Origin of the sequence: Paenibacillus sp. FSL P4-0113 (genome assembly GCF_038009305.1) — a bacterium.
GTDB lineage: Bacteria > Bacillota > Bacilli > Paenibacillales > Paenibacillaceae > Paenibacillus > Paenibacillus polymyxa_D.
Genome location: NZ_JBBPAZ010000001.1, coordinates 5005042 through 5466414, shown reverse-complemented (window position 1 = coordinate 5466414; position 461373 = coordinate 5005042). Strand labels below are relative to the sequence as shown.

At 45.4% G+C, this 461373-nt stretch carries 433 protein-coding genes, 10 tRNA genes, 7 pseudogenes and 4 riboswitches (2 of these 454 cut by a window edge); of the genes and pseudogenes, 124 read left to right on the top strand and 326 right to left on the bottom strand.

Annotated elements, in window-relative coordinates; genetic code table 11:
• The 4 genes from MKX46_RS24025 to MKX46_RS24010 all read right to left on the bottom strand — a co-directional run.
• On the bottom strand, nt 1-1712 hold the 5' portion of the coding sequence (locus tag MKX46_RS24025) for a PTS fructose transporter subunit IIABC (RefSeq protein ID WP_029516646.1). It extends 217 nt beyond the left edge of the window; the window shows 1712 of its 1929 coding nt (coding positions 1-1712); its start codon is at nt 1710-1712; its stop codon lies off the left edge, out of view.
• 67 nt (nt 1713-1779) lie between these two features.
• Entirely contained in the window at nt 1780-2691 is a 912-nt protein-coding gene (pfkB, locus tag MKX46_RS24020) for a 1-phosphofructokinase (RefSeq protein WP_029516645.1), read from the bottom strand.
• Between the two features lie 2 nt (nt 2692-2693).
• On the bottom strand, nt 2694-3440 hold the full coding sequence (locus MKX46_RS24015) for a DeoR/GlpR family DNA-binding transcription regulator (RefSeq protein WP_029516644.1): 747 nt from the start codon (nt 3438-3440) through the stop codon (nt 2694-2696).
• A 407-nt stretch (nt 3441-3847) separates the two neighbouring features.
• Nucleotides 3848-4930 (bottom strand): ankyrin repeat domain-containing protein, encoded by a 1083-nt coding sequence (locus MKX46_RS24010; protein WP_069012184.1) that lies wholly within the window; start codon nt 4928-4930, stop codon nt 3848-3850.
• Between the two features lie 206 nt (nt 4931-5136).
• On the opposite strand from MKX46_RS24010, the gene MKX46_RS24005 reads away from it, so the two are divergent.
• The 4 genes from MKX46_RS24005 to MKX46_RS23990 all read left to right on the top strand — a co-directional run bounded on the left by MKX46_RS24005 (nt 5137) and on the right by MKX46_RS23990 (nt 8426).
• Nucleotides 5137-5811 carry a Crp/Fnr family transcriptional regulator gene (locus MKX46_RS24005; RefSeq protein ID WP_209949828.1) on the top strand — a complete coding sequence of 225 codons (675 nt, stop codon included), beginning with the start codon at nt 5137-5139 and terminating at the stop codon, nt 5809-5811.
• A 76-nt stretch (nt 5812-5887) separates the two neighbouring features.
• Nucleotides 5888-6700: a DNA alkylation repair protein gene (locus tag MKX46_RS24000; RefSeq protein WP_069012186.1), complete on the top strand. Its 813-nt coding sequence runs from the start codon at nt 5888-5890 to the stop codon at nt 6698-6700.
• 88 nt (nt 6701-6788) lie between these two features.
• Nucleotides 6789-7178, top strand: a complete 390-nt coding sequence (locus MKX46_RS23995) for a DUF4183 domain-containing protein (protein ID WP_245249091.1) — start codon at nt 6789-6791, stop codon at nt 7176-7178.
• Nucleotides 7179-7289: 111 nt separating this feature from the next.
• The gene (locus MKX46_RS23990) at nt 7290-8426 is read left to right on the top strand and encodes a hypothetical protein (RefSeq protein WP_069012187.1); all 1137 of its coding nucleotides are present in this window, start codon (nt 7290-7292) and stop codon (nt 8424-8426) included.
• A gap of 127 nt (nt 8427-8553) precedes the next feature.
• Here MKX46_RS23990 and MKX46_RS23985 read toward each other — a convergent pair whose 3' ends face one another.
• The 4 genes from MKX46_RS23985 to MKX46_RS23970 all read right to left on the bottom strand — a co-directional run bounded on the left by MKX46_RS23985 (nt 8554) and on the right by MKX46_RS23970 (nt 10788).
• Complete coding sequence (locus tag MKX46_RS23985; protein WP_029516638.1) at nt 8554-9114, bottom strand: ABC transporter substrate-binding protein; 561 nt, start codon at nt 9112-9114, stop codon at nt 8554-8556.
• Between the two features lie 10 nt (nt 9115-9124).
• Nucleotides 9125-9463 carry a hypothetical protein gene (locus MKX46_RS23980; RefSeq protein ID WP_340884945.1) on the bottom strand — a complete coding sequence of 113 codons (339 nt, stop codon included), beginning with the start codon at nt 9461-9463 and terminating at the stop codon, nt 9125-9127.
• A 32-nt stretch (nt 9464-9495) separates the two neighbouring features.
• Nucleotides 9496-9675 (bottom strand): hypothetical protein, encoded by a 180-nt coding sequence (locus MKX46_RS23975; RefSeq protein WP_029516636.1) that lies wholly within the window; start codon nt 9673-9675, stop codon nt 9496-9498.
• A 234-nt stretch (nt 9676-9909) separates the two neighbouring features.
• A complete protein-coding gene (locus MKX46_RS23970) occupies nt 9910-10788 on the bottom strand; it encodes a radical SAM/SPASM domain-containing protein (RefSeq protein WP_049816948.1) in 879 nt (292 codons plus the stop codon).
• 228 nt (nt 10789-11016) lie between these two features.
• Between MKX46_RS23970 and MKX46_RS23965 the strand changes: the two genes are divergently transcribed.
• From MKX46_RS23965 to MKX46_RS23955, 3 genes are read left to right on the top strand one after another with little or no spacing between them, the layout of a single operon-like run.
• On the top strand, nt 11017-11772 hold the full coding sequence (locus MKX46_RS23965) for a helix-turn-helix domain-containing protein (RefSeq protein WP_069011193.1): 756 nt from the start codon (nt 11017-11019) through the stop codon (nt 11770-11772).
• Between the two features lie 16 nt (nt 11773-11788).
• Entirely contained in the window at nt 11789-12439 is a 651-nt protein-coding gene (locus tag MKX46_RS23960) for a GNAT family N-acetyltransferase (RefSeq protein WP_141695481.1), read from the top strand.
• Nucleotides 12436-13440 carry an alpha/beta hydrolase family protein gene (locus MKX46_RS23955; RefSeq protein ID WP_341071869.1) on the top strand — a complete coding sequence of 335 codons (1005 nt, stop codon included), beginning with the start codon at nt 12436-12438 and terminating at the stop codon, nt 13438-13440. The genes MKX46_RS23960 and MKX46_RS23955 overlap by 4 nt, the downstream gene beginning before the upstream one ends.
• Before the next feature lie 321 nt (nt 13441-13761).
• Here the strand turns inward: MKX46_RS23955 and MKX46_RS23950 are convergent.
• From MKX46_RS23950 to nrdR, 3 genes are all read right to left on the bottom strand, one after another.
• Nucleotides 13762-13834 (bottom strand) — tRNA-Lys (locus MKX46_RS23950).
• 12 nt (nt 13835-13846) lie between these two features.
• A tRNA-Ala gene (locus tag MKX46_RS23945) sits at nt 13847-13922 on the bottom strand.
• Between the two features lie 129 nt (nt 13923-14051).
• Nucleotides 14052-14519 carry a transcriptional regulator NrdR gene (gene nrdR / locus MKX46_RS23940; RefSeq protein ID WP_013309614.1) on the bottom strand — a complete coding sequence of 156 codons (468 nt, stop codon included), beginning with the start codon at nt 14517-14519 and terminating at the stop codon, nt 14052-14054.
• Nucleotides 14520-14624: 105 nt separating this feature from the next.
• Here nrdR and MKX46_RS23935 point away from each other — a divergent pair, with 105 nt between their 5' ends.
• Complete coding sequence (locus MKX46_RS23935; protein ID WP_025685069.1) at nt 14625-14849, top strand: alpha/beta-type small acid-soluble spore protein; 225 nt, start codon at nt 14625-14627, stop codon at nt 14847-14849.
• Between the two features lie 116 nt (nt 14850-14965).
• Here MKX46_RS23935 and MKX46_RS23930 read toward each other — a convergent pair whose 3' ends face one another.
• From MKX46_RS23930 to citZ, 15 genes are all read right to left on the bottom strand, one after another.
• Entirely contained in the window at nt 14966-15529 is a 564-nt protein-coding gene (locus MKX46_RS23930) for a lytic transglycosylase domain-containing protein (RefSeq protein WP_069011195.1), read from the bottom strand.
• On the bottom strand, nt 15526-16122 hold the full coding sequence (gene coaE, locus MKX46_RS23925) for a dephospho-CoA kinase (RefSeq protein WP_039269909.1): 597 nt from the start codon (nt 16120-16122) through the stop codon (nt 15526-15528). The genes MKX46_RS23930 and coaE overlap by 4 nt, the downstream gene beginning before the upstream one ends.
• Nucleotides 16123-16133: 11 nt before the next feature.
• Nucleotides 16134-16925: an MntP/YtaF family protein gene (locus MKX46_RS23920; protein ID WP_029516631.1), complete on the bottom strand. Its 792-nt coding sequence runs from the start codon at nt 16923-16925 to the stop codon at nt 16134-16136.
• A gap of 111 nt (nt 16926-17036) precedes the next feature.
• The gene (gene mutM / locus MKX46_RS23915) at nt 17037-17867 is read right to left on the bottom strand and encodes a DNA-formamidopyrimidine glycosylase (protein WP_069011196.1); all 831 of its coding nucleotides are present in this window, start codon (nt 17865-17867) and stop codon (nt 17037-17039) included.
• Between the two features lie 71 nt (nt 17868-17938).
• Nucleotides 17939-20593: a DNA polymerase I gene (polA, locus tag MKX46_RS23910; protein WP_069011197.1), complete on the bottom strand. Its 2655-nt coding sequence runs from the start codon at nt 20591-20593 to the stop codon at nt 17939-17941.
• A 177-nt stretch (nt 20594-20770) separates the two neighbouring features.
• The gene (gene phoU, locus MKX46_RS23905) at nt 20771-21430 is read right to left on the bottom strand and encodes a phosphate signaling complex protein PhoU (RefSeq protein WP_025721993.1); all 660 of its coding nucleotides are present in this window, start codon (nt 21428-21430) and stop codon (nt 20771-20773) included.
• A 39-nt stretch (nt 21431-21469) separates the two neighbouring features.
• Nucleotides 21470-22228, bottom strand: coding sequence for a phosphate ABC transporter ATP-binding protein PstB (gene pstB, locus MKX46_RS23900; protein WP_023987922.1), 759 nt, complete (start codon nt 22226-22228; stop codon nt 21470-21472).
• 127 nt (nt 22229-22355) lie between these two features.
• Complete coding sequence (locus MKX46_RS23895) at nt 22356-23480, bottom strand: methyl-accepting chemotaxis protein (RefSeq protein ID WP_029516627.1); 1125 nt, start codon at nt 23478-23480, stop codon at nt 22356-22358.
• A 159-nt stretch (nt 23481-23639) separates the two neighbouring features.
• Nucleotides 23640-24371, bottom strand: a complete 732-nt coding sequence (locus MKX46_RS23890) for a response regulator transcription factor (protein WP_013309604.1) — start codon at nt 24369-24371, stop codon at nt 23640-23642.
• 128 nt (nt 24372-24499) lie between these two features.
• Nucleotides 24500-26302 (bottom strand): two-component system histidine kinase PnpS, encoded by a 1803-nt coding sequence (gene pnpS / locus MKX46_RS23885; RefSeq protein WP_029516626.1) that lies wholly within the window; start codon nt 26300-26302, stop codon nt 24500-24502.
• Nucleotides 26303-26421: 119 nt separating this feature from the next.
• Nucleotides 26422-27291: an SDR family oxidoreductase gene (locus MKX46_RS23880; protein ID WP_029516625.1), complete on the bottom strand. Its 870-nt coding sequence runs from the start codon at nt 27289-27291 to the stop codon at nt 26422-26424.
• A gap of 214 nt (nt 27292-27505) precedes the next feature.
• Entirely contained in the window at nt 27506-27922 is a 417-nt protein-coding gene (locus MKX46_RS23875; RefSeq protein WP_069011198.1) for a hypothetical protein, read from the bottom strand.
• Between the two features lie 315 nt (nt 27923-28237).
• Nucleotides 28238-29179 (bottom strand): malate dehydrogenase, encoded by a 942-nt coding sequence (gene mdh / locus MKX46_RS23870; RefSeq protein ID WP_028542892.1) that lies wholly within the window; start codon nt 29177-29179, stop codon nt 28238-28240.
• Between the two features lie 16 nt (nt 29180-29195).
• Complete coding sequence (icd, locus tag MKX46_RS23865; RefSeq protein ID WP_029516624.1) at nt 29196-30491, bottom strand: NADP-dependent isocitrate dehydrogenase; 1296 nt, start codon at nt 30489-30491, stop codon at nt 29196-29198.
• Nucleotides 30492-30642: 151 nt separating this feature from the next.
• Nucleotides 30643-31755, bottom strand: a complete 1113-nt coding sequence (gene citZ, locus MKX46_RS23860; RefSeq protein ID WP_069011199.1) for a citrate synthase — start codon at nt 31753-31755, stop codon at nt 30643-30645.
• A 345-nt stretch (nt 31756-32100) separates the two neighbouring features.
• On the opposite strand from citZ, the gene ytvI reads away from it, so the two are divergent.
• Complete coding sequence (gene ytvI, locus MKX46_RS23855) at nt 32101-33219, top strand: sporulation integral membrane protein YtvI (RefSeq protein WP_341071868.1); 1119 nt, start codon at nt 32101-32103, stop codon at nt 33217-33219.
• A 29-nt stretch (nt 33220-33248) separates the two neighbouring features.
• Here the strand turns inward: ytvI and MKX46_RS23850 are convergent, their stop codons facing one another.
• The 7 genes from MKX46_RS23850 to MKX46_RS23820 form a co-directional block, all read right to left on the bottom strand.
• Complete coding sequence (locus MKX46_RS23850) at nt 33249-33647, bottom strand: FxsA family protein (protein ID WP_013309596.1); 399 nt, start codon at nt 33645-33647, stop codon at nt 33249-33251.
• Nucleotides 33644-34162 (bottom strand): acyl-CoA thioesterase, encoded by a 519-nt coding sequence (locus MKX46_RS23845; RefSeq protein WP_029516620.1) that lies wholly within the window; start codon nt 34160-34162, stop codon nt 33644-33646. Before MKX46_RS23845 ends, MKX46_RS23850 begins: the two co-directional genes overlap by 4 nt.
• 134 nt (nt 34163-34296) lie before the next feature.
• On the bottom strand, nt 34297-35586 hold the full coding sequence (gene pelA / locus MKX46_RS23840) for a pectate lyase (RefSeq protein ID WP_029516619.1): 1290 nt from the start codon (nt 35584-35586) through the stop codon (nt 34297-34299).
• 287 nt (nt 35587-35873) lie between these two features.
• On the bottom strand, nt 35874-36716 hold the full coding sequence (pstB, locus tag MKX46_RS23835; RefSeq protein ID WP_039269891.1) for a phosphate ABC transporter ATP-binding protein PstB: 843 nt from the start codon (nt 36714-36716) through the stop codon (nt 35874-35876).
• A gap of 17 nt (nt 36717-36733) precedes the next feature.
• The gene (gene pstA, locus MKX46_RS23830; protein WP_023987910.1) at nt 36734-37630 is read right to left on the bottom strand and encodes a phosphate ABC transporter permease PstA; all 897 of its coding nucleotides are present in this window, start codon (nt 37628-37630) and stop codon (nt 36734-36736) included.
• On the bottom strand, nt 37630-38562 hold the full coding sequence (gene pstC / locus MKX46_RS23825) for a phosphate ABC transporter permease subunit PstC (protein WP_029516617.1): 933 nt from the start codon (nt 38560-38562) through the stop codon (nt 37630-37632). The genes pstA and pstC overlap by 1 nt, the downstream gene beginning before the upstream one ends.
• Nucleotides 38563-38668: 106 nt before the next feature.
• Nucleotides 38669-39592 carry a phosphate ABC transporter substrate-binding protein gene (locus tag MKX46_RS23820; RefSeq protein ID WP_029516616.1) on the bottom strand — a complete coding sequence of 308 codons (924 nt, stop codon included), beginning with the start codon at nt 39590-39592 and terminating at the stop codon, nt 38669-38671.
• A 207-nt stretch (nt 39593-39799) separates the two neighbouring features.
• On the opposite strand from MKX46_RS23820, the gene MKX46_RS23815 reads away from it, so the two are divergent.
• A complete protein-coding gene (locus MKX46_RS23815) occupies nt 39800-40690 on the top strand; it encodes a LysR family transcriptional regulator (RefSeq protein ID WP_069011201.1) in 891 nt (296 codons plus the stop codon).
• Between the two features lie 99 nt (nt 40691-40789).
• Here MKX46_RS23815 and pyk read toward each other — a convergent pair whose 3' ends face one another.
• The 6 genes from pyk to MKX46_RS23785 all read right to left on the bottom strand — a co-directional run bounded on the left by pyk (nt 40790) and on the right by MKX46_RS23785 (nt 49087).
• The gene (gene pyk, locus MKX46_RS23810; RefSeq protein WP_029516614.1) at nt 40790-42220 is read right to left on the bottom strand and encodes a pyruvate kinase; all 1431 of its coding nucleotides are present in this window, start codon (nt 42218-42220) and stop codon (nt 40790-40792) included.
• A 125-nt stretch (nt 42221-42345) separates the two neighbouring features.
• Entirely contained in the window at nt 42346-43329 is a 984-nt protein-coding gene (locus MKX46_RS23805) for an acetyl-CoA carboxylase carboxyltransferase subunit alpha (protein ID WP_069011202.1), read from the bottom strand.
• On the bottom strand, nt 43330-44223 hold the full coding sequence (gene accD, locus MKX46_RS23800) for an acetyl-CoA carboxylase, carboxyltransferase subunit beta (protein WP_341071867.1): 894 nt from the start codon (nt 44221-44223) through the stop codon (nt 43330-43332).
• A gap of 180 nt (nt 44224-44403) precedes the next feature.
• Nucleotides 44404-44592 carry a hypothetical protein gene (locus MKX46_RS23795; RefSeq protein WP_013309585.1) on the bottom strand — a complete coding sequence of 63 codons (189 nt, stop codon included), beginning with the start codon at nt 44590-44592 and terminating at the stop codon, nt 44404-44406.
• Between the two features lie 153 nt (nt 44593-44745).
• A complete protein-coding gene (locus MKX46_RS23790) occupies nt 44746-45243 on the bottom strand; it encodes a phosphatidylglycerophosphatase A family protein (RefSeq protein ID WP_023987905.1) in 498 nt (165 codons plus the stop codon).
• A 166-nt stretch (nt 45244-45409) separates the two neighbouring features.
• A complete protein-coding gene (locus MKX46_RS23785; protein ID WP_069011203.1) occupies nt 45410-49087 on the bottom strand; it encodes a DNA polymerase III subunit alpha in 3678 nt (1225 codons plus the stop codon).
• Between the two features lie 137 nt (nt 49088-49224).
• Between MKX46_RS23785 and MKX46_RS23780 the strand changes: the two genes are divergently transcribed.
• Complete coding sequence (locus MKX46_RS23780) at nt 49225-49554, top strand: YtrH family sporulation protein (protein ID WP_013309582.1); 330 nt, start codon at nt 49225-49227, stop codon at nt 49552-49554.
• 12 nt (nt 49555-49566) lie between these two features.
• Complete coding sequence (locus MKX46_RS23775; protein WP_039269883.1) at nt 49567-50064, top strand: hypothetical protein; 498 nt, start codon at nt 49567-49569, stop codon at nt 50062-50064.
• 42 nt (nt 50065-50106) lie between these two features.
• Here the strand turns inward: MKX46_RS23775 and MKX46_RS23770 are convergent, their stop codons facing one another.
• The 3 genes from MKX46_RS23770 to MKX46_RS23760 form a co-directional block, all read right to left on the bottom strand.
• Nucleotides 50107-51441 (bottom strand): DRTGG domain-containing protein, encoded by a 1335-nt coding sequence (locus tag MKX46_RS23770; protein WP_029516609.1) that lies wholly within the window; start codon nt 51439-51441, stop codon nt 50107-50109.
• A 199-nt stretch (nt 51442-51640) separates the two neighbouring features.
• The gene (locus tag MKX46_RS23765; protein ID WP_069011204.1) at nt 51641-51925 is read right to left on the bottom strand and encodes a hypothetical protein; all 285 of its coding nucleotides are present in this window, start codon (nt 51923-51925) and stop codon (nt 51641-51643) included.
• A 72-nt stretch (nt 51926-51997) separates the two neighbouring features.
• Nucleotides 51998-52342 (bottom strand): YlbF family regulator, encoded by a 345-nt coding sequence (locus MKX46_RS23760; RefSeq protein WP_341071866.1) that lies wholly within the window; start codon nt 52340-52342, stop codon nt 51998-52000.
• Nucleotides 52343-52504: 162 nt separating this feature from the next.
• Between MKX46_RS23760 and MKX46_RS23755 the strand changes: the two genes are divergently transcribed.
• From MKX46_RS23755 to MKX46_RS23730, 6 genes are read left to right on the top strand one after another with little or no spacing between them, the layout of a single operon-like run.
• Nucleotides 52505-53875 (top strand): YheC/YheD family endospore coat-associated protein, encoded by a 1371-nt coding sequence (locus MKX46_RS23755; RefSeq protein ID WP_029516607.1) that lies wholly within the window; start codon nt 52505-52507, stop codon nt 53873-53875.
• Between the two features lie 43 nt (nt 53876-53918).
• On the top strand, nt 53919-55073 hold the full coding sequence (locus MKX46_RS23750) for a YheC/YheD family endospore coat-associated protein (RefSeq protein WP_069011205.1): 1155 nt from the start codon (nt 53919-53921) through the stop codon (nt 55071-55073).
• A 12-nt stretch (nt 55074-55085) separates the two neighbouring features.
• Complete coding sequence (locus MKX46_RS23745) at nt 55086-56456, top strand: YheC/YheD family endospore coat-associated protein (protein WP_029516605.1); 1371 nt, start codon at nt 55086-55088, stop codon at nt 56454-56456.
• On the top strand, nt 56453-57562 hold the full coding sequence (locus MKX46_RS23740) for a YheC/YheD family endospore coat-associated protein (RefSeq protein ID WP_069011206.1): 1110 nt from the start codon (nt 56453-56455) through the stop codon (nt 57560-57562). Before MKX46_RS23745 ends, MKX46_RS23740 begins: the two co-directional genes overlap by 4 nt.
• 16 nt (nt 57563-57578) lie before the next feature.
• Entirely contained in the window at nt 57579-58094 is a 516-nt protein-coding gene (locus MKX46_RS23735) for a GNAT family N-acetyltransferase (protein ID WP_069011207.1), read from the top strand.
• Nucleotides 58076-59278 carry a YheC/YheD family endospore coat-associated protein gene (locus MKX46_RS23730; protein ID WP_165145276.1) on the top strand — a complete coding sequence of 401 codons (1203 nt, stop codon included), beginning with the start codon at nt 58076-58078 and terminating at the stop codon, nt 59276-59278. The genes MKX46_RS23735 and MKX46_RS23730 overlap by 19 nt, the downstream gene beginning before the upstream one ends.
• Before the next feature lie 103 nt (nt 59279-59381).
• Here the strand turns inward: MKX46_RS23730 and MKX46_RS23725 are convergent, their stop codons facing one another.
• The 3 genes from MKX46_RS23725 to MKX46_RS23715 form a co-directional block, all read right to left on the bottom strand.
• Nucleotides 59382-60083 carry an HAD family hydrolase gene (locus MKX46_RS23725; protein WP_081317560.1) on the bottom strand — a complete coding sequence of 234 codons (702 nt, stop codon included), beginning with the start codon at nt 60081-60083 and terminating at the stop codon, nt 59382-59384.
• Nucleotides 60084-60167: 84 nt separating this feature from the next.
• Nucleotides 60168-60830 (bottom strand): class I SAM-dependent methyltransferase, encoded by a 663-nt coding sequence (locus MKX46_RS23720; protein ID WP_069011210.1) that lies wholly within the window; start codon nt 60828-60830, stop codon nt 60168-60170.
• 25 nt (nt 60831-60855) lie between these two features.
• The gene (locus MKX46_RS23715) at nt 60856-63672 is read right to left on the bottom strand and encodes a bifunctional glycosyltransferase/class I SAM-dependent methyltransferase (RefSeq protein WP_341071865.1); all 2817 of its coding nucleotides are present in this window, start codon (nt 63670-63672) and stop codon (nt 60856-60858) included.
• A gap of 430 nt (nt 63673-64102) precedes the next feature.
• On the opposite strand from MKX46_RS23715, the gene MKX46_RS23710 reads away from it, so the two are divergent.
• Nucleotides 64103-65173: a glycosyltransferase family 2 protein gene (locus MKX46_RS23710; protein WP_069011212.1), complete on the top strand. Its 1071-nt coding sequence runs from the start codon at nt 64103-64105 to the stop codon at nt 65171-65173.
• A 249-nt stretch (nt 65174-65422) separates the two neighbouring features.
• On the opposite strand, the gene MKX46_RS23705 is transcribed toward MKX46_RS23710, so the two are convergent.
• The 7 genes from MKX46_RS23705 to MKX46_RS23675 all read right to left on the bottom strand — a co-directional run bounded on the left by MKX46_RS23705 (nt 65423) and on the right by MKX46_RS23675 (nt 72116).
• Nucleotides 65423-65992 carry a manganese catalase family protein gene (locus MKX46_RS23705; RefSeq protein ID WP_029516597.1) on the bottom strand — a complete coding sequence of 190 codons (570 nt, stop codon included), beginning with the start codon at nt 65990-65992 and terminating at the stop codon, nt 65423-65425.
• Between the two features lie 45 nt (nt 65993-66037).
• Nucleotides 66038-66487 (bottom strand): spore coat protein CotJB, encoded by a 450-nt coding sequence (locus MKX46_RS23700; RefSeq protein ID WP_081317561.1) that lies wholly within the window; start codon nt 66485-66487, stop codon nt 66038-66040.
• 1 nt (nt 66488) lies between these two features.
• Nucleotides 66489-66713: a spore coat associated protein CotJA gene (locus MKX46_RS23695; protein ID WP_029516595.1), complete on the bottom strand. Its 225-nt coding sequence runs from the start codon at nt 66711-66713 to the stop codon at nt 66489-66491.
• Nucleotides 66714-66953: 240 nt separating this feature from the next.
• Entirely contained in the window at nt 66954-68303 is a 1350-nt protein-coding gene (locus tag MKX46_RS23690) for a hemolysin family protein (protein WP_029516594.1), read from the bottom strand.
• A 16-nt stretch (nt 68304-68319) separates the two neighbouring features.
• Complete coding sequence (yfkAB, locus tag MKX46_RS23685) at nt 68320-69450, bottom strand: radical SAM/CxCxxxxC motif protein YfkAB (protein WP_069011213.1); 1131 nt, start codon at nt 69448-69450, stop codon at nt 68320-68322.
• 97 nt (nt 69451-69547) lie between these two features.
• Complete coding sequence (locus MKX46_RS23680) at nt 69548-70708, bottom strand: HD-GYP domain-containing protein (protein ID WP_069011214.1); 1161 nt, start codon at nt 70706-70708, stop codon at nt 69548-69550.
• Nucleotides 70662-72116 carry a bifunctional metallophosphatase/5'-nucleotidase gene (locus MKX46_RS23675; RefSeq protein ID WP_069011215.1) on the bottom strand — a complete coding sequence of 485 codons (1455 nt, stop codon included), beginning with the start codon at nt 72114-72116 and terminating at the stop codon, nt 70662-70664. Before MKX46_RS23675 ends, MKX46_RS23680 begins: the two co-directional genes overlap by 47 nt.
• Before the next feature lie 317 nt (nt 72117-72433).
• Between MKX46_RS23675 and MKX46_RS23670 the strand changes: the two genes are divergently transcribed.
• On the top strand, nt 72434-73498 hold the full coding sequence (locus tag MKX46_RS23670) for an HD-GYP domain-containing protein (RefSeq protein ID WP_029516590.1): 1065 nt from the start codon (nt 72434-72436) through the stop codon (nt 73496-73498).
• A 169-nt stretch (nt 73499-73667) separates the two neighbouring features.
• On the opposite strand, the gene MKX46_RS23665 is transcribed toward MKX46_RS23670, so the two are convergent.
• The gene (locus MKX46_RS23665; RefSeq protein ID WP_029516589.1) at nt 73668-74522 is read right to left on the bottom strand and encodes a manganese catalase family protein; all 855 of its coding nucleotides are present in this window, start codon (nt 74520-74522) and stop codon (nt 73668-73670) included.
• A gap of 206 nt (nt 74523-74728) precedes the next feature.
• Between MKX46_RS23665 and MKX46_RS23660 the strand changes: the two genes are divergently transcribed.
• On the top strand, nt 74729-75568 hold the full coding sequence (locus MKX46_RS23660) for a manganese catalase family protein (RefSeq protein WP_029516588.1): 840 nt from the start codon (nt 74729-74731) through the stop codon (nt 75566-75568).
• Nucleotides 75569-75862: 294 nt separating this feature from the next.
• On the opposite strand, the gene MKX46_RS23655 is transcribed toward MKX46_RS23660, so the two are convergent.
• The 7 genes from MKX46_RS23655 to MKX46_RS23625 form a co-directional block, all read right to left on the bottom strand.
• A complete protein-coding gene (locus MKX46_RS23655; RefSeq protein WP_029516587.1) occupies nt 75863-76225 on the bottom strand; it encodes a YmaF family protein in 363 nt (120 codons plus the stop codon).
• Nucleotides 76226-76505: 280 nt separating this feature from the next.
• The gene (gene sufB, locus MKX46_RS23650; protein WP_013309556.1) at nt 76506-77903 is read right to left on the bottom strand and encodes a Fe-S cluster assembly protein SufB; all 1398 of its coding nucleotides are present in this window, start codon (nt 77901-77903) and stop codon (nt 76506-76508) included.
• Between the two features lie 30 nt (nt 77904-77933).
• Complete coding sequence (gene sufU, locus MKX46_RS23645; protein WP_013309555.1) at nt 77934-78356, bottom strand: Fe-S cluster assembly sulfur transfer protein SufU; 423 nt, start codon at nt 78354-78356, stop codon at nt 77934-77936.
• Nucleotides 78346-79569: a cysteine desulfurase gene (locus MKX46_RS23640; protein ID WP_165145264.1), complete on the bottom strand. Its 1224-nt coding sequence runs from the start codon at nt 79567-79569 to the stop codon at nt 78346-78348. The genes sufU and MKX46_RS23640 overlap by 11 nt, the downstream gene beginning before the upstream one ends.
• Nucleotides 79566-80870 (bottom strand): Fe-S cluster assembly protein SufD, encoded by a 1305-nt coding sequence (sufD, locus tag MKX46_RS23635; RefSeq protein ID WP_025719242.1) that lies wholly within the window; start codon nt 80868-80870, stop codon nt 79566-79568. Before sufD ends, MKX46_RS23640 begins: the two co-directional genes overlap by 4 nt.
• 23 nt (nt 80871-80893) lie before the next feature.
• Nucleotides 80894-81676 (bottom strand): Fe-S cluster assembly ATPase SufC, encoded by a 783-nt coding sequence (gene sufC, locus MKX46_RS23630; protein WP_029516585.1) that lies wholly within the window; start codon nt 81674-81676, stop codon nt 80894-80896.
• Nucleotides 81677-82066: 390 nt separating this feature from the next.
• Nucleotides 82067-82537 carry a Dps family protein gene (locus MKX46_RS23625; protein ID WP_013309551.1) on the bottom strand — a complete coding sequence of 157 codons (471 nt, stop codon included), beginning with the start codon at nt 82535-82537 and terminating at the stop codon, nt 82067-82069.
• A gap of 312 nt (nt 82538-82849) precedes the next feature.
• Here MKX46_RS23625 and mtnK point away from each other — a divergent pair, with 312 nt between their 5' ends.
• Both mtnK and mtnA read left to right on the top strand, forming a co-directional pair.
• Nucleotides 82850-84073: an S-methyl-5-thioribose kinase gene (gene mtnK, locus MKX46_RS23620; RefSeq protein ID WP_341071863.1), complete on the top strand. Its 1224-nt coding sequence runs from the start codon at nt 82850-82852 to the stop codon at nt 84071-84073.
• 5 nt (nt 84074-84078) lie between these two features.
• Nucleotides 84079-85188, top strand: a complete 1110-nt coding sequence (gene mtnA, locus MKX46_RS23615; RefSeq protein ID WP_165145261.1) for an S-methyl-5-thioribose-1-phosphate isomerase — start codon at nt 84079-84081, stop codon at nt 85186-85188.
• Nucleotides 85189-85336: 148 nt separating this feature from the next.
• Here mtnA and MKX46_RS23610 read toward each other — a convergent pair whose 3' ends face one another.
• The 15 genes and pseudogenes from MKX46_RS23610 to MKX46_RS23540 all read right to left on the bottom strand — a co-directional run bounded on the left by MKX46_RS23610 (nt 85337) and on the right by MKX46_RS23540 (nt 97278).
• Nucleotides 85337-85639: a YunC family protein gene (locus MKX46_RS23610; RefSeq protein ID WP_318626791.1), complete on the bottom strand. Its 303-nt coding sequence runs from the start codon at nt 85637-85639 to the stop codon at nt 85337-85339.
• A gap of 196 nt (nt 85640-85835) precedes the next feature.
• Entirely contained in the window at nt 85836-86384 is a 549-nt protein-coding gene (locus MKX46_RS23605; RefSeq protein WP_029516581.1) for an RNA 2'-phosphotransferase, read from the bottom strand.
• Between the two features lie 140 nt (nt 86385-86524).
• The gene (locus MKX46_RS23600; RefSeq protein ID WP_029516580.1) at nt 86525-86776 is read right to left on the bottom strand and encodes a hypothetical protein; all 252 of its coding nucleotides are present in this window, start codon (nt 86774-86776) and stop codon (nt 86525-86527) included.
• Nucleotides 86777-86789: 13 nt separating this feature from the next.
• A pseudogene (locus tag MKX46_RS23595) lies at nt 86790-87939 on the bottom strand (WXG100 family type VII secretion target).
• Between the two features lie 122 nt (nt 87940-88061).
• A complete protein-coding gene (locus MKX46_RS23590; protein WP_165145182.1) occupies nt 88062-88265 on the bottom strand; it encodes a hypothetical protein in 204 nt (67 codons plus the stop codon).
• Nucleotides 88266-88432: 167 nt separating this feature from the next.
• Complete coding sequence (locus MKX46_RS23585; protein WP_341071862.1) at nt 88433-88813, bottom strand: LPXTG cell wall anchor domain-containing protein; 381 nt, start codon at nt 88811-88813, stop codon at nt 88433-88435.
• A 211-nt stretch (nt 88814-89024) separates the two neighbouring features.
• Nucleotides 89025-89219, bottom strand: coding sequence for a hypothetical protein (locus tag MKX46_RS23580; protein WP_341071861.1), 195 nt, complete (start codon nt 89217-89219; stop codon nt 89025-89027).
• A gap of 25 nt (nt 89220-89244) precedes the next feature.
• A complete protein-coding gene (locus tag MKX46_RS23575) occupies nt 89245-89844 on the bottom strand; it encodes a C39 family peptidase (protein WP_029516577.1) in 600 nt (199 codons plus the stop codon).
• Between the two features lie 550 nt (nt 89845-90394).
• The gene (locus tag MKX46_RS23570; RefSeq protein WP_039269864.1) at nt 90395-91810 is read right to left on the bottom strand and encodes a tetratricopeptide repeat protein; all 1416 of its coding nucleotides are present in this window, start codon (nt 91808-91810) and stop codon (nt 90395-90397) included.
• A gap of 539 nt (nt 91811-92349) precedes the next feature.
• Nucleotides 92350-92966, bottom strand: a pseudogene (locus MKX46_RS23565) (recombinase family protein).
• 178 nt (nt 92967-93144) lie between these two features.
• Nucleotides 93145-93477 carry a hypothetical protein gene (locus MKX46_RS23560; protein ID WP_029516575.1) on the bottom strand — a complete coding sequence of 111 codons (333 nt, stop codon included), beginning with the start codon at nt 93475-93477 and terminating at the stop codon, nt 93145-93147.
• Between the two features lie 200 nt (nt 93478-93677).
• Nucleotides 93678-93956 (bottom strand): hypothetical protein, encoded by a 279-nt coding sequence (locus MKX46_RS23555; protein WP_029516574.1) that lies wholly within the window; start codon nt 93954-93956, stop codon nt 93678-93680.
• Nucleotides 93957-93974: 18 nt separating this feature from the next.
• Nucleotides 93975-95147, bottom strand: a complete 1173-nt coding sequence (locus MKX46_RS23550; protein ID WP_341071860.1) for a YncE family protein — start codon at nt 95145-95147, stop codon at nt 93975-93977.
• Nucleotides 95148-95212: 65 nt separating this feature from the next.
• Nucleotides 95213-95944 carry a YiiX/YebB-like N1pC/P60 family cysteine hydrolase gene (locus MKX46_RS23545; RefSeq protein WP_340931806.1) on the bottom strand — a complete coding sequence of 244 codons (732 nt, stop codon included), beginning with the start codon at nt 95942-95944 and terminating at the stop codon, nt 95213-95215.
• Nucleotides 95945-96960: 1016 nt separating this feature from the next.
• Nucleotides 96961-97278, bottom strand: coding sequence for a DUF3102 domain-containing protein (locus MKX46_RS23540; protein WP_230584987.1), 318 nt, complete (start codon nt 97276-97278; stop codon nt 96961-96963).
• Nucleotides 97279-97714: 436 nt separating this feature from the next.
• Here MKX46_RS23540 and MKX46_RS23535 point away from each other — a divergent pair, with 436 nt between their 5' ends.
• From MKX46_RS23535 to MKX46_RS23525, 3 genes are all read left to right on the top strand, one after another.
• Nucleotides 97715-99991, top strand: coding sequence for a preprotein translocase subunit SecA (locus tag MKX46_RS23535; protein WP_029516571.1), 2277 nt, complete (start codon nt 97715-97717; stop codon nt 99989-99991).
• Nucleotides 99992-100605: 614 nt separating this feature from the next.
• On the top strand, nt 100606-101850 hold the full coding sequence (locus tag MKX46_RS23530; RefSeq protein WP_341071859.1) for a hypothetical protein: 1245 nt from the start codon (nt 100606-100608) through the stop codon (nt 101848-101850).
• Nucleotides 101851-102440: 590 nt separating this feature from the next.
• A complete protein-coding gene (locus tag MKX46_RS23525) occupies nt 102441-102680 on the top strand; it encodes a DUF3139 domain-containing protein (protein ID WP_230584966.1) in 240 nt (79 codons plus the stop codon).
• A gap of 265 nt (nt 102681-102945) precedes the next feature.
• Here the strand turns inward: MKX46_RS23525 and MKX46_RS23520 are convergent.
• From MKX46_RS23520 to MKX46_RS23450, 15 genes and pseudogenes are all read right to left on the bottom strand, one after another.
• Nucleotides 102946-103065, bottom strand: a pseudogene (locus MKX46_RS23520) (DUF1805 domain-containing protein); the annotation flags it as partial.
• Between the two features lie 368 nt (nt 103066-103433).
• Nucleotides 103434-103574 carry a hypothetical protein gene (locus MKX46_RS23515; RefSeq protein ID WP_341071858.1) on the bottom strand — a complete coding sequence of 47 codons (141 nt, stop codon included), beginning with the start codon at nt 103572-103574 and terminating at the stop codon, nt 103434-103436.
• A 149-nt stretch (nt 103575-103723) separates the two neighbouring features.
• Entirely contained in the window at nt 103724-104503 is a 780-nt protein-coding gene (locus tag MKX46_RS23510) for a hypothetical protein (protein ID WP_341071856.1), read from the bottom strand.
• Between the two features lie 724 nt (nt 104504-105227).
• Complete coding sequence (locus MKX46_RS23505; protein ID WP_029516567.1) at nt 105228-105716, bottom strand: hypothetical protein; 489 nt, start codon at nt 105714-105716, stop codon at nt 105228-105230.
• Nucleotides 105716-107059: a WXG100 family type VII secretion target gene (locus MKX46_RS23500; protein ID WP_029516566.1), complete on the bottom strand. Its 1344-nt coding sequence runs from the start codon at nt 107057-107059 to the stop codon at nt 105716-105718. Before MKX46_RS23500 ends, MKX46_RS23505 begins: the two co-directional genes overlap by 1 nt.
• Nucleotides 107060-107825: 766 nt before the next feature.
• A complete protein-coding gene (locus tag MKX46_RS23495; protein WP_341071855.1) occupies nt 107826-108230 on the bottom strand; it encodes a hypothetical protein in 405 nt (134 codons plus the stop codon).
• 160 nt (nt 108231-108390) lie between these two features.
• Entirely contained in the window at nt 108391-109761 is a 1371-nt protein-coding gene (locus MKX46_RS23490; protein WP_341071854.1) for a helix-turn-helix domain-containing protein, read from the bottom strand.
• A 427-nt stretch (nt 109762-110188) separates the two neighbouring features.
• The gene (locus MKX46_RS23485) at nt 110189-111520 is read right to left on the bottom strand and encodes a helix-turn-helix transcriptional regulator (protein ID WP_341071853.1); all 1332 of its coding nucleotides are present in this window, start codon (nt 111518-111520) and stop codon (nt 110189-110191) included.
• Nucleotides 111521-111742: 222 nt separating this feature from the next.
• Nucleotides 111743-112198 (bottom strand): GNAT family N-acetyltransferase, encoded by a 456-nt coding sequence (locus MKX46_RS23480; protein ID WP_341071852.1) that lies wholly within the window; start codon nt 112196-112198, stop codon nt 111743-111745.
• A gap of 95 nt (nt 112199-112293) precedes the next feature.
• Nucleotides 112294-112968: a VOC family protein gene (locus MKX46_RS23475; protein WP_341071851.1), complete on the bottom strand. Its 675-nt coding sequence runs from the start codon at nt 112966-112968 to the stop codon at nt 112294-112296.
• Between the two features lie 98 nt (nt 112969-113066).
• Nucleotides 113067-113588 (bottom strand): hypothetical protein, encoded by a 522-nt coding sequence (locus MKX46_RS23470; RefSeq protein ID WP_250244272.1) that lies wholly within the window; start codon nt 113586-113588, stop codon nt 113067-113069.
• 235 nt (nt 113589-113823) lie between these two features.
• The gene (locus tag MKX46_RS23465) at nt 113824-114999 is read right to left on the bottom strand and encodes an MFS transporter (RefSeq protein ID WP_250244270.1); all 1176 of its coding nucleotides are present in this window, start codon (nt 114997-114999) and stop codon (nt 113824-113826) included.
• A gap of 76 nt (nt 115000-115075) precedes the next feature.
• On the bottom strand, nt 115076-115387 hold the full coding sequence (locus MKX46_RS23460; RefSeq protein ID WP_023987858.1) for an ArsR/SmtB family transcription factor: 312 nt from the start codon (nt 115385-115387) through the stop codon (nt 115076-115078).
• A gap of 130 nt (nt 115388-115517) precedes the next feature.
• Nucleotides 115518-117566 (bottom strand): iron ABC transporter permease, encoded by a 2049-nt coding sequence (locus MKX46_RS23455; RefSeq protein WP_341071850.1) that lies wholly within the window; start codon nt 117564-117566, stop codon nt 115518-115520.
• Nucleotides 117563-118558 (bottom strand): ABC transporter substrate-binding protein, encoded by a 996-nt coding sequence (locus MKX46_RS23450; RefSeq protein WP_165145161.1) that lies wholly within the window; start codon nt 118556-118558, stop codon nt 117563-117565. Before MKX46_RS23450 ends, MKX46_RS23455 begins: the two co-directional genes overlap by 4 nt.
• 168 nt (nt 118559-118726) lie before the next feature.
• On the opposite strand from MKX46_RS23450, the gene infC (MKX46_RS23445) reads away from it, so the two are divergent.
• On the top strand, nt 118727-119239 hold the full coding sequence (gene infC, locus MKX46_RS23445) for a translation initiation factor IF-3 (RefSeq protein WP_341071849.1): 513 nt from the start codon (nt 118727-118729) through the stop codon (nt 119237-119239).
• A gap of 185 nt (nt 119240-119424) precedes the next feature.
• Here infC (MKX46_RS23445) and MKX46_RS23440 read toward each other — a convergent pair whose 3' ends face one another.
• The gene (locus MKX46_RS23440; RefSeq protein ID WP_029516554.1) at nt 119425-121122 is read right to left on the bottom strand and encodes a DUF4179 domain-containing protein; all 1698 of its coding nucleotides are present in this window, start codon (nt 121120-121122) and stop codon (nt 119425-119427) included.
• Entirely contained in the window at nt 121079-121660 is a 582-nt protein-coding gene (locus tag MKX46_RS23435; RefSeq protein WP_238794812.1) for an RNA polymerase sigma factor, read from the bottom strand. The genes MKX46_RS23440 and MKX46_RS23435 overlap by 44 nt, the downstream gene beginning before the upstream one ends.
• Nucleotides 121661-122268: 608 nt before the next feature.
• Between MKX46_RS23435 and MKX46_RS23430 the strand changes: the two genes are divergently transcribed.
• Both MKX46_RS23430 and MKX46_RS23425 read left to right on the top strand, forming a co-directional pair.
• Nucleotides 122269-123039: an ANT(4')-I family aminoglycoside nucleotidyltransferase gene (locus MKX46_RS23430; protein WP_029516553.1), complete on the top strand. Its 771-nt coding sequence runs from the start codon at nt 122269-122271 to the stop codon at nt 123037-123039.
• Between the two features lie 436 nt (nt 123040-123475).
• Nucleotides 123476-124024: a hypothetical protein gene (locus MKX46_RS23425; protein ID WP_029516552.1), complete on the top strand. Its 549-nt coding sequence runs from the start codon at nt 123476-123478 to the stop codon at nt 124022-124024.
• A gap of 106 nt (nt 124025-124130) precedes the next feature.
• Here MKX46_RS23425 and MKX46_RS23420 read toward each other — a convergent pair whose 3' ends face one another.
• Nucleotides 124131-124514, bottom strand: coding sequence for a DUF423 domain-containing protein (locus MKX46_RS23420; protein WP_029516551.1), 384 nt, complete (start codon nt 124512-124514; stop codon nt 124131-124133).
• A 219-nt stretch (nt 124515-124733) separates the two neighbouring features.
• Here MKX46_RS23420 and MKX46_RS23415 point away from each other — a divergent pair, with 219 nt between their 5' ends.
• From MKX46_RS23415 to MKX46_RS23405, 3 genes are all read left to right on the top strand, one after another.
• Nucleotides 124734-125207, top strand: a complete 474-nt coding sequence (locus tag MKX46_RS23415; RefSeq protein WP_029516550.1) for a hypothetical protein — start codon at nt 124734-124736, stop codon at nt 125205-125207.
• A 32-nt stretch (nt 125208-125239) separates the two neighbouring features.
• The gene (locus tag MKX46_RS23410; protein ID WP_029516549.1) at nt 125240-126091 is read left to right on the top strand and encodes a DegV family protein; all 852 of its coding nucleotides are present in this window, start codon (nt 125240-125242) and stop codon (nt 126089-126091) included.
• A gap of 157 nt (nt 126092-126248) precedes the next feature.
• On the top strand, nt 126249-127874 hold the full coding sequence (locus MKX46_RS23405; RefSeq protein WP_341071848.1) for an S-layer homology domain-containing protein: 1626 nt from the start codon (nt 126249-126251) through the stop codon (nt 127872-127874).
• 69 nt (nt 127875-127943) lie between these two features.
• Here the strand turns inward: MKX46_RS23405 and MKX46_RS23400 are convergent, their stop codons facing one another.
• Nucleotides 127944-129533, bottom strand: coding sequence for an amidohydrolase (locus MKX46_RS23400; RefSeq protein WP_340954946.1), 1590 nt, complete (start codon nt 129531-129533; stop codon nt 127944-127946).
• 45 nt (nt 129534-129578) lie between these two features.
• Nucleotides 129579-130277: a 4'-phosphopantetheinyl transferase family protein gene (locus tag MKX46_RS23395; RefSeq protein ID WP_029516546.1), complete on the bottom strand. Its 699-nt coding sequence runs from the start codon at nt 130275-130277 to the stop codon at nt 129579-129581.
• A gap of 227 nt (nt 130278-130504) precedes the next feature.
• Here MKX46_RS23395 and MKX46_RS23390 point away from each other — a divergent pair, with 227 nt between their 5' ends.
• Nucleotides 130505-131971 (top strand): RICIN domain-containing protein, encoded by a 1467-nt coding sequence (locus MKX46_RS23390; protein ID WP_029516545.1) that lies wholly within the window; start codon nt 130505-130507, stop codon nt 131969-131971.
• Nucleotides 131972-132080: 109 nt separating this feature from the next.
• Here MKX46_RS23390 and MKX46_RS23385 read toward each other — a convergent pair whose 3' ends face one another.
• Both MKX46_RS23385 and MKX46_RS23380 read right to left on the bottom strand, forming a co-directional pair.
• Nucleotides 132081-132596 (bottom strand): acyl-CoA thioesterase, encoded by a 516-nt coding sequence (locus MKX46_RS23385; RefSeq protein ID WP_013309488.1) that lies wholly within the window; start codon nt 132594-132596, stop codon nt 132081-132083.
• A gap of 99 nt (nt 132597-132695) precedes the next feature.
• Entirely contained in the window at nt 132696-133244 is a 549-nt protein-coding gene (locus tag MKX46_RS23380) for a helix-turn-helix domain-containing protein (RefSeq protein ID WP_029516544.1), read from the bottom strand.
• 335 nt (nt 133245-133579) lie between these two features.
• Between MKX46_RS23380 and MKX46_RS23375 the strand changes: the two genes are divergently transcribed.
• The 3 genes from MKX46_RS23375 (at nt 133580) to MKX46_RS23365 (ending at nt 136290) form a co-directional block, all read left to right on the top strand.
• On the top strand, nt 133580-134818 hold the full coding sequence (locus MKX46_RS23375) for an MFS transporter (RefSeq protein ID WP_029516543.1): 1239 nt from the start codon (nt 133580-133582) through the stop codon (nt 134816-134818).
• A gap of 420 nt (nt 134819-135238) precedes the next feature.
• On the top strand, nt 135239-135964 hold the full coding sequence (locus MKX46_RS23370) for an AzlC family ABC transporter permease (protein WP_165145137.1): 726 nt from the start codon (nt 135239-135241) through the stop codon (nt 135962-135964).
• Nucleotides 135961-136290 (top strand): AzlD domain-containing protein, encoded by a 330-nt coding sequence (locus MKX46_RS23365; RefSeq protein ID WP_029516541.1) that lies wholly within the window; start codon nt 135961-135963, stop codon nt 136288-136290. The genes MKX46_RS23370 and MKX46_RS23365 overlap by 4 nt, the downstream gene beginning before the upstream one ends.
• A gap of 42 nt (nt 136291-136332) precedes the next feature.
• Here the strand turns inward: MKX46_RS23365 and MKX46_RS23360 are convergent, their stop codons facing one another.
• From MKX46_RS23360 to MKX46_RS23310, 11 genes are all read right to left on the bottom strand, one after another.
• Entirely contained in the window at nt 136333-138054 is a 1722-nt protein-coding gene (locus MKX46_RS23360; RefSeq protein ID WP_341071847.1) for an ABC transporter ATP-binding protein, read from the bottom strand.
• 24 nt (nt 138055-138078) lie between these two features.
• The gene (locus MKX46_RS23355; protein WP_049816938.1) at nt 138079-138507 is read right to left on the bottom strand and encodes a response regulator transcription factor; all 429 of its coding nucleotides are present in this window, start codon (nt 138505-138507) and stop codon (nt 138079-138081) included.
• Between the two features lie 33 nt (nt 138508-138540).
• Nucleotides 138541-138690, bottom strand: coding sequence for a hypothetical protein (locus tag MKX46_RS23350; protein ID WP_161626989.1), 150 nt, complete (start codon nt 138688-138690; stop codon nt 138541-138543).
• 49 nt (nt 138691-138739) lie between these two features.
• The gene (locus tag MKX46_RS23345; protein ID WP_341071846.1) at nt 138740-139519 is read right to left on the bottom strand and encodes a hypothetical protein; all 780 of its coding nucleotides are present in this window, start codon (nt 139517-139519) and stop codon (nt 138740-138742) included.
• Nucleotides 139520-139758: 239 nt separating this feature from the next.
• On the bottom strand, nt 139759-140889 hold the full coding sequence (locus MKX46_RS23340) for a radical SAM protein (protein ID WP_341071845.1): 1131 nt from the start codon (nt 140887-140889) through the stop codon (nt 139759-139761).
• A 17-nt stretch (nt 140890-140906) separates the two neighbouring features.
• A complete protein-coding gene (locus MKX46_RS23335) occupies nt 140907-141599 on the bottom strand; it encodes an ABC transporter ATP-binding protein (RefSeq protein WP_029516538.1) in 693 nt (230 codons plus the stop codon).
• 225 nt (nt 141600-141824) lie between these two features.
• Complete coding sequence (locus MKX46_RS23330; RefSeq protein ID WP_029516537.1) at nt 141825-142559, bottom strand: ABC transporter permease; 735 nt, start codon at nt 142557-142559, stop codon at nt 141825-141827.
• 14 nt (nt 142560-142573) lie between these two features.
• Nucleotides 142574-143281 carry an ABC transporter permease gene (locus MKX46_RS23325; RefSeq protein ID WP_025723953.1) on the bottom strand — a complete coding sequence of 236 codons (708 nt, stop codon included), beginning with the start codon at nt 143279-143281 and terminating at the stop codon, nt 142574-142576.
• Complete coding sequence (locus MKX46_RS23320; RefSeq protein ID WP_190298922.1) at nt 143278-144201, bottom strand: ABC transporter ATP-binding protein; 924 nt, start codon at nt 144199-144201, stop codon at nt 143278-143280. Before MKX46_RS23320 ends, MKX46_RS23325 begins: the two co-directional genes overlap by 4 nt.
• A 144-nt stretch (nt 144202-144345) precedes the next feature.
• Entirely contained in the window at nt 144346-145416 is a 1071-nt protein-coding gene (locus MKX46_RS23315) for a sensor histidine kinase (protein WP_322251397.1), read from the bottom strand.
• A gap of 2 nt (nt 145417-145418) precedes the next feature.
• Nucleotides 145419-146132, bottom strand: coding sequence for a response regulator transcription factor (locus tag MKX46_RS23310; RefSeq protein ID WP_341071844.1), 714 nt, complete (start codon nt 146130-146132; stop codon nt 145419-145421).
• 164 nt (nt 146133-146296) lie between these two features.
• On the opposite strand from MKX46_RS23310, the gene yhbH reads away from it, so the two are divergent.
• Together yhbH and MKX46_RS23300 are read left to right on the top strand one after the other, a co-directional pair.
• Complete coding sequence (yhbH, locus tag MKX46_RS23305) at nt 146297-147463, top strand: sporulation protein YhbH (RefSeq protein ID WP_029516533.1); 1167 nt, start codon at nt 146297-146299, stop codon at nt 147461-147463.
• Complete coding sequence (locus MKX46_RS23300) at nt 147460-148902, top strand: SpoVR family protein (RefSeq protein ID WP_069012807.1); 1443 nt, start codon at nt 147460-147462, stop codon at nt 148900-148902. The genes yhbH and MKX46_RS23300 overlap by 4 nt, the downstream gene beginning before the upstream one ends.
• A gap of 191 nt (nt 148903-149093) precedes the next feature.
• Here the strand turns inward: MKX46_RS23300 and MKX46_RS23295 are convergent, their stop codons facing one another.
• The 3 genes from MKX46_RS23295 to MKX46_RS23285 form a co-directional block, all read right to left on the bottom strand.
• Entirely contained in the window at nt 149094-150275 is a 1182-nt protein-coding gene (locus tag MKX46_RS23295; RefSeq protein WP_341071843.1) for a WD40 repeat domain-containing protein, read from the bottom strand.
• Between the two features lie 122 nt (nt 150276-150397).
• Nucleotides 150398-151981 carry a sensor histidine kinase gene (locus MKX46_RS23290; RefSeq protein WP_341071842.1) on the bottom strand — a complete coding sequence of 528 codons (1584 nt, stop codon included), beginning with the start codon at nt 151979-151981 and terminating at the stop codon, nt 150398-150400.
• Nucleotides 151978-152664 (bottom strand): response regulator transcription factor, encoded by a 687-nt coding sequence (locus MKX46_RS23285; protein ID WP_341071841.1) that lies wholly within the window; start codon nt 152662-152664, stop codon nt 151978-151980. Before MKX46_RS23285 ends, MKX46_RS23290 begins: the two co-directional genes overlap by 4 nt.
• Nucleotides 152665-152916: 252 nt before the next feature.
• Here MKX46_RS23285 and MKX46_RS23280 point away from each other — a divergent pair, with 252 nt between their 5' ends.
• The 7 genes from MKX46_RS23280 (at nt 152917) to MKX46_RS23250 (ending at nt 159518) form a co-directional block, all read left to right on the top strand.
• Nucleotides 152917-153618: a response regulator transcription factor gene (locus tag MKX46_RS23280; RefSeq protein ID WP_069012810.1), complete on the top strand. Its 702-nt coding sequence runs from the start codon at nt 152917-152919 to the stop codon at nt 153616-153618.
• Nucleotides 153615-154976, top strand: coding sequence for a sensor histidine kinase (locus MKX46_RS23275; protein ID WP_341071840.1), 1362 nt, complete (start codon nt 153615-153617; stop codon nt 154974-154976). The genes MKX46_RS23280 and MKX46_RS23275 overlap by 4 nt, the downstream gene beginning before the upstream one ends.
• A 22-nt stretch (nt 154977-154998) precedes the next feature.
• A complete protein-coding gene (locus MKX46_RS23270; RefSeq protein ID WP_341071839.1) occupies nt 154999-155592 on the top strand; it encodes a PepSY domain-containing protein in 594 nt (197 codons plus the stop codon).
• Nucleotides 155593-155710: 118 nt separating this feature from the next.
• A complete protein-coding gene (locus tag MKX46_RS23265; RefSeq protein ID WP_341071838.1) occupies nt 155711-156259 on the top strand; it encodes a PepSY domain-containing protein in 549 nt (182 codons plus the stop codon).
• A gap of 208 nt (nt 156260-156467) precedes the next feature.
• A complete protein-coding gene (locus tag MKX46_RS23260; protein WP_318626819.1) occupies nt 156468-157478 on the top strand; it encodes an aminoglycoside phosphotransferase family protein in 1011 nt (336 codons plus the stop codon).
• Nucleotides 157479-157496: 18 nt separating this feature from the next.
• Nucleotides 157497-158393, top strand: coding sequence for an aminoglycoside phosphotransferase family protein (locus MKX46_RS23255; RefSeq protein WP_340884856.1), 897 nt, complete (start codon nt 157497-157499; stop codon nt 158391-158393).
• A 246-nt stretch (nt 158394-158639) separates the two neighbouring features.
• Nucleotides 158640-159518: an arylamine N-acetyltransferase family protein gene (locus tag MKX46_RS23250; protein ID WP_341071837.1), complete on the top strand. Its 879-nt coding sequence runs from the start codon at nt 158640-158642 to the stop codon at nt 159516-159518.
• A 324-nt stretch (nt 159519-159842) separates the two neighbouring features.
• Here the strand turns inward: MKX46_RS23250 and MKX46_RS23245 are convergent, their stop codons facing one another.
• Nucleotides 159843-161738, bottom strand: coding sequence for a PrkA family serine protein kinase (locus MKX46_RS23245; protein WP_341071836.1), 1896 nt, complete (start codon nt 161736-161738; stop codon nt 159843-159845).
• Between the two features lie 283 nt (nt 161739-162021).
• Here MKX46_RS23245 and MKX46_RS23240 point away from each other — a divergent pair, with 283 nt between their 5' ends.
• Nucleotides 162022-162855 (top strand): DUF2161 domain-containing phosphodiesterase, encoded by an 834-nt coding sequence (locus tag MKX46_RS23240; protein WP_209949853.1) that lies wholly within the window; start codon nt 162022-162024, stop codon nt 162853-162855.
• Between the two features lie 19 nt (nt 162856-162874).
• Here the strand turns inward: MKX46_RS23240 and MKX46_RS23235 are convergent, their stop codons facing one another.
• Nucleotides 162875-164128 (bottom strand): aminotransferase-like domain-containing protein, encoded by a 1254-nt coding sequence (locus MKX46_RS23235; protein WP_165145068.1) that lies wholly within the window; start codon nt 164126-164128, stop codon nt 162875-162877.
• Between the two features lie 50 nt (nt 164129-164178).
• Complete coding sequence (locus MKX46_RS23230) at nt 164179-164835, bottom strand: response regulator transcription factor (RefSeq protein WP_029516517.1); 657 nt, start codon at nt 164833-164835, stop codon at nt 164179-164181.
• 275 nt (nt 164836-165110) lie between these two features.
• Between MKX46_RS23230 and MKX46_RS23225 the strand changes: the two genes are divergently transcribed.
• Both MKX46_RS23225 and MKX46_RS23220 read left to right on the top strand, forming a co-directional pair.
• The gene (locus MKX46_RS23225) at nt 165111-165518 is read left to right on the top strand and encodes a hypothetical protein (protein WP_029516516.1); all 408 of its coding nucleotides are present in this window, start codon (nt 165111-165113) and stop codon (nt 165516-165518) included.
• On the top strand, nt 165515-166582 hold the full coding sequence (locus MKX46_RS23220; protein ID WP_029516515.1) for a phosphodiester glycosidase family protein: 1068 nt from the start codon (nt 165515-165517) through the stop codon (nt 166580-166582). Before MKX46_RS23225 ends, MKX46_RS23220 begins: the two co-directional genes overlap by 4 nt.
• 98 nt (nt 166583-166680) lie before the next feature.
• Here the strand turns inward: MKX46_RS23220 and MKX46_RS23215 are convergent, their stop codons facing one another.
• From MKX46_RS23215 to MKX46_RS23160, 12 genes are all read right to left on the bottom strand, one after another.
• Nucleotides 166681-166929 carry an AbrB/MazE/SpoVT family DNA-binding domain-containing protein gene (locus MKX46_RS23215; protein ID WP_013309439.1) on the bottom strand — a complete coding sequence of 83 codons (249 nt, stop codon included), beginning with the start codon at nt 166927-166929 and terminating at the stop codon, nt 166681-166683.
• A gap of 375 nt (nt 166930-167304) precedes the next feature.
• Nucleotides 167305-167769 (bottom strand): tRNA (uridine(34)/cytosine(34)/5-carboxymethylaminomethyluridine(34)-2'-O)-methyltransferase TrmL, encoded by a 465-nt coding sequence (gene trmL / locus MKX46_RS23210; RefSeq protein ID WP_029516514.1) that lies wholly within the window; start codon nt 167767-167769, stop codon nt 167305-167307.
• 239 nt (nt 167770-168008) lie between these two features.
• Nucleotides 168009-169100, bottom strand: coding sequence for a 3-phosphoserine/phosphohydroxythreonine transaminase (gene serC / locus MKX46_RS23205; protein ID WP_341071835.1), 1092 nt, complete (start codon nt 169098-169100; stop codon nt 168009-168011).
• 265 nt (nt 169101-169365) lie between these two features.
• Nucleotides 169366-170790, bottom strand: a complete 1425-nt coding sequence (gene glnA, locus MKX46_RS23200; protein WP_029516512.1) for a type I glutamate--ammonia ligase — start codon at nt 170788-170790, stop codon at nt 169366-169368.
• A gap of 258 nt (nt 170791-171048) precedes the next feature.
• Nucleotides 171049-172098 (bottom strand): 3-deoxy-7-phosphoheptulonate synthase, encoded by a 1050-nt coding sequence (gene aroF / locus MKX46_RS23195; protein WP_341071834.1) that lies wholly within the window; start codon nt 172096-172098, stop codon nt 171049-171051.
• Between the two features lie 261 nt (nt 172099-172359).
• Entirely contained in the window at nt 172360-173316 is a 957-nt protein-coding gene (locus MKX46_RS23190) for a 4-hydroxy-3-methylbut-2-enyl diphosphate reductase (protein WP_029516511.1), read from the bottom strand.
• Nucleotides 173317-173427: 111 nt separating this feature from the next.
• Nucleotides 173428-174906 (bottom strand): sensor histidine kinase, encoded by a 1479-nt coding sequence (locus MKX46_RS23185; protein ID WP_029516510.1) that lies wholly within the window; start codon nt 174904-174906, stop codon nt 173428-173430.
• A 1-nt stretch (nt 174907) separates the two neighbouring features.
• Nucleotides 174908-175597: a response regulator transcription factor gene (locus tag MKX46_RS23180; protein ID WP_029516509.1), complete on the bottom strand. Its 690-nt coding sequence runs from the start codon at nt 175595-175597 to the stop codon at nt 174908-174910.
• 149 nt (nt 175598-175746) lie between these two features.
• A complete protein-coding gene (locus tag MKX46_RS23175) occupies nt 175747-177333 on the bottom strand; it encodes a S1C family serine protease (RefSeq protein ID WP_029516508.1) in 1587 nt (528 codons plus the stop codon).
• A 195-nt stretch (nt 177334-177528) separates the two neighbouring features.
• The gene (locus MKX46_RS23170; protein WP_340931750.1) at nt 177529-177837 is read right to left on the bottom strand and encodes a hypothetical protein; all 309 of its coding nucleotides are present in this window, start codon (nt 177835-177837) and stop codon (nt 177529-177531) included.
• 84 nt (nt 177838-177921) lie between these two features.
• Nucleotides 177922-178497, bottom strand: coding sequence for a 3D domain-containing protein (locus tag MKX46_RS23165; protein ID WP_013309429.1), 576 nt, complete (start codon nt 178495-178497; stop codon nt 177922-177924).
• A gap of 61 nt (nt 178498-178558) precedes the next feature.
• Complete coding sequence (locus MKX46_RS23160; RefSeq protein WP_029516506.1) at nt 178559-179440, bottom strand: putative sporulation protein YtxC; 882 nt, start codon at nt 179438-179440, stop codon at nt 178559-178561.
• Nucleotides 179441-179680: 240 nt separating this feature from the next.
• On the opposite strand from MKX46_RS23160, the gene MKX46_RS23155 reads away from it, so the two are divergent.
• The 4 genes from MKX46_RS23155 (at nt 179681) to MKX46_RS23140 (ending at nt 182957) form a co-directional block, all read left to right on the top strand.
• Complete coding sequence (locus MKX46_RS23155) at nt 179681-180076, top strand: hypothetical protein (protein ID WP_029516505.1); 396 nt, start codon at nt 179681-179683, stop codon at nt 180074-180076.
• Between the two features lie 208 nt (nt 180077-180284).
• Nucleotides 180285-180779: a cation:proton antiporter regulatory subunit gene (locus tag MKX46_RS23150; RefSeq protein WP_341071833.1), complete on the top strand. Its 495-nt coding sequence runs from the start codon at nt 180285-180287 to the stop codon at nt 180777-180779.
• A gap of 4 nt (nt 180780-180783) precedes the next feature.
• On the top strand, nt 180784-182010 hold the full coding sequence (locus tag MKX46_RS23145; protein ID WP_023987794.1) for a cation:proton antiporter: 1227 nt from the start codon (nt 180784-180786) through the stop codon (nt 182008-182010).
• Between the two features lie 83 nt (nt 182011-182093).
• Nucleotides 182094-182957, top strand: a complete 864-nt coding sequence (locus tag MKX46_RS23140) for a YitT family protein (protein WP_029516503.1) — start codon at nt 182094-182096, stop codon at nt 182955-182957.
• A 96-nt stretch (nt 182958-183053) separates the two neighbouring features.
• Here the strand turns inward: MKX46_RS23140 and mqnC are convergent, their stop codons facing one another.
• From mqnC to metA, 4 genes are all read right to left on the bottom strand, one after another.
• Nucleotides 183054-184187, bottom strand: a complete 1134-nt coding sequence (gene mqnC, locus MKX46_RS23135; RefSeq protein WP_029516502.1) for a cyclic dehypoxanthinyl futalosine synthase — start codon at nt 184185-184187, stop codon at nt 183054-183056.
• A 432-nt stretch (nt 184188-184619) separates the two neighbouring features.
• A complete protein-coding gene (locus MKX46_RS23130; protein WP_029516501.1) occupies nt 184620-185798 on the bottom strand; it encodes an aminotransferase class I/II-fold pyridoxal phosphate-dependent enzyme in 1179 nt (392 codons plus the stop codon).
• Nucleotides 185795-186979 carry a PLP-dependent transferase gene (locus MKX46_RS23125; RefSeq protein WP_341071832.1) on the bottom strand — a complete coding sequence of 395 codons (1185 nt, stop codon included), beginning with the start codon at nt 186977-186979 and terminating at the stop codon, nt 185795-185797. Before MKX46_RS23125 ends, MKX46_RS23130 begins: the two co-directional genes overlap by 4 nt.
• Before the next feature lie 125 nt (nt 186980-187104).
• A complete protein-coding gene (gene metA / locus MKX46_RS23120; RefSeq protein ID WP_039269776.1) occupies nt 187105-188022 on the bottom strand; it encodes a homoserine O-acetyltransferase MetA in 918 nt (305 codons plus the stop codon).
• Nucleotides 188023-188140: 118 nt separating this feature from the next.
• Nucleotides 188141-188266: riboswitch (SAM riboswitch) on the bottom strand.
• Between the two features lie 552 nt (nt 188267-188818).
• Here metA and corA point away from each other — a divergent pair.
• Nucleotides 188819-189754, top strand: coding sequence for a magnesium/cobalt transporter CorA (gene corA, locus MKX46_RS23115; protein ID WP_023987788.1), 936 nt, complete (start codon nt 188819-188821; stop codon nt 189752-189754).
• A 160-nt stretch (nt 189755-189914) separates the two neighbouring features.
• Here corA and MKX46_RS23110 read toward each other — a convergent pair whose 3' ends face one another.
• The 12 genes and pseudogenes from MKX46_RS23110 to MKX46_RS23055 all read right to left on the bottom strand — a co-directional run bounded on the left by MKX46_RS23110 (nt 189915) and on the right by MKX46_RS23055 (nt 198608).
• Nucleotides 189915-190922 carry an HRDC domain-containing protein gene (locus MKX46_RS23110; RefSeq protein WP_069012831.1) on the bottom strand — a complete coding sequence of 336 codons (1008 nt, stop codon included), beginning with the start codon at nt 190920-190922 and terminating at the stop codon, nt 189915-189917.
• A 166-nt stretch (nt 190923-191088) separates the two neighbouring features.
• Nucleotides 191089-191967 (bottom strand): ROK family protein, encoded by an 879-nt coding sequence (locus tag MKX46_RS23105; RefSeq protein ID WP_069012832.1) that lies wholly within the window; start codon nt 191965-191967, stop codon nt 191089-191091.
• A 222-nt stretch (nt 191968-192189) separates the two neighbouring features.
• Nucleotides 192190-193086 carry a 5'-3' exonuclease gene (locus MKX46_RS23100; RefSeq protein WP_080710677.1) on the bottom strand — a complete coding sequence of 299 codons (897 nt, stop codon included), beginning with the start codon at nt 193084-193086 and terminating at the stop codon, nt 192190-192192.
• A gap of 72 nt (nt 193087-193158) precedes the next feature.
• Nucleotides 193159-193524, bottom strand: coding sequence for an arsenate reductase family protein (locus MKX46_RS23095; RefSeq protein WP_141695545.1), 366 nt, complete (start codon nt 193522-193524; stop codon nt 193159-193161).
• Between the two features lie 12 nt (nt 193525-193536).
• Nucleotides 193537-194490, bottom strand: a pseudogene (locus MKX46_RS23090) (RluA family pseudouridine synthase); the annotation flags it as partial.
• Between the two features lie 21 nt (nt 194491-194511).
• Complete coding sequence (locus MKX46_RS23085) at nt 194512-195075, bottom strand: cob(I)yrinic acid a,c-diamide adenosyltransferase (RefSeq protein ID WP_029516494.1); 564 nt, start codon at nt 195073-195075, stop codon at nt 194512-194514.
• An 18-nt stretch (nt 195076-195093) separates the two neighbouring features.
• Entirely contained in the window at nt 195094-195663 is a 570-nt protein-coding gene (locus MKX46_RS23080; protein ID WP_069012834.1) for a hypothetical protein, read from the bottom strand.
• A 101-nt stretch (nt 195664-195764) separates the two neighbouring features.
• Entirely contained in the window at nt 195765-195971 is a 207-nt protein-coding gene (locus MKX46_RS23075) for an aspartyl-phosphate phosphatase Spo0E family protein (protein WP_069012835.1), read from the bottom strand.
• A gap of 113 nt (nt 195972-196084) precedes the next feature.
• Nucleotides 196085-197296: an aminotransferase class I/II-fold pyridoxal phosphate-dependent enzyme gene (locus MKX46_RS23070; protein ID WP_029516491.1), complete on the bottom strand. Its 1212-nt coding sequence runs from the start codon at nt 197294-197296 to the stop codon at nt 196085-196087.
• A gap of 12 nt (nt 197297-197308) precedes the next feature.
• Nucleotides 197309-197809 carry an Lrp/AsnC family transcriptional regulator gene (locus MKX46_RS23065; RefSeq protein ID WP_069012836.1) on the bottom strand — a complete coding sequence of 167 codons (501 nt, stop codon included), beginning with the start codon at nt 197807-197809 and terminating at the stop codon, nt 197309-197311.
• A 143-nt stretch (nt 197810-197952) separates the two neighbouring features.
• Nucleotides 197953-198339, bottom strand: coding sequence for a spore coat protein (locus MKX46_RS23060; protein ID WP_069012837.1), 387 nt, complete (start codon nt 198337-198339; stop codon nt 197953-197955).
• Between the two features lie 32 nt (nt 198340-198371).
• Complete coding sequence (locus tag MKX46_RS23055; RefSeq protein WP_013370103.1) at nt 198372-198608, bottom strand: hypothetical protein; 237 nt, start codon at nt 198606-198608, stop codon at nt 198372-198374.
• Between the two features lie 114 nt (nt 198609-198722).
• Here MKX46_RS23055 and MKX46_RS23050 point away from each other — a divergent pair, with 114 nt between their 5' ends.
• The gene (locus tag MKX46_RS23050) at nt 198723-199961 is read left to right on the top strand and encodes an NAD(P)/FAD-dependent oxidoreductase (protein ID WP_165145053.1); all 1239 of its coding nucleotides are present in this window, start codon (nt 198723-198725) and stop codon (nt 199959-199961) included.
• Between the two features lie 75 nt (nt 199962-200036).
• Here MKX46_RS23050 and MKX46_RS23045 read toward each other — a convergent pair whose 3' ends face one another.
• The 4 genes from MKX46_RS23045 to MKX46_RS23030 all read right to left on the bottom strand — a co-directional run bounded on the left by MKX46_RS23045 (nt 200037) and on the right by MKX46_RS23030 (nt 205009).
• Nucleotides 200037-201290, bottom strand: a complete 1254-nt coding sequence (locus tag MKX46_RS23045) for an MFS transporter (RefSeq protein ID WP_069012839.1) — start codon at nt 201288-201290, stop codon at nt 200037-200039.
• Between the two features lie 115 nt (nt 201291-201405).
• Complete coding sequence (locus MKX46_RS23040; protein WP_029516486.1) at nt 201406-202113, bottom strand: hypothetical protein; 708 nt, start codon at nt 202111-202113, stop codon at nt 201406-201408.
• Between the two features lie 54 nt (nt 202114-202167).
• Entirely contained in the window at nt 202168-202581 is a 414-nt protein-coding gene (locus tag MKX46_RS23035) for a DUF350 domain-containing protein (protein ID WP_013309402.1), read from the bottom strand.
• A 58-nt stretch (nt 202582-202639) separates the two neighbouring features.
• Nucleotides 202640-205009 (bottom strand): endonuclease MutS2, encoded by a 2370-nt coding sequence (locus tag MKX46_RS23030; RefSeq protein WP_029516485.1) that lies wholly within the window; start codon nt 205007-205009, stop codon nt 202640-202642.
• Between the two features lie 149 nt (nt 205010-205158).
• Here MKX46_RS23030 and MKX46_RS23025 point away from each other — a divergent pair, with 149 nt between their 5' ends.
• On the top strand, nt 205159-205518 hold the full coding sequence (locus tag MKX46_RS23025) for a phage holin family protein (RefSeq protein WP_029516484.1): 360 nt from the start codon (nt 205159-205161) through the stop codon (nt 205516-205518).
• Between the two features lie 151 nt (nt 205519-205669).
• Here the strand turns inward: MKX46_RS23025 and MKX46_RS23020 are convergent, their stop codons facing one another.
• The 15 genes from MKX46_RS23020 to ilvB all read right to left on the bottom strand — a co-directional run bounded on the left by MKX46_RS23020 (nt 205670) and on the right by ilvB (nt 227368).
• Nucleotides 205670-207694, bottom strand: a complete 2025-nt coding sequence (locus MKX46_RS23020) for a cell division protein ZapA (RefSeq protein ID WP_029516483.1) — start codon at nt 207692-207694, stop codon at nt 205670-205672.
• A gap of 209 nt (nt 207695-207903) precedes the next feature.
• Nucleotides 207904-210351 (bottom strand): phenylalanine--tRNA ligase subunit beta, encoded by a 2448-nt coding sequence (gene pheT / locus MKX46_RS23015; RefSeq protein ID WP_341071831.1) that lies wholly within the window; start codon nt 210349-210351, stop codon nt 207904-207906.
• Nucleotides 210352-210379: 28 nt separating this feature from the next.
• A complete protein-coding gene (pheS, locus tag MKX46_RS23010) occupies nt 210380-211411 on the bottom strand; it encodes a phenylalanine--tRNA ligase subunit alpha (RefSeq protein WP_273041806.1) in 1032 nt (343 codons plus the stop codon).
• A 451-nt stretch (nt 211412-211862) separates the two neighbouring features.
• Nucleotides 211863-213713 carry a ribosomal protection-like ABC-F family protein gene (gene abc-f, locus MKX46_RS23005; protein WP_341071926.1) on the bottom strand — a complete coding sequence of 617 codons (1851 nt, stop codon included), beginning with the start codon at nt 213711-213713 and terminating at the stop codon, nt 211863-211865.
• A 365-nt stretch (nt 213714-214078) separates the two neighbouring features.
• Nucleotides 214079-215119 carry a polysaccharide lyase family 1 protein gene (locus tag MKX46_RS23000; protein ID WP_341071830.1) on the bottom strand — a complete coding sequence of 347 codons (1041 nt, stop codon included), beginning with the start codon at nt 215117-215119 and terminating at the stop codon, nt 214079-214081.
• 269 nt (nt 215120-215388) lie between these two features.
• Nucleotides 215389-215459 (bottom strand) — tRNA-Gly (locus tag MKX46_RS22995).
• A 107-nt stretch (nt 215460-215566) separates the two neighbouring features.
• Complete coding sequence (locus MKX46_RS22990) at nt 215567-217708, bottom strand: bifunctional diguanylate cyclase/phosphodiesterase (protein ID WP_029516479.1); 2142 nt, start codon at nt 217706-217708, stop codon at nt 215567-215569.
• 341 nt (nt 217709-218049) lie between these two features.
• Nucleotides 218050-219153 carry an ATP-binding protein gene (locus MKX46_RS22985; RefSeq protein WP_039269745.1) on the bottom strand — a complete coding sequence of 368 codons (1104 nt, stop codon included), beginning with the start codon at nt 219151-219153 and terminating at the stop codon, nt 218050-218052.
• Nucleotides 219154-219490: 337 nt separating this feature from the next.
• On the bottom strand, nt 219491-219907 hold the full coding sequence (locus MKX46_RS22980) for a hypothetical protein (protein WP_029516478.1): 417 nt from the start codon (nt 219905-219907) through the stop codon (nt 219491-219493).
• Between the two features lie 263 nt (nt 219908-220170).
• On the bottom strand, nt 220171-220710 hold the full coding sequence (locus MKX46_RS22975) for a peroxiredoxin (RefSeq protein WP_023987763.1): 540 nt from the start codon (nt 220708-220710) through the stop codon (nt 220171-220173).
• 323 nt (nt 220711-221033) lie between these two features.
• Nucleotides 221034-222110: a 3-isopropylmalate dehydrogenase gene (gene leuB / locus MKX46_RS22970; RefSeq protein WP_029516477.1), complete on the bottom strand. Its 1077-nt coding sequence runs from the start codon at nt 222108-222110 to the stop codon at nt 221034-221036.
• A gap of 203 nt (nt 222111-222313) precedes the next feature.
• Nucleotides 222314-223855, bottom strand: coding sequence for a 2-isopropylmalate synthase (locus MKX46_RS22965; protein WP_069012849.1), 1542 nt, complete (start codon nt 223853-223855; stop codon nt 222314-222316).
• 124 nt (nt 223856-223979) lie between these two features.
• Nucleotides 223980-224972 carry a ketol-acid reductoisomerase gene (gene ilvC / locus MKX46_RS22960; protein ID WP_013309387.1) on the bottom strand — a complete coding sequence of 331 codons (993 nt, stop codon included), beginning with the start codon at nt 224970-224972 and terminating at the stop codon, nt 223980-223982.
• 163 nt (nt 224973-225135) lie between these two features.
• A complete protein-coding gene (gene ilvN / locus MKX46_RS22955; RefSeq protein ID WP_023987760.1) occupies nt 225136-225621 on the bottom strand; it encodes an acetolactate synthase small subunit in 486 nt (161 codons plus the stop codon).
• A 1-nt stretch (nt 225622) separates the two neighbouring features.
• Nucleotides 225623-227368, bottom strand: coding sequence for a biosynthetic-type acetolactate synthase large subunit (gene ilvB / locus MKX46_RS22950; protein WP_029516475.1), 1746 nt, complete (start codon nt 227366-227368; stop codon nt 225623-225625).
• Nucleotides 227369-227981: 613 nt separating this feature from the next.
• Between ilvB and MKX46_RS22945 the strand changes: the two genes are divergently transcribed.
• Complete coding sequence (locus MKX46_RS22945; RefSeq protein ID WP_029516474.1) at nt 227982-228422, top strand: GNAT family N-acetyltransferase; 441 nt, start codon at nt 227982-227984, stop codon at nt 228420-228422.
• 34 nt (nt 228423-228456) lie between these two features.
• Here MKX46_RS22945 and MKX46_RS22940 read toward each other — a convergent pair whose 3' ends face one another.
• The 9 genes from MKX46_RS22940 to MKX46_RS22900 all read right to left on the bottom strand — a co-directional run bounded on the left by MKX46_RS22940 (nt 228457) and on the right by MKX46_RS22900 (nt 236872).
• Nucleotides 228457-228804, bottom strand: a complete 348-nt coding sequence (locus MKX46_RS22940) for a hypothetical protein (protein ID WP_023987757.1) — start codon at nt 228802-228804, stop codon at nt 228457-228459.
• 261 nt (nt 228805-229065) lie between these two features.
• Nucleotides 229066-230025 carry an ABC transporter permease gene (locus MKX46_RS22935; RefSeq protein ID WP_010349245.1) on the bottom strand — a complete coding sequence of 320 codons (960 nt, stop codon included), beginning with the start codon at nt 230023-230025 and terminating at the stop codon, nt 229066-229068.
• 1 nt (nt 230026) lies between these two features.
• Nucleotides 230027-231106, bottom strand: a complete 1080-nt coding sequence (locus MKX46_RS22930; protein ID WP_341071829.1) for an ABC transporter permease — start codon at nt 231104-231106, stop codon at nt 230027-230029.
• Nucleotides 231099-232637 carry an ABC transporter ATP-binding protein gene (locus tag MKX46_RS22925; RefSeq protein ID WP_029516472.1) on the bottom strand — a complete coding sequence of 513 codons (1539 nt, stop codon included), beginning with the start codon at nt 232635-232637 and terminating at the stop codon, nt 231099-231101. Before MKX46_RS22925 ends, MKX46_RS22930 begins: the two co-directional genes overlap by 8 nt.
• 141 nt (nt 232638-232778) lie before the next feature.
• A complete protein-coding gene (locus MKX46_RS22920; RefSeq protein ID WP_165145041.1) occupies nt 232779-233816 on the bottom strand; it encodes a BMP family lipoprotein in 1038 nt (345 codons plus the stop codon).
• Nucleotides 233817-234194: 378 nt separating this feature from the next.
• The gene (gene rplT / locus MKX46_RS22915) at nt 234195-234554 is read right to left on the bottom strand and encodes a 50S ribosomal protein L20 (protein WP_007429517.1); all 360 of its coding nucleotides are present in this window, start codon (nt 234552-234554) and stop codon (nt 234195-234197) included.
• A 51-nt stretch (nt 234555-234605) separates the two neighbouring features.
• Nucleotides 234606-234806, bottom strand: coding sequence for a 50S ribosomal protein L35 (gene rpmI / locus MKX46_RS22910; protein ID WP_013309379.1), 201 nt, complete (start codon nt 234804-234806; stop codon nt 234606-234608).
• A 20-nt stretch (nt 234807-234826) separates the two neighbouring features.
• Nucleotides 234827-235324 (bottom strand): translation initiation factor IF-3, encoded by a 498-nt coding sequence (gene infC / locus MKX46_RS22905; protein ID WP_010349250.1) that lies wholly within the window; start codon nt 235322-235324, stop codon nt 234827-234829.
• Between the two features lie 309 nt (nt 235325-235633).
• Nucleotides 235634-236872 carry a glycosyltransferase family 2 protein gene (locus tag MKX46_RS22900; protein WP_029516470.1) on the bottom strand — a complete coding sequence of 413 codons (1239 nt, stop codon included), beginning with the start codon at nt 236870-236872 and terminating at the stop codon, nt 235634-235636.
• A gap of 610 nt (nt 236873-237482) precedes the next feature.
• Here MKX46_RS22900 and MKX46_RS22895 point away from each other — a divergent pair.
• Both MKX46_RS22895 and MKX46_RS22890 read left to right on the top strand, forming a co-directional pair.
• The gene (locus tag MKX46_RS22895) at nt 237483-238010 is read left to right on the top strand and encodes a phosphatase PAP2 family protein (protein WP_029516469.1); all 528 of its coding nucleotides are present in this window, start codon (nt 237483-237485) and stop codon (nt 238008-238010) included.
• A gap of 51 nt (nt 238011-238061) precedes the next feature.
• Complete coding sequence (locus tag MKX46_RS22890; RefSeq protein ID WP_029516468.1) at nt 238062-239195, top strand: MGDG synthase family glycosyltransferase; 1134 nt, start codon at nt 238062-238064, stop codon at nt 239193-239195.
• Between the two features lie 41 nt (nt 239196-239236).
• Here MKX46_RS22890 and trmB read toward each other — a convergent pair whose 3' ends face one another.
• Nucleotides 239237-239950: a tRNA (guanosine(46)-N7)-methyltransferase TrmB gene (trmB, locus tag MKX46_RS22885; RefSeq protein WP_029516467.1), complete on the bottom strand. Its 714-nt coding sequence runs from the start codon at nt 239948-239950 to the stop codon at nt 239237-239239.
• Nucleotides 239951-240054: 104 nt separating this feature from the next.
• Nucleotides 240055-240252 carry a hypothetical protein gene (locus MKX46_RS22880; protein WP_013309373.1) on the bottom strand — a complete coding sequence of 66 codons (198 nt, stop codon included), beginning with the start codon at nt 240250-240252 and terminating at the stop codon, nt 240055-240057.
• Between the two features lie 306 nt (nt 240253-240558).
• On the opposite strand from MKX46_RS22880, the gene MKX46_RS22875 reads away from it, so the two are divergent.
• The 4 genes from MKX46_RS22875 (at nt 240559) to MKX46_RS22860 (ending at nt 244270) form a co-directional block, all read left to right on the top strand.
• Entirely contained in the window at nt 240559-241512 is a 954-nt protein-coding gene (locus MKX46_RS22875; RefSeq protein WP_029516466.1) for a TIGR01212 family radical SAM protein, read from the top strand.
• The gene (locus tag MKX46_RS22870) at nt 241513-242094 is read left to right on the top strand and encodes a class I SAM-dependent methyltransferase (RefSeq protein WP_209949863.1); all 582 of its coding nucleotides are present in this window, start codon (nt 241513-241515) and stop codon (nt 242092-242094) included.
• Nucleotides 242095-242262: 168 nt separating this feature from the next.
• Nucleotides 242263-243237, top strand: a complete 975-nt coding sequence (locus MKX46_RS22865; RefSeq protein ID WP_029516464.1) for a type I phosphomannose isomerase catalytic subunit — start codon at nt 242263-242265, stop codon at nt 243235-243237.
• A 25-nt stretch (nt 243238-243262) separates the two neighbouring features.
• Nucleotides 243263-244270, top strand: coding sequence for an alpha/beta fold hydrolase (locus tag MKX46_RS22860; RefSeq protein ID WP_029516463.1), 1008 nt, complete (start codon nt 243263-243265; stop codon nt 244268-244270).
• A 97-nt stretch (nt 244271-244367) separates the two neighbouring features.
• Here MKX46_RS22860 and MKX46_RS22855 read toward each other — a convergent pair whose 3' ends face one another.
• The 3 genes from MKX46_RS22855 to MKX46_RS22845 all read right to left on the bottom strand — a co-directional run bounded on the left by MKX46_RS22855 (nt 244368) and on the right by MKX46_RS22845 (nt 249233).
• The gene (locus MKX46_RS22855) at nt 244368-244898 is read right to left on the bottom strand and encodes a YfiT family bacillithiol transferase (RefSeq protein WP_029516462.1); all 531 of its coding nucleotides are present in this window, start codon (nt 244896-244898) and stop codon (nt 244368-244370) included.
• Between the two features lie 139 nt (nt 244899-245037).
• Entirely contained in the window at nt 245038-246336 is a 1299-nt protein-coding gene (odhB, locus tag MKX46_RS22850; RefSeq protein WP_029516461.1) for a 2-oxoglutarate dehydrogenase complex dihydrolipoyllysine-residue succinyltransferase, read from the bottom strand.
• A gap of 5 nt (nt 246337-246341) precedes the next feature.
• On the bottom strand, nt 246342-249233 hold the full coding sequence (locus MKX46_RS22845) for a 2-oxoglutarate dehydrogenase E1 component (protein WP_029516460.1): 2892 nt from the start codon (nt 249231-249233) through the stop codon (nt 246342-246344).
• Nucleotides 249234-249752: 519 nt separating this feature from the next.
• Between MKX46_RS22845 and MKX46_RS22840 the strand changes: the two genes are divergently transcribed.
• Nucleotides 249753-251024, top strand: a complete 1272-nt coding sequence (locus MKX46_RS22840) for an MFS transporter (protein WP_341071828.1) — start codon at nt 249753-249755, stop codon at nt 251022-251024.
• Between the two features lie 217 nt (nt 251025-251241).
• On the opposite strand, the gene MKX46_RS22835 is transcribed toward MKX46_RS22840, so the two are convergent.
• A tRNA-Pro gene (locus MKX46_RS22835) sits at nt 251242-251315 on the bottom strand.
• A 165-nt stretch (nt 251316-251480) separates the two neighbouring features.
• Between MKX46_RS22835 and MKX46_RS22830 the strand changes: the two genes are divergently transcribed.
• Nucleotides 251481-251786 carry a hypothetical protein gene (locus MKX46_RS22830; protein WP_341071827.1) on the top strand — a complete coding sequence of 102 codons (306 nt, stop codon included), beginning with the start codon at nt 251481-251483 and terminating at the stop codon, nt 251784-251786.
• A 48-nt stretch (nt 251787-251834) separates the two neighbouring features.
• Here the strand turns inward: MKX46_RS22830 and MKX46_RS22825 are convergent, their stop codons facing one another.
• Entirely contained in the window at nt 251835-252239 is a 405-nt protein-coding gene (locus MKX46_RS22825; RefSeq protein WP_341071826.1) for a hypothetical protein, read from the bottom strand.
• A gap of 342 nt (nt 252240-252581) precedes the next feature.
• Here MKX46_RS22825 and MKX46_RS22820 point away from each other — a divergent pair, with 342 nt between their 5' ends.
• Nucleotides 252582-252803 (top strand): helix-turn-helix domain-containing protein, encoded by a 222-nt coding sequence (locus MKX46_RS22820; protein ID WP_010349271.1) that lies wholly within the window; start codon nt 252582-252584, stop codon nt 252801-252803.
• A gap of 299 nt (nt 252804-253102) precedes the next feature.
• Here the strand turns inward: MKX46_RS22820 and MKX46_RS25655 are convergent, their stop codons facing one another.
• Both MKX46_RS25655 and MKX46_RS22815 read right to left on the bottom strand, forming a co-directional pair.
• On the bottom strand, nt 253103-253219 hold the full coding sequence (locus MKX46_RS25655; RefSeq protein WP_245231549.1) for a hypothetical protein: 117 nt from the start codon (nt 253217-253219) through the stop codon (nt 253103-253105).
• Nucleotides 253220-253341: 122 nt separating this feature from the next.
• A complete protein-coding gene (locus MKX46_RS22815) occupies nt 253342-253830 on the bottom strand; it encodes a HEAT repeat domain-containing protein (RefSeq protein WP_341071825.1) in 489 nt (162 codons plus the stop codon).
• 208 nt (nt 253831-254038) lie between these two features.
• On the opposite strand from MKX46_RS22815, the gene MKX46_RS22810 reads away from it, so the two are divergent.
• Both MKX46_RS22810 and MKX46_RS22805 read left to right on the top strand, forming a co-directional pair.
• Entirely contained in the window at nt 254039-254797 is a 759-nt protein-coding gene (locus MKX46_RS22810) for a DUF2087 domain-containing protein (RefSeq protein ID WP_341071824.1), read from the top strand.
• A 156-nt stretch (nt 254798-254953) separates the two neighbouring features.
• Nucleotides 254954-255295 carry a GIY-YIG nuclease family protein gene (locus tag MKX46_RS22805; RefSeq protein WP_341071823.1) on the top strand — a complete coding sequence of 114 codons (342 nt, stop codon included), beginning with the start codon at nt 254954-254956 and terminating at the stop codon, nt 255293-255295.
• Between the two features lies 1 nt (nt 255296).
• Here MKX46_RS22805 and MKX46_RS22800 read toward each other — a convergent pair whose 3' ends face one another.
• From MKX46_RS22800 to MKX46_RS22745, 12 genes and pseudogenes are all read right to left on the bottom strand, one after another.
• Complete coding sequence (locus tag MKX46_RS22800) at nt 255297-255857, bottom strand: GNAT family N-acetyltransferase (protein ID WP_341071822.1); 561 nt, start codon at nt 255855-255857, stop codon at nt 255297-255299.
• Between the two features lie 30 nt (nt 255858-255887).
• Nucleotides 255888-256445 (bottom strand): hypothetical protein, encoded by a 558-nt coding sequence (locus MKX46_RS22795; RefSeq protein WP_029516448.1) that lies wholly within the window; start codon nt 256443-256445, stop codon nt 255888-255890.
• Between the two features lie 306 nt (nt 256446-256751).
• On the bottom strand, nt 256752-257696 hold the full coding sequence (locus MKX46_RS22790) for a class I SAM-dependent methyltransferase (protein WP_341071821.1): 945 nt from the start codon (nt 257694-257696) through the stop codon (nt 256752-256754).
• Nucleotides 257697-257811: 115 nt separating this feature from the next.
• Nucleotides 257812-259023, bottom strand: coding sequence for a rhamnogalacturonan acetylesterase (locus tag MKX46_RS22785; RefSeq protein WP_341071925.1), 1212 nt, complete (start codon nt 259021-259023; stop codon nt 257812-257814).
• Nucleotides 259024-259083: 60 nt separating this feature from the next.
• Nucleotides 259084-259566 (bottom strand): ribosomal maturation YjgA family protein, encoded by a 483-nt coding sequence (locus tag MKX46_RS22780; RefSeq protein ID WP_341071820.1) that lies wholly within the window; start codon nt 259564-259566, stop codon nt 259084-259086.
• A 1-nt stretch (nt 259567) separates the two neighbouring features.
• Nucleotides 259568-259726, bottom strand: coding sequence for a hypothetical protein (locus MKX46_RS22775; protein WP_341071819.1), 159 nt, complete (start codon nt 259724-259726; stop codon nt 259568-259570).
• A 62-nt stretch (nt 259727-259788) separates the two neighbouring features.
• Nucleotides 259789-260376, bottom strand: a complete 588-nt coding sequence (locus MKX46_RS22770) for a GNAT family N-acetyltransferase (protein ID WP_069012050.1) — start codon at nt 260374-260376, stop codon at nt 259789-259791.
• Nucleotides 260373-261086 (bottom strand): HAD family hydrolase, encoded by a 714-nt coding sequence (locus tag MKX46_RS22765; RefSeq protein WP_341071818.1) that lies wholly within the window; start codon nt 261084-261086, stop codon nt 260373-260375. Before MKX46_RS22765 ends, MKX46_RS22770 begins: the two co-directional genes overlap by 4 nt.
• A gap of 33 nt (nt 261087-261119) precedes the next feature.
• Complete coding sequence (locus MKX46_RS22760) at nt 261120-261290, bottom strand: hypothetical protein (RefSeq protein WP_176715740.1); 171 nt, start codon at nt 261288-261290, stop codon at nt 261120-261122.
• A gap of 46 nt (nt 261291-261336) precedes the next feature.
• Complete coding sequence (locus MKX46_RS22755) at nt 261337-261894, bottom strand: SMI1/KNR4 family protein (RefSeq protein WP_341071817.1); 558 nt, start codon at nt 261892-261894, stop codon at nt 261337-261339.
• A gap of 162 nt (nt 261895-262056) precedes the next feature.
• On the bottom strand, nt 262057-263142 hold the full coding sequence (locus tag MKX46_RS22750; RefSeq protein ID WP_340954851.1) for a saccharopine dehydrogenase family protein: 1086 nt from the start codon (nt 263140-263142) through the stop codon (nt 262057-262059).
• Nucleotides 263129-263935: pseudogene (locus MKX46_RS22745) on the bottom strand (class I SAM-dependent methyltransferase). The gene MKX46_RS22750 and the pseudogene MKX46_RS22745 overlap by 14 nt, the downstream one beginning before the upstream one ends.
• Nucleotides 263936-264107: 172 nt before the next feature.
• On the opposite strand from MKX46_RS22745, the gene MKX46_RS22740 reads away from it, so the two are divergent.
• Nucleotides 264108-265121: a LuxR C-terminal-related transcriptional regulator gene (locus MKX46_RS22740; RefSeq protein WP_318626841.1), complete on the top strand. Its 1014-nt coding sequence runs from the start codon at nt 264108-264110 to the stop codon at nt 265119-265121.
• Nucleotides 265122-265197: 76 nt separating this feature from the next.
• On the opposite strand, the gene MKX46_RS22735 is transcribed toward MKX46_RS22740, so the two are convergent.
• The 25 genes from MKX46_RS22735 to MKX46_RS22615 all read right to left on the bottom strand — a co-directional run bounded on the left by MKX46_RS22735 (nt 265198) and on the right by MKX46_RS22615 (nt 292729).
• Nucleotides 265198-265377, bottom strand: a complete 180-nt coding sequence (locus MKX46_RS22735) for a hypothetical protein (RefSeq protein WP_013309345.1) — start codon at nt 265375-265377, stop codon at nt 265198-265200.
• Nucleotides 265378-265454: 77 nt separating this feature from the next.
• Nucleotides 265455-266456: a sugar kinase gene (locus MKX46_RS22730; RefSeq protein WP_029516439.1), complete on the bottom strand. Its 1002-nt coding sequence runs from the start codon at nt 266454-266456 to the stop codon at nt 265455-265457.
• Nucleotides 266453-267514 carry an SPFH domain-containing protein gene (locus MKX46_RS22725; RefSeq protein ID WP_029516438.1) on the bottom strand — a complete coding sequence of 354 codons (1062 nt, stop codon included), beginning with the start codon at nt 267512-267514 and terminating at the stop codon, nt 266453-266455. The genes MKX46_RS22730 and MKX46_RS22725 overlap by 4 nt, the downstream gene beginning before the upstream one ends.
• Before the next feature lie 301 nt (nt 267515-267815).
• Complete coding sequence (locus tag MKX46_RS22720; protein WP_029516437.1) at nt 267816-268034, bottom strand: MbtH family protein; 219 nt, start codon at nt 268032-268034, stop codon at nt 267816-267818.
• Nucleotides 268031-275503 (bottom strand): amino acid adenylation domain-containing protein, encoded by a 7473-nt coding sequence (locus MKX46_RS22715; RefSeq protein ID WP_341071816.1) that lies wholly within the window; start codon nt 275501-275503, stop codon nt 268031-268033. Before MKX46_RS22715 ends, MKX46_RS22720 begins: the two co-directional genes overlap by 4 nt.
• Nucleotides 275504-275517: 14 nt before the next feature.
• A complete protein-coding gene (locus tag MKX46_RS22710; protein WP_341071815.1) occupies nt 275518-276567 on the bottom strand; it encodes an isochorismatase family protein in 1050 nt (349 codons plus the stop codon).
• A 44-nt stretch (nt 276568-276611) separates the two neighbouring features.
• Nucleotides 276612-278264, bottom strand: coding sequence for a (2,3-dihydroxybenzoyl)adenylate synthase (locus MKX46_RS22705; RefSeq protein ID WP_341071924.1), 1653 nt, complete (start codon nt 278262-278264; stop codon nt 276612-276614).
• Nucleotides 278265-278297: 33 nt separating this feature from the next.
• Nucleotides 278298-279584 carry an isochorismate synthase DhbC gene (gene dhbC, locus MKX46_RS22700; RefSeq protein ID WP_029516434.1) on the bottom strand — a complete coding sequence of 429 codons (1287 nt, stop codon included), beginning with the start codon at nt 279582-279584 and terminating at the stop codon, nt 278298-278300.
• A gap of 77 nt (nt 279585-279661) precedes the next feature.
• Complete coding sequence (locus tag MKX46_RS22695; RefSeq protein WP_039269699.1) at nt 279662-280447, bottom strand: 2,3-dihydro-2,3-dihydroxybenzoate dehydrogenase; 786 nt, start codon at nt 280445-280447, stop codon at nt 279662-279664.
• Between the two features lie 317 nt (nt 280448-280764).
• The gene (locus MKX46_RS22690) at nt 280765-281535 is read right to left on the bottom strand and encodes an alpha/beta hydrolase (protein ID WP_029516432.1); all 771 of its coding nucleotides are present in this window, start codon (nt 281533-281535) and stop codon (nt 280765-280767) included.
• A 118-nt stretch (nt 281536-281653) separates the two neighbouring features.
• A complete protein-coding gene (locus MKX46_RS22685) occupies nt 281654-282676 on the bottom strand; it encodes a FecCD family ABC transporter permease (protein ID WP_029516431.1) in 1023 nt (340 codons plus the stop codon).
• A complete protein-coding gene (locus MKX46_RS22680; protein ID WP_039269698.1) occupies nt 282669-283676 on the bottom strand; it encodes a FecCD family ABC transporter permease in 1008 nt (335 codons plus the stop codon). The genes MKX46_RS22685 and MKX46_RS22680 overlap by 8 nt, the downstream gene beginning before the upstream one ends.
• Before the next feature lie 10 nt (nt 283677-283686).
• On the bottom strand, nt 283687-284667 hold the full coding sequence (locus MKX46_RS22675) for an ABC transporter substrate-binding protein (RefSeq protein ID WP_029516428.1): 981 nt from the start codon (nt 284665-284667) through the stop codon (nt 283687-283689).
• Nucleotides 284668-284831: 164 nt separating this feature from the next.
• Nucleotides 284832-285515, bottom strand: coding sequence for an HD domain-containing protein (locus MKX46_RS22670; RefSeq protein WP_029516427.1), 684 nt, complete (start codon nt 285513-285515; stop codon nt 284832-284834).
• A gap of 146 nt (nt 285516-285661) precedes the next feature.
• Nucleotides 285662-286696 carry an NAD(P)/FAD-dependent oxidoreductase gene (locus tag MKX46_RS22665; RefSeq protein WP_341071814.1) on the bottom strand — a complete coding sequence of 345 codons (1035 nt, stop codon included), beginning with the start codon at nt 286694-286696 and terminating at the stop codon, nt 285662-285664.
• 189 nt (nt 286697-286885) lie between these two features.
• On the bottom strand, nt 286886-287335 hold the full coding sequence (locus MKX46_RS22660; protein ID WP_341071813.1) for a hypothetical protein: 450 nt from the start codon (nt 287333-287335) through the stop codon (nt 286886-286888).
• A 28-nt stretch (nt 287336-287363) separates the two neighbouring features.
• Nucleotides 287364-287885 (bottom strand): GNAT family N-acetyltransferase, encoded by a 522-nt coding sequence (locus tag MKX46_RS22655; protein ID WP_341071812.1) that lies wholly within the window; start codon nt 287883-287885, stop codon nt 287364-287366.
• Between the two features lie 47 nt (nt 287886-287932).
• Entirely contained in the window at nt 287933-288127 is a 195-nt protein-coding gene (locus MKX46_RS22650; RefSeq protein ID WP_341071811.1) for a hypothetical protein, read from the bottom strand.
• Between the two features lie 36 nt (nt 288128-288163).
• The gene (locus tag MKX46_RS22645) at nt 288164-288655 is read right to left on the bottom strand and encodes an 8-oxo-dGTP diphosphatase (protein ID WP_069012034.1); all 492 of its coding nucleotides are present in this window, start codon (nt 288653-288655) and stop codon (nt 288164-288166) included.
• 267 nt (nt 288656-288922) lie between these two features.
• Nucleotides 288923-289879 carry an aldo/keto reductase gene (locus MKX46_RS22640; RefSeq protein ID WP_318626846.1) on the bottom strand — a complete coding sequence of 319 codons (957 nt, stop codon included), beginning with the start codon at nt 289877-289879 and terminating at the stop codon, nt 288923-288925.
• Between the two features lie 105 nt (nt 289880-289984).
• Entirely contained in the window at nt 289985-290797 is an 813-nt protein-coding gene (locus MKX46_RS22635) for a helix-turn-helix transcriptional regulator (RefSeq protein WP_069012029.1), read from the bottom strand.
• Nucleotides 290798-290833: 36 nt separating this feature from the next.
• On the bottom strand, nt 290834-291295 hold the full coding sequence (locus MKX46_RS22630) for a hypothetical protein (protein ID WP_069012027.1): 462 nt from the start codon (nt 291293-291295) through the stop codon (nt 290834-290836).
• A gap of 11 nt (nt 291296-291306) precedes the next feature.
• Nucleotides 291307-291735, bottom strand: a complete 429-nt coding sequence (locus tag MKX46_RS22625; RefSeq protein ID WP_165144965.1) for a GNAT family N-acetyltransferase — start codon at nt 291733-291735, stop codon at nt 291307-291309.
• Nucleotides 291736-292031: 296 nt separating this feature from the next.
• The gene (locus tag MKX46_RS22620; RefSeq protein ID WP_165144962.1) at nt 292032-292385 is read right to left on the bottom strand and encodes a FlxA-like family protein; all 354 of its coding nucleotides are present in this window, start codon (nt 292383-292385) and stop codon (nt 292032-292034) included.
• An 86-nt stretch (nt 292386-292471) separates the two neighbouring features.
• Complete coding sequence (locus MKX46_RS22615) at nt 292472-292729, bottom strand: hypothetical protein (protein WP_341071810.1); 258 nt, start codon at nt 292727-292729, stop codon at nt 292472-292474.
• A gap of 291 nt (nt 292730-293020) precedes the next feature.
• Between MKX46_RS22615 and MKX46_RS22610 the strand changes: the two genes are divergently transcribed.
• From MKX46_RS22610 to MKX46_RS25650, 3 genes are read left to right on the top strand one after another with little or no spacing between them, the layout of a single operon-like run.
• Complete coding sequence (locus MKX46_RS22610; RefSeq protein ID WP_322251346.1) at nt 293021-293596, top strand: class I SAM-dependent methyltransferase; 576 nt, start codon at nt 293021-293023, stop codon at nt 293594-293596.
• Nucleotides 293597-293611: 15 nt separating this feature from the next.
• Entirely contained in the window at nt 293612-294217 is a 606-nt protein-coding gene (locus MKX46_RS22605) for a DedA family protein (protein WP_165144956.1), read from the top strand.
• A 39-nt stretch (nt 294218-294256) separates the two neighbouring features.
• Nucleotides 294257-294346, top strand: coding sequence for a putative holin-like toxin (locus tag MKX46_RS25650; protein WP_367988533.1), 90 nt, complete (start codon nt 294257-294259; stop codon nt 294344-294346).
• A gap of 203 nt (nt 294347-294549) precedes the next feature.
• On the opposite strand, the gene MKX46_RS22600 is transcribed toward MKX46_RS25650, so the two are convergent.
• The 3 genes from MKX46_RS22600 to recQ all read right to left on the bottom strand — a co-directional run bounded on the left by MKX46_RS22600 (nt 294550) and on the right by recQ (nt 299861).
• Nucleotides 294550-295863 (bottom strand): alkaline phosphatase, encoded by a 1314-nt coding sequence (locus MKX46_RS22600; RefSeq protein ID WP_185156331.1) that lies wholly within the window; start codon nt 295861-295863, stop codon nt 294550-294552.
• Nucleotides 295864-296039: 176 nt separating this feature from the next.
• Complete coding sequence (locus tag MKX46_RS22595; RefSeq protein ID WP_165144953.1) at nt 296040-297908, bottom strand: B12-binding domain-containing radical SAM protein; 1869 nt, start codon at nt 297906-297908, stop codon at nt 296040-296042.
• A gap of 54 nt (nt 297909-297962) precedes the next feature.
• Nucleotides 297963-299861: a DNA helicase RecQ gene (gene recQ / locus MKX46_RS22590; protein WP_341071809.1), complete on the bottom strand. Its 1899-nt coding sequence runs from the start codon at nt 299859-299861 to the stop codon at nt 297963-297965.
• A gap of 223 nt (nt 299862-300084) precedes the next feature.
• On the opposite strand from recQ, the gene MKX46_RS22585 reads away from it, so the two are divergent.
• On the top strand, nt 300085-301098 hold the full coding sequence (locus tag MKX46_RS22585; RefSeq protein ID WP_069012016.1) for an RluA family pseudouridine synthase: 1014 nt from the start codon (nt 300085-300087) through the stop codon (nt 301096-301098).
• Nucleotides 301099-301184: 86 nt separating this feature from the next.
• On the opposite strand, the gene MKX46_RS22580 is transcribed toward MKX46_RS22585, so the two are convergent.
• On the bottom strand, nt 301185-302033 hold the full coding sequence (locus MKX46_RS22580; RefSeq protein ID WP_029516410.1) for a hypothetical protein: 849 nt from the start codon (nt 302031-302033) through the stop codon (nt 301185-301187).
• A gap of 684 nt (nt 302034-302717) precedes the next feature.
• On the opposite strand from MKX46_RS22580, the gene speD reads away from it, so the two are divergent.
• Both speD and MKX46_RS22570 read left to right on the top strand, forming a co-directional pair.
• The gene (speD, locus tag MKX46_RS22575) at nt 302718-303524 is read left to right on the top strand and encodes an adenosylmethionine decarboxylase (RefSeq protein ID WP_029516409.1); all 807 of its coding nucleotides are present in this window, start codon (nt 302718-302720) and stop codon (nt 303522-303524) included.
• Nucleotides 303525-303797: 273 nt separating this feature from the next.
• Nucleotides 303798-305216 (top strand): NAD-dependent malic enzyme, encoded by a 1419-nt coding sequence (locus MKX46_RS22570; protein WP_029516408.1) that lies wholly within the window; start codon nt 303798-303800, stop codon nt 305214-305216.
• A gap of 85 nt (nt 305217-305301) precedes the next feature.
• Here MKX46_RS22570 and MKX46_RS22565 read toward each other — a convergent pair whose 3' ends face one another.
• Together MKX46_RS22565 and MKX46_RS22560 are read right to left on the bottom strand one after the other, a co-directional pair.
• Nucleotides 305302-305982 carry a serine/threonine protein kinase gene (locus MKX46_RS22565; RefSeq protein WP_029516407.1) on the bottom strand — a complete coding sequence of 227 codons (681 nt, stop codon included), beginning with the start codon at nt 305980-305982 and terminating at the stop codon, nt 305302-305304.
• 137 nt (nt 305983-306119) lie between these two features.
• On the bottom strand, nt 306120-306851 hold the full coding sequence (locus MKX46_RS22560; protein ID WP_341071808.1) for an HAD family hydrolase: 732 nt from the start codon (nt 306849-306851) through the stop codon (nt 306120-306122).
• A 358-nt stretch (nt 306852-307209) separates the two neighbouring features.
• Between MKX46_RS22560 and MKX46_RS22555 the strand changes: the two genes are divergently transcribed.
• From MKX46_RS22555 to MKX46_RS22545, 3 genes are all read left to right on the top strand, one after another.
• Entirely contained in the window at nt 307210-308064 is an 855-nt protein-coding gene (locus tag MKX46_RS22555; protein ID WP_029516405.1) for a hypothetical protein, read from the top strand.
• A gap of 113 nt (nt 308065-308177) precedes the next feature.
• Nucleotides 308178-308933, top strand: a complete 756-nt coding sequence (locus MKX46_RS22550; protein WP_029516404.1) for a threonine/serine exporter family protein — start codon at nt 308178-308180, stop codon at nt 308931-308933.
• Between the two features lie 20 nt (nt 308934-308953).
• Nucleotides 308954-309388, top strand: a complete 435-nt coding sequence (locus tag MKX46_RS22545) for a threonine/serine exporter family protein (RefSeq protein ID WP_104494995.1) — start codon at nt 308954-308956, stop codon at nt 309386-309388.
• A 127-nt stretch (nt 309389-309515) separates the two neighbouring features.
• On the opposite strand, the gene MKX46_RS22540 is transcribed toward MKX46_RS22545, so the two are convergent.
• Nucleotides 309516-310028: a GNAT family N-acetyltransferase gene (locus MKX46_RS22540; RefSeq protein ID WP_069012554.1), complete on the bottom strand. Its 513-nt coding sequence runs from the start codon at nt 310026-310028 to the stop codon at nt 309516-309518.
• A 197-nt stretch (nt 310029-310225) separates the two neighbouring features.
• Here MKX46_RS22540 and MKX46_RS22535 point away from each other — a divergent pair, with 197 nt between their 5' ends.
• Nucleotides 310226-310954 (top strand): MBL fold metallo-hydrolase, encoded by a 729-nt coding sequence (locus MKX46_RS22535; RefSeq protein WP_069012553.1) that lies wholly within the window; start codon nt 310226-310228, stop codon nt 310952-310954.
• Between the two features lie 72 nt (nt 310955-311026).
• Entirely contained in the window at nt 311027-312115 is a 1089-nt protein-coding gene (locus MKX46_RS22530) for a M24 family metallopeptidase (RefSeq protein WP_069012552.1), read from the top strand.
• A 56-nt stretch (nt 312116-312171) separates the two neighbouring features.
• On the opposite strand, the gene MKX46_RS22525 is transcribed toward MKX46_RS22530, so the two are convergent.
• The 4 genes from MKX46_RS22525 to MKX46_RS22510 all read right to left on the bottom strand — a co-directional run bounded on the left by MKX46_RS22525 (nt 312172) and on the right by MKX46_RS22510 (nt 315889).
• Entirely contained in the window at nt 312172-312870 is a 699-nt protein-coding gene (locus MKX46_RS22525) for a queuosine precursor transporter (protein WP_165144939.1), read from the bottom strand.
• Nucleotides 312871-313120: 250 nt separating this feature from the next.
• The gene (locus MKX46_RS22520) at nt 313121-314518 is read right to left on the bottom strand and encodes an L-cystine transporter (RefSeq protein WP_341071807.1); all 1398 of its coding nucleotides are present in this window, start codon (nt 314516-314518) and stop codon (nt 313121-313123) included.
• A 218-nt stretch (nt 314519-314736) separates the two neighbouring features.
• Nucleotides 314737-314982, bottom strand: coding sequence for a hypothetical protein (locus tag MKX46_RS22515; protein ID WP_341071806.1), 246 nt, complete (start codon nt 314980-314982; stop codon nt 314737-314739).
• An 82-nt stretch (nt 314983-315064) separates the two neighbouring features.
• Entirely contained in the window at nt 315065-315889 is an 825-nt protein-coding gene (locus MKX46_RS22510; protein ID WP_341071805.1) for a PTS transporter subunit EIIC, read from the bottom strand.
• Between the two features lie 501 nt (nt 315890-316390).
• Here MKX46_RS22510 and MKX46_RS22505 point away from each other — a divergent pair.
• Nucleotides 316391-318091, top strand: coding sequence for a methyl-accepting chemotaxis protein (locus MKX46_RS22505; RefSeq protein WP_341071804.1), 1701 nt, complete (start codon nt 316391-316393; stop codon nt 318089-318091).
• A 121-nt stretch (nt 318092-318212) separates the two neighbouring features.
• On the opposite strand, the gene MKX46_RS22500 is transcribed toward MKX46_RS22505, so the two are convergent.
• The 10 genes from MKX46_RS22500 to cobD form a co-directional block, all read right to left on the bottom strand.
• Nucleotides 318213-319832: a cobyric acid synthase gene (locus MKX46_RS22500; protein ID WP_029516395.1), complete on the bottom strand. Its 1620-nt coding sequence runs from the start codon at nt 319830-319832 to the stop codon at nt 318213-318215.
• A gap of 38 nt (nt 319833-319870) precedes the next feature.
• Entirely contained in the window at nt 319871-320740 is an 870-nt protein-coding gene (cobS, locus tag MKX46_RS22495; protein ID WP_029516394.1) for an adenosylcobinamide-GDP ribazoletransferase, read from the bottom strand.
• Nucleotides 320737-321303 (bottom strand): bifunctional adenosylcobinamide kinase/adenosylcobinamide-phosphate guanylyltransferase, encoded by a 567-nt coding sequence (cobU, locus tag MKX46_RS22490; RefSeq protein WP_069012672.1) that lies wholly within the window; start codon nt 321301-321303, stop codon nt 320737-320739. Before cobU ends, cobS begins: the two co-directional genes overlap by 4 nt.
• Nucleotides 321300-322370 carry a nicotinate-nucleotide--dimethylbenzimidazole phosphoribosyltransferase gene (gene cobT / locus MKX46_RS22485; protein WP_340931691.1) on the bottom strand — a complete coding sequence of 357 codons (1071 nt, stop codon included), beginning with the start codon at nt 322368-322370 and terminating at the stop codon, nt 321300-321302. The genes cobU and cobT overlap by 4 nt, the downstream gene beginning before the upstream one ends.
• A gap of 43 nt (nt 322371-322413) precedes the next feature.
• Nucleotides 322414-323247: an ABC transporter ATP-binding protein gene (locus MKX46_RS22480; protein ID WP_341071803.1), complete on the bottom strand. Its 834-nt coding sequence runs from the start codon at nt 323245-323247 to the stop codon at nt 322414-322416.
• The gene (locus MKX46_RS22475) at nt 323244-324290 is read right to left on the bottom strand and encodes a FecCD family ABC transporter permease (RefSeq protein ID WP_029516390.1); all 1047 of its coding nucleotides are present in this window, start codon (nt 324288-324290) and stop codon (nt 323244-323246) included. The genes MKX46_RS22480 and MKX46_RS22475 overlap by 4 nt, the downstream gene beginning before the upstream one ends.
• Nucleotides 324287-325294 carry an ABC transporter substrate-binding protein gene (locus tag MKX46_RS22470; protein WP_029516389.1) on the bottom strand — a complete coding sequence of 336 codons (1008 nt, stop codon included), beginning with the start codon at nt 325292-325294 and terminating at the stop codon, nt 324287-324289. The genes MKX46_RS22475 and MKX46_RS22470 overlap by 4 nt, the downstream gene beginning before the upstream one ends.
• 207 nt (nt 325295-325501) lie before the next feature.
• Nucleotides 325502-325693, bottom strand: a riboswitch (cobalamin riboswitch).
• A gap of 122 nt (nt 325694-325815) precedes the next feature.
• Nucleotides 325816-326568 carry a histidine phosphatase family protein gene (locus MKX46_RS22465; protein ID WP_029516388.1) on the bottom strand — a complete coding sequence of 251 codons (753 nt, stop codon included), beginning with the start codon at nt 326566-326568 and terminating at the stop codon, nt 325816-325818.
• A 49-nt stretch (nt 326569-326617) separates the two neighbouring features.
• Nucleotides 326618-327589, bottom strand: a complete 972-nt coding sequence (gene cbiB, locus MKX46_RS22460; RefSeq protein ID WP_340931686.1) for an adenosylcobinamide-phosphate synthase CbiB — start codon at nt 327587-327589, stop codon at nt 326618-326620.
• Entirely contained in the window at nt 327579-328682 is a 1104-nt protein-coding gene (gene cobD / locus MKX46_RS22455; RefSeq protein WP_340931684.1) for a threonine-phosphate decarboxylase CobD, read from the bottom strand. Before cobD ends, cbiB begins: the two co-directional genes overlap by 11 nt.
• Nucleotides 328683-328842: 160 nt before the next feature.
• Between cobD and MKX46_RS22450 the strand changes: the two genes are divergently transcribed.
• Complete coding sequence (locus tag MKX46_RS22450) at nt 328843-329844, top strand: lipoate--protein ligase (protein ID WP_029516385.1); 1002 nt, start codon at nt 328843-328845, stop codon at nt 329842-329844.
• Between the two features lie 162 nt (nt 329845-330006).
• A complete protein-coding gene (locus tag MKX46_RS22445) occupies nt 330007-330807 on the top strand; it encodes a Cof-type HAD-IIB family hydrolase (RefSeq protein WP_029516384.1) in 801 nt (266 codons plus the stop codon).
• 139 nt (nt 330808-330946) lie between these two features.
• On the opposite strand, the gene MKX46_RS22440 is transcribed toward MKX46_RS22445, so the two are convergent.
• Nucleotides 330947-331858 carry a DMT family transporter gene (locus tag MKX46_RS22440; protein WP_029516383.1) on the bottom strand — a complete coding sequence of 304 codons (912 nt, stop codon included), beginning with the start codon at nt 331856-331858 and terminating at the stop codon, nt 330947-330949.
• 132 nt (nt 331859-331990) lie between these two features.
• Here MKX46_RS22440 and MKX46_RS22435 point away from each other — a divergent pair, with 132 nt between their 5' ends.
• Nucleotides 331991-333484 (top strand): aminotransferase-like domain-containing protein, encoded by a 1494-nt coding sequence (locus MKX46_RS22435; protein WP_318626867.1) that lies wholly within the window; start codon nt 331991-331993, stop codon nt 333482-333484.
• Between the two features lie 15 nt (nt 333485-333499).
• Here MKX46_RS22435 and MKX46_RS22430 read toward each other — a convergent pair whose 3' ends face one another.
• Both MKX46_RS22430 and MKX46_RS22425 read right to left on the bottom strand, forming a co-directional pair.
• Nucleotides 333500-334270 (bottom strand): MBL fold metallo-hydrolase, encoded by a 771-nt coding sequence (locus MKX46_RS22430; protein WP_341071802.1) that lies wholly within the window; start codon nt 334268-334270, stop codon nt 333500-333502.
• 189 nt (nt 334271-334459) lie between these two features.
• The gene (locus MKX46_RS22425; RefSeq protein WP_029516380.1) at nt 334460-335521 is read right to left on the bottom strand and encodes a sulfate/molybdate ABC transporter ATP-binding protein; all 1062 of its coding nucleotides are present in this window, start codon (nt 335519-335521) and stop codon (nt 334460-334462) included.
• 221 nt (nt 335522-335742) lie between these two features.
• Between MKX46_RS22425 and MKX46_RS22420 the strand changes: the two genes are divergently transcribed.
• Nucleotides 335743-336144, top strand: coding sequence for a secondary thiamine-phosphate synthase enzyme YjbQ (locus MKX46_RS22420; RefSeq protein ID WP_340931681.1), 402 nt, complete (start codon nt 335743-335745; stop codon nt 336142-336144).
• A gap of 173 nt (nt 336145-336317) precedes the next feature.
• On the opposite strand, the gene MKX46_RS22415 is transcribed toward MKX46_RS22420, so the two are convergent.
• The 3 genes from MKX46_RS22415 to MKX46_RS22405 all read right to left on the bottom strand — a co-directional run bounded on the left by MKX46_RS22415 (nt 336318) and on the right by MKX46_RS22405 (nt 339041).
• Nucleotides 336318-336899 carry a TetR/AcrR family transcriptional regulator gene (locus MKX46_RS22415; protein ID WP_029516378.1) on the bottom strand — a complete coding sequence of 194 codons (582 nt, stop codon included), beginning with the start codon at nt 336897-336899 and terminating at the stop codon, nt 336318-336320.
• Between the two features lie 5 nt (nt 336900-336904).
• On the bottom strand, nt 336905-337537 hold the full coding sequence (locus tag MKX46_RS22410; RefSeq protein WP_023987635.1) for a YigZ family protein: 633 nt from the start codon (nt 337535-337537) through the stop codon (nt 336905-336907).
• A 148-nt stretch (nt 337538-337685) separates the two neighbouring features.
• Nucleotides 337686-339041: a glucose-6-phosphate isomerase gene (locus MKX46_RS22405; protein ID WP_013369975.1), complete on the bottom strand. Its 1356-nt coding sequence runs from the start codon at nt 339039-339041 to the stop codon at nt 337686-337688.
• A 250-nt stretch (nt 339042-339291) separates the two neighbouring features.
• On the opposite strand from MKX46_RS22405, the gene MKX46_RS22400 reads away from it, so the two are divergent.
• Complete coding sequence (locus tag MKX46_RS22400) at nt 339292-340191, top strand: NAD(P)-dependent oxidoreductase (RefSeq protein WP_029516376.1); 900 nt, start codon at nt 339292-339294, stop codon at nt 340189-340191.
• 108 nt (nt 340192-340299) lie between these two features.
• Here MKX46_RS22400 and ppnP read toward each other — a convergent pair whose 3' ends face one another.
• The 4 genes from ppnP to MKX46_RS22380 all read right to left on the bottom strand — a co-directional run bounded on the left by ppnP (nt 340300) and on the right by MKX46_RS22380 (nt 345338).
• Nucleotides 340300-340614, bottom strand: coding sequence for a pyrimidine/purine nucleoside phosphorylase (gene ppnP, locus MKX46_RS22395; protein ID WP_013309288.1), 315 nt, complete (start codon nt 340612-340614; stop codon nt 340300-340302).
• Nucleotides 340615-340828: 214 nt separating this feature from the next.
• On the bottom strand, nt 340829-342874 hold the full coding sequence (gene tkt, locus MKX46_RS22390) for a transketolase (RefSeq protein WP_029516375.1): 2046 nt from the start codon (nt 342872-342874) through the stop codon (nt 340829-340831).
• Between the two features lie 414 nt (nt 342875-343288).
• Nucleotides 343289-344188, bottom strand: coding sequence for a formyltetrahydrofolate deformylase (gene purU, locus MKX46_RS22385; protein WP_029516374.1), 900 nt, complete (start codon nt 344186-344188; stop codon nt 343289-343291).
• 22 nt (nt 344189-344210) lie between these two features.
• Nucleotides 344211-345338, bottom strand: coding sequence for a deoxyribonuclease IV (locus MKX46_RS22380; RefSeq protein WP_029516373.1), 1128 nt, complete (start codon nt 345336-345338; stop codon nt 344211-344213).
• A 416-nt stretch (nt 345339-345754) separates the two neighbouring features.
• Between MKX46_RS22380 and MKX46_RS22375 the strand changes: the two genes are divergently transcribed.
• Nucleotides 345755-346669, top strand: a complete 915-nt coding sequence (locus MKX46_RS22375; protein WP_029516372.1) for a TIGR01777 family oxidoreductase — start codon at nt 345755-345757, stop codon at nt 346667-346669.
• Nucleotides 346670-346870: 201 nt separating this feature from the next.
• Here the strand turns inward: MKX46_RS22375 and MKX46_RS22370 are convergent, their stop codons facing one another.
• The 15 genes from MKX46_RS22370 to MKX46_RS22300 all read right to left on the bottom strand — a co-directional run bounded on the left by MKX46_RS22370 (nt 346871) and on the right by MKX46_RS22300 (nt 364174).
• Nucleotides 346871-348673 carry a DUF6382 domain-containing protein gene (locus MKX46_RS22370; RefSeq protein ID WP_340884749.1) on the bottom strand — a complete coding sequence of 601 codons (1803 nt, stop codon included), beginning with the start codon at nt 348671-348673 and terminating at the stop codon, nt 346871-346873.
• A 63-nt stretch (nt 348674-348736) separates the two neighbouring features.
• On the bottom strand, nt 348737-349249 hold the full coding sequence (locus MKX46_RS22365; protein ID WP_025722689.1) for an A24 family peptidase: 513 nt from the start codon (nt 349247-349249) through the stop codon (nt 348737-348739).
• Between the two features lie 86 nt (nt 349250-349335).
• Nucleotides 349336-350331 carry a TadE/TadG family type IV pilus assembly protein gene (locus MKX46_RS22360; protein ID WP_039269666.1) on the bottom strand — a complete coding sequence of 332 codons (996 nt, stop codon included), beginning with the start codon at nt 350329-350331 and terminating at the stop codon, nt 349336-349338.
• Nucleotides 350300-352516: a hypothetical protein gene (locus MKX46_RS22355; RefSeq protein ID WP_341071801.1), complete on the bottom strand. Its 2217-nt coding sequence runs from the start codon at nt 352514-352516 to the stop codon at nt 350300-350302. Before MKX46_RS22355 ends, MKX46_RS22360 begins: the two co-directional genes overlap by 32 nt.
• Nucleotides 352517-352556: 40 nt before the next feature.
• Nucleotides 352557-353225: a TadE family protein gene (locus MKX46_RS22350; RefSeq protein WP_069012192.1), complete on the bottom strand. Its 669-nt coding sequence runs from the start codon at nt 353223-353225 to the stop codon at nt 352557-352559.
• Nucleotides 353225-353416: a Flp1 family type IVb pilin gene (locus MKX46_RS22345; RefSeq protein WP_013309278.1), complete on the bottom strand. Its 192-nt coding sequence runs from the start codon at nt 353414-353416 to the stop codon at nt 353225-353227. Before MKX46_RS22345 ends, MKX46_RS22350 begins: the two co-directional genes overlap by 1 nt.
• Before the next feature lie 13 nt (nt 353417-353429).
• Complete coding sequence (locus tag MKX46_RS22340; protein WP_340884746.1) at nt 353430-354314, bottom strand: type II secretion system F family protein; 885 nt, start codon at nt 354312-354314, stop codon at nt 353430-353432.
• A 6-nt stretch (nt 354315-354320) separates the two neighbouring features.
• The gene (locus MKX46_RS22335; protein WP_318626876.1) at nt 354321-355112 is read right to left on the bottom strand and encodes a type II secretion system F family protein; all 792 of its coding nucleotides are present in this window, start codon (nt 355110-355112) and stop codon (nt 354321-354323) included.
• Complete coding sequence (locus tag MKX46_RS22330; RefSeq protein WP_029516364.1) at nt 355109-356356, bottom strand: CpaF family protein; 1248 nt, start codon at nt 356354-356356, stop codon at nt 355109-355111. Before MKX46_RS22330 ends, MKX46_RS22335 begins: the two co-directional genes overlap by 4 nt.
• Before the next feature lie 15 nt (nt 356357-356371).
• A complete protein-coding gene (locus tag MKX46_RS22325; RefSeq protein ID WP_069012195.1) occupies nt 356372-357529 on the bottom strand; it encodes a hypothetical protein in 1158 nt (385 codons plus the stop codon).
• 532 nt (nt 357530-358061) lie between these two features.
• A complete protein-coding gene (locus tag MKX46_RS22320) occupies nt 358062-360389 on the bottom strand; it encodes a histidine kinase (protein ID WP_340887071.1) in 2328 nt (775 codons plus the stop codon).
• Nucleotides 360390-360604: 215 nt separating this feature from the next.
• On the bottom strand, nt 360605-361492 hold the full coding sequence (locus tag MKX46_RS22315; RefSeq protein ID WP_029516360.1) for a metal ABC transporter permease: 888 nt from the start codon (nt 361490-361492) through the stop codon (nt 360605-360607).
• Nucleotides 361489-362418: a metal ABC transporter permease gene (locus MKX46_RS22310; RefSeq protein ID WP_029516359.1), complete on the bottom strand. Its 930-nt coding sequence runs from the start codon at nt 362416-362418 to the stop codon at nt 361489-361491. The genes MKX46_RS22315 and MKX46_RS22310 overlap by 4 nt, the downstream gene beginning before the upstream one ends.
• Nucleotides 362419-362423: 5 nt before the next feature.
• Nucleotides 362424-363188, bottom strand: coding sequence for a metal ABC transporter ATP-binding protein (locus MKX46_RS22305; protein ID WP_029516358.1), 765 nt, complete (start codon nt 363186-363188; stop codon nt 362424-362426).
• Between the two features lie 14 nt (nt 363189-363202).
• Nucleotides 363203-364174, bottom strand: coding sequence for a metal ABC transporter solute-binding protein, Zn/Mn family (locus MKX46_RS22300; protein WP_341071800.1), 972 nt, complete (start codon nt 364172-364174; stop codon nt 363203-363205).
• Between the two features lie 238 nt (nt 364175-364412).
• Here MKX46_RS22300 and MKX46_RS22295 point away from each other — a divergent pair, with 238 nt between their 5' ends.
• A complete protein-coding gene (locus MKX46_RS22295) occupies nt 364413-365189 on the top strand; it encodes a DUF3153 domain-containing protein (protein ID WP_049816931.1) in 777 nt (258 codons plus the stop codon).
• 8 nt (nt 365190-365197) lie between these two features.
• On the opposite strand, the gene MKX46_RS22290 is transcribed toward MKX46_RS22295, so the two are convergent.
• The 3 genes from MKX46_RS22290 to MKX46_RS22280 form a co-directional block, all read right to left on the bottom strand.
• Nucleotides 365198-365623: a thiol-disulfide oxidoreductase DCC family protein gene (locus tag MKX46_RS22290; protein ID WP_029516356.1), complete on the bottom strand. Its 426-nt coding sequence runs from the start codon at nt 365621-365623 to the stop codon at nt 365198-365200.
• Nucleotides 365624-365752: 129 nt separating this feature from the next.
• Nucleotides 365753-366079: a hypothetical protein gene (locus MKX46_RS22285; RefSeq protein ID WP_013309265.1), complete on the bottom strand. Its 327-nt coding sequence runs from the start codon at nt 366077-366079 to the stop codon at nt 365753-365755.
• Between the two features lie 123 nt (nt 366080-366202).
• Nucleotides 366203-366622, bottom strand: coding sequence for an organic hydroperoxide resistance protein (locus MKX46_RS22280; RefSeq protein WP_029516355.1), 420 nt, complete (start codon nt 366620-366622; stop codon nt 366203-366205).
• A gap of 585 nt (nt 366623-367207) precedes the next feature.
• Here MKX46_RS22280 and MKX46_RS22275 point away from each other — a divergent pair.
• On the top strand, nt 367208-368527 hold the full coding sequence (locus tag MKX46_RS22275) for an Nramp family divalent metal transporter (RefSeq protein WP_029516354.1): 1320 nt from the start codon (nt 367208-367210) through the stop codon (nt 368525-368527).
• Between the two features lie 107 nt (nt 368528-368634).
• On the opposite strand, the gene kdpC is transcribed toward MKX46_RS22275, so the two are convergent.
• The 5 genes from kdpC to MKX46_RS22255 form a co-directional block, all read right to left on the bottom strand.
• Nucleotides 368635-369363 (bottom strand): potassium-transporting ATPase subunit KdpC, encoded by a 729-nt coding sequence (gene kdpC, locus MKX46_RS22270; protein WP_341071799.1) that lies wholly within the window; start codon nt 369361-369363, stop codon nt 368635-368637.
• A gap of 19 nt (nt 369364-369382) precedes the next feature.
• Nucleotides 369383-371413 (bottom strand): potassium-transporting ATPase subunit KdpB, encoded by a 2031-nt coding sequence (gene kdpB / locus MKX46_RS22265; RefSeq protein WP_029516352.1) that lies wholly within the window; start codon nt 371411-371413, stop codon nt 369383-369385.
• 37 nt (nt 371414-371450) lie between these two features.
• On the bottom strand, nt 371451-373127 hold the full coding sequence (kdpA, locus tag MKX46_RS22260; protein WP_341071798.1) for a potassium-transporting ATPase subunit KdpA: 1677 nt from the start codon (nt 373125-373127) through the stop codon (nt 371451-371453).
• 149 nt (nt 373128-373276) lie between these two features.
• Nucleotides 373277-373354, bottom strand: a complete 78-nt coding sequence (locus tag MKX46_RS25645; RefSeq protein ID WP_071559652.1) for a potassium-transporting ATPase subunit F — start codon at nt 373352-373354, stop codon at nt 373277-373279.
• Nucleotides 373355-373537: 183 nt separating this feature from the next.
• Complete coding sequence (locus tag MKX46_RS22255; RefSeq protein WP_023987603.1) at nt 373538-373933, bottom strand: hypothetical protein; 396 nt, start codon at nt 373931-373933, stop codon at nt 373538-373540.
• 115 nt (nt 373934-374048) lie between these two features.
• A riboswitch (cyclic di-AMP (ydaO/yuaA leader) is annotated at nt 374049-374221 on the bottom strand.
• A 466-nt stretch (nt 374222-374687) separates the two neighbouring features.
• Here MKX46_RS22255 and MKX46_RS22250 point away from each other — a divergent pair.
• Nucleotides 374688-375173, top strand: coding sequence for a glutathione peroxidase (locus tag MKX46_RS22250; protein WP_069012206.1), 486 nt, complete (start codon nt 374688-374690; stop codon nt 375171-375173).
• A gap of 144 nt (nt 375174-375317) precedes the next feature.
• On the opposite strand, the gene MKX46_RS22245 is transcribed toward MKX46_RS22250, so the two are convergent.
• Nucleotides 375318-375400: transfer RNA gene (locus MKX46_RS22245), tRNA-Leu, on the bottom strand.
• A gap of 342 nt (nt 375401-375742) precedes the next feature.
• Here MKX46_RS22245 and MKX46_RS22240 point away from each other — a divergent pair.
• Nucleotides 375743-375964, top strand: a complete 222-nt coding sequence (locus tag MKX46_RS22240) for a hypothetical protein (protein WP_029516349.1) — start codon at nt 375743-375745, stop codon at nt 375962-375964.
• A 125-nt stretch (nt 375965-376089) separates the two neighbouring features.
• Here MKX46_RS22240 and MKX46_RS22235 read toward each other — a convergent pair whose 3' ends face one another.
• The 6 genes from MKX46_RS22235 to MKX46_RS22210 all read right to left on the bottom strand — a co-directional run bounded on the left by MKX46_RS22235 (nt 376090) and on the right by MKX46_RS22210 (nt 378077).
• On the bottom strand, nt 376090-376473 hold the full coding sequence (locus MKX46_RS22235; protein ID WP_013309253.1) for a helix-turn-helix domain-containing protein: 384 nt from the start codon (nt 376471-376473) through the stop codon (nt 376090-376092).
• 93 nt (nt 376474-376566) lie between these two features.
• Nucleotides 376567-376941, bottom strand: coding sequence for a helix-turn-helix domain-containing protein (locus MKX46_RS22230; protein ID WP_318626934.1), 375 nt, complete (start codon nt 376939-376941; stop codon nt 376567-376569).
• A 185-nt stretch (nt 376942-377126) separates the two neighbouring features.
• Complete coding sequence (locus tag MKX46_RS22225; protein ID WP_023987598.1) at nt 377127-377582, bottom strand: MarR family winged helix-turn-helix transcriptional regulator; 456 nt, start codon at nt 377580-377582, stop codon at nt 377127-377129.
• Between the two features lie 163 nt (nt 377583-377745).
• Nucleotides 377746-377828, bottom strand: a tRNA-Leu gene (locus MKX46_RS22220).
• A gap of 15 nt (nt 377829-377843) precedes the next feature.
• Nucleotides 377844-377919, bottom strand: a tRNA-Lys gene (locus tag MKX46_RS22215).
• Nucleotides 377920-378005: 86 nt separating this feature from the next.
• A tRNA-Glu gene (locus MKX46_RS22210) sits at nt 378006-378077 on the bottom strand.
• A 245-nt stretch (nt 378078-378322) separates the two neighbouring features.
• Here MKX46_RS22210 and MKX46_RS22205 point away from each other — a divergent pair.
• Together MKX46_RS22205 and MKX46_RS22200 are read left to right on the top strand one after the other, a co-directional pair.
• Nucleotides 378323-379084, top strand: a complete 762-nt coding sequence (locus MKX46_RS22205; protein WP_029516347.1) for a DeoR/GlpR family DNA-binding transcription regulator — start codon at nt 378323-378325, stop codon at nt 379082-379084.
• Between the two features lie 69 nt (nt 379085-379153).
• A complete protein-coding gene (locus MKX46_RS22200) occupies nt 379154-380029 on the top strand; it encodes a Cof-type HAD-IIB family hydrolase (RefSeq protein WP_029516346.1) in 876 nt (291 codons plus the stop codon).
• A gap of 178 nt (nt 380030-380207) precedes the next feature.
• Here MKX46_RS22200 and MKX46_RS22195 read toward each other — a convergent pair.
• From MKX46_RS22195 to MKX46_RS22185, 3 genes are all read right to left on the bottom strand, one after another.
• Nucleotides 380208-380296: transfer RNA gene (locus MKX46_RS22195), tRNA-Ser, on the bottom strand.
• A 1-nt stretch (nt 380297) separates the two neighbouring features.
• Nucleotides 380298-380373, bottom strand: a tRNA-Asn gene (locus tag MKX46_RS22190).
• A gap of 34 nt (nt 380374-380407) precedes the next feature.
• Nucleotides 380408-380941, bottom strand: coding sequence for a SprT family protein (locus MKX46_RS22185; RefSeq protein WP_318626936.1), 534 nt, complete (start codon nt 380939-380941; stop codon nt 380408-380410).
• 144 nt (nt 380942-381085) lie between these two features.
• Between MKX46_RS22185 and cmpA the strand changes: the two genes are divergently transcribed.
• Entirely contained in the window at nt 381086-381220 is a 135-nt protein-coding gene (cmpA, locus tag MKX46_RS22180; protein ID WP_007429337.1) for a cortex morphogenetic protein CmpA, read from the top strand.
• A 103-nt stretch (nt 381221-381323) separates the two neighbouring features.
• Here the strand turns inward: cmpA and MKX46_RS22175 are convergent, their stop codons facing one another.
• The 6 genes from MKX46_RS22175 to MKX46_RS22150 form a co-directional block, all read right to left on the bottom strand.
• A complete protein-coding gene (locus tag MKX46_RS22175) occupies nt 381324-383546 on the bottom strand; it encodes a Tex family protein (protein WP_039269623.1) in 2223 nt (740 codons plus the stop codon).
• Between the two features lie 179 nt (nt 383547-383725).
• Nucleotides 383726-384076 carry a type II toxin-antitoxin system PemK/MazF family toxin gene (locus MKX46_RS22170; protein ID WP_007429335.1) on the bottom strand — a complete coding sequence of 117 codons (351 nt, stop codon included), beginning with the start codon at nt 384074-384076 and terminating at the stop codon, nt 383726-383728.
• A 6-nt stretch (nt 384077-384082) separates the two neighbouring features.
• Complete coding sequence (locus tag MKX46_RS22165; protein ID WP_007429334.1) at nt 384083-384364, bottom strand: CopG family ribbon-helix-helix protein; 282 nt, start codon at nt 384362-384364, stop codon at nt 384083-384085.
• Between the two features lie 291 nt (nt 384365-384655).
• The gene (alr, locus tag MKX46_RS22160; RefSeq protein WP_340931651.1) at nt 384656-385852 is read right to left on the bottom strand and encodes an alanine racemase; all 1197 of its coding nucleotides are present in this window, start codon (nt 385850-385852) and stop codon (nt 384656-384658) included.
• Nucleotides 385853-386121: 269 nt separating this feature from the next.
• Entirely contained in the window at nt 386122-387399 is a 1278-nt protein-coding gene (locus tag MKX46_RS22155) for a DUF4367 domain-containing protein (protein WP_341071797.1), read from the bottom strand.
• A gap of 110 nt (nt 387400-387509) precedes the next feature.
• Entirely contained in the window at nt 387510-388142 is a 633-nt protein-coding gene (locus tag MKX46_RS22150; protein WP_039269618.1) for a LysE family translocator, read from the bottom strand.
• 234 nt (nt 388143-388376) lie between these two features.
• Between MKX46_RS22150 and MKX46_RS22145 the strand changes: the two genes are divergently transcribed.
• Together MKX46_RS22145 and MKX46_RS22140 are read left to right on the top strand one after the other, a co-directional pair.
• Entirely contained in the window at nt 388377-389369 is a 993-nt protein-coding gene (locus MKX46_RS22145; RefSeq protein ID WP_340884705.1) for an ABC transporter substrate-binding protein, read from the top strand.
• 108 nt (nt 389370-389477) lie between these two features.
• The gene (locus MKX46_RS22140; protein WP_029516340.1) at nt 389478-391208 is read left to right on the top strand and encodes an ABC transporter substrate-binding protein; all 1731 of its coding nucleotides are present in this window, start codon (nt 389478-389480) and stop codon (nt 391206-391208) included.
• Between the two features lie 23 nt (nt 391209-391231).
• Here MKX46_RS22140 and MKX46_RS22135 read toward each other — a convergent pair whose 3' ends face one another.
• From MKX46_RS22135 to MKX46_RS22125, 3 genes are all read right to left on the bottom strand, one after another.
• Nucleotides 391232-392863 carry a formate--tetrahydrofolate ligase gene (locus tag MKX46_RS22135; protein ID WP_029516339.1) on the bottom strand — a complete coding sequence of 544 codons (1632 nt, stop codon included), beginning with the start codon at nt 392861-392863 and terminating at the stop codon, nt 391232-391234.
• Between the two features lie 212 nt (nt 392864-393075).
• Complete coding sequence (locus tag MKX46_RS22130; RefSeq protein WP_029516338.1) at nt 393076-393384, bottom strand: hypothetical protein; 309 nt, start codon at nt 393382-393384, stop codon at nt 393076-393078.
• Between the two features lie 98 nt (nt 393385-393482).
• The gene (locus MKX46_RS22125) at nt 393483-393986 is read right to left on the bottom strand and encodes a DUF6933 domain-containing protein (protein WP_029516337.1); all 504 of its coding nucleotides are present in this window, start codon (nt 393984-393986) and stop codon (nt 393483-393485) included.
• A gap of 303 nt (nt 393987-394289) precedes the next feature.
• Between MKX46_RS22125 and MKX46_RS22120 the strand changes: the two genes are divergently transcribed.
• From MKX46_RS22120 to MKX46_RS22095, 6 genes are all read left to right on the top strand, one after another.
• Nucleotides 394290-394997: a response regulator transcription factor gene (locus MKX46_RS22120; RefSeq protein WP_029516330.1), complete on the top strand. Its 708-nt coding sequence runs from the start codon at nt 394290-394292 to the stop codon at nt 394995-394997.
• Nucleotide 394998: 1 nt separating this feature from the next.
• Nucleotides 394999-395943, top strand: coding sequence for a sensor histidine kinase (locus MKX46_RS22115; RefSeq protein WP_340931647.1), 945 nt, complete (start codon nt 394999-395001; stop codon nt 395941-395943).
• Nucleotides 395944-396051: 108 nt separating this feature from the next.
• A complete protein-coding gene (locus tag MKX46_RS22110; protein ID WP_165144895.1) occupies nt 396052-396975 on the top strand; it encodes an ABC transporter ATP-binding protein in 924 nt (307 codons plus the stop codon).
• On the top strand, nt 396968-397663 hold the full coding sequence (locus MKX46_RS22105) for an ABC transporter permease (protein WP_340931645.1): 696 nt from the start codon (nt 396968-396970) through the stop codon (nt 397661-397663). Before MKX46_RS22110 ends, MKX46_RS22105 begins: the two co-directional genes overlap by 8 nt.
• Before the next feature lie 122 nt (nt 397664-397785).
• Nucleotides 397786-397930: riboswitch (FMN riboswitch) on the top strand.
• Between the two features lie 178 nt (nt 397931-398108).
• A complete protein-coding gene (locus tag MKX46_RS22100) occupies nt 398109-399056 on the top strand; it encodes a DMT family transporter (protein WP_340954696.1) in 948 nt (315 codons plus the stop codon).
• A gap of 240 nt (nt 399057-399296) precedes the next feature.
• Nucleotides 399297-401327: a methyl-accepting chemotaxis protein gene (locus MKX46_RS22095; protein WP_340931642.1), complete on the top strand. Its 2031-nt coding sequence runs from the start codon at nt 399297-399299 to the stop codon at nt 401325-401327.
• A 90-nt stretch (nt 401328-401417) separates the two neighbouring features.
• On the opposite strand, the gene MKX46_RS22090 is transcribed toward MKX46_RS22095, so the two are convergent.
• Both MKX46_RS22090 and MKX46_RS22085 read right to left on the bottom strand, forming a co-directional pair.
• The gene (locus MKX46_RS22090; protein WP_341071795.1) at nt 401418-402899 is read right to left on the bottom strand and encodes a carboxylesterase/lipase family protein; all 1482 of its coding nucleotides are present in this window, start codon (nt 402897-402899) and stop codon (nt 401418-401420) included.
• A gap of 153 nt (nt 402900-403052) precedes the next feature.
• Nucleotides 403053-403616, bottom strand: coding sequence for a GbsR/MarR family transcriptional regulator (locus MKX46_RS22085; protein ID WP_028543060.1), 564 nt, complete (start codon nt 403614-403616; stop codon nt 403053-403055).
• Between the two features lie 515 nt (nt 403617-404131).
• Here MKX46_RS22085 and MKX46_RS22080 point away from each other — a divergent pair.
• Both MKX46_RS22080 and MKX46_RS22075 read left to right on the top strand, forming a co-directional pair.
• Nucleotides 404132-405355 carry a quaternary amine ABC transporter ATP-binding protein gene (locus MKX46_RS22080; protein ID WP_029516322.1) on the top strand — a complete coding sequence of 408 codons (1224 nt, stop codon included), beginning with the start codon at nt 404132-404134 and terminating at the stop codon, nt 405353-405355.
• Complete coding sequence (locus MKX46_RS22075) at nt 405330-407927, top strand: glycine betaine ABC transporter substrate-binding protein (protein WP_341071794.1); 2598 nt, start codon at nt 405330-405332, stop codon at nt 407925-407927. The genes MKX46_RS22080 and MKX46_RS22075 overlap by 26 nt, the downstream gene beginning before the upstream one ends.
• A gap of 97 nt (nt 407928-408024) precedes the next feature.
• Here MKX46_RS22075 and MKX46_RS22070 read toward each other — a convergent pair whose 3' ends face one another.
• The 6 genes from MKX46_RS22070 to MKX46_RS22045 form a co-directional block, all read right to left on the bottom strand.
• Nucleotides 408025-409248: an ABC transporter permease gene (locus MKX46_RS22070; protein ID WP_341071793.1), complete on the bottom strand. Its 1224-nt coding sequence runs from the start codon at nt 409246-409248 to the stop codon at nt 408025-408027.
• Between the two features lies 1 nt (nt 409249).
• Nucleotides 409250-410614 carry an HlyD family secretion protein gene (locus MKX46_RS22065; protein WP_069011116.1) on the bottom strand — a complete coding sequence of 455 codons (1365 nt, stop codon included), beginning with the start codon at nt 410612-410614 and terminating at the stop codon, nt 409250-409252.
• 23 nt (nt 410615-410637) lie between these two features.
• Nucleotides 410638-411222 (bottom strand): TetR/AcrR family transcriptional regulator, encoded by a 585-nt coding sequence (locus MKX46_RS22060; protein ID WP_029516317.1) that lies wholly within the window; start codon nt 411220-411222, stop codon nt 410638-410640.
• A 256-nt stretch (nt 411223-411478) separates the two neighbouring features.
• Entirely contained in the window at nt 411479-412843 is a 1365-nt protein-coding gene (locus MKX46_RS22055) for an ABC transporter substrate-binding protein (protein ID WP_341071792.1), read from the bottom strand.
• A gap of 124 nt (nt 412844-412967) precedes the next feature.
• On the bottom strand, nt 412968-413789 hold the full coding sequence (locus MKX46_RS22050; RefSeq protein WP_029516315.1) for a carbohydrate ABC transporter permease: 822 nt from the start codon (nt 413787-413789) through the stop codon (nt 412968-412970).
• Nucleotides 413786-414751: a carbohydrate ABC transporter permease gene (locus MKX46_RS22045; protein WP_340931632.1), complete on the bottom strand. Its 966-nt coding sequence runs from the start codon at nt 414749-414751 to the stop codon at nt 413786-413788. Before MKX46_RS22045 ends, MKX46_RS22050 begins: the two co-directional genes overlap by 4 nt.
• Nucleotides 414752-414943: 192 nt before the next feature.
• Between MKX46_RS22045 and MKX46_RS22040 the strand changes: the two genes are divergently transcribed.
• The gene (locus MKX46_RS22040) at nt 414944-415264 is read left to right on the top strand and encodes a hypothetical protein (RefSeq protein WP_318626944.1); all 321 of its coding nucleotides are present in this window, start codon (nt 414944-414946) and stop codon (nt 415262-415264) included.
• Nucleotides 415265-415377: 113 nt separating this feature from the next.
• Here MKX46_RS22040 and MKX46_RS22035 read toward each other — a convergent pair whose 3' ends face one another.
• Complete coding sequence (locus tag MKX46_RS22035; protein WP_318626945.1) at nt 415378-415752, bottom strand: PH domain-containing protein; 375 nt, start codon at nt 415750-415752, stop codon at nt 415378-415380.
• 371 nt (nt 415753-416123) lie between these two features.
• On the opposite strand from MKX46_RS22035, the gene MKX46_RS22030 reads away from it, so the two are divergent.
• The 5 genes from MKX46_RS22030 to MKX46_RS22010 all read left to right on the top strand — a co-directional run bounded on the left by MKX46_RS22030 (nt 416124) and on the right by MKX46_RS22010 (nt 420879).
• Nucleotides 416124-416915 carry a polysaccharide deacetylase family protein gene (locus MKX46_RS22030; RefSeq protein ID WP_318626946.1) on the top strand — a complete coding sequence of 264 codons (792 nt, stop codon included), beginning with the start codon at nt 416124-416126 and terminating at the stop codon, nt 416913-416915.
• 212 nt (nt 416916-417127) lie between these two features.
• Nucleotides 417128-417433: a hypothetical protein gene (locus tag MKX46_RS22025; protein WP_318626948.1), complete on the top strand. Its 306-nt coding sequence runs from the start codon at nt 417128-417130 to the stop codon at nt 417431-417433.
• 94 nt (nt 417434-417527) lie between these two features.
• Nucleotides 417528-418154 (top strand): class F sortase, encoded by a 627-nt coding sequence (locus MKX46_RS22020; RefSeq protein ID WP_341071791.1) that lies wholly within the window; start codon nt 417528-417530, stop codon nt 418152-418154.
• 25 nt (nt 418155-418179) lie between these two features.
• Entirely contained in the window at nt 418180-419301 is a 1122-nt protein-coding gene (locus MKX46_RS22015) for an amidase domain-containing protein (protein ID WP_341039046.1), read from the top strand.
• Between the two features lie 87 nt (nt 419302-419388).
• Nucleotides 419389-420879 carry an oligosaccharide flippase family protein gene (locus MKX46_RS22010; RefSeq protein ID WP_341071790.1) on the top strand — a complete coding sequence of 497 codons (1491 nt, stop codon included), beginning with the start codon at nt 419389-419391 and terminating at the stop codon, nt 420877-420879.
• Between the two features lie 217 nt (nt 420880-421096).
• Here MKX46_RS22010 and MKX46_RS22005 read toward each other — a convergent pair whose 3' ends face one another.
• From MKX46_RS22005 to MKX46_RS25640, 5 genes are all read right to left on the bottom strand, one after another.
• The gene (locus MKX46_RS22005) at nt 421097-422425 is read right to left on the bottom strand and encodes a prolyl oligopeptidase family serine peptidase (protein ID WP_341071788.1); all 1329 of its coding nucleotides are present in this window, start codon (nt 422423-422425) and stop codon (nt 421097-421099) included.
• Nucleotides 422426-422526: 101 nt separating this feature from the next.
• A complete protein-coding gene (locus MKX46_RS22000) occupies nt 422527-423408 on the bottom strand; it encodes an AraC family transcriptional regulator (RefSeq protein WP_029516309.1) in 882 nt (293 codons plus the stop codon).
• A 1174-nt stretch (nt 423409-424582) separates the two neighbouring features.
• Nucleotides 424583-425710, bottom strand: a complete 1128-nt coding sequence (locus MKX46_RS21995) for a hypothetical protein (protein WP_307348523.1) — start codon at nt 425708-425710, stop codon at nt 424583-424585.
• A 467-nt stretch (nt 425711-426177) separates the two neighbouring features.
• Nucleotides 426178-426408 (bottom strand): restriction endonuclease, encoded by a 231-nt coding sequence (locus MKX46_RS21990; RefSeq protein ID WP_080658594.1) that lies wholly within the window; start codon nt 426406-426408, stop codon nt 426178-426180.
• 280 nt (nt 426409-426688) lie between these two features.
• Entirely contained in the window at nt 426689-426781 is a 93-nt protein-coding gene (locus MKX46_RS25640; RefSeq protein WP_373459275.1) for an S-layer homology domain-containing protein, read from the bottom strand.
• A gap of 215 nt (nt 426782-426996) precedes the next feature.
• Here MKX46_RS25640 and MKX46_RS21985 point away from each other — a divergent pair.
• Nucleotides 426997-427745 (top strand): annotated as a pseudogene (locus tag MKX46_RS21985) (alpha-amylase family glycosyl hydrolase); the annotation flags it as partial.
• Between the two features lie 503 nt (nt 427746-428248).
• On the opposite strand, the gene MKX46_RS21980 reads toward MKX46_RS21985, so the two are convergent.
• On the bottom strand, nt 428249-428908 hold the full coding sequence (locus MKX46_RS21980) for a nitroreductase family protein (RefSeq protein ID WP_029516306.1): 660 nt from the start codon (nt 428906-428908) through the stop codon (nt 428249-428251).
• A 209-nt stretch (nt 428909-429117) separates the two neighbouring features.
• On the opposite strand from MKX46_RS21980, the gene MKX46_RS21975 reads away from it, so the two are divergent.
• Together MKX46_RS21975 and MKX46_RS21970 are read left to right on the top strand one after the other, a co-directional pair.
• Entirely contained in the window at nt 429118-429456 is a 339-nt protein-coding gene (locus tag MKX46_RS21975) for a winged helix-turn-helix transcriptional regulator (protein WP_307348518.1), read from the top strand.
• Nucleotides 429457-430956: 1500 nt separating this feature from the next.
• A complete protein-coding gene (locus MKX46_RS21970) occupies nt 430957-431757 on the top strand; it encodes a Cof-type HAD-IIB family hydrolase (protein WP_341071786.1) in 801 nt (266 codons plus the stop codon).
• A 371-nt stretch (nt 431758-432128) separates the two neighbouring features.
• On the opposite strand, the gene MKX46_RS21965 is transcribed toward MKX46_RS21970, so the two are convergent.
• Nucleotides 432129-433019, bottom strand: coding sequence for an AraC family transcriptional regulator (locus MKX46_RS21965; RefSeq protein ID WP_341071782.1), 891 nt, complete (start codon nt 433017-433019; stop codon nt 432129-432131).
• A 121-nt stretch (nt 433020-433140) separates the two neighbouring features.
• On the opposite strand from MKX46_RS21965, the gene MKX46_RS21960 reads away from it, so the two are divergent.
• The 5 genes and pseudogenes from MKX46_RS21960 to MKX46_RS21945 all read left to right on the top strand — a co-directional run bounded on the left by MKX46_RS21960 (nt 433141) and on the right by MKX46_RS21945 (nt 436205).
• On the top strand, nt 433141-434514 hold the full coding sequence (locus MKX46_RS21960; RefSeq protein ID WP_341071781.1) for an MATE family efflux transporter: 1374 nt from the start codon (nt 433141-433143) through the stop codon (nt 434512-434514).
• A 21-nt stretch (nt 434515-434535) separates the two neighbouring features.
• Nucleotides 434536-434763 (top strand): annotated as a pseudogene (locus tag MKX46_RS25635) (maltose acetyltransferase domain-containing protein); the annotation flags it as partial.
• A 228-nt stretch (nt 434764-434991) separates the two neighbouring features.
• Nucleotides 434992-435213: a DapH/DapD/GlmU-related protein gene (locus MKX46_RS25630; protein WP_445671747.1), complete on the top strand. Its 222-nt coding sequence runs from the start codon at nt 434992-434994 to the stop codon at nt 435211-435213.
• Between the two features lie 313 nt (nt 435214-435526).
• Complete coding sequence (locus MKX46_RS21950; protein WP_341071930.1) at nt 435527-436000, top strand: hypothetical protein; 474 nt, start codon at nt 435527-435529, stop codon at nt 435998-436000.
• Nucleotides 435897-436205 (top strand): tyrosine-type recombinase/integrase, encoded by a 309-nt coding sequence (locus tag MKX46_RS21945; RefSeq protein ID WP_029516300.1) that lies wholly within the window; start codon nt 435897-435899, stop codon nt 436203-436205. The genes MKX46_RS21950 and MKX46_RS21945 overlap by 104 nt, the downstream gene beginning before the upstream one ends.
• A gap of 120 nt (nt 436206-436325) precedes the next feature.
• Here MKX46_RS21945 and groL read toward each other — a convergent pair whose 3' ends face one another.
• From groL to MKX46_RS21910, 7 genes are all read right to left on the bottom strand, one after another.
• Nucleotides 436326-437954: a chaperonin GroEL gene (gene groL / locus MKX46_RS21940; protein ID WP_013309215.1), complete on the bottom strand. Its 1629-nt coding sequence runs from the start codon at nt 437952-437954 to the stop codon at nt 436326-436328.
• Nucleotides 437955-438027: 73 nt separating this feature from the next.
• On the bottom strand, nt 438028-438309 hold the full coding sequence (groES, locus tag MKX46_RS21935) for a co-chaperone GroES (RefSeq protein ID WP_007429271.1): 282 nt from the start codon (nt 438307-438309) through the stop codon (nt 438028-438030).
• A 359-nt stretch (nt 438310-438668) separates the two neighbouring features.
• Nucleotides 438669-439436, bottom strand: a complete 768-nt coding sequence (gene tatC / locus MKX46_RS21930) for a twin-arginine translocase subunit TatC (protein ID WP_069011109.1) — start codon at nt 439434-439436, stop codon at nt 438669-438671.
• Nucleotides 439437-439545: 109 nt separating this feature from the next.
• Nucleotides 439546-439803, bottom strand: coding sequence for a twin-arginine translocase TatA/TatE family subunit (locus tag MKX46_RS21925; protein WP_039269589.1), 258 nt, complete (start codon nt 439801-439803; stop codon nt 439546-439548).
• A gap of 103 nt (nt 439804-439906) precedes the next feature.
• Nucleotides 439907-440389: a MogA/MoaB family molybdenum cofactor biosynthesis protein gene (locus MKX46_RS21920; RefSeq protein WP_013309212.1), complete on the bottom strand. Its 483-nt coding sequence runs from the start codon at nt 440387-440389 to the stop codon at nt 439907-439909.
• 114 nt (nt 440390-440503) lie between these two features.
• Complete coding sequence (gene moaC / locus MKX46_RS21915; RefSeq protein WP_029516247.1) at nt 440504-440992, bottom strand: cyclic pyranopterin monophosphate synthase MoaC; 489 nt, start codon at nt 440990-440992, stop codon at nt 440504-440506.
• Nucleotides 440993-441030: 38 nt separating this feature from the next.
• Nucleotides 441031-441684: a 5-formyltetrahydrofolate cyclo-ligase gene (locus MKX46_RS21910; protein WP_029516246.1), complete on the bottom strand. Its 654-nt coding sequence runs from the start codon at nt 441682-441684 to the stop codon at nt 441031-441033.
• Between the two features lie 270 nt (nt 441685-441954).
• Between MKX46_RS21910 and MKX46_RS21905 the strand changes: the two genes are divergently transcribed.
• Complete coding sequence (locus MKX46_RS21905) at nt 441955-443919, top strand: ABC-F family ATP-binding cassette domain-containing protein (RefSeq protein WP_209949684.1); 1965 nt, start codon at nt 441955-441957, stop codon at nt 443917-443919.
• Nucleotides 443920-444465: 546 nt separating this feature from the next.
• Here MKX46_RS21905 and tsaD read toward each other — a convergent pair.
• From tsaD to tsaE, 4 genes are read right to left on the bottom strand one after another with little or no spacing between them, the layout of a single operon-like run.
• Nucleotides 444466-445530 (bottom strand): tRNA (adenosine(37)-N6)-threonylcarbamoyltransferase complex transferase subunit TsaD, encoded by a 1065-nt coding sequence (tsaD, locus tag MKX46_RS21900; RefSeq protein WP_023987471.1) that lies wholly within the window; start codon nt 445528-445530, stop codon nt 444466-444468.
• Nucleotides 445527-446042 (bottom strand): ribosomal protein S18-alanine N-acetyltransferase, encoded by a 516-nt coding sequence (rimI, locus tag MKX46_RS21895; protein ID WP_029516243.1) that lies wholly within the window; start codon nt 446040-446042, stop codon nt 445527-445529. The genes tsaD and rimI overlap by 4 nt, the downstream gene beginning before the upstream one ends.
• A 17-nt stretch (nt 446043-446059) precedes the next feature.
• Nucleotides 446060-446896 carry a tRNA (adenosine(37)-N6)-threonylcarbamoyltransferase complex dimerization subunit type 1 TsaB gene (gene tsaB / locus MKX46_RS21890; protein WP_341071779.1) on the bottom strand — a complete coding sequence of 279 codons (837 nt, stop codon included), beginning with the start codon at nt 446894-446896 and terminating at the stop codon, nt 446060-446062.
• A gap of 3 nt (nt 446897-446899) precedes the next feature.
• Nucleotides 446900-447379, bottom strand: coding sequence for a tRNA (adenosine(37)-N6)-threonylcarbamoyltransferase complex ATPase subunit type 1 TsaE (gene tsaE / locus MKX46_RS21885; RefSeq protein ID WP_029516241.1), 480 nt, complete (start codon nt 447377-447379; stop codon nt 446900-446902).
• A 134-nt stretch (nt 447380-447513) separates the two neighbouring features.
• On the opposite strand from tsaE, the gene MKX46_RS21880 reads away from it, so the two are divergent.
• From MKX46_RS21880 to MKX46_RS21860, 5 genes are all read left to right on the top strand, one after another.
• Complete coding sequence (locus MKX46_RS21880; RefSeq protein WP_341071778.1) at nt 447514-448044, top strand: cysteine hydrolase family protein; 531 nt, start codon at nt 447514-447516, stop codon at nt 448042-448044.
• A gap of 590 nt (nt 448045-448634) precedes the next feature.
• Complete coding sequence (locus MKX46_RS21875) at nt 448635-449819, top strand: acetyl-CoA C-acetyltransferase (RefSeq protein ID WP_209949652.1); 1185 nt, start codon at nt 448635-448637, stop codon at nt 449817-449819.
• A gap of 54 nt (nt 449820-449873) precedes the next feature.
• A complete protein-coding gene (locus MKX46_RS21870; RefSeq protein WP_039269579.1) occupies nt 449874-450614 on the top strand; it encodes an acetoacetate decarboxylase in 741 nt (246 codons plus the stop codon).
• 43 nt (nt 450615-450657) lie between these two features.
• Nucleotides 450658-451323, top strand: a complete 666-nt coding sequence (locus MKX46_RS21865; RefSeq protein ID WP_029516237.1) for a CoA transferase subunit A — start codon at nt 450658-450660, stop codon at nt 451321-451323.
• Nucleotides 451320-451976 (top strand): 3-oxoacid CoA-transferase subunit B, encoded by a 657-nt coding sequence (locus tag MKX46_RS21860; protein WP_029516236.1) that lies wholly within the window; start codon nt 451320-451322, stop codon nt 451974-451976. The genes MKX46_RS21865 and MKX46_RS21860 overlap by 4 nt, the downstream gene beginning before the upstream one ends.
• Before the next feature lie 302 nt (nt 451977-452278).
• Here MKX46_RS21860 and MKX46_RS21855 read toward each other — a convergent pair whose 3' ends face one another.
• From MKX46_RS21855 to MKX46_RS21845, 3 genes are read right to left on the bottom strand one after another with little or no spacing between them, the layout of a single operon-like run.
• Nucleotides 452279-452446, bottom strand: a complete 168-nt coding sequence (locus MKX46_RS21855; RefSeq protein ID WP_161626982.1) for a hypothetical protein — start codon at nt 452444-452446, stop codon at nt 452279-452281.
• A gap of 3 nt (nt 452447-452449) precedes the next feature.
• A complete protein-coding gene (locus MKX46_RS21850; protein WP_029516235.1) occupies nt 452450-452629 on the bottom strand; it encodes an H-type small acid-soluble spore protein in 180 nt (59 codons plus the stop codon).
• Nucleotides 452630-452681: 52 nt separating this feature from the next.
• The gene (locus MKX46_RS21845; RefSeq protein WP_341071777.1) at nt 452682-452921 is read right to left on the bottom strand and encodes a hypothetical protein; all 240 of its coding nucleotides are present in this window, start codon (nt 452919-452921) and stop codon (nt 452682-452684) included.
• Between the two features lie 210 nt (nt 452922-453131).
• On the opposite strand from MKX46_RS21845, the gene ku reads away from it, so the two are divergent.
• Entirely contained in the window at nt 453132-454046 is a 915-nt protein-coding gene (gene ku / locus MKX46_RS21840; protein ID WP_029516233.1) for a non-homologous end joining protein Ku, read from the top strand.
• Nucleotides 454047-454068: 22 nt separating this feature from the next.
• Here ku and MKX46_RS21835 read toward each other — a convergent pair whose 3' ends face one another.
• The 7 genes from MKX46_RS21835 to MKX46_RS21805 form a co-directional block, all read right to left on the bottom strand.
• Entirely contained in the window at nt 454069-455928 is a 1860-nt protein-coding gene (locus MKX46_RS21835; RefSeq protein ID WP_341071776.1) for an ABC transporter ATP-binding protein, read from the bottom strand.
• Between the two features lie 142 nt (nt 455929-456070).
• Entirely contained in the window at nt 456071-457564 is a 1494-nt protein-coding gene (locus tag MKX46_RS21830) for a nucleotidyltransferase domain-containing protein (RefSeq protein ID WP_069011102.1), read from the bottom strand.
• A gap of 28 nt (nt 457565-457592) precedes the next feature.
• Complete coding sequence (locus MKX46_RS21825; RefSeq protein ID WP_029516230.1) at nt 457593-458078, bottom strand: lasso peptide biosynthesis B2 protein; 486 nt, start codon at nt 458076-458078, stop codon at nt 457593-457595.
• Nucleotide 458079: 1 nt separating this feature from the next.
• A complete protein-coding gene (locus MKX46_RS21820; RefSeq protein WP_029516229.1) occupies nt 458080-458382 on the bottom strand; it encodes a lasso peptide biosynthesis PqqD family chaperone in 303 nt (100 codons plus the stop codon).
• The gene (locus tag MKX46_RS21815) at nt 458369-459412 is read right to left on the bottom strand and encodes a serine kinase (protein WP_341071775.1); all 1044 of its coding nucleotides are present in this window, start codon (nt 459410-459412) and stop codon (nt 458369-458371) included. The genes MKX46_RS21820 and MKX46_RS21815 overlap by 14 nt, the downstream gene beginning before the upstream one ends.
• A gap of 199 nt (nt 459413-459611) precedes the next feature.
• Complete coding sequence (locus MKX46_RS21810; RefSeq protein ID WP_134902123.1) at nt 459612-459740, bottom strand: paeninodin family lasso peptide; 129 nt, start codon at nt 459738-459740, stop codon at nt 459612-459614.
• A gap of 52 nt (nt 459741-459792) precedes the next feature.
• Nucleotides 459793-461373, bottom strand: partial view of an asparagine synthase-related protein gene (locus tag MKX46_RS21805; protein WP_029516227.1) — the 3' portion only. It continues 345 nt past the right edge of the window; only the last 1581 of its 1926 coding nucleotides appear in the window; the start codon falls outside the window, past its right edge; the stop codon is at nt 459793-459795.

Genomic DNA, 461373 nt, shown 5'->3' with positions numbered 1-461373 from the left:
GCAGCTGCGAATGGAATGGCTCCTTCCGTAATGAAGGACAATCCAAGTACATAGTTCGTCAAGCCAGACTTGCGCTCTTGCTCAGTAAACTTATTTTTGAAGAACGTCGAAGCTAATGCGATTGCCAGCGGAGGTACCATGCCGCCCGCCATAACAGCCGCCATCATAGCTCCGTTCGTGTTACCACTGGAAGTAAAGACACCGATCGAAAATGCGTAAGCTGCCTTGTTGAAAGGTCCACCCATGTCAATCGACATCATTCCGCCCAGGATCAGACCCAAAATAACTGCATTACCTGTTCCTAAATTGTTCAGAACGTTGACAAGCCACGTATTAATACCACCGAAAATTGGATCAAACAGGTAGAACATAATCGCGCCTGTAATTAGGAGTCCGAATACCGGGTATAACAAGATTGGTTTTAAACCATCCAGCGTTTTTGGTAGACCTGCAAAAGCTTTACGCAGGAAGATCACCACATAACCAGCCAGAAAACCTGCTGCCAGACCGCCAAGGAAACCTGCATTGGAGTTTACAGCCATCAGACCCCCAACCATACCTGGCATCAGTGCCGGGCGGTCTCCAATACTCATCGCGATAAATCCGGCCAGTATCGGAATCAGGAAGTGGAACGCACCTGTTCCGCCGCCAATCGTTTGTAACAGTTGGAAGAATACATTATCTTCTCCCGCTACCTGTTCAATCAAGAAGGAAATGGCTAGCAAGATCCCCCCGCCTACAACGAATGGTAGCATATGAGAAATACCGTTCATTAAATCCTTGTAGATTTTGCTGCCTACGCTGCTCTTCTCCGCTTTCGACTCTTCAGCGCTGCCTTTACCTTCACTACGATAAATTGGCGCATCGCCGTTCAGCGCTTTGCGGATCAGTTCCTCAGATTTACGAATACCGTCACTTACCGGTCTTTGTAATACAGGTTTACCGTCAAATCTGGCCATTTCAACCTTCTTGTCAGCTGCGACGATTACTCCTTTGGCACGACGAATTTCATCCGCTGTCAGTACGTTTTGTGCGCCTTCCGAGCCATTCGTCTCTACACGGATATTTACACCCATTTCTTTCGCTTTCTTAATAAGAGCATCTTCAGCCATAAACGTGTGTGCAATGCCTGTAGGACAAGCGGTCACTGCAACCACAAACTCGTCAGAATTCGGATTGCCAACGATAACGTCTGGCGTTTGCTGCGCTTTGGCTGCCTCTTTCTTAGCCTCTTTTGCTTTTTTGGCAGCTTCTTCTTCCGCCTGCTTGGTATCAAACAACACAGATACTTCATCCGGTGTTTGCGTTTTCATAAGGTTCCCGATAAAATCGGTATCAATTAAGAGCCGGGAAAGGGCTGCCAGTGTGCGAAGATGCGTATTTGCTGCCCCCTCTGGAGCCGCAATCATAAAGAACACTTTTGCCGGCTCACCGTCCAACGATTCGAATTCTACGCCTTTACTGCTTTTGGCGAAAACGACAGTCGCTTCATTCACAGCTTTGGTCTTGGCATGCGGCATCGCAATGCCGCCGCCGATTCCAGTGCTGGACTCTGCTTCACGTTTGTAAATCATTTCTTTAAACAAGGCACGGTCATTAATACGTCCACTTGCTTCGAGACTAGCGATGAGCTCCTCAATCGCCTCGTCCTTTGTCGTCGCCTGCAGGTCCATGATCATCGTTTCTTTAATCATCAGGTCTGTTATTCTCATTTTTCACACTCTCCTAAGTTCGGTCAGCGTGTCGATACACGCATAATAAGCTCATGATGCAGCCGGATTACCGTTTTGAAATCGTGACTTGCGGCCGTAATTGTTCAATTTTCTCTCTAGTAGCCAGATCATCGGAAAACGCAGTTGCGCTTCCGGATGCCACTCCTGCACGGAATGCTTCGATCGGATCGCCATGAAGAGCCAGCGTACCCACGAATCCAGCAATCATTGAATCACCTGCGCCTACAGAATTTTTAACCGTTCCTGCTGGTACATTTGCGTGATACACTTCATCTGCCGTAATGAACAAAGCCCCTTCTCCTGCCATGGAAATCAGTACATTTTTTGCACCTGCTTCCAGCAGCTTACGACCGTAAGTGACGATCTCCTCCTTTGAGTGAATAGTTACGCCAAACAACTCAGCCAACTCGTGGTGATTTGGCTTGATGAGCAGCGGTTTATGAACCAGTGCCTTCATCAGCGCCTCACCTGTGGTGTCGATGACGAATTCAGCCCCAGTTTGCTGGCATACGCTAATCAGCCGATCATAGAAGTCTCCTCCAAGTGACGGCGGGATACTTCCCGACAAGACGACAATGTCATTTTTCTGGAGTGCGGCCAGCTTTTGCACCAACGCATCGGCCTCTTGCTCACGAATCACAGGTCCCAAACCGTTAATTTCCGTTTCATCGCCATGCTTGAGTTTAATGTTAATCCGTGTGTCATCTTCGATCATTACAAAATCAGTTTTAATGGATTCTTCCCGCAATGTATCGTCGATAAACCTGCCTGTGAATCCTCCTAGAAAGCCGATCGCCGTGCTATCTGCTCCCAGCTGGTTTAGTACACGTGATACATTAATTCCTTTACCACCTGGCAATTTCAAATCACGTTTCATCCGGTTCAAATCACCAAGCTTCAAATCGTCAACTTCCACGATATAATCAATGGAAGGGTTCAGCGTTACTGTATATATCATTGTTATCCCTCGATTATCTTAGTTTTCTGAGCGATGGATCGGCGTGAGCGTTCTGGCATCGATTCGGTAATAAGTATAGCTTCCTTGAGCTCGAACAGTTTGGCGAAGGTTACTTCTCCAATTTTGCTGGAATCGGCCAACACATACGTTTTGCCTGACAACTGATGGGCTCGCCGCTTGATTAGCGCCTCTTCAGGATCAGGAGTTGTATACCCCATTTCCATATCCACCCCGTTCGTTCCTAGAAAGCACTTGTCGAATCGAAAATTGTCCAAATTTTGTAGGGCAATACTGCCAATTACGGCTTTGGTATGAATTTTCATCATCCCTCCCAGTAGATAGCTTCTGATTCTTTTACTTACCAGTGCTTCTACGTGGGATAGACCATTCGTCACGACCGTCACGTCTTTAGCTTCAATGTAAGGAATCATCGCCATCGTTGTTGTTCCCGCATCCAGATAAATACATTCGCCATCCAAAATTTCTTTGGCTGCCATGCGGGCGACTGCGTTTTTTTGTTGAACGTTTTTGAATGTTTTTTCTTCCATGCCAGGTTCCTGACTTTTCTGATTCAGTAAGGTTGCCCCACCATGAATCCGTTTTAGCAACTGACGGCCCTCAAGATCTATCAAATCGCGCCGAATTGTTGATTCAGAAGCTCCCAACAGATCAGCCAATTCCTGCAACTTTACAACACCACGTTCTTGTAAGCGCTGTATTATTAACTTGTATCTTTCCTCCGTCAGCATCTTCATTCCCCCAACTGTTTATATCGTACCACAAACCTGATAAAAAACAATCATTTTTCTCCAAAAAGATTCAAAAAAATTCATTCCAACTTCATTTTTTTACAAAATGGTGAATTCCCGCTCTAATCGACATGATTGCGTTTACATTTTAAAGAAAATTCATCTACTTTTATGTAAATTCATTCTTCTTACATAGGAATTCAGCAGTAAACGTTCAAAAACGTTCTAAAGCTTCCATCAGTACTATTTTACCATTATGCGCACAATTCGTCCCAATTTCCCTGAAACCTCATTAAGCTCATACGTAACCATTCCTGATGAGCATTAGGCACCTGTGTACACTAGTGCTGTATTTTAAAATAACAAGAGCCATGACTGCGTGCATACCGCATTCATGGCTCACCTTGTTATGATACATATTCACCCTCAATAATCTTCTCCAGATAATCTTCCGGCTGTGCAAGAAACTCAGCAAAGCTGCACACATCCGCATATTCCTGATGCTCCTCGTCATAATAACCCAGGCACTTCTGCTTTGGATTCCACACCAATATAATATCCGAGTAATTATCTACGTTTAGAGACAGACGCAACAGCTTTTGCCGACCTACCTTCATCTCAACCGTATCGATAATTGAAAAGAACTCAACAAATTGAATATCAAGATCATTTTCTGGCAGGTTCACACGGAGTTGATTCCCTGTCAGAAAGGCTATTAAATCCTTCGGAAGCTTGTAGCTTTTCAAAGCATGTCGTTTATTTTCCAGATTATGAAATGCCGGAGGCTCTACAGACTTTAAATACTCAGCCATTTCTACGTTTTTATTACTTAGTGCAATTGTATATGCCCGTTCTCCATCTTTTTCTGCCAGCGTCACATCAGCGCCTAGCTGAACCAAATACTTCACCATCGAAAAATCGTTGTTGCGCGCCGCCACTGTCAAAGGCGTGGCTTTATATGGATATACCATATTAGGGGCATTGAAATTAATATCTACGCCATGTTCCAATAGTAAAGCTACTGTTTTCAAGTCATGCTCACTAACTGCGTTGCGGAGTGTTGCTCCAGCATGCTGCTTCATATCGAGGCCCAGCTCATGGATAAGCAGCATATTACTTTTGTTACCGTAGTAGGCTTGCTCATAAGCACCAGATTTGACATGATTTTTACCGTCCAGCTTGGCGCCATGGGCGACCACATAACGGACAACCTCTTCGGTACCATAGCGAACAGCCGTCAGGAATGCGGGATTATCCTTTACATTAAGTTGAACCCCCTCATCGACCAGTAGCTTCAAGACTTCCATTTGCCCAGTGATGAGTGTAATATCCAGTGGACTTAATGTCGTATATTTGCTGAGTACGATCCCTTGTTCTATATCCCAGCCTTCGGTCAGCGCCTGGCGTAAAGCAGATATATTGCCTTGAACGATATGCATCGCTATCTCAGGAAGAACCTTGAAATTGCCTACATCTTTTAATTTAATCATGGTTATTACCTCACTCTTTATGTATCTACTATTAATCATGTATATCTATTTTATACCAACCTCTCTTTTATATAAATCCAACAGATTCCCCAAAATTCATTATTCACTCTATCGCAAACAAGTGAGTAATAGAGGTCAAAATACCTTATAGAAGCTATAATTGTATTATGATTCTGTATACCCTGTGCAACCGAAAAGGAGAACATATGAATAGCATTCAATATTTGTCCCAATTTAATTTGCTTCATAGTCTCTCATTAGAAGATTTAATTGAAATGGATCAAATGACCTCCATTACGACTATACCGAAAAGAAACTTTATACAAACTCCAGAGACCTTTTCCGAGGGACTTTATTTTGTGAAAAAGGGCAAAGTACGTCTATATAAGCTAAATGCTGACGGGAAGCAATTTACTTTGGATATCCTCCGCGAGGGAAATGTATTTGGTGAAATGGATATGATTTCACTAGGAACAAGGGAGATGTATATAGAAACGATAGAAGAATGCGATATCTGCCGTATGGACAAAGACCGATTCGAGCATTTTTTAATAGAACATCCCAGGTTCATGATGAACATGATCAAGGTGTTAAGTGACCGAATTTCAGGAATGAGCAGTCTGGCCCAGCATTTAGCTTTGGGAAATTTACAGGATAAAATTTTGTATATTCTTCTGAAATTGTCCGATCAGTTCGCCCTCCAAAGCCGTGATGAGTATTGCAAAATCAATTTCCCTCTCTCTCATCAAGAAATTGCGAATCTGGTCGGGGCCACCCGTGAGGCTGTAACAGCTGCTCTTCAGGAGCTTGTCAAAGAAAAGGTCATTAAAACCGGCTTTAAGACGATTTACATCCATCGCGAAAAGTTAGTGAAGTTGTAAACTACATTACATCTATACTCCAACCCAAAAAAGTATCGTATACCTATCAGACAATTTACGATATGGAGTGGATGAAATGTTACAACGAAAAGGTGCTCGCAAAGGGTCAGATATTCCTAGTGATGTGCTTCAGCTGCTACAGCAAGGGCGGCTTCAGACGGTGAATCTCACCGAATGGCTGGCTGTCGATCATGTTGTACTATTACAAAATACTCTTGATGAATTTGGCTTGCAGCAATCATCCGATGTCTTCCTGACCGAATTGAATGAGCTGAAGGAAAAGAAGATCATGAAAATGATACCCGCAATCGCGCGAGCGTGGCTTCATGTGTTTGAGCAACAAGCGATAGAAGAACGTATTCGCATCTTTGATGCGATGGCCTCGCATCTTTCAGACAGCATTCGCTGCTGGGCTGCCTACATCATCGGGGTTGATCCCTGTTTAAGTGTAGAGGAAAAATTGGCTGGCATTCGCCCCTTTGCAGCGGATTCCCATTTCGGAGTACGTGAAATAGCCTGGATGGCCGTGAGAGAATCCATATCCTTGCAACTGCTTGAAGGGCTTGCCCTGTTAGACAGTTGGGTGCGAGATGAGGATGCTAACATACGTCGTTTTGCCATTGAATTAACCCGACCACAAGGCGTTTGGGCCAAGCACATCCCTGAACTAAAAGAACATCCCGAGTTGGCTCTTCCGCTCTTGGAGGCTGTTCAGTCCGATCCGGTCAAATATGTCCAGGACTCCGTTGGCAATTGGTTGAATGATGCCAGCAAAACCAGCCCGGAATGGGTTCTTCAAGTTTGTAATGCATGGCTGATGGCTTCGGATACTAAAGAAACGAAGCGAATAGTAACCCGGGCCCAAAGAAGCTTGAACAAAGAGAAATAATTAGAAGACTCCTCCCCATCCAATCCATATCTAGAATATTCACATAAACTATGATATTTATCTGGAGTATTAGGAATGAGGAATTCCTATGTCTATTATTCAAATCTATCTGGAAGCAGACAGTATCGTATCTGGAAACATTGCTATCACAACAAGTATCAATGTCACTCCAGTGGTTAATCGTTACACAGCTATTGTCGTGCTTGGTAATATATTTGGTGGAGTGACCACTATCCCAGCACAATATTTCATGAATGATAGTGGTACTTCAGTCGCGACAAACAGTCTTGTTGTTCCGACCAGTAGCGGATACTACAATGTATTTGTAAATGGGACGTTGCAGCGAGGCGGCTTAACAACGCTTTCTGCTACAAACCTAATTATAAATACAGGCCTGATTGTTGGCGCGACAGTAGTCGTTGAAGTTATTAATTTCAACTCTAGTGCCTCCTCAACCTCTGTCAACAATGTTCAGTAACGACTACCATAAGCGACTGAGCTACGTAAAACAGGACAAACGCCTCTTTTTTATAATTTTATAAAAGGGTAAAATTTCCTTTGTAAATATGAAACAGAGGGAGTTATTTCCATGAAATTCAATTTTGCGCATTTCCGATTTTATGTTATTGCACTGATCGCAGTGCTCATGCTTACCAGCTGCACCTCAAAAAATGCTGCAACTGCAGTCCAAACAAATTCTGATGTAGACAATGCGACTCATAGTACAACAGTTGTAGACAAAGAAAGTCAGCCTGTTCTACCCGTCACAGAGTCGCTGCCTCATACCGTTACCTCGGATAAGGATCTTGTGGCTCTTACCATTCCCGCTGGCTGGCGTAAATTTAAACAGGGACAACTGGATTCGGTGCTTAGTGTTTGTGACAAAGAAAAAAAGAATGTAGGTCTGGTTTTCCGTGTCCCCAAGTCAGCTTTTGCAAATAATATGACGCTCGACGAATTCGTACAGCAACGTGAAGAAATCTCCGCATTGGGCCTAGAAAACTTTAAGGCTGTGGATACTACCCCAATCCAGATTGATTCCACAACCGCCAGAACAGCCGATTATAGCGGGAAATACAATGGCCAACAGGTCTATTACTTCAGTGCCATGTTAGAGAGTAAGCAGCACTATCTTCAAGTATTAATCTATTCAAGGGGAGGCTCTGCAGTAGAACAACATCACGAATTTGCAACTATAGCCAGCTCCTTGAAAGTCTTAAGCGACTCACAAGTTAAGCCAGACCTTCGCTCAACAACTATTTTGAAAACATTTAAAAGTGAAGATGCCACGCAACAAATTCGTCTCCCTTATATATGGAAGACTGGTTTAATTCTTAATCCAGATGCGCTAATTCAAGCTTGGTATGAAAAAAACGATGCATACATGACGATCATCAAGGATTGGAAATCTGAACTGCCGTATGAGAAATCCTCAATGATCACATTAAAAGATTACGCTGAGTTTTCAGCTCAATTAGTACTCAAAAGGTCTGGAAAAGGGATTATTTCGACAGGACCAGTAAAGGTCAATATAAACGGGAATCAAGGCTTGCAATACGAAGTATGGGTAGAGAGTGATAAAGTAAAAATTGTATATCTAATCACTTATTTGGAACATTCCGACTCATTCTCTCAAATTATTTTTTGGACGAGAGCTGATTATTACGATAATCAAAAATCTGAATTTCAAAGATACACCAAAACATACAGAGAAGAAGAAATATAGACATGATAAAATCCGCCAAACACTTAGGAATCTTTGTGTTAAGCGGATTTTGTCTATATGACTATCACAGCTTGAAATTCTAAAAGCTTCCCCTTGTTTAGATAGGAGATGTTACTTGTACATCCTTTTATTTTTTGTGGGCTAATAAGAGATTAACTATGGTATCCAGCTGAAGGCCTTTCCATAGCTCACTATGCAGAATCTGATTAGCCCCTTCATCTTCTGAACCGTATACAAAGATGTGATCTCCCATATACTCGGGTAAAACCTCAAGTGAAATATTTTCAAATCCTTCTTTCATATTCAATGCCTTCTTGGTAGGTGGCAGCTTTAGCATCTGATAAATGGTCGGACTTCCGTAATTGCCGCCTTTCGCTGCCAAAACATATATCGATTTATTGGCGACTTGTACAATTGAAACCGTCTCTCCGTCCTTAACGATACCTTGAATTTTCATTCTGGCCTCTGCAGCTTTCTTCTCGTATTCAGTAATCCACTGCTCGGCTTCTTTCTGCTTGCCAAAGATTTCACTGATTCTACGGAATTTATCCAGTGCTTGCACTGCCGCTTGTCCATCGCTGTTGGATGTTGTCGCTGTATGATTAGCCTTCGTTTGCGAACTTCCATTTGTATTCGTCGGAGCCGAGCAAGCTCCCAGCATCAATGATAAACACAGCATAATCATCATGGCCGTTATTTTAACTCTTCCGTGCATGAGCCTGCGATACAAGGTCGGGCTTAAGAGGTTCGATGCCCTGCCAATACAACTGCTGCAACAACTCGTATACAAATTGATGAAACAAGGCTTTAACATGCAGTTTGCCAAGTCCAGAAGCTCCACGCCATTCTTGCTCCAACAGCTTCACTTTCTCGTACAGGGACAGCGGGTAATGTGGTGCGAAAGCATACTGATTCTGAAAGGGATTTCCCTTTTCCAGCAATTGTGCTATCTCTTTGCGATCAGGCAGGGCCAACGTCGCCCTGTACAAAATGATGTAATATTCAAGCACATCCTCCGCTAGGATACTCAGGCACATTCCTTTTCCGCCATGCAGTACATGGAAACGCTCTATCCTGTGAATACTGTATCCAACCGTACCCGTGCGCTTCCACGCACGGCATATAAGAACGCACTGGCAGGAAGTCGATAGGCTCGAAGCTCCTCTCCTTTTTCGATCTTCCTATGACGAACATCCATCACCTGTATAAAAACATGATTCCACAGCAAAATGTGATCGTTCAACTTCATTACTACCGCTCAGCCCCCATCCAAACCGTTCCTTCAATTCTTATTCCGTCCTATCAGAATTAAATTTATTATAATTGATAATCATTCTCACAAGCAATCGAATATATCCAACTTCCTCTGAACAGTTTAAAACCATTAATTATGTATATATCAAAATATAAGTAAAAAAGCCCTGCAAAAGGGCTATCTTTCTTGCGATTCATTCTACTGTCGATTAAAGCTCTACCTGTATGACTATGTTCCAAATCGTTTGCGGTACCCGCATTTTCGGCATAACTCTTCTACCGCTTCTCTTTTGGAGAACCCGAAGTACAGACGATTTGCACGCTCCCCTTCCACAATGTCGGAAAAAGATTGCTCATGCACGTTACCTAAATTAATGACACCTTCTCCATCCAGACAGCAAGGGACCACCGTTCCATCCACCAATATCGCTGCTTGGCTACGGAGTGCATGGCAAAAGCCTTTTCCGTCATCTTCCGGGGCACTGAGGCTCGGCCATTCAAATTCGTGGTCCTGATTCAAATAAACGTTTGGTGCAATTTTGACCCCACTACCCGGTATCACCTTTTCCTCAATCCGATAGTCCAGTCCAAACTCTTGCTCCAGTCGTTCAAGTGTTTCCCGGTTGCGCTGACGCTGCACATTAGTCAAATTATCTTCAGTCAAGTTCCAGAGACGGAACGAAATAATGACATTGTGTTTCACCGCTTCTCTTACAAACGTGAAGATATTACCCAAATATCCTTCTCGATCCACGGAGCCTTCATGTCCGTCAAAACTATGGAGAGAGAAGTTCATCTGACGCAGCGCTGGTTGCCCAAGCAGCTTATGTTCGGTCTTCGGCAGCAAGGTACCATTAGTGGTAATATTGACCTTTAAGCCTTTCTCATGAGCACTTTCCAGTAAAAGATCAATTTTCGGATGGAGCAACGGCTCTCCTTTTACATGCAAATAGATATAATCTGTATGTGGTTTGACCTGATCAAGCACATTTCGAAAAACTTCCGGATCAATAAATTTTTTGACACGCTGTGTTTGAGGACAAAAGCTGCATGCGAGATTGCAAATGCTCGTTATCTCAATGTATACCTTTTTAAAAGTTTTCAACATGATTTCCCCATTCTAACCTTCATCCTGAGCATCTTGTTTATGCTCACTAATCTTATGATTATAACGGGTTATTACCGACAGGTAAACTCTCCAGTCTCCCCCTTGGTGTGGGCATCAAATGCTCGACACCTACGCCTATCCAAGATTTGTTTGATATTTTCTATTGACCCTAGGTCTGACCTAAGGTTTATAGTGGAGTTATTCAAATATCAGTAAGGAGTCCTCTCATTGAAAGAACACATTACGATCAGCCAGCTTGCTCAGCTTATGAATGTATCTGTACATCAACTGCGATATTTTGAAGAAAAGGGAATCCTCTATCCATCACATACTGAAGAAAATCAATATCGGATGTACGGGCTTCATGAGATTTATCAGCTATCGCATATTTTATTACTACGTAAATTAAATGTCCCTGTCGGTCAGATTCAAGAATGTATGACTTCCTATGCTGCCGATGATTATAACCAGCTTTTAGAGCATTCGTTGCAAAAAGTACAAGCTGAAATAGCTAACTTAAAGATGCATGAACAGTTTATTCACAAAGTGTTAGAAGAATATAATAATCGGACCCAGCAGGGCGATGAGTATCAAGTCAAACGATTAGGTCCCCGTCATTTAAAGCTATGGTTTGCATTGGAGAATGGTCAAGAGTTCACTGCCGGAAACCTATTTGAACACCGCCCTGCCCCACCTCGATTATTTGAAAATGACATGCATTACTTGCCTGATGCTGGACAGTTGAAGCTGTGTTATGAAACGGCGGATGTGGCTGACTATATTCTGGAAGAAGGCAACTATCTTTATAAGCATCTTTCCGTCATTGAAGAACCTGAGATTGATTATGAGATCAAACAAATGGAACGATATGTAGCTCATCACCAATATAACTGCCAAAGCAAGATCATTCTAGTAGAAAAATCTTATCTTTCGATGTTCGACAACAACAAGCTACAATATGAAATTCAAGTCAAAGTAGAATAAATCTTGGAGGTGTTACATGAGTGCAAAATCTTTTGACATTGTTGCATACCAAAAACAAGACCATGAAGCTGTTTGCAGTCTTTTAGTCGAATCGTTTAAAGCAAAATTCCAATCTCTTGTTACACTAGAGGATCAAGCTACACAGCAGTTGTTAATGCAGGTTTGGGTTCAAAATCCTTATTCTACATCTATGAAACAATTTGTAGCCAAAGAAAACGAAGAAGTTATCGGTGTTCTTTCCCTTAAATGGAAACCCTCCTACTCTTCACTTCCTGAAACAAACCCCATTTCTTTGACTCCGCTCCTAAAACAGTTTGGTTGTTTCAATGTATTTAAATTTTTGGCAGGTATGCATGCGCTAGAGTATACCCCCGCTGCAAATGAGTGTTACATTGATCATTTGGCGATTCGTTCAAGTCATCGTAATCAGGGAATAGGACGCCATCTTGTAGCTTTCGCACAGCAATTTTCGGTTGAATCTGGTTTTCATGCATTGACGCTTCACGTAGCGCATAAGAACCAAGGGGCTATCCGTTTGTATCACCAACTGGCGTTTGAAGTAAAACAATCCAAATATAATGGGTTACGGCATTTTTGGTTCAAGGAGCCTGTATGGCATCTGATGAGTTGGAAAGAGAACCTGCATTCGAGGAGAGAGCATCATTGAAAAAAACACTCAAGCTTACTTTTGGTATTGCGGCAGCTCTGGCTGCTGTCTCGGTACTCATTGTTCTATATCAAAATTCCTACAAGATGACAGAAGAAAAAATACAAATCACGACACCTAAAGGGCTGTTAACAGGTACATTAACTTTGCCTAAAAACTACTCGGGAAAGATTGGATTGGTTATTTTTGTCCATGGGGATGGTCCTATTAATGACACCTATGATGATGGATACAAACCACTGTGGGAAAAGTTCGCTTCCAAGGGTTATGCCTCCTTGTCACTGAATAAGCCCGGTATTAACAGCGCTCCTGGCAATTGGCTCGCCCAAAGCATGGAGGACCGCGCACAGGAGATCCGATATGCAATAGACTGGGCAAGAAGCTTACCTATGATTGATAAGCAAAAAATCGGCCTATGGGGAGCCAGTCAAGCAGGATGGGTCATTCCGAAGATCGTTAAAGAGGAGCATGATATTGCATTCAGCATCCTTGTATCGCCTGCCGTGAACTGGATTTCCCAAGGACAATTTAATACCAGAAAAGAACTGGAGCGAGAAGGAGTTACTCCGCAAGAAATTCAAAAGACATTGAACTACGATCAAGAGATTCTACAGTTACTGAAAAGACAGGCTTCTTATGAAGAATATCTAAGCATAGCCGATCCTGACGATATGATTTCCAAAGAAAGATGGAGCTTTATACGCAAAAATTTTCTGTCTGATTCCACCGAAGAATTAAGTCACTTCCATTCTCCTGTACTCTTGGTTCTGGCTGGAAAAGATATTAATGTTGATGTAAAGGATACCGAGCGAGTCTATCACCAGAAAATCCCCGCAGAGCTACTGTCCGTGATTCATTTACCTGAAGCCGACCACTCCATGATGGATGAAAAAATCGCGCGTTCAAAATCTCTAACTTTTTTAACAGCCGTATTCGCCCCAAGAAAATTGGTGAATGACGAGTATCTCGAAATCCTTGCCAATTATGTCAGTGAGCGTTAAACAATGATGTTTTTTTCATACTTCTTTTGAATATGCTGATAAAAAATCCATCTTTTTTGAGTATACGATTTTCTTAATGCGGTCTACAGACAGTCCACATTGTTCTGAGAGTTCGTCAATGGGCAGCCCATGTCTGCAAATAACTAGTCCTTGCACTCGTGAACAATGGGTTGCAATTAAAAAAGACGTCTATTTCCTTTAGGATCTGTTTTCTGTGCAGTCAGTTACGCGCTCATTCCACCCATAACTGTTCCCGGTTAGACTGGGAATAGATCTATAAACAACAAAAAAACGGCATCTCTGCCGTTTTTTCTAAAAAGATGGACTCTCAGGGACTCGAACCCTGGACCAATTGATTAAGAGTCAACTGCTCTACCAACTGAGCTAAGAGTCCATAATAAAAGTTTGGTGGAGCCTAGGGGGATCGAACCCCTGACCTCATCGCTGCCAGCGATGCGCTCTCCCAGCTGAGCTAAGGCCCCATCATAAGCAAGTTTTATCAACGTTTCAAGCGACTTCTATATCATATAAAATATTTAACCCTGTGTCAATACTTTTATAAAAAAATATAATTTTCTCCCTTCATGGCCCAGAAAAGATACAGTCAGCGATCAGTCGCTGGCTGTATCTTTAGATAACAGTGTTTTCAGTTCCTTCATAAACATATTGATGTCTTTAAACTGACGATAGACGGACGCAAAACGTACGTAGGCGACTTCATCCACTGGGTAAAGCTGTTCCATGACCAGCTCACCAATCTGCTGGCTATCCACTTCTGTGGCTGCTGTGTTGCGGATAGCGTTCTCCACCTGGGATACGATCATATCCAGTTGCTCGACGGATACTGGACGCTTCTCGCAGGCTCGAATGAGACCGCGCAGCATTTTATCACGACTAAACTCTTCACGGCTGCCGTCTTTTTTGATGACCATGAGAGGGGTTTCCTCCACCATTTCAAAGGTGGTAAAACGCCTGGCACACTGCTCACATTCACGGCGGCGACGGATGGACTTGTTATCATTCGCAGGTCGCGAATCCAGCACTTTCGTGCCATTGTAGGCACAATACGGACATTTCATAATCTCACCACTTTCTTTTTCCAATAAATTCCCGAAGACTTTTAGTAATAATTTTGTCAAAACAGATCATAATATGTTTACCATATCGCGAGGAGGTGAACAACAATGGCACAAGGAAACAATGGCAACTCCAACAATCTGGTAGTCAGCAGATCCTCCGGCGCTCTGGAGCAAATGAAATTTGAAATCGCTCAAGAGTTGGGTATCAGCATTCCTCAAGATGGATACCAAGGTAATATGACTTCCTATGAGAACGGTTCGATCGGGGGCTACATCACAAAACGCCTCGTAACGATCGCTGAACAACAATTGGCAGGTCAATACCAATAATCGCGGTAATAATGCAAAAATAACAAGAAAAAGTGTCTGGATGGGCTGGTAAAAACAGCCTGTCCAACGCTTTTTTCATTTTAAAGCGAAAAGCTCATCATGTCATTAACTTGGATTTAAAAATCATTATAAATTTTCGTGTATTGCCTGTAGTAATAAATGACCCGCTGTACATAATGTCGTGTTTCACCAAAAGGGATTTGCTTGATGGACTCTTCTTTTCCATCCCACACTCCCTTATCCAGCCACTCTTGAACTTTACCCGGCCCTGCATTGTAAGCAGCTACGATTGCTACAGGATTATCCTGAAACTTTATGGATAGGTTATGCAAATACCAGGTTCCCAGCTCAATATTGGTGCCAGGCTCGTGCTTGACTCTGTCCAGCGGAACCTTTTGAATCTGGGCGCTGTCCATAATCCAATTTGCCGTATTCGGCATAATCTGCATCAGCCCTAGCGCCCCCTTATGTGACTGCTTACTGGTTTTAAAATTGGTTTCTACACGGATAATAGACGCCACCAAAAATGGGTCTACTTCATACGTCTGTGAATACTGCCGAATCTCATCCTTATATTGAATTGGATAGAACCAGGGCATCCAATTTGAATTAAGGAATAGAATCAGGACAAACCCGACAAACAAAATGAGCAGGACTCTTTTCTTTCGCAAAATATTCATGCAAGTCCCTTCCGCTGCCAAAATTGATCAATTTGTCGCTTCGTCTCAGTCTGTGTTCCGCTATTATCAATAACGATATCGGCCAAGCTTTTCTTTTGCTCAATATCCATTTGTGCGGACAGCCGAAGTCCAGCTTGCTCCTCCGTCAGACCGTCTCTGAGCACCAGACGCTGGAGCTGAATATCACGTGGTACGTACACAACCATAATTTCCTCGTACAAGCTCTCAAGCCCCGACTCGTACAGTAACGGAATATCTGCCAAAACAAGCTTGTTCGGCTGTTCCCGTTCGAATGCTTCCATGCGCATACGCATTTCCTCACGAATAGCAGGATGTGTAATATCGTTAAGTGCCTGCCGCTGGGCAGGGTCTCCGAATACAATCTCTCCCAGCTTTTTGCGATGCAGAGTTCCGTCACTGTTCACTATAGCTTGTCCAAAATGCTGTATGACCGCCGCCAACACCGGATGCCCCGGAAGCATCACTTCCCGGGCAATGGCATCTGCGTCGATCAGCAGCGCACCTTTGGCGACCAAAAGAGCCGACACGGTGCTTTTTCCGGTAGCAATACCTCCGGTTAATCCGATATTCATGCTCTTTCACCTCATAACAGCTTCAATATGCCCATCATAATCAGTAATAATGCCGGCAATACACCCAGCGCCTTCATAAATCGAAATGCTGATAGAAAGAAACCTGCCTTCATCCCTGCAATCAAAAATGTTCCACTGAATAACGTAATAGCCAGCGCAGTAGACAGTGGTTGAAAACCAAGCATAGCTGCCCCGAGTCCCGCTCCGAACGCATCGACCGATAATGCAATACCCAGCCAAACCGCTTCGGTAGCAGATATACTGCCGGAACGGTCCATATCCGCAGCAGACGGGCTTCGAAGAATCCGAATAACAAGCCCCCATTTGCGAAACTCCAGAGAAAATACTGTTCGTTCCTGCTGCTCCACAGAAGCTTCTGCCGACAGATCTTTTCTTGAGCTGGGGAAAGACTCGGTATCAGCATTCTCCATACCCTCCTTCTCCCCAAGAACAGATCTGCTCGCTGGATCAGTCTGTTTTGTAAGAAGCAGACCCCGAGAGGGCTCCACTGAATCCTCTGGCAAATCCTCTTTGCGGTGCAGAGCTTGAATCAAAGAGTAACAGCCAATACAGATCAGGATGACAGCACCGAAAACGGTCGTATATACAGGAGACAGGACACGAGATAGTAATGCGCCCAATTGCATGGATATGCCGATCACCAAACCTGAACATACGGAGATGATAGCAATCGACAACAGTGGAATTTTCATTTTGCGCAGACCATATGTAACACCGACTCCGAAACTGTCCAAACTTAGCGCAAATGCCAGTAACAGCAGGGCTCCCCAATGATTAGCCACTCCAATTCCCTCCCATTGCGAAGGCAGGGCCTTATAACAACCGAAACCCTCCGCAGTATTGGTACTTGGAACAATATATGAGAGGGATGGGCTTGGGGTGACTGTGCTTGTTTAGCGCAGAGGCTGGCAGACCGGACAATGATGTGTGCCCCGTCCGGCTACGACAGATTTTTCGATCAATGTACCACAGTTGATGCAAGGCTTCGCGTTACGTCCATAGATTTGCAATTGATGCTGGAAGTCGCCCGCTTCGCCCTGTCCATTCACGAATGATTTAATGGACGAGCCTCCAACCTGAATGGACGCACCTAGCGTGGAGACAATAGCTTCATGCAAGACATGAAATTGGCTATCCGTTAGGCTTTTGGCTGGCTGTGCTGGATGAATCCCCGCCTTAAACAACGATTCATCTACATAGATATTCCCGATGCCCACCACATATGACTGGTTTAACAGCGCTGCCTTGATCGAAGTCGAACGAGTTCCAACAGCGGCACGCAGCATTTCTGGTGTAAAGGCCTCGTCCATCGGTTCCAGACCAAGTTTGTTCAGCGGCTTTTCCAGCAAATCCTGTCCTGCTGGAAATAAGTGCATCGTGCCAAACTGGCGCACATCCTGATAACGCAGCTCCGTACCATCTTTAAAATGAAAGATGACATGGGTATGCTTTTCCACAGGATCATGTTGTGAATATAATCCATATCGCCCTTCCATTCGAAGATGGGAGACCAGCACCAGCCCGTCCAGCAAAATCCGCAGAAACTTTCCGCGTCTCTCCACCCCTGTAATCCGGTGATCAGCCAATTCCATGGCAAAAGCGTGGATATCATCGGGCCGTTGAATGATCCGCGGCAGATTCACAGTGACATGATCTATATGTTTATCAACGATAAGCTCGTTTAGCGTTCGTTTAATGGTTTCTACTTCCGGTAATTCCGGCATGATGTCTTCACCTCACCCTATATTATAACGGAAGCAGCGTCAAATTGGGACTATCTACTCATTGAAATATCTTATTTGGCCTCATACCAATTGCTGCCATAGCTTACTTCGGCTTTGAGCGGCACAGCCAGCTTTAATGCAGCTTCCATGGTAGCCGGGACAAGCTCTTTCATCGTTTCCATTTCCTCAGGCGGAACCTCGAATACAAGCTCATCATGTACTTGGAGCAGCATTCTGCTACGAAGATTACGTTCACGTAGCGCTTTATCCATCTGTACCATCGCCAACTTGATAATATCAGCTGCGGTGCCTTGAATCGGCGTATTCATCGCTGTACGCTCGGCGAATGAACGCAGGTTGAAATTGCTGGCGTTAATCTCCGGCAAATAGCGTCTGCGTTCCAACAGCGTTTTTACGTAGCCGTCCCGCTTCGCATCCTTCACAATATCATCCATGTAACGGCGAACGCCTTGGAACACATCAAAATACTGGTCGATAAAGCGAGCCGCTTCCTTCCGCGTAATATTCAAATTTTGTGACAGACCATAATCACTGATCCCGTAGACAATCCCAAAGTTGACTGCCTTCGCAGAACGCCGCATATTGGAGTCCACATCTTCCGCTGCTACACCGAACACATCGGATGCGGTCTTGGTGTGAATGTCCATATCGTGGACAAAGGCTTCCTTCAAACGTTCATCATCCGAAATATCAGCCAGCACCCGCAGCTCAATCTGTGAGTAGTCTGCCGCCAAAATAGACCAGCCCGGTTCGGACGGAACAAATACTTTGCGGATTTTGCGACCTTCTTCAAGACGAATCGGAATGTTTTGCAAATTCGGAAATTGACTACTCAAGCGTCCAGTTGCTGCAACCGTCTGCCGGAAATACGTATGCACCTTACCCGTTTTCTCCGAAATTTCTTTAAGCAATCCTTCAACATACGTCGATTGGAGTTTGGCAATGGTACGGTACTGCAAAATGTTTTGTACAATATCATGATAGGGGGCCAGCTTTTCCAGTACCTCCGCATCGGTCGAGTACCCCGTTTTCGTCTTTTTAATGACAGGTAAACCCAGTTTATCAAACAAAATCTCACCCAACTGCTTAGGCGAATTCAGATTGAACTCTACTCCGGCAATGCTGTAGATCTCGTTCACCAACGTTGCGATCTGGGCTTCAAATTCTTTACCCAAAGCACGCAGTTCTTCTACGTTCACCAAAATGCCCTGCTTCTCCATATCCGCCAAAATGCGGGACAACGGCATCTCCAGCTCATGAAACAGCTTATGCATTTCCGTTTTCTCCAACTCAGCCTGCTGCACAGGCACCAAAGCTTCAATCACCGCTGCCTTACGCGCCACATGATCAGACAGTACATCCACGTCAGGAACTTTATATTTAGCTCCTTTGCCGAACACTTCTTCGTCAGGACGGATCGAAGACAAGCCATATTTGGCTGCCAATCCGCTCAATGTCTGGTTTGCATCAGTTGGGTCCAGCAAGTATCCTGCCAGTTGCACATCAAACTCGGCACCTGCAAACTCAATTCCATGCCAGTGTAAAGCCAAATCCGTACGATGCAGATCATGACCGCGTTTTTTGCGTTCAGGGTCAGCAAGCCATTCGCGAATAGGTGTAGCTGTATCGCTTTGCAGTACACCCAGTGTCATAAAAAACTGCTGTCCCGTTGCGGCAAATATCAGACCTACGATGTCAGCATGATGCGGATTATCGCCATGCGTCTCAACATGCAGCACATCCACATGATCCAACACTTCTACCAATTCGCTAATCCGCTGCTCATCCAGCACTGTTACGTCAGCCGCGGCTTCCTCTACGTCTACCCCAGTACTGCCAACCTCACCTGAAAAAGATAAACGTTCCAGCAAGGACTTGAACTCCAGCTTCGCCAGAGCTGGCCCGGCTGTTTCTGCTTGCAGCCCGCCGAAGGCCACATCTTCCAGCTGCTTGTCCAACGTTACGTCCCGATAAATGGTCGCCAAATCTTTGCTCATTCGCGCATCGTCAGCATGTGTCTCAACGCGTTCTTTCATTTTGCCCTTCAGCTCATTCGTGTGCGCCAGCACTTCTTCGACTGAACCGTATTGATGCAGCAGCTTGAGCGCTGTTTTTTCACCCACGCCGGGAATACCAGGAATATTGTCCGACGTATCGCCCATCAGGCCCTTAAGATCAATAATTTGCAGCGGCTTCAGCCCATATCGTTCCTGAATTTGCTCAGGTCCATACGTCTCCACCTCAGTAACCCCTTTGCGAGTCAAGCCGACTGTGACATGGTCTGAAGCCAATTGAAGCATATCCTTGTCCCCGGTCACGACCAGCACATTGAAGCCGGCTTCGTCCGCTGTCTTGGACAGGGTCCCTATAATATCGTCCGCCTCATAGCCATCCAATTCAAACTGGGCAATGCCGAAAGCGGTCAATAGCTCTTTCAGCAACGGAAATTGCTGGGACAGCTCTGGCGGGGTTTTCTCCCGTCCACCTTTGTAATCCTCGTATCCCTTATGGCGAAACGTTATTTTACCGGCATCGAAGGCAACCAGCATATGTGTTGGTTTGTGCTCCTCTAAGAGCCGCAATAACATCGTCGTAAATCCGTATACCGCGTTCGTCTGTTGCCCGCTCGAATTCGTTAACGGTGGCATAGCAAAAAACGCCCGGTAAATGATACTGTTACCATCTATAAGCATGAGTTTATCCATTTAGCACCTCGCAAGTTCATCAATGCATTCGTAACGTTCTTACGTTTTACGCATTCCTCTTCCTATCTTAACATACAAGACTCCTTTTTCAGAAAAAAACGGCTGCTTCCTAACCAAATTTGCCTTTTGCTCAAAGACAAGTCTGGGTCAGAAACAACCGCTATATACCTGAAAGCTCTACTGGTTCAAATCTGGTCTCTCCCCTGTCACGAGATATACAGTGCTTTCACCGATATTCGTAGCATGGTCACCAATTCGTTCAATGTATCGTCCTACAAGCAACTGCAGCATAGCTTGTGAAGCCTCTGCCGGCTTTTCTACCATAAAGGCGTACAGATCGCTGATCATGTGGCTATACATGGAATCCACACGATCATCCTCTTTGGCCATTTTGTAGGCCAGATCTGTGTTTTCATCCAAATAGGATTTGATCGCATCATCTATCATTTCTTTAACAATGGAAGCCATGTGCGGAATATCCACCAGCGGCTTAATGATCTGCTGCCCTTCCAGACGAAGGGTCACCTTGGCAATATCAAGTGCCAAATCGCCCATTCGTTCCAGATCACTGGAAATTTTAAATGCAACAATGATTCGGCGCAAATCCTTCGCTACCGGCTGCTGGGTAATAATGAGCTTGGAACCCATATCGAGAATATTCTCTTCCAGCGTATTGAGGGATGCATCATTTTTGACCACCTGCTGAGCCAATTCTGTATTTTTGGTCTGCAAACATTCAATGGCCTGATCGAGCGCCTTCGAAACGTGTGCACCCATTTCGCGCAGTACGGCTCTCAGTTCATCTAACCCTTCATCAAAACCTTTTCTACGTATCATTTCGAAGTCACCCCTTCTGGCATATTCATCAGGTAGGCTTTAGCCAAATCGCCCTGAAATATAATCTTCCGTTCGTGAATCCTGCGGCGTGGAAAACATTGTCTCTGTATCCGCCGCTTCCACCACAACACCATTCAAAAAGAATGCAGTTCTACCAGACACACGAGCTGCCTGATGCATGTTATGCGTCACCATGACAATGGTATATGTGTCTCGCAATTCCTGAACCAGTTCTTCAATTTTCATCGTGGAGATCGGATCCAGCGCAGATGTCGCCTCGTCCATAAGCAAAATATCTGGTTGTACAGCAAGCGCCCGGGCAATGCACAACCGCTGCTGTTGTCCACCGGACAAGCTCAGAGCAGAACGCTTCAAAAAGTCCTTGACCTCTTCCCAGAGTGCCGCCTGCCGCAGGCTTTGCTCGACCAATTCGTCCAACTTGTCCTTTTGCCGAACTCCATGCAGACGCGGGCCGTAGGCCACGTTATCATAAATCGATTTGGGAAACGGGTTAGGCTGTTGAAAAACCATTCCCACCTGCTTCCGCAGAGTTTCTACTTCCATAGTATCGCCGTATATATCCTGGCCTGCGATACTCACGGTGCCTTCAATACGCGTACCTGGTATCATGTCATTCATCCGGTTCAGCGTACGCAGTAGGGTCGATTTGCCGCAGCCGGACGGGCCGATAAAGGCAGTTACCGTTTTTTCAGGAATATCGAGGTTTATATGTTTCAGCGCGTGAAATTTCTCATAATATAAATTCAGCTTATCAATCCGGATTACGGAATCATTCATGGATTTATGATCTCCTTCGTGTTGCAGTTATGATCCTCAAGCATTGCACCTGATTTGCACAATATGAAGATTATATAAGCTGTGTGTAAATTTAGTGTGGTGGATTTGTTAACGGTATGTAAAATGATCAAGAACTTAGCATGAGCTCAAGCTCCTGCGCAATTTCGGCTGCATTCAAAGCTGCTTCCTCTGCGGAACGGGACATTTCACTGTTTTTAGCTTCAATTTCATCGACAGCCTGCAGTAGTTTGGCAAAAGTTTGTGTTCCGGCAGATATATATTGAGAGCCTGTATGAATCTGCTGCATACTCGTATCCGTCAGTTCAGCGGTGTCACGCAGCATTTGCTCGATATGGGTGAGTAAGCCTGTAATCTGTGTGGAAAAAGCTTTCGTCTGGAGTGACATATTCCGCACCTCCTGAGACACAATCTGGAAGCCTCGTCCATGTTCGCCAGCATGTGCCGCTTCAATGGACGCGTTGATCGCCAGCAATCCACTGTGATCTGCCAGTGCACGAATGGATGAAGCCATGCCCGCAATGTCATTCAGCGATTGCGTCAATGCCGTCATTTGCTCATGCTGGCGTTTCATTTGCTCCGTAACCGCACGATAGGAGAGCAAAACATCCTCCAGTTCTACTTTGCCACGACGGGATAATTCACTCATTGAGCGGGTTAGCCGCACACTGTCATCGGCCTCTTTAGCTGCATCCAGCACAGTCAGCTGAATACGCTGGACTCCGTCATAGCTATGCCGAATCACATCTCCCCGCTCTTCGTCCGCTTCTCTTTGCATTCGCTGCACGACGGACAGGATATCACGAATCGTGAGTACACCGAGTAACCGTGTTCCTTCCTTAATCAACACACAATCGTAAAAACGCTGATCTTCGCGCAGCATCGCCAGTTCCACAATGTCCGATGCCTGGCTTTTCAGATCCACAATTAATGTATCGGGGTCGGCAAATAGGGCCGCAGGCTTGTCATAGAACAACGCCGCAGCAAATCTGCCCGTAAAATGGCGATTGTACGCATCTCTCATAATAATGCCCAATGGAAGATCATTTTTATCCACAACAATGACACAAGGAATATCTTCCTGTGTTTTCATAAGGGCTAACAGTTCTTTACAAGACATATCCGTACCAATGATCGGAACCTCCCGGCATGGCACATAGGTAGTAATCGACTTGTATGCTTCACGTTCAATCACGGCAGTGGAGCTCGGCTGGGTCTTTGGTTCCGTTATCATCGTTCTGAAGTCCCCTTTTTTTAACTACTTGGAGTGACGGGAACATCATATCGGTCATTTGTTGATTCTAGCGTCTAGTTTTGTTAATGAAATGTAAAATCACAAAATGGACACAAAGGTCCCCGGACACTGCGCTGAATAAAGAAAAACGCTCCTCATTTATAATAAATGAGAAGCGCTTCTTTTTTTATTTACAACCAGCTTGTACCCCACTCCACGGATCGAATCGATATGAACCGAGTCGGGATCAAGCTCCAGCTTTTTACGTAAGGAGCTGACGTGCACATCCACGGTCCGTTGACCGCCAATATAGTCAAAACCCCAAACAGCATTCATCAGATCATCCCGGGTCAGGACCACACCCGGCTTGCGGGACAAATAAAGAAGCACCTCAAATTCCTTGGGTCTGAGGCTGATGGACTGACCTCCAAGAATGACTTCATATTTTTCAGGGTAAATCTCCAGCTCGCCCAATTGAATTTTGGAGCTATCTTTCTGATCAGACAACACTCCTTCATCCCCACCGGAAGTTCTTCGCAGCACAGCCGTCACGCGGGCCAACAGCTCAGAAACGCCAAAAGGCTTCGTGATGTAATCATCCGCACCCGACTTCAGCCCTTGGACAACCTCGGCTTCACCGTTTTTGGCCGTTAAGATAATAATAGGCGTCGTCAGCCCCTGATGGCGAAGTCTGCTCAGAATGTCCAGTCCGTTCATTCCCGGCAGCATCAAATCCAGCAGGATCAAATCGTAGGACTCTCTGGAGGCTTTCTCAAACCCGGCACTGCCATGATCCTCCGTATCCACTTCGAAGCCTTCTTGTATCAAATTGTAGGATAGCAATCTGGCAAGCGTTGGTTCATCCTCAATAACCAGTAAGCGTTGTCCCATAAATAACTTCATCTCCTGTTTACCTGTTAAAGGCGCATTGGTCAAAATCCTGAAACTTTTTCCATACTCATGCGACACCCGTTTATTTTATCACGGCATTGTTAACAGAATGTAAAAAATGGTCTAGTTCATTCTTCCTGTTGCAATAGCGGTAATTCAACTGTAAATGTAGTACCCAATCCAAGCTCACTTTCCACCGAAAGGGTGCCATGATGCAAATCGACCAAGTGTTTGACGATCGACAATCCCAGCCCCGTTCCGCCAGAGTTACGCGAGCGACCTTTGTCCACCCGGTAAAAACGCTCAAAGATACGTGGCAGGTCCTTCTTCGGAATTCCAATACCTGTATCACTGACTGTAAATACGACCTTTTCGGTGTCATTCTCCCGCTGTATCGTTAGAACCTTAATCTTTACCTTGCCACCATCAAGTGTATAGTTGATGCCATTAGACAAAAGGTTCAGGAAAATCTGCTGAAGCTTATCTTCATCTGCCTCCATAAACAGCTCATCCGGGATATCCATGTGTAGTGAAATTCTTTTTTTGGCAGCTACATTGTTCAGTTTTTCCAGCAATGATTCTATGAACGACGAAACGTGCACCGGCGAGCATTCCAGAGGGGAACGCTTGGACTCGATTTTGGACAGCTCCAGAATATCACCGATCAACCGATTCAATCGTTCGCTTTCATCATATATAATTTGCAAAAATGAACGGGCCGTCTCCTCATCTTTAACCCCGCCACCGAGCAAGGTCTCGGCAAAACCCTTGACTGCGGCAATCGGCGTTTTTAGCTCATGAGAAACGTTAGCCACAAATTCGCTCCGCATATTTTCCAACCGTCGAATAGCCGTAATATCCTGTAAAAGGAACAGCATCCCCCGGTATCCGCCCTCATCCTCATACATCGGAACACCGTCCAGCAACACGAGTCTCTCCTCGGGATTGTACAAATGAACCTCACCATGCAGCCTTTCTCGGCTTTGTATACTGCCCTCAATTAGCTTTGTGAGCTCATAATGCTTCTTCAGCTCATGATACGGCTTGTCTGTCACCCGTTTACCCACGACACCAAGCATTCGCTCAGACTCACGGTTTACAAGCGCAATACACTCATTTGCATCAATCATTAGAATTCCGCCTGTCATATTACTCATGACACTCTGGAGCAGATCCTCATTGTCACGTATCGTTTTCATTTGGTTTTGGAGACTATCAGCCATACGATTAATGGCTTCACCCAGTTGCCCTACCTCGTCCCGGCGCTGCACACCAACCCTTGCGTCATAATCCAGTCCTGATATACGGTTGGCTACCCCAGTAATATGTTCAATGGGCGAGGTGAGACTGCGAGCAATACGATAGCTCACCAGTCCAGCAGCAATAAACAGCAACACTAGACCAATCCCGATGGCCGTCCAGCCGCGCTGCACTCCCTCCTCCACCGCTTTCAGACTCATGGACAAACGGATATATCCGTCAAAACCCTTATCCGATACAACAGGCTCTGCAACGTATAGCATGTTCCGCTGCAAGGTTTCGCTGTAACGAATCGTGCGTCCAATCTTCTCTGTTGAAGCTTGCTGAATTTCTTCACGAGATGCGTGATTTTCCATCTTACGCGGATCGCTTAACGAATCTCCAACCACCGTCCCGTCCTTGCGAATGAAGGTCACCCGCGATTCCGTCAGACGAGCAATTTCTTTCGCCTTTTGAGAATAATAAGAGACATAATCCGTGCTGGACAGGGCATCTGCATTAACAAAAGGGAATGTAGCTCGAAGCAGGTCGATCTCCCGTCCCATGTTCTCCTCTAGCACCTTCATATTCGAATTTTTAAAAATTTGTCCCATCGTGATTCCAGCAGCAAGGACAGATACGCCAATCAAAATCAGCATGATCAGGGTAAGCCTGAAACGAAACGATTTCATAAAATATGCCCATCCTTTATGTAAGTTAAGTCTCATTCTACAGGCTACCTTCATTATGTTCCACTGTGAAAAGAAAAAAGGCTAGGGCATAACACAGCCCTAACCTTTTCCTTGTCCTTTTATCCGTTTATAACTTCACCGCCATTGATATGAATAACCTGTCCGCTTACATAAGAAGAATCATCTGAAGCAAGGTACACATAGGCTGGCGCCAATTCTTCCGGCTGACCCGGACGCTTCATTGGCTGCGCTCCTCCAAACTCGCTGACCGTCTTAGCATCAAATGTAGACGGGATTAACGGTGTCCAGATCGGCCCTGGTGCTACAGCGTTCACCCGAATGCCTTGATCTGCCAAATTGAGTGAAAGGGAACGTGTAAAGGATGTGATTGCCCCTTTGGTCGATGAATAATCAATGAGTGTCTTGTTCCCAGCATACGCGGTAATCGATGTTGTGTTGACGATCGTGCTCCCTTTTTTCAAATGCGGCAATGCTGCTTGCGTCAAGAAGAACATACCGAAAATATTCGTTCGGAACGTGCGCTCCAACTGTTCTTTGGTGATATCCTCCAGCTTTTGTTGTGGATGTTGCTCTGCCGCATTGTTCACAACGATGTCGAGCTTGCCCAGTTCGTTAACTGTCTGTTGAACCGCTTTTTTGGCAAATTGATCATCTCCGATATCGCCAGGAATCAACACGCATTTGCGTCCCTCCTGTTCCACCTGACGTTTTGTTTCTTCCGCATCCTTATGCTCATTCAAGTAGATGATGGCTACGTCCGCACCTTCTTTGGCATACGTGACAGCTACAGCCCGACCAATTCCACTGTCCCCACCAGTAATAAGTGCAACTTTACCTGTTAGCTTGCCAGCGGCTTTGTAAGTTGGTTTTTCAAATTGGGGTGCAGGCGACATTTTGGACTCAATCCCCGGTTGCTGGTCCTGATGCTGTGGGGGCAAAGTTTGCTGAGGTTGATTACTTTTAGACATTGTACATTCTCCCTTCAAAATCAGATATTTTTTAGGATGCAACATTTGCATCCACTCTACTCCTGAATTACCACACAAAGTTATTCGTTAAACGAAAAAAGAACAATGTAGTGATTTGAGCGCAAAAAAAAACGGCCTATGCTTATTCAGCACAGACCGTTTTTCAATTTAGCATTTGTCATCATTCGATTATAGACTCTCACTAAATGCATAATTAAATAATATCGCTGTATACCATTAAAAACGTAATTAAAATCAGGAAGACGGCAAGCAGCGTACTGAACATTCGCATTTTGCCAGCATATTGCGTAATAGGCTGTTGGCTACGAATCGCTTCCAGCGACAGCCGTAACGGCTTACCCATGGCTCCCGCAATACCAGAAATAGCGAGAAACAACAGCAAAACGACAACAATCCATGCTACCGAATAAGAACCCCAGGGAAAAATCATATAGATACCGCTAACAAGCACTAAGATCAGCGCAAATTGAGCCAAACGGTTCAATAGCTGAACAGCCGATATCGTTCCTTCCTGCACGCTAGGAGCCAATTTGTCGATTTTGCCCACCACGAAGGGGAGCAATAAATAAAAACCCATCGCCAGTGATCCAATAATGTGAATAAAAAACATTTTACAACCTCCACTTCTTTGTTTTCTTACAAACTTTTTTTCCATAGAACGATCATATTCCAACGAATGACTACCATCTTTTTCAGTGTTTTGGGACATGCTTTTCTATGTCAGGATTTTGCAAAGTCCTCATGTAACTATCAATGCATATGAACTCTATTATACCGGGGAAGTGAGTCAAAGCAAAGGAATAAGGAAGAAAACGAATAGATTCCCTATATTCTGTTTATGAGTAAAAGAGGTGTCCCGCGGCCATGACTATGGCTTAGGGACACCTCTTCAGGTAATAGTCACCGTTTTAGTAGAAAATTGAATCTAAACGGTAACTATTTTAATCACACTGCGGACCGACTCCGCGGATTGATCGAGCGCTGCTTTTTCTTCGGCTGTCAATTCCAACTCGAACACTTTTTCGATGCCATTGCCACCAAGAAGTGTCGGTACGCCAAGGAATAAATCCTGATAGCCGTACTCTCCCTCCAGATAGGCGATGACTGGGATAATCCGTTTTTTGTCTTTTACAATCGCTTCCGTCATCTGTGCAAGCGAAGCTGCCGGAGCATAATATGCGCTACCATTACCCAACAGGTTGACGATCTCTCCGCCACCGCCGCGTGTACGTTGTACGATCGCTTCGATACGTTCCTGCGAAATCAGAGTTTCGATAGGTATACCTCCAACACTGGAATAGCGTACCAGAGGCACCATATCATCACCGTGGCCCCCCATAACGAAGCCGCGCACGTCTTCGACGGAAACGTTAAGCTCTTGTGCAATAAAGGTACAATATCGCGCTGTATCAAGCACACCGGATTGGCCAATAACCCGATTTTTCGGGAAACCCAGCGTTTGGTAGGCAGTATAGGTCATAGCATCTACCGGATTGCTCAGAATAATAACAATAGAATCTGGCGCATACTTCTTCACGTTCTCACAAACGGATTTTACAATTCCTGCGTTCGTATTTACCAAATCATCACGGCTCATACCCGGCTTGCGTGCAATCCCAGCTGTAATAATGACGATATCTGAGTTAGCTGCATCCTCGTAATTGGAAGTGCCCGTGATCTGACTGTCAAATCCCTGTACCGGACCGGCCTCCAAAATATCAAGCGCCTTGCCTTTGGTCGGATTCTCTAGTTGCGGAATATCGATCAGTACGATATCACCTAGCTCCTTTTGAGCCAGCAGCAATGCGGTAGTGGCACCGGTAAAACCGGCGCCAACAATGGATATTTTTTTACGTTGAATGGACAAGTGGTATTCCCCTTCCTTACAGGTTACTAATAATGGTATCTGCGAACTCGGAGCATTTCACTTGTGTAGCACCATCCATCAGACGAGCAAAGTCATAAGTTACAATCTTCTTATTAATGGACGTCTCCAGCCCTTTGTAAATCAGGTCAGCCGCTTCTTTCCAACCCAAGTGTTCAAGCAACATTACGCCCGACAGAATGACGGAACCAGGGTTCACTACATCTTTGTCGGCGTATTTTGGTGCTGTACCATGTGTAGCTTCAAAGATAGCATGCCCTGTTACATAGTTAATGTTCGCACCTGGCGCAATACCAATTCCACCAACTTGGGCAGCAAGAGCATCGGACAGATAGTCCCCGTTCAGGTTGAGCGTAGCAATCACATCAAATTCAGAAGGACGAGTCAGTACTTGCTGAAGTGCGATATCAGCAATCGCATCCTTGATAATGATTTTGCCTGCATCTTCAGCTGCTTTTTGAGCTGCATTAGCCGCATCCTCACCGTCTTTTTCCTTGATTACGTCATATTGGGCCCAAGTAAATACTTTATCTGCAAATTCTTCCTCAGCCACTTCATAACCCCAGTTTTTGAAGGCACCCTCGGTAAATTTCATAATGTTACCTTTGTGTACAAGCGTTACACTCTTGCGTCCGTGGTCAACTGCATACTGAATGGCTGCCCGTACCAGACGCTTTGAACCCTCGGAAGAAACTGGCTTAATGCCAATACCAGAGGTTTCAGGGAAACGGATTTTGTTCACACCCAGCTCTTGCTGGAGGAACTGAATAACCTTTTTCACGTCTTCGGACCCTTCAGCATACTCGATCCCCGCGTAAATATCTTCTGTGTTCTCACGGAAAATAACCATATCTACCAATTCAGGACGTTTCACTGGAGAAGGAACACCGTTAAAATAACGAACAGGACGCAGACATACGTATAAATCCAGTTCCTGACGCAATGCCACATTCAACGAACGGATACCACCGCCAATAGGTGTCGTAAGCGGACCTTTAATGGCTACAATATACTCACGGATGGCTTCCAAAGTATCGTTAGGGAGCCATTCGCCGTATGTATTGAAAGCTTTCTCACCAGCGAATACTTCATACCAGGCAATCTTTTTGCTGCCGTTATATGCTTTTTCTACAGCTGCGTCCAGTACGCGCTTGGAGGCTTTCCAGATATCGCGACCCGTGCCGTCACCTTCGATAAACGGAATTACCGGATGGTTCGGAACCTGTAGTTGACCGTTATCAATCGTAATTTTTTCGCCTTCAGTTGGGAGCTCAAACTTTTCAAATTTCGCCATAAGTTCCTTTTCCTCCTCAGATATGAATGGGTACAGGACGAAAGACATGATCTTTATCACAGACAAAAACGTACATCTCTCGTCGTCCCCTCTATTGTACCTTATTTTTTAAATTCAGGGTATACAACCTCAATCTTCCTTCGACAAGGGGTTAGCGCAACTCTGGTGATACGTATTTTTGATCCATTGGACCTGTATATTCGGCGCGAGGACGAATCAGGCGATTATTTTCATACTGCTCTAAAATGTGCGCTGTCCAACCGGATACACGACTCATAGCAAAAATAGGTGTAAACAGGTCTCTCTTGATACCCAGTTGGGTATAAACAGAGGCAGAATAAAAATCCACATTGGGCTTCAAGCCTTTTTGTCCTGTTACAATTTCCTCAATTCGAACTGACATATCAAACAACGTTGTGTCGCCGTTCATTTCCCCCAGCTCGCGGGACATTTTGTGCAAGTGCTTGGCACGCGGATCACCGTTTTTATAGACTCGGTGTCCAAAGCCCATAATTTTTTCGCGATTATCCAGTTTCGCCTGGATATAGGAGTCCAACTGATCCAAACCACCAATCTCCTCCAGCGTTTTGGCCACAGCCTCATTGGCCCCGCCATGCAGTGGTCCTTTTAAAGCTCCAATAGCAGACGTGATTCCGGAATAAATATCCGACAATGTGGCTACCGTTACACGCGCAGCAAAGGTAGAGGCATTTAATTCATGATCGGCGTGCAGCACGAGAGCCTGATTGAACGCTTTAATAGCCATCTCCTCTGGATCCTTGCCAGTCAGCTGATACAAAAAGTTTTCAGCGATAGAAATACCTTTTTTAGGCGCAATCGGCTCCAAGCCCTCGCGTATACGTGCTATAGCTGCCACAATGGTAGGCAATTGCGCCTGAAGCTTGACGGTTTTGGTCACATTAGACTCTCTCGACATATCATCCGCCTCTGGGTCATACAAAGCGAGAGACGATACGGCTGATCTCAAGGCAGCCATCGTGCTCAAATCTTTCGGATATAACTTTAATTGAGTAACAATTTCATCCGGAATAGCAGCGTATTCGCTTAACTGGTTGCGAAGCTCCTGCAATTGCTCTTTATCAGGCAATTTCCCAAACCACAACAAATAAGCTACCTCTTCAAAATCGGCGTTAACAGCCAAATCATCAATGTTATAACCCCGGTACGTGAGAACGCCATCTACGATAGAGCTTATGGAGGAAGTGGTCGCTACGATCCCTTCCAGACCTTTAGTCGCTGTCATCGTTACATCTCTCCTTTGTAAAAACATTGTGAACGGACTTGCAATGTAAACATTTTCAAAAGTAAGATATGCCTTTTAAATAGCTGAGTAATGTTAACGCCATATGTCAATATTTAAACCTTCTTTCACTATACTGGATTTTGTCGTTTATGTGAACATTGAGGGCTATTCCAACACATTCAAATGTTTTATCGCTTCCATAAATAAATTTTTGAAACCCCTTACAAAAAATATTGATTCATTTGCACTTTTTTACACAGGTCTTGTCTCCCCCCTTTCCCGCATATGTATAGTAGAGCATTTATTTTATGAAATACTATCGTAAAAGAAAGGAGTCGTGAGAGCTTGAGCCGGTTAATCCTGAATCGCATATTTCGTGCTCTATGGGTGGCAATCGTGATTGTAGCTCTGTTATTGGGCATATATGTGCTTTTCTCTCTCGTCTATCCTTTCCTATTCGCCTGGCTTGTGGCTTATGCCATGAATCCATTGGTTGGTTTTCTGCGTAACAAAGCCCGTATGCCACGTTGGACGGCTGTCACGGTCTCATTATTTGTATATTTAGGTGGAATTGCAATTATCCTGTCTGCAGCAATCACCCGCATGGTTCGAGAAGTTATAAAGTTAGCCATGACTTTTGACGGGCATATTGAGCGTTTTAAAAGCCTGTTTATCGATTGGACACAAAGCGATTTGATTCAAAATGTAATTATTGAAATTAACCATTTCATCCGGGATAATCCGGATTACCAACACACCATTAACAGTAATATTGATAAAACAACTCAAACCGTCAGTTCGGCTGTCACTACGCTAGTCGCTCAATTTTTTAATGGGGTTTTGAACTTGCTGACCTCTCTGCCTAATATGGGAGCAGTTCTAATGGTTATTGTATTAGCAGCTTTTTTTATTAGTAAGGATTGGGACCGACATAGTCGGATGCTCGCAAACACGGTTCCTGATACGATTCGCAAGCCATTGTCGGATATATGGCACGATCTACGTAAAGCACTGTACGGCTATTTGCGTGCACAGTTTATTATCATCTCCATTACGGCATTAACGGTCATTGTTGGGCTGTTCATATTGCGTGTGGAATCCGCCTTTACCATCGGTTTAATGATCGGGCTGGTGGACTTGCTACCTTATTTGGGGGTTGGCATTGTGATGATTCCGTGGATACTGTATGCGTATATGTCTGGTAATTTGGCGCTAGGGGTAGGATTGTCGATCCTTTATATCATCCTGTTGATTGGACGACAGATCGTGGAGCCTAAGGTGCTGGCCAGCAGCGTGGGCTTAAACCCGCTTCCCACCCTTATCGGTATGTTCATCGGGCTCAAGCTATTTGGCGTTTTAGGACTCATTATCGGACCTGTATCACTCATTGTCGTTGATGCACTGAATCGTGCGAATGTCATTCAGGACTTGCGCAATTATATTCTCGCAGGAAGAGTCCGCTAGATCATGGATAGGAAAAACGGCAGCTCACGTCAAAACCGCCGAAACGTAATACTGCCGTTTTTCATTTTTTTCTCCAGCCACTTTAATAAAAAACGTCGGTACAACGCTCGTGTTAAAGGGAACACCAACGTAAAACCAATAATATCTGTTAAAAATCCGGGGATAAGCAGCAAACTCCCACCAAAAAAGACACATAATCCATCCAGCATTTTACGGCCGGGCATTTGTCCCCGATTCATTTCATTTTTCGCATCGGCAATCACCTTACGACCTTCAAATTGCATCATGGCAGCCCCGATTAGCGTCGTCAGAATGATGAGTAAAATCGTTTTGCCTGCTCCAATCCAGTGACTTACCCATATAAACCCGTATAGCTCCGCCAAAGGAATGAGCAGCAGCAACAGCCATAGACGTTTACGCATCATCATGACTTCTGTCCCTCCCCGCCTGTAAAAGCAAACCTTAATGCAGTGTACAGCTCAGGTAGCGCCTGGTCCAGTCGAACGGGCTTCCATTCGGTGTTCACCCATACGTGACGTGTCATCCCAGTGACGAGCAGCTCTCCCGGCAGCGTGTCTGCCTGGGTCCATACCTTTCCCAGATACCTTTGATGCTCATCATCCGTTACCCGCCGAACCTCATAGATATAGTTTAGACGCAGTCTGGAGAAGTCGGTAATTGCGGTATAAACGGTAATTAAATCATCATATCGAGCAGGACTCGCATATTTCGCATTGATTTCAATAACTGGCAGTAAAACTCCACGTTCCTCCATGCTCCGATAGTTAAAACCCGTCTGTCGGATCATTTCGGTACGCCCGATCTCAAACCAGTTCAAATAATTTGCATGATATACGACCCCCATCTGGTCGCTTTCCTGATAACGGACACGTAGCGGTGCGCCATACCAGCGTAATTCCGTTTGTTTCTCCTCTTGAGTCATACAAGCTCTCCTATCTTTGTGCATCTTTATCTCTATTTTGCCCTCTCTCCATTAAACCATATTTACAGCCCGGGAACAAAAAGAGGGCAGACCGACCGGTCCTCCCTCGCAAATCATATATAATAATGCCTTTATTATTGTGGCAACGGCTTGGACAGTTTATAATATCCGCTATCCGAAGCCAGCTTAAGCAAGCTCTTAGCTTGGCTTCCCGCCCAGGCGTAACCGAGTCGTCTTTCCTCACTAATTTTCATGATGTCGGTATACTTTTTGCCATCCCGGTCTGAAAAGAAGTATTTATTGTCTTCCACATTATAGAACCGATACCACATTACACTCGATGCGTCCTTTTGGAAAAACTCCGGACCTTGACGATTGTATTTCATACCGTCGATTCGGTTCGCGTCAAACCATTTCAAAGCACTTTGAGCCGCTTTTTTCACTTCAGCGGTTTGCGGCTGGGACATGAGAAAAGCAGTAATGCCTACTGATTCCGTAGTTGTTTTGGAAGGTAACTCAAATGCCCGGGCTTCAACAGATGCATAAGTAGCCGGATCGTGCTGTGCACCCCAGATTGTTGGTGTACCATTATTTACAATTTGAGATTTAATTGTGTACTGGATACCTTTGTTTAGCGCTTGCTGAAGTCTGGAGCGGTAAGAGTTATCCAGAATATCGCTATCAAACGGCTGCTTCTTGTTCACGATATCGTCAGCCAAAACCATAACTCTGACCATTGCATCATCATTATAAGTTACAGCATCGGAATAATTACCACGTTTAGGGTATACTTGAGGCCAGCCACCGGAGGAATATTGAGAAGTTAGTACGAAGTCAACTGCTTTTTGTACACTGATCTTAATGTCTTTATTTTTGGTTTTTTTGTATACATCCGCCAAAAAGCGAATCTCGGTTGTCGTCGCCTCGTTATCGAACGTTCCGAGTTCAACACCATCCTTGCTCTTCCATGTGGAGCGTGCAGCTTTGCCATCCCATTTAGATTTATAATTCTTTTCCATAGCTTTGAAGAATCCGCCATGTGGCAATTGCCAGGATACAATATTTAAGGCAAGTGTAGTATCCTTGGATGTATTCCCCGTAGAAAACTTACTGAAATCGCGCATCTTGTTTAGGATGCTGTCTGTATTGACAACAGCGGTTGGCTTCGCCACAGCCGACAGCCCAAATAATTGCTCACGATCCAACACACCTGAATTTACATCGTCACCATAAACGTCCCGTCCCACAGCTGAATCTGTGGTAAGCTCATAAGAAGCAGTAGCCGATTCACGTACTGAATCATATGTAGCCGGCACAATCTCCTGTGCCGCAGCCCATGAGGGACTTAGGAGCCCTGACGTTACTGTAATCGCCAAACTTGAAAGCGCTATCATCTTTACAGTTGGACACATCTTCTTCTTCATTTGAACCTCTCCCTTATTTTAAGTTGGGTCATTGCGTTCAGTTTAACCTATACATTCTTGCTGAGGATTCTTTTGGATAGTGAGAGGGACTGAACCACTATTTATGCATGATAAATAGTTAGTTGTATTATATGAAAATATATCCAAACGATCAATATATTTTAATTTACTAATAGATTAAAAAAGTTAAAAAACTTTGAAAACAATAAAAATCCTCTTACTAATGCCGGATTAGTAAGAGGATTTTACGTAAAGCTAATATAAAGTAGGTCGATGAGCAACATCGCTTAACCAAATCGACCCATGATGTACTCCTGAGTCAGCTCATTTTCAGGATTCGTGAAAATATCGTTCGTTTTCCCATGTTCAACCAGACTTCCGATATAAAAATAAGCAGTATAATCGGAAATTCGTGCAGCCTGCTGCATATTGTGCGTCACAATAACGATGCGCAATTCTTTTTTCAATTCGGTAATAAGCTCTTCTACCTTGCCTGTAGACACAGGGTCCAGCGCTGAAGCTGGCTCGTCAAGTAACAGAATTTTCGGTTGAACGGATAGAGCACGTGCAATGCAAAGCCGCTGCTGTTGCCCGCCAGACAGCGCTAGAGCGGAGTCGTGAAGGCGATCCTTGACCTCATCCCATAATGCTGCTTTACGCAGGCTGCTTTCGACGATTTCATCAAGCTGTTTCTTCTTGCGCACCCCACGGTATTTGGGACCGAAGGCGATATTATTGTAAATGGATTTGTAAAAAGGGTTGGGACGCTGCCACACCATGCCAATTTGCTGACGCAGCTTGATCACGTCCGTTTCCGGTGCCGTCAAATCCTGTCCATCCATCCAGATGTGTCCCGTTGTAGAGGAAGATGCAATCTCATCATTCATCCGATTAAGGGAGCGCAAAAAGGTCGATTTACCGCAGCCGGAAGGCCCGATCAGGGCAGTCACTGTCTGCTCGGGAAAGGCTAGATTCACTTTTTTCACAGCCTCAAAGCTACCATAATAAATACTCAAATCCTCAGTACTGAACGGATGCGGCGGTTGTCCCACAAGCTGTTCCGAACGCGTAGACTGAACGGATGTTGCTGGTGCGGCGGTTTTTGCCGTTCGCGTAATCACATGTTCCATTGTTCTCCATCCCCTTTCTAATCCATACGTTTGGCAGCTGTCAGACGGCGGTATACAACTCTTCCGAACCATCTTGCACTCAAGTTGAATGCAAGCACAAGCAGCACCAGTACGGCAGAAGCGCCTGCAGCAATATCTTTGGAGTCAGGAGCAATCCCCTCACTATTGACCTTCCAAATATGAACAGCCAATGTCTCAGCAGGTCGCATCGGGTTAATAGGCGATCTAGCATGCAATGGATTCCAATCAGTAAAATCAAGCGGCGGCGTACTCATCCCTGCTGTAAACAGCAATGCTGCGGCTTCCCCGAAAATACGGCCTGCGGCCAAAATGGTACCCGTAATCAAGCTTGGCAGCGCAGCTGGCAACAAAATGGAGGTAATGATTTTCCACTTGGACAATCCAAGCGCAAGTCCAGCTTCCTTTTGCTCCTTCGGCACAGCTCGGAAAGCCTGCTCCGTTGTGCGAACCATCAGCGGCAGGTTAAATACGGCCAAAGCCAAGGCTCCTGATAAGAGGGAAAAGCCAAAATCAAACGTATTTACGATAAGTAGTAGTCCAAACAATCCGATGACGATCGACGGGAAGGAGGACAATACTTCGACGACAAGTCGTATAAAGTCCGTAATTTTCCCCGGCTTTGCATATTGCGCCATGTAAATACCTGCGCCCCAGCCAATCGGAATGGTGATAATCAAAGTTAAGATTAACAAAAATACGGAATTAAACAGTTGTGGGCCAATACCACCGCCTGCACGTAATGTTTGGGGAGCACTGGTTAAAAAGTCAAAAGAAATATGACTGACTCCGCGGGCCAAAATGAAGCCCAGTAATCCCACCAAAAGTGCAACAATGAACAAAGCGAAGAAACAGATTACAAATGTAGCGATCTTGTCGGTCGTTTTAGCTTTCATCAAACCCGGTTTCTCCTTTCAAGCAGCCTTACCAGCAGCACGAAAATGAATGTCATGAGCAGAAGAACAAGCGCCATGCTCCAGAGAGCATTGTTATGAACGGAGCCCATCGCTGTATTCCCCATGCTAAGTGTAATGACGCTGGTCAAGGTCGAAGCGGATTCCAGCAAGGAATGCGGTATATGCGGAGCATTCCCGATTACCATCTGTACAGCCAACGCTTCTCCGAAGGCACGAGCCATACCGAGAATAATTCCTGTTAAAAGAGCAGGCAACAACGTCGGAATAATAACACGAGCAATTGTCTGCCAGCGGGTAGCACCCAAAGCATAAGAGGATTCACGTAGCCCCCCCGGCAAGGAAGACAACGCATCCGCCATAATACTCGTAATCGTCGGCAAAATCATGACTGACAACACTAGGCAGCCTGCCAGAATGCCGATGCCTTGTCCTCCAAACACGTTCCGTAGCAGCGGGACGATTACGGTCAAGCCGACAAAGCCATATACAACAGACGGAATACCGGATAATAATTCAATCGCGGGTTGAAGGATACGCTTACCCGATTTCGGCACAATTTCCGTCATAAATAAAGCCGCACATAAGCTGAGCGGACTGGCAATTAAAGCCGCCAGTATGGTTACTGCAAAAGAACCCGTAATAAACGGAAGTGCGCCGAAGGACTTAGGCTCGCCATCCGGACTCCATTTGGTTCCAAAGAAAAACTCTCGCAGACTGACTCCATTCACCGCAAATGTAGCTACACCTTTGGAGGCAACAAAATATACGATGGAGACAATAACCGCAACTAAAAAAACGACACAAACCGACGTATATATGCGGCCGGTCCATTCTTCCCAGTAATGTCTTTCTTTCATAACTCGGGATCGTTTATTCTGTTCCATGTATGCCTTCCCTTCAATTGGTCCCATACTGTAACTCCTTTAACCGAAGAATAGAGGCCGGACGCTAGTCCGCCTCTTCTTCGTGAATATACTCGCGTTAGCTGCGTTCATCGAACAGGAGGTGTGACTCTCCTTATTTCGTGATATTACCGTCAGCATCACGTTTCACTTGCATACCTGATACTGGAATGTATCCCAAGTCTACGACATCCGTTTTTTGGATTTCATCTGACAGAATGTAGTCCAGGAATGCTTTCACATGCTCTTTTGGCTCACCTTTAGTGTACATATGCTCGTAAGCCCATACTGGATATTTACCTTGTTCTACATTTTCAACGTTAGCTTCAACGCCATCGTATTTCAAAGCAGTTACTGTGTTGTCGATGTAGGACAGAGCCAGATAACCAATCGCACCCGGTGTTTCAGCAATCAGCTTTTTCACAGTACCGGAGGAATCTTCTTGAATGGAGCCCGGCAGATCTTCTGTTTTTTGTCCCAATGCGTATTTTTCAAATGTTGCACGAGTACCGGAGCTGCTTGGACGGTTTACAATAACGATTTTTTGATCCGCACCGCCAACTTCTTTCCAGTTTGTGATTTTACCTGTGAAGATTTGTACCAATTGATCTTTTTTCAGGTCTGTAACGCCTACTTTAGGATTCGCTACCGCTGACATGGCTACAACAGCTACTTGGTGATCGACCAGCTCATCTGCACCGCTCTCCAGTTTTTCTTTTGCAAACACGTCGGAGTTACCGATGTCCGCTTGTCCGCCGGAAACCTGAGTCAAGCCAGTACCGCTACCGCCGCCCTGTACTTGAACTGCAATGCCTTTATATTTATCGACAGCCATAAATTTTTGTCCCGCTTGCTCTACCAATGGTTGAAGTGCAGTGGAGCCCACAGCCAGAATGTTTCCTGTCAGTTCAGCAGCTGCTTTATTGTCTGTTCCTGTAGCAGCTTCTCCTTGTGGTGCAGCATTGTTACCTGATCCACAAGCTGCAAGTGCAAATACCATGGTGAGAGTCATCAGAATGAACGGCCATTTTTTCAACATTTTTTATTGTCCTCCCCTTAGTTAAGTGACGGTTTTTTATTTATGACCATCAACACTTTTACATTGTAGGCCTGGAATGTTAGACGAACGACGTGGTTTTGTAAAACAAATATAAAATATTGATAGATAAATTATTTTTCGGTATATAATTAATCTATAGTTTGAAATTCATATATGAATGACATATAAGGAGAGCTGTTGGATTCCATGAATATTCTAAAATTGCGTATCTTGATGCTGATCGACAAATTCCATAAGGCGACGGATGTGGCCGAAGCTTTGCAAGTCAAACAACCTACCGTCAGCTTTCATATGAAAAGCTTGGAAAAGGAATTGGGTGTTTCCCTATTCTCTCTTCAACAAGGCAGGATTATGCTAACGGAAGCTGGAAAAAAATTATTACCTTACGCAAAGCAAATCATCTCTCTGGAGCAAGAAGCTAGACAAGCTGTAGATGAACTGACAGAAGAGTCACAGGGTCAATTACATCTAGGTGCTGAGTCGATATCAGGTACCTATCTCCTCCCCACTTTGATGGCTAAGTTTGCTGAGCGGTATCCAGATTGTCGTATTCAGTTGGAGATTCAATCCCCGGATGCAATTAGGCAGCTACTGAAACAGGGGGAAATTGATTTTGCTTTTCTCGACGATAGAGGATCTCTTCCAGAGTATACAGTGGCAGAGCCAGTGGCTTCAGATCAAGTAGGAGTTATCCGTTCTGCACGTGCACCTGAAGTCAAATTAGAGGAGTTCGATGGAACCGATATGCTGGACAAGCACACATGGGTAAAATATAGCGGTTCATCCGTTGTAGATCTGTACTCCTCGCTAGTTAAGCCCCATCTGGAAATCAACTCTTGGGAAGCGGTAAAGCAAGTCGTAAGCGGCGGAGAGGCGCTTGCCTTCTTTCCTGCAAGCGGAGTCGATAATCATGAAAATGCTATTCCCTCGGTGGAGTGGCTTCCTTATCCCGAGGCTGATAACAAAAGGAGCCATTATCAAATAAACATCGTGTATCAACAAGATACACACATGAACTTAATGCAACAGGCATTCCTTAACTTCATACGACAAGAAGGACTAGAAATAAAAAGCTAGAGAACATAAAAAAGAGCATCCAAGTCTTATTGACTTGAATGCTCTTTTGCTTGTTGTAACGATACATACAGCCTCGGTATTATTTCACGGAGGCTTTAATTACGCTTGTGCTGGAACGCAACTAATTTTGATCAGGTTCGTAGAACCGGAATCACCAAGAGGTACGCCCGCAGTAATCACAACCAAATCGCCCTCTTTAACGAGGCCAGATTTGCGACCACCTTCCAGCGCGTTGTCAAACAGACTGTCTGTTGTGTCAACGATTGGTCTGCCTTGTACTGCATGTACGCCCCAGATCAGAGCCAAACGGCGAACTGTTCTTTCCTGTGTTGTCACAGCAACAATCGGAGCTTCTGGACGGTATTTAGAAATCATACGCGCTGTTGTTCCGCTTTGTGTGGACGTCAGAATCGCTTTAGCATGCAGGTCAAGTGCAGAAATAGAAACGGATTGGCTGATTGCTTCTGTGATACTAATTTCTTGAGCCGTTCTTTGTTTTTTGAACAAATCACGGTAGTTCAGAGAGGACTCAGCTTTTTCTGCAATACGTGACATCGTCAATACGGATTCTACGGGATATTTACCCGCAGCTGTTTCGCCGGACAGCATAATTGCGTCTGTTCCGTCAAAAATAGCATTCGCCACGTCACTTGCTTCCGCACGAGTCGGACGCGGGTTACGTTGCATGGAATCCAGCATTTGTGTTGCCGTAATAACAGGCTTGCCAGCTACATTACATTTGTTAATCATCAATTTTTGCGCCAGAGGCACTTCTTCAGCAGGAATTTCCACACCAAGGTCACCACGGGCAACCATCAGGCCATCCGAAGCTTCCAAAATTTCGTCCAGGTTGTCCACACCTTGCTGATTTTCGATTTTGGAAATGATTTGAATATGACTTGCATTGTGTTTCGCCAGCAATTCACGAATTTCCAGTACATCACTTGCTTTACGAACAAAAGAAGCCGCGATGAAATCAATGTCCTGCTCAATACCGAAAATGATATCATTAGCATCTTTCTCCGTAATACCAGGCAAAGAAATTGCAACGCCTGGAACGTTAACGCCCTTCTTGCTTTTGATCGTTCCGCCATTGACAATGCGGCATTTGATTTCAGTGCCTGATACTTCAATAACGGTGAGTCCGATCAGACCATCGTCGATCAGAATGGTGGAGCCGGGCTCCACGTCCGAGGGAAGATCTTTGTACGTAATAGAAATACGATCTTGCGTACCGAGAATTTCTTCCGTTGTCAGCGTAATGAACTCGTCCTGAACAAGCTCAATAGGTTCAACTTCGAGCTTTCCTGTCCGGATTTCCGGCCCCTTCGTATCGAGCAAAATAGCAACATTTTTGTTAAGCTCCTTACAAGCTTGACGGATGTTTTTAATCCGGTTGCCATGCTCCTCGAAATCACCGTGAGAGAAATTCAGGCGGGCTACGTTCATACCAGCCAAAATCAGTTTCTTCACATTTTCCAATGACTCACTGGAAGGACCGATGGTACATACAATCTTAGTTTTGCGCATTTGGGTTTTTCCTCCGTTTTCAAAGGTGCTACTCTTTATATCTTTTTCCAACAATTAAATCTACTACACTTTTTCCTATTTGTATAGGAAGTTCGTCATATTTATTGTTACCCGTTTACAGCGTATTACAACATAGGTTCAGTTTCCGAAGACTTCAAGAAGGTGTATTGACCTATTTTTCGGAATTTCTGATACCGATCTTCCCTCAATTCATCGCAGCTCATATTGGTAAGTTCCGCCAAATGACGTTCCAATAGCTCCTTGATTGCGGCAGCGGTCACTTCATAGTTACGATGCGCGCCCCCTTTCGGCTCCGGCACAATATCCTCGATAATTTCCATGCGAAGGAGGTCATTAGCCGTAATCTTCATGGCTTCAGCTGCCTGATCGGCCTTGGAAGCATCTTTCCATAGAATCGAGGCTGCACCGTTTGGAGAAATGGCCGAATAAATGGCATGTTCCAGCATCAGCACACGGTTACCGACTGCAAACGCAAGCGCACCGCCGCTTCCACCCTCGCCGATGACCACACAAATAACAGGCACCGAAAGCTTTGTCATCTCCCGCAAGTTGCGGGCAATCGCTTCCGATTGACCTCTCTCCTCTGCTGTATTACCCGGATAAGCGCCCTTCGTATCAATGAATGTAATAATAGGGCGTTTAAATTTCTCAGCCTGCTGCATCAGACGCAAGCCTTTACGGAATCCTTCCGGATGGGCACTACCAAAAAAACGTGCAATGTTATCTTTCGTATCCTTACCACGCTGCTGGCCAATGACGGTCACCGGAATACCATTCAGCTTGGCAATCCCGCCTACAACCGCCAAATCATCTCCAAACAAGCGGTCGCCGTGTAATTCAATAAAATCCGTAAACACCTGCTCTATCAAATCAAGAGACGTTGGTCTTTGATGATGACGAGCCAAATGCATTTTTTGTGGTGCTGTAATGTTCGAATATATTTCTTCTTCCATCTCGAGATAACGTTCCTCGAGACGGTTGATTTCATCTGTAAAATCAATTTGCTTATCCTGTCCGAATTGCTTGAGTTCTTCGATCTTCTGTCGCATCTCGACCAGGGGCTTTTCATAAGGCAATTCGCCAGCCATCTATTCCTCCCCTTTCACACTGTGTAGATCAAGCAGTTGCCCAAGGGTATCGCGCAGTCCCTTGCGATGTACAACCATATCCAATTGTCCGTGCTGCAAATTAAATTCGGAAGTTTGAAAATCATCCGGCAGCTTCTGTCTGATTGTTTGTTCAATTACAATACGCCCTGCAAAACCGAATACAGCTCCTGGCTCTGCGATATTAATATCTCCAAGCGTAGCAAAGCTAGCGGATACTCCACCTGTAGTCGGGTCGGTGATAACAGAAATATAGAGCAATCCCTGCTCATCCAGACGAGCAAGAGCAGCACTTGTTTTTGCCATCTGCATCAAGCTTAAAATACTTTCCTGCATACGTGCTCCGCCGGAAGTTGAGAAAATAATTAGCGGCAGACGCTTGTCTATTGCTTGCTCAATGGCGCGCGTAATTTTCTCTCCTACGACCGAACCCATACTACCAGTAAAGAAGTCAAAGCTCATCACAGCAACGACAACAGGATGTCCATAAATAAGGCCGTCGCCCGTAACGACAGCCTCTCGCAAGCCAGATTTCAGGGTCTGTTGCTCCAGCTTGCTCGCATATCCCGGAAAGTCCAGCGGGTCAACCGAAATCATATCGGCATCATATTCCGTAAACGTGTCTTCGTCGAGCACCATGCGAATGCGATCCATTGCATTCAAACGCATATGGTATCCGCACACCGGACACACTTTCAAATTTTTCTCTAGTTCTTTGCTGTATTGAATACTTCCGCACTTGCCACATTTGGTCATAAGACCTTCGGGAATTTCCCGTTTGGGACGATCCGGCATGTCCGCTTGATCGCCGCTCAGCGCCCGTTCCGAAGGGATGGTCGCGTATTTACGCTTCTTTTGGAATAAATCTTTAAACACAACTACACCTCTCCAGCCGTTTATTTGTCAGCCGTAACCGATACAAGGTCCTCTGCCGTCTATGCGGCACCTCTAAGCATTATGTTCATACACACGTCAACGCCTGTTCCTAAAACATTACCGCCGATCGTGCATCCTTTGTTCCACTCATGCTGCTGTATCACTTCCGCCGTTCCGGACTCAAGGGCGCAAAATCGAATTAAGCACTTCCTGAATTTCTTCGACTTCACCCGAAGGCACAAGTATCTCAAACTGTTGCTTGGATGCGCTGATGGCCCGGGCCTGCACCATAAAACCTTCTTCAGACAGTTTGAGCTTAATCATGTCAGCCAGTCTGGCCGTCGGTGCAATATAAATCACCGTCCACATGCCTTGTTTCTACCCCCTAAGCCTCAAGTTTTGAGCCCATATAATAGACTCATGATAACATACCTTACTTTTTTCCCGCAACAAAAGCCCTCCTGATCATTTAAGTTCCGTCGGAGGGCCTAGAAAATCATCAACTCTGTTTACACAGGTCAACTAAGCATCCAATGATGCAGGATAATGCTTGGCATGGAGACTCCGATGTGCAATTCGCGAAGAAGCAGCGGCAGCCAGTCCGGCGACAAGATCGTCTAAAAACACATGAATACCACTGCCTTTTTGGTTCAGCTGTTCGATAATCCCCGTCTTTTCCTTATCCAGATAACCAAAACTGGTTAAGCCAATCATGCCGTACACACTCGTAATTCCAAGAGCTAGTGTCTCGTCCACTCCGTACAGCGGTTCGTCTGCCTCCATAATGGCTTGCAGCGGCTGAGGGAGAAGTTTTTTTTCAGCCAATTCATCGAGCGCAATGCCTGTGAGCAAGGTATATTGAACCTCGCGCTTTTGCAAAACCGCTTTGACACTGTCTATACATTCTTCCATCGTCAAATGAGGATAATATTTTAGCTGAAGCTGAAAAACAATGTCCGCAATGGACTCGATACGAATGCCTCTGCGATTTAGCAAAGTTTCTGCATATTCATAGGACATAATTTCCCTCCCGCTTTCACCGTGCAGTTCAATTCTTTCACCGTGCGGGACCTTATGGTGCAGGGTGCGTGTTGAACCCCTGTTCCGCCAGTTTTCCAAGTGTATGCGGGAGGGAAGGAAAATGTTCATTAAACCGTTACAATAAGGGCGGGTTACTGTGTACCTATTATTTGACTTTCACCGTGCCTTCACCCAACATCGACTCCATTTGATCAAAAAGCTGAGGAGAGGGCTTAATGCTGTAAGCATCGCTCAACGCCAGCAGACGCTGGTTGCTCTCATAAAAAAGTACGGTAGGCATAGCACCGGGATGCTCCTGTAGCAGCGCCTTGAGACTGACCAACAAGCTGGCGTCCTCCTCAGCCTGGCGGGTGATCTTGACAAACACCCGCTGACGAGTGGTCGGCTCCGCGCTGCGCGGGACCGGCACCTGCTCACCGCGAGCCGCTTCGACTCCGCGCGGTGAAGCCGCCGCCACGGGGCGATCCGCCTTCGATTGAGGCGAAGCAGATGCAGTGGCTGCCGAAGGCGGGGACGACACACGCGACGCGCTCCCGCCTGGGCCGCCAGCGGCAGAACCAGCAGCTGGTAAGGATGCTCCAGCTGCGGCGGACGAGCGCGTACTGGCACGTCGGCGCTGGAGGAGCCGTGCCAGCGAGTCTTCCGCCAGCGGGGCGGTCTCATCCGCAAGGAGCTTGAAGTGCTCGTCCTGCTGCTGCATCTTGGCTCGAAGCGTAAGCAAAGCCCCCTTTTCAATCCACTGCTGGCTCCGCTTCCACACCTCAGGAAACAACACAACCTCACAGCGCTCAATCTGATCCTCCAGCTCAATGAAGGCCATAGCCTTACCCTGCTTGGTCGTAATCGTTTTGAGTGACACTACCATGCCTGCGGTCACAACAACCGTTTCATCTGGCACATCGCCCAGCTCCATCAGACGATCCGCCTCGCTGTTTTCCAACAGCGACTCAAAATCATCCAACGGATGCCCGGATAAATACAGTCCCAGCAGTTCACGTTCCAGCTCTAACTGCTGGCTGGCACTGAATTTGGGTACATTGGGGTATTCGATATCCCAATTGGGCATTTCCACAAAACCAAACATATCAATTTGCAAGTCATCCCGTTCCTTGCGCCACTTGACGGCTGCATCCACCGTTTCATCCAGCATGGCAAGCAACTGTGCCCGATGACCCGTCAATGAGTCAAAGGCCCCTGCCTGAATAAGCGATTCAATTACTCTCTTATTACATACTCGCAAATCGACACGTCGACAAAAATCGAGCAGGCTGTCGAAAGGCCGTTCCTTGCGAACAGCGAGAATGCTCTCCATCGCCTGTGTGCCAACATTTTTAATTGCAGCCAGGCCGAAACGGATGCTTCCTTGCTGTAATGGAGTAAACAGCACCCCGCTTTCATTCGCATCAGGTGGCAACACTGCGATATCCATACGACGGCATTCGACGACATATTCAGCCACTTTCCGATGACTTCCCATCACCGCCGTCAGCATTGAAGCCATGAATTGTACTGGATAATGTGCCTTTAGATAAGCCGTCTGAAATGCTAGCACACCATAAGCAGCTGCATGAGCACGCGGGAAGCCGTAGTCAGCAAAACGAACAATCATATCGTAAACCCTGCCGGCCTCCTCCTCCGTGTATCCCTGCTTCATACTGCCTTCAACAAAATGTCCGCGCTCCAGATCCAGTACTTCGCGCTTTTTCTTGGACACAGCCCGGCGCAACAGATCGGCTTCTCCCAGGGAAAAGCCCGCCATGCGCGAAGCAATCTGCATGATTTGCTCCTGATACACAATAATACCGTACGTATCCTTTAAGATCGGTTCCAAGTCAGGATGCGGATAAGAAATCTCAATCTGACCATGCTTGGCCTGTATAAAGTTAGGAATAAAACCCATCGGGCCCGGACGATACAAAGCCAGGACAGAAATGATATCCTCAAATACACTCGGCTTCAAATCCTTGAGTACCCGGCGTACACCGGCCGACTCCAGCTGGAATACGCCTCCTGTATCTCCTTTGCCCAACAAGTCATAGGTATGCGGATCGTTATCGGGAATACGGCTAAAATCAGGCGTTTCTCCATGCTCTTCCGCAATCCAGTGTATGCACCGTTCAATAATGGAGAGCGTACGCAGCCCAAGGAAATCCATTTTAAGCAAACCAATGCGCTCTAGATTTTCCATCGAGTACTGCGTCAAAGGTACTCCTTCGCTCCCCTCTTGAAGCGGAACCGCATCGGTCAATGGAGTCCGCGAAATGACAACACCCGCTGCATGTGTCGAAGCATGACGAGGCATTCCTTCAACCTTGATCGCCATATCCAACAGTTCACGTGTCTTGGGCTTCGTTTCATATAGCGTTTTCAGCTCCGGGGTAATTTCCAGCGCATGACGGATATTAATGCCCAGCTGCGCCGGAATCAGCTTGGCTGCCTTGTCTACCTCTCCATATGGCACGTTCAATGCACGACCGACGTCACGGACAGCGGCTCTTGCCGCCAGCGTTCCAAAGGTGATAATTTGCGCTACATGCTCATTTCCGTACTTCTGTACTACATAGTCGATAACCTCGTCACGCCGCTCATCACTAAAGTCAATATCTATATCCGGCATACTAATTCGTTCAGGATTCAGAAATCGTTCAAAGAGAAGGTTGTATTTCATCGGATCGACATTCGTGATGTTAAGCACATAGGCAACCAAACTGCCTGCTGAGGAACCACGCCCTGGTCCCGTTGCAATCTTATGCTTATGTGCGAAGGCAATAAAATCCCATACAATCAGGAAATAATCGCTGAAACCCATACTGTCAATGGTATTCAACTCATAGTTTAGCCGTTGGTTCAGCCTTTCCCGTTCCTCCGGCTGCTCCCATCCGGAATCGCTTCCATAGCGACGCTCCAGCCCTTGCACGCACAGATTGCGTAAATAGGACGAAGAGGTCATTCCTTCCGGCAGCGGGCGATATTCAGGTAAAATGGATTGACCGAATTCCAGCTCCAGTTCGCATTTTTCAGCAATACGCACCGTGTTGGCGATGGCTTCTGCCACATGCGGGAATAAACGAGCCATATCCTCCTGACTTTTCAGATACAACTGACGTGTTGGTATACGCAAACGCTCCTCATCGTCAACTGTCTTTCCTGTCCCGATACAGATCAGGACATCCTGCACGTCCGCATCTGGCTCAGTCAAGTAATGCACGTCATTCGTCGCGACCAGTGGAATATCCAGTTCCTTCGCCAGTGCGATCAAGAGAGGATTTACACGTTTTTGCTCCGAAAGACCATGATCCTGGAGTTCCAGATAAAAATCATCGCCAAAAATATTACGATATCGTTCCGCTGCGCGTCGTGCCTCGGCTTCCCGACCATGCAGTAAATGCTGCGGCACTTCACCGCCCAAACAAGCGCTCAGGCATATGATGCCTTCGTGATGGGCAGCCAAAGCCTCCATGTCGATGCGCGGCTTATAGTGAAAGCCCTCCAAATGGCCGATGGAGCACAGCTTCATCAGATTTTGATAGCCTGTTTTATTTTTGGCGAGCAAAATTAAATGATATATGGGCTGATCCTTGCGGCTGCCACGCTCCTTGCGCGATCCTGCCGTCATATAGGCCTCACACCCAATAATCGGCTTAATGCCGTTCTCTACACACGCTCTATAAAAAGGAATGGCACCGTACATGACCCCGTGATCTGTAAGGGCCAGCGCCTTCATTCCATAAGCTGATGCCTGTTTGACCAACTCCGCGGTACGAGCCGCGCCGTCCAGCAGGCTGTACTCGCTATGAACATGCAAATGCACAAATGAACTCATGCGCTTCTCTTCCTTTCACCGCTTGATTTTCTTCAAACTATTTTATCATATCCGCGTTAGTAGCGCCCATAGAATAAAAGTACAGACCTCGGCGGACAAGCGCGGTCTTGATTCGTATACCTAAGGAGGAAAAGAGCATGAGCACTTTTATATCCAAAGCGATTCTCGACTTCTTCATTGCCTTCGGCATCGTGCTCGGTGGAGCCATGCTCGGCGGAATGGGAGCTGTGGTATCGCTTCAGCCGCCCACCCAGACGATGCTAGAGGTTGCCGGAAGAATTAAAATATGGGCGCTTGCTGCCGCTGTGGGGGGAACGATGGACCCGATCCGGGTCATTGAAAGCAATATGTTGGATGGTAATTTGTCACCTGCCATTAAGCAGATATTGTATTTGATTTTCGCCTTTTTAGGCGCTCATATGGGTGCAGAGCTGGTCAAGTGGGTATGCGGCAACGGACGACCGTGAGGTGAAACGACTATGAGAGTTCCCCCTTTTGAGCGCCTGCGTCCTTTTATGCAATTGTCCTCCGTCTTTGTACTCGGTATGATTACGGGAGGCATGATCTACAACGTCATCTGGCATGCCAGCTTCAATCAGCTATGGACGAACAACCAGGATCTCCAATTCCAGCTCCAGCAAGCCGAGGAGGACAACAAAACATTGCGCAAATACAGCAAGCGCCAAACCGTTGTCAAAGAAATCAAGCTGATCGCGGAGGAAGCTTCGGCCGAAAAAATTGATTCTATCAACCTGAAGGAACTTCTTCGCCGTGTCAGTCGTGATCTGGAGGTGCTGCGTGGCAGAGATATGTTCGAGATTGACTCTGACAGCAAGCTGGTACGTATGTTGCTGCACCAAAAAAAATACACCGTTCGTGACAAGGAGTATACGATCCAGGTCAAAACGATGCTTGTAATGGAAGGCGTGCTGCAAATTTGGCTGGAAGCAAAAGAAAGATTGCCTGAAAGCCACTAGTCGATCTATTCGACTTCACACCTTACTCCGTTCCATTGTAGACTAACCATGTTCAATGGAATGAAGCGTCATCACTGCTTTGCATACCAAATGATTTTCCCGTGAAATTGCAATTTCTAGCTTGCAGGTGCGGCGACTCATCTCGAGCAGCATCGGACGAAGAACGACAGCATCTTCTATCTGTACGGGTCTAATAAAATATGTCGTCAAATTGTCCAGCACATAATCCTTGCCGCTCATGTCTCTAGCTGCCCGGTAGCCCGCTTGTGTCATCACGTTGACCAGTACGCCTTCCGAGATCGTACCTAAATTGGTCGCCATTTGCGGAATGATAAACCCGCGAAAAAATAACGATCCGTCCTCATTACGCTCCTCAGCAAACCCGTTCCAGATCAGCTGGTCGAACGTCTCGCCAAGTTGCGGCTGCTTTTGGGCGTTACGCAGCGCCTCCAGCACCTCACGCCGTGTAACGGACCCGAGCAGCTTGCGGTTGCGGTCCACGACCGGCAAATAATCCACACCTTCCCACGCCATCATTTGCGCGGCTGAAGCCAGCGAGGTCTGGTAGGTGACCGTTATCGGATTGCGGATCAGACATTTATCCATCGTATGCTCAGGTTGAAGCCCCTCCACATCTTTGCGGCTGACGATACCAATTAAACGATTCCATTCATCCACGATTGCAAAATGATGATGTCCGGTCGTCACCGAAAGTTCTTCAAACTCGGTAAGTGTGCTGTTGATTTTCAAAGTCAACGTTTTCGGTTTGCCTGCCGCAATATCTTCAATCAGCATAATTTTCTTTTTGATCAAGCGGTCAAATATGGCTCTATTAATCATAGATGCCACTGTAAAAGTATCATGGCGTGAGGAAATAATCGGCAGACTGATCTTGTCTGCGAGCTGCTTAACCTCTCGGCTCGTACCGAAGCCCCCTGTAATCAGCACACCTGCCCCCTGCTCCAATGCAAGTGAATGCGCATCCTCACGGTTACCTACGATCAGCAAACTACCTGCATCAATATAACGAGCCATAGCTTCCTCGCGCATCGCTCCGATCACATACTTGTGCAAAGGCTTCTCCAGCCCCTCACTTCCGCCCAGCACATGTCCCTCTACAATATTCACGACATCTGCAAAGGTCAGCTGCTCGGACAAGCCGCGAGGGCGCTTCTCCACTCGTACTGTTCCGATCCGTTCTTTGGTAATGACAATTCCTAGGTTTTCAGCTTCCTTCACGGCCCGATAGGCCGTTCCTTCGCTGACGCTCATTTCTTTAGCCAACCTGCGCACAGAAATTTTGGAGCCTATTTTCAACTGCTCGATATGTCGCAATAGCTGCTCATGCTTCGTAACTGTTTCATCTAGCCCGTCCAACTCTGTTACACCCCCAACGTTCAATCTGTATCATTCTGTATCTATTATAGCACAAAAACCCTTTATTTTAGACCTTTGTTCATTTTGAGTTCTCTGCTTCGGAAATAGCAAAAAAGCGATCCCCTCTTCACAAGGACCGCTTCTTACTATGATTGATTTGTAATCTGGTAGGCCAGCCCAAGACAAGCTGAAAAAAAACTCACTGCATGCTGCCTTTGTCAGCCTTTTTATCCCATTTCATCTGCCACTGCTGCATTTTGGCCCGCCGTACACGCTCCAGCGTTTTGCGCTTTTCCTCATCCACACCCAGCAAAAAATGCATGTTCGCTCCGATGACTAGCAGCGCAAAAAGTACCCATACTATCCCAAAGCCGTTGACCCAGTTCAAACCGCCTGCAAGCGAGATGCGTGGTAACGCGACCAAGACCATAGCCAGCGCAATCAGTGTATACAAACCATGTTTCCATCTTTTAAAAGAACCCAATCGTATCCCTTCCTCTCCCTGTGACTCTATGTATCTAGTCTATGAGAGGACAGGAAGGAATATGAGACAAACTTACAGAGATGAACCGTACAAATCTTGAAGGCTGTCTGCAATAATTTTGTTAACGTCCTCAATAATCACGCTCAGGCGACGTTCAGCGTCGAACAGGCGACGGATGTTGAGGTTCAAGCTAAGTACCTCGAACAGCTTCTCCATCTTTTCCATCTCTTCCTGTGCTGGCATATCACCGCTCATCATGCGTTGTTGTACTTCCATTTGGCGTTCACGGAAATCGTCGAGCATTTTCTTGGCTTCTGGATCGGTTTCGATCAGCTTCATCGCTGACGTAATTTCCTCTACCTCTTTGCTTTCCTTCAATGCTTTTGCTAAATCATGGGTTTTGTCATAGATGTTCATGATTGTTTATTCCTCCAATACAAGTTTAGTGTCAACATTTCACATTGTCCGTCAATCACCAAGGGATATATGTCCTCATATGATGAATCAGTGCTATTACAGCCCATTCACGTTTCCCGTTACTTTCAAGACATCAAGTTGCTGCCCGGAAGGAGATCCACGATGTCCATCAAAAAAACAACGATTCAAATCATCGGATCGGGCATCTTGCAGGATGACGTACTCATGGTCGGCGAGTCCTTGCTTCGCAAATGGAAAATATCCGCTGGCCACCCCGTTCAGCTCGCCTTCGGTTCGTTCCGCCAAGAGGTTACCGTCATATCGGTGCCCCGCTATAGCGGCCTACGTGTGGGAAGCGTGCTAGCCCGAAAAATGGGGCTTCATGCCAATTGTGATCTGCGAGTAACCTACAGCCGAGGTCGCCGGACACTTCGAGTGGGCCCACTTATTAGCGTGCTGGTCAGTCGGGACTATCCCGAACAGCCCGACAAGCCTTTCGGGTCGATCACCCTGTTCTGCCGTGAACTAGTCGGGGAATGCCGCAGACAAGGAGCATATGTGTATTTCTTCACCCCGGAGCATATCGGAAGTCAGCCCGGGCGAGTTCAGGGATGGGTGTATGACGGAGGCTGGAAAAAGACGGTCATGCCCGCCGGCGATGTCGTCAATAATCGTCTTACCTCCCGTAAACTCGAGAACAGAACTAGCGTACAGCATTTCATGAAAGAAGTAAAATCGCAGTACGGCACGACTATTTTTAACGAAAAGTTTTTGGATAAGAATGAAGTATTTGATGCGCTTAAATCAAATTCTTCCCTGCGCAAGTATTTACCCGAGTCCCACTTGCTGCAAACTTTTGTTGTTTTCAAAAAAATGTGCAACCAGTATCCCGCTGTTTTTCTCAAGCCAGTGCGCGGAAGCCTGGGTAAAGGCATAATGCGCATTAACAAGCAAACCGATGGCACCTTTTCGGTGCTATCCACAACAGCGGGCACACCCCGCAAGCAAACGTATGCCAACGTCGATAAGCTGTACAAAAGCTTGGCGGGAAAAATGAAAACAACACGCTTTCAACTCCAACAGGGACTTACCTTGATTGATCACGGTAAGCGTCCGGTCGACTTTCGTGCGCTTGTACAGAAAAATTCGTCCGGAACCTGGACCGTAACATCCATTGTCGCTCGGATCGCCGGAGGAAGCCACTTTGTGTCCAATCTGGCAAGAGGCGGCACGCTGAGTACTGTCAAGGAAGCACTTGCCAAGACCACGCTGCCCGCAACCGTTAAATCGAATGGGCATACCTCTCTCAAAACAGCAGCACTGGATATCGCAAGCGGAGTAGAAAAAGCAATTCCCGCCCATTTCGCAGAATTTGGTATTGATCTGGCAATAGACAGCACGGGGCGCATCTGGTTGCTGGAGGTCAATTCGAAGCCATCGAAGAATGACAACACGCCGTTAAATGATCAGAAAACTCGCCCGTCCGTTAAAAAAATGATTGAATACTGCTGTTATTCAGCCGGCTTCAAATGAATTCATCTCTTCCAGAGTCTGGCTGCCAAAGGAGCTGTTGTCGGTGTCTCTTGTTGTGCCAGGCACGCTGGGCGTGCTTGTTAGCCGGAATCAGGCCGCCACTCCCCCTATTACCGAAGCCGATTTTTGCCGCAGGCTAAGTCTGTTGGGCAGGCGCTCTGATCTTAGCGTAATGGCGTTTACCGTCGAAGGAGTTTCACCTGAAGATCACTCCATACGAGGTTATGTTTATCGTAACGGAGTATGGACATCCGGCCGCTTTCCGTTGCCGGATATTGTGTATAACCGCTGTCTCCATGTCCACGAGAGCCAGAATGTCAGGCGCACACTGGAAGACATGGCGGAGCAAAATTCGCGCAAGCTCATCTACTGGTCGCGTAACTTACCTGGCAAATGGCAGGTGTATCGCGCTTTGCATGCGGTAGATAAAGTACGTCCTTTTGTGCCGCCTACGGCGCCTTACCGGGACACGGCCCAGCTTGTGGAATGGCTAGGACGCCATTCGGAGCTGTTTATGAAGCCACAGACCGGAACACATGGCAAGAGCACACTGTATCTCCGGCTGGCAGAAGGAGGCCAGGGACTACTTGTACAGGGTAGAGACTCCCGTAACCGTCCGTTCCGGCGTTTGTTTCCCGAATTGGATGCAGGATTGTCATGGATCCACGGAATTGCACACAAACGCGCTTATATCGTGCAGCCTTATTTGAAATTAACAAGCCAAGGCAATCATCCCTTTGATGTTCGCGCACTCATGCAAAAGGATGGCAACGGCCATTGGCGCCTGACGGGCTTTGCTGTAAGAGAAGGCAGAAAAGGAACTCTGACTTCTAATCTGCACGGTGGTGGCGAAGCCCATCCGGCTGAGCCATACCTTCGTGAACAATTTGGCGCGGACACCACGCGTCTCATCATCGGGCAGATGAGGGCGCTGTCCTCGACCATTACCAGGGCGCTTGAGGAACGTTATGGCCGCCTTGGCGAGTTGGGAATTGATTACGGTATTGACCAGAGCGGGAACATCTGGCTATTGGAGGTTAATTCCCGACCTGGTCGGGCCGCCTTTTTTCAGACCCGTCAGCCGGAGTGCGCTTTCCAGTCGGTCAACCGCCCGCTCGAATATGCTCGATATTTAATGACCCATTCCAAAGCGACAGGGCCAAAGGGCGCGGGCGCCTCCCTTGAACATACGGTATAGGAGGATAAACAGATGAGTTTAACGCATTGCAATGTGCATTTCTCACAGCAGCCCGACAAGGTGGCGTATATATCCACTGCCTTGTTGAAAAGCCTTAAATTATCCGGAGCCAAGTCCGTTCGTCTGCGGCTCGGTAAGGATCAGATTCCCGCTACAGTAAAACCAATTCAGAAGGCGGGACGCCATCTATACTTGACCTCCGGCTTACGTAATGCAATCCGTGTTCCCAAAAGCGGGGCCATCTATTTGCGGAATCTGGATGGTGATATACAGCTAGGGCCGTTGATTGGCGTGCTGTCTGACGGTACCACCTCCACCACTCGCCCTTTCGGATCGCGCACAGGCTTTATTAAGCAACTGCTGAGGGAAGGCAGCAAAAAATCTTATATTTTTGCCTTCACCCCTCGGGATATCAACTGGCAAAATGATACGATTAACGGCTATTTTCTGTCATCCAGCGGGGAATTCACACGTAAACTTGTACCTTTGCCGGACGTGATCTATAACCGTTTGCCGAGCCGTCGCTCTGATTTTTCCCCGGCGATCAATCAACTACGCGAACGCTTTTCCCGCAAACGAATTCCCTTTTTTAACTGGAGCTTTTTCAATAAGTCCGATATCTATAATCTGCTGGAGAATAACCCAGATGTTAACCGCTATGTCCCTGAATCATATATGAATCCCAGCTCTGAACGTATCCGAGGTATGCTGGAGCGACATCAATTTGCTTATTACAAGCCAAGTGGAGGCAGTCTCGGTAAAGGAATCTATCGTCTGTCCCATGTTCCCAAGCAAGGATATTATGTGAGGTACCGTAAGAAAAGTAGCAATGTATTGCTAAAATTCGCCTCTTTTAATTCCATGCTCAGGATGCTTCACTCCAATCAGGGACAGATGTTAAAGGGTTATGTCATTCAACAGGGTATCCAGCTGATCGAGATTGACAATTGCCCGATTGATTTCCGGTTTCACATGCATAAAAATGGAAATAATCAGTGGGTCGTCGTCGGCATTGGAGCCAAAAAAGCCGGACGTGGCAGTGTCACAACCCATATCAAAAATGGCGGTTCTCTTATGACACCTGAACAGGCGTTGAACCGGGTATTCGGAGACCGGGCGGGTGAAGTGCTTCAACGTGCCAAGAACGTAGCAGTTACACTCGCTGAAGCCATTGAACACCATCACCAGCATCTATTGGGTGAAATCGGTTTTGATCTGGGCATTGATCAGGATGAAAAGGTATGGATGTTTGAAGCCAACTCCAAGCCAGGCCGATCCATTTTTCAGCATCCATCGTTGCGTGCGGAGGGTAAAGCATCCGTGGAGCATATTTTGGACCACTGTCTTTACCTCAGTAAATTCCGCAGAAAAGAGGAACTATGAATACCCGGGCGGAGCATAAGCCAGTCGTTGCTGTATTGACAGTGCACGACGAAGGGCAATTTTTCAAGGGCAATCAGCGCAATTTCAGGGATATTCTTGAAACGGGAACACGGATGGGATATCAGGTGTACATTGTTACCGTCAGGGACCTGAAACTGGCAGATGAGACGATTAAGGGCTATGTCTTCAACAAGAGCTTACAGACGTGGGAGGAACAGGATTTCCCACCTCCACAGGTCATTTATAATCGCATCCCCAACCGTAATTATGAACTTAAAACCTCTGTGCGCACAAAGTTGGATGAAATTTCACATGCCTCGGGCATTGAGCTGTACAATCCAGGCTTTTTTAACAAATGGGAACTGTTCAAGTGGTTGCGCACCTCAGAAACGACTCGTCAGCTTGTTCCGGCAACCAAACGGTTAAGCAACCTGTCTTCCTTAGGAAAAATGCTGTCTACGTATCCATACCTGTATCTCAAGCCGGAAAACGGTAAGGCCGGAAAGGGGATTATGATTCTTAAATTCCTCCCAGACCATCTAATGGCTTACAGACTGACCATTCAGCATGACAAAAAAAGTGTAACCTACAGATCTGTATCGCTATCCCGGCTGTGGGGACGTATCCGACGGGAAGCAGGCAACTCACCTTATATCATTCAACAGGGTATCGATCTGGCAACCCATCAGAAAAAACCCTTCGACCTGCGTATCCTGGTACAAAAAAATATCCGTGGCTCCTGGAGTATCACCGGAGTCGGTGCCAGACTGGCCGGTAAGGGGAGCATTACCACACATGTCCCGCGTGGCGGGAGTGTAGAGGACCCTTTCAAGCTACTGTCCTCACTGTTTGGGCCTGAGGACAGCACGGATCTACTGAACAAAGTTAAAAGTACGGCCATACAGATTGCACGTCAAATTGAACGCGCATCCGGTCTTTCTCATGGCGAAATGTCCATGGATCTGGGCGTGGATACGCTCGGAACCCTCTGGTTTTTTGAGGCCAATGCCAAACCAATGAAATTTGACGAGCCGGAAATCCGCCAAAAGTCGCTTAGACGCATATTCCAGTACAGCTCCTTTTTGGCCGGACGAATGAAATCATGATCAAGGAAGTGGAATCATGCCGCAAATTAGCGATGTTCAACATTTGCCTGCCCGGAGCTGGCTGCTGAGACGACGACAGTTGCTGTTTTTGGCCCGCAGCTCAGGGGGCATGCGCATTACTCGTAATGCTCTGCGGCAGTTGGCCGTTTTAACGCCCGAGCAATTGAACACCCCTGGCTCCTCCCTCCTGTGTGCATTTGTGCGCACGGAGAAGGGGCTGCGGATTGCCGGATTTTCCCTCGCTCTGAATTACGGGGAGGATGCTTGCATCGTAATTGTTCGTCCGCTTTACCGGGGCCGCAGACTGGGCGCTAGACTGCTGTCCGCCCAGCTCAAACAGCTGCGCCGTCTGACGTGCAGCGTAGCCGCCGACAATATGTCCAGTCTCAAAACCTGTTTCCGCGCTGGGCTTGTTGCGCATGAAATGACGACTGGACCAACCGGGAAACCCACGCTGATATTTCACGGAGAGTTATCCCAAGATAAGCAGACGGCAGAGGAAGGTGGAATGCTGTGCCAAAACCTGTCCTAGGCATCATGACTTTGTATTTGAACAACAAGAAGCAATTAGAGGAACGCGACATATATGAGCGCATGATTGCAGAAGGGAAACGGCTGGGACTGGATATGTATGTATTCACTCCTGCGGATGTCCATAAGGATCGCAGGCTGCTCCTTGCCCAAATCTATGATCCACACAGCGGAAAATGGAGCCGAAAGTGGCGAGAGTTCCCAGACATGATTTTCGACCGTTGTCGGGTACAGCGCAGTGAGCGATATCGTCAGTTGAAGCAGTTCCGATTGCAATACACAGACCTTGTATATTTAAACCGACCCCTGAGTAACAAATGGGTCATTCATCAGCAGCTTGCGAGAAGGTCTGCCTTTCGCCCCCATTTGCCTGCAACAGAGCTGTTCAGTGGATTTCATAGTGTCAAACGGATGCTCAAACAGAATTCACTAGTGTACCTCAAACCGATTAACGGTACGGGAGGCCGAGGTATTTTACGTATTGAACCTGTTAACAAGCAAGGAGGCCTGTATCTGATTGAGGGCCGCAATCGCAAACGCCATATCATTCCCCAGCAGCGGGTACGTCTAGACCGTCTGGAGCCGCGTCTGAGCAGCTGGAACATGGATAACTACATTGTTCAGGAAGGCATTCCTGTGCAGTTGCCGAATGGCAGAGTCCATGATTACCGTATGCTGGTACAGAAAAATGGCCAAGGAGTATGGGAGCTAACCGGATGCGCCGGGCGCATCGGGGCGCATCGGAGTGTCACTTCCAACCTGCATGGTGGAGGCAAGGCAGTACCGATGAGCCAATTGCTAACGCAATGGATTCGTGATGAAAGCCATAGAGAGAAAATCATCAAGCAAGGGGAAAAACTCGGACTGGACATCGCTGCGTATCTGGAAGAAAGCTACGGGGCATTGTGTGAGCTTGCACTCGATTTGGCAATTAATAAGCACGGTCATATATATGTGCTGGAAGTCAACCCGAAGCCAGCCCGCGAGGTCTTTTCGCGTATTGGTGAAAAAGAAACCTATCGCCGCTCCATCGCCAAGCCCATGGAATATGCCTTGTGGGTCTACCACACACAAATTAATCCAAAGCCTCAGGCTGACCACAAAGCAGAAGATAAAACAGAAGATAAAGCAGAAAATAAGACAGAGAATAAGACAGAGAATAAGACAAAGGAAGGCTCCGCGTAAAGTGGCTGCCTTCCTTTCTTTTTTTCATCTGTCCGACAGTAACAGCATGTTTAATTATATGGTGCGTCGAGCCTATTTATAACCAATAACCTGTGTTTCACAGTTACTCAGCGTTTTTATAAAGTGTAAGCAGTTGCGTAAAGTCTGTAATAATCGCATCGGACCCCTTCAACTCATCGTCCACACCAAATCCCGCATAAGCGCAACCGATCACCGTCTGTCCGTTCTTTTTGCCTGCTTCCACATCTGAGGAACGATCTCCTACCATCCATACGTTCGAAATATCGTGCTTGCTCAATAGAATTTCCAGCAAATTCACTTTGGAAAGCGTGCTGTACTCCCCAGCGCTGTACAGTCCTTCAAAAATGGGAACCATTTCATACGCAGCAGCGATCCCCTTTACATAGTCCTCCAGACCGTTACTAGCTACGAACAATCGGACACCTTGCTCATGAAGGGCCTGGAGTGTTTCTTTTACTTGTGGATACAGGGCATGACTTCCGCTCTTCAATCCCTCCAGTTCCAGCTGAAGCAGCAGCTCGTCCGCTCTTCTATGGGCCGCTTCGCTGGCTTCCGGCATCACTCTTCTCCAGATTTCATCCAGCAGCATGCCCAAACTATTCAAAATAAGCTCCTCGGGAGGAGTCTCTCCTTCATAAAGCCCTTCGGCGCGCAGCGTATCAAACAGCTTGTGGTACGCAGGAAGCAATAGCGTCTCCGTCTGAAAAAGTGTACCGTCCATATCAAATACCATAGCCTCAGGTTTCTTCAACACAGGTGCATTGTTCATGTAGTTATCAGTCATTCCTTTCCTATGTAGGTTTACAACTCTAACCCCTCTCATGATAAGCAATAAGAGAGGTCCGTGTAAACCTCATTGCGCATACCGCTAACTCTTATATTTTTTTAAAACAGTCCTGAAACAATGCAAACCACCCCACATATCCGTGTGTAAGGCACCCCTTGGAAGGTTGAGATCCACACCATTCCAATACGAAAATCCCGCCTGCTCTATCCATTGCTCCATCGCTGATAGATCCACTGTAGGGTAATCAAACGTCAGCAGAAGCATTCCGTCATCGCGTATGGTCCGGTGAAATTCATGTAAGGCTGCCAAAGACTCCTCAGGTGTTAAATGTTCCAGCACTGAAATACATACAATTTTGTCAAAACTGGCATCCTCATAAGGCAGAGCTGTCAGATTGGCATGTGCGGAGTGGAGCCGAACCGGTAAAATCTCCTGAATGCGCTCGGCAGCCTCCTCTCCGATATCCCGCCGCACCTCGGCCAAAATGGCATCCACGGAAACGATCCGTATATCCAGATCGCAAGCATAGACCTGAGCGCAACGGCGGGCCAACTCAAATTTGAATGGATGTGGAATTCCACACGCTGCATCCAGCACCGAATCTTGACCGGACATAAATTGAAGACACCACTCATACTCATAGGGGCGACTCCACCAGCTTTGGGGGAGTCTGTAAATCATGCTGGAGGAGTTGGGGTCAGAATATACAAAAAAGCGAGACAGATACGGGTCAGACATGTTCATGGATGCTGCCTCCTTTTGGAGAGATTTAAATTACTCTTGCAACACAGCACAGTTCATGACCCCGTTTCTCGCCTTGAAGTTTGGCCAACAATCCCATTTGCTCCGTAAAGGCAAGATCACCGTACAAAGGATGGGCTTGCAGCAAGGCATCCAAACCAGAGGGAAGCTGGCGGGTAAACATAGCCACCGAACGCAATCCGGACTTTTCCAGTAAGAGCGCCAGCGTATGCTCAGAATAATGATATAAATGATCTTCCTCGGTAAATAAAGGTGAATAAACACCATAAGCCTCATTGGTGAACGAGTTTTTGTTGGGCACTGTAATATATAACGTCCCGTCAGGTTGAAGCTGTTCGCGTAAATCCGTCAAAAATGCAACAGGGTCCGCAATATGCTCCAGCACATGCCAGCATGCTACGGCCTCGTATTTGTGATCCAGTGGTAATTCAGTATCTTCTTCTACTTCTTGTATTTCTTGTGCTTCATTCAATTCCTGCATATCACATGCTTCATCGGTTTGAGTATCTTCTTCGGTTTCACCGTTCCAGTAACCCGGCAATAAATCCACGTCATATTTGTGTTTGGCGTAAGCACGCGAGTCTATGGAAGGTTCAGTACCCACTGCATCCCAGCCGGCTTGAAGGGCAGCATAGATAAATTCTCCGGTACCTGATCCAATCTCAAGCAATTTTCCTTTACCGGAGCTGAACATATCCAGTAGCATGAGTCCAAAAAGGGCATGATCCCCATAAGTTGACGCTGCTGCACTATCCCGCATAGCAACCCAATCGGCATTATAAATCTCTGCAATCATATCCTCCGGCTGTATATGATCCACATCATTACGAAAAACCAAGCCACAGGAGCCGCACCCCATCAAGGTAAAGCGTTCATAGTTATGAAATACTCCCGTGTCAGACGAACCACACAGTTTGCATTTACTATAAAATACGTTCTTTGTTTCACTTTTAATTTGTAGACCGGAATTATTCATAACCTGGACACTTGAAATCTCGGCAACATCCATGGCGTTCACATCATGGGTAGCTTCATACTCTGGTGTAGTTTCTTTTTCTCCATTTATGTTGTCCTGATCTACCCAAAGCGTGAGTCGGGGGTTCGGGTCCAAAATAGATTCATATTGCTCTTTCCAGCCATAACGAGCACTTGGATCAAGCAACTGATATCGCTGAAATTTGGCCATGCGAATAGCAGGTGTACACCATCCCCAATGCTGGATGCGGTAGTTGCTGATTTCACTGGGAAGGTCAAGCACATTTTCCGGAAATCTCCCACAGTGCAAGGACTGCTCCTTCCATTTATAAGAGAACCCTTCCTTATATCGAATTAAAAAAGGACGGTAATATTGATGAGCCTGCCAATAATCATCATCGCGGTAATGCGTGGAATTCCACATATCAAACAACCTGAAACAAATCGTATCCGCTTTCGTTCCCGCTAACAAAGAATGTACCCCTTGAGCAAAACGAGATTCGAACATTTCGTCAGCATCCATATTTAATATCCATTCCGGAAAAGAAGCCAACGTCTCTCTCCACTGTTGCTTACGTAGTTCCAATTCATTGCTAAAAGAAGCTGTTTCATTGCGTATTAAACGTAATGGGATTCCCTTTAGGATCTCACGGCACAACTCTCCGCTATCATCCTGACTGCCATCATCAATAATGACCGCTTCATCAATATATTCTCGATGACTCCGCAGCACGTCAATGAGCTTGCGATCTGCCTCATTGTATACCGTCATGGTCAGCGTCAATTTGGGTTTGGAGACAGGCGGCGTATGAAGTTCACTTTGTCGTGGACCAGGGAACGTTTGTGGTATAACAAAAGAATCTGCCGTGTACTTGGCAAAGACAGCTGACTCACGGAGGTCATACGGTATAACAGGAGGTTCAGGGAACTTAGATGGACTTGATGATGCAGAAGGATTGAAGGCAGGAGAGTTAGTAGAAGTATCGGAGTGATTTAGATATGCTAAATGTTCTGATTGGTCCGTATGAACAGCGCTCGTTGTAAAATAATTTAGGGTGAATAGTAGCTGCTCTGCCTTCATTCTGTCCGCTTCCCGGTACAGATGCATCGCCGGATAGTGTGTATCCACAAAAAGTGGAAATCCAAATGCAGCTGCCCGAATACAGAAATGTCGATCTTCTCCCCAATAGGAAACGTTTTTGATTTTACCAAAGTGAATCCCTGCTTCCAGTGCACGTCTGCGGATTAGGGTGCAAGCGCCTAGACCCCCCACTTCGTACAAACCAGGAACATGCATTTGGTGTATGAAATGCAACTCGCGTTGCGCTCGCTCCTCTGCCGACAGCACTTCCCCTTCTTCACGATGGAACAAATTATATTCATCACTAACCCACACCTGAGGCAATAGAGGCCCCTCCGGCTGCCAGCGTGTCCAGAAAATCTCAGATACAATATCCTTCTCCGCCTCTACCAGTTTACATAAGGTACGGGAATGGAGAATCAGGTCTGAGTCGACTAAAAACAGCGCGTCATAATTATGCTGAAGTGCATAATCAATAAGACGATTTTTGAAGTCGGCCACTTTCCAGACGAGGGCTGGCGGCCAATAATGAGTGTGCTCATCACTTCGGTTCTCCACTTGCTGTGGACCTGTTAACAAGGGCAAAACCCTGCCCGGCAGCCGATTGGAAAAATCGGCAAGCCATTGGCTTGAAGTCGGATTGTCATTATCATCGACAAATAAATAATCGGGCAGCACATCAGGTGCCTCCAGTCGCTCTAAAGCTTGAAGAAATAAAGACAATATTTCCGGTTTCTGGTGCACCGGGCTACCGATTAGTATACGCATGATTCAACGCCTCCATCAGGCAGAAGCCTCATAACCGTTCCCCCTCCATATCCTAAGGCATACCATAATTGCAACCGAGCGATATGGGAGTGAGCGTAGTATGAATGGACTTGCACCTGGAAATATCAATGAAAACGACATCCATACAAAAATACAATCTTACCATCCAAACAACTACTCTTTTTCAGTTTTCTACCCGTTTTCTAACTACATTTAGCCATCAAATTTATTTCCCGGTCGCTTGATAATATCGAATTTCGCACAATCTCCTCCCCCTCATATCAGACTTTGATTTTCTAATTTATTAGAGCAAGATTGAATTTATGATCATCGCACATCCTCTAAACGATCCATAGGAATTACTACATAATGAGCAAGCTATCCTAATAAAATGGAGATTATACCAAGTTTTTTGGGAGGGACAAAGAGCATGGTAACTGTCAGCTTATGTATGATTGTCAAAAATGAAGAAGAAGCCCTTCATACCTGTCTGAAATCAGTCCATGACCTGGTAGATGAAATCATTATCGTAGATACTGGTTCCACTGACAGTACCCAAGAGGTCGCTGCATCGTTCAATGCTCGGGTATACCATTTTGAATGGTGCGATGATTTCTCTGCAGCCCGCAATTATGCGTTTAATCAGGCAACGCAAGAATATCAATTTTGGCTGGACGCTGATGACATACTGGAAGAAAAAGACCGAATATCATTTCTCAACTGGAAGAAACAAGCCACCCTCTCCTATGACAGCATTACGATGGATTATGTGCTGTCTGTAGATGAACAAGGACAGCCGTTGTATAAGCTCAAAAGAAACCGAATTGTGCGGCGTGATCGAAGATTCAGATGGATCGGCTTTGTGCACGAATTCCTGCATGTGACTGGCAGCACCTTTCACAGTAATATAGCGGTGACTCATAAAAAGACACGTGCCTACACTAATCGTAATTTGCATATATATCTCAAGCATCGGGAGCAAGGCACTGCATTTTCTGAGCGAGATCACTACTACTTCGCGAATGAACTATATGATAACGGACGCATACTAGAAGCCATCCAGCAGTACGAGCACTATCTGGGACTCGATCAAGGATGGATTGAGGATCGGATTGCTGCTTGCTTTAAGCTAGCGGATTGCTACGCCCACCAGGGTCAAAAACAGGAGCAGCGTATGGCTCTGCTTCGCACACTTAACCTTGATGTACCACGCGCCCAGTTCTGCTGTGTCTTTGGCAATTTGTTGATTGAAGACGAACAGTATACTCAAGCCATTTACTGGTTTCACCAGGCAACGTTGATAGAGCCTCCACAAGATGTGATGGCCCTAACCAATTCGTCGTACTATACCTGGTTTCCACACTTGCAATTATGCCTGTGTTACGACCGAATCGGTGACATCGAAAAGGCAAAATCGCATCATCGCATAGCTCAGTTGCACCACCCTACTCATCCAAGTGTTTTATATAACGAGAAGTATTTCGCACAACTGAAGCAATAGGGATGAGAAAGACGCGCCGGGGAAAGGTCGTTCAATGTAGCCGACCTTAGTCATCATGCCGATATGTGCTCGGCACGATACCCGGCGGACAGCCTGCAATTTTTCGGGGCTTTTATTTTTACCCCCTCTTATATATAAATGCCCATTGCTGCTCCTCGGGAAGGACCATTTCATTAGCTTAGATTACTTCAAAAGAAAAAAAGTCTCCTGCAAGCTTAAGCTCACCAAGAGACCTCGTATATCATTTTATCAGAACACTTTCTTCCGGTCTCTTTCCCCCTTCAAAATTTCCACTGACTCACGGAAACGGAGCGAATGGATTATTTCACGTTCACGTAGAAACTTCAGACTATCTTGCAAATCCACATCGTCTGTCAGATCAATCAGCCACTGATATGTAGCTCGTGCCTTTTCCTCTGCCGCTATGTCCTCATATAGATCGGCAATAGGATCGCCTTTGGCTTGAATATAAGCCGCTGTAAAAGGAACTCCGGCAGCGTTTTGATAATATAGCGCATGGTCGTGTGCCGCATAATATTCACCCAGACCGGCAGCCTTCATTTGCTCTACGCTCGCATCCTTGGTCAGCTTATAAATCATAGTCGCAATCATCTCGAGATGCGCAAATTCCTCCGTGCCTATGTCGTTCAGTACACCAATCACCTTATCGGGAATCGTATATCGCTGATTCAGATAGCGCAATGCCGCTGCCAGCTCGCCATCCGCTCCACCATACTGCTCCATAAGCAGTTTGGCCATATGAGGATCACATTTGCTGACACGTACGGGATATTGCAGTTTCTTCTCATATACCCACATTCATGTCCCCTCCTTTATAAAAGGTTGTTAAAAGGTTGTACCTGCCTAGACCTGCCACGGCCAAGGGGATTGACTCCACTCCCAAGGATACTTGGAATAGGCACGACCAAAATTTTGTAAAGGCCCATATAGCATCTGATACTCGTTAGCAATCGCCGTTCTTTCCTGCGTCAGCTTATTGAACTGCTCGATGGCCTGTAAATCATCTGGGTGCGTATTCAGATACAAATTCAGCTCCACCAACACAAAATCCACCGCTTGGAGCTTCTCCAGCAACGCATAAAACTGGGCATCCCCCGGCTTGGTTTGGGACGTGCAGCCTTGGGTCGGGTTTCCGGCTTGACTATAGCCCTGAGTTTGGTTCTGATACTGGTTCTGGTATGGATACGGATTTGAATAAGGGCTTTGATATGGATTCGGCTGTTGCTGTCCACTCTCATGCTGATTTTGCTGCTGGAATTGGAATGGGGACTGACCCTGATTTGGATTCTCCATTCTATTCGCCTCCCCCCTGGTTTCTTCTAGGCTCATAAGGGCTGTAAAGCAAAGGCCATAGCGTTCCCTTCGTCAGCGCCTCATCTGGACTGAATTGCGGTAGACCAGGGGGCTGAAATTGCACAAACAAGTTTGGCGGAAGCACATAAGTCTTGCACAGAACGGGCGGACACGGATCGAACGGGCCGACAAACGGGGCATACTCACCTTGCTGTGGAAATTTCACGGGCCGGGACCTCCTTTGGTTGATCCATCTGCTTTACTATTCAACATATGCCGCATCGCCCAAGTCTCGAACAAAAAATCACAGATAAAAATAATTGTTCAAAAAAAATAACTATAAAACTGTTTCTAATCAAAAAGAACCTTTAAAACCACGGTAACGTGGATCTAAAGGTTCTTGCTTCAGCACACTATAATAACTTACATACCTGAACTGATCTTACCTATCTCTGTGGATCAGGACTCAATCGGTAGAAAGCTCATCTTCAATCACAGGCTCAGGCTTGCGGTGAATCTTCACTCTCATTATGCGAAGCCTTGTTGCTTCCTCCACCTCGAAGGTAAGGTTATAAAACTCAATTTTCTTCCCTTTCACCGGAATGCCTTCCAATTCCTTGAACAGCCATCCTCCGATGGAATCCACCTCGTCGTCTTCAATGTTTACTCCAGTCAAATCATTGACATCCTCAATGAGCATACGACCGTCCACAGAGATGAAGTTCTCCTTGATTTCCACGCTTGGGCGTTCATCCTCAAACTCATCATAGAGATCCCCGACGATTTCCTCCAAAATTTCCTCCGCTGTCAGCAACCCGGCCGTTCCGCCGTATTCATCTACCACGAGAGTCATTTGGGAATGTTTTTTCTGCATAAGGCGTAGCACGTGACTCACTTCCATAGACTCCGGCACATTCAAAATAGGACGTACCACCGAAGCCAGATCCAGTTGTTCCCCCTGCTCAGCTAGCAGAAGATCCGTGATATGGACAAAACCGATAATCTGGTCTTTATCCTCAACCGCTACCGGGTAGCGGGAATGCTTGGTCTCGCTGATAATCTTGAGATTTTCCTTAAACGACAAATTCGTATACAAACAATCCATATCTGTACGCGGCAGCATGATTTCACGTGCAAGCAAGTCGGAAAAATCAAAAATATTATCCATCAGCTTAATTTCGTCCTTATCAATCACACCGCTTTTGGCGCTCTGATTCATCAATATACGAATCTCTTCCTCCGAATGAGCCGCTTCGGCTTCACTCGCCGGCTGAATCCCGAATGCACGCAACAGCAAGTTTGCCGCAGCATTCAATACCCAGATCACAGGTAGAAAGACCTTATAAAAAAGCAGCAAAGGCGCCGATAAAAACAACGCCACACCTTCAGTCTTCTGAATCGCTAAAGACTTGGGAGCCAATTCCCCCAATACAATATGCAAAAAGGTAATTACGCAAAATCCGACGACAACGGATATCGTTGTAATCAGGGTGCCGTCAGTTACACCGAGTTTGTGCATGAGTGGCTCTATCAGGTAGCCGGATATTGCTGGCTCTCCAATCCAACCCAAACCCAATGAAGCCAGCGTAATGCCCAATTGGGTGGCGGACAGATAAGCATCCAACCTTTGGTTCACCTTCAGCGCATAGCCTGCCAGGCGATGACCCTCGCTTTGGAGCTGCGTCAATCGGGATTGGCGCATTTTGACCAACGAAAATTCTGCGGCCACAAATACACCATTTAGAAAGACAAGCAGCAGTACCAAGAGGAGATTCACAGCTAGCAATCCCCAATGAAACTCGGTATGACCATCCAATACGAACTCCCCATTTCTATAGTTGTAATGCTTTTCTTGATTTAAAGTCTATTCCTTTGTAGTACATATCCGCTACGAGCAGGTTCGGTCCACAACAGGCAGCGGCATCACAATGACAGTTCACAGTCTGATTCAGCGGATGCTCATTCAGCCATTCACCAAAAATATCGTCCAGACCGTCTTCCTGAATGTTGCCAAAAGCCGGAATGTCTGCAAAATCCGTCACATACACGCTACCCGTGAACATATTCACATTCACACGGTTTCTTCCGTCTGGATCATTACGCACCGTAATATTCGGTTCCTGACGCAAGCGGCGAAGCAGTTTGCGGTCTTCTTCCCGGTCCGAACAAGCAAAGAACGGTAATGTGCCAAACAACATCCACATGTCCTGATTACGTACATCCAGCAGCTTATGGATAGAGTTCCGCATGTCGTCGAGTGAAAGCACAGGCAAAGCAGAGGCAAAATTTGACGCATACATTGGATGAACCTCATGCCGTCGGCATCCCATTTCGTTGATCAACTGATGAATGCCCTCCAGCTTCGTGTGTGTCCGATAATTAATCATGGATTCAGCTGAAATGAACATTCCCATTTCACTTAATCTGCAGGCATTCTCGATCATTTTTTCATACAGGCGAACAGCACCCGCACGTGGGGTCGGCCGGCCTGTATTTGCAAAACCCACTTCATAAAAATCGTCCGCATTCAAATAGTTAAACGAAATATGCATCACATCTAGATAAGGAAGCATCTTCTCATATCTGCGAATATCTAACGTCAGATTGGAGTTGATTTGCGAGCGAATACCGCGCTCTTTGGCGTATTTCAACAGTGGAACGATCACTTCATCCACTGTTTTATCGAGCAAAGCAGGTTCCCCGCCTGTAATACTGATGGTCTCCAGATGCTCGACTTCATCCAGACGCTTCAGCATTAGGTCTAACGGAAGGAAAGGGGCCTCCTTCATAACCAGCATGTCGCCAACAGCGCAATGCTCACAGCGCATATTACACAGATGCGTTACGGTCATTTCCACACTCGTAAGCAAATGACGACCATGTGTACGCAATGAGACAATCGGGTCCCACGGATCATAGGTTGGCGATATTTGGGGTAGCGTGTTATTTTGTAGAACTGTCATTATGTTTTCACCTTATTTCTGTTATTAACCTCAAAAGACGTATAATTATCATATCATGATGTGTAAAGTGTCTGCATGCTTTCTTCCACATCATCTGCTAATCTACGTGTACTCCTCCGAAAGGGGCCACAGTAGCACCCAATGTATTTGTAATCATAACCGAGAGGGATATGGACAAATCCACATCATAAGGTGCTTTCACTTCCTGCCCATCCCGGTCCCTTACAATGCGAATGACGGGTCTTTGCGGGATTTTGGAATGTATACGCACCACGACCCCCTCTTCCCCCGTGTTGAGCACCACAGAGAGTCCCAAGGGGTAAATAGCCACACAGTCACGAAAGGCTTCTAGCATTCGCTGCTCATATAACGTTCCTGCCCCGGCGTACAGCACTTCCATCGCCTCATAAGGCAACAAAGCCTGCTTATATATCCGACTTGCTGTCATTGCGTCGTACGAGTCTGCCAGGCCGATCCATTTCGCATATTCGTGGATCTGGTCCTTTTTCCAACCGTGTGGGTATCCGCTGCCGTCAATACGCTCATGATGCTGTAATGCACAATGAGCCGACAACAAGGGAATTCCAGGTTCGTCTTTAAGCAGCTTGTAGCCGATCACCGTGTGTGTTTTCATATGCTCATATTCCTCGTCGGTCAATTTGCCCGGCTTATAGAGTACTTGAGGTGAAATTTTCATTTTACCGATATCGTGCAGTAGTGAACCTATTCCCAACTCCATCAGCTGATTGTTATCGTAGCCGTTGGAAATTCCCAGTACAAGTGAATATAGACATACGTTCAAAGAATGATGATACAAATCCTGATCTGCGGCCCCAATATCCATCAACATAATGACGGCGTCCTGCCGGCCTCCAATATCGTCCAGAATAGATTCCATCACCTTATAAAATGACTTGCCAAAATATTTGTGCTTATGATCTACGGAGTAGGATGACAACCCTTGAAATTGCTTTTTGATTTCCTGTAGCGCCGCCGCCCTTGTCTGTTCATGGATCATCTCAGGAATGACGATATCTTCTGTCACAGCATCCTCAATGTATACATATCCAATACCGACTTGGCCTAGACGTTCAATCAATCGCGAAGTAAGCTCAACACCTTCCGAGAGCAGCACCATTCCATTTTCATTGTATATTTTTTTGCCCAGCTTCATGCCGGCTCTCAATAATGTAACAGGTACCAGTCGCAGCTTAATCCTCTCCCGATTGTTTTGATACCTGAAGCCACCTAGCTGCAAAACATTCTTCCATCGCGCCCGGACGCTTCAACTCCATTTCAATCAAATCCCGTAAAAATTCTGGAAGCATAAATCGGAGATCTGTTCCGTTCGCAAGCACCTCATAACCTGCTTTGAAAGTGAACATATCCAACGTGCCCACTGTGTATTCCTCATGCTCTTCCAGAGGTTGACCTGCTACACGAATGTCCGTTACTTTTTCATAAGGAGCACGGCCAGGGTCATACTGAATAGCCAAGCCTTCCACACACATCGTACCAAGCACTTTGCCTCTGAAGCCAAAGCCCGTCATAGGCTTGTCCGCAAATTCAGGCAGCAAAGACTGCTCCAGCGCCAACCGAATATCGCTCCCCCGCAACTTCATAACACAGGCATTAATCGGTGAAGGGCATAAGGAATGCAGGATTCCTTTACTGATATCCCCTTGAGGTAATGGGCCGAGCAGTTGTCCCGCATTGACGAGGGCAATTTCTGTTCCTGTAAAATGGGACACTGATTGTGCCAGCATATTCCCGAAAGGGGATTCCTGATCATATGCGATCTCCAGTTTCCGATCCGTCACAGCAACCGTGCTCTCCATGGCGCGCTCTGCTTGTCTGCGATGCACCACAATGGCCGATGCCACTTTTTCGTCCAGTATTGTCAGATCCACAGGAACTACACCGCCTGACGTGACTCGAAACGGTTCGAGGCTATTGTTACGACTTAGCGTCACTTCACCCAGCAGCGTTCCGAACTTACCCGCCCCACATAAAGCTGTTTTCCCGATCCAAAGCGGTTCCTCCAGCACGTGATGGGTGTGACCTCCAAGGATAACGTCAATCTCAGGAAATTGCGACGCTAACTTTTTATCGGAAGGTAGACCCAGGTGCGACATCACGACCAAAACATCAACCTGCTTTCTCAGTGCCGCGATCTGCTTCCCCAGCACATCAAACGGATTGAGCACATCCCAGCCCAGCAATTGATAATACTCTACAAAAGGAGCCGTCACACCGAGTAAACCGACCTTGATTCCTGCTTTGTCTACGATAAGGGATTCCTTCATCCACGCAGGACTCATCCCTGTGGCACACTCAGTCATATTGCCACATATGACCGGACAATGAATGCCCGCATATGCCTGTTCAATCATATCCGGGGTAAAAGTCAGTCCCTCATTGTTACCGATCGTAATGGCATCATATCCTGTTAGATTCATCACATCCACATTTGCCCCACCTAGCGTTCCTTCCGTTTCGGGGGCCATCCGGTCCATGTGGTCTCCTATGTCAAGCACAAGTAGCGCATCCCCTAATGCAGCTCTTCGTTCATTAATCATCGCGGCTATCGAAGGCATACTGCCAAAATGACTATGGATATCATTGGTATGCAAAATGGTCAACGTTTGCCGAGTCGTCATCTCCATAACCGCCCTCCTCTATATTTTATATATCGACTTTGGAGCTTCTAATGTTTAAGCATATCATGTTATTTAGCAATATGGTACATATGGGTAGACATAGTCCTTAAGCTTCGCTGTAGTCTCTGGGCAATCTCATATTACAAACATAGTGAAAAGTATTGTCGTTATCTACTGTAGGTATCTGATAGGAATCGGGTTCCTGGGACCTATTTTACAGCTTGGAATAATAGTAAATTAGTCGTTGTCATCCCATATAATTCTTGATATATTAAGTTTGTTTCGTATTTTCGACAAATTTACGACAATAAGGAGGTTAGCGCATGAGAGTACACGTTACCGATGCCAAGCCAGGAGATCGCCTCAAATCCGATACATACAATGGGCACGGTGTGCCTGTCATGGTTCAGGGCACCGAGCTACAGCATGACGATATTTCCAAGCTCATTATGCACGGTGTCGATTATATCGACATTGATGCCGGTTCTGCGAGCATTCCGGTTGACTTTGCCCCCGATGTTCCAGCTTCGCCCGAGTCCCTCAAACGTGCCGTTCCTCTCATGGAGCAGACGATCAGTGGCTTTGAAAGCATGTTTCTCGAAGCTTCCTCAACTGGCAAATTTGATGAATATCGAGTTGATGAGCTGTTCGGCCCTCTCGTTTCAGAGCTGGCTCGTCAAAAAGATGTCGTATCTCTGCTGTTAATTATGGAACGGGGAGATCACTATACCTATAATCATTCTCTCCAAGTAGGCGTACTGTCATATTACATTGCCACATGGCTTGGATATACGGAAGAAGAAGCATATGCCGCCGGTAAAGCTGGATATTTACATGATATAGGCAAGTCCATGATACCCGATGAAATTTTGAACAAACCAGATAAACTGACACCTGAAGAATTTCATGAAATGAAGAAACATTCGCTATATGGCTATGATATTATTCGCAATTCAACCAGCGATGAGATTTCTGCAATTGTCGCCTTACAGCATCATGAGCGTGAAGATGGAAGTGGATATCCCCATGGTCTGTTCAAGGAAGAAATTCATCCTTTTGCCAGCATAACAGCTATTGCCGACGTGTATAGCGCGATGATTTCCAATCGTGTGTATCAGACGAAGCAGGAGCTACTCACCGTATTACGCGAGCTGCACAGCATGAGTTTTGGACATCTAAACCCAGAAGCTACCCAAGTGTTCATCAGACACATGCTTCCTAATTTCATTAATAAGCAGGTTCTGTTGACTACAGGTCAGACAGGAACGATCATTCTGAACAATCCTGCTGATTACTTCAGACCCTTAGTAAGAATTAACGATGATGAATATGTAGATTTGTCTAGGGAACGCCATGTATCCATTGATGAAATTTATTTGGAATCCTGATCCGCTACTGCCTCCCGGCGTTACTTCGGTGGAACGAAATGTTTTGCCGAAACACAGACTACGCGAATAAAAAGAGACTGTCCTTGATTCGTAGGTTCTTCTACGAAGGACAGCCTCTTTTTAAGTTACGGATATTAACCTTGTTACTATCTTTATTTATGGTTTAATCCTAAGTGGTAAGATCGTGTAGCCCTGGACTATGTTCATTAGGCAATTCGGGCATATACGGAAGAGGAAAACCCTCAGGAGGATCTATTACACTCAAATCCCCACCGTTTCTACTTGGAGTTTGCCCATTGAATATTTCCCCAATACGGGTAGAATCCAATCGAAAATTAAACTGCGCATTGTGAAAGCCCATCTCAACATACTTCCGGCATTCTGGATACTTGTTAATATCGTAATTTGGAACCGGGAACAATTTTCCCCAATCAACTCCAAGTGTCTCTAATGCTTTGGCAAACGCGTTTTGATGAGCATTATCCCTCACAATCAAAAAAGCCAACGTTTCCCGGAATGTTTTGTTCGAGCTCATTTCGTAAATTCGGGATTTTTGCAGAACCCCTGTAGATTCGAGTACGAGATTATCAAGCAAATCACTAACCAGATTCCCGTGGGAATAAACATAACTACCTAGCCAAGGATTCCCACTTGCATCAACAGGTAAGGAACTTTGGGCTCCCATAATAAAATGATGAGGATTTGCGTGTTTTATCGCCTCATCTAAAGGAGCATGATCCATTCCCGCATCGCCGGCTTGGTCTGCGCCTGAGCCAGTCAGAAGTTGATTTATAGTATGTTGGACCAGTTCAACATGACTAAGCTCCTCTAGAAAAACTCCTCGTATCAAATCCCTGTACTGCACAGCATTACCACGAAAATTATTACTTTGAAAGAAAAACTGCATCATAGTACGCATTTCTCCGAATCGACCACCTAACACTTCTTGAATCACTTTAGCAGCAGCGGGATCGGGCTTATCGGGTACTATTAAGTTAATTAAATCTTCTTTATAAAAATACAATTCAAATCCCCTCCTTAGACTCTTCATTTTAAAGTGAAACATAGGCTTCCCTCTTTAATAATTTATATACAAACCAAACAAACAGAAAGTTAAATATAAAGACCCGTATCAGATTGTTGTGATGCCGCTCCTCGTTTTATTACATCTTGAAAAGGTTAAGTACAGTTAGAATTCACTAAGCTGCTTTAGCTATAGGAGGAGTAAATATGTTTAGACATCAAAAAGAGTTGCAGTTTGAAGTGAAAGTAGAGCGCCCTGATCCTCTTTTTGCCCGGCAGGTACAAGAAGTTTTGGGAGGGCAATTTGGAGAAATGACCGTGATGATGCAATATTTATTTCAAGGGTTTAACTGTCGCGGTGATGAAAAATACAAAGATATGTTAATGGATATTGGAACTGAAGAAGTAGGGCATGTGGAGATGCTGTGTGCTTTAATTAGTCAACTACTTGATGGAGCTAAACCAGAAGATCAAGAACAAGCTGCAAAAGACCCTGTTACAGCTGCCATAATGGGGGGAATTAACCCGCAGCACTTGCTAGTCAGCGGTCTAGGCGGATTGCCTACTAATTCAAATGGAGTTCCATGGAACGGTTCTTATATCGTCGCAAGTGGCAACCTTTTGGCGGATATGCGATCCAATTTGCACGCAGAGAGTCAGGGTCGATTGCAGGTAGCAAGGCTATATCATATGACACAAGATGAAAGCGTCAGAGCTACACTACGGAAAATGCTAGCGCGTGACCGCTATCACCAGTATCAGTGGATGGCGGCAATCCAAGAATTAGAAGAGAAAAACGGTGTTGTGGTCCCGGCTTCTTTTCCTCCTGAGGCAGAGCAAGAGTCTCAGCCTGAAGCTTATGAGTTTTGGAATTTGTCTGAGGGCGAAGAATCTAGTGAAGGTTTGTGGGCAACAGGAAGTGCGCCGGATGGAACCGGGAGCTATGTATACATCTCAAAACCAGTTGCCAAAGGACAAATCTATAATGCCAAAATACCAGCAACCGAGTTACATCATGACTTAGACCATAAAACTTCAGATAAATAAACAAGTGGCAGACAAGCTGTCCCAACATTAAAGAATTGCTTATTGGTGACACTGACCATAAAAATGTTACAAAAAATATATACTTAATATTCGAATAAGGCGGCTTATCATAAGGCATAAAATCATAGCCGATCATAAATCATGAAGTACAGAATTAATGTAAGTCTAAAAGCCCTGCCGACCAATTATGGTTAGCAGAGCTTTTTGATTTCAAAGACGATGCTCTCATTCTGTATGAGCAGATGTCTATAACAATCATTTGTGTTACCTCAGCTTCGGTCAAACCACCGTTCATTAAATAAGAGGTGCCTGAATCAATGTTGCAAAATTAAACTGGTGTACATGACCATCATTTAATGTAGTTTGGCCCGTAACAAAATGTACATGCTTACCATTTCCGACTGGAATAGCGGGCCCTGTTCTAATCCTTCTCAGATTATGAAAATGGTTCACAAAATCAGTTTTCGTAAGATCAATTTCATGGACATGACTTCTTCCAACTCGAATCGCTTGCCCAGTAACACCTGCAAAGCGGTGGTTATGTCGGTCTGCACCTTCTTCGGCCAGTTTGGTGCTACCTTCAAATTCATGTACATGTCTCTGTGTCTGCTTAGAAGAGAGGGTTTTCTTCTTCACTCCAGCTTTATTCTTCTGCATCTGTTGGCATGCCTCCTTATGTTTATGTCACTCACAACATCCTATTAAGCAAACATACATAAGTGCTAGGCAACTATCTGCAGTCCTAAGCATAATTTTTTTTGTAGTAGAAGAAGGCTTATGGACTTAGGTATCATAGTAAAAAACAAAAGAAGACGAACTTAAAAAGTTCGTCTCCTATACTAGCAGGAAATCCGAATCGGCATAAAATCGGCACGACTCGGATTTAACAAGCTTTAGAATACCTCAAGAGCCTTGACATACCAAGGGTTACTGCGTTTTAACCGATACTACCTTCCATCTCGAACTTGATCAAACGATTCATCTCTACCGCATATTCCATCGGCAGTTCTTTTGTGAATGGCTCAATAAAGCCCATAACGATCATTTGCGTTGCCTCTGCTTCAGTCAAACCACGGCTCATCAGATAGAACAGCTGATCTTCCGATACCTTGGAAACCGTTGCTTCGTGCTCAAGCGTGATGTCATCATTCATGATTTCATTATAAGGAATAGTATCTGAGGTTGATTGATTATCCAAAATCAACGTATCACACTTGATATTGGATTTTGCACCTTGAGCCTGACGACCGAATGAAGCTAATCCGCGATACGTTACTTTACCGCCGTGCTTACTGATCGACTTGGATACAATGGTGGACGTGGTGTCTGGTGCTAAGTGGATCATTTTCGCACCTGCATCCTGATGCTGGCCTTTGCCTGCAACAGCGATGGACAAGACCATCCCTTTCGCTCCACGGCCCTTCAATACAACGGCTGGATACTTCATCGTCAACTTGGAACCGATGTTACCATCGACCCATTCCATCGTTGCATTTTCTTCTGCAACCGCACGTTTGGTTACCAGGTTATAGATGTTTGGTGCCCAGTTCTGGATCGTTGTATAACGAACGCGTGCGTTCTTCTTACAAATAATTTCGACTACGGCACTATGCAGCGAGTTCGTGCTGTAAATCGGAGCCGTACAGCCTTCTACATAGTGCACAAAGCTGTCTTCGTCAGCAATTATGAGCGTACGCTCAAATTGACCCATGTTTTCCGAGTTGATACGGAAGTAAGCCTGCAATGGAACTTCACATTTCACACCTTTTGGTACATAGATGAAGCTCCCGCCTGACCATACCGCACTGTTCAGTGCTGCAAACTTATTGTCCGCAGGAGGTACAACTGTTGCAAAATACTCTTTCAGAATCTCAGGATGCTCACGCAACGCCGTATCGGTATCCATGAAAATAACGCCTTGATCTTCCAGTTCCTTTTGCATACTGTGGTAGACAACCTCGGATTCATACTGTGCGGATACACCAGCCAAAAACTTTTGCTCCGCCTCGGGAATACCCAGTTTATCAAAGGTTTCTTTAATTTCCGTAGGAACCTCTTCCCACGTCTTCCCTTGTTTCTCGGAAGGTCTTACATAGTACTGGATATCGTTGAAATCCAGTTCATCCATATCTCCGCCCCAGTTTGGCATTGGCATTTTTTCAAACTGCTTCAGTGCCTTCAGACGGAACTCCAGCATCCATTCTGGCTCATCCTTAATTTTGGAGATTTCCTTTACGATTTCCGGAGTGAGACCCTTACCTGTTTGGAAAATGGACTTGTGCTCGTCACGAAAGCCGTATTTATACTCTTCCATTTCCGGTGCTTTCTTGGCCATGTTTCTCAAACCTCCTCTGTTCTATTTAAATTATTTATCTTCATCAATCCCTTTGCGCAGCGCGTTCCAAGCCAGTGTCGCACATTTGATGCGGGCCGGGAACTTATTTACGCCTGACAAAGCTTCCAATTCTTCATAATCATCAAATTCGACGGCTTCCCCCTTCATTAAAGAAGAGAAGCGGCTTGCCATATCCAATGCCTGATCAATCGTTTTTCCTTTGACTGCTTCTGTCATCATCGAAGCTGAGGACATACTAATCGAGCAGCCTTCACCAGTAAAACGGGCATCTTCGACCACGCCGTCTTTCGTTTTGAGTTGAAGGGAAATCCGGTCACCACACGTAGGATTATTCAAATCCACCGTAACGGCATCATCCTCAAAACGTCCGCGATTGCGCGGATTTTTATAATGATCCATAATCACGCGTCGGTACAAGTCATCAAGTTGCATCGCCAAAATACTCCTTTGTTTGGATTAAGGCGCTGACCAGAGCGTCGACTTCTTCTTCCGTGTTATAGAGATAAAAGCTGGCACGTGCAGTTGCACTGGCTTTCAGCCAGCGCATCAATGGCTGGCAGCAATGATGTCCCGCACGTACAGCCACCCCTTTGCTATCCAGTACAGTAGCTACATCATGCGGATGCACATCATCCAGGTTGAATGTTACGAGCCCAACATGACGTTCTGCCGGTCCGTATATCGTCAACCCCTCCACTTCACGGAGACGTTTGAGGGCATAGTTGGACAAACGGCTCTCATGCTGTGCAATGGCGTCCATTCCGATGCTTTCCAGAAAATCAATAGCAGCTCCCAAACCAACAGCTCCAGCGATAATCGGAGTTCCACCTTCGAATTTCCAAGGCAGCTCCTTCCATGTGGATTCATACAATCCCACATCGTCGATCATTTCCCCGCCGAACTCAATGGGCTCCATATTTTCCAGCAGCGCCTTCTTGCCGTACAGTGCCCCGATCCCAGTAGGCGCACACATTTTGTGACCCGAAAAGGCATAAAAGTCAGCATCGATGTCTTGCACGTCTACTTTCATATGTGGTGTGCTTTGTGCACCGTCTATAACGATAACTGCGCCTGTGCGATGCGCAATAGCTGCAATCTCTTTGACAGGGTTCACAACACCAAGCACATTGGAGACATGCGCAATCGCTACAATTTTGGTGTTTTCTGTAATAGTATTCTCCACATCAGCAAGATCAACGCTACCATCCTCTTGAAGTGGAATATATTTTAAAGTTGCGCCTGTGGCTTTGGCTACCTGTTGCCACGGGATCAGATTACTGTGATGCTCCATTTGTGTGATGACAATTTCATCACCCTCCTTACAGTTAGCTCTACCATAAGAAGAAGCCACCAGATTCAGCGCCGTTGTTGTTCCGCGTGTAAAAATAATTTCCTGACTGCGCTTGGCATTCAGAAAGCGAGCTACCTTCTCCCTCGCACCTTCATAAGCATCCGTCGCCCGGCTACCCAAGGTATGCACACCACGGTGAACATTTGAGTTATCATATTCGTAGTAGTGCTTGATCGCCTCGATGACCGCCAGCGGTTTTTGCGAAGTAGCCGCATTATCCAAATAAACCAGCGGATGACCGTTAATCTCCTGATGTAAAATCGGGAATTGTTCACGGATCAATGCAGTATTCATTGGCCTAACTTCCTTTCAACAAGGCTTTGCAGCTGATGTTGAAGTCCTTCGAGCGGAATCTCAGATACGACAGGTGCCAAGAAGCCATAAATAATCAGACGCTCAGCTTCTGCCCGGCTAATTCCGCGGGACATCAAGTAATACACTTGTTCACGGTTAACCTGACCAACCGATGCTGCGTGACCTGCTGTTACATCATCTTCATCAATCAGCAGGATTGGGTTAGCGTCACCACGCGCTTTCGGGCTGAGCATCAGAACACGTTCTGTTTGCTGACCATCTGCTTTGGTAGCACCTTTTTCAATTTTTGTAATTCCGTTAATGATGGAAGACGCTTCTTCACGCATCACTGCGCGCGTTATCATCTGACTAGCGGAATTTTTGCCGAAATGCTGTGCTTGTGTCGTATAGTTCAGCTTTTGTGAGCCGGAACCTACAGCAATGATCTTGGCATCCGAATTGGAGCCATTGCCTTTGAGCACGGACATGGTATTGCTTGCTGTATTGCCGTTGTTCATTTCGCCCACAATCCATTCGATAGCTGCGTCATTTCCCAACGTGGCACGACGAATTGAAATATCCGTTACTTGCTCTCCAAACTGATGGACTGTCGCATAGCGAACTTTAGCCCCAGCATTTGCAACAACTTCTACCGCACCGTTATGAAGAACAGGTGCCGCCAAATCCGCAGATACATAGTTGTCTACGTACGTCACGGAACTATGACTTTCGACAATAAGCAGCACATGCGGCGCAAACGTTGCAGTCGCATCGTCTGTCAGGAATACAGCTTGAAGCGGAACGTTCAGTTCTACATTTTTAGGCACATAAGCAAATACTCCACCGTTCCAGAGTGCTGCGTGCAATGCAGATAATGAATTCTCTTCTGCCTTAATCACTGTGTTCAGATGAGCTTTAACCAAATCAGCATGCTCTTTAACCGCTGTTTGTAAATCCGTGAAAATGACGCCTTGCGCCGCCAATTCCTCACTCAGCTTCACATATACCGCACCGGAGTTGCGCTGAATAATCAGACCGCCCTCCTGTTGCTCTTTAACCAGATCAGCAATGGCTGCAGGAACCTGCCCTACCGATGCAATGACCTCGCTCTGTTTATGTTGACCGTAATCGTTTAATTTCCAACGTTCGATTTTTGTTTTTTCAAATACCGGAAGCTCCAGTTTGCCTGCAAGCTCAAGTGCTTTTTGTCTGTCTTCAGCCAGCCAAGATGGTTCGCCGTTACGTTCGGACAGAACACGCAGTTGCTCGGAATCTACCGGAAGGATTGTTTGTGTAGTCATTAGTTTTCCTCCTCGCTTCCGGCTTACGCCTCTTGTCCTACAGTTTCATCAACGATACCCAGCTCTTCCTTGATCCAGTCGTAACCGTCTGCTTCCAGACGCTCAGCAAGCTCAGGACCCCCGGATTTAACGATACGTCCTTGCATCATCACGTGTACATAATCTGGTTTAACGTAGTTTAACAGACGTTGGTAGTGAGTAATCACGAGGAAACCACGATCTTCGGAACGCATAGCGTTCACACCGTTAGCCACGATTCTCAAAGCATCGATATCCAGACCGGAGTCGATTTCATCAAGAATGACAATTTTCGGATCAATCATCATCATTTGCAAAATTTCATTCCGTTTTTTCTCACCACCAGAGAAGCCTTCGTTCAGGTAACGGTGAGCAAACTCAGGGTTCATTTCAAGCTCTTTCATTTTGCTTTCCATTTGACGGATAAACTTAATCAAGGAGATTTCTTGTCCTTCTTCACGGCGCGCGTTGATCGCACTACGCAAAAAGTCGGAGTTCGTTACCCCTGCAATTTCACTCGGGTACTGCATCGCCAAGAACAATCCTGCACGTGCACGCTCATCCACTTCCATATCCAGCACGTCTTCTCCATCCAAAGTTACTTTACCATCTGTGACTTCATATTTTGGATGACCCATCAAAGCAGACGCAAGTGTACTTTTACCCGTACCGTTAGGACCCATGATGGCATGGATTTCTCCGCCCTTCATTTCGAGGTTAATACCTTTCAAAATTTCCTTGCCTTCAATGGTCGCTTTGAGACCTTCAATCTTAAAGTTTGTAGCCATATTCGCAATACCCTCCAAAAAATGTAGTGTGGTGTCGAAATCAGAAAGTATATTTAAACAGGGGAGCCCCCTGATTTCAAGTAATATTTAAAAATTTATTTATAATCATTCTAAACTGATTCTCAATGATTCTCAAGTTATTTTATAATAAATATCTTGAAGGGTGCAACCAACAGACACACGTTATCCAACTTTCTTCATAAAATGTTCACCCTACCAAGCACACAAATGGCAAAATACATCCTGCGAATGTTTATATAATTATAAATTTGTACAAAAAACACGAGGTACATGATCTCTTTTCAGCCATAAAAACGCTACTGACAGCATGACGTCAGTAGCGTTTTACATGTAAAAAGTTTATTTCAAAGCGTAATCCCATCACTACAATTAGCCCAAATAAGAGCGAAGCATCCACATATGTTTCTCCAGATCCGCTTTATAGCCGATCAGCAAATCTGCAGTTGGCTGGTCGGAATTGCTTTCCGCCAGTTCAATACCTTCCTGAAACTCCTCGCATACCGTTGCAAAATCCTCGATCAAGGTTTGTACCATCTTGGGAGCATCTTCGTTGCCGGTTGCTTCCTGAATCGACGACAGCTCCAGGTACTCCTTCAATGTTGCGGAAGGTGAACCTTTCAACGCGAGCAAACGCTCGGCGATCTCATCCATTTTCAATGTCACTTCATTGTATAACTCTTCAAATTTAACATGGAGTGTGTAGAAACTGGAGCCTTTCACATACCAGTGATAGTTATGAATTTTTACATATAACACATTGAGGTTAGCGACTTGACGGTTTAAAAGTTCCTCCACCGATTTGGTTTGCGTATTTTTCGAGTTACTTGTTGTTTTAGCCATCATAAATCCCTTCCTTTTTCATCAAATTGATTTTCAGGAACGTTTACGTATCCATCACCGTCATTGCTGACGGTAAGACGCCAGCGGGCATCCTAATCACCTGCCGGACGTCTGTTTCATACTTACCCTCTCTATACGGAAACGAAACAAAAAGAAGAGTTCTCCTTTCTCCCTCTTTCGATCCTCCATAAAAAAAATGTACAAAACTTCAATGATTTTCGTTATACTTTCTCTATCCTATCAAAATACTTGGTTTAATATTGTGATATTCCCAGACTATTTACATGTGCACAATTTATGGAGGTGACTTCGTTGTCCCAATATCATCCTTTAACGACTGAAGAAGCAATCGAATTCGTGAAGAACATCCCCGGATTTTTTAGTCAGGAAGCTCGTCTGGAATGCCGGGAAATCGGTGATGGTAACCTAAATCTGGTTTTTCATATTACGGATTCTGAATCTAACAAGAGTATCATTGCCAAGCAGGCACTTCCTTATGTAAAAATTGTGGGTGAATCCTGGCCGCTCTCACTGGATCGTGCCCGTATTGAACGCGAGGCCCTTCAGCAGGAGCACCACATTTGCCCCGAATTGGTTCCTGCGATACTGGCGTATGACGATGAGCTTGCATTGACCGTGATGGAGGATCTTAGCTCCCACACCATCATGCGCAAGGGGCTAATAGAAGGAAACACATATCCATATTTCGCTAATCATATTGGGGAGTTTCTGGCACGCACGCTCTTCTTCACCTCAGATTTGGGCATGAATCAGCAGGATAAAAAAGACCTAGTCAAACGTTTTATCAACCCGGATCTCTGCAAAATAACTGAGGATCTGATTCTGGATGAACCGTATCGGTTCTCAGATAATAACAACTATGGTGCGTACATCGAAGACGAAGCAGAGGCACTCCGTACAGATCAAGCGCTTCATCTGGAAGTGGCTTTGCTGCGAGAAAAGTTTTTGACACGAACCGAAACGCTTCTGCACGGTGACCTTCATACTGGTAGCATTTTTGTAACGACCGAATCGACTAAAGTCATTGATCCTGAATTTGCCTACTACGGACCCATGGGCTTTGATATCGGAGCGGTGATCGCCAATCTGCTGTTGAACTACGCTGCACAGCCCGGATGGACCTCTGGTGAGACGGCTCTAAAAGAAAGGCGCGACTGGGTTCTGGAGACTGCCATTCAGGTATGGGAGCAGTTTGAGCGTAGGTTCCGCAAACTGTGGGACGAGCATGTCACCGATCATATGGCACGTACAGCGGGATATCAGGACTTGTATCTCCAGAAAGTACTGCAAGATACGATTGGTTTTGCAGGGTGCAAAGTGATCCGCCGTATCATCAGCCTGTCGCATGTGGCAGATATCGAGACAATAGCCGATCCTGACCTCAAGGAAGCTGCGGAACGTCTGGCGTTATCTATCGGTAAATCCTTGGTTCTTCGCAATCGCGGGCTTCATTCGATTCGGGAACTGGGAGACATTGTTCGGACAGCAACAGCTGCCCAAACTAAAGGAGCTTAATGAATATGAGTGAAAAGAAAGAATCGGCGCCCGTGACCTCTGGGAAAGCTGCAGTGTCCAGTCAGGCTCTATCTTCGCTGGTGTGGAAAGGCAACCACTTGTCCATGCTGGATCAGCGTCTGCTACCCGAAACGATTGTCATGCTGGATTTATTCACGGCTGATGAAGTTTGGGATGGCATACATGCCATGAAGGTACGCGGTGCGCCCGCCATCGGGATGGCTGCGGCCTACGGCGTTGTGCTGGGGGCTTCCGCCTACAGCGGCATCGACGCTGATGGGTGGCTGGAGCATGTACACGCCGTGTGCGGACATTTGGCTACTTCACGGCCGACGGCAGTGAACCTGTTCTGGGCCCTGGATCGCATGAAGAAGCGGGCTGGGGAACTCATCGTTGAAGCTAGCGGAGGACGGATCGAAGACTGGAATGCCGGGCTGGAGCGTGAAGCCATAGCCATTCAGGCAGAGGACGAAGAAGTATGCCGCCAGATCGGCATCCATGCTTTACCTCTGTTCGAGGACGGGATGGGCGTACTCACTCACTGCAATGCAGGCGGATTGGCGACAGCCAAATACGGGACAGCGCTCGCTCCGATGTACCTTGCGCAGGAGAACGGCATCCACCTCAAAGTATTTGCCGACGAAACCCGCCCCGTGCTGCAAGGTGCGCGCCTGACTGCTTTCGAGCTTCAGCAGGCAGGCATTGATGTCACCCTGCTCTGTGACAATATGGCGGGCATGGTGATGTCCAAAGGATGGGTACAGGCCGTTATTGTCGGCACAGATAGAGTCGCTGCTAATGGCGATGTCGCCAACAAAATCGGTACCTATAGCCTAGCTGTGCTAGCGAAGGCGCATGACATTCCTTTTTATGTCGCTTCGCCACTATCTACCATTGATTTGCAGACCGCAACAGGCGCAGATATTCCGATTGAGGAGCGTTCTGCGGAGGAAGTTACCGAAAGCTTTGGTAAACGGACCGCCCCGCAGGGCATCAAAGTCTACAATCCAGCTTTCGATGTTACACCTCATGAGTACATTACCGCCATCATTACCGAAAAAGGAATTGTCCAAGCACCCTTTAGCGACAACCTCCCCGCTTTGTTTGCCGATTAATCGTTCTTGCAGATCATACCGTTCGTATAAAGCCGAATAGTCTGCTCGATAGAGTGTAACTTTTCATAGAAAAAAACCGGAGCCAAAAAGTCCGGTTTTTTTCAGTTCTTGTTCCTCTACTTTTATGCAACATTGCACATAGGCTTCACTACACCAGTTTCAATAGTGCTTCATAGCCTGGCATCCCTGGTTTAATCCCCAGTTGCTCGGCTTCTGCCGTCACTGACTCCATCGGCGCTTCCAACAGTTCCTTTAGTGTTTTTACCCCCACAGCTCGTGCGGCCAGGATTTTCCGATCCGCCAGCCGTTCATTGAGCAATCCAACATCCAGCGCACCACACATGATGTAGCCACGGGAGTTAGAAATCGTTAACAGCGTTGTTTTAGGCAGTTTGACCTCGACTCCGATAAATGTATGCTCACCCACTTGAATAGGTTCCATGTGTATCATGGTGATTTCATGCACCTCCTCTTTGTTCATCCGGGATATTTTATGCGGCATTTGCGGGTAAGTGTGGACACTCGTGGATACATTCAAAATATTAGGAGGGGAATGTATGTACAGCAAAATAGACGATATCAAAAAGACCAGACGAATTTTTTCTCATCTAGTCTCGGTGATCATCGTTAACGGTCTGGGTTACGCTTTATTCAAACTTTTTTAAGTACTGTGGCGGCACAAGGTCGGCAAGCCAAACACCGTGGTTGGCTTTATAAAACTTCACTTGATTAGCCAATGCCTTTTCTGTATCTACTTCAAGGATCACCAGTTCCCCACGTCTTTTACCTGCCAGAATTGCAAACTCAAGGGCTTCAGACAGATGTACATACTTTCTGCCCATTGGCTTAATTCCTTCAGTAAAAATGTTATGGATTACCTTTGTGTTTGTACCGTGATAGAGAATGGTTGGTGGAGTGGCCTCCTTATAATCCAATCTGCCTGCACTGTGCCCATAATTAGCTCTTATGTACCCATTAACAATCTCATATCTTTGTTTTGGACAATGGCTTACTACTTGCTTGATATCCGACTCGCTTACGTCAGACCATCTATTCTCTGATCTTATTCCTTGAATCAGTTCTTGAATGTCACAATAACCCTCATGGTCTAGCTCAAGACCAAACTGTTCTGGTGTATGCCTAAGAATCTTACTCATAAATTTACTAAGGCTCTCTTCTTGTTTTGACGTTAACATGATATGCTCCTTCTAAAATCGTCTCTTAATTCTAGGGTGGATAAAAATTTTCCTCTTTAATCAGATAGATTGCAATGAAAAAAGCTTACTCTCATTTTATTATCAATGGAGCAAGCTCGGTTCGTATTCCTGAAGCTACTTTATGATTCAAATGTCATCTTGTCAGGAAATATACCACCTTCTTTAACGAAGCAACGTGCCATCCGCTGTGCAGCCCTATCAAAATAAAATTTGTTTGAATGATTCGAATCTGGTAAAGGTTCAATTTCAGAGAACAGCTTAGTATCCTTGTTTAATTGAATTTTCCCCATAGTGTGTTCGTTTGGACCATATTTATAAATAACTACTGTATCATCTTCATGTTCTTTAAAAAGTAAAACAAATGCTCCCATTATAAAATCTCCTCTATTCTATTTCCCATGGACGACCCGACCTTACCGCAGCGTTATGAGCAGTCTCATAGTCTGTTTTAAATATACCCTCAAATCTAGATTCAAACAATTCATGGTTAAGCAAATCCATATCTTTTTCTGTTTGTATCCCTTTTTGTAATCTATCCCATGCTTGAGCTATTTCGTAATCAGAATGAAATCTGCCATAACCACTTGATTTTATGTGTTCTTTTATGAAAACGTGTTCTTTGATTCTTTGAATCCTACTTTCCTTCATTCCAGAATTCTCAGCTATTGCTCTTACATCACTATCTGAAGCTCTGATTTGATCATACATCTCATCTGCTTCAGCTTCTCTACGAAAATATTCATCAATTGAAAGATCGTTTCTCCCACCTGTTTGTACTTCTGTTTTAGATTCAGATTCTATTGAATTCCGTAAGCTGGAACTCGTATTATTCTTCGGAATCTCATACTGAATAGATGGTTTCAAACCAATTTTAGGCTTAATAACTGAGCTGACTCCTCCAAACAATCCTGCTGTACCAATCATATTAGCCCAATGTTCCTTTGACCACGCATTGGTAGGATTAAATGCGCCCTGAATCATACCCGTTATTCCAAATGTACTGAAATTGAGCATGTCATTCCACGAATCGTTTTGTTTAGCTGCTCGTTCCATGTACCCTTGATACATTCCTTTTGGAATACCATACGACATATAATCTAAGAAGCTCCAAACCGAATCAAACTTTTTCTCATAACGTACTGAATTAGCATCTACAAAATCCTGACCTAGTTCAGTTAAGCTATCTACCGATTTCTGGAATGCATTTCGTGTATCTGGAGCAGGAACAGCACATGAATTCGGTGGAGGTGGTAAACAACTTGCATCAATGTTACCTGTTTCCATCAGATCTGCTAATCTGAATTTATCTGCATGGTGACGTAACTCCCTAGCAATAGAATCCATCAGGGTAACAAAGTCAAGAGGTCTGGAAGGAATAGTAAAAGTGCTCTTTAGTCAGTCCTTCCCACAATTGTCCCATAGATGAAATTTGTTTTACTAAATTGCTATTCACTTGAGTTGCCGTTTGCTGTGCTAACTCAAACTGCTTGGAGATAGTCATAAGTTGCTCAGGCGTCACTTTAATAGTTGTCATAGGTTAGTTACCTCTAGTCATGAATTCGTTATGACATAGTAACACTATTCCGATTTATGGAAAATGAACTTAATTCCTAATTGTTATATGAAGGATTAACCTTTCTACCTACGTCTAAAGACTTAAAACGTGCCATGATCTTCAACCATATCTTGCAACCCAGGGATAAGCGTAAGGAGTTTTTTGTAGTTTCTTAGTTGCTGAGTTGTTATATTTAACTCATGTGCAATATCAGCCTGTGTTTTTTGCTGACCAAAATTATTTTGCTCAGCACTTTCATATGTATGCTGATTATTCCCTTCTAGATTGGCGCTCCCATCCCTCACTCCAGATTCTTTCCAACTCAACACAAATCAAAAAGGCTAGACGGAATATCCATCTAGCCACCTACAACACTTCATTATCTGAGTTGAATTTAAATAGATAATTCCAGCCCGCCAAGCCGTCTAATTATATCAAAACTATTACACAGTTTATTGTATACAAGATTAATCTATAACTTTTTTCTTCTTTTAATTACGAAAAAAATGCCACCAATAATTGCTAACCCTGCAATAGAAAATAGTGACACTTTTTCTGTGCTGATTTTGCTTGTAATGAGCTGCGAAGTAGTCGAGTTTAGATTAGATGGACTCCCCCCAGAGATCAGTTCATCTGAATCATTTTTTTCAGAAGCTTCTTGCCGAGCCTTCTCATTGGCAGATAGAAACTCTACAAACTCCTGTAAATTGTATACTTTCAATGGCTTAAATTCCATGTATACGCTCTCTCTAAGAGGAACCACAACTTCCTTCCCATCTATATCAGAAATTAGAGCAACCGTAGCCAGTCGATCATCATATATCAGTTTGCTGCTTTCATCGTAGCCAATCAATTTCTTTGCTTCTTCGAATTGACTCGGAAACTCAAGATCACTATAAGCTGATCGTATTCTTTTCCCATCTTCTGAAAAAACAATACCATTATTTTGTTGTCCACTTTTTATGGAAAATAAGTACCCTTTAGATTTTAAAATGTCATTAGCTCTATCTGTATTCCCTGATCTAACAGCTTTAGAATTAACAGTGTAAACCTTAAAACCTTCATCAAGAGTTAAAATTTTCCGCTTCTTTAGTAGTTGTTATTTTAAATCCTGTATTCTTTCTAATGTCATCTTTGAAATTCCCCAAATCCTTTTCAATAGATTGCTCAACTTCTTTCGGAACCTCATTTGCCGCTAAGACGGTTATAGGTAACAATAAGATACAAGAAAACGCAATACCAATTATTTTTTTATACATTTTATCAGTCCTCCTTAGTCTCGTTTTAATTAACATAAATTTCGTTTATAGTGCTGTACCAACTAAAATCTCTATTATTAACAAATCCATCATAGTAATCTATTTTATCCATCTTCTCACCAACGGCAGGGTCTTTGTAATATACTTTTTGAAATCCTAAATTTGTATTATCGGAATATCCATTTATTAGATACATATGTCCAAGATCAGAGTCGTCCTTCCACACGATATGTGCTAATTGCGGTTGATTTCTTTTTATTTGAGAGATAATAGTTCCAAAGGGTATCGGCTCTTTATCAATTGTAGAGTTCAACCCCCCATATGCTAACGCGCTTTTTACTTCCTTATCCGTGCCTCCCTTATTTACGAGGCTACCTTTAATATATTTTACAATTTGAGATTGAGTTTTATTTCCACCTAAATGTTCTATAGCCATCTGTGAAGTAGCAGCCCAGCACCAATTAGATTTCTCTTGTTTATGCGAAGGCACAGGAAGAGATTTGTAATCTATGTAACTAGGTGTGATTTTGTCTGAATTGATCTCTTGGGCTGATGTTAATGGAGCGATAGCACTAAGTGCTAATACCCCCATAAGCACAAATGCTGTCATTTTTATTTTTTTCATGTAATGACACTTCCTTTTTTCTTATTTGGAATACAATACAATAATAATACAGAAAATACAATAATATAACATTTTATTCAACATTATTGCAAAAATAGTAAGTCAGCACTATATTAATCATTTTCCTGTAAGTGTTAAAATATCAACAATTTTAATAAAACAGTATCCTGCTACTTCCTTAATTACGCACAACGTTGAAGGTATCCCATCCTTTGACGTAAACCGTCGTCCCTTTTCATAATGCACCTCCTTCTTCAAATCCTCGTCTTGGTTAATAATGGATTAGTTCACAAAAAAAGGTTTGAACAAATCATAAAGAAGACCTACTTTAGTTGTAGGTCTTGGAATAGAACACTATTTAATAATAGAATTTTTGAGGTTCCCCTGCGTTGGCCTATTGGGTTCCGTAATTAAACCTATTTCAGGGGTGCAGTTTTAACGAATTTTCAAATCAATTCGTATTTAAGCTCCTCCATGTGTTGCAAAAACTTGAAATCCTCCATCATGACTATCCAGATAAATAGGTACAGCTAAGGTGAACAAAAAGCTACTAACAACGATCAACATTACCACTTTTTTCAACATTGTTTAACCACACCTTTTCAATGAGATTGTAAAACTCTGTTTTGGTTTCAGATACCGCATGGGCTTTGAAACGCACAAACAACCCCATACAATTTATAAAATATGTCTCCTTATTTAGTATATGCGCTTTTACCATTGCACAAAACAAATGATTAAAGCCATCATTGTGCATCCCATGATCTAAATAATAATAAGCCAATTCATATCCACAAAGTGCAGAGTATTCCGGTATTACTTGCTGGGTATACATATCATCTGATGATGGTCGCTGAGATAAAGACGCAATCTCTGTTTCAAATCGTTTAAGTATATCGTTTAAATCAAGTTCATAACGGTTAGCCGCCGTCATTATGTTAAGTAGTTGAGTTACCCTATCTTCTTGAATCGTATCTGATGAGTCATCAATAAAGTTTAGATATTCATGAAGCACACTCACATCACCAGATAAAAGCCTATATGCAAGTATATTAGCTTGTGACCAATGTTTAAACAAACCAATCCAGTGCTGGGTATCCTCATCGGTCTCTCTAACCCAATCTAAATTGGAGTAGGCATATGTATAGTGTAATGCCTGCTCATAATTACCCTGCTCTTCACATGCATTAGCACAGAGCAAGTCTGCATAAGCAATGTACACAAACAAGGGACGACTTAGCTTGTCGCTAGATTCGATCTGTTCTCGGCTGTTCTGTTGATGGTTCAGTGTACATTGTATTTCGGCTTTAGCTCTCATTTTCCTCGCCATCTCATCAACCTTATCCCATTTACGCAATGATCTGTACACGTTAGCCAAATCCTTCAATGCGTCAAGCTGGTCTATTTCATCTAGTCTTTCGACAAAAGCTTCAAATACGGCTGCCGCCCCAACATTTTGATTTTGATCGTCATTAATCTGAATTTTAAAAATACGATATTGGCAGATTGCCAGGCGTTCAGAATGTTGATATCTCTCCGCTTCAGCTACCCCCTCATAAAGTATCAATGCCGCTTCTAGTCGTCCCTGCGACAACAATTCTTCCGCTATTTCAAATAGCTTGGGTGAATAGAGTAGATTGTCCATGATGGCTCCCACTACTCGACGGATCGCATCCAACTTGTCCAACTCCGCACAGCGATACAAAAACGGCTCGATTCGCCTCATATTTGGAGGATGATCAATGATGTAATTTTCTATAAACAATTCATAAAAGTGACCCTCTGGTAAGCCCATAGCTTCAGTAATACGATCGAGCTGGTTAATAGACATAGATTTATTACCTGTTACAATGCTACTTATTATTCCCCTATTCATCCCTGTAATTTGTCCAAATTCCGATAGGTTTAAGCCTTCTTGTTTAAGATATTGTTCCAATTCTGCTCTAATCGTGGGTGTAATTTTCACCGATAAACCACCCTTTCAATGTAGACTCACAATACGATGCATAGTAAAAATTATTATGTAGTTGTGAAACAAGTAGTAAAATGCTCTAACGATCTTGATTGTACCATCTTTTGGTATAAAATCATATACCTTTCATATAGTACTCAAGATACCTTTTGGGATAGTTACGTATGATTTCATGATTAAGGATATCGTCTTTATGTTGATGTATAGTTTATTTAAAAAATTAGAACACAACTCATCCAATACAAAGTACCAGATTAATAGTCAGGTTCGCATTCCCTTGTGTTTTAATCTATGAATTGAGCCTTGATTGGATGTATGGCATACAAGCAACCTTAATGATATTAGGGACGGTATCGAGTCAAAAAATAACTTGAGTGTGAAAGTGAATGTGTTAGGGGCAATTTTGGAAATTAAATAGACGTTTATGATGTAAAATACCCCCCGTCCTTTTTATTGTACCTGCTAGTATTTGATCAGCAGACATAACAAAGAAACCTAGACATAATCATCTAGGCTCCATACACATGAACAATTTATCCTACTTGTTTCTGTTGCTCATATTCCTTTACCCTGCGATAGAACGTGTTAGGCTTCATTTCTACGCGCTTCATTGCTTCGACTGCTGTTATTCCACCTTGCTTCCATTCCTCATATGCTGTAATAAACTCATCACTTATTGCCTTTTTAGGCCGACCAAATACCACACCATTATTTTTGGCTGCTGCTATATCTTCAGATTGTCTACCGTTTATCTTCTCACGTTCACGTTCTGCCATGTAGCTAAGTAATTCAAGCACGATACTAGATATAACCTTTTCCAAACCATTTTGATATTGTCTAGTGTCAAGGATAGGCATACAAGGATAACAATGTGTGCACCTATCTCATACGTTATATCTTGCCATTCACGTTTGATTTCTTTAGCATTCCGTCCAAGTCTGTCAAGTTCCTTAATGAACAGAATGTCTCCGTGTCTAAGTACGCTCTTTAATGTTTGATATTGTGGTCTGTCAAAATTCTTGCCACTTTGCTTATCAATGAAGTAATCACGTTCCATAATACCTAAGTCCTTCATCGATTCTAATTGTCTAGCTTCATTCTGATCTTTACTCGATACTCTTATGTAACCATAGCGTCTAATCTCACTCATATGGATCATCCTCTACTATGTCATTAATTGCATTTAGCAAAGTATGTCAAAACGTATACTATATGACAAAGTGTTAGAAAAAGACTTGGCTAAATTGAGCATAATAAAAAGGGCAACCGAAGTCGCCCTAGATATTCCATTATACAACTTAACTTTTCAAATACTTTAGTACACAAATCTATTTACTGTCTTCTTCCTTGATGTAAATAGCGTCATATTGAATGATTGCTTTAGTTTCATCAGTAGTCTTTGAAACGTCGTAGACTACTTCATCTTGACTGAACTTATCTTCATCATGGAGAGAATGCGGTTTTTTTATAAATAATCCAACTTTAGTATAAATTTTATCAGGATGATTAAGTTCTTCTAATACACTGTCAGGGACTATTGCTTTTGTAACGCCCTTCATTTCTTCAGAAGTATCGTCACTAGCAAAAACATTATTACCAATAACTACAGCAAACGTAACAGTAAGGGCAGCCAACCCCAAAAATTTCAATTTAGCCTTCACTTCTTCCCTAACCCTTCATTAATTAATTTGCATATCCATTCTCAGAAATTTTAATCGGGTAACCAGACCCATCATTTCCGGAATGATTTCCAATTAGCAAATAAACTGGATTGAACTCAAAAGATGCATCGTCGCCTGTTATACCTAAGTTAGTGTGCGAAAATTTGATCGTGGTGACTATTGATAATAGTGTAAAAAAATTAACTCGATTTTCCTAACTGTGAAAACGCCATCTTATAAGCCACAAACGTAATAATTGCGTAGATAAAACCATATAGAAGCCAAGCATCTATATTAACTGCAATGGTTTCTAAATTGGTGGCAATAAATATAAGAGGCAGTAGCAAGGCTAGTATTAATCCTAAGTAGATGTTTCCTTTGAAATAGGCGAAACATACTCCGATCAAGATTGCCAGAATGGGGCAAAATATAAAAGTAGGGAAGAGGGGATTAAGTTTTGGAAATAACCAGTAAATCATAATAATCACTCCTTAAAGTTAATTAGTCAGAAAAAAACGAATCATTTCCTTGTTTGATTTAAATGCTAGAGGAATGACATGTAATTCTTTGCCTGTCAATAAGTCATATTCTCTTATTTCCCTTATTCTATCAACAGGAGAATTTTTGACATAATCATATAGGACAAAAACAGATCCTGCAAAATACTGTACTCCAGATATTACTCCTTTCTCATTTTGTATTTTTTCGGAGACGGAATTGCTTTGTTTTAATTTCAACTTTTTAGGCTTTTTGTTGAGGTCATTGAAAATAGTATAATTTAAGTCTTCAGAGAGAATATATAATTTATCGTTGTAAATTTGGCTGTCATAAAACAAAAATGAAGTATCTGACAAAGATGTTTCATTTTCCAACTTACCATTTTTAGGGTCAATTATCTGCATTATAGGATGAAATTGTGTATCAGATGTATTGCCATCAAGAAATACAATAAGCTTGCCTTTAAATATTTGTAGTGATGCTCCATTTTGGCCTACCGGAAAGTATTCTTTTAAACCATGTAAACGATTTTCTATAGTGAATTGTTTGATCTTCTTTGATGTTTTTAAATCAATGACATAAATACCTACAGAATTATCATTATTGTTCACATATAAAGTGTATGCCATATTATTGTATTCAACGGTTGATAATAAATATCCATTCAAAAGAATATTTCTATATTTCAAATTTTTTTTATCGAAATAAACCAATTCATTGGTGTACTGTGTGGGAGAATAACTCGGATTAATACCCACGTTCATGGAGAAAAATAGATGATTGTCGCTTTCTTTCAAAAATGAAGTTCCGATATTCCTATCTTTTCCATATTTATTAGGTCCAAAAAATGGTTGAAGAATTCCATTTTGATTAAGTATGTAATGTCTATTTTTTCGTTCAGACATTAAATAATAGTCATTCTTTACTTTGGCAAAATAATAAAGTGACTGGGCATTAACTAAGTTTTTTTTGTCTAAAATCTCGCCTTTATTACTGTATTTCACAATTTCTGCACCGTCATCCATTGCATTTGAATAAACAACAGTAAATGTCTCGGATTTTGTTATATTTTTCAATGAATGATGTGTTGTAGTAAACCAAAACGTTGAAACTGCCAATCCAAGTAAAAATAAAGTTGCAAAAATAATTCTTATTCTTTTTTTAAAGAGCATAATGTCCCCCCTTAGTGAAATCACTCACAGGAAAAAATATATATTCCTGTGAGTGATTAGGTTTGTTAGTTACTATAGTAAATTGAAGTATTACCGGATTTAGCTATTTCCATTGGGGTAACAATAGGATCAATTGTTATATAATCAACATCAATCCCCTGAGTTTTCCAAGCCTTCCACACCAATTGTGAACAATAAAATTTAGCTTCTGTCCATGGATTAACAAAATTCCAGTTATAGGGTTTTCCAATTTGATTAGCTGCATATTGTGCAGCTGCCCTATATTGGGAACCCGAAGCCCCTTTAACGCTCATTCCATAAACATTTGAGCGACCTCTCCAATCATTTGTGTGATATTGAACTCCATCAGCTGGGAACGATTCTACTGTTTTACCACTTAGTAAGGAAACAATAGCAGCATGTCCTGGATATCCGAAATCAATACCCCACGAACTTGCGTTATAGGCAACCAAAATATCACCGACTGTTCCTAAACTTGATGCTGCTAGCCTAGGATTCTCCGAGCTATCAGTGAGCGATTGGCTAGTTTTTTGGTCATTCAATGCCTTCTCTTCCAATTCCCCGCTTTTTAGGATCTGAAGATCATTTTCATTATGTTTACGGAGTAACTCAATATCATTATCACTCATTCCAGCATCTTTCATTTTCTGATAAGAATTGTCATTAACACTGAAAGAAGGCGATGTTTCATCGGCGGCAAAAATGTTTGCACTGGGAAGAAGAAGGATACTTAGAGCAAGACTAGCGGAAAAAGCTAAACTAAGAACATTTTTCATGATTATACCTCCAAATGGGATTTAATTGATATAAGAGAGTACTTGTTCAAAGTTTGTCTACATGTTTATCCATACTTCATTTTTTGTCCCTCCATATAACAAAGTCTCGTATGTCTATTTTTTGGAGGATGATGTATGTTAAATTTAGTTAGTTAGCTCCATAAGTCAAATAGAAATACGAGCTAACGCAATCACCTTCTAAGTAAGAAGTAGCAATTGCGAATATATTGTTTATGTCCGGCAGGATAACCGTCCAATAACAATCAATTTTTTTAAACAGAGATTTATGTAAAAAAGTATGTACCAGTAAATATAGATTTGGGCGATCTATACATGTGCTATAATCTCTAATTTTGATTAAAAATGTATATTCTAAGCTACTGGATAAAAATTCCTATCCAATATATTCAAATTATATACATAGATTCAATAAAAGTCAAATTGATCAACATTTTTTAAGCTATTTGTAATCATAGTTTGAAAGTAATATTTTGATGTTCTCAGTAAAGTGGATAGGAAGTTGACGCTGTGTCAACCATATGAGGGTATCACCAATTTTGGAGGCACTGTAGAGATAGTCTGTAACTACACCCGTATCGAAGCTCAATCGTAAAAATTGATCTTATGTGCATAAAACACTTATTTCATATGGTTTTTTGAGTCATTGTGGTTCAAAATTGTGCCAGAATATTTTTAAATTGTTGCCGTATCGAAAAATAGCTAAAACATAGATAAATAAAGGGATTTGTGAAGAATTGCTTTACATCGTGGTTTCAATCGTAGGTATCGAGGAGTAATGTGTAAAAAAGCTTGATGCATCAAGTGAATTTTAAGTTATTATAAATTAAATTGTGCGAAATCAAAAATTAGAAAATCCTTTATTTATCTACATTTTTAAACACAGCAAACACGTATCGTAAATCGTAACAAGAATCGCGGAGTGGGAGTGTTATAATAGTCATTCCGATATTATCAATAAGAAAATCGATTCAAACACTCTATCATACTTACTCAACTCATATGTAATAGCTGAAGCCTAAGACAAATTGTCTCAGCGTTGAATCATACCGCAGCTCACGCACAGTCATTTCATCCACTGTTTTCTGTTCACCAGTTGAGGGGATGGTGTGTTCCTGATCAATAAACTCTAAGCGGTCTACAGATTCAGGCAAAGATAGCATTTCAAATATTTTACTGTTTGCCAAAAGCGACGACGTCGTCGCATTTCCGAATTGTTCAAATGCTTTAATCATTCTTTGTGCTGTTCTGGGAGTAAAATCGACTGTCTTTAGCCACTTCTCCCACTCACCATGAACTAAGTCATTCTCTTTCACATGCTTCAATTGTCGTGCCCAATCTCAAATAGCGACTGTCCAGCTATTTGTTTCTCGTGAATTGCGATTAAGCCTCCTATTTTAAATGTAATCATTATGTTAACCACGCTTCCACTTTAATAATACAAAAAGCCTTCCCAATAAAGGAAGGCTTAATATCTTTGGACACATTGTAGTTATTGAGCAGGAACATGCAGATTATTAATCGCCCATAAGTTAAAAAGGAAAAAGACGATAAAAATTGCTAAAACGACTCCGATAATGATAAAAATAGTTTTCTTTTTCATAGGCTTTAGTTGAATACCCAACTATCAAGCTGACCCTTGACATTTCCATATATTTTTTTTATTCCAAACTTTGCTATTGTTATAGAGTTTGATTATACTTTAGCCACTATTAGAATTGCGTGTTTCTAGCGAGGAGGGATCAAATTCCAATGAATTTAGCCGTCAAGTTGATGCAAAAATTCAAAGACCGCGATACTCAGAATAAGCTGAAAGGCTATCGGGACAAAGCGGAGCTCATTAGGAAACGGAATTTGGAAGCATGGGACGATCAGCGGCTGAAAGCGGAATCTCTCCGGCTGAAAAAGGAAGCAGAATCGGGTACGCCTTTGGACGAACTGCTTGTCGATGCCTATGCACTAGTCTGCGAGGCAGCGAAGCGAAAGCTCGGATTACAGCCTTACGATGTTCAGATTATGGCTGCCATCGCTCTGCACGAGAGATTTGTGATCGAGCAACATACCGGCGAAGGAAAAACGCTCTCTGCTGTTATGCCTGCTTATCTAAATGCGCTGACCGGCGAAGGCGTTCATGTGCTCACTTTTAACGATTATTTGGCAAATCGGGATGCGGAGTGGATGGGTCCGATCTATCGTTTCCTCGGGTTAACGGTAAAATCGGTTCAAGCGGGCATGAGCTTGTCCGAGAAACGAGAAGCGTACGCCGCGGATATAACCTATGTGACGGCCAAAGAAGCGGGATTCGATTATTTGCGCGACACGATCACACTAAGCGAAGCCGATACCGTGCATCGTCCTTTCCACTACGTCATCGTCGACGAAGCGGATTCACTGCTTCTCGACGAAGCTCGGGTGCCGCTAGTCATCGCTGGCGAGCCGGATTCTTCCGGCAACGACGTAATTCGTTTCGCAGATGTGACTAGGCAGCTCGAGCAAGATAAGTATTACGACTTCGACGAGTTCAAGCGGAACGTTTATTTGAATGAGGCGGGCGCTGCGAAAGCGGAGGCGCTGCTGGGGTGCGGCAATTTGTACGAAAGCCATAATAGTCATTTGTTGTCGTCGTTAAATTGCGCGTTGTATGCGGAAACGTTATTGAAAAAAGACGTCGATTACATCGTCCGGGACGGGAAAATCGAGCTGATCGACGAATATACCGGCCGCGTGGCGGAGAATAGGCATTTGCCAGAAGGACTGCAAGCCGCGCTTGCAGCCAAAGAAGGGCTGCACTCGAAAGTCGGCGGGAAAATTCTCGGGACGATCACCCTTCAACACTTCATTAGCCTGTATCCAAAAATTTGCGGAATGACGGCTACCGCGTACGCTTCCGCCATGGAATTCAAAGAGATTTATGCACTGCAGGTCGTGCAAATTCCGCCGAACCGGCCAAACATACGGATCGACCATCCGCACCGAATTTATACACATAAAGAAGCCAAGCTTAAGGCGCTTGTACAAGAAATCTCGTCCGTACATGCGACGGGACGCCCAATTCTCATTGGTACGTCAAGCGTGGAGGAGTCGGACATGCTGGCAAAGGCGCTAGCGGTTGCCGACGTACCTTGCCATATCCTGAATGCGAAAAACGACGCAGAAGAAGCCGAGGTCATTGCCAAAGCGGGAGAAATCGGCGCCGTGACGGTGTCTACGAATATGGCGGGACGCGGCGTCGACATTCGGATCGGCGGTGGCAACCCTACGCAAGCAGAAGTTGTCGCCAAGCTGGGCGGGTTGTACGTGATTGGTACGCATGTGCACGAAAGCGTGCGGATCGACGACCAACTGCGCGGGCGTTCTGGGCGCCAAGGCGACCCTGGAGCTTCCGTATTTTTCGTAAGCTTAGAGGACGAGTTGTTACTTCGATTCGGCATCGATAAAGCGATTCGCGCCCACAGGCAGGATGAGACTCTCGAAGACCCGGTGCTACGCAGCAAAATCGCGCATATTCAGCGCGTTATTATGGGCCAGAACTTCGATATCCATCAAGAACTAAACCGTTATTCGGATATGGTAGAGGAACAGCGACGAATTCTATACGAGGAGCGGCTCGCAATTTTAAAAGGCAAGAAGCTGATGAGTCCTTTGGAGCAACGCGTACGGCTTTTTTATATCGACAAGTTCTGGGCCGACCATCTAGCATACGTTTCTTACCTTCGTGAAGGCATCCACTTGGAAAGCCTTGTCAGCGGCAATCCGATCGACGAATTTCATGCACAAATCACCCAAGCATACGAACAAATTCCAGCTAAAGTAAATAGCGAGTCGGCGAATATGCTTGTAAGGCTCGGAGGTTCGAATGATCCGGCGGAGTGGGAAGAGTTCGGTCTGAAGAGCCCTACTTCCACTCGGACTTATATAATCAACGATCAATACATCCAGAATATGCGCAGCTCATGGACCGCTATGACTGTATTTGCTTTTGGGATTCGCAAGATTTTGAGGCCTATATTCAAACTGTCAAAGTTTTGATGCAGCGTAGCTTTTTCGAGGATGAGCATTGACTCCGTGTTGACTTCGGACGTCCGCTTGGATTCCTCAATTTTATAATCGGTATAAACATACCTACCAATCACGGCCGCCAAAGCTATGGCGGCTTTTTTGCACTCATTTTGAGGAGGGATTTATATGCCAATGGCAACAAGCGTATCCGCTATAAAGCAGCCATTCTATAGAATGTAACCGCCATCGGATGTTGGGCTAATAGTCAAGCCTGATTTTGAGATTGATCCGTTATTCTTCTCTTTTTCTCAGCAATAAGTAAACCTAGCAGTACATATCCTCTGTACACTAATCCAATTAAAAGCACTCCGCCAGCAATAGAAAGGAGGATAACTAAAATGTTAAGTATAAATAGAAATAACTCCAAAAAGACACCTCCAAAGTAAATTAGTCTTTTTTATCTTATAGTAAAAGTCGTGTCGAAGTATCATAAAGCTTGTCATAAAACAAAATAAGAAAGCAGTTGAATGAAAGAACTAAGTTATTCAAAAAGGCTAATGGTCAGAGTAAAAGACTATATATACGCAACTTTTTTTCGTTTTTCTGGTATATATGATAAAAAAATGAAACTGGGTGTTTATTCAATGAGACGAATTTTTGTTTCTCTACTTGTATCTTCCTGCCTTCTTATTTCTGGCCTGCTTCTAGCGCCTCTGAGTTATGCGGAGAATTCAAATTCCAATCTTCCCGTTGTAGTAGAGGATGCGGCTGTGTTCTATCTGGTTCCGCACCAACTGACTGCCGAATTAAACAAATCTTCTTTATCGCTGGATTCCGTCTCCATAAAGACCGCTCCCCTGCTGAAGAAAAATAATCACTTGTATTTCCCGTTCAAATGGCTGGAAACAGCTCACTTGGCAACCACCAAGTGGGATGCAAAGACAGGCAGCACGTGGGCGGAGTTTGACACTGAGAACTCGGTACCTTTTTCCTCATTTCGGTTGATGCCTAACCAAGCAAAGATTTTCAGATACGAAGACGGAACCATGACAGCGCTGGATGAGCCAATCCCTAAAACGTTTATGAAAAACGATCAATTGTATATTCCAGCGTCACTTCTGCCTAAGATGGGAATAAATTATACATGGAGTAATGGAGTCATGCACTGGGTCTGGAACGACAAAGTAGTTAAAGCGCTTCATCCAACGTATACAACGGATAAGGAAAAAATCACTTTTAGTGCATTAGTACAAAAAGAGTTCGGGCATGCTTATCTTATGGTAAATACAGGGCACGGTGGCATGACAAGTTCCATTGGAGGTAGCATTAGCACGTTTAAGGGAAAAGAAAAAAGCATTGGAAAGCCGATTATAATAAATGGGCAAACATTTCGGCGGATTGAATATTCAGTTGAGCTTCGTCCCGGTCCAAATCCGTTGGAAATTACCACTAATGATAAAGGATCTGTTAAGATTATGGTGCATCGCAAAGTATTAAACCCGTCCTCCGTCCCTATTAGATACAACCATCCCGAGAACGAGCATGACATCCGCTTCACCAAGCCGACACAGGGGTACCTCCGTGTACAGGCTGGAGACCCAATAGCAATTGCTGGAGTCGTGACAGCTACGTATCTGGAAAGCAATGAAGTTTCTTTTGGAGTGGCAGCATTTCAGAACGGTGTTTTTGTTGAAGTTGAAAAAAAGACCGTTATCCCCCTCAAACAGGATAAATTCTTTAGCGGTTCTGTCGTTATTCAAAAACCTGGCACTTATCTGGTCAATATTCTAAGTCCAGATGTATTTGTGGGAGGTAGTTCACCGTACGGCTCTGTCAAATGGGCTGAGATAGCAGTCGAAGTGTTGCCTAAAACCAAGAAAAACCCATAATTCTTCTCTTCCAGATCTAATACCAGCTAAATGGTAACAATAATCTTCAAACTTTGTTTTTCATTCATGTAACATTCCTCTCAATGAACAGATTTCAACTAACGTTTCCCGTTAGCTTAACAAAGATTTTTTTTAATACTAGGCTTTTCCTATACTAATTTGAATGGCTTCATAGTACAAGAATTCTACTTTTCCAAAAACATTATTGGAGGCTCACAAATGAGTAAATTTGAAAAAAATCTAATTAAGTATTTGTCTTACGGTTTTATTGTAGGAATATACTATTCCTTTATTAAAGGGCCAACAACAACGAGTACTCCGATCAACGGTATGTTTGAATTTTATACGGTACCCACTTCTACTTTTATTTTTAGAACATTATCAACCTCGTTTCTACTAAGCCTCTTTGCTGGAGTAGTGTATACAATTACTTTTTTGTGTATAAGAGGAAATAAGTAGATTCTTTGAATAACTCCAAAGCAAAAGAAGCTGTCCAAATCGCAACGGCTCCTTTTCTTAAGTAACGGTTCGAAGCAAATATTACGTCATTGGTAGCGCCACTTTAGCTTGCTCCAACAAAGGAGATAGTTATGAGAAAATATGGAATAGCAATCTTTATAGTAATGATATTCGCAAGCGTTTGGATGCTTAGTAGTTACGCTAAAAGTGATACTCAAAATAAAGTATTCGATTATCTTGTAAAAATTCAAGGATACAAACCATCTGAAATTTATTCAGTTAAAACTCAAATAGGTAAAGCTCCCTTAGTTAGTACACAAGTTATTTTTAAGGACGAAACCAATGCAAGGTATTTTAAAAGAGCAAGATAAAATTATTCAGCGTAGCTAAGCCCCCATTAAAGGAGTAGATGATGGGGCGTATAATTATTCTTTGAAGGATTATAACGGAAATGCAATGCACAGTCACATGCTTGTCCTCCTCCAAGAGGTCACAAAATTCAGTCATTTATAAGATTTCAATAGAATGAATCAGTAAAGATCAGTAAATTGAAAACTGCTATGAAAGCTTGTCCTGCTTGACTTTAAGGCTTAAATAAAGAAAATTTTATATCCCCTGAAATAGCCGCATCTTAGACGCACCACACATGATGTAACCACGGGAGTTAGAGATCGTTAACAGCGTTGTTTTAGGCAGTTTGACCTCGACTCCGATAAATGTATGCTCACCCACTTGAATAGGTTCCATGTGTATCATGGTGATTTCATGCACCTCCTCTTTGTTTATGCTATAAGCCTCCAATATTTTTGCAAGTCCCAGCCCACAATGAAAATAACCGAAAATACTTCTTATCAAATCCATGATAAAAAATTTTCCGATTCTTAAATCCCTCCTCTCTAATAGTTGTCCGATGAAAATAAAGATTTAGACTGGATTTGTTGGTCCTAAGCTGATTCTGAATTGCTAAATCGTCAGACTTGGAATAATAAGTTTTAGACTGACCCAAATATAAAACCAGCGGCAGTCAAGGACCTGAAAATAAAGTCCTAGACTGCCGCTGGTTTATTGAACTAACGTTCTCTGTTAGCGTAACAAGTGGTGCTAAATTATTTCATGCGATATATCTACAACCGTTTCGGTGCTGCCGTCGGCTTACCGTCAGTAAGAAACACCGAGGCGATAAATTCTCCCTGAATCGCTAGGCTTCCAATCGCCTTAAATCGTTCTACCTCTATTGGTTTTGCCGAAATAATCGGCTGGATCAACGTCTTCCATCAGTCCCCATTCGACCATATCTGGCGTACGGGTCAGCACTTTCCGATGCGACTGTCGAGAATCCTCTCTATCGCTGGATATTCCTCGAATCTTCGTTCAATGAAATGTTGAATAACCACCCCGTAAAGGGGCGGTTTTCTTATGCTTGCATGAATGCTTCTAACGGCTCCAGAGTCGCGAACGTCTTCTTTGCATCCTTCTTCCGTTGCTCATCATAGAGTTTGGTCAACTCTTCGAATGATTTAGCTTTAATCTTCGTATAACTCGATTTGGTGTATCTGATTATGTACGTCTTTACCCCTTCCTCTTCACTCCACTCGTAAACGACATCATATTTGTCCCTCAAATTCTTTAAATGAAGTGACCGGCGCAACACTGCAAAGTGTTCTTTAATGGCTTCATCACATTCCTCCATAATCTTCTCGTATGTGCAGCCAACTCGCATCAGAATCTCCAATGCCCGTTCATCGCCGTATCTCGCGAGAAATTCCTTCAACGAAACCAGCGCATATAGCATTATTTGTTCCTTGTCATTCGGATTCCTGTATTCATAACAGCCTACAACCAAATTGCGGTCGGTCATTTCCTCCTTACTGAATTGCATATTAAACAAATACTCGAGTGTCTTTTGCTTCATAACGGTTTCCAACATCTGTTCTTTATCAATCCTGATGCCCGTTGTCACCCACGGAAACGGTAGTTGGCCGTTACTTTCACGCGGTATGCTACCCCTAAGATTCAAAATCGGCATACCCGTAGCCATTGCGTACGACCTGTTATATCCGTCGCCCGCGAATATTTCCTGTTCTTCTTGCATGTGTCCTGCCCCTCCTTTTAGTACCAAGTTCCATTCGGCGCGTAGTGCCACCAGTTGTCTGCGAAGTGAATCTACGCTCGATTCCAGCGAATTACGATCCAAATTACCCTCCGCATTTTCCAGTAATTTCTTGGTTAAGCTATAGTTCTCCGTTCGTATTATGAGCTGTGACCTACGCTTACGGGCTTTGCCACTTCACTTCCGCTCTTCCAATCCCGCTCTGTCCATTGTCAGACAACACTTTTATTTCCATCTCTCCAGGCACTTCATGAATCTCCGTTACAATCGGTTCAGACGAACCGAGAATAAGATCCTATAGTAGACTATTGCATATCCATAAACTACCACTTTTTTGTGTTGGTCTCCTATTAGTTCATCACCGCTGCTTTTCATTAACCCTCGAAGATACTTCTGGGATAAATTGTATCAAATGAGAACCATAAGTCCATCTGATGGTTGCGTTATCCTGCCCGTTGGCTAATGCCGGCTGCCAGTCTACAACTTTATTTTTCACGGTCTAATGCTTTGTTTTTCAGTCTAACACTTTATTTTCACAGAACAATAGTCTCATTAGACTATTTTGTTCTTCCCATAATTTTAAGAATGTATCATACTTCATACTTCATAACATTCACGCACCTTCCGTATACTTTACCCATATCGCTAAGTTAGTAGCCTGATTGGAGACTCTCCTGTTTAAACCCACCTCTTAATTCTTAGGTGCATGCAAATTATCTTCTTTATCAGATAAATTACTATGAAAAAAGCTTGCTCCCATTTTATTGTTAAAGGAGCAAGCTTATAGATATTCATTAATCGTTGTGAATTATATTGATTTAGGATTTTTATAGCACCAGTTTGGATCATAGGGCAGAGATCTGAACTTCTGCATATCTTCCCAACTGTAGACCCAATCGTAATCAGGAATCCAAAAATAGTCAGTAGGATTTAGCTTGAGATATTCATATATAAATCGAAAAATCAGCTCTTCAACACCATAAACATCTTCAATACATCCTACTTGATACAAGGACAAGCTTGAATCTAATCCACTAATATCCTCATCATGCTCATAATTAATTTCGTAATTATAAATTCCATCAATATAGAATATAAACTGCTGGTTATTTTCAGCACCTAGTGGGTTATAAGATATATTTAGAGTTGTTGAAAAAAACTGTTCGTTCTTATATTTTTTATCATTGTCAAAATATAATCCAGCATCTGCATGAAAGGCAGCTACGATTGCATCTCCTAGTAATTTCTCAGGTGTATATTTTTCTCGTTCTATTAAAATAAAAGCCGAACTCCCCATCACTTAACCACCTTTCTTAATTCCTCCAAGGAATTTACAACAGTTACTCCTAGCTTCTTGATATTATCTAATTTTTCTATATTACTTTGAGATAGATTGCCCAAAGGCTTATCAATATAAAGTATAACTTTCTTCTGTTCTGGATTAAAATAAAGCTTATCAGTAGTAATTGTCATTTTCTCAAGTTGTCCTTCTTTAACTGCTTTGATCGAAGCCTTTACCTCAATTAATTCATTTTTTGTAACCACATCTAAATCACCTGCAAATTGACCATCTTTCTTTAATATTTTTTGCCCAAAACCAGTGACTTCACGTTCTTCTTTTAAAAAGCCAGCTACTTTTGCTTCAGTTGCCTTTCCTACATCTGAGCTATTCATAAAGTTTTCAATATCACGGTTAATATTTTTGGGATGTTGATCAACCCATGTCAGTTCATTGCCAGCAGGGTTTGTATATTTCGTCTTATTTCCTTCCTTAATTATGCTACCCCTATTGTAATTGTGGGTTCCCTCGACGACATGCGGTGCCTTTTCTGCCTTAGCTCCCGAAGAAGGAGTGGATTTTGATGAGCCTCCACCTTCTCCTTTCGCCATCTGCCACAATTCTGCTGAGCTTTCCCCTGCTCCTTTTGCACTTTTAACCGCAGTTGTAGCTCCATGCGCCGCCAAAGCTGCCGATCCAATTAATCCGGGTACCCCAATGATACTCCCTACACCTGTAGATGAAACAGCAACGGATAATCCTTCTCCACCTATTCCAGCTACTACCTCACCTGCCCCTTGCAATGTTGTAGCTACATTTCCGAGAATTTCTCCTACTTTAGCTGCCATGGGATGATCATAATTCCGTTCTTTATCAGGCCATATCCCCACTGTCAAATTCCCCTGAATAGCTCCTTTTGCTCCCTGTGCAGTATCCCAAAGGATTTCTCCTTGAAGTTTGCTAGCTTCCATTTGAGCCTCAGCCTTAGTGATCTCAGCTTGTCCAATCTGTTCAAAAATTTTATGTAACCAACCTTCACCTGTGGATGCTTTTTTAACAGGGGCTCCGAGCCACGGCACATCCAGTACGATTTTTTCCCCGTCCACCTTTGCAAAGTTTTTTGAAATAAAAATAAGTTCTTGTGCTACTGTCGATAGTCGTTCAATCGTCACACTCATGGATTGTCGAGAAACCTGAAACTCCTGAAAAAATCTCTCTTGGGTAGCCCCAGACCAGCCTTGTTGGACAAAATCAATTCGTCCACTCAAAAAATTCAGCATACGTTCCATTTCATGCTTTCTGTGTAAGAACTGATCAGCCACTTCCATCAATTTGTCAGGTGGAACTAATATTCTCCCCATTCTACCACGCCCACTTTAATTTTGATGGAAATAATCTTATCAGAAGGGGTGATTTAGGGAAATCCATCTGCTATCCTGTTATTTCCTTTTAATCCATGTGACATTTGAACTGAAATAAACAGATTTATTATGTCTAAAGTAGTGTATAACGCTGTTAGATGATGCCTAAGTCAGTTTTAGCTGTTCTATCCATATGATAGTGATCAAGTATTGATTATATCATTATTACTTTTTTTGATTTATAATAATATAATTGACATAATATCAATAAACATCCTTACTATATAATTCTAGGACGCTATATTTAAAGGCTTTTCCTATATAACTTTGAATGGCTTCATAGTACAAATTTCACCTTTTCCATAAACATTATTGGAGGCTAGTAAATGAGTAAATTTGAAAAAAATCTAATTAAGTATTTGTCTTACGGTTTTTGTGTAGGAATTTATTATTCCTTTATTAAAGGGCCAACAACAATGAGTTCTTCAATCAACGGTATGTTTAAATTTTATACAGTACCCACTTCTACTTTTATTTTCAGAACTTTATCAATCTCGTTTATACTAAGCCTCATTGCTGGAGTGGTGTATACAATCGTTTTTTTATGTATAAAAGGAAATAAGTAGATTTCCCAGAAAAATCCCAAAATAAAAGAAGCCAACCCATCGCAATAGCTCCTTTTCTTTATCGACCCTTTATTTAATTGACTAACTATGCAAAAAAGCTTGCTCCCATTTTATTGTTAAAGGAGCAAGCTTATAAAATATTAATCATACTCAATGAACACATTGCCGTTTCCATTGACGGCTTTCTGTAACAATATAATTATATCGTTCTTAAGATCAGGAAGTACAGGTAATATATTAGTCAAACTTTTCGCTTCTTCCTCGGTCAAATATTTAATATCAAATGAATCAAACAATTGTAGGGTCTCTCTAATATTTTCCACTTCCCATGGACTTTCCTCATACCAGCCTTCGTGGGCATAATATTCACTTAGTATATTACTTTGTGCAGATTCTAGTTGAACCAAACAATCCATTAATGTATCAAAGTATCCATTCCATATCTTCAATACATAGCTTTTATCTGAATTTGTATAAATCAATCTTATTTCTGGTTCTCCTTCAAATCCAGCATAGTAGGTATCATTTATTTTATCTGTCTTCATACTCTTACTCCTTCTAATGGCTGTGATTTTGAACTTGAGAGCATTTTATTCTCAGACTGCCACGTGGCGACCCGTTGGTCTGTAATTCGAGCCATTCTCTCAATGCTCAATAGGAGGTGCCTTCACTGCTACTAACATAAACTGGAATGGTGGGATCAGCTTACTCTTCATCTTCGTTGACCGCTTTAATCAGATTTCCATAGACTTCCTTCGTGTGAGCAGATGCATGTTCTTTAAAATGTGTAAACAATCTCATACATCTGATTGCTTGTATTCTATTATTAGATTCAGCAGACTTTTCCAAACAGCTAAACAAAAATGCGAAGCCTTCTGAAAATCTCCCTTTACGCAAATGATAGATTGCCAATCCCCTTGATAAATGAGTAAAACGTTCTGAACTGATTTGTTGAGTATATACGCCTACCTGATTTTGTTCATTCAAAAAAGATTGAATTTCAGTTTTAAACATTTCAAGGATGTGATCTACATTAATATTATATCGATTAGCCGCCTCAATTATATTATCTATTGCAGGGAGTATTTCATCTTTCTTTGAAGAGAAATAAGCAACATAATCAGGGATTACACCTAAGTCGCCTGACATAAGCCTATTTACATAAATATTAGCAGTTGCCCATTCTTTAAATTGGCTTTTCCATTTTAGGGTCGTTTCATCTTTCTCTTCTACCCATCTTAAATCGGCATATCTCTGGATATGTTGGAGCGCTGCATCATAATCTTTATTAGCATCACAAACTTCAGCTCGTATTAAATGCGAAAATGCCCAGTAGACAAATGGAGGGTATAGCGGCATCTTTGTATATTTATTATTTTCATGATGCTGTTGATCAATTTTGTATTGTATTTTTGCTTTATTTCCTAATACTTTGGAAAACGCATCCAATTTAGCCCATTTTCGTAGAGAACGATATGTATTCACCAACGCCCTTAGTGCATCAAGTTGATCTACCTCATCTAACCGATCAACGTAAGGCTCAAATTGAACGGCTGCATCATAGTTTTTCTCTTGATCGTCTCTAATACGAATCGTAAACAATCGATACTGGCAAACCGCTAATCGTTCTGAATACTGATATCTCTCCCCTTCTGCTACATTTTCATAAAGGAACGCCGCTGCTTCAGTATAACCTTTTTTAAAAGAATCCTCGGCTACTTCAAAAAGTGAAGGAAGATAAACAGGATTATCTAGCAACATACCTACAACTCTTCGCAAGCAATCAAGTCGCCCTAACTCCACGCAGCGGTACAAAAAAGGGCTGATTCTTCGCCAGTTGAGCGGTTCTTCCTCAATACATTCTTCAATATAACGTTCATAAAAATAATCTGGTGGTAAATTCATTCCCATAGTGATGCGATCTAGCTGGTGAACTGAAATTGATCGGTTGCCCGTCACAATGCCACTAACTGTCCCTACATTCAAATCAATCATGTGACCAAACTCGGTCATGGTTAAGCTTTTCCGTATCAGATAGGTTTGAACTTCTGCTCTAATCGTAGGTGTGATCTCCATAGATAAACCACCCTTTCAACATAAACTCGACATATAATACATAATTAAACCATGTAATGAGAAACAGTTAGTAAAAATTACTTTATCCCATCATTGTCTTTTGGAACAAAGTCATATACCCTTCGTTGTTTACAACAGCACACATTACATTTTTGCACTTTTTACATATATTCCTCAAAAGAGGATTTCCTCATTTTGCTTATATACAGCAAAACACGCAATAAAAAGGCTAGACGGATCATTCCATCTAACCACTTAATAATAGTATATTTTTAGGTTATACTGTGTCCTATACTGGAGACCTTTTTATTCTCACAATCCTCCGTGTTGTCCAGTGGGCTCATAAATAGACCCCTTGTCTTGATACTGAAGAGGGAGAACTACTACTACTAGTATAAAACTAGTAACTAAAAAAGATAGAATTACTTCACGTTTCATTATTATCCACCTCATTAATTAAATTTCTGTATGCTATCTTCGTCTCAGATGCTGCACACTCCTGATAGGACTCATACATCTTTACACACTTAATTATATACGACTTATTTTTGATTAATGTAGATTTTTCCAAACAATTTAACAAAAAAGTAAATCCATCTGCAAAATTATTTTTGTTAAAGTAGTAAACCGCTAATTCATTTGCAAAATGAACATAACGTTCTATAACTAATTGTTGATTGTACGTACCTACACACTCAGGTTTATCCAGCAAAGCTAAAATTTCCGTTTGAAATTGATTTAGAATAGGATCAACATTTAGATGATATCGATTAGCAGCTTCAAGTATGTTATCTAATCCGGAAAGCAACTCTTCTTTCCTTGAAGAAAAAAATGTTACATAATCAGCCAAAACAGCAATTTCACCAGCATGAAGTTTATTTACATAAGTATTAGCTTTAGACCATTCTTCATATCTCATTTTCCACTTCAAAGTAGTTTCATCAGTTTCTTTCACCCAACTTAAGTCACCATATGTGTACGTATGCTGAAGTGCTTTCTCATAATCTTTATGGGCCTCACAAACTTCTGCACGAAGTAAATGAGAAAAAGCCCAATAAGCAAACAGAGGAAAGCTTGGTTTCTTTGCATTTTCTTTTTTGGAAGGATGCCGTTGTTGCTCCATGTTATATTGAATTTTGGCTTTGTCTCCCAGAGCTTTAGCGAATAATTCTACTTTGTCCCATTTTCGTAAAGAACGGTATGTATTCGCTAGATCTTTTAATGCATCTAACTGTTCTATCTCATCTAGTCGATCAACGTATATTTCAAATTGAACGGCTGCTTCATAGTTTTTCTCTTGATTATCTCCTTGTCTCGTTTGGAACAAACGATATTGGCAAATTGCCAAACGTTCTGAATATTGCTTTTTCTCACTTAGAGCCACATTCTCATACAGAATAGTTGCCGCTTCGTAAAGCCCTTCTCTAAAAAGTTCTTCGGCAAGCTCAAATAAGGATTCTGAATAGCCTAATTTATCCATCAATAGATTAACCACATCATGAATGCAGTCCAATTTATTGAGTCTCGCACAATTATGTATGAAAGGACTCATTCGACGCCAATTCGGATTAGCCTCTGCTAAATACTCAGACACATAGCGTTCATAGTAATAACCAACGGGATAGCCCATCGCTTGTGTAATTCGGTCTAGCTGATCGACTGAAAGCGTGCGGTTCCCATTAATAATACTGCTCATGGTGCCCGGATTCATTTCTGCTTCTCTAGCTAAATCACTTAGGATTAAATCATGATCTTTCATATGTTTTGTTATCTCTGTGAGTATCGTGGTTGTTGTGTTGTACAAAGTAACCACCCCTTGTCAGGAACTTAGTAGGATATCAACTCATTAAAAAAGGACTATTGCAATCCAATGATTGTATAGCCTTTCCGCAATTCATTGTACCATCTTTTGGCACAATATCATATACCTTTCAGAACCTTACTTAAGATACCTTTGAAGGGTTTGCAAAGAAAATAAGCTCTACAAATCCTGAGACATACGAATCATATCTCTACATTGTATGCCATTCTCATAAATTTCTTCTACATAGTTATGTCTGACAAAGAAATCTAGATCTACACCTACAATTCTGAAACCACATTTTTGGTAGAGAGCTAACTGTCCAATGCTAGAGTTTCCTGTACCAATTTCTAACGTTTTATAACCTTGTGCCCTAGCTATTTCAATGGCATGTGTCACTAATTGTCTGCCTATTCCTTTACCATGCATATCTTCTGATACTGCTATATTCACTAACTCAACTGTTTCAGGTCTTGTAGGTAAAAGAACATAGACTCCAACAATATGATGGTCAATCTCTGCTACAAAACACTGCCCTCTTTTTAAGTATTCCTCAACAAGTTGGTGCGAAGGATCAGCTAGTAACAAGAGCTCTATTGGATATTTTTCATTTGAATTTAGTAGTCTAATATTCATCTATTCTCTCCTATATGTATGGTAATCCCCGGATTTTCCTCTTATTGATCTATTCTAGAAATCCAGGGGTGGTGGCGATGAGATGAAGCCCTAACTTAGGTTGACCTCAATTCATACAAACCATTATGCAGTGAAAGACTGGCAGAGTATGGACCTTCAAACAAGACACTGGTATTAAATACGGCCGGAAGCCTATCATCAGGAAACCAAGGCCGTTGCTTGTCTATGACTATAAATGATCCTTCTACATTCCCTAGCGGCGCGAATTTTTGTCCAGCCCCTCCCCATGAATCAAGTTGGAACGTTTCGGTGATTATCCTAGATACTTCGGGGACGTCATCGACCGGAAGACCGATCTCGCTTATACGAAGTAGAGAGTTGGGCCCAAAAGCTTCAGTGACTGCATTATCGAGTGTATGGTGGGCAATGAATTCAACGAGGTTTTGATCCGGATCATAGAAGTAAAACGCGGTTGCATTCCAGTTTTCGAAAAAAAACTCATCATCTTGGTTCCTTGAAATCAATGAAATCCCACGGTTGATAGCCCACTGTTTGGCTTCTATAAATTTATTCGTTGGAATGGTAACCGCAATATGATAAAACTCATTTTCCATGTGGGAGGATTCCTGAAAAGCAAGAACCGATTCCCCTACTTGAAACGACAGCCGCGAAGGGCTTTCCTCCACAACCTGCAAACCCAAGAGAGAGCCGTAAAAAGCTTTCATTGCTTCGAAACTGTGGGTGCCTAAGAGCACTTCTTTTAATTTCAATACATTGATCCTCCCCATAAATAATATTGAAGCCCATTAGTCCGTCGTATCCAGATCAGCATTTTATCTCAGACTGTATGAGGTCATTACATTGGTTATTAATTATCCTTTAAATCGCTTAGAAGTTTGGCATTCACATCCAATGCCTTAAATCGAAGTAATATATCCTGTTCATCCAGAGCTTTACTTTTTGCCATTTCGAGATAAAGCTTGGGCTGGTCCCGAAATGCTCTTGCACTTCCAATCAAGTATGCCTTCTGGAGATATTCATGAGCTAATACAGGCTTGCTTTGAAGAAGAAGTGTTTCCGCCATCTGAATATAAGGTTCAGCATGTATAATCCGGTGCCCTGTACCTTCCAAATCTAAAATCTCCTCATTTAAAAGCTCTACTGATCGCTGAGTATGTCCGTTATAATTGAGAATTTGAACGTATTGATGCAAGGTTACACCTGTAATGCCCCATGTATGCTTAGGTTCAGGTATTAGATCCCAGGCCTTCTGTGCTTTTTCCTCGGCCATATCGCTATCTATGGGGAGTGTAAGAGCTGCTTCCTCTCCAAGAGCCCAAATCACTTCTTCCAATTGAGCCTCCAGATCGTGATACATTCGAATATCCATCAGATACCTCCCCATAGATAATATAATTTCTAATACTTAGAGATGTCTACTCCTTCATTGCGATTAGCGAAAACGCTTAATTAAGGATATCACTCCCCAGATAAGCAACGCCAAGATCCCACTGACGATTACAAAGGTCATTAAGATCGAAGTCCATACGAAATGCAATCAACATCACCCCATGCATCATTTTATGGTCATCTTGTAGAGTACTCTTCTAATGTCTCTCCATATTTTAACGCACGTTGGCTTCCGCTGCATTCGAATTGAATATTTTTATTTTTATAATCATAGATAAGAACGCTAGCAGTGCGAACATCAGTCCGCTCCAGATGAGCTGGTGTATTCCCAAGTGAGAGATAAACCACCCGCCCGTAGCAGCCCCTATCGTAATACCTAGATTAGAAAATGAGACAAACAGGCTGTTACCAAACTCTGGAGCTTCTTTTGCTTCAGTGGTTAACCATGTTTGACTAATAATAAGCCCCCCAGAATGCACGGCCCCCCAAATGAGCACAACCACAATCATCGGTAGGAAAGAAGCACCCAGAGCATAAGTGAATGCGTAAATGACCATATATAGCAAAGGAAACATAATTACGGTCTTGGTCAGATTTTTATGTAATAATCCCCCGAATAAAAAGTTTCCAAAAATCATGACGATTCCAAAGACCATCAACATCATACTGATCCATGACCCGTTCATAAGAGTTACTTGTCCAAGATATTCGGCAAAGTAGCTATACACCGAAAACATAGCTGCAAAGATAAAAATAACAGTCACAATGTTGAACCACAATTGAGGTTTGCGTAATATACCAAGCTGTTTGCCATAAGACATCTTTTCCTGAACGGGCAGGGAAGGAAGCCATACGAGTATTCCCACAAATGCAATCATGCTTACGACAGCACCAAATAAGAAAGCAGCTTCTAACGATATCTTTTCAGCAAGATAGGAAGTCAAAGGCACGCCAAACGCAAATCCTACTGTAATTCCAGCGAAAACCTTGGTGACGGCTTTACTACTCTTTTCAGGAGGGACAAGATGAGCTGCAGTCACGAGGGCGACCGAAAAAAAGACAGGATGAAAGATAGCAGGAAGAACACGAAAAATGAGCATGACCTCAAAATGAGTGGTATAGGCATAGACTATATTGGAGATGACAAAACTGAATACAGCGGTTAATAGAATGACTTTACGATTCATGCTGGAAACGAGTAAGGTCAAAAACGGACCTGAAAGGGCAACAACGAAAGAAAATATACTAACGAGCCAACCCGCCTGGGCAGCTGATACATTGAATTTTTGGGTTACTTGAGGGAGAACGCCTATAATTCCCATTTCCGTTGTAATAATGCCGAATACACCTAAAGCCAGAATGATAATAAGTAACGGGTTAACCTTTTTCATTTTAAGTATAAGCCTCCAATTTAATTATATATATAGATTTGTAGATATGTAATGTGAAAAAAAACCTCCTTTCTGTTTATAGTTCCTTTTGAACGTACTCGGCAAATTCCCGGATTGTTTTTTCATTTCGACGATAGTACGTCCACTTCCCAATACGCTCAGACTCTAACAAACCGGATTTTTGCATCGTTAATAAATAACTTGAAATCACAGACTGCGCAAGTCCTGCTTTAGCCTGAATATCTCCCACACATACACCAATTTGAAAATTAAGCCCTTGTTTTAGATAAGCCTGTTCATCAAAAAACTCTTCTGGTTTTTTTAACCACAACATAATTAGACGACGAGTTTCGTTTGACAATGCTTTATAAATCAATGACGGTTCCATACACAATATTATATCTATTTTATTAGATTTGTAAATATAAAGTCCAATGATTACGTTGAAAAATTAATAATAAAGGCTGCTTCCCCACGGAAAATCCGTTGGGAAGCAGCCTGTTCAAGTACATATTCAGCTACACTGACTTACTCTTATTGGAGCGGTACATCAAGTACAGAAAATACGGTGCACCGATCAGTGCGATCAGCAATCCGGAAGGAATTTCAGTCGGCGCAAGCACTGTCCGTCCAATCGTATCAGCCAGCACCAGCATTACCGCTCCCAAGATGCTAGACAGAACGATAGAGCGACGTACATGGTGCCCGATCAACGTACGCACGATATGCGGAGCAATCAGCCCGATGAAGCCAACTGTTCCCACACAGGCCACCGCTCCGCCTGCCAGCAGCACACCCACTGCCATCGCCAGCAGCCGGGTACGGCGCACCGGAAGTCCCAGTCCCATGGCGCTGCTATCGTCAAATACCAATAGATCGAAACGGCGAGCTAGCCACCAGGCTATTGGCAACAACACGAGCAGAAAGGCCAGAATGGTGGCCACTTGCCCCCAGTTTCGAGCGTAGGTACTACCCGTCAGCCAAATATATCCTGTGCTGCCCCAAAGCGAACCTTGGATAATCAGTATCTGAATGCCAGCTGCTCCGATCGCTGATACGGCAATCCCAAGTAGGATGACCACAGACGGGTTTAGGTGCTTGTTCCATGATAAAAAGAAGATCACCGCCGCCGACACCGTCGCTCCAGCAATCGCCGCGATGGGCAGCATATAAACAGGCAGCCCAGGCCAAACGATAATCACTGCAAGTGCGCCAAAGCCAGCCCCTGAAGAAACACCAATGATCGAGGCATCCGCCAAGGGATTACGAACGGCTAATTGGATCAAGACACCGCTGACCGCAAGCGCGATACCAGCCCCGGCTGCCACCAGCGTGCGCGGAATTCTAAACTGCAGCAAGGCTGAATTTGCGTTCTCACCGCCGAACAGGCCGGACAGTAAATCGCCAACCGGAATTCGCATCCCTCCAAACATCAGGCTGAATACGGTCAACAGCACGGCACCGCACCCAAGCAACGTGACCAGCCTGCCATATGGTAATTTCCGAGAGCGCACACCTATGTTCATTGAAGATTGTCCATTAATCCCAGAAGGCAGCTTCATCTTCCACAGAATCAACCAAATTAACCAAGGAGCCCCAATCAAGGCCATCATTGCTCCGGTCGGCAGATCCATGCTTGATTGGTGAACCATCTTCGCCAGCACGTCAGCGCCGGTCAACAGTAATGCCCCCCACAGAAAGGAACCAGGCAGCACCCAGCGATGCATTTTCAGGCCGCTTAAGCGCACCAAATGAGGAGCTACCAAACCCACAAAACCAATAGGTCCAATGACGCTGACTGTAATGGTCGACAGCAGGACAGCCAATACAATTCCCACCGCCCGGGTCAAACTAACCTTCTGTCCGAGTGACGTGGATGTGGACTCATCCAGATCCAGGACATCAAACTGCCTTGACAGCAGAACGGCAATGACCGAGAGTCCTACAACCCAGGGCCAGGCGTAAGTCGTCCCGCTCCAGTCGTTTTGCACAAGCGAGCCAGAACCCCAGAGAAACAGTCCCTGCGTTTCAAATGAATAAAAGATATGCAAAGCTCCGGTAAACGAACCGAGAACCATGGATACAATCAAGCCGGCAAGCGCCAACCGAATCGGACTTCCCGCTCGTCCCCCGCCCATGAAGTAAGCGAGTACCGCTGCCAGCAGGCCGCCGACAGCGGCAAATAGAAACGGCGCCTGATGCAGCAGTCCGGGAAACATCACCGCGCCAAGGACAACCACAAAGTAGGCACCAGCGTTAATTCCTAGTGTATCAGAAGCCGCCAGCGGATTTTTGGTGATGGCCTGAAGCAAAGCACCAGCGATGGCAAGCGCACCACCAGCCAGGATTCCGATGACCGTACGCGGCATCCGGAGATCCCACACCATGTTATGTTCAAGCGTATCCTGACGCTGGGTCAACGCCTCAATTACCGTGTGAAGCGGGATCGAAGCCTCTCCATAACACAAGCTTACAAAAAAAAGCACGATGAGGACGATCAATCCGCCCCCAAAGATGCTTCCTACACGCCAAGTCTTCGATAAACCCGTTGTGTCTGTTCGGGTCATTTCGTCAGGGCTCCGACTACCTGATCAACCAGTACTTTGGATGAGATTGGGCCGCCGAACGTCCATGTTGTGCCGTCCAGTGGGTAGGTCCGTTTTTCTTTGACAAAGTTTAGTCCGTTCCATACCGAGTTGTTCTTCATCGCGGCTCCAAATACATCGTCCGTCTTTTGCGTAATATAGATAAAATTGCTGTCCTGCACAGCTGGAAGAGCTTCAATGCCAACGGTGCTAAACCCATATTTCTCGGTCTTGTCCGACTTCCAGTCGTTCACCATGCCAATTTTCGCGAGCGTTCCCACTACAACCGAATTTTCCTTGAACATTCGCAGACTGGCAGCATTTTGAGCTGTGAAGGCCTGTGTCAGCGCATAGTGAAAGTCTGCTTTGCCCGCTTTCTCTAATGTAGCCTTTGCCTCTACGTAGTGCTGGTCAAGTTCGCTTAGGACCTTATCAGCCTGTTCCGTTTTTCCAGTAGCCACAGCGACTTGCTTGAAAATCTCGACCATACGGTCGTAATCATAGCCGTTCCCCTTGTAAGGATCGAATTCTATCGTTGGTGCAATCCCCTTAAGTTGTGCATAGATCGCTGCATTGTTATCGGCGTTAGTGATAATAAGATCCGGCTTAAGCGCCGCAATCGCTTCTAGATTCGGTTCGCCCCGTGTGCCGATATCAGTTACGGTATCAGCCAGCTTCGCCTCCGGTGTTACCCACAGCTTGTAGTTTTCATTGTCCGCATTACCGACAGGCTGTACGCCAAGTGCAATGAGGTCCTCGGTAAACGTCCATTCGAGTACAACTACACGTTCCGCTGGCTTGTCCAGCTTGACTTCCCCATGGTCATCCTTAACCGTAACCGGACCAGCCGTTGTGGATGTCTGCTCAGACCCTGCAGTACCTTCCGTCTTCGAGCTATCCCCAGCCGCACCGCAGCCCGCCAATACAATAGTAAAAACTACAAATAATAATAGGCTATTCAACATCTTTTTCATTTCTCTCAATCACCCCTGTATGTATATTGCATTGGAAAATGATAATCATTATCAGTAAAAGATTATAGGGCTTAGTGACTTTTGTCAATACAGATAAATCTAAAATTGAATCGCAAACAGGTTCCGTATATGATAGCTTTATCATTGTTTAAGGGAGGCTTCATTTACGTGGCGGTATTAATCAACGAGCAAATTAAAGCTGACGAAGTGGTACTCACTGGACTCGCAGGGGAGAAGCTCGGCGTTGTATCCAAGTCAGAAGCCTTGGCTATGGCCCGATCCAAAGGGGTGGACCTGGTCTGCACCTCGTTGATGAGCAGTCCACCACCCTGTAGCTTGGTCGCGAAGGGTAAAGGAAAAGCGCTGGCGCAAAAAGAAGCCGCAGCAAGCAAAAATGTCGGCCGAGCCGCAAAAAACAGCGGCAAAGAAAAGATCAAGGAGCTTCGCTTCACTGCTCATATTGAGGAACATGATTACGACACGAAGCTGCGTCAGGCAGACAAACATCTGCGTTCCGGCAAACCGGTGCAGCTGGTCGTTAAAGCGTCTGGTGCAAAAGAAGCGCCTGTCGCCAAAGCGGTACTAGAGCGGCTACTAATCGATTTGAAGGAAGCCGGAGTGAAGGATACTGGAATCCAGATGGGCGGCAAGGGCTCACAAGTGAAATTAAACCCTCGCTGAATGGCGAATCAGTAAATTGGACCAGTCACTTAGACCGTAGGAAACAGAGGGCCCATTCGGCCCTCTGTTATAAATTCCTTGGTTACAGGGTATGATTCAGGCTCTTTCTTGTCATAGCTACTTTGCACCAAGGGAGCATACCAAAAACGCTTCTCATCCATCAACCTCGATACATACCCGCTTGCTTATTTCAGGATGACGCCGTTCGTTCCCGTTTGCGGTATGACAAACGACCAATCGGCATCCTTGTACAAATGGTTGACGACCTTTCGTTTTAGCGTGAGCTGTTTCGGCATTTGATTTAGCCCATCAACGAAATATCCGGCATCCTCCTGCAGCTCGATTACACCTGAACGATCTGTTGTGTAGCCTCCGCCAAAAAACATCGAATACTCCTTATTATTTTCGTCAACGGCAACCCAAATGTCTTGCGTGAAGTTAGGACTACTGAAGATACCGCCTATCGGAATGGTCGCATACATTTTGCCCGAATTAGAACTGTTGGAACGAAGTTTGAGCCCCTTGAACAGATAAGCATCACCCGAGTCTTCGAATTTAACGGGATGCACAGCTGAAGTTTGAGCCGGGTCGAGCACGACCGACGCCTCGCTTCTCTCTCGAATTATATAGCCGTCCAATACGAATCGAATTTGCTGCTTATCATAGGCAAAATCATTAAACTGGTAGAACCAGTGCGTCTTGCCACTCCAACGGTCCAATCCAGATCGACGTCCGAATTCAGGGTCTCTGTTATCCCCAAGCCATTTCCCGTGTGCATCTTCCAGATGATACTTAAGCTCGTGGAACCCGCTTTGTCCGTTCAGCGCTCGGTCTGCGGCTTCTGGGGTCAACTCTGTAGTATATTCCAATGATCCGCCGCTCGGCGTCCGGGTAGCTCCCTGCATGTGAATACGTAAGCCGCTTGGCGTCTCATACGTTTTATCAATCGGAGTCAGCAACGTTTGCGCTTTGGCTTTGGTTAGATCTGCCTCCACATCCAGTCTCCAATCTCCTTTTACCGTTTTAATAGGAGCTTCCACATTAAGTTTGTCCGCATACAGCCTCAATTCACGGATATGTGCACTAAGCTGCAGCTTGTCGGTCAGTACCGGCCGCATAAAGTCGAACTCAATCCTACTAATATTCTCGTTGCCCCCTGTGCTTACTTCAAAAGGAACAGCGCCAACATCACCTCTCTGGTTATCAAAGAGGCTGAAATCGACATCTTGAATACTAAAATCCCCGGTTACAGCATTTCCTTCAACATCGAAAACTTCGATTCCGATAATCATTCTAGTCGAATCGGCGATAAGTTCGTTGACTTTCAGAGTGTAACCCTGATCTTTAGCACTGGCACCCGAAATCTGTACCAGTCCTGCTTCACGGACCTTCTTCATGCCATTATCCACATAGCTGTCTTTCGCAAACAGCGACCTCACCATATCTGCAAGAGTCGGCTGCGTATACAGCAGTGTGCTAACCACAAATACAACGACGGCGACCACCAAACTCCATACTTTAAACTGTGAAGTGCGTCTGGCAGCGCGGTAATGTTTCACCTGGGCGACGATGGACGTGTCATCGTACGCGGCTGCGTTCTGTTGCCGATTCCTGTATTCAGTCGGTCCCGTCAAGATCTGTGCCTCCGTTTCCGCTGGTTGCTCGCTCGGAGAGTATCTGGATACATCATGATCGCTCGCGTCGGCTCTGTCAGCTGGTTCGATCTCGATTCCTTCCAGCGCCAGCATCACCTGGTCGGTAAACTCATTAGATAGCCTTTCGTGAAACAACAAAATTTCCCAGTTTCTGTCTTCTATCGTCGATTTGCCGTCCTCTGTTTCAAGATTGGCTTTTTTCGTTGTTGTACGATCCCAGACTCTCATAACGTTGCCCCTCCTTGGCTTCTACGGTTTTGCGCAGACTGATTTTAGCACGGTGGACGGCGTTGTTAACCTGCCGAACCGACATGCCAGTAATACCAGCGATCTCCTTGTGACTCAGTTGGTTGGTGTAGCGCAGAATCAACACAAGTCGATAATGCTCGGGCAGCGTCTCTAACAAGCAATCCAATTCGAAACGCAGTTCCTTTTGCAGCAACTTCGATTCAGGTGTTTCACGTTCATATGTATCTTCCTGTGTCAGAGACTTTGGATCTTTTCGGCGTCCACGGTCCTTCTGCAAATTGACAGCAATTGTATACATCCAACCGGCAAAACTCTGCGTCGGGTTATGCGCTCCCAGTTTACGATAGGCTTTAAGTAGTGTCTCCTGAGTCAGATCCTGAGCATCCGCTTCGGAAGACCCCATCTTGCGGAACAATCCGTAAAGCTTATTCTGATAGCGCCGGACAATGCCCGCGTACGCTTGTTTATTGCCTTTTAGTACAGCTTCAATAATTGAATGATCGTCTGTCAGCTCCACGCGTTCCCCTCCTTTTAGGTCTGGCTTTTGTTTGTCTTGCTTCTAAGACTCCTAATCTGCATTTTTTCTCTCACTCGATCCATATAAAAAAGACCTTGAGTTTTTGTTGCCCTCGTGGTCTGAACATATGACTCATTCCTCTATGCCTAGTTCAGCTATGAGAAGATCAGCCTGTCCCGTTTTCATCTGTTTCTTTCTGGGCTAGTCCCATCCAAGTGCTATAGCGTAGGGCACAAGTATTGGGTTTACGAAGATTGATTCGAGAAAAGAAAATTATTGACCATAATTTTTCTAGTTCCCTTAAAAAATAACTTCTTCAGATCATCGCTTTACTCATAAAATATATGCATTAAACTTGCCGCTATTTTCCACAGCTCTCCAGCAACAATTTTCAGCTATGGATTCACCCTATAACCGCCCTATCATAGCCGTAAGCAAGATAGAAAAGGCAACATGCTTGCTAAAATAAACCCGTTTGGGTACAATCCCCATAACAAAATCGCTTGGGAGGAATTCGAATGAATCGAAAAAATGTCCCCCGTTAAGCCCGAGCTCCTCCATCCATGTTTTAGTTTCAACTCACCCTAATAAAACAGAGGAGGATACTAATGAACATGAATGGACCTGTCAACATTTCTCGAAGTGAGAGACTTCAGACTTGCCACGATATAGCTGCGAGGTTACATGAAGTATATAGAGACAAAATTCTGGCTATAGGGGTCTATGGATCTGTTGCCAAAGGTACTGACGGCCCTTTCTCGGACATTGAAATGTTTTGTGTACTAAGTGAATCAAACGGCCCCGTAGAATTTAGCCATGAATGGTCAGCGGGACCCTGGAAAGCGGAGGTGAACGTCTGTAGTTCAGACGTTCTTCTTAAAATTGCCTCTACTGTTGAGGGCGAATGGCCGTTGACACATGGCCCCTTCTTTTCCCCACTTCGTCTGTATGATCCTGAAGACTTTTTTTCTATATTAAAGGAAGCTGCCGAATCCCCCACAAAGGAAGATTTCAGGCATGCCATCAACGAAGTGCTTGTAGGTGAAATGTACGAGTTTATAGGAAAGCTTAGAAATATCCGTGTACATGGTCCTCTTACCTACTTGCCGTACTTGGTAATGCAGTTTGCTCAATATGGGGCTATGTTAGTTGGGTTGCATAATCAGAAGCTTTTCTCAACGGGTTCAATGGTTCTACCGGAGGCCCTGGAACTGCCGAGTCGTCCAGAAGGATTCGATCATGTAGTTAAGTTGGTTATGTCCGGAGATTTAGCTGAACCAGCGAAGATCATTTCAGCCTGTGAAGATTTCTGGAGTGGTCTTGTGAATTGGGCAGTCGAACATGACTACCTTATTCGATCACAACGGATCCCCTTTTGATCAAAAATAAAATTCGCTTTAATTTCACTTACTATAATATATTATGTTTTTTATATGCCCCGTCCCCCTTTCGTTAAGGGGGATTTTACTTTTCCTATGGATGAATAATACTTATCCGTTATGTTTTTCCACTGTAATATATTTAAAATTTAAACTACTTGATTTCACCCACTACCTCCTTTATTCTCTGTATATGTAACTCTGTCTTTGCTTTTCTATATCCGATGCTCACATACTTTTCTCATTCGTATACACATGCAAAAAATGTACAATTCCAGTGTACTCCATTAAAATTTTACACATAGAGCTTTATATAGATTTTATTTTTGTTAATATCCAACAACAGGGCCTTAGGCACTATGATAGATTACATTTTAATGATATATTGATAGGTACCATAAAAGACTAATTACCCATGGCTTGGGCTGGAGGATGTATGAAAAAGGAATCAAATCAAGACGAAACCAGTTATTTATTTAATGTAGATGTATTAGTTAAAGGCCGTTCGAATGTAGAGGCCCTTCAGTTCCTGCTTAATCTCTTGAGCCAAAACGAACACATTGCGGATAGCCGGATTCAATCCGGTATCGAACTTGGCAATTTAATTGAAGCTGCACTGTACCTAAAAAAACAGTCAGCCGTGAATAGCCCATCTGATGCAGCCGCTACGCTCGCGGAAAAATTCTCTAAAAAGAAATCAGCCGCAATTACGAACAAGCCGCCAGTCGTTCAAGAGATCAAACAATCCCACGTACAGCCAAAGCCTGCAACACAACAAGACCTTAGTACGTATGAATGGATCAAACGCTATATACATGATAATACGCTTGTACGGTTAATCGTAAACCGCTATGGTGGACAACGCAGCATTCCTTGCCGCATCCTCAATCTGGACCATGATAATAGCCTGCTGAGTGTGTATCATGTAGATGAGAAACAAGTGTACTCCTTTAAAATGAATGAGATCGATGAAATCACATCGTAAATGTAAATACTTCACCAAAAAACGAAGCATGAAAAAAGAGAACGGTCAGGAAAAACATGATGTCTTTCTTGTCCATTCTCTTTTTTTGTATTATCCGAAAAGAACTTTAATCCTCTTTCTTCAGACCCATGGCAGCCCATGCCAGCAATATCCATCCTGCTATAAAACACACGCCTCCTAGAGGGGTGATAGCCCCCAGCACACGGATTCCGGTCAGACTTAGCACATACAAGCTACCAGAAAACAAAATGATACCCGTCAATAACAGACGAGCTGCCCATCTTAGACGGTTGGAAGGCCCCCACTGTCCAGCAGCCAACGCAATGATCAGCAAACCGACAGCGTGAATCATATGATATTTCACACCTGTTTCATATACGGCCAAAGCATCCGCGTCGATCCGGGCTTTCACAATATGTGCCCCGAACGCTCCAATGGCTACCGCCAACATCATCATTATAGATCCCGTAAATATCCATTTTCGTTGCATGTTTGTGTACTCCTTTTCATCTCATCCTTTTAGCCGAATGTTCTTCTTATTTTATCGAAACCGTATGAAGTTTACCAGCCAGCGTGTGTGAACAGACCGCATACAGAATTGGATGATTAGGCCCTGTCTTTTGAAGGGTAATGTGTAGGGTGGCTTGCTTTTTTGTTTATTTTGTGGAAAATTAGTACCTGTTCGGACTATGTTCAAGGAGTGGAAAAAATGAGTAACCAAGATCCTAATTTGCAAAAGCCTGCTGCGTCTGAGGAGCACCCTGTTTTTTCAGAATCTCCTGTGTTCCAGCCTCCGGTCAAGCTCAAACATTCTGGTCCCGGAATTGCTTCTTTTATTATGTCGCTTGTCAGTCTGATCGGATATACTATTCTGGCTATTATGGTTATTAATCTACTGGCTCATTTCGGCCAATACCAGACGATGAACCCGGAAATCGCTCTGCAGCAAACCGGAACGGTATTGCTTCCTTTTATTTTTTTAGGCAGCCTGTTGCTGAATTGTAGCGGACTTGTCGTTGGTATCATTGGAATTGCGTTAAAAAACCGTAAGAAGACCTTTGCTATTACAGGCTTAATCATTAATGCACTTATTATTGTAGGCTTTATTGCACTTCTTGCCATCGGTCTTTCCGTTCCGAATAGCACAGCGGATATCTATCCTTCCTCCGTGCAATCTTTATAATTTTTCTGCATCACACAGAGAGGATTCAATGTATGAACAAAATTAAAATTTTTGCCGACAGTACCAGTGATATTCCAACTCACTGGCGGCAACAGTACGAGATTAGCATTGTACCTTTGTATACGGTATTTGGTGATGAAGCATTGCAGGATGGGGTGAACATTCATCCGGAACAATTATTTCAACGTGTAAGTCGCGAGGGACATTTACCACGTACCGCCGCACCTTCTCCGTCGGATTTTATTCAAGCCTTTACGCCCTACATAGAACAAGGGGACGACATTTTATATATCAGTCTGTCTTCCGAGCTATCATCAACGTACCAGAATGCGCTACTCGCTGCCTCCGAATTTCCGGAAGGCCGCATTACGGTTTTTGATTCCTTGAATTTGTCGTGCGGCTTTGGCCTGCTTGTGATGAAAGCTGCTCGTGCGGCAACCAACGGCAATACGATAGAGCAGATTGTAGACATGTTGACGAAAACCAGGCCGCTAATAGATACGGAATTTGTCATTGATACACTTGAATACCTGTATAAAGGCGGAAGATGCTCAGGCATGCAAAATCTGATCGGCAGTCTTCTCAAAATTCGTCCGGTGATCAAAGTAATTGACGGAAAAATGACGCCAGCCTACAAAGTCCGCGGCAAACGTGAAAAAGCACTGGATCAGATGCTGCAAAACGCTCTGAATCAACGAGATCAGATGGATAACGATATCATTATTGTCGTGCACGCTTTGGCCGAGGAAGATGCGCTGATGCTGCAAGCTCGCTTGAAAGAAGAAACGAACGCACATGAGGTACTGCTAACTACAGCAGGCTGTGTTATTTCCAGTCATTGTGGTCCACAGACTATCGGTATTATGTATGCCAAAAAGGCATAGTTTATCCAATATCAGACCCGTTGCCGCATAGGTAGCGGGTTTTTTGGTATTTTTCCAGCAATTTAGCAATGAATAACTTTCCTCTTTTTGATAGTATTATTCGTCGAGTAACGAACTATGAATCTACAATCTATCATAAAAAAGAAGGTTATTTGGTATGAGTTCCAAACGATCACGTTGGTTAGCCAAGCTTACCCTATCAGCAACGGCAGCCATCACAATATTCACAACATTCTCTTCATACTTAGCTGCTCCAGCAGCAGCATCCGGCGCTACGTTCCAGGATACTGCACACAGCTATGCCTATCAGTCTATTATTTCCCTGCACGCTAAAGGAATTTTGAACGGTACACGACCTGGTTACTTCTCTCCTAAAAAGGCTGTTACCAGAGCCGAATGGGTTACCGCACTGGACCGTACACTCGGTCTGGAGCCTGTACAAGCACCCGTTCCCTCCTACCGAGATGTTGCCAAAAAGACGTGGTACTATGGATGGATTGAAGCGGCTTCGCAGCTCAATATCGTTCAGGGGGGAACGTCTACCACATTCCAACCTAATAGTCCTATAACCCGTCAAGAAGCGGCTTTGATGATCGCACGTCTCATCCGCTCTTCGAGCGGATCAGGAGATGCTACTTCCTTCTTCACAGATACTGGAGAAATTGCAGATTGGGCTCTGAATGCGGTAACCACCGTAAATCGTTACGGCTTTATGAAAGGTGAAAGTAACTATTTTCGTCCTGCATCCTCTCTGACTCGTGAAGAAACAGCGGTCTTACTGGAGCGACTGCTAACCTATTCAACAAAACATGCTAACCAAACTGCTTCCACCGCTTCTTCCATCCGAATTGGCTGGCAATATGATCAAACCGTTCAGCAGTTTGAAAATACGGTGCTCCAATCCAACATCAACACCCTGTCACCACGTTGGTTTTTTCTGAATGAAACAGGTATTATCAGCGATTATACCAATTCATCGCTGCTCACCTGGGCCAAACAGCATCATAAAAATATCTGGGCGATGGTAGGCAACCGTTCCAACCTGGCACTGACGCACCAAATTTTGTCCAGTGAGGTTCTACGAAATACAACCATAAGTCAGCTTGCTAATGCTGTATCTGTACACGGTTTGAATGGACTTATCATTGATTTTGAAAATGTAGATGGTCCGGATCGTGCCCATTTAACATTGTTCGTCCAACAATTAAAAGCTAAGTTAAAAAGTCAGAATACGGTACTGGCGATTTGTGTATCTCCTGATTACGGAACGGACTGGACTGCCGCCTTTGATTATAAACAGCTTGGCGCTGCGGCAGACTATCTGATCTTGATGGGATATGACGAGCACTGGGGAGGCAGCTCGATCCCCGGCTCTGTGTCCTCACTGCCATGGCTCCGTGAAAGCGTGCGGCGTTTTGTACAAACCACCTATCCAGAGAAAGCGATCTTGGCGTTGCCATTATTTACACGGAACTGGACGCTTAACGCTAGCGGACAGTCAATCGCTTCCTCTGATATTTCACTAGATCAGCAAAACCAGCTCATATCCCGTTCCGTCTCCCAACCAATCTGGAATGAGGATATTCAGCAGTATACCATGTCTTACAAAGACACGCAGCTTCATAAGCTGTGGCTCGAGGAAGGACGATCCTTCACTCGTAAGTATCGCTTGGGACAGGATGCTGGGTTTGCTGGCTTCGCCTACTGGTATGCGGGCGGAGCCAGCTCTGATCTGTGGTCCAGTGTAAAAAACGCTGACCGATTTATAGAGCGTGGTTTATAAAATACAAAGCCTTCAACCTCACATGAAAAGTGAAGTTGAAGGCTTTTGGCATACATACTTAGCACCAGCCTATGACCGATATGCAACTTTCCCGTTTACAACTGTCATTCGTACCTTAACATCAAGTAAAGCTTGCGGGCTTTCCGATACATCACGGTCAATGACTGTAAAGTCAGCGGCTTTCCCTTCAGCTATCGTCCCTCTTTCATCAGCCTCACCAGCTGCTACTGCGCTTCCCGTGGTAAACAAACGAATGGCTTCATGTACATCCAGCTTTTCAGCGGGAAGATAGCCCTCATGCATTTCTTCCGGTTTGGCACGAGTCACTGCCGCGTGAATACCAAGAAAAGGGTTTAACGGCTCAATCGGCGCGTCACTACCTCCAGCACATGGAATACCTGCTTCCAGCAGCTTTTTCCAGGCGTATAAATATTCCGTCCGCTCTTTCCCCACCCGATCCAGTACCCAAGGGAAGTCACTTGCGACAAAACGGGGCTGGATGTCCGCGATCAGCGGCAGCTTCGCCATTCTCTTGACCAAATCACCCCTAAGCACCTGTCCGTGGATCAGACGATCTGGCAAACCGCTTTCCTCCGTGAGCGCATGGGCCTCCATCGCTGTCAAAATCATGTGCGCCGCCCCATCTCCTATGGCATGCACAGCCACGGGATAGCCTGCGGCTCTGACAGCAGCCACCATCTGATTCAGCTCCGGCTGCGGTTGAATCGCCATTCCGCAGGTATGCGGAGCATCACTATAGGGTTCAGACAATAATGCCGTTCTTCCACCAATAGCGCCATCGGCAAACATTTTTATCGCACCGATTTTAAACCACTCATTTCCGGTACCTGCACGCAGCCCTTGCACTTTCGCTTCTTCCAAAAATGGATGATAGATGAGCTGGTGTGTGCGAAAAGGAAGGCCTTCTTCTCTCAGCTCCCTGTAAATTCGCTGCATCGTCTCCACGCTGCCCAAAAAACGTAAATCCTCTGTGTGCGCAGCAGTCAGACCAAGCCGTAGCGCATCCAGGCAAGCCCGCCGAATCGTGTCCTTCTTAACCGAATAATCCGGTTCTGGCTGCACGCTAGTAAAGGCAAAGGAGGCTTCCTCATAAACCAATCCGTTCAACCGTCCATCTGCGTCTCGTCCATAGGCTCCCGAAGCCGGGTCAGGGGTGTCCTCGTTAATACCCGCACGTCGAAATGCCTCTGAATTGGCCAAAAACGTATGAAAGCACGTACGAGTGAGATATACCGGATGCTGATCTGTAATGGCATCCAGCTCGGATATATCCGGAATTTCAACAGGAATAAAAGCATTTTCGTTCCAGTTAAGTCCTAAAATCCACTCTCCCGGCGGTGTTACAGCGACCCGTTTGCGTAGCATAGCCAGCATCTCGCCCTTGGAGGTAGCTGATGTTAAATCGAGCATAGATAACTTCATACCATGCATAGATAAATGCATATGTGAATCGGTTAAGCCTGGCAGTACATAGGCATCTTCCCAATCCACGGTTTCATATTCCTTACCGGACAACTGCAATTCAAGCTCCCGAGCATATCCGACGGCCTGTATCCGACCCTGCTGTACAACGATGGAGTCTCCTTTGGAAGCCCACTCCCCATACAACCGGCCGTGCTTGAACAAAACGAATGTCAACGCCACTCATCTCCTTTTTTCAACTATACGCATACCCACTTCATATTACGCCTGTGTTGCCACTTCCAAGCGTAGTGTATTTATATCTATCTGCTGCACCTGCTCGGCAAATTGGTCATGAGCTGCACAGACAGCCATTTTATAATCCTGATCCAGCTCATACTGCTTAAAATGATAATACTCGGTGGTAAAGCCCTCTGTCGTGAAGCCTATGAATGGTTGTGCCTTTAGCTCAAATGAAAAAGACTTCAACGGTAGGGTTAGTCCCTGCCCCTCGGCCTTCACAAAGCTTTCCTTAAGCGTCCATAGATCGTAAAAATAGGATAAGCGGCTGTCTGCATCCTGACGCATTAACGCATCATACTCTGTGTCCGAAAAGCACACCCTACCTACCTCAAAATCAATAGGACGGAGCTGCTCAATGTCGATTCCAAGCGGGTGATCATCAATAGCGCATACCACCCATTTTCCCGAGTGAGAAACATTAAAATGGAATGCAGGTGCATTTATTAAGGAAGGCTTACCGAATGCATTGTATGTAAATTGAAGACTGGCATTCGATACCTTCAATTGCCGACAGGCCAACCATCTTAGCAGTACATCGGCATATAAGCCCCTCAAAGCATCTTCCCGATGTAAAAAACGATCTAACTTGTGCTGCTTTTCTAGTGAAACCCGAGGTACCAGTAATTCGTAATGCTCCTCAGCTTCCGGCTTGCTCGTATCAATCGCGTATATTTTCATGGTCGCCTCCTATATACCTAATGAATATCAGCCAGTTTGTAACACTCACCGTTCGATGGAAGTCTGTTAGATATGGATGGCGTGTGCCGTGTACATGGTCAATATACTACTCTAGCACTTTCAATTCAATATGGATACAATTGGGATAAGTAGCTCTATTAAAACTACTTTATAGAGTCCATTAATGAAAGCGCTTTAAAATAAAGCATACAGAGGAGGACGAAACAATGAAATATGATTTTGCCCGCTTGCTGTGTATTATGCTCTCTATTTTGCTGACGTTGAGCATTTTTCAGATGTTTTCACCTAAGATCGCTTCAGCCGCTTCAGCGAATGTCGTGAATGGCATTCAGTTTAAAGATACAGATGGAAACGTAGTCCATGCCCATGGGGGTGGTATGATTAAAGTAGACGGTTACTATTATTGGTTTGGTGAAAATCGTAATCCCAACGGCACGTTCAAGGCGGTATCCGCCTACCGTTCCTCTGATTTAAAAAACTGGGAGTTTCGTAAAAACGTACTGACCAGCAGCTCCGCCGTAGAGCTGAATGTTTCGAATATTGAACGTCCGAAAGTGATTTATAATGAAAAAACACGCAAATACGTATTATGGATGCACAAGGAGAATGGGGTTAATTACAACGAGGCCCGAGTGGCTGTCGCCTCCTCCGATACGGTGGACGGCGATTACACATATCAGGGTAGCTTCCGTCCTCTGGATTACGATTCGCGCGATATGACCGTATACAACGATAACGGTACAGCTTACCTTATTTCGGCTACCCGGGTAAACGCGGATCTGAACATTTATCGTCTGACACCGGATTTTCTGCAAGTTGAATCGCTGGTGACTACACTTTGGCCTGGACAATACCGTGAAGCTCCAGCGATGTTCAAAAAAGGAGACGTCTACTTCCTGATTACATCAGGGGCGACCGGCTGGAATCCCAATCAGGCCAAGTATGCTACCGCATCCAGCATTGAAGGAACCTGGAGTAATACGATAAACTTTGGGGACGGTACGACTTATGGTTCACAGTCGGCTTACGTGATTCCTGTTGAAGGTGCCCAGACAACTTCATACCTGTATTTGGGCGACCGTTGGGCGGGTGCGTGGAGCGGTCCTGTGCAGGATTCTCAATATGTATGGTTGCCACTGCGTTTTCCAACAGCGACTTCATTAGCTATGGATTGGTTCGACAGCATTAATATTGACACCGCCAGTGGTGTGGTCGAGGGGATAACGACCCCAATTGCCATTGATCCGGATGCCTATTATCAGCTAGTGAATCGCAAGAGCAATAAGCCACTAAGCATTATTGGCAATGCAACGACGGACGGCGCAGACCTGGAACAGCGTGCAGATGCGGGAACAGCAAGCCAACAATGGCAACTCAAAGATGCAGGCAGCGGATATTATAAAATTGTGAACCGCAGCAGCGGAAAGCTAATTGGTGTTGAAAGCGGTACTACAACGGATGGTACAGTTATTGAGCAGTGGAGCGACGGAGGCTGGTCCAGTCAGCACTGGCAATTAGTATCCGTAACCGGTGGTTATTACAAGCTGAAAAATCGGGCAACTGGCAAGCTGATCGATATTTCTGAAGGCGCCACCGCCGATGGAGCCAAAGCCATTCAATGGGGCGATAATGGTGGGACAAATCAGCATTTCCGTGTAGTTAAAGTAGAATAGCCCAAGTTATTTTCAAAAGGAGCCGTATTCCGAGCAGATCATGGTGACTGCTAACGGAAATAACGGCTCCTTTTTACGTAAAACGATGAAATTGATAATCTTTAGTACGTTACAGTTCCCACGGATAATCTGTTGTCAGAAAACTAGCCAGCTGCTTGCTTTCTTCCCTCCGCTGACGCCGTATGGCTGCGCGTGATGGAGCCGTCTGGTGCAATTGTAACTGCTCTTCTGTTTCTGGAATCACCTGCGGCACGGTCACTTTACGGTTGTTCTCGTCCAATGCCACAAAGGTCAGGAAGGCGGTGGCTGCGATTTTTCGGTCGCCAGTCATTAGTCCTTCACGAATTACCTTTACGAACACCTCCATCGAGCTACGGCCTGTCCAGGTTACGAACGCTTCTAGCGTGACAGAATCACTCGGATGGATAGGTAGCAAAAAATCCACCGAATCCGTAGAGGCTGTAACTGTGTTCGTACGACACAGCTTAGCAGCTGCAATAGATGCGATATCGTCGATATACGACATCAATCGGCCGCCGAAGAGCGTGTTATGATTGTTGATATCGTTGGGAAATACTCGGGATGTCTTAAAGCAGTAGGTTTCTCGGATGTACTTGCTTTCCATGGGTTCTTTCCTCTCTTTTCCTCGTTGCTCTCTTTTATATCTCAGGATTTTGCAAAATCCTGATGTGGAAGCCTGTTTTAGACTATGCTAATCATCCCACTAATCCGCATAATAAATCAATACATAAAAATCGGCATCCTCATCTGAATCATTGCGGTAGGTATGTATGTCAGATACTTGAAATTGCACGGCATCCCCTGCACTCAGCTTGAGCTGTTGCCCCTGCATCTCAAAGTACATTTCCCCACGGATCATGAGAATCGTTTCCTCTCCCAGATGCTTCTCTGCCTGGTGTGTAAAGCCTGGCTTCAGACTTACCGTGAACACCTCAAACTTCTTTTCCGCGTGATACGGGAATACAGGGTAAACAAAATAGTTACCGTCCTCATCAATAACCGGATGCAGGTCTTCCCTTCGAATCTTCGTGATTTGCGGCGGGTCTTCTTTAAGAAAGGTGGAGAAGGATACGTGCAAACCGTTCGCAATTTTCCAAAGGGTTGTTACCGTAGGATTGGATTTCCCCTTCTCAATCTGAGCCAGCATCCCTTTGCTGACCCCTGTCAGTTCAGCCACCTTATCCAAACTTAATCCTCTAGTCTTCCTGATTTGAGCCAAATTAGAGCCAATAATATACTGCATTGAATCCACGGACGATGCCTCCTTGTATCCAAAAGTCTATATAAGAAGAATACACAAAAGACTGTGTGTTCGCTATATATAGAAGCCGATCAAGGTATATACAAGGCTTAAACGGGAAGTAGGCATGCTATAATTTACTGTAATATGGTCAGGTTCCTCGTTAACTTCAACATGCCAATAAAAACATTTGACATTGAATATAAATGTCCTTAAACTTCACTTATTAAAACGTTTTTGAAAACCATTGTAATATCCTGAAGGAGGGCTGCTATCCTATGACTTTTCCGTCCCTGAACACCCAACAGGTGAGAAAACCAACGTTGACTATCTAGGAGGGACTAAATTTGAATCCGCAAACCCGCAAGTCCCGTTACATGTACACGATGCAGCTGGCGACAATTTTTATTGGCTTTATTGTATTTGGCATCTCGGAAAATATTAAAGGCCCTGCTATTCCACGCATTCAATTCGACTTCAATCTGGATGAACAGCAGCTCGGAACATTGTTGTCTCTAAACGCACTTGGTTATTTGATTGCCTGCTCGTTCACCGCCGTTCTTGTCCGTAAGTGGGGAATCAAGGCGGTCAGCATCATTTCCTTTGCTTCCATGATCATCTCGGGAGTGTTCATCTATCTGTCGCACACGTATCCTTTCTTCGCCTCGTCCTACTTCTTGATGTATATTGGGAACGGCATGCTGGAGATTGCGCTCGCCATTTTGGGGGCGAGGATTTTTGTGAAAAATACCGGCACGATGATGAATTTGTCCCACTTTTTCTATGGGCTCAGCTCAACAGTCGCCCCTTTGCTGGCGACGGGAGTCATGTCACTGACGGTATTTGGACATACGCTGGACTGGCGGGGGATGTATCTGGCTATGTTGTCGCTCTGCCTGCTGCCGATTGTGGCCGCGCTGCTCAGTACCTTCCCGGGAGACGATCTGCAGCATGAGGAACGGACCTCACTCAAGACCCTAACCCGCGATCCGGCACTCTGGATGATGGTAATGATCCTGTCGTTTGGGGTAGTCTCTGAGCTCGCAGTTGGGGGCTGGCTAGTCAACTTCTTAGAGAAAGCGTATTCATGGAGTACGGTGAAGGCGTCCAGCATGCTCTCAGCGTTCTTTCTTACCTTCTCGTTGGGGCGCCTGTTGCTTGGTCCGCTCACTGACCGGATGGGGTTTGTGCTTTCGACGATTCTATTCTCCGCCTTCTCAGCGATATGTACGTTCGCAGCAATCGCGGGTGGGGAGAGACTGGCGTTTCTCTTTGCCGTATCGGGTGCAGGCATTGCAATGATCTATCCGACCGTGATGGCGTTCATAGCACGGAGATATCCGAAGGACAGTGATACAGCTATTACGTTCGTCGTCACGCTGATGGGTATAGGTAGTGTCATTGGCAACTATGTGATCGGCTGGGTAATCGAAGGGGTCAAGATAGTCTACGGCGCAACTACTGAGCTTGGCATGTTGCGCGGGCTCCAGGCGGGATATGGAGTTATCGGTCTATGCGCAGCCATCTGCGCGGTCTCGGGAATTATTCTCTACAGATATCTGAAAAAACGGCAGGAGCTTATATAAGTCACCATCTTAGGGTTGTCCCATAAGTCATGAACTGACTGGGACGCCCTTTTTTTACGAACTCCCCATTCAGTCAAAACAGTCCTTGTATGAACACATCCGATTTGAACACCGCTTTTGGATGCTGGCTGCTGCCAAATCGTCTGCAACCGGAACACGAGCGAAGCTTTTTGGTAAATACATAGCCTTCCTTGGGTCATCAATAGTAAATCAAACAGCTTTTTAAGGGCAATTCTCCTGTATTCTACTCTATTAGGCTGTAATTTTTCTGAATAGAAGAGTGTAGCCGAGAGCGGACAATAATACTGTGTGTTCGCTATAGGTGATATTCAATATAACATACAATTGTGTAATATATTGATACTTTACGACTTCCGTTATATACTATTAAAAAATTTATACACTGGGGGTAAGATTAAAATGTCCATAGCTTCGGAGTTGAGCGGAACGAAGCATGATTCACTCAGCTTTTTACAAGGGGTTAAAGATTGCATTCCTACATTGCTTGGTTATGTATGCATTGGGTTCGCGGCAGGGATTGTGGGCGCTTCGTCAGGGGTTAGCACCATGGAAATTGCCCTGATGTCGGCGCTTGTATACGCAGGAGCCTCCCAGTTTATTATGTGCTCAATGCTGGCTGTAGCCAGTCCTCCATCCGTCATTATTTTAACGACATTCATTGTGAATGCCCGCCATCTGCTGCTAAGTGCATCGCTGGCTCCTTACTTTTCTAAATATTCACTATGGAAAAACATAGGTATCGGCGTTCTTTTGACGGATGAATCCTTTGGGGTAGCGTCTGATAAATTGGCTAAAGGCGGACAGGTCAGTGACCGTTGGATGAACGGGCTTAATATTACAGCTTATCTCGCCTGGATTGCATCCTGTGTGGCAGGAGGGATTCTCGGAAACTGGATTTCCCGACCGGAGGCTTTTGGTCTGGATTTTGCCTTGCCTGCGATGTTTCTTGCCCTACTCATTTCCCAGCTCCAAAGTGTCCATACCTCCAAACTCAAGCATCGTCTGCTGCTTGTGCTATGTATGGCTGTTCTGATGTACCTTTTGTCCTGGTGGGTGCCGTCACATATTGCTGTCATTGTAGCGACCATGATCACCGCAACGATTGGAGTGTTAACCGACAAATGAACATTAATCCCCATGTCCTGTATATCATTATCGGTGCCATGATTGTCACGGCGATCCCAAGGATCATTCCCTTTGTCGTGCTGCAAAGGCTGGCGCTACCCAAGCCAGTGCTACAATGGCTTTCCTATATTCCTATTTGTATTTTCACTGCACTCGTGATGGAAAATCTGCTCGTCCGAACCGAGACCTCCGTCACTTTTAATGGGCAAGTGCTTATGGCTGTCTTTCCAACGCTAGTGACCGCCTTGTGGAGCAAAAACCTGCTGGCTACCGTCGTTGTCGGTATTGTGAGTATGGCTGTAGTTCGACTTTTATGGATGGGGTAGATCAAAAAAGGGTGTAGAACTAACTATAGTTAAATCGTGAAATCAAGTATATATAGGTTGTGTCTGATTTATTGAAGAATCATTTACAAATTTATATAAATGATAAAAATAACCTTTATTCTCTATTAAATAATCAAAGGAACCTTCTTCTACTACTCTTCCATCTGACATAACAAATATCTTATCATATTTCTGCAATGCAGCTTTAGACAAACGATGCGTTACTACCAAACATGTAATAGTTTCGAGACCTAATATCACCTCTTCAATGGCATTCGCCGTTTCACTATCCAAAGATGAAGTTGCTTCATCAAGGAGTAATAACGGTGTTTGCCTAATTAAGGTTCTGGCAATCGCAATTCTTTGTTTTTCTCCCCCTGATAGCCTCCCTCCTTTTTCACCAATCTGTGTGTCCAAACCATAAGGCAATTTATCGATAAGTTTATTAAGCCCAGAGGCACTTATCACATTGGAAAGAATCTCATCTTGGAACGATTGATACATTGTAATATTTTCTTTAATACTGCCATCGAATAAAAAAACGTCTTGCTGCACAACCGATTCTAACCGACACCAATCCTCAGCAGATATGAACTTTAAATCCAAATCATCTACATAAATAATTCCATCATAATCATCATATTGTTTCATTAGGAGCTTAAGCAAAGTAGACTTTCCAGACCCGCTAGGCCCTACAAGGGCATATTTCCCCCCTTTATTCAAAACCATGTTAATATCATGTAAATTTAGGTGATTTCGGGCATAACCAAAGCTCACATTTGTAAAACGAACTGAGTGTTCTATTGATGTTTTTTTTATATATTGGTTACCATCCTGATCTTCGTGTAAAATTTCTAATATTTTAGCCGAAATATCACGCAATGCCCTAATTTGAGTTATGTATTGAATACTCATATATACTGGATTGACAACTTTATTAGTCAACTGTACACAAGCGATCATAGTACCTAGTGTGATAGCTCCTCGAATGGATAAAAAACTGCCAACAAGAAATACAGAGATAAACATTACTCCGCCAAATACATCGCTCAATGAGCTTACATAAGCATTTAATTTAAAAAATAAATACTTATTATTTTCAACGACAGTATTATTCAAACTAAATTGCTGCTCCACATGTTGCTCTACTCCATAGCTTTTAATAACAGCAAATCCAGAAAAAACATCATTTATTTTTATCGTAAATTTTTCTAAAGCATCTGCAATATTTCGTTTTCCAGCTCGGATTTTTTTTTCAAAAATACGTGGAATTAAAATAGATATTAGTGTAAGTAAAAGTAATATAACAACAATATTAGGACTCAAAACAAACATAGCAAAAAGAGCCGCCAAAAACGAAACTCCTGTACTGGTCAAAGAAAATATATTTTTTAAGTAATCATCCTCAATCATTTTAATATCATTATTCATGATCGAAATGTACTTTGCACTATGGTTTGAAGTAAACTGAGAATGGTCTTTATATAGAATATGTTGGAAAACAATCTCTTTTAAAAGCAACACCGTCTTACAGAGATAAGAAGATTGCGATAAATTGGAAAACATTTTTACGAGAGAGTTAATTATAATGAAGCCTATTGCAATTAAGGAAATTTCAATAAACTGCTTTTCCCCCTGCGATGTGGCGGTGTCTATTAAACTTTTGAATATAAAGGCTAGATAAATATCGAGCAAACTAGCGAGACTGATCATAAAAATGACTACAAAAAACCTATATTTATATTTAAATAGAAATAAAGTCATTTTCCTGCCTTCAGAAAAAGGTATTCACATATGAATTATTCCTTTAGACTTAGCTGCCATTACGGCCTCAGTTCTTGTATGAACATTGAATTTACTAAATATATGTGTCAAATGATATTCGACTGTCCTCTGGCTAACATATAAAAGGGCTGCTAGCTCTTTGTTGCTTTTTCCTAGTGCTAACCCTTCTAGAATTGAGCGTTCCTTAGGGCTGATTAATATATCATCATATTCTGGAATGGTATGTAAGCTTTGAAATAATTCCATTGGTAACGTAGCCAATCCATCTAAAGCATTACGAATGGTCCGCATCAATTGTGCCGATGTAGCTGTCTTATACACAATGCCGGAGATGCCAAGTTTCAATAACTGCTTTATTTTGGGAGACTTATGGTTTGAAATGCTTATTATTATTGGCCGATCTCTTCTGTATATGGGCTCCAGCTCATCCAAACTGATTAATTCTATATCACAAACTAATAGTTGCTAATCCTCAAATATACCTTTTTCAATAAAATCAGTATACGATCTAAAAAAAAATGCATACATGTCCTTTTCCGGCTCAATCCATACTTTGAGTTTATTTTGCCAAGTCAATTGATTTTCTATGATTACAATGGTATTTATATCGATCACCCCCTTGCCTCCTAGAGCTAAAATAAAGGCTCACTGAATGTAAACCAATTTATTTACCATAAATTTCGTACCTTTTTGAATTAAATAGTAAAGCTGCAAAACTTCCTGAAATTACTGTAACAATTACATTCATTACTACTGAATCCCAATGAATTGTTTCTTTAATGTCGGGAAAGGTTGGTCGATTGGAAAAGGTACTTATTGTAAGCATATTGGCGTACTGTTTAAAAGATTCTAGTGATGATGTTCCAATGCTCCAATGCCAAGACCCTTTTATTATTAAAGCAAATTGAAAGCCGATTACTGCAATAAAAATAAAGGCAATCAATAGGTGACCTGTCGCTACCTTTTTACTCACCCATTTTGCTAAAGAGATTGCAAACCCCATCAATGAAAGCCCACTTAACATTCCAAAAAACTTTGAGCAAAATAAATATAAAATACCTTCGGAAGGACTAGTTGACTGCACAATGCGCGTTAAGTATAACCCTTGCGGATTAAGAAAAATCTCTATGAGAGTTGCCCCCCATACAACCATAATTCCAATTAAAAATACTATTGATTTAATAAAAAATAGACTTGATGTTTTGAGTGGTAGCATATGATTAAGTGTCATTTTTCCTATAAAAAACTCATTGTAAAAGTCCATAAATATGTAAATGGGTATCAATATCCCTATAACCATATTGATTAGTAGATAAGAGAATGCTAATTGTTGATGATTATTAATTAAAAAATGAAGACTAAATATACCGCTTAAGATCGTAAGAATAGCAAACACCATAAAATGTCTTTTGATTTCTACTTTAAATATATGAGAAAATAACATATTAAGCCCCTTTTCAATGAAATAGCCGCCTGTTTAGTAAAAAACAGGCGGTAATACAGAAGATTTTGTTTAAACATACAAGACACAAGAATTTTTGTTATCTACAAGACAAAATGCAGGAGTTACAGAGTTCATTACTTTTTGAGGTTTTACAATCCACCGCATTCAACTCACCTCCTTTCAAATATATTAATAGCTATAGTTAAATTTTCCAGATTTATTGATGACGAAAGTTAAAACTAAGCATTTGAATTAAGTTGTTCAATACTAAAATTTTCGCTAATATGTCCAATTAAATAGTTCTTATTTCCAACAGTATTCCAACACTTCTGAATACCTCCATCTGGCTGAATGACCATAGAGTTAGCTGCGATTGCTGCGCAAGCAACCGGTTCATACTGAGGATAGTAAGATATATTCAACCCTTTTTCTAATGCGCTTTCGTATAACTTTATTATTACCTTTGAAAAATCTTTATTCGCATAACAACTGCTGTTACTGACGCACCCCCCTGCACTATATTCAGTAGTTGCTGAAAAATAAATGCTTACTTTCTCTTTGAAAAGTTGCCTCCCCATATATTCCATATACTCATTCATAAAATGAATATTATCCAAATCCACATTTGTTCTAATCGTAATATGGATAAATTCACATGATTTATTAATATTTTCTATAATTTTATCAAAAGTGCCCTCTTTATTAGCTAATATTCTTCTTTGATCGTGGCTTTTTTTTGAACCATCTATTGTAATTTGGATCCTTTTAACACCTAATTCTTTCAATTTCTTAGCCCGGTCAGATGTAAGTAAATATCCATTGCTTACCATAAAATGATCAATGGATATTTTATTTTTATTAGCGATAAAGTTTATACGCTCCATAAGACTGGTTATATTTTTAAATTCAAGTAATGGTTCACCTCCTGTCCAATTCACAATAATACGTTTAAAATGTAATTCTTCAACCGACTTTTCTATATAAGTCAGAATTTCATTCTGTATTTTTTGCGAAAAAGCTCTCTTTCCTGATTTAGAAGTCAAATTTTCAAAACAATAAGAACATCTAAAATTACAGCTAAATGTAGGCAAAATAGTTAAATTCAAGGTCTCATTCTGATGTCTAACTATTTTGAACTGTTCCTCCATCTGGTCTAGTTCTTTTATAGGCCCTACATATAGGAACTGACCTTGAAGTAATTGTTCTTTCTCTGCACAATGTTCAAGATAGTCCATATCTTTTTGAATTAAGGCATTATACAAACCCTTATGTATTTCACCGAATCCATTCGATAAGCTGTTATAAATTAAATAACTTTCCTCATCAGAATCATTTAATAGCAAATATTCGTTGTAAGATGAAACTCGCAAAATTAATCCTCCTCATCTTAGATCATAGACTTGAATATTTCCTCTATAGACTGTTCATATTCGTCTCTTATATCTTTTACATTTCCTTGTAGCAGTACCTTTCCGTCATTCACAAATGCTACATCAGTAAACAATTTTTCAACATCATTAATTAAATGAGTACTTATAATAACCGCACTAGTAGGATCAAAGTTATCAAGTATAATTTGTATAATCTTATCCCGTGTAGAAGGATCCACAGCCGCCAAAGGTTCATCCAAAATATACAGCGTTGCTTTCCTTGCAAAAGCCAAGGAAATACTTAATCTTTCCTGCATTCCTTTAGATAAAGATTTAATTTTGTCGTTTATATCCAAACCCAATGATTTCACCATTTTGTATGCTAAACCTCGGTTAAAATCGACAAAAGAATGTTCAAAAAAAGCAATAGCTTGCTCGATGGTCATCCACTGGTAAAGAAATTCTCTGTCAGGCAAATAAGAAACGATCTTCTTCGTTTCAACACTAGGTTTCAAACCTTTAATACGAATCTCACCTCTATAATCCCTCAGCAGAGATACGATGAGTTTCATTAATGTCGTTTTCCCTGCTCCATTGGGACCAAGAAGTCCTAAGATAGTTCCAGGCTTTATTGAAAGAGTTAATGAGTCAAGAGCTTTTTTACTACCATACTTCTTTGTAACATTATTACAATTCAATATATAATCCAATATACCAACCCCTTATAAGTATCCTATAATATTATTTAAAACTTTTTTATTTTCACATTTTTTCCAAAAGAAGTGCTCTTTCTTCTATATATTACTATCTGATTTGAAAGTAAACAACGCAATTTTTCCGCAAGATTTTGTCGTTATTTTTGTAATCATTGTTTATTTCAATTAACTTGTCGACTGAAAGGATCGCTTATGTATTACATCCTCATGCTATCCTAACTACAACCAGTCCCTATTCACAAACATCTTTCTTCCACCATACAGATAGGCTAAAAACGTAAAAATGACAATCAAGCCGAGGCTGTAAGGCTCAACTCTGGGTGCATAAGTCGCTGTTTGCGGCATCATAATATAATAAGGAATCGTAAAAGGAAACCACGCACCTATGGAAGAGTGAAAGCCCGTTATGACAATATTAGGAACCACACAACAAATAGACATTCCCAAAGAAGCTCCAAAATTCCGAATTTTTATCGAGAGCATAAGCTGTAGTGCTGCCAGGGGAAAAATCCCGATCCACCCTCCCAAGCCGGTAGAAAGAACGACAGACCAAGGGATTTCTCCTGGAGCACCTGCTATATTTCCACTTACAAAATAGCCCAATATAAATATAAGCTGATCAAGACCCAGTATGAGAATGAGCAATATATATTTTGCATAATAAATTTGCTGACGAGGATACGGGCTGCTTAATAAAATCTTCCATCCCCCATCCCGATGCTCATACGCACACAAAAGAGAAGCGATAATTCCACAATAGAGTGGATAAAAAAACATAGAGTGAAATTGCGCTGAATACGTATATAAAGTTAACCAGCTGGGCGAAAAAAACTGTTTCAAATCGTTCAGCTCGAGGACTCCCATTAAAGAATTTATGACCGCATCCAATATAATGAGAATCCATACCATGATCCATTGAAGCTTTATCGTCTCTACGCGTAAAATAGAGCCCATGTATCTTCTCCTCTCTATTTGAATTCATGCTTGGTAAACTGTAATGTACCAAGTCCCGTAAAGATGACTCCCGCACTTAAAGCAACGATTACCCAAATCATGTGTTCCTTCATTAGAGGACTTGATAGGGCAGGGTACGACCAAGGCAATATTTTAATCCACAGAATACTTGTGCGTGCCAAAAACAAGCTTGCAATAGAGCCGAATATACCAAACGCTAATGGGAATGCCTGATTAGTGAAAAGTGTAGACAGCCAAAGTTGAATTGCAAGTACTGGTAGGGTAGCCAAACTTGCATTAATCGGCTGTAACAGCATGATCCGCCAAGGAATGGGTTCGTTTGTATATAACACCCAGATGAGGCTCATACCTGCTACAGTGATCAAGGCGGTACCCAACTGCAGAATCACGATCCATACAATTTTGGATAAATAGATATAGCTTCTGGGAACAGGCATGACCATAAGCTGCTTCCATGTTTGAGTATCATGCTCTGTACCGGCCATAATGCTCGCCAAAAGTGTACCGCCAAGCAGCATCACAAACGAAAGGAACATAAACATAACAGCAAAACCAGCATAGACACCTCCTGGTCCTTGCCGAAAGTAAAGATACCATTCCACGGCAGTCATACCTGTAAGTACACACCCCTGTATAAGAGGAATCCACCAGCATATTTTCTTCAGCTTAAGCCCCTCTGACTTTATAACCCGGAGTATCATAAGCTTCGCTCCTTACCTGTCAGCTCCAGGAATATCTCCTCCAATGTTTTTTTCTTCTCTGTGACCCGATAAATGGGATGATTGTGTTCCACAAGCACCTTGATCATCTCCGAAGATTGTTGCCGATCTACAATAGGAGTCACGACCTCATTTTGTTCAATTGATTCAGCTCCAGCTGTCCATCCATGCTGAATCAGTGCACCGGCAGCCAGAACAGGATCTGGGGTTTCAATGAATAATTGAGGCTTGCTTTTGGCGGTGAGTTCCTTCATCGTTCCCTGGAAGATCATTTCACCCTGATTAATAATTCCTACATAGGTTGCAATCTGCTCAATTTCGCTTAATAAATGGCTCGAAACCAGTACCGTCATTCCGTAAGCACCAGGGAGGCTCATAATTAACTCCCGAATTTCCTGAATACCAGATGGGTCCAAACCATTCGTCGGTTCATCAAGTATCAATAATTTGGGGTTGGCAATAAGCGCCATAGCAATCCCCAGTCTTTGTCGCATCCCCAAGGAATATCCTTTTACCGGACGATACGCATCCTTGGTTAATCTCACTAAATCCAGCACTTCATGAATTCTTCGGGTCGGCAGTCCACGCATGGTTGTAACGATTTCCAAATTTCGATATGCGGATAAATGGGCATAATAGGCAGGTGATTCAACCAAGGAACCAACATCTTTTAATATTTCCATACGCTGATCCTTCAGCTTTTTCCCAAAAATCTCAATTTCTCCGGAGGTGGATTTAATCAGCCCAAGTAGCATACGAATCGTGGTTGTTTTACCCGCCCCATTAGGTCCCAAAAACCCATAAATTTGTTGTCCAGGTACCTGGAGATTTATTCGTTTTACAAATTCCCGCTTTCCAAAACGCCTAGTTAGCTGCTGTGTATGTATTACATATTCAGACACTTCCTGATCTCCTCTCGACTTCTAATGCTGAAGTTTAAGTTACATACAGTTTACTGAAGTAAAGTTAACATCAAGTAAACAGTCCCTAAACAACAGGCAAAAAAATCGAGCACACTGCAAAATGTGAGATTCGATGTTACAAAGTTAGTTGTTTAGCGGCAGTGAAATCTCCATCCTTGTACCCGCTTTACTGCCTGAAAGGATATGAAGCGTTCCGTTGTGCGCTTCAATAAAGCTTTTGGCAATAGGTATTCCATGCCCTTCGGAGTGAGATACCTGCTTACACTCATTAGGATTCATTCCTATTCCATCATCTTCGATAGAAATATGAAGCTTATCGTTCTCTTTGTTCACTTCCATGGAAACGTGTGTACCTGGAGGATTATGAATGATGGCGTTAATCAAAAAATTCTGCAGCGCTCTGCCTAATAGCTTGCTATCGAAGGACATAATACAAGTCGCCTCCATGGACGTAAAAGAAAATTCGTATTGCTCAGCCGAAGGATGGTTAGCGATATCTATGACTGCACTACGGAGAAACTCCACAATGTCCTCCTTCTCCAATTGGACGGGCAGTGGACTTTCCTTAAGCTGCATAGAAGCATTCAAATCCTGAATCAACTGCTTCATTTCAGTCACTTTCTCACTGATACTCATACTAAAGCTTCTTCTTTCTTCATCGGACCAATCATACTCTTGAGCAGTCAGCATGGCCGCATATCCTTCAATATAAGATAATGGTGTTTTGAGATCATGGCTGACACCTGCTACCCACTGCTGTTTTCGTTTCTCTAATTCCACTCTCTCTTCCTCATTGCTGCGCAATTGAGACGATAAGATGTTCATTTGTTCAAAAACTTCTTTATACAATTGATACGGAGGTTTATAGCTATTTTTCTGATTTTTTTTGCGCTCCGGTAGTTCCAGTTCACTTAGCGGTGCTTGGAATTCCCCCGTCGCAATATTTCCAATCCATTTAATTACATACACCAAAGGTTTGCCTATATACCATCCGTAGGCAGCTATGAACACAACACTCTGCACGATACCAAGTCCTGTCCAGAATAGATTAATATTTATATTTTGAGATGCTCCAAATATACTTTTTATAAAAATATATAAGATCGTGCAAATAACAAAACATAGGACATAGGCCAGTACAAAACATAACGTTACTTTCATAAAACGGAAGGACATCTTAACCAGAGAGTTCATCCTCATTCCTCCATCTTGACTGACATCATTTTATAACCAAGCCCTCTTACATTGATTAAGAATTGCGGGTGCTGGGAATCAGGTTCTATTTTTTTCCGCAAACGGGAGATATGAATCACTACGGTCTTCTCATCACCCAAGAAGGCCTCGCTCCATATCGCCTCGTAAAGCTGCCGTACACTGAAAATACGGTTAGGATGCTTGCACAAAAATACCAGCAGCAGCCATTCACGTGCCGGACACTCGACCTGCTTGTCCTCCACATACAACACACCGGATTCCAGTTCCAATCGAAAATATCCAAAATCTAAAGTGCGCATGGCCGGTTTCATGGCCACTGTCGAAACTTTCCGATATTTCATTCGAGCCTTCATACGGGCAACGACTTCCAGCGGGTTAAACGGTTTGGTAATATAGTCGTCTCCTCCGATACCGAACCCCATTAATTTGTCTAGATCTGTATCTCTTGCCGTCAAAAAAAGAATAGGGGCATCCGTATATAGACGCATTTGACGACATATCTCAAACCCATCGCTATCAGGCAGCATAACATCAAGTACAATCACATCCACATTCGATTCCATCACGACTTGCAGCGCTTCCCGACCTGTCGCAGCGTGCTTAACTTGAAGGAACCCTTCTTTTTTTAACACCGTTGTCAGCATATCCCGCAATCCCTGCTCATCGTCTACTATAAGTACTGCAATTTCTTCCATAACCCAAGGTTCTCCATTCTTTTTTTACATTTTTTACTTTCATTATAAAAGCAAACGGGCAGAATTTAAATCGAGTTCCATCACATATCGTTCATCCCCGTGAATATACTTAATAACCAACAAGGCCAAACTGTGCCGTGTATCCACTTGGGGGGTGCCTAATAATGCCGGAACCACGCCAGCCATATTCATTCGTCGTATCCCGCGAAGATTGGTCGCTGCATCGCAAAGGGTACCAGGACCAGCAACGTCATCAGCAGAAGGTCAAAGATGTCATTAAGCAAAATCTACCCGATCTGATAACGGAAGAAAATATTATTATGTCGGACGGTCAACAGATTATTAAAGTGCCGATTCGCAGCCTGGATGAATATCGCTTCATTTATAACTATCAAAAGCAAAAGCATGTAGGCCAAGGGGATGGAGATAGTCAGGTGGGAGATGTCATCGGGCGTGATTCTGCCTCCCAGAAGCCTGGTAAAGGTGAGAAAGCCGGCGACCAGCCGGGACACGATATTATGGAAACGGAAGTCAGCATAGAAGAGCTGGAAGATATGCTGTTCGAGGAAATGGAATTGCCGAATTTACAGCAAAAAGACAAGGATCAAATTGAGGTTGAATCTATCGTGTTCAATGATATACGTAAAAAAGGCATGCAAGCGAACATTGACAAGAAACGAACCATTCTCGAAAATCTACGCCGCAACGCCCGTGAAGGGAAACCGGGCATTCATCATATTAGTCCGGACGATCTTCGTTACAAGACATGGGAAGAGAAGACCATTCCCCAATCCAACGCGGTCATTATAGCCATGATGGACACCTCAGGCTCAATGGGCGCTTTTGAAAAATATTGTGCTCGCAGCTTCTTTTTCTGGATGACCCGCTTTTTGCGCCGTCAGTATGAAAAGGTGGAAATTGTCTTTCTCGCGCATCATACCGAGGCTAAAGAGGTTACGGAAGAAGAATTTTTTACCCGCGGAGAAAGTGGCGGCACGATCTGCTCTTCCGCTTATTTGAAAGCCCTAGAGATTATCGACAAACGATATCCTCCTTCCAGCTACAATATTTATCCCTTCCATTTCTCGGATGGCGATAACCTGACCTCGGACAATGAGCGGTGCGTGAAGCTAATCGAGGAACTTATAAAGCGGAGCAATATGTTCGGCTATGGCGAAGTGAATCAATATAATCGCAGTAGCACGCTGATGTCAGCCTACAAGAATATTAAGAAGGATCAGTTTATGTACTATGTCATCAAGGAAAAAGGTGAGGTATACCAAGCCTTACGCACCTTTTTTCGCAAACGGGAAGGGGGAACGGTGGGATGAGCACCGACCAGAAGGAGCTAGAATATGCGATATCAGAAATTATGGAGATTGCAGATGGATTCGGGCTCGACTACTACCCGATGCGATATGAGATTTGTCCGGCGGATATTGTTTATACGTTCGGAGCCTATGGTATGCCCACGCGCTTCAGCCACTGGAGTTTTGGAAAAACGTTTCACAAGATGAAAATGCAGTACGATTTTGGATTGAGCAAAATTTATGAGCTGGTCATTAACTCCAATCCCTGCTATGCCTTCCTGCTGGAAGGAAATTCTTTGGTGCAAAATAAACTAATTGTCGCTCATGTACTGGCACACTGTGATTTTTTCAAACACAACGCCCGCTTTTCAGCTTCTAATCGCAATATGGTGGAGAGTATGTCGGCCACAGCAGATCGAATCAACAGCTATGAAATGGAATATGGTTCAAAGACTGTTGAATCCTTCATTGACTCTGTACTGGCGATACAGGAGCATGTAGACCCACAGCTCATCAAACCAAGGCATCTGGATAAACAGCGCTATATGGAACTCAAAATCAAAGAGCAAAAAGAACCCAAAAAACACCAGCGTCCCATCGGACCTTACGATGATCTGTGGTCACTGGACACAGTAAAGCAGCATGATTCGGCCGAGACCGAGGGTATTAAGGTACGCCAGTTCCCACCGGAACCTGAAAAAGATATCGTCTGGTTTATTCAGGAATTCTCCGAGGTACTGGAGGACTGGCAGCGAGATATTATGACGATGCTGCGGGACGAAATGCTATATTTCTGGCCCCAAATGGAGACCAAAATCATGAATGAAGGCTGGGCCTCCTATTGGCATCAGCGGATTGTAAGGGAACTGGATTTGACCGGGGAGGAAACCGTTGAATTTGCGATGCTGAATGCTTCCGTCGTACAGCCTTCCAAGCAAAGCCTGAACCCGTACTATTTGGGACTGAAAATATTTGAGGATATTGAAAAACGTTGGGATAACCCAACCCGTGAGGAGCAAGAGCGACAAGGGCGCAAACCGGGCGAGGGTCGAGCTAAAATGTTCGAGGTGCGAGAGTTTGACTCAGACACCTCTTTTATACGCAATTACATGACCAAGAAGCTGACAGAGGATTTGGATCTGTACGTGTTTGAGAAACGAGGACCTGATTGGAAAATTACCGATAAATCCTGGGAAAACATACGGGATCAGCTCGTGTTTTCACGTGTGAATGGAGGCTCCCCTTATATCGTCGTCGAGGATGGAGATTACCTGCATACGGGCGAGTTGAAGCTCAAGCACCAGTACGAAGGCATTGAGCTAGATTTAAAATATATGGAGCGCACGCTTCCGTATGTATATCAGCTGTGGGGGCGCACCGTTCATTTGGAAACGATGATTGAGGGTAAGCTCGCCTTATTCTCATATGACGGTAAGAAGCATCATCGTAAATTTGTATAGTCATGCATCAATTTCATAATACCTCTAGCTGCTTCAATTAAAACTAGATATAGATCAAAATGTTTTAATTTGTCTATTTCTAGTTACAACCATCAAACTTTAATGAGTTATGAAATTGATTCTCATATAAAATCAATAGCCAGTCTGCATTTAAAAAGGCGCATTCCGAACAAACGGATATACGCCTTTTACTACTTTTCCTTAAATTCGACGATATAGCTTTGATTGAGCTGTTTTCCACCTTCCGAAATGTTCTGGTACATGGATAAAAACCGGGCGGATGGGCTCCATACCGTTGGGCTGTCATAAGATTGGATATTGGTCGTAACCGGAGTGGTTTTACCCGTGGACTGGTCAAATACATACAGCCCTCTCATGCCTTGCTGATCCTCATCATAAATGGAAAAAGCAAGCTTGGACCCGTCACTGGACCAGCTTCCACGACTCATTAAAGTACCTTGCCCGACAATTCCTTTCTCTTTGCCCTGTTCATCCAAAATGATCATACGGGCTGGTTCGGATGTATTCCATTTCCGCTTTTCAATGGCGATAGACTCACCGTCAGGCGACACGGCAAAGGACATGGCACCCTCTGCAATGGTCACAGCCTGAGGATGATTAAGGGTGAACCGATTCAGCACTGGATACCCTTGTTTATCACTGCCTGTATAAAATATGGCGTTACCCACTTTTTCAACATGAGACATCAATTCAGAGCGATTCGGATCTTGAAAATTCAATTCTTCAGCTTTGCCGTCCAGACCAATCAGTCGGATTTTACCATCCGGTGTGCCTGTAATGAGATGATTCTCATCGCTCCAACTCACTTCATTAGTTATATCCAGCTTGCCAATCGATGTAACCTTACCACTGCTTAGTTCCAAAATGTAGCCCTGAATATCATATTTGCTGTTGGGGCTACCTTCAGTAAAGAAGACATGGCGCTGATCCGGTGATACCACAGCAAGTAACTGTGGAGCCTTACGACCTGGTGTTAAAATCCGCTCCTTGTCTGTCTCTACATTATGAATCCACAGCTGGGTTTTACGCTCCACAATCAGCTCTTCGTCGCTCAGCCAAGACCTCGCGTAGACATCCCCCAGCCTGTCGATAGACGATACTACCAGCTCGTCCGTTACTTGCTGCTGGGCTGCATCCGTGTCAATCACAGTAAGCTGTTGGCCCGGTTTCATACCGAATGCTGGATTTGTCTCTCCTGTGCTCTTCATGCCGCAACCGCTGAGCAATCCCCCGGCGATTAAGCCGATCATAAGCAGCCCCGTGGCTTTCTGTCTGAAAATTCTTGTACGGGAATCTTCGCGATGAGAGGAGCCGTTCTTTTGCCCATAGCTGTCTATGTTTTTCTTTATCATGTACAACGGCCTCCTTGTTAACGATACCCCCAGTTTAATGCCCGAACATCTCATGAATACATCGAATTGTTTCCAAGTTGTAAACAAGACACCATTCTAGCCCTGTGCTAACAATCGGCCGTTTACAGGGAGATATCGTGAACCAAGAGGGGAAGTCTAAGCGAAAATTCATTACCACTTACATTCGTATGGCTTTTGTCATTTTCCAAGCTACTATAATCTGAAGCTGTAAGCTGCAACTCTCCCCCCATGCGCTCCGCCAGTCTGCGCGCCAGAGGAAGACCGAGTCCCGTACCGCTGTCCTGACGAGATCGATCACGACTTAAAGTAGCAAACGGCTCAAAAATCATGTCCCATTTCTCCCTAGGAATCCACGGACCGGAATTGCGTACATACACAATCACAGTGTCCTGTTCTACCCGATTCGATAACGTAATCCATCCACCGTCTTGATTATACTTTACTGCATTATCCAGCAAATTTAGTACAATATGCATCAGATGCTTAGGGTCTCCCCACACCTGGGCTGGAACGGTATCTATCGAAAAATCCAGTCTACGCGCTGCCGCTTTTCCTCGAATATGGCTCCCCGCATCTTCCAGTAACGAATGCAGTTCCACAACCTCCGTATGCAATTCAAAATCATATTTATCCAGCACAGATAGCCGCAGCGAGTCCTCGACAAGCTCGTATAACCGTTTTGTTTCCTTACTGATGCTTTCTCTCGCTTCACGCACCAGTTCAGGATCATCCCCATACATATCCAGTAAATCAGCATAAGCTTGAATAGAGGTTAACGGGGTCTTTAGTTCATGACTGATATTTCCAATAAAAGATTTTTGCTGCTGCTCTAGCTCTCTCAAACGCTGAACCGTTTCTTCCAGCCGAAGCTTTTCGTTTTCCAGCGCGGTAATGCTCTCCCGGATCACATGGCTCATCTGGAGCATTCCTTCATCCAGTCTTCCCAGCTCATCCTGCCGCCGCAGCAGTCTGGCTTCCGGATAATGCCCTGCCGATATCTGTTCAGAAGCGCGAGTTAGTCTTCCGATGTCCCTCGTCTGGCGGCTGACATAGCCTAAACCTAAGATAAAGCTCAATACCAGCACCGCACCCCCCGTCCATAGAAACAAGTGGGCAATGGCCCGGTAGAACTGCTGCTGCGCTTCTATTGAGCTGTGAAGCTGTACCACTCCCAGTAAGCCGTCCGGACCTTGAAGCGGAGCCAAATAAGTGATTGCGCTTCCTTCCGTAATGTATGCAATTTTGCCTTGGATCGCATAGGAGAGCGCCTGGCTGACATCTGTTCTAAAAGCCAGCGGTAGAGAATTGCCAACCTCATGCCCTTGACCATCATATAAAATAACGCGCATATTACTGGATACGCCCAGTTCCACTGCGAGCCCAGGTGCCTGCTTCTTCATAAAGTCTTCCGGTGATTGGCGCACTCCCAACAGGTAAGACTGTTTTACACGCATTTCTACAATTTCGGCCTGACGCTTTAAGCTGCGTTCCATTTGATCTGTCTGGTTAGCGCGAATACCAGTAAGCACGAGCCAGCTCAGCACACCGACAGTAAACAGCAGCAAAGCCGCAAGTACCAGCGGAAATTTCCAACGCAGGCTCAAGCCTGTAGGTTTGCATTTGCGCTTCTGCTGGTCGGTGGACCGCAAGTTTTCTTGCTGATGGAGTGAATGATGTTCGTTCACGTCATTTTCTCTGCCTTATAGCCGATACCATACACGGTCTGCAATATCGCCTGATGTGGCTCAAGCTTCTTGCGCAAACGCTGGATATGAATATCCACCGTCCGCGTTCCTCCCACATAATCGAAGCTCCATACCTGCTCCAGCAGCTCGTCCCGTGTATACACCCTTCCGGCATGAGATACCAACAGCGCCAGCACATCAAACTCCTTGGGGGTCAGATCCAGCGCTATGGCTCCAAGTTCAGCCGTTCGGCTGGACGGACGTACCCGTAATGGGCCGAGTACCATTTCTGTTCCTTCCGGAGCAGGTGCTCCTTCTCGCTCCAGTCTCCGTACCAATGCTTTAATACGAGCGAGCAGCTCCCTCAGATCAAACGGTTTGCTCATAAAATCGTCCGCACCCAGCTCCAGTCCGAGTACCTTATCAACGATATCGTTTTTGGCCGTCAGCAGTAAAATACCGATGCCCTTCCGACTTTCCAAACGGCGGCACACCTCATATCCACCCAATTTGGGCATCATCACATCCAGTATGAGCACATCCGGATGGAACAAACGTACTTTTTCCAAGGCGTCCTCCCCGTCAATGGCGGTTTCCACCAAAAAGCCCTCTCGCTTTAACGCATAAGCCAGCGCATTTCGAATGCTCACCTCATCGTCCGCTATCAGTATTTTCTTATCCATGTCCTGCCCTCCCTGCTCTCGCTTCATTTTATTTTACGCTCCTGGCGACAAAGGGCAAGCCCGCGACCTGAACTTATGTTACTCCAACTTTCCATAGCGCCATCATTAGACTTTGACTCTTTTTAATGTCAAGGAAATATGACGCAGTATAAACATCTCTTCCCTCACTGCCTTGCGCTTTGAAGTGTCTTACCTGTCCGTATATGCTAAAATACTTCCGTATCGGCTATTCGCCTACAGGAGGGCATGATCATGAAACATTCTATTTTGATCGTAGAAGACGAAGAGAAGATTGCCCGGCTTCTAGAGATCGAGCTTCAATTTGAAGGCTATCAAGTATGTAAAGAAAAAAACGGAATTGATGGGTTGGAGACGTATTGCAAAGGCAATTGGGATCTAGTATTGCTGGATATTATGATTCCCGGTCTCAATGGCATCGAGCTACTTCGGAGGATTCGTAAGCATGATGCGAACGTTCCTGTCATTTTGCTGACGGCTAAAAGTTCCATTGCAGATAAGGTCGAGGGACTCGATTTAGGAGCCAATGATTATGTTACCAAACCGTTTGTGATCGAAGAGCTGCTTGCACGTGTACGGGCCGCACTCAGAGTGGGTGCAACGAAAGACATGGCTCCACAAGTGGTAGATCAATGGCTTAGTGCCGGGGATTTACGTCTCCATGAAGGTACTCGTGAAGTTCTTCGAGGAGAGCACAACATTGAGCTTACACCGCGAGAATTTGACTTGCTCGTTCATTTACTTAGACACCAGCGACAGGTACTTAGCCGCGAACAATTACTGGAAAATGTATGGGGTATAGATTATATGGGCGATACCAATGTGGTCGATGTGTATATTCGCTACGTGCGCAATAAAATCGACCCTACGCGCCAGCTCCCTGAGCTGATCCATACTGTACGCGGAATTGGTTATGTTCTGAAGGAATCCTTATGAAGCTACAAAACAAAATCCATACGTATACCTCGTTATTATTCGGGATTTTACTTGTGGCTATTCATTTCTCAGTCTATTTCCTATTCAGCCAACTTTCGATAGACAGTCGAAAAGACCAGGTAGAGGCCGCAGCAGAGAACATGATTCGTGGGATTCAACGTGCTCCGGTATCCGTAGCCGCTGAGGATCTTCTCCGAGCCTATGTACCGCTGGATGGCATGCTTCGGCTAATGAAACCAGAAGGCGACTTTCTTCCCCCTATCACCTCTTCTTCCGAGCAATCTCTTAGCTTGATGAAGGGCGTTTTTGATGAAACACGGCAGGTTCGCATCATTACCTATGAAAGCAACCGTTACATTCTTGTATCGCTCCCCATGATTTGGACCAATGGCGAGGTTGTCAATCTCCAGGTGACCGAAAGTCTGCAACCGACGATGCAGACGCTACAGGTACTCAGAATCGTACTTGTTGCTGTCACTGGCATTGCGCTCATTCCTGTCGTGGTATCGGGAAGACTGCTCGGCAGACTGATTACACGTCCCATTACATCTATGATTAGCACGATGAAAGAAATTCAGCGCAGCGGGAAATTTAAACGTCTTCCGCTCCATTCATCATCACGCGACGAACTGGTCGAAATGGGTGAAACATTTAATGACATGATTGAACTGCTGGAGCGAAATTTCGTCAGGCAAGAACAATTTGTATCTAATGCGTCCCATGAATTGAAGACGCCGCTCACCATTATTGAAAGTTATGCCAGCCTGCTCAAACGGCGGGGGTTGCAGCATCCCAAGATTTTTGCCGAATCCGTTGAAGCGATCCATTCCGAGGCGATCCGAATGAAGGACATGGCAGAGCAGCTTCTTTTGTTGGCCAGAAACGAAGAACAGTGGAATGTCGTGCTGGAGTCTGTACGCCTGACCAGCATCGCGACAGAATTAAAGACTACATTTGAAAATGCGTTCGCCCGACAAATTCAACTGGATGTACAGGCAGACTGCAATGGCTATACCGATGAAAATAAGCTGAAGCAGCTCCTATTTATCTTTTTGGATAATGCACGCAAATACAGTGACGAGCCGATATACCTGATGATTGATACCGTGGACGGCACAACTCAACCCTGCATAAAAATCACAGATCAAGGAATTGGAATCCCGGAAGAAAAGTTATCTAAAGTATTCGACCGTTTCTATCGTGTGGATGAAGCCAGAAGCCGCGAGGAAGGTGGGACTGGACTAGGCTTATCATTGGCTACAGGAATTGCACAAGCTATACATGCTCAAATTGGGCTAGAAAGTGTAGAGGGAAGCGGAACAACTGCAACGATCATCCTCCCTGCCGTTCCAAAATAATAAGCCAAAGGAGGAAATAACGATGAAAGCCATCTATGTGTGGATGATTGGGGGTACGCTGGCGGCTGTATTGATCACAATTTGTCTTTTACAGTGGCCTTGGGCACGGTCGTTAGCAGCTTCTCCATTGGAAGAAAAGGCCATCATCCAATCCATTTTGCATCAGTATCCCGGCGAGGTGCTTGAATCCCAACACTTGGGTGATTTTTATCTGATCAGGCTGGAACACGCTAAAGGCAAGTACGACATAAAGGCAAATGCCTATAACGGTGTCATCGAATCCATTAAGCGGACACAGGCTTATACAGATGCGAAGCAGGAGCCCCAGGACCACAAGCCCGGTACCTCACCAACCAGAGACACATCGAATCCAACTAATAAACCTGACCCAGCTTCTTTCGTCATTACGGAGAAAGAAGCAGCCAAGCTTGCTGCCCAAGCAGTTAACGGAACATCCGATGATATTGAGCTTCATCGCAACGACAAAGGCCTCTACTATCTGGTTGAGGTTGAGGTAAAAGATGGGCGTGAAGCAGTAGTACAGGTCAATGCAGTATCGGGCTCTATTGACTCTATAACTTGGGAAAAAGAAAAACAGGAGCACGACGAATCATGACGATTTGACGATCATCTTAGCTCATGTTTCTCATGGTTTTCTCATGATTCTATTATGTTCCTCTCATGTTCAAGAGATAAGCTGTATTCATGCTTATAGCACAAGGAGGAATGATGTAATGAAAAAAAATTATACATTAGGAATTATGGCAGCCACGGTTCTGCTTGGAGTTACGGTTACGGGTGTCTCAGCGAGTGCCGTATGGGCCGCTAAACCTACGGGTCTTATTGGAGCGACCGCCGCTGCCAACATTGCCAAGAAAGCTATGGGGAATAATGCACAAGTTGAAGATGTCGAACTGGAGCGCAAAAACGGAAAGGTCTACTATGAGGTGGATCTCCAACAAGGGGATAAAGATTGGGATATAGATGTTGATGCTTATACTGGGAAAACCATCCGTTCCCATTCTGAGCTTGATCATGAATCGAATGACGAGTCCATCCTTAACAAGCCAAATCACATCACCCTGACTGAAAAGCAGGCTGGGCAAATTGCGCTTAAACACGTGCCCGGGAGTACCCTTTTGTCTTCTAAATTGGATAAGGAAGATGGACAGTTCATCTACGAGGTAAAGGTACTCACCAACGAAGGAACCGTTGAACTTGAAATCCATGCATCATCTGGCACAATCGTGGATACAGACGAAGATGATGACAACGAATATTAATCACCCAGGTCAATAATCAGGGTAACTAAATACAGAGCTAATTAAAACGGAGCAGCGAACTTTCGCTGCTCCGTTTTTTTTGACCCATGTGACACAAGAAAAGAACGAAGATAGCTTCATAAAACTGCACCTATTATTTCCTTATGAATAGACTGATAACTAACAGAGGATTACCTTGTTCTTCAATTCAAAGTCAAGTGAGGTTCTTATGGCGAAATCCTATACTAAAGCACAGATTCGCAAAATCACCCGTCGTTTCGGCTTGATTCCATTAAAATCAAGCTTAGTCTCATCATTATACCGAAAAAATGCAGTGATCCAGGTGAAAACGAAAAAAGGAACTTATGCATTAAAACCTTTTAGTCGTACAAAGATGGTCCGTTCAAATACGATTCAACAGATGGAACGAGCTGCGAGCCATATAAGGCTTTTGAAAAAGAGAAAGTATACCTACATGCCCGCATGGCTCCCCATTCATTCCGGCAAGTTATGGACTCTATATCAAGGAACGCCATTTTATGTAAGCCAGTGGGTCAAAGGACGGGGACTGGAGACCGCTGAAGATTTCGAAAAACTGGGGCGGGCACTTGCCACACTTCACGCCACCTCCACCGGCTTGCATCGGATGGATAAAGTAAAGTCCCCTCCGACCATTCAACAATTGCGGATATGGAAAAACCAGGATCGTCTTTTTCAAAGAAAAATGATAAAAAACAGTCGCCATGATAAAACGTACCGTAACTGGTACAATGCTCACGGCGAAAACTGCAAACGTTTATCCAGGCGAGCATGGAAGGATTTGCAGGATGCATCCATCATAAGGCTGCTTCGGATGGAACATCGGCACCCCTCCTTGATACACAGTGATATCACTACCCCAAATGTCATTATTTCGGATGACGGTCATCTCAAAATCATTGATTGGGATCGGGTTAAGATCGGCTCAGTCTATGCTGATTTGGCAAAGGCCCTTATGAATACGACTCAATTCAATCCTGAATTTGTGCAGTCCTTGCTGAAGGGATACCAAAAACGCAAGCCACTAAGCCGAACTGAACGGAAGATTGTTACGGCTTTATATAAACTACCACGAGAAGCCTGGCACGCTTCCCGACACCCGCACCGTTCAAGAGATCGTGAAATCCTGGACCATTGGGATCAGTCGTGGCCTCTTCGATTACAAATCATCCATATTTTGCAGGAGTGGGCTCATGTATAAAAGAAAGTGAGGAGCAAAATGTCGATTTTATCGAACGTTGAGCAGATGTATGGAATCAAAATTCAGCGTACCCGTCAAATGAAGGACATTCACAAGATTGAGACCGCTAATACGACTTATTGCTTAAAACCCTACAAATTCCCGGAAGAAGAGATCCGTTTTATTACACGTGTCTTGTCCTACCTGGATGAGCGCGGGTTTACACGCAGCCAAAAGGTCTATCCAACAGTACAACAAACGGCTTACATGACCTATGAAGGTGTTTCGTATACATTAACCAATTGGGTTCATGGACTCAGACCAGAATTCACAAAAAGAATAGACTTCAAAAAGGGAATTGCTACTTTAGCCAAATTCCATTCCAGTGCCATGGGCTTTCCTGTCACTGAAGCTCCGCCATCCAGAATCCGTTATGAAAGCTTGAGCGATGAAATAGCTGGATACAAAAAACGCCTCATCCCATACAGAGGCACAGCACATCTCGTAGCTCTTTGTGAAGAAGTGTCCCATCGTCTACAGCAGCCCAAAGTTAGAGAAGCCATTGCTCGGGAGCAAAAAGCCGCCGCATTTATACACGGCGACTATAATTATCCCAATCTGATTAAAGACAAACAGCTCAAAATCCATTTGATCGACTTTGAAAATTGCTCCCTACATGTAAGGATGAAAGATCTCTCCCATCTTCTTCATCGGAATTGTCTTTGGAATGGGACAAAGATGCTGCGCGCGATAGATTACTATCAACGATATCGTCCATTGAGCACCCATGATTTGCATCTGCTTCACGCACTATTGATCTCTCCCTATCATGTGGTCCGCAATATCAGAATAGGCGGCTTCCGTTCTGCCAAACGAGTCATTCCCTCGTTCGTTCATTTGAACAAATACCGACGTGAACTCAGATCACTATTATAATCGGTCAGCTTGGAACTAAACAAAAAAACAGACCCGATGAAACGGTCTGTTTTTTTGTGTTCTGACAACAACTACAGGAAAAGCGCATGCCGCTAAAGCCAATCGACTTGCTAACTGTACCGGTACAATCAAAAATTTATAGCATTGTAAACAGCACTTCCCCCTTCTACAATGATGCTAAGACTCAATGCTCAATGGTTTCGAGAAGAGAATCTGGGAAACTAACAACAATAGAGGTGACTGTACATGTACACCATGACAAAAGAAGAAATAAAAGCTTATTTAAACAGAATCGGAATTCCCGAAATTCAACCTCCTACCCTTCCCTATTTAGTTGAGCTGCATAAGGCTCATGTAAAACATCTTTCATGGCAAACATTGGACATTTATGCAAGGAAGCCGGCAGCCATTGGTTTTCAAGAATCCATTCAACTCATTCTACATGGGAGAAGTGGTTATTGTTTTCATCTGAATGGTGCCTTTAGTGCACTACTATATTCACTAGGGTACAAAGTTTCTCTGCATCGTGCCGGGGTACAACCTCTGGGAGCTGAACCACGCATTAATTCATTTCATCTTGGACTAACAGTGAACTTGCTAAATGAGCAACATGAAGATGAAGTATGGATTGTTGATGTCGGGCTGGGCGATATGCCATATGAGCCTCTTCCACTCCGTATGGGAACTTATGAACAGGCTCCTCTTCATTATAAAGTCATGGAATCCGGAGTTGTTACAAAAGGTTGGCGGTTAGAGCATGACTCGCTTGCTTCATTTGTTGGCGTTGATTTTGCTCCTGCGGTTGTTCAGGATTTGGAAGAATTCATGCCGAAACATCATTTCTATAGCCGCTCAGCGGAATCTCCATGGTTTAACCTATTTCTGATTCGGCAAAGGCAAGCATTAGAGGCGAATGAACTCAGAGGATGTATTTGGAAAAAGCGCGGGCTAAACGGTTTGGAAAAAATAGAGCTGGATCAGAAATCGCAGTGGCTGGAAGTGTTGGCAGATGTATTTGGCGAGCCGCTCGTTAACTACAGTCACCAGGAACGGGACGAGTTATGGAAAAGAGTACTTGCGGCTCATATGGAATGGAAAAAGTCTATGACTGAATCATTGCAATAGTAAAGCTTCCAACGTAAGGATAGTCTTCAAGCCACATCTTACACCTTTAACATTTCCGAGGAGTGCTGTAGCATTTCCAATTCCTTCACCATGTTTTATCAGCTTCGTGAACGAAGCCAATTCCTCTGTATGTTCCTGCGAAGAAGCAATATTGCAGGCACTCTCCGCTGCCTAATGATACTAAAAAAAGAATTCGACAGGCACCTGACCCCCCTGTGCTTGCCGAATTCCCTCTAAAACACGTTTATCGGAACCTCACAACTGTGTGGCACCATCCAGATCAATCCATAGTTTCACCATGCTGTACTTATTTATTATTTCGTCTTACCGATTCAGGAGGCTACCTACATACCTTAACAGATCGTTAGCGCTGGCTCCTGTGTAGCCATGCTCCTCAATCAGTCGTTTAATCACCTCATTCATCCGTTTGAGCTGATTAGCGTCAGGCGTTTTGGTTGAAGTCGTAATCTTCACAATATCCTTCAAATCGGCGAACAGCTTCTTCTCAATGGCTTCTCGCAGCCGATCATGATGATGATACTCAAACTTCCGTCCCTTGCGAGAATACGCAGAAATACGGATTAATATTTCTTCACGGAATGCCTTTTTCGCATTTTCCGATACCCCGATTTGCTCCTCAATAGAGCGCATGAGCCGCTCATCCGGGTCGAGTTCCTCATCTGTGAGCGGATCGCGAATTTTCGCCCAATTGCAAAAAGCTTCGATGTTATCCAAATAGTTGTCAAACAGCGTCTTGGCTGATTCCTCGAAAGAGTACACAAATGCCTTCTGCACTTCTTTTTTCGCCAATTCGTCATACTCCTTACGAGCCACGGAAATGAAATTCAGATAGCGCTCCCGTTCTTCCTTTGTGATGGAGGCATGTTGATCCAGACCATCCTTGATTGCTCGTAAAATGTCCAGGGCATTGATGGATTCCACATTTTGCTTAATCAATGCACTAGAAATGCGATTAATGACGTACCGCGGGTCTACCCCGGACATACCTTCCTCCAGAAACTCACTTTGCATTTCTTTCAGATCGGCTTCCTTGTATCCTTCGACCTCTTCACCGTCATACATGCGCATCTTTTTGACCAGATCCATCCCCTGTTTCTTCGTCTCCTTCAAGCGGGTAAGCACGGAGAAAATGGCAGCCGTACGCAGCGCATGAGGCGCAATGTGGATATGTCTCATATCACTTTGTTTAATGAGCTTGGCGTAAATCTTTTCTTCTTCAGACACCTTCAGGTTATAAGGAATCGGCATTACAATCATCCTTGATTGCAATGCCTCGTTCTTTTTGTTTGCAATGAAACTTTTATACTCGGATTCATTGGTGTGAGCCACGATCATCTCATCTGCACTGATGAGCGCAAACCGTCCGGCCTTGAAATTCCCCTCTTGGGTCAGAGAAAGCAAATTCCACAAAAACTTCTCATCGCATTTCAGCATTTCCTGAAACTCCATCAGTCCACGATTTGCTTTGTTCAACTCTCCGTCAAACCGATACGCACGCGGGTCGGATTCCGAACCATACTCCGTAATCGTGGAAAAGTCGATGCTGCCCGTCAAATCAGCTATATCCTGTGACTTCGGATCAGAAGGGCTGAACGTACCAATACCAATCCGGTTTTCTTCTGATATAAACACCCGCTCCACGCGGACCTTTTCAATATCGCCATCAAATTCTGTGCGCAATCTCATCTGGCAGGATGGGCAGAGATTACCTTCAATCCGTACACCCAGCTCCTTTTCAAAATCGGGACGCAGCTCATGGGGAATCAGATGAAGCGGGTCCTCATGCATCGGGCAGCCTTCAATCGCGTACACGGCTCCCTGATCCGCTCTCGAAAATTTCTCCAGGCCACGCTTTAGCAACGTGACCAGTGTCGATTTCCCCCCACTGACGGGTCCCATCAAAAGAAGGATACGCTTGCGCACATCGAGTCGCCTGGCTGAGGAATGGAAATATTCCTCCACCAACTTTTCCAGCGCTCGATCCAGTCCGAAGATCTCCTGCTCAAAAAATTTATATCGCTTATGTCCCCCAACCTCTTCTACACCAAAAGATTCAATCATCTTGTAAACCCGTGCATGAGCTGTCATCGCCGGCGTCGGGTCTTTCTTGAGTATCTCAATATACTCTCTAAAAGTGCCGCTCCAGGCCAGACGGTTGTTTTCCGCCCGGTACTCCGCAACGCGTTCAAAAATATTCATGCTCGGTTCCTCCCATGACTGCGTAATGACTATCCTCCACTCCGGATGATTATGGCTACACTCGTCACGCCTTTCAGGATATGATGCAATCCCCTTAAAAAAAGTGTAATACATACCTATGCAGATTGATTTCAGAATTGACCTATTTTTTGTGACAGGTCTCTCTGCTTTATCGAAAAAACCAAGGGATACACTGTGCTAAAATATACAACAACGACGCGGACCTGACGCATTATGGTACAATATAAGCTCGGAATAATGGGATAAAGGAGCGGGAGAAGTCATGGCGGTTCGGCATGAGACGGAGCTGTACGCTCCGGTGAAAGCCTTTTTTGAGAGCTTGGGATATGAAGTCAAAGGAGAGGTGCGCAACTGCGATTTGGTGGGTATCAAGCCAGGGCAACAGACACCACTGATTGTAGAGATCAAAAAGACGTTTAACCTGGCGCTTGTGCTGCAAGGCATGCAGCGTTTGAAACTAAGCAGCAATGTATATGTGGCTGTAGAACGGAATCGTGCCAAAAAAGGGGCCGTGAATCAGCGCTGGAACGAACTGGTGGGACTGTGCCGCCAGTTAGGACTTGGCTTGCTTACCGTCACCCATTTCAAAACGAAGCCGCCGCTCGTTGAGGTACTGTGTAACCCTGCGCTACCTAGCGACAATGCCCGCAATGCAGCAGCGGTACGCCCGGGCTCGCGCAAGGAAAAGCTACTGCGGGAATTTCACGCACGCAGCGGTGACCACAATACTGGCGGCAGCACCCGACGCAAGCTGGTCACTGCCTATCGGGAAAAAGCGCTGCGCGTAGCGGCAGCCTTGCAGAGCTTGGGGGAAGCCGCTCCGGCGCAGCTCGCTCGCATAGCAGCCGTCAGCACAGCTGCTGCCGTGCTTCAGCATAACTACTACGGCTGGTTTGAGCGCGTATCCCGCGGCCGCTATCGACTGACTCCGTTTGGCGAAGCTGCCCTGAACGAGTATGCGGCAGTACTGCAAGAACATGGCATTAAAACGGCCGCTGGAATGGACGCAGAGCTTGACGAGGACAGTGGACAGCGCCAGATTGCGGAAGCGCCAATCACTTACTCCACCGTTGCTGCGGAAACGGTGGATGACTGACATGGGGCGATGGTTTTTGCTAGCTCCGTGCAGTAAATTCACTAATCGTCTCACCGATCAGATTCATGCCCATAAGCAATTGCTCACGGCCCGGATGGCTGAAATTGAGGCGAATATGGGACGCGCCTTCACTACCAACCGCACATAGCGCACCTGGCATAAAGGCTACGCCTTTGGGTAACGCCGCCTTTAGCAGCAATGCGCTGTCCAGCCCCTCGGGCAGCTGCACCCATACATACATGCCACCGGACGGAATATGATACGTCACGTCTTTCCAAAACGGACGCTTGAGCAACTCCAAGATTAATTGAAGTCGAGTCGAATATTCCTTGTTCAGCATCGCTAAGTGCTCGTGCCATTGAAAACGCGAGCTGGTCAGCAATTGGAACAGCAGCCGTTGGTTCATCGTACTGGATTGCATATCAGCCAACTGCTTCAAGGCGTACATTCCTTCAATCAGCGGCGCAGGACCAGCAGCCCAACCCGTTCTCAGCGCAGGAGCAACGGTTTTATTGAACGAACCGATATAGAGCACTTGACCGCCCTGACCCGCATGATCCAGCGCAAATAGTGAGGGGTAAGTCTCTGCGAATTTTCGACTCTGACCATGCGGACTCTTGTCATGGGACTCATTTTTTTGCTTCAAATGCAATTCACCATAAGAATCGTCCTCAACTACCAGTACCTCATGATGCCTACACAGGTCCAAAATTTCCTGCCGCCTTGCCGCGCTCCACAAGGAGCCCGTGGGGTTCGTAAACGTTGGCGTGGCAAAAAAAAGCTTGGGTCGATAACGGATCATTAAAGCTTCAAGCTTATCAGGAATGACACCTTCCCCATCTGATTCTACAGGAACGATCTGTGCACCCTGCATAGATAGTACTTGTAAACATCCAGGAGATGTAGGATTTTCGACCAATACCGGATCACGCTCATCCACCATCAGCCTTATGATCAGGTCAATGGCCTGCTGACTACCTGTCGTGAGAAGGATTTGACCTGGTGGTACTCTTACTCCTTTACGCTGTTCCCACTCACCCGCAAGCCATGCTCGCAAAGGAAAATAGCCCTCCGGTTCACCATACTGGAGGGCATCAGGGCCGGAGCCAAACACATCATGGGCCGCTTCTTCCAGCAACTTCACCGGAAACAGCTCTTGTGCAGGCAATTCTTCAGCCAGAGATATAAAGGAGTGTCTTCTCGCATTTTCCCGGATATGACGCACTGGAGAAGCCAACATCGCAGCCGTTCGTGAAGCAAAGGAATATTGCATGAACATCCTCCTTCTCCTGAAAAATAGGTCATGATCTCCGGGCTGACGCATCAGGCATATAGCTGCTTCCTCTGACGCGCATATAAGGCATAACGTTCAATCGCCTGCGCCCGGCTGGACACGCCTAATTTTGCATAAATTTTACGTAGATAATTATCAATGGAGCGCCGGCTAACTTCGATCTCGATAGCAATTTTGTCATATGTAATTCCTTGTACAATACGTTCCATAATAAACACTTCGGTTTGTGTCAATTCGTCAAAAGGCTCGGATGCCATTAACGGCATAAAGGGCCAGTTTCCATACCGAATCCAATCCATCGGCAAGGAAGCAAATCCTTCGCGTAAACCGTTGATCAGATGGATTAACTGGCTCGGTGATGCCTGTTTGGATAACATTCCATTTGCTCCGAGCGAAATTAGCTGCTGAAACAAAGTAATATTATCCTCATCCGTCATAATAACAATATGGCTGTCCGGAGACAAGGCCCGCATTTGTGTCAAAAATGGTTCCGCCGTTCCCTCAGGCAACCTGTAGTCCATTAAAACGATTTCTGGTCGAATGGAGCAAGCCAGCTCCAAGCCTTCCGTTCCGGAGGAAGACATCCCTCTGACAAGCAAATCCTGCTGGTCTTCCAAAATAAGCTTTGTTCCCAGCATACTTGTAGGATGGATATCTATGATGACCACCTGCCATACTTTTCTCATATCTAAACCTCCTGATTTTACAAAAAAATACATAGTTAATAGCGAAAATAATCCTAAAATTGGTGATTACATATGTAGAAATTGCGCGAATGTGAACGTATAGGAAGCGAAAAACGTTTAAGGAAATTGTATCCTAGGACTTCCTTCCGATGCAATCTCTTTTTCCAATATTTTTATACGACTATTTCGCTTTTGCGAAATAAATAGGCCCATGATAGAATTGGAACTGCAAATAAAGACTGGAAATTTGACTTTACACGGGAGTTGAAAATCGTATGCAAGCTTCACCTGAACGTCCTTCTGCCGAAGCTCGGCGGAGCAATTCAAGAAAGGGGTTACCCATAAAGGCTTTTCTGCTATTTTGGTTCATTCTTATTATACTAGGTGCTCTCGCAACCTATCTGTATAGCAATCACTTGAAGCAGCAAATGCTAAACGAGATGCAAACCCATACAGACCAACAGATTCAAGCACTCAAATCTGACTATGAAAAGCAACTGACTGCTCTTTCCAAGGAAGTTAGCGGATTGCAAGGCAAAGTCCAGTCCTTCAATGAACTACTGACCTTCACGAAGGATAATGCAAACAATAAGACCGATAACAGTAATAAACTGTACACCCAATTAAACGAAGTCAAGCAGCAGCTCAATACACTTCAGAAAAAAATGGACTTGCTAAAATGAATGTAGACGCAAAACAAGTGAATCGGTTCTTTATGTTGGCCCTTGCTCCTTTTATCGGTTTGTTAGGGTGTATTTTGTTAGTGCATCCCTCATTGAGCTTTCCTGGGTCTACTTCTTCAAGTCTGCAAAAAGCTGAAGTCACTCTACAAACGCAATCAGTAGGCAAGCAGCTTGATGAAGCCAAGCAAACGGCAACGTACACCTTATCTACAATTCGCCGGACTTCTGAGCTCTACAAGCAAACGACCCAAACGATGAATCAGCTTGTCGTGACTGCCTCTACGCAGTCCAAGCGGCCCGCGGTCATCTATGATCGACGCATCACCGCCAAACTGGGAGTTCCCTATGAGCGGGTAGATAGCAACCGGATTACCATTGAATTGTTTAAGGTAAACCCGGGAATTTATCATGGCTACGCTATGAAGGTCAAACTTAAAGATCCTACTGCTATGAAAATGTCTTTGGGAAGTGACAAATTGGGTGGCTCCGAAACCACCATGCGTGCAGTCTTGAGACACGGAGCTATTGCAGGCATCAATGCAGGCGGCTTTGCGGATGGAGACGGCAAACGCTATCCATTAAGCACTACTGTCTTGAATGGCCACTACCTTACTGGCTTTCAGTCCAGTTTTAAGGATTTATCCTTCGTCGGACTGAGTAACGATGGCAAGCTTATCGGTGGCAAATTTTACAGTCAAGGTGCACTTGACAGCTTAAAGCCTACCTTTGGGGCTACCTTCGTTCCCGTCCTGCTGCAAAGGGGACAAAAAATGCCTATTCCTGACAAATGGAAAGTCTCCCCCAAGCGGGCCCCACGTACGGTCATTGGCAACTATAAAGATGATCAGTTGCTCATTATTGTCGTAGACGGCTACAATGAAAGCGGGGGTTCGGGCGCGACGCTCGAAGAACTGCAAGGAAAAATGTACAATCTAGGTGTTCAAGATGCCTATAATTTGGACGGAGGCGGTTCCTCGTCGCTTATACTTAACGGTCGAGTCGTAAACAAACCGTCAGATGGTAATTTGCGTCCAGTCCCTACTCATTTTTTGTTCTATAAATAGTTATGTGTAGTCTGCTACCAAATTAAATATGCTTGCCGACGTACGTCTCTATCCGAAAAAAAGCATCACGAACGAATGTCGTGATGCTTTTGCCTCATTTAGGAGGAATACTGTGTCATTTCTGTCAGGCATTGAGCACAAATATAACGGTCTTTGAAATCGTTCACTTGTTCTACTGACCCGCAGAATACACATTTTGGACGGTAACGCTCCAAAATAATGTGGTCACCCTGAACCAAAATTTCGACAGGATCTCCCTCATTCATTTGATATCTTTTACGCAGTGACTTAGGCAAAACTATTCTCCCCAGCTGATCAACTTTACGTACCACACCGGCAGGTTTCATCGTGATCGTACACCTCTCCTATTGAGTAATAACTTACAATTTCTTACCATGCGAAAAACTAGGTACAAAGACACTATTCTTTATGTAGTATTCGCTGTCTTTTTGTCGAATCCTGCTGATCACAGGAAATTTTATTACATTTTTTCATAAAATCATGAACCATATCAAAGTATGGTACAGAATGTCTATAATATTTTTATCGACCGGAAAGCCAATTATTATTAGCCCTAGTTGAGAAATTTCGCAAATTTTTGACCATACAAGCTTGATTTAAGCTCCACTGTCATATACTTTTGAGCAATAAAAGTGAAACTTTTATTAGCAACTAAGGTCCTGGTTCTTTATTCGCATTTATACTTGTTCACCTGATGCTCTTTATGATAAATCCAGAAAATCCATTTGTCTCAGCGCTTCATATACGATAATTGCAGCGGAATTCGACAAGTTTAGAGATCTTACTTTATCAGACATAGGCATCTTGATACATGTATCTGGATTAGCAGCTAACAATTCAGGAGGCAAGCCTTTCGTTTCCTTACCAAATACCAAAAAATCTCCATCCTGAAATGCAATATCACTATACCGCTGATTTGCTTTGGTCGTCGCATAAAAAAAGCGACCTTCCTGATATTTCTCCTGCACTTCAGCAAAAGACTCGTGATATTCAATGTGGACAGCGTACCAATAATCAAGTCCGGCGCGTTTTAACGTGGCATCGTCGGTACGGAAGCCGAGTGGCTTCACCAAATGCAGATGAGTTCCGGTTGCAGCACACGTTCTGGCAATATTACCTGTGTTGGCCGGGATTTCCGGCTCGACAAGCACAATATGTAATGGCATCTCGTTTCGTTCCCTTCATCATTAAATTCATCAGACAAATAACCTACAGTTTAACCAAAGTGTATACATTGAAAACATACACATTCTTCTATTTTAACAAAATCAGACAGATATGAACATCAAACGACAAAAATTTCAACCCACACCACTAAAAGCCTTCCCCTATACACATTCAGGGAAGGCTCTACATTTACTTTTTCGATTTCAAATATCGTGTATCGAAATATATGTCGACGTAATCAACTGTTACGTTGCTTGAATCCGTCCATAAACTCGGCTAATGCTTGACAGTTCTCCAATGGAACAGCATTGTAGATCGAGGCGCGAAGCCCTCCTACGCTGCGATGTCCCTTCAGTCCGATGAACCCGGCCTGTTCGGATTCCTTAATAAATTGTTTTTCCAGATCCCCATTCGCAAGGCGGAAGGTTACATTCATAATAGAGCGATCAGCGCTGTCCACACAACCACGATAGAAGCCTTCGCTACTGTCAATACGGTCGTATAGCAAAGCAGCCTTCTGCTGGTTCACACGCTCAATACCTTCCAAACCGCCTTCTTCCTGAATCCATTTCAGCACTTCATTCACCATGTATATGGCAAAAGATGGGGGGGTATTGTAGAGAGAGTTATTTTTTTCATATGTGCTATAACGCAACATGGTAGGAATATTGTCCGGTGAGGAAGTCAGCAACTCTTCACGGGCAATCACGACCGTCACACCAGAAGGTCCCAGATTTTTTTGTGCGCCAGCATAAATCAATCCAAATTGAGTAACATCAAAAGGCTTGCAAAAAATATCACTGGACATGTCCACAATCAATGGTACGGAACCCGTATCCGGAAATTGCTTAAATTGTGTACCTTCAATCGTTTCGTTGGACGTCATATGCACATAAGCAGTATTCTCAGGCAAGTTCAAGGAATCCACATTCGGAAGACGCATGTACTTCTCATCAGCGGAGGATGCAGCAATATGAGCCTTGCCCAGTAGCTTGGCTTCTTTATATGCCTTGTCCGACCAGCTACCTGTCATTACATAGCTCCCAGTCTGTCCTTCGCGCAAGAAATTTAAAGGTAGCATTGCAAACTGCGTACTTGCGCCCCCTTGTAGGAATAACACCTTGTAGCCCTGTGGATTGCCCAGCAGAGATAACAGACGTTCCTGCGCCTCATTATGAACAGATTCATACACAGCTCCACGGTGTGACATTTCCATGATCGACATCCCTGTTCCCTGGAAATCTACGAATTCAGCTTGTACACGTTCCAGTACTTTGAGCGGCAATGCCGCTGGTCCTGCATTAAAATTGTAGGCTCTCTTACTCAACAAATTCCCATCCCTTCTCTACTCTGGTGTGGATATTATCGCTATGATAGCAGTATTCATAAATGCGTTCAAGACTTGTATAAAAATGTTTTCAATTTCATTTATGATGTGACAAAGTTGTGAATGTTAACATATTTAACATCTTTATTCTGTGATTTTCACTTTAATATTAAAAGGTCCCCGGCATAAGACCGGAGACCTATTTTGAATAACAAGTGTTACCCGTAAGCTAATGTTTTTTATTCAAAGCAGCTATGCTATCGACTTATTAGCAGTCAAAATACAGGCTGTATTCGTGTGGATGAACACGGATGTTCACCGATTTAGCTTCAGAACGTTTGAGCTCTACATAGTTATCAATAAAGTCCTTCGTAAATACGCCGCCTTCAGTCAAGAATTCGTAGTCAGCTTCCAGAGCGTCCAGAGCCTCATCCAATGAACCAGGTACGCTACGGATTTTACCTTTTTCAGCATCAGACAGCTCGTAGATGTTGCTGTCAAGTGGACCATATCCCAATTCGATTGGGTTCAGTTTGCGCTTGATGCCATCCAGACCCGCCATCAGCATTGCTGAGAAGGCAAGGTAAGGGTTAGCCGTGGAGTCCGGTGTACGGAACTCGATCCGACAGCCTTTAGGAGTAACAGCTGCTACTGGAATACGTACAGCCGCAGAACGGTTACCTTTGGAGAATACCAGGTTAACTGGTGCTTCGTAGCCAGGAACGAGACGTTTGAACGAGTTGGTGCTTGGGTTGGTCAAAGCGATCAACGCAGGTGCGTGGTACAGAATACCGCCAATGTAATGAAGAGCCATTTCGCTCAGATTAGCATAACCACCTTTTTCGTAGAACAAAGGAGTGTCCCCATCGAAAATAGATTGGTGAACGTGCATACCGCTTCCGTTATCCCCAAAAATCGGTTTCGGCATGAATGTTGCCACTTTACCATATTGACGAGCTGTGTTGTGTACAATGTATTTATAAACGAGCAGGTTATCTGCTGTTTTCTTGAGTGTATCAAAACGGAAGTTGATTTCCGCTTGGCCTGCCGTAGCTACCTCATGGTGATGGCGCTCAATTCTCAGACCTGCTTCTTCAAGCAAACGGCACATTTCACTACGGATATCTTGTTGGGTGTCTACTGGCGCTACAGGTACATATCCGCCCTTCACTCCCACTTTAAAGCCCAGGTTGCCGCCTTCTTCCTTACGGTTCGTGTTCCAAGCTGCTTCCTCGGAATCTACGAAGAAGGAGGAGCTATTCATGCCGCTTTCGTAGCGTACATCATCAAAGATGAAAAACTCGGACTCAGGTGCAAAAAATGCTGCTGTGCCGACTCCTGCGGATTGCAGAAATTCCTCAGCTTTTTTTGCAATGCCGCGAGGATCGCGGTCGTATTTTTCGCCATCTGGCGTAGCAATGTCACACAGAATATTCAGTGTAGGATGCTGAGTGAAAGGGTCAATAAAAACCGCTTCTGCATCGGGCAGCATAACCATGTCGGATTCCTCGATGCCACGATAGCCGGGAATGGAAGAACCGTCGAAAGCAACACCGTTAACAAATGTTTCTGCATCTACTTCGGAAGCTGGCAATGAAATATGGTGAGCACGACCAGACAAATCTACAAAACGAAAATCTACCCACTCAATATTATTTTCCTGAATTGTTTTCAATACGTTTTCAACGGACATGTCTTCTTCCTCCCAATTTTTCCGAACATTAAGTCTTATACAACCCTGAAATGTTCATGATCGAATGTTTTTTTCTGTCGTCATTATAAATCTCAAACATGACACGGGTCAATAGCTATGTAAGGTATTTTTTAAACTAATGTTAGATATGCTTACGCCCTTGATAACATTTGGATAGCACAAAAAGCCCGAAACATCGGGCTTTTAGGCAATTTAAATCTCATTACTGCGTTGCAGCAAAACTTTTATGCATTAATGTTAAACATTGGTTTTAGGCAATGGGCTAGGCGTGTGAAATGTTTTCCCCACAGCAGGAGCCAATATTTCCAAATCTTTTAGTAAATCTGAAAATTGATCCGGGAACAGGGATTGCACACCATCACCCGTCATCGAGTTGTCGGGATCTGTATGCATTTCAATAATTAGTCCGTCCGCTCCGGCAGCAACCGAAGCCTTCGTCATAGGAACAACCAATTCACGTCTACCCGTGCCATGGCTAGGATCAGAAATAACTGGCAAATGGCTCAATTGTTGCAACACAGGGATCGCGGACAAATCGAGTGTATTTCTGGTGTAGGTTTCAAATGTGCGGATACCGCGCTCACACAGCATAACATTCGGATTGCCACCTGCCAGGATGTACTCGGCAGCATTCAAAAACTCGTCATAAGTCGAGCTAAAACCGCGTTTGAGCAACACTGGCTTGCCGCAAGTTCCCAACTTGCGCAGCAGATCAAAGTTTTGCATATTACGTGTACCTACTTGCAGGATATCGGCATATTCCGCACAAATGTCTACGTATTCAGGTGTCATGACCTCTGTGATGGTCAAGAGGTCGTGCTTTTGGCCGGCTTCAGCCATCATGATCAGTCCTTCTACACCAGTTCCCTGGAAGCTGTAAGGCCCTGTACGCGGCTTAAAGGCACCTCCACGGAGAACTTGCGCACCTGCTGCTTTGACCAATCCCGCAATTTCATCTATCTGTGCAGCAGACTCAACGGCACATGGTCCACCCATAATGACAAGTTCGCCCCCACCGATATTTACACCTTTAATGGAGATCACCGTATTTTCCGGATGAAAATCACGGCTGGCCAATTTGTAGGACTTCGATATTTTAACCACATTTTCTACGCCTTTCATTTGACGCAGATGTTCAGCCAGCTTGGGCTCTACGCTACCGATCAATCCGATGATCGTGCGATCCGATCCCCTTGATACATGAGCCTGCAATCCTTCTTTCTCAATAACTTCAACAATAGCTTGAATATGCTCTTCAGGTGTTTGAACACCAGCGATAACGATCATTTTTTTCTTCCTCTCTATGAAACATATTTTATTAACCAGTAATAGATTGATATTATGACACTTAGACGCTTGTTCGCTTTTAAGCTTTTATTCGTTAAAGCAACTATACCTGTTTTAGCTATACTCGTCAAGGTTTAATTATCCCGAATTATTCAATATTCAAACTTAGTGAAGCTACCGGATAATATCTATAAATTTAAACGATTGAAAAGCCGCTATCCGGATGGTTGTATCCGAATAACGGCTGTAATCAATTGCATACTATTTCATCGTTTTTGACTTCTCTCGTACAGGAGGCAGCAGTTTTTTCATATCTATGGTTCGCTGAATCTCCCACGTATCCGGGTTAGCCGCATCATACTGCTCCAAATACGTAATAACCTCTTTGGTAATCAGTGTCGGCGTTGAAGCCCCAGAAGTCACAGCCACTTTGGCTACGCCCTCAAGCCACTCTCTCTTCAGCTCGGTTACATCAGAAATACGATAAGCTGTTGTACCAGCAATTTCCTCCGACACCTGAGCCAATCGGTTTGAATTGTTACTGCGTGGATCACCGACAACGATCACCAGATCCGCCTGTCCAGCTTGCTCAGCTACCGCTTCCTGACGTACCTGCGTCGCCAAACAGATTTCATTGTGTATCTCAGCACCCGGGAACTTCTCCAGCAGCTTCTTCATAATGTGCTTGATGTCCCATTGGCTCATGGTCGTCTGATTCGTGATAAGGATTTTGCCAGCTGGCAACGTAAGACTGTCGATCTCTTCTTCCTTTTCAATCAGATGAACATGGTTAGGAGCAATACCGATAGCTCCCTCCGGCTCTGGATGATTCTTTTTGCCAATATAAACAATCTGGTAGCCTTCGGCAGACTTCTCCCGAATCAGATCATGCGTTTTTGTGACGTCAGGGCAAGTCGCGTCTACCGTAGTCAGCCCCTTGTCTCGTGCCAACTTGCGTACCTCTGGTGATACGCCATGAGCAGTAAAGATAACAGTGCCGCTCTCTACCTGGCTTAAAATCTCCATACGGTTCGGGCCGTCCAGTGTAATAATCCCTTCGTCTTCAAAGGAATTCGTGACATGACTGTTATGCACGATCATGCCCAATATATAAATAGGCCGGGGTAAGTCCAGATTTCTGGCTGCCTGACGAGCCAATACCATGGCATCGACTACGCCGTAGCAGTAACCCCGGGGCGAAATTCTGAGTACTTCCAAAATGAGCCCCCGCTTTCTTCGACACAGTATACAGCTCCGATAACTCGGTAGCTGTGGGCATCCAAGCCTTTACCGGCCAATTCTATGATGTAGTTGCCTTCCTATTATAGCCTATTCCAAAGGCGCGGAAAAGCTGACCGGAAGCCAGATGACAAATGTCGTTCCTTCTCCTTGACGCGTAACCACTTCCACAGACCCGTGATGTTCATCAATAATCCACTTGGCAATAGACAGCCCCAATCCAATTCCCTCTGTCACCCCGCGCGACTCATCTGCCCGGTAAAAGCGGTCAAAAATAAAGGGAACCTCACTCTTGTCCATTCCAATGCCCGTATCACTGATCCGTAGCCCTACCTGTCCTTGATAAACTATGGCATCAAATCGGACTGTGCCTTCAGGTGTATATTTGAATGCATTATCAATAAAAATGAATAGCATTTGCTGCAAATAGTCCTTGCTGCCATCCATATAAATACCATTCAGCAACGAAAAATCTCCCACATTCCATTCGGCCGTTCGCTCTAAAAACTGAGCACGACGGGCAACCTCACTTACAAGCGGTTCCAGCGCAACGGGAGTCTTATCGAACGTTTTCCCTGTGTCTGCTCTCGCAAGTGACAACATATCACTCACCAAACGACTCATCCGTTTGCCTTCATCTGCCATGTCATTTAATGCCTCCATAGAAAGCTCACGAATCATCTCTTCATCCATATTCGGTCGCTCTCCTGGTTCGGTAGTCCACATTTTGAGCAAAAAATCAACGTTGCCACGGATCGTCGTTAGCGGCGTACGAAGCTCATGGGAAGCATCAGCCACAAAGCGGCGCTGTGCACCGTACGCATCTTCCAACTCCTTGTAAAACACCTCTGTACGCCCCAGCATGTTGTTAACTGTCCCGATTAATTGTCCAATTTCATCTGGTGGTCCGTCATATTCAATCCGAACACTCAAATCATTACTGGATTGAATCTGATTTGCCCCCTCAATTACCTTGACCAGCGGCTTCATAGACTTGCGGGCCAGAAAGAGACCTGAAGTCGCAGCAGCAAGTAATGCAAACAACGAACCATATACAAGCACATTTTGCAACCTGTTCATGAGTCGATCCTGAGAGCCCGTGAATTGTCCTACCTGTAGCAACCCGACTACCAAGCCCAACTCCTCGGACTTAATGGGCTGTTGGTAAATCATAAAGGTATCCCCATTTACGTTCACACGCCGGATTCCCTCATTTTGAACTGCTCCTGTCGCTGTAGATGGAACAGGGAAGGTGATATTGAGGTCTTTCATGTTTTGGGTGGTTTTGGTAACACCTGATGTATAATTGTAAATTTGTACATATAGCTGTGAATCATCAATTCCACGTTCTTGCACTAGACCCAAATCCAGATTGGGGACTTCAAATAACCCCCCTTTAATTGTAAGCAGTAGCTGCTTGTTAATCCGTGGCGCCTGAGTCGTAAGCTGACTTTTTACTTCATTGTATGTGTAATAATAAACCAGTCCGTAAATAGCCAGACCAAAAATGACAAGCACTATAGCCAAGATGCTCGAATACCAAGCTGTCAGCCGCCACCGAATAGACATATTACACATCACCTCTTAAAATGTAGCCAGCTCCCCGAATTGTACGAATGAGACGTTTACCGCCATCCTGCTCCGTTTTTTGTCGTAGCATGGCAATATATACTTCGAGCACATTCGATTCTCCGCTATAGTCATAGCCCCAAATTTTGTCCATAATCAGATCACGCGACAGAACACGCTTCGGGTTTTGCATGAACAAATGGAGCAGTTCAAATTCTTTGGCCGTCAGTTCCAAGCGTTTGCCGCCACGAACCACTTCACGGGATTCGTTATCCAGTTGTAAATCCTCGAAGGTAAGTCTATTTCCGTTATTGCCCTGTTGTTCGGTTTTACGCCGCAAAAGCGCTCGCACTCGTGCCAGCAACTCCTCCAGAGCAAACGGCTTGACGAGATAATCATCGGCCCCTAGATCCAAGCCTTTAACCCGATTCTCAACCTCATCCTTGGCTGTAAGCATTAGGACAGGTACCGTGCTCCCCCCCTCCCGCATGCGACGGCATACCTCAAAACCATCGACTTGCGGCATCATTACATCCAGCACGACTACATCAGGCTCAGCTGTCAGCATTTTATTTAATCCCTCTGCTCCATTGGCGGCTGTCAGCACTTCATAGCCTTCAAATGCCAGCCCTCTGCGCAGCATGGAAACAATTTTTTCATCGTCATCAATGATCAAAATAGTAGAACGCATACACGATCGAACTCCTTTATCTCTTCTTTTCCCTCTATTGTAGCAGGAGTACACGCGCGTAGCATCTTGCTACTTCATACAGCAAGAAACGGAAGGGATCTTCCTTCCGTTTCTTGCGTGCACATGTTCATTTTTGTAAAGTTATCATCTTATTGCTGGAGCGTCGAGCTAAAGTCATTTTTGTTGCCAATTTTCAGTTGAACATCTTTTTTCTGCCCAGCTCGTTCGATGTTAAGCGTCAGTGCTGTACCCACTTTTTGTTTTTGAATGAACTGGATCAGCTCTTGTGATGTGCTATAAGGCGTGCCATTGGCTCCGATAATCACATCGTAAGGACGCAGATCAGCCTGATAAGCTGGTGATTTGTATATAATATCCCGCACAACCGAGCCTTCGGTCAGGGTTGTTCCCAGTTCTTTGGCTACTTCAGGACTCAAATTTAACAGACTTGCACCAATGAAAGGTACAGGTTCTTTAGGGATAGGCTGGTTATTTTTCAGCTTATCGACGACTTCCAAAATCGTATTGGACGGAATCGCAAACCCGATTCCCTGTGCGTCTGCACTAACAGCTACGTTCATACCGATAACTTGCCCTTGCAGATTTAACAGCGGTCCACCAGAGTTACCAGGGTTAATGGACGCATCCGTCTGAATGAGATGCTTGTATTGCGTCGGTTTTCCAGTTGATTCACTATTAATGGTGATCGTACGTTCTTTCGCACTTAGCACCCCGGCTGTTACCGAATGCTCAAAGCCTTCAGGGTTGCCAATTGCGACCATCCACTCGCCGACTTTAGCGTTATCCGAGTCACCCAAAGTTACTGTCGGAAAGTTATTTTTGCCTTCAATTTTAAGTACCGCCAAATCAAGATCAGCATTTTTGCCCAAGACTTTGGCTTCGTAAGGCTTATTAGTTCCCTCTACTGTAACCTGAACCACACTCGCGCCTTCAACAACATGGTTATTGGTTAGGACGTAACCCGATTTATCAAAAATAAAACCGGAACCAATACCAAGCGGAGTCAGCTGTCCGCTGTTGCTACCTTCATTTTCATTACTGTTACCGCTGCTGCCACTGTCACCATACTGATTACCGAAAAAGTATTGATACAGCGGGTCATTGTAATAAGGGCTACTTTGTCTGCCGCTGCTGCCACTGGTTTGTTTGGCAAGCGTTTCGATTTTGACGACTGCCGGTCCAGCCTTAGCCACAACAGATTGAACATCAGCGGTACCTGAAGGCATCACAGCCGGAACTGCGCTTGGAGTCGAGCTGGTTGTTCCCGAATTAGTCGTTTCTCCGCTTTCAGCTGCCGCCGAAGTCAACGCCGTCTCGGGTGTGAACATATTTGTTCGGTCAGCTGTATACATCAATACCGTAATGACCAGCATCCCGGCCAAAAAAGATAAGAAAATTGTTTTCACCTGCGACTTGGGCTTATTCGGTTTGAATTGCCAGTTGCCGCCATTTCGACCCGAACCATCCTGTTGCTCAGGCATAGCACGATGGTATGAGGGAGGAAGGGGTCTTACTGCCTGCGGTGGCGTGATCTCAACATCTTTTTCCACCGACTGCCCTTCCTTACGTTGTCCGTCCGATTGAACTGAAGAAAAAGGGCCGTAAGAATAATAATATGAGGAACCGTTCGAATCGTTTTGCCGAGTTACGTTATCGGTATCAACCTGATCGTTGTCGTTCCGGCGTCCGGAGTTATTATTTTTAAATTCGTCCATTGTATATCTCCTCCCAAACCCTATGCTTCAAGGTGGTGTTGTTTAACTGACTTTATTTTGCACTTTAAACCTTAATTCCACCTTAAAAACAATTAAAAAGGAGATAAAACCTTAGACCTATTTGTACCTAACCACTTTACTCAAAACGAAATGCCCCGGATATAATCCGGAGCATTATCGATTGTATATGCTTTTTTATTTCGTGTTAAAGTTTTCGTCGAACTTTTCATTCGGTGTTTGAGCATTGTTTTGAATTTTGTTGCGACTAGAGTTTTGAACTTTTTGTGCTACTGCACCTGTACCGCCTTGATCTGTTGCAAATTCTTCATCATACTTCTCATTTGGTGTCTGGAAGTTGTCTTGAATTTTATTTTGTTCAGACTGCTTTACCTTTTGTGAAACAACACCTACCGTATTGTCTTGTGCAAATTCCGCTTTGAACTGATTTCCTGTGCTTGCATTGAAGCCTTTGTTCGTGAAAGAACTTCCGCCTTGAATTGGCATAATTCTCAACCTCCCAGTATGTTTTGTGGGATAAACTCATCCCGCAACATAGTATGTGATGTTGGAAAAAACAATATTCAAGGATTATATGGAAGCATCCAGTGTCGCGGTCGGAATGGTTTTATGCGTTTCTATCGCCTTTTGGAGCGATTTCACCATCTTTTCCGTACATTTTCCGTTACCTTTTTTTATAATTTGAACATCCACATCTTTCTTGCCCCATTCAGAATACACCTGCCGGGTTGTTTTAAAATACAAATCAATTTTATTGCCCTTAATCGCAGAACCTGTATCTGCTACAATCCCGTATCCATAACCAGGAATGTACAATATGCTTCCCAAAGGAAACGTTTTGGGATCAGCCGCAATCGTAGACAGCGTGTTCTTGTCACGACGCACTTTTACACCGGAATACGTAATACCGTAACCGGGATGACTTGGCCGTTTGCCAGTCGATTCATAGCCTGCTGTATATCCTGTTGCTGTGACCGTCATGGTCGTAATAACCTGCTCTTCACGTGGAGCTAAAACAGGTGTGGACTGCCATTTCTTATGCTGGACCGGTTCTTTGTGACCGTAAACTTCATTGCCGGGCAATACCAGACAGGTTGCGATTAACACGGTTCCCAAAATCCGTTTCCATACCAACATGGATCTCATAAAAAACCTCCCCTTGAGGCAAAGGCTTTCCAGAAATCCATTGGTTTATACGAACAGATTATTATTTTTGAACATCCTGACCTGGATAAAATCTGCTCAGCTTCACTTTATCTTCAAAAATATGCAGGAGTGTCCGCACTATGGGGGTGTGCTCATCGTCTGTATGCAATATAATGGAAGCAGGAGAAATCGAAATAAGGGTGCTCACGATTCGATCCTCGACCTCCATTTCCAGTTCAATGCCTGGCATCTCGACAATGATGTCATCTGCATCGGGAGTCGGTATCGGCACCATGGCACTATCCAGAATCGTAAAATTATGTCCGCCTTGGTGAAGTACGTGTACGAGCGGAACTTTGCTTTCCTGAAAAAAAACAAAATATTTAAGCAACCCCATAAATTCTTCGTATTGCCGATCTGCCCAGAATTCTTCCATGGCATAGTCGACGATTTCTTCAAGCTCTTTTTTATACGCATGGAGCCTAAATTGAATCAGTCCTTCCAAATTGATCACACGAAGCTCCTTGAAATCCTTCTCCAGGAGAGTGGTCAGCTTACCATGACGCTTCAAACGACCTCTCGGGCCATCATCGTTTAACAGTGAACGAATCATACTGCGAATTTGCTCTGTATCCTCTTTCTCCAGCAGCGAACAGGCTTTGGTGAGAATGAGATTAAGCAGCCCCCACTCCTTAACTTCGATAATATAATCCGCTATTGCCGAAGACATGATGCTGTATACACAGGGGAGAAAGCTTTCAAACGCCGAATTGCTTTCTGTGCCCTTGCAGGTCCATGCCACTTTGTTGTCCAGCTGTCTGAAAGTGAATCGAAATCCGCGCCGTGACATATGTAGTCCCTTTGTTCTACTTTTGACCACTTCGTAAAACCGGTCGGGTTCCTGATCTCCGTCTGTATTGGTCCACACTGTAAACAGTTCCATTGGCTCACTCCTTTCGATCACTGCTTTCAGTATATGGCGGCCTCTGAAGGGTTATACGAAGTGAACGACTGGAAACAGAAAGACATAGTCAAAAGAGGATGATCAGGTTTCAAAAAGCCGGTTGGCGTGTTATAAACAATTACTGTGGTATAGGAAAAAAACGAAAGACGTTTGAATATTTAGGGTGGGGTATGTTAAGGTTAAATTAATATGAATTTTTCACAAGAGGGAGGAGATAAGATGTCAACGATGCTGAACATGCTGCGTACATTCATGATCGTCATATTGAGCCTCGTTCAGATTTTGTCCCTTCCTGTGACGTTTCATGCGGAAGACACTACTCAATCCCTTCAGTTTACTGCGGGATCTTCTCTCCTGTCTCATGCTGATGTTTCCTCGTTAGAAACCGATTCTCACGGTCTGGAGCACCATCCCAAACCAGCTATACGCAAATCCTCCCCTTTACTTCATCTGGTGATCGCTGCGGCCAAATCACTTCCCTTTGTCATTTTGATGGCGTTTGTGCTGCTATTGAGCATCCCTAAACTACGTCTGCCTTTTATTCCTGTCATTTGCAAACTAAAGAAGCAATTGTACTTGTTCCCCATCAAATTTACCTCTAGTTATGTGGCTTAACCTCCCTTAAGCATGCACATCACCACATTTGCATGTCTATTTGTTAACCGTTCCCAATAAGTGTAATACGTTAAGTATATTTATCAGGTTTTCTATGTTAATTTATAAAATTTAATACAAAAAGAAAGTTTCCATGTCACTCCCAAAGCATGTGATTTATTTCCCATACCATTCATTTAAATAACGTATCGTACAGGAGGCTTTACAAATGGATATTCGAGAGTCTATTTTGCCAGGAATCGGGATTAAGTATCGAATAGATGCAGAGAGTGGCGACCGAATTGTCATTATTATTCATGATGATGGCAGGCGTGAGTTGTATCACTTTGATTACGAGGATTTGGAACAAAGTATTTCTATAACAACCCTGAATGATCAGGAAGCACGATTGGTAGCCTCCATCATCGGGGGTATGACATATAAGCCGAAACAGCTTGAAAGTGTAGAAATGACGTTTGACGATTTTATTATCGAATGGTATAGAGTGGAATCTCACTATGCAAGTGTTGGCAAATCCATCGGTGAGCTGGATATTAGACAAAATTCGGGAGCCACTGTTATTGCCATTGTGGAGAAAAAGGGAATGAAATATATAAATCCTGGTCCTGAAGTGATTATTAACGATGATGCCACTGTAGTTGTTGTTGGGGAACGCGATCAGCAAAAACGCTTTAAACAAATCCTTATGAACGGAAGCGGGTGATTGGATGGATCATCTGGTATTTGAGGTTGGATTGGCAATTGCTCTCATCGCTGCAGCCGGACTTATTTCCTCCAAACTGCGCTTCTCGGTCATCCCTTTTTATATCCTGATCGGAATGGCAGTTGGACCGCATGCGATGGAGCTATGGCATTTTGATTTTCGCTTTATCGAAAGCGCCCCTTTTATTGATTTTATGGGAAGAATCGGAGTGCTGTTTCTTCTCTTTTACTTGGGTCTGGAGTTTTCAGTAGGTCGGTTAATTAAATCAGGCCGCTCCATTGCCGTGGGTGGCACCATTTATATTGGCATCAATTTCACACTGGGGCTGGCTCTTGGCTTCCTGAGCGGCTTTCCTGTAGCAGAAACGCTGGTTATCGCCGGAATTACAACCATATCATCCAGTGCTATTGCTGCGAAGGTGCTGGTAGATCTCAAGCGGACTGCCAATGCTGAAACTGAAATGATTTTGGGCATTATTATGTTCGAGGATGTTTTCCTCGCCGTATACATCTCCATCCTCTCCGGATTGGTTCTTAGCGATTCATCCTCGCTCGGGGGTGTGCTGCTATCAGCGTTAATCGCGCTTGGCTTTATGCTTGCAGTCATTATTATCGGCCGTAAGGCCGTCCCTCTGTTAAATCGGATTCTTCGTATTCGCTCCAATGAGGTATTCGGACTTGTTGTTTTCGGCTCCCTGTTTCTGGTGGCTGGTTTTTCGGAAACGATTCATGTGGCGGAAGCTATCGGCGCCCTGTTAGTCGGTCTCGTACTGGCCGAAACGGAACATGCCAAACGGATCGAGCATTTAATTGTTCCTTTCCGCGATTTCTTTGGCGCCCTGTTCTTTTTCAGCTTTGGGCTATCCATTGATCCACTGTCCCTAGGAGGAAACGCGATATGGCTTGCGCTGGCAGCAGTCGTTCTCACGTTATTTGGGAACATTTGGGCAGGAATGTTGGCTGGGCGTACGGCCTCCTTATCTCCCAAAGCGTCAGCAAATATCGGCCTGACCATTGTGGCACGGGGTGAATTTTCGATTATCATGGCCAACTTGGGTAAAGAAGGTGGTTTACTTGATATTGTTCAACCTTTTGCAGCCATCTATGTACTCATACTGGCCATTCTTGGACCACTTCTCACAAAGCAGTCAAAACCTATTTTTAATATGTTAAACAAAATATTCAAGTTCAAGGACCCCCGCCTACGAAAAGAAGAAAGTAACTCGGCGTAACTGTAAAGCTGGATACGACAATCCATAGGAGGGAAGGCTATGCCGCACGCTATTAAACATGCCGAAACTCTATGAGGAGGCTTGTGAAGCCCGCTTCAGAAGATGCGAGCAGGTTCCCTGTCTTTTATACGGTGATTGGCGGAATTACGGCATCCGTCGGTCTAGAATTGTTTTTGCATCCGCATGATATGATCGCTGGAGGCGTCACGGGGATCTCCAGACTCATGTCGCTTTATACACAAGAGCATTTTGGGTTATTGCTATTCGTTTTGAACTTACCACTCATGCTGCTGTATTCATTATCCACTCACAAACCCATGCTGCTCCGTGCACTACCCGGCTTGTTCGCCTTTTCAGGCTCAGCCATCATTCTTTCGCCTTTTCCGGCAGTGAGCGGCCATCCGGTCGTATGTGCTTTGGGCGGCGGAATCTGTATCGGTCTTGGCGCAGGGCTGGCAGCTCGTCACGGTGGTCTGCTTGATTCACTAGGACTTAACGAACCAGGCGATGGCCGTCCATCCACATTGTTGCTAACACACCGCAAGATTCCGTTAATACAGATTGTTATGCTATGTAACGGTCTGCTGCTCATTACAGCTGGCTTTGTGCTAGGCTGGGAGCCAGCTCTATATTCAGCCTTATCCTGCCTCGCCGCCTACGAAACGACCCGGCTGATGTTTACCGGTCTGACGCGTATGGTTTGTGTTGTCAGCAAGAAGCAGCCAACTGTCGAGGATGCTATATATCGCAGGTTGCGTATACACAGCACGCCTGTTGAAGGCTCTGCCCAGATAGAGGGCAAGATCAAAAGCGAATCTGAGGATAAAAAAGAACAAATGGTCATCGTTTACAGCGTTCATCTGTTGGATTTGCAGCGCTTTAAGGCAGTCATCCAAATGGCAGACCCGCAAGCTGAGATCATGTATATGAAACGATGGAAAGCATAGCAAAGTAACACATCAAAAAAACGCTTATCTGCACTAATCTATGTATAACGATTAGTACAGATAGGCGTTTTGTAATGAACACTATATTAACGGATATTAATTCTGCATGATAAAATCATGTTCAATACTGCTGGCACTGTCAAAAGTACGAATAATATCATAACGGGTATTACGCTGTGCCGGAATGTGACCCGTCTCGCGGATCAACTGTAAAATGGATTCAATGTTAACCTTATACGTTGCGCCTGCAGCGGAAACTACGTTTTCCTCAATCATGGTGCTACCAAAATCATCGCAACCGTAGTACAACGATTTTTTACCGATTTCAGGTCCCATAGTTACCCATGAGGATTGAATATGCTTGATGTTATCCAATACAAGACGACTGATCGCAACGGTCTTCAGATATTCCTCCGGCGTCTGACGTTCCTTCTTCAGGTTGGTATTGTCTGGCTGGAAGGTCCAAGGAATAAAGGCCAAAAATCCTTCAGAATTATATTTGTTTTCAATGCATTCGTCCTGAGCATCACGAACACGCAACAAATGCAGCGCACGTTCCTCCATCAACTCGCCAAAGCCAATAACCATCGTAGCAGTCGTGTTCATCCCAACCTTATGAGCCGTTTGCATGACATCCATCCAATCACGCCAAGAGCCTTTGAGACGGCTAATTTTGCGGCGTGTGCGGTCATCCAAAATTTCTCCACCTCCGCCCGGAAGCGAATCCAATCCAGCTTCATGAATGGCGCGGATTGTTTCTTCCATAGAAAGACCAGATTTCTCCTTCATTTTGTGAATTTCAGCTGGCGAGAAGGAGTGCATCGTAATATCGGGAAAACGCTCCTTGATACCTTTCAGCAAATCGGTATAATAACTGAACGGCAGATTCGGGTTCACACCGCCTTGCATTAGAATTTCGGTGCCACCTACTTCCTGCGTTTCCTTGATCTTCTGAAAGATCACCTCATCCGGCAAAACATAACCTTCATCAGAACCTGGTCTACGATAAAAAGCGCAGAAGCGACAGTATACGTCACACACGTTTGTATAGTTAATATTTCGTCCGATAACGAAGGTTTTAACGGGATCGGGATGCATGCGATTCATGACTTTATTCGCCGCATGACCGATTTTTTCTACCTCGTCTGATTCGAACAAAGCAACGGTATCCTCTAAATTCAGGCGTTCGCCGCGTAGGGCTTTATCTAAAATATGGTCGATTACACTCATGGTGTATCCTCCTTCGCTGTCACAGGGCGACGAAATGAACGACAGGACTTATGAACGAGAATGCTTTCACAAACCTGCGTTCGAACCCTGCCGTAATGTATGTTCATGACTAGCCTTGTATGTTGTCTGTGCTATTTAGCATAGTAAAACCTAATGATAATACTAACATATCTTTAGGTAAGGAACCATACTTATTCCCGCTTCTTTCTGCTTTTCACCTAGGAAAACAGGCTACTGCCAAGCTTATCTCAACGTTGCATATAGCCAAAAAATAAGAAAACAGAACTGAAAAGTGTCTTTTTTCACACTGTCGTTCATGTTATTTTATAGAAAACAGCAAGCCTCCTGAAATACTGGAAACTTGCTGTTTAGTACTGTACATATTTGCTCTCAGCGTGAAAACGACAAAGATGCTGCGGATGTGCTAACGCTCTAGCGCAGCGCCTCATCCAGATCACTGATCAGGTCGTCAATATCCTCCAAACCTACGGAGAAACGGAGTAGTCCGTTCGTAATCCCGCGCTCCAATCGTACACTATGGGGCATAGCCGCATGTGACATCATCGCCGGATACGACAAGATGCTTTCCACAGCTCCCAGACTCACCGCTACAATTGGAATACGTACGCGACTGAGGACTTCTTTTGCACGCTCACCAGAACCCACATCAAAAGATATCACTGCACCATAACCGCTGGATTGGCGCTCATGAACTTCACGCCCTGGATGATTCTCCAGACCCGGGTAGTATACCGCCTCAATGTCGTTGCGCTCGTTCAGCCAGTTAGCGAGCTTCGCTGCGCTCTTTTCGCTGTGAGCCATACGAGCCTCCAGTGTCTTCATACCGCGCATGAGCAACCATGACTCCTGCGGAGCCAACACGGTACCCAGTCCATTTTGGAGCTGCTTGATTTGTCTTCCCAACGATTCGGTACGTGCTACCGCAAGTCCTGCCAGCACATCGCTGTGTCCGCCCAGAAACTTGGTCGCACTGTGCAATACAATATCAACTCCCTGCTCAATCGGACGTTGATAATAAGGTGTCATAAAAGTATTATCCAATAACGTTAAAAGCCCGTTGTCCTGTGCCCAAGAAGTTATTCCTGCCACATCGGTAATTTTGAGTGTCGGATTGGACGGAGTTTCCATATATACAGCCCTTGTATTCTCCTGCAACGCCTCTTTCACAAGGTTGAGGTCCGTCATGTCGACGAAGGTCGTTTCGATATTCATCCGTTTCAAAATGGAGGTCAGCAGTCGATATGTTCCTCCATATACGTCCTCGGAAACAATGACATGATCTCCAGCAGACAAGAGCATAAATGTAGTAGAGATGGCCGCCATACCTGATGCAAAGGCAAAACCGCACGCCCCGCCTTCTAATAAAGCGATATAATCCTCCAAAGCTTGTCGTGTCGGATTACCTGAACGGCTATAGTCATGCTGTGGAGGATTAAAAATATCGTGATGGTGGAAGGTAGAAGCTTGATAGATCGGGACGCTCGATGCCCCCGTAACGCTGTCAATTTCAGAGCCAAAATGCAGCAGCTTGGTAGCGAACTTCCGCTCTTTGTTCAGATCCTGCCCGATCCTCCTCGCATCCTCTATCATTGCAGCTCTCCTCCTTCTACTTCTTGACGTGCCGCTTCCAACGCCGAACGTAAATCTTCAATTAGGTCGTCTGTATGCTCAATGCCTACGGAGAAACGCAACAGCCTGTCATCTACCCCGACTGCATCCCGAATTTCTGCTGGTATGTCCGCATGTGTCTGCACAGCGGGATAGGTCATTAACGATTCCACACCGCCGAGACTTTCCGCAAACGCAATGAGCTTAATGTGACGAAGCAAAGGTTCCACATAACGAGCATCCTTTACTTTAAAGGAAAAGATACCCGTATTTCCGCTGGATTGTTTATTTTGAATCTCACGACCTGGATGGCCTTCTAGAGCTGGATAAAATACTTCCGCCACAGCCGGATGCGTCAGTAAATAGTTAGACAGCACTGTTGCATTATGCTCGTGCCGGTCCATACGCAGCGCTAACGTCTTCATGCCCTTCATTAACTGGTAGCAATCGCTTGGGGAAAGCACTGCCCCTATGGAATTGTGCAGGAATGCAATTTCAGCTGATAGCTCTTTGCCTTTGGTTACGATCAACCCTGCCAGCACATCGTTGTGTCCGCCCAAATATTTGGTTGCGCTATGTACCACAATATCCGCGCCCAGTTCCAATGGCCGCTGGAAATATGGCGTTAGCAGCGTATTATCTACAATGGTAAGCAACTGATGTTGTGATGCCCATTTAGCCACCGCTCGAATATCAGTAATCATCATTAACGGATTTGTAGGCGTTTCTATGAATACAGCTTTGGTATTCGGTCGACATGACTGTTCGAGCGCTTCAAGATCGTTCGTATCCACATAACTGGCTGTCACACCAAATTTAGACAAAATACGCTCCAGCAAACGATACGTCCCGCCATACAGATCCAGCGATACTATGAGATGATCTCCCTGTCCAAACAATGCAAATACCGTTTGCAGCGCCGCCATACCTGAGCTGCATGCAAAGCCTGCATCACCCGATTCAAGTGCAGCAGAAGCCTCTTCCAGTACCTTTCGCGTGGGATTGATCGTCCGAATGTAATCAAATCCTGTGCTTTGACCCAGACGGGGATGGCGGAACGCCGTAGATTGGTAAATCGGGTAATTAACAGCCCCGGTTACTGGCTCTTCTACTGAACCGATTTGTGCCAATCTACTTTCGATTTTCCACTTTTTCTCACTCATATGAATCCTCCTGTTAACTTCCATAGTGGGTGCTATAACCAATCCTGCAAAAATGGATGTCAAAGACTATACTGCTGCGCTACTGCAAGGTGATACTCTACAAAGGTAAACTACATGCTCCTTTTTTAAATCTGGGGCCCGATATCATAAGGTGTTTCTTGGTATACATAATAGTTCAGCCAATTCGAGAATAATAAATTGGCGTGCGCCCGCCAAATTGAGGGGGGGGTGCGCTCAGGATCATCATTAGGAAAATAATTTTTGGGGACTTCAATATCCATTCCTTTGGCTACATCGCGGTCGTATTCCCATTTCAGTGAAAGCGGGTCATATTCAGAATGCCCAGTTACAAAAATTTGTTTACCGTCAAGCGTGGCTACGAGGTACACTCCAGCTTCTTCGGATTCGGATAAAACTTCTAATTCGGCGATATGATCAATATCTTCCCGACGAACCTCCGTATGCCTGGAATGAGGAGCATAAAACAGTTCATCAAAGCCGCGTAACAATTTTACTTTAGGTTTAATCACGGTGTGTGGAAATACACCGAAGCATTTGTAGTCGAGCCCATATTTAGGGACATCGAAATGATGGTATAAGCCTGCCTGTGAGGCCCAACAGATATGCATGGTCGAAGTTACATTCGTTTTCGTCCATTCAAAGATTTGCCGGATTTCCTCCCAGTAGTTCACATCCTCAAACTCAAGCTGTTCAACCGGGGCTCCTGTAATGACCATGCCGTCAAAACGACTGTTCTTGATCTCGTCAAACGTTTTATAGAACATGTTCAAATATTCTTGCGATGTATTTTTGGATACATGAGACTTCATATGCACCAGCGTGACATCCACTTGCAACGGCGTATTGCCGACCAGGCGCAACAGTTGGGTTTCCGTCGTTTCCTTTGTAGGCATTAAATTCAAAATGGCGATACGCAACGGACGAATATCCTGATGATAAGCCAAGCTTTCATCCATTACGAAAATATTTTCGCCCTCCAGCACTTCCTTAGCAGGTAATGTGTCTGGGATTTTAATCGGCATGTAAACTCACTCCTTGTTCGGTAAGTTTTGCGAAAATCGTCTTGTTGAGATGCCGGGCATATAATAAAAAGACCTTTCTCTGGTTAGAGAAAGGTCATATTTGTATCCATATGCGCCTCTCTCATCTGTCAGGGCAACGCGCTTTGTACAAAGCGCGCGTCCTGCAAGAATTAGCACCGTGCGATTAAAATCGCCGGTTGCCGGGTATCATCGGGCTAGTCCCTCCACCTGCTCTTGATAAGATTTCGCTATATTCATTTTGGGTTCACAAAGTTCTTGTTGTTCACTTTAATGCATCGGCTGGGCTTCGTCAAGATGGGACTTGCAAATTTGTAACCTGCATTCACATTTTGTCTACCTTTTCCATAGGTTAAATCATATCCCTCCTATCGCTGAAGCTCTTGCCACTACTGTTGATTTTGCCCATGATTTTGCGCTTGAAAGGCCGTAGGCCGAGCGTTATACTATACAAGTGCTATTAGGCAAAAATATGGAGCAGTAGTGCAGACTTGAGTGTTTCCTGCGATACTGTGGCAATCTAAAAAAAGAACATTTGAGAGGTGAATCCGGAATGGAAGGCGACCCGAGTCCGAATAGGCGGCGATCCCTGAACAACAGCATAGGAATGACTTCAGCTTGCCGAAAGACGGGACGCCAGGCTCTGCATGCTCCAAAAGCCTCCGGCTTTTGATGAGAGTGCACGCTTACCCGCACCGGCTAACTGGCTAACTGAGTCCATTCCTTATGCTTAAGGTAAACGTATTTCCGTTACGGCGGAGCATAAGGAGTGACGTATATGAAAATCCGTTTGGTCAACAACGGGGTTTTTACCCCTGTCGAAGAAATTGAAATGGCGCTTACTGCACCGGCAGAAGGTTTTTATTGGATTGATGCCGATGTCGATGATTTGGCAGTGCTCCAGCCTTTATTTTCCATGCATGATCTTGCAGTAGAAGACTGTTTGAGTGAAGAAGAACAGCGTCCGAAGATTGAAATTTATGAAAGCCATTATTTTATCGTTGTAAATAGCATTCGTTTTGATGATGAAGAAATATTTTTGCGAGCTTTGAACATTTTTCTCGGCCGCCATTTTATCATTACGGTGACCAAGCAGAAAATCAATGAGCTTCGTACCCTCAAGCCTATGCTGTGGGAGCAAGAAGTCAGCCAGCCTGACCGTTTTATGTATCTGTTGGTCGACTTAATTGTTGACAACTATTTTCTGGTTGGTGACCGGATTGAGGTCCGCATTGAAAAGCTGGAAGAAGATATTCTAATGCATACGAAAAAGTCGCATTTGAACGAAATCATCGGCTTACGCAGTGAGATTCTGTGGCTGAAAAAAGTGTTGGGCCCGCAAAAAGAAGTCATCAATACCCTGAACAAGCGGGATTTGCGGCTCATCGACGATCAATTGCAAAAATATTTTAGCGACATTTATGAAAATGCTGTGAAAATTTCGGAGACTTTCGAAACTTACCGCGACTTGATGGGTAACCTTCGAGAAGCTTATCAATCCAGTATCGCCAACCGTGCCAATGAAATTATGCGTGTGTTTACAGCAATTACGACCGTATTTATGCCATTGACGGTCATTACCGGAATATATGGGATGAACTTCGATAATATGCCTGAGCTTCATACACGTTATGGCTATTTTGTCGTCATTGGTATTATGGTGGCATTAGGCGTCAGTATGTTCTGTATTTTCCGTAAGAAAGACTGGGTTTAAAAATAAAAGGGGAAAAAGTATCAAATTGGATACTTTTTTCTATTTTCAAGCTTGGTCATAAAAAGCAGCAGCCGTGTCCTGTGAGGAACTGGCTGCTGCTTTTTAGTATGTTGGACCCTGAATATACTTTAATACCCAGCTTTATCCAACTAGTTCTATATTATCCAACATGTCGGCCGGGTACCTGCTGATGACGAAACCGTATACGGATCAGACGCAGACGCTCATAAATCTGATCCAGTCCTGTTTCGGTTGCCTTTTCTTCCCCATACACTTTCAGCATGACGGGCTTGAGCAACGTATCCCCCAACTCTTCATAAGCAGACCAGATAGCTGCCTGCTCCGCCTCAGATACATTCACCAATTCCTTGTGGATCAGCTTGTCCATATCAATACCGTCTCTATCCAAATGCTCCACAGCTTCAATCATCTCTCTACGATGCAAACCTGTCTTCATTCCGATATGCTCCAGTGAAAGACCGTCCGAAATGCCTTCAATAATCGTTCTAGTTAAGCTGAATTTGTTCAGCTCCTGCCTGTACTGGTTCTCTTTTTGCTTGTATAACCATGACAAAAAAACTTCTTCTTCCAGCGTCTCTGTTACCCAGTTCAACGGAAATGGCGTGGTGCGGTCATTTTGTGTCGTAATAGCCAATAGCTCCGTCCCATATTGCGACACCTTACCCTGACCCATACCAGGCAGCTCCAACAGTTCTTCTTCGGTATGGGGAAGATAAACGCTAATGAGTCGAAGCAATCGATTCGTAGCGATAAAATAAGGTGCTTTTCGTTCCGTTGCTGCTTTTTGCCGTCTCCACATCGTCAATTGCTCATACACTTCATCACGTGGAAACAAATCACTGTAGCAATACAGCTTTTGCAGCGTTTGTCCTCGTCCTGATGATCCTTCTTGCTCATGAAATACACCATGGATTAGGGGCCTGTAGCCCTCAGCCATTTTGAGCGCCAGCTCATGACGGTATACATGTAGTAATTCCTGCCACAAGCTGCCCTCATACCAAAGGTCGTCTATACTTTCATCCGGGACATGGTGTGTGCTCCAGCCTGCACTCCATTCCCCTTCATGCTGCCCAATCCATACCTGAGCAAAGTCCTCATAGCCCTGTTCATTCCGTTTGGACAAGCGATTTAAAAATACTATCTCCATGATTTCTTCCTCCCTCATATCGTTGAAAGACAGTCCCGCACAACACAAAAACGCAAAAAAAAGCACCTATCCTGCGTATTCGCAAGAAAGGTGCTTCCCTTTTTGAGCCGTACTATACTGTTGCCTATATAATAACCGTACCTTGGAGTGCCGTCAACCCTAAATTCTAATGATTCAGTTTTTCCTTTGCCAATGCCAGAGCACCGCACAATCCAGCATTATCACCCAATCCTGGAGATACGATATATTGCTCAATACCTGTTGTCAGACTCGAATGCTGCACGTATCCGTTCAAAAGTTTTTGTAGTTTGGTACGAATGAGCGGGAACAATTGGTCTTGCTTCATTACTCCCCCGCCCATAATAATTTTTTGCGGGGACAGGATTAATACATAGCTCATTAAAGCCTGTGCCAGATAGTACGCTTCCATTTCCCAGGCCGGGTGATCGACAGAAAGCTCATGTCCTTTAACCTTCCATCTTTTTTCGAGCGCAGGACCTGCTGCCAGACCCTCCAAACAATCTCCGTGATAAGGACATGTCCCCTCGTAAGTATCTTCTGGGTGACGACGTACCAGAATATGCCCCATTTCCGGGTGAGATAATCCATGTATCAGCTTTCCACCAACCAAAGCACCTGCCCCGATGCCTGTGCCTATCGTGATATACAGACAGTTGTCCAATCCTTTGGCGGCACCCCAAATAGACTCACCAAGTGCTGCTCCATTCACATCCGTATCAAACCCCATAGGCACATCAAAATGCTCTTTCAGTTTACCAATCAGATTGTAATTTCCCCAATGTGGCTTTGGCGTTGTTGTAATATAACCATATGTATCACTACCTTCGATAGGATCAATCGGCCCGAACGATCCTACGCCCAATGCTTCAATGCCCTTGCCTTCAAAAAATGCGATGACATTCTCCATTGTTTCTGCTGGTGTGGTTGTTGGAAAGCTCGCTCGTTCCAGTACCTCTCCACGTTCGTTGCCAATTCCACATACAAATTTGGTACCGCCTGCCTCAATTGCTCCCAATACTGTCATAGTTGCTGTTGTCCCCTTTCGATAATCCGGTTCTCTCTCCACTATATTCACCTGAAATGTACCTGAGGTCAATCCCCTAATCGCAATTGTATATAATCCTTCACAAGACGATATAACTCCGTTAACATAACGGTATACAAATAAGGACACTGACGCATCCAGCCTCAGCATCCCTATATAACTTACTTTACTTAAATTGTCGTACCAAGCCTAATAGCTTCATTATGATCCGGTTGCGACACCCATCAATGTACACAAGCTTTTCATTTCAAGCTGCTCAAACTTGTCTACAATTTGCACGTGATCCAACGTCAGCAGACAACTATCCAAAGCACATGCTACAGGTACACCACAGTGAATTTCAGCGAGTTTGCGTGAAAGATGCAGCATATCCAAATCACTCTCAATTTTTTTGCGGACCGATGGTGTTAATTGATCCAGATTCTCCAGAATGCCCTCAATAGAGTCGTATTCCTGCACCAGCTTGAGTGCCGTTTTCTCACCAATACCTCGTACTCCTGGATAATTATCGCTTGCATCCCCCATCAGGCCTTTAAGGTCCACCACTTGGCGTGGCTTAAGTCCTTTTTCAGTCAGCAGGGTCTCCGGGGTGTATACCATATAATTGCCGTGGCCTTTTTTCATAATAATGACCCGTGTCCGATCATCCACTAATTGAAGTAAATCATGATCTCCCGAGAGAATCATTACATCCATGTCCTCATTTTGCGAATAATGGCGTGCAAGCGTACCGATACAATCATCGGCTTCAAAGCCTTCCGCTCCAATGTTGGGAATGCCGAGGCTGTCCGTCACTTCACGAATCAATGTAAATTGGGGAATCAAATCATCGGGTGCGTCGGCTCGGTTTCCTTTATACGCAGCAAAATGTTCCCCACGGAATGTCGTTCCGCCCATATCCCAGCAACAAATAACATGTGTAGGATTAAACGTTTGGACTGCATCCCAAAAATATCGAATAAAACCATATATGGCGTTCGTTGGCACCCCAGCTTTTGTACGACGGATATAACCGTTTGCGGCGGTTGCATAATAAGCGCGAAATAGCAGGGCCATGCCGTCAACCAGCATTACGGATTGTTCATTGCGTTGTGTCACAGATTGTATTGCTCCCATTCATCATAATATTTAACCCCCACAGTATAACATATCGTGGGGGTAAATTGGGCGTTATTGAGCTCCCCATGTGCCCTCAAATGTTTCCTCTTTGAACCCTACCGTTACTTTGTTACCGTCGGTTACAATCGGGCGTTTGATTAATCTTCCATTTGAGGATAAAAGCGAAATTTGCTCTTCACGGCTCATGTCTCCCAGCTTATCTTTCAGCTTTAACTCTTTGTACACCTCACCGCTAGTATTGAAAAACTTTTTCAGCTCCAGCCCGCTTTTGCGAATCAATTCTTCCAATTCCTCCGGGCCGGGCGGCTGTTCAAAAATAGGAATCAGTTCCGTCTCATGCCCCTTGTTTTGCAGCCATTTCACTGCATTACGGCAGGTACTGCATTTAGAATACTGATATACTTTCAGTTGGCTCATCGCTAGTTTAACCTCCATTTGGTTTTCTCTTAAAAGCTCCTGCATTTCAGCCATATCGTCAGGTAGAGGAGCATAGAACGTCAGCCGCTCCCCGGTTACAGGATGCTCCAAGGACAGCTCTGAAGCATGTAAGGCTTGTCGAGGCATCTTGACATCAAGCTGATCATATCGCTCACGTTGCGCAGCATCATCAGGTGTAATCCGGTACATTTTATCTCCGATCAACGGGCAGCCGATATAAGTCATATGCACTCGAATTTGGTGCGTACGCCCGGATTCCAACTTTAGTCCGATACGGCTTCCCCCGTTCCACACTTCCTCCAGCTTATACAGCGTAAGGGCAGGATAACCATCCGGAGTCACCATACGCAAATGCGGATCATCCGGGTTGCGGTCAATCGGTCCGTCTACCTTACCTTCCTGCAGCTCAGGGCGCCCATGCACCAGAGCCGTATAGCGCTTATCCACCGTTCCCGCAATCATCTGTTCAGAAATATGCTGGTGTACATATGGATTTTTGGCTACGACCAGCACCCCCGTCGTCTCCTGATCAAGACGATGAACAGGACGAAACCGGAACAGCTCCCCCTTGGTCTGCCAATAATGCACAACCCCGTTAGCCAGTGTTCCTGTGTAATGACCATGAGTCGGATGGACAATCATGCCCGCCGCCTTATTCACCACTAACAGATGTTCATCCTCAAACAATATCTCAAAAGGAATGGGTTCAGGTAAAATATCATCAGAACGCTCGCGCTCCATGCGAATTTCTACTCGATCCCCGGATTTCACCTTTACGCTGATGTACACACGCGTCCCGTTCAGCATAATACCTTGCTCGGTCAGCTTGAGTTTGGATATTAACTTTCGAGAAATGTTCATACGTTTTTGTAAAATAGTCTTCAACAGCATGCCCTCCTCCTCCGGAGGGATCGTATATACGATAGGTTCATAGTACAAGCTCATCACAAATTCCCGGTTGCCTCCTTATTTGCGGAACACTTTTTTGCTGCGCACATATTCGACATCGGGTACGCCCTGACGGACATTCGCTGTGCGAGCGACGGCAAAGAAATAATCGGAAAGGCGGTTTAAATACCGACGTACCGCCGGATTGATGTCCGTATGTTTACCTAGTGTAACCGCACGGCGTTCTGCGCGTCGGCAAACCGTACGGCATACATGAAGCGTTGAGGATAATGTGCTACCACCTGGTATAATAAAACGCTCCACCTTCGGATTTTCCTCCTGACATGCATCAATCCAACCTTCCAGACGCTCTGCCAGCTCGTCCTTCACCTTATATTTGCTTTCACTGATTTTAACAAATGCCAAATCCGAACCACAATCAAACAGCTCCTGCTGTATTTCTTCCAATTGAGTCCGAATATCCGCAAACTCTTCCCCTTCGGCAAAGCTGATGGCTTGTCCTACAAAGCTGTTCAGCTCGTCAATTGTTCCGTACGCTTCCACACGATCATCATCTTTGGACACTCGACCGCCGATCACAGAAGTTTGTCCTTCATCACCTGTTCTAGTATAGATTCCCATTCCATTTCATCCCCTTTATCATTCCGTAAGTGCTTTCAGCACCTTGATGGCTTCTTCCTTATTGCTTGTACGAGGCGGAACGGTAGCAAATAATGTTTTGGAGTTATATTTTAGCTCCTTAAACATCTTCATCTGCTCCACCGGAATTCCGAACAAATGAGTTTCCTTGCTCACATCTGTTCCTTCTTCCTCCTGCCCCTTCTTCTTAAATACGCCGCCCTCGAACACGCCCCGGGCATACGTCTTCTTGTCAAAAGCATCATCTAACGGCAGATTCGAACCATTCTGTCCATACAGCTTCATGTCCTCTTCCGGCAAAAGAAACAGATCATGCTCCCCGGCCGCATATTCTACAACCAGCTTCTGCTGGTTATACAGCGGACTGACTGAAATCTCAATAGTCGGAGCCTGTTCGCCCAGCTTATCCTTAAGCTTTTGTGCCAGCTCCTCACGGATGACTGAAGCATCCCCTTTATCCATAATAAAAATGGAGAAGCTGTCCTTGTCCCGTCCCCCACATCCAGCCAATAATACAAGTGTCAGCATTCCGATGATCCACGGCGATAGCCTTTTTAGCCCCGCTCTCATATGTACGCCCCCTCTTCCATGCCATTAATATATCATAAGTTGTGAACGCAAAAAAAGAAGGCTCGACGGCCTTCTTCTTACATTTGGCTGACTTCACACAGTTAAACCTTGCATTCCGTACCATACAGCTTCATATATTCATTGATTTTCAAATCGAGCTTGCAACTGATCTCGATGACAAGATCAGAGGTGAAGGACTGCTCTTTCTGAAACGTCCGCATCATCTCATTGCGCAGGAACAAAATTTCATCTTCCAGAGAAATGTCGTATCCTATTGAACTAGACGAATTAAATCCAACATATGACATGAGCATTCCTCCTACAATTGAAAAATTGAACTTCCTGCTATCGATTTCAAATTATAGCATAGAAATTAGAAATAAAAGACTATTTTTTATGAATTACCCATAAAAAAATAATTTTAACCTTCTTTTCTTACTTTTTCTACAAAATGACCAATCCGATCCAGTGCCTCCGTCAGCTGAGCAACAGAAGTCGCGTATGAGCAACGAAGATAGCCTTCGCCTCCCAAACCGAACACATTACCTGGTACAGCCGCAACTTTAGCCTCTGCCAAAAGACGCTGTGCAAATTCATCTGAGCTGAGTCCCGTGCTTTGAATACTAGGGAAAACGTAAAAAGCCCCTCTTGGCTCATGGCACTCCAGGCCGATTTCCCGAAACCCTTCAACCATCAGACGGCGACGCTGATTATAGGCTTCTACCATACGATCTTTCTCACCCAAACCATTCCGCAACCCTTCCAGTGCCGCAACTTGCCCCATAGAAGGCGCACACATTACGGTGTACTGATGGATTTTGAGCATAGCGGCAATCAGATCGGGATGTCCGCATGTATATCCAATACGCCAACCTGTCATGGCGAAGGCTTTGGAAAAACCACTGACGAGAATTGTACGATCCATCATACCAGGCATAGCCGCAAAACTGACGTGCTTCTCTCCATAATTCAATTCAGCATAAATTTCATCAGAAATGACGATCAAATCATGCTTTTCCACGACTTCGGCAATCGGAAGCCAATCTTCATAAGTCATCGTAGCCCCAGTTGGATTGCTCGGATAGCATAAAATCAGCACCTTGGATTTAGGTGTAATTTTTGCCTCCAGCGCCTCAGCCGTCAGCTTGAATTCATCCTTAGCAAAGGTTTCAATACCTACCGGAATCCCGCCTCCAATTGCAGTGATTGGAGAATATGAAATGTAGCACGGTTCGGGCACGAGAATTTCGTCGCCAGGTACAATTAACGCACGCAAAGCAAGATCAATCGCCTCGCTTCCCCCAACGGTCACGATAATCTCATTTTTAGGATCATAACGGACTTCAAATTGCTCATTCAGATAATCACTGATCGCTTCACGCAGTTCTGGCGTTCCCGCATTAGACGTATAGCTGGTAAAACCTCGCTCTAATGAATAGACACAGGCTTCCCGCATATGCCAAGGGGTTGTAAAATCCGGTTCGCCTACACCAAGGGTAATAATATCCTTGTTGCCACCCACCAAGTCAAAAAACTTACGAATACCCGAAGATGGGATCTCGCGCACCAACGGGGACAAATAGGAACTCATAGCTTTGTTACTGTCGGTAAATGCTTCTGTTTTGAGATTCATCATGATCTTCCTTTACGGCGAAATCATCAGACGATTATCTTCCTGATGGTCCTCAAAGATAATTCCGTCCTGCTTGTATTTTTTAAGCGTAAAATTAGTCTTGGTAGACAAGACCGAATCAATAGGCGACAGTTTCTCCGACACAAAGTTAGCGACCTCACGAAGATTGCGGCCTTCAACCTCTACCAGCAAATCGTATGCTCCGGACATGAGATAGACCGATTTAACTTGCGGATACAAATAAATCCGTTCTGCAATCCCTTCAAAGCCTCTTCCACGCTCGGGTGTAATTTGCACTTCGATCAAAGCGGTAACCTTTTCGTCGTCGACTTTGTCCCAATTAACTACAGCGGCATATTTGACAATCACGTGTTGGTCTTCGAGCTCTTTCATTGAGATGCGTACATCCTGCTCGTCAACCCCCAGCATAGTAGCCAATAAAGTCGGTGTTCTTCTTGCATCTTCTTTTAACAATTCCAGCACTTTTAATTTCAATTCATTCAGCTCTGTCATTCTACATAAGGCCTCCATCGAAAGAGATTACTATACATCATACAATACGCACTTTAAACCTGCAAAGAAAAACCGTCCACTCCGGTAAACCCGGCAGGTGGACGGCTGTTATGGGAATCTGCTTCAAAAACAGAAAATCCCGTTTACATATAATAAGGGTTGTTTTGGTGTGTAGACTGGCCTTGCTGGTGCATAGATTGACCATATACTCCCGCGGATGTCGACTTTTGCTGAATGAACTGTTGGCATTCTTGTTGGGTCTTGCGAGCTTCTTGAATCTGTTTGTCCAAATCGATGCGCAGTGCTTTAGTTGGAGTGGCGTACATATTATTTTGGCTCATCAGATGATACAAATCACCTTGCAGACGCAATGTATCATTCGTAAGGTCGGTGAACATCTGACGCACAGACGGACAATTGGATTCTGTCGTCGCCGTTGTGTATTCGCGCACTGTACGTTTCATATCAGCAAGAATGGTATAGAGCAAATCTTCTTCGGGCATAAATGACATATTGTTTTGTGAATACATTCTGTCAAACCTCCTTTATTGGTAAATCCAAATTACTGCTGTGGTTGCATTGGAGCAAGCTGCTGATGCTGTTGAAGAGCATTAGAAAGCAGATTCAAGTGGTGCTCATGAGTTCTTGCCAGTTGTAAACAGGCTTGTTGGATGGCTGGGTGCTGAATAGACGCCGCTGTGGCCGCACATTGTTTGAGTAGTAGTTCTTCATTGGAGATGGAGTCCACGATGTACTCCAGCTCTTTGCCTGACAGGGGTTGCATGTTCGTAGATTGCATAATCTCTGTGCCTCCTTAAAAGTTTTGTTGCACGCTGGTTATCTTGTCCGTTTGGCGAAATACTATGTACACATAAGAAATACTACATATTGCCTATGAGGAGTGCTATTTTATATGGAGTTGATAAGCGGGAATACATATTGGCCGAATACATTGGAGCAGGCGCTGGATTTTCCGCCTTTGGCAGAGGATTTAAATTGTGATGTATTGATCATCGGGGGAGGGATGGGGGGGGCCATCTGCTCCCGGTTATTGGGAGAACGACAGGTAGACACCGTGGTTATTGACAAACGCAAACTGGTAACTGGAAGCTCTTCGGCCAATACTGGCCTGCTGCAATACAGCAATGACAAGACCTTAACCTCTTTCATCAATACGTTTGGTGAAACGAACGGTGTACTGTTTTACCGCATGTGCAAGGATGCACTAGATCAGTTAGATAAGCTGGCTGCCACACTGGATACAGACCCTTCCTTTATTCGGCGAAGCAGCCTGTACTATGCAAGTACACTAGAAGATGTACAGGTGCTTCAGGAAGAGTACAAACAGCTAACCCGGTTTGGATTTCCAGTGGAGTACTGGGATGAGCAACAGGTTGCTGCCCGATTTCCTTTTCGAAAACCGGCAGCCTTGTACACACACGAAGATGCTGAGGTTAATCCATTTTTGTTTGCCCAGGGCCTGCTGCAATCTGCCAACCGTCTCGGTGTTCGCTTATATGAGCATACGGAAGCCAAGCATTTTGAATTCCATGATAATGAGGTCGTTTGTCATACTAACGGTGGAATGATCCGAGCAAAAAAGGTTGTTTTTGCAACAGGTTATGAAACACAAGAGATTAAAACCGATCAGGGAGCCGTTCTGCAAAGCTCTTATGCTATCGCCACCAATCCAATCGGAGATGCTCCCTTGTGGCATGAGCAGTGTCTGATCTGGGAAACGGCCCGTCCTTATCTATATATGCGCTCCACACCGGAAGGACGTATCATTATTGGTGGTTTGGATGAACCTGTATTGGACGCCAACCAACGTGAAATCAGGCTACTACACCAACAACAAAAGCTGCTGCAAGCACTACAGGAGCATTTTCCCAGTGTGCCATTTCAGATCGACTACGCTTGGGCGGCTGTATTCGGCTCCTCTCACGACGGCTTGCCGTATATTGGTCCACATCCGCGTTTTCCAAACTGCTATTTCTTGGAGGGTTACGGGGGAAATGGGACGGTTACGAATATGATGGCCGCACAGCTATTGGCTGATGAACTGACGGGCACACACCGACCTGAAATGGAGCTGTATTCTCTGACCCGTACGACCAAACCCTCGCCAGAAGCAACAAAACCAATGGTTTAACATATGAATACAAAAAGAACCTCCTTTCGCCTATATAAGTGAATTCTGAGGTTCTTTTTGTGTTGAATTTTCCTGTTACTCCGTTTGCTTGCGCCAGCGTTGTGCATGGGAATGAGAATTGCTTCGCTTTGTCTTCTGTTCCATCTTCAGCACATTTCGCATAAAAAACCAGCCGATCACTGGCATTAATGCAAGTCCAATCAACAACCAAATCATCGCTGTAGGAGCCTTGCTGATACTTAGGACGCCCAAGAAAATGAGTGTACCGGTCAACCGTCCTACCATTAAGCACAGTTCACGCAGTACAACCAGTTCCACTCTCTGATTCGCATCTCCTTCACTCGTACCCATTAAATCAAAACTCGCTGAGATCATAGGAATTAAATACAAGGGCAGGAATATAGCGGTGCCGATCCCCATAATCAGTAGCGTGATATACTCCATACGCCACAATAAGGGTAACAGCGCAATCACCAACAATACAGCACCCAACAGCATACCAGCCGAGCGATAGTGTGGCTTGAGCCATTTTCCGACAGCCCAAAAGCTGAAAAATGAAACCGCCGAGGTGATAAGTGAAAACTGTGCCAGCTTCCATTCCTGTTGAGTAGCTACATACACGAGCAGCGTAATCAGGAAGGCAAAAACCCCTTCACGGATGCCCTGGGTAACAAGCGATAACGACAAGGGACGCCACATGCTCCCTTTTTGTGACAATCGTTGCTTAGGCTCCTTCCAATTGTAGTTTCCTGTCGGCTTACGCTTGCGAAGAAAGAAACTAAGTACCACTCCTACGACATAAAAAGCTAAGGAAATACTGAATATTACTCGATAACCCGCATCATCCTCCATACGAGCAATAATCCAACCAGACAGCCAAGGACCCACGATACCGGAAAACGAACCCAGCAGACCGACCCATCCGTTAAAATGATCGCGACTTGCCTGATCTGTGACTTCGAAAAAAATGACATTAAACGCCAGCCAGAATAAACCTAATGCTGCACCCAATAACATTCCGAGTGGCCATATGTAGTTTACAGCCTGCGGTCCCGTATATAACACGATTAAATAAAACAGACCGGACAGTGCTGTCCCCACGCGCAGGGCATTCATTTTGTTATGTTCCTTGACCCATTTCCCAGCCACCCAGACCATGATTCCCAGCGCAATTTGTTGGCTGACATTAAACCAGCCAATCATCGCGTAATCCTGCCTGCTCTTCCATAAATATACGTTGAGAAATGTGCCTGACAATGCTGCTGCAAACACAAACAATCCATTCAAGCTTAATAGCAGAATGGATTGTCCGTTCAGGTTTGATTTCAATGCAGTTCCCCCTAACCGAAAAATCACCAATCAGCTTATTTCAAGCCAGCTTGTTCAAAGATTTCTTCGATTAAGATGCCCGTATTGAGCTTGAGCCTATCCGGGGGATTGCTATTTAATTGTTGGAAATACCGCTGAGCTTCTCCAGCATCCGCAGTCGGTCATTCTCTGACAATGTGTGCTGGACATGAAAACAGCTAGGACAAACATAAACATTCAAGACGAATGGCAAGTCCAGAACAGGTTTGCCAAGTGCTGGCGACATCGACGGTTCAAAGCCTTCTCTGGTTACGGTTTGCGAACCCGCATGCAGCATGTATTCTCCACATTGGAAGCATTCAAGAACCTCATCTTGTCTGTCGAGTATTTGTTCAGCGCCTTGTTCATAAGCCATCAGATCCGCACCGCTTTCTTCAAATTTTTGCAAAGTATGCAGCACAGGCAGCTTATGAAGCTCATTATCCTGCAACAACGGTGCATCAACTGGTTTATCAACTACGATTTCATCCTCTGCCTCATATAAAATATCCTGCTCCTCTTCATCACCGAGCTGAATACTCAATGTACGATAACCCTTCAGGTCTTCTTTTCCATGAGAGTGTGGTACCGGGGTTACAGAAGCCGAATGATCATGTTTTGTCTCTTCATGTCCATGCTCGCCGGCATGTCTATGAACAGGTGGAGAAACAGACTCCTCTTCATCATCGGTGATGTCAGAGTAACCTTTCAGATCATTATGGCAATAGGGACACTCTTCCTCAGGGCCCAATTCTTCATCCCAAATAATTTCCATGTTACACCATGGACAAATAGTCATTTCCAAGCTTTATCATCCTTCCGTTCCAAGCGTATACCAAGCTCTAGTATACAGGATGTGTCAAGTTACACTGGCACCGATCACATAAGATAACGATATTGAAATAATCATGGAAAACAAGCCGACAGCACGGTTATCCTCTTTAATCTGTTGATCGATAGAAAATACCGGTGTCAGAAACTCAAAAAGAAAGTACGCCGCAAGTAGCAGTAAAAAGCCAACGAACGACCAAATCATCGTATCGTACACGCTGGATTTGGCTTCCATTGCAAAGCGGAGCACGTTGCAAATACCGAACATTTTCCCTCCCGTAGCCATGGCTACTGAAACATTGCCGCGCTTGATCTCTTCCCAGCATTTATAGCGGGTTACCAGCTCAAAACACGACAAAAATACAATTAGCTCCAGCACCGCCACCGAGAAATAACCCAGCATCATCCCCAACGGATGTGACAGCAATTCATCAATCGCCATCTTCACTTCGTCCCTCCCGTTCTACCAAGCGTTCCCGAGCAAAGCCGGCAACCCATAGCTATTCCAATTCAGCAACGGTTACGCCTGTGCCGCCTTCATTGTAATTACCGATACGGTAGCTTTTCACATGTTTATGCTTGCGGAGGTACTCCTGAATACCGGTTCTCAGAATACCCGTACCTTTGCCATGAATAATGTGTACCTGACCCAGATTGGCCAGAAACGCTTCATCCATGAAGCGGTCCACTTCCATCAAGGCTTCCTCCACGTTCGCCCCCCGAAGATCAAGTTCACTTCGTACGTTATCATCCCGTGTCCGTTTAACGCCAGTGACTGGTTTTTGAACTCTTGGAGTCGTTGTTTGGGCAGGTTGCAGTAGTTCCAGATCATCCAGACTGACCTTCATCTTCATGATCCCCAATTGAACCACAGCTTCCTTGGTACCGGACAGTTCAACCACGTGGCCTTTTTTATTCAGACTGTGAACGGATACTTCATCGCCAGCCATGATAGAACGAGTACGCGTAGCGGCCGGGCGTTTGACAGTACTTTTCTTGCGTTGCTTCGGTTCAGCCTCATCCAGTTCTCTGCGAGCTGCAATCAGCTTGTGCTCCTTAACCGAAGCCCCTTCTTCCTGAGCCAATTTACGCAAATCAGTAATGATTTTCTCAGCTTCGCTACGAGCCTTATCCACGAGAACTCTTGCTTCATCCTCAGCTTTTTCCAGCATACGGTCCCGTTGGGACTCCAGCTTATCCAGCTCCATCTGATGACGGCTACGCAATGCTTCCATTTCTTTACGCAACTGCTCCGCTTTTTCCCGTTCTTGCTCAGCTGTCAAACGGTTCTGCTCCAGTGACGCAATCATGTGCTCAACGCGCTGGTCTTCTTCTGTTACCTCACCACGGGCATAGTCTAAAATGCGCCCTGGCAATCCCAATCGCTCGGCAATGGCAAATGCGTTACTTCGTCCGGGGACACCGACCAGAAGGCGGTAAGTCGGGCTTAAGGTAGCAACATCAAACTCCATGCTTGCATTAATAATTCCTTTACGCTCATAGGCATACGCCTTCAATTCACTATAGTGAGTCGTCGCAACCATACGGCAACCCATGGCATGTATATGCTCCAAAATGGACACAGCCAAAGCCGAACCTTCCGCGGGGTCCGTTCCTGCCCCCACTTCGTCAAGCAATACAAGACTTTTGGGCGTCATATTTTTCAGGATGCTAATGATATTGGTCATGTGGCTGGAAAATGTACTTAAGTTTTGCTCAATGCTCTGCTCGTCACCAATATCAGCATAGATTGCATCAAATACACACAGCTGGCTTTCATCCTCAACAGGTACAAACAGTCCAGACATCGCCATCAAACTAAGCAGGCCAATGGTTTTCAGGGTAACGGTTTTCCCCCCTGTGTTCGGTCCGGTAACGATAATGGAGGTGTATGAATTGCCCAGCTCCACATCTATGGGAACGACCTGCTCCAACGGAATTAGAGGATGTCTGCCTTTTTTCAGCTTCAAGTACCCTCGGTCATTCATTAAAGGCAAGGTTGCCTTCATTTCACGGGCGAGACGCGCTTTTGCAAAAATAAAATCAAGATTGCCCAAAACGTCCACATCATACAGCAACATATCCGCTTGTTCTGCGACAAGTGCGGTCAGCTTTTGTAAAATGACTTCAATTTCACGCTCTTCTCTCAGCCTTGTTTCCCTCAGCTTATTGTTCATGGCTACGATAGATTCAGGCTCGATAAACAATGTTGCACCTGACCCGGATTGATCATGAACAATTCCGCCAAAATAAGAACGGTATTCGGCCTTAACCGGGATCACAAACCGATCTCCACGAATCGTAATCAACTGATCTTGAAGCATTTTGGATACAGTTGAGGAACGAATCATGGAATCCAGCTTCTCACGAATACGCACTTCTCCCGAGCGCAGCTCCCGACGGATTTGTGAAAGCTCTGTGCTGGCAGAATCCAACACTTCTGCATTTTCGTCAATACAGCCTTTGATGGAGTTTTCTAAACTTCTCTGCTCCGAAAGCTGCTCACTCCAATACAGCAATGTTTCGACAGGATTTTCTTCATGCAAACTTGTCACGTATACTTGTATACGGCGTGCGGCCTGAACCGTTGTCCGAATGCCAAGCAACTCATGCGGGCTTAATGTTCCACCAATACGGGCACGCTTCACCGCCGGAGTGATATCCACTACTCCGTTAAATGAAGGCACTCCTTTGAGGCGATCAGCAGCATAGGCCTCATCCGTACCTTTCAGCATTTTCTTGATATGCTCCAAATCATCGCTGGGCTGTAGCCGAAGGGCTGTCTGTTGTCCCGTTGCCGTTTGGGCATAGTGACTTAGTTTATTTAGAATTTTTTGATATTCAAGGGTTTTGAAAATTTTAGAGTCCAACTTCACTACTCCTTTCACTTATATCTATATTATACCGAAAGCAGCAAACTTACGCTATTTGCCAACTCTGTTTTACACATAAGAAAGCTCTTCATGCCACACACTAACCTTTGTCTAACCCTGATTCAAAAAACAAAGGAGGTTATTCCGTGAGCATTCTCGGGCACATTGTACGTTTCATCGTTGCCGCTCTGGTGCTGATGGTCGTAAGCTGGATCGTTCCCGGATTTAGTGTAGGCGGCTTTTGGAGCGCGCTGATCCTAGCCATTGTCATTGCCTTGATTGGCTATATCGTCGAGGCGGTGTTTGGTCGACGCGTCTCCCCATTTGGACGCGGTATCGTAGGTTTTCTTGTGAGCGCTCTGGTGATCTGGGTCGCTCAATATGTCGTCGCTCATGTCAGTGTTTCCGTTCTGGGCGCATTGCTCGCTGCATTGGTTATCGGGATTATCGACCTGTTCATTCCGGTATCGACACCGTTTGAAGCCGGTCGGAAAAACGGGAATTAATTTCAGTAATCGCTTCTGGCAAAGCTGTCCCGAAGCAGAATTCATCTGCCAAAGGACAGCTTTTTGTCATTTACACCTCTGAGTGGATACAATAAACAAACAATCCCCGGCAATGAGCAGCCGGGGATTGCCTTACATGTATAATCCGTATCTACTGATCCTGTTCGATAAGTTCAATCCATTCATTATACTCAGTTTGAAGCTTGGTGTATTCTTCCTGTAATTGACGTAATTCCGTAGAAATCTTCTCCGAATTTTCCCGATCTACGTCCTGTTGTACTTGCAACAGACGAAGCTGATGCGCTGCCATTTCATATTTTTGACCCACTTCGTCCAATTCAGACTGCAAGGCCATCCGTTCCTGCTCTATGGACTGCTGTTCAGCCTTCGCCGTTTTGGCAGTTTCAACAGCCAAACGAATTTCCTCCTGAAGCTGTTCCTTTTGTTGAACCGTTACCGCTATTTCCCGCTCCCAAGAAGCAAATTCTTCCTTACGGGCAGCATCTTCAGCTTCCAAACGTTCCGCTTCAGCCTTCAACTGATCGTATTTAAGCTGCCATTCCAGGGATTCTTCCTCAGCACGTTCCAGTTCACTCCGCCGTTCTCGATTTTCCTGCTGGAGCTGCTTGATATTTTGCTCCAGCTGTCCAGCTCGGCTCTTCATGCTTCCATATTGCTCCTGAAGCGATTGATACGCCTTAGTTCCCTCTTGCTCTCGGACTTTGGCTTTCTCAAGCTCATCCTGAACGCGAATCAGCTCAGGTGAAAGCTCCTTGATTCTCGCTTCGAGTTGAACTAGCCGTTGCTGTTGTGAAGCAAATTTATCATTAATAGCTTCGAGCTCAGCCGCTGCGTGCTGTAATTGCTCTTGTATTTCTTCCTTCTGTTCACGTGCTTCCAGCAAGGAGAGCTCCAGCTCATCAACTGCCACCTGGCGTTCTTCTGCAAGCTTCTTCCATGACTTCTCGCTTTCAGCTAGCGTAGCCAGCTCACTTTGCAGCTTACGAGAAGATACGTGAGCTTGCTCCAACAGCTTCTGCATCCGCCGCTGTTCTTCCTCCAGCTTAGCCGTCTGCTGCTGCTTAGCCTTGGCTTCAGCTTCTAATTGATCATATCGACTTTGCAATTCTTCACGTGCAAGCGTATCTGCCTGCTCTCGCTCTATCGCAGCCTGTCGCTGTGTTTCCAGCACAGACTCCAGCTCGGACTGTTGTTCCTTCAGTACTCTTGCTTGCTCTTGAGCCTCTCCCAGACGAGAAGAAAGCTCTGTACTGCCTGCCTGTACTTGTTCTAATTGTTCCTGAAGCTCCTCGACCCGAATCTCCTGCTCCAGTGCAGCTTCATCAGCTCGTTTCTGTGCTTCTTGATGCTGGAGCTTTTCTTCATTCAACGCCAATTCAGCCTGTTTACGTTCCTGCTCCAGCTGCTCATTCAGTCCGGAGCACTTAGTTTGCCATTCGCTTACCTTCTTGCTATGCTCTTGCTGCAAAGCAGATCGCAGCTTGTCCAGTTCTGTGCGCTTTTGCTCCTGATGAGTCTTCTCTGCAGCTGACAGCTTGGCTTCAGTCTGTTTAGCCGCTTCAAATACTTCCTTCTTCATCTGCTCTTCTATCTGCCGGATACGCGCATTGGCCGCCTCCTGCTGCTCTTTCAGCTTGCGAGAAGCTTCTTGACGGGACTCCTCCAATTCACGTTTAGCTTGTTTTTGTCCATTTTCAAGTTCAGCCGCTTTTTTCTCCTGCTGTTCCAGCTTTGCCCTCAATTGGGCGATCTCCTTGGCTGATACAGATTCGGTTTCCATCAGCTTCTTCTGCGTTGCTTCCTTTTCTTCCTTCAGTTGAATAAGAGATTGATGCATATCTGTATTTTTCTGCTGTTGTTCCCCTAGAGCTGTCTGGAGTTGCGCCAGATCTCCCCGGAGCTCTGCTCGTTCCGCTGCTAAGCGGTTCATATGACTCTGAATTTCCTGGATTTGTACAGCTTCTTCTGCCATATGAACCGCAGCCAGCACGGCAATTCGGGGCATATCCAGACGCGAATGAGCTTGAGAAATGCTGTGCATACGCTCATCCACGTAATTGGCAACCTGCTTCATATAATCGGTATTGCTGCCGACGAGTTTATAAGAAGTACCGTAGATCTCTACAGTGACGCGAGTACGATCTGGTGTAGTCACAATTATGCCCTCCTTCAATACTACTGTATGTTGATTCTAAGGTGTGTCCGGTACTATGGTAACCCGCCTTCCGTGAAGCGTTCAACCTTATTAGTCCGGCTTCCCCGCAGCGGGTAATTATCAGAGTAAGAGAGCTTCTATGATGATAGGCCAAAAAGCCGTATCGAACCTCTGTCACTAAGATTCGATACGGCTTCCCGCATTTCCTGCTACTTTCTCAATTCCGCTCCAAAAGTTTGTTCCAGAGACGTAACGACAGGAGTATGCGCCGCATTGATCTCTTCATCCGTCAACGTATGTTCCCAGTGACGATAGGTCAGAGAGATAGCTACGCTCTTCTTATCTTCACCAAGCTTACTGCCTGTAAATACATCAAACACTCGTGCATCCTGCAACAGCTCTCCGCCTGCAGCGTGAATAACACGAAGCAGTTCGCCTGCCTCAACGTCTTTATTGACCACGAGGGCAATGTCACGTTCCACGGATGGGAAGCGAGCCAGCTCTCTGAACTGAATATGAGAGTTTGCGTGTTCAATGACCTGTTGCAACGCAATTTCTGCAACATACGTATCGTTCAGCCCATAAGATTGTTGGAGCTCCGGATGAATCTGCCCAAGGGTACCGATCCGTTGAGAGCTTCCATTCACATCCAGCCATACCGAAGCGGAACGGCCCGGGTGGTAGCTTTGCGGTTGGTCAGCGACATAACGAATGCTGGCACTCAATCCGAAATAGTCAAACACCGTTTCAAGCGCGCCTTTAATATCAAAGAAATCAACCTTTTCAGCACCAATATTCCATTGTTTTTCACGGCGTACCCCAGTCAACAACAGACTCAGCACTTGAATTTCCTGCGGCTGGCGGGTTAATGTTTGTTCCTCTGTATAAAATACTGTTCCCATCTCGAAAATCGCCAGATTGTCTTGCTTCCGGTTCATGTTATACACCGCTGTATCCAGCATCTGCGGAATGATACTCGTACGCAAAACACTACGGTCTTCGCTCATAGGCATAGCCAAACGTACCGGATGGCTGCCTTCTGTCAGGGCATTAAATAACCCCGTACTTTGCGGATGTACAAAAGAGTAGCTGATCGTCTCCTGCCAGCCACCATGAGCCAGCAATCTGCGCAGGGAGCGGCGCAATGATTGTGATGCTGTCAAAGCTCCCGGAGTTGTAGGACCTTCAATCGGCGTGGTCGGGATATTGTCGTAACCATACAGACGAGCAACCTCTTCGATTAAGTCCACGTCAATGGTGATATCTCCACGGCGTGTAGGAACTTGAACTTCCAGTACCCCTTGCTCTGCGTCGCCACATCCGAAATGAAGTCTACCGAAAATCGTTTTCACCTCAAGCAGCGACAGTTCGGTTCCCAAATATCGGTTTATTTTATCTAGCGACAGCTTGATAATGCGGTTTTCAGCTTTTGCAGACGCAGATTCTACGATGCCCTGGTGTACAGTGCCTCCTGCATAACGCTGAATCAGCGCAGCTGCACGATTCACAGCAGGCACAACAGCGCCTGGATCAACCTCTTTTTCAAAACGCAGACTTGCTTCTGAACGCAGTCCAAGTTGACGAGACGTTTTGCGAACTGTACCGCCGTCAAACTTCGCAGATTCCAGCGCAATGCTGACCGTCGCATCCGTAACCTCGGAGTTGGCTCCACCCATCACGCCTGCCAATGCTATTGGTTTCACACCGTCTGTAATCAGCAGCATATGCGGCTCCAGCTTACGCTCCTGATCATCAAGTGTAATCAATGTTTCGCCTGCACGAGCGAGTCGAACTTCAATATTTCCATTTTCCAGCTTATCCGCATCAAAAGCATGCAACGGCTGACCGTATTCCAGCATGACGTAGTTCGTAATATCTACGATGTTGTTGATCGGACGAACACCTGCCGCCATCAGACGGTTTTGAATCCATAATGGGGAAGCCCCCACTTTTACACCTGTAATATAACGGGCCGCGTAGTGCGTACACAGTTCAGGAGTATCTACCTTCACAGACAGATGATCTGCCGCTGCATCGCTAATTTCCACCAGATCCTTAGCCGGATCAGCCAGAGAAATATCACGTCCCAGAATCGCACTCACTTCATATGCTGCTCCGTGCATGCTCAGGCAATCCGAACGATTGGGTGTCAGATCAAAATCCAGCACCTGATCATCCAGCGCCAGCAGCTTCGTAATTGGCATACCAATTTCAGCATCCTCAGGCAGCACCAAAATACCTTCTTGCAATTCCTTTGGAAGCAGCTTGTCATTCATGCCCAGTTCTTTGGCCGAGCAGATCATACCCATGGATACTACACCACGCAGCTTGGCCTTTTTAATGTGGAAATCTCCCGGCAGCTTTGCACCTACAACTGCAACAGGAACCTTTTGACCTGCATCCACGTTTTTGGCACCGCACACGATTTGCAGATCTTCCTCCTGACCTGCATCGACAATACATACATTCAGCTTATCAGCATCTGGATGCTTTTCCTTGCTTTTAACATAGCCGACAACGACGCCAGTAATCCCTTGATTGCGCTGCTCGACCTCATCAATTTCTACGCCCGAACGGGTGATTTTCTCTGCCAGATCCTCCGCGCTTACCTGATCCAGCGATACATACTCGGACAGCCACTCGAATGATACTTTCATATGGGTTCACTTCCCTTGATATAGTTGTTTATTGACGCGCAAACTGTTTCAGGAACGACAGGTCACTGTTATAAAAATGACGAATATCATCGATACCGTATTTCAATATAGCAATCCGCTCTACACCCATACCGAATGCAAAGCCGCTGTACACCTCGGGATCAAAACCGCCCATCTCTAGCACTTTCGGATGGACCATGCCACAGCCCAAAATTTCAATCCACACGCGTTCGCCATTTTTCTTCACAAAAGTTACGTCTACTTCAGCACTCGGCTCTGTGAACGGAAAGAAGCTTGGGCGCAAACGGATTTCGGTCGATTCTCCGAACATTTCGCGTGCAAATTGAAGTAAGGTTCCTTTCAAATCACTCATGCGAATGTCTTTTCCAATGACAAGCCCTTCAATCTGGTGGAATTGAAAAGAATGTGTTGCATCGTCATCATCACGTCGGAAAACCGTACCCGGACAGATAACCTTAATAGGTGTTTCGCCCTTCATCGCTTCCATCGCGCGAATCTGAACTGGTGACGTATGGGTACGCATCAACAGATCCTCAGTCAGGTAAAATGAATCCTGCATATCGCGTGCGGGGTGATTTTTAGGCAGGTTCAATGCTTCGAAGTTATAATAATCCGTCTCAGCCTGTGGACCCTCAGCCACTCGATATCCCATGCCTGTAAAAATATCCTCGATTTGCTCAATCACTTTGTTGAGTGGGTGCAGTCCGCCTTGCGGCAGTGTGCGTCCAGGTAGCGTAACATCGATCTTTTCCGCTTGCAGACGCTCATTCGTTTCCGCTTTCGTGAACTCGTCTTGCTTACGGTTAACGACTTCTTCAATCGCCTCCCGCACCTCATTGGCTACCTGTCCAACAACCGGACGCTCTTCCGCGCTCAGCTTGCCCATACCGCGCAAAATTTCAGTCAATGCGCCCTTTTTTCCCGAGTATTTGACCCGTAGATCAGCCAGCTCCTTAGGTGTTGCCACCTTCTCCAATACTTCCAGTGCTTCTTCCTTCAAGGCCAGCAAATGTTCCTTCATTTGGATGGTTTCGCTCATCGCCTGTTCAGTCCCCTTTCTTCATATCCAGCTTTTCAGACAACAAAAAAAGGTCTTTCCTCCCGGTAAGGGACGAAAAGACCGTGGTACCACCCTCGTTAGACAATAAGCTTAGCTCACCCGGCGTTTTGCCTTACGGCAACATAGTTACAGGTGATTGTTCATGCTATGCATCATCGTCTCGCTCTGCACGTTATAACGGTCGTGAACCGGTATCCCCTACTTGCACATTCGCCATTCACATGGCGCCTGAGGTTCAAGGAACTGCTCCGGAGCGAACTTCAACAGCCCAGTATTTGCAGAAACGCTCTCAATCCTACGACGCTTCCTCCCTGTTCAATCGGACACTGTCTACTCTTCTCCATCAAGACATTTTCAAAAATTCGAACTATTGTTCATTATTATATGCAAACTACCGCGCTTTGGCAAGCAGGGCATACGTTTCAACCCTTTAGATATCGAGATCATCCAACCGCTCCAGATTTGCACGAATGCGCCTGATTTCGCTCAACAACTTTTCATTTTCGTCATTCGTGCCTGTCATTCCCATCAACTCTGTAAGACGCAATTGTAATCGAAGACGTTCCTCACGCCGCTCCTGGTCTTCTGGCTCCCGTTGACGGCTCCGTTCATCTTCTTTCTTTTCGTCGGCTGTCCCCTCATAGATTTCATATCTGCCCCCCGGCTTCATATCGAGTAACCGAGTTGCCGTGCTCCTCACCAGCTCCCGATCATGTGAGACGAGCACCAGTGCTCCATCATAGTTACGCAAAGAATCCTCTACAATTTCACGGGTTTCAATGTCAAAATAATTCGTCGGTTCATCCAGCACCAGCAGATTGGCTCCACTAAAGTACAGACGCAGAAAAGCTACCCTGCATTTTTCTCCCATACTAAGTGTCCCGATCCTTTTAAACACGTCCTCTTTCGCAAAAAGAAAGCAGCCCAACACTGTTCTCGCTTCTGTTTGCGTCATCGTCGGAAGCGCAAGCAGACTGTCCAGCAACGTTTGATCCTCTGGGAGCTGCTCCAGCTCCTGTGAAAAATATCCGATGTTCAACTGTGGGTTGGCTGTGATTTTTCCTGTCTGCGGCTCCAGTTGACCTGTTAATAACCGAAGCAGTGTGGTTTTACCAATTCCATTGGGCCCCCGAACAGCCAGACGGTCTCCACGTGCAACGATCAGATTTAGATTTTTCACAATGATACGGTCGTCGTAGCTAAAGTCAACCTGCTCAGCACGCAGCAAATATTTTGCCTGAAACCCGCTGTCACTTAATTTCATGTGCAAAGACGGAGCTTCACGTGGTTGTTCTACCCTGTTAGCCTCCAGTCGCTCCAGTTCTTTTTCTTTCGCATGATAACGGGAGATATTTTTTTTAGCCTTGGCCTTATAGAAGCTCTGTGTAATAGCCACTTCGACTTTGGATGCGCTACGATGTGCCTGGTGAAACCATTCCCTGTAATTTCGAATCGTTTCCTCCAGTGCCTGTTTCGCCAGCTCCTGCTTTCGATAGCTGGCTTCCTGCTCTCGCAGTTCCCGCTCCTTTTGCGCTTTATATTCCTTATAGCCGCCTTTATAGCGCCCAATACCCGTTGATGCAAGCTCAACTATACTCGTAGCCACTCGATCCAAAAAGGCTCTGTCATGCGATACAAACAGCAGCGTTCCCGGATACGTGGACAGCCACTGCTCCAGCCAAAGCAAGCTTTCGGCATCCAAATGGTTGGTCGGCTCATCCAGCACCAGCAGCTTCGGCTGCCTGACCATCAGTCCGGCTAACCGCACTCTCGTCTTCTGTCCGCCACTCAGGTCACCATAAGCAATGGACCACGTCTGGGCAGGCATTCCCATTCGAGTGAGCGCCTTTTCCACCTCAGACTCCCAGGCAAAGCCTTGCAGGTGTTCGTATTCATCCATCAGCTCGCCGTAACGCTCCAGATGATGCTCCATATCCTTCCCAGCATCGGCTAGGTCAGCTTCCAGCTGTCCCAACGCTTGCTTGAGGAGCCAATGCCGAGGGCTGGCCTGCTGTGCGGCCTCCAGTGCGGTTCGAGACCAATCCACCGTATCCTGCTGCTTCAGCCAGCCCCGCTCTTCCAGTGGCAAATCATGCTCTACTTGACCAGAGGTTGGCACTTCATCTCCCAGCAATATTCGCAATAACGTCGTTTTACCTGCTCCATTTCTTCCAAACAGTGCGAGCCGTTCTCCTTCCATCACATCCAACGACACATTCTCAAATAAAGATGTCCCGTTCCAATCCTTTACTACATTGCGAATACGCAAAATCGTTCTCATACCGATCATCCTTTCCCAGCCCGGTTTTTTGACCCCGGAAGCAATAAAAAAAGCCGCAGAAGGCTGCGGCTTGCATACAAGGAATATAGAATGACTGTTATGAATCGTTTCAGAACATACGCTTATGAAAAATAACACCGTAAACGAATAAGCCAAATCCCGTTCCGGAATAAACGCATACGTCCCTACATTCATTTTCAGACACACTTCTCCCGTTGCAGCTTACAGCCGCCTGCCAGTAACTGTGCAGTTAAGTGGGAAAATCAGTGTGCTTACTTCATCGGACGTATGGTTACCTTCCTTTTCATGGGATAATTACTTGCGGTTAGTATAGCAGATCACAACACATTTGCAAATAACCCTCGTTATTTTCCAAATACCAAAGTTGTATTCGACGAGCCTGCATATTTCGTTACAAACTCTTTAGTATATTCAGGAGTCTGAACTTGATAGCTATAGTTCTTGCTTGGATTCCAGTTGGTTACACGCGATTTTTGATTGTTGATGGTGGGAAAACTCCCTACATCTTTAAACTCGCCATTGCCTTTATCATCAAGAATACCGCCCTTTTCATTACCTTTTCCAAAGTAGTTGTACTCAGAATAGATTCTTGCATTCGTAGCAATGGTATAAGCAAGCTGAAAATTATTAATATAATTATTTTTAACATGGAAATATCCATATCTCATGAGTCCTGGACCACGTACAAGTAAGTTTTCAAAATAATTATTAGCGATCGTGATATGGGGCATGCCATCATAATTTTTATTGCCATCATCAGGATATCCCAAAATGAGACCATATTTATGATTAGCAAATTTGGAGTTACTAATGGTTACATAATCAGCCGATTGGCCTATGTACAAAAGTTTGTCCAGATCCGAGCCATTTGCATTATAACTGTGACCTGCAAACGTAACATGATCAATCCAATAATTTGTGCCCGCAGTAAGATAAAGTTGGATGTCATCGTTACCGTTAATGTTGGCACTGTGCTCAAAAGTTAAATTTTGAAAGATCACATTTCCCGAATTATTTGTTGTTTTCAAATGAATGTTAACCAGTTTGTTTTGCGCATAAGAACCAATGAGCGATTTGTTAGTACCAATGTTGACCACGGTTTTAGAGGAGGCAGAGATATTTTTTTCGATGACCAGAATTTTAGGAGTTGAATCCCCTAACTGGTTTTTCAAATCGTTTAGATTATTGATATAGATAATCTGACCGCCTTTTCCCCCTGTTGTGACAGGCTTAGTAGCTCCATTTTCACTTTTAGCCTGTCCGGCAAAACCAGTCATTCCATTCGTCGACGTATTCGGAAAATCAGCAGCGGCGAACGTAGAACTTGCAGGGAAAGTAAGCAGCACCAAAGTTAATGCTAAAAACAGAAAAGAAATTTTCCTCATTGCAGCTACACCATCCTTTTTTAAGTTAAATCCCAACAATGCGACTATACTTATTTTTTAGTAAATGGTAAATAGTTCTTTTTATCTGTTTATTTATAGCATATAAGCTAAATGTTTTATATTTTATTTTGTGTGGCAATGTAAAAATAGTTCGTAAGAACGCAAAAAGCCGTGATACCCCATTGGCACCCCGGCTATAATGTATTTATCTACTCCAAACAAAACAAAAACCCTTGCGTCACAAGGGTTTCGAACTTCTTAAAATAGTAAGCGGGTGATGGGAATCGAACCCACGCTATCAGCTTGGAAGGCTGAAGTTCTACCATTGAACTACACCCGCATTTTATAATATCTCGATTCTTATGTATGGCACGCTTAACCTATCGTCAACCAGCTGAATCAGGATGTTATTTAGTATAACTTACCTTTCAGCAAAATGCAAGCATACTACATACTATCCTGAGCCAGCCAATTCATAGGTTCACGTAAAAACAATTTTTCAAAGATTTCTGCCGGAATGGGGCGACTAAAGTAATACCCCTGACCCTCATGACAATCTTGTGCCTGCAAAAAATGAAGCTGCTCCTCATTTTCTACCCCTTCAGCCGTAACCTTCAGCTTCAAATGGTGAGCCATGGAGGCAATAGTAGATACAATTGCTGCATTTTTGCTGTCGACCAGTACCTCATTTACAAAGGAACGATCAATTTTTAGACGATCAATCGGGAGATTCTTCAAATAATGCAATGAGCTATAGCCAGTTCCAAAATCATCAATACTGATTGCGACACCAATAGCCTTTATTTTTTTTAACTGTTCAAAGGCTCGATCCTTATCAAAGGTCATACTCTCGGTAATCTCCAGCTCTAGATAGCGTGCTTCAAGTTCCGTATAGGTCAAAATGCCCCGAATTACATCCACCAGCTTTTTTTGCTGAAATTGGCGCATGGATAAATTGACCGAAATCGGGATTGGTGGGTACCCAAGCTCCTGCCAATGCTTATTTTGCAGACAGGCCTCCCGTAACACCCATTCCCCCAAGGGCACAATTAAACCACTTTCTTCAGCCACCGGAATAAAATCGCCTGGCATCACCATCCCACGATGAGGATGATTCCAACGCACCAGCGCCTCCAAACTCGTTAGCTCGCCACTTTGCAGGTGGACACGAGGTTGATACACCAATGAAAATTCCTCATTTTCAAGCGCTCGCCGCAGATCATTTTCCAGCTGGAGTCTTTCATGCGCTCGCATCTGCATCGAACTAGCATACCGCTGAAAATTCACTCCCTGCTCTTTAGCACTATGTACAGCCGTATCCGCCTGCTGAATAAGCTGTTCACTCTGATTCGCATCCAACGGGTACAAAGCTATACCAACGCTCACCGTCACATGATAAGACTCACCATCAATATCGAAAGGCAGATCGAACAGCTTCACCATATCATCAATACGACTTCTCATAGCATCTGTATCTTCGTATCCCGTTAGAAGAAAGGCAAATTCATCTCCGCCCATGCTAAAGACAGCTTCCCCTTCATGGCTAAAATGCCCCAAGCGTTCGCCTACTGCATACAGCAAATAATTTCCTGCCATATGTCCAAGCGAATCATTAATCGCCTTGAAACGATCAATATTTAGAACTAAAAGTGCTACTGTCTCATCCGATTTCAATGATTTGCGCAATATTTTATCTAAACGTTGGGAAAGGCGGCGACGATTGGGGAGTCCTGTTATATCATCATTATAAGCAATGTGATTAAACTCAGATTCTGCTGCCTGCTTTTCACGATAAGGAACCAGAACCATCAACCGGACCAGCCCGCTCAACATGTTATAGAATGCTATCGCGTTGGTCAAAAGTCCCAATAGGTGATTAATATCGCTCATTTGCTCAGAAAATAAATAGAACAACTGACTCACAACACACAGTCCAATTCCACGAACCATAAGCAACATGCCCAACTCCGCCGGGCGGACTTTCCAATATTTTCGCACCCCGAAAATAAAAGTGAACACAAGTAGTAACATGACAGCCAGATTTAACGTCCAGCCCAGGTTGCCTATTTCGTATCGTATACGTAGATCCGGTAAGCCTGCACCAAATATCTTAATAACTCCTAGAATCAGCAAAGTGCAGCCTATCCCTGCCCACAAAGCCACTGTCTTGTATTCAGACTTCGTCTTGCTAAACGGGAGGAAACAAACACATAAGAGCAAGACAGAAGTAAAGGCACGATTTACAAACAGCAGCCATAACGAAATGCCCGGAGACAAAGCAAAGTCCGTCAGGCTTACGAAACTAAACGAAACAATATGAACAAGGTAAAGCAGACCAGCCACCAAAAACGTCGGGGCAATAAGAAGTCTCTGCAAGGATAACTGTTCCAGTAAAACGGACCAGGATTGATAAAAAATAGAAAAACAAATCGCAGCACAGGCAAACCCTATGATCGGATATAACAAGAAAAAAACATTATGGGAGTATATCTTATTCAAAGTTACGTGAAATAACTGAACCAAGACAAACAAAACTATCGCAGCAATGCCGATACCTATCGTTTTTTTTACTTCCAGCCGTATACTCATTCAGCCTCTTCAGCCCCCTGCATATCGGAGATTCCGATCATCTAAGACGTTTGACAGCTTTGGAAGCCGTTGTTTAAGTCTATAGTATCAAAAATAATGTTGTATTCTGGTATATAATAGCATTTAATCTGTGAAAGGTGAATCATTTTTTTGTCTTAAATTCATGAATTCATTTTCGCATTTACGCAAATAACCGAGCTTACAGCACCAAAAAAGCGCATCATCTTGTCAGATTATGCGCTTCAGATAACCTTTTCCAAAAAGGTGATACCTATACCCCAACGCTGCACAACATAAAAGAAATAGTATGTACAGGACCCCTCTGCGAAAACCTCCCCATATTAAACTACAGGAAGCGTGATTTTGAATTGTGTGCCACTTCCATGTTTACTGTCTACATGTATGAAACCTCCGTGATTTTTGATAATTCGATAGCTCACAGCCAATCCCAACCCGGTTCCACTTTCTTTTGTTGTAAAAAAAGGATCAAATAAACGCGTCAATGTATTGTGATCCATACCTAATCCGTTATCTTCAATACAAATGTGGACATAATTGCCCTCAAGCACTGTATGAATATCGATGCAGCCCTCTCGTTCCCCACCCATGCTTTCAATGGCATCCATTGCATTTTTAATCATATTGAGAATAACCTGCTTAATCTGCTTCACATCAATGGAAACCTTCATGAGCTCATCATTTTCGTCCAATGCAATCTGGCAACCCTTCATCAATGCTTCGCTTTCTGTCAGCATCACTACTTCTTTCAGCAGCCCCATCACAGATACAGCCGTTTTTTGCGGAGCCGAAGGCTTGGACGAATTTAAGAACTCATAAATAATGTCGTTCGCACGATCAATTTCTGTTAATATAATGCGGGCATACTCATCCCTGCCCAACTCCACCAAATGCGGTCGAAGCAATTGAATAAAGCCCCGGATTGCGGTAAGCGGGTTACGAATTTCATGAGCAATAGAGGCCGAGATGCGTCCCAGCATCGCCAGCTTATCGTTTTGATATGCTGTCTGCTCAATCTGCTTATAATCCGACACATCCTTGACGCTAAACAAAAAATCGCCATCCATCTGATCACCATAGGTTACTGTTATCAACCAATGCCGACCATACTCATCAATTAACTCATGATAGCGCTTTCTATGAAAGATAGTTTCTTTATAAATCCGCATGATTTTCTTCTTCTTAAACCGGCTTAACTCAGGATGATGCAAAATTTGCATCAAATTGCGACCTGCTAGCGAACTCCGTGGTAGCTCCAGCAATTTCGCCATTTGCACGTTAATAAAGGTCAGTACCCCGTCACTGTCAAACAGCATGATACCACTATCCAGGTTCTCCAGCACATTTTCATACTTGTTATTGGCGATCTGTGTGGAAGGACAAGCTCCCACGGTATCAAGCAAGGCTTCTTGGAATTCACTGATCATGCCAGGCTTCCCCCTTGTTTCGGAATGACAAACTGGCCGTATCGGACGCGTAATAATCTTGAAGAAAAGAAAGGCATCTATCGACTACCCTTCAATGGTGTAGAAAACAGTTACACAGAAATCCGACCATCTCTTTCCAATTCCAGTCTTATTTTATGATAGACAAGATTAAGGATCGCAGTCAATCGGAAAAAGTGTCGAATCCAAATTTTTATCCTGTTTTCTTTCGTCATAATATCTGCGCAACATTACCAAAATGAAAAATGAAGTTAGGAACAAGCGCCCTACACACCAAAGAAGCTCTCCAGAATTGAGAGCTTCTTTGGTGTGTAGGATGTCAACTGCCGCTCTTATTATGTTGAAGCCGGGATCGTCTTTGGCTCATAACGGCCAGTCTTCTCTTAAGCTCTCCCTGCCATTTTTCATCATTCATCTGTTTGGCTACCATCAATAAATCCAGGGATATGTCAATTTGACGCTTCACAATTTCAAACGCATCTTCACTTTCACGATTCACACAATTTTCAAATATCGTATCATCGTCTTCCATGACATAATCCTGAAAATCAATCTCGCTTGCCCCATCTCCATGTGCATATTCAGCCAAGATTTCATACTCATTTTCGACTTTATAATGAACTTCAATGCGACGACATACCGGGCAAAACAGCAAAGGAACATTATGAACTTGGGTGCGGTAATGCTTCAGCGTTCCCTTGGTTCCTACCATGCTTGCTCCACAGCAATAACTCATCCGGGCTCAGCCTCCTCTGAACAAAACCTGTTCTGCCTTGCTTATCTTCTACAATACCTTATTCGCTTTCGTCAGGCAAAATTCCTCCAGAACACAACAACATTTCCATAATTATTTGTTACCTCACTCTGCGTTGCCTCATTAAACAGGCTGTCCTCACATTTTCCGCTGCACAGAGCAGGCAAGCAAGCCCCCAATAACGGTAGAGTAACCGCTAGTTGGGGGCTTGTTTGTTTAATTAATTTCAACTTGTGAAGCTTATATTACAGATTTTGATCGCCTGGTTTCCAGTTCATTGGGCACAAGCCACCGGATTGCAAAGCTTGCAGTACACGCAATGTTTCTTCTACACTGCGACCTACATCGTTGTGGTTAACCACTTGATATTTCAATTCGCCTTCTGGATCAATGATGAACAAGCCGCGCAATGCAACGCCTTCTTCTTCGATCAGAACGCCATAATCGCTTGCTGTTTTTTTCGTGATGTCAGAAGCCAATGGGAAGTTCAGTTTGCCTAGACCGTTGTTTTCTTTAGCTGTGTTGATCCATGCTTTGTGACTGTGCACGGAGTCTACACTGATACCCAGAATTTCAGTATCCAGCTCTTTGAATTGGTCAGCAGCATCGCTCAATGCTGTAATTTCCGTAGGGCACACAAAAGTGAAATCCAGTGGATAGAAGAAAAATACGAGCCACTTGCCACGGTAATCGGAAAGCTTCACCGAACCAAATTCTTGACCGTCTCCAGTCACTGTTTCCAATGCAAAATCAGGGGCGGGTCTTCCTACCAATCTTTCTGCCATAATATGAAATCCTCCTTTAAAATATGTAAGAAAAACACCACATGTGCTTTCCTCAATCATCTGTATTGTAATAAACAACAACTTACTTGATAAATGTTATCATTCGCTGAAATCAAAGTCAATATTGTAACCATTACTTTTTTATAATTATTTTAAACTAGCTTAAAAATTCACATTTTATTCACATTTTGAACCTTTGAATATACAAATAGCTCCTGATTGCTCAGGAGCTACTGTGCTAAACATTTGCCAAAAAGCTAGACTGTATAACCTTACTATATAATAGGAAGCTTTTTTTCAGAACGGGTGCATTTACGGAGCTTTTAGCGAATAGCTGCAGCGATCAGATCACCCATTTGAGTTGTCGAGATTGCTTGAGATTTATCCACCGCAATATCCGCCGTACGGTGCCCTGCATCCAGTACCTCAGCTACGGCTTTCTCAATGGCATCTGCTGCTTTCTCGTACCCGAAGGTAAGACGGAACATCAAAGCAACGGACAAAATCGTTGCAATGGGATTCGCCAGGCCTTGACCTGCAATGTCAGGCGCCGAGCCATGTACCGGCTCGTATAGGCCGAAGCTGCCTTCTCCCAGTGATGCGGAGGAGAGCATGCCGATGGATCCAGTCAGCATAGCCGCTTCGTCACTGAGAATGTCACCAAACATATTTTCCGTCACGATGACGTCGAAGCTAGATGGACGACGCAGCAATTGCATGGCGCAGTTATCAACCAATACATGCTCCAGCTCGACATCCGGGTAGTCTACAGCAACCCGGTTCACTACTTCACGCCATAAACGGGAAGTTTCCAGTACATTAGCCTTATCCACCGATGCAAGTTTTTTGCGACGTTTTTGTGCAATTTCGAAAGATTGGCGCACGATACGCTCTACTTCTGTTACATTATATGCGCAAGTATCAACTGCTTCCTCACCCTGAGGACTTTCTCGTCTGAACTTCTCGCCGAAATAAATGCCGCCCGTCAGTTCGCGCACCACGATCAGGTCCGTTCCTTCCAACACTTCCGGTTTCAATGTAGACGCGTCCTTGAGACAGTCAAAGACGACAGCAGGACGAAGATTCGAAAACAGACCGAGCTCTTTGCGAATGCCCAGCAGCCCGGTTTCAGGACGAAGTTCCTTTGGATTGTTATCCCATTGTGGCCCTCCTACCGCACCCAGCAGAACAGCATCTGCAGACTGACATACTGCCAGTGTTTCTTCCGGTAATGGTGTGCCCTTCTTATCAATGGCAATCCCGCCGAACAGCGCATGCTCCGTTTCAAATGAAAAGCCGAATACTTCTTCCGTACGTTTCAAAATTTTCTCTGCCTCTGCGACCACTTCAGGTCCAATTCCATCTCCCGCTATTACCGCAATCTTTTTAACGTCTGCCATCACGTACACTCCTCTTGTTATACAGCCATACAACCGTATTTTTCATACCTTCTTTGTAACATATATGGCAGGGCTTTGACCAAGATATAGAATCTATCAATTCAATAGGCACAGCCTATAAGCTGGTTTTTTCATCAGAAAAAAAGAAAACAGGACCGGAAAAACCCGACCCTGTAAACCCAACTCTTAAGTCTGCATAAAAACTAAGATTTATAATCTACGCGATTACTGTAGTTTTTACGCTTGTCGATTAAACCATTCAGCGCATCCACGTAAGCCCGAGCACTTGCTTCCAGAATATCGGTGCTTACCCCGCGTCCCTGTACAGACAGTTCGTTTTGCGTCAGCACTACATGGACTTCACCCAGAGCGTCCTTACCATGGGTAACAGACTTGATGGAGTAATCTGAAAGTACAACGCTCTCACCGCTGGCTTGATCAATCGCATTATAGATCGCATCGACTGAACCATTTCCTTCAGCTTCTGTCTCAATAACCTGATCTTCATCGTTAACCAGACGCACTTGTGCGGAAGGCGTAGCCTTATTCCCGTAGGTAACAAAAATCGTTTCCAGCTTGAAGACTTCAGGTGCATCAGCCAATTTTTCTTCCAGCAATGCCAAAATATCATCGTCCGAAACTTCCTTTTTCTTATCAGCCAAATCCTTGAACTGCCCAAAAGCGCGATTCAGATCTTCTTCGTTCAATTCGTAGCCCAACTCGATCAAACGCTCACGGAAAGCATGACGACCTGAGTGCTTACCAAGTACCAGCTTGCTTTCTTTTAGACCGATACTTTCTGGTGTCATGATTTCATAAGTCGTTTTCTCTTTCAGCATGCCGTCTTGATGAATACCTGATTCGTGCGCAAAAGCGTTGGCTCCAACAATTGCCTTGTTGCCCGGCACTACCATCCCCGTCAAACGGCTAACCAAACGGCTCGTGCGCGCAATTTCAGACAATTGAAGAGACGTTTTGGCCTGGAAAAATTCCTGTCTCGTCTCCAGTGCCATGGCGATTTCCTCAATGGCCGTGTTTCCAGCACGTTCACCGATACCGTTAATGGTTCCCTCGATCTGATCCGCGCCATTCAGGATGGCAGCAAGTGTATTAGCAGTAGCCATTCCCAGGTCATTGTGGCAATGTGCACTCAATTGAATCTTCTCCACATCGATTACATTTTCCTTAATATGTTTGAATATATTTCCATACTCATAGGGTGTCAAGTAACCTACCGTATCTGGAATATTGACGACAGAAGCTCCTTCTTGTACAGCCATGGTGACCATTTCAACCACAAAATCAAGCTCTGTACGGCCTGCATCTTCCAAGGAAAACTCCACTTTAGGCAAATATTTCAACCCATAGCGTATGGCAGCACGAGCAGTTTCCAAAACCTGTGCCTTCTCCATCCGCAGCTTATGTTGACGGTGAATAGGAGAGGTTGCCAAAAAAATATGGATACACGGGTCCTGAGCTCCCTTGAGTGCCTCGCGAACTGCATCAATATCCTGTTCCCTTGCACGCGAAAGACCAATCACCGTCGAATTTTTTACAGCTTTTGCTACTGCATTAACAGCTGCCAGATCACCCGGAGAAGCAGCCGGGAACCCAGCCTCCATACGATCAATTCCCAGCTTCTCCAACTGATGAGCGATCTCCACTTTTTCACGAGTATTCAAGTTCACGCCAGGTGACTGTTCTCCGTCTCTCAACGTTGTGTCAAATATATATATTTTGCGCAACCTAACGCACCTCCTCAGGATTAGGACCCTTAAATTACAATGCGGCTCACGCAATAAGCAGGGCCGCATTGTAATTAATATTTATAAATAATGCATGTAGTCGAATTCATAGTACAAAAGATTATTACTTTTTGATCCAATGCATCATTTCACGCAATTGTCCGCCCACCACTTCAATCGGATGGTTAGCTTCATTACGACGAGTAGCCGTCAGGAATGCACGTCCAGATTGATTTTCAAGGATGAAGTCACGAGCAAATTTACCTTGTTGAATGTCAGTCAACACATCCTTCATGGCTTTCTTCGTATCTTCCGTTACCACACGTGGTCCAGTTACATAATCGCCATATTCCGCTGTATTACTGATGGAATCACGCATCGTTGCCAATCCACCTTCATACATCAAGTCAACGATCAGCTTAAGCTCATGCAAACATTCAAAGTATGCCATCTCAGGAGCATAACCTGCTTCAGTCAATGTTTCAAAGCCCGCTTTTACAAGTGCGCTCACGCCGCCACACAATACCGCCTGCTCACCGAACAGATCCGTCTCCGTTTCTTCACGGAAGGAGGTTTCAATTACGCCCGCACGTGTACAGCCAATGCCTTTTGCGTAAGCAAGTCCGATTTCTTTGGCCTGACCCGTTGCGTCCTGCTCAATTGCGATCAGCCCCGGTACTCCAAACCCTTCTACATAAGTACGACGTACCATATGTCCTGGGGATTTTGGAGCAACCAGCAATACATCGCTATCTTTAGGAGCTACGATTTGTCCAAAATGAACGTTAAAACCATGGGAGAACAAAAGAGCTGCGCCTTTTTTCAGGTTAGGTTCAATTTCATTTTTGTACACAGAAGCTTGAGTTTCATCAGGTAACAAAATTTGAACCACATCTGCACGGCTTGTTGCATCAGCTACGTTCAGAACTTCAAAACCGTCGTTTCTTGCGACATCAGCCGATTTGCCTTCACGCAAACCAATAACAACATTCACACCACTGTCACGCAAGTTTTGTGCTTGAGCATGCCCTTGGCTACCGTAACCAATAACGGCCACTGTCTTTCCTTTCAATACGCTGAGTTCTGCATCTTTTTCGTAGTACGTTGTAACTGCCATGGTTAATTTCCTCCTTTTAATTGGACCCTTCATAATGAGCGGGTACTCCAAGAGACTTTCCCTCGTGATTAGCATCTAAAAATCTCTTCGAGTCCCCGCTCTTATGCGGGCGGTTCTTTATTGATGTAATGCGCTATAAGCGGTAATTCGTTAAAGCTCCATATTAAGCATTGCCACGTATCATAGCTGTAACCCCGGTTCGAGTCAACTCCCGAATACCGTAAGGCTTCAACAACTCGATCATGGCATCAATTTTTTCTGTATCGCCAATGACCTGTACAATCAAACTCGTCGTTCCAACATCAATTACAGCTGCTCTGAATGTTTCTACCACGCCCATAATCTCTGGCCGTTGAGGCGGTTCTGCCTTTACCTTTATCATCGCCAATTCCCGGGCTACCATTGGTTTGGAACTGAGATCGATGACCTTGATCACATCAACCAGCTTGTAAAGCTGCTTTTCAATCTGCTCTAGGTTGTTCTCATCCCCTACAGTCACAATGACCATACGGGATAATCCAACTTCTTCCGATTGTCCCACAGTTATGCTCTCAATGTTAAAGCCGCGGCGACCGAACAGGCCGGACACACGTTGCAAAACGCCGGGTTGATCATTTACCAGTACAGCAATGGTATTTTTTGTTGTCATTTTACTCGTCCCCCATCAGCATTTGATCAATTGTCGAACCTTGCGTCACCATTGGATATACGTTCTCTTCCTTGCTGACTACAAACTCGACAACGACCGGTCCGGGTGTATCAAGCGCCTCCTGCCAAGCCCGACGTGCCTCTTCCTTATTCGTAGCACGCAGCCCTTTGACACCGTATGCTTCGGCAAGTTTCACAAAATCCGGACTTCCCGCCAGGTCAATGTGACTATACCGATTGTTATAGATCAATTCCTGCCATTGGCGAACCATTCCAAGCACCTGGTTGTTGATAATTACGATTTTAACCGGAATGTTATTGATTGCACAGATGGCTAATTCCTGCGAACACATCTGCATACCGCCGTCCCCGTTAATCGATATTACCAATCTGTCGGGATTGGCCATTTGAGCACCGATTGCAGAAGGGAAACCAAATCCCATCGTACCGAGTCCACCAGAGGTGACCCATGAGCGTGGCTGATTGAATTTGTAATACTGCGCTGCCCACATTTGATGCTGTCCCACGTCTGTCGTTACGATTGCACCACCCTTGGTCGTTTCATCCAACAACTCAACAACCCATTGTGGTTTAAGCACCGTTTCAGAATCCTTATAAGAATAAGGTTTCTCATTCTTCCAATGCTGAATTTGCGCTCTCCATGCATCTGCCAGGTCCGCACGTTTCACATCCTGATTCAGCAATTCCAGCACTGCCTTCACGTCACCCACGATAGGAATATCCGCTGCAACATTTTTTCCGATTTCAGCAGGGTCGATATCAATGTGGACGATTTTAGCTTGAGGAGCAAACCCATCCAACTTGCCTGTTACCCGATCATCGAAGCGGGCTCCGATACAGATCAACAGATCAGACTGTTGAATCGCCTGATTGGAGGTGTATGTTCCATGCATCCCCGGCATCCCCGTCCACAGTTCATGTCCACTTGGGAAACCACCCAATCCGAGCAATGTTGTCGTGATAGGAATTTCCGTTTTACGAACAAACTCGTAAAGTGCTTCATGTCCACCGGAGTATACAACTCCTCCACCTGCCAGAATGAATGGACGTTCTGCTTCGGAAATAGCTTGAGTTAGCTTGTCTAGTTGAATTTTGTTGGGCAACACTTTCGGGTTATAACCCCGCATGGTCACAGGTTCCGTTTGTGGGACAAACAACGTCTGGGCTGCAGAAATATCCTTGGGAATATCAATCAGTACCGGTCCCTTGCGCCCTGTGTTGGCAATATGAAATGCCTCATGGATGATTCGCGGTAGATCCTCTACATCTCTTACCAGATAGCTATGTTTCGTAATCGGCATTGTAATTCCCGTAATATCGGCTTCCTGGAAAGCATCCGTACCGATCAGGGAAGATACAACGTTACCCGTGATGACCACCAACGGCACCGAATCCATAAAAGCCGTCGCAATACCAGTTACCAGGTTTGTCGCTCCAGGTCCGGAAGTCGCAATACAGACGCCCACTTTACCGCTCGCCCGTGCATAACCATCTGCCGCATGAATAGCTCCTTGTTCGTGACGAGTGAGGACATGCTTGAAATCCTTAAAGCCATACATGGCATCATAGATATATAACACTGCACCACCAGGATATCCGAAGACACAATCTACTCCCTCCAGCAACAGGCTACGGAGTAAAATTTCCGAACCTGTAATCACTTCAGGCTTCATCCACTTTTCACGTAATTCATTGGTTGACCTAACTTCAGGAATTTGTGCACTCATTGGTCATCCTCCTTTACAAAATTTACATACATCTGACATTTGTAAAAACAAAAAAACCTTTCATCCCTAGAACAGACTTGCTGTTACTGAGGGACGAAAGGCTGTAGCTTCCGTGGTACCACCCGTGTTTGCCCGATATTTCGCAATATCGAACCTTGGCAGGTACAGAAATCACAAAGGATCTCCATATCTGGCGTCTGTAACGTAGACCGTACGATTTTCCCTAATAGGTGATTCAGCGCACCGTTAATGTCATCGGGCCCAAATACTTTTCAGGAAAACAGCTCCAAGGTGAGCTCGTTAAAAAGGGATTTTGGTGAAGCTTGCAGCTAATGCCTCACTCTCTGAACAAAAGAGCCCTAATCACTTCGTCCTCTTCATTGCCGTTGAGTTCATGTCATTCTTTCAAATGTTTAGACACATTATATGTCTCCCATCTGGGATAGTCAATACCCATATTTCATAAAAATTTATGTTTCTTTTCTGAAGCACCTCCGAGTCGCACGCTTGTAAGAGGTACCCGCATATTATAAAAAAGACCACACGGTGAGACAGTACACTCCTCCAAAGCCACGTCTTATCTTGTTAAAAGGGTAGAAAAGGAGGCCCGTTTATGATTCGAAAACGCAGCTCTCAAGATGACAACATCATCTTTCGTCTAATCGAGCAAGAGCTTGTCCCCCTATCGCATTTAAGTGCCCAAGAAATGGAACAAATACGCAAAGAATTACCCCGGCGCTTAAACCGGGGCATCACTTTTGTAGCTTGCAGACCGGATAATGCACAGGTTGTTGGCTTCATTCATGTTATGCTGCATGGCGAACTATTATACATTGATTTGATCGCAATCTCTTCGGCTCATCAAGGTATGCGATACGGAAAAAAACTGCTTGAGCATGCCGAACACTACGGACGACTGCGTCGCTGCAAGCGGGCTAAAGTGATGGTGGATGAAGACAATATCAGGGGGATCCACTTTTATCTGCGTCATCAATATCAAATGCTGCGATACGTAGCTCTGAGCCGATGCCACGAACTCGAAAAGTTACTGTAATAAGTATCTTTTTCGGGCTCAGGATTTTGTATGACTAAAATAAATTAGGGTAATACGGATATCCTACCCCGGGGTATCCCCCGTCTGTATACGGGCCTGGCTGCGGACCATATCCTGGTCCTCCATAGCCCGGACCGTAGCCACCATATCCCCCACCATAGGCACCAATGTATGGAGCTGTGCCAATGGCAAGCAAGTCAAACAGCACCAGAGGAATAATTGCCTTCGTGTTTACTTTTTTCTTGCGGTTTGGTTGAAGAACCAGTCGGTTACCCGAAATGCGAATCAGCTTGCCGCTGACCTGGGAACCATCCTTGCGAGTAGCAAAGATGACTTTGCCGACAAGCTTCTCCACCTGCTTTCTGGTTACTGCCTGTTTCATCGTATTTCCTCCTTCTTCTCAACGGATGGACAGATTGAACGGCTCCTTGATAGCTCATCACCACCACAAAATAGACCGGAGCTGACAGGGGCCGAGCGTCCCGTCCAATCTGCATAGCACAGTCTATTCCATTCATGCCAGTAGCGTATGTTTAAATGCCTGCACAATATAAAAAAATCTGATACCTGCATATGCAGATACCAGATTTTTTATACACCCATGTACATTTTGCAAAACATACAGCATCAGTTGTTTATAAGTTTAACGCTTGCTTGGATCATAAAGTTGACCCAAAGCGGCCGGAGCGCGTGAACGTCCGACAGCCGCTACCAGTACAATAATCGTCAGGAGATACGGCAACATAAAAATAATTTCCTGGGGAATACTTTGTGACCATGCGAACAGCTGCACATAGTTGCGAATGGCTTGTGAAAAACCAAAAAACACTGCTGCGCCAAAAGCACCGAGCGGATTCCATTTACCGAAAATCATAGCGGCAATAGCAATATATCCCTGCCCCGAAACTGTATTGTGTGAGAACATGTTGGTTGTAGTCAGAGTGATTGTAGCTCCACCAATCCCAGCCAACGCCCCACTAATCATCACACCAATATAACGAAGACGATTTACTTTAATTCCCACGGTATCGGCCGCTCCTGGATGCTCCCCAACGGAACGCAAACGCAAGCCAAACGGTGTTTTATACAAGGTGAAATATCCAATAATAACCAATAGAATAGCTAGATATGTCGTTGGGTAAGCTTGGAAAAAGGCTTTTCCTGCAATCGGGATATCCACAAGGTAAGGGATGGATATTTCGTTGAAACCCTGAATCCGACCGGTGTCACCATCACCCTCAAATAAAAGCTTGACCATATACAGTGTACTACCTGCTGCCAGAAAATTAATAACTATACCACTTATTACCTGATCAGCTTTAAAGGTAATAGAGGCTACAGCATGAATTAGCGAAACCAGAATACCGAACACCGCAGCTGACAGCACACCTACCCAAGCCGCAGAGGTGCCTCCTAGTCCAGCTTGCTCGGCATAAAATCCGCCAACACCCGCTGCAAACGCTCCAAATACCATAAGTCCTTCCAATCCGAGGTTCGTCACACCGGATTTTTCTGAAAAAACCCCGCCGAGAGACGCAAAAATAATCGCCGTCGCAAAAACGAGCGTTGTATGGATTAATTCACCAAGTGTTAACCAACTCATTTTACAACACCTTCTCTTTCTTCCGCTTGGAGTAGAGCGGCTTCACAACCCAACGTACAATACCTTGGGCCGCAATGAAGAAAATAATCGAGCCAATGACAACCCGGATAATTTCGGGCGGTACATCTGCGCTAAAGCTCATCCCCGCAGAACCATACGTAAGCGTTCCGAACAAAACAGAACCGAGCAGCACACCAAATGGGTTATTCATCCCAATCAGAGCTACGGCGATACCGTCAAAACCGGTTCCCGGTGATCCTGCCATGACAGATTGGTAATGGAATACTCCCAGCACTTCAAAGGCCCCTGCTAATCCGGCAAAAACTCCACTAATGAACATCGCTTTTATAATATTACGATTTACATTCATACCTGCATAACGGGATGCATCCTGATTAAATCCGACAGCCCGCAGCTCATAGCCCTGCTTTGTTTTCCACATAAAAATGTAGAAAAAGACTGCTGCCAGCACAGCAATAACCGTACCCCAATGTACCCGAGCATTCCCCATCATCTGGGACAGCCATTCGATGGAAATTGAAGCAGAAGGCCGAATATCCACAGAACGATTCTCACCTTCCATAAGTGCGAACTGATTGATCACCAAATTAGCCAAATACAGGCCGATCCAGTTCATCATAATACATGTAATAACTTCATTCACGCCTCGTTTGGCCTTCAAATAGCCAGCAATCGCAGCCCACAGGCCTCCGAAAACTGCGCCTGCAATCACAGCCAAAGGTGCATGAATGATAGCTGGCAACCCCTGGAGTTTAATGCCCACAATCGAAGCAGCTGTCATACCTACCAGAAACTGACCTTCGCCACCAATATTAAACAATCCGGCGCGGGCCGCAAAAGCAAATGCCAACCCCGTCAAAATCAGCGGAGTCATCTCGCGGATAGCCTCTCCAAAGTTATAAGAATCTCCGTATACACGGCTAAACAAAGCAGAATAGGCCACAATAGGGTCATACCCGCCAATCAGCATCACGATAGCACCCAGAAGGAGACCCAAAATAATAGAGACCAGCGCCAGTACAAAGGAGTCTTTTGTGAATATTTTCAATAGATTAGCCATTCTCTACTCCTTTCTTCACTGCACTTCCTGCCATCATCAGCCCCAGTTCCTGGTCATTCGTTTCTTCTGGCAGCACTTCCCCGACAATCTTGCCCTCATATATGACAGCAATTCGGTCGGATACATTCATAATCTCGTCCAGTTCAAAAGATATGAGCAACACAGCTTTACCTTGGTCCCTCTGCGCAATCAGTTGTTTCTGGACAAATTCAATAGCTCCAACATCCAGACCGCGTGTAGGCTGTGCTGCAATGAGAAGGTCCGGATTTTTATCAATTTCACGTGCAATGATAGCCTTCTGCTGGTTCCCACCAGATAATGCTCTTGCCTTCGTGTGAATATCCGGTGTTCTAACATCAAACTTTTCGATGAGACTTTTAGCCTGTTTCTCTATAGCATCTTTGTTCAAGAAGCCATTTTTACTGTAAGGCGCCTGGTAATACGTCTCCAGCACCATATTTTCACTCATAGAAAAATCCAGCACCAACCCATGCTTATGACGGTCCTCTGGTATATGTGAAACGCCTGCCTCTGAAATTTTGCGTGGTGACTGATTGGCCACCTCTTGTCCGAGCAAACGAATGCTCCCGCCATCCACCTTGCGTAAGCCTGTCAAAGCTTCGATCAGCTCACTCTGTCCATTACCATCTACTCCGGCAATCCCCAAAATCTCGCCCGCCTTGACCTGCAGGTTCAACTCATTTAGAACATGAATACCATCCTTGTTTTTAGAAATTACATTGTTCATTTCCAATACCGTTTGTCCTGGTTGCGCAAGCTGCTTGTCCACTTTAAAGGACACACGACGGCCCACCATTTTCTCAGCCAGCTCATTTGGTGTTGTTTCAGACGTCTTGACCGTATCAATAACCTGACCTCGGCGAATGATCGTAACGGTATCCGCAATTTGCATGATTTCTTTAAGTTTATGAGTAATAAGAATAATTGATTTGCCTTCAGCCACCAAACGTTTCATAATATCCAGCAACTCAGTGATCTCCTGTGGTGTCAGTACAGCTGTAGGCTCATCGAAAATCAGAATATCTGCACCGCGATAAAGCGTTTTAATAATTTCTACACGTTGCTGCATACCCACAGATATATCCTCAATTTTGGCATTCGGATTCACCTGAAGGCCGTACTGCTCAGACAACCGCTGTACTTCTGCGGCAGCCTTTTTATAATTGATTTTCAGACCCTTACGTGGCTCCGAGCCCAGGACAATATTTTCGGTAACGGTAAACGGCTGTACGAGTTTAAAATGCTGATGCACCATGCCAATCCCCAGATCAATCGCCTTATTTGGACTATCAATCTGTACAGGTTTACCTCCGATTTCAATGGTCCCTTCATCCGGCTGATACAGTCCGAAAAGAATATTCATAAGCGTAGATTTACCCGCGCCATTCTCACCCAAAAGGGCATGAATTTCTCCCTTATGCAGCTTGATGCTGATGGAGTCGTTGGCAACGATGCCGGGGAATCGTTTTGTAATTTGCTTTAACTCAACGACGGGGGTCGCTGCATCCATGAGATCACCCTTATACACTTTATAGTATGTGCTCCAATGAGCTGATTTTGCCCGTTATAATCCATATAACTCCAGACGTAAGAACAAGGCTAGTCTTATGAACCAGCCTTGTCGCCACCTCTATATTCTTCAATCCAAAACTTATTTCGAAGGAACTGTAATTTCGCCCTTAATAATTTTTTGCTTGTATTGTTCTACAATATCAAGCACGTCTTTAGGTACGTTTTTCGTTGAAGTGTCTGCCAAACCAATGCCATTATCCTTCAGAGCCAGTGTTTCGACACCGCCCTTAAATTTACCGTCAATTACTTCTTTAGATACGCGTTTTACAGCTTCATCTACACGTTTTACCATCGAAGTCAATGTTACGTCGTCACCAAATTCAAGCGATTGGTCTTTATCCACACCAATAACCCATACTTGCTGACCTTGTTGCTTACGTGCGAGTGCTTCGTTAAATACACCTGTACCAGATCCGCCAGCTGCATGGAAAATAATATCTGCACCGCTGTTATAGATCGTCGCAGCCGCTGCTTTACCCAGATCCGGCTTATCAAATGCACCTGTGTAGTTAACTTCCAATTTTGCATTTGGATTTACAGCTTTAATTCCTGCTTCGAATCCTTTTTCAAAACGTTTGATCAACGGGCTATCTTGTCCACCCACAAAACCAATTTTGTTTGTTTTAGTAAGCTTACCAGCTACAACCCCCACCAAGAAGGAACCTTCATTTTCAGCAAAAACAACCGATTTTACGTTAGGCGCATCCACGACACTGTCAATGATCGCCAAATTCTTGCTCGGGTTGTCTTTCGCTACTTGTCCAATCGCATTCGCCAGATTAAAACCGATTCCCCAAGTCAGGTTAAAATCACCCTTAACAAATTGGTTCAGGTTAGGAATATAATCTTGATCGGATTTACTTTGCAGGTATTTAACTTTAACGCCTGATTCTTTCTCAGTGGCTTGTAGTGCCTCCCAAGCAGATTGGTTAAACGATTTGTCGTTTACTCCACCCACATCTGTAACCATGCCGATTTGGACATTCGATGTTTTGGCAGAACCACCTGTGTCTCCACCATTTGCGTTGGACGCACCTTGATTTTTGTTACCGCAGCCTGCGAGAATGACCGAGATCGCCAGCAGCATAACCAAAGACATACTGAACATTTTCTTCATGCTGATACTGTTCCCCCTTAGTGTTAGATCCCTGGACTGTCTCTTTTCTTTGAACATGTACATGCTCATGCATGTCATTTACTGACGAGACAGATCGTACAGAAGACTTACTTTAGAGATTATACAATTATGATCGGCTAAAATCTAGACAATTAATAACCTTGGGTCAATTTTTTTTAAAACCTCAACAATGTAAGCGCTACAATCTTAAAAAAAACATACATTCTTCCATCCTACGTCATATTTATTCGTATTTTGGAGAAAACAAAGTCTTTTCCGTACCATTGAGTATGTACAAAAAAAGGCATCCCTACACAGCGTACTGCTTGGGATACCTCTTTACCACTTTCGTGGTTTCCACGCCTTCATTATGAATAATTAAGCGTTGATTTTGCCTTTAGCAACAGTTGCCAAAGAGTTGAATGCATTAATATCATTGACTGCAAGATCAGCCAAGATTTTGCGGTTAATGTCCACACCAGCCAATTTCAGGCCGTGCATCAATTTGCTGTAAGACAAACCGTTCAAACGAGCTGCTGCGTTGATACGCACGATCCACAGTCTGCGGAAGTTACGTTTCGTCTGACGACGGTCACGGTATGCGTAAACAAGCGATTTCATTACCTGCTCGTTAGCTGTTTTAAAAATGCGGTGTTTGGAACCAAAATAACCTTTAGCAAGCTTCAATACTTTTTTATGACGACGACGAACGACGAATCCGCCCTTTACTCTTGCCATATCAAATGACCTCCCAAATAATGTTTATACTTTCTTCATTGCCGTGCTGTGCTATTTCAGGTTAGCAAGACCTTGTTTCAGACGCTTAACGTCCCCAGGTGCCATCTCAGGGTTAGTACCCAGAACGCGTTTTGCACGTTTGGATTTGTGGGAAAGCAAGTGGTTTTTGTAAGCTTTGTAACGCATTACTTTACCAGTACCGGTAATTTTGAAGCGGCCTTTAAGGCTGCTATGTGTTTTCATTTTAGGCATTGAACTTCCTCCTTAATTTGTCATTGACTCTTTGGAGCCAATATCATAATCATGCTGCGTCCTTCGAGCTTGGGTTGGCGCTCCACGGTACAAAGATCAGCAACTTCCAATTTCACACGTTCGAGAATTTTTTGACCCACGTTAGCATGAGTAATTTCACGACCGCGGAAACGAACGGAGCATTTCACCTTGTCCCCTTCATTCAGGAACTTCACCACATTGCGAAACTTGGTTTGGTAGTCATGTTCCTCGATGTTGGAACGGAACCATACCTCTTTGATGTCAACGATCTTCTGGTTTTTACGGGCTTCCTTTTCTTTCTTCTGTTGCTCATAGCGGAATTTTCCGTAATCCATAATCCGACACACGGGCGGCTTCGCTTGAGGCGCCACGTTCACGAGATCCAAGTTTGCGTCAATCGCCATTTGCAAAGCTTCACGCGTCGGTTTAATCCCGATTTGTTCACCGTTCGCACCAACTAGACGTACTTCTCTCACTCGAATCTCATCATTGATCATATGTTCCTTACTAATAACCCTCCACCTCCAGAACCTGTTATTGTTGTATTGTGTTTAAGCACAAAAAAGGGATGACGACTACACAGCCGACATCCCTGTCTGATACTCAATTCATCATGAAAGTTCAATTCACAAATCATTGGATCATGACCAGCCGGCAATACCGGACAGGTGAGAAGTCGGACCTTCTACTTGTTAATCCATACTTTTCAATTAACATACTCAAATATCTTATCACGGTGCAATCGAGGTGTCAACACTTTAATAAAAATTGATGACACCGATCTCTAGTTCTACTCTACCGTCTAATTACCCTTGCTTGCTCTGCACCTCTTCTAGGCGAACGACACGCGTATGCTGGGTATGGCTCCATTGCTTGTTGTTCTGCGTGAAGAACGCATAGACCGTAATCGGATACCACGATATCGCATAGACCGGGAACAGCAATAAGTACAGATATACTTTTTTGAATGTGACCTTTTCCAAAATCATTGCGAGCACAAAAGTAGCAACATTCAAACCAATAGCTATAACACCGGTCCAAGCTGGCAACTGTACATAGATGTTCTCGATATTAGGTCCACCAAAGAAGGCGATATCTATCCACATAGCTACTGTCATCAAGAAGGTGAGCAGTACGATATACACGTTCAGACCATAAAGAGCCATATCGAATTTAATCAGGCTTCTATGCTTGATACTTTGCCACAGCAACGGGAAGAAATAACGACGAGCAACCGTGAAATGACCTTGCATCCAGCGCAGACGCTGTCTGGAGGAGGCTTTGAACGTCAACGGCTTTTCATCATATACCTTGGCATCGTAATTAAATCTTGGATATACGTTGCACTGCGTGCAGCGCATGGTGAATTCCAAATCCTCTACGAGACTTGTCGCACCCCAGCCCATTTCCTTAAGCAGATTTGTTTCAAAGCACATGCCTGTACCACCGAGGAAATTAGCCATGTTCAGATTGTGACGTGACAGCTGCCACAAACGGTTGATGTACCAATAAGATACCCCGTATGCCGCTGTAATCCAAGAATCCTCAGGATTCTTAGTATCAATGTACCCCTGGATAACACGGGCACCTGTACACAGATCATTGTTCATTTCACTCAAGAAATTGGTATGCGCCAAATTGTCAGCATCAAACATGACGATGGCATCATATTGGCGTGGCATAGCCCATAATTCCTTGAGCATCCACTCAATAGCGTAGCCTTTACCACGCAGATTCGGATTCGTACGTTCACAAGCATTCATGCCGTGAGCGCGAACGATGTCCGCAGTCTTATCTGTGCAGTTATCACAGATTACGAACACATCGTAAAGTTCCTTCGGATAATCAAGTTGCTTCAAATTTTCCATCAATGCTCCGACAACCTGTTCTTCATTGTGGGCAGCGACTAAAATGGCAAATGATTTTTCTGGAGCCGCGTGCTCTTTCCTTTTCTTCCGAACCAATCCGAACAAGGAGAATGCAAACTGATAGACTGCGATCACCGCCAGTATGACCTGGAGCGTCACAAAAATAGCGTCTAACATGATCTCTTGTTACCCCCTTTTTATACCCCTTAAAATCTTGCGTTTGTTTGTTTTCTATCTGTGTAGCGCAAGTTGCGGCGCTTTTCGCGCCTTTTCTGTAGTTTTTGACCCGACCCTTGCTTTCTTCATTGGCTGTGCGCAGCCTCCTTTTGGCTGACACAGGAACGCCATTACGATTTTCGTTGGTTTTCAATCTTTTGTCAAAGCCCTTAAACCGGTCTCAGCAGCAAAAAAACACAACAAACTCCCGTTTAAACCGGGAATGCAGCGCTGGACTTCTCATTCATGACGTTTAGGTCTTATTTTCATCCATTTGCTAACTTTTTATTTCTTTGGTCCCTCCTTTTTGTGGGCAAATTAGCAACCACTTCTAAACACTCTATCTTATTAGACGGATGAACGCAAAGAAAGTTATACAATACAGCTTATATTCCATTAACATTTTTGTGTAGAATTGAACCAAGTAAGTTATGAATATTTAGTGATTCTTGAAATGAACAGCGTTTAAAAATATGATGAGAGCAAGAGAATAATTACTTATGGTCTGATTATGTCAAAATGACTCAAAATATTTGCCGACTGACCTGAACCGGCAACCGGAGGAAACCAAATGCAACGTCTAGTCGTAAAACTTGTAAGTCTGGAGCAGCAGTTGTTCAAATGGATCAATGGACGCTTACACAACCGTTTTTTGAACTTCTGGCTTTATTATCTCACACATTTAGGCGGGGCTACCTTTACTATAGCCTCCACACTCCTTATTTGGTGGCTCGCTCCGAACCCGTGGAAAGATTCCGGTATGAAGGGAGCCATCGCTCTCGGGGTCAGTCACATCCCCGTAGCTATCGTTAAAAAGCTGTACCCACGGATTCGTCCGTATTTAGCGCTACCAGGTACAAATACATTCCGTAACCCCTTGTCGGACCATTCTTTTCCCTCAGGGCACACGACCGCTATTTTTTCAGCTACCGTGCCTTTTATGCTACAGTCACCGATGCTAACACTGCTGCTGTTGCCTGTAGCGACAATTGTAGGTTTTTCTCGGATTTATCTAGGTCTCCACTACCCAACGGATGTACTTGCAGGAGCGGTGATCGGAACGTCTGCAGCAATAGGAACGGTTGCATTCTGGCCTTAAAGCCGATATGGTATGATTGAGAACATCCCAGCAGGAACAGGTGAAATGAGAGTGGCTAAAAAACGAGTGTTATTATTATCGGAAGGTTTCGGTGCCGGACATACTCAAGCTGCCTACGCGCTCTCAAGCAGTTTGCGGAAGCTTTCTCCGAATGTGCAGACAAGAGTGCTGGAGCTGGGGAGTTTTTTGAATCCAAGAATGGCCCCCCTTATTATTACAGCATACAAGAAGACTGTCGTATCGCAGCCTCGCCTAGTCGGATTGGTTTACCGTCATCAGTACAAAAAATCATTAAACCGTCTTACAACGCTCGCTTTGCACCGTCTGTTCTACACGCAGACCCGAAACATTCTCCGGCAGCTTCGTCCCGATTTGGTGGTATGTACTCATCCCATCCCAAGCGCGGTAATTTCACGTTTGAAGCGCTTAGGTTTACATGTTCCGCTTTGTACTGTTATTACAGACTACGATGCACATGGAACATGGATTAGTCCCGAGGTTGACCGGTACTTTGTATCTACGCCTGAAGTCATGCGTAAGCTGCGAGCACGCGGAGTACCCGTCTCGAAAATCCAGGTGACCGGTATTCCCGTTCATCCAAATTTTTGGGAACATCCTGGGCACGATGAAATTAGAGAACAATTTGGACTTAAACCCATCCCGACCGTACTCGTTATGGGTGGCGGCTGGGGCCTTATGAATGACGAAGTTATACATCGTTCGCTTACTCAGTGGAGAGAGAACATTCAATTTATTTTTTGTTTGGGGCATAATGATAAAATTCGTCGTAAAATGCAATTAGATCCCAGGTTTAATCATCCAAATATTCATATCTTCGGATTTACACGGGAAATCGACAAATTAATGGAGGTATCGAATCTGCTCATCACCAAACCCGGCGGAATGACATGCACCGAGGGATTGGCTAAAGGGATTCCGATGCTGTTTCACAAACCTCTCCCTGGACAGGAGGAGGAAAATTGTCAATACTTTACGGCTCAAGGCTACGGAGAACCGATTACTTCGCTGGATGTTGTCGTGAAATGGATGAACCGACTGCTACACGATTTTCCAGAAATCGTCCGTAAACGACAGGAGCACGTCCACAATGTAGCGCGATATTATCCTCTTCAGAGCGCACAGAGTATTTTGGATATACTGGAACCGAACAGGGTGCTTTCCTAAAAGGAAGCACCCTGTCTTATTTTATCCATTTGATCTTTTTTTTATTTCCCGTACTTTTCAAGGCGTGTTTTTCCGTACTCTTCCAAAGCATCTTGGCCGATCAGCACTTCGACTCGATGAATATTCATACCCTTGCCCATGAACTTTTGTTCATATTCCGTCATGACATGCTCCTCGTTGATCCCCTCACGATGAAGGTTTAACGAAATATTCGTCATTTGTAAACCGCTATCGGCAAACGAATTCAAAGAAAACTCAAATAGTGTCTCCGAATCAGTCTTAAAATGAATTTGTCCTTTGCTGTTCAAAAGCTGACGGTACTTGTCCAAAAAACGCGGATGCGTCAAACGACGACGTGCATGCTTGGCTTTAGGCCAAGGATCACTAAAATTTAGATAAATGCGTTCAATTTCTCCTGGTTCAAAAACATTCTCGATCTGTTCAATGTTTGCCAGTGCCAATTTAATATTAGGCGGCGTATCAACCTCTGAATTACTCCAGGCCAGACGGGACTTTTCTGTTGCACGGCGAACCAGCTCATCATACATATCAAAGCCAATATAGTTAACCTCTGGATTCCGGAAGCTCATTTGGCTTATAAATTGCCCTTTACCCATACCGAACTCTACATGAATGGGACGATCATTACCAAAAAGCTGTTGCCATTTCCCCTTATACTGTGCCGGCTCCAAGATGACTAGATCCTGCTGTTCTTCCAGACTTTCCCGTATTCCTTTTCTTCCGCGTAAACGCATGTTACTCCTCCATATACTCTGTTATCAAGGAAAAAGGAATTTCACCCCCGCTTGAAGATACGGAAATGAAATTCCTTTTTCAATATATTTGGATTGGGGTCCAACTAATTTAATTGTTCATAGTCTACCCCATCAGCAGGTGAAAAATCAATTGTCTTTTGGCAAGCCGCTCTGATTTTTTGACGTGCGGTCGTTCCAATCTGACGATCCTGCCCAAAACGGACACCAGTCAATGCCAACGCCTCATCAAAGGTTAACTCAACAGTAACTTTATCCATACGCGTCTTATCCTGCGCATTCATAAAAGATCACCTCACGGGTTATTTGTGATGGAACCGACGTGCACTTACCCTAAAACAGGCGATAGAAACAGCATAGCTGCCTCCCTGAAGAATAATCATTAGCAACGGATAACTTTTATCTTCAGGATCGAAAACAGTCCTTTTATTGTATGTCTGGTACCGCTTACAATATAACATATTGTGTAACCTTTTTCAATCCGCAACGCCGTGAAATCCGCACATTTTATTGACTTGTTCGGTCAAATGATTCCCAATGAAGACTAATTTTTGTTACAATAGGGTGATCGTAAAAAAAGGAGTACACCCATGAAAACAGATTTATTGCCTGCTCCTCTCCTGTGGGGAGATAAACGGTTCCACACTTGGAATTACGAAATGCGTGAGCAATTTCAAAATAAAGTGTTCAAAGTCATGCTAGATGCGGGTTTTACCTGTCCGAATCGCGATGGCTCCATCGCTAAAGGGGGCTGCACCTTTTGTAGCGCACGCGGATCGGGTGATTTTGCCGGGCGTCGTCGTGATGATCTGGTCACCCAGTTTAATACGATTCGGGATCGACAGCATCTAAAATGGCCAAACGCCAAATATATTGGCTATTTCCAAGCCTACACGAATACGTATGCCCCGGTTGAGGAACTGCGAGAATACTTTGAGGTAATTCTGGAGCAGCCCGGCGTTGTCGGTCTGTCCATCGCTACACGTCCTGATTGCCTGCCTGACGATGTAGTGGATTACCTTGCCGAGCTAAACGAACGCACGTACCTGTGGGTCGAAATGGGTCTGCAAACCGTCCATGAATCGACCTCAGAGCTGATTAACCGCGCTCATGATACTCAATGCTATCTGGAGGCGGTGGAAAAGTTGCGCAAGCGGAATATCCGCGTGTGCGCCCACATTATTTATGGTCTGCCCCAAGAGACGCATGAAATGATGCTTGATACGGGACGTGCAGTAGCGGCTATGGATGTGCAGGGCATCAAAATCCACCTGCTGCATCTCATGCGCAAAACGCCTATGGTCAAGCAGTATGAAGCGGGATTGCTACGCTTTCTGGAAAAGGACGAATACGTGAAGCTGATTGTTGATACGCTGGAGTTTTTACCTCCCGAAATGATTGTTCATCGGTTAACCGGAGATGCCCCACGCGATTTGCTAGTGGGACCCATGTGGTCGCTCAAAAAATGGGAAGTGCTCAATGCCATTGATCATGAACTGAAGTCACGCGAAACGTGGCAGGGAAAATACTGGAGGCAACCTTAAATGGGATTCCTATCCGTCCTGAGCTACGCTCATCAATTGGTGGCTACGCGGGTGCAGCCAGGCGATACTGCTATAGACGCTACCGTCGGTACAGGAGCAGATACGTTATTTCTGGCAAAAGCTGCTGGCAAACGGGGCCGTGTCTATGGCTTTGACATCCAGCAAGAAGCACTGCATTGCGCCCGTCGTCGACTGGAAGAAAACGCTTCACCTTCATTAGCAGAAGTATCGCTACTACTTCAAGGTCATGAGCAAATGCGGGAGGCCGTTCCGGACATGCTGCATGGCAAAGTCGCTGCGGTCATGTTTAACCTCGGCTACTTGCCATCCGAAGGCGCCGATCCTACGGTCATCACGCATACGCACAGTACGCTCGTCGCGCTGGATGCTGCCTTACAATTGCTGCGACCACGCGGCATTCTGACTGCCGTACTCTATCCAGGGCATGCTGGAGGAAGTGAAGAAGCAAATGCCGTTCTTCAATGGGCTTCTGCTCTCCCGGTCTCCAGCGGTCAAAGCATTATTTATCGTCAATTACAACGAGCCGCTTCACCTTACGTAGTGGCAGTTGAGAAGAAATAATGTCGGATTTTAAACTCAGGTTATGAGCGGCTTTTTTACCGCCTTACATATATCATTTTTTTAGCTCGTTTGGGCGCTATTCATCCCAGTTTATTGCCCATCAGCACGTTATTGATTTCCCTATTCTGTTAGATCACACTCATTTACTCATTATGGAGGAGAGAAATTATGCTAAAGCCATACCCGCTGCAATTTCAACCTGAGTTCAAAGAGAGAGTTTGGGGAGGACGGGCCTTAGAGCAATTTGGTCTAACCCCACCAGAAGGACATATCGGGGAAGGATGGATGATTGCCGATCATCCAAACGGAACAACAACGGTCATCAATGGTGAGCTGGCAGGCAAAGGACTGGATGAAATTCGCGAGACCTACGGGCAAGATTGGCTCGGGGCCAAGGGTGTATCGGAAAAAGGCGGACGATTCCCACTTTTGATCAAACTACTGGATTGTAATGATGACTTATCCGTTCAGGTGCATCCGACAGATGATTACAAAGGACTTCCAGCCGGAGAATTAGGAAAAACTGAAATGTGGTACGTGCTTGATGCCAAGCCGGATGCCAAGATTATTTATGGTCTGACCGAAGGTGTAACCCGCGAGAGTCTGCGTACAGCTCTTGAAAGTGGGGACATCCTCGGCAGTTTGCGCCAGGTTCCAGTCGAAGCAGGCGATACATTCTTCATCCCCGCTGGAACCGTACATGCACTGTGTGCAGGCGTTGTCGTTGCTGAAATCCAGCAAAATTCGGATACTACCTATCGCTTATATGACTATAATCGCCCCGGACTGGATGGCAAGCCTCGTGAGTTGCATATCGAGGATTCCCTCAATGTAACCTCCTACGCAGGTGCAGGCGCAACAACGATGAAAACGGACGGCTTACAGCCTGGAAAATGGCTCCAGCTGGCAGCCTGTGAGTATTTTGTTGTGGAAAAGGGTATCGTAGATGGAAGTTGGGCACTTTCTACAACGGAAGACAGCTTCACCATTCTCGTGATTTGTGAAGGCAGTGGGACCATAACATGGAACAATAATACCGAGTCTCTTTCCTGTAAAGCTGGAGATTGCTTCCTGTTGCCCGCTAACCTGAGCGGTTACACGCTGAATGACGGAATGACCGTACTTAGATCTTATCTTCCTTAAGGCTTAAAGGATGTGATGTCTAATTATGCGGGAATACACCTTCACCATCGCTGAAAATGATGGAACAGAGCTTTTTGCCTACCGCTGGCTGCCCGATCAGAATTTGCCCATTAAGGGGATTGTTCAAATTTCGCATGGTATGTGCGAGACGTCCTATCGGTACATCCGACTGGCCGAAAAGCTTACTGCTTGCGGTTACGGTGTGTATGCCAACGATCATATCGGTCACGGGCGCACGGCTGGTGATCCTGATAAGCTGGGTATGCCAGGAGCTGATGCGTTTAATCGAATGGCAAATGGCATGCTGGAGCTAGGCGAAATTGTGGCTAAGGAATTCCCTGAACAGTCTCGTTTTTTGCTGGGTCACAGCATGGGGTCCTTTTTAACCCAGAAAATTATGTATGACGATCGGCAGACGTATCATGGGTTTATTTTATCGGGAACCAACGGAAGACGTGGTCTTCTAAAACTCGGAGAGCAAGTTGCTCTACTGCAAGCCAAACTGCAAGGAATGGATCATCGCAGTATGTTGCTCAACGCTATGGTCTTTGGAGGCTTTAATCGTGCCTTTCGTCCGGTGCGCACAGCGTTCGACTGGCTGTCCCGTGATCCTGAGGAAGTAGATCAGTTCGTGCACGACCCATTATGTGGAGCTATTTGCACGACAGGCTTTTTTCTGGATTTTTTCAGGCTATTGCAAGAAATCCACTGGCCTTCCTCGCTGAAACATATCAATCCCAAACTGCCAGTTTATATTTTTGCCGGGGATCGTGATCCAGTGGGTTTGTTCGGTAAAGGCGTGTTGTCACTAGTGGAAATGTATCGAAGCCTAGAGCTTCAGGACATAGAGTATCGCCTCTATCCTGATGGTCGCCATGAGATGCTTCATGAAACAAACCGCGACGAGGTGATGAGTGACATCGTAGACTGGCTCGACCGTCATGTTAATACAGAGGTGACCTCTGTTTCCACATTGTCTGGAGCCTCCGATGAACCTGAACAATCAACCTCGTCCAAGTCATCAGCCTTGTGAGGAAATAAGAAAAGAAACCTTTAAACCACGATTAAAGTGGGATTGAAGGTTTCTTTTCTTATTCCTTTTTATTTTCCATTTGGGTTAGTTTTAAAAATCACCATGCATTTCGTTCTCTCAGGGAAGTAATATGAGCTGTGTGATGTTTGCCATGCCAGGCATAGATACCGATGTTTCGTTCCAGGCGGATCGTCTGGCCCGATTCAGGATGAATAAACGATCGGTGTAGCTGATCCTCTCCCAACGATCGCAACACGGTCACCCACCGTTCATGCAGTCCTTCTAGCAATTGCAACGAGGGCTCCAGTGGAAGTTCCCTGGCGTCTGGTATTTCGGCCCAACGTCCCTCATCATATGGCTTGATCGTCGGTGTATCCTCCGTCAGCGCCAGTTTAAAACGGATATAGCTGTTCATATGGCTGTCTGCCACATGATGAACTACCTGCCTTATCGTCCAGCCCCCTTCACGATAAGGCGTATTTAGCTGCTGCTCATTCAGTCCTTCGACCGCCAGACGCAGCTGTGCAGGCAATTCAGCAATGTCGTGAATCCATGCGATAAGCTGTTCTTCTGTAATGGTGTCTGGAACAACGAATGATCCTATCGGATAGCGCAAGTCTTTGTCCAAAACAGTTCCCGCCCTTCTCTACATCTACTGACAGTAATGTCTGTAGCCTTATGTGATAACTATGCAGGAAAAAAAGCAGACTCGCAAGAGTCTGCTTTTGTCATACACGTAAAGAGGAGATACACTTACCCCATTTATTTTATCCTTCCAGTAACAATGATTCCGGATCTTCCAGCAATTCTTTGACCGTTACCAGGAAACGAACTGCCTCACTACCATCAATAATCCGGTGATCGTAGGACAACGCGATATACATCATCGGACGATTTTCCATTCGTTCCTCGTCGATGGCAATCGGGCGAAGTTGGATTTTATGCATTCCCAAAATCCCCACTTGCGGCGTATTGAGAATTGGCGTAGACAGCAGGGAACCGAAAATACCTCCATTGGTTATGGTAAAAGTTCCTCCTTGCAAGTCGGCCAGAGAAAGCGAATTGGAGCGTGCTTTGCCAGCCAAATCTGCAATGCTCTTCTCAATCTCAGCAAAGCCAAGACGATCGGCATCCCGCACAACTGGCACAACCAAACCTTCCTTGGCAGATACAGCAATCCCAATATCATAGTATTTTTTCAGTACGATATCATCGCCATTAATTTCAGCATTCACGGTAGGGAAGCGCTTGAGAGCACCAACCACTGCCTTTGTAAAGAAGGACATAAAACCCAAGCCTACATCATGTTTTTCCTTAAACTTATCTTTACGGCGTTTACGCACATCGAGAATGGCGGTCATATCCACTTCATTAAAAGTGGTCAGCATGGCAGCTGTCTGCTGTGCTTCAACAAGACGCTTAGCGATCGTCGCTCTGCGACGAGACATGCGCTGGCGTTCCACAGGCTTGCTGTACTCCGTTTGCGCTGGAGACGGAGGCGCAGGCTTGCTAGTAGCGGCAGACGCAGGTATAGATGCTGCACGTGATACTTCAGCGCTGTTATGCGTTTTTACGTCCTCCTGGAATACACGTCCGAGCGGGTCCTTTCCCTGTACCTGCTCAAGATCAATCCCGCGCTCACGCGCTAACTTCCGTGCAGATGGTGATGCCGTCTGGCCATTTCCGTCGCTATTCGATGAAATAGGCGGTGCAGACTTTTCTTCTACTTTAACGCCGCCTCCTACGGAAGACGGTGAAGTCGCTACGGACGGTGCTTCAGGCGCTTGAGTCGCTGCAACTTCTCCAGCACCGGTTGAATCCGCACTACCACTGCCGCTTCCGATCAGACCAACAGCTTCACCAATGACCACAGTATCTCCCTCCTGACGAAGGATTTTCTGCACCACACCTGCTTCTTCCGCACTAATTTCCAGATTGACCTTATCGGTTTCCAACTCCAGCAGAACATCTCCCTGTCCTACGGAATCCCCTTCCTTCACAAGCCATTTGGAGATTGTTCCCTCCGTGATGGATTCTCCCATTGCCGGCACTATAATATCGCTCACAGCCGCTACCTCCCCAGTGTAATATTGTTTTTGGAATCCTGCTTCAACGCCGATTGAATAATTCGCTGTTGTTCTAGGCTGTGTACTTGCTGATAACCGCTGGCCGGGCTTGAACGATCTGGTCTGCCTGCGTAACGAATTTCCGCTCCCTGTGGCACAACATTCCGCAGGCGAGGTTCAATGTAACTCCAAGCCCCCATATTTTTAGGTTCTTCCTGAGCCCATACGAACTCCTTAACATGCGGGAAGCGACCGAAAATATTCCGAATTTCCTCTTCCGGGAAAGGGTATAACTGCTCCACACGAATAATATGCAGACGCTCTTCTGCCTCATTCTTATCCTTTTCCAATGCTTCTTCGAGATCAATGGCAATCTTGCCACTGCACAGTACAATGCGTTCTACACGATCCGGACGTGCACCAAGACCAGGCTGTTCCAACACAGGACGGAATGCTCCTTCGCTAAATTCAGAAGCAGGCGAAGCGACACGATTATTACGAATCAGGCTCTTCGGCGACATCATCACCAGCGGGCGGGCTTCCTCACTTTCGCTTAATGCAGCCTGACGGCGCAGCAGATGGAAATATTGGGAGGCACTGCTCAAATTAGCGACAGTCCAGTTATTTTGTGCGGACAACTGGAGAAAACGCTCCAGACGTGCGCTCGTATGCTCTGGTCCTTGTCCTTCGCTACCATGCGGTAGCAGCATCACCAGACTCGATTTCTGTCTCCATTTGGCACGGCCTGCGGAAATAAATTGGTCAAAAATAACCTGTGCACAGTTGGCAAAATCGCCGAATTGTGCTTCCCAAATCACTAACGTTTCAGGAGAATACACGTTATAGCCATATTCAAAGCCAAGGACAGATGCCTCAGACAATGGACTGTTATGAATACTGAACGAAGCACGTGCTTCCGGCAATGTATGCAACGGGCAATGTGTACGGCCTGTTTCAGGCTCATGCAGCACAAGGTTACGGTGAGCAAATGTAGCTCGCTCCGCATCTTGGCCTGTCATACGAATAGGCTTGCCGTCTGCGAGAATGGTAGCCAAAGCCAGCGTCTCCGCCAAACTCCAATCTACCTTTTCACCTTCGTTCAGAGCGGTTTTTCTACGCTGTAAAATTCGATCCAGCTTCGGATATACGTGAAAAGACTGTGGCCATTTGAGTAAGTTTTCATTGATTTGGCGCAGTTTTTTCAATTCCACTGCAGTACGTACCACAGAACTCTGATTCTTTTTCGCCTTCACAGGAGTAATCTCCGGCTCTTGTTCCGGTTGATTCTTCACCTGCTCATGCGCTTCCTTCAGTCTGTTTTGCACCTTCTCAATGAGGCCGGCACTAAACGCTTCGTCCACAATCCCCTGCTTCATCAGCTTTTGAGTATACAATTTGCTCACCGTCGGATGATTCTTCACCTTACGATATACCAGCGGTTGTGTTGTTTCCGGGTCATCGGATTCATTGTGACCATAACGACGGTAACCAATCAGATCAATCAGAAAATCCTTCTTGAAACGATTGCGATATTCGCCAGCCATACGAGCAGCTGCAATACAAGCTTCGGGATTATCCGCGTTCACATGCACAATTGGAATTTCATAGCCTTTAGCGAGATCACTGGCATAACGGGTCGAACGGGAATCAACACTCTCTGTCGTAAAGCCCAGACGATTATTCACAATAATATGAACTGAACCGCCATTGCGGAAGCCGCGCAAATTCGTGAAATTAAGTGATTCTGCCACGATACCTTCACCTGGGAAAGCAGCATCACCGTGCATAATAATGGTAGCTGCCTTGCTCACATCCAGCTTCGGATAACCAGCCTCACTGCGGTCTTCCTGTGCAGCTCGTGAAAATCCTTGTACCACCGGATTCACATATTCCAGGTGACTTGGGTTATTCGCCAATGTCAGACGGGCCTGCACCGCTCCCCCATCTTTTACAAAACGATCAGCACCCAGATGATATTTCACATCGCCAGTCCAGCCGTAGTTAATTCCTGTGGAACCTTCCGACGGGATCAAATCCTTATTCGGCGAATGATGAAATTCAGAGAAAATTTTACTGTAAGGCTTGCCCAGCACATGTGCCAGTACATTCAAACGGCCGCGATGCGCCATGCCCATCAGGACATGACTTGCTCCTGCATTTGTGGTTAGACGAATAATCTCATCGAGAACAGGGACAAGCACATCATTACCCTCGATGGAAAAACGTTTCTGTCCGACAAATGTTTTATGCAAAAACTCTTCGAACTGTTCTACTTCTACCAATCTGCTCAGCAACGACTTGCGTTCCTGTGTGGTGAGGGGCTTGGAGGACCAGCCGGATTCTGCATAGCTGTTCAGCCAGCGGCGTTCCTCCTCGTTATGAATATGACTAAATTCATAGGCAATCGGACCTGTGTATGCTACACGTAACCGTTGAATGGCTTCCCATCCGTTAAGTGTTCCCGCAGGAGCGTTATCCCATATTAAAGAGGCTGGAAAAGCCTTCAAGTCTTGTTCAGTTAAACCGTAAGATGCTGGATTAAGCAAGCGTGTATCCTGCTCTGCATCCAGTTCCAACGGATCGATTTGGGCGGCTAAATGTCCGTATTCACGAATATTCCATACCATTTTACCCGCTGTAACCGCTTTCTGTAATGTATTCGAATCAAGATGCCCCAAAGCACTTGTGGGGGGGCCTTGCAATTTGTTGTCTATCATGGAAGCAGCCGAGTATTCGGATTGTGGCGGCTCACCCCATTGATCAAATAGCTCGCGGTAAGCCGGGTCAACCGTTCCGGGGTCCGCTACATACTTTTCATACTGGTCCTGCACATAACCTAGATTAGGTCCGTAATACGCCTGCCAAGGTACCTGTCTGCTGCTCTCTTCCATTGTCATCTCGTTCCCTCCGTCAAATTTTGAAATTCATAGCTGGACGGAAATCATTTTCATTTTTTATTAATCTTCAATTTAAGTTGTTCACAATATGCTCACATTATATGAAATTCTTCATCAAAAGTCGAATTTCACAATTCTTATTCCTCTTCCATTGTATAAAGTTTTCTAGCTATGAGCATTTCCTTTTTCTCAACATATCCATGCGTAAATGAGATGAATCGGGCTAATCTGTAATCAAACACCTGGCAACTTAAATAACCAGCCGTCGAATATCAACTGACAGCTGGTTATTTAGTCTATGTTGCACCTCATAACGCCAAACGAGTTTGAATGCAACTTCCGAGTCCACCCCACTATGATTACCGTCAACAGCAGAATTTAAAAGGCAGAAGGTCCGATACGATGCAAATTCAAACGTAAAGTGACATTAAAGTCACTTTTCTGTACAATATTCCTACTTTTCACTATTATTTTAATTAGGCATCTAAAAACCGCTTTGAAAGCGAAAGGGATGGAACTGTGACTGGACTAAAACAAGTACTCAGAAACAAGAATTATGTCAGGTTTTTTCTGGCAACCTTCGCCTCACAAATGGGAGGAATTATCGGGGTTACTGCATTCATGTTTTATTTGTTGAAACGGTTTACAAATCAGCCTTATTATGCAACGCTTGCCGAGTTAATGTATTCGCTTCCGATGCTGGTAGTATTTCTCGTGGTTGGAGTGCTGGCAGATCGGATGGACAGACAAAAAATTGCTGTTAATTGTGACTGGATCAGCGCTTTTTTATCCTTATGTTTGCTTATTTTTATTTGGGTCGATTCGATCCCTTTGATATTTGCCCTCCTCTTCATCCGTAGTGCTGCCTCCAAATTTTTCTTCCCAGCCGAAAGTGCCATTATACAGGGGATATTAAGCGAAGATGATTACACCATTGCCGCAGGCCTCAATCAAATGATGGGGAGTCTTTTCATGTTATTCGGAGGAACTCTCGGGGCTGTCGTTTACTGGCACTTTGGAATTACTGGAGCCATCCTCATTGATGCTGTTTCTTTTATTGTGTCTGCACTGCTTATTCGTTCCTGCAAAATTCCAAAGGAAGTACGCCTTCCGAACGGGGCACATCAATTTAAACAATTAAAATTCAAACTTGTCATGATCGATTTTAAACAAGGATTTCTTTACATATTACGCAACAGACTATTGCTTTGGTTGGTTTCAGGCTTTTTTATGTTCGGTATTTTAAATGGTGGTTTTAGCGTTTTACCGATGTTTATTCTTAAATACAAGCTAGCTCCAGGCAACTATGAGCAGTATATGGTATGGACGGGTATTATTTTTGGGGCTGGTGTGTTGCTTGGTACCCTAATCGCTTCTCTCATCTCTACCAAGCTAAAACTACACCAATTGATTGCAACGGGAGTTCTGGTAGCCGGAATGGGTATGTGCATACTTGGATTTGTTAACCACATCTATGCTTTTCTGATTATCAACTTTGTCATCGCACTGATCCTTCCGTTCATTAACATTGGTATAGGAGGATGGCTGCCTCGTATTGTAGATCCTCAAATGATGGGACGTGTGCAAGGTTTGATTAATCCGTTAATGATGCTGTCCCAGTCTCTTACGTTAGGTTTCATTGCTGTTAGCTTTCCTTCATTTATTACAATTGAAATTCTGTTTTTATTAGTTGGGGTCTGTACCGTTATTGTAGGAATATACTACACTATTGTGCTTCCTCGTTATGCTGATTACAGTACTTCTTCCAAGACCCTTCAGGGATCTTTATAGGCAAATTAAAGAAGTCATACAGCAGACCATTCCGCCAGCGATTGTGGATTGCCACTTCTGCCTCCAAATCCAGTGCAGAGGTGGCTTCATACATTCGTTGCATACGACTAGCTCGTCAAAACCCAGTAGAGACAAAGACTAATAGGGTATGTAATATTCAAAAAAAAAAACGCCCGGCAGACGCATTAGCTGCATCAGCAGGACATTTTGATTGAAATCGGAGTAGCGGGATTCGAACCCACGACCTCACCCACCCCAAGGGTGCGCGCTACCTAGCTGCGCTATACCCCGATAACCCAGTGTATGTAGATCGATGCTGTTATTTACCATTATATTCTGGTCATAAAATCCTGTAAAGGGATTATTTTCTCATTCTTTCGTTGCATTTTTAAATTGTTTTCTTTATGGTAGATACAAAAGCTAAGAGGTCAAAAACAGAGATCATAGGAGCTAACCATGCAAAGCAAAAAAGTGCTTATACCCGTTGCATTACTTCTTTTAATACAGTTAAGTGTTCCTATCTGCTATACCTTTGCACAGGGTAACCTTGTCATAAATCATGAAACGAAAGAGAGATTGAAAGAACAATATGGCTTGGATGAACCGGAATTTCCTTCCTCAAAGCAGCAGCAAAACATATTATTGGGAGGTGATCTTGGATTTACTCTTTCTGTTGATGCTGTTGTGGTAGAATTGACCATATTGATTCGGTATCCGCTCATTTTTATCAGTCAACAACTGGTACATTCACTGAAATCATAAGCTTTTTTCCTATTCGGTAAGTTCCATGATATGGAGCAAAAGGATCATTTATTTCGTAGCAAGTTGTCTGCCACCTGAGGTCACTTCATCCTTCTTATTGAAAAGGTTTAATTCAATGGGTCCCCTACCATGTAGCCACAGCAGTTCATCGAATAAAAATGTCAGTCCATCCTTAGCGCGTAAGCGTTCGATGATCTCCGTGACAACTTGCATAACCTCCCCTTGTATTCCCTCTGCCAGTTGCAAACCTCCGCTCTCTCCATCTAGGTAAAGATGCGTATGATATGATTGCTCCACCTTCTTCACATGGCGCAGACACAGTATGCCATTTTCGAGGTAAAAGAAATATTGTTGGTCATAAAGAACCCCTTCGCATATCTCATACATATGAGGTGAATCATACGGTCCCTGAACCATGGATACCCGTTCCAATCCCATTACCCATTCTGTCATACATCCTCGCTCCATTCCTTTGTTCAGTTATCACAGCTTAGTTCGATGAAATATTAACCTGAATTACAATTTATCCATTTTAAATCCACTTAAAATAATATTAAAGCGTTGTTATATGCATTTAATAAGAAAACCTCTATACGGTTTTTAAGCCTCCTCACGCATTTATTTGTTTAGGATTATCAAAATAGTAACTGTTGCTAATTTTAAAGCATTTTGATACTATGAAGGCATTAAATTAGTTTACTTATAATCTTGTTAACTAGATTACTTATTTACAAATATAAACCCCTAACCTACACTTGTCAACTAGTTTACTTGATTACTTTTGGAGGAATTGTTGTGATTAGATTTTCTCTTGATAAAATTATGAAAGACCGTGGACTCGAACAGAAAGATATTGTTTCTATTACGGGAATTAATAGGAATACGGTTAAAGCTTTGGCCTCCAACGCAAATGCCCGAATTGACTTTCCTACCTTGAACACACTTTGTAGAACCCTTGGCGTACTCCCTGGTGAACTGATCGAATACTTGCCAGAAGACGACGAAGAGAGCCGTTAACATGCTTAACGGCTCTCTGTTCTTTATATAATATTCGAATTTTAACGACCTTCCCATTCAAATTAGATCCGAACTTCGTAATCCCTTTCTATCAACTTTAAATATATTTCTCCCACGTATTATAAATGTCGAATAAAGCATTGGGGTTACGCTCTCCGTCTAGAACCAGATACATTTTATTCGTTACGATCATGATCACATCCATATCTGTTTCCTTAGTCAAACCAGTGATAACAAGACGATTTACGCTAATATAAGACTTTGGTTTAAAAACAATGCCTCAATCCAACCCACTATGATTACTTTTTACAACTTCCCTCGAATCTTTCCAAGAAATAATGTGCGTTTTTCCAATGGATCGTGAACGGTCCTACTGTCCCAAAACCTCTACAGAGACAGTCCGATATACTGTCCAAGCTAAATCCATAGTACCCTCCGGGCCCATTAATCGCTTCACCAAGTGCTATAAAATGTTGTAAAATCAGATATGTATTCGCCGTCTAAGGTGTAGACTTCTCCTCGTTTATCCAGTAAGTTCTCATGTAAAAAGCTCTAAAGATTCCAGCAAGAAGTCACGCTTATATTTGTTTTTATGATCATCCAACTTTCTTCTTATCAATTGTCTACATATGTCCTTTTGCGCCTTAGTAATTTTATCTTGCACGTTACTTATCAGTTGATAAGATTGTCTACTCGCTTCAAAGGTATCATCCAGTAAATCTACCAGCGCCACAACATGAGTAGATACATCAAAAAATTCTAAAGCATATAACAGTGTTCCTCTATTCCCCTTGGTCTTTGGATTTCTTAATAAGTCGATAAGAGGCAACACCGCTTCACTGTCTCCTAGATCAGCTAACGTAATGACGATTACATTTCTTAGCAATACACTATCCGTCGTTACTAAATATCTCAATAATATTGGAGTGAATGTATGATCCAGCTTTTCACCCACATCCTCTATAATCTTTACCGCTTCCTTTAAATCTCCACTTTCTATGACTTCTTCTAAACGCATTTTGTTCATAGTTTACCAACCCACCTTATTACAATATATAGCAACTATCCAGTCTTAAAACAATTCAATAATTTACATATGATAACAATCCTATGTCTCTTTTGTATATAGCGAACATTGTCGAACCCCTAAAGAGATATCCACTCATTGATTTAAAATAAACAAAATGTTATATTGTCTATAAAATAATCATCATTTAATTGAGGTGTTTGCTAAAATGGATCATTCCGAACTATTCTGGAATGCTGGTATCGAAGAACTGAAGCGTGGATATATTCGCCAAGGAGAGCAGGTCATTTGCTTGCTGGACGGACAGCGATTTGAGCAAGGCATCATATATCAGGATCAAGGGGTATTTTATGACGCGGAGAGGTACATGCGACTTCATATTGAGCGGACGTACGGTTCGGTCTTTGACTATTTGATCGGTCTGGACAAAAAGCTGACTGGACTGACGGATCATCAGAATCGGTTGCTTCAGTTATTTTATCAAGGCATGGGCGATGCGGACATTCAAAAGGAAACCGGAATCGGTAGCGCATCCACCATACGCAATCATCGTTTTGGTCTCAAAGAAAAAGAGCGACAGGCCAAAGTATTTCTCACATTAATGGAGCTGCTAAAGGAGAAAGACCGTCACGCTCCCACCATTGTAGAAGTACCCATAGGAGCACGGATGGTGGACGAACGCTACAACATTACAGAAGACGAAAGACAAAAGGTACTCACGAAGTATTTTCCGAACGGTACAGACGGACGCCTGAAAACCTTTAAAATGCAAGAAAAACATAAGCTGATTGTGCTGCGTGAAATTGCGAACCGTTTTGTGAAGGGACAAATATATCACGAGAAGGATATCAATGTGATTTTACAGGAAGTGTATGACGATTATGTCACGGTGCGAAGATATATGATTGAATATAGTTTATTGGATCGCAAGCCAGATGGCAGTGAATATTGGTTGAAGGAATCTTGAAGCTAGGCGCTTATGAAATCAGCATTTTGGCATAATTCGATTCTCAACGCTCGCAGGTACAATATATAGACGAACTAAAGTGTTTCGATCTATGCATTGCTGATTTGAAAACGCTCTTGGGATTTATGCAAAATGCTCAAATAGGAGGATTCGACAATGAATCGAAGAAAAGAACTGGTGCAGCAATACATGGAAATAAAGACAGAGGCAGGAATCTATTGCATTCGCAATACTCGTAATGGGAAAATTTTCGTCTCTTCCACACCGAATTTAAAGTCGCTGAATGGACGGCGTTTTGAGCTGAACATGGGTGGATTTAAGAATAAACAACTACAGCAAGAATGGAATGAGTACGGCGAAGATTCATTTGAATTTGAAGTGCTGGACGTTTTGAAGAAAAAGGACTCCGAGTTCTTTGATGTCAAAGATGCACTAGCAAAGCTGGAGCAGACCTGGCTTGATCGACTCCAGCCTTTCGGGGACAAAGGGTATTTGTAAATTACCAATCCACGGGATGCTCTTCCCGAAGGTATCCAAAAATAACAGCGTCGACAAATTGACCTTTTTCATAAAAATAATCTCTCAGGTGACCCTCTTTAGTAAAGCCACTTTTGAGTAGCAGCCGTTTGGAGCCTTCGTTATCTGGATCAATGAAGGCTTCTATACGGTGAACCTGCGGCAAATGAAAGCCATAATCTACTACCACCTTCATCGCCTCTGTCATCAAACCTTGCAACCAATATTCCGGTGCCAGCTCATAGCCGATTTCAATACGGGAGTGCTCCTTCTGCCAGTTATGGAATCCAATTGTACCCACGATCCGCTCAGGAGCTTCTTTTAATGTAATCCCCCAACGAAAGCCCTCTTGCTTCTCATATCTGGTTAGCATCGAACGAATAAATTTTTCGGCTTGCTCTACCTCTGTAAAGCTTTCCAAGTCATAATATTGTGTGACCTCATCCTTGGAAAAATAGCCGAACACATCCTCCGCATCCCCTACTGTAAGCTGTCTTAAACGAAGCCTATCGGTTTCTAGAATCGGAAACGTTTCCATTGACATTATCCATTTCCTCCTTCACATCGAAGAACCTTATCTTATCAGCCACCAGCCAATCCCAACTATCACTCCATTGATGAAGAATAATGCAATACATGCTCTCCACTTGCTGATTCCACTTGTTTGAAAAAAACCCGTCACTTTACTACGACACATGAACAACGTAAACAACAAATTCCAAATAATACGCATACCATATTTTACGTAGTATAAAGCAGGGTTTAACTGTACACCGCCCAACGTTGGAGGGACATCTGGAATAAACAGAATTGCACACGTATAACGCATGGTCTCATATGTAAAATAAAATACTGCCAGCCACCAAGCCCACTTCTTACCAAATAACATGCCGATACCGGCAGTCGTCCCTGCCAAACCGAGTAACGCGATAAATCCTTGAAACATGCCCCTACAAATGCCTACTAACGTAGCAGCCTCATTTAATGCATTAAGCGTCAATAGCTGGGTCACCAACAGAAGTGCTCCATTAAAGATCAATAAAATGGCTGAAATGCTTACACCTAAAGGTCGTTCGAAAACCACGTTGGTTACATAATCTTCTACTTCTTTTTTCGTATACAGATCTGACACTTCTTCTACTCTCCTAACCCAATTATATACATCCATTTTCGGGCGGGTTTAATAACAGTATGTTCTCGCCTCATTCCCATATATCGGCTTTTAGGAAAATATGGTTTAATCTTCCCTAAAATTCAGTTATCCGTAGGCTAATCATTATTATTCAGTGCAGCCATGCTGCTAATGATCATCCTCTATGGTGTCAAATTAGCGTCATGAGAATTTCTATCATCAACTGAATCCCAAATAGAGTAATATCTATCCTTATAATACCATTCCAAGAAGGAATCTGACAAATGAATGGACTACTACTAGCGCTTATGAATGTATACGCGTTATTTTCGTGGCCCTGTAACCTTCAGATGACTGGATATACTCTACCTGATAACCCATTCGGGCATCCAAAAGCCCTTCCATAAATGGAAGGCACGGACTGTAAATAAAACTCCCTCCGGGCCGAATGGCTCTAAGCAATTCCATATATTTGCGAGCGTACTCATGAATATTACCATCTGCCTTCAGATGATGATGTATAAAATGATTGGAGAATGCCATATGTGAAATGATCGTTCCCCATGTGCGTTCCCCAAAGGTGATCTCTAACCAATCTCCTTGAGTGACCCAACCTTCTGTTTCAGCCAACCGATCTGTTCCGTAAGCCTCAATTCCACAGGCACGTAAATAAGTAACCAACCGTGCCTCAGATCCGCAACCAACATCTAGAACAGGCTCTTGCAAACGAGCAATGTTCAATCCTAGCAGATTGGCTTGCAACTCCGGCGTATATTCCTCACAAGGTATCCAAAAGGTATACTCACACTCTGCATACTTAGCAAACATTTCACGTCCGTTGGTACGAGTTAAAAAATCTCTCAAATGCCCGTAATGCTGCTGAAGCAGTAAGTCCAAGGTTGCTCTATCTATAAATTTCTTCTGGAACAGGTTCTCAATACGGGTGAAAAGTCGATCATACAGCTCCGTAAGCTCCCTCACATGAGCTGTGTGAAAATGTAGATATTGATTGGTATTTACAAACTGGGACAGTATTTTAGCCGCTACATCCGTCACAAAAGCGTTATACATATGCTGGCGCTTCAAGCCTTGAAGCATGAGCATCAGTTCTGAGCTTCTCTGCGTCAGCCAGTACGTCATTTCCGTTGAAGGTCCTAACAGAACAGAACCCTCACGCATATAAAATAAACTCCGATGCTGATTGTACAGGAGTTGACCGTTAATAAGTTTATGAAGTTGAGCGACTGTCATTCTCGCTTCCTCCTTAAGATCCAGAACATTAAAGCCCTACCCAAGCCTAAACAATGTTATCTTTGGGTAGGGCCAGCTTATTTTCTAAGTATACCATGGCTATGGAAATAATGTTTTATTGCGAATCTTCCACCTGTACATAAGAGGATAAAGGAATATTCAGCTCACGGATTCCCTGAGCTATCAGCCGAGCTATTTGCTCCGCACCATATTCCTGAAAATGAGTATCATCCTTCACTCCATTAGGAAATGCAGGATACACCCCTGGCTCCACATGTAAAAATAACGGGAGTGTTCCTTCCAGTCCAAGTGTATCATAGTACGCTACACTCAAGCGGCTAAGATCGACCAGTGCAACATTTGTCTCCGATGCTGTTTCCTTCATGGCCTGCACATATTCCGGGAAACTAATCCGAAACGAGGCACTTGCCGCATCATAATCCCGGCGGCCAACAGGAGTAATTAGCACAGGTGTTGCACCGCGTTGGATGGCTCCTTGGATGTAGGTTTTTAAGTAAACTTTGTAATCCGCGGGTGAAACATAACGCTCTTGGTTGCTGATCGCGGCATCATTATGTCCAAACTGAATGAGCAAATAATCTCCTGGACGGATATTGCGTAAAATATCATCTAACCGTCCTTGTACTAGAAAGGTTTTCGTGCTTCGTCCACCAATAGAACGGTTCACAAAAATAGGCTCATCTGTGAAGAACGGAGCAATCATTTGCCCCCAGCCCGCCTGAGGCTTCATCGCGGATTTATAGGTTTGAACCGTAGAATCTCCCGCAAGGTATACCGAAGGATGTTCTCCAGCCGTTCGAGCATCCTTTGGAGTAATAACCAAAGCGTTAATCTTCGCTTCATCACCTGAGAAATACAATTCGAGCTGACCGTCGATGAGTGCAAGTTCAAATCCAGCCTCGATAAATTGTCCTGCTGTTTTGGCAGTAGGTTCTACCTTGACGATGGACTCGGCTTTAACCGTAATGTCTGTGTTTCCGGCAGTATCTCCGGCAATCAGGGAAAGCGTGTAATCCGCAGGTGGTAAATTGACAACAAAGGATGATCCTTGAACACGAACAAAATCTGAGCGTATAGCATCACTTCCACCACGATCTTCTTCATTCACTTTGGAAAGATCGGTAAATCCATAGCCTCGCTCAGGCGTGTAAACATCCTTGGCAGTGACCTGTGTGTAGCCGTCAGCTACCTTGCCGGGGCCAAAGTCAAAACGAAGAGGGGCCACAAGCTGTTTTTCGGCTAATGCCTGCCCTGGGATAAGTATGGTTGCAAACAACAAGCTGAACCCTGCGCATAATCCAATCATCTTACCGAACAACCTGTGACGCTTTCCCTTTTGTTTCAAGCGCAACCCTCGCTTTTCAGATTATTTGAGTGGGTTGTCATCGTCTATACGTGTATTGATCCCCGCCAGCTTTTGACAGCCTTGGTCCAACGCCCAAGATACCCCAATGCCAACTGTGTACCTGATCAGATCCGCGGTCAGGAACCCTTTCCCAAGCACCAAGCCGCCCAGTGTCGTTGCCCGAATGTGGTTAATCCAGGGAGCCTGGTACATCTGGCTGAACTCAATGGCGAAGCAAAACAGCAAGCTGCCCCACAGGGCTACGGACAATTGACGATTCACCCCCAACATTCTCAGCCCAAAATAAATCATGCACGCCCACAAGGCATCCCCAAAGTGATTAGCAACGAATTCAGGCAACCGGGAGGAGAAAACTCGGCTTCCCAAACCCAACAAGATCGTGACCAGCACAGCAATTAGGTACGCAGCGCGGGCCTTCCAGCGGAATTTCGCCTTTATTTCCCGATTGGCCTTCCTGCTGACTCTCTTATGAACGCTCCTCATGCTAAATCACCTGTCCTAATGCTGGGACATCTTCGCCAAGCTGCGGGAAATTCGTAAGCACCCTCTCTTGGATAGCGTTTGCAAGATTGCTGAACCTTTTGCTGATGTCATATTGTATGCACACCAACTTGTCTGTATTTTTCATAATATAATTAATCATAATGAGCCTCCGTAATATCGTACAAACGTATCAGCAACTTCCAAACTGTTCATGTGAGGATACTAAAATTCAATACCACGCACCTTGGCAAAAACCATTTGGTGTGCCATGCTTCCCTTTTCATCGTACTCGACGTTTCTTAAAATCCCCTCCAGTGTAAAACCTGCACGTTCCGCTACCTTGGCGCTGCGCGTATTTCTGGAATCACAACGAATCTCCAACCGATTGGCATGCAAATGCTGTATGGCAAAATCCGTAATACCGTGCACGGCCTCTGTTATAATGCCTTTTCCAGTCCATGATGTTCTGAGCCAATACCCAATTTCAAATCTTCGTGCTTCCCAATCAATACGATGCAGACCGCTGCTGGCTACAAATTCTCCCGAAACCGTATCAAATATATACAACATCATATCAGACCGATCCAGAAATTTAAGTCTGGCTTGGCGCGAACGGATTTCAGATTCCTCTGCCGTAGGAAGATTTCTTGCAAACGGAAGCCAAGGCCGCAGTTCATTCGCACTTTCTCGCATCGCCTCATTGACTGCCGCTCCATCCCCCCACTGCGGGGCGCGTATGGTCAATCGCTCCGTCTGGAATTGGTCAGGGAACGATAAGAGAATGGGATTCGGTTGCTGCTCCATACTCATGATGCACCCTCCTCCTTATTCGTTGAATAACTGCGACGATCCAGCAAACCTGTGATTTCACGCAAACTCCCAATCTGGTAGTCCGGTACAATGCCCGTTTCCTGCCACGTCATAAAGCCTTCCAGCCAGATGGTATGCAATCCTGCACTTTGTGCACCACGAATATCATTTGTCGGGTGATCGCCTACATAACAGGCATGGCCGGGATCGACAATGTCCAGCTCATTCAGAGCCAACTCGAAAATTCGAGGATTAGGCTTCTGGATATTGACGCCGCCTGATACGATAATAGAATCCACATAATCCCTCAGCATAACTCGGTCGATTTTCGCTTGCTGCGTGCGGAGTGAGCCGTTGGTAATAATACCAAGCTTCAAGCCACGCGACCGCAGTTCGGACAATACTTCCTTGGCCCCGTCCATCAACACCGTAAACTTATGAAATTCACTATACCAAAAGCCCAGCATCTCTTGTACTGACGTATGGGGATTTTTCAGTTCCAAATCTGCATGCAGCTCGGTATACAGTTCCTTCTTATCCCGGTATCCGTCCTGATCCGCCAATCGTATCTGTTCAACGACAGCCGCGCGGATCGCGGGTTCTTCTGCCACAATAAATCGTTCTATAAAGCGCTCTGTATATGCCGCAAACGCCTGTTTACGATGAATAAGAGTATTATCCAGATCAAAAATGATTGCTTCTATGGACATAAATAGCTCCCTTCCTTCATCCTTTTGCACTGATTAGGCTGAAACAAACTGAATAATTCCGATTAGAAATAAAAGAAAAAAAATAGACAAGAAAATAATGATCATGTACTTCAAGATTCTCTTGGAGGTCGACTTTTGTTCTAATTTGGTCTCGATCTGGGTCAACCTTTCTTTGATTTCTTCCAAATCCTGCTCCACCTTCACATCATGCTCCCCTTCCCTCGTTTCGACTTATTCATCTTCCTGACACTCACTCACACAAGTTGCTCCAAAAACGCACTTTTTTTACGGCATTAAAATCAATTTGTTCATAAGGCTTCTCCCCAAATTCCAGCTTGAAATACTCCTGCAAACATTCCCCATACACGATAATATCCGTTTGATATACGGAAAATACCGGATTTCCTTCTTCAGATGGCTGCTCTGGGATATATCGATGTCCGTTGATTGGGATTAGCTTGGGCACACGTAAAAACTCACGTTTACATATATCAACAGCTTCCGCCGAATCTGTCGGTTTTTCGCCCCATTCGGGAGGCCAGAATACATGCTGCTCTACATCAAAAATCATACCTTCCAGCGGCCAATTCAACCTTTGCCGGATTACACCCATCCGCTGTGGTGACGTATCTCTCCAAGGGATAAAGCTTTTACCGATGGGAAGAACACTCATCAGAAGCTCCCTCAAATCGGGCGGGAAGTGAATATCATACCTGCCTTCGACATCGGTGACCTCTTGCATGGATAAGCCTGGAGCTAAGGTCACATCGTGTTTACGTAATAAATCTATGATATAAGCGATATCCATCTCTTATCGACTCCTCAGCAGCTAGCGCGCTCGGTATCCATGATCATCATATGTACTTCTTTCTAGTGTAGTTCAATAGGAAAAGAAATCCAAGACCTATCCGCAATGCGTTGCTGAATAAGCTTGGATTATATGAGATTCATTTATTAGAATGTATGACTTCTATGCTTGCTGTCCGTTCACCTGAATATCTGCGGCTACTTGCTGCCCTAACCAAGCCCGCATGCGATTCCATGAAAAAACCTGCTCCGTATGAAATACACCGAATGGAAGTTCTGAACGGTACAGGGCGAGCGCTGCAAAGACGGCTGCCTTAGCGGTTAAATCAGACTGATGGTGACCCCTTAGCCGACATTCGACCTTCGTCTCCTTGCCATTGAGAGTTCCTCGAGCATCTACCTTGACCGCTACAGCATTCCCACCTATATGTACCTTGCTAAAGCTGCGAACCACTGCATCACGCACGGTTTGCTGTCGGAGTAGACCTGAAACTCCTATCGTCCGAAGCCCTGCTAGAAGCCGAGTGGTCAAGCGCGAATCGAAGCAAAGGCGTGTGCTAACCGTAGGAACTTTGAGCGTACGAGGAAGTGTCTGCTGATCTGAAAAAGGAAATCGATACGCCCGATGACGACCCACTCCTGCACCAAAATCTGCCACTATTCCGCCAGTAAAGCTTTTTCGAGTCACAAAACGTCCCTGTTCTATAACCTCCAAATCGGCATGAATCTGATCTACTGTCCACTCAATAGCAGCCTGACCGTGTCGATCTCCCAAACCCAGCATCAAAGATATATTCAACTCATCCGTCTGATCCATGAGCTGTGTCGCTTGCAGTGCCAACAGATTGGTCAGTCCCGGAGCTAATCCTACACTTAACAGGGCTGTGGCCTGATGAGCTCGGGCCTCCTGATGACACTGCTCCACCTGACTCAAAAAGTCCGCATTCGCGGTAATATCCATGTAATGCACCCCATGTCGAAGGCAGGCACGTACCAAGGCCGTATTGTCCTGATCCAAACACATGATTACCAATTTGGCTTGCTCTAATATCGACGGGTCCATCGGCTCATGAATATTAAGCTGCAAGGGCCGTATCTTACCATTCGATCGTTGGCTAAATTCAGTGGCCCGTTCCAGACTACGACCTGCGGCAAATACCTTGCCGGGAAACATTTCACTTAACTCTGTACATACAATTTTTCCAACATGGCCATACCCGCCAATGATGATGATGTTATCCTTTGTCATAAGCTGTCCCTCCCTCTTTAACTGCAAACCATGCATTTACTAAAAAGCACCATAATACCGGGTGATGTGGGTAAAGCCTGCATCTATCAACAGTTCCTGTATTGCCGCATTGGACACTGGGTTTGACTCACGACCGATGGAAGCAGCGAATCGTTCCCAATCCTCCAGTGAAATGCCCTGGCTCAGCATATGACCTTTCCACGCCTGCATTTGGATGGAAAAAGAAGGCTCCTGTGAATTCCCATTAATAGAAGCTAAACAAAAAGGCGCACCCGGCTTGAGTCGAGTAGATATCTGGCGTAGCAACGCCTGTTTACTTTCCAAGCTTTGAAGAAAATGAAGCACCAGCAGGCAGGTTGCAGCGTCATAGACCGGTTCTCTGCATGATTCTTCGCTGTGCTTTTCGCGCTGTTCTTCAGGCTGTTCTCCAGACAACTCTTCCAACGTACCTGCAACAAACGATATTTTTGAACTGATGCCCGCATGTGTTACACGCTTACGTGCCAAATCCAGCATGTGCTTCAACTGCCGTAAAGGACCATGCATCATGGCGCCCTCCGAGCGTAATCAATTCCTGACCGCCTCCAGCTCCGACAATTAGCACATTTGGATCTATATTTCGAATATGAGTTTGTGCTTCAAGCTGTGCGGCTATCAAACCGTCTGTCATCTCGTACAAATGAGCATATCCAGGTATTTTTAAAGCAATCGTATCCGCGTACTTATGCACATTCGGATGATTCCAGCTCATAGGCTGGTTTGAGTCCGTATTTTCAATATGGGGTTGTTTCATATGGGCTTTCCTCCAAACATTTAGCCTTGATCTTCCCAGACCATTCGTTTATTGTAGATTTAATTAAGAATCATTCTCAATTATAAAGACAATACAAATATCCACCATCCCATAAATGTGGGATTTAATAATCGCGCTTGAGAATCTCCAGCTTTCTCGATAGGAGTAAATGATGAACGCACACTACAAGCACACCCTAATCGACCGCTTGCGTACTCAGGTTACTTTCGATGCGGCGTGCTGTACCTCGGTAGATCCGCGTACGCTGCTTTCCACAGGGGCATTTACAGAGTCGGGTGTGGAGGACATTCATAACAAACTGCTAGAATACGAATACCTGCACGACGATATGATGAAATATGATCAGTTGGTGCGAGAAGGACAGTCTGTAGCGACGCTACATGGGTTTACACATGGCCAACCGGATCGGAGCACACGATATAGAGATGTTTTGCAACCCGCCGGATTCGGAGATGAGCTACGTGTTCCGTTTATGTACAAAGGGAGCTGTTGGGGATTTCTTACGTTGTTCCGTCATCATGGAAAACCTGTATTCAGCGAGGAAGAGCAACAACTGCTTGAAGCGTTAGCGCCGTCCATAGCCTATCATCTGCGTCAGGCCAGTGTCGGTTTATCTCCATCCCCTGCCATGATCACGGAAAATGGACTTGAGCCAGGAGTTCTCATGCTTTCCGATAAGCTAAAACCGATTTCGTCCAATTTAGTAGCAGAGCAGTGGCTACAGTTGCTTCGGCAGCAGGAGGGAATCCATGAAGACGGTCTTCCGGCTCCCGTCCGGGTGGTATGCTTGCGAGCGCTATCCACTGCCACTGCACCAGCACGACTATGTATCCCTTCCACAGACGCAGGAGCCCCATGGGTAACCATCAGAGCCACCCTTCTGCAAGGCGGACAGAAGCATACGGGACAGAAGCAGCTAGCCGTATGGTTTGAGGCTGCTAAAGCAACTGACATGCTACCGCTTATGGCTGAGGTGTACTCATGGTCCGAACGAGAGAGACAAATTGTCCAACTCATTGTTCAGGGCTTTTCGACCAAGGAGCTGGCCAGCGCACTTCATATTACTGCCTACACGGTGCAGGATCACCTGAAAGCGATTTTCTTGAAAACAGATGTAAGCAGCCGTCGTGAGCTAGTATGGAAGGTATATTCCAGATTCAATTAACCTATGTAAAAAAGACAGATGACCCGATTAGGGATCATCTGTCTTTGCATCACTGCTCTATTGGAATGCCAGAGCCTTATTTCTTCGAAGAGGAGTTCGTATCATCGTATGACACTGGTGAGGGCTTCGCAATCCATTCATCAGCCTCAGGCTCGATATCCACGCCATTTTCCAGCTTCGTTTTCTCCATCAAGGAATCTCCGTCCTCGTCCTTCTTGTTGCGGATTTTCGCTTCGTCTTGAGTGTGGTCGCTCATGTTGATTCCTCCTTTTTTAATTTCATCTGATGGTTGTACCTTACTCATAATTACCCATTGCCGTCCTGTACAAACCTCTACACGACCAGATGCCCTTTTTTCTCCGCGGGTTCAATGATCGCCTCAATGCCAGCATTAAACTCCAGAAAGTCACTTTCTACTCCATCACTGAAAATAACTCCGTTTTCCGGCATCTGCGATGCAATCCGTAACGGTTTTTCGGCTGCTACCTGACCAAACACGAGATCCGCAGCAGTCGTTCGGCTGGGGAATGGTTCTCTCACCGTAAAATAAAGCGATGGCGAACTCCAGGTTGCACGATGATCATGACTCATTCCGTCTGCTGTCCCTTCCTGACTGAAGGCTGTACCTGGCATCAGCTGGCTTGGAGTCAGCGAGATTGGATGCCGTGTAGCACTGCCGACAATTCCGGCCGCTCCAGCCAGTACGCTGGTCAGCCAGCCTGTCGCTCCCAATCCGGTTGAAACGATAATGCCGCTGGAGGATTGCTGCTCTACTTGATCCTCCAGCCTTAGCTCATATCTCGCGGAAACATGAGTTTTGCGTCCAATGAACAAATCATTTACAGCATACAAGGATTGGCCATCATTTAATCGGGCCTTAGCCAGCGTAACTTCCTTAATTGGCCGTCTGTGCACGAATACATCCGGCACTACCCAGCGCAGGTCGGATACGGTAAACGGCAGCAATACCCCGTCCCAGCGCAATGGATCTGGATTCACGCCGATAAGCGGCTGCTCGGTCAAATATTTTAAGGTGTTGGCTACCAGCCCATCCTGACCCAGCACCACCACTGTATCCTGCTCACCAAAAATAAAGTTCGGCACATGCTCCCGCTCCACAATCTGAACACGACCCAAGGCCGTTAACTCCGACGTTGCCGTTGCCACCGCCCTGCGGTAATTTTCGTCCTCCAGCACATAATCACTGAAATCCGCACCCAGCCGTTCCATAAAGAAGCGAGCCTGCTGCACCGTATTGTATCGGACAATCAGTTCCTCCAGTCGCGTTTTACGCTTCACCAAAATGATCTTCTGCTCTGTCATTCGGCCGCTCATCGTGTTCTTCCTCCAGACCCTCTCGATCCTCCTGATCCGCTTGCTCCCGTATCTGACATGAGACCTTGCAGCAGATCCGGCGTAATATTCAGCTGACCGATTTTCCCTGCATTTTCTGCAAGCTCCTGGAATGCAATCGCAATTAGTTTATCCGGGCTCATATCCATGTTAGCCATAGCTTGAAGTACGTTCGGTTCAACATCCTGCAACGATTTCATGACGGCTGTCAGCTCATAGGCCTTGGCATCGGCTTCTGCCTTTTTATTCGTTACGGTCAGCTCAATCAGCTCGCGTTTTTTCTCCTCCAAGGCCGTGTCAAATCGTAGCTGCTCCTCTTTCATCTCACTTTGCTTTTGCTTTACGGAACGCTCGGCATCAAGTTGAGTTTCACGGATCTGCCTTTTTTTCGTCTCCACTGCAATCTCAGTGTTCAGCTCGTTTTCCTTCACACGCCGCTCTTGCTCAATAGATGCATTACGACGCTCATACAAAGCATGATCCGCGTTGCGAAGAATCTCTTCCCTCGCTTGAGCCTCCAGCGCTCTCATCGTCTCCTTATTAGGTAGAATCGCCAAAATCGACAGCCCCATAACCTCAATGCCGAGCTTTTCCATTTCCGTATGCTGAGCAATATCCTTTGTCATGTTTTGGGCCAGACGTTCACTGGACTGAACAGCTTCTTTGAGCGGGACACGCTCCAAATACTTTTTGGTAAGCACCTTGGCAATGTTAATCACCCGTTGGGCCAGCTTGCTTGGATCATCCGAAATGTAACGTCGTTCCTTCAAGTCATACGTATAGTTTAAAATCTGCGTCGTTCTCCGATAATCCACAATTCGATAAGTCAGTTGCCCCTGTACCGTCACCGCCTGAAAATCATTTGTCATGTCCTCAAACATGAACGGCGCATCAATAGAAGAGACGGGCACGACAACAACCGAGGTGGTCGGGGCGTAGTAATAAAAGGATAATCCAACACCCTCCCGAACCACCTTCCCGTTTTTCACCTTCATCACATATTCACTGGGCTGAAATTTAACAAAATTAAATCCAAACATAGCTGCTTCCCCGCTTTCTTTACAATTTATATTATTTTGTTATTATCATTTTGTTATTAACAATAAAATAACACATGTTCCCGATAATATCAATATGACATTTATAAAAAACAAAGGCCGTTTCCCCTCCGATACGCTCGGTTAGAGGAAACAGCCTAATTCGTTCTCTGCCTTCCTATGAAACTTTAAAGATCACGAAAAATTGTATGGTATCATCAAAAGGCGTTACATTTGTCATCATTTCATGGGTCATATATGAGCAACAGTTGTATAGTTGTATAAAGATATGATGACTCCCCGATTAGCGACGCACTGCATCGGCCTTGGGATGCAAGGAATCCGGCCTCATATCTGTCCAATGTGTGCTGATATAATTCATACATGCCTCACGGCTGTCTGTCGGGTGAACGACCTCCCATCCAGTCGGTACATGCTGGAAATCAGGCCAGAGTGAATACTGTCCTTCTCCATTCATCAGCACTAAATAACCACCTTCATTCTGCTCAAAAGGATTAATCATGGTTTGTTTTCCTCCTTGCGATTGTGATGTATTGATTTAGAAAGCCTGTATAGTTTTGCTGCCATCAGTTTTCCAATATGAGCCAAGGGTCCCGGCTGGCACAGATCCTTATGACGGCAATCCAGTTCATGCTGCTCTAGCTGTCCATCAATATAGGGAAGCCAGGTTTCCGGAGCAATTGGCTCAAACCAATCTGGGATAATTGTAGATCGGAAAAATAATATATCACCTTTGTACCGTCTCGGAACGTACTCCCCCAAGATACGCACAGAATTTACATAAGTATCCTTGAGGTTTAAAATCGTCTCCTCGCTGAGGCTGGCCAAGGCGCTACCATCGCTTCGTAAGATATGCAGGGCGGTGGAAAGCCGCAAAGGCTCATCATTCAGACTATCCGGGTCATAACCCCCCAGAGCCAACAGAGCGATTAACGCTTCCTCCTCATCTGGTCCTCCCCGCAGCGGCAAATGGTTGCTTGGGTAGGAATCCAGCATGGTCAGAATCGCAATTGTCTCTCCTTCGTATTGAAGCTGTGTCGCTATTGCATGAGCTACATTCCCTCCCAAAGACCACCCCAACAGATGATACGGTCCTGTGGGCTGAATTGTGCGAATATGACGAATATAATCGGCTGCCATATCATCCAGCGTCTGCGGCAATTCCTCCTGTTGGGCGATCCCGCGAGCCTGTAAGCCATAAATCGGATAATCCTTGCCCATGGACTGGATCAAGCCCGCATAACACCAGCTTAATCCGCCTGCCGGGTGTACACAGAACAACGGAGCTTGCAATCCACTTGCCCGCAAAGGCAGCAAAACGTCCAAAGCCCCTTGACTGGCACCTACGTTCAACTGCTCGGCTAGGCCAGCCACTGTTGGCGTTCCAAAAAGGTTGCCAATGCCCAACTCGATACCCAATGCCTCGCGGATTCTACTAATCAGCTTCACAGCCAGCAATGAATGACCGCCCAGATCAAAAAAGCCATCATCTATACCGATTCGCTCCATGCCAAGCGTCTCGGCAAACAAATCACACAGGATTTCCTCCTGTGGCGTTCGCGGTCCCCTTCCTCCACCCGCAGCCATCTGCATGGGAGCAGGTAATGCTTTACGATCCAGCTTGCCATTAGGTGTAAGCGGGAGATCGGATACCGTGACAAAAGCTGACGGTATCATATAATCAGGCAAGCTGACTCCTGCATGCAGTCGGAGTCTGGACGCTTGCGGTTCACCGCCAGGTACAGGAACAATATAGGCGACGAGTCGTTTGTCCCCCGGCTGATCTTCGCGGACAATGACCGCTGCCTGAGCCACATCATCATGCCGAACCAGCACCGCTTCAATTTCTCCCGGCTCCATGCGAAAACCACGTATTTTGACCTGCTGGTCAGCACGTCCGGCATACTCCAGCGAGCCGTCAGACCGCCAGCGGGCCAAATCACCTGTCCGATACATCCGGCTCCCCGGCAAACCATACGGATCGGCTACAAAACGCTCTGCCGTTAAAGCGGGTTTTCCCAAATAGCCTTGTGCCAATCCAGCACCGGCGACATATAAATCACCCGTTACACCCGGCGGGACAGGCTGAAGTCGATCATCCAGCACATACACTTGCAGATCAGAGATGGGACGCCCAATCAGACTGTTTGCTTTTTCAGCCACCATATCACGGTCCAACGCAATATAGCTGACATGTACAGTTGTCTCCGTAATCCCATACATATTCACCAAGGTAGGAGCATCGTCTGCATGACGCTCATACCATGCAGGCAGCCGGCCCAGTTCCAGAGCCTCACCACCAAATACGACATAACGCAACGCCAGCTTTTGTGAAAGGACAGGCTGTTCAAGATCAGCCTGCATCAGTTGATAAAATGCCGAAGGTGTCTGATTGAGCACCGTTACGCTCTCGTTCACCAGCAATTGCAGGAATTGCTCCGGAGAACGACTGACAGTATACGGCACAATGACAAGACGGCCTCCATGCAGCAACGGTCCCCAAATTTCCCATACTGAAAAATCAAACGCATAGGAGTGGAACAGAGTCCATACATCCGATGGACCAAAATGAAACCAAGGCTGCGTCGAATCAAACAAACGCGCGATATTTTGATGAGGAATAACTACTCCCTTTGGTTTTCCGGTAGAACCGGACGTATAAATAATATAAGCAGGATGAAGCGGCAACAAAGGCATCAGACGGTCTGCATCCACCGGGTTCCGGTCGGGATATGACTTCAGCTCCTTATTTGTCTGAGGATCCTCCAGTACAACCGGGAATACCGTGCTTGTTACCGGAATTGAGGATATTGTCACGTGAATGCTGGTAATCATCAGAGCAGGTGAAGCATCCTCTAGCATATATGCGAGACGATCTGCCGGATAATCAGGATCTAGCGGCAAGTAGGCGGCTCCCGATTTAAGCACAGCCAGCAATGCAATAACCATATCCAGTGACCGAGGAAGCGCCAGCGCCACAATGCGATCTGGACCTGCACCACGCGCTATCAGCAGATGCGCCAGTCGATTGGCACGCGCGTTCAATTCCTCATAACTTAGCTGGTTGCCTTCGTATGAAACTGCAACAGCTCCCGGGGTACGGGCAGCCTGTTGTTCGAATAAAACAGGCAAGCTCGAGGTAGACGCTTGGTTAGGACAAGTGCTCGCGTTCGTGTCACCGTTCCACTTCACGAGAATTTCGTGTCGTTCCTCGGGTCCCAAAATATCCAGGGCCCCTATCGGTTGTTCTGTATTAGCCACCGCGGCCACTAATAGCCGTTCCAGCCGTACCTTCATAGCTTCTATCGTTTCTCTTTTAAATAAATCGGTATTGTATTCGATCCATCCCTCGATTCCATCAGGTCGCCCGTCTGCGGTCCGACACTCGCGCAGCTCCACCGTCAGATCAAATTTCGCTGCACCCACACTGGCCAATTGCAGTTGAGTTTCCACACCGGGCAACAGCAATTCGGGATCAGGGGTGTTTTGTAAAGCAAGCATAACTTGAAACAATGGATGTCTCGATCTGGAACGTGTAGGGTTCAGCATCTCTACAAGCCGCTCGAAGGGTACATCCTGATGTTCATACGCATCCAGACAAGTACGACGGACCCGTTCCAACAGCTCACGGAAAGTAGGGTCGCCCAATGTGTTGATACGAAGCACCAGCGTGTTGATAAACAAGCCCACGAGATGATCCAGTCCCTCTGCGTTACGTCCCGCTATCGGACTGCCCACCGGGATATCCGTCCCTGCACCCAATCGGGTTAGCAATGCGGCCAACCCGGCCTGCACCACCATAAACAGGCTGGCCCGACTTTCACGAGCCAAACGCAGCAACTGCTCATGCAATTCGGGAGCGATACGCAATACAACGGTATCTCCCCGGTAGCTGGCCTCGGAAGGGCGTGGATAGTCTGTAGGCAGATCTATTTGATCCGGTAGACCTTTCAATGCGTCGTGCCAATAAGCAAGCTGCTTGTTCATCAGGCTGCCAGCCTCGTTCTCCCTTCCAAGCAGATCCTGCTGCCATAGCGCATAATCCGCATATTGTACAGGCAGCATCGGCAACACCGGTGCCATGCTTTCAGGATGTGCGGATTGTTCCGCATGTGCATTACGGTCGATGTGCGCAGCATAGGCTGTTGCCAAATCACGTGTGAGTGCATTCAGCGACCAGCCATCTCCGACAATATGGTGCAACGTCATAAGCAGCACATGCTGGTCAGCAGACAGCGTGAACAGTTCGGTTCGCAAAGCCGGCTCCACTGCAAGATCAAAGCAGTAACGTGACCCTTCAGCAAGCATGTGTGGCAGCTCTGCCTCACAAATTTTCGTCACACGGAGTACAGGCCAAGCTTGCTGCATTTCCAGAATGACCTGCTGCGCTACACCTTGCACATCTGGAAAAATCGTACGCAGCGTCTCATGGCGGGCCACGATGTCTCCTAAGGCAGCTTGAAGTGCCTCCACATTTACATCCCCCGACATACGGATAACGAGTGGGATATTATATGTAGGGCTTGGTCCCTCCATCCGATGCAGGAACCATAATCGGCTCTGGGCGAAGGAGAGAGGAATTCGTTGTGGACGTACGGCCGGAAGCAATGAGGGCCTTAAGCTCTGCCCTTGGTCCAGTCGTTCCGCAAAACTGGCAACCGTAGGAGTTTCAAACAGGCGGCCTATATTCAGTTCTACCCCGAATACCTCCCGGATTCTTGCCATCAAGCGTGCGCCAAGTAGCGAGTGACCGCCCAGATCAAAGAAACTGTCATCAATACCGACTATCGGTAGTGCCAGCACTTCTGCGAACAGGTCACACAACATGGCTTCCTGTGGTGTTCTGGGAGTACGGACGTGGAGAATCTTATCCATAACAGGAGCAGGCAATGCCTTACGGTCCAGCTTCCCATTAGGCATGAGCGGCAAGGCCCCCAGCATCACAAACGCTGAAGGTACCATATAATCGGGCAGACTCGCAGCGGCATATTCACGTAACGCCAGTGAATGCAAACGATGATGCGATGAGCCCAAGTCCCCTCTTATACTTTGATATCCAAAAGGTTCGGCAGGCGCTTTTTGTTCGGATTGCTCACTTTGTCCCGATGACCTACCCGGCTCCTGCTGAATAGTCTCTGTCTCAGCTCCGGTAAGCACCGGCGTTGCTGCGGCAGCGATCGGTACGATATAGGCAACCAGCCGCTGATCGCCCTCTCGGTCCTCACGGACAATCACAGAAACCTGGGCTACATCGGAATGCCGCGCCAAAACGGCTTCAATTTCACCCAGTTCTACGCGGAAGCCGCGAATTTTAATCTGGTGGTCCGCACGCCCCCCGTATTCAAGAGATCCATCCAATCTCCAGCGGGCCAAATCTCCAGTTCGATACATGCGGCTCCCCGGAGGGCCAAACGGATTGGCTACAAAACGCTCCGCTGTCAAATCCGGGCGCCCATAATATCCCCGAGCCAACCCATCCCCGGCAATGTACAGGTCCCCTGTGACCCCTGCCGGAACTGCCTGAAGACTACCGTCAAGCACGTACACTTGCGTATTGCGGATAGGTCTGCCGATAGCCGGTGTTCCCGTGTCCCCTTTTTCGATGGAAGCTGCAGTAGACCAAATCGTCGTTTCGGTGGGACCGTACAGATTCGTAATGCGGCAATCCAGACGCTGGAGTGCATGCAGCAATTCCTCTGGAAGAGCCTCGCCTCCAACCAGCACCCGCAAACCCCGAATAGCCTCTGCATGTTCCGTTGCCAGCACATGCCACAGCGTAGGCGTCGCCTGCATCAGGGTAGGCTGTGAACGGTTAATCAGTTCGGCCAAAGCAGACGGCTCCTGAACGGTTTCCTTCCGGGCAATAATCAGTTGCGCACCATTCAACAAGGGCAAATAGATTTCCAGTCCGGAGATATCAAAGGATATCGTCGTAACTGCCAGCAGTCGATCCTGCTCACACAACGTGAATTGATCCTGCATGGCAAGCAAAAAATTTGTCAGGCTCTTGAAAGTAATAACGACTCCCTTCGGCTTGCCCGTTGAGCCAGAGGTATAAATAATATACGCAGGATGGTCCGTGGATAAAGGCTGAACACGTTCACGATCCGTAGGATTCGTATCCGGGTAGGCTGATAGTTCATGATTATGTCCGTTCAAAACAGCCGCCGAATCCCCTTGGCCGCTTCCTCCATCCAAAAACATACGTGGCACAGAAATGTCTGCCGGAATGCGGTCCGCTACCTGGGCATTGGTTAAAATGCAGACCGGAGACGCATGCTCCAGCACATAAGCAACACGATCCTGCGGATAATCAGGGTCCAGTGGAACATAAGCCGCGCCCGTTTTAAGCACAGCCAGCATCCCTATAACCATGTTGACGGAGCGAGGGAGCATCAGGGCAACGATCTGCTCAGGTCCTGTCCCATGAGCAATCAGCCAATGGGACAATCGGTTCGCCCGCTTATTCAGCTCCTTATAGCTAATTACCATGTCGTTGTCACATTCCACAGCTACAGCATCAGGTCTAAGTTCCGCCTGTAGCTGGAGCATTTCCTGTAAGGAAGCGACTGGCATCGGACTGGAAGAACGATTCCAGCCCTTCAATATAAGCTGACGCTCCGCAGGCAGCAGGAGGTCGATTTGTCCAATCGGCTGTTCTGGTTCCGAAGCTGCGACCTTTGTAAGCAACTGCAAGAAACGCTGTTGATGCTCTTCTATTTCCCGTTTGCTATACATAGCAGGGTTGGCATCCCAATCTATGCGCAATCCAGATCCGTCCGACCTGTCATACACATTCAAGGACAGATCATCAACCGGGCCTGCCGACAGGTTATGTGTAATTCCGCGAGAACCGTTAAAATTCAGCTCATAGTCAAATGGCATAATATTGACCAATGGACCAAACAATCTCCTGTTTTCACTAAGCAAGCGCAGATCACGCCGTAGCTCCTCATGCCTGTATTTTGCATGACGCCGTATCTCACCCAGCTCCTGTACCAATTGACGGAGCAATGTGGCTACCTTCATTCCTGGCTGAATCGACAAACGCAGCGGCAACAAATTCATCACCATACCCGGCACACGGAGCGAGGCTGAGCCTAATCGGTTCATCATTGGCAAGCCAAGTATAACGTCTTGTGCACCTGTGAACCGGTGAATATAAATAGCCATTGCCGCCAAAAATACATCCGGCCAGCTCACGTTGAGACGTTCCGCAGCCATCTGAAGACGTTCACGCTCCGCAGAGGTGACATGGGCTGTAACGCGTACGAAACCTCCAGCCATCGCTTCTTTCGAAGCTACATGCCCGGAGTTTCTCGTCGCATGGTCTCCCAAACTGGCCACCTCGAACCCATCGGCAAAGCGTTTGATCCAAAATTCACGCTCCTGCCCAAACTTCTCCGAGGCGCGATAGATCGAATCTTCCTCCAATAGTTGACTAAACCGCGGAAAGCAGCCCTCTTCGTCCAAGCGTCCTTCCGCCAAAGATGTGTACAGTTGAGCCACCCGCTGCGCTATGAGCGAAAAGCCAAAGCCATCCAATGCAATATGATGAACACGCTGATACCAGAAAAATTGATGATGACCTACCCGAAACAATGCCTGTGTAAACAGTGGCCCTTGGGTAAGATCAATCGGCTTCAGCAAATCATCCCTCATCCAGACTTCAGCAACTTTACGAGGGTCAGGAGCTGCGCTTACATCGATTTGGTGCAGCGTCCATTCCCCCGAAGGCATAATCATCTGCCAGGGTCCATCCTCATCCTCTCCGAACCGCAAATGCAGTGATTCAGCCTCTGCCATCGTGCGGCGAAGTGCTTCCTTAAAGCAAATGGGATCGACCGGCCCGTGAATTTCAACGTATTCACCGGTATTATAGGCCGGATTTTGCAAATCCATCTGTTGGGCAAACCAAATGCCCGCTTGCGCTCCCGACAAAGGAAGACGAATAGCCTGATGCTTGAGCATACATAAACCCTCCTTTAAAGGGAAAAATAGTCTAAATTAGGCATTGACTGCCTAGTTCGCGAAGACAATAGCTTCCACCAATCAGCAAGTGTCGGACGTTCAGCCAACTCCACGAACGTCACCCTTGCCCCGTAGCGGCGCCATTTTTCCACAAGACTCATCATACGAATCGAATCCAGTCCCCTATCCATCAGATTATCGTGGGCAGCCAATCCTTCCGCTGATTCCTGCAGCAGTCCTGCGACCTGCTCACGTACCAATTGTTCAGTTAACTGCGGAGCCGCAGGCACTTCCTTTTCAGCCATTGCTGAATCTAAAGTCTTTGCCTCGCTTTCTCTTTCACCAGGCTTCTGGTCAGCTATGCCTGTCTGAGCTGTAGCCATATTTACACTTTGCACCTGAGTACCTTCCGTTGCTGCCCCCTTCGTAGTCTCCAACTCGTCAATCAAGGGGACAGTCAGCATCGTAACCGCGCAACGCTCAGCAGCGTAAGTCAGGGCCATTTTGTGGTATTCCAGTGAAAAGTCCCCCAAGGCGTCAGCTACAAAAAAAGGCTGTATATCCTTCATAAATGCCTCGGTCGCGGTCATTAGACAGCCAATATGTGCGTAAATACCGGTAATCATGATCTGATCGCGATGATATTGCCGCAATATATCGTCTAAATTGGTTTTTTGAAATGCGCTATACCTCCATTTCGTCATAACCATATCCTGATCCGAAGGGGCAAGCTCGTTCACAATCTCCTTTTGAACAGGTCCATCATCCATCCCCTTGCCCCAAAAATCCTGCTGTAGCCCCCTTTTCTCCGGAGCCTGACCTCCCGGCTGCGCCGAATAGATTACAGGTATCCCAAGCTGCTGGCAGTGGCTTTTCAACAACTGGATGTTAGCGATCAACTCCTTGACCGGAGATTGCCCAGCCTCAAAAGCGGTAACAAAATATTGCTGCATATCATGAATCAATAGCACTGCACGTCTGGGATCAGGCCGCCATGCCACTTTATTTTGGGGCATATCCGAAGCACTCGGCATCGGATAAGCTGAAATTGGAGGAATAGCCATCATATCGCTTCCTTTCATTTTTCATTACGAGTATCTGTCTTGCGTTATGTGTTCTTGCTCATCGTTATGTCTCCATGCGGTTCAGGTGCAGATGCTAGCTGCTGTGTAATCATTTCCCGCAATGCTTTTTTACTAACCTTGCCTACACTGGTCTGTGGAAACGCTGTTATAAACTCAATTCTGTCAGGAATTTTGTAAGCCGCCAAACCACGTTCACGCAGAAATTTCTTCAACTCCGTTACGGTCGGTACCATCTCATACGGGATAATAAAAGCACAGGAACGTTCACCCAAATATTCGTCAGGCATGGCTACAATCGCTGCATCATGCACACCGGGATGGGCCAGCAAATGATTTTCAATCTCCTCAGCCGCCACCTTTTCTCCGCCCCGGTTAATTTGATCCTTCGCTCGGCCTTCCACAATCACATTGCCATCGGGACTCAACCTCACCAAATCGCCCGTACGATAAAATCCATCCCGCGTAAATGCTCTTGCATTATGCTGATCCGCCTTATAATAACCCCGAATCGTGTAAGGTCCGCGTGTAAGCAAATGGCCTACCTCTCCCGGTGCCACTTCTTTGTCCTCATCATCCAATATTTTAATTTCATCGTCGATTGAAATGGGACGTCCCTGAGTTGCTACAATGATATCCTCCGGATCATCCAGTCTGGTATAATTGACCAGCCCCTCCGCCATACCAAACACCTGTTGCAGGGTACACCCAAGTTCCGGCTTTATGCGACGAGCAGCCTCCTCATTGAATTTGGCTCCCCCTACTTGAAGCACCTGAAGACTGGACAAATCACAGGTTCTCGACGAAGCACTATCAAGCCATACCAGCGCAAGCGGCGGGACCAAAGCAGTAATCGTCACCTGCTCCTGTTCAATCAATGGAAAAGCATCATCTGGACTCGGCGTAGGCGCAAGTACAATTTTAGCTCCCGCATATAAGGCTCCGAAGACACCCGGAGAACTGAGCGGGTAATTGTGAGCCATGGGAAGCGCAGCTAAATACACGCTATCTTCATCCAGACCGCATATTTCAACACTGCCCCGCAGACTGTAAATATAATCATCGTGTGTCCTTGGAATTAGCTTGGGCAAGCCTGTACTCCCACCGGAAAGCTGGAGAAAGGCAATATCCCCCGCAAGCACCTGGGGTAACGACTGATCAGGTTGGATATACAATCCGGATAGAGCCGTAAATTCCTGCGGCTTGCCCACAACAATGACATGACGCAGGGTTGCCACTCTGGCTTGTACCTCTCTGGCTAGTCCACGATAGTCAAAGCCCGAATATACATCTGGAATGATATAAGCAACCGCCTCGGAAAATTCACCGAAATAGGCAATCTCGCTACTTCGATGAGCCGGAAGCGAGAATATGGGTAACGCCCCCAATCTGAACAGCGCAAAGCATACATCAAAAAACTCCGTAACATTTGGCAACTGAACGATGACCCGATCCGTCGATCTAATTCCCAATTGGTAAAATCCGGCTGACAGACGATCTACTTTTTCGTCCAATTCACGGTAGCTTGTACTTGTTTGGCCGTCCGTCACTGCCGTCCGGTCACCTTGCGATACTGCACGCTCCCGCAACATTTCTCCAAAGGTCACTCCCTCCCAGTAGCCTGCCTTCCGGTAACGCTCGGCAAATTCCTGCGGCCATGTAGGGCATCCGGGCAACATCATGATATTCCTCCTCTTTCTGTATCGTTCTCGTTATTCATGCTTCAGTCCCAATGCCTGAAGCATGGTTCCAAACTTGGCTGCTGTTTCCGCCAGTTCGTCTTCCGGGTTTGAAGCCGCCACAATGCCTGCCCCTGCAAACAAACGCAAGGAATGCTTTGCAGCTTCTGCACAACGGATCGTAATCACCCATTCTCCATCTCCGGCTGCATCACACCATCCAACAATTCCCGTGTAAAAGCCCCGATCAAACGATTCGATATCTCGGATAACCTTTTTGGCCTGCTCTGTAGGCGAACCGCATACGGCTGGCGTAGGATGCAGCGCCAGGGCAACGGCCAAAGATGAAACCGTCAAATCCACTAATTCCCCCGTAATTTCAGTCGAAAGATGCCACATCGTCTCTGTTTGTATCAGCGAAGGCTCCTGCGGCACATCCAGTCTCCGGCATAGCGGTCTGAGTGCCAAGGCCACCGCTTCAACGACTACCGCGTGCTCATGCCGGTCCTTGACTGATTCCAGCAATGCCGCAGCCCGCAGCTTATCTTCGACAGGATCATCACTGCGAGGTGCAGAGCCAGCCAGCGGATTAACCGTCAGATGCAGCCCCTCTCGGGAAACGAGCAGCTCGGGGCTAGCTCCAATCAGCGTTCGCTGTTCCACACCGACAACAGCCCCGTCCGAGCCTGCTTCTTCCGCCTCCAAAGCGGGTAAATCAACAGCGAAGGTATAGCCCTTGGTATTATGTCTGGCTAAATTATGCAAATAACTTGGAACGTCTACTTGTTCCGAAGTATCCAGCTGTAGTGTTCTGGAGAGCACGATTTTGTTCAGCTCCCCGGACGCAATATATTTCAGGGCCTGTTCCACCCCCTGTACAAACTCCGACGGATCGGGCACGGAACGAATACCGTAGTCCGGAGCCTGCCCAAGCTTTGTCGGGTTCACACGGCTGGCAGCATTCGCTGAATCGGCAGCTTTCCCATTCTCGGAGTGCCAGTTCGTAGAGTGAGAATGAAGCGGCCCCGCCCAGCGAGTCTCTGCCGGAACCAGAAGCTGTGCAGCCCGTGAAGCATCAAAGGGAATAGCTCCCACCACAATCGGATGTCCACCGTGGGACTGACGCACACTCTCGAGCAACGTGGCTACACGCCCGGTCAATCCGCCCTCCGTATCGCTTGCCTCCCCATGCGGCAATGCCCCCAACGTACCTTGGGCCAGTAAAGTCCGGGTGGGTGACGCAAAAAAGAAGGAAGAGCCTGGCTTGTAATCTTTTAGCAAGTGAGTCGCTTGTACTTCAAGCGCAGTATTGGATTTCATACGTTATTGCCTCCTGTTCCATTGTTTTCTGTCACGATTGCCATCATCTATTCCCATACAAGACTGCTGCATTCCACTCAGACACCTAACGTAGCGCCACCATCAATGCGCAAATCATGCATCGTTATATGGCGTGACTTGTCCGAAGCAAGAAAAACAACAGCATCCGCGATATCTGCCGGATCAGCCAACCTTCGCAGTGGAATGCCGACCTTGTAAGCGTTCGGCGATCCGTCAATAGCTGCTTGTGCCCCACTTTCATCAGACCACAGGGACCACTGCATTTCTGTCTCCGTAGAACCTGGGGACACCACATTACAGCGAATATGATGGCAGGCAACCTCCAATCCTAAGCATTTAGTAAACATCGCCGAAGCGGCCTTTGAAGCTGCATAAGCTGCCATATACATACGAGGTACAGCTCCCGCATTGGAACCCACCGTGACAATCGAACCCGATTTCCGGGGAATCATATGCTTCACCACAGCCCGGGATATGTAAAAGACACCGTTTGTGTTTACAGCAAAGGTTTCCGTCCAGTCACTGTCACGGAGCGTGTCTACTAGCCCAATTCGTAGCACACCCGCAACATTCACCAAAATGCCAACTGGTCCGAGATGATGCTCAATCTGCTCTACCGTCTCATCGACAGCCGCACGATGGCTGACATCGACAGGAAAAGCCGTTGCACGATAGCCGTCACGCACCAGCTCGTCTACCAGCCTGCTCACACCTTCTGCGTTTCGGTCTACAGCGGCAATGATTGCTCCCAATTCGGCCAGAGAACGCGCCACAGCAGCACCGATACCTTGGGCAGCACCTGTAACCAGAGCTACCTTCCCCTGTATTCCGTCATCACTCATGTTCATTCCACCCTTTCCAGCGAAATCAAAAGAAGCAGTTTAACGCTCAGTTTCTGCTGTAATCATCATTCATTTTGAATTTAAATAACTAATAATGATAATCATTATCAATTAATAGTTACAAAATATGATAACTAAACCATCAATTACAGTCAATGTTGAAAATCGTCTGTTTTAGTCCATATTTGTACATTTAAGAAAATTATCAATTCAAAAAAACCTCTCCTGCTAGCATTGGAGAGGTTTTTTTGAATTTTATCCCTTTTTATACTCTATATCCCTTTATATATCTTCATTTTTTGATTCTTTTTATAGTTTTAGTGACAAACCGAAGCAAAACGAACGGCTCTGCTCACCAGTACTGGCAACACGGATATATGGCCTTCATCTGCAAATTCACGGAATTCTACATGCAAGCCCGAATCATTCACATTTGTTAAACGCTCGGCAAGCTCCCTGGCCTTTTCCTGCATACCACTTGAATGTCCTGCTTCCAGCTCACCCACCGCAATCAACAGCCTTTTGTTCCGCTGTTCCTGATCTGTGGAGGCTAAAAAGTGTTTCTCTTCCTCCATAATGGCCCTCCCACCCCAGTGAATAGAGGGACTTCCCGCCACATAGATCTGAAAAGAGCCGGGTCTTGTAAACAGGGTATGTAATACGAACAGGCCCCCTAATGAATGACCGAAGATCGTTTGTCGGCTGCGATCGATGTGAAAATCACGCTCCATTTTAGGCTTTAGCTCATCTTCAATAAATGACAGGAAATGCTCGGCTCCCCCGCTTTCAATAGGTGCTTCTCCGTTTGGTCTTACAGGAAGCTCTACTGCCGTCCTTGGTAGTGTAAGATCGTAATATCGAGAAGGATGGAACGGAGCCTCTGTTGGGTAGCCTATTCCTACAACGATAGCTGGGACAACACCCGTTTTGTCGGGTCGTCTGCCCTGAACACGCACCGCTTCCACCAGGGTTCCAAAAACAGAATTGGCATCCAGTACATAAATAATTGGATACCCGGATACAGGAGGTTCTTCAGCAGGGATCGCAATATAAATATGATACTCACGGTTTTCAGCCTGTGAATACATCACTCGATGCTGACTTCGAGGAACGTACACAGCTCCATGTGCATCACTGGAACGATGAACATGCGTAAATAGGTCTTTCACGGGAATAACCTCCTATAGAACCTCAATTTCAATTCAATTAGGCCGTTTTTTTCATGAGCAAGACTACAAAATAAGGGACCCCGATCACCGCAATAATCAGCCCAACGGGAATTTCCGCAGGCGCAACCACCGTTTTGGCAACAAAATCAGACAACAGTACCAGCACCATACCCACCATGCCGCATACGGGAATCACAAGACGATGATGAAGGCCAACCAATCTTCTGGCGATATGGGGGGACAATAATCCTACAAAGCCTATTCCTCCTGAAACAGACACACAGGCACTCACCAGTCCAATGCTGGACAGCAGAAGAATAGACTTTTCCTTTTCGGTCGCAACGCCGAGACTTTTAGCTGTATGTTCATGCAATTGAAATAGATCCAGAACATACGATTTCAACCAAATAACAGGGATCAAAATGACAAGCCACGGAATTACGGCGGCAACCAGCTTCCAATCCGCACTCCAAATACTGCCCGACATCCATACTGTCGCCATCTCGAAATCCGAGGCTTTCATTTTCAGCGATAGATATAAGCTTAAGGAACCGAAGCCAGAGCCAATCGCGATACCTACGAGAAGCAGCCGCTGTGGATCCAGGCGTCCTGCTTTCCATGCAAACAAATAGATCAGCAGGGCAGCCATCAATCCTCCAATCAAGCCAAAAAAGGGCATAGCCAACGCCGCAGTCCAGCCTGTCGTTTCCATCTGTCCTTGGTAAAAGAACATAAATATGACGATGGCTGCCCCCGCCCCTGCATTAATGCCCAAAATGCCGGGATCAGCCAAGCCATTCCGTGTAACTCCCTGTACCGCCGCCCCAGCAATCCCCAGCCCCAGACCGACCAAGGCGGCAATCACAATACGAGGTAGCCGAAAATCAAAAATTACCAAATCCAACTGCGGAGTAGGATGAATACGGAACAACGTCTGAACCACTTCCTGCAGAGTCATGTCAAACTCCCCATGGGTCAGACTAATATAGGAGGCTGCTAAAATGAGCGCAGCCACGCTTAAAAGTACGAGCCACAGGCGTTTTGCACTGATTTTACGCATGCTCTCCCCCTCCTTTTCTACGTATTAAGTACAGAAAGAAAGGGATGCCAATGACTGAGGTAACCACACCAATAGGCGTTTCAAACGGATAATTTAGAAAACGGCTCAACACATCAGACATACCCAAAAAAACGCCACCGATCAAACCAGAGCATGGAATGACCCAACGGTAATCTACTCCGATTAAATATCGGGTGATGTGCGGAATCAATAAGCCAACAAAAGCAATTTTTCCTGCCAGCGCAACAGAAACACCCGTCAGCAATGCTACACAGAGCATCGCCCCCAGCTTGACCGGTAATGACCGCTGTCCCAGGCCTGTGGCCACGTCGTCGCCTAGCGACAGTAGTGTTATTGGCTTGGCCAGCAGCATCGCCCCCACAACTGCCACAAGAGCAAAGGGAATTGCCAATTGGATCATCCCGGGATCCATCTGATGCAGTCGTGCGTTAAACCAGAAGCTTACATTTTGCGATACATTAAAATAAATGGAAAGAACGGCCGACAGGCTGCTTAAAAACGTGCCGATGATTGTTCCCAAAATGGCCATACGAACCGGAGCAAGACCCCCGGGAATCATCCAGGCTAAACCGAATACAATAGCTACCCCAAGAGCCGATCCTACAAAAGAACTGCCGATCAGCCCCATCGAAGTGGAGTTCGGCGCGAGGATCATCATTAAGGTGATCACAAATGCCGCTCCATCTGACACGCCCATAATGGAGGGTGAAGCCAAGAAATTCCGCGTCATTCCCTGCATAATGGCTCCTGAAATCGCGAGAAAAGCACCAATCAATATAGAGCCGACCGCTCTAGGCAGACGAGAGTTTAATACGACCTGATGATCTACATTCCCAGCATCAAAATGGAAAAAGGTAGCAATTACCGTCTCCCATTCTATCGTCTTGGCTCCGTACATCACAGACAGCAGTAACGTTAACACGATAAACAAGGGAGAGACGAAGATGATAAGGTAAGGAGAGATTAATTTTTTTCCCATGTTCCTACCTTTACTGCGAAAGTCGGTTCATAACCGCTTCCAAAAAGGCTAGTTTGCTCCATGAAGTACCGCCTTGAGCATTGGGATCTACGATGTTGACGAAGGTTTTCCCATTCTTTACGGCGCTGATACTGCTCCAAATCGGATTTTTCTCCAGATCTGCTAATGCCTGCGGCTGATCCTTGTTCTCTCCTTCTGAGAATTGCACGAACAGATAATCAGGGTTCATATCAGCCAACTTCTCCAAAGAAACTGCCTCTTGTGCCTTTACTGTATTTAACTCTTCCGGTACCTTAGCTCCCAGATCAACATATAGCGAAGGATTGAAATATACATCTGCAGGATATACATACAGATTACCTGTACGAATCCGTACCATAAGCACCTTTTTGTTTTCCCATAATGGCTTGAGCTTCTGTTGGGCCGCCTGAGCATCTCGCTTGTACTTGTTCAGTATCTCTTTCGCCTTCGCCTCTTTGCCCGTAAGTTGCCCCAACATGAGCAGGTTCGCTTCCCAGTTCGTTGAAATATGAGATACTGGAATCAATGTAGCGACCTTCCCCAGCTGTTCTGCCACCGCAGGTCGAAATTTGGAGCTCCCAAGAATCACATCTGCCTTCAGTTTCAGGATCGTTTCAGCACTAGGCTGCATTCGGTCACCAACATCTGCGGCTCCTTCCATCGCTTTTTCCATGTATTCGGGGAATTTTCCTCCCGAAGTAACCGCCCCAGTCGGCTTTACTCCCAGGACAGCCGCATCTTCCATCGCTTCCAGACTTGCTACAATAATATGATCCGTCTTGGTCAGCTTATAAGTCTTATCTAGATATGTAATCGTCTTGGCACTTTCTCCGTCGGAAACTGACGTCTGTGTCGATGCATTGGAATTCGTTTGAGCCGAGCTATCCACCTCCTGCACTTTTCCACCACACGCTGTCAACAACAAACTTGCCGATAATAAAGTACACACCCCTACTGCAAACTTCTTCATAACCTGAATGGCTCCCCTCTACTGCTTGATTACAGATAATAGTTATCATTATCAATGATAACTATTATCAATAGTAGGAGAGAAATCAGTGCATTGCAATATTTTTTCTAATATTTATTAAAAAGGTGAGCTTTTTTCCTTGGAATCACTGCATCTAAGAAGCATCAGCCTTCCTCTCTCTGCTGAACATCATCCACATTCCATTCTCTATAGAACTGCTCCAGGTACAGCTCCATCCATTGATGCCGAACCTCCGCCAGCTCTCGGGCATAAGTGGTATTCATTAAATCCTGGAGCTTGAGCAGCTTTTCGTAAAAATGGTATATGGCACTTTTACCTGCGGCACGATACTCATGCTGTGAAAAATCTTTATCCGGGTGATGCATCATACTGCCTTTTGAGCCTGCATACATAAAGGTTCTTGCAATCCCAATTGCTCCAAGAGCATCTAACCGATCCGCATCCTGCACAACTTGACCCTCCAGCGTCTCCATGGGCGGGTTTTGTCCACCATTGTAGGACATCGTAGCAATAATAGTCATCACGTGCGCGATTATATCCAGATCACTTACATGCAGAAGCAGCCACTGCTCTACTTTATCCAGCCCGGCTTGTTTGGAATCATTTAATTTTTCATCCGCTACATCATGCAGCAGTGCTGCCAGTTCACAAATAAACGAATCTGCGCCCTCTTTGGCAGCAATTTTAAGAGACAGCTTTCTCACCCGGTCTATATGCCACCAATCGTGACCACTATGATCATGCTCCAACTGTTGCTGTACAAAGGGCTCTGCCTTTTGAATAATATCTGCACAAATCGCTTCCTGTTGCTCCGTTCGTCTCTTCATATGTCACCTTTCAATCCAGTCCATACTTTCTATGGTAGGTTCGTTTGATTTTTTAATGCAAACCACATCAATCGTAGTCGCGGAAGTTCTTTTACATTTTCCCTACCCTATCTCTAATCCTATATAACTTAATTCCGTATCTTACTCTACTCCACGACACCAAGCTCGCGGTTCTTCTCCTTAAAGCGGCTGTTATGAGAAGAAACATATGCCGCTTTGTCAGCTGCCGGATCAATATACAGCTTCGCGCTGTTCAGCGCAAGGGCGGCATCTGTGAACGCACCGGCAATCAGATACAGCTTACTTCCGTACTCGACAAAATCGCCTGCCGCGAAAATCCCCGGCAGATTCGTTTCCAGCTTTTCGCTCACTCGGGCATGCCACTCCCCCATATCCAGTCCCCAATCCCGAAGCGGACCGAAATCGGATTTTAGTCCATGATTTACGATGACTGCATCGACATTCAGCACCTGTATTTCGTCCGTATCTACATGACTGATCGTTACCTGTTCAATCGTCTCTCCATTGTTGCTATGTAGCTGACTCACCGCGTATGGCGTGAGAACACGGACCGAAGATGATTTCATACGCGCTACATTTTTCTCATGTCCACCAAAGTGATCCCGACGATGTACGACGGTCACACTCGCCGCAATAGACTCCAGCTCATTCGCCCAATCCACTGCTGAGTCGCCCCCACCGGAAATCAGGACGTGCTTGCCCCGAAATGGCTCTAGCTCTTGTACAGTATAATGCAGGTTCGTAACCTCATAGCGGTCCGCCCCCTCAATCTCCAGCTTAGCCATTTTGAGAATACCATAGCCTACTGCCAGAACGATCGTGCGTGTCCAATGCTGTTCCCCTGTGGCAGAAGTTAGCAGGAACGTGCCATCCTCTTGCCGATCCAAACCAGTGATCTGCTGCCCCAGCACAATGGTAGGCTCGAACGTCCGCGCTTGCTGCTCCAGCTGATCAATCAGCTTTTCACATAAAACCGGGGTAATCCCTCCGACATCCCATATCATCTTCTCTGGGTATATGCGCATCCGTCCGCCCAACTCATGCTTAGCTTCGATCAGCTTGGTCTTCATATCTCTCATTCCACTGTAAAATGCGGTATACATACCGGCAGGACCACCGCCGATGATCGTTACATCATATAATTCCAAGGACACTGTCACTCTGCAACTCTCCCTATCATAGCGTAATATGTCTGCTCTTATTATAAGTGATAATAATTATCAATATCAATTAGGAAATAAAAACATGACCCTTAGAGAGGTTTTCGTGACCTTAGAACTGCATTTTATGGGTTAATATAGCTACTCATGCATGGAAGCATCCATATATTCATTTCCTCTTTCATTCTATCAAGTGAATGTTTCAAAAAAGTTACTTCCATCAATCATCCAATACTGTTCAGATGAAGGTACCTCGTTCAAAAAGTTTTGATATTCTCCTTTCCACCCCACTGGGACATAGTGTTCAAACGAAGCTGGCTCAGGAAATAGCGAATAGAGAACTTTCTCATCAAAGTTAACATACAGAGCAGGATAAAACTCCAGCACTTCATCCTGATGCTGAATAGCATCATCCAGCAACTGGAGCATTGAAGTTAGTTCCCCTGTAGCCACCTTATATTCACAGATGTGATCCAAAAATGCTCCTGCTGTGGTTTCATCCAAAATAGGGATACCAAACCGTTCCTCCATCTCGGTATTCAAAAACCAATATTCTCTTTCCGTCACATACCAATTCCATTTTCCTTCAAAAATAACACCAACAATGATGTTTTGCGCATATTCAGGCCATAATTTCATGAGCTTCTCGCGTTCCTCTCTTTCTCACTCACAATTCGATCCAAAACCGGTTTACACGGTTTCCGTCTTCCTCTATGTAATCCTTGTCCGGCATTCCACCGTTTTGTATGATTGTTTTTTTGGAGGCAATATTATCGGAGTCGCATACGACCAGGACTCGGGAAATCCCCAGCTCTTTTGCTTTTTCCAGCGCCAAGGCCAGCATTGTAACAGCGTACCTGTTCCCTCGTGCAGAAGGACGGATACCGTAACCGATATGACCTCCGGCATTCATTAGGTGTTCGTTAAGGACATGCCTGATATTCACCGCTCCCACAACCTGTTCATTCGCATTCACAAGCCAGTATGTGGAGCTTTTGACCCAGCCTTCAGACAGGTTCATTCCATTTTCCTGATTACTTAAAAACGTCAGCATACCTTCAAAATCGTACGGCTCTACAGAGATCACCCAAGGTACCATATGCTCCTGACTCTGTTTCCATTCCTCATAAAATGAAAGATAAGCTTCCTTCCAGTCCTGATCCGGCTTTACCAATCTGACGGTCTGCATCCCACTCACTACCTCCTCTTTAAACACTCAATTTGTCTGCTATTGCTTTATACCTCAATATCCATGAATTTTTGCGCCCAATCTGCAAAAGAGAGCTTATCATCCCAAGTGATTTGCTTCATCGCTTTGGCACATCCCCAGTTTAGAACCTGCTGATGCAGCATATGCACCCGGAAACGCTCAGTAAATCCTTCTTTAGCTTCCATCCCTTGTGCGTAAGCAGTAAGAAAACCTTTTGCCAATTCTTCTTCGCCTTTCTCCAAATGTCGTCGTCATCTCTATACACCATAGCTCTTAATCGTTGCTTCCAGAGTTTCATCTGTATCCGCCAGCCACACGGAACTAACTTCAAACGTTCCTGGCTCAAAAAACAATGGAAATCTCCGCTTAAACCAATCCTGCATCGGCAGATTTAGCGCTTCTTTCATATCCACCCACAGCAGTTCTCCCTCGGGGGGATTTTTTAATAGTTCACCTTCAGTGGCTGTAGCCAAATAGTTAAAGACCATATATCTCAGCCCTTGGCTTGGGTCACAATATTCGTCGATTCCTTTAAATACGATTTTCGTAACGGTTAAGCCTGTTTCTTCCCTTACTTCACGAATGGCCCCATTCACAATGCTTTCTGGAAACTCTACTTTTCCTCCTGGAGCAATATAACCCGGAAACCCCTTACGATTGGGTCTATTCATAAGCAATACCTTACTTCCGTCCTGAATCATACACATGGTATATATTTTGTGTGTCACTTCTGTTGTCAATCCGATCATACCTTTCTTTATTCACGATTCACTAAAATCTAGTTTTACTTTCACACCGACAAACTGTGGTTAAATATGGCATTTCCCATACTTTAACTCGTTATTTTGTAGAGCGCAATAACTCTAACCATAGACTAGACTTGAGAACTCATGCCTAAGTCGGTCAAAATTAGTAAAAAAAAGACCGCCTTTCTACAGAGCCGCTGGTACTACCAAGCGGCTCCAGAAAGGAACGGTCTTATCCTAAACTTAATCATCATGCCAATACTCCGTTTTCTAGGCACGCTCCGGATAACGAGAACCTGCTGCGAAACCTTTAGGCGAAATACGCTCGATCTCTTGAAGCTCTGCTTCCGACAAAGAGACCTGTAGGGCACCAAGATTTTCACGCACTCTTTCCAATCTCTTCGTTCCTGGAATCGGGACGATATGGTCGCCTTGCGCAAGCAGCCATGCCAGCCCCAACTGAGCAGAAGTACAACCTTTTTGGGCAGCCAGCTTTTCGATCAGGAGGACAACCTCTAGATTTTTGGTGAAATTCTCGCCTTGGAAGCGAGGGAAATGACGGCGGTAATCATCCACTGGCAGATCGTCAAATTTTTTGATCTGTCCCGTGAGGAAACCTCGACCCAGTGGACTGTAGGGGACGAAGCCGATTCCCAGTTCGTTTAGTAGCGGAAGGACATCGTCTTCCACTTCTCTGCTCCACAAGGAATATTCGGTTTCTACTGCGGTAATTGGATGCACCGCATGCGCGCGGCGGATCTGTTCAGCCGACGCTTCCGACAAGCCGATATAACGGATTTTCCCTTCCTTAACCAAATCGGCCATCGTTCCGACGGTCTCTTCAATCGGAGTATTGGGATCGACTCGATGCTGATAATACAGGTCGATATAATCAGTCCCCAGATGAAACAGACTGGCGTCTACGGATTTTTTAATATATGCCGGATCTCCCTTGGGTCCCTGAGTGTGTGTGATCCCGAATTTAGTGGCAATCACTACCTCCTCCCGACGACCCTTGAGCGCACGTCCAACTAGCTTCTCATTGCCGCCGAACTTCTGCTGTGCGTATTCCTCACCATAAAGATCTGCTGTATCAAACAACGTTACACCAAGGTCCAGCGCTCCCTGAAGTGTGCGCACCGACTCCTCGTTGTTCGGCATCATCATCGTGCCAAGGCCCAGAGCTGATACCTCCAGCCCTTCACATCCCAATTTCCTTTTCAGCATATCATGGTTCCCTCTTTTCTTTGGGTAAATGGATGGAATGAACATGTACTCATTCTAATAGACCCTTATGGAGGCAACCACAGTACGTTTATACTAGTAACAAGATTACCAGGCAGAGGATTGGCTTACTGGCGTGTAGATACAAAAGTGCAGACCCGGTTGGTCCGTAATACTTGCTAAAGAATTAATATCATAGGAAACTGCTTCCACAGCGCCAGGGATTTGAAGGGAAACCCGATTCACCTTTTTGAGCTGGATATGATGCTGCTTCCACATGGTGTCAAACTCCATACTTTCCACACGCAGCCGTTCTACCGTCTCCTCAAACCAAGGATCTCCTAAATACTTGTCATAATAGGTTCTAAAAACAGCTACCGAATAGGACGCGAATTCTTCCCAGTTAACCATTCGACGACGTAATTCGGAATCCACGAACAATAAACGAATCATGACACGTTCAGAAACGGACAGGGAAGAAAAATCGGTAATCACCTCATTCGCCGCGCTATTCCAAGCAAGCACTTCCGCTTTTTCATTGCTGATAAAGGAAGGATAGGACAACTGATCAATAATATGTTGCCACTGTGGATTCAGCCTTGTATGGATGGGCGAAATCGCAACCGCCTCATTGGGATTCCACAATTGAATTAGATGTGCTCTCTCATCATGAGTTAATTGTAGAGCTTCTCCTATACTTTCGATAATCTCCTTAGATGCTGTTACTTCTCTACCTTGTTCCAGCCATGTGTAATACGTCGCACTGACACCTGCCAGCATCGCAACTTCTTCTCGGCGAAGCCCCGGTGTTCTTCGCTGACCCTGTGAAAGTCTAAGACCTGCCTGCTCTGGTTGAAGTCGATTTCGACGTGATTTCAGAAAAGCTCCCAACGTTTTCGATTTACTATTATCATTAGACATGTGTTACCTCTTTTCGAATCAATCGCTATAGAACGCTCACAGTCCCTCGTCAAACAACTGTAGGCCTATGATTTCAAAGGCGACACCGTCGCCCGCTTTAACGTTGACATCACCATTCACTTCTTCAGAATCCAAAATAAACGTAGTGTCTCCTACTACAATCTCCACACATTCTATCTCGTCTGCTTCGCCTTGCATCACTTGATGTATCGTTCCTTGAATCCAATAGTCGCCTAGCTTTGGTTGAGGTCGAAAAATCCCTGTCTCTTCAGTAGGCTTCAGCCTCCTGAACCCCTCTATACTGGATTGAGAAGTCTCGACCGAAATTACACAACCGGGAATCATCTTATTTAAGCTTTGTTCATACGGGACAACATACGCATATCCAGAAGTCAGTTCATGCCAAAAATATGTCCAGTAGCCGTATACTTTTTCCTTGCCAATATTACGAATGGTGATATGCTGATCTTTATTTATTTCCTTGATCTGTACGCGCATCTATAGAATCCTCAGTAGATATTTTTCTTATAATAATAGTGTTTAAAGCCTCTCGGAGCATCGTCAATGACACCAACGACTTCATACCCCTGCTTTTCATAGAATTCGGGCGCTTGGAAAGTAAAGGTATTAAGTTGTATAAAATCGCACCCTTTTTCTTTAGCAATTTGTTCAATTTCACCGAGTAGTTGTGAACCGTAGCCCTTTCCTCTGTAGCTCTGATCTACCCACAAAATATCAACCTCCACCCAGTTCCAACATAGTACACTTAGGAGACCGCCTATCACCTGACCGTCTTCATTTTTAAGCGTAAGATTAATCTCTTCGTATTGGGTTCGAATATCTGCTGGAACGTGTTTCGCATTAAACTCAATCAACTTGTTTCTGACTAAACGCGCTTCATCTCTACTACTTCGATTCATCTGAGGTTCCAGCGTCATGGCATAAATCCTCCAATTTGAAATGATTACTAGCACTTACTGATTTAAATATAGAAAATAATAGGGTTAAAATACTTTCATCTTCCTACTGTTATATATTGTATATACTTTTCTATGTTTAGTCACATGATTCAATTTAGATGGACAGAATTATTCTAATCTAAATATCGCTGATTAAAGTCGTTCCCTGGATTCATGCAAAATATTTAGTAACGAAAAAAGCAGGCCCCTCTGAAACGGAGAACCTGCTATCCTTTATATCCATCGTCTGCCATACAGGAGAAGAGAGGGGATGATTAAATTGAAATATCCAGTGATTTCCCAACTCCCGTAATATCGCTGCTGTTAGCGCTGTTGATACGAGTTGTTTCTGTGTTACTTGGAGCGGGCTTTTCCATTTTTGGAGTTGACGTACTGCTGGATTGCGAACTTTGCTGTGCAATTTGAGCTTCAATCTGTTTAATTTGTTGCTGAAGCTGCTTCATTTTTGTTTCTTTTGTATCTTTATTATCCTTACTTTGCTGTACCTTGTTGTACTCCGCTTCAAGTTGAGCTTTTTGCTTTTCCAGACTAGCTGTATCGTTGGTACTGGATGAAGATGAAGTGCTTGAAATAGATATAGAACTGCTGGATGTGGATGAAATGTTCATACGAGATTTCCCCTTTATAAAAGTATGAGTTTACACGTGTGGGCTAACCGGTTCTAAGCTATGGTGTTGCACTCTAATGACTATGACTACGATGATACAGATTGTTCAAAAGTCTTAGCGATTTTATCGAATAAAGCCGATATTTCTTCATCTGTGGCATTCGTAGGAAGCGGAGCCTGCATTCCTCCCGTGTATTTCATGAATTCCTTGCTCAGTTCGAGTGAATCGTTAGATTTCTTGTGTGTGGTATGCCCCGTGGTATTTAGTCCATTCTCATGTGACTTCACCGTATTCGAATGATCATAGGAAGTCGTGATAAGATGTCTGTTAATGGATAGTGACAAACAAAATAGATTCCCTCTCAGTGTACATAATGTTTTTGGCTGCCCACCTACCTTTCATCGGTAGCAAATCTGAATGCAACCTGAGGGTATGCTGAATGATAACTGAATCAATACAGACTCATTAATACCGTAACCCTTTTATTATTTCCTAGACCATAGTCAAGGAAAATCCCCTCCGCAAGACGGGGGGATCAACCCTACTTGAGACAGGAGTAAGTAAAGGGATAATTTGTTACTCTTAGCAAAGAATAAATGAACGTATTTTAAAAATTGAAAGTAGGGAAATGATGTATGATCCGTATTAGCCATTTGGTTCACGAGAGACTTATGTTTCTATTCAAATTTTTGTACTCGCCTGCATATGTGGGTAGTGTAACACCAAGTTCCAGATTTTTAGCTAAAAATATGATAGAATCCATTCCATGGAGTGAAGTTCATGCTGTTGCCGAGCTTGGTGCTGGAACAGGGGCAATTACCCAATACATCCCGTCTGCTGCTGAATTTCAACCCAAGGTTTTACTCTTTGAGAAAGACCAAACCATGCAGCAGAGTTTAAAAAGAAGATTCCCGAATTATCTGTGCTATTCCGACTCGCGTGAGCTTCAGCTTGCTATGAAAAATGCCCAAATAGAACAGCTTGACTGCATAATCAGTGGGCTGCCTTTTTTCAATTTTCCACAAGCGATGCGGAATCAAATTGTAGAACAAATTCATCTATCGCTCAGGGATGGAGGAATGTTTGTGGCCTTTCAATACTCTAAACAGATGAAGCAGCAGTTAGGTGAATGGTTTGATATTGAAGAAATCAAGTTTGTGCCCATGAATGTTCCACCCGCATTCGTGTATGTATGCCGAAAGAAAGCTTAAGAAAGGAGTACGGGTATGGACGTGGAATATTTAATTTCCATCATCGAACAATACGGCTATGCAGCATTATTCTTTTCTCTATGGCTGGGGATTGTGGGTCTGCCCATCCCGGATGAAGTCATCGTAATGACTGGCGGGGCTGTAACAGGCATGGGCATACTTCACCCGTTACCCGCTTTTTTAATTGTATATCTTGGGGTTATATCAGGCTTGTCCTTAGGTTATGTATTGGGGAGAACCGTGGGCACACCGATTCTAGAACGTTTACGCCGGAAGAAAAAAATGGACAGGTACATTACGTTTTCGGAAAAATTGATACATAAGTATGGAAACTTCACTATTTGCATCAGTTATTTGCTGCCGATCGTCCGTCACATTATTCCTTATATTGTCGGAATCAATAAAATGAGCTTCAAGCGCTACGCCCTCTTCTCTTATTCAACGGGTTTGATCTGGACGCTGATCTTCTTTCTACTCGGACGTATCTTTGGCGATCATGTACAGGCAGTAGGAGAACTAATCCATCGTTATGGCTTGCAGATGGCATTGCTTGTCATCATGCTGACCATTATATTTTTTATAATGAAATTGGTGTGGGGGAAGAAAACAACGGAGGAGTAAAGGTAGAACACGGTCGGCTAGTCTCCTGCAAAGGAGGTGATGCCTGTGGAGGTTAAAGATACATTGATGTTGATGATTCAATTTGCGACATTGGTGATCTTGATTCTTTCCTTCAACAAAAAGAAATAGACCGCCCTCTGGAAAAGGAATGCGGTCTATTTTACTAATTCAACCCTACAACTACCGCCCTTATAAGCGGCTGTTGCAAAAGAGTGAGGATGTTGGCAGCATCCTTGCTCTTTTTCAGTATATACTTATTAGCTTTAATTTATCACAGGAAAAACCATATTGCCAATATGGAAAGCCTTTAAAGTGGCGGCTTACACCCCGAGCTATTTCTTTAATTGAAGCAACTTAACCAGCTTATCATGAATGGCAGTATTCGGGTAATTCCCGCTAAACTGAGAAGAGCCTGGGCCCATCGCGGTTAACGCCACATCAACAGATGTATGTCCTCCCGTGGTCCAGTCAATATAAAACTTTTCATTAGAGCCTTTTACAGTAAAAGGACCATCCTCTTTGGAAACACCTTCACCGGATTCATCCTCCGCATCTTCGCCTTCAATCGCCAAACCGCCCGTTTCATGATCTGCTGTCACCAACACTAATGTATCTGGATGTGCTTTGGCATACTCTTTAGCTACTTTAACGGCCTTATCGAGCTGTTGCCCAGCCTTAATCGTTAGCTCACCTTCATTGTCATGCGCCATCTCATCCGTTCCTTCTTCTTCTACCATCAGGAAAAAACCTTTTTGGTTTTTGGAAAGAACATCAATTGCTTTGGTCGTCATATCCGGTAAAGAAACCGTTGGATTGTAAGAGTTACCCTGCTTGTTGTGAGCTTGGAACATCTCTTCATTGGCGAACAGCCCCAGCAACTTAGAACCTTTGGCTGCTTTCATTCCTGTCTGATCCGTCACATAGCTATAACCCAGCTTCTTCGCTTGTTCTACCAAATTCCCTTGAGTTCCCTTACTCGCTTCCTCAGGATCTTCTGCCGGAGCATCTGGATGTTTGCCTACTGTTCCGGCAGGGTACCAGAAATCCTCACCACCGCCCAGAATAACATCCAGCTTGCTTTTCTCCAAATACTGTTTGGCAATCTCGCTTTGAGCGGAGCGTTTTTCGACATGCGCACCAAAGGCAGCCCCCGTTGCGTCTGTCACTTGGCTTGTCGTCACGACACCTGTAGACATGCCTGCTTTTTTAGCCAGCTCCATAATCGTTGTCACTGGTTTTTTATTCAAATCCATTCCAATCGCGCCGTTATACGTTTTCACACCTGTTGCAATGGCAGTCGCAGCGGCGGCAGAATCCGTAACCAGGTTATCCCCTGAACTTGTGCTAACCAGGCCGGTTACAGGCATGTTGTCCATTTCAAGTAATCCCGATTTCCCTACCGTCGCCAAGCGAATCGCGTTGCGACTTGCTTCTCCCATACCATCGCCGATAAAGAGAATGACATTCTTAGGGGCATCGACTTTCGCTGACGAGGTTTTCTGTCCTTTGGATACCTGTGTCGTAGTAGACTTGGTATTAGATGAGGCTGCAAAAGCGTTAGGGATATTAGCAGATAACAATGGCGCACTCAAAACGGTAATGGCACCTAAAGCAAGGATACTCTTTTTCATCGAACGCTTTTTCACAAGGTCACACTCCAATAAATTTAATATTCATATATGATAAAGTAATCATATATCTGCTTTGTAAAGTATCGTAAAGCAATAGATTACACGAATGTAAAATTTGGAGTGCTCACCTGTTTTTTATAAGACAAAAGAAGGCACCGACTTTTGGTATATCAAAGTCGATGCCTCTTATATTAAATCGCAGCGATATTTTTGCCGATCGGCATGGTGTAGTAGAGCGGCTTTTGCTGTCCATTTTGCTGATAGACTACAAGCAGAAGCGTGCGGCCTTCGGCAGTCAATGGGCTACCCCCACTCAGGATATGATCCAGACTGAACGGCAGTACATCTAGAACAGCGTGCTTTTGCAGTTCTTTTTCACTCAGCTTCAAGGAAGCAAAGGCTGGGATAATCTCACGGTATGGCTGCGGCTGTTGAATGCCTACATCCGTTTCGCCTGTACTCTCCTTGCTCGCATCTGCCACAAAATCTGCAACCACAGGTGACAACAGCGCATCCGGGTGCTGGAGAACCATTTTCATATAGCTGGACCAATCATTCTTCTCCAAGCTATGCTCCCACCAAATTTTACGCGGCTTATATTTATGGTTAAGGAAATAATCAAGCTTCATCAGTCCAAGCACCATATCCATTCGCTTTGTTCCACGCGATTCCAGAAAGGACTGGAGACGTGTGAACAAGTCTTCGAGCTGATGTCCGATTTTTTGCCAGCCCTGTCCTTCCCAGTAGTCTCCGAATTCCTGAAAGAAATCAAAGGCGGACGAGAATTCACGCTCAATCAGATAGTTGACTGTATGATCCATACGATGAGAGTTCCAATATTTTTCCAATACATCTTCCAAGCGCTTGAGTCGGACGATATCGGCAAAGGAAAGGACGTCATTGCTCAGCATTTCATAAGGCGCCACGTCCATGTACGTGTAGTTGTACTTATCTGCGTCGATACGCAGTCCAGTGCCACGCAGCATTTTGAGGAAGCCAAGTTGAAGCTCTTCCGGGCCGAGCGCAAAAACGTCATTAAACGTTTTACGGAATGTGTTGTAGTCCTCCAAGGGCAACCCGGCGATCAAATCCAAATGCTGGTCAATTTTACCGCTTTGTTTGACCTTGGTAACAGTACGGGAAAGTTTGGTAAAGTTCTGGCGACGCTTAACCAACTCATTGGTAGGATCATTCGTTGATTGGACGCCGATTTCAAAACGAAATACGCCCGGCGGCGCGTTTTCCGCCAAATAATCCAATACCTCGGGACGCATAATATCTGCCGTAATCTCAAACTGGAAGACACAACCACGGTGATTTTCAATCAAAAATTTGAACATTTCCAGCGCATAATCGCGTTTAATATTAAACGTCCGATCCACGAACTTAATTAGGTTGGCTCCATTGTCGATCAGATACAGAATATCTGACTTTGTACGCTCGATATCGTAATAGCGCACCCCAACTTCGATGCTTGACAGACAAAACTGGCAGCTGAACGGACAGCCCCGGCTCGTTTCGAAATAAACAACCCGTTTCCCGAGTTCCGGTATATCTTCAGCAAAACGATAGGGCGACGGCAACTCGTTCAAGTCCGCTTTCGGACGACCGGGCATCTGAATAACCTCTTCTCCCTTACGGTAAGCAAGTCCATACACAAAATGGAACTTGCGATCCCCTTCCAGCTCCTGCAGCAGTTGATGGAAGGTTTCCTCTCCTTCACCAACCACGATAAAGTCCACATTCGCCAAACGCTTCATCCAGTGATCCGTATCGTAGGATACCTCTGGACCACCCAGAACAATTTTGACTTCGGGCATAATCTTTTTCAATACATCGATGACTTTAATCGTCTCTTCAATGTTCCAAATATAACAGGAAAAGCCGATGACATCTGCCCCCCGTTGAAACAAATCGGATACGATGTTCATCACCGGGTCCTTAATCGTGTACTCCGCCAGCTCGATATCAAAGTCCTTTTCACTGTAGGCTTTGAGACATCGGATGGCCAGCGAGGTATGAATATATTTTGCATTTAACGTTGATAAAATGACTTTCATAGGTCACAACCTTCTATAGTTTGCATGGACTGTTATATCCTTACCTTAGTATGGCTATTCAAAATCCTCGTACACATCGTCTGTATAAATCTCGTCCTCGCTTATCGTTCCTCCGATATTCCCTTGATTTTGAAAAAAATCAAGAAACGGCTTGCCGTACTTGCGGAACTTCACTTCTCCGACACCCTTGATCCGCAACATGTCTGCCTCGGATTGCGGGCTCGCTACGCTCATCTCACGCAGCGTCGCATCATTGAAAATGATATAAGACGGTACATGCTCCTGAGCGGCCAGATCGCGGCGGATCAGGCGCAATTGCTCGAACACGGTTTCGTTGACTGCAGCCGGGTATGCATCGCGTCCCTGTCGTCCGCGTGAACCTGCTCCACCTGCAAAAGCCGTGGCATGTCGCACAACACGCTGCATGACTTCTCGCTGGCCCTTCAGCACTTCAGCGGCAAGCTGCTGCAAGCGTACGACTGGATATTGTCCCTCGGACAACATCAGATAGCCTTCCGAAACAAGAACATTGATGATTTCGGCGATCTCTTTTTCCGTCCGGTTGCCCATCACGCCATAGGTTGGTAGGCTGTCAAAACCATACTGCAGCACTTTTTTGTTACGCGAGCCTTTCAATACCGAGGCGACCATCGAGACCCCATAACGTTCCCGCATGCGATGAATGCACGAAAAAATCTTTTGCGCATCTATGGTCATATCAACCAGTTCCCGTTCATCTGTACATGAACTGCATATGCCGCAAGCTTTATGCTCCTCCGCTTCTCCGAAATACTCAAGCTGTGCTGTACGTAGGCAACGAGTCGTGTAGCAATAATCAACCATCTGCTGGAGCTTGCGATAGTCATTACGCTTGCGGTCTTCATCCTGTGGATTTTGCTCAATCAGGAACTTCTGCGTCACAATATCTTGCGGTCCGAACAGCAAAATACATTGACTCGGGTCGCCATCACGTCCTGCGCGTCCCGCCTCTTGCACGTACGCCTCCATATTTTTAGGCATGTTGTAGTGAATGACATAGCGTACGTTCGATTTATCTATCCCCATGCCGAAGGCATTGGTTGCTACAATGACACGGATATCGTCGTACAGAAACCCTTCCTGGCTATCTGCACGTTCCTGATCTGTCATCCCGGCATGATAGCGTCCAGCCGCCATGCCTGCGTCACGCAGCCGTTGGTACAAATCGTCCACGTCCTTACGTGTCGCAGCATAAATAATGCCGGATTCACCCTCATGCTCACGGGCGTAATTCAGTAAAAAGCTGCGTTTGTCTTCCCCGCGCAGCACACTGAACGCCAAATTGGGCCGTCCAAGGCCTGTAACGAACGTCTCCGGTGAGCGCAGACGAAGCAAGCGCACGATGTCATCCATGACCTGCGGTGTCGCCGTTGCCGTAAACGCAGCCACGATTGGACGTTCATACAGCCCGTCCACGAATGGAGCCACAGCCAGATAGCTGGTACGGAAATCATGGCCCCACTGGGATACGCAGTGAGCCTCATCTACCGCTACGCAGGAAATCGGCAACTGAGCCATTTCATCGCGAAACCAGTCCAGTTCGAGTCGTTCCGGTGCGACATACAGTAACTTCAAGTCACCATTCCGTGCGGCTCGTATGCGATCATTCACTTCTCGACCACTCAACGTACTATTGATGTAGGCAGCAGCAATCCCCATCGTGGTCAGCGCATCCACCTGGTCCTTCATCAGCGAAATGAGCGGTGACACGACAATGGTCAGCCCCTCATGCAACAACGCGGGGATCTGGTAGCATATCGATTTTCCGCCCCCTGTCGGCATGATGCCCAACGTATCGTTGCCCTCCAGCATACTGGCCACAATTTTCTTTTGTCCCTCCCGGAAATCGGGATAGCCATAAAATTTTTGCAGCAAGTCCTGCGCCCGTTCCAAGGTTGGTGCTTGTACACTCATAGTTTCAAAACTCCTCATATTTCTAGCGTCCTTGACGCATATCGGCTTTTCTTTCGTTACCTTTAGTTTACCGGGGTTCAGGGTAATGTTCAACCGCTAGAAGACTGCCAATCTGGTTTAGTCCCTTATGGCGTTCGCTGTTTTCTCATGATATAGTGAACACGGTGCCGAAAATTTGTCCATAATTATGAAGAGACACGGTTCCAAGAAGGAGAAAGAACCCATGAACAATCGGAAACCCCAACGGAAAAATCATACAAAATCTACGTCAAACGCAAGCCATTCCAAACGCAGTCATAAACCTGCCGGAAGATCTGGCTCCCATAGACCGGAAGCTCCACGGAGAACGAATGCTTTTGATAAAGCCCCTGCCAAAACATACATCGTCCAGGAGCCTGCCGAGCTGTTAAGCTTTTTAGTAGAGCATGTGACTGGCATGGGTCGCAACTCCATTAAATCAGCACTGGCTCGTGGGCAGGTGTCCGTCAACGGCATTCCGCGTACCGTGCATAATTTTCCACTGGAGCAAGGTCAGACTGTCGCTCTTTCCAAGGAAAAGGTAATTCCTGTCGTACCACTGACTGGGCTACGTATTTTGCATGAGGATGAAGCCATTATCGTTATCCATAAGGATGCCGGGTTGCTGTCCGTGGCTTCAGCGCAGGAGCAGGAAGTAACAGCCTATCGCCAGCTTACGGCCCATGTGAGACGCGAGCATCCGTACAATCGTATTTTTGTACTGCATCGTTTGGATCGTGATACATCAGGAGTGATGATGTTTGCGAAAAGCGAAGCCATACAGCAGGAAATGCAAAAAGCGTGGAAGGAAGTTGTGTATGAACGAACATACATTGCTCTTGTAGAAGGACAGGTTAAAAAAGCTGAGGGTACAATCACCTCATGGCTGAAAGAAAGCAAGACGCTAAAAATGTATTCCAGTCCTTATCCGAATGACGGACAACACGCAGTCACTCATTACAAGCTACTTCAAGCCAATCGGCATTTTTCTTTGCTGGAAGTACGTTTGGAGACCGGACGCAAAAATCAAATCCGCGTACATATGGAGGATATCGGTCATCCCATTGTTGGAGATAAAAAATACGGTTCCAAATCCAAGTCGATTGGGCGCCTTGGCCTACATGCGAGGGTATTGTCTTTTATTCATCCCGTCACCGGGGTATTGCTGCGTTTTGAATCCGACATCCCTAAAACCTTTTTGAATCCGTTCCGGGAGTAGAATTGAGCAAAGCATACGGAGATTAGATAGAAAAATAGAAGAGGAAATGAGGGGGCTGTAGAAGGACAGCACCCTTTTTTGATTGATTAAGCGGTATACCTCCGAACACCATCAGCCATTTTCATCAACTCATCCCATATATATATGGGCGTATTACACACTGGACAATCTACCCAACCATTTAAATAGGGTAATTGGGCAATCAGCTTGTTCTCTTCAATTTTTTGGGCATATTCGTGCAACCACTGCATATTAGCACCTCTATGGTCCAATGAACGGGGGCGAATCGGTTGGGGAACCAGATTATCTGAATTTACAGGATCCTTATCATAGACAACCAAGGTGTCATTCTGTTCATCAGGCCAAATATAGAGCGGGGTACCGCAATGCGGACAATCCAGCGTATATTCGTCACCAGTATCGAAGCTTTGTAGCATATAAGCTACGCAGCGATAACCCTGAAAAGCGGCACCCGCAGCCAGAACATAGCGTTTACCGACATCTCCTTCGTGTTCTTTCGCATACAGCACCATTTCTTCAGTCAATTCTGCAAGTCGGACAATGGCACACCGATATTGCGCGTAAATATATTCAGCCAGACTAGAATCCACTTTCACCTGATCCCTTGTAAATTCCAAAGGAACTTTGGTATGTAAGGGATTGTTATTCTTCGCTTCGAATATTCCGCAAATGTTATATATATCTGCACGAATCCCTATATCAGAACTTTTTAACGCAATGTCTACAAGGTAAGGTACAGCCGCAAATGTACAAGTATACAACGTATTTTGGTGATACAGCTCCTCCCAATACAAGGTGTCAGCCATTTCGCCATCATATCCGGCTTGGAGCTGCTTCAACATTTCCGGGACGTATTGAGAAGAACCATAAGGGCCTTGGAGCAGAGTCCAGGCCGGATCGGACAAAGCCAGCATCTTGATACTCCTTCCACCGTTTTTCTTACAGTAAAGGATTTTGCAAAAATCCAATAAGCGACTTCCAATGAACAAAGGTATAGAACGAAGTAGTTTAGTTCGTCTATATCTTGCACTTCGGAGCGACTGGAATCGAATTGTGCAAAATCCTGACAGTAACATGGGATCGGTTTGTAAATTAAACTCACTAACAAATTCATTTTAACTTCATAATTCTCAGCTTCTTACGTTTATTTTATTATACGCATATTATTAGCTGAAGTTGCTTTCTCGATTTATGCAATATACAAAATCACTATTTTTCCGGGTCTATAATCATATTCGGTTAAGCTTTCGGCATTGTGAAGGTGATACACATTAAATTACTGAATTACTAACCTGGTTCTTAAGTTCTACTACGAGTTCTCTGTCAGTTCAGTTCCTTCTTCGTATACATAGTTCATATTATAAGTCCTGTTACTTAAAAATTGCTGAGTAAGAAATAAAGTATATATACATTAAAATTTCCATACATGTAAAAACAAAGCCACTCCCCTGCCTGTTTTTAATTATGCCAAACGGGTAAGACATACTTGTTCAAGCCTTTAATCTAACAGCTACAGAACTGATTTTATGAATCGGTATATGAAAAGGCGTGTTGGGAATATTATGTATGAATACTGCGACTATAAGGGGAAATAGCCTATGACCATAACACCGGAACAGCGGATTACCCTGCACGGATTTAACAACCTGACCAAATCATTGAGCTTCAATATGTACGATATTTGTTACACCAAAACCAAAGAAGAACGCGAGGCGTATATTGAATATATTGATGAACAATATAACTCAGATCGGCTGACAGCTATTTTAAAGAATGTATCTGACATTATCGGCGCCCATGTGCTCAACGTAGCCCAGCAGGATTATGTTCCTCAAGGAGCCAGCGTGACAGTACTTATATCAGAGGGACCCATTGTGGAGGTTCCGACTGAATCTTATGCCGAGTCACCAGGACCCCTACCTGAATCTGTCGTGATACAGCTGGATAAAAGCCACATTACGGTTCACACCTACCCGGAATATCATCCAGACGAGGGGATCAGTACGTTTCGAGCAGATATTGATGTCTCTACCTGTGGGGAAATCTCCCCGCTCAAGGCACTCCACTATTTGACTCATTCTTTCGACACCGACATTATGACGATTGATTACCGGGTACGCGGCTTCACACGTGATATGAATGGACATAAGCTTTTCATCGACCATGATATCGGCTCCATTCAAAACTATATTCCAGACGAAGTGCGCAGTCAGTATGACATGATCGACGTGAATGTGTATCAGGAAAATATTTTCCATACCAAATGTAAGCTAAAACAATTCGATTTAGACAATTATCTGTTCGGCTACACCAAGGAAAGTCTGACTGAAAAAGAGCAACAAAATATATCAACACGTCTCAAAATTGAAATGGACGAAATTTACTACGGTAAAAATATGACGTAACAGATCGAATGCGTGAAAATAAAGTGAATCATTTCATTGAAAAAAAGGATGATCGCTTGGACTGAAATACAGCCAGGCTTTCGTCCTTTTTTTGATACAAAATAAAAGATATTACTCAACTTGATCTGTACAAGCGAGTGATTGTTCACTATGATAGGGGAAGAAACCACTAATTTAAAATATCAGCATAGATTTTACATCCGCTTCATATTGTAAGCGCAATCAATCGATCCTACGTATGATTTTGTCATGGAAGACAAAGGAGGAATTTGCATGCAAGGCGGTATTGGCGGTAAAAATATCATTTTACGACTGGAAATTTCCACAGAGCACATCCAATTTGGTCAATTGATTACGTTGGTAAACGAACATGGCGGGGATGTAATCGCCATTGACGTCATCCGCACCTCTGAGAAGGTCACTGTGAGAGATATTACAGTCACCATTGCTGATCCAGCAGAAATCGATCAAATGATTGCCCGGATTAAAAAAGCACAAGGTGTTAAGGTATTATCCATCTCTGATCGTACCTTCCTATTACACCTCGGGGGCAAAATTGAAATGCAGCCCAAGGTCCCCATTCAAAACCGCGATGACTTATCCCGGGTATATACCCCCGATGTGGCACGCGTATGCATGGCGATTCACGAGGAACCGGACAAAGCTTTCCGTTTGACGATCAAGCGCAATACGGTCGCCGTCGTCTCTGACGGAAGCGCTGTCCTCGGGCTAGGCAACATCGGTCCCTATGCAGCCATGCCAGTTATGGAAGGCAAAGCTATGCTGTTCAAGCAGCTCGGGTCCGTCGATGCCTTTCCCATCTGTCTGGATACGCAGGACACCGAAGAAATCATTAAGGCCATTAAGCAATTGGCCCCAGCCTTTGGCGGTATTAATCTGGAAGATATTTCATCGCCACGATGCTTTGAGATTGAACAGCGGTTACGTAACGAGCTGGACATACCTGTTTTTCATGACGATCAGCACGGTACAGCTGTCGTTTTGTACGCAGGGCTGATCAATGCGCTCAAGGTTGTCGGCAAGGCCCTGTCTGACGTCAAAATTGTCGTCTGTGGTATCGGGGCTGCGGGTGTGGCCTGTACGAAAATTTTGCTATCTGCAGGAGCAGTCAATATCATTGGCGTAGATCGTCACGGAGCGCTTACAGCGGATGAAACATACGAGCATCAAATGTGGAATTGGTATGCGCAGCATACCAACCCCGAACGGCTGTCTGGCACGCTGTCCGAGGTTCTGAAGGACGCTGACGTGTTTATCGGACTCTCGGCAGGCGGACTACTGCAACGAGAAGACGTGAAACGTATGAAAGAAGCCCCGGTACTGTTCACTATGGCTAACCCGGTTCCCGAAATTGCGCCAGAGGACGTCGAGGACATTGCGGGTGTCATCGCCACCGGACGTTCGGACTATCCTAACCAAATTAACAATGTGCTTTGTTTCCCAGGCATCTTTCGAGCAGCGCTCGACTGCCGTGCCCGTGAAATCAACGAAGAGATGAAGCTGGCGGCCGCCGAGGCCATCGCAGGCACGATCCGTCCTGAAGAACTAAACAAGCTGTATATAATCCCTGGTGTATTTAACGAGAGTGCGGTTCAACGGGTGCGTGAAAAGGTAATTCAAGCCGCGATTGCGAGTGGTACAGCGAGAAGAGTGCCTCGGGATTTCAGATAAAAGAAAAGGATTGCTCCCCTAAATGCGGGTGCAATCCTTTTTGCTATGGAAAGATCAGGCTGCATATCCGTTATCTTCACAGCGGTTATGACCTCCATTTAGAGAACAATTGACTGGCACGCTGGGCAAATTCCTCCAGATTAAAGTTGGAGTTGTCCAGCTTGTAGTACCATTTTTTAATCGTATCCAAAATCCATGAGGGAACTTTAACCTCCGAGATACCGGAATAAAACGTATGATACGCCCACACCAAATGCTCCCAGCGCTTGTCATCGCCTTCCTTCACGTATTCAGATACGTCCAATACCTTGGCACGCCCGTCTTGCATGAGTACATTCTTGAGGTGGATGTCACGGGGGTTCAGCCCCTTGGATCGGACAAATTCTCTCGCCTTTTCCACATCCAGAATGACCTGCTCTGGCACAGGAATTCCTTGCAGCAAACAATCCAGCAGCGTAATACCGGATTCATAACTTATGACAATATACTTGTCGCCTTTTCCGTAATAATGAGGAAAAAAGTCAGACCCTCGCAAACGCTCATATACGTCGGCCTCCGCATCTTTCTTGTCGATCGCCATGTCTGAGTACACCTTGAATGCGTAGCCTGGCAACGTATCCAGCGTAAATACGGCCGCATCTGTCCCGATGCCAATACAGCGGACGTCTTGAGTGGCTGTTTTAATGGTAACCGGATCATTATCCTCTGTACTGTATACGGTCACTTGACTTATGATGTCTTCTGCCTGCCTCCATTGTTCTACCATGCGCGATCCCCTCCTTTTCTGTTCTAAACCATTACCAATGAAATTAGATCTATAACAGATAAATAGTATTACGGGTTAGCTTTGGGAATGGCTTCAAAATAGGTTGATTCTTTTAGAAAAAACGGTATGTGCCGTGTCTAACGAGCGTCCGGCAAAAGCAACCTTCTTAACTCTGCATAGCTTGCTGCTGTTTTATAGATCCCTAGCACGTCAGTTTCCGGGGGAGCGTTCCTGTGATTGAACCAGATCACCTGCCAATTCGCAGCTATAGCTCCCGCCACGTCATTGCGCCAGGAATCCCCAATGTAACAGCAGTGCTCTGCTAACGTTCCTGTCCGTTCGTTCACTACTTCAAAAATGCGCGGATCAGGCTTGGCATAGCCAACGGTTCCAGATACAAAGATATGCTCTGCTGCAACATGATTTTCCAACGCCATAGCCTTGATCTTGCTCATCTGGTGTTCTTCAAGACCGTTGGTAATTAATCCAACTAAAAAGCCAGCCGAGCTCAAATCATTTATTAACGAGGTAGCCCCCTCAAAAGGCTCAATTCGGTACTGACGATCCAAATATTCTTCTTGAACATGTTCTGCCTGCTCACGGGTAATTTCTATCCCGAATTCTTGTAAAGCCAGAATGAAACGGCCTTCTCTCATCTCATCCAGTTCATGCGTCCCTGCCTTCCCCTCCAGTAGTCCTCCTTTAGCCGATAGTACATCGCTATAATAGCGAATACGATGGTAGGCTTTCTCAAAAGGAAAACGCTCACTCAATCCTAATACTGTTCGCAATGCATCGCGTGTAGGGTGCAAATGATCGTACATCGTATCATCTACATCAAAAAAAACAGCCTTCTTTTGCAAGTTCATATGCCCACTTCTTTCTGTTAAATCTTCGGATGTCGCTCCTTTTCACCTTGTCCTGATATTATACCCGTTGGCCTGTTACGTTGCACCCTGCCCTTCACATTACGCATCCTGCAATCACACTTCACGGTTGCTAACATACACTGAAAAGACCGCATTTTCGCAAACTCACTTTACTTCTCTACCGAGCTAATATAGGTATCTTGTCCTGCTTTGCCCGAAAGCGTTTTATTTGACAACACGCGGGTAAAAGGTCACATTTTTGAAAAGATTCGTCATACAGGTTTACATTTCGTGTAAAATCACGTACCTTTTAGGGATGGACGCTTTATGGATGTATTGGATAAGGGAGGCAGACACGATGGATTCCGGTTCTAACCTAGCCTATGGATCAGCTACACCTTTGATTGAGGCACTTATAGAATTTGAAAAGGAGCTCGAAGCGAACCGGCATTCTTTGAGTTTTGATTTGGGATTGATTATGGAGCAGGGCCGCGCGCCACGATATATGGCTACACCACCAGATGTTATTCCTTTTGCCCATGCAGGGGTGGACGGAATACATTATGGCTTTTTAACGGATTTTGGTCTTGAAAAGGACCTTTCACAGGCCCCTATCGTATGCGTATCTCCCGTCGATTGGACGGGTGTATGGGTGGTTGCCCGTCATTTGCAGGATTTTTTAAGTGTTGTTTATACAGAGAACAGTTCATTACAACGATACTACGCCAGTGGAGATGACTATTCTGGACATGCAGGTCAGCGACTGCCTCAGGTTGTAGATGAACGTACCGCGTTTGTACGCGAATGCTTCCGGGAACGCTTTGGTATCGAACCGATTCAGGATATGGCTGCCTATATCGATAGTTTGCGTACAGAACGGAAGCACAATGAAGCAGCTCCTACGCTGAACGGCTTGGGCATTCAGGTATCTTCTTCTGCGAAGCATAGCTCTTCTAAGGAGAGTGCACTCTTGACCGTAACGGAGCCTTTCCTTTGGGAACAACAAGGCGAAGCTGTGCGTGAGTTATTCCACAACGGTTCGCGTGAAGCCAGACTGGCCTTTATTCGAGATGCCCAGACACGGCATCTGTTCACCCATTCTGCCCTTCGTGCTTTTGTAGCTGGACAGCTTAAGTTGATGGGCCTATCTGAGGCCGCAACATATCTGGAAGAGTCCTACTATACCGTTATTCCTGATATGATAGAATCATGACGAATTCCTTGGATTTCCCCTAACCTAACCGCCTCCGAAAAGGCGGCTTTTTGTGCTACAATAAATGAAAATAATAGGGTCGAACGGCCCGGTACGAATGAAAGAGAGCGAGCATGAATAATCATTCCTATCCTACTCCTGAAATCATTGAGGTTTGTCTGTTGGCGGGCAAACTGATGATGCAAAATGGAGCCGAAACCTATCGTGTTGAAGACACGATGTCCCGCATTGCTTCGGCCTATGGCATATCCCAGTCCCATAGCTATGTCACACCAACTGGGATTTTTTTTGCCATTAATGACTCGGAGCCTGCCACGCTCATTCGCATCGTAGAGCGGACCACCGATTTGCACAAGGTGACAGAGGTCAATTCCATTTCACGTAAAATCAGCACAGGTGATTTGTCTCCCCGCGCTGCCGTCAAGGAGCTTTCGGAGATTGAATGTGGTCCCCTCCGTTATTCTAACCGTATACAGCTGATGGCTGCTGCGTTGGCCAGCGGTTGCTTTATGATCATGTTTGGTGGAGTTTGGCGAGATTTCCCCGCAGCTGTGTTATGCGGAGGTATCGGATTTGCAGCCGTACAGTATTTTCACAGGCTCGTTAAGGTTAAGTTTTTCTCAGAGTTTTCTGCATCTTTTCTAATCGGTTTGCTGGCGGCTCTATTAACGATAGTAGGCTGGGGACAGATGATGGATAAAATTATTATTGGCTCTGTCATGCCACTGGTTCCAGGCTTGTTAATTACAAATGCCATCCGTGATTTAATGTCCGGGCACCTTGTTTCGGGTCTTTCCAAGGGAGCCGATGCTTGCCTGACGTCTTTCGGCATTGGAGCTGGCGTTGCGGTGATCATTTCTTATATGTGATTCGGAGGAGATTCAAGTCTATGCTTGCACAATTATTCACAAGCTTTATTGCCACCGCTGCATTCGGCATACTTTTCCATGCCCCCCGGCGCTCGCTGCTGCAATGCGGTTTCGTCGGTATGCTAGGCTGGCTGGTCTATTATTCAACTACGGACAGCATGGGACCTGTGAGCGCCAGCCTTTTGGCAACGATCCTCATCGGCATCGTCAGTCAAGGTTTTGCGCGGCTGTATAAAATGCCTGTAATTATTTTCAGTGTCGCAGGTATGATTCCGCTCGTTCCAGGGGGAATGGCCTATAATGCCATGCGCCAGTTCGTACAACATAATTATCCTCAGGCACTGGAGCTGGCCATGAGCACGCTGATGATCGCAGGAGCGATTGCTGTTGGTTTGGTGCTGTCAGAGGTACTTAATCAGATTTTTCACAGTATACGTTTTAAACCACAGCGCTAAAAGCGATGAAAATAGAAAAGTTAAAGAGGCTGCTCCCACAATCACGTACATCTGCAGTGTATGAGACGATTTTGGAAACAGCCTTTTTCTGTACACGTTACAAAGAATATTTATATGTCATAAGCTATTATTCATCCACTCGCTTACCCAATATCGCCAAATCTCGCTCTATGCTATCCAGCACAGCTACACGCGGATAGTACCCCCATTGCTCAAAACCAAACTTCCGTAGCAGCCCAATACTTGGCTCGTTATGACCAAAAACAAATCCCAACAACGTGGTAATCCCCAGTCTCGGACATTCATTTAGCAAGTGCTGTACCAGTCGACTTCCTGTTCCGGTTCCACGAGAATCCTCATGGACGTATATGCTAATTTCTGCTGTACCGTTATAAGCTGGACGCCCATAAAAGGACTGAAGGCTGGCCCATCCGGCAATTGTACCCTTTTGTTTTAAAACCCACAAAGGCCGGTGGTTTTCCTGATGAGCCTCAAACCATGGAATTCGACTTTCCACTGTCACCGGTTCCAGATCTGCCGTGACCATTCGTCCTGCGATCGTAGAATTATAAATGTCCACAATATCGGGAAGATCCTCTTTGCATGCAAATTCAATGGAAAAAGATTGGTCGTTATTCATTATTCGTATCCGCCTCCTATTGTGTGATTTATTTATTGTACAAGACAAGCGCCCGATCAGCCATATCGAGTTGTTTTGCGGATTAGTCCCAAAGGGTTTTATAATAGAGCTTGAAGAAAAACAAAAACGGAGTAAGCGATTTAACATGACGAGACGGGAGGTATGTTTCGGAGTCAAGGATTCTGAAGCAGCTTAATATGAATATTGGAACTCAACTCTTGATTTTGGAAATACCTATGGAATCTTTTTTTGGAAAAACAACCATTTATCCTGTACTGCTCAAGGACGAGGATGGACTTACACTGATTGACACGGGAATGCTCGGCCAATTGGAGCCATTACGCAAGGCTATTTCAGATGTGGGTGAGGATATCAGCCGCCTGAAAAGAATTATTTTAACACATCAAGATATTGACCATATCGGAAATGTTCATGCACTGCTGGACTTGCTGCCGAATACTGCCCTGTTAGCCCATAAGGATGACGTCCCTTATATGACAGGAGAGCGACCATTTGTGAAGCTAACGCCGGAACGGATTAATCAGTTGGATACTACGCTCAAGCAACAAGCAGAGGATCTGATTCGCCGCCTGCCAGATTTGCGCTTTGCTCATATTCTTGAGGATGGTGAGCATCTACCCTATGGTGGAGGAATACAGATTATACATACACCCGGCCACACGCCCGGGCATATCAGCTTGTATGTGCCCGCACAAAAGCTGCTGTTGGCAGCAGATGAGTTGCTTGTAGTCGAAGGTGAACTGGTCGGTCCCGCTGAGTCGGCTACGCCGGATATGCCACTGGCCCTAAAGAGCCTCGATAAACTGACTGTATTGGATGTTGATAAGGTACTCTGCTACCATGGTGGTTACTATGATCAGAATGTACAGGCACGTCTGCAAACATTAAGTCAGGAAAGAGAATAAGTCATTCCATGCTATAAATAATGATGTATGAAGAGCTATAATGAATAAATAGGCAGAAAGGAATGAGACTTTATGAATGAGAAAATAACCCGACTGTATGATGAACTGAAGTCACAGTCTTGGGACGGCCTGCTTGTGACCGATCCTAAACATATTTACTACCTGACGGGCTTTGCCAGTGATCCGCATGAGCGTTTTCTTGGTCTGGTGTTGCTTCGGGACCAAGAACCAGAACTGATCGTACCCGCCCTGGATGCAGAAGCCGCCCAAGCTGCTTCTTCTGTGACTCGTATATCCACCCACACCGATACGGACAATCCATATGATCTGCTTCGTCAACGCACAGGCACCGGTGTGAAAGCATTCGCACTGGAAAAGGAGCACGTCTCCGTCCTCCGTTACGAACAGCTACATACTGCCATTGGCGCGGCTCAATATGTGGACCTGGGTCCAGTGCTTCAAGAAATGCGTGTGAGAAAAACTCCTGAGGAAGTACAACGTCTGAAACATGCAGCTCGTTTGGTGGAAGATGCCCTTCGTCACGGTCTCACCCATGTGCGTGAAGGGGTGACGGAAGTCGAGCTGGTGGCCGAAATCGAATACCAGATGAAAAAAATCGGTGCAGATGGCCCGTCTTTTGACACAACAGTGCTGTCTGGACCCAAAACAGCCTTGCCTCATGGTGTTCCGGGTACCCGCAAGCTGCAACACGGCGATCTGCTCATGTTTGATATGGGCGTATACTCCGATGGCTATGCTTCGGATATTACGCGTACTTTTGCTTTTGGAAAGCTATCGACTGAGCTCGAAACAATTTATAATACGGTTCTTCGCTCGAACGAAGCGGGAATTGCCGCCATTCGCCCGGGAGTTTCCTGCGCATCCGTAGATCAGGCAGCACGGGCTGTTGTTGAATCCGCTGGATATGGCCCTGCCTTTAACCATCGAGTTGGACACGGCCTTGGCATGAGTGTTCACGAATATCCATCTGTACACGGAGGCAATAGCGATCTGCTTCATGAAGGCTTCGTGTTCACAATCGAACCCGGCATCTATGTGCCAGGCCTCGGCGGTGTGCGGATTGAAGATGACGTTCTGGTCACCTCTGATGGTGTTGAAGTGCTTACCTCTTTTCCAAAAGAACTGACAGTACTCGGATAAACCCATCGCTATTCATTATATAAAAAGCAGAAAAAAGGAGGGGTAACCCCAAGCCATCATGGCTTTAGGGTTTGCCCCTCCTCTTCTATAAAGCTGAAATTGCGTGCAATGTACAAAATGGGTGTACCCGCCGCAGTCAGTACAAATTTTAAGATGTAGGTGGTGAATAATATCTCGATCCATATCCCCCACGCATAACCGTAAAAGGCAATAGTACAGAAAATGAGCGTATCTATAAACGAGCTGATCATCGTGCTGCCGTTGCCGCGAATCCAGAGCTGATGACGTTCCGGGAAAAACTTGCGAATCCAGGCGTACAGACGCACGTCCAGCAATTGACTGACTGCATAGGCTGTCAAGCTGGCCAGCGCAAGCCTTGGCAACAATCCAAACAGCTGTTGCATCGGGGTCTGGGCAAAATCCGTTGCAGTTGGCTCGAATTGCAGCACCATTTGCATCGTGACCGTCGTCATAATCAGAGTGAAAAAGCCGAACCACACAGCTTTACGCGCCTCTTTAGGCCCATATTTTTCATTCAGCAAGTCGCTGGCCATATACATAGAAACATACATCGTATTTCCCAATGTCGTGGTAATGCCGACCAGATCAATCGTTTTGGTTACCTGAATGTTAGCTAGTACAGTAGCAACACCAATCCAGGCGTACAGCCCTTTTTTACCGAACAACCGAAAACATAACAAAAAGAACATAAAATTGACGAGGACAAAAGCTGCCCCCCATAAAAGATTAAACATAAAATCCTCCTAGTTTTGATAGCGCGGGATGGTTGCGAACCGCGGTTCATCCGAAGCAAGCCGGAAAAACATTATTTTAATGTATCATAGATTAGGATTCGTGAACAGCTATAATTCACACTGTCCTAAGCCTAATATAAAGAGCCGACCTTAAGGTCGACTCTGAGTATTGAGGTGCACAGTGCATGTGTTACATATGCGATAGATGCGATATGAGACTGTAGTTTACACCATCTTGTCTATCTTTTACTTAAGAGTGCGACGTTGCATCCAAATCCATACCTTGATTGTTGAACACGTCTTGATCGTTCTCTTTGAGCACCTTGCCTGAAATGAGACCTGCGGTAATAGAATCATTGACATTTAACGCTGTGCGACCCATATCAATCAACGGTTCGACTGAGATGAGCAATCCTGCCAATGCCACTGGAAGATTCATGGTGGAAAGCACGATCAGGGAAGCGAAAGTGGCACCACCGCCTACACCCGCCACGCCGAACGAGCTGACCGTAACGACTAGAATAAGCGTGAGGATAAAATCCCAGCTCGTTGGATCAATACCCACGGTTGGAGCAATCATAACCGCCAGCATCGCCGGATAAATACCAGCACAGCCGTTTTGCCCAATAGTCGCTCCCAAGGTCGCAGACAGATTCGCGATGCCGTCGGACACACCCAGCTTTTTCGTTTGCGTTTCAACATTTAACGGAATGGTCGCCGCACTGGAACGAGAAGTAAAAGCAAAAACCAGTGTAGGCAATACCTTTTTCACATACGTCACCGGATTATAGCCGAACAAGGCCAGCAAAATAAGATGAATGATAAACATGACCAACAAAGCCACATAAGAAGCGAGCACAAACTTGATTAGCTTCAAAATTTCATCTGGATTGGTCGTAGCTACTACTTTAGTGATCAGTGCTAAAATACCGTAAGGTGTCAATCTCAGCACCAGCGTTACAATCCGCATCACTACAGCGTACACTGCATCAATCACTTTACGGAAGGTTTGCGCCTGTTCCGGTTTTTTACGATCCAATCCGAGCACAGCCACCCCGATAAAGGCCGAGAAAATAACCACCGCCAGCGTCGACGTACGACGTGCTCCCGTCATATCCTCAAAAGGATTTGAAGGAATAAATTCCAGCACCTGCTGTGGAATGGTCATGTCCTGAACTGTTCCAAGGCGCTCTTCCATCTTCAAGCCCTGTGCTTGTTCCTTTTCTCCACCTTGAATCTCAATGGCCTTTAAATCAAATGACAGACTGGTTACAATACTCACTGAAGCAGCAATTGCCGTTGTAATCAGTAGTACTGCAATAATGGACACGCTGATTTTGCCAAGGTTCTGTCTTCCTTTCAAATTCATAATAGCCGAAATAATCGACACCATGATAAGCGGAATAACGACCATTTGCAGCAAACGGACATAACCATTACCTGCGAGGTTGAACCAATCAACTGATTTTGTAATGACCTCTGAGCCTGCCCCATAGGCATATTGTAGAATAGCCCCGTAGATCAGTCCGAAGCCAAGTGCGGCAAATACCCTTTTTGTAAAGGAGATGTGCTTTTTCTGCATCCAGACCAACACGCCGAGCAGTGCAAGCAGCACGATGACATTCAAAATAATAAAGAAGGTATCCATATATCATTTCCTCCAAACTTAAACGTAAGATGTTTTCTAAAGTGACCCTTCAATCCGAAGATTACTATATCACAAAGCCAACTATTTTTGTAGGTTTTATTGAAATAAAAATAATAAATCTGCTTCTGCCTTAGATTTATCAAAATGACAAACAGCAAGCCTTCGTAAGATGAAGGCTTGCTGTTTTTTTGTCCTGAACAGAACGACATGTATTCAACTTAGCTGCCGGGGCTCTTTTCCATAACCGAGTTCGGAGAAGCATTCATGCCAGATGTAGATGCTACTTGCGAATGTTCATCTTTCTCATCCACAAAGCCCATAAAATACGTAATTACGCCAGCCGTAACAAACGAAATCAGTATACCCACAATACCGTACACAAGCGTGGGTTCAGAAAATAAAGGTAAGCTGAGCAGCCCAGCAGACGTACCAATAGCAGTAAGCTCTGTTTCAAACAAACACATACAAGCCCCACCAACGGCTCCACCAATCATAACTGCTATTAACGGTTTTTTGAAACGGATATTGACACCATACATGGCCGGTTCAATGATTCCCAGCCTGAGCGAAAGCCGCTGCAATGACCACGGGAAAAATATGGTCGTAACCCAATGTTGTAAGCGAGCTGATCATAATCGGTAGCATTATATATTGCATGCCTGCAATAATAAGCCAAGACATCGCACCTCCGAGCAACAGCCCTGTAAATATTCCTGCATTGTCAAACAACCAGCCTAGTCCATCCGATACATGTTGGCCGAGATAACTCCACAGTAGTCCGAAAGCGAACACCATCAAAGGTATAGTGATCATCAGTGTCAAAGTCGGGACAACCAATAATTTAAGTGAATAAGGGGTATACCTGTCTAACCATCTTTCGACACACGATGCTATCCAAACGACAACAAGTATGAGTACTATAGATGAAACAGCTTGTGGGTCTATAACTGACAGACCGGCAAAACGTACCTCCTCACTTGACTGGAATAAACTTGTTAGTTGGGGATGGAATACGGATACTGCGATGGCTGCCGCAACAAATACATTGCTGCGCAGCCTTCTTGCCGCACTTGCCGCAACAAAAATAGGTAGAAAGTAATATACCCCATCGCTGATAGCCATTAAAATAGTATATACCTGCGGATCAGACAACAATAAACCGAAGGACATTAAAACTAATATAATTACCTTGATGATTCCTGCCCCAATCATTGCCGGCAAGATCGGAGTGAATACGCCTGATACATAATCTAATAGACGACTTATCGGATTTCCCCCTGTAGCAGCTCTGTTACTGCCGGAAGTCGGCTCTAGTTCATCTTCTCCTCTGACCTGCGAAATCATTTCTTTGGAAAGTAAATCCCCATTCATAACTACCTTTTCCCCTTTTATATGTATATTGAAGAACACTTTCGAACTTACCAAACCAAGCTTAGAAGAATATTGTTATAAAAGCGGTATTCCTTATGCTACTTATATTACTTCTTTTTTACAATAGTTTTAAAGAAGGAGTAATCTATTCGTTTTTATGCACCTGATAATTTACATCAAACTTACATCTAAACACCTAAGACCATAGTTATATATTTTTTGTTTGTTTTTGGGCAAATATGACTATTCAACCGCCTGTTAATTATGTAAAATAGGTCTAACCTACTTTTTAGTAAATCATGGATTACTTCCCTTTCACATTCTTGTTCCTTGAATACAGCTGAAATATACATAGAATCCGAACATTTTCAGTCTTTTCTTCAAGCAAGGAGAGGAAAACAAGTAGATCATGGCGTGTCTAGCATCTTATTGGACAAGCGGCCTACATCAAGCAGGGGAATTCGTCTGACTTTATTACCATCATGTGAGAGGAGAATTTTCATGAAGAGTTTTAATCGTTCCATTGGCGCGAAATTACGAATTATGTTTTTGCTGATTCAGCTCTTTGCATCCCTTTTGTTCAGCATCAGTTTCTATGCAATATCCATGAGTATCATTAATAACAGTGTCATGCCTCAGGTAGACCAATTGCTAGAAATTGGAGCTAAAAATGTATATCAGGATCTCAATATTTCCTTAGCTGTTCAGGCCGGGCAAGGAAGCGGTTCTGATTCCGGCTCCGCTATACAGATGGAATCCTATCTGCAGGACAAAGTCGATACTCTCAGATTAGAATCGGCATATATCGCGGTAGTGAAGGATGGTAAAGCCGAAGTCGTCGCACGGAATGTAAAATCAGTATACAAGGTCAAGGATGCACTCATTCCTGTAGAGGATGTAAAAAAAGCAAAACAAGGCGAGATGAATATCAGTGAAATTTATAGCGATTCGTACGGAGTACACAAAACCGCCTTCTTTGCTATATCGGGTAGTAATTTAGTTCTGGGCGTGAACGAAGATGTTGGATTCGTACAAGAAAAATCCCAACAAATTCTATGGATTTGCATAGGTATTACAGTGGCAACACTCCTGCTGGGCGGAATTATTTCTACCCTCGTGATACGTAAAGTTGTAAAACCCATTGCTGAATTGGTTCGTCATAGCGAAAAAATTGCTCAAGGTGATCTTTCACAAGAAGCGAAGGTTCATGGCGTCAATGAAATTGCGCAACTTGCCCGCAGCTTCCAATCGATGTCTCATAACTTAAAAGAAATGATCGGCCATGTGCTTTCTACATCCGGTGCGGTTGTTGAAGGATCGGACGAGCTGCTTCGTCGGACTGAGGCTATGAGCGTAAAAGTCCAGGATTCTACAGTTGCCGCAGAGGAAATAGCAAAGGGCAGTACCAGCATAGCTACAGCTGCTGCTGAAAATGCGCTGGCTATGGAGGAAATCGCTCAAGGTGTCCAGCACATCGCCTCCTCTGCCAATGATGTATCCGATCAAATCAGTGAAGCGACAAAAGAAACGGTTAACGGTACTACGCTCGCTCAAAAAGCTGTAGCTCAAATGTCACAGGTAGGACATGCTGCCGATGAATCGCTTCGATACATCCATAGTATGAATGAGCGCTCAGAAGCCATTGGCAGTATCGTTTCGGCTATTTTCGATATCACGAAGCAAATTCAAATGTTGTCCCTGAATGCCTCCATTGAAGCTGCCCGTGCGGGCGAACATGGACGGGGCTTCGCCGTAGTAGCCGGAGAAGTGCGCAAGCTTGCGGAGCAATCTAAAGAAGCCACACAAGAAATTTCCGACTATTTGGTTACCATTCAAGAAGTATCGCAACAATCTGTGGACTCTGTGACCCAGGTGAGCCGTGAAATTCATTCGGGAACGGAAATGGTTCAACAAGCGAGCTCAGCCTTTAACCAGCTAAGTGAGCTTATGCAAAAGATCAATGCTACGATTCAAACGGTATCTGCAGCAACGGAACAAGTATCCGCCAGCTCGGAAGAAGTATCTGCTTCCGTGGAAGAGACAGCTCTCATCGCTGCCAATGCACAGCATATGATTCAGGAAATCGGTTTAAATGCCGATGAGCAACTGAATGAAATGGAAAGCCACAGCGAGGTTGTTCGCCAATTAAGCAAACAAGCAACCGAGCTGCAAAAGGCTGTCCAAAAATTTAAAATTACGTAAGCCGATACCATAGAGGATTTTGCAAAATCCTGAATAAAGAGAGGTATCTCTCAGTCATGAAAATGGCTGTAGAGATACCTCTTTATTTTTAAGAGCGATTTAAATAATCATTTTATGAAGTTTATGAATTCATTCCCATCATACGATAAATTTGCTCCATATCTAAATGAGCCCGAACCACCTCTGCGACACGGTCAAACTCTCGTTCCTTGGCTTCACGTACAGTAAAAGTGCTTTCTAAAGGTGCCAAGCCCTTGGCTTGTCGCAATCCATCCAGCCAGCATCGGCGAAAACGGTCATTATCAAACACACCGTGCAAATAGGTTCCCCATACTTTACCGTCTGTCGTACCCCAGCCTTCCTCAAAAGCTGTTCCTTCGCCACGCCGGATATGGAATAACCTTTTCATTTCGCTTAGGTTTAAAGTTCTACCTGTAGGTGCGTATGGTTCCGTAACATACTCCGTAACGCCCATATGTATTTCATAACCTTCAATACTTGGCTTGGAGGCATAACCCGAATCAGGCGCAGTGCCAAGCAAAAGCGGACAATGATTAGACAGGGTTCCTTGTACGCGTACGGTTTGCTTTTCCTTCAAAAAGGTCGTGGACAGAGCCAGCCAACCTAACCCCTCTGCCTGCTGCGGCAACCCAGATTCGACGGCTTCGGAATCAACTAGCGCTGTACCCAGCATCTGGTAACCTCCACAAATGCCAACTAGCTGTGTGCATCCGGTATTCATAGCCTGCCGAATGTCTTTCTCCAGACCTCTCTCACGCAATTCCAACAGGTCTCCAATGGTGTCTTTGGTCCCCGGTAAGATAATTGCGTCCGGTACACCCAACTGTCCGGCTTCTGTGACATAACGAACACTCACATCCGGCTCTGCGGCCAGAGCATCCGTGTCCGTAAAATTGGAAATCCGTGGATATCGTATCACTGCAATATCCAGTTCTTTATCCTTTGCAGATTGCTTGGGCTTCTTATCCAGTACTACCGAATCCTCTGCTTCAATGCGAATGTCTGGTAGATAGGGCAATACACCGAGTACAGGAATGCCTGTCCGTTCCTCCAGCCAGTCTAATCCCGGTTGCAGCAGAGACAGATCACCTCTGAATTTGTTAATGATAAATCCGCGGATACGTTGTACTTCATGGGGTTCCAGCAACTCGATAGTTCCTACGAGAGAGGCAAAAACACCGCCCCGGTCGATATCTGAAATAAGCAACACTGGAGCATCCGCCCAACCTGCCAGATTCATATTTACGATATCGCGGTCCTTCAAATTAATCTCTGCCGGGCTGCCTGCCCCTTCCATAAGGACAATATCATAGGTATCGCGCAACCGATTCAGAGCATCCATAACGGTCTGTTTGGCTTTTGGCAAAAAATCCTTCCGGTAATCGGAGGCGCTCATATAGGCATAAGGTACACCGTGTACAACAATTTGTGAGTGCATATCTTTGACCGGCTTAATCAGAATCGGATTCATGTCGGTCGTGGCCTCAATACCGCAGGCCTCAGCCTGCACCCCCTGAGCGCGTCCAATTTCCTTGCCGTCTTCGGTAACATAAGAGTTTAACGCCATATTTTGCGACTTAAACGGTGCTGGACGATATCCGTCCTGCGTAAAAATACGGCAAAGCGCAGTCGTCACCACGCTTTTGCCCACATCCGACGCTGTTCCTTGAAGCATCAATACGGCTGCCGGGCTCGTGCAGGACGGTTCGAAAGTTGACAATTGCCTCTTCCCCTTTAACGAATTCATTTCAAATCTGGTCACAACCCGTACAAAATGACAATAAACAACAATAAAACAGTCTCCAGCAATTCGTTTAAAGTTCCGTATATATCTCCCGTAAGTCCACCCAAGCGGCGGTTAATACGGTTTGCCGTGAAGGTTCCAACACCGTAAGCCAAGAGCGGAATCAACACAAAACCTATCGAGATTGGAAGGCTTTCAGAATATGAAAGCAAGGTTTGTAAGTATGATCCTGCCAACGACAGATTCCCAGTCCCCCTTGTTGCTGTAGCCAAATCTGCCAGAAGATATTGTCCTACGGCAGCACTTAGGGTCACTAATACTGCCCAGAATACGGCCAACCCTACGCGGCCACCACTCATATCAGCAAAACGCGCAGCCAGTCCATCATCATTACGGGCTTTAGGCCAGCGCTTCATCGCATGTACCATAAACCAGCGGCTCCAAACCATCGGAAGCAGCAGCAAGCCAGACACATTCCGTTCAACCAGCACCGTATATAGCAAAGAAGCCTTGAGCATGAGCAGCAACACGCAAGCAATAACGCCCATTGCCCCTACACGGCTATCCTTCATAATCTCCAGCATCCGTTCACGGGATCGGTAGCTGAACAAGGCATCAGCTGCATCCATCCACCCGTCCAAATGCAATCCACCCGTCAACCAAACCCAGACAACAAGAGTAAGAATCGCACACGGCAACGGCGGCAGCACCATAGAAGCGAGCGCCGCAAAGCCCCAGACGATGATGCCAATGACCACTCCCACCAGCGGATAATAACTTGCACTGCGTTTAAGCAAATCCGGGGAAAAATCCAATTCCGCCTTCACCGGAAGACGCGTTAAAAATTGAAAAGCAGCAGCAACAGCCTGACGTTCGCGGCTCATAGCTTATATTCCAGCCGTTTGAGTTCTACGGGAATACCCGCCGTCACCAAAAATACTTCATCACAAAGACGGGCAATCCGCTGATTCATAACCCCACTCAAATCCCGATACAGCCGACCAAGCGGATATTCGGGCACAATACCGTCACCAACCTCGTTGGTCACGATGACAAGCTGCCCCGGATACTGCTCCACAGCTGCCGTCAGTTCATTAATGGCAACTTTGGACGCAGCTTCGCCGTCCTCGCCTGCGGCCAGCAGCACGTTCGACAGCCACAGGGTCAGGCAGTCGACTAACACCATAGGCGCGGGTGATGGCTGCGACGCTTGATCGCCGCCAAGCCGTCGCAGCAGCTCCGGCAGCGCCTGCGCTTCCTCCAGCGTCTGCCAGTCGTACCCGGCAGACTCGCGCTGGACCCGATGAAGGGCGATGCGCTCCTTCATCTCCATGTCGTAGGCCTGCGCCGTTGCAATGTAGCATGCGCCAGGCGCGCGCGACATGCATAATCGCTCGGCAAAGCCGCTTTTCCCGCTGCGTGCCCCGCCGGTCACGAGCGCTTTCATCGCTGCGCGGCTCCCTGACCGTCCGATACGCCTGCATCGGCAAAGGTCGCCATTTCGCGCATAATGCGGCACGCCGCATCAATCAGGTGCAAGCTAAGCGCACCACCTGTGCCCTCCCCGAGCCGCATGTCCAAATGAAGCATGGGCTCCAGCTTGAGCTCGCGGAGCACCGCCGCGTGCCCGCGCTCGTCCGAGGCGTGCGAAGCGAGCATGTACGCAGCGCTTGCAGGCGCAAGTGCACGTGCTGCGAGAGCGGCTGCGCCGGAAATAAAGCCGTCCAACACGACTGGACAGCGATGTGCGGCTGCGCCGAGGATGACTCCTGCCAAGGCGGCAATCTCCAGACCGCCGACCTTAGTGAGCACGTCGAGCGCATCATTTGCATCTGGCTGGTTCACGTCCAATGCGCGGCAGACAACCGCTATTTTACGGGTAAGCCCAGCCATATCTACACCCGTCCCCCGGCCTACGATAACTTCCGGCTCCAGCCCGGTGAGAGCACATACGACCGCAGCGCTGGCTGTGGTATTCCCGATGCCCAGCTCTCCAGTAACGAATAGCCGTGTGCCACCTTTGACCGCTTCTGCTACAGCTTCAGCTCCGGCCAAAATCGCCTGTTCCGCTTCAGTACGCACCATCGCTGGCCCTTTAGCTATATTCGAAGTACCCATGCGTACCTTTCGGTCCACCAGATTCGCGTGAGCGACATCCGCATTCACGCCAACATCTACCACCTTGACATCTGCGCCCGCATGGCGTGCCAGCACATTAATTGCTGCGCCACCTGACAGCATGTTATACAGCATTTGCTGTGTAACCTCAGCCGGAAAGGCACTGACTCCCTCTTCACACACCCCGTGATCCGCAGCCATGACCATAACCGTTTTACGATCGAATTCAGGCTTATCCACTCCTGTAATTCCTGCTAGCTGAATGACCACACTTTCCAACTTTCCAAGACTTCCCGGTGGCTTTGTTAATTGGTCCAAATGGGCTGAAGCTGCCGAGGCCGCCACACCATCCGGCTGGGCAATGCTATCGATCAGCTGACGCAGCTTGTCGTTCATACCTTCCACTCCCTGCTCTTTTTAAGTGTGTTTCATCGTTTATTTAATCTGCTGTATCCGAAGCGCTCCTGCGCAGCAAGAGCTGCGGCACACCGCTATCAGGATGCGGAAGCATCACAGGCTCAACACCGTATACTCGTCGAATCCGATCCTCAGTTAATAACTTCGATGAAGCTCCCAATCCTTCAACCATTCCATCCTTGAGTACAAGCAAATCTTCGCAAAATTGGGCTGTCAAGTTAAGATCATGCAAGACCGCAATGATCGTCACACCCGTTTCTTGGCGCCAATCTGCCAGCAGTTCCATAAATTCAAGCTGATAGCGCAAGTCCAGATAGGTCGTAGGCTCGTCCAGCAGCAATATTCGTGGCTCCTGCACCATTACTTTTGCCAAAGCTACACGCTGTCGCTGTCCCCCACTCAAACGGTCTAATGCTCTGTCCGCCAGCGTGGTAAGACCCAATCGCTCCAGCACGCGAGCCGCGATCGCCTCCACATCAACACCCTTTTCCCTGCCTAGCCAGTCCTGATGGGGAAAACGTCCCATTTCTACGACTTCCCTGACGGTGTATCCCACGGGAGGAAGCCCTTCCTGTTGGAGTACGGCTATGAGTCGGGAAAGCTCTTTCCTACTGTAGCTACCGACCTTTTTGCCATAGATATGAACGTTTCCCGAAGTTGGCTGATCTACACCGGAAAGCAAATGCAACAAGGTCGATTTTCCACTGCCGTTCGGACCAATAATCCCCCACCAAGTTCCTTCGTCGACGCTCCAGCTTATATTTTTTAAAGCATGGAACTCTCCATAGGCACGTGTCAGACCCACTACCTCTAATGCCCGATCACGCACCTTCTGTGATTCACTTTGTTCTGTCACAGCAGTCCCCCCCTGCGCAGCTTCTTGTTTCGGTACAGAAGATATGCGAAGAACGGTGCCCCAACAAAGGCCGTCATCACGCCCAGAGGAATTTCTGTGGGGGCTAACAATGTGCGAGCCGCCGTATCTGCCCAAGCCATAAAAACAGCTCCGCCGAGCGCAGATAATGGAACAATCATACGGTAATCAGGACCTGTCACCAGACGAATGATATGCGGTACAACGAGTCCAACAAAGCCAATCACGCCACACACCGAGACAGCGGCTGCTGTCAGCAGCGTGGAAATAATCAGAACAGATAGCTTCGTCGCATCTACATGAACTCCCATGTGCGCCGCCTGACGTTCACCCAAAGCCAAAATATTCAGCACACGTGCCCGGTTCCATAGAAATACCAACCCTATGACCACATAAGGTAAAAGGATTCCTGTATATGACCAACCGCGCAGACTAAGACTTCCCATCGTCCAGTACAATATTTCATTGACCGTCTCCTTCGACATGGCTGTCAGAAAGGAAACAACCGCTCCCAGAAAGGATTGCATCACCACACCCGACAAAATGAGACTTTGTGTCGGAATTTTCCCACCTTCCCGTGCCAACGTCAGCACCATCCACAGCGTAAGCATTCCGGTCGTAAATGCCACTAGCGGCAGCGTCCATATGCCAACAAATGAAAATTGAAGGCCCCAATAAATCAGTACTGCCGCTCCTACCGAAGCCCCCGAGGATACCCCCAGTGTATACGGATCAGCCAAAGGATTACGCAGCACACCCTGAAATCCGGCTCCCGCCAGCGCCAGCGCTGCTCCTACCAACATTCCCAGTAACACTCGTGGCAATCTGACCTTCAAAATAATCTGCTCCGAGGATGTATTCCAATCCGGTGTAAACGTATCGCCTAACCACGGTAGGTGGTTAACCAGAATGCCCGTGATTTGGCTGACCGGAAGCTTGGCCGAGCCGATGCCAAGACAGAGCAGCAGCGTCAGCAACAGCAGGACAAGACCTGTCCCTCCAAAGCCGATCAGTTTACGGTTCATTTGAAAATTTCAGGATACACGCCCTTGGCCACTTCCTTGAGACCTTCCGTTACGCGTGGACCCGGACGACTGATCAAATTATCATCCACGGCAAATACCCGGTTGTGGCGAACAGCCGATATTTGATCCCATCCACTGCGAGCTTTAATGATATCACCGAGCGTCTGGCCCGTTTTGTCGTCCTTGACACTTTTGCTGTACAAAATCACGTCAGGGTTCGCAGCAATAATATTTTCCTCACTGATTTGGTACCACCCCTTCTGCGTGGCACCTACATTTTCGCCGCCCGCCAACGTAATCAGCTCGTCCATAAACTCGCCTTTACCCACTGTCCAGCCTGGTGAAAACTCGACGTATACCCGCAGCTTCTGCCCTTTACCGATATTTTTAATTCCTTCTTTTACTTCTGCTACATCTGCTCTCATCTTGTCAGTCACCGCTCTTGCTTCTCTCTGATGATCGGTGATTTTCCCATACAATTCGATGTTAGCCATGACATCTTCCACTGTCTTCGGTTCCGTTTTAAAAATCATAATTCCCATGTCGCGCAGCTTGGTCGTAGCCTGTTCACTAAGTGATATCCCTGCAAAAACGACTTCCGGGTTCGCAGCAATGATCGCCTCTTCGTTCGGTTTCATAATACCGCCCACTTTAGGCTTTTTCGTAGCTGCTTCCGGGTAATCAGAGTAGTCGGAGACGCCGACAATTTCCTTATCCAGCCCAATGGCGAACAACGCCTCGGTTTCTGCCGGGGAGACGGAAACGATTTTATCCGGCGCTTTTTTGAATGTAAATTCCTGTCCTGTTGCATCTTTAACTGTGAGCGGGTAAACCGTTTTGCCCGGAGGCTCTTGTGCGTTTACTGCCTGTCCCGGCTGCTGTGAAGAAGCCTGACCCTCTTTATTTTCTGCATTTTTTCCATTAGCGCCACATGCACTCAGCACAACTGCCAAAATCAGAGCCAATAGACCTGTTGTCCACACCTTTATTTTTTTTCCTGCCATGATTTGCACCCCTTCATAAATAAATCGTTAAGAGCGTTACTTGAACATCATCAGATATCTTCTAAATCTAGCCTTCTTTTCCTATCAAAAACCCCCGCATCCTCATATCAGGACACAGGGGTCACGTTAGCGCAGATCGTGCGCAGGCGGCAGCTTCTTTCCGCATGGACAGTCACTGCGAACACGTCATCCTTTCCTCGAAGGATTATGGTGACAGGCGGACGGGCAGGTATCCTGACTTATGGTAAAATACATGTCCTGAAATTCTTTCATATGCTTAGTAACATATAAAGAGGACTAACGGGCATGTTTCCATTTACAGTGGCGGGACCGCGCCGGATTCACACCGACTTCCCTTTTAACAGCGCAGGGAGGGAAACCATAGTTTCATCACGCTGCGCCGACCTCGTCTGCTGGATATTTGATGTAGTGGTAGTCAAGCCGTTCTTTTACTTGATGATTATAGGTTAAAATGAGGCGGCTTACAACCCAAACAGCCTCTTTATCCGCTGGTGTCTAACCTAATGAGGAAGCATTTCCGCTATGTAATTGTGCGGTCCTGCCAGCCTCAATTGAATCCTTAATGCTTCTCCCGGCTTCGGATTCAGACTCCAAAAATCATGGCCCGGTATCAGCATGCAAGCTAGCTGACGAATTACGCCACCATGCGTAACGACCAAAACAGAGGGCGACGTAGCAGTCAAATCCATGGGTTGAACTTCCATAGCAACACGCCATTCATACAGAGAGTCAAGAAATTTGCGCAGACGATTTACAAAATCTGTCCAAGACTCTCCACCAGGTGGGGTGATCCGTTGCGGCTCATCAATCCAAGCCCGATACAACGACACATCCTTGAGCATGTCATACGTTTTTCCATCCCACTCGCCAAAATGAAGCTCTCGCAGACATGGTTCCATCATAGGAGGCATAGTAGATAGGGAACGCCCAGACGTCAACTCTGATTCCGGCACAATGATCTGCAAGGTCTGGCGACATCGCATTAAGTCGCTGCAATAGATTCGAGCAAAGGACTGACCTTGCAATTTTTCCTGCAAAGGCTTTAATTCCTGCTCTGCCCCCGGTAGCAAACCTAAGTCGGAGTGTCCCAGATATCGACGTTCCTTGTTCCATAAGGTTGTGCCGTGACGAACTAACACGAGCTCCATATCCCAATGCAGATCTTCTTTAGCATCATACGGCACCTTATCCTCCTGTGAGTTCGGTCTTTGTGCGTATTCTACTGTCCTTTTTGCTGCTATATCTTGTTTCAAGAAATGTCACTTCCTGCTCGATCATTATTCAGCGTGTCACTCCTCACCCTCACCGCACCCATCCCAAGGCAAAACAACCTGCGGCTCCTAACAAACACAATCCTACAAACATACTGGACACGGCGAACATCAGCTGGATCGTATGCCGTATATCTTTCGACTCTAGCGGTCGTATCCAATCCCCCATGTATGCACGAAAGGAGCGCACGCCATGATACACATTATATCCTCCAAGACGAATCCCCAATGCACCAGCAACAGCCGATTCCGGGAAGCCACTGTTCGGACTTGGGTGCAGACGAGCGTCTCGCTTGACTGTGCGCCAGCTTCTTGCAGCATCTCGTTTGTACATCCACGCCGCTATCACAAGCATTGCCGCTGTCAGGCGTGCTGGAATGTAGTTAGCCACATCATCTAGACGTGCTGAAGCCCAGCCTAAATGCAGATACTCTTCATTTTTGTACCCAACCATGGAATCGAGCGTATTCACAGCACGATAAGCCAGCGCCAAGGGTGCTCCCCCGATCAAGGCATAAAAAAGCGGGGAAATAATCGCGTCCACGATATTTTCAGCGACCGTTTCAACCGTACCGCGTACAATCTCAGGCTTATCAAGTTGCTGCGTATCCCGCCCGACTATCATGCCCAGCTCCCGCCGTGCCACAGCCAGGTCATCCGCCTGCAACGCTCGGTAGACTGCCATTCCTGCATCCTTTAGTCCTTTGGAAGCAATCGTGGTCACAATCAGCACCATTTCTGCGCCGACAGATAACCACGGATGAATCCAGGCAAGCAAGTGCAACAGCGCCCAGGCGAGCGCAAAGGAGCCTCCCGCCACAATGAGTGGAAGCAGTATACCCGCACGTTTCAGCCCCCGGTCACTTCGGACCTGGCGGCGAATCAATTTTTCCAATGCCGAAATGGCATGTCCCATACCGATGACTGGATGCGGCAACCACCTCGGATCACCGATCATCCTGTCCAAAAGGTAGGCTGCCAGGATAATCAAGCTAACTGTCACGCCGCTGTTCCTCCTCCAGCACTTCACCCAATACAGATAGCAGCCTGTCGTTGGCTTCTGCATCCTTGACCGCAATCCGAAAATGGCTCGTCGTCAGTCCCGGATACATAGCACAGCTACGTATAAGAACTCCGCGTTGTCCAAGCGCCTGCTGAATAGCCGATGCACTCCACGTACCCGGCGCCCTTGCCAGCACGTAATTGGCTTCACCGGGAACGACACCGCAGCCCCATTCCGCCAAGGCGGTTAACAGACGGTTGCGCTCCGCAGCAATCAGCTCCTGTGTTTGGTGCTCATATGCTTGCCCACTTCTCAAACACGCCTCGCCAGCCAGCAACGCCAATCCATTCACACTCCAGGTCACCTGTTTGGCCGTCATTCGCCGGATATAGTCCGGATGAGCAATCGCATAACCCAATCGTAGGCCAGGAATGGCATAAAATTTGGTCATTGACCGGATCAAAATCACATGAGGATAGCGATCCAGCACAGGCAGCAGTGAGATTCGCCGTTCCAGCGGAATAAAATCAATGAATGCTTCATCCACCACCAGCACAGTACCCGTTGTGCCAGCCGCCTCTGCCAGCTCGCACAGCTCCTGCTCACTATATTGGACGCCATTTGGATTATTCGGCTGCCCGAGGAACAAAACATCTACCTGCTCCATGAGCTGAAGGATGTCCTCCACGTCCGCCTTCCATTGAAGCGAGGCCTTCCCATACACCCGGTTGACCTCAGCTCCGAATTTGCCAGCCAGCTCGGCATATTCCGAAAAACACGGCTCCACTGTACCCACACGCTTAGGAGCTAGTCCCAATAACAAGAGCGCCATGCTCTCAGCCGCTCCGTTTCCGATACTTAACGACTCCGGTGGAACATGCAGTCGCCGTGCGAGCATATTTTTAAAATTCCGATGCCCAGGGTCTGGATAGCGAATCACAGTGTCAAATGAGTGTTGCAGCGCCTCAAGCACCTCAGGCGGTGGACCAAGCGGATTAATATTTGCACTAAAATCTACAAAATCAGCAGCAGTCCCGCCAAATGTCGCCGCAGCTGTTTCCCTGTCCCCGCCATGACCGTAAACCTCTATCATTGCCTCTCATCCTTTCCGCCCGTTTCCAATCATTTAGCTCCATTATGAGGCTGCTTTTTGCGTCCCGTCAATGCAAATGAGCTTTTGTACATGGCTCACTTGGGTTACAATAGAAGGAGGCACACATAAAATTACACAGTTTATATACGGAGGAATGGACATGCTGTTCATCGACAACCAGGGGATACACGATCCAGCCATTAATCTTGCTATTGAGGAATACGCGCTCAAGCATCTACCGCTGGACGACAGCTATTTGCTGTTTTACATTAATCAGCCTTCTATTATTATAGGCAAGCATCAAAATACCATTGAAGAAATCAACGCCGAGTTTGTCAGAGATAACAATATTCAAGTCGTTCGTCGCCTGTCCGGCGGCGGTGCTGTATATCATGACCTCGGTAATTTAAATTTCAGTTTTATTACCAAGGATAACGGGGAGTCCTTTCATAATTTCCTCAAATTTACGCAACCTGTGATTGATGCTCTGCGCCAAATGGGAGTAGAAGCTGAAATGACAGGCCGCAACGATCTGCAGGTCGGAGAACGTAAAATTTCAGGAAACGCCCAATTTGCCACACGCGGACGTATGTTCAGCCACGGTACATTGATGTTTAACCTGAATCTGGACAATGTGGCTGCATCACTGCATGCCAATCCCGAAAAATTCAAATCCAAAAGCACTAAATCTGTCCGCAGTCGCGTAGCTAACATCAGCGAACTGATGGACCGTGAGATGACCATAGAGCAATTTCGCGAGGAACTGTTGCGTTTCATATTCGGATCAGAATTGGATCAAGTACCTCAATATAAGCTCACCGATACCGATTGGGCCAAAATCCATGAAATATCCAAAGAACGTTACCAATCGTGGGATTGGAACTACGGTCTATCCCCCGAGAGCAATATAAAGCACACACGTAAATTTCCAGTCGGTATTATTGATATCCGCATGGATCTTAAGGAAGGCTACATTCGTGATATTAAAATCTATGGGGATTTCTTCGGTGTGGGTGACGTTGCTGATATTGAAAATATCCTGCGCGGCAAGCGTTATGATGAAGGTGAGGTACGTCAAGCCTTATCCTCTCTCGATTTGAAGCACTATTTTGGTAATATTGAGTTGGACGATTTTGTTGGACTTGTATTTTTGGAAGACTAACCGTTACTTTTTCCCATCGTTTCAAACCAATACTTCAGTGGTTATAAGGGGACAGGCTCTTATAGGAGCCGTCCCCTTTTCCTTGCGATATTGTCATTTTGAATATTATAAGATACAATTTTAGCATTGCCCCATGATAGAGATAAAGGAGAGAATACCGATATGTATAAATTAATTGCCATTGATATTGATGATACACTCATTAACGACCAAAAAGAAGTTACACCAGCGACACAACAGGCATTAGAAGCTGCTGTAGCGAAAGGTGTGGTGGTTACCCTCGCTACTGGACGAGCTTATGCCTCTGCACACAAAATTGCTCGCCAGACTGGTTTGAACGTGCCGATCATTACGTATCAAGGAGCTTTGGTTAAAAACCTGCTGGACGAAAACGTGCTGTATGAGCGTTATGTTCCACTCGTGGCTGCACGTCGTCTGTATGAATTCTGCGTGGAACGCAATCTGCATCTACAAACGTATATTGATGACAAATTGTACACACGTGAAGATAATCAGAAAATCAAAGATTACACGGAGCTGAACAACACGGAATATTTTGTAGAGCCTGTATTCAGTAAAGTTATAGAGCAGCCGGCTCCTAAATTGCTGATTATCGACGAGCCGGAAGTGTTGGATGAATTAATTCCTGAACTTCGCGTACTGCTTGGCAATGAAGTTCACATTACAAAATCCAAGCCTCACTTTCTGGAAATTATGCACCATGAAGGCACCAAGGGTCACGCGCTTACCTTCCTTGCAAACCATTTTGGCTGTGAACTGTCGGAAACGATTGCCATCGGCGACTCTTGGAACGACCATGAAATGCTTGAATGCGCTGGTCTCGGCATAGCGATGGAGAATGCCATTCCTGATTTGAAGAAGCTGGCTGATTACATCACTCGCAGCAATAACGAAGATGGTGTTAAGCACGCCATCGACAAATTCGTACTCAATGTTGAATAAGCAAAAAGTGCCTGCTCCCATAATTCTTAAATAAAGTAATACAACAACAAAGCCTCCAAACTGTCGCATGATCAGTAACATACGACAGTTTGGAGGCCTTTTCTGTCAGATCATATAATAACCTGACCGCTATAAAATATCAGGCAGCAGAACGTAACTTACGCCTGTTCACCAAACGGATAATTCCATTGTTCATAAGGATTAGTCCAGTCACAATGAGCAGCACCCCAACCAGCATCCACCAGCTTACATGCTCTCCATACAACAACGCTCCCAAGCCCACCGCAATCGGCGGTGATATATACAGCCACGTCGTCGGAAACAGGGGATTTGTACGCTCCATGAGCCAGTAGAACAGTGTATGTGCAATCATCGAACCAAACAGGATCAGATAGAGTAAAGACCCCATGGCAGGAAGGTACTGCCACCCCTCAGAACTCCACGGTTCCGTGATCGCAGACAGTAACAGCAGCATCCATCCCCCATGGATCATTTGCGCCGCATTCAGGGCAATCGGGTTCGTTTCACGAAATACATCCATCACTCGCTTGGAATAAAGAGCTCCCCCTGAATAACACAGCTCCCCCAGCAAAATAACAAGGCATCCCGCCAGCCACAGACCACTGATCTGAACCGCCAATCCGGGCAGCACAACCAGCACCACACCAAGAAAGCTGATCATGCAGCCAACGACCGTAATCCGTGACGTTTTTTGCCGTAGCAGTACAGATTGCAAAATGACGATCATCATCGGCCCGGTAGCTGACAGAATAGCTCCGATCCCGGAGCTGACATATTGCTCTGCCCAATACAAGGCCGAAAAGGTACCGAAGGTCGTTCCTGCTCCAATCAGCAACATTTCCTTACGCCATAATAACGACCATTTCACCTTTCCGGTCAGCTTCATAGCAATAAATAATATCGCACCTGCGGCGAAAAAACGTACCCCTGCCGATAAAAACGGCGGAAGCCCGGCTTCCACTCCCACTTTTATGGCCAAAAACGTTGTGCCAAAAATAAGACACATTACTGTAAACGCGATCCCAATCATGATACGTCCCTCTCCCTTCAGTTGCTTTTAAGCATACAGGGAGACGAACAGAACAGTTGTATAACTACAGAACAGTTGTATACGTTTTTGAAGTGCTATATAGTACAATACACACAAAGGAGCGTGGATAGCATGGGTAAGAACAACAGCGAACTACTTTTTCCAGCCGATCATGCCTTAAAGCTGTATGAGCAGGTTATCCATTATGTAACTGTGCGGATCGATCGCGGGGATTGGCAAACAGACATGAAGCTGCCGTCCGTACGAAGCTTGGCTCAGGAGCTGGGTGTACATCGGCTAACTGTTTTCCGGGCATATCAGGAGTTGAAGCAACGAGGACTGGTCTATGTAAGGGACAAATCAGGATATTACGTTCATGCTTCCCAAGCGACTGGACATGCAAAATATGCTGGCTACTCGAGACATACGTCCATAGACCTCACGATTCACTCCAAATCTGCCCATGCGGCAGATGATCCGTCAGTTTCAGCCTGGAGAGGAATGGATGGACTTACCCGCGTTCAATCAGTGAATGCGAATTTCCAGTTTTCCAAAGCGCTGATTGACCCCTCTCTCCTGCCCAACCGATTTTGGGGAGAGCTGATGATGCAGGTTTTTGAAAAGCATCCGAAAGTAGCAGCCACCTATTCCGCTGTACAGGGTGATACCGAGCTTCGGGAGGCCATGGCGCAGCATTTTAGCGTGGATAAGCATTTTGCTTTATCACCGGATGAAGTGATGATTACCTCGGGAGCACAGCAAGCCATTGATTTAATTGCCCGATCTCTGCTCCATACAGGAGACCGTGTATTGATCGAACGCCCTGCTTATGGTCCTGCCATGGAAATATTCCGCAGACAAGGCGCACGTCTGACCATGACCGATATTCGACCAGAAGGATATGATATGGACCAGATTGAGTGGTGCATGAAAACGGAAAAACCACGTCTCTTTTATATGAATCCGACATTCCACAACCCGACGGGCTTTACGGTCCCCGATGAGCAACGCAAACGACTGCCTGAACTAGCCGAGCGCTACGGCTGCCTCATTGTTGAGGATGACAGCACCTATGACATCAGCTTTGGGCAAAAGCCTCCTTCTCCGATTTTCGCCTATGATGTTTCGGGAAGCGTCGTCTACATTCGAAGTTACAGTAAATATGTCGCACCCGGTCTACGAATCGCAGCCGTGACCTGCCGACCACAGCTTATGAACAGCCTGCTGAACGTCAAAGCGTTAGTGGACAATGGATCGCCACTGCTGAATCAAAAGCTATTTTTAGAATACTTTCAATCTCCACGTATGCAGCAGCATATTAAAAAACTATGTATCGCGCTCCAGATTCGTAAGGAAACGATGGAAGACAGTCTCCGCGATTCCGGTTGGACATGGACCAGCCCAGCGGGAGGACTCAACCTGTGGCTCCAGCTGCCTTCTACGTTGAAACCTAATGAATTACTTGCCAAAAGTGTACAAGAATCTGTATCCTTTGTCCCCGGCAATGTATTTGATCCCATCGGCGCAGAGGGTAAAACGCATGTACGACTGTCCTATTCATACGCCAACGAGCTACAAATCAAAGAAGGAATCTCCACCCTTCTACGTATCAGTCGAACGATGTAAAGGTAAAATGCACCTTTATTCTAACGGCAAACTCATGCCGGTGTGTGCCAAACCAATCCCTTCCAGAAGCCCATAGTTGCGTGTGACATCCACATCATGGGACATATGTGTAAATACTGTGCTTTGGGGTTTAAGCCTTCCTATAAGCTCCTGAGCCTCCAGCATGTCGTATACGGAACGGGTGGCATACTCGGCCTCCTCATGATAAAAACTCGTTCCCAGGACGAGCAGATTCAGATTGTGCAAGGGGAGAATTTCCGCCTCATTTAATCCAATCGAATCCGAACAGTAGGCCCACGAGAAGCCGTCCTTTTCCAGGCGATAAGCGTAGGCATATCCGTTCTTCCCGTGATTCACACGCCATCCCCGGATATTCCACCCGCCAAGTTGGGCTCCCTGATCTACTGGAATAAGATCCAAATTTCCAGAGAGCCAGGAAAATTGCCGCAAGATCGTGTCGATCACTTCCTGTGGCGCGTACAAGCGACCTCTGTTCCCAGTCCAGCGACAGGCATCTGCCCATTCTGGTAATCCTCCAATATGGTCAAAATGTGCATGTGTCACAAGGATCGTAGGGATAAAACGCAGATCGCGTAATTCTAGCTGTCTGCGCCAGTCCGGGCCACAATCAATCATAAAGTCCTCCGTCTCGCTTTCGATCAGCACAGACGATCTCAATCTTATGTTCGCCCCTGTCGTGCGAGCTTCTGTGCATACGAGACAATCACAATATACACGCGGAACCCCCATTGCATCCCCCGTGCCAAGAAAAACAAGCCGATTCATGGTTTAACTCCTATCTATTTGGGTCTTTTTACTACTATTATAACGAACAGACCGATTCTACGTAAATCATCTGCGTAAATCCTTCCAGCGTCCAACGCCAAAAGGAGCATGCCCAAAGCCGTGAAATCAGGCTAGACATCCCCCCAAGCGTGATCATATATATTTGAGAATTTTGCAAAAGCCTGATTTTTAAATGATGATAGGCATGGGATCTTCCTTCAGGCGGTTTTCCACCATCCAGCTGGACTGGTCATTATATAGATAGGCTCGATGCACCAACACTCGCACCTGCTGACCAGGTTCCAGCGTAGACTTCTCCAGCGAACGGTACGTCATGAGACGATGGTCCCCAACTTGTACTTCAACCATCCACTCACTTCCACGAAAATGCAAATGCTTCACTACGCCTTCCTCGGTCGCCGACAGAAGCGTAAATTCCTCGCTTGGCCCGACATCAATATACTCCGGACGGATCAAGGCACGTGTTCCCACTCCAGCAGCTTCTTCGAAGCCTTTGAGACTGCCTGCCTGTTCAATCACCGTAGATTCCCCAATGAAGGAAGCCACGAACGGGGTACCCGGTTTTTTATAAATATCCCAAGGCGTTCCCTTCTGCTCCAGTCGTCCCTGATTAATCACCATAATTTCATCCGCTACTTCAATCGCCTCATCCTGATCATGGGTGACAAAAATTGAAGTAATGCCCACCCGCTCAATCAACTCTCGCAGCCAGGTGCGCAGCTCCTGACGAATCTTGGCATCAATAGCTGCAAAAGGCTCATCCAACAGCAGCAATTGAGGCTCTGGTGCCAAAGCACGCGCAAAAGCAACTCGCTGTCGCTGTCCACCTGACAACTGATGCGGATAACGATGCTCAAATCCTTTGAGCCCCGTTAGTTCGACCAACTCCGTGACCCGTTCCTTGATACGGGTTTTGGAGCTTTTTTTCACTTTCAGACCAAAGGCAATATTGTCGTAGACGCTCATGTGCTTGAACAAAGCATAGTTTTGAAATACAAATCCGATTCCACGTTCCTGCGGGGACAGCTCGTTTACCCTTTTTCCATGAAAATGAATTTCTCCCGCATCCGGTTGCTCCAGACCCGCCAAAATGCGAAGAATGGAGGTTTTTCCTCCACCACTTGGACCGAGTAAGCCAATAAGATGGCCCGCCTGAATATCAAAAGATACGTCCTTTACTGCATGAAAATTACCGAAATGCTTGTTTAATCCTCTTACTTCCACATGCATATCCGTACACTTCCTTTCCGCTTCTGGACCTGTTCAGGAACAGCAGCAGCCTTGCTTACCGCAAAGCACGTACCTCATTTAAAATCATTTAATTATTCCAATGCATATACTATGTTTTTTCTTATGTGATACTTTATCAAAGGAAAGTAATTTTCGTCAACTCTATATATTATCTTAGGAATTAAAAGGGTAAAGTATTAAGAAGAAAGGAGATGGAGTTATTGTTGCATACTTTAGAAATATCTACTACACAGCGAGATGAAATACGCGATATTACACGAGAGGTTGCTTCATTGATCGAAAAAAGCGGGGTGCAACAAGGAACCGCACTTGTTTATTGTCCACACACGACAGCCGGCATCGCCATTAATGAAAATGCAGACCCAGATGTCAAACATGATGTGATGTTAAGACTAGATGAAGTCTATCCGTGGAAGCATCCCCAATATCGCCATATGGAGGGAAATACAGCGTCCCACCTAAAATCCATTACGACAGGCCCCTCACAAACGATCATCATCCATGACGGAAAGCTGTTGCTCGGACGATGGCAGGGACTTTATTTTTGTGAATTCGACGGACCACGCAGACGCCAATACCATGTAAAAATCATGGAGGGCTAACGGACCAGGTAAAAAAAACAGACCATGATGTTTTCCTACTGGATGCATCATCGTCTGTTAAATTCTTAGTCGCTTTCGCAAAGTACCGTAATGATAAGTCACCGTCATGAAGCGCATACACCTAGAAAAGCGCCCTACATGTTCATGGGTGAAGCGTGTGAATGCAGGTACGCTCATAGGTGTCTGCACAGCAGCTTTACATGTGCTAAAGCAGCGGGCCTAATTTCTTCAAATGTTAAACCGTCCTGAATATAAAAGGATACAAAGCCATGCATGGATAAAAACAGACTTTTCGGTACCCTTGAGCAATCTTCCTCCGAATGCCCCTGACCACTCAATTCTTGACGGATCATGGATGCAAATAGTTCGACACAACGGTTTTGCTCTGTGCGACAGTATGCAAATAGTTCTTCATCGTGCATCATGAACATAATTTCGTATTGATATGGATTTTCCAAACCAAAACGGATAAATTCCAGCATCAAGTACTCTAGTCTGCTCAAGCCATCATCAGGTGTGCCTGTTGCTGCTTGCAGTAGAATCCCACGCAATGTATTAAAATCTTCAATCACAATGGCATAGAACAGTTCAGCCTTCTCTTTAAAATGATAGTATAACGAACCATGACTGTAACCCAGATGCTGGCCAATGCTGCGCATTGAAATCGCACGGTAGCCCTTGGTAATAAACAAGTGCCTGGCCGCTTCCAGAATCCGCCCTCTTGACAACTCCTGTTCTACTGCTCTTCTAGCCATATTATTTATTCCCCTTCAATAAAGTAAAGCTGCTCTCCCTCCGACACAAGCGATTGCCCCTGCGTCAAGTCTGTTATCCAGTTGCTAAAGGATTCCGCATCACCAGCCAGCGGCAGACAGGTTAAGGTAACTTTATCCGTAAACATTGTTTCTCCAGTGCGGATGCTGCGATTGCGTAATTCATTTTCCACTTTGCCCAACCAGGTATAATCCAATTCTACAAAAACTTCACGATGCAGCACACGCGTAATTGCATCCCCTGCCTCGATTGCTGCAACAGCACCATCTGAATACGCGCGAATCAGACCGCCTGCTCCCAGCAAAATCCCACCAAAGTAACGGGTAACAACAATAGCGACATTTTTCAGCTTCTGGTTGCGGATTACCTCCAAAATAGGCTTTCCAGCCGTACCGCTCGGTTCTCCGTCATCCGATTGCTTTTGGATTTCGTCTCTTTCCCCAATCATGTAAGCAGAACAATTATGGGTAGCGTTCCAATGCTCTTTTTTGATGCGCTCTATGAAAGCAGTTGCTTCTTCCTCAGTTTGAACAGGCTGAATGTGGCCGATAAAACGGGATTTTCGAATCACAATTTCCTTGTTGCCGGCACCGCGTACGGTTCGGTATTGTTCCAACATACACGTATAACCTTCCTTACTTCATTTTACAAGAAAGCAGTCCCCCGCTTCTGGCAGCTGGTGAACTGCTTTCCTGTACTTTAATTGATGCTATACACTATAACACTTCTGACCGAAATCCTGTTTCGCATCAGAGATTACAGCACTCTTATTCAGACAATCTCGCTTCAAGCTCAGCTTTTTCTTTTTCGAAGCCTGGTTTGCCGAGCAGCGCAAACATGTTCTTCTTGTAAGCTTCTACGCCCGGTTGATCGAACGGATTTACGCCCAACAGGTAGCCGCTGATGCCGCAAGCTTTTTCGAAGAAATAAGCAAGATAGCCGAAAGAGTAAGGGCTCAAGTCAGGAATATTTACAATCAAGTTCGGTACTTGTCCGTCTGTGTGAGCCAGCAATGTACCTTGGAATGCTTTTTTATTTACAAAATCCACAGTTTTGCCTGCCAGGAAATTCAGTCCGTCCAGATCATCCTCATCTGCTTCGATGGTGATGTGACTAGGTACATTTTCTACTTGGATTACCGTTTCGAAAATATTGCGGCTGCCTTCCTGAATGAATTGTCCCATGGAGTGCAGGTCTGTCGAGAAATCAACAGAAGCAGGATAAATGCCTTTGTAATCCTTGCCTTCGCTTTCTCCGTACAACTGTTTCCACCACTCGGATACAAAATGAAGAGACGGCTCATAGTTTACGAGAATTTCAATTGCTTTACCTTTGCGGTACAAAGCGTTACGAACGGCTGCATATTGATAAGCCTCGTTCTCAGCTACATTCGGGTTGCTGTATTCTTTGGAAGCGTCTGCCGCCCCCTGCATCATTTCTTCGATGTTAATGCCTGCAGTAGCAATCGGCAACAAGCCTACTGCTGTCAGCACAGAGTAACGACCACCCACATCATCAGGAATAATGAAAGATTCGTAGCCTTCTTCGTTAGCCAGTTTTTTCAAAGCGCCACGTTCTTTATCGGTCGTTGCATAAATACGTTTGCGCGCTTCTTCTTTACCGTATTTTTTCTCCAGAGCTGCACGGAATACGCGGAATGCGATAGCTGGCTCTGTTGTCGTACCTGATTTGGAAATGACGTTCACAGAGAAGTCTTTACCTTCAATCAGTTCCAACAGATGATTCACATATGTAGAGCTGATGTTGTTGCCTGCAAAATAGATAGCTGGGCCCTTGCGTTGATCTTTAGGCAGTGCATTGTAGAAAGAATGCGACAGCATTTCGATCGCAGCACGTGCTCCAAGGTAAGAACCGCCGATACCGATTACGATCAGTACTTCGGAATCGCTTTGAATTTTAGCAGCAGCCTTTTGGATGCGCGCAAACTCTTCTTTATCATAATTGGTAGGCAGGTCGATCCAACCTAAGAAATCGGAACCTACACCGGTTTGGTTGTGCAGTTGCTCATGAGCCAGCTTGATAGGCTCTGCAAAATAATCAATTTCGTGCTGACCTACAAAGGAGAGAGCTTTAGTGTAATCAAAAATAACTTTTTTAGACATGTTTGGAACCTCCTGTTTGGTATTACTAAGACCATGAATACGAACATAAGGACTTAGGAATAGGATACTTTAATTTGCTGGGCCTGACAAGCTTGCGTTACCTATGTATCCTGTGCTTGACAGCCCCTCCTGTAGATAGGGTAGCATGCCCATGCTACAATTAACTGAGATCAACCTGTTTCAATATTCAATTCAGGGCCGACTCGCATCTGCATCGGACGGCAACTTCCAACAAGAAAGGTGATTAGCAATGAAAAACATCGGATTTATCGGACTGGGCACCATGGGCGCCCCGATGGCATCCAATCTGCTAAAGCAGGGATTCGGAGTCACAGTTTATAATCGCACCGCTTCGCGCTGCGAGCCACTGGAAGAGCAAGGCGCACGTACAGCTTCAACCCCTCGTGAAGCAGCTGAAGGTCAGCACTTGGTCATTACCATGGTCAGTGATGATCATTCCATTCGTGACATCTATTACGGCGAAGACGGTGTGTTTGCCGGCCTTACGGCTGGCATGACCGTGATGGACAACAGCACGATTTCACCTGAGCTGGTCAAACAACTAGCCGCCGAAGCGGACAAGCTGGGCTGTTCCTTCATTGATGCTCCCGTAACAGGCAGTAAGCCTGCCGCTGTAGACGGCACACTCGTGTTCATGGTTGGTGGTAATGCAGAAGCCATTGCGGCACAATCAGATGTTTTTGATACCCTGGGCAAAAAGGTACTTCATATGGGACCTAATGGAAGCGGGGCCGTAGCCAAGCTCGCTCATAATACGATGGTCGGTATTCATAACCTCGCTCTGGCTGAAGGCTTTGCTATCGCGGCTAAATCCGGCATCCCGGCAGACAGCTTCCTTGAATTGGTACAACTCGGATCGGCAGGCAGCAAGGCCGCTGACCTGAAAGGGCGCAAAATCATTGAGCATGATTTTAGCAACCAGTTCTCACTTGCCTTGATGCTTAAGGACTTGAAGCTTGCTTCCTCACTAACAGACAGCCTGTCCATCCCCGCACCTATGTTATCCATTGCCAAAAGCCTATTTCAAGCCGGGCAAACGCAAGGCTACGGCGACGAGGACCTATCCGCTGTCGTGAAGACATACGAAGCATGGATTGGCCGCACCATTGGTGGTCAACCTCTCGAATAAGCTGTACCTTTCTGTGTAACTATACTGCTGTGCTTGTGTACATATGGCATAGCTTTAGGGTAAGCACACTTAGCTTGAAGGCTGAGTGTGCTTACCCGTTTTAGCTTACTATTCGGGATAAGAACAGCAATAATCAGTTACACTTCGTACTTCCAGCTTGAAGGAAGACTTTGCAGGTACGTGAAAGGTTGCTGTCCCTTGTATTTCCAGCCATTCCTCAGTACCTGGAAGTAACACTCTCAGATCCCCTGCCAAAATCTCCATAATCTCACGGGAATCCGTGCCGAACTCGTACGTTCCTGGCAGCATAATCCCCAGTGTAACCTTACTACCGTCACCCAGGATGACTGTACGGCTTGTAACCTGACCATCGTAATAAACGTTTGCTTTTTTAACTACGCTTACTCCATCAAACTGTGTCATTCGTTATCCCCTCATCTGCTCTCAATGGTTGAATGAATATTGGTGCATCATAACATAGATTTGATTCCAGCTTCAGTATGAAAATACACACTGTATCACGTATACAATACACTGGAATTCCAAAGTGATCTTTTCGCAAAACATCAACTGTATGAAACAAACAGCCGTAAGCCTTACTCAGGTTACGACTGTCTGTTTTAGATGCTCCAATGTTTTATTTCAACAAAGCTTTCACACGGCTAACAACATTCTCTACTGTAAAGCCGTATTCCTTAATCACGCGATCGCCAGGTGCGGATGCGCCGAATGTACTGATACCGAGAATGTCGCCTTGGTCGCCAACATATTTTTCCCAGCCCAGTGGATATGCCATTTCTACAGCCAAACGAGCTTTCACTTCTGGCAGCAGAACGGAATCTTTGTATGCTTTGTCTTGTTTTTCGAACAGATCCCAGCTTGGGAAGCTGATAACACGTACTTGAATACCTTGTTCTGCCAGTGCTTCCTGAGCTTTAACAGCCAATTGCACTTCGGAGCCTGTAGCTAGAATTTGAGCAACTGGTTTGCCATCTGTTGCATCTGCAACCACATAAGCACCGCGTTTGATACCTTCGCGTGCATGCTCAGCACTAGCAGCCAGGATTGGCAGGTTTTGACGAGTTAATACCAGAGCAACCGGGTTTTTCTTGTTTTCCAGCGTGTAAGCCCAAGCAGCAGAAGTTTCATTACCGTCCGCTGGACGAATTACTGTCAAGTTCGGGATAATACGCAGGGAAGCCAATTGCTCGATCGGCTCATGAGTCGGACCATCTTCACCTACAGCAATACTGTCGTGAGTCAGAACGTAGGTTACAGGCAATCCCATCAGAGCTGCCAGACGAACGGCTGGACGCAGATAGTCTGTAAATACGAAGAATGTACCGCCGAATACTTTTACACCTTGGTGCAACGCCATACCGTTCATCGCAGCAGCCATACCAAATTCGCGGATACCGAAATAGATGTTACGGCCGGCGTAGTCTTCTGGCGTAAAGTTCGTCAGGTTGTTCAAATGTGTCATTGTGGAGCTCTCCAGATCGGCAGAACCGCCTGTCAGGAAAGGTACGTTTGGAGCCAATCCGTTCAAAGCATTACCAGAAGCTACACGAGTCGAAACGGCTTTGTCTTCAGTCGTGTACTTCGGAAGATCACGATCCCATCCTTCTGGGAGATCGCCGTTTACAGCTGTTTCGAACTGAGCTGCCAAATCAGGGTGAGCAGCTTTGTATTTGGCGAACTGTTCATCCCATGCTTTGTTCGCTGCGATACCGCGCTCTTTTACTTTAGCAAAATGCTCGCGAACCTCTTGTGGTACGTGGAAGTCCTCTTCGTATACCCATTTGTAGAATTCTTTAGTCAGCTTGGCTTCTTCTGATCCCAGTGGGGAACCATGAGTACCGCCGTGTCCGCCTTTACCTTGTTTGTTCGGGCTTCCGTAGCCGATGACTGTCTTCACTTCAATCAACGTAGGACGTGTCGAGTCGCCTTGCGCTTCTTCAATGGCTTTTTGGATGGCTGGAAGGTCGTTACCATCTTCTACGCGCAGTACTTGCCAGTTGTAAGCTTCAAAGCGTTTGGCAACACTCTCGGAAGAGGACAGATTAAGCTTGCCGTCCAGTGTAATATCATTGGAATCAAACAATACGATCAGTTTGCCCAGTTGTAAGCGACCAGCCAGCGAAGCAGCCTCGTGGGAAATACCTTCCATCAGATCGCCATCGCCGCAAATTGCATATGTGAAGTGATCTACAACTTTAAATTCGTCCTTATTATAGGTTGCGCCCAGTTGAGCTTCAGCCATTGCCATACCTACGGACATTGCTAGACCTTGTCCCAGAGGACCGGTTGTAGCATCTACACCAGCAGTGTGGCCAAACTCAGGGTGGCCCGGTGTAAGGCTGCCCCATTGACGGAATTGTTTCAGTTCTTCCATAGGAAGATCATAGCCGCTCAGGTGCAGAAGGCTGTATAGCAACATGGAACCGTGTCCTGCAGACAATACAAAACGGTCACGGTTAACCCATGTAGGTTGATCGGGATTATGATTCATCGTTTTAGCAAAAAGTTGGTATCCCATTGGCGCGGAGCCCATCGGCATACCAGGATGTCCCGAGTTTGCTTTCTCGATGGCATCAATTGCCAACGTACGAATAGTTGTGATGGACAAATTGTCGATCGTGGAGTTTTCATCCTTTTGAATCGCTTGGTTCTGGTCAGTCATGGTTAGCCTCCTCATATTGTAAAAAGTATGTCAATTGCATTCGGTCATACTCCCCAACATCACCGCCTGATACAAAAACGATATCTGTTGAAGTGAGTGAATCTGCTTGAATGTTTCAATATGACTTATACATTCTTAAGTATTGTACCATTTGCCGTGAAAGTTTGCCAGATCGTTTATAAAGATGATTGTGGGAAATGTAGTACCGTGTCCTCATATAAATATACCCGTAATGTATTAACCTCATTTAAAAAAATATAAAATCACAAAAATATTATGTACTGACCGGCTATAAGGCTAATAATTCACATGAGGATTTTGCAAAATCCTTATATAAAAAAACAAAGCCCGTTATGCGATGGGCTTTGTTTAACAAAAAATATAGATTCACAAATTTTTCCTAAAATTTTAAAATTAGTTAAAAACGACTGTTTTGTTCTCATGAACCAGAATACGATCCTCTGCATGCCACTTCACGGCTCTTGCCAAAACGACCCGCTCTATGGTGCGACCGATCCGTTTTAGCTCATTTACATCATCTCCGTGGCTTACACGCTGCACGTCCTGCTCAATGATCGGGCCGCCGTCCAATTCTTCAGTTACATAATGCGCAGTAGCACCAATAATTTTCACACCGCGATTATAGGCTTGGGCATATGGCTTCCCACCCACGAATGCAGGCAGAAAGGAATGATGGATATTGATAATTCGGTTGCGATAATGCTCAATAAACTTGGGAGATATAATCTGCATGTAACGGGCCAAAATGATAACGTCTATCTCTTCGCCAATAACCTCTAGTTGGCGACGCTCCGCCTCCGGCTTGGTATCGGCGGTTACCGGAATATGGTGATATGGGATACCAAACGATTCCACATACTCCTTCATATCCGGATGATTACTAACCACCAATGAAATATCCGCGTCCAGATCTCCTGCCTGCCATTGCCACAGCAGTTCTACCAAACAGTGATCTTCTTTGGAAACGAAAATGGCCAGTTTTTTCTTGCGGCTAACCGCAGAAATCGTCCACTCCATACGGAATTGCTCAGCAACAGCGGCAAAATCCTGCTCCAACTGTGGCTGGGTTGCACTCAAATTCGGCAGATCAAATTCAATCCGCATAAAAAACATACCGCCCGACGGGTCCATTGTATATTGGTCAGATTGAACGATATTGGCCCCATGCTCGTACAAAAAACGGGACACGGCCGCTACAATACCTGGTCCATCTGGACAAGATACAAGCATACGCGCGCGGTTTTCATGGGCTGATAGAGTGCTATTTGGCTGATGTTTTACGTGAATTTCCATGTGGCTATTAATCCCCCTTAGCTTATACCGTCACTGGCAAATGACTGCCGGCAAACCAGGCAATCAACCGTTGATTAATGTGTTCTTCGCTCAAATCTGGAAATAGTGCTGCTTCCGTTATCATGTCATACAGACGTTCCAACGGCTCACGTGGATCGGCTTTTCTTGCTTTGGCATCATTTTTCAGCAGAGCCCAGGTGTCCAGAACAAATTTGCGGACATCCACATCCTGTTTTTTGAAAAACGAATGCAATTGCTCTACCTGACCCAAAAACTCATCCCCAAAGCGCTCCTTTACATTTCCGCGAAGCAGGGCAATTTCAACCTCATACATCGGACGCTGAGTTTTGGCTTCCTTCCCAATCCATGGCGTCTCCAAAATAAACGGACGTCCTTGAAGTGCTTCATGATGCACCACATTATGAATAGTCTGATAGCCAATCCAGCCTGATCCGATCGGAGTATGGCGGTCTTTATGAGCGCCAACTGGATTTTTACTGTCATTAATGTGAACAACTGCAATGCGATTCAAGCCGACAATACGGTCGAACTGCTCCAATACACCGTCCAGATCATTTACGATATCATAACCCGCATCGTGAATGTGACAGGTGTCCATACAAACCGTAAGACGCTCGTTACGCTCTACTTTATCTATAATGGAGGCAATCTCCTCAAAGCTACGCCCCATTTCCGTTCCTTTGCCTGCCATCGTTTCAAGCGCGATGTTAACATCTGTCTCCTTCACGCCGTTCAGTACCTCGTTCAAACCATCGGCAATACGCCCGATTCCATATTCCGCATCCTTATCGGTAAAAGCGCCCGGATGCAGCACAATATTTTTCACACCTATCGCGTGTGTGCGCCGAATTTCCTCCTGAAGAAAGCTGACCGCAAGCTCATAGGTATTTTCTTTGTAAGAGCCAAGGTTGATGATATACGGGGCATGCACCACGATATCTTCCATTCCCTTCTCAGCCATTAACTGCTTGCCTTCCTCCAAATACATGGACTCCATCGGCTTACGACGCGTGTTTTGCGGTGCTCCCGTGTATATCATAAAGGAGCTGGACCCGTAAGTAGACGCTTCTTTTGTAGCGCTGAGCAGACCCTTGTCCGAGAAGGACACATGAGAACCAATTTTCAGCATGACCCTGATTCATCCCCTTATCCTGTTATGCTTGTCTTATTTTAATTTAATCATTTTAACGTGATTATTGAAATCAAACAACATAGCTTTTATGGCAACTTTCTTAAATCAGGATTTTGCAAAATTCGATTCCAGTCGCTCCAAAGTGCAATATACAGACGAACCAGACCATTTCGATCAATATATTCTTCATTGAAAGTCGCTTATTGGGCTTTTGCAAAATCCTCAAATAACTCTATTAAGGGAATACGTAGATAAAGTACACATCAGAATATATGTTAGTCAAACAGGGGTAAATAAAATCATGGATTGACACTTAACCGTATAAAGGACATTCATATGAAGTTTTTTTCTCTCGAAAAGGGTTATATTCTATAACGGATGTATTTTTGTGAATTGGAAGGAGAGCTGGCTCCATGAACATCATCGTATGTGGAGGAACTGGATTGGTGGGGAGTGCACTGGTCAAAAGCCTGCTAGACGACGGATACACCGTGAAAGTCGTTACCCGCAAGCCACTGGTAGGACACGAAGCGAGCCCCCGCTTGCAATATATGAGCTGGAACGAATTAAAACAAAAGCCTGAAGTACTGGAAGGCACAGATGCGGTCGTTAATTTAGCAGGCGAAACGCTGAATCAGCGCTGGACGGATAAGTCCAAACAAAGAATTCTTCAATCTCGACTGCTATCTGTTGCCCGGTTGGCTCAAGCATTGAATGCTCTACAAAAAAAACCGAAAGTAATCATTCAGGCTTCTGCTGTTGCCGCCTATGGTACATCCCTGACCGAAACATTCGATGAAACGAGCCCGCGCTGTTCGGGAGATTTTCTGTCTCAGGTGGTTGAGCAATGGGAAGAAGCAGCCAATGCCTACCCTTCTGAAGCCCGTTTAATTAAGTTACGCATTAGCCTTGTGCTGGACAGAAAAAAAGGGGCATTCCCACTCATGAAGATGCCTTATAGCTTCGGATTCGGCGGCAAAATAGGTAGCGGCCATCAATGGATGAGCTGGATTCATATTGAAGATATCGTTCGTCTGATCACGTACTGCATCCATACGACGGAAATTGTCGGGGCAGTGAATGCTTCATCACCACAACCCTTGACGAACGACCAGTTTGGGAGGACAGTAGCTACGGTATATCACCGTCCGTACTGGTTTCCCGTCCCCAGCATTCTCGTTTCAAAGCTAGTTGGTGAGATGAGCACGCTAGTATTGGATGGTCAGAAGGTGATACCGCGCAAAGCGCTGGAGCACGGATTTAAGTTTCACTATCCTTCACTTAAGGACGCTCTTAAAGAACTCCATTCTTCCCAAAAACAGCATTGAATTGAAAAAGAGGAACTCCTGGCTGGTAGGTAGTGTCACTACCAGCTTAGGGTTCCTCTTTTTAGTCAGATACAATCTCTCAAGCAGACTGCAAGTTATTAAGATGCCCCATTTTATTCCCATGAATAGTCCACTATTCATAAAGAAAGAAGCTCTGAATATAACAGGCCTCTTCTTGACATATATCCATATAACCTTCATTTATGATGCATTGGAGGATTTAAAAGAGTCCAACCGGTAAGTATAAGAAACTCCAGCGATTTTAAAAGTATCTCCATCCTTCATTGTGTACTCCTTATAAGGCACCATAGGCTCTCCATTCAGAACAGTTCCATTCGTCGAGGATAAATCCTTAACAATGTGGCTATGTTCTCCTGTAACTATGCAAAGCTCAATATGAGAACGGGAAGCTCCATCCGTATGCTCTACAAACTGAACCAGTTGCGGATCTCTCCCGATGATAAAACTGCCTGCAACGAATTGGTCTGGCTGCAACCGGATGCGCTCTGTCCCTCCACTACCTGGTGGCTTGCGATCCAGGCAAGCCATCGGTGATTGCTGCACTGGTGAAATCTGCATCTCTTGATCTGCACGAAGCAGCATCGTTTCCTGCTTAGATGCAGCATTTAGAAGCTCCGTTACCCCGGAGAGAGACTTATAATAAGCCTCGCTGGTATCACTGGCTTCCAATTCATTTCCCCGTTCCGCACCTTTCCACGATGGCTCGTGTAAGTCACAATTTGCTGAAGTTTTCTTACTATTTTCCGCAACTCGATTTCCCACGCTCTTAGATTCTGAGTTTGGAAAAGTCCATCTCCAGTCCTCCGGCCCTTGATCACTCGAATCGGAAGATTGCTTGTCTTGATGATGACGTCCCGCTACAAATCCGGTCAGCTTATCTACCTGATAACGATCATTTTTGCGCTGTGCTGGGGAAGAAGTAGTTCCTAACCATTCCGAATCCAATACAGGTACTGAATCGCTGTACATATGAGATGAAGTTCGATTGCGCTCCCATTTCCCCGTCCAGCTTATATAAGCAACAGCGGCAAGTACCAAGGTCAGCACCATGGAAATAATCAACGGTACCGTCTCTGGATGGTCCAGATAAATATAACGCCACACGATGGCCGAAGCGAGCAGACATCCGAGAGCAATGTAGGTTTTATATTTTTGCAATCCAGGCTCCACATCTTCTACTTCGTTTTCTGTTACATGCTCGGAATTCTCCTCTGGTTTCACGGACGGTTTGAGCCGATTGATCCGTTTAAGCTCCTGAATCTCCTGTAGAGTTTCCCGATGCTCTCGCGCGTATGTTCCGCCACGATCCGTATAGTTCCCCTGTGAGGTATGAGCAGATAGGATAGGATCGGCTGATGAAAAGGCTCGCTCTTCCATACTTTCTGCCTGCACGCTAGCACTCTCTGTACCAGCCTTCATTCCTTGCAACAGCAGTTCCTTTAGCAAACCCAATTCAAATTCATTTCTATCACACAGATCGAGTATGCGTTGTATATTTTCTCCCTGAAAGTGGGCCACACGAGTCATTAAACGAATAACCATCTGCTTAAATTGACTGCCTGTTTGCCCTGCATACTGTACACTGCGTAAAGGAACATAGGTTAAACTGGCGGTTTCCCTTGTACCTGAACCACTTAGAAAAATATAATCCTCGTGCAAAATAAACTGGCGAATATCTAACATATATTGCGGGCTGCGATGGAGGGCATCTGCCACTTCAAAAAGAATCCGGTAGAAATCAGAAGTCGACACGCCCCCACCTTTCCATAACTGGGAAAGCATGCGTTGCCCCGAAATGTCGTAATGTAACTCAATCTGAAAATCGACTTCCTTTATTCTAAGTTCCAGTAGACCGGGAATCCGATTACCAGTCATCATTCCAGTTTGCACGGAATTTAAATCATCGGTTTTGAGCCCGTCTTCCTTGTTTAGAATCATAAATGTCCCGCCGTTCCGGGCAAAATCCCTGCTTAAACCAAACAATTCATGACCTCCTTAACAATTTCCTATCTCCGTGAGGTAGCATGATCTCCCCCAGCGGACATGTCATGGCAAGAAGTAAAGATAAGCACTGATCGCCCCCGGAATGACTGCCGTCATAAAAGGAAACCTGAGGTGTGCTTCATTTCCACTGGTCAGTGCTTTTCCACTGCGAAATAGAAAAAATCCTCCTAAATTAAAAGCTACGCGCCGCAGTCTCATGATGGTTTCCCTCTTCCATAGCAAAATCCCTATGCCAATAATACCTGCAAAAAAAATCGAATATAAAGCTGACTGCCATGCAAAAGCGGCACCTGTCCATGCTCCAATCAAGCCGAACAGCTTCACATCTCCTGCACCAACAGCTCCCATCCAGTACAAAATCAGCATGAACCCAAATCCGGTACCCAGTCCAGCAACAGCAAATAAAAAACCGTGCCACCCCCCAAATAGAGTATTGAATACCAAGCCTACCACTATGCCGGGCAATGTAAGCTTATTAGGGATTTTCATGCTACGTAAATCCGTAACTAACGCAATCGCGAGCAGAACTCCGCATACAATATACATCCACGTCAATGCGATCTTCCCCCTTTATAAAAATAGAACTAGCAGACTGCCAAATCATTTTCCATCGTAGCTATCCCTACAAGTCTATATCCATCCTATCCATCAGCTGGCTTTTCCACGGTAAACGGAACTTCTATACGTTGACCATCCTCTGTTTCAATTACAAAGCTCCATTGACCAGGTGTTGTGTTCGTTCCCACAAACCAGTTCCATTCTATAATCCCGTCCGCGTTGGCAGAGGTCCAGCCCAAGTGCTGAGCTGTGCTTTCACCCGACTTATAAAGCACAGAAAGGTTAGCAGTCGTCCCAGGCTCAACCTTGGCCTTGATTAAATTGTACACACCCTTCACAGCAGGTTCAGGCTTAACGAGCAACTGTATGGAATGCTCCGCATCCTTGTCCCCCGTCGCATTTCCTGTACCTGCTCCTTCCCCTGTGTCGCCAATCCAAAGACGTTCCTCAGCTGCCGCCTGAAGCACAATGCTGCGATACAGAAAAGGAACCTTCATCGGCAGTTCATACGACAGTTCTACTCTAAAATAAGGGTCCTTAGTTCCTGTAAGAGCAGGTACATGTACGCTCGTTATATGAATACGGTCATATTCCAGAATGCTTTCCTCCATAAAAGGCTTTAGCATCGGCTTCAAAACAGGATCGAGTGCAGCTTCCGTAAATCGCCCCCGCAGTTCCTCCATCGGCTTTTGACCGCCCTGAACAGCGCTTTCTACCCAATCACCAATTGGAGGTGGCAACTGGGCAGCGAATTGGCTTGCATATTCACTCACAGATAACTTGGGCAGTTCATCCAGCGGTTCACGCACTGCATCTATTTTTGCGGACGCCGCCTCCACGGCTAGAGAAACTGGGTAGATTTTAGCCGAAACCTGTTTAACCGCTTCTGAAGCGGTGGTCTGCAACGCTGTAGATACCAGTGTCATCTGAACCATATAAATGAGAAAAATAATAAAAAACAGAAACATTGGCAACACCAATGACGCTTCTAAAACAATACTTCCTTGTTCACATTGCTTTTGTCCACAAACTTTCCGTAAACATCGATTAATAGGAAAAATGCGCTGTTTTCGTGACATAGTACACACTTCCCTTAATACTCTCGCCTTCTTTTGAGGCGGTCCCGAGCATCTTCATTACCCCAGGTAGAAACCACAGCCTCATCCCATTCTTGACCTCACCCGTTGCATACGTTTGCCGCTCAGCAGGATTGACATCTGTATTCAGACGGATCAGAGCCAGCATACGGGACATTTTTCGTTCATTATTGCTATGGAGCATCAGGAACAATCGCAAATGATCCTTGTATGTCATTCGAAATTTCAGAAAATCAGACAATGGCACGTCCCCCTTTTGTGCCAGCATAATCATGTCTTCTATCGCTTTTTCTACTCCATATAACAAAGCTGCCGCCAAAACGACCAACGGATTACCTTTTGAGCTGTTCTTAACCAATCCCTCCATTGTTCGAATGGCAAGTCTCATAGCAAAAATTTCCCCATAGGCGGATGCCAGATTACCCGTCGGATTATGGAACCCATACAGGATATACTCAACTTCCTGATTATTTACCTCTAGCTGATCTCCCAAAATCTGTGCAGCATTTCCCGCATTTCCACCCGATCCGGCCAAACTGCCAAAACGGCTGAAATCCACATGATGGAAGTAAGAAAGTGCGTATTCATTCTGGTAAAACTCGTCTCCCAGTTGAGTCAGTAAATTGGATGCCGATCCGTATAGACCATCCATACTATCCATAGAAGCTCCCGCTGCATCATAGGTGTCATAGGGCAAATCGGAGGAAACAGATGGACTGGATGTAGACTGGTTAAACGAAATACTTTCATTGTAATACCGCTCCAGATTTTGGAATTTTTCTGCATTTTGTTTACCCTTGGATAGAACCTCAATAATCCGATAGGCTTGTTTGAGCTTGTTTTTCGCCTCTTTTTCCATTTTCTTGCGTTCTTTGTCCGGGCCGCGTCGCGTATCCATCGTCCTGGCTTCACCGTCGAGTACATTGGCGGGTCCCGCCCAAGCATACGCATTTAAGTATTTATCTATCTCCTTGAGCGTAGAAGCGACTTCTTGCTTGAGCATGTCTGCATTCAAAAATGGATCTGTATAAAAGGATAACGTACGCATCATACTCGTTATTCTATTGTTAGCAGTATTTATAGAAGTCCGTTGCTTTTCAATTTCTGCTTCCCATTGCTCAAATTCCTTGTCTGGAATCAATAAATCCTCTGCTTTTTGCCGTGCGCTTCCTACCGACGGGTCTGCGTTGGAGCCTGCTCTGCTTGGAGTAGGGGCTGCTGAAACCTCATCGTAGCCTGCATTGGCCGCCCTCTGCTTATATTGGGCAATGACTTTGCGCATCTCTTCATTAATCTGTTGGGCCTCATTTAACGGTTCCTTGGCTTCCAGAAGCAACTTATCATGTTCTTCCCCAGCCTGAACCATGATCTGACGCAGGCGATCAAGCGCTGCCCTCGCTCTACGTGCATACTTTTCCATCTGCATGATTTTAACGTCGTCCACACTCTTCTTATTGTCTTCATATACATGTACGTAATGCTTATATTGAGCGGCAATATCGGCTACAACCTCAAGCGGGTCCCATATATACTGATTGGGCATATAGGTGCCCCTCTGTTTAATAATCCGCTTGCGAACCTCTTCCATATAAGCTCCTGCTTTACGCTGCTTCTCCAGCATGTCATCAAGTTTGGCCTCTCGTCTGTCGTATAGCTTTTGCAGCCGTTTCAGCAAATCTACCGTATGAGAAGCCTCTTTCATATTTTGAGAGAGCGGCTTCAGCTTTTCGAGCACTTCAAACGTAAAATCGACAGGTGCTTTATACTTCATCTCTTCACGGATCTGCTCGTTAAATATGGCATATTTACCAAGCTCCCTTTCCATTTGCAGGGAACTAGAATCCAGCTTCATATTCATAAGCGGTAGCGTTTCTGCGCGTGCCGTACGCCGCGCGCTATCATTCAGCACTTTGACCATAATTTGTTCTCCGCCGCCTTCGCCATAAGCAAACAAACCGTACTCCTGTTGTAATGTCGGATCATAAGCAGACATCACTGAACGAACCGCCGCATGGGTCAGCCGTTCGGTCTGCACATGCAGTGCAGCAATTCTCGCGTAATCAATAAATACAGCAATAAAACCGAACATGACCGCCAAAATCAGAATTAAAAAGACCGTGACAGCACCTGATTCCCCGTCCTTTGTATTGTGACCCTTACCAAACACCCGCTTCCTCCTTCCCAGTTACATTCCTATTCCTTACTTCTCACTGACCATTTTGACCATATTGCATCAATACTTTGCCTACAACTGCCGAATCTACCTTTTCACCTGATCCTCTGCCCATAAACTTCGCACCATAATAACGGACCAACTCCACCGTACGAATCCATTCCACAGGTTCGACCACGCCAGAGCTCATTTTCCCTTGCAAATCTGTCTGATCTAAAAACTGATTCAGCAAAGGTACCTTCACGATCTTATTTAACTTTGTGGTCACCTTACGGTGAATCATACTGTTCTCATATGTCATCTGCCCCTGCATGCCCGCAGGCATTTTATTTTCTGCATTGGACAGCTTTTGAGCAGGTAACGAACCTCCCCCATTGCCGCCCGGCACCTGTACATTTTCCTGATTGTTGGCTCCGGTCCAGCCAAACAGGGCTCCCAGCATAACATCATCCTTCAAGCGCCAATAGAGAGAATCCCGTTGCCCTTGCGCAAATGCTCCTGTACGTGGGTCCTTGAAGCTGTTATCCCAGCTGTAAGCGGCTCTTTCTGAAGCAGTAGAAGCGACTTGCACCAATATAGATTTTTGATATATATATAGGCAAAAAAATAACATCACAAAAATGACCAGCAGTAGAATGGGAAAGACGAGGGAAGCTTCCAAGGAGAAGCTCCCGTCCTCTTTTTGTGCCAATTTGCACAGCATTATGAATCCATAAAATCGTTACTTTTTTTATCCGCCTTTTTCAAAAGCCCTTCTACAATTTTCTTGATCTGATCCTTGAAAATAATTGCCACCGCAATCAGAATGGCAATGATCAGGATCATTTCTAACGTACCCAGACCATCCTCATCCTTGTACAATTTACGAATACTGCCCGTTACTAATGTCATCATCGTTGTATTCCTCCTACATATTCATCATCATTAAAGCCGGAGCGCCCACGAGCACAATTACCGTTAGCAAAATCAGCGCCATCGGGAATACCAGCTTAGATGAAGCCTGCTCCCCTCTTGTGCGGCTAATTGAAGTCCGCTTGCCCCATAACGTCTGGGACAACTCACGTAAAGCCATCACGAAATCGCTCCCGCCGCGCCTCATATTCAACAAAACTGTCGTCGTAAATACTGTCATTTCCTGAATACCACAACGTTTGCTCAGGTGCTCAAATGCCTGTTGAAAGGAAAAGCCGCTTTCCCATTCTGCCACCGTCTGCCTCAGTTCTCGATACAACGGATGTTCCGTATCCGCCCCTTTACGTTCCACGCAATGTAGCAATGCCCGTTGTACCGTCTCACCTGCACCTACTAAAAGCATCATTTTACTCAACAGTTCAGGCAGTTCCATTAAAATTTGCTGATCCCGCTTCTGTACTTTCCCGTGCAAATCCTTGATCAGCGCGATGGGTACCAGAAGACCAAGTCCCAATCCGAGCACCAGCCCGGTCGCATCCCCACCCAGCAAAAGCGATACTATAGCTCCACCAGCAGCCATCATATATCCGTAACCCAACATTTCTGCCAGAAAAAGCATCGTTTTTTCTCCGCTGTTGCGCATACCATACAGCTTTTGCACCGAACGCTGGAGCTTGAACATTAGCAAAGGCAGCCTATGAGTAGCACGTGAAGCATGAATCATGTGTACAAATGGGACTGAAAGTCTTTGCAGCCGCAGTCCCTCCAACTTCATATGGCGAAAATGCGCATACTTAGCACCGTGCATCTGGTTCAGCACCACCCAACCTCCCACTTGCAGAACCAGCATGACCAGACAAATCAACATCACCACACCCATCTCTCCTTACACTTCAATCTTCATAATGTGGTTGATCCACACGAGACACCCACCAAGCACCAATAAACAAAAGGTTGATAAAATCATACCTGTACCGCTGTATAAGGGCATCATGTAATCACCCGCTGTCATGGTCATAAACAATACAAACAAAAAAGGCGCCGCAAACATAACCCTCGATTCAAAACGTTTCTGCGCAATCATTACACCGATCTCCTGCTGAATTTCCAGCTTCTCACCAATGACACTTGAAGCTCGTCTTACGACTTCCACCAGATCACCTCCGGTTCGTTTGCAAGCCGCAAATACGTCCGCAAAATTAGTAATATCTTCCATCTGCGCCCGACGGGCCAAATCCTGCAAAGCGGTTTCTACAGGCTGTCCGATTTCGAGACAGGCGGTAATAATGTTAAATTCAAAAATCAGGTCGTGATCTCCATCTGGACTAAGCAATCTCAAATCCTCTACTGCCTCACGAAAACCATTCTCCACCGACCTTCCCGCTGAAAGAGAAGACGAGAGCGAATATAAAGCCTGTTTGAATTGGATGCTTAGGGCAGACCTGCGTCTTTGCAGCAAAAATTGCCTAAAATAACGAGGCATCACCCCAGCCCCGGCAGCGCACAGCAACGATAATATCCATTGGTGATAAAATAGATAACCGATCATCGCGAACAACACGCCACTAAAGAATATGCACAGACTTTTTTGGACTGTCGATAATGTATACACCGTATAATCTGGCAGAGAAGGGGCCTCACGTGATACTTGCTTGGCCGCCGTTTTTCCTGACTTCACGCTGATACGCCTCCCCTGTGCCAGTTTTCCGGATTGATCCCGGCCATTTGCAGCTTCAACGTATGTTGCAGACCCTCGCCACAACGTTCCAGACCTCCTACGATTCGCCCCTTGCTTTCTCCTCGCTCCTGAAACCGATAAAGGGGGTTAAGCGTCACCTCACCCTTTTCAAAACCAATCACTTCGCTAATTTCCAGCACTCGTCTGGATTTGTCGCGCATCCGTGACAGATGAACAAATATATCAATGGCCGAGCTGATCTGCTGTCGTACTACTCCAAGCGGAAGCTCTGCCCCTCCCAGCACCATCGTTTCCAGCCGGCTGACCATATCGCGGATATTATTTGCGTGGCCAGTTGACAGCGATCCATCGTGTCCTGTGTTCATCGCTTGCAGCATATCCAATGCCTCACTCCCCCGGACCTCACCCACCACAATGCGGTTGGGCCGCATACGCAGGGAGGAACGAATCAGATCACGAATTGTGATTTCTCCCTTCCCCTCGGTGTTCGCATTCCGTGTTTCCATGGAAACCAGATTAGGGACCGTCACAATTTGCAGCTCTGCTGAATCTTCAATGGTAATAATCCGTTCAGATGGCGGGATAAATTGGGATAATGCATTCAGAAAAGTTGTTTTACCAGAACCCGTTCCTCCGCTTATAAAAATGTTGTACTTGCTACGTACCAAGTCCTTGAGCATAGCAGCGGCTTCTGCATCCAGCGCACCCATTCGTATCAAGTCATCCATCGTCATAGGACGCTCGGGAAACTTCCGTATGGTCATCGTCGGACCCTTGAGAGCAACCGGAGGTAGCACAATATTTACGCGTGATCCATCCTTTAATCGGGCATCCACAATGGGGGAAGCCTCATTCACAATTCGATTCACCCCGGCTACAATCGTCTGGATTAAATCCTCCAGTCGCTCGCGGGATTCAAATTGATCGGATACCTGCATCACCTCACCAGCCCGCTCCACAAAGATTTCCCGGTGACTGTTGATCATAATTTCCGTAACGGTCGGGTCGTCAATCAATGGCTGGAGTACGTCCAGCCCACGGAAAGAGTTAAAAATCTTGCGGACAAGTGCGTGCTTCTCACGGGAAGTTAAGCCCACCAGCTCTACATCGTGTAAAATTCGATTTTCAATATGCCGTACCAGATCTGCATCCTTTACCGAAGACGTTACGTCCAGCCCGTTTCGGATATCTGCTCGCAATGCCTTAAATCGTCCCTCATTCATGTTCATCAGCCCCTTTTAAGACCAAACGGTGGCCGGATGTGTTACACCGTCCACATTCAGCAGCTCGCGGCATAGATGACGAATTTCCCGCTGATAAATTGGTGAACTTAGCAGCAGCTCACGGTGCTGCATCTGTTTCCATGAAGGTATATAGGGTAACGCTCCGTTTAGCTCCATGAAGTCACGAGGTAACGAGTTGATCATAGTTCCCATATAGCGGTTCACCACAAAGCTGGTTTTGCATATCATGTCTTCAAGCCCTTCAGGCCGCGTGGTTTCTAAAACATCCAGCCATAATCCGCACTTGTGCATGCTCATTAAATCGTCTGCCAGCAGCCAAATCAGCTTATGACTAGCTTCAAGCACGGCTTGAGCCCGATCACCTTTTTCAGAATCGCCATCTACGATCACTACATCATACTGTCCACTTTCGGCAACTGTTCGAATCAGCTCTTTCGCTTCATCACAAGTCATATCCGTCAGCTCCTTGCGATTATAGACAGGCTGAAAAGTATCCGCCTGAATTTCAGGGCGACGAACACAATAGGAAGCCATGGATAACGGAGTCTCCTCACTCCCTTCTGCCTTGAGATCATAGAGCAGCCTGGACAGCCCTTCTCCTTCTGCTCCGCTAGCACTGCCTGAACCAGTGAATAATGAGCTTGAATCCACCGTCTCCAGATTCAGATAGAATACCGAATATCCCTCATTCCCCAGCTGTTTGGACATATTGAGTGCGGCCGTTGTCTTGCCCAGTCCTCCGGAAGCTGCTACCATGCCGATAATCATCCCACCTTCCCGGCTGTTTACACTTTTCCGACCATTTGACTTCTGTCTCGCCGTTTCCAAAATAAAACCGACCAGTTCAGATAAAGGCTGATATTTTAATAAAGGCTGTCCATATTCCCTCACTTGTTCTCCCTCATGCAATACCAAACAAGGAATATCAGCAGCTTCCCTGTCTGTCCATAGATTCAAAAAGGCAGTTTCACCAACCACCACATCCGGTCTTTTCATTCCGCTGGTTTCCATCATGTATTGATGAAATGCCTCCGGTTGCGAAAAAGCCGTTATTCTCAGCCTTCTAGCATACTCGCTTCCGTGAACATAATTCAGCAGCGGCTCAATATAATCCCGACCTTCTACGGCTAATACCACTTTCACTGGAATCATAATGCTCATCCCTTCCCTAACACAACAACGCAAAAAAGCACCGTTCATCCATCCGTAAGTACATACGGTTGGTGAACGGTGCTTCCGTCACGTGCAATCTATTACTGGTAGAATAGCATAGCGCTTATATTAGAGCAAGTATTTTTTGTGCAAGTATCTTCCAAAATCCTCGTACTAAGAGAAGGCGGGCAGTCTAGCCCCGCCTCCTACCATCTTCATCTTAGTAGAATTTGTGGTGACGACGATGACAGTCATGATGGCGATGATGGCGATGATGACGTTTCCGGCAATGACATTTCATATCAAAATCTTCATGTTTCCGATGATCACGTTCAAATTTAGGTTTAAACTTAATGACAGTCACCTTAATGATCTTCTTAAAGACACGTTTTTTTGGCTTTGGAAAATGACAATGATGCTTACGATGTTTAAACATTTAAATTCGCCTCCATTTCTTTGAGATAGAATATACTATGGAAGCAGCGAACCATCGGTAACCAGCATATGACTATTTATGAATTTACTGGGCGAATTAATGATCTACCTCCAGCTTAATATCCGGATCATAATCCGCCACAATTAGAACATCCATATGACGTGCTTGACGAAGAATCCTCGGCACAACCGCAGACTTCCCCCAACAGCTACTTCGGGAAGACTGCCCCACGATGAGCTGCGTTCCTGAATATCCTTCCACCGGAGCAATCAAAATGTCGGCAATCTCGCGTCGGCTGGAAACAAGCCGCATCTCAAAGGTTCCCCCCAGTCGGTGGGTCAGCAACTTTAGTTGTTCCAGACGAGGGTTCAGTCTCTCGGGTATACACTCACCGACATGAGCATACGTCACAATCCACACAGCCTTTAGCCGAAAGGCGATACGAAAACCACGGCGGATCAACCTTTCAGCATTTTCGCTTAGCGTCACGCCTACGAAGATCACTTCCTCCCTGCGCCACGGTCCCCGAAGTGATTCGTGTCGATCCCAGGATTCTAGCCGCTCATCTACGTCATCTGCCAATTCCCGCAGAGCAAGTTCACGCAACGCAATCAGATTGCCCAGTTTAAAAAAGTGGCTAAGTGCCTGCTCCACCTTCGCAGGATCGTATATTTTGCCCTCACGCATACGCTGCTGCAACGATTTGGGAGCCACATCAACAAGCTGCACTTCATCGGCCAGACGCATCATATGGTCGGGAACAGTCTCTCTCACTCGTATGCCAGTAATCTGTTCTACCGCATCATTTAAGCTCTCCAGATGCTGTACATTCATTGTGGATATCACAGAGATCCCTTGTTCCAAAATGGCGAGCACATCCTCATAGCGCTTGGATCTCAGACTTCCTGGGACGTTGGTATGAGCCAGCTCATCAATTAGCACCACCTCGGGATTGCGCCTGAGAATAGCTTCGGTGTCCATTTCTTCCAAGTGTGCGCCATGACGCTCAATGGACTGACGAGGGATCATCTCCAGAGAGCCTACCTGGGCCAATGTTTCTGCTCTTCCGTGCGTTTCCAGCAATCCGATAACCACATCAATCCCGCTCTCCAGCAGATCGTTTCCCTCTCTCAGCATCGTGTATGTTTTGCCGACCCCCGGAGCAGCGCCAATGTATACCTTGAGCTTGCCTCGCAGGATTTTGGCTGCCTCAGCCTGTGCTTCCTCAACGCTCAAACGATGATACGGGTCATTCTCTTCTACCTCCTGTCTCATCGTTGGTAAAATTCGCTCACCCTCCTGCTCGGCTCGGTCCGCAATCAGCAGTAGATCCATATTTTTCATTCGTTTTAAAATCCCGTTCACCAGCGATCCTTTCATCAGCTCCTGCCACGGAGTCTGCCGAGAATGTCCCATAACAATACGGGTAACATTGTGCGTCACCGCATAATGAATCAGTTGGCGAGGCAACCTTCTGCGGGAAAAAAGCGGGATTTCTTCAAATGTTGATCCTATCTTGTCGGCCAATTGCTCAATTGAGCGCTTAAAGGCTGCTGATTCCTTGGACAGCTTGCGCTTCGAGCTGACAAAGGAGACTACTAGCATATCTCCACCCAACCGCTTGGCGACCTGTTCCCCCCTGCGTACATAAATGGACCCATTCCAATGATATTGGACAGGTACCAAAATACGCTCTGCGGCTCCTGACGCCCCGTGCAAGCCCAACTCCTCCCGGTGCCGTTCCAGCGAATCATTCACATCCTCTGCTACCAATCGCAAGGCAAGCTCACGCAATTTACCCAGATTTCCCCGGTGAAACATCTCAGGATTGGGCGTATGCATGTAGCCTTTCGCCAGCCGTTCCAAAATCATCTCCGGGGTGGCATCAATCAGACGAATTTCATCCGCCAGCTCCAGTGTATCAACCGGAACCGTATATTCCGCTTCAAAGCCTGTCAGCTGATATACCCACTCCGTAATTCCTTCGAGCTCATAAACATTGACCGTCGTAATGACGCTAATCCCCTGCTCCAGCAAATACCGAATATCCTCCAGCCGTGTTGGAAATGGGGCGTCTTTCCGGTTATGATGTGCCAAATGATCCACCAGTACCACCTCAGGATTTCGTGCCACCAAAGCTTCCACATCCAGATCCTTTTGCTCCTCACCATCTTTTATCCAATGAATACTAGGCACTCGCTCCAACGTGCCGACCTGTTCCACGGTCTCAGGCCGCTGCATGGTCGATACCGCACAAATCACAACATCGATACCTTCATGCTGCAGCGACCGTCCCTCATGCAGCATGTGATACGTTTTACCCGAGCCACTGACCGCACCCATGTATATTTTGAGTCTGCCTCGATGCAATTTGTTAATCGAATCCAGTATTTCCTCTGGTGATTTACGTTTGAAGCTCTCCACTTTCGTTCCTCCCCACAGCGTAGCCGCTCGTTCCGTCCATCTTATATGGTTGTAATGAATGTACTCCCGTGTCCCAATCAATTCAAGATGATCAATCAAGCTTGCCCCAAAAAAAGCCGCACAGGGTAGCATAAGCGCAAAAAAACGTGCATTCAGGTCTCCTATGCCTGAATGCACGCTATTTTGGGTAACTCATATGGGATCACTTCCTACAATCACTTGCTATCTTCGCCAACGATCCCCCGTTGTTGAATTAACTTTTGCCATACCACACCATGAGACGGGGAAAAGAGAAAAGCCAAAAGCAGCAACACACCCGATACACACAGCATACATGCCGCAATAGAAGCATCCAATACACTTGCTGTGTAAAAGCCTGCGACCGAGCTGATGGCTCCAAGTCCGACACTGTATACAATCATACGGGACAACTTCTCCGTCAGCAAATAAGCGGTAAGAGGCGGTACAACGAGCATGCCAACCACCAGAATTGCGCCCACGCTCTCAAATGACGCCACCGTCGTTAGTGAGACGAGACTCATCAGCAGATAATGAAAAAAAACAACTGGAATGCCTAATGAAGCTGCCAAAGCGGGATCGAAGGAAGTAATTTTAAATTGCTTGAAAAAGCCCCCTATCACGAGCAAATTGATCAAAAACATCGCACCCGTAATCCACACAGCCCTCGGACCTACATCAAAGCCGGCTATCTCTAACGTATTCCACGGCACATAAGCAATTTCCCCATATAAAACGTGATCCATATCCAGATGGGCATTGGAAGCAAACACGCTGATCAGCAAAACACCGATAGCAAACAATGACGTAAACACCACGCCAATGGCAGCATCACTTTGCAGACCGCTTTGTTGGAACAGCTGAATCAAATACACCGTTAGAAGACCCAGCACTGCCGCACCAAACATCATCCACACCGAATCTCTCGATCCGCTAATGAGAAAGGCAATGACAATCCCCGGTAGTACCGCATGACTGATTGCATCACCGATCATAGCCATTTTTCGGAGCACAAGAAAGCACCCAACGATACTACATCCCCCTGCCACTAACATTCCCGTCAAAATTACATAAAATGAACTCATAGGGCACGCTCCTCCCTTGGCTGTGTTCCGACTGTCAGCTCCAGATTTTTCCTGGCGTTCAACCGAACGATAGCCTTGGAGATCATCCCGCGCTGCGGCGCAAAAATCAAGCTCATTCCAAACACCACAGTCGCACACAACACACATAACGGTCCTGTAGGCAGATTTTGCCCCAGAGAGCTAATGAGCGTCCCACCAAGCCCCGCTATAGCACCAAACAAGCCTGATAGACACACCATGACACCCAGCTTCTCTGTCCAGTATCTTGCCGACACTGCCGGGGTAATCAGCAAGGCAGCCATCATTATGACTCCCACGGCCTGAATGCCAGCAACCACCGCAATGACAATCAATAGCATCAACAACTTATCCAGCCAACCTGCCGGAAAACCAAGTCCGCGCGCAAAGCCAGGATCAAAGCTGAGCAACTTAAATTCCTTGAAAAATAATATACATATTCCGATGAGTACCACTGAAATTACCGCCATCGTATAGACATCAGACAATACCATTGCCGCAGCTTGACCAAATAGAAATTTGTCCAATCCGCTTTGGTTTCCTGCGCCACTATGCTGAATTTCGGTCAACAACATAATGCCAAAGCCAAAAAATACCGACAGCACCGCTGCAATCGCCGAATCGCTTTTAATTCGCGAATACCGGGTTAACGCACTGATAGCAAAGGTCGCAACAATCCCTGCAATGGCGGCCCCAATCATAAATCCAAACACAGATTTTGTACCTGTGATCATAAATGCCACACATACCCCCGGCAAAGCCGCATGTGCCAAAGCATCTCCCATGAGCGACTGCTTGCGCAAATACATAAAACTGCCAATCACCCCGCTGCTTAAACCGAGCAAAATGCAGCCCAGCAAAATCCACTGCATGTTTGGATCGGTCAAAAGCGTTGCCAAGCTTGTCATACTGCTCACCTCACTCCAAGTATCGTGCCGGAATCCGGGCCTGTTTTGAGTATACTCAGACGCCCGCCATACGTACGCTGCAGATTTTCCTCGGTAAAAATATCTGTCGTCTCTCCAAACGCCATAAGATGCCCGTTCAACAGCATAACCTGATCAAAATAATCCGTGACTGTAGATAAATCATGATGAACGACAAGCACGGTTTTACCCTGCTGTTTCAGATCGTTGAGCAATGAAATAATGGCTTTTTCCGTTGCAGCGTCCACACCGACGAACGGTTCATCCATAAAATAAAGCTGAGCGTCCTGCGCGAGTGCTCTGGCTAAAAAAACACGTTGTTGCTGGCCGCCAGACAATTGACTAATCTGTCTGTCTGCATATTGGCTCATTCCAACTTTGTCCAAACTCTCCATTGCAGCCTGACGATCTGCTGCTCCCGGACGCTTAAACCAGCCCAATCTGCCATACCGTCCCATCAAAACCACATCCAATGCGTTCGTCGGAAAATCCCAATCCACCGACTCCCGCTGTGGTACATAGCCAACCTTAAGCAGCTGTTGCTTATAGGGCTTGCCGTAAACTAGCACCTCGCCCCTAAGCTTTGGAATCAATCCAAGCGTTGCCTTGATCAGTGTAGATTTCCCAGCCCCGTTCGGGCCGATAATACCAATCAGCTTGCCTTCCGGCACCTCAAAGGAAACATCGAACAAAACGGGCTTTTTTTGATAAGCTACCGATAAATCACGAACGACAAGTGGTGAATGCCCCATGTATCTCTGCCTCCTTATTTAAGAGCTTTAACAATCGTATTGACGTTATGCTTGACCATTCCGATATATGTTCCATTTTCTGTGCCCTCTTCACCCATGGCATCCGAATACAGCTCGCCACCAACCTCAATTGTATGACCTTGCTGAGCGGCCCCCTGAATAACCGCATCTATGGCCTTTCTCGGAACACTAGATTCTACGAATATGGCCTTGATTTTATGCTCCACCAAATAATCTCGCAGCTTGGTCACATCTTGAGAACCCGCTTCTGATTCTGTGTTCATACCTTGAAGTCCTCTCACTTGAATGTGGTAGGCATCTCCGAAATAGCCGAAAGCATCATGTGCAGTGACAAGCACGCGCTGGGCTTCCGGTATACTGGCAATCTGCTCTCTCGTGTAATCATCCAGCTTTCGCAGCTCAGTAAGATAGGCTTCTGCGTTGGCCTTATATTCCTCCGCATGAACAGCGTCTAGCGTCGACAATTCATCTCTGACGGTTTCTACCGCAGACATCCAATTCTGTACGTTAAACCAGATATGTGGATCATGCTCAGATCCCATTTCCGGGCTACCTGCACGCAACTGATCCTGTGTGATGTTCTTGGACACGGGTATGACGGGTTTTTGCTTGCTGATTTTCTCCAGAATGTCCTGCATTTTACCTTCCAGATGCAACCCGTTATAAAAAATAACATCGGCCTGATCCAGCTTGCGCATATCTCCCTGTGAAGCCTTGTACAAATGCGGGTCAACGCCTGACTTCATAATTCCCGTGACCTCCACATGATTACCGCCGACCTTGCCGACAATGTCAGAGATCATACCGATGGTAGCCGTAGCCTTTACTTTTTGTCCCGTCTCTCTCGCACTTCCCTGCTCTTTCTTCTTAGCATCGGTACATGCAGTCGCTAGAACCAGAGCTAGAGACAATACTCCAACTGTCGTTACCCAGCGCGGCAAAGCCTTCTTAAACTGCTTGTTCATGTTTTAAAATCCTCCTTTGAATTTCGTTTTGGGACAAACTATTTCCTTGATTCAATTATTTTTTATCAATACTATATTTTAGAGTATACACTAAAGTTTTTACCTAGGGAAACATTTTGTGAAATATAATTCTTCTTATGTATTTCGTTATACCGTTCGATTTTCGTTCTCCCAATGTGTAATATATAGAAGATATCCAATCGTTAAACCAAAGAATACATATAAAGAGGTGTAGGTCATGAAGCCAATAGGGTACAGCCCATATCGGAACAAACGTCGGCAAGTTCGGATACGAAAAATACTGCTCATTTTTATGCTGGTATGCTGTCTGCTTGCCCTAACTTCCTGTGCTCGAGGTGACATCCATGTAGATGTTCATCTCGATCAAAGTGTAGATATGGATGCGACGTTCAGCGTAAACAACCAGACACTGATGATGTTGGACAATCCCGGGGTGCTAGATCAATTAGTCAAGCGTATTCAAAGCAACAATGTAGATGTACAGCCGCTAGCTGAACAGGGAAGAAAGGGATATCAAATCAAGGGGCATTATCAAGGAGATTGGAGCACAAACAAAAAAAATCCCAGTCAGGGATTACATCTACCTGAGGGATTAGAAATAAAGCGCGCTGTGAGCCAACATTTTTTCACAACGAATATTGATCTTACCATGAAGCTCGATCTACCACGGATGCTTCCTGAAGAAGCTCAAGGACTGAGTGACAAATTTAAGCAAATGAATGTGTTTGCGCGCAAATTACTGGAGCGGCAGCTGGATCTTAACTTCAGCCTATCCTTACCCATCCAACCTGCTACCCATAATGCGGACCGTGTGTCGGAAGACGGAAAAACACTGTACTGGAACATTGCTCCATTGGAATCTAACGAGCTAAAATTGTCTGTTAACGTGCCCAATGTACGACATATCATGTATGTAGCTGTTACGAGCCTGATATTGATCGTGATCGCTGTGATCTTACTAATTCGTAGACATCGCTCCAAAAAAGAAACTTAAAAAAGAAACTAAAAAAATCGTTGTCTAATTTCTGGTGGGGGGATCAGACATTGATCCTCTTCATCCTTGCCAAACCAACGATATCGGTTACGCGCCACCCAGTTATAGACTGCGTTGCGCACAAAGCGGGGTACCAGGATGAAACCATAGGCCAGCGGGTATGGAAAACGAAGACGTTTGGCAATTCGCAAAGCCGCGGTGGACCTTGTATAATACGTACCGTCTTCAATCAGCACGAACGTATCCAGCTGATCCGCAGATAGTCCTCCTGCACGTAATAGTTCTTGTCCTGCCTCGGATTGCAGGGAACCAAAATGAAATGTTCCCTTAGGGTCACGCTTGATAATAAAGCGGACTGCTCCCTGACAAAAGTGGCATACCCCATCCACCAACACAATGGAGTGATCTGAATGAGCATGATCAGACTGGTTCATATAGCATTTCACCTCCAGGGAAATCAACGGCATGAATACCATCAACGCAACCATATGAATATAAACAAAAAAACGCCGAAATTATCCGACGCTTGTTTAGAAATGTATAGTCTTTACCTGTTCGAAAAACTAGCTCAATGCTTTCTCAAACAGCTGTTTCGTATTAATTTGCTCTAAAAACTCCTCATGGAACTTATCCATACACTTGCAGATAAAATCCTTATGGCATACCGGGCAAGGCGTCGTTAGCAGTCGACTAATATTCGTCAAGGTCCACTCCGGATGACGTTGAGAAAAAACGCGGCACTCCGTTCCATCGGCCAAACTCATTTTAAACTCATAAAGCCCTTCTTTTTCGTTGCTGCCAGCCAGCGTGAAATTAACAATATTCGGTCTGTAAGACATCATATCACCCGTATTTTTCAAATTTGTTTCGTACCTGATGACCAGAATCACCTAAGCCATCTTAATGAATTTTGGCGATGATGTCAAATGGTCGTGAATCTCAGCGAATCAAGATCTATGTGCAAAAGCCCCCGATAAATCGGCGGCCAGAGTGTAGAAGTTATAGAAATGCAGTCAAATGACATTAAGCTCGACATCAATGTTACCGCGTGTTGCTTTGGAGTACGGACAAAAATCATGCGCTTGGCGTGCCAAATCTTCGGCCAGGGCGCGTTCAATACCGGGTATTTTCACATCCAGACGTACCGCCAGCTGGAAGCCGCCATCGCTTGGATCCTTGCCGATAGATACGTGGCTAGTGACCTCAACATTGTCCACCTTCACCTTAGCCTTCCGGGCCACATTAGCCAATGCGCTCTCATAGCAGGCACCATAGCCTGCCGCAAACAATTGCTCTGGATTCGTAGCTTCTCCACCTGCGCCACCCAGTTCCTTCGGCGTGCTGAGCTTATGCTTCAAAACTCCATCGGATGAAGCGACTGAACCGTCTCTTCCACCATGTACCGTTGCTGATGCTGTGTATAATGCTTCCATGTTTTCATCTCTCCTTCACTATATCTTTTGCATTCCGCAGGAACCTATCGTCATGTTAATACATGATTTCCTTCTCGTATGTACTTTAAACGAACTACATAAAATGAATCATTTGAAATATGGATGTAAACTAGTACATTTACCGTTTAGTTCCACCCCACCATGTTTACACTATATGTTATAGGCTCCTACTTGGGCCGTCTACATTGAACAACCATCTCCACCAGTCGTTTAATTTTCGGGGACAGAATAAGGTAAGACCATTTCATAATCCTACCAATTTGATGGGATAACCCTGTCGCACATGAGAAGGAAATTGATAAAATATGGAACGGGCGTTCACCCGGAAGATGGACAACAATTTAAAAAATCCAAAACGACCAAGCCGCTCCCCTCAGAGCGATATAGCTTGGTTTTTCTATGGTTCAGCTTATACGATGGCCATATTGCTTCAAAAATACGATTAACTTGCTTGACCACACAAAAGTTGTACTAGACAAAAACTATTGGGAGTGTACAATAGGGATAACACAATCGTTATGTCACTAATAATATATTTCAACATCCATAAAGAAGGTGAAGCGTATGAAAAATACAAAGGGTAACTTCGCGGAAATCGCTTCACTGTCGGAAGTGAATCGTTCCTTGAGCGTCCCAAAAGACGGGACCTGGTTTCGGAAGTTTCTTGCCTTTGCTGGACCCGGCTATATGGTCGCAGTCGGCTATATGGACCCCGGCAACTGGGCCACAGACATCGCCGGCGGATCAAAATTCGGCTACACGCTGCTTAGTGTCATTCTAATCTCCAACCTAATGGCCATCCTGCTGCAAGCCTTATCTGGCAAGCTTGGCATTGCCACAGGTAAAGATTTGGCTCAAATGTGCCGTGATGCCTACAGTCGTCCTGTCGCGATCGGCTTATGGCTCTTGTGCGAAATTGCCATAGCAGCCATGGATTTAGCCGAGGTCATCGGTTCAGCCATTGCGCTGAAGTTGCTGTTTGGTCTACCGTTACTATACGGAGTTATCATTACCGCATTTGATGTTATGCTCATTTTACTGCTGCAAAACAAAGGCTTTCGGGCATTGGAAACCCTCGTCATTGTACTGATGGCGACGATTGCCGGCTGTTTTGGCATTAATCTCATTTTGGCACAACCGGAATGGGGCGGCGTATTGGGTGGCTTTGTACCAGACTCGCAAATTTTGACGAATCCAAGCATGCTGTATATTGCTATCGGTATTATGGGTGCTACCGTAATGCCGCATAACCTGTATCTGCATTCTTCTATTGTACAAACTCGCAAATTTGAGCAGACTTCAGCAGGTAAACGGGAAGCTATTACATTTGCAACTTGGGATTCCAGTATAGCGCTGATGTTCGCATTATTTATTAATGCCGCCATCTTGATCGTGGCAGCTGCTGTATTCCATACGGCAGGAAGAACAGATGTAGCCGAAATTAGCGATGCCTACTATCTGCTTTCGCCCCTACTGGGAACCACACTGGCGAGCATACTATTTGGGGTAGCGTTACTGGCCTCTGGTCAAAACTCGACCGTAACAGGCACTTTAGCCGGGCAAATCGTGATGGAGGGCTTTTTGAATCTTCGTCTTTCACCTTGGTTGCGTCGTCTGGTGACCCGCCTCATCGCGATCATTCCAGCGGTTATCGTCACTGCCATCGCAGGGGAAAAAGGTGCGGAGGAACTGCTTGTGCTGAGCCAGGTCATCCTATCCATCCAGCTTCCCTTTGCCATCATTCCATTACTGCTCTTTACCAGCGACAAAAAGATTATGGGTGAATTCGCAAATAAAATGTGGCAAAAAGTACTAACCTGGATCGTGACCGCTATCATCATTATCTTGAATGTAGTGCTCATCATCCAAACGATTTCAGGTTAATCGGTAGCCAAATATGAATATATTAAAAAGGTATCTCACTTGCCCCAATGGCAGCGAAATACCTTTTTTGTTTCCTATTTTATTTGTCCTGTATACATAGAGAATGCTCAACGCTTGGCAGGCTCTACCTTCATTTGCGCCTCAAGCGCAAGATTTAGCTTGAGCACGTTGACACGCGGCTCGCCGAACACGCCGGCGTTGCGGCCTTCTGTCTGCTCCTGCACCAGTGCTCTCAGTTGATCCTGCGGGATACCCGTCAAGCCGCTTATGCGCGGAATTTGCACCCGTGCCGCCTGTGGAGAAATGTGTGGGTCTAGACCAGAGCCGGAGTTCGTAATCAGGTCCACCGGAACCTGACTAACGGGTACATCCGGGTTATGCTTCTGCCAATCCGCAATAGAGTCCTTGACTCGCTGTATCAAGGCCGGATTCGACGGTGCGTAGTTACTAGAGCCTGAACCAACCCCATTATAATCAACGCTCGATACCCGACCTTGAAAAAACGCCGAATCAGTGAAAGACTGCCCAATCAGTTCGGAGCCGACCACCCGCTCCTCCGCGTCACGAAGCATACTGCCGTTTGCTTGCTGCGGAAACAGAACCTGCGCTATTCCTGTACTGGCTAGCGGATATGCCAAACCGCACAAGAGAATCATCAGCACCGAAGTTCGCAAAGCCACTCCAATAACTGTACTTCCTCGCATCTCTTGTCTCTCCGGTTTTCCTTCCGACACAGTCTCGGTCCCTGTATGTTTGTTATGACCTTGTCCGCCAGATTCAGCTTTTTCGTGTGCAGCAAATCTGCGTCCAGACATCATCCGATAAAAACCACTCATGTCGTTCACCCTTTCTGCGCTAAATCCACAAATGCACCAGCAAATCAATGGCCTTTATACCGACAAACGGTACGACCATACCGCCCAGACCGTAAATCAGCAAATTCCGTCCCAGCAGGCGATCCGAGCTCATCGGCTTATACTTCACGCCCTTCATGGCCAGCGGAATCAAAAGCGGAATAATAACCGCGTTAAAGATCAACGCCGACAAAATAGCGGACAGCGGGGAGCCAAGCCCCATGACGTTCAAAGCGCCCATTTGTGGAATGGCTAGCATGAACATCGCCGGGATGATGGCAAAATATTTGGCAACATCGTTCGCAATGCTGAACGTTGTCAATGCTCCGCGCGTCATAAGCAGCTGCTTGCCGATCGCGACCACCTCAATAATTTTGGACGGATCGGAATCCAAGTCCACCATATTAGCCGCTTCTTTGGCCGCGACTGTGCCGCTATTCATGGCAAGACCTACATCGGCTTGCGCCAACGCAGGTGCATCATTGGTGCCGTCTCCAGTCATGGCAACCAGCTTACCCTGTTCCTGCTCACGTCGGATAACCGCGATTTTGTCCTCCGGCTTGCTCTCAGCTACAAAGTCGTCCACACCCGCTTCTCGAGCAATTGTAGCTGCTGTCAGCGGATTATCTCCGGTACACATGATCGTACGGATACCCATTTCCCGGAGCTGATCAAACCGTTCCTTCATGCCTGGCTTCACTGTATCCTTTAAATAAATAATACCGTATATCTGATCATCTAGCGCGACTGCCAACGGTGTACCTCCTTCAGAGGCTACCTGATTCGCTTTTTCCTCCAGATCGGCTGGAACACTGCCATTTTGCGATACGATCCATTGCCGAACGGAATCCACTGCGCCCTTGCGTACCTTTCGTCCATCGGCCAGATCCAGACCACTCATCCGGGTCTCCGCCTTGAATTCGATAAAGGTTCCACCTGCCGCCAAGGATTCATCCAACGTATGCTCCTGTTTGCGCATCAACTCGAGAACCGAGCGACCCTCTGGCGTCTCATCCTTCATAGAGCTAGTCGCTGCCCACTTCACTAGCTCTGCCTTCTCCACGCCCTCTACAGGCACGAATTCACTCGCCATCCGGTTCCCGAAGGTGATTGTACCTGTTTTATCCAGAATCATCGTGTTGATATCCCCAGAAGCTTCTACCGCCTTGCCTGACATGGCTAGCACATTAAACTGGGTGACCCGGTCCATACCGGCAATCCCGATGGCTGACAACAGTCCTCCAATCGTGGTTGGAATCAGACAGACTAGCAACGAAATCAGCACAGGAACAGGCAAATCAATGTTAAAATGACGGGCAATCGGCGCTAGCGTAACCACCACAATTAGAAAAATAATCGTCAAGCTAATCAGCAAAGTGTTCAGCGCAATCTCATTCGGCGTTTTTTGCCGCTGAGCGCCTTCCACGAGCGAAATCATTTTATCAATAAATGTCTCGCCCGGCTCTGTCGTAATCCGCACCTTAATCCGGTCACTAACCACTCGCGTTCCGCCGGTTACCGAGCAAAAATCACCACCCGATTCCTTGATGACCGGAGCCGATTCTCCCGTAATTGCAGATTCATCCACCGAAGCCAAACCTTCAATGACCTCACCATCGCTTGGAATCATTTCACCCTGGGAGACAATAACTACGTCCCCCTTACGCAACTCGGTTGAGCTAACCACCTGAATGTCATTTCCGACGAGCTTGTTAGCTTGCGTGTCCTGCTTGGATTTTTTTAAAGAGGCAGCTTGTGCCTTACCCCGCCCCTCCGCGAGCGCTTCGGCAAAGTTGGCAAAAAGCAACGTAAACAACAGAATAACAAACACGGCCAGGTTAAAGCCTATTTCCTTGTCAGTTCCAAAATAACCGGGAAACAGTAACATTAGCAGCACGACCAATGTACCGATCTCCACGACGAACATGACAGGATTTTTCATCATCATCATCGGATTTAATTTTATAAAGCTATCCTTGATCGCATGCTTCAAGATGCTTCTGTCCAGCATGTGTTTGCGTTGTTCCTTCATGGTCAAACACCCCGTTCATCCATTCTCATTTTCTTCTTCACATGGTCAAAAATTCAGCAACAGGTCCCAATACGATGACAGGTAAAAAGGTCAACGCACCAATCAGCAGCACGACCCCGATCAGAATGGCTCCAAATAACTTGTTGTCCGTGCGCAGTGTCCCCGTCGTCACCGGAGTCGGCGCTTTGGCATTCAACGAAGCCGCCACAGCCAACAATGCAATCATAGATACATATCGCCCGAAGAACATAACCATCCCCGTTGTTGCATTCCAGAATACGTTGTTATCTGAAAGACCTTCAAACCCCGAACCATTATTTGCGGCAGATGACGCATATTCATAGAGCACCTGAGTCAACCCGTGATAGCCAGGGTTAGTGACCGCATCATATCCCCAATGACTCATAAACGCAAGCGCAGTTGGGGCGAGAATGAGAAACGGATGTACCAAAATGGCAATGGCGATCAGCTTCATTTCCTTGCCTTCAATTTTCCTTCCCATAAATTCCGGAGTTCTCCCGACCATCAGTCCGCATATAAACACACCCAGAATCGCATACATCAGCATATTCATCAGCCCGACACCCTTGCCGCCAAAAATGACGTTTAGCATCATTTCTCCCAAAGCAGCCATGCCACCTAGCGGGGTTAGTGTATCATGCATATTATTGACCGAACCTGTCGTTGCCGCTGTTGTGACCGCAGTGAATAAAGCCGATTGTCCAATACCGAAACGAACCTCTTTCCCTTCCATGCTTCCCTGAGAAGCATCCACACCCAGTGTCTGGATTAACGGATTACCTGTCTTCTCAGACACATACGTAATGGATAGAAAAATTAGAAACAATACCATCATGGAGCTAAAAATAATCCAGCCCTGCTTACGATTACGGGCAAACAATCCAAAGGTATACGGCAACGAAGCCGGCATTACCCACATTGCCAAAATTTCCAGCACGTTCGTCCAAGGACTTGGATTTTCAAAAGGATGCGCAGAGTTAGCTCCCGCATAACCGCCCCCGTTCGTCCCCAAATGCTTGATGGACTCCAGAGAAGCAATGGGTCCCATAGAAATTTGCTGTTGTGTTCCGCTCAGCGTCGTAAGATCCGCCGTAGGCTGTAGCGTCTGTGGTATCTTCAATCCCACCAGCACCAGCGTAAGCACAAAGGCCAGTGGCAGGAAAATCCTTATAATAGCTTTAATAAAATCTTGAAAGAAATTGCCCATCCCTTCACCGCGCCGCGTCAATCCTCTCATAAAAGCCGCAGCAACCGAAAAACCGGAAGCAGCCGAAGTGAACATCATCATCGTGACGAACGCCACCTGTGTCAGATACGTAAGCCCGCTTTCTCCGCTATAATGTTGGAGATTCGTATTCGTCATAAAGCTGATTACCGTATTAAAAGCTAGTGATGCTTCCATATTACTGTTTCCAGCCGGATTACCGGGAAGCATTCCCTGTAAACGCAACAGCAAGTAGCTGATTGCCACAAGCACGACGTTCGTAGCAATGAAACTCATAACATACGTAGTCCAACGCATGCTCTCCACTTTCTTCAAGCCTACTACCTTATAAATCAGCTTTTCTGTTCTGCCAAAAATCCGATCCGTTCGATTCGGTTCATTCGAGAATACATGATACATATATGTACCCATTGGCTTTACCAAGAGCAGCAATATAACGATCACAATTCCAATTTGAAGCAGCTCCATCCTCTATTCCTCCTTCAAAATGCTCCTGCGTTTGGAACAACAGACCCGATTAGACCATCTATGAAGTGCACACGTTTGCGAAAACCTGCTACCAATGATGCTTTAATGCTCAGATCTGTTGTTCCCGCCCGCTCTATCCCTACAAGTGACTAGAACTTTTCAGGGTTCAGGAGTGCGTAGATTAAATACATAAACACAATAGCCGTAAGCCCGAGTATAACGATCATCCTCTTCGTCCTCCTTTAGAGGTCTGCGCATCACACCAGCGTACAAACAGCAGTATCACTCCATAACTCACAGCCATGACGAGCAGCATGTATATATCCATCATGTTTATACCCTCCGTATCGATCCTCAGATCGCCATTCTTATTCCATCATAAAATCATAAAACAACTATGTCATAAGTGCTTATCCGTTCAGCAGAAAACCCACCTCTCCGTTCAATGTGTAGATCACATGGTCCGCTCCCAATCCCCGATAAATTCCTTGTGGATTACAGCCGTGTGTAATAACATAGATCGATTCCGATGTTAGTGGTCGACATATTTGCAGGAAACGGCAAGTCAGATTCAAGCTGTTCTCGAACAAATACACACTACCAATTTCTTTTTTTGGAAAATTCCATTTTCCCGCTTGCATGGTATTGATGCGGACAATGTGCTCCACACCCATTTTTTTGAGCTGTCGTTCCTCCTGGGCGCTATTCGTGAGAACTGCAAACGCCAATTTTTTGAAAATAAGCAATTTCACAAAACTTCTGCCCGCTTCATTCGGTGCAGTGACAATAATTAACCGACCTTCCATCAGTAGCTCCTCTCCCGGTATAAAAAGACAACAAAAAGAAGCCGAAGGAAAAAGGCTTTCCTCCGGCTTCTGACATATCCATGATAAAATAAACCATGGCTGCACACGGCGGTTTGTTGCCTCTCCCTGTACGCTTACGAGGTTAGCTGTCGGATTCGGACGTGAGAGTCGCCCTATTTCTGGCACTTGACCGGAAAATTCACCCCATGAGACACACGGCTTCCGAAGCCGTACAGTCTCGATTGGTTCCCCCGCTTTTGCAACTGCAAAATTCAGCGCTATAGACATTTCGTTGTTGCTTCATTCAAGTTAATTTGAAATTACGTCTTGAATCATACACCCGCGCATGGAAGACTGTAAAGCTCAACTGCAGGGTTATAAATCGGGCTTTAGAGCATAGAAGATTAATAATAACGCTTACAATGCAACTATGCTTCTCACATCTCCTTTAATCTCTGTTTTTCATCCCTTTTTGAAAATGACAAGCATGTCAATATTGGCGTAGGGTAAAGCGTTATTGGCCTTTTTTTGTAAAAAGAGAAGAAAATACGCTATATGTACCAGCTAAACACCGATTTAACCCGCTTTTATAAGAAGAAACAACTTAATTCGCTCCATTTGCGGTGCGATTTACTGTTTTGAGCAAAATACGATTTTACAGCGCCTGAAGGCTTTATACAGCTTTTCCAGGCTTGCAACCCTTCTTTAAATTGTCTAAAATTTAATTGCTGAATATTGAATGAGGAGAGATGCTATGACCGTTTATGAATATGATGCGCAAACCCTGCAAGGGAAACAAATTCCGTTATCCACATTTGAAGGGAACGTTCTGCTTATCGTGAACACTGCCAGCAAATGTGGGTTAACCCCCCAATACAAAGCGCTACAAGAGCTATATGACCAGTATCATGAACAGGGGCTCGAAATTTTGGGATTTCCCAGCAACCAGTTTGCCAAACAAGAGCCAGGTTCCAGTGAGGAGATCTCCGAGTTTTGCCAGATCAATTATGGTGTCACCTTTCCGATGTTCGCCAAGACAGATGTCAATGGCGATCAAGCACACCCCTTATTTCGCTACCTGACCCAAACAGCTCCGGGGGTATTAGGGTCCAAAGCGATCAAATGGAATTTTACTAAATTCTTAATTACAAGAGAAGGTAACGTGTTTAAGCGCTATGCACCGCAAACCACTCCAGATAAACTGGCGGGAGATATAGAGAAGCTTTTGCAGCAAAACTGACATTCTTCATTATCACAGTTAATAAACGACCTGTTGCAACCGTGGCTTCCGTGGCTAAAGAATATAACGAAAATGCTTAACAAAAAAAGCACCCTTTCACGTAAACCGTGTCAGGATGCTTTTTTAACTAGGTCTTGCATATAATGCGGTCGAGAGGACTCGAACCTCCACGGGCGTACGCCCACTACCCCCTCAAGATAGCGTGTCTGCCATTCCACCACGACCGCAAATCATAATGTATTGAGGCAACAGGTTTATTATACTCTCTCATCAACTATTTGTAAACAAAAATATTATAATTATTTTAACTTACATATATGAGCGATAATAATACCGTCCTGCATAAAGATAACCGCTTGCTGAACTATGCATTAATGTTGCCCCCTTACGGATTATCAGAACCACCTAGCACTTAACTAAGTAATTAATTTGACGAAATAACGTATTTACGATTGTAAAAACACGTATAAAAGTGTATCATAGTTTCAGATGGTTAATTCTAACATGTTTACTGATGATTATTATAACACACCAATTATTCCGTAAGAATCCGTAAGGGGCGATTTCTTTTGAACAACAAAATGCCTGTCACCTCCTTCGGGTGGGCCATCAAACAACGGCTTGTCGAACTTCGACTGGATCAGAAAACATTTTGTGAGACACACAATATTCCGCCTTCACGCTTGTCCAATCTGATTCACGGCACCCGCAAAGCACAAAGGTACAGAAAACAAGTTGCTGCAATTCTGAACATCGACGATAACGATTATAAGGAGGCATCGCCACTCTAAATCCAACAAGCATTCCAGTTACATACAGGTCATTCCATATCACCAAGAAACCAAATAAACCCGTAAAGCGAACCCCTCCAGTTCGTTTACGGGTTTTCAACCCAGACAATCTTTAGCCAAAAAAATCATTCCGGCTTTGTTTTATCCTTCTCACTTTTTTGCTTACGATATTTCGCAAATTCAACATATTCTAAAATAAAATTCTGTTCTTCCGTCTCAAGATCTTCTGCCTGGCAATTCAGTGGCCCCATCACTCCAAAAAAATAAGCAGCCTTCTGCTCCTGAAGTACGCCTTCTCCCGGCTTAATCCCTTTCATTAACCAATCGAGCGATACATTAAAAAAGTCCGAAATCTGAATTAAATGAGTGGTACCCGGCGTTGTTTTCCCCCTTCTCCAATCACCGAGATTCCCTGAACTGATTTTAAGCTTTTCACAAAATGCCTTCTTGGTCATTCCCCGATCTTTAATCAAAGCTTCAATCCGTTGATAAATAGTTTGATCTCCCAAAATGTTTCCCCTCCGAAACAGTAACTTTTTCTGAAATAATTTTCATTTTTCAGCCTTACTCATTAGTAATCCCCATTAAATCCTAAGCAACCATTACCCCATAGTAGAATTGCGCTGGTTTTTCTCTTTACGAAAGCGGGTAAATTCAATATACTCAAGTATAAAATTTCTTTCCGCCTCACTAAGCGGTTCCCCCTGGCAATTCAGTTGCCCTGAAGCGTCAAAAAAATAAGGGTCTTGCGACTCCTTTAGCACCTCACCCTGTATATCTCGACCCAGCATAATCCAGTCCAGACTCGCATCAAAAAAAGAAGCGATTTCAATGAGTTTATTCGTGCCCGGCGTCGTTTTTCCTCTTTTCCAATCCCCGAAGTTCCCTGTACTAATGCCTAACTGCTGGCAGAACGCCTTTTTCGTCATTCCCCGTTCCTTGATGAGTTCCTCGATGCGATGGTAAATAGATTGCATAGAAGTTCCTTCCTCCCTAGCAGGCTCTCAAATAACGATATCATGTTCTCTGTTCCCATTTCAAAGATCACGTATGCTAAAATTACCGAATTATGTATGTTGGTTTCCATTATACCACAACACGCAACAAAAACCGCCTGTTTTCCGAAGAAAGGGCGGTCTTTAAGCCAGTCCACTTACGCCAATCACGTAGCAGAGTTGTCGATTTTAAGTAAAATATGCTTCAATTCATTCAAAGTTTCACTCAGATGCAATAAATCTTCTTCTGGCAGATACACCAGTCTTTCTTGAATTTTATTGGAGAAGGTATGAAATACCTGTTCACAAAAAGCATCGCCTTCCTGTGTAATCGCCACATTCACGACTCTGCGATCCGAATCACACGACTGGCGGTCAGCCAACCCATGCTCCACCAGTTTGTCCAGAAGAGGAGTCATGTTCGGACGTGAGACATTGAGCTGTTTGGATAAATCAGATACCGTAGACGAACGTACTTCACGCAGGAGCATTAGCACCTGAAAGTTATTAGGCGACAAGTGTAATGGGAAATCGAGCGGACCGTAGGTGAAAAATTTCTTCTTCACAATCGGAAACAAGCCCAAAATATTTTCTGATATATTTCCTAACAGTTGAGTGTCCATATTTTTCACCGTCACTTCATAAGTTTATACTTATCATTCTATAACATTATGGCGTTATATTATACTATGGAATCATTATTTCATCATAATCATTACTTTATTACATCATTACACAAATAAAAAAAGCCTCTACCGCGAGAGACTTTTCCGTTCATTCCATTGATGCGGTCGAGAGGACTCGAACCTCCACGAGCGTACGCTCACTACCCCCTCAAGATAGCGTGTCTGCCATTCCACCACGACCGCATAACAAAATATAAATGGTGAGCCATGAAGGACTCGAACCTTCGACACCCTGATTAAAAGTCAGGTGCTCTACCAACTGAGCTAATGGCTCATGCTGTTCATCCAAGCTGTCCGCCATTAGACCAGACCTCAGGAATTTCCCTTAAGCATGCAACATGTAGTCTATAAAGACAACAATGACCCGTAGGGGATTCGAACCCCTGTTACCTCCGTGAAAGGGAGGTGTCTTAACCCCTTGACCAACGGGCCTTATTATTATGCGCCAACTTGGCGACAAGAAAGAGTATATCAAATAGAATAACAAATGGCAATACTTATTTTTGAAATTTTAAAAAAAGCAGTTTTTATCATTACAAAATGCATGTCCACTTACATTAACTTATCTAGAATCATTTAATCCCTGAAAAATCATGATAAATGATTGCAATATCACTTACATTTACTTATAATCACTTACGAGATACCGAAATCATTATATATCAGAGGAGCTTTCTATGTATCAGGAAGAACGAATGTTAAAAATCGTTGATTACTTACAGCTTCACAAGCGTATTTCGGTGGATGATATTTGTGAAATTTTTAATGTTTCACGGGATACGGCCCGTCGAGACCTGGTAAAACTTGAGGAGCATCAAAAAATTATTCGCACCCGCGGCGGCGCCCTTCTCCCTAAACTGCATCACGATCCAATTGGAAATTATAACGAAAGACTGCTTACTGTATCTGAGGAGAAACAAGTGATCGGACAATTGGCTGCCAACATGGTACGAGATAGGGATCGTATTATATTGGATTCCTCTACCACCGTACAGGCGTGTGCAGAAAGACTGAATGTGCAGGAATGTTCGGTTATCACCAATTCAATTAATCAGGCCGACGTACTATCTGGAAAAGACGGTGTCTCCATTCATCTGTTGGGAGGCCGCCTGCAAAAAGAGCACCGGTATGTATATGGCTCGTCCGTAATCGCCACTTTGTCTCACTATTTTGTAGACAAAGCTTTTATCGGGATTGGAGGCATATCATCTCACGGACTAAGCCTGATTCATGAAGAAGACGGTATGCTGAAGCATCAGATGATGAAACAGGCGGATCAGGTGATCATCCTTGCGGACCATTCGAAATTCGGAATTAATTTCCCGTATCGTTTTGCTGATTTATCTGAAGTTAATATCGTGATCACCGATCGCTTGCCAGAACCAGCAATGCTGGAAATTTTGCAACATCATGATATTGAAGTTGTTGTCCCCTCATAAAATATGAGACTGCTTAGCTAGAACTCAAGATTTATCACAGAGATATCGAAAGACAGGAGTTGGAGAGAAATGAAACTGTTTGCGATTGATATGGATGGAACACTGCTGAACGAGGAAGGAAAAATAAGCAAAGTGAACGCGGAGGCTATACGCCAAGCACAAAAGCAAGGCGTTCAGGTGACAATTGCCACTGGTAGAGCCGCTTATGACGCCTGGACAAAGCTAGAGGAAGCAGAACTTATAACTCCCGTCATTGGAGCAAACGGGGCAACCGTACACGATGTGCATCGTCGTCAGTTAACCTCTACTCCTATGGGCCGCAGTGAAACGTTTGAAGTGCTGAGCTGGCTGCACGATAACGACTTTTACTATGAGGTCATGACAGACCGCGCTATTTATTCTCCACAAAACGGACATCAGCTACTTGCTGTTGAAATGGATCGATTGCTGAGCGCCAACCCGGATATTTCGCTGGATACATTATTACACGCAGCCGAAAAACAATATGAACAGACCGGACATACCCGCATCGCTTCATATGAGGACATTCCACTGGATGTAGAGATTTATAACGTGCTCTGTTTCTCCTTTGATCAAGCCAAATTGGATCGGGGCCGTGAGCGTTACCAAAGTTTTCAGGGCCTGAACATGGTCATCTCTTCAGACCGTAACTTTGAAGTCGAGCATAAGGACGCGTCTAAAGGTAATGCATTGCGTTATCTGGCGAATCATCTGAGCATTCCCATGCAGGAAGCTGTAGCGATTGGGGACAGTTACAACGATATCTCCATGCTGACAATGGCAGGAAGAGGCATTGCCATGGGCAATGCAAAAGACGACATTAAGGCCGTCTGCTCCGAAGTGACTCTGACTAATACGGAAGATGGCGTCGCTCATGCTCTGTTGAACATACTCAAGACAGTTGAGGCCGACACTGTGAAATAGAAGTCATTGGCTGCTTACAAGACAGGCTGACGTCGCTTCATGCCGTACGCAGCACGTTCGTCTCTCCATTTAAACAATTTCCGGTCCACCGTTATTCTTAAAGCAGATATAGACGAAAAGGACGCTCGTAAGCATTATTACAATGCATACGAGCGTCCTTTTCTGCTTCAAATACCAACGGAGAGAGAGGGATTCGAACCCTCGCACCGCTTTCGCAGCCTAACCCCTTAGCAGAGGGTCCCCTTATAGCCACTTGGGTACCTCTCCATGGCTCCCCGAACAGGACTCGAACCTGTGACAACTCGATTAACAGTCGAGTGCTCTACCAACTGAGCTATCAGGGAACATTACTGTAAATTATCTTACAGTATGGTTAATTTACCATGATTCAGGGGGTGCCGTCAAGTGCAACAGGCGAAGCTTACCTCCACATTTCCCACAGCGATATCGCTGAGGATTCATCTTACGCTTGCGCATATACTCCTGTTTACAGGAAACGCATACTAGCTTGTAACGATAAGGCTGAGGCTTACGTTCCGTTCTTCCCGGCAGAGTCTGACAATGCCTGCTTCCTCCTACACGGGCCAACCATGCTTTGAAGTCAGCATCTCGATGCTGATAGCCCATCCCGCGCAAATGTAAATGATAATGGCACAGCTCATGCTTAATAATTTTCTCCACCTCAGAACGTCCGTAAGCTACGAGTTGATGTGGATTAATTTCAATATGATGACTTTTCATAAAATACCTACCGCCTGTGGAAGACAGGCGTGCATTAAAGGTGGCTTGATGTCGAAACGGCACACCGAAGCTCTCCAGCGAAATGCGCTCTACCCATTCTTGAAGCTCTTCATTACTCATAGAACGGCTCATTGAATGGTTCATTGAATTGCTCAGGGACTTGGACTCCATCCTTACGGTCTCTCCTCCTTTGCTCCTTACTGACAAGCATATTATAAAATAACGGCCGAAGTCTAACCCCCAATTCATAAGCACACTTTAGGTACCCACCCCATATGCTAAGCATACAGATGTAACGCAGAGGAGGAGATCGGCTTGCCTCAATGGCTCAGCAATCAGCTCATGCGGGCCTTTTACAAAAAGGACCGGCGCCAAATTAAACTGTTGAACGATTGTTGGTTTTTTTATCATAAAGCACCTGGCGTGGAGTTCGATGCCAACAACGGGTAAAAGCTAAAGGCATCCAAAATGAAAGCCGGAATCTCCGATGCGTTCGGAGATTCCGGCTTTTGTTAACCCTTCACAAGAAGGTTGTACAGTTTTATTTAAAGTATTATGCCTGCGATTGCGCCTCTGCAGGAGGTTTCATCGTCAGACCAACCCTGCCTTTTTTCAAATCAACATTTAACACCCACACCGTTACGTTATCACCGACAGATACGACATCCATCGGATGCTTTACGAAGCCACTGCGCAGCTGTGAAATATGAACCAACCCGTCACTTTTAATACCGATATCGACAAACGCGCCAAAATCAATGACATTGCGGACGGTTCCCTGAAGCTCCATACCCGGTGCCAGATCCTCGATCTTCAGCACATCCTTGCGGAATACCGGCAACGGCAGCTCGTCACGCGGGTCACGGCCCGGACGCTGGAGACTGTCCAGAATATCCTTCAGTGTCGGCACGCCGACTTCCAGCTTCGCGGCCAATTCGTCAATGTTGGACACGTTCAGTGCTTCCGTTGCAGCCTTGGTGCCCAGATCGTGGGCATTGATGGCCAGTTCCGCCAACAGGCGGTCTACGACAGCATAGGATTCAGGGTGAATCGGTGTGCGATCCAGCGGATTTTCTCCACCCGGTATACGGATAAAGCCAACAGATTGCTCGTAGGTTTTTGCACCAAGACGCGGCACCTTCTGCAACTGACGACGGTTGCTGAATTTACCGTTTTCCTCGCGGTACTTAACGATGTTTTTGGCAATCGTCGCATTGATCCCTGCTACATAGGATAACAGCGCAGAGGAAGCCGTGTTCACATCTACACCGACATGGTTAACGGCTGATTCGACAACGTCCTTTAAGCTTTCATCCAGATGTTTCTGCGACACATCATGCTGGTATTGGCCTACACCAATAGCCTTCGGCTCAATCTTGACCAACTCAGCCAGCGGGTCCTGCACACGACGTGCGATGGAAGCCGCACTGCGCTCGGCCACGTCCAAATCGGGAAATTCCTCCTGTGCCAGTTTGGAGGCAGAGTATACGCTTGCGCCCGCCTCATTGACGATCAGATACGCTAGACTGCTGTCACCAATGTCCGCGATGACTTCCGCTACGAATTGCTCTGTCTCGCGCGAAGCGGTTCCGTTACCAATGACAATCAATTCGATCCCGTATTGGGCAATCAGCTGCTTGAACTTTTCAGCAGCCTCGCGCTTCTTGTTGTTCGGTGGTGTCGGATACGTCACAGCCACTTCGAGCAGCTTGCCGGTGTCATCGACAACCGCCAGCTTGCAGCCTGTCCGATAGGCCGGATCGACACCGAGCACACGTCGGCCCTTGATCGGAGCCTGTAGCAACAGGCTGCGCAAGTTGCCTGCAAAAATGGAGATCGCCTGCTGCTCGCCCTTCTCCGTCATTTCAGCGCGCACTTCACGCTCGATAGACGGCGCGATAAGTCTTTTATACGCATCCTCAATGACACTGCGCAGCAGATCTTGCACGACAGACGATCCTTTAATCACTTGGCCTGCCACGTAATTGTAAATAGAATCTGGCACTACCTCCAGACCAACCTTAAGAATGCCTTCCCGCTCCCCGCGATTAATCGCCAGAATACGGTGAGGTGGCATTTTCTTAGCGAGTTCACGATAGCTGTAGTAGTTCTCATACACGGATTCTTGCTCTGCGTCCTTCGCTTCGGAGGTCAGCATACCATGGTCCAGCGTATATCGGCGTACCCATTGGCGAATAGCCGCATCATCCGCTATATTTTCAGCTAAAATGTCCAAGGCTCCTTGGATGGCCGCCTCAGCGCTGTCCACTCCCAGTTCCGCATTTACATAAGACTCGGCTTCTTTCAGAGCATCGCCCTGCTTCGGCTGGCTCCAGATCCAGATGGACAGCGGCTCCAGTCCCCGTTCCTTTGCTACACTGGCGCGGGTTTTGCGCTTTTGCCGATACGGACGGTACAGATCCTCCACTTCCTGAAGTTTAACCGCAGAGGTGATAGCCGCCTGCAGGTCTTCCGTCAGCTTGCCCTGCTCATCAATAATGCGGATGACCTCTACCTTACGATCCTCCAGATTACGCAAATACACTACACGATCTTCAATTTCACGTAGCTGATTTTCATCCAGCTCTCCTGTCATTTCCTTACGATAACGCGCGATAAAAGGAATTGTATTCCCTTCATCCAACAAACTGATCGTTGTCCGGATTTGCTTGAGTGCCAGCGACAGCTCTCTCGCCACTTGTTTGACAATCCGCTCTTGGCGTTCTGCTTCGTTCGGCTCCTGCCGGATTTCCGTCTTCGTTTCCTCGTTAGACAAACCTATCCCTTCTTCCTCACAACTCTTGTCATACAGCATGTCTTTCATTATCACAAAAAATGATTCAAAGCGCCAGCAGGTGCCGTTAGAGCAAGCCCTACCTGCATTTTTCATCAGACACGCAAAAGGACAGCGCCCAAGCGCTGCCCTTTTCCCGTTTCACTCGTCGTTCCATCACGCTAAAAATCAATCAAACCGAGACTGATTTGTAGCGAATCGCTCACTTTGCGCATAGTTTCTTCATCTAAGTGGGTGATTTTGTCGGTAAGCCTTTGCTTGTCGATCGTCCGAATTTGCTCCAGAAGAACAACAGAATCACGATCAAAGCCATGCGTCGCCGCGTCGATTTCCACGTGTGTAGGCAGCTTTGCCTTCTGAATCTGAGCGGTGATAGCTGCCACGATCACGGTAGGACTAAACCGGTTGCCGATATCATTTTGAATGATCAGCACAGGTCTGACGCCACCTTGCTCGGAACCGACTACGGGTGAAAGGTCTGCAAAAAAAACGTCGCCGCGCTTTACGATCAATATGGATTACACCCCGCTAACTGTACGGCCCAAGGTGCTGTTTGCATCTTCCTCCGCGTGAAAGGCTTCGGATGCCATGGTCAAGTTAATTTTAGCCATTTCCATGTATCCACGCTGCATAGCTTCACGAATGTAACGTTTTTTACGTTCGCCTACATACAGCTTCATGGCCTGCCTGATAAATTCACTGCGGTTGGAATTTTCCATAGCTACGATCCCGTCCACTTCCTGCAAGAGATGATCTGGCAAACTGATCATTATTCTTTTGGTGTTCTGCAAATTGGCCAACTTCTCTTCCACCCCCAAAACCTTGTCGCCATTGTACCATTATAACGTTATTCCCGGTAATTTATTCAAACGGAATACAAGAATGTATATGATATTCGTATATCATCTATGCTGCATTCCATTATAAACTACGCAGTTCGTTTTCGTACAGGCGTTTGATCCCCGAAATACAAGTGTCAGCGGAGCCTGATGCGTCTTTTGACAGTTATAGCGCTCTTTTCTTTCCTTTGTACATATTTCGGGACGTTCTGCGAAAACTCCTGCTTTTATTCGGTAATTTGCGTTATGAAATTAATTCCAGTGGGTTGGAAGAAGCGAGTTCACTCGAATAACAGGAACATGGCCTCGTGTGTATACACGCGGTACCCTGTCTGCGATCATGCAGATCACCTCATAGTGGATCGTACCAAGCTTGGATGCCAGCTCATCCGCTGCGATAGTTTCGCCGGACTGCTGACCGATGAGAACAACCTCTTCGCCGGTTTGGATTTCTTCCGCATCTTTTGCGAAAGATTGTAAGGATACCATACACTGGTCCATGCAAATCGTGCCTAGTACCGGGACGCGGCGACCGCGTATCAATACTTCGATCTTCCCACTCAGCATGCGGGAGTATCCATCCGCATAGCCGATTGGCAGTGTACCGATCCGTTCTTCACTGGAAGTCACATACCGGGTGCCATAGCTAACTCCCCAGCCGGGAGGAAGCGTCTTGGTATAAACTACCGCCGTCTTCAATGACAATACAGGCAGCAGTTCAATCGCTCGCCGGTTAACCTCATCAGACGGATACAGACCGTATATACTGATACCAATCCGCACCATATTGGGGGAAAGAGAAGGGGTATCAATGGTAGCGGCGCTGTTGCCCGTATGTATAATGGGAATGGTGATACCTTGTTCCCTTAGCGCTTCCGCCACGCCCCGAAACCGATCATATTGTAGCAGTGTATAGCTTTTGTCTTCTTCATCCGCGCGGGCAAAATGGGTGTACATGCCTTCCAGCAGCACCTGCTCTAATTCGTGAGCCTGCCGGACAAAAGCCATAGCCTCTTCTCCAGGCAGCAAACCCAGTCTTCCCATGCCGCTGTCTATTTTGATGTGCACCTTCAGCTTGCGTTCATTTCCTTGGCAGTCCAGTCTGCGGATACCCTCCAGCACTTCTTCACTGAACACAGTCAATGAGATATCATGCTCCCAAGCCGTTTGTACAGCTTCCGGTGGGGTATAGCCGAGTACAAGAATCGGTAGCTGAACCCCCGCATGACGAAGCTCCAACGCTTCATCCAGAAAAGCGACGCTCAAATAATCCGCACCAAGGCGTTCCAATTCCTTTGAAATTTCCACGGCACCGTGTCCGTAGGCATTCGCCTTGACACAGACCAGTATCAGCTTATCCGCTGGCAATGCCTTGCGAAAAGCTTCATAGTTGGCGCCAAGGTGATCCAGGTTGATTTCGGCCCGGGTCGATCTGTATTGTGCTTGCAAATCCAGTCACCTTCTTCAATTGTTAGCCTGTAACATAACCTTTTACCATTCGGAGTGTGGCAAAAGTGCTTGCTTCCAAAGGTTAATGGTAATGTTCAAAAACGTGGCTGTCAATGGCAGGGGGGCTTTACCAGCCTCCTCTACCATCTCTACAATAGAACAGGATATACAAGCGATGCACATCTTAGACTGCGAATGAACAAAAGACGGATACGGGCGGCAGCAGAGCATTTTTACACTCTAGACCGTCTGCATCCGTCTATAAAATTTTATTTACCCGATTGATCCTGTATAGAAGCGGCAATTTGTATCATTTCGCTCACAGGCAGGTCAGCACTGGTGATTCTGAACTCGATTCCGTCATTCATCCAGGTCATCGTCTGCTGTTCGCTTCCGGTTAGCACGGCGAAGCTTCCTCCTATATCAACCAGTTCGCCTGCGGCCAGTGCGACCGCCCGATCTTTTGGACGTGCCTCCACAATGGTATAATTATATGTTCCACTATACCGTAGCATCACGGCATGTGTACCATTATCCTCCAGCTCCGGCGTATCCTTGATCTGTACTCCGGCTGGCGTGTAGGACGGTTCGATCAAGCCGAACTCACCCATCACAGCTTCTGCCGCATCTGTTCCCGCTGACGTTCCGTTTGCAGCATCCGATGTGCCCGGGGTTTGTTGCTGCCTCTCTGCGTTGGCTGCTTTGTCCGGTTTGGACGTATCGTTTGTGGCAGTACCGTCCACCTTGGCTTGCCCTGACGGTTGCTGGACTGCATCCCCTGCGGTCCCCTGCTCTTGTCCGGGTTCGCCAGTCGTCACGCCAGTCGTCCCATCCATCGCACCGGAAGGATCAAGCTGACCACTGGGATCTACTGCTCCGGAAGATGGCGCCCCTGCGCTACCTGTACTCGTCTTACCTGAAGCCATATTCCGCTCCATATCAAAAGAGTCCTTGTCAAACTTCGTATCAAAAGCAAATTGATCGAATTTCAGATCAACAACTACCTTGGCATTCGCATCAGACACCTGTACCTGAGTGGGTGCATAGTCATTTTTGGACAGCCATATCTTTTGTCTCACCAGCGCATGGCTGTTGTAATTCGCTGCCACATCAAACACATAGGATTTATCGTCGGTAGCCAACTGACGGGAGGCATCGCCGATAATGCTGCGAACCAACGTTTCATATAAATATACTTGACCCTGATTGTTTGGCCAGTCGCTTTTGAAACGGAAGCTTTTGTTCAGGCTGGGTGTTAGTACAAATACACCCTCATCATTACGAAGCACAATTTGCGTAACATCCTTTTTCTCGTTCGTCATGGCAATTCGGTAATAGGACGGCTTGCGGTAGGAAATATCCACCTTGTATTCCTGCGGCGTGTCGCCGGTATGCAGCGTCATCAAAGCTGTACCGTGGTAGCTGTTCAGGTCGCTCACCACGTCACTCAAATCTTTAACCACATCGTCCGCGCTCTTCTTGCCGCACCCGGCCAGCAGCAGCGTTACACACATGACCATGGCGAGCATCCATGAAATCCGGCGCATGTCATCAACCCCTTCAGCACATGTTTTAAATGAATTAGTACATGTCTATGAAGGACTTGTTCGATTTATGCAGACTGGCATGACAAGCTTGAACGTATCCTTACGTAATGCTATAAAATCTTTTGGAGAGTGATCATAAATTCATACAGAAAATAAATCGAAAAACCGATCAAAACCACGCCTGCACCGATCGTAACCCACTTGATAGCGGTTCGATTCATGGCTTTCCGTGTTGTGGCTACGAGGGTCATCAAGCCTAAATCATGGATAAGAATACCAAACAAAATACCTAAGCCAACAATCAAGAATTGACTTGTATTTGACCGATCAAATGAACTTGCCAGCACAGTTCCAAAAACACTCACCCAGAACACTAAATTTCCTGGTGAAACAGCTACAAGCAGCCCATTTTTATAGGAAGAAAATAATGATTTCGTCTTTTTCTCTCCTTCTAGCGCAATATCATGATCTGCATTTTTAATGCTGTCGTACCCCACGTAGCACAAAAAAAGGGCTCCAACGAACCACATAATCACTTGTACCACAGGTAATGACAAGACTGAGGCCAGACCAAAATACAAGCCAGTAATTAATAACAAATCGATGGTCATCCCCCCAAGGCCCACAATCCAACCATGCATGAATCCATTCTTTAGCCCTTGCTTCGTCATTTCAACCGTAATTGTACCTACAGGTAGTGCTATAGAGAAACCTAGTAAAACATATGTAATAAACAATGCCATTTCAAAACCCCTTTCAAATGTATAAAAATGCTATTCTATACCATAAAAAATGACAAATCAATAAAATTTGAAGAATGAAATGAGCTAAGAACACATGAGACTTATTTTGTACAAAATCGGATTCATTGACCAAGTTTGTCCATTGAGTATTGAGGGTTCAGCGCTTATCATAGCTTTTGTGATAATAATTCTCATTTGCAAAATTCTGAATCATTCTATTATACGGAGGTTGCTATGACCAACAAGAGCTCGACAATCAACAAAAAATCTACTCGACCATACACTGCTCTCATCTGCCTATTCTTTCTTATGGGGGCATTGCTGCTGGGATGCGGCGCATCTGACAATCAGAGTGCAAGCAGCAACACGACAGCATCTACAAAAACATCGGAAGCTGCCACAACTCGTGAATACACAGACTATAAGGGACATACAGTGAATATTCCCACGACTCCTCGGCGCATTGCTTACTTTGGAGAAAACTATGGGGATTTATTGGTTTTAGGCGTACAAGCTGTAGGTACATCAACTTCTATGATTGAAGGCAAGGTTTACGAAAAGCAGGTTCAGAACGTGGCTGATCTGGGGTTCCCGATTAATTTGGAAAAAGCCTTGGAACTACAGCCTGACCTGATCATTACCGCCGATACAGATGAAAAGCAATACGCAGCGTTAACAAAAATTGCACCTACAATTATGTTCGATACCTTTGCTCCGTTAAACGAACGTTTGCTGCATCTCGGAGACATTGTGAACAAGAAAAAGGACGCTGAAGATTGGCTTGCCCAATATAAAATAAAGGAAGCGGAGATGTGGACCAAACTTCACGCAGAAGGTGTTAAGGCGGGGGAAACTGCTTCAGTCTTTACCTACTATCCAGGTGACCGTTTATTCGCAATGGGACGGACAGGACTGTCACAATTACTGTATGAAAAGAATGGTTTCAAACCTACCCCTCCTATCCAGAAAGCACTGGATGAAGACAAAGGATTTGTACAAATATCTCAGGAAGTGATCGGACAATACGCTGGAGATCGGATTTTCATACTAAGAACACCAAGTTCAGAAGCCGAACAATCCACCGAACAGTTAATGAAAAGCAAGCTGTGGCTCCAGCTCCCTGCTGTCAAACAGGGTCGTGTGTACACTCAGGATATTGGCAAAACTGAAAGTGATGCTTCCACTCGAGAATGGCTGCTGAAGGAATTGCCCAAGCTCATCAGATAAAATTGGAGAAGCTTATCGACACTTGTTGATAGGCTTCTTTTTTGTTGAACCTAAAGGAGGTATACTCATATATACATGATAACCATTCTCAATAAAAGGAGCAATACTGTGAACCAGTCTTCGTCGTCCGTATATCCTCCTCCGTTCAGCTCACTGCTTTTTCATTTTAAAGAAATTGCGTTGATTGGTGAGCCTACCGATGAATTATTATCACGTCCCAGTTCATATCACTGTCTTCTTATGTTCATCAGTGGGACAGGGATGGTGGACATTGGCCCAGAGCAGTATCTATTCCATACAGGTCATGGGTATTGGCTAGCTCCAGGTGAATCCTATCAAATCGCTCCCCTGAATGGAACTGTACCTGAATACTACAAAATCACGTTTGAGGTCATCGCTTTGACGTCGGAACCACAAGCGGACATGGCCTTGGCTGAACACGCAGCGCGCATGCCGTCCATATATCATGGAGCTGTCCTGCCGGAACCGCGCGAATACATCGTCTCCTCTTCTTCCTCCAAACTTATTCAGTTGATTGAAGAGTTATTTTATAGTACCCAACAAACGGTACAGCCGCATAACCAAACATCCGTATTACGGCAGCAAATCATGTTTCAAGAGTTGTTTTTGCTGTGGCAGGAAGATCACACCGATATTGATCAAAACAATACCTCTAATCCGGCATTGCCAGCATCGGTAGAAGGCACTCTCTCATATATGGAAAACAACTATGAAAAGCCCATTACCGTCAAGCAGCTTGCCGAGCAGGCGAACGTTTCCATATGGCAATACTCGCAAATGTTTCGTAAAATTACAGGCAAAAAGCCGCTGCATTACCTCACTGAGCTGCGCTTGAATCATGCCAAGCGGCTGCTGCTGGATTGCAAACGGCCTTTACGTGAAATAGCCCGTCAGGTTGGTTTCTCTGACGAATATTATTTTAATCGACGGTTTAGGCAAATGACCGGGATTCCCCCTGGCAAGTACGCACTTTCTGTCTCCGGTTCTGTGCGCGTCAAGGATTGGACGGGTCACCATATTCATATTCCACGCCGAGCAAGCCGCATCATCTATCATGGAGAAACGATGGGCGATCTATTGGCATTAGGGACCAAAGCCATCGGTGGAAGTCTGCAACTCAGTGAATACAGCGTCTATAAACATCGTCTTGTGAATGTCGCCGATGTGGGCCTTCCACTGGATACCCGCTTGACCAGCGCTCTTGATCCTGATCTAATTATCATCGCCAATTCGGATGAACAGGAATATGAGCGCATTGCCAGCATCGCCCCCACCGTCACCTTCAACTCCTTCGCCACGCTGGAGGAACGGATGCGTACACTTGGCGCCTGGCTCGGTAAGGAGCGGGAGGCCGAACGCTGGTTGTCTACCTTCAAAGCCCGTAATCTGGCAATGTGGCAGCAGCTCGGTACGCAAATCACAGCCGGAGAAACGGCCTCCGTCTTCATCTTCGATCATGGTGATCGGCTCTTTGTCATGGGTATGTCCGGATTCTCATCGGCCCTCTACCACCCCCAGGGCTTTCAGCCCGTTGAGCCGATCCAAAAGGTGCTCGACGAGGGACACGGCTTCGCGGAAATAGATCCGAACGAATTGCCTGATTACGCCGGGGACCGCATTTTTATGCTTGTCCCGACAGCCCCAGAATCCAAACGTACGCTGGAACGCATGATCAGCAGCCCTCTCTGGCGCAGCCTCCCTGCTGTACGTCAAGGTCGGGTATATTTCGTAGAAGCTGAACGCTGGAACTGGAGCGATGCCATAACCCGACAAAAGCTGCTTACTGCACTGCCCAAACTGCTTGGCACTTCATCCTGAGAAGCTGCCATTTTCTAAAGATACTACATTAGACCTTGAATGCTTCCATCTGCCTCCAGCGACATATGCTCAGCTGCTGGCGATTTGGGCAATCCTGGCATCGTCATAGTATTGCCTGTTTCCACGACCACAAAGCCTGCCCCTGCAGACAAAGCAACGCTGGACACGTGAATGGTAAAGCCTTCCGGTGCACCTAGCAGAGAAGGTTGATCTGAGAAAGAATACGGCGTTTTGGCCATGCATACAGGCAGTTGTCCAAAACCAAGCTGCTCCATACCGGCCAACACCCGTTTGGCCGCAGGAGTGTAAGCTACCTCTGCCGCACCGTAAATCTCCTTCGCAATAACACTAATTTTCGCTTGCAAATCAAGGGTATGCTCATACAATGGTGCAAAATGGGCTTTGTCCTCCTGGAGCAGGTTGAGCAGGCTTTGGGCCAGCTTTTCTCCCCCTTGGCTTCCCTGTGCCCACACCTGTGACAACTCTACGGGTACTCCCAGCTTGAGGCATTCCGAGAAAATCAGTTCCAGCTCGGCTTCGCTATCTGTTACAAAATGGTTGACCGCTACCAGTACTGGCACGCCAAACTTTTGCAAATTCCGTACATGCCGATTCATGTTGGCTAATCCAAGTTGCAATTGCTCCAGATTTTCTGCGTCCAGCTCATTTTTAGCTACACCGCCGTTATATTTCAGCGCTTTGGCGGTTACGACCAACAGAGCCGCATCTGGCTGCAAACCGGATTGACGGCACTTGATGTCAAAAAACTTTTCTGCCCCCAGCTCAGCCCCGAACCCAGCCTCCGTGACAACCACCTCTCCCAGCTTCAGGGCTAGCTTCGTACCGATCAAACTACTGCATCCATGCGCAATATTCGCAAAAGGTCCGCCGTGCACAATAACTGGAGTTCCCTCCAACGTCTGCACCAGATTGGGTTTCAATGCTTCCCGAAGCAGCACAGCCATACCTTCCACCGCATGTAGTTCCTCAGCTGTTACCGTTTCGCCATCTTCGTTATAACCAATCACCATCCGACCCAATCGCACTTTAAGATCGTCCATATCTTCACTTAAACATAATACGGCCATCACTTCTGAAGCCGAGGTAATCAGAAAACCACTTTCTCTCACTGCTCCATTACCTGACCCCAATCCGGTTACAATGTTTCGTAAACTCCGGTCGTTCATATCGACAGCGCGTTTCCACACAATCCGCTCGGGTTTCAACCGCAAAGCATTTCCATGAAATAAGTGGTTATCGATCATCGCTGCCAGCAAATTATGCGCTGCCGAAATCGCGTGAATATCACCTGTAAAATGGAGGTTAATGTCTTCTGCTGGAACAATCTGGGCTTGTCCTCCCCCAGTTGCTCCTCCTTTCATGCCGAAGCAAGGGCCAAGGGACGGCTCACGTAACGCAGCAACGGTTTTATGCCCCAGCGCATTCAGCGCCTGCGACAGTCCAATGGTGGTCAGCGTTTTGCCTTCTCCCGCTGGCGTGGGGTTCATCGCCGTAACCAGCACCAGCTTTCCATTCGGACGATCCTTTAACTGCTCCCACAGGGACGGGTTCAGCTTTGCTTTATATTTTCCATACGTCTCTAGATGTTCTTCTTCAATTCCTGCTTCTTTGGCTATATCAATAATCCTCTTCATCTTTCGTTATGTACCCCCCGTTTTATAAGTCTGACCGATGGTGTCAAACCCTGTATCGTTTTATTTTACCAAAGTGTGCCGCTTATTGCGCTATGATTCATTTCATCGCAAGCGTTGCTATCATGTGAGTTATAAAAAAAGAGCCTCCCCCGCCCGTATGGACTTTGGTGGATGCCCTTTTGATACGTCTCGTTTAACAAACAGCTCTCAAATTAACCTGCAAAGTTAGCAGCGTAATTTTCAGCAATAAATCCCTTAGAAATCAGGATAGATTGGGATTTCTTAGTAGCAGGGCCATAGCCTTGGGACAGCAGATCATTAATATGTAAGCGATTATAAATGAAGCAAAATACAAAATTGGACGCCCCACTCGTAAGGATCGATACCAGAAAAATAATAACAGCCCACTTCCAATCCCCTCTAAACAACGCAGGGAAAAAACCGAAAAAGAGCGTAGTCCATGAAAAACCTACTTTGCGTTCCTTGATCATTCCAGTTTTATTTCTTAATTTAATCTTCATTTACCCCTTACCTCTCTTTATATAGTCTTTTAGAACTATATTAGATTATATAGGACAGAGGGAATAAATGGAACTCATTTCGTAAAATCATAAATTTCTCAAATCCGCTCTAGTTTATAATGCTTTTCCAGCACTTCTTTAAAAACATCAACAGGGTACTTGTATTCAACAGTTTTGAAAACAATCCGGTTATTCCACTGGTTTTTTTCCAGCTCGCACCCATGCTCCATATCCAGTTCCTTCATAATAAATATAATCTCATCTAAGGTTACCAACACACTATGTCTATTCGTCGTAGTTGCCAGCATCTGCTCGCCTTCCTGTGTGTATGCCTTCACGATCTGCTCATCAAACCCTTCGCTGATCATTAATTCCTTCAAGGCTTGTATAAAAAGAGTCGGCAGGTTTTTGTACTGCGATTTTTTAATCCCAAACAGCGTGATGCTTAAGCGGGATATATCATGCATAAACACTATATTTTTTCTTCGATTCAGTAAAAATAAGCTGGCATGCCAACTATTTAAAGGCGGATAAATATCAACTTGAAGTGGTTCAGTCTCCCATTCCTTCAGCAGTTTTTGTGTTCCTCGTATGACAAACATCGTTGCTCTCCTTTATTGACGCTCCTGTACCGCAGCGTGATTCGACATACCTGATTTCTTGTATAAAGCATGTCACGTATATCATAACATCGTATTCCAAACACCGGATTATAAACTCTTTCAGTATAATAGAGGAAAGATATATTGCCAGACACAGCTGATTACGTAACTCCCTGGGACGATCCAGGGAGTTTCCATTTTTTCTTTGGATATTTTTTATGGAAATCCCCTCCACTGCTCTATATAATTCAGGTACAGTTCGTCACACGAGCTTAATCTAAAAATTAGGGGTGTTCCACACCTATGCCACAGCATATTTTACTTATTGAAGACGATCTATCCATTGCCGAAATGCTACTTAAAGCACTCACTAAGGAAGGATACAGCCTAACCACTGCCTATGACGGGGAAGAGGGGCTTCTTGCCTTTGAACGTCATACCTATGATCTGGTACTGGTGGATTTGATGATGCCGAAGGTGGACGGTATGGAGGTGATTCGACGAATTCGTACCCATAGCGCCGTCCCGATTCTGATTATGTCAGCCAAGGACAGCGACGTGGATAAAGCGCTTGGACTGGGCTTTGGGGCAGACGATTATATTGCCAAACCTTTTTCAATGCTGGAAATGACCGCTCGTATTCAGTCCGCGATCCGCAGATCTACTACATATGCCCGTCAGCAACAGCAGGAGGAACAGCCGCAAGCACAAGTTTTGACCTACGGCAGTCTGTGCATTGATTTTGATCATTTTACAGTCATACGCAATGAAAACGAAATTCAGCTAACAGCCAAAGAATCCGATATTTTGAAGCTGTTTGTAGCCAATCCAAACCGGGTATTTACAAAAGCACAATTATACGGATTTATTTGGAAGGACGATTATATGGGCGACGAGAACGTGATTAACGTCCATATTCGCCGCCTGCGTGAGAAAATTGAAGAAGATCCCTCTCATCCTGTCCACATTAAAACGCTATGGGGCATTGGCTACAAATGGGAGAATGGCTGATATGAACATCGAAAACATTTCTGAATGGATTGTCGGTCTCATCATGTCAGTCGTTATAGTATGGCTTTGGCGGGAGCGTATGGCCAATAAGCACAAAATAAGGGATATCCGAGCCCTACTAGAGCGAATAGTGACGGTGAATCATGCGGAAAAGCTGCTATATGTCACAGGTGACGTTGAACTGCAACGACTCATGACGGAAATTAATCGACTGCTGGACTTGAATCTCAGAGTGTCTGCAGATTACAACCGTAGCCAAATTGCTATGCGCAAAATGATTTCGAACATTTCACACGATCTCAAGACCCCGCTTACGGTTGTGCTTGGATATGCCGAGATGCTGGATGGCGATCTGACTATTTTGCCGGAAGAACGTATAAAGCTGCTATCCAAAATTCATCAAAAGACAAGCGAAGCGATTGAGTTGATCGGAAGCTTTTTTAATTTGGCGAAACTGGAAGCTAATGATACGGATATTCCGTTGACACGACTGGAAGTGGGAGAACTGTGCAGACGCAGCATTTTAGAGTTTTATGACCTGCTGACTGCACAGGGGTTTACTGTGCATATTGAGATCCCGGAGTACCCCATTCATGCCTTGGGGAACGAAGGAGCGATTGGGCGGGTGCTGAATAATCTGATCTCGAACGCCATTCGCTACGGGGCAGATGGACGGACGCTAGGCCTGACGCTGTCAGAACAGCAGGATACAGTGCGTATAGAGGTATGGGATCGTGGCAAAGGCATACAGGAATCTGAGCAAGATAAAGTTTTTGAACGTATGTACACACTGGAGGACTCCCGCAATAAGGCGGTACAAGGCAGCGGACTGGGCCTTACGATTGCCAAACGTCTGGTTGAAACGATGAACGGAGAAATTCAATTGACCAGTAGACCTTATGAGCGGACAGTCTTCTCTTTTACATTGAAGAAAATCAACTATTAATCGAACTCAACATACTCAACTTAATAAATTTGTAAGAATCACGAAAGAAAAATGAACATTTCGCCCTTTATCCTTGAATTATCAGCAGTATACGAAGGGAGAACACCCATGACTTACGTAATACGTACACATCAGTTGACCAAAGCCCTGAAGGGCAACGAAATTGTAGCAGGAGTCAGCATGAATGTGCGCAAGGGAGAAACCTATGGCTTTCTCGGCCCCAACGGGGCAGGCAAGACAACGATAATGAAAATGATTACGAATTTACTCAAGCCGACATCGGGTGAAATTGAATTATTCGGTGAAAAACTAACGCCAAAATCGTATCATCTGCTCGGACGGATGGGTTCGATTATTGAATACCCGATTTTTTATGACAGGCTGACGGCGCAGCAAAATCTGGAACTTCATTGTGAATACATGGGCTACTATAATAAGCAGGCTGTCCGAGATGCCCTAGAATTAGTGAACTTGCAGAATGCGGGTGACAAGTCGGTAAAAGACTTTTCACTGGGAATGAAACAGCGCCTCGGGATTGCCCGCGCTATTGCGACTAAGCCAGAGCTACTCATTTTGGATGAACCGATTAATGGTCTGGACCCAGTGGGAATCAAGGAAATCCGCCAATTATTCCACATGCTATGCAAGGAATATGGGATGACTCTGCTCGTGTCCAGTCATATTTTAGCGGAAATAGAGCAGATTGCGGATACGGTAGGCGTGATTAATCACGGAAGGCTGATTGAGGAAGTGTCGATGGAGCAGGTGCGGGAAACCAATACGGAATACATTGAATTTACGACCAACGATTGTAAAAAGGCGGCCTACGTCCTCTCCCATCATCTGAATCTGAATAATATAAGGGTGCTCAATGAACAGAGTATACGTATTTACGATTCAAATGTACCGCAGAAGCAAATTACGAAGACGCTCATTTTAAATGATATAGAAGTGGATTCCATTCATCAGAAAAGCAGTACGCTGGAAGACTACTTTTTGCGGCTGTTAAACGGAGGTGATCTTCATGCTTAAGTTGATGCAACTGGAGCTCAAAAAATTTCATCTGGCGGGTTATATCCGTTCAGCACTGATCGCCAATGCATGCATTCTTGGGCTGCTCTGTATCATCGCGCTGGACAGCCAAAGTACAGGAATACCCGAATTTACACAGTACACTCAGCTTCTCGATCTCATGGACATGCTGGTCAGAGCCACATTTATTGTGTTTGCCTCCGTTCTCCTGTGCCGCTTTATCGTAGGGGAATTTAAGTCCAAATCGATTACGATCCTGTTCATGTATCCGATTCACCGTCAGAAGCTGATGATCGCCAAGCTCTTGGTTGTGCTGCTGTTTACCTTCTTGTCTATTATTATTTCGGAAATAATCATTACGGCTGCTATTCATCTGCTCAACCAGTTTGTCTTGATTGTACCCGATAACCTTACTCTTTCGATACTGGGTCAACAATCAGCACGGACGCTGATCAATGCCGCTGCTGCCAGCTTTATGGGACTGGTTCCGCTGTATATGGGGATGCGAAGATACTCTGTACCTACTACCATTGTGACCTCAATCCTGATTGTAGCATTGCTTTTCTCTAATAATAACGGCGCTACACTTAGCTCCATAGCCCCCGTGCAAATAGGCTTCTCTATACTGGGAATGCTGGTGGCTTATGCGGCGATTCGACGCATTGAGTATAAGGATATTACTTCATAGTATGTAACTTAGTAAAACGCTTTCGAAAAATAGATGAAAATCATTGTTTGATATACACACATTTTTCACTGGACTTCATTCTAAAACAGGTATATCCTATAGGAGAAATTAAAAAACGGAATAAGGATCTTCGGGGTAGGGTGTGATTCCCAACCGGCGGTATGGCTCATGGAGCTAAGCCCGCGACTCTGTATCTGGCAACAGGATACGGACTGATTTGGTGAGATGCCAAAGCCGACGGTAAAGTCCGGATGGAAGAAGATCGAAATATCAACATGCCGCGAAGTGGATGAATGCTGCGTTATGGGTTTTGCAGTTGCAGTAACTTCATTTAACTTGCATAAAGCGGCAAGTTTATTTGATCAACCCCCGTCTTGCATGGCCTTTCGCCATGGACGGGGGTTTTTGTGCCACCGGTCCTGTATTCGCAAGGAGCTAATTGAGTATGAGTCAATCTTCTACTGTACTAACATCCAAAGGTTTTGATCATAGCTCCCACATGAAAAGCGGTTTTTGGCTGGTCGCAATTGGGGCAGCCTTGTGGGGCGCTGATCCGCTGTTTCGTATTATTTTGCTAAAATCATTTACTTCAACACAAATTGTACTAATGGAGCATGTGCTGCTCTTCCTCGCTCTGACACCGATGCTGTGGAAGCATCGTGAGGAACTCAAAGCGGTACGGCTTCGTCAAGTTTTCGCTATTTTGTTCGTCTCGTGGGGCGGCTCGGCTCTGGCCAGCGTGATTTTTACCATGGCGCTCAGCAACGGTGATCTGAATGCTGTACTCTTACTCCAGAAGCTTCAACCATTGGTCGCTATTATTCTGGCCCGCGTTATATTGAAGGAAATGCTGCCGCGTCATTTTGGATTATTAATTGTCGTCGCTCTGTTCGGGACGTATCTTCTGACCTTCGGTTGGTCGCTCCCCTTCGGGCATGTTCGTGATTTTGTCCAGGTCGGTAGTCTACTTGCACTGGGTGCAGCGGTTCTGTGGGGCGGTTCGACAGTCATGGGAAGCTACTTGCTTCGTTCAATGAAATATGAAACGGTAACCTCCCTCCGCTTCATGGTGGCGCTCCCTCTGCTAATTGTCCTCACCTCTGTAGAGCATGCGCCATGGAATATGCCTGCCGGTACATGGGCAGGCGCAGCTGTGATTATCAACTTGCTATTGCAGGCATTGCTTCCGGGTCTTCTTAGCTTATTGCTGTATTACAAAGGCTTAAGTACGACCAAAGCGTCTTATGCTACGATGGCAGAATTGAGCTTTCCCATGGTGGGTGTCGTGATTAATTGGATCGCATTTCAGCAAATCGTTACTGTAGCGCAATTGACTGGTTTTATGCTCATCTGGATTACGCTCTTTATGATTTCACGTCAGCAAAAAAATTAACAGTTCAATGTCCCCTTCATGACTCACCCAAGCCAAATTGTGAAGATGCTTTTGCATCTCCGATTTGGCTTTTTATGTGTTCGCATTAATATTAATCATAGTTCTTTAGACCTGTTTTTCAAAAAAAGTGTCTAAAATATGCTACTATTTCTCGTTTCCCAATGATTACATCTATAAAATTCGTCGGTTTATGTCGAATAAAACAATGTAGTGATCATCAGACACAGAGGAGCAAGAACTATGACTAAAACAAAACAAACAGTTCCGTGGTGGAACAGGTTTCTCAAGCAGTTTTATTTAATGAGGACAAGATTAATAATATCTTTTTTAGCTGTGTTATTGATTCCGAGCGTACTTATCGGGTACTTTTCTTATCAGGGAGCTACGACACAACTCAGTCAGCAAATGGGCGGTTCCGTATACACGAATCTGTATCTGATCCGGAGCAATGTCAATCAGTATGTAGCGCCTATTATGAAAGACCTGGACGTGCTTACCACTGAAATCAATTCTGATTCCATTGGTACCAACCAAGAGACCCTTCAGAAAAAGTTAGATGTTATCGTCAAGGCTCACCCCGAGCTAGATGCAGCGCTTCTCGGCAATGAGAAGGGGCAATACATACGTTCGCCGAAAAAACAGGAGTCCGATTATGATCCCAGGGAGAGAAAATGGTACAAAAACGCGATGCTGGAAAAGGGTAAAGTATTCGTCGGTGTTCCAGTTGCCAGCGTCACGACAGGGAATTTAGTCGTTAATATATCGGGAACGCTGGAGGACGGTGAAGGAGCTGTTGCCCTGGCTTTGAACCTGGACAAAATGAGTGAAAGTCTGCAGTCTGTTAAGATTGGTGAGCGCGGAGGACTCATTATTGTTGATTCTGAACATAAAGTTGTATCTGGGACTGGAACAGCTTTCAACAAGACAGGCAAAAAAGCGGCTGACGCCATAGAAGGACTTCCCGAAGTGGCGACAACCGTCGAAAATGATACTCCTTCCATGTCGCAAATTCAATTTATGAATCGAGATATGCTGGCCTTTACACTTAAGGACCCTCTCACCGGTTGGAGCATTGTCGCACTGTCGGATCTGGAGGATTATAGTGATGCAGCCCAACCAATTCTGAAACAAAGCCTGATTGTGATTGTTATTTCCATACTTGCCGCGGCGATCATCATTGTGCTTATGGTCCGCTCATTCTTAATTCCGCTGCGCAAGCTGCAAGCAGGAACACGCATCGTCCGTGACGGAAATCTGACCGAACGTGTTAATCTATCCAGCAAGGATGAGTTCGGCGAACTGGCACAGAATTTTGACCAGATGACGCATTCCTTGCATACGATGGTCTCAGAGGTCAACCAAACCTCCTCCCGACTTGCTTCCTCTTCCCTGATAATCAAGGAAAGCACAGAGCAAACGACGGAGTCCGTACAACATGTAGCGGAAACGGTTATGGAATCCGCGGAAAATGCAGCCACCAGCGCCGAGGCATCCGAGCAGACCGCTAATGCCGTTGAAGAAATGGCGAAGGGTGTCAGCACCATTGCCGAATCGGCAAGCTCCATCGTGGATTCAGCAGGACAAACCGAGCATGATGTGGCTCAAGGCAGTCAAATGATCAGTAGTGTACGGACCCAAATGGACCGTATTCTGGAGGCTGTCAGCCAAACGGCTAGCCTAATGGATGAGCTATCCCAGCTCTCGGACGATGCGAAGCAGATGAATACGGCTATTGCCGCCATTGCCAAGCAAACCAATTTGTTGTCTCTGAACGCGTCTATTGAAGCTTCCAGAGCTGGCGAAGCCGGGCGTGGATTTGCCGTAGTCGCTATAGAGGTACGCAAGCTGTCTGAGCAATCCAAGGAAAGCGCGGATTCCATCAGTCAGATTATTACTCAGATGCTCGATTTGATTCAACGCTCTACCGCTACCATGAACGGTAATGTTCGTAACCAGGTAGGTGAAGGTATGCGTATTAGCCAAGATGCAGAAGGTGCATTTACGAATATTGAGCGCTCTACTTCTCATATCGTGGAACAAATTCAAAGTGTGTCCGCTGCTGCTGAACAAATCTCAGCCAGTACAGAGGAAGTCTCCGCCACTGTTACCCATTTGGCAAGCCTGTCTCGCAATTCGGCGGACAGCTCGCAGACAACATCTGCTGCTGCTCAGGAACAAATGGCAGCTATGGAGGAAATTTCCTCTTCGTCACAGGAGTTGTCCAACATGGCGCAGGATTTGCAACAGCTGGTTAAGCGATTTAAGATTTAACTTACTACTAACAAAAGCCTTCGTCCGTATACAAATTACGGGCGAAGGCTTTTTACATTTGAGTTCTTGATATGCTCTCTCTCTTGTTACTTATAGGGTCATCTGACCGGTTAAATGACGGCGTCTATCTCCTTCAGGGTCGTGCTCCACCTTAATATTCTGATGGAAAATAGCTGTAGTCCGCTCTTCTCTGTCGTACATCGGCCAAGCCCCCTCGGACAGCACTGGCTTCCCATCACGTGCAAAAGCAACCCATGCCTGCTGCATATCTTGAGCCAGCTTCTGCATCGAAGGTTGAATCTCTAATCCAAGCTTATCTAGCAGCTCCAGATTATCGAAAACAAACGCAATCTCTGCACCGTGAACCGCTTGTTCAAAGGTAGGATGCCCGGGCAATGTCCAATCAAAACGATACATCCATACAGGAGTATGCGCCGACTGAGCAACAGCAAGAGCCAACGCAGGACGCCAAAAAAATAGATCAGTCAACATTTGCGCCTGCCCCTCAATTGTAACCGGAAATGGTTCTATCAGATCGCCGATGTCTGACATGCCCGTCATCATTTCCAAAGCCTGACTCGCTGTTGACTTGTTCATTAGATGGGATTCTTTTCGGATGAAATAGGCCCCCTCATGCAAGTTCGTTCCAATCAAAACGGATACCTGTTTTGCTGAACCTTGCGCGATTGCAGACAGCGGTACATCTGGCAGGGTCACACCGTCGACAACGGGTTGATAGATCATCGCCATCCCTGGTCCGATGACTTCATATGTCTTCTCCATAGCTAGCATCAGCGCATCTGTCGGCAACGTAAACAACCGTTCTGGATGCTGAGTGTCCACACCCAGCTGCTGCAGATACACAGCCGTCACTTGCTCGGCCTGTGCAGTTGGCAATACCTGCGACGCACCGCTCTGTAAAATCGCACGCCGGAACAGTCCCTCAGCTGTTGGCATCGCCAATAAAGCGGCAATACTCATCGCCCCTGCCGATTCACCGAACACCGTTACTTCGTCCGGGTTACCGCCAAAGGCAGAGATGTGATCCCTAACCCATTCCAGCGCAGCGATCTGATCCAGTAGTCCCGCATTAGAGGTCAGTCCATCTCCCTTTGGAGTCAGATGCAAAAACCCTAACGGCCCCAATCGATAATTGATCGTAACAACCACAACATCGCCATTCTTCGCCATGCGTTCCCCGTCATATAAAGGTATAATCCCGGACCCCGTGACAAAGGCACCGCCATGAATCCACACCATCACTGGGCGTCCCTTCTCAGGAGCCTTCGAAGCAGGTGTCCAAATGTTCAGGTATAAGCAATCCTCTGACTGCTTAGGCGGTTCCACCAGATTTCCAGTCATACTTTCAGCGGATGGCATAGGTTGCGGACAGATTGGCCCAAAACTCGTCGCAGCCCGCACACCCTCCCAAGACTCCAAAGGCTGGGGCGCGTGAAAACGCAGTTTTCCAATAGGAGGCCGTGCATATGGGATACCTTTCCATACATGATATCCATTTCCTGATTCCCCACGCAATTGACCTAGACGAGTATGTACTATAATACTCTCCATCATGAAGCCCCCTTTATTTCGTAAGTTCAACACAACGGTATAATATCAATCTTTACATATCTCTATTATACCCTTTGCACACGGCCAAACCAAAAAATACCGGAAGCACTTTTGCGCTCCGGCATTTTTATAAACAAGATAGCGAAATAGCGATTAATCCCGAACTTCTTCTTTTGGAATCAGCTTGTAAATTTCTTCGCTTTCCATAGAGTCAATTAGTCGATCTAGCCACTTGTAATAAGCGACGGCCTGCTTCATTTTCATACGATCTTGCTGAAGAATCGCCTTAAATTCCTCGTACTCTTCACCCTGATTCATCAATCTGTCCAGCTCATCAATGGCTTTGCGCAACACCAGTAAATTTGTTTCTACCGCTTTTCTCCATTTAATAGCGAAGAAGTCAGTAAATGTTTGATGCCAGTCATATTCAACTTCATACAAATCCTTGCGTGAGCCTTTGCTCCATACCTTATTTACCATTTTCAGATCCAATAATGTGCGAACCCCTGTACTCATGCTCGTTTTGCTCATTTCCATTTCACGGCCCATCTCGTCCAGCGTCATTGGTTTATCCGCAAAAAAAAGCAAACCGTATAAATGCCCCGCAGACAAAGTAATCCCATACAGGTCCATGTTTTTACCTATAGCTTCTATGACACGTTTGCGAATTTTTTGCAGCGAAGCCTGCTGCTCATCACCTAACTGGTACAAGCTCATGCTTGCAACCTCCTAATTTTAGAGCATTTTGCACAACCTAGTATGAACGATTTACCCGTAAAAGATTAGCTTTGACGCAATATATGAAATCTTTCAACAATAAATGAAATGTTTCAAAAGCAAAGCTTCTGTCTATATTACAACAGCATGGGTCGTTCAAAATCATAATTCGCAAAATTGCTAATGATAGTAAACTTTTTAAATTATGGATATACATAAATCTTTTTCTTATGGTTATATTTCATTGTCTATTTTAAAAAAAGCACTATCGGTTGTAAAGTTCCGAATGTTTGAGCATTCTATAGAACGAAGGAGCATATCGAAGGAAACTTTGTACAGTTTTTTCTGTACGTACTTTATGAACAGTTTTTTTGTTTGAAATGTAAGCAATGCTTCTGTTACAATTAATTTTGTCATTAACCGTTCAGGATGTTCAGAATTATGATTTTTATACTCAATCCTTAATGCAACATGGGGTTAATACCAAGCAAAGTATAGAAAGAAGAGGTGTATGTATGACGATTTTGGAAGTCAAAAATGTCAGCAAACTCTTTGGTCCTCACGCAGAGCAAGGTGTTCCGCTCCTGGAGCAAGGCTGGGGCAAGGAAAAGTTGGCCAAAGAAAAACAGATTACTGTTGGTGTCAATAAGGCCAACATGGAAATTAAGCAAGGTGAAATTTTCGTAATTATGGGGCTATCGGGCAGTGGCAAGTCTACTTTAGTGCGAATGCTAAATCGCTTGATTGAGCCTACCTCCGGTGAAATTCTGGTCCACGGCAAAGATCTCCGTAAGATGAACAAAGAACAACTTCGCGAAGTTCGTCGTAAAACCATCAGCATGGTTTTTCAAAAATTCGCCCTGTTCCCACATCGGACTGTACTAGAAAATGTAGAATATGGTCTTGAAATTCAAAAGGTAGAAAAAGCACAGCGTCAGGAAAAGGCGCAACAAGCGCTGGAACTGGTTGGTCTTAAAAACTGGGGCGATAAAATGCCCGATGAATTAAGTGGCGGTATGCAACAGCGTGTCGGTCTGGCACGAGCGCTGGCTAATGACCCTGAAGTGCTCCTGATGGATGAAGCATTCAGTGCATTGGACCCTCTCATTCGCCGTGACATGCAGGATGAGCTGTTGGAGCTTCAAGATAAAATGAAGAAAACCATTGTGTTTATCACCCATGATCTGGATGAAGCGCTGCGGATTGGTGACCGGATTGCATTGATGCGAGACGGTGCGGTCGTACAAATCGGTACACCGGAAGAAATTATGATCCAACCGGCTAACTCTTATGTAGCCCGCTTCGTCGAGGATGTGGATCTGTCCAAGGTATTGACGGCTGCTCATGTCATGCTTCGTCCAGAAACCATCACCATGGATCGTGGTCCGCGTGTGGCTCTGGAATTGATGCGGGAGCGTGGGATTTCCAATTTGTTCGTCATTGACCGCACCAAAAAGCTACTGGGTGTTATTAACGCCGAGGATGCTGTTCATGCACTGCGCAATAATTTGAAAATTGAAGATATTTTGATCACGGACGGACCGCAGGTTGCTGCCGAGACAGTCATTAATGATTTATTTGAAATTACAAGCTCGTCCAAGGTGCCGCTGGCTGTGGTCGATGACAAGCAAAAGCTGCTGGGCGTTATCGTCCGTGGAGCATTGCTCGGCGCACTTGGTGGAGATGTTACCACTACGAAGGAGGTGAATGCCCATGATACCGAAACTGCCAATCGCTGAGTGGATTCAATCCATTGTAGACTGGATGGGTATTCATCTGGCTGGATTGTTTAATGTTATTTCTTCCATTATAGAAGCTGTAGTTGGCTTTTTCTCAGGCCTGTTCATGCTTCCGCACCCTCTGGTGTTCATCGTAATCATCGGGATTATCGCCTTTATGATCGGGCGGGTTCAGCTTACGCTATTTACTGTCATCGGCTTCCTGCTGATTGATAATCTTGGTTATTGGAGTGAAACAATGAATACGCTCGGACTGGTCATCACGTCTGCGCTCGTATCCATTGTTATCGGGATTCCCATCGGGATCTGGTGTGCATACAGTAAATCGGCATCACGCATTATCACGCCTTTACTTGATTTTATGCAGACGATGCCTGCGTTCGTGTACTTACTCCCAGCGGTTACCTTTTTCAGCCTGGGTGTTGTGCCGGGTGTTATCGCATCTGTTATCTTTGCTATCCCCCCAACCATTCGCATGACCAACTTGGGGATTATGCAAGTATCAGGTGAGCTGATCGAAGCATCAGACGCTTTTGGTTCAACATCTGCGCAAAAGCTGTTCAAAGTTCAGCTTCCACTTGCATTGCCTACCTTAATGGCTGGTATTAACCAGACGATTATGCTGTCACTGTCTATGGTTGTCATTGCTTCCATGATCGGTGCGGAAGGCATCGGTGCTGTTGTGTACCGTGCTGTGACACAGCTGCAAATCGGTAAAGGTTTTGAAGCCGGCTTAGCTGTTGTCGTTCTGGCTATTGTGCTTGACCGTTTTACGCAAAACCTGTTTAAACCTACGCAAAAAGGCAAAAGCCGCGTATCCAGCAAGCAAAAAGTATGGATTACTTCTGCAGTTACAGCTGTCATTCTGATCGCTGGTGCATCCCAATATTTTGTTGGAACGGATCATTCCGCATCTGGCAAAGGTAACGCTGCTGCCAACCCGGTTGGCGAAGAAGTCGGTTACAAAATTATCGGTATTGATGCCGGGGCAGGCATTATGAAATCGACTGCCAAAGCAATTCAAGACTACAATTTGTCTGATTGGAAGCTGGTTGAAGGTTCCGGTGCAGCTATGACGGCCACACTGGACAAAGCCATTAAAGCGAAAAAGCCGATCATTATTACAGGTTGGACTCCACACTGGATGTTCAACAAGTATGATCTCAAATATTTGGAAGACCCTAAGAAGTCTTATGGTGAAGCCGAGGGGATTCATACGATTGCCCGTAAAGGCTTGCAGCAGGATGCTCCTATCGCTTATGAGTTTCTAAAACGTTTCAAATGGACACCAGAAGATATGGGTGAAATGATGGTCGCCATTCAAGCCGGAACCAGTCCTGAGCAAGCTGCCAAGGATTGGGCGGAGAAACATGCCGACAAGGTTCAGGAATGGATTCAAGGACTGCAACCTGTCAATGGTGACACCTTCAAGCTAAGTTATGTGGCTTGGGATTCTGAAATTGCCAGCACGAATTTGCTAAGTTATATTTTGGAGAACAAACTGGGTTACAAAGTAACAGCACTTCAAGTTGAAGCAGGTCCTATGTGGACGGGTGTCGCTAGTGGTGATGTGGATGCTTCACCGGCTGCATGGCTACCGTTAACACATGCGGATTACTGGGCTAAATACAAGGATAAGCTCGACGATCTTGGGGCTAATATGAGCGGTGTTAAAACCGGATTGGTCGTTCCAGCTTACATGGATGTTAAATCGATTACTGATTTGCAGGATAACGGAGCCGAAGCGGCTCCGGCTTCCGCCACAACTGGGGACTTTGGCAAAGAGGTCGGCTACCGCATTGTCGGTACCGACCCTGGCGCCGGACTAATGAAGCTGACCGCTAAAGCTATGAATGACTATGGCTTATCCGACTGGAAGCTGCTTGAAAGCTCTGGAGCTGCTATGACTGCTACACTGGATAAAGCTATCAAAGCCAAACAGCCTATCGTCGTAACAGGTTGGACTCCTCACTGGATGTTTAATAAATATGATTTGAAATACTTGAAAGATCCTAAAAAGGCGTACGGTGATAAGGAAGAAATTCATACAATCGCCCGCAAAGGCTTGAAGCAGGATGCTCCTGTGGCTTATGAATTTCTAAGCCGATTTAAGTGGACTGCTGAAGATATGGGTGAAGTGATGATCGCGATTCAGGACGGTACTGCCCCACAGCAGGCTGCCAAGAATTGGGCTGATAAACATCCTGACAAGGTTCAGGAATGGATCAAGGGTCTGCAGCCCGTCAACGGCGATCCTTTGAAGCTAAGCTACGCTGCTTGGGATTCTGAAATTGCCAGTACGAACGTATTGAAATATGTATTGGAACAAAAATTAGGCTATAAAGTAACAGCTCTGCAGGTGGAAATCGGCCCGATGTGGACTGGCGTAGCTGGCGGAAGTGTAGATGCTACCGCAGCCGCTTGGCTTCCATTGACGCATGCTGATTATTGGGCTCAATACAAGGATAAGGTGGATGACATCGGAACCAGCATGACTGGCGTTATGTCCGGGCTTGTCGTTCCATCCTATGTGCCGATTGATTCTATCGAGGATCTTCAGCCGCCGCAATAATATTTTTTCTGCTTTTAAACCATACGAACAAGCAAAAGGCAGATCAGGGTTTACTCCTGATCTGCCTTTTTGTGATATCCAATATTTAGAGTTGCTCTCAGCCTTTTAGCGTGAATCCTTCTTGAGCGGACACTTCGGCATGCTGCTCTGTCGTCTGGTGCTGTCTAAAGAATAACGGATAGATCGCGAAAGACACCAGCAGACTTACACAACCAATGACGCCTAGAGCAATCATATCTTTGAAAATGTATGTGATATCCAGTCCTTTGAGCGTGATGTTCCGTACAGCATCCAGGTAATACGTCAGTGGCAATATCTCAGCAAGCCCCCGCAAGAAGCCGGGCATTGCCTCTAATGGCCATGTATAGCCTGACAGCATAAAGGAAGGAACAGCAATCAGCATCAGAGTTTGGGTCGCATCTACTCTGGTTTTGGAAAAGAGACTGAACAGGAAGCCTAATCCGCACAAGGCAAAGTTAAAAACCAGCGACACTAAAATCAACGGCAGTACCTGTCCCCTGAACGGAATATCGAAGCATAAAGCGCTGATACTGAATACAGTCAGCACATTGAAAGCTCCCGCTGCATAATACGGTGCCAGTTTGGCAATAGCCAAACGCCAAGGGGTATTTCTCCATGCGCCAAATCTTCCCCAAGTCCCTGCTTCCTTATCACGCGTGCAAGACAACGCAATACCTAGCAGCAAACACTGCTGGAGAGCCGCAGAAATAACCCCCAACGGCATGAAAAGCTTATAATCATATACTGGGTTAAATAGCACTCTGGATCGGAACGGGATGGTAGTCAGCGTCGACGCGGCCTGATCGGCGTTCATTCCCTTTTGTTTCATGGAATTGACTGATACTCCGGCACTCACGCTACTAATAACCTGATTCGCAATCCGACTGGCACTATTGGAATACATCATATTACTGCCGTCAATCAGCGTGAGCACGGGTGGATTCTCCCCATGCTTAAGCCGAGTGGTAAAGTTGTCGGGAATGACGATTCCGACCTTAGCTTCTCCAGCCTCTACTTGACGGACTACATCATCCTGATTGTTTGCTTGCCGTGTAACGGAAAATGAATCGGTCGAATCAAACGCCTGAATGATCTGGCGACTGAGCTGCGAATTATCTCCGTCGTACACGGTGACAGGCATCTCGGTAATCCGCTGATGTGAATACAGGAAGCCGAATAGTATCGTATACACAATCGGCGTAATCAGCAGAATAGCCATAAAGCGGCGGTCCCGGAAGATGCTCAGCCATTCCTCGCGAAACACATCGCGGATACGAAGTCTTTCCTGTGAATCCTGCATATTACTGCGCCCCTTTGCCTGTAAACAGGACCGTGGAGCCTGTTGGAACCGAAGCAGCAAGGTCCGGCAATGCTACTTTAACACCGAAGGAACGGACATCCTTGTCACCGGAGCTTTGGCTCGGTTTTTGAATGGCAAAGTCAGCAGCCGATTCTAACAGAATGACTTTACCCTTCAGCTCCTTACCGCCAGACAGCAATTTAATTTGGACAGTATCCCCTGCTTGAAGGCCATTCAGAGACGTTTCAGGTACATAGAATTTAGCCCAACGTTGTGTCAAAGTTTCAATGGTATAGACCGGGAACCCTGCGCTAGCCATTTCACCTAAGCTAAGCGACTTGGATTTTACGATTCCATCCTCGGACGCACGCAGCGTAGTATAGCTCAAATAGGTCTGAGCCTCTTGAAGTGCGGCTTCCGCTTGGGCTACCTGAGCATTGGCACCTGCAACCGCAGATTGAGCCTGCTCAACTGTGGATTGCGCCGCCTTCACCGCAGATTGCGCTTGTTCTACCGAAGCCTGAGCAGCTTTGACATCTTCCTGTTGCAGAGCAACTTTGCCCGCTCCTGCCTGTGCTTCCTTCACCGCAGCCAAGGCTTGGCGGTATTGAGCTTCAGCCGCCGTAATTTCCTCCTTGCGGCTTCCCTCCCGTGCCATATCCAATTTTTGCGACTCTGCATTATACTTGGCCACTGCCTGTTGATGTTCCAATGTCGCTTGATCCAAAGATGCCTGGGTTGCTGCACCGGCTTCTTGAAGCTTTTTGGCACGCTCCAGATTTTTAACGGTCAGGTCCAGCGTTTCCTTGGCTACCTTCACAGATACTTGCAATTGCTCAAGCTCCTGTGGTCTTGCCCCGCTCTTGAGGGCATCCAGTTTTGCCTTGGCAGCGTTCGCAGCCGCTTTGGCCTGTTCAATCTGGCTGGAGGAAGCCTCTGCGGTCACACTGACCGATGTCGTGCCTTGGCTTTTCTTGGCCTGAGCAGCACTCACAGTAGCCTGTGCCTGGCCTACGCCTGCTTGAGCCTGCAACACTCCAGCTTTTGCTTTGGATACATTACTCTTGGCTGCCAGCAATGCCGCCTGTGCCTGCTTCACCTTATCTTCCAACTCGCGACTTTCCAGATGGGCTAACACCTGCCCTTTTTTCACCTGATCGCCTTCTTTGACGAGCATCTGGTCAATCCGTCCTGCCATTTTAAAGCTGGCATTGAGGGTATCCGACTCCACATAAGCCGTAGGAATGGAAGAAGACTGATCCGCAGACAAGCTGCTTCCACCCCGTGGAAGAGCAGTTAAGGCATATATCCCAACCGCGATTAAAATAATAAGTACGACATAAATCGTATATTTTTTAGCTTTCATGTTTTCATCACTCCATCTGTATATTAATGTTGCATGCCCAATGCATTACACACAAAAACTTCAATGCTTTCACGAGCCTCTTGCAGATTCATCGTTTCGCCCCAAACCATTGACCTCATTGGTGCAAAAATGTAAATCCCAAATAAGCAATTGGCTGTTGTTTTGGCATCCAGCTTACTTGAAATTTTCCCATGAAACTTGCCGGAATCGATCTCTGCCTCCATAAAATCAAAATAGTCAGCCAGCACCTGCCTAATATTAAAATGCTGCTCTTGCGAAACCCAGCCCTTACTGACCAATAGACGGCAAAAGTCCGGTTCTCTCACAATAAACTCAATATGTACTTGGATTAGCTTTCGAATCCTAAGCTCCACCTGATCTTTAGGCGTATGAGCCATTGCTTCATGGATATCCCGGACAAAACGCTCCATCCCCATCTTCAAAATGTAAATGTACAATTCTTGCTTGTTTTTAAAATTGTAATACAGGGTTCCTTTGGCTATGCCACAAACTTTGGCAATTTCCTCCATATTTGTTTCATTAAATCCTCGTTCAGAAAAAGCTTTGAGTGCGCCGTTAAAAATAATTTCCTTTGTCTGTTGTTTCATGCTTCCTCCTTTTTTGAACTGACCGTCCAGTACAAAAATTATGTATTTATTATAAGCCCATTTTTAGTTATCCAGCAATAGGAAAAATGAAAATATTTCATTTTAGACAATTCGTCTAAACGCTTATTCTAAAAGTGAAAATGCAAAAACGGATCGAATAAGTGAGGGGGTCACTCATTCGATCCGCTATGTCATAAAATCGGATGATAAGGAGGCGCATTCTACGGATTATCATCTGATTTTAAGGGAAGGCCGACTATTTTTTCACGGTTTGATTATATTGCGCAATTTTGCCTGTGATTTCTTGGGTAGCTTGATCCAATGCCTGTTTGGGCTGTTGCTGGCCACTCAGCACAGCCTCGATTGCACCTTCGACGATTTGACGCGCTTCTGGGAATACGCCCATCACTGCGCCCTGTGTAGCGGTGGATTGTGCCGATGCATGCAATTGGTCAACCGCCGTCTGGAATTGCGGATATTTTACCATATTGTCTTTAAGTACCTTTTCGTCATAGGCCGCTTTCGTGATCGGGAAGTACCCGGTATTCACACTCCATTGTGCCTGTACAGCTGGGGAAGCGACGAATTTAATGAACTCCCATGCTGCCTTCTGCTGGGCTTCGGGCTTGTTGTTCATGATGTACAAGCTTGCGCCGCCTACAACCACGCCGCCTTCTTTAGCTTCATTGGCTCTTGGCAGGAATCCTGTGCCTACTTCAAATTTATCGCCAACCTGCTCCACAATATTACGCAGCGAAGCGGTGGAATCCAGCGTCATTGCAATTTGTCCTGCGGAAAAAGCCTTTGCCGTATCGTCCGAGTTACGTCCCAGATTGGATACAACCTTTTCATCGATCATTTTCTTCCACCACGTTAGGGTTTTTACACCTGCATCCGAATTCAGCATGGATTCCGTTGCCGCTTGATCACGACCATTGCCATTATTCACATAATCTGCGTTCTGATTGGCAAACAGTTGTTCCATAAACCAGCCGTAGATGGCAATGGAAGCACCGGATTTACCATCCTTGCTCAAGGCTTTAGCAGCCTTTTCGAACTCATCATACGTTTTCGGAGGATTAGCTGGATCAATTCCTGCGGCTTTGAATGCATCCTTGTTGTAATATAAAATCGGGTTTGACGTATTGAACGGCATCGCGTTCAGTTTACCATCAATCGTATAGTATCGTGTAATATTCGGCTCTAGCTGTGACAGATCGAACTTGTCTGCATCAATAAATTGTTGTACGGGTGTGATCATTTTGGAGTCGATCATGAATTTACTACCGATTTCATATACCTGAATGATGTCCGGTCCGCTGTCGGAACCAAGCGACGCTTTCAGCTTGTTCAAGCTGTCATCATATTTGCCTTGATATACCGGCTCTACCTGAATGTCCTTATGACTGGCGTTAAAATCAGCGGCGATCTGCTTGATTGCTTTTTCACCGTTACCGGACATCGAATGCCACCAAGTCAGCTTCACTGGGGAAGCCGCTGCTGCTCCATCACTACCATTACTCGGCTTCTCTGCAGCAGTATTATTGCTACAACCTGCTGCAACCACCATGGCAGTCAGAATAAGCAGGGTCAATGCACTTTTCAGACAAAAAAATCTCATAATCTCTCTTCTCTCCCTTTGATTAAATGATTCTTGAATTGGCATTCTCTTGCGATATTCTTGTGTGTTGAAGCTCTGTATATGGGCTGCTTGCGCAGGTGTTGCTTTCTTTTGACATATGTGGTCAGCCTTTAAGTGCACCCGCCGCCATTCCACGAACCAACTGTTTTAGTCCAAAGATCAGCAGGAGCAGAGACGGTAAAATGACAAGAGCCGTACCCGCAAATACCAGATTCCATGAAGTCGATTCCTGAAATTCGAGCATGGATATACCGATCTGTACCGTGCGCATATTCTCGCTATTGGTGATTAGTAAAGGCCAGAGGTACGAATTGTACATATTCAGGAACGAATACACAGCCAGTGTTCCGAGCGCAGGGCGCGATAACGGAAGCACATGGAACAGAAAGTAACGGATATGTCCGCACCCATCCATACGAGCCGCCTCGAACAGTTCCTTGGGAAGCTGGAGAAAAAATTGCCTTAACAGGAATGTCCCGAATGCCGTCGCCAGAAAAGGAACCGTCAACCCTTGATATGTATCAAGCCAATTCCAGCTCCGTACCGTCAGGTAGTTTGGAATAATGGTCACTTCCCAAGGGATCATCATTGTCGCAACAAACATGCTGAAAATGAAGTTTTTTCCCTTGAATTCCATTTTGGCAAAGGCATAGGCCGCCAAGCTCGCTGTAATCAGTTGCCCAATCATTGTAAGACCCGAAATGAGAAATGTATTTCCAATAAAGGCTGCAATCGGAACGATTTCAAACACTTCAGTAAAATTGGCCATATGAAAAGAATGCGGGAAAAAGCTTGGTGGGTAAGCGCTCGCTTCCTCGGGAGACATGACTGCCATAAAAAACGTATATATAACCGGATACAAAATGAGAGCAGCTGCAATCGTAAGCAGCACATATAGCAATGTAGAATTCAGGTGTCGTTTCATTGGTAATGCACCTTTCTTTCCACCCATTTGAACTGAATCATCGTGAGCAGCAGAATGACAGCAAACAAGACAATGGCCTGCGCGCTCCCCGTTCCGAACCGGAAATTAACGAAAGCTTCCTGATAGATGGAATACACAAATACATTCGTACTGTTCACCGGACCGCCTTTGGTCAAAATGTTAATTTGAGCAAAAGACTGGAAGGCTCCAATGATGGAAACTACGGTCACAAAAAAGATCGTCGGTGATAACAGTGGCATGGAGATACGCCAGAACGTGACGAGCGGTCCAGCCCCGTCCATTTTGGCACTCTCATACATGTCATCTGGAATCCCTTGAAGTCCGCTCGATAAGATAATGTAATTGAAGCCAAGATTCATCCAGATGGTCATTATGGCTACTGAGAACAGCGCCCAATCCGGGCTGGTCAGCCACGGAACCGGATTGATATGTAGGAGGGAAAGCACATAGTTGAGCATCCCCAGTGTCGGATGAAAAAGAAATTTCCAAATGACCGCAGATGAACCGACCGACAACACCATCGGCAGCGAAAAGGCAAACTGGAAGATACGCATTCCCCGCAATTTACTGTGTGTAAGTGCAGCCAGTACCAGCGCCAATAAAATACCTACTGGTACGGTTAACAGTGCAAACAGGAGTGTCACCTTAATCCCTTGCAGAAACAGTCCCGAGCTGAAAAGTGTAGTGAAATTATCTAATCCTACATATGCTGCAACGTTTCCTGCGGGATCTGTAGAATGCAAGCTGAGATAAACGGACTTGATCATCGGATAAAACATAAATACAGCAAACAAAATAAGCGATGGAGCCAAAAAGGTATACGCCAGCGCGTTTTCGCGCAGTCTTTGAATTTTTAGCGAACCCGTGCGTATGCGGGCTTTAGACGAAGTCTGTTGCTGACTCCTCGTCCCCAGTCCCATAGATTTGTTAAGCTCACCCAAAACGGAGCGCCCCTTTCTTTTCAAACCAACCTCAGTAAGTGTATCGTTTCGATGTAAAGGGAACGTCAAGTGGGCTGGAGTAAAATGTTAATGTTTTTCCTTTTTGTAAAAGCAACTCTCTATAGGTATGAGCACAAGGACATAGACTTCTGCATATGATGCATCATTACATGGTATGGAGGTTAGAGGCGAATGCCGTACAACACCGTCAGTCCGCAAACTTTATATCAAGCTAGACCGGAATTACAGACCGAACTCAAAAAGATCCGCGATCATTTGCATTATCAATTAAGCCCCTACATGAATCATACGGTTAGGGTACAAACGATGGATCATCAAGTATATGAAGGAACGATTGTGCACATCGATGCGGATCATTTGTATCTGAGAGTTCCTCAGCAATATCACTCACCCTTCCCAGGCACCACGACTCCGAATCGCTCCTATGCCTACAACAATGTCATTTTGCCGCTTGTGTTATATAATTTATTGGTTATAACCCTGTTGAGCTAGCGCTCGTTCCATCTCTCTCTAACTAAAAGACAAAAAAACCTCCAAATTCGATAAGTAGCCACCCTTGGCATATTACGAAGTTGGAGGTTTTAGTTATTTGTTTTCCATAATCATTAGTTCTCACAAGAGATACCTGCTTCTTGCTCTAGTACAGCTACAAATCCCTCTATACCCTCTCCACTCGGCAGATGGGTGAACACCTCGTTCACACCCTGATTGATTAGCGTGATGTTTCCCCTAGTACCCGACAAATCCTCATCCAGCTTAGCCAGTGAAATATGGTGATAATTAATGAACTTGACCCAAGGAGTACCCATAGTACAGGAATAAAAAATGATTCGTTCGGACGTCACAGCCAGCATTCCATGAAGCGATATCCTTTGGGAGCTCTGCTGCAAATCATACGTACACCCCATATATGATCGAATGTGTTCGCCCGCTTCTAACGTCAGACTAATAGCTCGCAGCTCTTTTTCTTTTGTTTGCATCCCGTCTCATCTCCTGTTGGAAGTTCAGGAACGAGTCGCAACTCCTTGACCTCAGATCAGCTTTTGCGGCTTGTCCCGTCGACCTCTTCATTTTTCGTCAGATTAAGACTCTCACGAACTGGACAATGACCTACCTCAACTGCACATTGAAACCAAGGATGGATATGTACAACTTAACATGGGTACAGGATGTTATCAACAAGCAAGCTATCACTCTTTTTAAGCATAACTCTGTAATCTGCGTCTTATTGAAGAAACAATTAGATCCAATTTTAAGTGATTGGAATTGATGAATTTCAGAACCGAAGAATGATATACGCTTCTTCTTGGCAAGCTAATGTGAGAATACGTTAGAACGGAGAAGAAGCCTGATGAAATATGACCGATTACTATCTGCAAGTATCGCTGTTTCCTTGTTTTGTGCCAGCTTGTGCCCCACAACCTATACAAATACTGCACAAGCCGCATCTTACACCTCCCCTACTCCTACAAAGGGAAGAGCCTATTATGAAGAACGCGGCGACATTGTATGGGAAGTTCCTACCCATCGCAAGTTGATTGCCCTCACATTCGACGACGGACCGGATGGAAGCAATACGCCTGCCATTTTGGATTTGCTTAAAGAATACGATGCTAAAGCGACCTTTTTTGTCGTCGGCAGTCGTGTAGAAAAGCTGCCTCACCTTGTCAAGCGGGAACGAGAAGAAGGGCATGAAGTTGGCAACCATACCTTCCTTCACTCATCCTTTCAGTATATTTCTCGCAACAAAGCTCTGTCCGAATTGGATCAAGCTCAGGCGAGCATCGTACAGGCAACTGGTGCGGGGACCCATCTTTTTAGGCCACCCGGCGGCTCCTATACCGATTCGCTGGTCAAGCTCTCCAAGGAGAAAGGTCTCAAAATTATTTTATGGTCCTGGCATCAGGATACCTTAGATTGGCGAAAACCCGGTGTACATCGTATCGCTAATAAGGTCCTTCGCAATGTCCGTAACGGCGACATCGTCCTTATGCACGATTATGTATATAAAAGTACACAAACCGTCGAAGCCCTGAAAATCATTTTGCCCGAACTAAAAAAAAGGGGGTTTACCTTCGTCACTGTGTCTGAGCTGCTTGCCAATCGTAAGACGCCCGAAGGACTGATTGAAGTGAATAAATAGTAGATAGAAACAAAAAGACTCCGCCAGTTACTCGCCGACGGAGTCTAATTACTATATGTGACACCCAAAGGACTAATTAAGTTCAATAGTTGAAGAGATAGGTATTTGTAATATAGTCCTTTTATATGAAATTCTTGGTTACACAATACGTTCTTTTTACGGCAACTATACTTACGAATTACAATTACAACTATTTAAAGGAGGCAATTACAATGAAAAAAGCAATATTGACTGTAGCGTCCCTTGCTGTATTTCTGTCAGCAGGATCGATGGTTTCTGCGGCTGCACCCGCAACAGAAAAACACGAGCAAAAAATGCATCAACATAAGGTTCATGCAAAACATGAACACAAGATGCATGCCAAGAGCAAGCATGAGAAAATACACAAGCTACATGCGCGTGAAGCTGCTCCTGCCAAAATCATAGGAGAAAAAAGTATTCATGCGAAAAGTTTGAAAGCAAAGGCAACAAAATTACCAAAAACCGGATTCGGTGGCGCGAGCGAGCAAATGAATTAGGGAGGGTTAAAAGGAGAGGGTTAGCTTTATTTAACCCTCTCTCTTTCTTCATATGAACAATACATGGATCATTCGTATAGGAGTATTCTTAATTTTGCTGGGAAGTACGAGCTGTTCATCCTCTGTTGAACATCATCATAACTCTACCTACGCCCCGGCCAAATCTGAAATTCAACAAGTTAAAATAGCGAAGCCCTTACAGGTTAAAAATAAACCTTTTCAAGGAATCGTTCCATATATGCTCGATATTCCTGAGGTTCGTATTCATTCAATTATAGAACCGGTTACATTCTTAGAAAATGGTCAGATGGGCGTTCCAAGCAACACAAATCGAGTAGGTTATTTATCTACCGGTATATTGCCAGGGGCAGCAGGTAATGCAATTATGGATGGACATGTAGATACATACACGGGCCCAGCTGTTTTTTATCCTCTTAAAAAACTAAAAAAGGGGGATTTCGTGTATGTGACTGGCGGTGGCGGCTGTAAGATTCAGTTTGCTGTCGAGTCTGTAAAATTTTACTTAACTTCCGAAGCACCGATTCAGAAAATTTTTGGTCCTACAGAAGAGCATCGTTTGAACTTGATTACATGTGCAGGTCGCTATAGCCGAAGCAGAAAAGAACACGAGGGAAGGCTAGTAGTTTACACCAAATTAGCACACATGAATTCAGCCTGTGAGAAACTTACTCAGGATAAGGGCAATTCCAAAAACAATTAAAACATTTTCAAGGAGAATGAATAATGTGCTTAAGACCGCTAAATTGCAATTGCTGTGCATGATCTTAATAATGATCCCCGCTTACAGCTTCTCTTCATTTCGTGTACAAGCAGAGCCAGCAAAACAAGATGACGTTATTCCTTTTCTTCAAGAGCTGTTTAATGATCGCACCCGGTTGTTGATGGATCAGGATAAAAAGCATATTGAGGACTATTATTTAGTAAAGCACAATCGAAGCAACTACGCATACCTTCATGAAATGAACAGAGCAGAATATATTCAGGAATGGGCCAAGCATCGAAAAATGAAATTCGTGAATGCAGAAAGCTCCATTCGGATATCCCGTATAGAAGTGTTAGACGATACGGCAAAGGTGTCACTTGTTCAGTCCTTAAAATTGAGTTATGAGTATATCGACAGCTACTCCGGTCAGCATGATTTTGGAATTGGAACACGTCATGGCATTACACTTAGAAAAAAAGATAGCCGTTGGTATTTGGAACGTGAATGGTATTCAGATCCATTGGAAGAAAATCCAAAAAAAATTGAACCGCTTGATTCAAGTTTTATTCCTCATAAAGACTCGGTTCCATCAGAGAAGGTTATCCATAATTACAATAGAGCCCGAGCCATTGACTATGCTAACAAGTATGCTGGAATAACATGGGGAGCAGGAAATCGTCAGCGATATAACCCAAAATACCTGGATTATAACTCCAAAGGGGGCGACTGTACCAACTTCTCCTCCCAAGTTATCGGAGACAAGGAGGAAGGTGGAGGACTGCCTATGAAATCTGGGTGGCATTACTCGTATGGTAACGGCGGAAGCCAAGCCTGGGTTCAAACGGACGCTTTTAAAAATTTTCTGATACGCTCCGGCTATGGGAGGATTATAGGACAAGGGAGCTTCTCAGATGTTGTCCGCGCGGTCAATGGTCAGCAGCATCAATACAGACCACAGTTGCTACCAGGTGATTTGATTGCTTACGTATTAAAAGGAGATGTAGACCACTTCTCCGTTGTTGTCGGATTCGATGGGGGTGGTTATCCTTTAGTTAACTCTCATACGGCAGACCGTTTCAGGGTTCCCTTCGACTTGGGATGGGATAGAAGCACCAAGTATTTATTGATTCATATACAAGATTAAGCATCTTGAATCGCAACACTTGCTCATATCCCAAAGAATACTGTCATAGAAATAGAATGGACAGCTTCTAATGGGGTGAAAAACGATTTGAAATTACCTCTTTTATTAAAACAAACTATGGTGAGAGCTAATGCGATGATCGTCGTGAAAGCCATAGGTCTAATCGGAAAAGTATTTATGATACGGCTAGTTGGAGCTGAAGGAATGGGCCTCTACCAGTTAGTCTATTCCTTCTACAGCTTAGTATTGATGATTATTTCCGGGGGATTGCCAACAGCGTTGGCTATGTTTACAGCTAAACATACGGCAAAAGGCTGGCGGTTGTTCAAAATTTTTTCAATACCCATAATTCTAACGGGATTGGCATGCAGTTTATTGACCTATTGGTTTTCAACGCCCCTTGCTAAATTACTCGGCTATCCGCAGATAAATTTTGTGATTCGATGCCTAGCCCCAGCTATACTGACCGTTCCCTTGTTAAGTCTGCTGCGTGGATATTTGCAAGGTCTTGAAAAGTACACTGCGATCGCCATTTCGGAAATCATAGAGCAAACTGCCCGGATCGGTACTTTGATGTTGCTAGTGCCATTATTTATCCAATCCGGCATCGAGTTTGCTGTTGGTGGAGCGGTACTTGGAACTTTTACAGGCGCGTTGTTATCCTTTGCTGTGCTTATTGCTTTTTTTATGTATAACCGCCCTTCTGTAGCTTTATCCCCTCCATCAATTCGAACAGATTTACCTTTAGTAGTACAAGCTTCCTTTGCTATTGCGCTTACACGTTTGCTCATACCTGCGTCTGATTTTATGGATGCGATCATTATTCCCCAACGGTTACAAGTTGCCGGGGTTTCTTCTAAAGAGGCAGCGGAGATGTTCGGTATTGTTACTGGCATCGCCCTTGTCGTCGCTTATATGCCTACTGTGATTACAGGCGCGTTAACCCATACGCTCACTATGAAAATAACAGCAGACTGGCAAAATAAGAAGTACAACTCATTCTATAAAAAAGGCTATGCCGCTATTGAGGTAGCGTGGGTCTGGGGATTAGCCTCAGGTTTTTTCATTTTTAAATATGCCCCAGATATCTCCCTACTTGTTTTTGATATACAAAATGCCGAAATTCCTATTAAATCGTTGGCTATGCTACCATTACTCGTTGGATGGCGGGAAATCACAACTAGCGTCTTATGGGCACAAAATCGGAAGAAAACTCCCTTTATCGGCCTTTGCACAGGTGTACTTGCCAATTTCATCATTCTTTACTCCTTGGTTGCCATTCCCGATTTCGGGTATACCGGCATGTCCCTGGGAATCATAACGCTGGAGTTGACCGCAACAGGTTGGAATTTCAAAGTCCTTCAACTCTTTCAACGTGCCAAATCCCGTATAGCCATTATGCTGCTAGTAGATATTTTAGTTTTTGAAGCCATTCTTATAGTGGGCATGTTGTGTTCCAAGACGTTATCCTCATTGGAATGGCCAGAGACGGCTCATATAATTGTGGAGGTAATCCATTACTGCTTCTGGTGTGCTTTGTATTTAAAGGTTCGATTAAAAAGCGTTTTCAAAGAGTAGGAAAGGCTTCTCATAAGTTTATCAAACTTATGGGAAGCCCTTTTCTATTTGAATGTTAGCATTTAGCTATGTGTATCATTCTTTTGCCGAGCTGCTCAAGTACAGTCTGTCATACTGATTCCTTGAGTTTTCGTCTGGGAAATGTATGTGCGTTAAGCGAAGTTGTATTTACTATTACTGCTACGTCCAAGCTCAACGCTTTGGTTCATGCTATCTTTCAGTCCAATGTTTTGGAGGCAAGCCATTGCATCATCGTTGTTTTCTTTCCGTTAATCACCTTCAATACTTCGTTGTTATATACGTAAATCCAAGACCAATGGCCGTTGTATTCATACGGTGTTTGGTCGCTCTTCTTGTACAAACCAGAGGTATCCACTACGTTATCAAATAACGACATATGAACATCCTTTGCTCCAGCATTCACTAAACGGTTGTAAGTCGGAACCGTATAATCGTTGGGCGGAACCACGGTGTCGGTTTTGGCAGCCACAAACCAGATCGGCAGGTCCTTCATTTCGTTAATCTGTTCATCGGTTATAAAACTATCCTTCAAGGCTTCACATGCAACCACAGCTGCTGCAAAATAATCTTTATAGTCACGGATCATCAGCATAGTCATGTAACCACCGTTGGAGTCTCCACCAATGTAGATTCGATCTGTATCAATGTCTTTGTTTTGGGCCACGTAATCCTTAATTAAGGACATCAATGCTTGCTCATACTTGGAGGTTCCGTCCCCAAAGCTTGTAAAGCCATCCATCCAGTAGGTTGGGGTCTGAGGTGCCAGCACATAAGCCCCGCCAAAATAGGATTGGATATCCTTAGAGGCAAAATTTGCTGCTTTATTTCCGGCAATCGGAATCGTTGGATCGGTACCTCCCTCACCCATACCATGCAGCCAGATCACCAAAGGGTTTTTCACTTTGTCTTTTGCCGGTGCATAGTCTGCGTAGGTTAAAGTAACTCCATCAAAAGTAGATTTACCGGTCGCAAATTGATCAACCAACTTCCGTATCTGTCCTGCGGAAGTATCAATCTTCAAATCGGAAATCGTTCCGGATTTGGTTTTAATAGCTTTTTGCTGCGTGATCGTGTATTTGTTATCATTCCATGCATTAAACCCGGAGCCTGCCGCATCATAATGAATAGCGGAGCTTAGTGTTAATGTCGGACCGATTTCCATTTCCAATACAACATAGCTTCCGGTTTTATTTACAGGATTGCCACTTTTGTCCGATACATAGGCCTTGGTGACTTTCCGGTTTCCATTTTCAATAAAGGGATTTACCAACCGATTGTCGCTTCTTCCCACATGCACCTTAAATGTATCCTTAGTTATCGCATCTTTAGGGACTGGCTTACCCAGGTTAACAATGATCTTCGTAATGGCTGCTCCCCAATCCTTAACTTCCGCAACCGTCCGGTATGAGGTGGGCTGTATCTTTACATCCTTGGCCCATGCACCGGAGCTGAAAACAAGAGTCGTACCGATAGCTAAAGTGAGTAACATAGTTGTCATAGCAGCCTTTTGAAACCGTTTAAACATGATGTCTTACCTCCCAGATCCATTAATAGAACGCTTACATTATTTATTTTAATAATCTTTTTCATTTGCATCCTGTCTTTTATTAGCCTAATTCAGGTCAATTACTGACTCCTTGCTCCAGAATACCTCTTGTTCTCTTTTCGATATTGATGCGGTGTTGCCTGGAAAACCTTCTTAAATACCCTGGCAAAAGACTTCTCGTTCGGAAAACCGTGCTCCAACGCAATTTGTATGATGGAATGATCCGTATTCATAAGAACACGATAAGATCTCTCCAGACGGATGGCATTGATATATTGAAATAGAGTCATCCCTACATGCTTCACAAAAAAACGGGACAAATATTCGGGAGATAGTCCAAAAACCTGGGCTATGGAATCCAGGGATAAGCTTTGATCGTAATTCTCTTTGATATAATTGGTTATCAGCGTCAGCCGCTCCAAATATTTATCAGAGTTAAAGCCGGGGATAGATTCATTGTCCATTTTAAAATGCATTAATAACAGATACACCAGTTTATAAGATAGCGATGTTAAATGGATATGTGCTAAAGAGTCATTATGCTGATTGAGATAAGCCACAAATAAGGTGTTTAGCAAATCACGCAGCTCCGCAAAATGCTGTAATCTCTGCTCGTTAGTTTCGAAAATGGATATACAGTCAAATGAAATGGGGTTACTGCCGTTGACATTTGCTCTAATAAATTCAGAAGGAATCAGAACGGTTATGGCCTCTCTTCCTTTTCCCTTAGCCACAGAAAAGGAATGAATAGCATTCGAATTAATGAGCACAATATCTCCTTCTTTGGAGCTATAGCTCGCACCATCAATATAGATATGGTCAATTCTTCCTGAAAGTACATAGGATATTTCGATGCTATCGTGCCAATGCCCAGGTATGTATGCTGGTTCATTGGAGGAATGAACTATAATTTTTAACGGAAAATGATTATCTGCCTGGACCAGCTCATATTTGTATTCCAAGTTTATCGCTCCTCTCAGATGTGACCTCATAAATAGAAGAAAATGGCTTCAGCAGAGTGCCGAAACCACTTGTATTTAACCTCCCTCTCTCTATAAACAAAAAAACCTAAGTATAACAAAATACATAAGATCCTTGGATCTTAACATTTTGTTCCTTAGGTTTTGCCTGCGTAACAGTAACAATCCTAGTGCTATTCATTTAATTAAGCTAAGTATATAGTGGGTTGAAATACATGTCAACGCTTTCATTTTAGAGCGTAATGAAGTGAAAAAACTGGATTGATTCTCGCCGATAAACGTTTCTGAACTTAACTCTTATTTTATAACATGGTTTGTTCCCTGTTCAGAAAATTTCATTTGCCTATATTCATTCATGTTATTCTTTCTAGCGTCCAATATTCTAATACCCTCTGAGATTCTGTGCTAGAATAGGATTTTATCTGAAATTGTTTTTCTGAATTGTTCATTAAATCACCTCTAAGGATTATTTTTGTGCAAGCATATTATGTTCTAAATTGATTTTGTTATGTAACAAAAATGGATGTTTTCCATAAACACATACTTCATAGGTTCTTCTTTAGCTCATAGTATCGACCAGATCCATTCTCTGATCTTATTGTAAAAAATGATACCGGGTATCCTAAACATGAAAAAATGCAAAGGTCCAAATTTAAAGGAGGCAGCTTTTGTAAGGAAGGACAACCAAAAAGGGCCCCAGAAAATCCCAGGGCAGGTTCTACTACTTTGAAGTTTTTGGAAGTGTGATAAATTAACCTTAATACATATGGTTCCATTTTGACTATTCTGCTTTATCTCCAGTCAACCAGCTAAGACCATCGATTAGGCCTTGTTTCTTGAATTTTTGATAATTCGCTTTTGCTTCCTCCTTTCCGCCTCTTACGATCTTCAGTTTGTTACTGGATCTTGTTTGTTGGATGTGTCATTAAAAACGTTTCTGGATTTTTGAGAAGTTATTTGTTGTACCAACATCTTGGGTCGCAGTAGCGGATATATTGGCAGAATCAGTTACACTTGCAAAGATCGCACTCGGCACGACAACAGCACAACAGCTCCCAACAACTAATAGATAAGGCTGATACAAAGAATCATTTCTTTTTCATATATTATTCCTCTTTGTATTACTAGGTGGTAATGCCAGCCATCATTGAAATTGTTAAATCCAAGTGCCTTGTTTGTTTTTTGAGGATCTTAGATAAACAAGAACCAAGTTGGCTGTATTTTTAATTCCATGGAAAATAGTATCCTCGTTGATTATCTCAGATCTAACCTTACTATAGTGATCAGCAATTTCTTTTAGAGTCCATCCTTTAATTTGATAATCTACGAGCCATTTAAAATGTTCTAAATTTCTCTTCTCTTTATCTTTTACATATCCTCGTTCTTGAAGGAATTGCTCTGTTCGTTCACGATATAGATTTTTATATTGTTCATAATATGTGTCTATGAGTCTCTCGAACTCTTTCCAGGTTTCTTTCCGCGGATCCCAACCCTTCCCGCCCTCCCATGGTTGTGTAAGTGAGTTAGTTTTAGACGAATCCATGATTTTAGCTTCAATAATATTGCTCTTACTTTCGTCAAACATTCTAAGCATTTCAAAAGCATGGATATTTGGTTTATCGTTTCCAGACAAACAGAATATATCTTCTGGGGAAAACACGAAAGGGAAATATCTCGAAAAAAATGAATGATATATTTTTTCTTGTTTACCGACACTTCTACTTAATTCAATATCGTCGTGTTCGTCCTCAAAGTAGAGATACTCTGATAATGATAACTGTTCCTCATACGGCCAAGAGCATTTGTAAATTGACATTGCGCGAAGAGCCTCCGGACCGACTTCAAGATCTTCAGCGTGCTTTTTTATATTCAGCTGTCTTTCTTTTCTTGATTCCTCTTTCCGGTCATCATAATAGTTAGCAATCCCCCATAGAGCCAAATTTAGGTACAAGTCTCCATCTCCTGTTAAGTGGTACTTAGTAGCCCAGCCGTATAGACTCTCTTTTAATTTCATATATTCAGGAAAGTAATCTGTGCGGGCTGCTTTTATTAGTTTCCAATTTGACGGCTCTTCATTGGGAGTCAGTTCCTTTTGACTTGCATACCATTGAAAAGCTTGTGTATAGCTTTCATAAACGCCATGTTCTAATTGTTCCAGTACATCTGGTGCCATTTGTTCTATTAACTTTACAAACAATGATATGGCATCGTGTTTTCCTGAGTCTATTAACACTGGTGAACCATTATATTTGATCCGATTAGGATGATAGTACAAACCCCTCATATGTTTCGGTCTCCCTTCAAAGTAAAAGATTTATTTCTATTCTAGAGTATATAAGTCAATGGGAACATGAATTGCAGCAAATCGATTCTAATTCAACTAAGAAAACAATCAACAAACCTTATGTACTACTACCCACGGTTATTTGTGAGGATCACCTATAAGGATCTTTTACAACAAAGAGTTTCTCCCTACAGCAAACGAAACAAAAAGATCAGTGCTGATCTTTCTCGTTACAACCTACATTTTCTATTAGACTCTTATTAGTAAAATTTCTTCAGTATGTTACTAAGGCAATAATTCAGATTCTGTTATAAATAATAGCACTCGAGCCAATTCGCTAAGGATCATTCCCCCTTTCATTCAACAGTTGAATCATTCCTCAATTTCGCGTGGGATCACTTCAATAATATTCAAAATCATTTTCTTTATAAGGTAATAATTCTACAATAGGCAGCATCGTTATTGAATTAAGCACTTGTCTTCTTAGAGGACAACATTTTTCTTTCGTTTGTACTAGCATCTCTACCAAATTCATTCCGGCTGATTAGCCTGACACTATTGGATTTAGCCAACTCATAGGCCTGTGATGTAAAGTTGCTATTGGTGACAACCCATGCACCATTTGCTCTATAATGTGCGCGGGCGCTCCGCACTTCCTGAACAATATGGAATTTAGTACTCAACCTATAGACGATCATACCGTTCAATTTATAGAAAAATACGCCATGTCCTTGGCGTATAGTTTCGTTAAAATATTAGTGGTACCCCTTGACAAACATTAGCTGGTTTTCTTGTCTTGCACTTGTTTCCAGGCGTTAAGTGTACTCAACTTCTCGCTTTCCTTCTTCTGTAAAAATGATCTGAGTTTTTTTTCCATCAGGATCATCTTATACATCAATTTTAACACGGTTATGCACGGTTTATGGATTCAGGATAATGACTCGGGCAGTATTTGCCTGAGCTTGATATTTTCTTTCATTATTTTTTCTCTTTCAAAGAAAGCATGGCTCCTTCCTGTCTACTCATATGGTCTTTCGGTCTAAATGTTCCGTCCGAATACCCTTGGACCATATAATCTTCGTAAGACCCATAATCTCTCCTTTGGCCCACTGAGCAATCTTGTCCTGGTCCAAGTATACCACTGATTCCCTCTCTCATTTTCGGTAGCCTGAATCACTCTTGCATATGTATATCCAGAGATAACTCTTACTAGACCGACCGTTGCTAAGTGCTCAGCTTGTGTACCCAACAGAACTTTTTTTCATTAGCATTCTTTTTAAGCTCGACTGAATGGAAAGGGTTGGAATAGCCTGTATCTGAATAATCATGATCAACCTCGCATGCTTTCCCGTTTTGGAGACGATAAGAATTATCATAAAGAGTCTGGCAAAATGCTGGCGACCCTATTGCATACGCTTCAAGGCACATCCTACATTTACCAAGGCGAAGAAATCGGAATGACAAATGTGCGCTTTGAAACAATCCAAGAATACAAGGGTATTGAAATCCTCAATATGTATAAAAAATACATGGCTGCAGGCCAAGATGAAGCCTCCATTATGAATTCTATCTACATCAAAGGACGCGACAATAGCCGCACTCCTATGCAATGGAATGACTCACCGCAGGCCGGATTTACAACTGGTAAGCCCTGGATCGGTGTTAATCCTAACTACAAACAAATTAATGTAGAATCTTCGCTGTCTGATCCAGATTCTATTTTTCATTATTATCGTCGGCTAATTGAACTCCGCAAGCAGCATGACATTATTGTTTATGGTGACTACTCAATTGTTGCAGAAAATCATGAGAAAGTTTTTGCTTATCAGCGAGCATTGGGTAACGAACGACTGGTGGTAATTCTCAACTTTTTTGGTGAACCTACGAGTATTCCTTTTCCAAAAGAAAGCTCTATTTCTCAATCTGGAAAACTACTGATTTCCAACTACAAGTCGGAAAGGAAACTGAACTTGTTGATACTCAAAATATTACATTGAGACCATATGAAGCTAAGGTTTATTTATACACAGTGTAATCAAATTTTTCAAAGGTCTTCCACACCATACTGTTCAGTGAGCCGAAGGCCAGTCTGGGGACAAAGCTTGCCGTTCGATTTCAGAGGGCCTGCGTCAAGATGCCAGCAACAAGCTTCGAGTAACGATCGTTTCACCCGGATTCACAAACACACCTGGATCCACACAATTGGATTCCCTGGACGCCATAAAGGACTCAGAGATGAAAGCCAAACTCGAAGCTTATCAGAACATTGGGTTATCCCCCTACTCTATCGCTAAAGCTATTGCGTTCGCAATTGAGCAACCAAATGGCGTGGGTAAGTGAAATAGTGGTCCGCCCCACAGCGCAAATGTCCAGGGACATCCTCATTAATGATCAATAAGGATCAGGTGCCACCTCATTACGAAGTTTCTTGATCTCCGCAAAAACTCAAAAATGCACCTCCAATTGTTAGTAGTGGTTAACAATTGGAGGTGCATTTCATATCCTTTAGCTTCTTTTATATTACATGAATGATTAATATCAATCCTTAGGCAATTCATTAAAGAAAGCGACATCTTCTATCGGTAATCTTACCGTCCGGTGTCCGGGCTTCACCGCCTTACCGATGGCGATAAGCATAACTGGAGCGTATCTCGCCGGAATATCAAACTCTTCTACAAATTTTACTTGGTCAAAGCCGCCCATCGGGACCGTATCATAGCCTTTTGCACGGGCGACAAGCATTAGCTGCATGGATACCAGTCCACTATCAATAAATACTTTTCGGAGTACATTTTCTGGAGGCATACTCGCGAACAGTCTTTGGTATCGCTCCACGAATGATTTAGCTGTCTCTTCAGGCATGTACCCCGCATCGACCGCCATCCCGTAAACTTTCTCGGCCAATTTATAGCCTTCCAAATCTCCGAGTATCGCAATGACAGCTGAAGCCTCAATCACTTGCTGCTGGCTGTTGGCGATCGGAAGCAGTTTTTGTTTTAGCTCCTGCGAGTCGATGACGAGAAACCTCCACGGCTGGAGATTGGCGCCAGAAGGAGCCAGTGTAGCTAGCTGCAATATATCCTTCATTTCGTCCCGTGAGATCTTTACTTCGGAATCATAGTACCTTACAGATCTCCGATCTTGAATAACATCGAAAAACTGCGCCTCCACCTTCTGTGACGATTGTTCAACGGACATGCTTCTCTCCTCCCCATAATTACCTTGCCCCAAGTTGGCACAAGATGTTCTAAATAATTAGTAGTAGACCTTCAAAACAAATTCAACCATTGCAGTTAAATAAGCTTTAGTGTTACTATAAATTATTAAGTGTCTACTTTAAAGTAGACACATTATTTTTATATAGCTCAATAAATTAGACTAACTATACTATAGTAAGGAATGATTTTGTGGATATAAGCAAAGAGGACGAACAATGTCTCATCTCCATTCGCGAGGCGTTGGAGGTTGTTCGCGGAAAATGGGCTATTTTGGTACTCACCTTACTTAGTCTGGGTCCGCAGCGATTTAATCAGATGCGAAGATATTTAGACAATGTCAGCATCAAGTCTTTAACGGATGTCCTGCGTCATTTTGAGCGGCATGAAGTCATCAACCGCCAGGTGTTCCCTACCTCACCTGTTACTGTTGAGTATTCGCTAACAGATAAAGGAAGGGCGTACATACCTGTACTTCGGGAAATGCGCATATGGGGTGAAACCTGGGGAGGAACATCGGAAGCGCGTTGATGATGGCGAAACCCCGCTTGGGTAAAGTAATAGTTTAGACTGGATCTTAAAAATGAAACGGCAACAGCTAGGGACCAGAAAATAAAGTCCTAGACTGTCACCGTTTCATTCAACTAATGTTCACTGTTTAGCACAATCGTTATTTCTACTATACGTTTTCGCGAGACAGGCTACAATCGAATGGGATTCAATAATATACAGGCCGCAAAGAAGGTACTGTTCCCAGGAAATCTGGAGTGCAGTACCCTCTTTGTTAACGGACTTATTCAATTAGCTTCATCAATCGTCTAATTTTATTGTGTCCGTCTTGACTGAAGCGATGTTCTGTGGTGTCAGTCCAGGACCGGTGCGACGGGTGCCAAACCATATAATGATGGTGACTAACACAAGCACCGCACAAGGCATCAGCATGATCTTTGCCCCCATTCCTGCCGAACGGTCGACGGCGGTCAAATCAGCTAGAACAATTAATACAAAAACTACCTAATTCAACTCAAATTGAATATGCAAAATTACTTGGCGTAGCACAAAGCTGCATTTCACAACTCATGAAAACCCTAACCGAAGAAAAAGCCATACAAAAGTGATTTTTTTCGTAATATATTGAAAGAGACTGTTTAATCTAAGCTTCCTATCCCCTCCCCTTTCCATGTAGACATATAGGTGAAGTCTTTGGTCTAATCTTAATAGACCCACTATGTAGTATCTACCTAGTGGGTATTTTTACTATCAAGGTACTCCGTTTTCATTTACACTAGTTCACTTAATATAAGTACACTATGGATCTTCCACGAGCTGATTTTTAAGAGGATACACAAATGGTATATACCCACGTAGTAGTTGTGTAGTTAGAAAAAAGGTTGTAAGGCTTTTCTAACTAACCCAATTGAATTACTTTTTGAATATCCCTATACAACCTTATTCAATTTAATTTTTCAGGATTTTTTATGTGATTTTTTGTGATTAAAATAACGAAATACTCACCACATATCGGCCTCATCAACAATTTCCTTCTATTGTATATTGAGGCATAGGAAGTAGCAATGATATTTCTGAAATTTAACATTCTCTAAAATACCTCTTCCTAAACAGCTGGCATTTTAACGCTCACATATCATAATTGTGGCTAGCAACTTGGAAAATGTACTGGAATTGATTTATTGACATGAAACCAGTTACATAACTTAATCTTGTTTTGTAGCGAGAGATCAAAGATAAGAATGTGACCAACTCGTTATGATTTTTTTAAACACATTTTAAATGTCCATTATAAAGTATTTAAAAAAAGATTTTTATGAATTTCACAGGAGGCGAATTTGATGGGAGTATTAGGTGAATTATATTGACCACATACATTTTGATAGGTTCGTATTTTATCATTAGCGCAATTGTATATTCGCAAAAAGTTCAAATTCTGGTGGAAAACATGCAAGTGAAATACGTCGATCATTGCAATCAGAAGGATAAACAAGACAAACAAAAAACAGGAGGGTAATAATTATGATTAAACTTGTAGTCACTGATCTAGACGGAACATTTCTGAACAATAAAAGTCTGTACGATGTCGAACTTTTCAAAACAGTTTATGCAGAGATGCAGCAAAAAGGAGTCACGTTTGTCGCATGTACAGGTAAACAATGTGAGCGTGTTGAAAAATTGTTTGACGAACATGGCAAGGGAGTTTGGATACTGGGTGACAGTGCTGCTCGAATTAAAAAAGATGGCCAAGTGGTTAAAGAGTTTAGTATTGATCGAGATCTAGCTCTACAGGCGATTGATCAAATTCAAGAATTCGACAACAATATGACACTTATTGTATGTGCAAGTGATGCTGCGTACGTTCATTCTTCCATTTCAGAAGATATGTATAACGTTGTTAAAGGCTCCTATGAACGTGTATTAAAAACAGACTCCTTTGCAAACATAGATAGCTGTTTTATCAAAATTACGGTCTTCGACACGGAGGGACGAAGTACAGCATTAAGAGCGCATGTTGAGAATACGTTGGGTGGACAAATTTATATTGTTGATTCAGAAGCTAGATGGCTGGATATCACGGCATTGCATACGCATAAAGGTGAGACAGTAAAGAAACTGCAAAAAATGTTGGGCGTCACATACGAGGAAACAATGTCATTTGGTGACGGCGAGAATGATGTGGAACTCATGGCAATCGCGAAATACAGTTTTGCAGTGAGTAATGCTTGTGAAAATACTAAAAAAGCAGCAAACTTCATTACTAAGTCAAACGAAGAAAATGGTGTTCTTCTCACGATTCAAAAAATACTGGATTTGCAGTGATCCTTGTCTGTCAACTGGTATTGCATTATGTAAAAGAGCGGGGCAATGGTGTGTTTGCCCCGCTCTTTTATCATTTGAGTTGCAGAAACAGGCACTTCCAATGGTTATTATGTACCGAAAAAGAAATGATTTATGAGCAGACTCATCACATGTATCAATAAAGAATGAAACTTTTGCGGGATATGTTGCCCCAAAATATCTAAAAAGACGCTGGCATGTTAGCGCTCTCCGTAAAAAAACAGATTGTTCCTCTACGTAAAATCCGTACTCCTTATTGTTTGAATTTCTATATTACGCTTTTGAGAAAATAATATTTGATTGGAAGACTATTATAATCCAAATTATTACAATTATGTTTGTATTACTTCCATTCAAGTTGAATCGTTATTCGAAACTTGTTTTCGATAATTTTGTGGAACTACACCCATCTGTTTACGAAAAATGGATGAAAAATAACTAGCACTTTGAAAACCGCAGGCAAGTGCAATTTCACTTATGGATCTTCGTGTTTCTTTTAACATTTCGCAACTTTTTTGAAGACGATATTGAGTGACATAATTGTTGGGTGTCTGGCCCACATACTTGTTAAATAATGTACAACACCGGCTTCTACAAACGGCTCCTGCGTAGGCGATCTCCTCAAGAGTTATTTTTTGATCATAGTTTTGATGAATGAAACGAGTCATTTCCTGAACATGCGTTAATGCTCCAGGTTGCCCAGAAATGGGTTGCAAATGATCCCCTATTGTTGCACACAAAGATAAAGCTTGTGATGCCAGACGAAGCGGATTTGGAGGAGTATGCTCCTTATGCATTTCCTGATAGATTTCTTGAATGGACAGTAATATTCTTTGCTGCCAATCAGCCTGATCTGTAAGTACAACAAAATCAGCCATCATTAGACTAAACTTTTCCCCCCAGTATGTTTGAATAAATGAAGGCTTCTCACCAAGGATCGAGGGATGAATGACGACGACAAGGAATAAACAATCTTTATGGTCTGCAAGAGAATAGCCGAAATGCAAACGTTGGCTATTCACAAAAAGTCCATCCCCTTGATGCAATCGAGTGATACTTCCATTCACGGAGAAATCCATCGATCCTTGCAATATGTAGATAAACTCTATGTCCAAATGCCAATGCGCTACTGCTGCATAATTGTTAAATTGATGAAGGCTTCCCTTTCGGACATAAAGCGGTAAATCAGGAAGATTATAATTCAAACGTTCTGATAAATCAGAAAACACCTCTAAATTTGTCATCAAAGAGACCACCCTTTGTAAATATACGATTTTTATAAAATTATAGCCAATATTAATGGAAACAACAATGATATTATCCTATCCTTATATTGTGTAGATCAGTGGGGAGGATAGGATATAGGTGAGAAACCGCATACAACTCAAAGGATCTAATCGTGATTTTAATCGGGAGTTAATGACGCTCGTCATTCCCATTGCATTACAAAATTTAATATCAGCAACTGTGATATCCGTTGATGTAGTTATGCTGGGTATGATTAGTCAATCCGCAATGTCAGCTGTATCACTCGCAGGGCAAATTACTTTCACATTAACATTGTTTTACATGGGAATGTCAGCGGGGGCAAGTATCCTCACTGCGCAATACTGGGGGAAAAAGGATACTTCAACCATACAGCGCATTCTTAGCATCGCTTGCATGTTCTCCTTTTGTGTCTCCATTTTGTTTTTTTTATCTTCCTTCTTTCTTCCGGGTACACTTATGCGTTTATTCACCAATGATGCAGAACTGATTCGATTCGGCTCAAGGTTTTTACAAATGAATTCCTTTTCTTATCTTGTGATGGGAATATCGCAGATGTATCTCAGTGTGATTAGAAGTATGGAAAATGCAAAACTTAGTGCGTGGATTAGTTCCTTATGTTTAATCCTAAACATTTTGTTTAATGCCTTTTGCATTTTTGTTTTATTCCCATCAAGGCCCGAACTGGCCATTTCCGCCGTAGCACTTGCCACGGTTTTAGCACGGATTATTGAACTAGCCTGTTGTATGATTCACTCTGTAACAAAGGGATCCATTCGTTTTCGTTTGCCTGTACGTGATGGCATTCAACGAAATTTATTAAAGGATTTCTTAAAATACACTCTGCCTATACAGGGGAATTATATCGTTTGGGGAGGAGCTCTTACCGCCACGGCTGCAATTATTGGCCATGTGAACTCCGATATGGTAGCAGCTAACTCGATAGCGTCCGTCGTTAAAAATCTAGCAGTTGTTCTCTGTGGAGGCATCGCTACAGGGGGCTCTGTACTTGTTGGAAAGTATTTGGGACAGGGTGACATCGAGAAAGCAAAGCATGCGGGCAACAAAATGTGTTTTTATGCTTTGATATTTGGAGTCATTGCAGGCTGCACGATTCTGTTCATTAAACCATTGGTATACTCCATCGTCAATTTGAATCCAACTGCTCAAAGTTACCTAGATGGCATGCTGTACATTAGTGCGTATTATTGTATAGCCAAATCGATAAACTCCACAACTATAGCGGGTATATTCACGGCTGGTGGGGATTCTAAATTTGGATTTTGGTGCGACACTGTTGTCATGTGGCTTATTATTCTACCGCTTAGTTACCTATGTGCTTTTGTTTGGCAAGTCTCCCCCATTTTCTTATATATCGTCATCTGCCTAGACGAGGTGATTAAACTGCCCATTGCTTTTATTCGCTATCGACAGTTTAAGTGGCTTAACAACATAACTAGAAACTTTGCATAAACCTGACCATAACTAAGGGTTATGCAATTTACTCTAATAAATATAAGCATGTATAAAGGAGAATGTAGCATGAATATCCAAGAAAGAATGGCTAGCAAACAATTATTTACAGATCACGATGCTAATTATCCGAAAGAGGCTGCAGAGTTGGCAAAAGCACGCCAGCGTGGTAAGGCAATATGCTATGAAATTAATAATTTGCATCCAGATGATGTTGAAATGCGCAAAACGTTAATGAAACAACTTTTTGGAAGCATTGGAGAAAATGTATGGATGGAGCCGCCAATTCGCATGTCTTATGGTTCAAATACGACCGTAGGAAATAATGTGTATATCAATTTCAATCTAACCGTGGTTGACGACTATAAAGTTGCGATTGGTAATGATGTCATGTTTGGCCCGAATGTAACGATTGCTGTAACGAATCATCCTGTACATCCAGAAAAGCGCAAAGAAGGCGGGATGTTTGCATTACCAGTGGCCATTGAGGATGGGGCATGGATCGGGAGCGGAGCGATTATTGTTCCAGGAGTCACGATTGGCAAAGGGAGTGTAATTGGTGCTGGTAGTGTGGTAACCAAGGATATCCCGGCGAATGTAATAGCTGTTGGAAATCCATGCAGAGTTCTTCGGGAGATTACGGATCATGATAGAGAGTTCTACTATAAAGACATGCGTTTTGATCAAGTTGAATGGTGAGAAAAAGTGACCAATAGTTTTATAGAATAAAAATACGGCTCACATAAAGTCAAATGGAACCATACAATCTTCGATCATCTACCTTCCGGAGAGGAGTTTTTCGATGAATATAATTTATTTTTTTCTTACAATACTTTCCCTTTATTTTGTCATTACAGCAATTGTTCATTCACGCCACACTCACTTGGTATCCGATAAAATGCAAAAACAGTTTGAACATTACTTTAATGAAGATGCGCATCAAAATGATCAGCATATCGTATCAAATTAATAACAATGCATACAGTAATAATAAACAAAAAAGCTAGCCGCGATGGCTAAAAGCACCATTTTTTTGAAGGATGGTTACTTAGAAAAACATGAACTGGCTGAATTTTTAAATGTAGTTAATGAACATGGTTTAGCTAATGACATTGAAATCTTTCACTTGCTTGCCTTTTCAGGGATACGATCTGGGGAACTCTGTGCTTTAAAAGATACGGACTTTAACTTTGAATTAAATAAGTTACGAATAACCAAGACACTTTACAATCCTGATAATAATATGCGTAAATACACTCTAACTCCACCCAAATCTACAGGATCTATTGGTAAATTTAATATAATTGATAACGTTATGAATTTGCTCCAAAGACACATTGTTAAACAACAAGCTTTCAGACTTGAATGCAAGAAATTATTTGATGATTATCATGAAAACAACTTTGTTTTTGCCCACAAGAACGGCACTCATTCAAAAAAATATATTAATCCGTATGGAACGTATTCTCAAGAAAACCTCAATTAAAAAGAAAGCTACTCCTCACATTTTTCGGCACACTCACATATCGATGCTGACTGAAGCTGAAGTTGATATCAAAACAATCATGAAGCGAGTTGGTCATGATGACGCAAAAACGACATTGAAAGTCTATACACACGTTACGGAGAAAATGAAGAAAAATGCCAATGCGAAGATTAAAAATCACTTCTCAGACATCCTTCAAATCTGACTCGTTGCAGAGAATGTGATTTTTATGTGATTTTTATGTGATTTTTATGTGATTTTATAGAAAAGGGCTCCCTCTCGGGAGCCCTTTAAATAGCGGTATTACAGGGTTTTGAGGCCCTAATTACATCATGCCGCCCATTCCACCCATGCCGCCCATGTCAGGCATTGCAGCCTTTTCTGGTTCTGGCTTGTCAGCGATAACCGCTTCAGTAGTCAGGAACATTGCCGCTACGGAAGCAGCGTTTTGCAATGCATAACGAGTTACTTTCGCAGGGTCAACGATACCAGCGTCGATCATGTTTACCCAGTCGCCAGTAGCTGCGTTAAAGCCTACGCCAACTTCTTCGCGTTTCAGACGCTCAACGATTACAGAGCCTTCTTCACCTGCGTTAGCAGCAATGGTGCGGATTGGAGCTTCCAGAGCGCGCAACACGATGTTCACGCCTGTTTGCTCGTCGCCTTGCAGTTCAACAGCTGCAACTGCTTTGTATACGTTCAGGAGCGCTACACCACCACCGGATACGATACCTTCTTCAACCGCAGCACGGGTTGCGTTCAGAGCATCTTCGATGCGCAGTTTGCGTTCTTTCAATTCTGTTTCAGTAGCCGCACCGACTTTGATGACTGCTACGCCGCCGGACAATTTAGCCAGACGCTCTTGCAGTTTCTCTTTGTCGAACTCGGAAGTGGTTTCTTCCAGTTGCGTACGGATTTGGCTAACACGAGCGTCGATGTCGGCTTTGTTTCCAGCACCGTCAACCACAATCGTATTTTCTTTTGTGATACGCACTTGACGTGCTGTACCCAGTTGGTCTACGGAAGCTGTTTTCAGGTCCAGACCCAGTTCTTCCGTGATCACTTGACCGCCTGTCAGGGCAGCGATATCTTGCAACATTGCTTTACGACGGTCACCAAAGCCTGGAGCTTTAACAGCTACAGCGTTGAATGTACCACGCAGTTTGTTAACAACGAGCATAGCCAGCGCTTCGCCTTCGATGTCTTCAGCGATCAGAACGAGTGGCTTGCCTTGTTGTACGATTTTTTCAAGCAATGGCAGGATTTCTTGTGTGTTTGTGATTTTTTTGTCTGTGATCAGGATATACGGATTGTCCAGTACAGCTTCCATTTTGTCCGTATCTGTAATCATGTACGGGGAAATGTAGCCACGGTCAAATTGCATACCTTCAACCACTTCCAGCTCTGTTGCAAACCCGCGGGATTCTTCAACCGTGATTACACCGTCTTTGCCCACTTTTTCCATAGCTTCAGCGATCAGTTCGCCTACTTCGTCATCAGCAGCGGAAATACCAGCTACTTGAGCAATGGATTGTTTGCTTTCGATTGGTTTGGAGATGGCTTGCAGTTCAGCAACAGCCGCTTTAACCGCTTTGTCGATCCCTTTACGGATACCGATTGGGCTTGCGCCAGCAGTTACGTTTTTCAGGCCTTCTGTGATGAGGGCTTGAGCCAAAACAGTAGCAGTAGTCGTACCATCACCAGCTACATCGTTCGTTTTGGTCGCTACTTCTTTAACCAGTTGAGCGCCCATGTTTTCGAACGCGTCTTCCAGCTCGATTTCTTTTGCAATCGTTACACCGTCATTAGTGATGAGCGGGCTACCGAATTTTTTCTCCAGTACAACGTTACGGCCTTTCGGTCCGAGTGTTACTTTAACAGCGTTAGCCAATGCGTCAACCCCGCGCAGCATAGAGCGACGAGCGTCTTCACTGAATTTAATATCTTTAGCCATTTGTGATAAACCTCCCTATGGATTATGAATGATTTGTTTCAATTCCTATATTCAGGTCTTGTCCGGGTTCCGGTTAACCGATGATCGCGTGAATATCGCTTTCTTTCATAATCAAATATTCTTTACCTTCATATTTGATTTCCGTTCCAGCGTATTTAGAGAAAATGACACGGTCGCCTTCTTTTACTTCCAGAGGAATACGGGCACCGTCTTTCAATGCGCCTGCGCCAACCGCGATAATTTTGCCTTCTTGCGGCTTTTCCTTGGCAGAGTCAGGAAGTACGATCCCGAAGGAAGTCGTTGTCTCTTGCTCAATTGCTTCCACCAATACGCGTTCACCCAAAGGTTTGATCATGAAAAAATAGCCTCCTTATTAAGTGTTTTATCCTGTAATTTGGTTGTTATGTTGTATGTATTAGCACTCGACAGTCGTCAGTGCTAACAACCAACTTTATGATACTCAACTTGGGATTGAATTTCAAGTCCCTAATGTATTTTTTATGGGAATTTTTATGGACAGCCCTTCCCGATTATATCCATCTATCTGAAAAATAACCGTTAACTCAAGGCTAATGGTTATTTTTCAGGGGACTAAGCCGCTACTGTTCATGCTCTGTACATAGTCATGATATACAAATGCTATTCATCATCTGCAAGTTGCCATGAAGCGCGACCCGAATAAATTATTTACTGAGCCATTCAAGTCCTGCCTTATTATTCTGAAGCTACACGCAATTGAGCCTCACGTTCCTCCTGTGCACGCAGTTGCTTGCGGTACACGACCGAAGACAAGTACACGCTCACTTCATATAACACCAGCAACGGAATCGCCACCAAAAAATCGGAAATAAAATCCGGCGGGGTAATGACAACCGCGACAAACACCAGCAGAAAATAAGAAATCTTCCGCCATTTGCGAAGCCGCATTGGTGTTAAAACATGAATCCCCGTCAGAAACATGATAAGCAGGGGGAGCTCAAACAGTAGCGCTACAGGCAGTACAATATTAAACATAAAGGTGAAATATTGTGCGATCCCGTACGTTTCCTGTAATCCCATACTTTTGGTGACAGACGATGTAAACTGAATCGCCATCGGGAAAATAATGAAATAAGCAAAAGCTGTCCCAATGATGAATAAAAGCAGCACATAAGGCACATACCGCAAAGTCGCACTTCGTTCTTGCGGCCTTAATCCCGGGCTGACAAATTTCCACAGTTGGTAGCATGCAAACGGTAGCGCCACCGCAATCCCGATGATCATGGCAATCTTCATGTAGATACCAATCCCGTCCCAAAAGGAAAACGCGTTTAACTGAAAAGCTTGCGCCGAACCGGAGCGAATAAGCCAGTCATAGACAGAACCCGCCGCGAACAGACCACCAGCCAGTGCCAATACAAATACAATTAGCACATAAATTATTCTGCGGCGAAGCTCACCCAGATGTTCCATTAACGGCATTTCATGCTCTGATGGGGTCAAATCCACTCCTCCTTTCTGAACGGAACGCAGCAGCGCCTCCTAAAAAATAAAGCCCTTCACTGAAGAAGAGGCTTTTGTTTAGTACAAGATCAAGAATCGATCACTAAATCTATGACAAGCGTTTATCCTCAGACTGAGGCTGAGGTTGAACTTCTGAAGACGTCGTTTGTGATGCTTTGACCACACTATCTTTGCTGTCTTTACGCTCAGTCCGTTCATCTTCTGATAAAATATCGCGTGCCCCGTTTTTAAACTCACGGAATGTACGCCCTACAGCTCGACCCAGCTCAGGCAGCTTGTTCGGACCAAATAGCAGCAGCGCCAGAATAATTAACAAAATATAACCCGGTGCTCCAATATTGGGCATGTGTAGTAATCCTCCTTATGTTGACGAACAAAATAAGAATCTTTGTCCGTATACGGCCTTATAAATTCTTATAGGTATCATACCACACACGATGTGCTGCCTTCTACCGGAACTGACCTGTCACCATAAGCAACGCTTCTGGAAGCTGGTCCATTATCGCTGCCAAATTTTCATGCACGCCTTTGGGCGTTCCTGGCAAATTGACGATCAGTGTACGTCCGCGTATTCCCACGATTCCACGGAATAGCATAGCCGCTGGATTTTTCTGCATCACGATCATTCTCATGGCCTCTGCCATACCCGGCACTTCCCGTTCCACAACCCGCCGAGTCGCCTCGGGTGTCACATCACGAATGGCCAGCTCAGTCCCGCCCGTAGTTAGTACCAGGTCTGCATGAAAATAATCGGTCATTTCGATTAAAGCAGCAATAATTTCATCCGGTTCATCGGGAACGATCCGGTATTCCACAATCTCTCCGCCCAGTTCTTCTTCGATGAGTTCCCGGATGACCTGTGCGCTTGTATCCTCACGCTCTCCCCTTGCCCCTTTATCACTGGCTGTTAGGATCGCCGTTTTCCACACCATAAGATCACCCTTCTCCTATCATGAAAGAATACTTTCTCTTCTGAAAATCAGAAACAGCCACGCTGCATCCTGCATCACATCACAGTACCCTCTCGGCGACAATGTTTATCTATGTCAAGGTTCCCGGTGGTCCTCCCGTTGAAAATCCCCATGCTTGCCACCTGTTTTGGATTGCAGCATGGTAGGGCCGATGATCATATCTTTTTGCAGCGCCTTGCACATATCATACACGGTTAACGCTGCGGCTGAAGCCGCTGTCAAAGCTTCCATTTCTACACCTGTCTTACCTTCGGTCTTCACTTCAACTTCAATATGAAGCACATCATGTCCATTATCGGAAAAAGTAATGTTCACGCCTGTCAGAGCCAGTGGATGACACATCGGTATCCAGTCTGACGTTTTTTTCGCGCCTTGAATCCCTGCGACCTGGGCCACAGCAAGAACATCACCCTTGCCGATTCTTCCTTCTTTTACAGCCGTCAATGTAGCCGGATTCATCGTAATCTGAGTCACGGCAACTGCTGTACGAACCGTAGACGTTTTACCCGAAATATCTACCATACGAGCACGTCCCTGTTCGTTAAAATGAGTAAAGGAATCCACGACTCCCTCACAGCTCCTTTCACATACCCAACTTTACTTCATTCATCATTTGTCAATTTTGCATAATCACAATCTAAGCGTCCATCCAGAGTAAACAGCACGTCCACTCGCAAATCCCTTGGCTCCATAGGCACCTGTGTGAGCAATTGTCCCGGCAGTAGCAGCGAGACATACAGCGGACCTACGTGGCTGTTGTTACGCTTCTCTGCCTCTACCTGTACGGTAAAGCGGTCATAATAGCCTCCGCCGTAGCCAATCCTGCCCCCTCGACGATCAAAGGCCAAGCCAGGCACAACAACCCAGTCAATTCCCGTCCACATTTCAGGCGACCATTCCTTGCATGTCAAAGCAGGCTCAGGGATGTTCCAGACGCCGGGTACAATATCTCCGTTCTGATCCATCTCCCTCAGCTCCATCGTCCGAGTTACCGAATCCACTCTTGGAGCCAGGACACGATCTCCCTGTGACCAGCAATGCTCAATGAGGGGAGTCGTCGAAATCTCGCTGCCAAAAGAGAGATAACTAAATAAGGTTAGCTTATCTCCGTTTCTGTCTATTCTAAGCTGCTCCCATGCCTCGATTGCATGCCGACAGGCCACAGCCGATGCCTTCTGCCTTGTCAGCGGGTCCATGGAGTCACGCGCCTCCCGTTGCTGCAAACGCAGCGCGTTCTTCACATTACAGACATCCATCACATCCGCCCTCCCGCACAATCGTCGATAATCTTTAATACGTTGCTATTGTCCCATTTGTCAGTAAGTGCTGTACGTTGCAAGTTTTTTTCATTCTTTTTCACTTCTCGCTTAAGTTTATCATTGTTTATACAAATTGACTACACGCGGCTCAAGGGTTTACAGGGTGAAAGCAGTGCAATAGTGGGTAATTTCATGTAAACTGGAAGGAAGGTACCTGCGAAAAAAGCAGGTAGAACTGTGCAAAATGTAATGGAGGAACGATACGCTATGCTATTGCAAGTAACCGGAATTACTAAATCTTATGGAATTGAGCCCGTTCTGGACGGGATTAACCTTCAAATATTGGAACGTGAACGTATTGGACTCGTAGGTGTGAACGGTGCAGGCAAATCGACCCTGCTCAAAATCATTGCTGGTGAAATATCCTATGACAGTGGACAAATTTTCAAGGCAAAGGAGACCAGCATCGGTTATCTGGCGCAAAACAGCGGCTTGAATTCTGACCGTTCTATCTGGGGGGAAATGATGCTGGTGTTCACTCCCCTGATTGAAGCGGAACGGGAACTGCGGCAAATGGAACAGGACATCGCTGACCTGGCCAATGCTCAAAACGAAAAACGCTACGCAGATCTGCTGGAACGCTATGCACGTCGTTCAGACTGGTTCAAGGATCACGGTGGTTATGAAATGGAGACCCGTATTCGCAGCGTGCTGCACGGCATGGGCTTTGGCTCATTTGCACCTGAAACGCCTGTAGCTACCTTGAGCGGAGGACAGAAAACTCGGCTTGCGCTAGCGCGCATCCTACTGCTCGCCCCAGATGTCCTCATGCTTGATGAGCCTACCAACTATCTGGATATTCAAACACTAACCTGGTTGGAGGACTATTTGCGCGGCTACTCCGGTTCTCTGCTGGTTGTATCACATGACCGTTATTTTCTGGACCGATTGGTAACGACGATTATTGAAATCGAACGCCATCGTTCTACCCGATATACAGGCAACTACAGCCGCTACATGGAGTTGAAAGCTGCCGAGTACGAAACGAATCTGAAGCATTACGAAAAGCAGCAAGGAGAAATTGCCCGTTTAGAAGCATTCGTACAACGTAATATTGTGCGGGCTTCTACGACCAAACGCGCTCAAAGTCGGCGCAAGCAGTTAGATAAAATGGAGCGTATGGATCGACCGATGGGAGACTTGAAAAAGGCTCATTTTTCCTTTGAAACAGCCCATATGTCAGGTAAGGAAGTACTGGAGGTCCGTGACCTCTCTGTGGGATATGAAGGGAAAAAGCCTTTATTCCAGCACGCATCGTTCGACTTAAAACGTGGAGATACCGTGGCACTGATTGGTCCGAACGGGATCGGAAAATCGACGTTGCTCAAATGTCTGACCGGATCACTTAAACCTGCTGCGGGCTCCATCCACTGGGGCACGAAAATCAAAATCGGTCTGTATGACCAGGAGCAGACGAACCTGAACCCTGCCAACACCGTACTGGAGGAGTTGTGGAGCGAGTATCCTCATATGGAAGAAGCACGTATTCGTACAGTGCTGGGTAATTTCCTGTTTAGCGGTGACGATGTACTAAAAAAAGTAGCTGCATTAAGCGGAGGGGAAAAAGCCCGCGTTTCTCTGGCCAAGCTCATGCTGCGCGAAGCCAACGTGTTAATTCTAGATGAGCCTACCAACCATCTGGATCTGTTTAGCAAGGAAGTGCTGGAAGCGGCTTTGATGGACTATGACGGTACACTGTTGTTCATTTCCCATGACCGTTATTTCCTGAACAAAATGGCGGAACGTGTCATCGAGCTTCATCCTGGAGGGATAGAACATTTCCTGGGGAATTATGATGACTATGTAGCTAAAAAGCAGGAATTGGAGGAAATTGCGCAGGAAGCTTTGGAGGCAAATCAGGCCGCACGCGGCAAAACATCGGCTACCTCTGCATCCGTGACAGACGAGACCACATCCAAATCACGCGCCGCCACCTATGCTGCAGACAAACAAGCCAAAAGCGAGGAACGTAGCCGTCAACGCAAGCTGGAGGCATTGGAAAACCAGATCAAAACGCTGGAAGAACAAATTTTAGGGCTGGAGGAACAAATGACCCTACCTGAGATTTATCAGGATTACACAGCGCTTCAGAATATTCAGGCACAGCTCGACACCCGTAAACAGGAATTGACTGAAACCTATACCTCTTGGGAAGAGCTGTTAGAAGAATAAACATACTGCATAAAATCTTAGCCTTAAAAATTTCACATTTTCCTCTTCTATATTTTTGTACACAAGATTATCCACAGCTTATGTGTATGAATGAGATTGAAAAATGGCCTTTTAGGCCATTTTTTTATTGATAAAGAGCCATTTTCAAATGAAAACCAAATTTATCCACCCTTTTATCCACATTATCCACAGATTTTACAAGAACTAAAGGTGTTACATATCCCCCAACTTGCTATCTCCAAAAAGTCTTAGCCTGCTTGCTTCGGGCTGGGTTATCCACATTCGAAACGGTATATGTGGATAACTTTGTTCACAACTTGACAAATCACATCATTATTCGGGCAATATCAAAATTCCAGATTTTTTTGATGGATTATGAAAAATCGTGAACCATTGTGACGAATCATGCGAGGGAATGAGATGCTGCCATTCTTTTGCTCAAACTCCTGTATTTTATCCTCTTGAATTTATATTTTTATGATAGTTATGGTGCGGAACAAAAAAGACACGGCTCAACTGTGCCATGTCTTGCTCATTCTTCTTCAATTAAGTTTGGACAGACCATTCTTCCAGAGACAGCCCTGGATCAGCCTTCATATCCAATGAGGTAAATTCCCCGCGCTTCCATTTGGCGTAGGCCGCAGCGCCGATCATCGCTGCATTATCTGTGCAATATTTCATCGATGGTACAAGCAACTCGATTCCTTCGCGCTCACAGCGCTCCCGCAATGCTGTACGCAGTCCGCGATTAGCAGCCACACCGCCACAAAGCAGGAGCTGCTTCGCACCGTATTCACGCATGGCACGAATCGCCTTTTCCACCAGCACCTCGACGACCGACTCTTGAAAACCTCTTGCGATCGCTCCGACATGAACGGTTTCTCCGCGCATTTTCGTCTGGTTAATTACATTCAGCACCGCCGATTTCAAACCACTAAAGCTAAAGTCATAAGAATCTGGCTCCAGCCATGCACGCGGCAAAGTAACCACTTCCTCCGATTCATGAGCCACACGATCCACATGCGGACCGCCGGGATACGGAAATCCAATGGCTCTCGCTACTTTGTCGTAGGCTTCCCCAACCGCATCATCCCTTGTACGACCAATGAGTTGAAAATGACCTTCGGACTCCATCAGCACTAGCTCTGTATGTCCTCCTGACACAACGAGAGCAATGCACGGATATACGATATCATGCTCCAACTGATTGGCATAAATATGTCCCGCGATATGATGCGTCCCGATTAACGGTTTGCCGAATGCCAAAGCAGCACTCTTAGCGGCGACAATACCAACCAGCAATGCGCCAACCAGTCCTGGTCCTTGTGTCACGGCAACCGCCGAAATCTCACGAGGGGTAATTCCCGATGTTTGCATGGCCTCGTCCAGCATATAGGTGATGCTCTCCACATGTTTGCGTGAAGCCACCTCTGGCACAACACCACCAAAGGCTTTGTGTGTTTCAATCTGACTGGAAATCAGATTCGAGAGCACCTCTGTGCCATTTTTCACGACAGAAACAGCCGTTTCATCACAACTCGTTTCCACTGCCAGTATATAGCAAGGCTCGCCGGAGGCGGAGCCTGTACCTGCTTTTTCCTCTTGCGTCATTGCTTCTGCACGCTTCCTTCCTGTTCACCGGATGCCCCATGCGCGGGAAGATCCGCCCACATGATCACGGCATCCTCGTTATTATCCGAATAATAGCCTTTGCGCACACCCGCGGGCTTAAAGCCTTTTTTCTCATACAAGCCCTGAGCGATCCGGTTCGTTACCCGCACCTCTAGCGTCATACGTTCCATCCCTAAATAAGAGGCGGTCTGCATCAGCTCATTCAACAGCTTGTCTCCAAGCTTGCGTCCGCGATAAGCCTCGCGAATCGCAATATTCGTAATATGGGCCTCATCCATAATCGTCCACATACCTGCGTAACCAATGGCTTGTCCGTCTAGTTCCATAATCATATATTTAGCGAAATGATTCATCGTCAGCTCATTGCGGAATGCTTCCTCCGTCCACGGTAGCGTGAACGCTTCATGCTCAATCTCCAGCACATCGGGAATATCATCCAGTTGCATCAAGCGAAACTCAAGTTTCTCTTCCCGCTGTATGTTCTTTGCCATGTTGTTCACCGCTCTCTTCAGCGCTGACGAAGCAGATTGGCTTCCGCCTCCGCCAGCTGGGTATAATTAGGAACCAGCGTATGTAGCTCGTCATGTTCCTGACGAAGCAGCTTATCCGCCCCAAGGCGGCCAACCCATCTTCCTTCCAGCTCATAAGGTACAATACGAAGCTCGCTCCAAGCACGCAGACGCTCAGCTGTTTCGGCGTGAACCGTCGTTTCACCGACTAGCCAAATGACTGGAGGACGCTCTTCAGAGGGCAAAGCCTCCAGCCGTTGCAGCAGGTCATCGGTCCAAGCAATCATTAAGCGAATTGCATCTGGCTCCAGCCGTTGCGGACTCTCGACGTCGTCAACTGTATTCACGGCGAACAGCCCCGTGTAAACCTGACCACGGCGCGCATCCAGCACAGGCACAATCCAGTCTGCTGCCTGCGCTCCGGACGAACCGTTATTCACAGACTCATTTTTATCTTCTTGTCCCTTCATCTCGATGCCGCGATTCCAACCACCCCACGCCAAAGCGTGCAAAGTCGATATGGACGTCACCGGGATACCCCAGGCCCAAGCGAGTGTTTTGGCTGCAGTCACCGCAATCCGGATACCGGTATAAGACCCCGGTCCAACACCAACTGCAATACCATCTACATCATCTCGTGTCAGCCCTTCTTCATTCAGCAGTCGTTCCAGCTCGGTAATCACATGCACGGAGTGATTACGTTCGCCATAGACGTTGCTTTCTCCCAGCAATTCTCTTCCGTTCATCAGAGCGGCCGCCATCACGGTCGTCGCTGTATCTAACGTCAAAAACCGCTCACGCGGCTTTACATTCACATCTGTATGCTCTCTTTGCATGGTTCAAACTCCATTCTCCCGCAAACTGCGGCACCATTGTTCATAAGGCTCGCCGTACCCGGTCAGGTGAATCAAGCGCTCCCCCACATCCGTTGTTTCTATATACATATGAAGCCGCTGCTCCGGCAATATATCCGGTATAATACTACCCCATTCCACCAGACATACTCCTGTCCCGTAAAAATATTCGTCCAGCCCGAGATCCTCCGCCTCGTCCTGGGAAATCCGGTACACATCCATATGATACAAAGGCAATCGGCCCTCGTACTCCTTAATGAGAGTAAAGGTTGGACTATTTACGATACCCGGCACACCTAAATGGCTGGCAAAAGCCTTGGAAAAAGCAGTTTTGCCCGCTCCCAGATCTCCATCCAGCACAATCACCGTTCCGGGAACCGCTTTGGCTGCCAAAAAACCTGCCAATGACCCGGTCTGTGCCTCTGAGACAGAACGGAACGTAAACTGCTCCTGCGAAATTGTCATATATTTTAATCACCTTTCGTCCGAATCGGACCGTTCCAACTTGTTCTTTATTATATAGTTCACCTTATGTCGCCGCAAGGCATGAAGACATGCTATTGTAAGTTAGATGATACACACAGGGAGGGATCGAAACGATGGGACAAACCGTTTTACTCTTGATTGATGTTCAGCAGGCGATGTTCATGTATGATGAGAAGCTGTATCGCGAGCAGGAAGTTGTATCGCATTTACAGCAGCTTTTGGACAAAGCCAGAGCTACAGGTACACCCGTGATTTTTGTACAGCATACCGATGAAGCGGATGAGGATTTCCGGGAAAACAGTGTAGGCTGGGCCATCGCCGATGTGGTGCGCCCTCTTCCTCATGAACGAATTGTCCGTAAATCATCCTGGGACAGCTTCTACCAAACCGAATTGGGCCATGTGCTGAAGGAACTGGGGGCCGATCAGCTCGTAATCGCGGGGATGCAGACCGAGTTTTGCCTCGACACGACTTGCCGAAGCGCCTATAGTCTGGGATACCAGAACAACGTGCTCGTATTGGATGCGCATAGTACATTTGATAGCAAGGTGCTGAGCAGTGAACAAATTGTAGCTCATCATAATGAGATGCTTGGCAATCGTTTTGTGCGTTTACTCACGACAGCAGATGTACATTTTTCGTGAGTTATTGATCCAATTCACAAGTTTTCACTATCTCGCAAAGACGTCATCATTTTTATTGGAATTCCAAATGTATTCAATTGGATTGGCAACCTGCCTAGCTTTTTCAAGACCAGATTGGTCAGAAACAAAGCCGCCTTCAGAAAATTCTGGAGGCCTTTTTTATTTTCCAGCTGAGTTAGGCGATATTTGTGAGGAAAATTTTTTTGCGTATGGATTGTAACTTTCATTTTTAACATAAAATTCAATTTATGATCATGATTTTCAGAAAAAACAAGAAAATAACAGAAAACGTTAGAATGGCCTAATTATTGTGGCCTATATGACCCTATAAACATCTGTACATAGATATATGTAAATATTTGAACATTGAGCAAAAAATGCATTAGAACTATGATAAAACTGGTTTTAATTTCCAACGAGAGAAGGCGATCGAACCGTCACATTCACTGTCTTAGACACCATGAATATGCCCGCATGCAAATATATCTTGCAGTCGCTACGTCTCTTAGGTTAAGAGCGGAAATTACGAATTGAAGTGCAATCATGGATGTATTGTGTTTTGAACACAGCGAAAGGAATGTGAGTTTTTAATGAAAAAAGTAGCTTTAGTAAGCCCGTTGAGAACAGCGGTCGGCTCTTTTAACAAAACCCTTGCGCCTCTAAGCGCTTCCGAACTGGGAGCAACCGTGATGACAGCATGCCTTCAGCAAAGTAAATTAGAGCCTTCTTTGATTGATCAGATTTATTTGGGAAATGTTCTTCAGGCGGGCAATGGACAAAATCCTGCCAGACAGGCGGCATTAAAAGCCGGTATCCCTATTGATGTACCCGAAACAACGATAAACACGGTTTGCGGTTCAGGACTTCATGCCGTTGCTTTAGCTTACAATTCAATATTGGCTGAACAAGGCAACATCGTCTTGGCCGGAGGCATGGAGAGCATGTCGAATGCCCCTTACCTGCTAAGAAATGCAAGAAACGGCTACAAACTTGGTAACGGTGAGTTGGTAGACTCCCTGGTGGCCGACGGCCTTACATGCCCGATCAACCATTACCATATGGGAATTACCGCAGAAAATGTTGCCGATAAATATGGAATTTCAAGAATGGAGCAGGACGAATTTGCCTATCAAAGCCAGATAAAGGCCGTAGAAGCAAAAAACAAGAAGCTTTTTGAAGAGCAGATTGTTCCAGTCATGATCAAAAACAAAAAAGAAACTATTTCTTTCACAGAGGATGAACACATAAGAGGAAATACAACGAAAGAAAAACTTTCTCAATTAAAACCTGCGTTTAAGGAGAACGGAACGGTTACCGCCGGGAATGCTTCGGGAATCAATGATGGCGCGGCGGCCGTACTTGTGGTATCGGAAGACAAATGCAAAGAACATGCATTAAAGCCATTGGCATATATCAAGGGTTATTCCCTTGTTGGCGTTGACCCTGCATATATGGGAATGGGGCCAGTGAAAGCCATTTCGACACTTCTGAAGCAGCAAGGTATATCCATCGATGCCATTGATCTTTTTGAAATTAATGAAGCGTTTGCCTCACAAGCATTAGCGGTAGTGAAAGAGCTAGGGGTCAGTCTGGACAAAGTGAATGTCAATGGGGGCGCGATTGCGATCGGGCATCCTGTCGGGGCCAGTGGTGCTAGGATATTGGCTACGTTGGTTCATGAAATGGTGCGAAGATCTTCACGTTACGGCATCGCCTCGTTATGCATCGGAACAGGAATGGGCATAGCGATGCTGGTTGAAAATGCGCTCATTTAAAGTGCGTATTCAAGATGAATTTTAGAACTATCTCTTAAAGGAAGGGAGACCGTTATGAATCAAAAAGATGTACTTTCACTCCAATCCATGCCTGCGGCTAGCGGCAGCTACGGGCGCCCGCCATACCGCTTCATCAACCGGGAATTTTTTATCATTACCTATGAGACCGATCCCGCTGCGATTAGACAGGCGGTCCCGGAACCTCTTCAGCCGGATGGAAGCAATACGGTTTCCTATGAATGGATCAAGATGCCCGATTCATCCGGGTTAGGAAGTTATGAGGAAAGCGGTATTGTCATTCCATGTACTTTTCAAGGAGAACCCTGCAATTTTGTCGCCCAAATGTATTTGGATAACGCACCTGCTATTCTGGGGGGACGCGAAGTCTGGGGTTTTCCGAAAAAATGGGCAAAGCCTCGCTTGATCGTTGAGGAGACGGAGACGCTGACGGGTACATTGCATTATAACAACGTCCTGGTGGCCACGGGAACTATGCCTTTCAAATATAACATTCTTGATGAAAAGGAAACGGCAAAAGCCATCGCAAAAACACAAGTTAATTTAAAGTTAATTCCTGATGTTGACGGTACCCCCAAAATCGCTCAGTTAGTAGCGTATAATCTTGAGAACATTACTGTAAAAGGAGCCTGGTCAGGGCCTGCCAGATTAAGCCTGATCCCCCATGTCAACGCTCCTGTGGCAGATTTGCCGGTTAAATCTTATATTGGCGGGAAACATTTTATTGCTGATTTAACGCTTCCATATGGAAGAGTCCTCTACGATTATCTTCAATAAAGTTTGCTTTCCTAAAAATATATATATATAAGGAGAAGGAACCATGAATAACAAAGTAATCTCCGCTGAAGAAGCAGTTAAGAAGGTCAAAGACGGAGACACGGTGATGGTCGGAGGTTTTCTGGCAGGAGGCTTTCCGGAGGAGCTGGTTCGTGCGCTTGTCGACACCAATCCCGCCAGCAATCTTGCGATTGTTTCCAACGACACAGGCACACCAGAATTATCTATCTATAAGCTTGTAAAAAGCGGCAGAGTAAAGCGAATTTTTGCATCCTATATCGGCTCCAATCCGGAAACGGGAAGGCTCCTGATGACGAAAGAAGCTGAGGTCCAACTCTTCCCGCAAGGCACGCTCGCTGAAAAAATACGCGCAGGAGGAGCCGGTTTGGGCGGGGTTTTAACACCTGTAGGTGTAGGCACCGTTGTAGAGGAAGGAAAAAAGAAAATCAAAATTGATGAAAGGGAATATTTGCTCGAACTCCCGCTCAAAGCGGATGTAGCGTTAATCAGAGCCCATAAGGCTGATGAAGCGGGGAATCTTGTCATCAACGGCTCTTCACGTAACTTCAATATGGTTATGGCTACAGCGGCAGAGTATGTAGTTGCTCAGGTAGACGAATACGTAAAGACGGGTGAAATTGACCCCAATCATGTCAACGTTCCCGGAATATTTGTCGACGCAATTGTAAAGGTGGGTGAAAACGCATGAATAACAGAGAATTCATTGCTCGAAGAATAGCCCAGGAATTCAAAAGTGGTGAAGTTGTCAACCTTGGTGTCGGATTGCCTACAATGGTAGTGGACTATATCCCCGAGGACATTCATATTATGCTGCAGGCTGAGAACGGAATCCTCGGTGTAGGCCCCAAAGCGGCTCAGGGAAAAGAAAGGCTCGATTGTATCGATTCAGGCGGAAACTACGTTACAACCATGGAAGGAGCATGCTTTTTTGACAGTGCACTTTCATTTTCCATCATCCGCGGAGGGCATGTGGATATCACCGTGCTGGGCGCCCTGGAGGTCGACGAGAAAGGCAACCTTGCAAGCTGGATGATCCCTGGGAAAAAGGTGCCGGGTATGGGGGGAGCCATGGATTTGGTAGTTGGAGCCAAGAGAGTGATTGTAGCCATGGAGCATGTGAACAAAAATGGCGCGCCGAAAATACTGGAACAATGCAAGCTGCCCTTGACTGCTGTAAATGTTGTAAAGACCATAGTAACCGAAAAGGCTGTCATTGATGTTATTCCGGGTAAAGGGCTGATGCTAAAAGAAATTGCTCCGGGTTTGACGGTGGAAGACGTTCAATTAGCAACAGAGGCTAAACTGATAGTTTCACCACATTTGAGGGCCATTGCAGTGTGAAGGTCATAGAAAGGAACCAACTGCATCTTCAAATTAACTTGTCTGGCATTTAACTCGTCCCTACGACTGCACTTGTTATTACAAAAAAAGGTTCGCTAATTGCTCATTGAGCAATTGCGAGCCTTTTTGAGCGTAAAATCCAATCCGCTACATGCTCAGCCACCTTTGTATGGTTAAGATAAGCAAAGAAGTTGTGGGGATTGGCACGCCCAGTGTGACTATCTTTCCAGAATGTCTGAATAAGCGGCTGATCATCAATACTTTCTATTAAATTTCGATTCAGCATCAGATGGAAATCATTTTCAACCGTTAAATGTCAGTAAAATCTGCTCTTGCTCCAGTTTTTGTGCCGCTTCCTCGTTCACTCGACGCAATCCTGCGATCAGTGCTTTTTTAATAAGACGAAGCATTTCGTCGCATCTGGGCTTTTTGTCACGGCCATGGATAATGACCAGATGTTTGGTTCCCATCTCCTACCGCTCTTCCAGACGATCCACACGGACGGTTTGAGTATTGCCGGGGTTGCTGCCTACCTGTACGGTAGCCATACCGTTTGCTTCGTCTACATGCTCAATCCAAATCGGTTTGCCATCCAATTGTACGGCAATATTTTCGGATGAATCATAAATGGCTTTTGCTCGTTCCACATTCATGCTGTTCTCCTCCTGCTGATTGTTGGTGCATTAATTTAGAAATGTTGGTTACCTAGTCTTCATCTATAAGTCGTTCAACGTCCAATGAAGGGAAGCTGTGGGAAGGCGAGGTTGAAACTACAGCCTCCAAATCCACATGAGCCACAGCAACGGGAAAAGGCGGCTGAGTTCCATGTGAAAGGGCAAACTCGGGCGGCAATGCATCTTGTTCGCCTCCGGCGGGACCCCGAAAGGCGATATGGCTTTGACCCACACGATGACTGATCTGCCGAGGATAGGATTTTTCGGACATAAATTGTGTACCCCCTTTGAATCGGATATGCCTTACTATGTACCAAAATTGCTGTAACCATGCGCAAGCGGCAGCAATTCGCAGTCTTCATCTACACCTCATACAATCACTTGGACGAAGCATACTAAGTAAAAATCATATGCTCATATCCCGGGGTGCCCGGAATCGAAGGATGCAAAATGCGGATTAAAGAAAAGGAGGACTGGCGGTATGCATACGGTCTGGAAAGGCGCGATCAGCTTCGGGCTGGTTCATGTGCCCGTTAAAATGTTTTCAGCTACGGAGGATAAGGACATTTCCATGCGTTACATTCACAAGGAGTGTGGAAGCCCACTTAGCTATGTACGAAAGTGTCCCGTTTGTGACAAGGAGGTTGAGTGGGAGGAAATTGGAAAAGGCTACGAGTATGAAAAAGGAAAATTTGTTATGTTCGACAAGGAGGAACTGGAGCAAGTTAGCGGACAAGCGGATAAAAATATCGTGATTTTGGATTTTGTGGATTTGCAGGAAATTGATCCGATTTACTTTCAGAAAACGTATTATTTGTCCCCGGATCAGGCCGGCTCCAATGCGTATAAGCTGCTCATGAATGCAATGAAGGATACCGGGAAAATCGGGATTGCCCAAATCTCCATCCGCTCTAAAAGCAGCTTGGCGGCGATTCGGGTGTTGGATGAATGTTTGGCGGTGGAGACGATGTTTTACCCCGATGAAATTCGTCCCATTGCTCAAGTTCCTAACTTACCCGGGCAGGAAGAGGTTAAAGAGAAGGAGCTGACCATGGCCAAAATGCTGATTGAGCAGCTATCTACACCTTTTGATGCAGCAAAGTATACGGATCAGTACCGCGAGCGTCTGCTGGATCTCATTCAGCATAAAGTTGCTGGTGAAGAGGTGCGAATCGCCCCAACACAGCCTCAGACCAATGTAGTAGATTTAATGGCCGCCCTTCAGGCCAGCATCGAGGCAGTGCAACCTGTCGTTACCGATCCCGGCCCTGCTGCGAAAAAACGCCCTGCGCGTAAACCAGCAGCCCCAACAGCACAGCAGGCGGTGGCAGGCGACAACCTCTCTCCGACTCCAGTCAAAAAGAAAAGAAGCACTGCCAAACGTAAAGAAACTTAAGCTGAGTTACAGAAAAGTCTGGTTAAGGGGTGGCGGTGACACTGCTTTGATACGATAGTAGCTGACTGAACGCCCCCCGCTCCTCTTGTTCCAGTTGGCGGTAGTCCCCCTGCTGTATGACCTCGCCTTGATCCAGTACGACAATTTGATCCGCATGTCTGATGGTTGACAGGCGATGAGCGATGACGATCAACGTCATTTGACCTTTCATCCGTTCCAGTGCTGCCTGAATTGCGGCTTCATGTTCACCATCCAGCGCACTTGTCGCTTCATCTAATATAAGTACCGGAGGATGATGCAAGATAGCCCGTGCTAATACTAGCCGTTGACGTTCTCCTCCAGACAGACGAATCCCGCGATCTCCAATGATCGTGTCCAGCCCTTCGGGCAGTCTGGATACAAAGTTGTCTGCTGCCGCAAAATGTAACGCCTCCCATAGCTGCTGCTCACTAGCATCCTTATCCGCTAGCATCAAATTTTCGCGGACAGTCGCATGAAATAAAAATGGATCTTGTGACACGTAGCCAAACGACTGCCGCCACTGGGGCAATAATTCGTCGCCCAGAACAAGCCCGTCTATTATAATCTGCCCCCCAGTTGGACGTAAAAAACCCATCAGGACATCGACCATTGTACTTTTACCTGCTCCTGATTTCCCTACAATGGCTGTCATTTCCCGGGCGGGTATGAACAAATTAATATGACGCAGTGCAGGCTCTGCTGCACCCTCGTAGCGATAATCCAGATGGCTGCATTCAATCCCATGACGAAGGGACAGGGGTTGCCGTTCAGATGCAGATGATAGATTGACTACCGATGGATCAGATGGAACGCGAGTCTCAGAGGATGCAAGTGCAATCAATGACGGATCTGTGAAAGCTTCGCACTCCTGTTGCACCTTGGTGACACTTTCAAAAGCGGAGATCATAGACATGATGTATTCCAGACTCGCTTGAATAAGAGCAAATCGAGGCCATAAGCGGGAAAATATAAGAATCAGCACAATCAGTTTTTCAGGTGTAACATGCAGCCACTGCAGCGATATAAATATGACACAAGCGACAAAAACAGCTGCCATTGCACGATGAAAAAACTGTGTGGTCGCATTTTGCCGGACAAATTGAGTCGTATTATCCTCCATGCGTTGCGTCAGGGAGCGAAACCAATGGATATTCGCCGCTTCCAACAGATTGCTTTTTATATCTTTCATACCGTTCATGTGATCCGTAATTCCAGCAAAATAAACCTGTGACAGTTCAGTCGTACGATCACCTAATTGTTTGGCATTTCGAATGGAGCGGCGAAACACAACAAACAGCCCCAATCCACTCAGAAATACCAGTCCGGTTAAAGAGGGGGATAACCAAAAAGCCAGCGCAATCTGGATCAGCGTAAACATGACGGCTGTAGTCAGTTGAAGAAGCAAATTTGTTCCCTGACTGACACGCGCCAGCTCGGTCGTCATCACATGGCTAAAATCAGATTTACGCTGACGCAAATAAAAGGCCCACTGCGCCTTCATAAAGGAAGTGTACACGTCTATTCGAAGAGAACGCATAAAACGCTGCTGAATCCGCGAATTCAGGATGGATTGGTAACGCTGAAGCAAAGCCTGCCCTGTAAGCAGCACTACAAAAACCATCAACATCCCCGGCAATAGCCAGCTTTTAGGAACGAACGGCAAAAAATGATCCAATCCATCAGACAGAAATGGCATCCCTGAATGACCGACAAATACGCCGATGGCCGCCAGCATAGGAACAAGCATATAAATGCCAAAACCCTCCAGTAGACTGACAATGATCATACACCCAATATTGAGAAATAACGCACCGCCGTTCACGCTATACAGCTTTGTCATATATAATCGCAGGTGAACCATAATGCACACTCCTTATTCAGGACTTTGCAAAATTCGATCCCAATCGCTCCAAAGTGCAATATATAGACGAACTAGACCATTTCGATCTATATATTGTTCATTAAAAGCCGCTTATTGGATTTTCACAAAATCCTCTATCGAGTCAGTGCTTTGAAAATCGCCGCTTCAGCCAGAGAAATGGACGTAAAGGGATATACAAAAAATGCAGCTGACGAGGCAATGGAAAAACGCTCGAATCGCCCGTAGAAGGAAACAAACGGCTGATGAGATACCATAGTCTGTGTCTTGGCTCTTTTAAGGAAAGCAAGTAAGTGCGGCTGACCGGCTGATAGACAGCCCTGTTTTTGGTCATGACTTGGCTGGAGGCAGCAGCTGGAGTCATCGGGGCACAACTGGTAGCGGTGCTCATCGGGCTATGATCGTCGTTACTGGCATCTTCCGTGATGCTAGTAACGCCACGGGTGGCAAGCATGGCTGCTTCGCCAGAGGTACTGCATACTGAAGGACCGCCACCTGGAGGGGCGGCCTCCGCTTGCTCCGCCAAGGCTCTGCTGTGCAGCAGCTCTGATGGAGCAAGCCTACCTGTACCCGACCCGTGGGTGATCGGGTACAGTGCGGGTACGCTGGCCTGCATGAAGGCCAGCGCGCTCAGCGCGAGCCTATGCGCCTGCCGGGTAGCCGATACCGGACGCATCGGCTCCGGTATCGGCGTACCCAACAGCGCAGCGGCGAGTGCCCAAGCCTGCCCGCCAGCAGGCAGGCCCCCGTAGCGGCGCATCATCGGCAGTAGCGCCTCCCAATCGACAGCACATATCGCAAGCCTGTCGATGTCAACCAGCCAGCGCAGCCTGAACCAACCGTGACGCGCACCATGCGCACTCAAGTACAGAAATTGATGCTCGCTGCCAAGCGTATACATACAGGACGTCATCACAGTCCTGTTGTCGGCAGATCCCAACGGTACCTGCCGAATGGCTCCTGCAGCTTTGCCCTTTTTCCGGCAGTTCCACAGCTCGTTAAAAGAGGGTTCCCCACCCCCATCCGGGTGAAGCCGCCAATGCAACTCTATCTCTACCCGTTTTTGCGGATGTAAATAGGATGCATGATGGTCCTTCCATTTCCAACTGCCAAGGACACGCACTTCTCCGCTCTTGGACGAATATCCAGCTTCCTGCATCCAATGCTCAGCCTCATCCATATCGTCAGGGGCAATGAGTAAGTCTATGTCCTTGGAAGTACGCAGAGAAACATCCCCGTATAATTGCTGCGCCAGAGCAGGCCCCTTCAACATAAGCACACGAATTCCATGAGCTATGAGCAGCCTGGTCAGACGCTCGGCTTCTGCTTGAAGATGGAGCATGCGAAGCGTGTTTCGATGATATTGCGCCTGAAGGTTTCGCAACAATTCTGCGGGAATGAATGGTTGATTCAATGTTTTTAGCTGGAGATACACCGTAGGTACCACTCGATGGTGCTCGGTCAGACGTAAAAAGCGGACCCAATCCATCTCACGCAGCTGGGTAGCAGCAGTCGTATCCTGCCAATGAATAACGTCCTTCCCCAATAGAGAGAGTAACAACGTTAATTCTTGATCCTCATTCCAATTCGCAAGTTCCAAAACAGACTTGGTGGGCATGCATTCTTCTCCTTCGTGTCTCATCGCATTAAAGTAAAGAACTACTTTTATCTTCCATATTCTTATTTGTATCCATCACAGCACGTCTTCCGAATATCCCCACCACCGTAAATGCTTCCATCTCCCGTTTCCCCGTAACATAAATCGGTCCGCTACGTACCCATGCATGTGCAGCCAAGCGTCCAGCGGCATTTTTGGCTGTACCCAGATACAGCGTGCAGTCCAGTTTCCTGCGCCCCAGCAACGTCATCGCCGCAGCGGCTTGTACAAGACAACTACTACGCCAAGGAGTATAACTGCTTGCCAGCTCTACAGCGTGTGAAATCTGCTGAATGGACTTCTCTTGCCCAACGTCACACTGCCATGGGGTTTCTTCCATACGTATGCCCCAAGCCCTTGAGTAATCCCAAAAAGAACGACGCTGGCGCAGCCTCGCCCATCCCAGCTCCAGCCAGGCTTCCGGCAACAATCTTCTGACTTCTGGAGACAGGAGAAGAAGCCGTTGTATCCGCATGTTATACCGGCTCCCGTAGAAGCTTTAACAGTCCTTCCCGCTCCAACTCAGCCACAAAGGTATGTACCTGCTGTCTGCACTGTTCCTCGTCCACCTCATATTCGTTCGTCAGGACAGTTACGATATCGCCAAGTGAAGGACCGGATTCTGCCAGTTCCCAGATTCGTCCTCCTGTGTAGCCTAAATTGTAATATTTACCAGTGTTAATGCTCATCATCACTTTTTCTCCGTCCATATCACTGACGTAGACCTCTTCATTGTAAATGACGCGATAATGATCCTTAGCTGGATTAGTGGCTGCCATAACTCTTTTCCTCCTTACGAATGAGTTCAAGTACCCGTTGTACAACCTCGGACGCAGTAAAGACGGAACTATCCCTCAGCAAGCGCCAGCCCTCCACTTTCCGAGCCATCCTAGCCGCTGTATCAAACGACCATTCACTCAAACCCATTCGCGGAATAATCACCCTGCGATATGTATGTTGTAGTAATGTATGCAAGCACTCCAGAACGTTCAAGGGCTGTTCCGTAACCGCCACTAGCTCCCCTTCGCGCATCAACGCACGGGTTGGAGAATCTGCCACCAGCTCGAATACGCCCCCTAAGGGCAGCGGATCGTTATAAAAATCATCTACGGCGGGTACGGCATATTTATTCAGCTCACCTGCAAGCGTACGCAGATCTGTGTATTGTGGCATTACAGAATTGTCGTCAGTTAGGGACTGTATGTGCTTTCTTTTGCGTACATGCTTGTTCTCCCGTAAAGCCTCCAGTTGGAGCAAGCTTTCAAGCCCCAGCTTTTGCTGCGGATAAGCTGGATACACAATGGCAGAGGAACCCGTAGCTTTTACAGCAATCACGTCATCACTAACCATCTGATAACCTGCCTGCCTAAAAACAGCAGCCAATGTCGATTTCCCCGTACCCGATTCACCCACAAATGCGTAGGCCCTCCCCCCGATGACGACCGCACTTCCGTGAATAGGTAATATTCGTCTTTGCATCAGCAGAACACCCATGCATGTACCCAGCACAAACAGCCGCACGGTGTCAGGATCAGCCCCAGAGAATATACTTACCTCGATCTCCTTGCCTTCCCTGACGGCATAAATGGCCGTGCCCGGTATTCGGAACATAAATCGCTCATCCAGCATCACAAAATTGGCCTGCTCCAGCTGACCACTCCATGCAGTCAAATCAGCCTGTCGAATGATTACATCCTCTACCACTCCTGGTGCTGCCAACATCAGCTCAGGCAGATTCAGCTCACTCGCAATCCTGAGTCCAAAGGCCGTATATTTCGTCCAACTGACATTTGCACTCCTGTCATGCACGTAGGACTCACTCCTCTGTCTTTAAAAATCCCGTCTTTATTTCTTGGGCAACACCTCTAACCCGAAAGAAATAAAGACGGCTGTATATTGAATACGAGTCCAATGGATCATGCTATTTTCGTTCATTCAATCGTTATCGGCCCAGTTGTCTGGCTTCCAGTCCAACATTGGCTGCATGTATAACATGTATAACCATCTATTAGCTTGGATTATAGATATCGGCATCGTGGTCGGACACCCAATCAATCTGTCTCCAGCCTTTACCCGCCATGGTCTGGCTAATATCCAGCACCTCTATCGTCGGTTCCTGCCATTCTTTTTTACTCATTTCATCACCTCCCCTCCAACGAATGGCGAACTGTCTGACCGAACAGATTCGATCAGTTGAATCTACAGAGAAAACGGTACACAATCAGGCTATGCATGAGTAGTCTTATATTCGGATCAGACGCCTGCTCAGGGCCGGGGTGGTGAAGTTTTGCCATAGCCGTCTTAATAAACTCAATATTGAGATATTCGGCGGCTCGTAAATCATGACACATCAGTTGAAGCTCCCCCATAAACGTATCCCAACAAGGAAGCATACGATGTAGCCAATCTGCAGGCTGCACGCCGCGTACCCGCTGGTTCAACCGAACATCATCAGGTAGATGATCACGCATGGCCGTACGAATGAGGGCACGGTCCCGACCGTTTTGTACATACTGCTCAAAAGGCACCGATAAGCAAAAGCGAATTACCCGGCTGTCCCCGGTCGGATCACGTTCCCATAGGCCGTAACGTAGTGAAAGTTTGGTCGCGACCACACCATTTTTGTTGGCAATCGCCAAATTTGAGAACTTCTCTTTTCTCGTCTGATCGGCATTTTTCATCCAACCTGTTCCGCTCAATACAGGAATATCTTCTACATTCATCCGTTGGGCAAACTCTGGGTGAATCAGTGAAGGAACGGGACTGCGATGGCCACGCCGCAGCCATAAACGAGGTTCAAGTGAAGTCGCTTTCTTCAACATCACGGGGAGTAGATGAGACATACGCCTGCCCGTAAGCTTGCTGTACCGCCTCAATCCCTGAAAGGATTGCAACCAGTGCAAATGACGAAACTGACGGGCATAATAGTCCAGTGCAGGGCCCCACGATACGGAAAAATTGCCTCGTGCCCCGGTCAACAGTACACCGACATTGTGTTCCTGCGCTTTTTCATAAAAACCTCTGATCCAGAAGGAGTTTTCAAAATATTTGTAGGGAGCCTCCATCAAATCCAGCCAAATATCAATTTCTGAAAACGGACTTTTTCCCTCAAAATCCATATAGTTCTCGTGAATGTTGCCCACATAGCGAGCCGTAGAATGAATGTAGCTTCGTTCGTTCGCCAGCAATGTAGGCGGTGTCCAGTCTGTAAAATCTTGAACAGGCACATAGCTGTAGGCATGTAGCGGCTTTTGTTGCAAGTGCAGCGCTGGCGCGGCAAAGCTGGCAACCGCTCCGGAATCCAGCCCTCCGCTCAAGGCAGCCCCTACAGCGCGATGCGTCCGTAATCGGGCAGTGACCGCCTGTGTGAACACCTCGTGGAAAGCTTCTATGTACTCACCTCCTGTTTTGAGCCGCAGTGGCTCTACCTCATCCAGGCATGCATATTTATGAAGGGTTCGCTTCCCCTCCTCCATAGTGAACCAATGTGCAGGAGGAAGCTGGTTGATATGCTTGTAGGCGGTCGTCCCGATATCGACGGATTCCTGCATGGTGCGGATGGACAAAAATTCGGCCAGCCACGGTTCATGCAGTTCTTTTCGCAGAGAGGACAGGGCCAAAAGCGGAGCGACTACCGTGCTAAACGCGAATCCTCGGTCATGTTGGTAGATGTACAGCGTACGATGGCCTGTCATATCTCGAGCACCATATAATCGATATTCCTTGGCATCCCAAATGACAAAGGCAAAATCACCTATCAGATAACTGGC

Bases quoted from the DNA above. Each gene is read 5' to 3' on its own strand.
- pstA (WP_023987910.1), bottom strand. From the start codon at position 37,630: ATGAAAGCTAAAACGACCGACAAGATCGCTACATTTGTAATCTGTTTC.
- MKX46_RS22360 (WP_039269666.1), bottom strand. From the start codon at position 350,331: ATGTCACGAAAACAGCGCATTTTTCCTATTAATCGATGTTTACGGAAA.
- tsaD (WP_023987471.1), bottom strand. From the start codon at position 445,530: ATGACGCAAGAGGAAAAAGCAGGTACAGGCTCCGCCTCCGGCGAGCCT.
- MKX46_RS23425 (WP_029516552.1), top strand. From the start codon at position 123,476: ATGAAAAAGGAATCAAATCAAGACGAAACCAGTTATTTATTTAATGTA.
- MKX46_RS23815 (WP_069011201.1), top strand. From the start codon at position 39,800: ATGAATATTCTAAAATTGCGTATCTTGATGCTGATCGACAAATTCCAT.
- MKX46_RS23265 (WP_341071838.1), top strand. From the start codon at position 155,711: ATGAAAAAAAATTATACATTAGGAATTATGGCAGCCACGGTTCTGCTT.
- MKX46_RS22635 (WP_069012029.1), bottom strand. From the start codon at position 290,797: ATGTCTAATGATAATAGTAAATCGAAAACGTTGGGAGCTTTTCTGAAA.
- MKX46_RS22975 (WP_023987763.1), bottom strand. From the start codon at position 220,710: ATGGCAGAAAGATTGGTAGGAAGACCCGCCCCTGATTTTGCATTGGAA.
- MKX46_RS22080 (WP_029516322.1), top strand. From the start codon at position 404,132: ATGACGATTTTGGAAGTCAAAAATGTCAGCAAACTCTTTGGTCCTCAC.
- MKX46_RS23675 (WP_069011215.1), bottom strand. From the start codon at position 72,116: ATGGAGATGACGACTCGGCAAACGTTGACCATTTTGCATACCAATGAT.
- pfkB (WP_029516645.1), bottom strand. From the start codon at position 2,691: ATGATATATACAGTAACGCTGAACCCTTCCATTGATTATATCGTGGAA.
- MKX46_RS21860 (WP_029516236.1), top strand. From the start codon at position 451,320: ATGAATAACAGAGAATTCATTGCTCGAAGAATAGCCCAGGAATTCAAA.
- MKX46_RS23995 (WP_245249091.1), top strand. From the start codon at position 6,789: ATGTCTATTATTCAAATCTATCTGGAAGCAGACAGTATCGTATCTGGA.
- MKX46_RS23325 (WP_025723953.1), bottom strand. From the start codon at position 143,281: ATGATACTCCGGGTTATAAAGTCAGAGGGGCTTAAGCTGAAGAAAATA.
- MKX46_RS23930 (WP_069011195.1), bottom strand. From the start codon at position 15,529: ATGAATATTTTGCGAAAGAAAAGAGTCCTGCTCATTTTGTTTGTCGGG.
- MKX46_RS22445 (WP_029516384.1), top strand. From the start codon at position 330,007: ATGTATAAATTAATTGCCATTGATATTGATGATACACTCATTAACGAC.
- pyk (WP_029516614.1), bottom strand. From the start codon at position 42,220: ATGCGCAAAACTAAGATTGTATGTACCATCGGTCCTTCCAGTGAGTCA.
- phoU (WP_025721993.1), bottom strand. From the start codon at position 21,430: ATGATACGTAGAAAAGGTTTTGATGAAGGGTTAGATGAACTGAGAGCC.
- kdpC (WP_341071799.1), bottom strand. From the start codon at position 369,363: ATGAGTGGTTTTTATCGGATGATGTCTGGACGCAGATTTGCTGCACAC.
- MKX46_RS23990 (WP_069012187.1), top strand. From the start codon at position 7,290: ATGAAATTCAATTTTGCGCATTTCCGATTTTATGTTATTGCACTGATC.
- corA (WP_023987788.1), top strand. From the start codon at position 188,819: ATGAAAATCCGTTTGGTCAACAACGGGGTTTTTACCCCTGTCGAAGAA.
- MKX46_RS22470 (WP_029516389.1), bottom strand. From the start codon at position 325,294: ATGGCAGGAAAAAAAATAAAGGTGTGGACAACAGGTCTATTGGCTCTG.
- MKX46_RS22780 (WP_341071820.1), bottom strand. From the start codon at position 259,566: ATGAGGAGCGTTCATAAGAGAGTCAGCAGGAAGGCCAATCGGGAAATA.
- MKX46_RS23505 (WP_029516567.1), bottom strand. From the start codon at position 105,716: ATGGGGAGTTCGGCTTTTATTTTAATAGAACGAGAAAAATATACACCT.
- MKX46_RS24005 (WP_209949828.1), top strand. From the start codon at position 5,137: ATGAATAGCATTCAATATTTGTCCCAATTTAATTTGCTTCATAGTCTC.
- MKX46_RS23130 (WP_029516501.1), bottom strand. From the start codon at position 185,798: ATGATAGAGGATGCGAGGAGGATCGGGCAGGATCTGAACAAAGAGCGG.
- MKX46_RS21905 (WP_209949684.1), top strand. From the start codon at position 441,955: ATGCTATTGCAAGTAACCGGAATTACTAAATCTTATGGAATTGAGCCC.
- MKX46_RS23545 (WP_340931806.1), bottom strand. From the start codon at position 95,944: ATGAAAAATGTTCTTAGTTTAGCTTTTTCCGCTAGTCTTGCTCTAAGT.
- MKX46_RS22985 (WP_039269745.1), bottom strand. From the start codon at position 219,153: ATGATCAGTGAATTCCAAGAAGCCTTGCTTGATACCGTGGGAGCTTGT.
- MKX46_RS23980 (WP_340884945.1), bottom strand. From the start codon at position 9,463: ATGTGCCTGAGTATCCTAGCGGAGGATGTGCTTGAATATTACATCATT.
- pnpS (WP_029516626.1), bottom strand. From the start codon at position 26,302: ATGAAATCGTTTCGTTTCAGGCTTACCCTGATCATGCTGATTTTGATT.
- MKX46_RS23055 (WP_013370103.1), bottom strand. From the start codon at position 198,608: ATGCAATCTACGAACATGCAACCCCTGTCAGGCAAAGAGCTGGAGTAC.
- MKX46_RS22740 (WP_318626841.1), top strand. From the start codon at position 264,108: ATGAACGCACACTACAAGCACACCCTAATCGACCGCTTGCGTACTCAG.
- MKX46_RS22750 (WP_340954851.1), bottom strand. From the start codon at position 263,142: ATGACAAAGGATAACATCATCATCATTGGCGGGTATGGCCATGTTGGA.
- MKX46_RS23725 (WP_081317560.1), bottom strand. From the start codon at position 60,083: ATGACTGATAACTACATGAACAATGCACCTGTGTTGAAGAAACCTGAG.
- cobU (WP_069012672.1), bottom strand. From the start codon at position 321,303: ATGAAAGCGCTCGTGACCGGCGGGGCACGCAGCGGGAAAAGCGGCTTT.
- MKX46_RS23060 (WP_069012837.1), bottom strand. From the start codon at position 198,339: ATGTATTCACAAAACAATATGTCATTTATGCCCGAAGAAGATTTGCTC.
- MKX46_RS22555 (WP_029516405.1), top strand. From the start codon at position 307,210: ATGGATTCCGGTTCTAACCTAGCCTATGGATCAGCTACACCTTTGATT.
- MKX46_RS21925 (WP_039269589.1), bottom strand. From the start codon at position 439,803: ATGCCCAATATTGGAGCACCGGGTTATATTTTGTTAATTATTCTGGCG.
- tsaE (WP_029516241.1), bottom strand. From the start codon at position 447,379: ATGACAATTTCGCAGGAGCAGTTTACGTTCCGTTCTGTCTCAGAGGCA.
- MKX46_RS22870 (WP_209949863.1), top strand. From the start codon at position 241,513: ATGGGATTCCTATCCGTCCTGAGCTACGCTCATCAATTGGTGGCTACG.
- MKX46_RS23470 (WP_250244272.1), bottom strand. From the start codon at position 113,588: ATGGATATTCGAATGTATCACGATCTGGAGGCTCAATTGGAAGAAGTG.
- MKX46_RS22135 (WP_029516339.1), bottom strand. From the start codon at position 392,863: ATGAAGAGGATTATTGATATAGCCAAAGAAGCAGGAATTGAAGAAGAA.
- pheS (WP_273041806.1), bottom strand. From the start codon at position 211,411: ATGAGCGAAACCATCCAAATGAAGGAACATTTGCTGGCCTTGAAGGAA.
- MKX46_RS22430 (WP_341071802.1), bottom strand. From the start codon at position 334,270: ATGAATCGGCTTGTTTTTCTTGGCACGGGGGATGCAATGGGGGTTCCG.
- MKX46_RS22770 (WP_069012050.1), bottom strand. From the start codon at position 260,376: ATGAGTATGGAGCAGCAACCGAATCCCATTCTCTTATCGTTCCCTGAC.
- MKX46_RS22755 (WP_341071817.1), bottom strand. From the start codon at position 261,894: ATGGATATCGCTTATATCATAGATTTATTACGTAAACACGATGTGACC.
- MKX46_RS23785 (WP_069011203.1), bottom strand. From the start codon at position 49,087: ATGAGTTCATTTGTGCATTTGCATGTTCATAGCGAGTACAGCCTGCTG.
- MKX46_RS22525 (WP_165144939.1), bottom strand. From the start codon at position 312,870: ATGTTTAATCTTTTATGGGGGGCAGCTTTTGTCCTCGTCAATTTTATG.
- MKX46_RS23065 (WP_069012836.1), bottom strand. From the start codon at position 197,809: ATGACAGAGCTGAATGAATTGAAATTAAAAGTGCTGGAATTGTTAAAA.
- MKX46_RS22775 (WP_341071819.1), bottom strand. From the start codon at position 259,726: ATGATTAATTATATTATGAAAAATACAGACAAGTTGGTGTGCATACAA.
- MKX46_RS23050 (WP_165145053.1), top strand. From the start codon at position 198,723: ATGGAGTTGATAAGCGGGAATACATATTGGCCGAATACATTGGAGCAG.
- MKX46_RS21825 (WP_029516230.1), bottom strand. From the start codon at position 458,078: ATGCGGATACAACGGCTTCTTCTCCTGTCTCCAGAAGTCAGAAGATTG.
- MKX46_RS22645 (WP_069012034.1), bottom strand. From the start codon at position 288,655: ATGATCGGATTGACAACAGAAGTGACACACAAAATATATACCATGTGT.
- MKX46_RS23215 (WP_013309439.1), bottom strand. From the start codon at position 166,929: ATGAAACCTGCCGGTGTGGTACGTAAAGTTGATCAGCTGGGGAGAATA.
- cobS (WP_029516394.1), bottom strand. From the start codon at position 320,740: ATGAGCCGCGAACGTCAGGCTGTTGCTGCTGCTTTTCAATTTTTAACG.
- MKX46_RS22930 (WP_341071829.1), bottom strand. From the start codon at position 231,106: ATGGCTAATCTATTGAAAATATTCACAAAAGACTCCTTTGTACTGGCG.
- MKX46_RS21950 (WP_341071930.1), top strand. From the start codon at position 435,527: ATGGCTAAAAGCACCATTTTTTTGAAGGATGGTTACTTAGAAAAACAT.
- MKX46_RS23655 (WP_029516587.1), bottom strand. From the start codon at position 76,225: ATGCAGAAGAATAAAGCTGGAGTGAAGAAGAAAACCCTCTCTTCTAAG.
- MKX46_RS22790 (WP_341071821.1), bottom strand. From the start codon at position 257,696: ATGACAGTCGCTCAACTTCATAAACTTATTAACGGTCAACTCCTGTAC.
- MKX46_RS23890 (WP_013309604.1), bottom strand. From the start codon at position 24,371: ATGGGACAACGCTTACTGGTTATTGAGGATGAACCAACGCTTGCCAGA.
- MKX46_RS23270 (WP_341071839.1), top strand. From the start codon at position 154,999: ATGAAAGCCATCTATGTGTGGATGATTGGGGGTACGCTGGCGGCTGTA.
- MKX46_RS23110 (WP_069012831.1), bottom strand. From the start codon at position 190,922: ATGGAGATAGTATTTTTAAATCGCTTGTCCAAACGGAATGAACAGGGC.
- MKX46_RS22920 (WP_165145041.1), bottom strand. From the start codon at position 233,816: ATGAAGAAAATGTTCAGTATGTCTTTGGTTATGCTGCTGGCGATCTCG.
- MKX46_RS23000 (WP_341071830.1), bottom strand. From the start codon at position 215,119: ATGAGGAAAATTTCTTTTCTGTTTTTAGCATTAACTTTGGTGCTGCTT.
- MKX46_RS22570 (WP_029516408.1), top strand. From the start codon at position 303,798: ATGCAAGGCGGTATTGGCGGTAAAAATATCATTTTACGACTGGAAATT.
- MKX46_RS22900 (WP_029516470.1), bottom strand. From the start codon at position 236,872: ATGTTAGACGCTATTTTTGTGACGCTCCAGGTCATACTGGCGGTGATC.
- pstB (WP_039269891.1), bottom strand. From the start codon at position 36,716: ATGGAACATGTGATTACGCGAACGGCAAAAACCGCCGCACCAGCAACA.
- groL (WP_013309215.1), bottom strand. From the start codon at position 437,954: ATGGCTAAAGATATTAAATTCAGTGAAGACGCTCGTCGCTCTATGCTG.
- MKX46_RS24010 (WP_069012184.1), bottom strand. From the start codon at position 4,930: ATGATTAAATTAAAAGATGTAGGCAATTTCAAGGTTCTTCCTGAGATA.
- MKX46_RS21845 (WP_341071777.1), bottom strand. From the start codon at position 452,921: ATGTCCGAAAAATCCTATCCTCGGCAGATCAGTCATCGTGTGGGTCAA.
- MKX46_RS22660 (WP_341071813.1), bottom strand. From the start codon at position 287,335: ATGAAATTATGGCCTGAATATGCGCAAAACATCATTGTTGGTGTTATT.
- MKX46_RS22925 (WP_029516472.1), bottom strand. From the start codon at position 232,637: ATGGATGCAGCGACCCCCGTCGTTGAGTTAAAGCAAATTACAAAACGA.
- MKX46_RS22980 (WP_029516478.1), bottom strand. From the start codon at position 219,907: ATGAGTTATTGCTGTGGAGCAAGCATGGTAGGAACCAAGGGAACGCTG.
- MKX46_RS23295 (WP_341071843.1), bottom strand. From the start codon at position 150,275: ATGATAAAGAAAAACATAGACAGCTATGGGCAAAAGAACGGCTCCTCT.
- MKX46_RS22880 (WP_013309373.1), bottom strand. From the start codon at position 240,252: ATGAATGCGCAGGATAAGACGCGTATGGATAAAGTTACTGTTGAGTTA.
- MKX46_RS21910 (WP_029516246.1), bottom strand. From the start codon at position 441,684: ATGGATGTCTGTAATGTGAAGAACGCGCTGCGTTTGCAGCAACGGGAG.
- MKX46_RS23285 (WP_341071841.1), bottom strand. From the start codon at position 152,664: ATGGATAAGAAAATACTGATAGCGGACGATGAGGTGAGCATTCGAAAT.
- sufU (WP_013309555.1), bottom strand. From the start codon at position 78,356: ATGCAACTTGATGACTTGTACCGACGCGTGATTATGGATCATTATAAA.
- MKX46_RS22025 (WP_318626948.1), top strand. From the start codon at position 417,128: ATGAAAAAAGCAATATTGACTGTAGCGTCCCTTGCTGTATTTCTGTCA.
- MKX46_RS23225 (WP_029516516.1), top strand. From the start codon at position 165,111: ATGCAAGCTTCACCTGAACGTCCTTCTGCCGAAGCTCGGCGGAGCAAT.
- MKX46_RS23465 (WP_250244270.1), bottom strand. From the start codon at position 114,999: ATGAAAAAGGTTAACCCGTTACTTATTATCATTCTGGCTTTAGGTGTA.
- MKX46_RS23070 (WP_029516491.1), bottom strand. From the start codon at position 197,296: ATGAATCTCAAAACAGAAGCATTTACCGACAGTAACAAAGCTATGAGT.
- MKX46_RS22535 (WP_069012553.1), top strand. From the start codon at position 310,226: ATGAATATTGGAACTCAACTCTTGATTTTGGAAATACCTATGGAATCT.
- icd (WP_029516624.1), bottom strand. From the start codon at position 30,491: ATGGCGAAATTTGAAAAGTTTGAGCTCCCAACTGAAGGCGAAAAAATT.
- MKX46_RS22805 (WP_341071823.1), top strand. From the start codon at position 254,954: ATGAATCGAAGAAAAGAACTGGTGCAGCAATACATGGAAATAAAGACA.
- MKX46_RS24000 (WP_069012186.1), top strand. From the start codon at position 5,888: ATGTTACAACGAAAAGGTGCTCGCAAAGGGTCAGATATTCCTAGTGAT.
- recQ (WP_341071809.1), bottom strand. From the start codon at position 299,861: ATGAGTGTACAAGCACCAACCTTGGAACGGGCGCAGGACTTGCTGCAA.
- MKX46_RS21875 (WP_209949652.1), top strand. From the start codon at position 448,635: ATGAAAAAAGTAGCTTTAGTAAGCCCGTTGAGAACAGCGGTCGGCTCT.
- rplT (WP_007429517.1), bottom strand. From the start codon at position 234,554: ATGGCAAGAGTAAAGGGCGGATTCGTCGTTCGTCGTCGTCATAAAAAA.
- MKX46_RS23035 (WP_013309402.1), bottom strand. From the start codon at position 202,581: ATGGCGATTGATGAATTGCTGTCACATCCGTTGGGGATGATGCTGGGT.
- MKX46_RS22375 (WP_029516372.1), top strand. From the start codon at position 345,755: ATGAACATCATCGTATGTGGAGGAACTGGATTGGTGGGGAGTGCACTG.
- MKX46_RS22200 (WP_029516346.1), top strand. From the start codon at position 379,154: ATGAAACTGTTTGCGATTGATATGGATGGAACACTGCTGAACGAGGAA.
- MKX46_RS23625 (WP_013309551.1), bottom strand. From the start codon at position 82,537: ATGGCTAAAACAACAAGTAACTCGAAAAATACGCAAACCAAATCGGTG.
- MKX46_RS22050 (WP_029516315.1), bottom strand. From the start codon at position 413,789: ATGAAACGACACCTGAATTCTACATTGCTATATGTGCTGCTTACGATT.
- MKX46_RS23255 (WP_340884856.1), top strand. From the start codon at position 157,497: ATGTCGATTTTATCGAACGTTGAGCAGATGTATGGAATCAAAATTCAG.
- MKX46_RS22895 (WP_029516469.1), top strand. From the start codon at position 237,483: ATGCAACGTCTAGTCGTAAAACTTGTAAGTCTGGAGCAGCAGTTGTTC.
- pstC (WP_029516617.1), bottom strand. From the start codon at position 38,562: ATGGGACCAATTGAAGGGAAGGCATACATGGAACAGAATAAACGATCC.
- MKX46_RS22145 (WP_340884705.1), top strand. From the start codon at position 388,377: ATGACCAACAAGAGCTCGACAATCAACAAAAAATCTACTCGACCATAC.
- MKX46_RS22670 (WP_029516427.1), bottom strand. From the start codon at position 285,515: ATGAAGAGACGAACGGAGCAACAGGAAGCGATTTGTGCAGATATTATT.
- MKX46_RS22380 (WP_029516373.1), bottom strand. From the start codon at position 345,338: ATGCTGAAAATTGGTTCTCATGTGTCCTTCTCGGACAAGGGTCTGCTC.
- MKX46_RS23575 (WP_029516577.1), bottom strand. From the start codon at position 89,844: ATGAAAAAAATAAAAATGACAGCATTTGTGCTTATGGGGGTATTAGCA.
- MKX46_RS21835 (WP_341071776.1), bottom strand. From the start codon at position 455,928: ATGGTTCACCTGCGATTATATATGACAAAGCTGTATAGCGTGAACGGC.
- MKX46_RS23480 (WP_341071852.1), bottom strand. From the start codon at position 112,198: ATGAATATTAGACTACTAAATTCAAATGAAAAATATCCAATAGAGCTC.
- MKX46_RS23535 (WP_029516571.1), top strand. From the start codon at position 97,715: ATGAATTTAGCCGTCAAGTTGATGCAAAAATTCAAAGACCGCGATACT.
- mtnA (WP_165145261.1), top strand. From the start codon at position 84,079: ATGAGTGAAAAGAAAGAATCGGCGCCCGTGACCTCTGGGAAAGCTGCA.
- MKX46_RS22825 (WP_341071826.1), bottom strand. From the start codon at position 252,239: ATGACAGAATGGGTAATGGGATTGGAACGGGTATCCATGGTTCAGGGA.
- MKX46_RS22560 (WP_341071808.1), bottom strand. From the start codon at position 306,851: ATGAACTTGCAAAAGAAGGCTGTTTTTTTTGATGTAGATGATACGATG.
- MKX46_RS23245 (WP_341071836.1), bottom strand. From the start codon at position 161,738: ATGAATATTTTTGAACGCGTTGCGGAGTACCGGGCGGAAAACAACCGT.
- glnA (WP_029516512.1), bottom strand. From the start codon at position 170,790: ATGTCCGTTGAAAACGTATTGAAAACAATTCAGGAAAATAATATTGAG.
- MKX46_RS25650 (WP_367988533.1), top strand. From the start codon at position 294,257: ATGCCTGTGGAGGTTAAAGATACATTGATGTTGATGATTCAATTTGCG.
- MKX46_RS23490 (WP_341071854.1), bottom strand. From the start codon at position 109,761: ATGGAGATCACACCTACGATTAGAGCAGAAGTTCAAACCTATCTGATA.
- MKX46_RS22280 (WP_029516355.1), bottom strand. From the start codon at position 366,622: ATGGAAGCATTATACACAGCATCAGCAACGGTACATGGTGGAAGAGAC.
- MKX46_RS23175 (WP_029516508.1), bottom strand. From the start codon at position 177,333: ATGGACGAATTTAAAAATAATAACTCCGGACGCCGGAACGACAACGAT.
- MKX46_RS23230 (WP_029516517.1), bottom strand. From the start codon at position 164,835: ATGAGAAAAGTATGGCAGGTGGTCATCATAGATATCCATCCTACAAGT.
- MKX46_RS22185 (WP_318626936.1), bottom strand. From the start codon at position 380,941: ATGGAGTCCAAGTCCCTGAGCAATTCAATGAACCATTCAATGAGCCGT.
- MKX46_RS23740 (WP_069011206.1), top strand. From the start codon at position 56,453: ATGAATACCCGGGCGGAGCATAAGCCAGTCGTTGCTGTATTGACAGTG.
- ilvC (WP_013309387.1), bottom strand. From the start codon at position 224,972: ATGGCAGTTACAACGTACTACGAAAAAGATGCAGAACTCAGCGTATTG.
- MKX46_RS22125 (WP_029516337.1), bottom strand. From the start codon at position 393,986: ATGTTTGTCATACGAGGAACACAAAAACTGCTGAAGGAATGGGAGACT.
- MKX46_RS22405 (WP_013369975.1), bottom strand. From the start codon at position 339,041: ATGTCTAAAAAAGTTATTTTTGATTACACTAAAGCTCTCTCCTTTGTA.
- MKX46_RS22705 (WP_341071924.1), bottom strand. From the start codon at position 278,264: ATGTTGCCCGGATGCCCTACATGGCCGCAGGAATTTGCCGAGCGTTAC.
- MKX46_RS22295 (WP_049816931.1), top strand. From the start codon at position 364,413: ATGAAGCCAATAGGGTACAGCCCATATCGGAACAAACGTCGGCAAGTT.
- MKX46_RS23075 (WP_069012835.1), bottom strand. From the start codon at position 195,971: ATGTCATATGTTGGATTTAATTCGTCTAGTTCAATAGGATACGACATT.
- MKX46_RS23850 (WP_013309596.1), bottom strand. From the start codon at position 33,647: ATGATGATGCGTAAACGTCTATGGCTGTTGCTGCTGCTCATTCCTTTG.
- MKX46_RS23780 (WP_013309582.1), top strand. From the start codon at position 49,225: ATGAGCACTTTTATATCCAAAGCGATTCTCGACTTCTTCATTGCCTTC.
- MKX46_RS23125 (WP_341071832.1), bottom strand. From the start codon at position 186,979: ATGAGTGAGAAAAAGTGGAAAATCGAAAGTAGATTGGCACAAATCGGT.
- MKX46_RS22410 (WP_023987635.1), bottom strand. From the start codon at position 337,537: ATGTTGGAACAATACCGAACCGTACGCGGTGCCGGCAACAAGGAAATT.
- MKX46_RS22545 (WP_104494995.1), top strand. From the start codon at position 308,954: ATGCTTGCACAATTATTCACAAGCTTTATTGCCACCGCTGCATTCGGC.
- MKX46_RS21850 (WP_029516235.1), bottom strand. From the start codon at position 452,629: ATGAATGTGGAACGAGCAAAAGCCATTTATGATTCATCCGAAAATATT.
- MKX46_RS23185 (WP_029516510.1), bottom strand. From the start codon at position 174,906: ATGTCTATTCGGTGGCGGCTGACAGCTTGGTATTCGAGCATCTTGGCT.
- MKX46_RS22765 (WP_341071818.1), bottom strand. From the start codon at position 261,086: ATGTCCATAGAAGCAATCATTTTTGATCTGGATAATACTCTTATTCAT.
- MKX46_RS23365 (WP_029516541.1), top strand. From the start codon at position 135,961: ATGAACATTAATCCCCATGTCCTGTATATCATTATCGGTGCCATGATT.
- trmB (WP_029516467.1), bottom strand. From the start codon at position 239,950: ATGCGTTTACGCGGAAGAAAAGGAATACGGGAAAGTCTGGAAGAACAG.
- MKX46_RS23735 (WP_069011207.1), top strand. From the start codon at position 57,579: ATGCCGCAAATTAGCGATGTTCAACATTTGCCTGCCCGGAGCTGGCTG.
- MKX46_RS23745 (WP_029516605.1), top strand. From the start codon at position 55,086: ATGAGTTTAACGCATTGCAATGTGCATTTCTCACAGCAGCCCGACAAG.
- MKX46_RS21995 (WP_307348523.1), bottom strand. From the start codon at position 425,710: ATGAGGGGTTTGTACTATCATCCTAATCGGATCAAATATAATGGTTCA.
- tkt (WP_029516375.1), bottom strand. From the start codon at position 342,874: ATGACTGACCAGAACCAAGCGATTCAAAAGGATGAAAACTCCACGATC.
- ilvN (WP_023987760.1), bottom strand. From the start codon at position 225,621: ATGACAACAAAAAATACCATTGCTGTACTGGTAAATGATCAACCCGGC.
- MKX46_RS21980 (WP_029516306.1), bottom strand. From the start codon at position 428,908: ATGTCCGTTGAACAATCGTCACAGAAGGTGGAGGCGCAGTTTTTCGAT.
- dhbC (WP_029516434.1), bottom strand. From the start codon at position 279,584: ATGAAATCCAATACTGCGCTTGAAGTACAAGCGACTCACTTGCTAAAA.
- MKX46_RS22300 (WP_341071800.1), bottom strand. From the start codon at position 364,174: ATGAACAAGCAGTTTAAGAAGGCTTTGCCGCGCTGGGTAACGACAGTT.
- MKX46_RS21945 (WP_029516300.1), top strand. From the start codon at position 435,897: ATGATTATCATGAAAACAACTTTGTTTTTGCCCACAAGAACGGCACTC.
- MKX46_RS22695 (WP_039269699.1), bottom strand. From the start codon at position 280,447: ATGAGTGATGACGGAATACAGGGGAAGGTAGCTCTGGTTACAGGTGCT.
- MKX46_RS22830 (WP_341071827.1), top strand. From the start codon at position 251,481: ATGCAAAGCAAAAAAGTGCTTATACCCGTTGCATTACTTCTTTTAATA.
- MKX46_RS22230 (WP_318626934.1), bottom strand. From the start codon at position 376,941: ATGCAATCTATTTACCATCGCATCGAGGAACTCATCAAGGAACGGGGA.
- MKX46_RS22810 (WP_341071824.1), top strand. From the start codon at position 254,039: ATGGATCATTCCGAACTATTCTGGAATGCTGGTATCGAAGAACTGAAG.
- MKX46_RS23775 (WP_039269883.1), top strand. From the start codon at position 49,567: ATGAGAGTTCCCCCTTTTGAGCGCCTGCGTCCTTTTATGCAATTGTCC.
- kdpB (WP_029516352.1), bottom strand. From the start codon at position 371,413: ATGAAGGAACAACGCAAACACATGCTGGACAGAAGCATCTTGAAGCAT.
- MKX46_RS22800 (WP_341071822.1), bottom strand. From the start codon at position 255,857: ATGTCAATGGAAACGTTTCCGATTCTAGAAACCGATAGGCTTCGTTTA.
- MKX46_RS22055 (WP_341071792.1), bottom strand. From the start codon at position 412,843: ATGAGATTTTTTTGTCTGAAAAGTGCATTGACCCTGCTTATTCTGACT.
- MKX46_RS22710 (WP_341071815.1), bottom strand. From the start codon at position 276,567: ATGGCTATTCCTCCAATTTCAGCTTATCCGATGCCGAGTGCTTCGGAT.
- MKX46_RS21820 (WP_029516229.1), bottom strand. From the start codon at position 458,382: ATGGCAGCCACTAATCCAGCTAAGGATCATTATCGCGTCATTTACAAT.
- MKX46_RS22060 (WP_029516317.1), bottom strand. From the start codon at position 411,222: ATGAAACAACAGACAAAGGAAATTATTTTTAACGGCGCACTCAAAGCT.
- MKX46_RS22530 (WP_069012552.1), top strand. From the start codon at position 311,027: ATGAATGAGAAAATAACCCGACTGTATGATGAACTGAAGTCACAGTCT.
- MKX46_RS22095 (WP_340931642.1), top strand. From the start codon at position 399,297: ATGACTAAAACAAAACAAACAGTTCCGTGGTGGAACAGGTTTCTCAAG.
- MKX46_RS23720 (WP_069011210.1), bottom strand. From the start codon at position 60,830: ATGAACATGTCTGACCCGTATCTGTCTCGCTTTTTTGTATATTCTGAC.
- MKX46_RS22565 (WP_029516407.1), bottom strand. From the start codon at position 305,982: ATGGTAGAACAATGGAGGCAGGCAGAAGACATCATAAGTCAAGTGACC.
- MKX46_RS23260 (WP_318626819.1), top strand. From the start codon at position 156,468: ATGGCGAAATCCTATACTAAAGCACAGATTCGCAAAATCACCCGTCGT.
- MKX46_RS22725 (WP_029516438.1), bottom strand. From the start codon at position 267,514: ATGTTTGGATTTAATTTTGTTAAATTTCAGCCCAGTGAATATGTGATG.
- MKX46_RS23145 (WP_023987794.1), top strand. From the start codon at position 180,784: ATGGATCATCTGGTATTTGAGGTTGGATTGGCAATTGCTCTCATCGCT.
- MKX46_RS23485 (WP_341071853.1), bottom strand. From the start codon at position 111,520: ATGAAAGATCATGATTTAATCCTAAGTGATTTAGCTAGAGAAGCAGAA.
- MKX46_RS23700 (WP_081317561.1), bottom strand. From the start codon at position 66,487: ATGGAGAATCCAAATCAGGGTCAGTCCCCATTCCAATTCCAGCAGCAA.
- MKX46_RS22075 (WP_341071794.1), top strand. From the start codon at position 405,330: ATGATACCGAAACTGCCAATCGCTGAGTGGATTCAATCCATTGTAGAC.
- MKX46_RS21870 (WP_039269579.1), top strand. From the start codon at position 449,874: ATGAATCAAAAAGATGTACTTTCACTCCAATCCATGCCTGCGGCTAGC.
- sufD (WP_025719242.1), bottom strand. From the start codon at position 80,870: ATGACTACACAAACAATCCTTCCGGTAGATTCCGAGCAACTGCGTGTT.
- MKX46_RS22415 (WP_029516378.1), bottom strand. From the start codon at position 336,899: ATGGCTAGAAGAGCAGTAGAACAGGAGTTGTCAAGAGGGCGGATTCTG.
- MKX46_RS21965 (WP_341071782.1), bottom strand. From the start codon at position 433,019: ATGACAAATTTAGAGGTGTTTTCTGATTTATCAGAACGTTTGAATTAT.
- MKX46_RS23390 (WP_029516545.1), top strand. From the start codon at position 130,505: ATGAAATATGATTTTGCCCGCTTGCTGTGTATTATGCTCTCTATTTTG.
- MKX46_RS22130 (WP_029516338.1), bottom strand. From the start codon at position 393,384: ATGAAGATTAAATTAAGAAATAAAACTGGAATGATCAAGGAACGCAAA.
- MKX46_RS22625 (WP_165144965.1), bottom strand. From the start codon at position 291,735: ATGACGCTGGAACCTCAGATGAATCGAAGTAGTAGAGATGAAGCGCGT.
- MKX46_RS23220 (WP_029516515.1), top strand. From the start codon at position 165,515: ATGAATGTAGACGCAAAACAAGTGAATCGGTTCTTTATGTTGGCCCTT.
- ilvB (WP_029516475.1), bottom strand. From the start codon at position 227,368: ATGAGTGCACAAATTCCTGAAGTTAGGTCAACCAATGAATTACGTGAA.
- MKX46_RS23095 (WP_141695545.1), bottom strand. From the start codon at position 193,524: ATGAGCCAACTGAAAGTATATCAGTATTCTAAATGCAGTACCTGCCGT.
- kdpA (WP_341071798.1), bottom strand. From the start codon at position 373,127: ATGGAGCTGCTTCAAATTGGAATTGTGATCGTTATATTGCTGCTCTTG.
- MKX46_RS22315 (WP_029516360.1), bottom strand. From the start codon at position 361,492: ATGAGTTCATTTTATGTAATTTTGACGGGAATGTTAGTGGCAGGGGGA.
- MKX46_RS23550 (WP_341071860.1), bottom strand. From the start codon at position 95,147: ATGCTCTTTAAAAAAAGAATAAGAATTATTTTTGCAACTTTATTTTTA.
- MKX46_RS23705 (WP_029516597.1), bottom strand. From the start codon at position 65,992: ATGTGGGTATATGAGAAGAAACTGCAATATCCCGTACGTGTCAGCAAA.
- citZ (WP_069011199.1), bottom strand. From the start codon at position 31,755: ATGACAGCGACTAAAGGTCTGGAAGGGATCGTAGCGACCACTTCCTCC.
- MKX46_RS22685 (WP_029516431.1), bottom strand. From the start codon at position 282,676: ATGCGTAAAATCAGTGCAAAACGCCTGTGGCTCGTACTTTTAAGCGTG.
- MKX46_RS23495 (WP_341071855.1), bottom strand. From the start codon at position 108,230: ATGAAGACAGATAAAATAAATGATACCTACTATGCTGGATTTGAAGGA.
- MKX46_RS23820 (WP_029516616.1), bottom strand. From the start codon at position 39,592: ATGTTGAAAAAATGGCCGTTCATTCTGATGACTCTCACCATGGTATTT.
- MKX46_RS23310 (WP_341071844.1), bottom strand. From the start codon at position 146,132: ATGGAAGAAATTGCAGTACTTATAGTAGACGATGAGCAGGGATTGCGG.
- MKX46_RS23330 (WP_029516537.1), bottom strand. From the start codon at position 142,559: ATGGGCTCTATTTTACGCGTAGAGACGATAAAGCTTCAATGGATCATG.
- MKX46_RS23420 (WP_029516551.1), bottom strand. From the start codon at position 124,514: ATGCAACGAAAATGGATATTTACGGGATCTATAATGATGATGTTGGCG.
- MKX46_RS23405 (WP_341071848.1), top strand. From the start codon at position 126,249: ATGAGTTCCAAACGATCACGTTGGTTAGCCAAGCTTACCCTATCAGCA.
- MKX46_RS22605 (WP_165144956.1), top strand. From the start codon at position 293,612: ATGGACGTGGAATATTTAATTTCCATCATCGAACAATACGGCTATGCA.
- pheT (WP_341071831.1), bottom strand. From the start codon at position 210,351: ATGAAAGTATCATTCGAGTGGCTGTCCGAGTATGTATCGCTGGATCAG.
- MKX46_RS23755 (WP_029516607.1), top strand. From the start codon at position 52,505: ATGTCCATCAAAAAAACAACGATTCAAATCATCGGATCGGGCATCTTG.
- MKX46_RS23710 (WP_069011212.1), top strand. From the start codon at position 64,103: ATGGTAACTGTCAGCTTATGTATGATTGTCAAAAATGAAGAAGAAGCC.
- MKX46_RS22620 (WP_165144962.1), bottom strand. From the start codon at position 292,385: ATGAACATTTCATCCACATCCAGCAGTTCTATATCTATTTCAAGCACT.
- ppnP (WP_013309288.1), bottom strand. From the start codon at position 340,614: ATGACACAGTTTGATGGAGTAAGCGTAGTTAAAAAAGCAAACGTTTAT.
- MKX46_RS22330 (WP_029516364.1), bottom strand. From the start codon at position 356,356: ATGAATGAGGGACGATTTAAGGCATTGCGAGCAGATATCCGAAACGGG.
- rimI (WP_029516243.1), bottom strand. From the start codon at position 446,042: ATGGCAAAGAACATACAGCGGGAAGAGAAACTTGAGTTTCGCTTGATG.
- MKX46_RS23240 (WP_209949853.1), top strand. From the start codon at position 162,022: ATGGCGGTTCGGCATGAGACGGAGCTGTACGCTCCGGTGAAAGCCTTT.
- MKX46_RS22540 (WP_069012554.1), bottom strand. From the start codon at position 310,028: ATGAATAACGACCAATCTTTTTCCATTGAATTTGCATGCAAAGAGGAT.
- MKX46_RS22655 (WP_341071812.1), bottom strand. From the start codon at position 287,885: ATGCAGACCGTCAGATTGGTAAAGCCGGATCAGGACTGGAAGGAAGCT.
- MKX46_RS22115 (WP_340931647.1), top strand. From the start codon at position 394,999: ATGAACATCGAAAACATTTCTGAATGGATTGTCGGTCTCATCATGTCA.
- MKX46_RS23935 (WP_025685069.1), top strand. From the start codon at position 14,625: ATGGCACAAGGAAACAATGGCAACTCCAACAATCTGGTAGTCAGCAGA.
- MKX46_RS22100 (WP_340954696.1), top strand. From the start codon at position 398,109: ATGAGTCAATCTTCTACTGTACTAACATCCAAAGGTTTTGATCATAGC.
- MKX46_RS22425 (WP_029516380.1), bottom strand. From the start codon at position 335,521: ATGCATGTGGAAGTAAGAGGATTAAACAAGCATTTCGGTAATTTTCAT.
- MKX46_RS22585 (WP_069012016.1), top strand. From the start codon at position 300,085: ATGAACAATCGGAAACCCCAACGGAAAAATCATACAAAATCTACGTCA.
- MKX46_RS21920 (WP_013309212.1), bottom strand. From the start codon at position 440,389: ATGGTGTGGAAAACGGCGATCCTAACAGCCAGTGATAAAGGGGCAAGG.
- MKX46_RS23795 (WP_013309585.1), bottom strand. From the start codon at position 44,592: ATGTGGACGGTGATTTATATTGCACCGACGGCCAGACTGGCTGACATG.
- mutM (WP_069011196.1), bottom strand. From the start codon at position 17,867: ATGCCGGAATTACCGGAAGTAGAAACCATTAAACGAACGCTAAACGAG.
- MKX46_RS22225 (WP_023987598.1), bottom strand. From the start codon at position 377,582: ATGGACACTCAACTGTTAGGAAATATATCAGAAAATATTTTGGGCTTG.
- MKX46_RS21865 (WP_029516237.1), top strand. From the start codon at position 450,658: ATGAATAACAAAGTAATCTCCGCTGAAGAAGCAGTTAAGAAGGTCAAA.
- MKX46_RS23150 (WP_341071833.1), top strand. From the start codon at position 180,285: ATGGATATTCGAGAGTCTATTTTGCCAGGAATCGGGATTAAGTATCGA.
- MKX46_RS22945 (WP_029516474.1), top strand. From the start codon at position 227,982: ATGATTCGAAAACGCAGCTCTCAAGATGACAACATCATCTTTCGTCTA.
- MKX46_RS23415 (WP_029516550.1), top strand. From the start codon at position 124,734: ATGAGTAACCAAGATCCTAATTTGCAAAAGCCTGCTGCGTCTGAGGAG.
- MKX46_RS22580 (WP_029516410.1), bottom strand. From the start codon at position 302,033: ATGCTGGCTTTGTCCGATCCGGCCTGGACTCTGCTCCAAGGCCCTTAT.
- MKX46_RS22350 (WP_069012192.1), bottom strand. From the start codon at position 353,225: ATGCTGTGCAAATTGGCACAAAAAGAGGACGGGAGCTTCTCCTTGGAA.
- polA (WP_069011197.1), bottom strand. From the start codon at position 20,593: ATGGATAAACTCATGCTTATAGATGGTAACAGTATCATTTACCGGGCG.
- MKX46_RS22845 (WP_029516460.1), bottom strand. From the start codon at position 249,233: ATGACAATGGAAGAGAGCAGCAGACAGGTACCTTGGCAGGCGTATTAC.
- MKX46_RS22205 (WP_029516347.1), top strand. From the start codon at position 378,323: ATGTATCAGGAAGAACGAATGTTAAAAATCGTTGATTACTTACAGCTT.
- yfkAB (WP_069011213.1), bottom strand. From the start codon at position 69,450: ATGACAGTTCTACAAAATAACACGCTACCCCAAATATCGCCAACCTAT.
- pelA (WP_029516619.1), bottom strand. From the start codon at position 35,586: ATGAAGAAGAAGATGTGTCCAACTGTAAAGATGATAGCGCTTTCAAGT.
- MKX46_RS22290 (WP_029516356.1), bottom strand. From the start codon at position 365,623: ATGAACCAGTCTGATCATGCTCATTCAGATCACTCCATTGTGTTGGTG.
- MKX46_RS23280 (WP_069012810.1), top strand. From the start codon at position 152,917: ATGAAACATTCTATTTTGATCGTAGAAGACGAAGAGAAGATTGCCCGG.
- MKX46_RS23430 (WP_029516553.1), top strand. From the start codon at position 122,269: ATGAACATGAATGGACCTGTCAACATTTCTCGAAGTGAGAGACTTCAG.
- MKX46_RS21810 (WP_134902123.1), bottom strand. From the start codon at position 459,740: ATGAGTAAAAAAGAATGGCAGGAACCGACGATAGAGGTGCTGGATATT.
- MKX46_RS22595 (WP_165144953.1), bottom strand. From the start codon at position 297,908: ATGAAAGTCATTTTATCAACGTTAAATGCAAAATATATTCATACCTCG.
- MKX46_RS23580 (WP_341071861.1), bottom strand. From the start codon at position 89,219: ATGTATAAAAAAATAATTGGTATTGCGTTTTCTTGTATCTTATTGTTA.
- MKX46_RS22305 (WP_029516358.1), bottom strand. From the start codon at position 363,188: ATGGGGCATTCACCACTTGTCGTTCGTGATTTATCGGTAGCTTATCAA.
- MKX46_RS23985 (WP_029516638.1), bottom strand. From the start codon at position 9,114: ATGATGATTATGCTGTGTTTATCATTGATGCTGGGAGCTTGCTCGGCT.
- MKX46_RS23450 (WP_165145161.1), bottom strand. From the start codon at position 118,558: ATGAAAAAGATGTTGAATAGCCTATTATTATTTGTAGTTTTTACTATT.
- MKX46_RS23385 (WP_013309488.1), bottom strand. From the start codon at position 132,596: ATGGAAAGCAAGTACATCCGAGAAACCTACTGCTTTAAGACATCCCGA.
- MKX46_RS22155 (WP_341071797.1), bottom strand. From the start codon at position 387,399: ATGCGCCGGATTTCATGGATGCTCGCCATGGTCATGTGTGTAACGCTG.
- MKX46_RS22630 (WP_069012027.1), bottom strand. From the start codon at position 291,295: ATGCGCGTACAGATCAAGGAAATAAATAAAGATCAGCATATCACCATT.
- MKX46_RS22680 (WP_039269698.1), bottom strand. From the start codon at position 283,676: ATGGGAAAAAAATTAATCTCTCCTTACCTTATCATCTTCGTCTCTCCC.
- MKX46_RS23845 (WP_029516620.1), bottom strand. From the start codon at position 34,162: ATGACTCAAGAGGAGAAACAAACGGAATTACGCTGGTATGGCGCACCG.
- MKX46_RS22325 (WP_069012195.1), bottom strand. From the start codon at position 357,529: ATGATTCCAGTGAAAGTGGTATTAGCCGTAGAAGGTCGGGATTATATT.
- ku (WP_029516233.1), top strand. From the start codon at position 453,132: ATGCATACGGTCTGGAAAGGCGCGATCAGCTTCGGGCTGGTTCATGTG.
- MKX46_RS23530 (WP_341071859.1), top strand. From the start codon at position 100,606: ATGAGACGAATTTTTGTTTCTCTACTTGTATCTTCCTGCCTTCTTATT.
- cobT (WP_340931691.1), bottom strand. From the start codon at position 322,370: ATGAACGACAAGCTGCGTCAGCTGATCGATAGCATTGCCCAGCCGGAT.
- sufC (WP_029516585.1), bottom strand. From the start codon at position 81,676: ATGGCTACAAACTTTAAGATTGAAGGTCTCAAAGCGACCATTGAAGGC.
- MKX46_RS21970 (WP_341071786.1), top strand. From the start codon at position 430,957: ATGATTAAACTTGTAGTCACTGATCTAGACGGAACATTTCTGAACAAT.
- MKX46_RS22720 (WP_029516437.1), bottom strand. From the start codon at position 268,034: ATGATTAATCCTTTTGAGCAGAATGAAGGTGGTTATTTAGTGCTGATG.
- MKX46_RS23300 (WP_069012807.1), top strand. From the start codon at position 147,460: ATGAGCACCGACCAGAAGGAGCTAGAATATGCGATATCAGAAATTATG.
- MKX46_RS22690 (WP_029516432.1), bottom strand. From the start codon at position 281,535: ATGTATTCACAGGCTGAAAACCGTGAGTATCATATTTATATTGCGATC.
- sufB (WP_013309556.1), bottom strand. From the start codon at position 77,903: ATGGCCAAGAAAGCACCGGAAATGGAAGAGTATAAATACGGCTTTCGT.
- MKX46_RS23525 (WP_230584966.1), top strand. From the start codon at position 102,441: ATGAGAAAATATGGAATAGCAATCTTTATAGTAATGATATTCGCAAGC.
- MKX46_RS22065 (WP_069011116.1), bottom strand. From the start codon at position 410,614: ATGAAAGCTAAAAAATATACGATTTATGTCGTACTTATTATTTTAATC.
- MKX46_RS22345 (WP_013309278.1), bottom strand. From the start codon at position 353,416: ATGATGACATTAGTAACGGGCAGTATTCGTAAATTGTACAAGGATGAG.
- MKX46_RS23455 (WP_341071850.1), bottom strand. From the start codon at position 117,566: ATGACCCGAACAGACACAACGGGTTTATCGAAGACTTGGCGTGTAGGA.
- MKX46_RS23315 (WP_322251397.1), bottom strand. From the start codon at position 145,416: ATGAACTCTCTGGTTAAGATGTCCTTCCGTTTTATGAAAGTAACGTTA.
- MKX46_RS22505 (WP_341071804.1), top strand. From the start codon at position 316,391: ATGAAGAGTTTTAATCGTTCCATTGGCGCGAAATTACGAATTATGTTT.
- speD (WP_029516409.1), top strand. From the start codon at position 302,718: ATGACCATAACACCGGAACAGCGGATTACCCTGCACGGATTTAACAAC.
- MKX46_RS23500 (WP_029516566.1), bottom strand. From the start codon at position 107,059: ATGGGGAGAATATTAGTTCCACCTGACAAATTGATGGAAGTGGCTGAT.
- MKX46_RS23410 (WP_029516549.1), top strand. From the start codon at position 125,240: ATGAACAAAATTAAAATTTTTGCCGACAGTACCAGTGATATTCCAACT.
- MKX46_RS22250 (WP_069012206.1), top strand. From the start codon at position 374,688: ATGACCGTTTATGAATATGATGCGCAAACCCTGCAAGGGAAACAAATT.
- MKX46_RS23670 (WP_029516590.1), top strand. From the start codon at position 72,434: ATGAGAGTACACGTTACCGATGCCAAGCCAGGAGATCGCCTCAAATCC.
- MKX46_RS23600 (WP_029516580.1), bottom strand. From the start codon at position 86,776: ATGGGAGCATTTGTTTTACTTTTTAAAGAACATGAAGATGATACAGTA.
- MKX46_RS23105 (WP_069012832.1), bottom strand. From the start codon at position 191,967: ATGACAGTATTGGGAGCAATTGAGGCAGGCGGTACCAAATTTGTATGT.
- groES (WP_007429271.1), bottom strand. From the start codon at position 438,309: ATGATCAAACCTTTGGGTGAACGCGTATTGGTGGAAGCAATTGAGCAA.
- rpmI (WP_013309379.1), bottom strand. From the start codon at position 234,806: ATGCCTAAAATGAAAACACATAGCAGCCTTAAAGGCCGCTTCAAAATT.
- MKX46_RS22785 (WP_341071925.1), bottom strand. From the start codon at position 259,023: ATGATTGGATTATGCGCAGGGTTCAGCTTGTTGTTTGCAACCATACTT.
- MKX46_RS24015 (WP_029516644.1), bottom strand. From the start codon at position 3,440: ATGCTGACGGAGGAAAGATACAAGTTAATAATACAGCGCTTACAAGAA.
- MKX46_RS22815 (WP_341071825.1), bottom strand. From the start codon at position 253,830: ATGAACAAAATGCGTTTAGAAGAAGTCATAGAAAGTGGAGATTTAAAG.
- MKX46_RS22865 (WP_029516464.1), top strand. From the start codon at position 242,263: ATGCTAAAGCCATACCCGCTGCAATTTCAACCTGAGTTCAAAGAGAGA.
- MKX46_RS23975 (WP_029516636.1), bottom strand. From the start codon at position 9,675: ATGAAGTTGAACGATCACATTTTGCTGTGGAATCATGTTTTTATACAG.
- MKX46_RS22030 (WP_318626946.1), top strand. From the start codon at position 416,124: ATGAAATATGACCGATTACTATCTGCAAGTATCGCTGTTTCCTTGTTT.
- MKX46_RS22875 (WP_029516466.1), top strand. From the start codon at position 240,559: ATGAAAACAGATTTATTGCCTGCTCCTCTCCTGTGGGGAGATAAACGG.
- MKX46_RS23605 (WP_029516581.1), bottom strand. From the start codon at position 86,384: ATGTTAACGTCAAAACAAGAAGAGAGCCTTAGTAAATTTATGAGTAAG.
- MKX46_RS23235 (WP_165145068.1), bottom strand. From the start codon at position 164,128: ATGCAATATTCCTTTGCTTCACGAACGGCTGCGATGTTGGCTTCTCCA.
- MKX46_RS21855 (WP_161626982.1), bottom strand. From the start codon at position 452,446: ATGGGAACCAAACATCTGGTCATTATCCATGGCCGTGACAAAAAGCCC.
- MKX46_RS22275 (WP_029516354.1), top strand. From the start codon at position 367,208: ATGAAAAATACAAAGGGTAACTTCGCGGAAATCGCTTCACTGTCGGAA.
- coaE (WP_039269909.1), bottom strand. From the start codon at position 16,122: ATGAATATCGGATTAACCGGAGGTATTGCTACCGGAAAAAGCACCGTG.
- MKX46_RS22035 (WP_318626945.1), bottom strand. From the start codon at position 415,752: ATGCAAACAAAAGAAAAAGAGCTGCGAGCTATTAGTCTGACGTTAGAA.
- MKX46_RS23165 (WP_013309429.1), bottom strand. From the start codon at position 178,497: ATGAGATCCATGTTGGTATGGAAACGGATTTTGGGAACCGTGTTAATC.
- MKX46_RS22515 (WP_341071806.1), bottom strand. From the start codon at position 314,982: ATGTGTTTGTTTGAAACAGAGCTTACTGCTATTGGTACGTCTGCTGGG.
- metA (WP_039269776.1), bottom strand. From the start codon at position 188,022: ATGCCGATTAAAATCCCAGACACATTACCTGCTAAGGAAGTGCTGGAG.
- MKX46_RS23960 (WP_141695481.1), top strand. From the start codon at position 11,789: ATGAGTGCAAAATCTTTTGACATTGTTGCATACCAAAAACAAGACCAT.
- MKX46_RS23790 (WP_023987905.1), bottom strand. From the start codon at position 45,243: ATGTCCTATGAATATGCAGAAACTTTGCTAAATCGCAGAGGCATTCGT.
- MKX46_RS22340 (WP_340884746.1), bottom strand. From the start codon at position 354,314: ATGGGTGTGGTGATGTTGATTTGTCTGGTCATGCTGGTTCTGCAAGTG.
- MKX46_RS22640 (WP_318626846.1), bottom strand. From the start codon at position 289,879: ATGCTGAAAAGGAAATTGGGATGTGAAGGGCTGGAGGTATCAGCTCTG.
- MKX46_RS21880 (WP_341071778.1), top strand. From the start codon at position 447,514: ATGGGACAAACCGTTTTACTCTTGATTGATGTTCAGCAGGCGATGTTC.
- purU (WP_029516374.1), bottom strand. From the start codon at position 344,188: ATGGAAATTCACGTAAAACATCAGCCAAATAGCACTCTATCAGCCCAT.
- MKX46_RS22450 (WP_029516385.1), top strand. From the start codon at position 328,843: ATGCTGTTCATCGACAACCAGGGGATACACGATCCAGCCATTAATCTT.
- MKX46_RS23895 (WP_029516627.1), bottom strand. From the start codon at position 23,480: ATGATAACGGAACCAAAGACCCAGCCGAGCTCCACTGCCGTGATTGAA.
- MKX46_RS23640 (WP_165145264.1), bottom strand. From the start codon at position 79,569: ATGAATACTGCATTGATCCGTGAACAATTCCCGATTTTACATCAGGAG.
- MKX46_RS22005 (WP_341071788.1), bottom strand. From the start codon at position 422,425: ATGTTTAAACGGTTTCAAAAGGCTGCTATGACAACTATGTTACTCACT.
- MKX46_RS25645 (WP_071559652.1), bottom strand. From the start codon at position 373,354: ATGATCGTTATACTCGGGCTTACGGCTATTGTGTTTATGTATTTAATC.
- MKX46_RS22105 (WP_340931645.1), top strand. From the start codon at position 396,968: ATGCTTAAGTTGATGCAACTGGAGCTCAAAAAATTTCATCTGGCGGGT.
- MKX46_RS23660 (WP_029516588.1), top strand. From the start codon at position 74,729: ATGTTTAGACATCAAAAAGAGTTGCAGTTTGAAGTGAAAGTAGAGCGC.
- MKX46_RS23440 (WP_029516554.1), bottom strand. From the start codon at position 121,122: ATGAGAGTCTGGGATCGTACAACAACGAAAAAAGCCAATCTTGAAACA.
- MKX46_RS22110 (WP_165144895.1), top strand. From the start codon at position 396,052: ATGACTTACGTAATACGTACACATCAGTTGACCAAAGCCCTGAAGGGC.
- MKX46_RS22150 (WP_039269618.1), bottom strand. From the start codon at position 388,142: ATGGCATTGTTTATTACATATGTTTTACTAGGTTTCTCTATAGCACTA.
- MKX46_RS22310 (WP_029516359.1), bottom strand. From the start codon at position 362,418: ATGACAAGCTTGGCAACGCTTTTGACCGATCCAAACATGCAGTGGATT.
- pstB (WP_023987922.1), bottom strand. From the start codon at position 22,228: ATGAATGATTCCGTAATCCGGATTGATAAGCTGAATTTATATTATGAG.
- mqnC (WP_029516502.1), bottom strand. From the start codon at position 184,187: ATGAGTGTAATCGACCATATTTTAGATAAAGCCCTACGCGGCGAACGC.
- MKX46_RS22440 (WP_029516383.1), bottom strand. From the start codon at position 331,858: ATGATTGGGATCGCGTTTACAGTAATGTGTCTTATTTTTGGCACAACG.
- tsaB (WP_341071779.1), bottom strand. From the start codon at position 446,896: ATGCAAAGAGAGCATACAGATGTGAATGTAAAGCCGCGTGAGCGGTTT.
- MKX46_RS22090 (WP_341071795.1), bottom strand. From the start codon at position 402,899: ATGGAGAGTATTATAGTACATACTCGTCTAGGTCAATTGCGTGGGGAA.
- abc-f (WP_341071926.1), bottom strand. From the start codon at position 213,713: ATGAGAACGATTTTGCGTATTCGCAATGTAGTAAAGGATTGGAACGGG.
- MKX46_RS23715 (WP_341071865.1), bottom strand. From the start codon at position 63,672: ATGCGTATACTAATCGGTAGCCCGGTGCACCAGAAACCGGAAATATTG.
- trmL (WP_029516514.1), bottom strand. From the start codon at position 167,769: ATGCCATTACATATTGTGCTTGTCGAGCCGGAAATCCCGGCCAACACA.
- MKX46_RS22085 (WP_028543060.1), bottom strand. From the start codon at position 403,616: ATGAGCTTGTACCAGTTAGGTGATGAGCAGCAGGCTTCGCTGCAAAAA.
- nrdR (WP_013309614.1), bottom strand. From the start codon at position 14,519: ATGAAATGTCCGTATTGTGCCTACAATGGCACGAAAGTGCTGGATTCG.
- MKX46_RS23360 (WP_341071847.1), bottom strand. From the start codon at position 138,054: ATGACTTTATTTCTATTTAAATATAAATATAGGTTTTTTGTAGTCATT.
- MKX46_RS23970 (WP_049816948.1), bottom strand. From the start codon at position 10,788: ATGTTGAAAACTTTTAAAAAGGTATACATTGAGATAACGAGCATTTGC.
- MKX46_RS23170 (WP_340931750.1), bottom strand. From the start codon at position 177,837: ATGCCAATTCAAGGCGGAAGTTCTTTCACGAACAAAGGCTTCAATGCA.
- MKX46_RS23275 (WP_341071840.1), top strand. From the start codon at position 153,615: ATGAAGCTACAAAACAAAATCCATACGTATACCTCGTTATTATTCGGG.
- MKX46_RS22435 (WP_318626867.1), top strand. From the start codon at position 331,991: ATGGGTAAGAACAACAGCGAACTACTTTTTCCAGCCGATCATGCCTTA.
- MKX46_RS22120 (WP_029516330.1), top strand. From the start codon at position 394,290: ATGCCACAGCATATTTTACTTATTGAAGACGATCTATCCATTGCCGAA.
- yhbH (WP_029516533.1), top strand. From the start codon at position 146,297: ATGCCGGAACCACGCCAGCCATATTCATTCGTCGTATCCCGCGAAGAT.
- MKX46_RS22400 (WP_029516376.1), top strand. From the start codon at position 339,292: ATGAAAAACATCGGATTTATCGGACTGGGCACCATGGGCGCCCCGATG.
- MKX46_RS22860 (WP_029516463.1), top strand. From the start codon at position 243,263: ATGCGGGAATACACCTTCACCATCGCTGAAAATGATGGAACAGAGCTT.
- MKX46_RS23180 (WP_029516509.1), bottom strand. From the start codon at position 175,597: ATGCGTTCTACTATTTTGATCATTGATGACGATGAAAAAATTGTTTCC.
- MKX46_RS23805 (WP_069011202.1), bottom strand. From the start codon at position 43,329: ATGGCTGGCGAATTGCCTTATGAAAAGCCCCTGGTCGAGATGCGACAG.
- MKX46_RS23250 (WP_341071837.1), top strand. From the start codon at position 158,640: ATGTACACCATGACAAAAGAAGAAATAAAAGCTTATTTAAACAGAATC.
- MKX46_RS22510 (WP_341071805.1), bottom strand. From the start codon at position 315,889: ATGAATGGGGATTTACTTTCCAAAGAAATGATTTCGCAGGTCAGAGGA.
- MKX46_RS22070 (WP_341071793.1), bottom strand. From the start codon at position 409,248: ATGCAGGATTCACAGGAAAGACTTCGTATCCGCGATGTGTTTCGCGAG.
- leuB (WP_029516477.1), bottom strand. From the start codon at position 222,110: ATGGCAGACGTTAAAAAGATTGCGGTAATAGCGGGAGATGGAATTGGA.
- MKX46_RS23880 (WP_029516625.1), bottom strand. From the start codon at position 27,291: ATGTCTAAAAGTAATCAACCTCAGCAAACTTTGCCCCCACAGCATCAG.
- MKX46_RS22520 (WP_341071807.1), bottom strand. From the start codon at position 314,518: ATGGATACCTTCTTTATTATTTTGAATGTCATCGTGCTGCTTGCACTG.
- cobD (WP_340931684.1), bottom strand. From the start codon at position 328,682: ATGATAGAGGTTTACGGTCATGGCGGGGACAGGGAAACAGCTGCGGCG.
- MKX46_RS22715 (WP_341071816.1), bottom strand. From the start codon at position 275,503: ATGCTCAAGCATCAGGCTATTCGTCTTCCTTTGTCGGGAGCGCAAGCG.
- MKX46_RS22550 (WP_029516404.1), top strand. From the start codon at position 308,178: ATGAATAATCATTCCTATCCTACTCCTGAAATCATTGAGGTTTGTCTG.
- MKX46_RS23460 (WP_023987858.1), bottom strand. From the start codon at position 115,387: ATGGAACCGTCATTGATTTATAAAGCATTGTCAAACGAAACTCGTCGT.
- MKX46_RS23555 (WP_029516574.1), bottom strand. From the start codon at position 93,956: ATGATTTACTGGTTATTTCCAAAACTTAATCCCCTCTTCCCTACTTTT.
- MKX46_RS22935 (WP_010349245.1), bottom strand. From the start codon at position 230,025: ATGAGTTGGTTAACACTTGGTGAATTAATCCATACAACGCTCGTTTTT.
- MKX46_RS23085 (WP_029516494.1), bottom strand. From the start codon at position 195,075: ATGGGAATCTATACTAGAACAGGTGATGAAGGACAAACTTCTGTGATC.
- MKX46_RS22990 (WP_029516479.1), bottom strand. From the start codon at position 217,708: ATGAGTATACGGCTGGAAGTAAAAAAAACGATAGGTATCGGCATTGCT.
- MKX46_RS23395 (WP_029516546.1), bottom strand. From the start codon at position 130,277: ATGAAAATATACGCGATTGATACGAGCAAGCCGGAAGCTGAGGAGCAT.
- MKX46_RS22730 (WP_029516439.1), bottom strand. From the start codon at position 266,456: ATGAGCGGCCGAATGACAGAGCAGAAGATCATTTTGGTGAAGCGTAAA.
- MKX46_RS22475 (WP_029516390.1), bottom strand. From the start codon at position 324,290: ATGAACCGTAAACTGATCGGCTTTGGAGGGACAGGTCTTGTCCTGCTG.
- MKX46_RS23160 (WP_029516506.1), bottom strand. From the start codon at position 179,440: ATGGAACTGTTTACAGTGTGGACCAATACAGACGGAGATCAGGAACCC.
- MKX46_RS22735 (WP_013309345.1), bottom strand. From the start codon at position 265,377: ATGAGCGACCACACTCAAGACGAAGCGAAAATCCGCAACAAGAAGGAC.
- MKX46_RS21830 (WP_069011102.1), bottom strand. From the start codon at position 457,564: ATGCCCACCAAGTCTGTTTTGGAACTTGCGAATTGGAATGAGGATCAA.
- MKX46_RS23080 (WP_069012834.1), bottom strand. From the start codon at position 195,663: ATGAGAGCGGGGCTAAAAAGGCTATCGCCGTGGATCATCGGAATGCTG.
- MKX46_RS25640 (WP_373459275.1), bottom strand. From the start codon at position 426,781: ATGGTCCAAGGGTATTCGGACGGAACATTTAGACCGAAAGACCATATG.
- MKX46_RS23370 (WP_165145137.1), top strand. From the start codon at position 135,239: ATGTCCATAGCTTCGGAGTTGAGCGGAACGAAGCATGATTCACTCAGC.
- MKX46_RS22675 (WP_029516428.1), bottom strand. From the start codon at position 284,667: ATGAAGAAGTTTGCAGTAGGGGTGTGTACTTTATTATCGGCAAGTTTG.
- MKX46_RS23610 (WP_318626791.1), bottom strand. From the start codon at position 85,639: ATGATACACATGGAACCTATTCAAGTGGGTGAGCATACATTTATCGGA.
- MKX46_RS22255 (WP_023987603.1), bottom strand. From the start codon at position 373,933: ATGGAAGGTCGGTTAATTATTGTCACTGCACCGAATGAAGCGGGCAGA.
- aroF (WP_341071834.1), bottom strand. From the start codon at position 172,098: ATGATCGTTATCGCTGGTGTTCAAACACCTGAAGAGCATATTCAAGCT.
- MKX46_RS22940 (WP_023987757.1), bottom strand. From the start codon at position 228,804: ATGAAACAGGCAGTAACCAGAAAGCAGGTGGAGAAGCTTGTCGGCAAA.
- MKX46_RS23345 (WP_341071846.1), bottom strand. From the start codon at position 139,519: ATGTTATTTTCTCATATATTTAAAGTAGAAATCAAAAGACATTTTATG.
- MKX46_RS23155 (WP_029516505.1), top strand. From the start codon at position 179,681: ATGTCAACGATGCTGAACATGCTGCGTACATTCATGATCGTCATATTG.
- MKX46_RS22610 (WP_322251346.1), top strand. From the start codon at position 293,021: ATGATCCGTATTAGCCATTTGGTTCACGAGAGACTTATGTTTCTATTC.
- MKX46_RS22040 (WP_318626944.1), top strand. From the start codon at position 414,944: ATGCCGTACAACACCGTCAGTCCGCAAACTTTATATCAAGCTAGACCG.
- MKX46_RS23875 (WP_069011198.1), bottom strand. From the start codon at position 27,922: ATGTTTTTTATTCACATTATTGGATCACTGGCGATGGGTTTTTATTTA.
- infC (WP_010349250.1), bottom strand. From the start codon at position 235,324: ATGATCAATGATGAGATTCGAGTGAGAGAAGTACGTCTAGTTGGTGCG.
- MKX46_RS21990 (WP_080658594.1), bottom strand. From the start codon at position 426,408: ATGATCGTCTATAGGTTGAGTACTAAATTCCATATTGTTCAGGAAGTG.
- MKX46_RS23760 (WP_341071866.1), bottom strand. From the start codon at position 52,342: ATGAACATCTATGACAAAACCCATGATTTAGCAAAAGCATTGAAGGAA.